The sequence below is a fragment of the Pseudomonas sp. Leaf129 genome (assembly GCF_001423465.1).
In the GTDB taxonomy this organism is placed as follows: Bacteria; Pseudomonadota; Gammaproteobacteria; order Pseudomonadales; family Pseudomonadaceae; genus Aquipseudomonas; species Aquipseudomonas coleopterorum.
This window is the reverse complement of the sequence record NZ_LMOC01000007.1, coordinates 110,932-542,749: the sequence shown is the minus strand read 5'-3', so window position 1 is coordinate 542,749 and position 431,818 is coordinate 110,932. Positions and strand designations below refer to the sequence as shown.

Below are 431,818 nucleotides of genomic sequence, written 5' to 3'. Positions count from 1 at the left end.
TTGACTAACAGTCTTAACTCACAAGCACCCACACGAATTGCTTGATTCAATTGTTAAAGAGCGGTGGGTTGATTCTTTCGTCTCAACCGAGGCGCGCATTCTACGCTGGCCTCATATTCTGTCAAGCGTTTATTTAGAAGTTTTTTGAGAATCTCTAACAACTTCAACCGCTTGCGCTTTCGATTGCTCGTCAGCGGGAGGCGCATATTACAAGATTTTGCAGGGGAGTCAACAGCCCTCGGGAAGTTTTTTACGACTGTGGATCAATTGACCATTTGGCGACTCAAGGTCCTGGCGGGACCAGCTCGCACTCAGGTCGACTCGACTCCAACTGGCACAGATGCTGCCGCTTTGGGTCGCCCATGGGCAGTTCACGGTACGCGGCCGGCCCCTTGCGCCAGGGATCCGGCGTATTCATTCCATTGGGCGGGTACTGCCCGCTCGGTGCACAGGCCACAAGACACAACGTTGCCACCCCGATCAATACTGTCACCTTCGCCATTCAGTCCTCCGTGATGGAAGCGCTCAATGATACGAAGACGGGCCAGACTGCCAAGGGTGGGGTTTCATACTTAACTGTAGGATGCCGCCTAAATGTCAGTCCCCTGCCCAATCCCACCGCGTGGTACCTGTCCTACGGATTACTCTTGAGGTACTCGAGCAGGTCAGCCATTTTTTGGTCGTTGCCGAACCACCACAGGCGCATCTTGGTGCCGGGCACCACATCGCTGGGTGCCTCGACGAAGGCTGCGATCTTCTCGGGAGTCCAGACAATGCCCGAGTTCTTCATTTCGGCTGAATAGCTGTAGTCGTTCGTGCTTCCCGCGGGACGGCCGATCACTCCGTTGAGTTGCGGACCGAAGGCGGCCTGGGCTCCTCGGCCAACCTTGTGGCAGCCACCACAGTTCTTTTCGAATGTGGCCCGACCGGCCACAGCGTCGCCCGCGGCGTGGGCGTACAACGGAGCCAGCAGTGCCAGAAGCATGCAGGTTGTTGATTTCATGATTCCTCGCGGCGTTTTCACAGACGCCCCATCATAGCGGCTGGCACGGGAAAGCGAGATGCCGGGATAATAGAGCGTCTAGACAGAGACAATCAGTACCGATCAAAACAACAAAGGAGTCATTCATGGGCAGATCCCGCACACTCATGACCATTGGATGCCTGGTGGCATTCGCGACGGCGTGGACGGGGGCAAGCGTCCAGGCTGCGCCATCCGCAGTCGAAACCCTGGTCAAGGCTCGGGCCGAGTCCCTGATGAGTCAGTACAACATCGCCGGCATGGCGATCGCGGTGACCGATGGGCGTCAGCAGATGTTCTTCAACTATGGACTGGCTTCGCGAGAGGCACGGACACCTGTTACTGCGGACACACTGTTCGAGCTGGGTTCGATCAGCAAGACTTTCACTGCCGCCTTGGCCGCCTATGCACAGGCCAATGGCAAGCTGTCATTGAGCGATCATCCTGGCCAATATCTGCCAGCGTTGCGCGGCACACCGCTGGATCAGGTGACGCTGGCTGATCTGGGCACTCACAGTGCTGGCGGATTCCCTTTGCAACTGCCGGATGACATCCAGAACGATGCGCAACTGATGACGTACTTTCGCGACTGGCGACCCTGCTATGCGCCGGGTACCCAGCGCAGCTATGCGAACCCCAGCATCGGCCTGCTCGGACTGATCGCTGCCAAAAGCATGAATATTTCCTTCGCCCAGGCCGTGCACGACACACTGCTTCCGGGCCTGGGCCTCGCCCATACCTATCTGGATGTACCCGCTGACCAGTTGCCGTTGTATGCGCAGGGTTACGACAAGCAAGATCAGCCCGTACGGCTGAATCCTGCGGTACTGGCCGATGAGGCCTATGGTTTCAAGTCCAGTGCCCGCGACATGCTTCACTACCTGCAGGCACAGATGGGTACGGTGACGGTACCGGCGAAACTTCGTGAAGCGCTGAAGGCCACGCAGCAGGGCTACTTCAGGGTAGGCGGCATGACGCAGGGATTGATCTGGGAACAATACGGCTATCCAGTGGCGCTCGACACCCTGGTGCAAGGCAACTCCAACGCAGTGGCCCTGGAAACCCAGCCTACCAATCCGCTGCAGCCGCTGGGCGAGGCATGGATCAACAAGACGGGAGCCACCAACGGGTTTGGCGGGTATGTGGCGTTCGTACCGTCGAAGGGAATCGGGGTGGTCGTGTTGGCTAACAAGAATTATCCGAACGAAGCGCGGGTAAGGTTCGCGCACGAGCTGGTGCAGGCACTGGATAAGTGAGGTTCGCGCGCGTTCTCAAGCCAAAGGGTCTGGAGTAGGATCCCACTCCTGACCCTATTGGAGTTTCGTCAATGCGCCGCACCTGCCTGTTTCTCGCTTTAACGCTGGGCCTGGCCAATGTGGCCTGGGCCGCCAAGCCGGCACCGAGCGCGCCGAAGACACAGACCGTCAAGACGCTTGATGGCAAATTCATGTTTACCCTGCCAGCTGGCTATACCGTCAACCCACTGCCCCCCGCGGATCCGAAAAGCGATGCGGCGGGCGCCAAGGGGATGATGTACATGAATGACAGTGAGAAACGTGTAGTAGTGACCACCGAACTGCCCATTCCCAAGGGTGGGCATGCCGCCGACAACGACGATGAATTTCTGACCGGCGCCACCGCGGGCTTCATCGAGCAGCAGGCAAGCGCACTGCCTGATTTCAAGAAAACGGCCGAAAAGCGCATCACCTTGCGCAAGCTGGGTGTGGAGCAGATAGACAGCACTGCGACCATGGGTGGCGGTGCAACCATGACCACCACCTTTGTGGCGGGATCAGGCCAGACCATGTCGGTTGTCCAGGTGATTTCCCGTGCCAGCGATGCGAGTGGTCACGCAGCCATGGTCAAGCGGATCGTGGCAGGCAAGTAACCGGATCTGCCTATCGCGGCAGACAGGTCCTGCCGCGATGGCGGAGAAAAACTGCGCCCAACAAAAAACCCGCCGAAGCGGGTTTTTTGTCTAGCCATTCCAACATCCTGTCAGCAGCTTCCTTGCAATGGCCGGTCGTCCCTGACCCTGAGTCGTATCCTTCGTCTCAGTTAGTGAGGCTAGAATACTGCTGTGGTGAAGGTCGCAATAGAGGCGATTGTAGCCACCGCGTGTAAGCGATTGGCTATACCGCCTCGATGCATCGCAGCCAAAGGGTAACCGTGGTGCCCTCGCCGGCCCGGCTTTCAATCCGAGCGATACCCTCGGCGCTCAACGCAAACCCATAGACCTGCGACAAGCCCAGTCCTGTGCCCTGCCCTGAGGCCTTGGTGGTATAGAAGGGTTCGAAAACCTGGGCCAGTACGTCTTCAGGAATGCCGGGGCCGTCGTCGGCAACGCTCAGGCAAAGGTAGTCACCGTCGGCCAGCTGCGCGTCGCCGCAGACCACTCGCAGACAGGTCGCAACTCGAATCTGTCCGGCACCACGCAGGGCATCGCGGGCATTCACCAGCAGATTGAGCAAGGCGGCGTCCAGTTGATGGGCGTCGCACATCACTGCGTGGGCGGGTGCCTGCAGATCCAGCAGCACCTGGGTAGTGGCGCCCAGCGCACGGCCGAACAGATCGCTGTTGTGCTCGATCCGCTCGTCGAGCTTTACCGCCTGCACGCTGGGCTCTTCGCGACGGGCGAAAGCGAGCAGATGGTGAATCAGTTGCGCGCCCTGCCGCACCGCCTGCAAACCGATCTCGGTGAGGCGTTCGACTTCCAGGGGTTTGCGTGCCTTGAGGCGGGTCATTTGCAGGCTGGCACTGACCGCTTGCAGCAAATTGTTGAAGTCGTGGGCGATGCCAGCGGTGAGCTGCCCCAGCGAGGATATTCGCTGAGCGTGGCGCAAAGTCTGCAGGGTTTGCTGGTGCTCACCCAACGCATTGTCCAACTGGCGGGACAAGGCGAGGGTCTGTTGTTCGCGCTCTTCGTTGAGCACGCGTAGCTCCAACTGCGCTGCCGTCTGCCGGGCCAGGGCCTGCAAGGCGTTGCACTGTGGTGCATCCAACGTGCGCGGCACGGTGTCGATAACGCACACGGTGCCCAGTGCCGAGCCTTGGCGCGTGATGATCGGCGCGCCGGCATAGAAACGAATGTAGGGTGGGCCCAATACGAGCGGACTGTTCATGAAGCGCGGGTCGAGATGGGTGTCCGGCACGATCATCACGGTATCGGGCGCCAGAATGGCATGGGCACAGAACGCCAGGTCGCGGTGAGTCTGGGAGACGTCGAGCCCTACACAGGCCTTGAACCACTGACGTTCACGGTCCACCAGCGACACCAGGCCAATGGGTGTGCCGCAAAGGTGTGTCGCCAGGTGGACGATATCGTCGAAACCAGGCTCAGGGGGACTGTCCAGCACACTCAGATGCTCGAGCGCAGCCAAGCGTTCGGACTCGTCGATAGGCGATGGAGCCGGGCTGTGAGTCATGCAATGGGCCAAGTCGAAGAAATGATCGGAATAATGCGCGCCACGGGCCACTGGGGGCAAGTGCGTGCAAGCCTATTGCGCGTAAACGAAAAAGGGCGACCCTTTCGGATCGCCCTTCTGCACCGCCCAGCAGAGCGGATTTGTTTGGTAGGCGCGATTGGACTCGAACCAACGACCCCCACCATGTCAAGGTGGTGCTCTAACCAACTGAGCTACGTGCCTGCTGTGGCGCGCAATTCTACGGATTGACGCGCCGCTGTCAACGGCAATTTGCCGCCAATGGTAAAAAAATCACCCACTTGCAATCGGTGCGCAGTGTTCGATCCTCAATGCAGGCAGCACTGCTTGAATTTCTTGCCACTGCCGCACGGGCAGGGATCGTTGCGCCCGGCTTTGGTTTCGGCGATGACCGGGGTGTTGCTCGGACGACGCTCGAACCAATACTGGTGCAGACGGATCGCGGCCATCTGGATCATTTCCATGGCTTCTTCGGCATCCAGCTCTTCGCCCGAACCGTCGCGTTTGAGCAGGTCGACGCCCTGTGTGTGCAAGGTGATCAGCGCGAGCAGGTCTTGTTCCTGGTCGGGCATGTCGAGCCAGCTGCCGCCCACCACGACACCGCGCTCGTAGCCGTAGCACCAGTCCTCGACGCTGACGACTTCCTCATCGTCGAACAGATTGAAGATCGGCGCGAAGTTTTCGAAGTCTTCCTCCAACAGCATGGCCAGTTGGTTCATGTGCTGGATGAGCAGATCGAAGAATTTCTGGAACTGCTTGTCATCCTTGAAGACCGGCAGTTGGTCGGGACCACCCCACAGCGCTGCGTACCAGTCGTCGAAGGCGATCGCCTGTGGACCTGAAACGATGGCAGCAAAGAAACCGTCGAGCTCGGAAATGCTGCCGACCGATGTTTCGCTGGCGTATTGCCCCAGCACCTCTTCCACGTAATCCAGTTGTTCGTCGGTCAGCGCGTCGTTGCTGATGTTGTAGGCCATGGTCTGCTCGATCGGGTCATCAAAAGAATGCTCGCATTGTAGCCGCCAGCGTCGACGATGTCCCCGGATCTGCCGCGGCCTAGTCGCCCAAGTGAGCGAGGTAGGCTTGCAGGGCACCCTGCTGGCCGCTGCCGAGCAGGGTCCAAAGCAGGATCCTGCACTTGCGTGGGCAGAGAAAGCTGCCCATGACTGCACCCTTGGCTTGCAGATCGATTTCGCCGCCGACAAAGCCGTAGCTGCCACAGGCGGTGGGACCCTGGCCGGTGCGGGTAGCGACTATCACCGGCAGGTGCTGGGCAATGGCCTGCAAGCAGGTGGCCCAGCGCTGCGAAACATGACCAGCGCCAAAGCCGGCAATGACCAGGCCTTGATACCCGACGTCGACGACCCTGTCGAGCAAGAGGGTGTCTGCATCCAACGCTGCTTCCAGAAGCAACACGCTGTGATCGGTTCGAGTGGGATACGGCACACAGTGGCGAGCCGGGGGTGGAGCGGCGTAATGCACCTGGTTTTCGACCATCAGTCCAACCGGGCCGAAGGGCGACGAGGCGAAGGCATCCATTGCCAAGGCGGCGACCTTGCGTACTCGCGATGCGGCGTGCACCTGATCGTTGATTACCACCAGCACGCCACGACCACGACTGCGTTCAGCCAGCGCCACTTGCCCTGCGGCGAGGAGGTTGGCCGGGCCGTCGGCACCGCAATGGGATGCCGCGCGCATGGCGCCGGTCAGGACCAGGGGCTCGTCCAGATCCCAGAGCAGGTCGAGAAAGAATGCGGCCTCCTCCAAAGTGTCGGTACCCTGGCTGATGACCACGCCCACCGAACCGGCGGCGATGCAGCCGCGTGCCCAATCCAGGGCATCGAGCAACGCCTGGAAGCTCAGGGAGGCGCTGGGCAACAGGTTCAGCGTGTGCACCTGAACCTCGGCCAGAGACGTGAGTTGCGGCAGCAGATCCACCATGCCCTGCCCGCTCAGGCTGGGCTGAACACCTGCACCAGTGGGCTGGGTCTGCATGCTGATGGTGCCGCCCAGGGCACCTACGGACAGTTTGGGTAGAGCCATGGGCGGTTCTCCGTCAAAGGTTGGGACTGCCGATGATCAGGCCGATCAGTGGCAGGATGAGCAAGGTGCTGATGGCCATGGACAGCACGTTACCGATGTAGCCATGCATATAGGACGGTAACCGCTGACTGATGGCGACGGCCAGTGGCGGCGCCAGCAATGCGCCCAGTGCGGCACTGAGGATGATCACCGGCAGGCTGCCACCATGGACCAGAATCGCGGCGGGGGCTACCGAGACCACTGGTATGTAGGTCGGGTACCAGCCGCGGGCTATCCATTGATGACGCCAGATGAGCACGCCCAGTGCCGAGGCGAGGGTTTGCGCCGCCAACAACTGCAACAGCCAGCCGGAACCGTAGAACGGGCTGGCCGGATTGAGCATCAGGGCCAGCAGCGCGCCCAGCACCAACCCCAGGCTGGCCCACTCGTTGCCGAAGAACGGCGCCTCGGAGAAGTCGGCAAGGATGCGCCGCAAGGTCCAGCGCACCCCGTAGTCCGGGGTCGCTGCCACCACCGGTGGCGCTGTCGAGGGCGTCGCATCGGGTTTCACCAGGGCCGGGAAGCGTTTGCACAGCAGGAAGCCGATGACGCTGCCCACTGCCATGCCCGTGACATTGCCGATCACCACCGGCAAGGCCAGCGGGGTGCACACGTACTTGACGATCAACAGGCAGGCTGGCGTGATCAGCACGGCGCCCATGACAGCTCCAGTGAGCGCCACACGCCAGCCACGGCCGAACAGCAGTACGGTGGCCGCCGGCATGGAAACGAAGGCGACGAAGGTTGGCTGCCAGGTATCGGCCGACAGCGTCCAGCCCCAGAGCAGGTTGCCCAGGCCCAGACCCAGCAGCGAACTGGTCACCACCCATGGCCACAGGCCGGTGCCGTAGCAGATTGCGAAACCCTGCCAGCGTTTGCCGGTGCGATTGGCCCACCAGCCCAGCCCGGCGCCGGCGAGCAAGCCGATGGAGGCGAACTCGTGTTTGTAGAACGCCACTTCGCTGATATCGCCGACTATCCAGCGCCACCAGGCCGCCGGATGGTGGAGGTTAGCCATCATGTCGCCATAGCCGGGCCACAGCGCATCGACGGCCAGCAGCTTGCCGCTGATCACGGTCAGCGTGATCGCCAGAGACAGCACCAGCAAACCTGTCAGGGTCCCGCTGGATGCGCGCGTTGGTGTGTCGTGCAGAGAGGTATCCATGGACGGTCCTCCTCAGCGCGGCAATGCAGCATGGCGGTCATAGCCCAGCATCGAGCCGTACAGGTCGACCCGGCGGTCGCGTGGAAGATCATTGAGGCTGTTCCAGATCGGTGCGCTGCGTGCCGAGACCAGGTCGATGTCGGCAAAGAGGATAGTTTCCTCTTCGGCGCCGGCCACTTCGCTGAGCGGCCAACCGTTGGTGCCGGCTATCAACGAGCAGCCGAGGAAGCGATCGCCGCGGTCGGTGCCGATGCGGTTGGCGGCGGCGATGAAGGTGTTGTTGACGTGGGCGGCAGTGATGGTCAGGTAAGACGCCATGCATTTGCCGGTTTCATCGAACAGCGGCGGTGGCGTCCAGACCCAGTTGTTCAGGCTGCAGATGATGTCGGCTCCTTGCAGGCTGAGCAGACGCGGTACTTCCGGGAACCAGACGTCCCAGCAGATCATCAGGCCGATGCGCCCGATGGGCGTCTCGAACACTGGAAAGCCGAGGTCACCGGGACTGAACCAGAGCTTCTCCAGGTTCCACAGATGCGCCTTGCGGTACTTGCCGATGAAACCATCGGGGCCGACCAGCACGGCGCAGTCGTAGAGCTTGTGACCGTCACGCTCTGCCAGGCCGGCGGCAAGGTAGACCGAGTGTTCGCGCGCAAACTCGATCCAGGCCTGAGCACTGGGTCCTTCAGGCACTGTCTCGGCCAACGCGAACGCTTCTTCGCGGTTGCGGAAGGCGTAGCCGGTGTTGGCCAATTCGGGCAGCACGATCAACTGGGCACCTTCGGCCACGGCGCGCTGGGCCAGATGCAGGCTATGGGAGAGGTTGAACGTGCGGTGGTCGACACCGCATTGCGGATCGAACTGAACGACAGCGACCCGCACGGGGCTGATAGCGGAAGCAGAGGACATGGAGGCACCTTTTTGTTGTTTTTGGATTGCCTCCGCATAGAAACGCATTCGTCTGGGTTAAAAAACAGGACGATTCCCAAGCTGGTGTAGGAGTAATCCTGCCAACCGTACAAAGTCGTTCAATACGCCTACGAACTCGATCGGGTTCAGGACTCAGTGCCATACCGAGGGTAATGGGACAGATCGAATCCGCCGTTGAACGCTGCACCTTGGTTGGCGCAGAGGTTGATCACCGCATCGACGGCCCCGCGCATGGCCGGCTCGGTCCAGCCGGCGTCGACCGAAAAGGACTCACCCGCCAGGTACAGCCCAGATCGAGCACTGTAGTCGCGGTTGTAGCTCATCAGGCCGACTGCATCCTGGTAGGCCCCGGCGCGGTAGAGCTTGGCGCAGCCCAGGGCATTGCGGTCCGTGACCCAGCGCTGCACGCACGCGTTGGCGGTGTCGATGAACGGAGAAATACGTGAACCGACATTACTGCAGCGCAGCAGGATGCGGTCCAGCTCGCGAATGCACTTGTCGACCAGCTCGGCATCGCTGAAAGCCGCCAGCTTGGTCGCATCGTCCTCCCAGGTGTAGCTGAGCAGGATGCAGTCGTAGGCATAGTTGTCGTTGTAGCGGTAGGCATAGACGTCGTGTACGAAACTGTCGGTGACGAGAATCTGCGGGATGTCACGATGGGCCGACAGAAAGGTTTTCTTCAGCGGGGCGTAGACTTTGCAGCTGGTTTCCCAGTGCGCGGTCTTGTAGGCATTGATGGTGGTCTGGGGGAGCATGGCTGGAGTGAAGCCTTCCACCTGGATTCGTGTTTCGAGGATCCAGGAGGGCACCGTGACGATGACCGAGTCGAACTGCTCCGTCATTTGCCGGCTGGCCAGTGCGTCGCTCTGATGCCAGCGATAGCCCACTTCGATGCTGCCATCGGCCAGTCGGGTGAGGCGGTTCACGGGGCTGTCGGTGATCAGGCCGGCAGGCTGCTGGCGCAATCGCTCGTAAGGCGAGCGAGCGCCTTCTTCCAGAGGCATGAACATCAGGCACTCATCCAGCGCGGCCAGACCCAGGTAGCGCGGTGTAGCGAACGTCACGCCCTTGGAGTCGGTCACGGCTTGCTCGCCTTGGAAAGGAGCTGGTAGCGGGTTGCCTTGGCCATCGACGCGGCCATGCACCAGTTGCAGGTGACTGCTGAAGCCGAAGATCGCAGTGCGCAGCGGGTACAGGCTGCAGACGTCGTAGAAGGCGCCCCAACTGCCGTCGCCTATGCCGATGGCGTAGAAAATCGAAGACTCGTCGGCCGACATGCCCAGCCCGCCGAAGTCTCCGGGGTTGCCGGGATCCCAGGCGGTGATGGCGGCAGAACGGACCAGCTCGCGGAATGGCACATGCTGGTAGCGCGTGACGATGGCAGACCACAGGGTCGGCCATGCTTGGCTGCCGAACACGGCGGCGACCTGCGTTGCCATCCGCTCGGCGAACAGCTTCCATTTCTGGTAGACAGCCTGCAACGCGGCGGTGGGCGGTGGCGTGCTGCCCTCTGGATTGTTCCAGACCAGCAACCGGGGTTCGCCCTCCCCTGCCAGTTGGCCTTCGCGCAGATAAACACCGGTGGAGCGCACGAAGGGCGTGCCGGGATTCGGGAAGTCCGAGGTTTTGAGGTCGTACAGCCCAGCGTAGTACGCCATCAATGAGCGGCCTTGCGCGGGCGCCTCGCCACTGCGATTGAAAAAGGGCATGCGCATCGCGCCCATTTCGAAAGGCGTGGAGGGCGCTGTGGATTGCGGACCGTCCGGGTGCACGGTCAGATGACGTCCGCCGAGACGGCGCGACTGCTCAATCAAGGTGATGCGTTCGAAGCCGCAGCGCAGCAACTCACGGGCTGCCACCAGGCCTGCGACGCCCGCGCCAATGATGCAGATGCGGTGTTGTGCGTTACCGCCACGAGCAATGCCGCCGGTTTGCTCGAGCAGACGACGGTAGTCGAAACACAGATCCGGAGGGTTGGGAAAACGAGCGGCCCAAGGCAGGCTGGCGGCGGTTTGCAAGGTGGCCGCGATGTCGGCGGGATGGTTGTGGGATGAGCCAATGGTCATAAACGACAGTCCTTGTCGGTCAGCTTGAGGAGGCGTCAGTGTGCGAAGCCGTGGTGCGTCCAGGCAGAGGGATTGGGGGGCTGCGGTGTAGGAAGGATTTGGGGCGTATGTGGGAAGCAGGTGCGGTGGTTCAGGGAGGTTGCGGTGTGGCCGAACGCGGCTCGCACGGCTGCTACAGGGGGCCGGGTGTGTCGCCGCGTCGGGAGTTAGACGGGACGGGGGTTTGTAACGACGTTCTGGAGGGGCTGGCCTTGGTGCAGCCGGTTGATGTTGGCGGCGATGAAGGCGTACCGCCGTTCGAAGAGGCCCTGGGTCCAGCCGGAGGCGTGGGGCGTGCAGTAGGCATTGGGGAGGTCTTCGAAGCGGTGGTGAGCGGGTGCGACCGGGTCGGTATCGCCGCTGGGGTAGCGGTACCAGACATCCAGGTAGGCCTTGGCGATGAGGTGGTCGCGCAGGGCGTGGTACAACGCATCCTCATCGACCACGGCGGCGCGGGCGATGTTGATCAGTACGGCATCAGGGCGCATCGCAGCGAATTGGGCGACCGCGAAGGAACCGCGGGTACGCTCGTCCAACGGGCAGGTCAGGATGACGAAATCGGCACGGGGCAGCACTTGGCCAAGTTCGGCGGGTGTGTACGCTTCATCCATGGGGCCGTCCACTCGTCTACCTTCGGCGCGTGCGGAAATGGCGATGACGTGCAGGCCGAATGCCTGGGCTCGGCTGGCAACGGCGTGGCCGATGCGGCCAAAGCCGACGATGACCACGGTCTTGCCGAACAGCTCGCCGCGCGGTTGGCGCTTCAGATAGGCGTGCGTCCATTGCTCGGTACTGAAGCGAGCTCGCAGGGCCGCCAGTTCGACCTGGTGTTCGAGCATGCAGGCCAAAGCGTATTCGGCCATGGGAATTTCATGCTCGAACACATTGCAGACGGTTGCGCCGGCGGGCAGCGCGGTGAAATCGATGCCATCCAGCCCGGCACCGGGCACGTGCAGCAAACGAAAGGCCGGAGCCGGACTACGCCGCTGGAAACGCATCGAGACCACTACGTCGGCACCTTCGATCTGATCGTCCCAGGCGGCCGATTCGTGGGCGTCGCGGGGCAGCGCGACGAACTGTGTCGGGAAATCCAGAGCTGCGGAGAGCGCCTCGCGATGTGTTGCGGCCTCCCCCACCATCACGATTTTCATGTGTTGTCCTTTTTATTGAAACGCCGCCTGCGACGGCAACGCGATCATCGGTAGTCGATGGACAGTAGAAGATCGTCCCGCCGATGGCAACCGGGTGGCTGCCTACGCCGGCGCTGACACCACTTGAAACCAATTCGTGAGGGAACAGCGTCGGGCCCGTTCAGGTCCAGTGCAGAGACCCGCTTGGAGTTTGCATGCATGGCAACACCTACCACCGCGCCCCGTCGCCGGCGCTGGCTTCCCTTTCTGCTGCTGGCGCTGGCGATCGGTGTCGGCCTGCCCTACGGTTGTTCGCAACTGGCCTACAAAGAGCGGCAGTTGTTGTTCAACATCGAGCCAGGCACGGCCAGCTGGTACGCAGGCTTGCCTTCGGGCGTCACCGAATTGCAGATTCCAGTGGAGAAGGCCCTGAGCAGTACCCAGTACTTGCATGCCTGGTGGTGGCCGGCGCCGCGCGCCGATGCACCGGCGGTGCTATACCTGCACGGTACACGCTGGAACCTGACCGCACAGGTGCGCCGCATCAGCCAGCTGCGCGAGCTGGGTTTCTCGGTGCTAGCCATCGATTACCGCGGATTCGGCGAAAGCCCCGGCGATCTGCCGTCCGAGCGCACCGTGTACCAGGACGCCCAGGCTGCCTGGCAGCGCCTGGTGCAGTTGCAGCCCAAAACCGAGCGACGCTTCATCTATGGTCACTCGCTGGGCGGCGCGATCGCGGTGGATCTGGCAGAACATCTGGCCGAGGGCAATGAGCCGAAGGCTGCCGGGCTGATCGTGGAGTCGACCTTCACCGACCTGGCTGCTGCAGCAGCGGCAGTGGCCAACACTTCGCTGCCGGTGCGCTGGATCATGTCGGAGAAATTCGATTCCATCGACAAGATCGGTGATATCAAGATTCCGGTGCTGATCGTTCATGGCCTGGACGACCGTTATGTGCCGCCGCGTTTCAGTCAGGAACTGTTCGATGCCGCGGCCGAACCCAAGCGGTTGCTGCTGGTGCCCGGCGGTACGCACAACAACAGCATGACCCTGGGCAGCCAGGCGTATGCCAAGGCGCTGCGCGAGGTATTCGGCCTGTAGCCGATGTCTGGCAGGCGGTGACGCAACTTATTCAGTGCCCTGAAGGTCTGTGCTGTGGCAGCCGTGCACCCGGCACGCGCGCCACCGCATTCGCAGGAACCTCCATGGAAAAGCACGAACCCCGCCTTGATGCCCCTGAAGAAGACGGCAAGACGCCTGGCCTGTCGGCCGACGAAAAAGAAGAGGTCCATGAGAACCAGCCGCCCCGCGCGGCGGTGTTGCATGAAACCATCCGCATACAGGGCGACCATGAACTGGAACGTACCGTAGCCGCCCTGTTCTGGTCGGCCCTGGCCGCCGGCCTCACCATGGGCCTGTCGCTGATGGCCATGGGACTGTTCAACTCCCGTCTGCCCGCAGGCGAGGCCAGTAAAGTGATCGCCAGCCTGGGCTATTCGGCAGGCTTTCTTGCGGTGATCCTGGCACGCCAGCAACTGTTCACCGAGAACACCCTGACCGCCGTACTGCCGGTCATGAGCAAGCCGAGCCTGGGCAATTTCGGACGGCTGTTCAAACTGTGGGGCGTGGTGCTGGGCGGTAACCTGATAGGGACCTTGCTGGTGTCCTACGTCATGCTGCATTTGCCGATCTTCGATACCAAGACCGACGAGGCCTTTCTCGAAATCGGGCGTAAGGTCATGGAAAACGACCTGTCGCAGATGTTTTCCAAGGGCATCATCTCCGGTTGGATGATCGCCACCATGGTCTGGATGATCCCTTCGCAGGAAAGCGCGAAGATGTGGATCATCATCCTCGTCACCTACCTGATGGCGCTGGGCGATTTCACCCACATCGTGGTGGGCTCGGCAGAGGTGTCCTACCTGGTGTGGGCGGGCGAGCTGGACTGGAAGGCCTTCTGGCTCGATTTCGCGGCACCGACCCTGGCAGGCAACATCATTGGCGGCAGCTTCATCTTCGCCCTGATCGCCCATGCGCAGATCAGAAGCGAAAGCGGTCTGCCACCCAAGGATGACGGCAAGGGCAAGTCACGAAAGGAACCCAACGCCGACGTCTGATGCCTTGACCGGTCAAGGTGTGACTGCGGAAGCCGGGGAATCGACTTGCTCCCACCAGTGCTCGCCGAGTCGAGGCTGACGCAGATCGATGCGCTCTCCCATGCGCGGCGTGCTCAACGGCACGCCCTTGGCCTGGGCCAGCGCGCTGATGCGGTCGAAGGGTTCGTGCCAGTCATGGATCGAAAGGTCGAAGGTGCCGTTGTGCACCGGCAGCAGGGTCTTGCCGCGTACATCCAGGTGCGCCTGCAGCGTTTCTTCGGGCTGCATGTGCACGTTCGGCCAGGCGACATTGTAGGCGCCGGTTTCCATCAGGGTCAGGTCGAACGGGCCGAAACGCTCGCCGATCTGTTTGAAACCTGGGAAATAACCGGTATCGCCGCTGAAGAACAGACGAAAGTCCTTGTCGATGATCACCCACGACGCCCACAGCGTGCTGTTGCTGTCGAACAGGCTACGGCCCGAGAAATGCTGCGCGGGCGTCGCCACCAGACGCAAGCCGCCGACCTGGGTTTCTTGCCACCAGTCCAGTTGGCGAACCTTGCTGGCCGGTACGCCCCACTCGAGCAATCGGTCACCTACGCCCAAGGTGGTCAGGAAATACTCGCTCTTGCCGGCCAGCGCCTTGATCGCGTATTCGTCCAGATGGTCGTAGTGGTCGTGGGACAGGATGACCGCCTTGATCGGCGGCAGGTCGGCAATGCTGATCGGTGGTTGGTGAAAGCGTAGAGGACCGGCCCACTGTATCGGGGAAGCGCGTTCTGAAAACACCGGATCGGTCAGCAGAAACTCGCCGCCCATCTTCAGCAGCACGGTGGAGTGCCCCAACCGCCAGAGACTGTAGTCCGGCGCCGCCAGCAGTTGGTCGCGCGACAGTTGCTCCACCGGCAGCGGCGCCTGCGGGCGGGTGCCGGGTGGCTTGCTCAGCAGCAGGTACTTGATGCCGATGCGCAGTTTCTTCATGAAGCCGTCCTTGGGCAGGACCACCTGATTGCGATACTGGCCGTCCTCGCGCAACGAGGCGGGCAATTCTTCGGCATTGGGCGAAAACGACGTCATAAGTGCAAGCACTCCGAAAAGCAGTGGAATTTTCATGCAGCCCTCGGGTTGAAAGGTGCGTGCTACAGCATACGCTTTCGGCCTGCCGTGCGAAGTGAGAGTTCCGGCCCGATCGGGAGGGCGGATTCCGGTGACCGGCGCCTGGTCGTTCGAGGGGAACCATGGCCCGAAGTCACACGTCCAGATGGGACCCGGAAATATCTGTTCGCAGGGACCGCTGCCCATGAATGCTGTTGATGCCGCCAATGCCTCACGCTACTCACGCCACACACGGGTTCTGGTGCTGGCGTTCGTTCTGCCCATCCTTGCCTGTGTGCTGATCATCGGCGGTGCCGTACTCGGTATTCCCACTGCGTCGGAGCCTGCCAATGGCTTATCGGCCCAGACAACTGCAACCCAGTCTGCCAGCGTGGAGCGAGACCTGGGCGAAAACAGTGGCCGGCCCGTGATCTCGCTCGACGATGCCGGCGCCGGCTTGCCCGTGCAGGCCTCGCCGCCGGGTGGCGAACCCTGGTGGTCCATGTCGCTGCCGACGCTTGCTGCGCTGCTGCTGGCCGTGCTGATCTTTTCCGGTGCACTGTTGCGCAAGACCTTGCGCAGCTTGCGTGACATCGACCAGGACCATGCTCGATTGCAGCACGAAAACGAGGCCCTGCGGTGCAGCGATGAGCGACTGCGCGCGTTGGCCGACGCCTCTTCGGACTGGATATGGGAAACCGACGCGTTTTTGCGTGTCAGCTACCTTTCCGCAAGCTTCACCACCGTAACCGGTTTGGCGCGGGATGTGTGGCTGGGCCAGCCGGTCGAGCTGCTATTGCAGTGCGAAACCCTTCCGGCTGGCCAGTGGCTGCAGCAACTGGGTGACGGCTCGTCAGGTGTCGGGCATCTGCGCTGCAGCTATCGCGACAGCATCGGCCAGACCCGCCACTGCCGCATCGTCGCCTGCCCTATCGTGCATGATGGGCAGATTGCAGGCTACCGCGGCACGGTGCTCGACATCACCGATCAGGTCGGCGCCCAGGCTCAGCTCGCTCATCGCTCGACCCACGATGCGGTGACGGGGCTGGGAGACGAGCATGCCCTGACGCGGTTTCTCGATCAGACCCTGGCCGATCGTCTTCGTCCTGTGCCCTTGACCCTGTTGCTGCTGGACCTGGCCGGTTTCGAGCAGTTGGGCGAAACCTTGGGGCAACCTGCGCGCGACTGCATTCTGCGTACGGTCGCCGGTCGTCTTCGCGACAGCACACGTAGCAATGATCTGGTGACCCGTCTGCGGGATGGGCAATTCATGATCGTGCTCGCCAGCATCGACGTGATGATCGAGATCGAGCGTTTCTGCCAGCGCCTGATCGATAATATACAAAGGCCCATCGTGCACGGCGTGAAGCAATTGCAGGTTGGGGTGAACATCGGCGTGGTCCATGATCATCCCAGCCGGGGAGACGCCCGCGAGTGGATCGGTTGCGCCCAGCTCGCCTTAGGCGAAGCACAGGCGCAAGGCCCCGGCTACTGGCAGCATTTCGCGCCTGCGCTGGACCGCCAGCAGCACCTTCGGCAGTTGGAAACCGATCTGCGCTCCGCCCTTCAGCATGACCAATTGCTGCTGCACTTCCAGCCCCGGTACAGCGCCGACGGTGATCGGGTGATTGCCGTCGAGGCACTGCTGCGCTGGCAGCACCCGGTCGAAGGAATGCTCACCTGCGACGCGTTTCTGCCTCTGGCCGAGCGCAGCGACCTGATCGTGCCCATCGAGCGCTGGCTGCTACGCGAAGCGTGCGCGGCGGCGCGGCACTGGCCGCAGTCGATTGCGGTGTCGGTGAGCCTGGCGCCAGCGTATTTCAGCCGCAGCGACGTCGCCCGCGATGTGCGCGATGCGTTGACCGACAGCCGTCTGCCGGCCAATCGCTTGCAGTTGCAAGTTGCCGAGCAGGTCATGCTGGGTTGTGCCGACGGCGCGATGGGGGCCCTCACGGCCTTGAAGGAATCGGGAGTGGGTTTGATACTCGACGAATTCGGCAGCGGTTATTGTTCGTTGGGGTATTTGCGCATTTACCCATTCGATGCCGTGAAGATCGACCCACGCTTCGTCGCCGGTCTGGTGAGCAATCCACAGGATCGCGGACTGGTGCGAGGCATCATCGACCTGGGTCGAGCCATGGGCGCAAGGGTAATCGGTGCGGGCGTCGGCACTGACCAACAGCTGCGGGCCTTGCAGGACGACCGCTGTGCGGAAGTCCAGGGCCTTTACCTCGGTGAGGCCATGGAGCCGGCAGCATTGACACCGCTGCTTCAGCAACAGGCCGACCTGCGCAGGTCACGACAAGGGCATCAAGCAGGTTTGCACGCCCGCTGATCGACAGGCTGTCCAACATTTTTTTACAGGCCCCGAACGCCTCGTTAGAATCGGGGCATCCCCGGACACGACCGTCAATGGTCCCGGCCTGCGCAACAACAGTGGACACCTCATGGGCACGACTGCAGCAGCCGACATAGCCACCATCGCGCGCATCGACGCGGTCCCTTCCATATTGCAGGTCATCTGCGAAACCACAGGCTTGCGCTTCGCCGCCGTTGCCCGTGTGACCGAAAATGCCTGGACCACCTGCGCGGTGCTCGACAACATCGGGTTGGGCCTGGAAGTCGGCGACGGGCTGGACGTGACCACGACCTTGTGCCATGACATCCGCACCAGCCATCAGACCGTGATCATCGACAAGGTCAGCGAAGACGAGGTGTATTGCAACCACCCCACACCGCGCCTCTATCGTTTCGAAAGCTACATTGCCACGCCCGTCTTCCGGGCCGACGGCAGCTTCTTCGGCACGATCTGTGCGCTCGATCCACGGCCCACCCGTCTCAAGGGCACCAGTATCGAGCCAATGATGGCGTCGTTCGCGCGCCTGCTGTCGCTGCAGATGGAGAACGAGGAGCGGCACCAGCGCACGACCACTGCGCTGGCGGAGGAGCGGGAAATGGCCGACCTGCGCGATCAGTTCATCGCCGTGCTGGGCCACGACCTGCGCAACCCGCTGTTCGCCATCAACGCTGGCGCCGAGCTGTTGCAGCGACGGGTCGCCGATGAGCGCAGCGTGGGCATCGTCAAGCATATCCAGACCAGTGCACGCCGTGCCTCGCAACTGATCGAAGACGTTCTGGACTTCGCTCGCGGACGATTGGGCGCCGGTATCGTGGTCGACCTGCAACCCGATGCCGACCTCACGCGCAGCCTGGAGCATGTGGTCTCGGAGCTGCAGCGCATCCACCCCGAGCGGGTCATCTCGATGGATGTCGACGATTTGCAGGGCGTGCTGTGCGACAAGGAGCGCATTGGCCAGTTGCTCTCGAACCTGGTGTCCAACGCCATCATTCACGGCGCGCCGGACAGCGATGTGCGCGTCAGCGGTCGTCTGTCCAATCAGGAGTTCACGCTGGCGGTGCATAACCAGGGGCCGGCGATCGCCGAAAACGTGCGAGCGCAACTGTTCAAGCCATTCGCTCGGCCCAGCGTGCGCAGTCCGCGCGGCGGCCTTGGGCTGGGCTTGTACATCGCCTACCAGATTGCATTGGCCCACGACGGCCGACTCGAAGTCAGCTCCAGCGATGAAGACGGTACCGAATTCGTCTTCCACCTGCCCGTGGTCACCGCCGCCTGAGCCCGTTGCCGTTCGAGCGCCTGCGCGGATGAAAGTGCACGGCCCGACGGGCGACGGTGGTAGCATCGCCCTACTTCCACACCCTGCCTGGCAACCACATGGCGAGACCTGACCCCGGGATCCCCCCTCAGCACGGCGAGCGAAGCGCGCGACAGTTGCGCCTGCTCAAAGGCGGCAGCGAGCCCGACCCCCGCTTCACTCTGGCCAACGAACGCACCTTTCTGGCCTGGATCCGTACGGCATTGGCGCTGATGGCCGGTGGCATCGCCGTCGAGGCGTTCACCGCGGACGTCTTCGCGCCGGAGTTTCGCAAGACCCTGGCGGTCATCCTGTTGCTGCTGGGCATGCTGCTCAGTGCCAGCGCCAGCCTGCGCTGGCTGAACGTGGAGCGGGCCATGCGGCACAAGCAACCGCTGCCCATTCCGCTGCTGGTGCCGCTGCTGTCGATTGGCGGTGCCCTGGTCACGGCCGCCTTGATTGCCTTTGTGGTATTGCGATGAGCCTGCCTCAGGCAGGCCATCAGGATGAAGGCCTGCAGCCCGAACGCACCTTGCTGGCCTGGGGACGGACGCTGCTGGCGATGCTGGTGGCGAGCCTGTTCTTTCTGCGCTGGATGCCCCACCACGGCCGTTTTGCCGGGGCCCTGATTGCCCTGACGCTGATGGCGGCGCTGGCGATCTGGATGAGCCAGCGCCGCCGTTACCGCTGCCGTGTCGAAGGGATCAGTCGTGCATGCTTTCCGGCCGACGTGACCGGGGTGCTCGGCCTGGGCAGCATGGTCACACTGATCGGCGCTGCGGCCATCTGGATCACCTTGATGACTTGAGCCATGATGACCTGAGCCGTTCAGAGCTGCCCGCTGCGGTCGTCCTTGAACAGCGCCCAGGCCAGCCCGGCGATCCACAACAGCGAGGCAAAGTAATTGACCCGCTGGAACAGCCCGAAACCACGACCGACGTCCATGGCAGCTGCCATCCACGGCAGGCAGCCCAGAGCGAACAGGCTGCACACCAGGGACAGCCAGACAAGCCCCTTGCGGCCTTCGCGGCGTGCCACGAAAATCCACAATGCACTGGCCAGCAACAAGCTCGCGGACATGATCACGCTGGCGATGGTGTGCAGGTTCTGCTGCATCGACGGGTATTCCAGCGAACAGCCGTTATCACAGGAAAAGTAGCCGGCAGCCAGGCTGGCAAGACCGTGCACAATGACCAGCGAAGCGCTCAGACGCGCCAGCCGCAGATGGGCATGACGCATGTACAGGCCAATGCCGAACGCGATCAACAACACACCCAGCGGGAAGTGAGCGAGCCAGGGCCAGAGCGCGTGGGTGGGCGCATCGATGGCGCCCAGCAAGCCCATGGCCTGATTGACATGGCTGTACCCCGGATACAGGCTGCCGGCCACGATAAGCGCGATGGCCAGCCAAAGGGGCGTGATCAGGCCGGCCAGATAGAGTGGATTGCGAATCGGCTGCTGCACAGCGCATCTCCGTCATAAAAAAGAGGCCCGGACCTTACTACAGCGTCGGTGTCGTCACGAAGCAATTTTTCCCGCGATTGGGCAAACCCGTCACTTTGGTAACAGCAGGACACATTTGCGTGGAATTCATCGAATTACTGCCCCAGGCAAGACCGCTGCTGGACAAGTTCTACAAGCTGCAACGAAGTCGCATGCGCAGTGTGGGGAATGCGCGCTGGTGGGTGGCACGCGACAGCGAGATCATCGCGGGGGCGAACTTCATGCCGATATCCGGCGGTCATTGGCTGACCGGGCTTCACGTGGCAATCGCGCATCGCAACAAGGGCTACGGCCGAGGTCTGCTCAATGGGGCTCAAGCCTCGCTGGGTGGACCGGTATGGTTGTTCTGCGCACCTGAGCTGCACGATTACTATCGACGAGCTGGCTTCGAGGAGGCTTTCACGCTGCCATCTGAGTTGGCCCAACGCCTGGAACGCTACAGGGCCAGCAAGGACTTGCTGGCCCTGGTGAGGGCCGAGGCGGCCACCGCCTGACAGCGTCGACTCAGGGTTGCGGGCGAGGAACCACTGTGGACGGTGTGGCAGGTTCCGGGCGCAAGTCCTTTTCACCACTGGGCTGGATTGCCGTCTGGTCCACCGCCGGAGCCTGTTCGTCCGGGTCCTTGGCGCCCTTGTCCTTGCCCTCGGCCGACATGTGTTCGATCACCGCATTCATCTCGGCGCCCAGCAACAGCACGGCCGAAGAGATATAGAAATACAGGAGCAACACAATGATCGCGCCGATGCTGCCGTACATGGCGTTGTAGTCAGCAAAGGTCTTCACGTAATAGGCAAAGCCCAGCGAGGCGACGATCCAGACCACCACCGCGAGCATCGAGCCTGGCGTGATGAAACGGAATTCCTGCTTCACGTCAGGCATCACGTAGTAGATCACTGCCACGGCGATCATCAGCAGGATAACGATCAGCGGCCAGCGCAGGATAGTCCACAGGGTGACGATGAAGTCTTCCATGCCGATCTGGCCGGCCAGCCACTGCATGACCTGCGGACCGGTGACCATCAGGGCCGCCACGCACAACAGCATGCCGGCCAAGCCGATGGTGTAGAAAATCGAGAGCGGGATGCGCTTCCAGGCCGGACGCTCCTCGACCACATCGTAGGCGGCGTTCATGGCGCTCATGGTCAGGCGCACACCTGCCGAGGCGGTCCACAGCGCAACCACGATACCGATGGAAAGCAAGCCGCCCTTGGACTGCTGCAACTGATCGATGACCGGATTGACCTGTTCCAGCGCCTGGGGCGGCAGGACCAGATCGGCTTGCAGGCGCATCCAGGTGAAGAAATCGGGTAAATGCAGGAAACCGATCAGGGCGATCAGGAACAGCAGAAAGGGGAACAGGGAAAACAGCATCTGGTAAGCCAGCGCCGAAGCATAGGTCGGCATTTCGTCGTCGACGAATTCCTTGACTGTGCGAACCATGACCTTCATGAAAGGCAGGTTATGCATGTGGGGAAATAACATAGCGTCTCCTTGCGCCACTCAACCTTCGAATACGCCGCCTGGGTGGGTGCAGAACATGATTGGATCAGGCAACTGCAGCAAGGCGTGTTGCGGCCCGGCAGCTCAGAGCCGGCTTTCTACCGCAAAGCCGCAGGAAAAACGACAGTCAGAGTATGTACGTCCGTGTCTGCCCAATAGCACAACGGCCATCGATAGATGACCGTTGGTAAACCTCATTCAAGCAGAGAACACTCTACTTCAGGGTTTTTTCACAGTGTCTTTGACGGCGTTTTTCACGTCGCCTTCGACTTGCTGTGCTTCGCCTTTCTTCTCTTGAACTGCGCCTTTGACCTGCAGTTCTTCGTTACCGGTGACCTTGCCGACGCCTTGCTTGATGTTACCAACGGCTTCGTTGGCCACGCCTTTGATCTTGTCTGAAGTGCCGCTCATGATAAGTCTCCTGGTCATTTAGGAATGTCTTGTCTCGACACAAGAATTGACCGACGTCGGGTCGCCAGAGTTTCAAATTATTTTGCGCGGCAAAAGACGCCGCGGTCATCTGGCAGACACCGGCGGTTGGTCGGAGCTTTATGTTCCAGCGATTTGCCCGCAGAATGCCGGTCGGATTCGGTCAGTGCCGAAGCGTCATACCAGTAGGAATTTTCATGAAACTCGACAAACCCCAAGCCATCGCCCGTCGCAACAAGGAACTGGGTGGCGCGGTGCTCGGCGTCAACAACTGCCATTTCGCCTTGCTGGACCCAAAGCGCAACATCTGGTGGTTCGACATTCCGGTGGCCCGCCTGCAGATCGGCCAGTACGAATGGATTCACCTGCTGCTGCACACCCCTGCCAGCGATCAGCTGCTGCACGTGAAAGTGACGACCGCCTTCCTGCGCGAGCACATCGAAGGCCTGGTGGTGCGCAACGCCGGCAAGCGCAAGTCGACCGTCAGCCTGGAGCTGAGCGCCGACAAGGATTCGTTTCTCAAGGACGTACGCCCCGCTGGCAGCGGCGTCGGCTTCGCGCCGTTCCTGCAGCCCTGACAGCGGGCTGCGCAACGGGCATCAGACCAGTTCGATGCGGTCGGCGTGGATGACGATCTGGCCGTCCTTGTACAGGGCGCCGATGGCTTTCTTGAAGTTGCCCTTGCTGACGCCGAACAGGTCGCTGATCAGTTGCGGATCGCTCTTGTCGCTGACCGGCAGCGTGCCCTGGTTGGCGCGCAGCTTGTCGAGGATCTGGGCGTTCAGGCTGCTGGCCAGCTGGGCACCGACCGGCTGCAGGCTCAGGGCGATCTTGCCGTCGCTGCGCAGTTCCTTGATGTAGCCCTTCTCCTGCTTGCCCGAGCGCAGGAACTTGAACACTTCGTTCTTGTGGATCAAGCCCCAGTGGGCGTTGTTGATGATGGCCTTGAAACCCATGTCGGTTTCTTCGACCACCAGCAGATCGACTTCCTGACCCACCTGATAGGCCGGCGGCACTTTGTCCAGATAGCGGTCCAGGCGCGCGGTGGCGGTGATCCGGCGGGTGCGCTTGTCCAGGTACACGTGCACGACGCAGTACTCGCCGGCTTTCATCTGGCGTTTTTCTTCGGAAAACGGCAGGAGCAGGTCCTTGGGCAGGCCCCAGTCGAGGAAGACCCCGATGCTGTTGATTTCAACGACCTTGAGACTGGCGAACTCGCCGACCTGCACCTTGGGCTTTTCGGTGGTGGCCAGCAGCTTGTCTTCGCTGTCCAGGTACACGAAGACGTTCAGCCAGTCTTCGTCTTCGCTGGGAATATCCTTGGGGATATAGCGGTTGGGCAGCAGGATCTCGCCGTCCGCGCCGCCATCCAGGTACAGACCGAAGTCTGTGTGTTTAACCACTTGCAATGCGTTGTAGCGCCCGACTAAAGCCATTTCGAATATTCCTCGTCACCTGGCTGGGCATTCTACCCGAGAACCCTTCGGCTCGCTGCGCAAGGCGTCCGATGCGCCGTTGGCGCCGAGGTAGTTGGTGCGCCAGATCCTTGATTTCAAAGGGCTGCGGCGGCATCGATCGGCACCACTGGTCCGTGCGGTCAGCCGGGAATGGATAAATCATGTACAATGCCTGGCCATATTAATTTTTGACAGGTTAATGGCAGCCATGCGCGTTAAAGCATCCAACAGCAAAGTCAAGCCCGCCCCCGCCGTTGAAACCAGCGAATCGATCAACGAACAGATCGCCGCGTTTCTCAAGTCCGGTGGCGAGATCCAGCAGATTGCCAAGGGCGTGAGCGGCCAGACCTTCACCCCGTCCAAGCACATCAGCCTGGGCAAGAAGTAAGTTTGCAGCCCGGCCATTGCGCCGGGCAAAACTTCCGCATCCTGTTACTCCCCGCATCACCCTTGTCCCCTCGAATCGACGAATGGCAGCCTCGCATCGCCCCTGAGCGGTATGCTTGCAGCCTTCTAGATCGGGCCGTCCAGGCTTACTGGAGGTAGGCATGCTCAGACCCAGCTGGTTATTGATAGCCGGACTTGCGGTCCACCCTTCTCTCTACGCCCAGGTCATCCAGCGTGACATCGGCGATTTCAACCTCAAGCTCGGCACCACACCGTCGCGCAGCATGGCTGCGGGCCTGGTCCAGCCCAGTACCGGCAGTTCGTTCCACGGCGGACTGGATCTGACCCACGACAGTGGGGTGTATTTCGGCCAGTGGTCGCCCAACATGGGGTTGGCCTCTTCCAGCAATCTGGAGGTCGACTCCTACCTGGGCTACAAGCATCCGTTCGACAACTCCTTGGGTTATGAAGTCGGCGTGATCCAGTACAGCTATCCGGAAGTGGATGCGCCCTCCACCCATGCGCTCTATGCCGGTCTGCGGGTACTGGACCGGCGCTTCGGTGCTGCCTTCAACAATACGCCCGACGGCCAGAACAGCACACTGTTTGCCGACCTCGGTGGCCTGCCATTGCTGGATGTGGGCTTTACCATGAAAGTCAGCAACCATCAGCTCTCGACTCCCTTCACCATCGGCGAAGGGCAGGAAGTGCGCGCCTTCAATGACTGGTCGCTGCAAATGTCACGTCCCATCGGCAGTTTTGACCTGGATTTCATCTACAGCGGCTCGGACCTGAGCGGGGCCAATTGCGCCGCCTATTCGGGTCAGAATGGCCAGTGCGACAGCATGTTCATGCTCAAGGCCCAGCACGCGTTTTTCTGACCTCGGGTTTTTCCACATCGTGCTGAACCGCACGCACCGGCATGGCTCTATAAACACAACAACGCCATCGCACGGACCGCCGCCATGAATCTTCTGTCTCGTCGCCTGTTGCACTGCTGGATGCTACTGGGCCTGTGTCTGCTGTTCGGCGGCTGCACGCGGGTGGATCTGGCCTACCGCAATCTGGATGTGATCATTCCCTGGTCGATGAACGACTATCTGGACATGAATCGCGAGCAGAAGAGCTGGTTCGACGAGCGTCTCAAGGAGCACCTGCGCTGGCACTGCACCACGCAACTGGCCGACAACCTGCAGTGGCTGGACAAGGTCCAGCGCATGGTCGCCGAGCAGCAGGTGACGGCGCCAGCGTTGCGCGAACGTACGGCCGAGGCGAAACAGGCGATCTCGGCGATTGCTGTGCAAGTCACGCCATCGGCGGTGGAGTTGCTGCAAGGTCTGGATGACAATCAGGTCCGCGCGTTGCAGCAGTCGCTGAGCGACGATTTGGCCAAGCGCCGCAAGGAATACGTGGAGCCGCCGTTGCAGACGCAGATCGACGAGCGCGCCAAACGCATGAGCAAGCGTCTCACCCCATGGTTCGGCAACCTCACCGACGAGCAGCAGCAACGGGTGCAGGCCTGGTCGCAGAGTCTGGGCGCGCAGAACCGTGAATGGATCGACAACCGCGAACATTGGCAGAACCAGTTGCTGGCCGCCCTGCAGCAACGTCAATCCGCCGAATTCCCGGCACGCATCGCGCAATTGCTACAGCAGCGTGAAACGGTATGGACCCCGCAATATAAAGTTGCCTATGCACGCACCGAGCAGGCGGCCATCGACCTGATGGTGGGGCTGGCCGCCGACAGTACACCGGAACAGCGCACGCGCATCGAGCGCAAGCTGGGTGAGTTGCGCGAGGACTTTGCCAACCTCAAGTGCCTGAAGAACGCCTAGTTCGGCGCTTCAGGCCCACCCCTCCAGGCGCATCGTCGCCCTGACCAGACGCTGCTCCTCTCCTTCGATCTCGCGCAGATTCGCGCAAATACTTTCGATGTGCGCGACGGCTGCCTTGCGCGCCTGCTCGGGCTGACGGTTGATCACGGCGGTGTAGAGCCTGGCGTGCTGCTTGTCGATCTGTTGTTTCTGCGGCTGGCGGTGGTACAGGTTGTTCACGCAGGCGAACACCGAGTTGAGCAGCAGGTCGGTCAGCGAGCGCAGGGTCTGCACCAGCACCGGATTGTGCGAGGCATCGCAGATGGCCAGGTGAAAGGCATGATCCAGGTGGGCGTGCCGCGTGGCGTCCAGCGGCTGGTCGTGGGCCGCCAACAGCGCCTGATAGCTGCGTTCGATCAGCACGAAATCGGCCTGGGTACCGCGCAGCGCAGCCAGCCGGGCCGACTCGCCTTCGAGCAGCGAGCGCACTTCGAACAGATCGTAAAGCGTTCGCGGCTGGGAACTGAACAGGTGCATCAAGGGCGTGGCATCGTTGGCCGGCGACAAGGACGCCACGAACGAACCGCGGCCCTGCTCGGTGGCGATGATGCCGCGGGCGCGCAACAGCTTGAGGCCTTCGCGCAGTGCATTACGTGATACCCCGAGCTTTTCCACCAGGCGCCGCTCCGATGGCAAAGGCTGGCCAGTCTTGAGAACGCCGTCGACGATAAGCCGCTCGATGCGCTCGCACACGACATCGGCAATCTGAGGTTTGTTGTGCATATCATGCCTGCTGGTAGGACCATTGCCCGGGATTCCCCGGGAACTGTCGGCGAGACCCTGAAAATAAGCCAGTAGAGGCACCGAGAGAAGCCCCGAGGTGAAAAGAACTGGTCCTACCAGTGGTTCCAGGCGTAGACAGGCATGTGGTTTGCGACCACTGTTGAGCGCATAAGAACGACAAGCCGGTGACCTGCGCCCATGAACATCCTCTACGACGAACGCATCGACGGCGTCCTGCCCAAGGTGGACAAAACCGCTCTGGTGCAGGCATTGCACGCACAACTCCCTGACCTGACCGTGCTGCACCGTGCCGAAGACCTTCGCCCCTACGAGTGTGATGGCCTGAGCGCTTATCGCAGCGTACCGCTGCTGGTGGTATTGCCCGAGCGGCTCGAACAGGTGGAGGTGTTGCTCAAGCTGTGTCACGAGCGAAAGGTACCGGTGGTTGCACGCGGTGCAGGCACCGGGCTGTCCGGGGGGGCGTTGCCGCTTGAACAAGGTGTGCTGCTGGTCATGGCGCGCTTCAAGCAGATTCTCGACATCGATCCGGTCGCGCGTTCGGCACGGGTGCAGCCGGGTGTGCGCAACCTGGCGATCTCCCAGGCGGCGGCACCGTATGGTCTGTACTACGCCCCGGATCCTTCGTCACAGATCGCCTGTTCGATCGGCGGCAACGTCGCGGAAAACGCCGGTGGTGTGCACTGCCTCAAATACGGTTTGACCGTGCACAACCTGCTCAAGGTGCAGATGCTCACCATCGAGGGTGAGCGCCTGACCTTGGGCAGCGATGCGCTCGACTCGCCTGGCTTCGACCTGCTGGCCCTGTTCACCGGCTCGGAGGGCATGCTGGGCATCATTACCGAGGTTACCGTCAAGCTGTTGCCCAAGCCGCAGGTGGCCAAGGTGTTGCTGGCCAGTTTCGACTCGGTGGAAAAAGCCGGCGCGGCGGTCGCCGATATCATCGCGGCAGGGATCATTCCCGGTGGTCTGGAAATGATGGACAACCTGGCCATTCGCGCCGCCGAGGACTTCATTCATGCGGGCTACCCGGTGGACGCCGAGGCGATTCTGCTGTGCGAGCTCGATGGCGTGGAAGCCGATGTGCATGACGATTGCCAGCGCGTCTACCAGGTGTTGACCGAGGCCGGTGCGACCGAGGTACGCCAGGCCCGGGACGAAGCTGAACGCCTGCGTTTCTGGGCCGGCCGCAAGAACGCCTTCCCGGCGGTCGGTCGGCTCTCGCCCGATTACTACTGCATGGACGGCACCATTCCGCGCCGCGCCCTGCCGGGGGTGCTCAAGGGCATCACCGAACTGTCCGAGCAGTACGATTTGCGCGTGGCCAACGTGTTTCATGCCGGGGACGGCAACATGCATCCGCTGATCCTGTTCGATGCCAACCAGCCGGGCGAGCTCGAACGCGCCGAGGCGTTGGGTGGGAAGATTCTGGAGTTGTGTGTGGCGGTGGGTGGCAGCATCACCGGCGAGCACGGCGTGGGCCGCGAGAAAATCAACCAGATGTGCGCGCAGTTCAACAGTGACGAGCTCACCCTGTTCCATGCCGTGAAAGCCGCGTTCGATCCCGATCGCCTGCTCAACCCCGGCAAGAACATTCCGACCCTGCAGCGCTGCGCCGAATTCGGTGCCATGCATATCCATCATGGGCAACTGCCATTCCCTGAACTGGAGCGCTTCTGATGGCCGACCGCGATTTCGATGCCAGCGAGCACCTGCTGGATCAGGTGCGACAGGCTCTGGCCGACGACCGTCCGCTGTGCATCCAGGGCAGTGACAGCAAGGCGTTCCTGGGCCGCATCGGTGCCGGTGAGCGGCTCGATACCCGCGTGCATTGCGGCATCGTCAGCTACGACCCCACGGAGCTGGTGATCACCGCACGCGCCGGTACGCCTTTGCAGACCCTGCGGGCCGCCGTCGAGCAGGCGGGACAGATGCTGCCGTTCGAGCCACCGGCCTATGGCGAGCAGGCCACCCTGGGCGGCACGGTCGCTGCCGGACTGTCCGGACCGCGACGGCCATGGGCCGGTTCGGCCCGCGACTATGTGCTAGGCACGCGGGTGATTACCGGCCAGGGCAAGCACTTGCGTTTTGGCGGTGAGGTGATGAAGAACGTCGCCGGTTATGACCTGTCGCGACTGTTGACCGGCAGTTTCGGCACCCTGGGTGTGCTGACTGAAGTGTCGCTCAAGGTGCTGCCCAAACCGCGCGCCTGTTTCAGCATCAAGCTGGCCTGCGATGCCGAGCGCGCCTTGCTCAAGCTCGCCGAGTGGGGCCAGCAGCCGATGCCGATCAGTGCCGCGTGCCACAGCGATGAGGCGCTTTACCTGCGCCTGGAAGGCGGCGAGGGATCGGTGGCTGCTGCCCATGAACGCATCGGCGGCGAGCCCATCGACTCGGCGTTCTGGGATGACCTGAACGAGCATCGCCTGCCCTTCTTCGCCCAGCCCGAACCGCTCTGGCGCCTGTCGTTGCCCAACAATACCGGCATCCTCGACCTGCCCGGTGAGCAATTGGTCGACTGGGGCGGCGCTCAGCGCTGGCTGAAATCCAGCGCCAGCGCCGCGTCGATCCGGCAGGTGGTCGAGGCGGTGGGCGGGCATGTCACCTGCTACACCGCCGGGACCACCCCCGAACCGTTCCAGCCCCTGCCCGACTTGCTGCTGCGCTATCACCGCCAGCTCAAGACGCAGCTGGACCCGCAAGGCATCTTCAACCCCGGCCGCCTCTACGCGCAGCTGTGAAACAGGAGTCCTGAACCATGCAGACCCAACTGAGTGATCAGGCCCGTTTGCTGCCACGCGCCGAGGAAGCCGAACGCATTCTGCGCAGTTGCGTGCACTGTGGCTTCTGCAATGCAACCTGCCCCACCTATCAATTGCTGGGTGACGAGCTGGACGGGCCGCGCGGACGCATCTACCTGATCAAGCAAGTGCTCGAAGGCCACGAAGTGACGGCGCACACGCAGCAGCATCTGGATCGCTGCCTGAGCTGCCGCAACTGCGAATCCACCTGCCCCTCGGGCGTGGACTACCACAACCTGCTGGACATCGGTCGCGCAGTGGTGGACCAAGCGGTGCCGCGGCCTGTGGAACAACGCTGGCTGCGCGGCGGTCTGCGTGCACTGGCCCCCCACCCGAGCGCATTCAAGGCGTTGATCCAGCTGGGCCAGACCTTTCGCCCACTGCTACCGCAACGCCTCAAGGACAAGCTGCCGCGTCAGGTCCACGCGGCCGTGGCCCGCCCTGCCACGCAACACGCACGTCGCGTGCTGATGCTCGAAGGTTGCGTACAGCCGGGGCTGTCGCCCAATACCAATGCCGCCGCCGCGCGCGTGCTGGACCGGCTGGGCATCAGCGTCACGGCGGTTCGTCAGGCTGGCTGCTGCGGTGCGGTGGACTATCACCTGGATGATCAAGCGCGCGGCCTGCAGCGAGCGCGGCACAACATCGACGCCTGGTGGCCGGCCATCGAAGCAGGCGCCGAAGCCATCGTGCAGACTGCCAGCGGCTGCGGCGCTTTCATCAAGGATTACGGGCACCTGCTGGAACAGGATCCGGCCTACGCGACCAAGGCCCAGACAGTCAGCCGGCTGGCCAAGGACCTGGTCGAGGTGTTGCGCGACGAGCCGGTGGAGCAATTGGCCGTCCACACCGACCTGCGCATGGCCTTCCACTGCCCATGCACCTTGCAGCACGCGCAGAAGCTGGGTGGCGTGACCGAACAGCTATTGCGACGCTTGGGCTTTCATTTGACCGATGTGCCGGACGGCCACCTGTGCTGCGGTTCGGCCGGCACCTATTCGGTGACCCAGCCGGTGTTGTCGCGGCAACTACGCGACAACCGCCTGAACGCCTTGGAAAGCGGTGCGCCGCAAGTGATCGCCACCGCCAACATCGGTTGCCAGAACCATCTGGACGGTGCTGCACGCACCCCGGTGCGGCACTGGATCGAACTGGTGGAACAAGCCATGGCCGATTGACACCCACCTTTGACACATTGCTATTTGAACCCCTCGACAACAGCACTGGAGAAGCACATGCAAAGCAAAGCGATTCTTGGCCAGGAAGACGTCACCCGCATCCTCGCCGCTGCCCGCGCCGAAGCGCAGAAGAACAACTGGGCGGTGGGCATTGCCGTGGTCGACGACGGCGGTCATCTGCTGGCTTTCGAACGGCTGGACGGCGCCGCCGCCAGCACGGCGTACATCGCACCGGGCAAGGCACGCACTTCGGCGTTGGGGCGCAAGGAATCGGTGGTGTTCGAAGAGATGGTCAACAATGGGCGGACCGCGTTCCTGTCCGGTAATCTGATGACGTGCCTGGAAGGCGCCGTGCCGCTGATCCACGAAGGCCAGGTCATCGGCGCGGTCGGCGTGTCCGGGGTCAAGCCCGCTGAAGATGCCCAGATCGCCAAGGCCGGCGCTGCCGCCCTGGCCTGAATTCCTTCCCCGTATCCAAGGAGACCGCAATGAAGCACCGCATGAGAGCCCAGCGTCTGCAAGTCGACGCCACCCTGTACGATTTCATCGAGAACGAAGTGCTGCCTGGCAGCGGGTTGGAATCCGAAGCGTTCTGGACCGGTTTCGACGCCCTGGTTCACGAGTTCGCACCGCAGAACCGCTTGTTGCTGGCCGAACGCGACCGCTTGCAGACCGAACTGGACAAGTGGCACCGTGCGCACCCCGGACCGATTCAGGATCCGGCCGCCTACCGCAGCTTCCTGCACACCATCGGCTACCTGGTCCCCCAGCCCGACCGCGTGGAAATCAGCACCCGCGATGTCGATGACGAAATCGCCCTGGTGGCCGGTCCGCAGTTGGTGGTGCCGTCGACCAATGCCCGCTACGCCCTGAACGCCGCCAATGCCCGCTGGGGCTCCTTGTACGACGCGCTGTATGGCACCGACGCCATTCCGGAAAGCGACGGCGCGGCCAAGGGCCAGGGCTACAATCAGGTTCGCGGCGACCGCGTGATCGCCTTCGCCCGCGACCTGCTCGACCAGAGCACCCCGCTGGCCAAGGGTTCGCACAGCGACGCCAACGGCTATCGTATCGAAGCAGGCCAGTTGCAGGTGAGCCTGACCGATGGCGGCGTGACCGGACTGGCCGATCCGAGTCAATTCGTCGGCTTTCAGGGCGACGCGCAACAGCCGGTTGCGGTGTTGCTCAAGCACCACGGGCTGCACATCGAGATTCAGATCGACCCCACCTCGCCCATTGGGCGTACCGATGCGGCGGGTGTGAAGGACCTGCTGCTCGAGGCGGCCCTGTCGACCATTATCGACTGCGAAGACTCGGTAGCGGCGGTGGATGCCAGTGACAAGGTGGCGATCTACCGCAACTGGCTGGGCCTGATGCGTGGCGATCTCACCGAGGAATTGGAGAAAGGCGGCCAGCGCATCACCCGCCGCCTCAATCCGGATCGCCAGTACCACACGCCAACAGGCGGCGAGTTGACCCTGCATGGCCGTTCGCTGCTGTTGATCCGCAACGTCGGCCACCTGATGACCAATCCAGCGATCCTCGACGATGAAGGCCGGGAGATCCCCGAGGGCATTCTCGACGGCGTGATCACTAGCCTGATCGGGCTGTATGACCTGGAACGTCGAAGCAACTCGCGCACGGGCAGCCTGTACATCGTCAAGCCGAAGATGCACGGCCCGGCCGAGGTGGCCTTCGCGGACAAGTTGTTCGCCGCCATCGAGGACCTGCTCAACCTTTCGCGCAATACCCTGAAGATCGGCATCATGGACGAGGAACGCCGCACTTCGGTGAACCTCGCGGCCTGTATCGGCGCTGCATCGACCCGCGTGGCGTTCATCAACACCGGCTTCCTCGACCGCACCGGCGACGAGATCCACAGTGCCATGCAGGCCGGCCCGATGATGCGCAAGGGCGACATGAAAGGCAGCGCCTGGATTGCGGCGTACGAACGCAACAACATGCTTACCGGCCTGGCCTGCGGCCTGCGCGGCAAGGCGCAGATCGGCAAGGGCATGTGGGCCATGCCCGACCTGATGGCCGACATGCTGGTGCAGAAGATCGGTCATCCCAAAGCCGGTGCCAATACCGCGTGGGTACCCTCGCCCACCGCAGCCACCTTGCATGCGCTGCATTACCACCAGGTCAATGTCAGCGAAGTGCAGCAGACCTTGGAGAAGATCGACGCCAAGGCCGAGCACGATGCGCTGCTGGACAACCTGTTGACCATCCCGGTGGTGGCCAATGCGCAATGGAGCGCCGAGGAGATCCGTCAGGAACTGGACAACAATGCCCAAGGCTTGCTGGGCTACGTGGTGCGCTGGGTCGAACAGGGCATCGGTTGCTCCAAGGTGCCGGACATCCACGACGTCGGGCTGATGGAAGACCGCGCAACCCTGCGTATTTCCAGCCAGCACCTGGCCAACTGGCTGCTCCACGGCGTGGTCAGCCGCGAGCAGATCGTCGAAACCCTGGAGCGCATGGCCCGCGTGGTGGATCAGCAGAATGCCGGGGATCCGTCGTACCGCCCGATGGCGGCCGACTTCCAGAACTCGGTGGCGTTCACGGCCGCCAGTGCGCTGGTCTTCCAGGGCTGTGAGCAACCCAGCGGCTACACCGAGCCGTTGCTGCACCGGTTCCGTCTGGCGTTCAAGAACGCTCAGGCGTGACACCGGCCGGACGGGGTCGGCGCCCGCCGCCCCCGTCCGGTGCTGCTGCACGGTTATCGAGCTTGCTGTAAGATCGCGTTCCGAATGAGAATCATCCGCGAACGCAGCCATCATGAATCCTTCCCCTCCTCGTCTGCTGGTGGTCGATGACCACCGAAAGATCCGTGAGCCGCTGGCCATCTACCTGCGCCGTTTCGGTTTCGACGTCCGCACCACCGAGGACGCGGCGGGCATGTGGGCGCTGCTCAAGCATGACGTGTTCGACGTGCTGATTCTCGACGTCATGCTGCCCGATGGCGATGGATTCGAGCTGTGTCGCGCGCTGGCGCACAAGTCGGCGGCCGCGGTGATTCTGCTGACCGCACGCGACGCCTGCGCCGACCGTGTCCAGGGGCTGGACGCCGGTGCCGACGACTACGTGGTCAAGCCGTTCGAACCGCGCGAACTGGTGGCGCGCATCCACAGCGTACTGCGCAGGCGCGGCACGCCCGGCGAAGCCACGTCAGTGCTGCCCGCCCCCTTGCGTCGTTTCGAGTTCGCCGACCTGAGCTTTCGCAGCGGCTGCAACACGCTGACCCGTTCCGACCAGAGCCAGGTGCGTCTGAGCACCGTGGAAGGCCGCTTGCTGGAAGTGTTTCTCGAGCACCCCAATACCGTACTGGGTCGCGAGCGCTTGATCGAGCTGACCTCGCGGCCGGGCAGCGATCTGTTCGATCGCGCCATTGATCGGCAGATCAGCCGTCTGCGCCGCAAGCTGGCCGACAGCGCCTTGCAGCCGATGCTGTTGCAGACCGTGTGGGGTGGTGGCTACCGCCTGGCGGCGAACGTCGTTCAGTACCCGGCATGAAGGGGCTGCGCCGGGCCTGGCCACGGACCATGACCCGGCAATTGGGTGTGCTGTTGCTGCTGGCGCTGCTGGCGTCCAACCTCATCGCGATGCTGTTGCTGCAACGCACCGGATCGCTGGTACACCCGCTGTCACGCACCTTGGTGGTCGAGCGTCTGGCCACGGCCTATCAAGCGGCGCGCGATCTGCCGGCGGCCGACGCCCGGCGCCTGCTCGACGCCATGGGCACTGCCGACGCGCGCTTCTGGGTGGCTTCCGCAGCCCAGGTCCAGCCTTTTGCCATGCACACCGAAGAACGACGCCTGGCCACGGCCGTGCGTCAGCGCCTGGGGCTTGCCGACCAAGCGGTGGTTGTCCTGCAGTTGGAGCGCAGCAGCGGCGGTCCGGCCCGCGAGCATCTGTTCAAGCGCGCCGGTTGGCAGGCCCTGCGCCTGCGCAGCTCGATGAGCCTGCCCGACGGCACTCAGCTCAACGCCGAGCAGGCACCTGCCGGTGCCTATGAATGGGGCCGACTGCTGGCCTACAGCGTGCCGGTCAGTACCATCCCGGTGCTGCTGATCGTGATTTTTTTCATGCGCCGTGTCGTCGCACCGGTCAAGCGTCTGTCCCTGGCCACCGAACGCGTCAGCCGGGGCGAATGGATCGCACCGCTGCCGTTGTCGGGCCCGCGCGAGGCACAGGAACTGACCCTGGCTTTCAATGTGATGCAGGAGCGTATCGCCCGCCATGTCGAGGGCCGCACGCGCATGCTGGCCGCGCTGAGCCACGACCTCAATACGCCCATCACCGAGCTGCGTTTGCAGGTGGAGTTGCTCGAAGAGCCCGAGCTGCGCCAGGACATGCTCGACAGCCTCGACGAGTTGCGCGCCATGGTCAGTGAAACCCTGGATTTCGTACGCGGCGATGCGGTGCAGGAGGCCACCGTCGAGGTTTCCCTGAGTGACTTGCTGAGCGACCTCGCTCGACGCTACCAGACCCTGGGCACGCCCATCGACTGGCCAGGCTCAGCGCCGGTGGCCTGCCGCTGCCGACCGCTGGCCCTCAAGCGGGCGCTGACCAACCTGATCGACAATGCCTTGCGCCATGGCGGTGATGCGCAGGTGCGCCTGTACCGGGAAGCGTCGGGCGGGCTGTGCATCGAGATTCGCGATCACGGACCGGGGATCGACGCCGCCTGGCTGCAACAGGTGTTCGAGCCCTTCGTGCAACTGGGCAAGGGCGGCGCCGACCCCAGCCACGGTGGCGGCCTGGGCATGGGGCTGGCGATCGCCCGCGCCTGCGTGCAGGCCCATGGCGGCGAGCTGGTACTGGAAAACCGGACACCGGGGCTGGCGGCCCTGGTGCGGCTGCCGGGCTGATCCTTCCGGTAGAGCCTTGGCGTGTCAGAAGCGCAGCGTGGTGCCCATCCAGAACGTGCGACCGTAGTTGACCGTGCCGTAGGTGTCGTCATCCAGACGTTTGTCGGCCAGGTTGTACACCGCCGCCTTGAGGGTGATGTCGCGGGTCAGCTCGTACGAGCCACCGATGTCGGCCGTGGTGTAGGCCGGGGCCGGTTCGCCACTCAGGGTGGTGCCGTATTCCTGGCCATAGTAGTTGACCGAAGCCCACGCCTGGGCGCGGTCGGACAGGGTCCAGTCGGCACTGACGTTGGCCTTGTGCTCGGGTGTCAGCGACAGCGGTGCGCCTGCGTTGCTGCCGCTCTTCTGCTCCGAATCGGTGTAGGTGTAGTTGCCCTTCACGGCAAAGGCACGGGTGATGTCCCAGCGGCCGTTGACCTCGGCACCGGTGATCGTTGCTTCATCGACGTTGATGCGGTCTTGGACGATGTAGCCGTTCCAGCGGCGCGCGGTGTTTTCCGTGGACAATTTGTCCTTGAACACGTTGTGGAACACAGTGGCTCCGGCCGACAGGTTATTGCGGTTGGACCACAGCGCCGACAGTTCGTAGTTGGTGCTGGTTTCCGGTTTCAGGTCCGGGTTGCCCAGGTTCACGTAGGTGTTGCGGCGGATGGTGGCGTAACCGGGCACCACGGCGCGAATCTCGGGAGCCTTGAAGCCACGCGCCACGCCGCCCTTGAAGGTCCAGTCCGGAGTGGCACGCCAGACGCCATAGAGGCGCGGGCTGACGTGGGTGCCGTATTGCTCGTGCTCGTCGACGCGGGCGCCGGTGGTCAAGGCGAAATCATCGGTCACCGACCATTCGTTTTCGGCGAACAGGGCTTTCTGGGTCACCGAGAACTCGTAGTTGCGGCGGTCCATCAGGCCCTGGTTCCAGTCGCTCAGTTGCGCCCGGTTCCATTGCAGGCCGGTGGTGGTGATGTTGTAGGCCGTGGGGATGACCAGCTTGGCATCGAACACGGTGTTCTCCACCACTGGTTTGCGCCCCAGGATTTCCGGCTGATTGGCTGCGGCCTTGCCCTCGCGGCTGGCTTTTTCATAGGCCAGGGACACGTCCGACGTCGCCCAGCCCCAGCGCCCCTGGTGAGAGAGCGAGTAGTGGTCGCGGTTGTTTTCCTGCTCGCGGGTGGCCCAGTTGACGCTGGTGCCGTCGCCGTTCTTCAAGCGCGTGGCGCCGCCTTCCAGAAGGATGTCGTGGTCTTCGTTGGGGGTGAAGGCCAGGCGCGCGGTGAGGTCCTTGTGGTCGGCCTTGGTAAAGCCGTTGGTGACCTCCACGTCATCGTCGGCCTGGCGGTCGAGGTAGCGGCCCCAGACCTGCACGCCCAGGTACTTCTCCACCAGCGGACCGTTGAGGTAGAACTGGGTCTGACGAGCATTGCCCTGATCGCTGTGCTGGCGCGCCGCGTAATCGTAGGACACCGAGCCGCCCCACTGGGGAGAGACCTTGCGAGTGATGATGTTGATCACGCCGCCGATGGCGTCCGAGCCGTACAGCGAAGACATCGGGCCGCGGACCACTTCGATGCGTTCGATGGCTTCGGCCGGTGGCACGAAGCTCTGCTCGTAGCCGCGGTTGCCGTTGACACGGGTTTCGCGGCTGCTCTGGCGTTTGCCGTCGACCAGAATCAGGGTGTAGTCCGGTGGCATGCCGCGGATGGAGATGTCGGTCTCGTTGGCGCTGCCGTTGACGATCACACCCTCGATGTTGCGTACGGCATCACCGAGGTCGTTGTAGGATTTTTTGCGCAATTCGTCGCCGGTGATGATGGTGACGGAGGCCGGTGCATCCTCCACGCTTTGCTCGAAGCCGGATGCTGTGACCACCACCTCATCGAGGACGGTCGGGGCGGTCAATTCGATCGGCTCGGCTCGAGCCACCCCGGCAGCGGCCAGGGCAATCATCACGGCCAGGGGCCGCAAAGAAAGTGGAGGATGCATGGAACTTCCTTACGATTCGGTTGTAAAAGCGAATCGTATGCATCCTCAGGTGGGGAGGTTGGACAAGGTGTGACAGGGGGTGGAATGCGGGATGTCAGGGGGCCCTTTCGCGGGCAGAGCCCGCTCCCACAAAGGGTTGTCGAATAGCGAGAATCCTGTGGGAGCGGGCTTGCGCGTAGGGCGGGGAAGGCGGTGAAAAGGCCTTAAGGATCAACCAAACAACCAGTACCCCAGCGCGGTCAGCACAACCACCGCCAGCACCGGGCGCAGCACGCGGTAGGCTTTGGGGTTGGCGCGCTTGAACTGTTTGACCTTGCCGCTGAAGCGATCGCTGAACGTCTTGCTCCAGGCGTAGGCCTGGTTGATGCCGCCGACGCGCTCGTCGTCCAGGTTCTGCGGCGCGGTGGCGCGCCCCAGGAACGCGCTGACGCGCTTGTTGAGGCCGACCATGAAGCGATTGCTCAGCGGCCGCTCGATGTCACAGAACAGGATGACCCGAGTGTGTTCGGTTTCGTTCTTGACCCAATGCACGTAGGTCTCGTCGAACATCACATCGTCGCCATCGCGCCAGGCGTATTCCTGGCCGTCGACGAAAATGCGGCAGGCATCGGAGTTGGGCGTCGACAGGCCCAGGTGGTAGCGCAGCGAACCGGCGAACGGGTCGCGGTGCGGGTTCAGGTGACTGCCGCCGGGCAGCAGCGCGAACATGGCACCCTTGACGTTGGGAATGCTGTTGACCAATTCCACGGTGCGGGGGCACAGCGCGTTGGCCGATGGCAGGGATTTGTCGTACCACTTGAGGTAGAAACGCTTCCAGCCTTTCTTGAAGAACGAACCGAAGCCGGCGTCGTTGTTCTTCTCGGCGGCGCGGATGTAACCCTCGTCGAACAGGTGCATGGCTTCGTCGCGGATGACCTGCCAGTTGTCCTTGAGCACATCCAGCTCGGGGAATTTGCTGCGGTCCAGATAGGGTTTGGACGGCACGCTGGAAAACAGGTACATCAAGGCGTTATAGGGCGCGAACAGAGCGGAATGGTTGACGAACTGGCGCAGCACCGGCAGACGCGCCTTGCCCCGCAGGTGCACGTAGAGCGTGCTGCCGATGAACAGCAACAGCACGGCAGCCTTGGCGGCGAAGGAAAGGGTCATGGAGCGGATCCTCGAATGGGCAGTGCGCCATGATAAACCCTGGGGGCTCGGCTGGAAATGAAAGGCGCGGGGCAGCGGTCGGCACGCAGCCGTTGCAGGCCCGTAGGAGCGGTCATCGGCCGCGAAAAAATCGGCGCGGTGGGTCAGGTGTATCGCGGCGTGTTTTTCGCGGCCGCGGACCGCTCCTACAGTGAGGCACACCGCTGCCGTCAGGCTTGCAGTTCGGTCTCGGTGAACAGGTCGCTGAAGAGCATGCTCGACAGGTAGCGCTCACCCGAATCGGGCAGGATGACCACGATGGTCTTGCCTTGCATTTCCGGCTTCTCCGCCAGCTTGGCGGCGGCTGCCATGGCGGCGCCACAGGAAATGCCGCAGAGAATGCCCTCCTCCTGCATCAAGCGCCGCGCCATGGCCTTGGCTTCGTCGTCGCTGACCAGCTCGACACGATCCACCAGTGACAGGTCGAGGTTCTTCGGAATGAACCCGGCGCCGATGCCCTGGATCTTGTGTGGCGCGGGAGTGATGTCCTGGCCGGCCATGGCCTGGGTGATGATCGGCGAGGTCAGCGGCTCGACCGCAACGCTGAGGATCGACTTGCCCTGAACCTGCTTGATGTAGCGCGAGATGCCGGTGATGGTCCCGCCGGTCCCCACGCCGGCCACCAGCACATCGACGGCGCCGTCGGTGTCGTTCCAGATTTCCGGGCCGGTGGTCTTCTCATGGATGGCCGGGTTGGCCGGGTTGTCGAACTGCTGCGGCATGAAATACAGCTCGGGGTTGCTGGCAACGATTTCGCCCGCCTTTTCGATGGCACCCTTCATGCCCTTGGCCGGCTCGGTCAGGACCAGTTCGGCACCCAGCGCCTTGAGCACCTTGCGCCGCTCCAGGCTCATGGACGCGGGCATGGTCAGCATCAGCTTGTAGCCGCGCGCGGCGGCCACGAAGGCCAGGCCGATGCCGGTATTGCCCGAGGTGGGCTCGACGATGGTCATGCCCGGCTTGAGCTTGCCGGAGCTTTCCGCGTCCCAGATCATGTTCGCGCCGATGCGGCACTTGACCGAGTAGCCGGGGTTGCGCCCCTCGATCTTGGCCAGCAGGGTCACCCCGCGCGGGCCGATGCGGTTGATCTGCACCAGCGGCGTGTTGCCGATGGAGTGGGCGTTGTCGGCGTAAATGCGGCTCATGGCGAAAAGGTCCTTGTGCTGCAGCAGGAAAAATCCAAGGTTAAGCCCGCGATGGGGGCGAGTCCAGCGAACGGATGAGACTGTGGACAGTCAATGGCTAACCATCGTTCGGGAGATTCTGCCATGAAACGTCGCTACAGCTGGCCGCTCTGGACCTTCACCGGCCTGGTTGTACTGGTGCTCGCCCTGCACATCGCCCTGCCCTACCTGGTGCGCGACTACCTCAACGACAAGCTCGCCGACATGGGCGAATACAAGGGCCGCGTCAGCGACGTCGACCTGGCCTGGTGGCGCGGCGCCTATCAGATCAATGGCCTGCAGATCATCAAGACCAGCGGCAAGGTGCCGGTACCGTTGCTCGATGCGCCGGTGGTCGACATCGCCGTCAGCTGGCACGCCCTGTGGTACGACCACGCGGTGGTGGCACGGGTGGAATTCTTGCGCCCGGAGCTTAACTTCGTCGACGGTGGCGCCAACAAACAGGCCACTCAGACCGGTGCCGGTACTGACTGGCGCGACCAGATGAACAAGCTGCTGCCGATCACCTTGAACGAGGTGCGGGTCAACGACGGCAAGATCAGCTTCCGCAATTTCTCGTCCAAACCCCAGGTCAACATCAGCGCCAACCAGGTCAACGCCAGCCTCTACAACCTGACCAATGTGGAAGACCTGGAAGGCAAGCGCGATGCGCGTTTCGAAGGCCATGCCAAGCTGTTCGGCCAGGCCCCGGTGGAAAGCACTGCCACGTTCGATCCGTTCAGCAACTTCGAAGACTTCGAATTTCGGCTGCGCGCCACCGGGATCGAGCTGCGTCGGCTCAATGACTTCTCCGGTGCCTATGGCAAGTTCGATTTCAACGCCGGCACTGGCGATATCGTGATCGAGGCGGATGCCGACAATGCCCGCCTGAGTGGCTACATCAAGCCGTTGCTGCACAACGTCGATGTGTTCAACTGGCAGCAGGACGTGGAAAACAAGGACAAGGGTTTCTTCCGTTCGATCTGGGAGGCAGTGGTCGGTGGGACCGAGACGGTGCTCAAGAACCAGTCGCAGAACCAGTTCGCGACCCGGGTCGAACTCAGCGGTAACGTGCATCGCCAGGACATCAGCCCGCTGCAGGCGTTCTGGCAGATCCTGCGCAACGGCTTCGTGCAGGCTTTCAATGCGCGCTATGAACAGGCGCCGCCCAAGCAGGAATGAGGTGGCAGGTCTACTCACACAAGGTCGGATGCAAATGCTGTGGCTGGACTGGCCTCTTCGCGGGCAGAGCCCGCTCCCACAGAGTTTGCACCGCCCCTTGTGGGAGCGGGTCTCTGCCCGCGAAGAGGCCCTACCTGACCCACCACAAACACCTCACCGCGCTATATAGTCGACCCCCACACTTGACCACCGAGGACAGCCCCATGAAGTTCGAAGGCACCCCCGCCTACGTTGCCACCGACGACCTCAAGCTGGCGGTCAATGCCGCGATCACCCTGCAGCGGCCCCTGCTGGTCAAGGGCGAACCAGGCACCGGCAAGACCATGCTGGCCGAGCAACTGGCCGAGTCCTTCGGTGCGCGGCTGATCACCTGGCACATCAAGTCCACCACCAAGGCCCACCAGGGCCTGTACGAGTACGACGCGGTCAGCCGTCTGCGCGATTCGCAGCTGGGTGTGGACAAGGTCCACGACGTGCGCAACTACCTCAAGAAAGGCAAGCTGTGGGAGGCCTTCGAAGCCGATGAACGGGTCATCCTGCTGATCGATGAAATCGACAAGGCCGACATCGAGTTCCCCAACGACCTGCTGCAGGAACTCGACAAGATGGAGTTCTATGTCTACGAGACCAACGAAACCATCAAGGCCCGTCACCGCCCGATCATCATCATTACCTCCAACAACGAAAAGGAGCTGCCCGACGCATTCCTGCGTCGCTGCTTCTTCCACTACATCGCCTTTCCCGACCGCACCACCCTGCAACGCATCGTCGACGTGCACTACCCCGACATCAAGAAAACCCTGGTGGCCGAAGCCCTGGACGTGTTTTTCGACGTGCGCAAAGTGCCCGGCCTGAAAAAGAAGCCCTCCACCTCCGAGCTGGTCGACTGGCTCAAGCTGTTGATGGCCGACAACATTGGCGAAGCGGTGCTGCGCGAACGCGATCCGACCAAGGCCATTCCGCCGCTGGCCGGTGCCCTGGTCAAGAACGAACAGGACGTGCAGCTTCTCGAACGCCTGGCCTTCATGAGCCGGCGCGGCAACCGCTGATTGCCTCTTTCCGACTGCGAGGGCGTCCGCCATGCTGCTCAACCTGTTCAATGAAATGCGCGCGGCCAAGGTGCCAGTGTCGGTGCGCGAGTTGCTTGACCTGATCAACGCCCTGGAGCAACGGGTGACGTTCGCCGACATGGACGAATTCTACTTTCTGGCGCGGGCGATACTGGTCAAGGACGAACGTCATTTCGACAAGTTCGACCGGGCGTTTTCAGCCTATTTCAACGGCCTGCAGAACCTTGATCAACACCTCGAAGCGCTGATCCCGGAAGAATGGCTGCGCAAGGAGTTCGAGCGCTCGTTGAGCGCCGAGGAACGCGCGCAGATCCAATCCCTGGGCGGGCTGGACAAGCTGATCGAAGCCTTCAAGCAGCGCCTGGAGGAACAGAAAGGCCGGCATGCCGGCGGCAGCAAGTGGATCGGCACCGGCGGCACCAGTCCGTTCGGCTCGGGTGGCTATCACCCCGAGGGCATTCGCGTGGGCGATGCCGGCGAGCGTCAGGGCAAGGCGGTAAAGGTGTGGGACCAGCGCGAGTACCGCAACCTGGATGACAGCGTGGAACTGGGTACCCGCAACATCAAGGTGGCACTGCGTCGTTTGCGCCAGTTCGCTCGGCAAGGGGCGGCCGATGAGCTGGACATCGATGGCACCATCGACCACACCGCACGCGATGGCGGGCTGCTCAACATCCAGTTGCGTCCCGAGCGGCGCAACAACGTGAAGCTGTTGTTGCTGTTCGATATCGGCGGTTCGATGGACGCCCACGTCAAGGTCTGCGAAGAGTTGTTCTCGGCCTGCCGTACCGAGTTCAAGCACCTCGAGTATTTCTACTTTCACAACTGTGTCTACGAGACGGTCTGGAAGGACAACCAGCGGCGCAACGCCGAGCGCATCAGCACCCACGACCTGCTGCACAAGTACGGCCCCGACTACAAGGTGGTGTTCATCGGCGATGCGGCGATGGCGCCTTATGAAATCACGCATCCGGGCGGCAGTGTCGAGCACTGGAACGAGGAACCGGGGTTGGTGTGGCTGCAGCGTTTCGTGCATACCTACAAGAAACTCATCTGGATCAATCCCTATCCGCAGAACACCTGGGGTTACACGGCCTCCACCCACCTGATTCGGGAGCTGGTGGAAGAGCGCATGTACCCGCTGACCCTGAGCGGGTTGGAAGACGGGATGCGCTATCTGGCCAAGTGACGGCTGAGGCGCGCAGGGTCGCGCTCTAGCGTTCGCGACGTACCAGGGGTTCGGCCACGGGTTTGGCGCGGCGACGGCCGAACCACAGGGTCCAGCCGATGAACAGGATGATGCTTTCCACGACCCAGGCCAGCAGCAGCGCGCAGGCGATGCCCCAAGCAATCGCTTCCGGCGCCAGCAGCACCTGGTAGCTGTAGCCGTTCAGGGTTTCCTGGCGCAGTTGCGGATCGGCCTTGGCCAGCACATGCCAGGCTTTTTCATACCAGGGTCCCTGCAACGCCTGCCACTCACGCTCCAGCAGCTGGTTGCGGGCCAGCAACGCGCCGATGCTGGCGGCGTCGCTGCGGAACACTGGATCTTCGCTGGCGCGGTAATGCGCCACCAGCGCCTGCAGGTCACCATTGAAGAAGCGCTGCGCAGTCTCGCTGAAACCCCGCAGGCTCTGCTGCGCTTCGAGCCGATGGGCCTCGACCCGCTGGCTGTAGTCGTTGATCACGCCGGGCACTTGCACACCCACCAGCAAGCCGACGGCAAACAGCACAAGTCGCAGGTAGCTTCGCAGCATGAACATTCTCTCGGTCTAGGGTGGCATTGCCACGGTGCTTCTTGTCGGTCGTTCCAGGCAAACAGGCAGGCTAGGCAGGTTGCGCCTGCCCGGTGGCCACGCATTCACCCTGGCGCCACAGGCCCCAGTTGCCGGGCTCGTAACGGTTCCAGGTTTCGTTCTCGGTCAATGGCTCGGTGGCGATCACCGTCACCACATCGTCAGGCGTGGTTTCGGCCTGGAAATCCACGATCACGTCCACGTCTTTGAGCCGCGCCGGGCCGAAAGGTGCCCGCCGGGTAATGTGCACCAGCTTGGTCGAACAGAAGCAGAACAGCCAGTCGCCGTCGCTGAGCAGGCAGTTGAATACACCCTGGCCACGGTACTGCTCGCAGGCCTGCACCAGGATAGGCAGCAGGCGCTCGAACTCGACTGGTTCGGGAAAGGATTCGCGGACGCGGTTGAGCAGGTCGCAGAACGCCGCTTCGCTGTCGGTATCGCCCACCGGACGATAGAAATCGGCGCGCGGGTCGAAATCGGCCAACTGGCCATTGTGGGCGAAGCACCAGTTGCGTCCCCACAGCTCACGCACGAAGGGGTGGGTATTGGCCAGGCAGACCTTGCCAACGTTGGCCTGACGAATATGGCCGATGACCACTTCGCTCTTGATCGGGTAGCGCTGCACCAACTGCGCCACTTCCGATTCGCTGCTGGCGGTCGGGTCCTGGAACAGGCGCAGGCCCCGGCCTTCATAGAAGGCGATGCCCCAGCCGTCGCGGTGCGGCCCGGTACGGCCGCCGCGCTGCATCAGGCCGGTGAAGCTGAAAACGATATCGGTCGGTACGTTGGCACTCATGCCCAGAAGTTCACACATGCACGGTACTCGAGACGATGGGCGTGGATTCAGATGCGCGGTTCGACACGCAGGTTTTCCCGCGGTGGCGGGACGTGGCGCTGTTCGCGATCGTCGACGCGCTGCGCGAGCGCTTCGCCATCGTCATCGCGTTGCGCGGCAGCGTCCGCCTGGGCCTGGGCTTGCGCCCGACGGCGCGCCTCGGCCTTGCGCAGGAACGGTAGGCGCACCAGGGCGAAAATCACGTACACGCCCAAGGCAATCACTGCGGCCATGGCCAGGTCGGAAATCGCACCCCAGGCACTGCCGCCCATCTTGAACAACAGCTCCAGGGCGCTGATGGCCACGGCCGGCGCCAGCAGGTCGCGGGCCGGGTCGACCACGGTGGGCGTCAGCAACAGCACCACGCCCAGCAGGCGCAAGGGCTCGCGCAGGTAGCGCCACATCCAGCGGGTGATACGAAACCACACCAGAATGCAGCCCAAGGCGGCGAAGGCGTAGATACCCCAGGCGAGGAAATAGTCGTTCTCGGTCATGGTGTCCGTGGCATGGCAGGCAAATAGGCGCTTATGATAACGGCTTTTCGCCTGCCAGGCGCTCCTGTTGTCGTGCCCACCGGCACGTGCCGTCAACGCCTGCGCCAAGAGAGCCGCTCATGTCCCAGCCAACCGCCGCCCCTATCGCCCATGTCGCTCCCGGCGCCGATCCCTACGCCTGGCTGCAGGTACGCGACCGCGCCGACGTGCTCGACCACCTCAAGGCCGAGAACGCCTGGCAGGAGGCACAGCTGGCCGACCAGGCCGAGCTGCGCGAGCAGTTGTTCGAGGAAATAAAGGGGCGCATCCGCGAAACCGACCTGTCCCTCGCCTCGCCGTGGGGGCCATGGTTGTACTACACCCGCACCACCGCAGGCGACGAGTACCCGCGGCACTATCGCTGCGCACGCCCGGACGACGGCACCACCCAGGTCGACGAGCACTCCGAGCAGTTGCTGCTGGACCCCAATGTGCTGGCCAAGGGCGGCTTCCTGTCGATGGGTGCGTTCAACATCAGCCCCGACCACCAGCGCTTGGCCTACAGCCTGGACACCAGTGGCGACGAAATCTACCGCCTGTTCGTCAAGGAACTGGCCACCGATGCGGTGGTGGAACTGCCCTTCGACGACTGCGACGGCAGCATGACCTGGGCCAACGACAGCCAGACCCTGTTCTTCGGTGAACTGGACGAGACCCACCGCCCTCACCGGCTGCACCGCCATACCTTGGGCAGCGACGGCGCCGAGCAGGTGTTCGAGGAGAACGACGGGCGCTTTTTCCTGCACTGCTACCGTTCCAGCTCCGAGCGTCAGCTGATCCTGCTGCTCAACAGCAAGACCACCAGCGAAGCCTGGGTGCTGGATGCCGACCAGCCTGCAGGGAATTTCACCTGCCTGGCGCCAAGGGTCGAGGACCATGAATACTATCCGGATCACGGCCAACTCGACGGTGCCTGGACCTGGTTCATCCGCAGCAACCAGTCGGGCATCAACTTCGCCCTGTACCAGGCTGCCGACACCGGCGCGGCGCCGACTCGCGAGCAGTGGCGAACGCTGATCGCGCACCGTGACGATGTGATGCTCGAAGGCGTGACCCTCAATGCCGCCGCCTTTACCTTGAGCCTGCGCGCACGCGGCCTGCCGATCATCGAAGTCCATGCCCGGGGTCTGGCGCCCTACCCTGTGCAACTGCCGGATGCCGCATACAGCCTGTATGTGTCCGACAGCCTGGAATTCGCCAGCGAGCAGATTCGCTTGCGCTACGAGGCCCTGAACCGGCCTGGCCAGGTTCGTCAACTGAACCTGCGCGACGGTGCCCAGTTGGTGCTCAAGCAGACGCCGGTGCTGGGTCGGTTCGACGCCGACGACTATGTCAGCCAGCGCCTCTGGGCCACCGCTGCAGACGGCACTCAGGTGCCGATCAGCCTGGTGATGAAGAAAACCTTCGTTGGGCAGGCCACGCCGCTGTACCTGTATGGCTACGGCGCTTACGGCGAGAGCCTGGATCCGTGGTTTTCCCATGCGCGGTTGAGTTTGCTGGACCGCGGCATTGCCTTTGCCATCGCCCATGTGCGCGGCGGCGGCGAGTTGGGCGAGGCGTGGTATCGGGCGGGCAAGCAGGAACACAAAGGCAATACCTTCAGCGATTTCATCGCTTGTGCCGAACACTTGATCGAGCAAGGGCTGACGCGCGCCGAGCAACTGGTCATCAGTGGCGGCAGCGCGGGCGGCCTGTTGATCGGCGCCGTGTTGAACCAGCGTCCGGAGCTGTTCCAGGCGGCGGTGGCGGAGGTGCCGTTCGTCGATGTGCTCAACACCATGCTCGACCCCGACCTGCCGCTGACCGTGACCGAATACGACGAGTGGGGCAACCCGCAGGAGCCCGAGGTGCATGCGCGCATCAAAGCTTACGCGCCGTACGAGAACATCACCGCGCAGGCGTATCCGCACCTGCTGGTGATCGCTGGCTACAACGACAGCCGTGTGCAGTACTGGGAAGCGGCAAAGTGGGTAGCGCGCTTGCGTGCGCGCAAGACCGACGACAACCTGCTGCTGCTCAAGACCGAACTGGGCGCCGGCCACGGCGGCATGAGCGGCCGTTACCAGGGCCTGCGTGACGTGGCGTTGGAATATGCCTTCGTGCTCAAGGCCTTGGGGACACCCAAGCAATCTTGATGTGGCGTGCCTGAAGGAACGCGCTGGCCCCGGACGCGGCTTGCGCCGCTGCTACAGGGTTCGCGACGCATCGGATGCGGTGGGGATTGCGGGGTTTCAGGCGGCTTGTGACCGCCTGTAGCAGCGGCGCGAGCCGCGTCGGCGGTGAATGCGGTATGCCGGGGAAAACGCGATCAACCGCCGGGGGATTTGGGCTTGACCGGGGTTGGCGGCGTGTCCTGACGCTCGGGTTCGGGGACGTTCTCGGCCTTGGGTGGCGCAGGCAACGGTATGGGCGGCAGCAACGGCGGCGAATTGCTCATGCCCTCGCCGCCATGGGTCGACGGCACGGTGACCTGTGGGTAGGGCGTTGGCGTGGGTGTACCCGGCGATCCCGGGGGCAGCGACGAGGCCGATGCGACACCGGCACATAGGGCAACACATGCAAAGACCGATACACTGCGCAACTTCATTGAACACCCCAAGGCCTGACTGCCTGTTCCGATGACACAGGCTACTACCATGGCATTACCTTGTCCTCCTTCCGAGATTGACCGATGAAACGCTTCGTACTGCTCGACACCACACCGATCCCCGACAACGGCGGTGCGCTCTGCCTGTTCGAGTACGGCGAAGACTTCGTCATCAAGATCCAGGGCGGTGACGGCGGCCAACTGATGAACACCCGCATGCACGGTTCCGAAGACGCCCTGGCCGAGATCCCCTGCCGCAAGGTAGCCGGGCGGCCGAATTCGCGGGTGCTGATCGGCGGGCTGGGCATGGGTTTCACCCTGGCTTCGGCGCTCAAGCACTTGGGCAAGACCGCCGAGGTGGTGGTCGCCGAACTGGTTCCGGGCGTGGTCGAATGGAACCGCGGGCCGCTGGGCGAAAAAGCCGGCAATCCATTGGCCGATCCGCGCACGATCATCCGCCTGGAAGATGTCGCCAAGGTACTGCAGGCCGAACCGGCAGGCTTCGATGCGATCATGCTGGACGTCGACAACGGCCCCGAAGGCCTGACCCAGAAGGCCAACAGCTGGCTCTACTCGAGCGGCGGCCTGGCAGCCTGCGCCAAGGCGCTGAGATCCAAGGGCGTACTGGCCGTGTGGTCGGCCAGCGCCGACCGCCAGTTCAGCGACAAATTGCGCAAGGCCGGCTTCAAGGCCGAGGAAGTGCAAGTATTCGCCCACGGCAACAAGGGCACCCGCCACACCATCTGGATCGCCCAGAAGATCTGACCCTCCCCTCTGGGAGCGGTCCGTGGCCGCGAAGGGCGCACTGCGGTGAGGGAATTCGTGTTTGGCTGTAGAAATCAGCTAGGAAGTTTCACTGCAAACTTCTGATTTGGCCCACTTACGGACGGCCCTGTCCTCCCTAGAGTTGGCGGCGTTGCGATGTGCAACGACCTTTAGCCAACCTGGGAGTGTTTCATGAACCTATCATCTCGCCTGCTGACCGGCGCCGCTTTGCTGCTCGCCTTGCCTGCTGCCATGGCAGCGTCGACCATTGATGTCACTGTCGCGGGCTCGATCGTTCCGAGCGCGTGCACGCCGACTTTAAGCACCGGTACCTTCAACCATGGGCGCATTTCCAAAACGGACCTCAACTCCGACAAGCACACCAGCTTCTACTCGAAACAGATTATGGGAAAACTGTTCATCAACTGTGCAGCCCCCACCGTCTATGCGATCAAGGGCATCGATAACCGTGCAGACTCCGTCGCGCGCCATTCCAACGTCGTCGCTCCATATGGACTTGGTTACACCCCTGCCAAGGAAAAGATAGGGGCGCATTACCTCGAGATATCCACGCCTGGTTCAACACTGGATGGCGGCGCCGCACTTTTCATGACCGCAGCATCGGTCGGGGCCGCGTGGGGCGCGCCGGTCAGCTACGAGCTCAACATTCGCAATGACGGCCGACTGATCGGCCTCGCGAAGACAGCGGGCACAAGCGGTGGCCCAAGCGCCGTCGGAAGCGCAATCCTTACCTTGGGCTCCTCTATCGAAATCGCCCCGGCCAAAGGCCTGACACTCACCGACGAAGTCGCCCTCGACGGTGCCGCCACCATCGAGGTCGTGTACTTGTAAGGCCCCGACGAAGCGGTAGTTCTTCTATCTGCAACGCCTTGCGCGAGTCCTTCCTACGAAGCTTGCAACCCTTTCGTCACACCTTTGCGGAAGGGTCCGAGCCGTCAGCGACCGGATTGCTTTTAGAGTACCGCAGCCCTCCCAACACCCCCACAAGATCTTCCCGGCACCTCGGTGCCGAGGAAGGCGTGGCCGTACTTGTCCGTTGCGTTCCTTGCCTGGAGACACCGATGAACCGCCGCACCCACGTCCTGTATTCGTACCTGGGCATCGCAACCCTGCTGACCTGCAGCCCCGGACTCCATGCCGACGGGATGATTCCGGAAACCTCGGTAGTCATCGTCTACGAGGGCGAGGCCGAAGCCGCCATCAAGGTCACCAACAGCGACCCGAACCCTGCGTTGCTGCACGTGACCCTGGAACACATCCCCGAAGACAGCGCATCGCTGCTGTTCGTCACTCCGCCCCTGTCGCGGGTCGAGGCAGGCGCATCGCAGCTAGTGCGCTTCATCCTGTCCAATCCCGAGCCGCTGACCACCCAACGCCTGAAAAGGGTCATCTTCGAGGGTCTGGCGCAGAGCACTCAGCCGGGCAACCCCGGCGAGGCACGGGTGTCGGTGAACGTACGGCAGAACCTGCCGGTGATCCTCCATCCCAAAGGTCTGGCAAAGAATGCCGAACCCTGGAAAGGCCTGCACTGGTCGCTGCACGACGGTCAGTTGACGGTTGCCAACCCCACCCCCTATGTCGTGCGTCTGTCCCAGGAACTGCACAGCGTGCCGAGCCAGACCCCTTGGCAACTGCCGCGCAGCTATGTACTGCCCGGCGACACGCTCACCCTGCCCGGCAATGCGTCGGCGGCCGCCGATAGGCAGATCCGTTTCACCCCTGCCACCGTGTACGGTTTTGCCGTGGGGACCCATGAGGCGACCCTGAACCAGGGCGCACCTTGATGAACGCGGTCACCCGTAGCACCTTGTCCGCACTGAGCTTGGCGCTGTACACCCAGGCGGCACACCCGACGCCGTTCGACAGCGAAACCCTGCGCCTGCGGGGCATCGACGCTAGCCTGGCCGCCTATTTAAGCCAGACCGCGCGGTTCACCGAAGGTGTGCACGCCGTGCGCCTTTGGGTCAATGGCCAGCCCAAGGGCATTGTCCAGGCCCGGTTCGACGCGGCAGGCGCCCTGTGTATCGACCAGGCCGTACGCGATGCCGGTGAACTGATCGACACCGGGCCCGACTGCGGCGATTTCCTCGGGCAGTTTCCGCAGACCCTCGTCGAGCTGATGCCACAAGCCGGTGAAGTCAGGCTGCTGGTACCTGCACCAGCGTTGCGCAGCGCCTCCGCCGACCTCTCGGCTTTTACCCAAGGTGGGGTTGCCGGCCTGCTCAACTATGACGTGCAGGGCTTGTACAACCAGTTCAACGGCCAGCGCAGCCGGTTTCTGTCGGCCAATACCGAGGCTGGGCTCAATGCGGGCGACTGGATACTGCGCAGCCGTCAGTTCTACAACTCGGTGCAGGGCCAGGCGAGCCTGCAGCACATGGAAGCCTATGCACAGCGCACCTTCAGCGATCAGCAGGCAATGCTGCAGTTGGGCCAGATCAACCTGAGCAACCCGGTGCTCGCCGGCGCGCGTGTCACTGGCGTGCAGTGGATGAGCGAACCCGCCTTGAGCGTCGGCGGCAGTGGCGCTCGGGTGCAGGGCATTGCCGCCACCCAGGCACGCGTGGACGTCCGCCAGGGCGGCGTGCTGATCTATTCCACCGTGGTTCCGGCCGGCCCTTTCGAGCTCAGCGATATTCCTCAGCTGGATCGACGCAGAGACCTGGACGTCACGGTGATCGAGGCCGATGGCGAACGTCGCACCTTTACTGTCCTGGCGGCTACTCTGGGCCTGGACTTGCCTGCACGGGGCTTCGCTCTGGGCATTGGCCAGCTGCGCGACAGCGGTCGCAGCGCCCGGGAGCCTTGGGTACTGAGCGCCGGTGGCAGCTATCCGCTGGCCCCCGCCGCCAGTTTCAGCGGCGGTGCCCTCATCGCCCAAGGGTACAACGCCGGCGGCGCCGGATTGAACCTTGAACCCTGGCCCGGCGCGCGAGCGCAGGGCCTGGTGCAGGCCGCACATGCCAGCGAATCGGACGACCAAGGCGTGCAGGGCAGCATCAGCCTCAATCAGCAACTCGGCGATCGCTGGTCGGCCCTGCTCAGCGCCGGTCGGCAGACGGTCGGCTATCGAGAACTGATCGACAGTGCGTGGAATCAGCCCGCGGACCTGAGCAGCCGCCCGCGCGACCAGTACGCTTTAGGCCTGGCTTGGAGCCATCCCTGGGCGGGCAGCCTGAGCGGCACGTGGTCCACCACCACGGCGTTTGATGGGCAACGCTCCAGTCGGGCCCAAGTCAACTGGGGGCGACGACTGGGTCCCGTGTCCCTGACCGCTACCGGGCAATGGCAGCTGGCCGGCGACGGTGGCCTGGGCAATGCCTTGTATCTGAGCGCCAGCCTGCCCCTGAGTGACGGCCTGAACTGGCGCTCGACCGCCCGCAACGACAGCACCGGCATCCGCCTGGGCAGCGGTGTGCAAGGCCGCTGGGACGAGCGCACCCAGTACCGGGTCGCTGCCGAACGGGCCAGTCGCACCGGCGAGGTGAGCTACAACGGCGGTGTCTCGCGGCTGACCCAGGCCAGTCAACTGGACGTCGGCTATGCCAGCTACGGCCGCGGCAGCCATGGCTACAGTGGCGCTGCACGGGGCGCCGTGGTGCTGCACGAAGACGGTTTCACCTTGTCGCCCTACCCGTTGCAGGACACCTTTGGCCTGCTGACCCTGGAGAATGTCGCAAACGTGCAGATCGATACCCCCGGCGGCAGCGTGTGGACCGACCGCAAGGGCCGCGCCGTGTTGCCGCAACTGGCGCCGTTCGGTCGCAGCAACGTGCAGGTGGCCACCGCCTCGTTACCGCGCAACGTCGACGTGCATCAAGGCGCCGCTACCCTCCAGGCCGCGCGAGGCGCCGTGCCGCGGATCACGTTCGGCGTGGAAATCACGCGACGCCTGCTTCTTCAGGTTCAAGACGAGGCCGGGCGGCGCCTCAGCCGTGGCACGGGCGTTACCGATGCACAGGGCCAACTGGTGACGCTGGTGCAGGAAGACGGCGCAGTCTTCGTGCCCAATCTCCATGCGAGTCCGCAATTGTGGAGCCGCACGGTGGACGAGCAGCCCTGCCGTTTGCAGTTCGAGCTGCCGGCCAGCGCCGATACCCAGGCCTATTACGAGCAGAGCGTGGCGCAGTGCCGCGTCGAGGAGCGCGAATCATGAACCGTCGCATCAGCCTGGCAGCGCTGCTGGCCATCACCTTGGCAGCGCCGTTGCCAGCATTGGCGCAGGAATGCAGCCTGTCGCTCAGCCCGACCGACATCGACCTGGGTCAATTCAATCGCACGACCGTGCAGTTGGCGTCCGGCGAGGTACCTTTGCCGCCGCGTCGACTCAGCCTGAGCGTACTGTGTGAAACCGAACAGGATCTGACGCTTGCCTATCGGGCCGGCCAGTTCTCGAACCAGGGCTATGCCTTGGGTTCGCAAGGCGCCTACCGTCTGCGCGTGCTGCAGGCATCGGTGGACGATCAGCCGGTACAGTGGGGCCAGGTGGCGGCCGCTGCGCCACAGGTTGCAACCCGCACCGGCGCAGCGGCGCTGGAAGGTGACCAACCACTGCAACCGCTGCGGGCCGGCCGCGCGGTCAGGGGCAAACGCCTGCAGGCGCAGATCGAACTGCAGGCCACGCTTGCCCCCACCGTGCTCACCGCCAGTGACGCCCATGAGCTGTCGGCCAGCGGCAGTTTCGACATTGTCGGTCAGCAAAAGCCATTGCTGGTGAAGGCCGGGTTCGCTCCAGCCGCGTGTCGGCCCTCGCTGGCGGGCAACGCGAACGTGAACTTCGGTCGCATTGGCATGGCCGATCTGCGGCGCGAATCGGTCACCACGTTGAGCCGGCAAACGGTGCTGGAAGTGGACTGCGACGCACCGACGCGCTTCGCTATCCGCGCGCTGGATAACCGCGCCGGCTCCGTCAGCGACCAGCTTCTGGCTGCCGCCCCGACCTTGTTCGGCATCGGCCGCGCGGCGGACGGTCAGGCCTTGGGCGGCTTCACCGCTCGGCTGGGCGCGGGGATAGGTCGTGACGGCAGCAGTGCTTACCCCTTGCTAGGAGACGCTTCTGCGCAAACCTGGCGACCGCACCCCGATGGATGGCTGCACAGTGACGGCCAGCCCACCGCGCTGGGGCGACAAGCGACACCCGGCGTCGCTCCCGGCGCCTGGTCGGGGCTGTCACTGCCGCTGACCGTCGAACTGCACCTGGCTCCAGCCCGAGGGCTGGACGTGCGCCAGGAAACCCCGATCGACGGCTCGGCCACACTGGAGATCATCTACCTGTAGCGCATGCTTACAGGTAGACCAGCTCCACGGTGACGTGTCCGTCCAGGGGCACGGCATCGGTCACGGTCAGGCTGCGCGCAGGAGCGATAACGCCATGGGCGCGGATGCCCAGCTGGGCCATTCGTACCACTACGGCACCGGTGTCTACGCCGACACGGTCGACCAGCCCCAATAAACTGCCGTCGGTAGGCAGCGCCATCGGCTGGGCGGTAGAAGTGCTCCACAGGCTGCCGGTACGATCGCCGAGGCTGAGAAACACACGACGGCCATCGACTGTCGAACGTGCTGGATCGACTTGCAGATAATACGCGCCAATCTGCTCATCCGACGCCGTGCGGCCCATACCCAGTCGGCCAGCAATGCCGGAGTCGTAGGCTGAACCGGCGCGGTTGTCCACCAGGCGCAGACCATACAAGGTGGGTGTGCCGCACTGAATCGTCAGGTTCGGCGTGTGCTCGATCATCGCGGTAGGCCGCTCGGAGTGCAGGTCGGCCGAACTCACGGTGCCGAAGTGCAGCGTGCTGACACTCAGGATGGGCGTGCAAGCGCTGGGAACGAGCGTTCCGGTGACTTGAATATCCACAGTGGAAGCGCAGAAAGCAGGCGTGGTGAAGCCGAGCGCCAGCATGGCGGTCAGCGTCCGAAAGCCAGGATGCATGATGTTGTCCCTCACTGCCCGATGAGCTGACCGGCACGGGGAACCGGTCACGCTCTTCAGGCTGAAGGGAAAGTTTCCCCTTTGAAAGAGGAAATTTCTGAAGAAAGGTAAATCTGTTCCTACGAAAGATCTTGGTACAAGTAGATCTGACTGCACCTAGTTCTTCCTGCACGTAGTTCTTCCTACAAGTAGAACAATTCAAGGGTAGCGGCACCGGCCAGGGGCACTTCAGTGTCCAACGTCAAGCTGTCGGTCGGCGCGATGGTCAGGTAAGACACCAGGGTCAGCACTGCGTCCTTTGCCGGCATGGGTCCGCCGCCATCGATTTTTCGGCTGGCCAGACCAATGAGCTGACCATCGTTGCGCAAGCTGCGCGCACGGCGTTCGGCGGCGGACCAGGCATTGCCAGTGGGGCTGCCTATCAACAGCAGAACCGGTTCGCCATCCAGGCTCGAGCCTTCAGGATCTATACGTAGCCTGTAAGAGCCGATTTTCTCGTTCTTGCTGGTCAAGCCCAGCCCGAAGCGGCTGCCGTCGTTGTTTTCCAGGACTGAATCGGCGCGATTGTCCACCGCCCGAAGCGCATAAGCGGTAGCGGCTTCGCAATTTATGTTCAACGTTGAGGTACGGGCACGATCGAGCAGGACGGTGGGCGCTGCAGCAAGCAGGTCGCGGGTATACAACCGCCCATGATCGAAAAGCGCGTTGCTCAAGGTAGGTGTGCAGCCACCCGGCACGATCGAACCGGTGACGGTAATGTCCACCGATGGCGCGGCGACGGCCGTGGCAAGGGAGGTGAGAAGCGTGGCAAGCACGGTGATGCGGGTAATGGGGTTCATATTGTTCTCTCAGACTATGCACTCCCGGGAAGGGGTGACGCCTGCGGCATGGTGATGGCCAAGCGCGGGTCAAGACATGAGAGATCGGTTGCCATACCCAACGAACGCGCGCACAGCGATGTAGGTCTCGGGACGCGAAAGTGCCGCCAGCGGGCGTGCGGTGTTGGCCCATGCGTTTTTGCTTTACCATATCGCCCCTTTGCCCGCCCCTGCTTCCGGAGTTTCCATGACGGCCGCCGCCGACCTTTCGCCCACGCTGCAGCTCGCCTGCGACCTGATCCGCCGCCCTTCGGTCACGCCCCTGGACGCCGATTGTCAAAAGCTGATGATGCAGCGCCTGGGGCAGGCCGGCTTCGCGCTGGAGCCGATGCGCATCGAAGAGGTGGATAACTTCTGGGCCACTCACGGTACCCAGGACGGTCCGGTGCTGTGCTTCGCCGGGCATACCGACGTGGTACCTACCGGCCCCACCCAGGCCTGGCAGATCGCTCCGTTCGAGGCCGTGATCGACGCGCAGGGCATGCTCCACGGGCGCGGCGCGGCCGACATGAAGGGCAGTCTGGCGGCCATGCTGGTAGCCGCCGAGCGCTTCGTCGGCGACCATCCAAACCATCGCGGTTCGGTCGCCTTCCTGATCACCAGCGACGAAGAAGGCCCGGCCCACCATGGCACCAAGGCGGTGGTCGAACGCCTCGCTGCCCGCAACGAACGTCTGGACTGGTGCATCATCGGCGAGCCGTCGAGCACCGCCCTGGTTGGCGATGTGGTCAAGAACGGCCGGCGCGGCTCACTCGGCGCGACCTTGACCGTGCGCGGCGTGCAGGGCCATGTGGCGTATCCTCATCTGGCCCGCAATCCGATCCATCTGGCGGCCCCGGCGCTGGCCGAGCTTGCCGCCGAGCATTGGGACGACGGCAACGCATTCTTCCCACCGACCAGCTTTCAGGTGTCCAACCTCAACAGCGGCACCGGCGCCACCAACGTCATTCCCGGTGACCTGACGGCGGTGTTCAACTTCCGTTTCTCCACCGAGTCCACCGTCGAAGGCTTGCAGCAACGCGTGGCTGCGATTCTCGACAAGCACGGCCTGGACTGGCACATCGACTGGGCGCTGTCCGGCCTGCCGTTCCTGACCGAGCCGGGTGCTCTACTGGATGCAGTGGCCGCCAGCATCAAGAACGTCACCGGCCGCGAGACCCAGGCTTCGACCAGCGGCGGCACGTCCGACGGGCGCTTCATTGCCACCCTGGGCACCCAGGTGGTCGAGCTCGGCCCGGTCAATGCCACGATCCACCAGGTCAACGAACGCATCCTGGCCAGCGACCTCGATGTGCTGACCGAGATCTACTACCAGACCCTCGTCGAGTTACTCGCCTGATGCTCACCTGCCCCCTCTGTACCGCCATGCTGGCCAATGCCGACAACGGCATGGTCTGCCCCAGCGGCCACCGTTTCGACCGCGCGCGCCAGGGCTACCTGAATCTGCTGCCGGTGCAGCACAAGAACAGCCGCGACCCCGGCGACAACCAAGCCATGGTCGAAGCCCGCCGCGACTTCCTCAACGAAGGCCACTACGCGCCCGTGGCCCAGCGCCTGGCCGAGCTTGCAGCCGAACGCTGGCCACGGCGCTGGTTGGACATCGGCTGCGGCGAAGGGTACTACACCGAACAGATCGCCCAGGCCCTGCCGCGCGCCGACGGGTATGCCCTGGACATCTCTCGCGAGGCGGTCAAGCGCGCCTGCAAGCGAGCGCCGTCGGTGCATTGGCTGGTTGCCAGCATGGCGCGTGTACCGCTGGCCGATGCCAGCTGTCAGTTCCTGACCAGCGTGTTCAGCCCGCTGGACTGGGACGAAGCCAAGCGCCTGCTGGCGCCGGGGGGCGGTCTGATGCGTGTGGGGCCCACCAGCGGCCACCTGATGGAGCTGCGCGAGCAGCTGTATGACGAAGTACGCGACTACGTCGACGACAAACACCTGTTGCAGGTGCCTGAGGGCATGCAGCATGCCCACCATGAAACCTTGACCTTCAAGCTCAAGCTGATCGACGCGCAATCGCGCGCCAACCTGCTGGCGATGACCCCCCACGGCTGGCGCGCCAGCGCCGAGCGACGCGCCGCGGTGATCGAACAGCCGCGGCCGCTCGTGGTCACGGTATCCATGCGCTACGATTATTTTGTGCGTCAAGACTGAGCGAGCCTACCCATGCGCCAACCTGATATCGAGATTTACCTCAAGGACGCCGACGTCGATCACAAGGCCATCGCCGCCTGGCTCGGCGAAGCCCTGGGCCCTTGCAGCGATTGGCAACAGAAGGGCCAGACCTGGAAGTGCCGCGCAGGAAACGTGCCGGTAACCTGGCTGCCCAAGGCGGTAGGCAAGTGGAACAGCCTGTACCTGGAAAGCGACAAGACCCCTTGGGACGACGACATCGCCTGCGCCCGCGCAGCCTTCAAGGCGCTCAATGTCGAGGTGCGTTGCGCACCGGGCAGCTGGGTGGAAGAAGAAGGCGAAGAGCACGCCGACCGCTGGATTCGCGTCAGCGACGATGGCGAGGAAGAGATCACCTGGCGTACCAGCTGATACCGGTCTGCCTTCCTCGCGCTATTCATACTTCAGGGTGAACGTGGCCGTGGCGCGAACGACGCCGGGTGTCACGCCAACCGTGGTTTGGTAGTAACGCGCCACGTACTGCGCAAGGAACGTGCCGCCCTGTGCAGTGCCCAACGCGGTCATTACCCCGAAGGTCACTGGCGTTGCGCCCCGCAGTACCTGCACGCCGACGCCGGTGGCCGAGCCCGCCACGGGGGTGAGCCGCAATACGCCCGGCGCCGACGCGCCGACGGCGTTGCCATCGATCTGCGCGCTGACTCTGACATTGGGGTCGCATTGCAGGGAGATATCGAACGCCTTGTCACCAGCCGTGCTGCCGACCCCGGTGAACTGACTGAGCGAAGCCTGATCCAGCGGCACGTCGACCACAGACTGGTTGACCGCACATGTCCTGGGTGACACCGAAGCCGCCGACATGGTGAACAGAAACAGATCGCGCCCGGCCCCTGTACCGGGACCGCGGGCGATCGTGCCACCGGACACCGTGCCCCCGCTGATCGGTCCTGTTTTGATCAGTTCAAGGGTGGCACGCGTAGCATCGACATAGCGCGGACCCATGGCAATGATGTTGATGAACGGCGGGTAGAAATTGTTCACGCCTGGATACAGGAACGCGATGCGTAGCCGCAGCCCCACCCCGGAGACGTTGGTGGCGACCGCGCCGGTGATGCCTGCAACCGGCGCCGTGAACTGGCTGTACGACACCTGGAACGAGTCATTGCGCGCAGAGCAGAAGACCTTGACCGTATTGATATTGTCGACGGCCTCCTGCCAGATAATGCTGCCGACGGCCGCCGTGGGGGATGGCGAAATAGGCGGAATGTTGAACGCGTAACCATTTTGCTGACCGTCCGGCTGGGTGGAGCAGACCGCAAACGCAGGCGTTGCCCACAGCAATGACGCCATGCACAGGACGCTCACCAGCATGATCGCTTTCATTTAAGGCCCTTTTCCGTAACAAGAAATGAGATATGGCCCGCTCAGCGCGTATTGCAGTCGGCGCCAAGCACTTTCACCGGGCCCGTTGTTTCAGCCCCGGCCAGTGTCAACTTCGCGGTGCATAGCTGATCCGCTTCGCTGCCCCACCGCACCCGCACCCGCACCTGCGATTCGTCCGGCACCCCGCTCAAATACAACTCACCCTGCCCGCCTACAATGCCGCCACCGATCTCTTCCTCAGCGCCGGTGTCGGGGTTTCTGCCGAACAGGCTGGCCGAGGCACCGAAAGGCACGAATTCGTTTTCATTGCGAAGGGTCACCAGCACGCGACTGCCCACCCGCGTTTGAAAATCGGCCAACACCACGGCGCCACGGGTAGGCACCACAGTCTTGACGGTCTCGGGAATGTCCACATCCTCGGACAAGCTGTCAGGCGAGAGGCCTACCCGGTTTTCGCGGTAAGTAGTGGCATACGGCACCACCGCGTAACCGCGCCAGTCGGTCTTGACGCCGGGCTGGTTCTGCACCCGAACACCGGAGGCACCCGCAGCCTTGACCAGCGCCACGGTTTCGCTCAACGGTTGCGAAAGCGTGACGCCATACGGGTGCGCGATCACCCCGCCCTGCACACCTGCGGTGTACTGCTGGCTGTCATCGGTGTAGCTGTAGCCCGCCTGCACATTGCCGTAGGTCCCTTTGTAGGTGACATTGGCGCCGCCACCCTTGCCCATGCCCTGATTGCCGACGCTTTGACGCACGGCGTAATTGAGGTTGTTGTCCTCCAGCGCCTGGCCACTGACGGTCGCGCTTTGCGAGGTGCGGTTGCGGCTGTCGGTCTGGGTGCTGAGGGTCGCCCAACTGCTGCCCATGAAGCTCAGGGGTATCTGCACGCTGAGCACATAGTGTTGATCCGACCCCCGGCCGCCAGGGGTGAAGGAACTGGTGGTCGACAGCCCGAGGTTGACCCCGTTGGTGAAGCTGACGTTGTAGCCCGCACTCAGGTTGCGCTCGGTACCGCTCAGGCCCCAGTAGTCTTGCTGATAGGCATTGACGTAGAGGCTGCCGTATTCGCCCAATGACTGGCTGATCTGCACTTGCGTGCGGCTGCGCTTGTTGTATCCCCAGCGCCAGCGATCCATCACGTCGGGGACGATCTCGTTGGCCTCATTGAAGTCGTAGAAGCCGGACGTCGAATAACGGTAGCCGGCCAGGGTGAAGGTAGTGCCGCTCTGAAAGACGTCCTTGGCGTACTGCACCCGATAGGACTGGCCCTGGTGCCGGCTGCCATCCTGCAAACGCGTGTTGGCCTGGGTGACGTCGAAGGATACCGAACCCAGACGGCCCAACCCCTGCCCTACGCCGAACAGGCCGGAAGCGTAATCCGGGCTACCCGTGAGCCCGCCGTAGACCGTGGTGGTGTTGCTGATTCCGTAGGCCAGGCTGGCCTGCCCGAACCCTGGTTCTCTGGCGTCACCGTAAGAGGAACGGTACTGGCCGCCGGTAAACTCGTAGCGCAGGCGGCCATCGCGCTGCATCAGCGGTACAGACGAATAAGGTTGGATATAGGTACGCTCGTTGCCGCCTTCTTCACGCACGGTGACTTGCAAGTCGCCTGAACCACCGGTCGCGTACAGGTCGCGGATGACGTAGGGGCCGGGTGCCACGTAGGTCTGGTAGATGACGTAACCGTTCTGGCGCACGGTGATCTGCGCGCTGCTGTTGGCAATGCCGCGCACCACTGGAGCAAAACCACGCTGGCTGTCTGGCAGCATGCTGTCGTCTGATGCCAACTGCGCACCGCGGTACTGAATAGTGTCGAACACCGTGCCTGAGGTGGTTCCCTCGCCCAAGGTCAGTTGGCCGCCCAAACGCTGAATATCGCGTTGGGCGTAGGTATTGATGCTTTGCCAACTGCGACGGCTGCCCTGCCGGGTCATAGCATCATTGAATTCATCATCGTACTCGTCGTCGCTATACAGGCGTCGCGTGGCGCTGTTCCGGGTGTAGGTGTACGTCGAATTGTTGCGCAAGCGCCAGGCGCCCAGATTGACCCCGGTGCCAAGGTTGAGGAACGCGTTGTTGGCGTCACCACCGCCGTCGTAGCTGCTGCGGGCTGCGGTCAGGTTGTAGTTCATCACGAACGCTGGCAAGCCTTGATCCCAGCGCGAAGGATCAACGGCGTTGCGCGCATCGAAACGCAACGACGCTTGCGGTACCAGCACGTCCAGCCGTTGGTGCGCAAAATCGAACCGGGTACTGGCCTGCGGAATATACCTGCCCAGGTCGGTGACGATGGCTTGCGGGCTCAGTGCCGCCAGCGGCGCGAAGGCGGCCGTATTGACGCCCATGTCGGTCAGTTCCTGCACCGTCAGCTGTGCGCGCAACACGCTGTCTTCCATCACGAAGGTAACGCTGCGGTTGGCGACACGGATGCGGTTCAAGTAAATGTCCACGGGGTATTCACCCGGTAGCTGCTGGCCTCGCGAGAACACCTCCAGGTCGGCCGCGACGCCACCGCCGCGGGCATCCAGCGAGTACGGGTTGAAGATCAACTTCTCATCCGAACGCGCCGACATCGGTGACAGCAGCCAGCAGGTACTCAGCAAGCACGCCTGCACCGTCCGCGCCGTCAGGCCGCGATACAGCTGGGCTGGCAGGCGCATCAGCGCGTCACCTCTTCGGTACGTCCGCCGTAGTCATTGATCGCACGCCAGCTCACCTTGCCAACCTGGCTGCTCGAGACATTCATCGAGTAGGTGGCGAAGGGCGCAACCATGCTCGGCTCGTCCACAGCGGTACCACCTACCTTCACGTCGAAGAACGAGACGTAATGCGCGGTGGGGTTGGTGAAGGTCAAACGATTGCCGCTGCGGGCAACTGTCAGTTGCTTGTAGGCGTCCGCTGCAGTCTTTTTGATGGCCACGGGTCGATAGATCATCTTGATGCGGGTGCGCACCGAAATTTGTAGCTGGTTGGATCCGCTACTGCCGGGCGCGATGGACTTGATGTTGAGCCAATACAGGCTCTCGCGGTCTGTTGGCACGAGCGCGGTGTTGATGACGCGGACTTGGTTTTCCTGGCCGGCACTCAGCAGAAACAAAGGCGGAGTCACGAGGAAAGGAATCTTGCCGATGACTTTTTCATCCCCGTTGTCGAGCCAGGACTGGATGAGATAGGGGGTGTTTTTGTCCGGGTTTTTAATCGAGAGGCTAGCCATCCCCTTCTGCGCCTCGAAGACCAGCCGGGTTCCACCTACCTCTATGCCTGCCAGCGCCGGAGCTGTCAGTGTAAAGACCCACAGCGTGACAAGCAGGTTACGAATGATCCGCATAGGGGGGCCCTCTGGTGATGCGATTGCGGCGGACGGGCATGCGGGGCAGCGAACTGCCCCGCGACGGCCGCAGGGCCTAGTTGTAATCCAGGGTGAAGGTGGCAGTGCCGTTGGCCGGTCCCGCCGTGATGGCCGCGGTTTCAACGGTCGATACGTATCGGGCGGTAAACTCCAGGTTGGCGGCGCTGCCAGCGGCGGGGGCTGCGATACCAACTGACTTGGTGCCCGGCGGCACCAGCGTGTCGGTAACGGCCTCGTAGATACCGATACCCACGCCGGTCGCTGGAGTGCCGCCGGCGCTGAGAGCCAGTAGTTGCGGGTTGCCGGGTGCGGTCGGGCCGTCGAAACGCACCGCAACCCGAGTGATCGCTGGGTTACAGGCGTTGACGGTGATGACGAACGGGGCAGAGGACGCACGATCACCCGCAGTGACAAAGGCACTCTTGTTGACGTTCCCCAAGGGTACGGTCTGGTTCGCGGAACCGGGGTCGACCGTACAGGCGGCATCCAGGATGGTGCCGGTGAAATTGATCGTGCCGTCTACAGCATGGGCCAGGGGAGCCAGGGCTGCGGCGGCCAGAAAGCTGCTGGCGAGCAAGGTGGTGCGCATGATTGTATCTCCGGGATAGCAACTACTGGAACGGGAAGTGGGAAACTTCGCATCACCCACTCGGCACTATCAGAAGTTCAACCGGAACACCGAATCTGCGGCGCGACCAACCGGAATACTTCTGAAAGAGATAGCGAATATAGTTGAGGGCAGAGCAGGAAGTTTCCTACCGGACCATAAGAAATCTCCTAAAATTCCTGCACGACGCGTAATTGGATTGGTTTTACCTACCTTGTAAAACGCTTACCATTGCGGTAGCGCAACGGGGATCGTGCCGGCAGCACGGCGACGAAAAGCTCATAATTGAAAACAACTTTTCACGAGACTTACTTTAACTACAGGAGTGTAAGAAACTTATCAAAAAGCTCGTAAGCAGAACATTGCTTACAGCGCGATTGATCACTGAGGCACCTAGAGCGCCTGCAGTCTTAGTGCGCAAGAAAAGAACAAAAACTTATGGCCTGAAACTTGCGCAAAGACAGGAGGTGAACCATGCTACAAGTACAGTGCATGCCGGGTTATGCACGATCCAAGTCACGCGGCCTATCCAACTTTTCACCCGGCTCAGGAGCACATCCGTCTCAGCCGTTCCACCTCGGCAAAGAGAAGCCCTCATGTTCAAAGTTATCGTGGTGGACGACCATCCCTTCATACGCGCCTGCGTCACGGCGCTGGTCGAGCAACAGAAAGGCCATGTGGTCGCGCAGACCAATGACGGCGTACAGGCCGTGCAACTGGCTCGGCTGCACAGGCCCGACCTGATGATTCTGGACGTCAGCCTGCCCATGCTGGATGGCCTGGACGTCATGGCTCGGGTCACTGCCCTGGGAGTACCGTGCAAGTTTCTGGTGTTGACGGCGCAACCGGCCGCGCTTTACTCGCAACGTTGTCTGCAAGCAGGTGCCTCGGGGTTTATCCTGAAAACCAACGACCTCGAGGACCTGAGCAAGGCACTCAACGCCGTGATGAATGGTTACAGCTTTTTCCCCGACACACGCCTCGATGCTGCATGTACCAAAGGCAGCGCGATGCCCGATGAAAAACTGATTGCCAGCCTATCGGACCGCGAGCTGGCCATTCTTCAGCAACTGGCCCATGGCAAGAGCAACAAGCAGATCGGCGATGCCATGTTGCTGAGTAACAAGACCATCAGCACCTACAAGATCCGGCTGATCAAGAAACTCAGCGCGCCATCGGTGCTGTACCTGGCCGACTTCGCAAGGCGCAATCATCTTGTATGAATAATCTCGGTTGATGGTCAACCCCAGGTAAGGCACTGGGCTATCAAGCGGCATGATAATTCCTCCGAGATCCCAAACGGCTTGGAACCGGCATGGGCAAACGGACGCGCCACTGATACACCTCGATGCCTTCCACACACAAAACCCGGTAAAGTAGCGTTTTCCCCCAAGCCCTGGCCTATGACCCGCTCACCTCTGCACCGTCTTGTGTTCGGCACCTTGCGCCGCTTGCTGTACCTGTGGGTTCGTTCCGAAACCATCAACCAGTCTTCGTTTACTCTGAATCTGGATCGCAGCCGGCCGGTGCTGTACGCCTTGCAGTCGCCCTCGCTGACCGACCTTGCCGTGGTCGACCGCGAATGCACCAAGGCCGGCCTGCCCCGTCCGGTACTGCCCGTGGCCATCGGCGACCTCATGGAGCCTACGGCGGTGTTCTACCTCACCCCGGACCCGGACTGGCTCGGTCGTCAGGACAAACGGGGCGCCCCGCCTACCCTGGCCCGGCTGGTCACGGCGCTGGCACAGAACGCCGGCGAAGATGCGCAGATCATTCCAGTCAGCGTGTTCTGGGGGCAATCGCCAGCCAGCGAGTCCAGCCCCTGGAAGCTGCTGTTCGCCGACAGCTGGGCGGTCACCGGGCGCTTGCGCAAGCTGGTCAGCATCCTGATCCTGGGGCGCAAGACCCGCGTACAGTTTTCCGAGCCGATCCATCTGGCCGAACTGGTGCAGCAGAACAAGGGTCACGAGCGGACGGTGCGCATGGCCCAGCGCATCCTGCGGGTGCACTTCCGCAACCTGAAGACCTCCGTCATCGGTCCCGACATTTCCCATCGCCGCCACCTGGTCAAAGGCCTGGTACGCGATCCCCTGGTACGCCAGGCCATCGCCGAGGAAGCCGAGCGCGAGCACATCACGCTGGAAAAGGCCGAGGCCCGCGCGCTGCACTATGGCAATGAAATCGCCTCGGACTACACCTACACGGCTATCCGTTTTCTGGAGGTGGTGCTCAGCTGGTTCTGGAACAAGATCTACGACGGCATCAAGGTCAACAACATCGATGGCGTGAAGGACGTTGCGCGCGGCAACGAGGTCATCTATGTACCCTGTCACCGCAGCCACATCGACTACCTGCTGCTGTCCTACCTGCTGTTCAAGAACGGCCTGACCCCGCCCCACATCGCCGCCGGCATCAACCTCAACATGCCGGTGATCGGCAGCCTGCTGCGCCGTGGCGGCGCGTTTTTCATGCGTCGTACCTTCAAGGGCAACCCCTTGTACAGCGCGGTGTTCAACGAATACCTGCACACCCTGTTCACCAAGGGTTTTCCGGTGGAGTACTTCGTCGAGGGCGGCCGCTCACGCACCGGACGCATGTTGCAGCCCAAGACCGGCATGCTCGCCATCACCCTGCGCAGCTACTTGCGCTCCTCGCGTACGCCGATCGTCTTCGTGCCGGTCTACATCGGCTACGAGCGGGTGCTGGAAGGCCGCACCTATCTGGGCGAGCTGCGTGGAGCGACCAAGAAGAAAGAGTCCATTCTGGACGTGTTCAAGGTCATCGGCGCCCTCAAGCAGCGTTTTGGCCAGGTGGCAGTCAATTTTGGCGAGCCGATCAAGCTCCAGGCCTTTCTCGACGAGCAACAGCCTGGCTGGCGCGAGCAGGAATTGGCACCGCAGTTCAAGCCCGACTGGCTGAACGAGACCACGCACCGCCTGGGCATCCGCGTGGCCCGTCACATGAACGAGGCTGCGGCGATCAACCCGGTGAACCTGGTGGCACTGGCATTGCTGTCGACCAGCAAGCTGGCGCTGGACGAAGGCGCCATGGAACGGGTACTCGACCTGTACCTGACGCTACTGCGCAAAGTGCCCTACTCGCCTCACACCACCGTGCCCGAAGGGGACGCGCGCAGCCTGATCGCCCATGTCCAGGACATGAAGTTGCTGTCCGAACAGCGCGATGCCCTGGGCAGGATTCTGTACCTGGATGAACAGCATGCGGTGCTGATGACCTATTACCGCAACAACGTGCTGCATATCTTCGCCCTGCCCGCGCTGCTGGCCAGCTTCTTCCAGAGCACCTCGCGCATGACCCGCGAACAGATCCTGCGTTACGCCCATGCGCTGTACCCCTATCTGCAGGCCGAACTGTTCATACGCTGGAACGACGAGCAGCTCGACGAGGTGGTCGACCAATGGCTGCAGGCGTTGGTCGAGCAGGGCTTGCTGCGCCTGGAGAACGGCGTTTACCTGCGTCCCGCGCCCAGCTCGCGCCAGTTCGTGCTGCTGACCCTGTTGTCGCGCGCCATCGCCCAGACTTTGCAGCGCTTCTACATGGCGATTGCCCTGTTGCTCAACGCCGGCCAGAACACCCTCAGCGCCGAGGAGCTGGAAGACCTGTGCACGACCATGGCCCAGCGCCTGTCGATCCTGCATGGCCTGAACGCACCGGAGTTTTTCGACAAGAGCCTGTTCCGCCACTTCATCCAGACCCTGCTCGATCAGGAAGTGTTGCGCCGTGATGCCCAAGGCAAGTTGAGCCACCACCCGCTGCTCGACGAACTGGCCGAGGGGGCCGCCAAACGGGTGCTGCCGGCGGAGATTCGCTTGTCGATCCGTCAAGTCGCGCTGCACCGCAGCGAGCAAGCCGCCGACGGGCTGTGATCGTCGGCACTCATTGCCTATGCTTTGCCTGACGACTTAAATTTGTAAACGGAGATAGCCCATGAAACGCCTTTCACTGATCGTACTCAGTGCCCTCATCGGCGCCTGCAGCAGCCTGCAGCCTGCCAGCAAAGCCACCTTGGAAGGGGAAGCGTTCTATCTGCAGCGCATCGCCTTGCCACCTTCGGCGGTCTTGACCGTGAGCCTGCAGGACGTGTCTCTTGCGGACGCACCTGCCGTGGCCCTGGCCCGGCAAAGCGGCCCCATCACAGGCCAGGTGCCACTGCCGTTCAAGCTGGAATACGACCCGGCTCAAGTCAAACCGGGTCATCGTTATGCCGTGAGTGCCCGCGTCGAAGCCGATGGGCGCCTGTTGTTCATCAGCACCCAGCATCACGGAGTGACGCTGGATGGCAAGGATGAACAGCCGTTGCGCATCCGCATGGACGCCGCTGCGCGGTAACCGAGACAGCGGCGGTGGTCAGAATCGATAGACGCTGCTCAGCACCGCCGCGCGACCGTCGCCGTACTCCACGGCCGAAGAGCGGCTGTCGCTGCCGATGACCGTACGCACCCGCTCGACATAATGCTTGTTGGTCAGGTTGCTCAGGTTCAGCTGCAGTTCGAGGTTGTCCGAGGCCTGGTAACCCAGCATGGCATCGTGCACCCAGTAGGCCTCGAGCTTGGCTTGATCCTGGGATGTTAGGTTGCGCTTGCCGACATGGCGCACACCGTAGGCCAGGGTGATGTCGCCGGGAAGCTGATAGGCAGTCCACAGGTTGAAGGAACGCGGGGCGGTATTGCTCAGCGCCTGCCCTACACGCTTGGGCGAAGCTACCGACTTGAGCGTCTCGCTGTTCTGCAAGGTGTAGTTGGCAAACACGTGCCACTGCTCGGTCAACTTACCGGTGGCAGCCAGCTCCACACCCTGCACCCGCTGCTTGCCCGCCAGCAGGTTGGTGCCGTCGCTCAAGCGCTCGCGAACGTTGTCCTTGACCACGCGGAACAATGCGCCTTCGAGTTGCAGACGCTCATCGAACAATTGCCACTTGGTCCCCAGTTCCCAGGTTTTGCCCTTTTCAGGTTCCAGGCTGTGGGTGCTTTCGGATAACCCGCCGCCGGAGGTGAGCAGGTTTTCGGCCGAGGGGTTGAACGAAGTGCCGTAGGCCACGTAGAAGCGACCGTTCTCGGTGGGTTTGTAGACCAGACCGGCACGTTTACTGAAGACACCATCGATAGAGCCGGCCTGTGCACGAACGCCGCTAGAGGAGCGGCTATTGGCCTCTGCGCGCATATGGTCATAACGAAGGCCGAGGCTGAGGTCCCACTGCTCGTTCAGGGCCAGGGTGTCGAACACGTACAGTGCCCGATCCTCCATGCTGTTATGCGCCACACTGGTGGGCGACTTGACCTTCGGTCCGCTCCAATAGCCCGGTGGGTTGGCCAGTTCGTAGCCGTTCGCCGGGTAGAAGGACTCCACGGCATAACCCGAGGCCTTGCGGTCGTAGGTTTCGCGCGACAGCTCGGCACCGACCACCAGGGTGTGGCCCAGGCCGAAGGTGTCGAAGTGCCCGGTGAGGCTGGTCTGGTTCATGGCCAGACGGGTGTGCACATCGCGCCGGTAGGCTTGCGGCCCGGCCGGCAGGTAGCGGCCTGCCGGGAGCTTGGCGAGCTTGACGTGGGAAGCAGACACGGTGGTATCGCGGTCGACCTGGCTCAGTCGCGCCAGGTTCTGCACGGTCCAGTCCGGGTTCAGGTCGTGCTCGTACTTGACCGTCAGGCTGTCGGTGTCGGCACGTTCCTGGTCCAGGTTGCGCCAGCCGTAGTAGTGGCTTGTCTTGACCCCGGACGGACGCTTGCCATCGCGGGCAGGCACGCCGTAGTCGGGCAGGTTGTCATCGCTCTGGTGGAAATAGCTGAGGGTCAGGCGTGTATCGCTGCCGTGCCCGAACGTCAGCGAAGGCGCCAGGCCCCAGCGTTGCTGTTCGATACGGTCGCGACCCGGCACCTGGTTCTCGTGGGCCATGAGGTTCAGGCGAAACAGGGTACCGTCGCCGAGGTCGTGCAGTGGCTGGTTGGTGTCGAGGGTCAGGCGACGATAGCGATCGGTGCCGACACCTGCGCCCAGTTCGGTGAAGCTGTCGGCGAGCGGCAGCTTGGTGATCAGGTTGATGGCGCCACCGGTAGTGCCGGCACCGCCGAACACCGAGCTGGGCCCCTTGATGACCTCGACCTGTTCCAGGTTGAACAGGTCGCTGCGGCTGGTCTGGGCAGAATCGCGCAGGCCGTCGATCTGCAGATTGGCGTTGGCGCTGAAGCCTCGAATATTGATGCTGTCGCCCGACCCCCCGCCGCCCTCGCCCGCATTGAAGGAAATCCCGGAGATGTTGGACAGCGCCCGGCGCAGGCCCAGGGCGTTCTGTTCGCGCAGAATCTGACGCGGGACCACGGTCACCGTTTGCGGCACGTCGAGCAACGGCACGGCGTACTTGGCCGAGGCCGAACGCTGGACCTGGTAGGGCGGCGCAGCCTGCTTGCCCGTCACGCTCAGCTTGTCCAGCTCCATCACTTCATGCCCCTCATGGGCATTGGCACCGGCGGCGCAACCGATCAACGCCAAGCCCAGCGCCGAACGGCGGGGCAACGTGCAAACTCCTGTAGAACGGTACATGTATACAGCCTCATTACAAATGAGACTTGATTCTATTTGAGCGTGCCGGGCTAAAACCGGCACGGAAAAAATCAGGACCGTTCCTACGCACCCATGGGTACGGAAGCTCGCCGATGCCTACAGTACAAGGCTAATTCTCATGCTGGCTTGAGCGCTTTCTTCGGGTAGATATCGTAGCGACTGGACTTGCCTTCCAGGGCATGACTGGGTTTGCTGCCCTCGATGCACGGTGCCTTGCGCGGTCGCTTGACCACCACTCGGTGGGTGGCCAGCTCCAAGGCAGCGGCCAGCAGGGCCGGTGCATCCATGTCATCGCCCACCAGCGGTCGGAACAGGCGCATTTCCTTCTTTACCAGCGCGCTTTTTTCCCGATGGGGAAACATCGGATCCAGGTAGATCACCTGGGGGGCATCACCCTGCCACTGCTGCATGACCTCGATCGAGTTACCCTTGAGCAGCCGCATCCGTGCGACGATGGCCCCCACCTCCGGGTCATTCTGGGCGCGGTCCAAACCGTCTTCGAGCAACGCGGCGATGATCGGCTGGCGCTCCACCAGGCTCATGTCGCAGCCCAGGCTGGCCAGCACGAAGGCATCCTTACCCAGTCCCGCCGTGGCATCCAGTACCCGCGGCCGCACACCGGGCTGCACGCCCACGGCCTTGGCAATCATCTGGCCACTGCCGCCGCCGTACAGTCGCCGATGGGCCACGGCGCCTTCGACGAAATCGACCCGCACGGGGCCTGGTGCGTCCGCGCCCAGTTGCTGCAATTGCAGGCCGCTTTCGCCGACCTCCAGGGTGAAATCGGCGTCGGCCAACTGGCGAGGCAGCTCCAGGCGTTTTGCCCACCGTTCGGCTTGCGATTCGCAGACCTCGTTCTGCGCCTGAACCTGGATGCGACCACCTGCTTGCTGCTCCACTGAAGATTCCTGTATCGAAAGGCTAAAAGATCGGCGTATGCCGCCGATAAGAACTTTGCCAGGCATTTTGCCAGAGCCCAAGCGTGCCGAGTGCCATGTCCGTCATCAATTCCACAGCGCCAGGTTACATTTCGCCCACCGGCGACTTCAGCCAGCACAACATCCAGACCCTGGGTGCTGCGAGCGCGCTGTGGCAGGACTTCTTCGCCCAGGCATTGACCGAGCATGGCGAAGGGCAAGCTCAGAGACAGGAATCTGTAACGGGCGCCAGCGAATCGGCGAACGAACCCAGCGCCGGGAGCGAGATTCTGGCGCACATTCTCATGCAACGCTTGTGCGATGTGCGGCAGACGGAGGTCAAGCCACCCGAGCCGCTGTTTCTGCCCAAGGCCGAGCTGGACCTGACCCTGCTGGACAAGGCCGCCGAGCCATTGCCCGAAGAAGACGTGCTGGCGCAGCAGGCTCACCTGGCGTTCGACAGCCGTTGGGTTCGGCCACTGGTGCTAAGTCATGGGACCGAGGCATCCAACCCAGGCCCGGCCCCTGCCCCCCGCGCGTTGCACCTGCCGATCGCCGAACTGGATTGGCAGTTGGCCCAGACGTCGGAGCCGCTTGCGCAGGCGACCCTCGACGAGCAATGCCACGCATTGGCGCTGGACCTGAGCTGGATGCGCCCTGTTGTGCTGAACAATACCCGTCAAGCGGTTTGACCGACGCCGGGTTCATCCAGTTACACCGCATGCACCGCCGACGCGGCTCGCGCCGCTGCTACAGAAGTACTGTTGTGTTGAAAAACACGCGTCGAGCCGTTTGACCGACGCCGGGTTCATCCAGTTACACCGCATGCGCCGCCGACGCGGCTCGCGCCGTTGCTACAGAAGCACGGTTGTGCTGAACAACACGCTTCAAGCGGTTTGACCGACGCCGGGGTCATCCAGTTGCACCGCATGCACCGCCGACGCGGCTCGCGCCGCTGCTATAGAGGCACCAAAATTGCCGCGTCCAAGCGCCCCGCGGTACCCACACCCCTATAGCAGCGGCGCGAGCCGCGTCCGGGTGCACCGCAACAGCCGGGAACGAACACGATCAACGACACACGCTCCAGCGTCCCATATCGAGGTGAAAATGGTTGCGGTGGGCGGCGTTGTAATCGGGACCCAAGACGGTATTGAAATGCTTGCAGGCCCCGTCGCGTACCTCACGCAGGAAGCGCGCGTTGGCGCTGTCGCCGGGCCAGTCCTTGAGGACGTTTATGCGCCGACCATCGGCCAGGCGAAAACCGGCGATGTCCAGCGCGTTGGCGCTGGCGTGCTGGCTCAGGCGTCCTTCGCTGCGACCGTAGACATTGCGGCAGGCGAAGCTGCCCAGATGATCCACTTGGGTCACCGCCTGGCCGAACACGGCTTGCGCAGCCGGCTGCAGGGCCTGACGCTCGAACATCGCGAACGCCACGGCGACCGGACAGGTCGCCAGGAAGCTGCTGCTCAACCTGACCTCGCTGCCCTGCACGCGCAGCACATTCACCAACGGACACTTGGCATCGGCCGCACTGTCGGCCTGCTGGCTGTAGCGCACGGTAGACGTTGCCAGGGCCTGCACACAAAGCTGGGGATCACTCTGCAACCGGCTGAGCTTGTAGCGCGTCAGAAAATTCACTGGCTCGGCGATGTCCAGCGGCGCCCACGGATTCCACGGGTCGGGCACCTCTATCCAGCCTCGCCAGACGGCAACCGGGGCTGCGGCCAGTAGCAACAGAATGATCAGCAATCTCGACACATCGGCCTCGGTTCGGCATGGCTGAAGGAAACCACTGCAGTACCGGGTCAGAGCAGGCCGAGCTGCGCCGTCTGGGGCTCCGGAGGCAGTTCCCTTAAGGCCGGCAGCCCCGGCAAACGTTCCATCAGGCGCTCGTGGAAACGCCGGGCCAGGGCTGGGGCGAACAGATTGTCGGCCGTGTGCAGAAAGATGTAGGGGGTGCGCCCCTCCTCGATCCAGCCGGCGATCTTCTCGACCCAGGGCGTCAGGAACGGCTCGTTGGCCTGCACCTGCGGATGACCGATGAAGCGTACCTGCGGGCTGTTGCTGAAAGCCGTCGGACGTGGCGGCACACGGGGCTTCTTGGATTGGGCATGAAGCACGGCGGGTGCGTCCGAGGTGCAGCTGAACAAGGCCCGCGGGTCCAGGCAGATACGCTCGACAGTGCGCTCGCGCAGCAGGTTGTTGAGCAGACGCTCTTCGTCGCCACGGGCGAAAAATGCACCGTGGCGCACTTCCACGGCAATCGGCCGTTGCAGGATGTCGATGAAGCCCATCAGCTCCGGCAGTCGCCAAGGCGCGAATGAAGCCGGCAATTGCAACCACAGCGGCGCCACTCGTTCACCCAATGGATCGAGCAAGCGGCAGAAGTCCTCGGCGGCGCCCAACTGCTCGCGCAGGTCACCGCCGTGGCTGATGTCGCGGGGCAGTTTTGCGGTGAAGCGGAAGTCCGACGGCATGCTCGCGGCCCAGCGTTCAACGGTACTGGGCGCAGGGCGTGCGTAGAAGGTGGTGTTGCCCTCCACGGCATTGAACAGTTGGGCGTACAGGGAGAGGAAATCGGGCGGACGCGCATCGTGCGGGTAGAAATCACCGCGCCAGGCGTTTTCACTCCACGAAGGACAACCGATGAAATAAGGCAGGCTGGGCACAGTCAGATATGCACGTCCAGGCCCAGCACCTCGTTATCCCACTCGACGAAGCCCTGAGTGCTCAGGTACATGCCCAAGGCGTCAGCGGCGCGGCGGCTCATCGAACGAGGGAAGATCATGTCCTGCTGGCGTGCAGGAACACTGGCGCCCCGAGCGCGGGAGCGCTGGGGGGTGGGTTGCGCAGGGACTTCGAATTCGCCTTCGATATCGTCAACGGCATCCTGCACCCGCGCTTTATCCGCAAGCGGCTTGCGCTTGATCGGGTAAGGCTGGGAGGAAACACCATCGATACGCATCAGGTTCACTCGATCGTCGAAAGAAGCCGGCGCCGGTCAGGCTGCGACTCAGGTGATCACTAGACCACAAATTGCGACAAAGTTTTATCTCTATGGCAGATTCTGCCGATGAAATGCGCACTACAGGCGTGAACGCCGACGAAGCGTACTACAAAAGCGACTTTTTCGGAGTGGCGACGTTGTCGCGCAGATAAACCGGCTGGGCACCATCGGCGGGCAGTCCTTCGCCGCGCGCCCAGGCGAAGCGGGCCAGCTCCAGCAGGTCCTGGGCATGGGGCAGCAGGTCGGCGTCGCGCCCCACGGTGGCTACGGCGATCCGCTCGGCATAGGTCCAGCCGGTTCCCGCACCGAACCACTCTCCCGTGGCCTGGGCCGGTAGCTGGGCCCGTTCGGGCGCAAACACCCCTTCCTCGCCCTGCAGGCGCATTTCCCCAGCGTGCTCCTGATAGCAACCCCAGTACACCTCGTCCATGCGTGCATCGATGGCAGCCGCAACCTGACTCACACCGTGCTCGCGCCAGGCGCGTTGAGCCAGCAAGGCCAGGTTGGACACCGGCAGGACCGGCCGATCCAGGCCGAACGCCAGGCCCTGGACCACCCCTACCGCAATGCGTACACCGGTGAACGCGCCCGGCCCGCGGCCAAACGCGATCGCATCGACCGCCGTCAGCGCCACGCCTGCCTCGGCCAGAAGGGTCTTGATCATGGGCAGCAGCTTCTGCGCGTGCAGGCGCGGGATCACTTCATAGTGGCTCGACACCTTGCCGTCATGCAGCAAGGCGACGGAGCAGGCTTCAGTGGCAGTGTCCAGGGCCAGCAGGGTGGTCATCGAAAGGGTCCAGGCAATGTGTGTGGGAAGGAAGCGATTATAGACAACTACGGCCCGCAAGCGGGCCGTTCACGGCAAGGCGGTGGCCGACACGAAAGGTGTCGACGCCTTTCATTCAGCTCAGTGCGGCAAGCACCTTGGCGGTGATGTCGTTCACCGAGCCGACGCCTTCGACGTGGCTGCACTTGGGCTTGCCCTGCGCGGCCGACAGCTCGCGGTAGAAAGCCACCAGCGGCTTGGTCTGCGAGTGGTAGACCGAGAGGCGATGGCGCACGGTTTCTTCGGTGTCGTCCTTGCGCTGCACCAGCGCGTCACCGGTCACGTCATCCTTGCCTTCTTCGCGCGGCGGATTGTAGACGGTGTGGTAGACGCGGCCCGAAGCTTCGTGGACACGACGACCCGCGATGCGCTGGACGATCTCTTCGTCATCGACGGCGATCTCGAGCACGTGATCGAGCTCCACGCCGTTGGTGACCAGGGCTTCGGCCTGGGGAATGGTGCGCGGGAAACCATCGAACAGGAAGCCGCTGGCGCAATCGGGCTGGGCAATGCGCTCCTTCACCAGGGCAATGATCAGGTCGTCGGACACCAGGCCGCCGCTGTCCATGACGCTCTTGGCCATGACGCCCAACTCGGTACCGGCCTTGACGGCAGCGCGAAGCATGTCGCCAGTGGAAATTTGCGGGATACCGAATTTTTCGGTGATGAATTTCGCCTGAGTACCTTTACCGGCCCCGGGAGCTCCCAGCAGAATCACGCGCATCGATGTGCTCCTCTCGATTTTTATAGATAGTCGTCAGATCTGCTTCCGCCGCGCTGACGGCAGAAGCCCTTCCCAAAAAAATGATGGCCGCAGAACGGCCAAAGGCTGATCAAGATACACAGCGTGCACGGGGCACACAAGCCACCGAAAGTCGCAGGCACCCGCCCCTGAAGAGGCTGCCTGGCAGGGGTTGCACCGGGTGCCACCGCCAATCGGTTGCACCCTGGGTCACAGCTGCCCAGGCACGGGCAGGTCGTACCCGTCGACCGCCTGGCTCAGCCGGTATTGCGCAACCCGGCGGCGATACCGGCCACGGTCACCAGCAACGCCTGTTCCAGAGGGCTGTCGAGCGCCGCTTCTCGCGTGCGCGAACGAGCCAGCAATTCGGCCTGCAGCAGGTGCAGCGGATCCAGATAGGTGTTGCGCAGACGGAAGAACTCCAGCGTCGTCGGGCTGTGGGCGAGCAGGTGCGTTTGGCCGGTCAATGTCAGTACTGCCGCACAACACTGCGACAATAGGTCGCGCAGCTCGACCCCCAGTGGTTGCAGGTCAGGCTCGACCAGACGCAGGTCATACAACGCGGCAATTTCAGCATCGGCCTTGGCCAGCACCATTTCGAGCATGTCGATGCGCGTGCGGAAGAACGGCCACTGCGCGCGCATCGAAGCCAGTCGCTCGCCTTCACCCTGTTCCAGCGCTGCGCCTAAAGCTGCTTCCCATCCCAACCAGGCGGGCAGCATCAGCCGTGTCTGGGTCCAGCCGAAGATCCACGGGATGGCCCGCAGGCTCTCGATCCCGCCCTGCCGACGCTTGGCCGGCCGGCTGCCCAATGGCAGCCGACCCAGTTCCTGTTCGGGCGTGGCCTGGCGGAAGTACTCGACGAAGTGCGGATGCTCGCGCACCACCTGCCGGTACGCCTTGACGCCCTGCCCCGCCAGCTGGTCCATCACTGTGCGCCAGGCCGGCTCGGGCAAAGGCGGCGGCAGCAAGGTGGCTTCCAGCACCGCGGCTACATAGAGGTTGAGGTTCTGCTCGGCGATGTCCGGCAGGCCAAATTTGAAACGGATCATTTCGCCCTGCTCGGTGGTGCGGAAGCGCCCGGCCACCGAACCCGGTGGCTGCGACAGGATGGCCGCATGGGCCGGGCCGCCGCCCCGGCCCACGGTGCCCCCGCGACCGTGGAACAGCAACAGCTCGACACCATGGGCCTGGCAGATATTCACCAGGGTTTCCTGCGCCCGATACTGCGCCCAGGCGGCCGCCGTGGTCCCGGCGTCCTTGGCCGAATCGGAGTAGCCGATCATCACTTCCTGCGGGCCTTGCAGACGGCTGCGGTAGTCCGGCAGCTGCAGCAGGCGTTCGAGCACCGGCCCGGCATTGTCGAGGTCGGCCAGGGTTTCGAACAGCGGCACCACGCGCATCGCCCGGCGCAGCCCGGACTCCTTGAGCAGAAGCTGCACCGCCAGCACGTCAGAAGCTGCGCCAGCCATGGAAATCACGTAGGAGCCCAACGATGCGGCCGGGGCTGCCGCGACTTCCCGGCACGTGGCCAGCACTTCGGCAGTGTCCTCGCTGGGTTCGAAGCAGGTGGGCAGCAGCGGCCTGCGATTGGCCAGTTCGCGCACGAGGAATTCGATTCGCGCGTCCTCGTCCCAGTCGTCATAGCGACCCAGCCCGAGGTATTGGGTGATCTCGCTCAAAGCACCGCGGTGGCGGGTCGAATCCTGGCGCACATCGAGACGCACCAGAAACAGCCCGAAGGTCACCGCGCGGCGCAGGCAATCGAGCAAGGGTCCATCGGCGATCACGCCCATGCCGCATTCATGCAGCGAGTCGAAACACAACTGCAACGGTTCGATCAGCTCGCGGTTGTCCTGCAGCACCTGGTCGTCGGTCGGCTGAGTGTTCGGTAGCGATGCCTGGGCCCAGTGGCGCGTGGCACGCAGACGCTCGCGCAGTTGCTTGAGCACCGCGCGGTAAGGCTCGCTGCTGTCGGGCGCCTGCGCCATGAGCGGCGCACTGGCGTGTTGCATGGACAGATCGGCAGCCAACTGATCGACATCGCGCAGAAACAGATCGGCCGCCATCCAGCGCGCCAACAACAGCACTTCGCGAGTAACCTTGGCCGTGACATTGGGATTGCCATCGCGGTCGCCGCCCATCCACGAGGCGAAGCGGATCGGTGCAGCACTCAGGGGCAGACGCTGCCCGGTGGCGGCCTGCAACGCGGCGTCGACCCTGCGCAGATGATTGGGCACCGCCTGCCAGAGCGAGTTTTCGATGACCGCGAAGCCCCACTTGGCCTCATCCACCGGGGTCGGTCGGGTGCGGCGGATTTCCTCTGTATGCCAGGCCTCGGCGATCAACCGTTGCAGTCGCTCGCGCACCGCCTTGCGCTCGACAGTGGTCAGGTCGCGGTGGTCGTGCAAGGCCAGCTGTGCGGCGATCGCGTCGTATTTCTGGATCAGGGTACGACGCGCGACTTCCGTCGGGTGTGCGGTCAACACCAGTTCGATATCCAGCGCCGCCAATTGCCGCGCCAGTGCTTCGGGACGATGACCGGCGGCCGTGAGCCTTTCCAGCAGCTCACTTAGTGCCAGGTTTTCGAAGGGCTCGGGCTGGCCTTCGTCGCGGCGACGGATGAGTTGGTATTGTTCGCAGATGTTGGCGAGGTTGAGGAACTGGTTGAACGCGCGGGCCACGGGCAGCAGTTCTTCTTCGCCGAGGTCGTCCAGGCTGGACCTCAGTTCAGCACTGACCGCATCACCGGTCGGATCGCGTCGACGGTCCGCCTTGGCGCCACGACGAATGCGCTCGATCTTTTCCAGAAAGGCATCGCCGTACTGCTCGCGAATGGTATTGCCCAGCAATTCACCGAGCAGGTGCACGTCTTCGCGCAGGCGCAGATCGATATCGGACATCGGCATTCTCCGTGGCTTGGAAACGGTTTGCCCGTCCAGCCAGCCCGGCGCGGCGTGTGATTGGATCGCCTGGGTTACTGAACAAGCACGGGAAAAATGGCTCTACAACTCATCTATGCAAACGATCTGGGCCATAGCCTCTGTGCTACAGCATCTTTGCTATAGATAGAGAGTGCCCCAGCCAAGCCAACGCTGACAAGCGTGGTCAAACGGGGCTCGAACAACCTGCGCGGGAGGTGTTTATGAAGATTCACGAGCTGGCCGAGCATTGGGAACAGAACGCCAAGGGTCGCCTGACCGACACCGGTATCAACATTCACCTGGACATGGAGTCGGCGGCGCGCTTGGCCGCCCTGACCCAGATGTACCCCAAGCACCATGCTCAGGAACTGCTCGGTGAGTTGATCGGGGCCGCTCTCGAAGAACTCGAGGGCAGCTTTCCCTACGTCAAGGGACCCAAGGTCATCGCCACTGACGAAGAAGGCGACCCTATGTATGAAGACGTCGGCCCGACGCCGCGTTTCCTGGCGCTGTCACGTGAACACCTGCAGCGTTTGAAAAGCGCTGCGGATGACAGCGGAAATTGACCCTGGACCAGCGAGTTTCGGAAAACTCCTACGCGCAGGGCCGACCCAGTCAAATGGTCTGAAAAAAAACCTGTGCCTTCGGATAAAATTTTTACAAATCAATAGGATAGTACTCAGAGGCGATTGTAGACTCGGGCAAAAAAGAGCCAGGACATGGCCACCGATCTGTCCGCCGTTCGCCGCGGCAGCAGGCCCGAGTCGGCGTGCCGCGCACAGTGGACGAAGCATTCAATCGCTGTTCAATGGAGCACTATCGCGTGAACACATCCCGCGTACGGTCGTCTTTCGGCCTTCTGAAAACGGCCCTTCTGGGCCTTGCCACCGGTGTCGTCCTGACCGGCTGTGCTGGCATCGCGCCGGTCGAGCAATATGCCGTCAGCCAGTCGGCGGTCAATGCTGCGGTCAGCGCCGGCGGTACCGAGTTCGCAGCCGTCGAAATGAAGTCCGCCCAAGACAAACTCAAGAGCGCCGAACTGGCCTTGCACGGCAAACACTACGACCAGGCACGTCGCTTGGCCGAGCAGGCCGAATGGGACGCCCGGGTTGCCGAGCGCAAGGCTCAGGCCGCCAAGGCCCGCCGCGCTGTTGAAGACGCCCGCCAAGGTGTCCAGGACCTGCGCGAGGAAGGCTTGCGCGCTGCTTCCTGAGCCAAACCTCGCGTTCTTCTTTCAAGATTCAGGAAATTACCGTGAACAATAAATTCAAATTCCCCGCGCTGTCGGCGCTGGTCGTGCTGCTGGCTGCCTGTTCCAAAGCCCCCAATCCGCAACTGGTGCAGGCCCAGGCGAGTTTTGCCGACCTGCAAGGTAATCCCAAGTCGGTCCAGCTGGCTGCCCTGGAAACCAAGGACGCCGCACAGTGGCTGGAACGTGCCGAAAAAGCGGCGCGGGCGAAAGAGGCCGATGATCAGGTGGATCACCTGGCTTATCTGGCCCGTCAGCGTATCGAGTTGGCCCGGCAGACCATCGAGCTGCGGACCGCTGAACAAGCGATCCAAGGTGTTGCCGCATTGCGTGCCCAGGCCCGCCTGGAAGCACGCGATGCGCAGATCAAGAAGCTCCAGGAAAGCCTCAACGCCAAACAACCTGCGGCTGAAGCGATGGCCGTGCAGCAAACCGAACGCGGCAGCCTGGTGACCTTCGGTGACGTGCTGTTCGAAACCGGCCAGGCCGAACTGCGCCCTGGGGCCTACGACAACATCGCCCGTCTGGCGCAATTTCTGCGCGACAACCCGGACCGCAAGGTGATCGTCGAAGGACACACCGACAGTACCGGCTCCGCGGCCTTCAACCAGACCCTCTCGCAGCGTCGCGCCAATGCGGTCCTGGTGCAATTGGTGCGCGCCGGCGTGAGCCCCGAGCGCATCGTCGCGCAAGGCCTGGGCATGTCCTATCCGGTGGCCAGTAACGGCGACGCTTCGGGTCGTGCCCAGAACCGTCGGGTCGAAGTGACCATTTCCAATGACAACCAGCCGGTCAGGTCGCGCGCGTCGATGCGTTGATTTTCGAACCCTGGAAAAAGAAACCAGAAAAAACCCGGCCAGCGCGCCGGGTTTTTGCGCTTATTTGCGCTTAATCGTTTCAACCTACCGCTGGGAGGTTGCGGCCTTAAGTAACCATGGAGGCTGTCGATACTTTTACATGCCCTTCCCTTCTCGAGGCCTGTGCCATGTTCTTCTTCAAACGCCTGAAAAACGAAATGGCCGCCCTGCGTGAGGAGGTGGCGATCGTGCGACAGATCCGCCAAGGCCTGGACGAGGAAACCATCCACCTCAGGCTCGACCCCCAGGGGTGCATCCTGGGGGTAAACGCCAACTTCGAGGCCGTGCTTCAGTATCGCAACGACGAGCTGGTGGGCAAACCTCTGGAAAGCCTGGTTGCCGAGCATGTGCAGAAGGACAAGCACCACGCACGCGTGCGTACCGCCATACGCCAGGGAGAACACTTCTGCGGGGCCTGGCGGCTGTTGCGCAAGGACGGCGGCGAGACCTGGCTGCGCGTCATCATGCACCCGGTACACGCCACCGATGGCAGGCTGGTCAAGTTCTCGTGCTATGCCAGCGACCTGACCAATACCATCGAGACCTCCAGGGCACACGAGAACTTCATCCAGGCGCTGTTGCGCTCCACCGCGGTCATCGAGTTTGACCTCGACGGCCATGTGCTGACCGCCAACGATCTGTTTCTGCAGGCGATGGGCTACGGCCTGGAGCAGATCAAGGGCAAGCATCACCGCATGTTCTGCAGCGGCGAAATCGCCAATTCGCGGGATTATCAAGCGTTCTGGGAGCGCCTGCGCCGCGGCGAGTTCGTTGCCGAGCGCTTCGAGCGTGTGGACAGCCGCGGTCGTACGGTGTGGCTCGAGGCTTCCTACAACCCGGTGCGCGATGGCAACGCCAATGTCTACAAGGTCGTGAAGGTCGCGACCGTCATCACCGAGATGGTGGAACGCGAGATCGCCATTGCCGAAGCCGCCACGGTGGCGTACGACACGTCGGTGCGCACCGATGAAACCGCCCTGCGCGGGGCCGAAGTCGTGCGAGATACGGTCAAGGTGATGACGGACCTCGCCCATCACATGCAAAGTGCGGCCGAAGGCATCGAGGCGCTGGACGAGCAGAGCCAGGTGATTTCCAACATCATCAAGACCATCAGCGGTATCGCCGCGCAAACCAATCTGCTGGCGCTGAACGCCGCCATCGAGGCCGCACGCGCGGGTGAACAGGGCCGCGGTTTTGCTGTGGTGGCCGATGAGGTTCGCCAACTGGCTTCACGTACGACCCAAGCTACTGCCGAGATCGAGGGCGTCGTCAGGCAGAATCAGAAGCTTGCCACCGACGCGGTGGAAACCATCGGCGCCGGCAGGCACAAAGCCGAATCCGGCCTGCAACTGGCCAATCAGGCAGGTACCGTCATCACCGAGATTCAGGACGGCGCGAAGCGCGTGGTAGGTGCGGTGGCAAGCTTTACAACGCAGCTGGCCACCGAGTCCTAGGGTCTGTGTGTCACCAGTCGCTACCTGATGCTCCTTGTCGGCTCGCCGACCGGCGCATCTGCGTGACAAACCAGCGGCGTCAGAAAAAACTCGCCCATTCGGACAAATTTCTGAACTATTCAAAATTGCCTTGTGTCCCAACGTTTAACCATTACAGCCAGCGGCGTGTGCTAGTCGCCGGGCTTTACCCAGGCGCGTGAAACGTTCGACTGTCATGGATTTTGATGTTTTTCAGGAGCTATCCAATGGAGTTGAAAGCCATGAATACCCGTACTGCCAAAACCTCGTCCAACCCTCTGCGCGGGCTGAAACTGGCTGCCCTCGCACTGGGCACTACCTTCGTCCTGGCTGGCTGCGCCGGCAAGCCTCCAACCGAGCAGTACGCCGTGACTCAATCGGCCGTGAACAGCGCGGTGAGCGCTGGCGGTACCGAATACGCCGCTGTGGAAATGAAAGCTGCGCAGGACAAGTTCAAGCAGGCTGAAATCGCCATGCACGACAAGAACTACGAGAAAGCCAAGGTCCTCGCCGAACAGGCCGAGTGGGACGCACGCCTGGCCGAGCGCAAAGCGCAGGCTGGCAAAGCGGCCAAGGCCGTACAAGACGCCAAGCAGGGTGTACAGGACCTGCGTGAAGAAGGTATGCGCAGCGCTCAGTAAGCTGCCCATCGCGACTTGAACTCGAATAAAGGATGAAGACTATGCGTAAACAATTGATGGTTCCTGCCCTGTTGGCTCTCAGCGTTGGCCTGGCAGCTTGCTCCACCCCGCCTAACCCGAACCTGGAACAGGCGCGGACGAACTTCTCTTCCTTGCAGACCAACCCCAAGTCGGTACAGCTGGCTGCGCTGGAAACCAAAGACGCTTCGGAATGGCTGGACAAGGCTGACAAGGCTTACCGTGACGACGCCGACCGCGCCAAAGTCGACCAACTGGCCTACCTGACCAACCAGCGCGTTGAAGTGGCCAAGCAGACCATCGCTCTGCGAAGCGCCGAGGAAACCCTCAAAGGTGCTGCTGCCCAGCGCGCTCAGGCTCGCCTGGATGCCCGCGACGCTCAGATCAAGAAGCTTCAGGACAGCCTGAACGCCAAGCAGACTGACCGCGGTACCCTGGTGACCTTCGGTGACGTATTGTTCGACCTGAACAAGGCTGAGCTGAAGTCGTCCGCGTTCCCCAATATTGCCAAGCTGGCCCAGTTCCTTCAGGAAAACGCTGATCGCAAGGTCATCGTCGAAGGCTACACCGACAGCACAGGTTCGGCTGCCTACAACCAGAGCCTGTCCGAGCGCCGCGCCAACTCCGTGATGGCCGCCCTGGTCCGCGCCGGCGTCGAGCCTTCGCGCATCGTCGCTCAAGGCTATGGCAAGGAATACCCAGTTGCCGACAACACCAGCAACTCGGGCCGCGCCCAGAACCGTCGTGTGGAAGTGACCATTTCCAACGACAACCAGCCAGTGGCCCCGCGCTCGTCCATGCGTTGATCCACCCGCTGTGAATAAACGCCCCGGTGAGTGATCACCGGGGCGTTTTCATTTGTGCGCTGCGGGCACCGATTCGGCAGGCGTGGGATAGTTGGGTATCTCGCCGAGACGGCGAAGGCCGTTGAAATGCTGCGGGTCGTCCAGGTAGCGCAGCATGACCTGACGCCATGTGGGATCGGCGAAGGTTTGCACATGACCACCGCGGGTCAGCTGCAACACCCTTGGCAATGGCGCCTTTCGGTACAATTGCAGCGCGTTGTCCAGAGGTACGATCGGATCGTCGATGCTCTGGAAGAGCAGCATGGGCGTACCTTTCAGTTGTTCGATGGACGCGATGGCACTGTCGCCGTCAGGCACCCACCAGGACAATGGCACCTGAAATGGCCAAGTCACCCAGGAGGTGCTCAAGGCATAACGACCCACAGCCTGGTAGCTAGCCGGGACACCGTCGAGCACCAAGGCCTTGAGGCGCTCGCGCTGCTGCGGATGCTCGGCCAGGTAATGCACGGCCATCGCTCCACCCAGGCTTTGCCCAAGCAGCACCAACGGTTTGTCGCGCACCTGCGTACGCGCCTGCAGCCAGGCAAAGGCGCTGTCGATATCCTGATAGATCTGTGGCAGCCGCGGCGAGCCTTCGGACAATCCATAGCCGCGGTAGTCGAGCATCAGCACCTGATAACCCTGCTCGGGTAGCCACCAACTGCCGCCCAGGTGCCAAGCCAGGTTGCCGCCGTTGCCATGCAAGTGCAGCACCGTGCCCTTGACCTCGACACCGGGCTTGGCCGGCAACCACCAGCCGTGCAGGCGCGTACCATCGGCGGCCGTCAGCGTAACGTCTTCGTAGGCCAGGCCCGCCTTGGCGGGCGTGAACGGCAGCCCGGGCTCCGGGTAGAACAGCAGCGAACTGCAGCCGGCCAGGCTGACCGTCACTGCCAGGGCCAGGGCAGTACGCCAGCGTCGCTGCGGCGGCCGCTCAGAGGATGTTCGAGTAATCGGCTTCAATTCGGTCCAGGCTCAGGTGGTTGAGGAAGTTCGAGAAGCACATCCAGGCGGACAGCGCGTTCATGTCGCGAAACTGTTCGGGCAGGTACTTGGGCGGCGTCACCAGCCCTTCGTCGACCAGCTGGCGCAACGTGCGCATGTCTTCCAGGGTGGTCTTGCCGCAGAACAGCAGCGGCACCTGTTCCAGTTTGCCTTTGCGCACGGCCAGCTGGATGTAGTTGTAGACCATGATGAAGCCCTTGAGGTACGACAGATCCTTGGTGAACGGCAGACCGGTCGGGGTCGAGCCGCGGAACACGCGGCTGGCGTTACCATAGGCTTCAGGCATCTCGAAGCCTTCTTCGCGGAAGAAATCGAACACCTGGAGAAAGTCGGCACCCTCCTCGACCATGTGGATCGCACGGGTGCGGTTGGTCAATTTGCGCAGGCGGCTGGGATAGGACGCGAAGGTGATCACTTCCATCAAGATGGCCAGGCCTTCCTGGGTGACCGTCGACGAAGGCGGGCCCTTGGAGAGGAAGGTGCAGATCGGCTGATTCTGGCCGTTCAGCGTCGTGGCGACGTGGACCAGGCCTTCGTGGACTTCGAGGGCACGCACGTCGCGCTCGTTGAACATCGCATCGCTGCGAATCTTGATGTAATCCGCACCGGCCGCGGCGTCGGCGACAATGCCATCGGATTCGAACACGCGAATGGTGCCTTCGGTTTCACCGAACACCCGGTTCAGGCGCCCCTGCAACAGGTTCACCGCATCCTTGGCCGTCAGGGTCTTGGCTTCGTCCTTGAGGTCTCCGCGCCCGGCGATGTTGTTCAGGTAGTCCGAAAGCATGAGCCCCAGATCAGCCAGCGTCGGGTCGCCGGCATGGAAGGCATCGGAAGCGGCGCCGTACAGTTCCTGGGAGATCAGGCCGAAGTCCTCGGTACCACGTGCTTCGAGCATGCGCACGACCATGCGGTACTCCTTGCACATGCGGCGCATGATCTGCCCGACCGGATTGAACTGGCCGAGTTGGCGAGTGATATCGCGCTCGATGTTCTGGAATTCCAGTTTGACCGCGCTGGAGTCGAAGCCCAGGGCTCGGTTCTGGTAATAGTCGCGATCCACCGCTGGCATCTGCTTGCCGCCTGCCTGCAGAAAGCCGTGACGAATGGAGTCGTCCCACTTCACCGCATCGAGCACGCGAATCGGCGTCTGTGCCTGCACGATCCGGTCGGACAAGCCTCGAATCGTCTGCTGATACTCATCCACCGTACTGCTCCTCGTTCTGGCTTGGCCCACCAACCGCGGGCCTTTCACTGCGTGGGCTCAGCCCAGTACCCATTGCATGAAGCGGGTCAGGATACCGAGCATTTCGCGGTCGGCGTCCGCCTGGGTACTGGCCAGCAGCCCCTGATATTCCATCCGCCCGATAATCGCCGTCAACACCTGCGCGTCCTGCACGGGATCGCGCGAGCCCAGTACTTCGAGCATTTGTCGGCCGCCTTGCAGAAGAATGTCCTGATGGGCCAGTACCAGCGAGGCCAGGCGGGGGTTGAGTAATGCCTCCTGGCGAAAGGCCTGCTCGGCGATCAGGTGATCCCGACGGGTCTGCAGTTGGTGCATCACGTAATCGGCGGTCAGGCGGGCGATTTCGTCGGCCAATTGGGCGCGAGCTTCGGGGCTGCCGTCGCCGCGAGCGATCAGGGCGCGCAACATCTCTTCCGTGTTGCTCCACAGCTTGGCCATGAACACGGCGCTGCGCTCGACGTACTGAGCGAAGGCGTCGTTGAGCAGGTCATCGATGTCCTTGAAGTAATAAGTGGTCGCCGACAGCGGCACCCCGGCTTCGGTGGCCACGGCGCGGTGGCGCACGCCCCGCACGCCATCGCGCACGACGATGCGCATGGCCGCGTCGAGAATCGCCTGGCGACGCAGCTCGCTGCCCTGGCGGCTGGCCTTGCGTCCTTGGTACTGGACGTTGCGGGCCAGCGTCGAGGCGACGCTGGCGGCTCCTTGTCTGGGTGTTGCTGGAATCACTGCTCGTATCCTTTGAGTAAGTGGGAGGTGCGGTCCCTGACGCGGCTCGCGCCGCTGCTACAGGGTACGTGAGAGCCCGTGGAAACAGAGATCGCGCAGGCCCGCGGATCCTTGAGCGCTTGCGCCGTTGCTACACGATATCGTAATCCTTTGGGACAACGGCAGGTTGTTGCGATCCCTTGTAGCAGCGGCGCAAGCCGCGTCGGGGCCGGCATTGACACACCGTATTGGCGCCCATAAAAAAGCCGCCCCATGGGGCGGCTGATCGACAACTGTCAGGCTTGCGGCCGCATGTGCGGAAACAGGATCACGTCGCGGATCGAGGGCGAGTTGGTCAACAGCATGACCAGGCGATCGATACCGATCCCTTCGCCGGCCGTTGGCGGCATGCCGTATTCCAGCGCGCGAACGAAGTCGGCATCGTAGTGCATGGCCTCGTCGTCGCCGGCGTCCTTGTCCGCCACCTGGGCCATGAAGCGTGCGGCCTGATCTTCCGCATCGTTGAGCTCGGAGTAAGCGTTGGCGATCTCGCGGCCGCCGATGAACAGCTCGAAGCGGTCGGTGACGTTGGGATTGTCGTCGTTGCGGCGGGCCAGTGGCGACACTTCGAACGGGTACTGGGTAATGAAGTGCGGCTGCTCCAGCTTGTGCTCGACCAGCTCCTCGAAAATCATGACCTGCAACTTGCCCAGACCTTCGAAGCCCAGCACCTTGGCGCCGGCCTTCTTGGCGATGGCGCGCGCCTTGTCGATGTCGTTCAGATCATCGGCGGTCAACTCTGGGTTGTACTTGAGGATCGAATCGAAGACCGACAAGCGCACGAACGGCTCGCCGAAATGGAACACCTTGTCGCCGTAGGGCACATCGGTGCTACCCAGCACCAGCTGCGCCAACTCACGGAACAGCTCTTCGGTGAGGTCCATGTTGTCTTCATAGTCGGCATACGCCTGGTAGAACTCGAGCATGGTGAACTCGGGGTTGTGCCGAGTCGAGACGCCTTCGTTACGGAAGTTGCGGTTGATCTCGAACACCTTTTCGAAGCCACCGACCACCAGACGCTTGAGGTACAGCTCAGGAGCGATGCGCAGGAACATTTCCATGTCCAGGGCGTTGTGGTGGGTTTCGAACGGCTTGGCCGCAGCGCCGCCGGGAATGGTCTGCAGCATCGGCGTCTCGACTTCGAGGAAGTCGCGCTTGGCCAGGAAGCTGCGGATATGAGCGATGACCTGAGAGCGCACGCGGAAGGTATCGCGCACGTCTTCGTTGACGATCAGGTCGACGTAGCGCTGGCGGTAGCGCTGCTCGGTATCGGTCAGGCCGTGGTGCTTGTCTGGCAGCGGACGCAGCGACTTGGTCAGCAGGCGCACGCTGGTCATTTCGACGTACAGGTCGCCCTTGCCGGAACGGGCCAGGGTGCCTTCGGCGGCGATGATGTCGCCCATGTCCCAGGTCTTCACCTGAACCAGGGTTTCTTCGGGCAGGGTCTTGCGGTTGACGTAGACCTGGATGCGTCCGGTCATGTCCTGGATCACCATGAACGAGCCACGGTTGAGCATGATGCGACCAGCGACCTTGACCGGAATCGCTGCCTCGGCGAGCTCTTCCTTGGTCTTGTCGACGTACTGTTTCTGCAAGTCGCCTGCATAGTTGTCGCGACGGAAGTCGTTGGGGAAGGCCTGGCCCTGGGCGCGCACGGCAGCAAGCTTTTCCTTGCGCAGGGCGATCAGGTTGTTTTCTTCCTGTTGCAGGTCTTGCGGGTCGAGTTGTTGGTCGCTCATGTCTTCAGATTTTCCATCACGGGTTCGTTGCTCCCGACTACGTCGCCGGGATCGCGGGCAGGCCAGCCATGGCAGGCCGATGCGGATGATGCATCGGCCTGCCCGGCGGTGTTACAGCCCTTGTTTCAAGCTGGCTTCGAGGTATTCGTCGATGTCGCCGTCAAGCACCTTGTCACAGTCGCTGCGTTCGATGTTGGTGCGCAGATCCTTGATCCGCGAGGCATCGAGCACATAGGAGCGAATCTGGTGACCCCAGCCGATGTCCGACTTGCTGTCTTCCATCGCCTGCGAGGCGGCGTTGCGCTTCTGCACTTCCTGTTCGTACAGGCGTGCACGCAACATCTTCATCGCCGTGTCCTTGTTGGCATGCTGCGAACGTTCGTTCTGGCAGCTGACCACGGTGTTGGTCGGCACGTGGGTGATACGCACCGCCGAATCGGTGGTGTTGACGTGCTGACCACCGGCACCGGAGGAACGGTAGGTGTCGATACGCAGATCGGCCGGGTTGATGTCGATCTCGATGTTGTCATCGATTTCCGGCGAGACGAACACCGCCGAGAAGGAGGTATGACGACGGTTGCCCGAGTCGAACGGACTTTTGCGCACCAGACGGTGAACGCCGATCTCGGTACGCAGCCAACCGAAGGCGTACTCGCCCTTGATGTGCAAGGTCGCACCCTTGATACCGGCGACTTCACCGGCCGACAGTTCCATGATGGTGGTGTCGAAGCCGCGCTTGTCGGCCCAGCGCAGGTACATGCGCAGCAGGATGTTGGCCCAGTCCTGGGCTTCGGTGCCGCCGGAGCCGGCCTGGATGTCCAGGTAGGCGTTGTTGGCGTCCATTTCACCGCTGAACATGCGACGGAATTCCAGCTTCTCGAGCTGGGCGCGCAGGCGCTCGACCTCGGCGGACACGTCGTCGACGGCGCCCTGGTCTTCTTCTTCGGCAGCCATTTGCAGCAGGTCTTTGGCGTCGCTCAGGCCGGCGTTCATCTCGTCGAGGGTGTCGACGATCTGCGCCAGCAGCGAACGTTCGCGACCCAGTTCCTGGGCGTAGGCAGGGTTGTTCCAGACAGCAGGATCTTCAAGCTCGCGATTGACTTCGGTCAGACGCTCATGCTTTTGATCGTAGTCAAAGATACCCCCGAATGGTTTCGGAGCGCTCGGACAGGTCCTTGATGCTGTTAAGGATCGGGTTGATTTCCATGGCGGGCAGCTCTCGTGCGTAACGTGTGAAAAGCCGGAGAGTATAACGCAGCCGGCCATGGACAGCAGCCCGTCGAGCTGGGGATGGGTGTTTTTTTTGGGTTGACGAGTCGGCCTCTTCGCGGGCAGAGAGCTCGCCGCCCGCCCCGCCCCGCCCCCCACAGCTGAACACGAACCGTTGTGGGAGTGGGCTCTGCCCGCGAAGAGGCCAACCGAAACCGACGCCCTACTCCTGCTCGCCCACGACCACCTGATTGCGTCCATTGTGCTTGGCGGTATACAGCCCCTTGTCGGCCGCCAGGATCAACTCGCGGCAATGGCTGGACTGCTGCGGCGTCATGGTCGCCAGGCCGATGCTCACCGTCAGGCAGGCGTCGGCCTGGGGCGCGATGTGCGGGATGTTCAGGGCGGCGATGGTCTGGCGCAGCTTCTCGGCGACCAGCCGGGCACCGCCAGGCGAGGTGCCCGGCAGCACCAGGGCGAATTCTTCGCCGCCGTAGCGCGCCGGCAAGTCGCTGGAGCGGTTGCTGGAGTGGCGAATGGCATCGGCCACGCGGCGCAAGGCTTCGTCACCTGCCAGATGGCCGAAGTTGTCGTTGTAGGACTTGAAGTAGTCGACGTCGATCATCAGCAGCGACAGCTGGGTCTTGTCGCGCATCGCACGACGCCATTCCAGCTCCAGGTACTCGTCGAAGTGACGGCGGTTGGACAGCGCGGTCAGGCCGTCGGAGTTCATCAGCCGTTGCAGGACCAGATTGGTGTCCAGCAGCTGCTGCTGGCTCACGCGCAGCGCACGGTAGGCCTCGTCGCGCTGCAGGAGCGTCAGGTACGACTTGGAGTGGTAGCGAATGCGCGCCACCAACTCGATGGTGTCAGGCAGCTTGACCAGGTAATCATTGGCGCCTGCGGCAAAGGCGGCGCTCTTGATCAGAGGGTCCTCTTTAGTCGACAGGACGATGATCGGGATGTCCTGGGTCGCCGGGTGATTGCGATAGTCGCGCACCAGCGACAGGCCATCCAGGCCCGGCATGATCAGGTCCTGGAGGATGACGGTCGGCTTGATTCGCATGGCCTGGTTGATGGCCTGCTGCGGATCGGCACAAAAGTGGAAGTCGATATTGGCTTCGTCGCTGAGACTGCGACGGATGGCTTCACCAATCATGGCCTGGTCGTCCACTAGAAGTACCATCGACTTGTTGTTGTCGTTGGACCTGAAGGCTTCGATCTGTAGATCAATCATGGTTTGTCACCTGGATACTGCCTGCGCCGTGGCTCGAGTTCATCGTGAAAATACGTCCATCAGTCGGGGTGCGATCCGCTCGAGCGGACGAATTTCAACAGCTGCATCAATGGCCGCCGCCGCTTTCGGCATTCCATAGACGGCGCTGCTGAGCTGGTCCTGGGCGATGGTCAGGTAACCGCGCTGACGCATCGACTTCAAGCCCTGCGCGCCGTCGCGGCCCATGCCGGTGAGCAACACGCCCACGGCGTCGCCGTTCCAGAATTGCGCCACACTACGGAAAAAAACATCTATGGAAGGTCGGTAGATCTCGTCTACCGGTTCTGCCGTGTAGGTTAAGGTACCATTTTTCAGCAGACGAATATGATGATTGGTGCCAGCCAGTAGCACAGTGCCAGCCTGAGGGGTCTCACCGTCCCGCGCCAGGCGCACTGGCAGGCCCGAGGCACTGCTCAACCACTCGGCCATTCCGGCGGCGAATACCTGGTCCACATGCTGGACCAGAACGATGGCCGCCGGGTAATCGCGCGGCAATCCCTTGAGCAGGATTTCCAGCGCGGCGGGGCCGCCGGCCGACGAGCCGATGGCCACCAGTTTCTGTCGCATCCCGCTCGCGCGCGGCAGCGGCAACTCGCTGCGCACCGCCGGGCTGCGCTGTCCCACCAGCCAACCGATGTTGAAGATCTTGCGCAACAATGGCGCCGCAGCCTCGCGAGCGTCGCCGACACCCAGCGTGGGGGTATCGACCACATCCAGGGCACCGTGGCCCATGGCCTCGAAGACACGATGAACGTTCTGCTGGCGGTCGACCGTGACGATGACGATGGCGCACGGGGTGTTGGCCATGATCTGCCGGGTGGCTTCCACGCCGTCCATCACGGGCATGATCAGATCCATCAGGATCAGGTCCGGGGTCACGGTCTGGCAGCGCTCGACCGCTTCGCGGCCGTTGCTGGCCACCCACACCACCTCGTGGGACGGCTCCAGCGCGATCGCCCGACGCAACGCTTCCACGGCCATGGGCATGTCATTGACGATGGCGATCCTCATCCCCGCGCTCCTCCAATCAACTCAACCACCGCATCGAGCAAGGCATCGTCGTGGAAACTGGCCTTGGCCAGGTAATAATCGGCCCCGGCGTCGAGGCCGCGGCGGCGGTCCTCTTCGCGGTCCTTGTAGGAAACCACCATGACCGGCAACGACTGCAAGCGGCTGTCGCGGCGCAGCAGGGTCACCAGTTCGATGCCGTCCATACGCGGCATGTCGATGTCGGTGATCAGCAGGTCGAAGTCTTCGCTGCGCAAGGCATTCCAGCCATCCATGCCGTCGACGGCCACGGCCACATCGTAACCGCGATGGCTGAGCAGCTTGCGTTGCAGCTCACGGACAGTCAGCGAGTCATCCACCACCAGCACCCGCTTGCGCGCCGCTTCGGCCTGCTGGCTGCGTTTGTCGATGCGCTCCAGGCGACCGGTATTGAGCAGCTTCTCCACCGAGCGGAACATGTCTTCGACGTCGATGATCAGCACTACCGAGCCGTCGTCGAGCAAGGCACCGGCGGAAATATCCTGGACCTTGCCCAGGCGCGCGTCCAACGGCAGCACGACCAGCGTGCGCTCGCCGATGAAGCGTTCCACGGCCACGCCGTAGATCGCTTCGCGGTCGCGGATCACCACGACCTTGACGGTCGCCTCGTTGCCTTGACCGGACGGCCGCTGCAACAGCTGACTGGCGGCCACCAGGCCGACATGACGGTCCTGGAACCAGAAGTGCTGGCGGCCTTCGAGCTGGATGATGTCCTCGGCCGGCAGGTCCATGGTGTGTTCGATGTGTGCCAGCGGAAACGCGTACGCCTCGCCGCCCACTTCCACCGCCAGACTGCGTACCACCGACAGGGTCAGCGGCACCTCGATGTGAAAACGGCTGCCCTGCCCCGGCACCTGAATGAGCTCGACCGAGCCGCGCAGCTGGCGGATCAGGTGTAGCACCGCATCCAGCCCGACGCCTCGGCCCGACACCTCGGTGACCGTGTCGCGCATGCTGAAACCAGGCAGGAACAGAAAGCTGAGCAGCTCCTCTTCACTGAGCTGCTCCACCGTATCGGCGGCCGACAAGCCGCGCTGGACAATGCTACGGCGCAGCGCGGCCAGATCGACCCCACCGCCGTCGTCGCTCAGGTCCAGCACCAGCAAGCCTGCCTGATGGGAGGCGCGCAGCACCACCCGGCCTTCGGCAGGCTTGCCAGCCAGCAGGCGATGCTCGGGCGTTTCGATACCGTGATCGACGGCGTTGCGCAGCAGGTGGGTCAGCGGCGCTTCGAGTTTTTCCAGAACGTCGCGGTCGACCTGGGTCTTCTCGCCTTCGATGTCCAGCCGCACCTGCTTGCCCAGCGAGCGGCCGAGGTCGCGGACCATGCGTTCCTGGCCGCCCAGCATGTCGGCAAACGGGCGCATGCGACAGGCCAGCGCCGTGTCGTAGAGCAACTGCGCGCGCTGGCTGGCCTGCCAGCCGAAATCATCCAGTTCCGCAGTCTGCTGCAGCAGCATCTGCTGGGTCTGGTCCAGCAGCGACTGGGCCTGCGCCAAGGCGTCGCACACCTCGGCGCTCTGCCCTTCGAGCTGCAATTGTTCGGCAAGGCCGCCGAGCGCACGGATGCTCTGCGCCTGCATGCGCTTGAGACGCTGCATGGTCAGCAGATAGGGCTTGAGCCGTTGGGTCTCCACTAGCGACTTGCTCGACAGGTCCAGCAGGCTGTTCAAACGTTCCGCCGTGACGCGCAATACCCGCTCGCCGGTGTCACTGACCCGGCGTGCCCGGTTCGCCGGGAGTTCGGCCACGAAATCGTCCAAGGCTGGCGTTGCGTCCGCCAGTTCGGCGACGGGGGGCGCCTCGGGCGGGGTGTCCATGGGTAGCTCGAGCGGCGAAGGTGTAGCCGGTGGCACCGTGGGCGAGACCTGCGCTGCGGCGGCGGCCAACGGATCCATCACCGCCGCCATCTGCGCCACGTAGGCATCGATATCGTGCGTGCCGGGCGCGCCGGCACCGGGCGTGCCGATACGCATCAGCAAATCGGTGCCCAGCAGCAGCGCATCGATGTGCTCGGCCATCAGGTACACGCGCCGTTCCTGGGCCGCCACCAGGCAATCTTCCATGACGTGAGCCACGCGCACACCGGCGTCCAGGCCGACGATGCGCGCCGCGCCCTTGAGCGAATGGGCCGCGCGCATGCACGCTTCCAGTTGGTCGGCCTGGGTCGGGTTGCGCTCCAGGGCCAACAGCCCGGCATTGAGCACTTGAGTCTGTGCCTCGGCTTCCAGGCTGAACAGTTCCAGCAACGAGGCGTCGCGCATCTGCTCCGGGGTCATGTCAGGCTCCGGTTCATGGCCTGCAGCAGCGCCGTGTCGTCGAGCAGGCGCACGCTGCGCCCGCGAAATGGCAGAACGCCCTGAGTGAACCGTGCGCCCGCCTGGGTCGTGGCCGTGGAAGCTTGTTCGAGCTCGACCAGATCGATGCGATGGATACCGTCCACTTCCTCCACCGGCACCACCACCGAGCCGCCGTCTATGGCGATGATCAGCATACGCGGCATGACCCGCGCGGAGACGGCTGGGGTGGCGTGCTGGGTGTCGATGCCCAACAGCTCCTCCAACGCCAGACACGGCACCAGCGCGCCGCGTACGTTGGCAACGCCGCGCAACGCCCGCGAACGCTGGTGCGGCAGCGAATGCACGGCCTGCACCGGCGCCACTTCCACCAGGCAGCGGGTGGCCAGCGCCAGCCACTCATCGGCCAAGCGAAACAGAACCAGTGATTTGCTTTCGACCCTTCCCACCGCTTCGCTGTAATGCAGAGGCGCATGCTGGCGATCCAAAGCGTAGCGGTCCAGCAGACGGACCGCTGCCGAGGCGTACACCGCGCAGTTGCGGCAATGGATGTGCTCGGCCAGCAGTGGGCAGGATTTGTCGCCATGAATGCCGATGCGGTTCCAGCAGTCATCGATCTGCTGGGCGTCGATGTCGATGTCGATCAGGTCCAGGGCGGTCATCGTTTATGCTCCTGCGCCTGCGGCCGGTCACTGCGCGCGGCACGCTCCTGCAGGCGCCGCGCACCGGCGATATCGCCTTGGGCAGTGAGAAGCATGGCCAGGTGAGCCAGCGCCTCGGCGTGCTGGGGATCGAGGTACAACGCCTTGCGATAGTAACCTTGGGCCTGCAACACCTGGCCGCCGACGTCACTGAGCAGGCCCAGCCAATAGAACACCTGAGGGTCGGGCCCATGGCTGCGCAGGTAGGTATCGCACGCCGCCTGGGCCTCGGTACTTTTACCTTCGTTGGCGAGTCTGGCGATCTGCGCAAGCAAGGCTGCGCCGTCGCTCGCCACCGTTTCGGCGGCGTTGGCCACCGGCAGCGCCAGCACCCGCGTGCGGGTACGCAGCGGCTGTCGGCCCGGTTCGGGCAGCAGTTTGATCGGCATCTGCAACCGCGCTGGCGCAGGCGCCAAGGGCGTGGGCGCAGGCGCAACCTGACGATCGCGGACGAAGGCGAACGACTGCGCGATGCCGATCGGGCGCATGCCCAACCGCGCCAGCAGACTGCCCTCGGCCGGGCCGATGAACAGCGCACCGTCTTCATGAGTCAGTTTTTTCAGCACTTCGAACACCTGCTGCTGGGTCGGCAGGTCGAAATAGATCAGCAGGTTACGGCAGAACACGAAGTCATAGGCGCGCTCGCCGCCCAGCAACAGCGGATCGAGAATGTTGCCCACCTGCAGGCGCACCTGCGTGCGAACTTGCGGTGCGAGCAGGTAACCCTCATCCGTCGGCGCAAAATGTCGATCACGAAATGTCAGCGGCGCTCCGCGAAACGAATTGCGCCCATAGATCGCCCGTGTCGCCCGGCTTACCGAGAGTGGGCTGATGTCCACGCCGTCCACGCTGAACTGCTCCGGCGCCAGCCCGGCATCGAGCAAGGCCATGGCGATCGAATAAGGCTCCTCGCCCGTCGAACAGGGCAGGCTGAGGATACGCAGCGGCACGCCGGGTCGTTCGCCAAGGCGCGCTTTGGCGACCTTGCACAGCGCGGCGAAGGATTCGGGGTAGCGCATGAACCAGGTTTCCGGAACGATGACCGCCTCGATCAACGCCTGCTGCTCCGCTGCCGAGCCCTGCAACAGCGTCCAGTAGGCATCCAGGTTCGGGGCATGTGCGGCTTGGCTGCGCTGCGCGACCGCGCGCTCGATCAACGCCGGGCCTACCGACGCCACATCCAGACCGATGCGGTCACGCAGAAAACGCACGAAGCGCTGGTCGTCACTCATCGCGCGCCCTCCTCCACGACCGAGGCCGCCAACTGCGGGGCAAAGAGCAGTTCGCGCACGGCCGGCTCGAGCAGATCCTGCACGCGCAACCACTGCAACAGGCCCTGACTGTCTTCGCGCACTGGCCCCAGGTAGGGCGTGGCACGGTTATGCACACCACTGGGTTTGAAGTCGCGTGGATCGCAGCGCAGCGTTTCGCTGGCGAATTCGACGATCAGCCCCAGGCGAGCCTGAGTACCGGCCTGGTCATTCGGGTAGTGCACCAGCACCAGACGCGTACTGGTGCGGCGCACAGCTGCGACGCCAAAGCTCAACGCGCTGACGTCCAGCACCGGCACCACACGACCGCGATGGGCGAATACACCGGCCACCCACGTCGGCGCCTGCGGGACCGGCTTGAGCGGCAGCAACGGCAGAACCTCCGCCACCTCCAGCGCATCCAGCGCGAAGCGCTCCTGTGCGATGCGAAACAGCAGGAACAGCTTGTTGCGCGCGGCGATCGGCACTGCGCCCATCAGACTTTGAAGCGCGAGACGCCGCCGCGCAGTCCGGTGGCGACCTGGCTCAGCTCGTCGATGGCGAAGCTGGCCTGACGCAGCGATTCCACCGTCTGACTGCTGGCATCGCCCAACTGCGCCAAGGCATGGTTGATCTGTTCGGCACCGGTGGCCTGCGCCTGCATGCCCTCGTTGACCATCAGCACGCGCGGCGCCAATGCCTGCACCTGGCCGATGATCTGCGACAGCTGATCGCCGACCTGCTGAACCTCGAACATGCCGCGGCGCACCTCCTCGGAAAACTTGTCCATGCCCATGACCCCAGCCGAGACGGCCGACTGGATTTCGCGCACCATCTGCTCGATGTCATAGGTGGCCACGGCGGTCTGGTCGGCGAGACGGCGTACTTCGGTGGCGACCACCGCAAAGCCGCGCCCGTACTCGCCGGCCTTCTCGGCCTCAATGGCGGCGTTGAGCGACAGCAGGTTGGTCTGGTCCGCCACCTTGACGATGGTCACCACCACCTGGTTGATGTTGCCGGCCTTCTCGTTGAGGATCGCCAGCTTGGCGTTGACCAGCTCCGCAGCGCCCATGACCTGATGCATGGTTTCTTCCATACGCGCCAGACCCTGCTGACCGGAACCGGCCAGGGAGGATGCCTGGTCGGCTGCCGAAGTGACCTCACCCATGGTCCGCACCAGATCGCGCGAGGTGGCAGCGATCTCTCGCGAAGTAGCGCCGATCTCAGTAGTTGTGGCGGCGGTTTCGGTCGCCGTGGCCTGTTGCTGCTTGGACGTTGCGGCGATTTCGGTCACCGAGGTGGTGACCTGCACCGACGATCGCTGCGCCTGGGCCACCAGCGCGGTGAGCTCGGTCATCATGTCGTTGAAGCCCAGCTCGACCTCGTTGAATTCGTCCTTGCGCGCCAGGCTCAGGCGAGTGCTCAGGTCGCCGTTGCGCATGACCTCCAGGATCCGCACGATCTTCTGCATGGGCGCCATGATAGTGCGCAGCAGCCACAGCCCGCACACACCGGCGACGATGATTGCCACCAGAAGGGAAATCACCAGGCTGACCTTGGCCGCGGCTACCGAGGAGTCGATGGCCGAAGTCGCCTTCTCGGCCCCCTCGCGATTGCGATCGATCAAGGTATTGAGTTGCTTGCGCCCGGCGACCCAGGCTGGCGTCAGGTCGTCGATGGCCATCTGCTGGGCTTCGCTGAACTTGCGCAGGCGATAGGCTTCCAGCACGTCGGCCAAGGTTTTTTCATAGGTCACGCGCATCCGCTCGAATTCTTCGAAAGCGGCTTGGTCTTCGCTGTCCTGGACGGTGCTGCGGTAATTGGCCATCTGCTGGGTCAGGCGCTCGGCGAAGCTCTTGTACTGCTCCTCGTCGGCCGTGATCAGCTCGCGCTGATAGCTCAGGCCCACCAGTTGCTGGGTATAGACGTAGCTGTCCACCCAGGCACTGCGGATCATGGAGCTGAATACCACGCCCGGCACACTGTCGGTGCGCACCTTGGTTTCGTTGGTCTCGATGGTCTGCAGACGTGAATAGGACACCACGACCATCAACAGCATGATTGCGATGACAACGGCGAAACTCGCCAGGATGCGGTGGCGCAAGGACCAGTTCTTCACAGTCAACCCTCGAAAATTCCTACAGCACAAACGAAAAATCGCCTGAGTATAGCCCTACCTCAGGCGATTTCGTGCTGTTGCTCAACTTTCGTTCATCAGCGAGGGTAATGCCAGTTGCTACGTGATCAACGCATGACTATTGCCGACCGACGTCGTGATCGGCAGATGAACGGTGACGCCCTCCGTTCAACCTGTCTATTCACTTCACGCGACCTCGTCTTCGGCCTGACGAACCTGCTTTTCCAGTTCCAGCTTCAGCGCAGGGTCAAGGGACAGCTGCTTGGCCAGTTCGTCCAGGTAGGCTCGCTCCATGAAGTGCTCCTGATCCACCATCATGACGCTGGCGATGTACATCTCAGCGGCAATCTCCGGGGTCTTGGCAGCGCGCGCTACGTCCACCGGATCCAGAGGCTTGTTCAATTCGGCGTGTAGCCACTGCTGCAGCTCGTTGTCCGAATCCAGGCGGGTGAACTCGCCTTCGATCAGTTCACGCTCGCGGTCGTCCACATGGCCGTCGGACTTGGCTGCCGCAACCAATGCCTTGAGGATGGCCTGGCTGTGTTCCTCGACCTGCTGGGGCGGCACCCGGTCGACCGTCTGCGGCTCGCCACGTGGCGCGCTCTGCTGCTGGGCCTGCCAGTTGCCATAGGCCTTGTAGGCAATGACGCCCAACGCTGCCAGGCCACCATAGGCCAACGCCTTGCCGCCGTACTTGCGTGCGCTCTTGTTGCCGAGCAGCAGGCCCATGGCGCCACCGGTCAGCGCGCCCTTGCCGCCGGACAACAGGCCACCCAAGGCGCCGCCCGCGCCGCCTTTGCCGGAAAGCAGACCGCCGAGTGCACCGGCGACACCACTGGCACCACCACCGGCGCCACCCAAGGGCGAAGAGCCACCGCCGCTTTTGTTCTTCAGCAGCTCCTGGCCGGATTTGAACAACTGGTCGAGCAAGCCACGCGTGTTCATTTTTTGGTCTCGTCAATGGGAGAAACGTTTGACGAGAGTAAGGGCATTCCGTTGCTTGGCTCGAATGGTGATTTGCTTCGGGATGTTGCGCAAATGATCGGCCACAACGGTCAATCGAGGGGCCGACGGGGACCTATCCGGAAAACTTTTTTACAGGAGTTTGCGAACACATCGGTCATTCCGGTATCTGTGTACAGTTCGCTGCGTTTGGACAAGGCAGGCCCAAACCTTCCCATTTGAGCCTCGCAGGTCGCTTGGAGCGACCGAGGTTGATTCAGAACAGGTTAGCTATGCACCGCAGACACCTTCTGAAAGCGTCGATGGCCCTTGCGGCCTATACCGGACTGTCGGGCACCGGGCTGTTCGCCGCCCAGGCCCTGGCGGCCACCGCCGATGGCGAAGCCGAGCCGTTCAGCTTCGACATGCTCAAGGCCCAGGCCAAGAGCCTGGCCGCACAGGCCTATGTCAGCAACAAGCAGACCCTGCCCCCGACCCTGGCCAACATGACGCCACAGCAATTCAATGCGATTGGCTACGACGCCAACCATTCGTTGTGGAACGACCTCAAGGGCCAACTGGACGTGCAGTTCTTCCACGTCGGCATGGGCTTCCGCACCCCGGTGCGCATGTACAGCGTCGATGCCGAGCGCAAGCAGGCGCGCGAAGTGCATTTCCATCCGCCGTTGTTCAACTACCAGAACACCACGGTCGACACTTCGCAGCTCAAGGGCGACCTGGGCTTCGCCGGCTTCAAGCTGTTCAAGGCGCCTAACCTCGAACGCCACGACGTGGTCTCCTTCCTCGGCGCCAGCTACTTCCGCGCCGTCGATGCCACCGGCCAGTACGGTCTGTCCGCGCGCGGCCTGGCGATCGATACCTATGCCAAGAAGCAGGAAGAGTTTCCTGACTTCACCAAGTTCTGGTTCGAAACGCCAAGCAAGGACAGCACCCGCTTCGTGGTCTACGCCCTGCTCGACTCACCGAGTGCCACCGGCGCCTATCGCTTCGACATCGATTGCCAGGCAGAGCGCGTGGTCATGGACATCGATGCGCACATCAACGCGCGTCAAGACATCGAGCAACTGGGTGTGGCACCGATGACCAGCATGTTCAGCTGCGGCAACCACGAGCGGCGTATGTGCGACACCATTCATCCACAGATCCACGATTCGGATCGCCTGGCCATGTGGCGCGGCAATGGCGAATGGATCTGTCGACCGCTGAACAACCCGGACCGTGTGCGTTTCAACGCCTTCGCCGATGTCGATCCGAAAGGCTTCGGCCTGATCCAGACCGACCACAACTTCAGCAACTACCAAGATACGGTCGATTGGTATCACAAGCGGCCGAGCCTGTGGGTCGAGCCGACCACCGCCTGGGGCGAAGGCGCCATCGATCTGGTGGAGCTGCCGACCACCGGCGAAACCATGGACAACATCGTCGCCTTCTGGACACCCAAGAATCCGGTCAAGGCCGGCAACTCCCTGAATTTCGGCTACAAGCTGTACTGGAGTGCCCTGGCACCGGTCGGCACGCCCCTTGCGCGTGTCGCGGCAACGCGCTCCGGGATGGGTGGTTTCACCGAAGGCTGGGCGCCGGGCGAGCATTACCCCAACGTCTGGGCGCGCCGTTTCGCCGTGGACTTCACCGGTGGCGGGCTGGAGTCGCTGAAAACGCCGATCGAACCCATCATCACGGCCTCGGGCGGCAAGGTGCAGGACGTTCAGGTGTTGGAGTTGCCGGACATCAAGGGCTTCCGCGTACTGTTCGACTGGTACCCCACCAGCGACAGCGTCGATCCGGTGGACATGCGCCTGTTCATCAAGACACAAGGGCGCACGTTGAGCGAAACCTGGCTCTACCAGTATTTCCCTCCAGCTCCGGAAAAGCGCAAGTACGTCTGATGGACTGAAGCGGCATGGCCTCTTCGCCTCATGATTCCAGGGGCGAAGAGGCCATCATTGAAACGCCCGACGATCAGTCGCGCAGGTCCGATTCCAGGATCGGCTGATCGCGGTGGGTGGCGCGCTGGTACTGGGCTGGCCAGGTGGCCAGGCGACCGCCCAGGTCTTCGTCGGCGTGCAGGGGCCAGTACGGATCGCGCAGCAGTTCACGCGCAAGCAGGATGATGTCAGCCTGACCGGTACGCAGAATGTGCTCGGCCTGAGCCGGGTCGGTGATCATGCCCACGGTGCCCGTGGCGAGATCAGCCTCCTTGCGGACCCGCTCGGCAAAGCGCGTCTGATAGCCTGGTCCGGTTGGAATCTCGGCATTGGCCGAAGTGCCACCCGACGACACGTCGACCAAGTCAACGCCCAGCGCCTTCAAACGTTTGGCCAACTCGACGGTTTCGTCCGGGTTCCAGCCGTCTTCCACCCAGTCGGTCGCGGATACGCGGACGAACACGGGCAATTCCGCCGGCCACACCTCGCGAATGGCTTGCGTGACCTCAAGGGTCAGACGAATTCGGTTTTCAAAACTACCTCCATACTGATCCTGACGCTGATTGCTGAGCGGCGACAGGAACTGATGCAGCAGATAACCGTGGGCCGCATGAACCTCGACCACCTTGAAGTTGGCGGTCAGTGCGCGCCTGGTGGCGGCAACGAACGCCTGGACGATGTCCTTGATGGCGGCTTCGTCCAACGCAGTGGGTGCGGTGTGCTGTGGGTCGAAGGCGATCCGCGAGGGCCCGACGGGCACCCAGCCACCTTCATTGACTGGCACGCTGCCATGCTTGCCCAACCAGGGTCGCCAGGTACTGGCCTTGCGCCCGGCGTGGGCCAGCTGGATCGCCGGCACAGCACCCTGTGATGTGATGAAGCGAGTGATGCGCTGCAGCGGTTCGATCTGCTCGTCATTCCACAGACCGAGGTCTTCAGGTGTGATGCGACCATCGGCGGTCACCGCGGTGGCTTCGGTGAAGACCAGACCGGCACCGCCGCTGGCACGACTGCCCAGGTGCACCAGATGCCAGTCGTTAGCCAGGCCATCGGCGCTGGAGTACTGGCACATCGGCGATACCGCAATGCGGTTGCGCAGGGTCAGCTGGCGGAGGGTATAGGGTTCGAGCAGCATGCTCATCGGGCACCTCGGTTGGCAGTTCCACATGGGACGAGAGGCCGTCGGCCGATAGACGTGGCGGACGTACCCATCTCGCTCTTGAAGACCAGTCGACAACCCGGCCGCGACCGTGGTTCCGCCTGTCAGCGTGGCTCGATGTGGGTAATCAGCAACTGCACCGTCTCGCGCCCGCGAAACTCGTTGAGGTCCAGCTTGTACGCCAGCTGCACCCAGCGCACCGATGGGTCGGGCCATACTTCGCGGTCGACGCCGAAGGCGATACCGTCCAGGCTGACGCTGCCGCACTCGGTCTTGAGCATGACCTTGAGATGACGCTCGCCAACCACTCGCTGCTCCACCAGTTGAAACACGCCATGGAACATCGGCTCGGGAAAATGCTGCCCCCAGGGCCCGGCATTGCGCAGGGCGCGCGCCAGCTCCAGGTGGAACTCCTCGACGCCCAAAGTGCCGTCGGACAGCAGGCGTCCGGTCAGGTCCTCCTCGCACAGCTGGCTGCGCACCTGGGCATCGAACGCCTCACAGAACGCCGGGAAGTTCTCCTGCGGCAAGGTCAATCCCGCCGCCATGGCATGCCCACCGAACTTGCTGATCAACTGCGGATGACTGGCCGCCACGGCATCCAGTGCATCGCGAATGTGAAAGCCCTGCACCGAACGCGCCGAGCCCTTGAGCAAACCGTCGCCCGCATCGGCGAAGGCAATGGTTGGCCGGTGGTAGCGCTCCTTGAGCCGCGAGGCAAGGATACCGATCACACCCTGGTGCCACTGCGCGTCGAACAGGCACAGGCCGAACGGCATGGATTCCACCGCCAGGTCCTTGAGCTGGGCCAGGGCTTCGCGCTGCATGCCCTGCTCGATCGACTTGCGGTCCTGGTTCAACCCGTCGAGCTGCGAGGCAATCGCCTGGGCGCTGGGCAGATCGGTGCTCAACAGGCACTCGATGCCCAGGCTCATGTCGTCCAGGCGCCCGGCGGCATTGAGGCGCGGCCCAAGGATAAAGCCCAGATCGGTCGAGGTGATCCGCGCGGCCTCGCGACGTGCCACCTCCAGAATCGCTGTGATACCGGGCCGGGCTCGACCCGCACGAATTCGCTCCAGCCCCTGATGCACCAGAATGCGGTTGTTGGCATCCAGCGGCACGACGTCGGCCACGCTGCCCAGCGCCACCAGATCGAGGAGTTCGCCGATGTTGGGCTGCGCCACCTGGGCATAGCGTCCCAATTCACGCAGCCGTGCGCGCAGGGCCATCAACACGTAGAAAATCACGCCGACCCCGGCCAGGTTCTTGCTCGGGAACTCGCAGCCCGGCTGATTGGGGTTGACGATGGCATCCGCAGCCGGCAACTCGTGCCCCGGCAAGTGGTGGTCGGTCACCAGCACCTGCAGCCCGGCAGCCTTGGCCGCCGCCACGCCCTCGACGCTGGAAATACCGTTGTCGACCGTCACCAGCAACTGCGGCTCGCGCTGCAAGGCAACTTCGACGATCTCGGGGGTCAGGCCGTAGCCGTACTCGAAGCGATTGGGCACCAGGTAATCGACATGGGCAGCGCCCAACAGGCGCAGCCCGAGCACCCCCACCGCACTGGCTGTGGCACCGTCGGCATCGAAGTCGCCTACGATGAGAATGCGCTGACGCTGGTCGATGGCCGTCACCAACAGCTCGACAGCGGCTTCGATACCCTTGAGCCGCTGGAAGGGAATCAGGCGCGCCAGGCTCTTGTCCAGCTCCTGCGCACTCGATACACCACGCGCCGCGTAGAGGCGATTCAGCAGGGGCGGCATATCGCCGAGGAAGGGCAGGATCTGGGGCAACTGACGGGGTTCGATGCGCATGGTGCCTGGGGCGGTTCTCACTGCAAGACAAAAGAGGAAAGGTGAAACCGGGCGGCCTAGCGCTCGCCCAACAGCCACTCGAGCTGGACTTCGTGCTGACCGCGGTCATCGGTGACGAACACCGTGCCCTCGCTGATCATGACGTCCCACTTGATGACCCGAGGCATGTCCTTGGCCAGGGTCTCGAGCACTTCCTGAGGCACTGCGGCGATGTTGACGTTCTTCAGGTTCTTGACCGCATCGACCACCTTGGTCTGCCACACGCGCAGGCTGCCATAGGCCAGCAGGCTGGTACGCTCGGTACGCCGTGAACACCAGGTGAGCCGTTCGGCATCGGGCAGACCGACTTCGATCCAATGCAGGATCCGCCCATCCAGACTCTTTTCCCACAGCGCAGCTTCATCGACATCCGACAGACCGCGGCCGAAAGAGAGGTGCTCGTTGTACCACAGGGCATACGCTAGCAAGCGAACGGCCATCCGCTCTTCGGTTTCGGAGGGGTGACGGGCGATGGTCTGCTTGACGCTCTCGTAAACGCTGCGGTCAAGATCGGTCAGGTTCAGTTCGAATTTGTACGTGGTCGACGGCTGGGCCATTGGGCAGGCTTCTTGGGAACGGGAAAAGGCCGACAGTCTACCCGATGCGGCCTTGATCAACGACCACCACACACCACTGCGACGCTGCGGTGCGTTTTGATCATACGCCTGGGTGTGCAAAGATGGTGCAGTGTTTCAAAAACGGACAACCTGCCCCACCCCCTGCGCAAGGACTGCCATGGACTCATGTTTCAAAATCCTGCCGGCCGGCAGCCTTTTCCTGTCACTGGCGCTGTGCGCCTGCCTGCTCATCACACCCCATGCACATGGCCGGGAAACCATCACATGGCTGTTGCGCGACCTGGCACCGCTGACCATAGCCCGAGGGCCGGACCGTAACCGCGGCGCCGTCGACCAGGCCCTGCCATTGATGCGCGCAGCGCTGCCGGACTACGATCACAGCGTGCTCAGGGTCAACCGCGCGCGCGCCTCTCAGATGCTCGCCGAGCCGGGGCTTTACTGCGACCCTGCGCTGCTCTGGACGCGTCAGCGCGCGCAGACCATCTTTTATTCAGTGCCCAGCATGCACGTGCTGGGCAGTACATTGGTCATGCAACGAATCGACCTGCCGCTGATCGCCGATTTCATGGACGACGGCAAGGTCGACCTTGGCGCCCTGCTGCGCAGCGATACCCTGGCCCTGGGCATCATTGCCGGTCGCAGCTACGGCAGCGTCGTCGACCGCATTCTGGCCGAAGCCGACAGCCGCCAGATCCTCGCCCATCATGGCAACGACGCCATGGGGAGCCTGCTGCGCATGGAAAGACTGGGGCGGATCCATGCCCTGCTGGGCTACTGGCTGGAGGCTCGCTATCAGGCGCGCCAGGAAGGTTTGGATCCTCAGCAAATGGTGCAGGTCCCGATCAAGGGCGCGGCAAGAACACAGATCGTACATGTGGGTTGCTCTGACAGCCCCACCGGCCGCCGCGTAGTAGACGCCCTGAACCCTTTGCTGCTGGAATTGCGCAGTGGTCAATTAGCGCAGCTGTATGCGCAATGGCTGGCACCTGAGGAGAGGTCGGATTATCTGCGCGAAACCCGTGCATTGTTCAATGCGCGAAGGCTCAATGCACAGAGTACCGAGGCCTTGAGCAGCCAGCGGTAGGGAGGAAAATGGCAGGGCCGCGGCGCGCGCTGCCCACCAAAGGCCCTACCTCTAGGACAGCCAGGGCCTGATCAAGCTCAGGCCAGCGCGTGGCTGAAGCCAGCACTTTGCGAAACATTGCGCAGCGCTGCAATCATCGACGGTTCGAGCCGCCCCTCGGCAACCAGCAGATCACGGCGCAAGCCATCGACCACATCGGTAAAGGAGCGCAAGTCCTCGAATTGGCTGCGGTTGACCGAACGCTTGGTCACTACGCTTCCAGCCGCGCTCATGACCACGACCTGGCAATTGCCAAGACTATCCTGCCCTTCGAGAGTCACGCGATACGGTGTCAAGGCTTCATTGAGCAACAGGCTGATATTCTTCATCGCATCACCACTCGTCTGTTCGAATTCTTAAGGTGCATGACACTGACCCCTCCCCAGCGAGAAAAGTTCTGGGCTCGCCATGTCAGACTATTTCCGACAGTGCCTTCGGAATATGACAGTACGAATGTAAGACTTTTCTGATTGTGCGGTTTGGTGGCTACAGGGCCAGAAATGGACTACAAAACAGATCAGGAATAGACCACAGCTGTGCCAGAATTCACCGCCTGATTTGCCCGTCACCGGAGCCTGCCTTGACCGACCCACTGAGCGCACCCCTGCGGATTGCGCTGGCCGATGACCATCCGATCTTTCGTATCGGCCTGCGCGCCGTGCTGGAGCGAGACCCCGGCTTGCGCGTGGTGGCCGAAGCCGCCTCGCCACAGGAGCTGACGCACTGCCTGAATGAAACCGAATGCGACCTGCTGATCACCGACTACATGATGCCCTCTCGGGATCAAAGTGATGGCCTGAGGCTGATCGGGTATGTCGGCCGGCATTGGCCAAAGCTGCCTGTAATGGTGGTCACCATGCTGACCAATCCAGGGCTGCTGCGGGCAATCCTGAACTTGGGCGTGGTCGGGTTGTTGGGCAAAGCCAGCCTCGTCGACGAATTGCCGGCAGCGATTGCCAGCCTCAAGCGCAACAAGCCGTTCGTGGCGCAGTCGATAAGAAGTATCCTGGCCCTGCCGGGTGATAATCCCGCAAGCCAGCTCACGGGCCATGTCGACCTGTCTCCGCGCGAGCTTGAAATAACACGTCTGCTGGCCCAAGGCCTCTCGGTCAACGAAATCGCTCTCCAACTCAACCGCAGCAAGCAGACGATCAGCGCGCAGAAGGTCAGCGCCATGCGCAAGCTGGGCATCGACAACGATGCGGCGTTGTATATCTACATGCAGGCCCACGGATTGAAATGACCGGGATCGGCACGGGCCTGCATCGCACTACCGGGCGGCGCTAGGGGCGCAAAGGCAGAGGCCAGGCGCCGTCGCAGGAACTGATCTCGTGCACGTCAGGCAAGGGCAGCAAGGCCTGTACATCCATTCGACGCTGGTAATCCTGCAGCAGCCCATGCACCGCGACAGCCGACACGGGCGTGTACAACACGCCCAACAATGGCAACCGATGCTGGCGAGCCAGTGCCGCCAGCGGTTCGACTGACTGCGAGCCATTGCTGTAGAGGATCAGTGCCCGTGCCAGCCCGGTCGCGGCTAGATGGCGGATCAGCTCGCCCATGTCCAACCCGGCCATCGTCACCTCGCAAATGGCCACGTCCGCCCCATGGCGCTTTTCCAGCGAGAGACAGGCCGCGTTGAAGCTCTGAGCGGTGAGGACGTCGAATACCCCACAGGCATTGAGCACCTGATGCATGGCGATCAACTGATACGGAATGTCTTCCAGCACCAGAACTCTGAGCGAACGCATGAGTGAAAACCTCGAAGGAGCGCATCGAGCTGCGCATTGCCTGGCACTCTAAAGGGCAAGTGGAACGCTTGGGATAGGACAAGTCCTAAATTTCCGAGGAATTTTCTCGACAGCGCGCTATGGCCGTGGCCAACCTTGCGATTTCGCAATGGAGCTCCTTGCCCTCGACGAGCAATCGCTGCTCATCGCCCGACTGACAACACGCATCCACTTGGGCGAGCGCGCGCATCAATGGCTCCGCGTCGATAAGACGAGCAATGCCTTGAAGCCGGTGCAGCACCTCTTGCAGGCGTAACCAGTCGAGCGCCTCGACGACTTCGGTCAGCGCTCCGGCCTCTGCCTCCAGATTGCGGGAGAACTCGTCGAGCATTCGTCGCATGACCTTTTCATTGGCCTGGGTCAGACGTTGCAGCGCCTGCATGGAGAATGCCGGACCCTGCTGCAGGTCGGCGATGATCTGAGCCAGCCTGTCCAGGGCTATCGGCTTGACCAGCAGTTCATCCATGCCCGCTTCGGCACAGCGCAACCGCTCATCCTGCATGGCATTGGCGGTACAGCCGATAACCCGAACCGGACGTGCACCGGATAGCGCTTCCTGCTGGCGGATGGCTTGGCACAGGGCGTGGCCATTCATGCCTGGCATGTTGCAGTCGGTGAGCACCAGATCGTAATGCCCGGCTTGCCAGGCAGCCAGCGCCGTCACACCGTCGCTGGCGTCCTGCACCCGATGCCCCAGAAACTGCAACTGCTGGGTCAACACCATCCGATTGGCCGACAGGTCATCCACCACCAGAATGTCCAGCGCGGCGGTGTCAGGCCGCGGTTGGACAGGAGCCATTGCCGCCTCGGGCTCTGCATCGTGGCGTACATCGATCTGCACTTCGACTCGCGTTCCCACGCCTTCGGTACTGTGCAGGTTGATCGTGCCGCCCATCAGTTGGACCAACTGCTTGCAGATGGTCAACCCCAGGCCGGAACCGATGGATTCCTGTTGCAGGTCCACACCACCCTGGACGAACGGTTTGAACAATCTGGCCTGTTGCCCTGGCGTCATGCCTGCGCCCGTGTCGTTGACGACAATGGTCATCCGCCACTGGCCCGGGTTGAGCGCCTGCGCGTCGACAGCCAGGCTCACGCTGCCCTGGCGGGTAAATTTCAAGGCGTTTCCGAGCAGGTTGTGCACCACCTGCCGCAACCGCAACGGATCGAACCAGAACGTGCTGGCCATGGCCGGTGCGATGTCGAGATCGAGCGCAATGCCCTTGCGCTGTGCCTGGGCCGAGAACAGGCTGAGCATGCCTTCGAAGAACGGCCGGACCTCGGTCACCCGCTCGGCCAGTTGCAGGCTGCCTGATTCGATCTTCGTCAGGTCCAGACTGTCGCCGATCAGGGCGACAAGCTCCTGGGCCGAACGCCAGGCCACCTCGAGCGCCTCGGACACCGGTTGCTCGTCCCGCCGGCGTCGCTCACGCTCCAACTCGAGCAAGCCGATGATGGCCGCCATGGGCGTACGAATCTCATGGCTCATGGTCGCCAGAAAAGCGCTCTTGGCCTGGTTTGCCTGCTCGGCGGTGTGCCGAGCCTCTACCAGTTGATCTTCGAGGCGCTTGCGCTCGGAAATGTCGATCCAGCCGCCCAGCAAGCCCTGAAGCTGGCCCTCGGCATTGTAGAACGGCACGATCCATTGCCAGGCATGCACTTTGCGGCCGTGCATCTGGATCTGCCGATCAGCAGATACCGGCTGCTGATCGTCCAGCAGCTTGAGGTAGTCGCGATGCATCTGCTCGGCCTCGTCCGAGTTCACCACGACAACCTCCTGCAACGTGCGGCCCTTGATGTCTTGCAAGCGCGTCGCGAAGCTCTGCTCGTAGCTCTTGTTGCAGGACAACAGCCGTGCCTGCAGATCGCGCACATAGATGGGGCTGGGAATGCCATCGAGCAAGGCGCGCTGGAAGGCGAGCTGGTCGTTGAGCGCATGCTCGGCCTCGAGTCGCTGACGGATCTGCGCCTTGAGTCGGCCGCTCCACACCAGTGACACGGCGCCCAGCACCAGGGCCACCGCCAGCAGCCAATAGACCCAGGTGGCAATGCGCTGCCACATGGGCTCTGGCGGCACCACCGCACCCAGCCATTTCAAGCGCGCCGCGCGCAGTTCGGCTACCGGATACGCTTCCAGCGCTTTGTTGATGATCGCCGTCAGCTCGGGCTCCGAGGCGCGAATGGCGAAACGATCGGGTGACCATTCGCCATCGACATTACGTCCGACCTTGAGCACGCCAGGCGGATACCGTCCCACTGCGCGATAGGCCCCGACTTCACTGTCGATGGTCGCATCCGCCTCGCCACTGGCAACCATCTCGCGCGCCTTGTCGTAGGTGCTGACCAGGACCAGTTTGATCTGCGGGTACTGGCTGCGGATCGCGCTTTCCAGGGCATGTTCGGCCGGAATCGCCAGTACCTTGCCGGCGAGCTCGTCCAGATGACCGATGGGCAGATCCTCGGCGCGAACGATGAACACCCAACCCTGGCCCCCGAAGGAATGGCTGAAGCTGAGGAACGCCTTGCGTTCCGGGGTTTCCGAGAGCGTGGTGTTCATGTCGGCCTGGCCATGCTTGAGCATGTCCAGGCTCTGGGCCATGGAGCTGGAAGGCAGATAGACGAACTGCAGTCCCGTCATGTGCGACAGGGTCGCCAGCACCTCACTATTGAGCCCTACCCAGTTCCCCTGCCGATCTCGGTACAGGTAGGGCGGATACTGGGTCGCAACCACGCGAACCTGTCGGTGCCGGGCGATCCAGGCTTGCTCGGCGGGTTCCAGCGGAACCCGGTGGTGACCGATTTCCGACCCTAGCCCAGTGGTCCAGCGGGTCAGTATCTCACGGCGCAAACCGTCGTCGATGCTGGCCAGCGCCCGCTCGACCATCTGTCCCAGTAAAGGATCGGCCTGGCGACTGGCGATGGTGTACCCCACCGGGGGCAGGCCACTGGGGCCGATGATGTCCAGATCGAGGTAGGGACGCAGCGCATTGTAGGCACGCACGATGACTTCGTTGCTGATCATCGCATCGACATCGCCCTGATGCAGCGCTTGCAGGCCGCTGCTCAGGCTGGGTGCCATGACGATGCGGCTGTCCGGATACACGCGCTGCACAGTAGCGTCGTCGGCGTAGCCATCCACCAGCGCGACCTTCTGGCCAGCCAGGCCGGTTCCCCCCCCGCTACCGACGCGCCGCACGATAACACCATGGTCGGGCATGTACTCCTTGGTGAACGCCAGGCCGCCGATGGCCTGTTCATACCCATTGGCGCTGGTCAGCAGGTCGATTTCGCCATCCTTGAGTGCCTGCACCGCTTCGCTGCGCTGGGCGAAGCCCAGTACTCGCAATTCAACCCCCAGGCGGCTGCCGATCAGGCTCAGGTAATCGGCGCTCACGCCTTGATAGCGGTTGCGTTCACTGGTGATGTCGATGGGTTCATAGTCAGCCAGCGAGACGCCGACGCGGAGCGTCCCGTGGCGCTGCAACCATTGCTGCTCGGCACTGGAGAGCGGCAGGGGCGCGAGCTGGGCGAACGGTGCGACGAGCGCGAAAGGCAGACTCTGGGCGGCAGTGGCCAAGCCGGGCAAAAGGATGCAGGCGCCCACCAAAAGCCCCGCTGCCCACGCCATCGCCCCTGCGCGCGTGAAAAACGAGGTCGGTTTGGGTCTCATGCCGTGCATCCTTGCCTGCGGGCCGAAAGGGCCTGGGAAAAAGTTGCATAAGCTTGGCACTGTAAAAAGCATAAAGCCCGCATCGTGCGGGCTTTATGTGTTTCAGATCGCGTCAGGCGCGCTGCTGCGTACCGTCAGAGCGGCTTGCCGCGGTTGCCGTGCTGACTCACGAAGGCTTGTACGGCCGACAGGTCATTGGGCAGTACAGTGCACTTCTCTTCGCGTTCGAACAGATCGACCAGGTGCGGTGGCAGCTCCAGCGCCCTGCCCACACCCGCCTTCTGTACCGCCTCAGGGAATTTGACCGGATGCGCGGTACCCAGCACGACCATGGGCGTATCCAGGCTGCGTCGGCACTCGCGGGCCGCGCGTACACCAATGGCCGTGTGCGGATCGAGAACTTCGCCGCACTCGGCGAACACCTGGGCGATGGTCTCGCAGGTCTGCTCGTCACTGACCGCCAGCGAGTCGAACAGCTTGCGCGCCTCGGTCCAGCGCTCCTGCTCGACACTGAAACCGCCGCCCTGGCGGAAGTTGTCCATGAGGCCGGCAATGGCCGCGCCGTTGCGACCGTGCAGATCGAACAGCAGACGCTCGAAGTTCGACGACACCATGATGTCCATCGACGGCGACAACGTCGCGTGCAGGGTTTCCTTGACGTACTGGTTGCCGCTCATGAAGCGGTGCAGGATGTCGTTGCGGTTGGTGGCCACCACCAACTGGTTGATCGGCAGGCCCATGTTGCGTGCCAGGTAACCGGCGAAGATGTCGCCGAAATTGCCGGTCGGCACCGAGAATGCCACCGAACGCGCGGGCCCGCCCAGTTGCAGCGCTGCATGGAAGTAGTAGACGATCTGGGCCATGATCCGCGCCCAGTTGATCGAGTTCACCGCAACCAGCGGCGTGCCCTTGAGGAAGCTCTGATCGGCGAAGCTGTTCTTGACCATTTCCTGGCAATCGTCGAAGTTGCCTTCGATGGCGATGTTGTGCACGTTGTCGCCGCCGATCGTGGTCATCTGCCGACGTTGCACCGCCGACACGCGCTCATGCGGGTGCAGGATGAAGATGTCGACGTTCTCGCAGTGCTTACAGCCCTCGATCGCCGCCGAGCCGGTGTCACCACTGGTGGCGCCAATGATCACCACACGCTGGCCGCGCTTGGCCAGTACGTAGTCGAGCAGACGACCCAGCAACTGCAGGGCAAAGTCCTTGAACGCCAGGGTTGGGCCGTGAAACAGTTCCATTACCCACTCGTTGCCGTCCAGCTGGCGCAGCGGCGCGATCGAGGCGTGGGCGAACACCCCGTAGGTGTCTTCGAGAATCTTCTTGAAATCGGCATCCGGGATGCTGCCGGTGACGAACGGGCGCATCACTCGGAAGGCCAGCTCGTGGTAAGGCAGGCCTGCCCACGAGGCAATTTCTTCCTGGGTGAAACGCGGCAGATTCTCCGGCACATACAGGCCGCCATCGCTGGCCAGGCCGGCGAGCAGGACCTCTTCGAAGTTCAGGGCCGGGGCCTGACCGCGAGTACTGATATAACGCATTGCGAATTCCTCTGGCAGCTGCCGCTTAGTTCAAGTGCTCGACACGGATGCGCACAACCGGCCCGACGACGCCCTGCAAGGCTTCCAGCGCCTTGATGGCATCATTGATGTGCTGTTCGACGACGCGGTGGGTCAGCAGGATCATCGGCACCAGGCCGTCGTGTTCCTCGACCTCCTTCTGCATGATCGACTCGATGTTGATGCCGCGCTCGGACAGGATGCTCGCCACCTGTGCCAGCACTCCCGGATGATCCTTGGCCTGGATACGCAGGTAGTAGGCACTTTCGCACGCCTCGATCGGCAGGATCGGGTGGGCCGAGAGCGAGTCTGGCTGGAAAGCCAGGTGGGGAACACGATTCTCCGGGTCCGAGGTCATGGCCCGGACCACGTCGACCAGGTCGGCGACCACGCTCGAAGCGGTGGGCTCCATGCCAGCGCCGGCACCGTAGAACAGGGTGGAACCGGCTGCATCGCCGTTGACCATCACCGCATTCATCACGCCATTGACGTTGGCGATCAGGCGGTCGGCCGGGATCAGCGTCGGGTGGACGCGCAATTCGATGCCGCGCTCGGTGCTGCGTGCCACGCCCAGGTGCTTGATGCGGTAGCCCAAGGCTTCGGCATAGTTGACGTCGGCCGTGGTCAGGCGAGTGATGCCTTCTGTGTAGGCCTTGTCGAACTGCAACGGGATGCCGAAGGCGATGGACGCCAGGATCGTCAGCTTGTGCGCGGCATCGATGCCTTCCACGTCGAAGGTCGGATCGGCTTCGGCGTAGCCCAGTGCCTGTGCTTCGGCCAGGACGTCTGCGAAGGTACGGCCCTTCTCGCGCATTTCGGTCAGGATGAAGTTGCCCGTACCGTTGATGATGCCCGCTACCCAGTTGATACGGTTGGCCGACAAGCCTTCGCGAATCGCCTTGATCACCGGGATGCCGCCGGCAACCGCAGCTTCGAACGCGACGATCACGCCCTTCTCGCGCGCCTTGGCGAAAATCTCGTTGCCGTGCACGGCAATCAGCGCCTTGTTGGCGGTGACCACGTGCTTGCCGTTCTCGATGGCCTTGAGCACCAGTTCACGGGCGACGGTGTAGCCACCGATCAGCTCGATGACGATATCGATCTCCGGGTTGCCGGCCACTGCGAAGACATCGTTGGTAATGGGGGTACCGGCAATCTGGCAGTTGGGGTTCGGCGAGCGCATAGCAATCTGCGCCACTTCAATACCGCGCCCGGCACGGCGGGCAATCTCCTCGGCGTTGCGCTGAAGTACGTTGAAGGTGCCGCCACCGACGGTACCTAACCCACAGATGCCTACTTTGACCGGTTTCACTCTGAACTCCCCATGAAACGACCGCCCAGATGACGGTCGTGATACTGGCCGCAGGCCCTGAGCCTGCGGCTATTGATGACGTGCGAGTGCCGCTCAGCCTTTCGCGTCGAGCGCCAGCTTGGCCACGTTCGCAGCCGGCTGGTAGCCAGGGATCACCTGCCCGTTTTCCAGCACGATGGCTGGCGTGCCGCTGACACCGATCGACTGGCCCAGCTCGAACTGCTTGGCAACCGGATTGACGCAGGAAGGCGCCTTGATGGTATCGCCCGAGACCATCTTGTCCATGGCCGCCTTGCGGTCCTTGGAACACCAGACGGCCTGCAGTTGTTCGTCACCGGCCGATTTCAGACCCTGGCGCGGGAACGCCACGTAGCGTACCTCGACACCCATGCGGTTCAGCTCAGGCACTTCGGCGTGCAGCTTGTGGCAGTACGGGCAGGTGGTGTCGGTGAACACGGTGATGTGCGATTTGGTTTCGCCCACCGCCGGGTACACCACGGTATCGGCGACCGGAATGGCATTGATGGTCTTGGCGATGGCCAGCCGTTCGGTCTTCTCGGTCAGGTTGACCGGCTTGCCGTCCTGAATCTGGAACAGGTAGCCCTGCATGACGAACTGACCGTCGGCGCTGGCATACAGCACGCGGCCGCCCTTGAGCTTGACCTCGTACAGGCCATTGAGCGGGCTTGCGCCCACGCTTTCGATAGGGACTTCCAGTTGCAAGGTCTGCAGGGTCTTGCGAATGGCTTGCTCCGCAGCCGGGTCGGCCACGGCAAAGGTGCTGGCCAACGCAAGGGCTGCGGCGGCGAAAAGACGGGTCACGCGCATGGGAACTCCTGGAGCGACGGACTTGAGGGGCGATGGACGATCAACTCGTCACGGCCCGCTGCATAAACCGGGCAAGCCTACCACATTCATTGGGCAAGACCGACTGCGGACAACGCTCGACACAGAGCCGAATCGTCCGATTTCATCCCCGTGGATGGTGTTTGGCATGCAGGTCCTGCAGACGCGCGCGTGCCACGTGGGTATAAATCTGCGTGGTCGACAGATCACTGTGGCCGAGCAGCATCTGCACCACGCGCAGATCCGCGCCATGGTTGAGCAGATGGGTGGCGAATGCATGACGCAGCGTGTGCGGCGACAACGACTTGGCGATGCCGGCGACCTGAGCTTGATGCTTGATGCGATGCCAGAACGTCTGCCGGGTCATCTGCTCGCCACGCTGGCTGGGAAAGACGACATCACTGGGCCTGCCGCCGAGCAGTTCATGGCGTCCATCGCGCAGGTAGCGCTCGACCCAAACCACGGCTTCCTCGCCCATGGGCACCAGGCGTTCCTTGTTGCCCTTGCCCACCACGCGTAACACGCCCTGGCGCAGATTGACCTGATCCAGGGTCAGGCTGATCAATTCGGTCACCCGCAGGCCGCAGGCATACAGCACCTCGAGCATGGCGCGGTCACGCTGGCCGATCGGCTCGCTCAGGTCCGGCGCCTGCAATAGCGCCTCGACGTCGGCTTCGGACAATGATTTGGGCAACGGCTTGCCCAGCTGCGGCATGTCGATCTGCAAGGTCGGGTCGCTGCCGATCAGTTTCTCGCGCAGCAAGTACCGGTAGAAACCGCGTGCGCCCGACAGCAGCCGCGCTGTAGAACGCGCCTTGTAACCCTGTTCGACCCGCCAGGCCAGGTGATCGAGCAGCACCTCGCGGCCGGCGGCCTCCAGCGCGATGCCGCGCTCCTGCAGCCAGCCGTTGAACAGGGCAAGGTCACTGCGATAGGCGTCGCGACTGTTTTGCGAGAGGCCTTTTTCCAGCCATAAGGCATCGAGGAATTGGTCGATCAGGGGGTGGTCTAGGGCTGGCATCGAGATCGTAGGGTTGTGGAGGTCCGGGGATGATAACAGGGCGCAGAGTCAGGGCGACGCCTTCGCGGGCAGAGCCCGCTCCCACATGAACATTGCCATTGGACACTCACCTGCCAACTCGCCTACAAACCTTCACCCACAAAAAAGGCAGCCCGAAGGCTGCCTTTTTCTGCATCAGAAACAAACTGTTCTCAGGACAGTTTTTCCTTGATACGTGCTGCTTTACCAGACAGGTCGCGCAGGTAGTACAGCTTGGCTTTACGCACGTCACCACGACGTTTCACGGCCATGCTGTCGATCTGCGGGCTGTAGGTCTGGAAAGTACGCTCTACGCCAACACCGTTGGAGATTTTACGTACGGTGAAAGCACTGTTCACGCCGCGGTTGCGCTTGGCGATGACAACGCCTTCGAACGCCTGCAGACGGGAACGATCACCTTCCTTCACTTTCACCTGAACGACGATGGTGTCGCCCGGGGCAAAGGGAGGGATTTCTTTGCTCATCTGCTCGGCTTCGAGTTGCAGAATGATTTTGTTGGTCATGCTGTGCTCCTAAGGCAAATCGTCTGAATTGCCATCGATACGTTAACTATCGTTCCGCTCGCGGAGATACTCCGCCAGCAGCTTGTTCTCTTCTCCAGAAAGCGAGCGTCTTTCCAGAAGATCGGCACGTCGTTCGTAGGTCCGCCCAAGGGACTGCTGCAAACGCCAGCGCCGGATGTGTGCATGATTGCCGCTAAGCAATACGTCGGGAACACGCTGATCCGCATACACCTCCGGTCGGGTGTAGTGCGGGCAATCCAGCAGACCGTCCGTGAAGGAGTCTTCCTCCGCGGAGTCCGCATGCCCCAAAGCTCCGGGCAGCAGTCGTGTAACCGCATCGATCAGGACCATGGCGGGCAATTCACCGCCCGACAGCACATAGTCGCCAACAGACCACTCTTCATCGACATGAGCTTCAATGAAACGCTCGTCGATGCCTTCATACCGCCCGGCGATCAGAATCAGGGATTCGGAAGTCGCCAGTTGTTTCACGGCGCCCTGTACCAGCGGTCGGCCCTGGGGCGAGAGGTAGATCACCTTCGCCGCTTCCCCTGCTGCTGCCTTGGCCTGAACCAACGCGTCTTCCAGGGGCTTGATCTTCATCACCATTCCCGGACCACCGCCGAAGGGCCGGTCATCCACTGTGTGGTGACGGTCCGTGGTGTAGTCCCGCGGGTTCCAGCAGGTCAGTTGCAACAACCCCTGTTTCACCGCGCGGCTGGTAATGCCGTACTCACTGATGGCCGAGAACATCTCGGGGAACAGGGTGATCACTTCAACGCGAAGGGTTGCCATCGCCTAGAAGTCCGCGTCCCAATCCACCCTCATCTCGCCAGCGGCCAGGTCGACCTTCAACACGCATTGCGCCGTATAGGGCAACAGGCGTTCACGATCATCCAGGCTGCCCACGCAGGGCTTCACCACCATTACATCGTTGGCGCCGGTCTCCAACAGGTGATCGATGGTGCCGAGCAATTGCTCCTGCAGATCGATGACCTTCAGGCCCTGAAGCTGATACCAGTAGTAATCATCTTCGGCCAGGTCGGGCAAAAGGCTGCGCGAGATGCAAATCTCGTAACCGGACAGAAGACGGGCTTCGTCGCGATCATCCAGGCCTTTCAACTTGGCAACCAGATCCTTTTGTGTGGATCGGCCGCTGACCAGCTCTACCTGTTTGACGACAACCCCTTCGCGCTTGAGCGTCCAGGTCTTGTAGTCGAGCAGGTTTTCTATCGGATCGGTAAAGGAAAAGACCTTCACCTCGCCGCGAACGCCGTGTACCGAGAAAATCTTGCCGACGACGATCAAGTCATCAGCGGAATCTGGCGTCGCGTTCATATTGCTCAGGCCGCGGCCTTGGCAGCTTCCTTCAGCAACTGAGCAACACGCTCAGAAGGCTGTGCACCCACGCTCAACCAGTGGTTGACGCGCTCTTGGTTCACGGACAGACGGATTTCCTGACCACGGGCAACAGGGTTGAAGAAACCCACGTGCTCTTTGTGGGAACCGTCACGCGGGTTGCGCGAATCGGTTACGGTCAGTTGGTAAAACGGGCGCTTTTTGGAGCCGCCACGGGCAAGACGGATGGTTAGCATTGAACATCGTTCCTGTAGTCGGTGCTGCAAATCATAATGCACAGCGGGCACACGGGTGCCCGAAAGGCCGCATATTCTCAAGGAATACACGGACATTTGCAAATGCCTTTTTCCGATAGGTCGGGGCTTGCAGCGCAGATTTGCCTATAAGCCGTTGCAAGCAACGGAGTTTGGCCACATGGCCAGGGTATTCATCGGCACGGGAAGTAGACGTATGGGAGCAGGCTCCCACAGGGCTCTCGTACCGACGCAATGCGTTACATCTTGGGCATGCCGCCACCGCCGCCGGGCAGCATGCCGCCCATGCCGCGCATCATCTTGGCCATGCCACCCTTGGTGGAAAACTTCTTCATCATCTTCTGCATCTGCTTGTGCTGCTTGATCAAGCGACCGATGTCCTGCACCTGCGTGCCCGAACCCATGGCGATACGGCGCTTGCGCGAGCCGCTGATCACGTCCGGATCGCGGCGCTCGGCCGGGGTCATGGAGTTGATGATGGCTTCCATCTGCTTGAACTGCTTCTCGGCGACATTCTGGGCATTGCCCATCTGAGAGAGATTCACACCGCCGATGCTGGGCAACTTGTCCATCAGGCCACCGAGGCCGCCCATGGTCTTCATCTGCACGAGCTGGTCACGGAAGTCTTCGAGGTCGAAGCCCTTGCCCTTCTTCAGTTTCTTGGCGAGCTTGTCGGCCTTGTCCTTGTCCAGCGACTGTTCGGCCTGCTCGATCAGGCTGAGCACATCGCCCATGCCCAGGATGCGCGATGCGATCCGGTCGGGGTGGAACGGCTCGAGCGCTTCGCTCTTCTCGCCCATACCGATGAACTTGATCGGCTTGCCGGTGATGGCACGCACCGACAGCGCGGCACCGCCACGGGCGTCGCCGTCGACCTTGGTGAGGATCACACCGGTCAGCGGCAGCGCATCGCCGAAGGCCTTGGCCGTGTTGGCCGCGTCCTGACCGGTCATGGCGTCGACCACGAACAGGGTTTCGGCCGGCTTGACGGCCGCGTGCAGTTGCTGGATCTCGCCCATCATCTCGGCGTCGATGTGCAGACGGCCGGCGGTGTCGAGAATGACCACGTCAATGAACTTGAGCTTGGCCTCGCGAATCGCGGCGTGGGCGATGTCCACCGGCTTCTGGCTGATGTCGGACGGGAAGAAGGTCACGCCGATATCGCTGGCCAGGGTTTCCAGCTGCTTGATGGCCGCCGGACGGTAGACGTCGGCCGACACCACCATCACGGTCTTCTTCTTGCGCTCCTTGAGGTAGCGCGCCAGCTTGCCGGCGGTGGTCGTCTTGCCCGCACCCTGCAGACCGGCCATCAGGATGACTGCCGGCGGAGTCACCGCCAGGCTCAGCTCCTCGTTGGCGGCGCCCATCATTTCGACGAGCTCGGCCTGGACGATCTTCACGAACGCCTGGCCCGGGGTCAGGCTACGCGAAACCTCGGTGCCGACCGCACGCTCCTTGACCTTGTTGACGAACTCCTTCACCACCGGCAGGGCGACGTCGGCTTCGAGCAACGCCATGCGCACTTCGCGCAGGGTGTCTTTGATATTGTCCTCGGTCAGCTTGGCTTTGCCGGTAACGTGGCGAAGCGTCTGCGAGAGGCGGTCTGTAAGGTTTTCAAACATGTCGCGATCCTTTCTGGCTCTGGTTGAGCCGAGGTTGTGGCGGCAAGAGCGGGCCGGCGATTATAACCAAGAGTGGGTGCCACGGACACTGCGCGGTATGCAGTCTTTCGTCGGCGGGCATTTGATGCCAAACTCAGGCACTTTCCGGCTTGTGCTCCACAGGACCTATGCTCCCCTTGTCACCCAGTCTATTACCCACCCTCGCCGCCGCCTGCCTGTACGCCGCTGCGACTGCCTATCAGGCAACCCGCATTGGCCAAGGCAGCAAGGCTGACAAGCGCCTGCTCTACCTGTTCGGCTTCCTGGCCGTCATCGCCCATGGCTGCGCGTTGTTCTCGCAACTGCTGACACCGCTGGGGCTGAGCCTGGACTTCTTCAGCGCCGCCAGCCTGATCGCCGTGGCGGTGATCGCCCTGACCCTGCTGGCGACCAGTCAGATTCCCGTGGAAAACCTGCTGGTGCTGCTGTTCCCCCTGGGCCTGGCCACCATCCTGATCGCGCAGTTCGTGCCCGGCGGGACCGCGCCACTGATCCACGAAGAGCCTGGCATCCTCACACACATCCTGCTGTCCATCCTGGCCTATGGCATGTTCACCATCGCCGTGTTCCAGTCGCTGCTGCTGTTGCTGCAGGATCACCAGCTCAAGCACAAGCACCCGGCAGGCCTGATCAAGAACTTTCCGCCGCTGCAGACCATGGAAAGCCTGCTGTTCGGCTTCATCTGGGCCGGCTGGGTATTGCTGTCGCTGTCACTCATTTCGGGTTGGGTGTTCGTCGAGAACCTGTTCGCGCAACATCTGGTCCACAAGACCCTGCTGGCCTGTCTGGCCTGGATCGTCTTCAGCGTGCTGCTGTGGGGGCGCAACCGCCTGGGCTGGCGCGGACACAAGGCCATTCGCTGGACGCTGGCCGGCTTCTGCCTGCTGATGCTGGCCTATTTCGGCAGCAAGCTGGTTCGCGAATACATTCTGCACATCTGACAGGTCACCCATGGACACTCTGCCCCTAGGGCCGATGCTCGGCGCGCTGGCGCTGGCCATTCTCCTCGCCGCGCTGCTGTGTGCAGTGGACGCGGCGCTGCACACGTTGGCCGCACAGCGCCCCACTGGCCGCAATGGCGATCGCCCGGCGCTGGAGGCGCCTCTACCAAGCCTGGTACTGCTCGCTACCCTGGTCCGTGCTTTGGCCGTGACTCTGGGTGTCACACTGGGCATCTATCTGCGCGGCGCCCATGGCGCCTGGCTTGGGGGTCTGGGTACAGCGATCGCTTTGCTGGTACTGGCCGACTACTTACCACGCCATCTTGCCCGGCGCTATCCACGACCGTTCATCGGCATGGCCAATGCCCTGATGGTTCCGCTGCTCAAGCTGGTCTGGCCGCTGGCATGGTTGCTGGACGGCGCTGCGCGTTTGCTGGTCGTTCCCTTCGCTCGCAAGGAATCCAACCAGGGCGCCCGGCAGGAACCTGCCCAGCCCCGTAGCGTGCTCGATGAATTGGCCGCCGAGGCGCGCAGCAACAAGCCGCACCTGGCCAACAGCATTCATGCCTTGGACAAGATCACGGTCAACGACATTCTCGTGCCGCGCAACGAGATCGATGGCATCAACCTGGAAGACTCGCTGGACGAGATCATCGACCAGTTGATGATCAGCCGGCACACCCGCCTGCCGGTTTTCCACAATGACATCAACCATGTCGAGCGGGTGCTCAACACGCGCCAGATCAGCCACTTGCTGCCTCAACGCGAGCTGACCCTCGACGCCTTGCTGGCCGCCTGCTACGAAGCCTATTTCGTGCCGGAAAGCACGCCGCTGCAGATGCAGCTGCTCAACTTCCACAAACAGCAGCGGCGGCTGGGCATCGTCGTCGACGAGTACGGCGAGGTGCAGGGCATCGTTACCCTGGAAGACATTCTGGAAGAGATCGTCGGCGAGTTCGAAGATGACGACGCCTTGGCCAACCCCCATATCCACCCGCAGCTGGACGGACGTTTCGTGGTCGAGGGTCAGGCCTCCATCCGTGACATCAACAAGAGCCTGGGCTGGCACCTGCCCAGTGACGGTCCCAAGACCCTCAACGGTCTGGTGACCGAGGCATTGGAAAGCATCCCGGCCAGCGCCGTCTGCCTGAAGATAGGCCGCTATCGGATGGAGATTCTCGAAACCGAGGAAAACCGTGCGTCGCGGGTACTGATCTGGCACGCAAGCAGCTTGCCTGCGGCGTGACGCGAGCGCTGCATGCTTGCTTGACCGGCGCCTCCCTTCGGCAGGCGCCAGCCAACCTCCCCCTTACAGCTCGACTTTGACCGCCTGCGAGGCACGTGTGGCCTTGGCCCGGGCCGCTTCGATCGACTCGTCGCGGGCCAGGGCCACGCCCATGCGCCGTTGCCCATTGACCTCCGGCTTGCCGAACAGACGCAGAGCCGTATCCGCTTCGGCCAGTGCCGCACCGAGGTTGTCGAAGGCGGTCTGGCGAGAATTGCCCTCGACCAGAATCACCGCCGAGGCCGACGGCCCGAACTGACGAACCATAGGAATCGGCAGGCCGAGAATGGCACGGGCATGCAGGGCGAACTGGGAAAGATCCTGGGAAATTAGCGTGACCAGACCGGTATCGTGCGGACGCGGCGAGACCTCGCTGAACCACACCTGATCGCCCTTGATGAACAGCTCGACACCAAACAGGCCGCGCCCACCCAGGGCTTCGGTCACCGCACGAGCCACACGCTCGGATTCGGCCAGAGCCACCGGGCTCATGGCCTGTGGCTGCCAGGACTCTTGATAGTCGCCCTTTTCCTGACGGTGGCCGACCGGTGCACAGAACGTCGTTCCGCCCACATGGCGGACGGTCAGCAGGGTGATCTCGTAGTCGAAGTCGATGAAGCCTTCGATGATCACCCGGCCCTTGCCGGCGCGTCCGCCTTCCTGGGCATAGTCCCAGGCAGACTGCACATCGGCAGGCGTGCGCAACAGACTCTGGCCCTTGCCCGAGGAGCTCATGACCGGCTTGACCACGCAGGGGAAGCCAAGGTCCTGCACGGCCCGCTCGTAGTCCTCGAAGGTGTCGGCAAAATGATACGGCGAGGTCGGCAGGTCCAGCTCTTCGGCAGCCAGACGCCGGATGCCCTCGCGGTTCATGGTCAGCTGAGCCGCACGCGCGGTCGGCACCACGGTGAAACCCTCGGACTCCAGCTCCACCAGAGTGGCCGTGGCGATGGCCTCGATCTCGGGCACGATGTAATGCGGCTTTTCCGCTTCGATGACCGAGCGCAAGGCGGCGCCGTCAAGCATGTTGATAACGTGGCTGCGGTGGGCAACCTGCATGGCGGGCGCATCGGCGTAGCGATCGACGGCAATGACTTCGACGCCCAGGCGCTGCAGCTCTATCACCACTTCCTTGCCCAGTTCGCCGCAGCCACACAGCAATACGCGGGTCGCGGTCGGCGACAGGGGGGTTCCGATACGGGTCATTTCAGGTCCTCAGGGAAGCGTCTGGAGCGAGGGGCAGCACGCACGCCTGCCCGACAGGGGCGGGCATTTTAACTCAACACGACGTTGCGCGCGCCAGTCTCGCCACCCGGGAGGCGCGTACCCGACTAAACGCTCGGCAACATCAGGCCCTGGGCCACGGCGCGCTGATGAGCCAGACGCAGGACGTCGCGACGCTGCTCGTCGCTCATGCGCCCCCACTGGGTGATTTCGACTGCGGTGCGCTGGCAGCCTGTGCACACATCCTGATCGTCCAGCGCGCACACACTGATGCAGGGTGACTTGACCGGCTTGGGTAGAGGATTCATGAATCCTGCTCGGTCAGTTCGCGCGCGTAACGCTGGGCATTATGGACGTAGTGCGCGGCGCTGGCTTCGAGCATGCGCTTCTGGGCTTCGGTCAGTTCGCGCACGACCTTGCCTGGTGACCCTATGACCAGCGATCCATCGGGAATTTCCTTGCCTTCGGCGATCAGCGAGTTGGCGCCGATGATGCAGTGCTTGCCGATCTTGGCGCCGTTGAGGATAACCGCGTTGATCCCGATCAGGCTGAAGTCGTCCACGGTGCACCCATGCAGCATGGCATTGTGGCCAATGGTGACGCCGCGACCGATGGTCAGCGGCACGCCTGCGTCGGTGTGCATCACGGTGCCGTCCTGAACGTTGCTGTGCTCGCCGATATCGATCAGTTCGTTGTCGCCGCGCAGCACGGCGCCGAACCACACGCTGGCGCCGGCCTGCAGACGCACCTTGCCGATCAGGGTGGCGTTGGGTGCGGTCCAGCTGTCGGGATGGGTTTCGACGCGAGAGTCGCCCAGACGGTATTTCATGTGATGTCCTCGACGCAGCAGCGGTCGGCACGGCACTTGGCCGAGCGACGCTCAGATGGCGGTGTAGTGCTCGGGAGGCCGGTGCAGGCTGATCCGGGCGTCATACATCAGATTGACCAGCTCGACGATCATGATCGCCGACAACCCCCAGATCTTGTATTCGCCGAAGCGGTAGCTGGGCACATACCAGCTGCGCCCCTGGTAATCGATGCGGTGGGTATGTTCGCGCGGATCCTGGCGGAAGAACTCCAGCGGCACCGAGAACACGGCAGCGATTTCGGCATCGTTTGGCTGGTATTCGACGTAGTCGGGAATGATCCCGACAAAAGGCGTGACCTTGAGCCCGTGCTTGGACACCAGCGGGCTGAGCGGACCGACTATTTCCACCAACCCCGGCGGCAGGCCGATTTCTTCTTCGGCCTCGCGCAGGGCCGTGAACACCAGGTCCGGGTCCTGCGGGTCGCGCCGGCCGCCGGGAAAGGCCACTTCGCCGCCGTGGGTCGAGAGTCCCGAGGCACGCAGCGTGAGCACCAGCTCAGGCTCGTCGCTGCGGGTGATGGGCAGCAGCACCGCCGCTTCGGGAAAACGGCTGTCGGTTTCCAGCGTGCGTGGGGTGTGGTTGCTCACTCGGCGCAGTAGCTCGTCCAGCATGGCGTTTCTCGATCCGTGGCCTGCTGGCATGATGCACCAAAAGCCGCTGGCAGCCCAAGCCCGATTTGCCCCGCCGCAGGCTTGCGGCCCTTGGACAGTACGGCCAAGATAGCGGCAGCCATCAAGGATCTCAGCATGAATTTCTGCAGCCATTGCGGCAACCCGGTGACTCTGCGCATCCCCACCGGCGATACACGTCCTCGATTCGTCTGCGGGCACTGCCATCTCGTCCACTACCAGAATCCCAAAGTGGTCGCAGGTTGCATCGCCGTATGGCAGGGACAGGTCCTGTTGTGCCGGCGGGCCATCGAGCCGCGCCGCGGTTTCTGGACCCTGCCGGCGGGCTTCATGGAAAACGGCGAAACCTTGCAGCAGGCCGCCAGCCGCGAAACCTTGGAAGAAGCCTGCGCCCAGGTGACCGACCTTGCGCTGTATACCGTTTTCGATCTGCCGCACATCAGCCAGGTGCAGGTGTTCTACCGTGCCGAAATGTCCGAGCCTGTGTTTGCCGTGGGTGAGGAAAGCCTGGAAGTGGGATTGTTCGCGCAAAATCAGATCCCTTGGGCGGAGCTCGCTTTCCCCACCGTCGGGCGTACCTTAGAATACTTTTTCGCTGACCGGCTGGAGCACAACTATCCGGTCCGCAACGAGTGTGTGGGGCCGCTGCTCGCGCAGCCGCCTCAGACCTGACCCGACGCACCGGCACCCGCGGTGCGTATTCATTGCAGGAATACTCCATCGATGCGCTGCCTGACCGCCCTGTTATGCCTGTGCTTCGCCGTGAGCGCCCAGGCGGCCTTCACCGTTACCGTGGAACGCAAGCCGGTTGACCAGATCGGCGTTGTGGCTAAACCCGGCAAGCGCCTGGGCGTGGACCCGATCGACAAGGTGCTGGTGCTCAAGACCAGCCGCCAGTTGCAATTGATCAGCGGCGGCGAGCCGCTCAAGAGCTATCGCATCTCGCTGGGCAAGGAACCCAACGGTGCCAAGGAGCGTGAGGGCGACAAGCGCACCCCCGAAGGTTTCTACTGGCTCGACTGGCGCAAGGTCAGCGATCGGTTCAACCTGGCCATGCACGTTTCCTACCCCAATATCAGCGACGCGGCCCGGGCTCGCCGCGAGGGCGTTCCACCCGGCAGCATGATCATGATCCACGGTACTCCGATCGACGCGGAGTACCCGGAATGGTACTTCGCCACCCTGGACTGGACCGATGGCTGCATCGCCATGAAAAACGACGACATGCGAGAGGTGTGGAGCCTGGTCAAGGACGGCACGATGATCGAGATCCGGCCTTGAGCCGAAGGCTTTCTGCAGCGGCGCAATCGTGACGGTCCTTCAGGCATCATAGGAACCATCCTACGAGTGGTTCCTTTTTCTAATCCTCGCTTTCCCACTGTCTGTCAGATTCTTCCTACCTATAACCCTTCTCCCCTGCCCGTTCCCTGGGAAGTCCTGCCTCATAAAGTGGCCCCCTATTGATGGATCGACAACTGGGGCTGGGCTGCAATGACGATTTTCCGCAAAGACTGCCTGTTATCCATGCTGCTATTGGGACCTGCCCTGGCGCTGGCCGAAACAGGCGTGCCCAAGCTGGATGACCAGATTTTGCGCCAGTTCGATAGCCAGCGTCTGGAGCGCGAAGCGACCGAACGGGCACAACGACTGGAAACCCTTCATAAAGACACATCGGTGCAAGCGCCGGCCGCCCCGCAACGGGTCGAGAGCGATGCCGATTGCTGGCCGGTTTCCGCCGTGCAGGTGCAGGACAACCATCTGCTGGATACCGATACGCTGCAAGCCGTTCTCAAGCCTTGGGTTTCGCCGTGCATCGGCGTCAGCGACATCAATCAGATGCTGCTCGCGCTGACGGGTGCCTATGTGAAGGCCGGTTACATCGCCGCCCGACCTTACGTCCTTCGGTTGCCCGAAGCCGATGGCGAACTGGTCCTCGCCATGCTCGAAGGCTTTATCGAGTCGATCGAAATCGCCGATGGCAGTACCGATCTGGCGCTGGGCAGCGCCTTCCCCGGAATGATTGGCCGACCGCTCAAACTCACCGATGTGGAACGTGGCCTGGACCAGCTCAACCGTTTGCGTTCGGTCGACCTGACCCTGGACATCGCGCCCGGCGAGCAGGTGGGCGGCACGCGGATCATTCTGCGTCCGCGAGGCACACGCAGATCCTGGACCTTGGGCGCCGGTCTGAACAACCGCGGCAGCGACAGTTCCGGGCGGCACCAGGCGCAATTGAGCATGAGCCTGGACAACCCGTTGCACCTCAACGATTCGCTGGCTGCCAGCTATGCCCACAGCCTGGACGGTGGCGCAGGCTTCAGTCGCCAAGGTGGGCTGTTCTACGAAATACCCTACGGGCGGTGGACGCTGAATACCTCGGCGAGTCGTTTCGAATCGCGGGCACCATTGGCTAATCGCCATAACGTGGCGCAGAGCCTGGAGAGCTACGGGCTCAAGCTGGACCGTAGCCTGTGGCGCAACCAGACCACGCTGCTCAACGCACACCTGCGCCTGGACCAGACTCGCACCGACCTGCTGTTCGACGGCACGACCGTGCGCAACGGCCGCACGACGCTGAGCGTTGCCAGCTTCGGGCTGAACCTGACTCACCTGGGCGATTCGGTGTGGAGTGGGTACCTGGGCTACTCCCGCGGGCAGGGTTGGCTGGGGAGCGATAGCACACCGCTGCGCCATGACGCGCCCCAACCGCGTTTCGCAAAGTACCGGGGCACGGTCACTCGCCGTTCTCTGTTCAACCTGCTCGAACGGCGCTGGGCCTGGAACACCGAACTGGATCTTCAGTACAGCCCCGACCCGCTGCCCAGCCTGGAGCAGTTGCGCCTGGCCGGCAGCGGCAACGTGCGTGGCTACCGCCTGGACAGCCAGCCGGTGTCCAACGGCGCCACCCTGCGCAACACCCTGAGCACCTCTCACCTGCTGGCCCCCGGCCTGTACCTGACACCCCGTGCCGGGTTGGACCTGGGCTGGGGCCAGCACACCTACAACCAGGTCCAGACCCAACAGGCCGTCGGCCTGAGTACGGGTGCGGCCCTGAGTTGGACCGATGGACAGCTGACTCTGGACTATCAACGCGGATTGCATCGGCGCACCAGTACATCACCGGAGCCAGGTTTCTGGACCTTCGGGCTGTCGCAAGCCTTTTGAAACACGCGTTCTGACATGGAAGTTCTGACACGGAAGTTCTGACCAGCACGTTCTGAAAAACTTCTAAAAACAGGTAAACATCCCCATGAAAAAACCATCACGTTGTGTTCAGCGCGACACCTTGCGCCTGGCGATTGCCAGTATCGTACTGGCCCCTTACATGGCCAGCGCCGACGTCATCCAGCCCGCCTTCGAGTCGGGGCCTACACCAGTCATCGTCAACGGCTCGGGCCGTGCGCCTGTCGTCGATATCGTCGCACCCAACGCCGCCGGCCTATCGCACAATCGCTACGAGCAATACAACGTCGGCCTACCTGGCGTGGTGCTGAACAACAGCATGCAGGCCGGTCAGGCCCACGTGGGTGGAGAGTTCCAGGATGTCCAGGCCAATGCGCAGTTCAGGGGTCAGGCCGCCAGTACCATTCTCAATGAAGTGATTGGTCGGCGCCGCTCCGATATCAATGGCGAGCAGGTGATCTTCGGCCAGGCGGCCGACTACGTACTGGCCAACCCCAACGGTATTTCCCTGAACGGCGCGCGGGTGAACCTTGGGGTGAATAATCAGGCGACCTTCCTGGTGGGTCGGCCTCAGGTCGAGAATGGCCGCATCGCCGGATTCGACACGGGCGGCACGGTCGACCCACGCGCGCTGCTGAGAGTAGACGACGGGGGTGTCATAGTGAACGGCGGCTCGCTGGCCTTGATGGCGCCCAGGATCGACCAACAGGGTTCAATCAGCACCCCGCAAAAGCTCGACATACTGTTGGGTAGCCACAGGGTCGATGCCGACACACTGGCAATCAGTTACATCCAGCAGAACACCTTCAAGGCCGACGCGCAGTTGGTCGGGGCCATGCATGCCAATCGGATCAATATCCTCAGCACGCGCGAAGGTGCCGGTATCAACATGGGCATCAGCCGGGTCGAGGCGCGGCAAGGCATCGATATAGCGTCCCAAGGCAATCTGAACATCGCCAGCACCGCCCTTCGCGAAGGCCTGGCGACCCAAGGCGTATTGAACGCTGGCGACGGCGATATTCGCCTCAGCGCGGTCGGTGATCTGAGCATCAAGTCGGTGGCCGCGCGCGGCGCGTCGATTACCGCTGATGCCGGTGCGAACCTGAACCTGGACACCTTGACCCGCACCACTGAATCCAGCCTGAGAAACGGCGTGGAAAACGACTGGTACTTTCTGCCTACGGGCGCAACCATCACCACGGTCGATAAAAGACAGGTCGAACACCTGACCAACAGCCTCGACGCAACGCACAATGTAACCCTGAGCGCAGGCAACAACGCCAAGCTCGCCGCCACCCACATCAGTAGCGGCGGTGACATTGCCGTGCGCGCGGGCGACGCGCTGGAAGTGATCGCCAATGTCGATCAAACCCTGGACCGCGTGACCGTCAGCAACCAACGCCAAGGTGCGCAGCGCCTGGACAGCACCGCCACGCAGACGGCGCAAACCGCCGCGTCCAGCCGCTTGGACGGACAATCGATCAGCCTGGCCGGGCGTGCCGTCAAGGTCACCGGCAGTGATCTGACCAGCCGCAGTGATATCGATCTGTCGGGCACCGACTCGGTGGACATCGGTACCGTCGCCCTGCACGGTTCGGTGGAGCAAAACAGTCGCGAAGGGCACGTGATCGTCCGGCGCTCGCGCACTGAGCTGCACGACCGCGAGAAGACCATCGATCACCGTGGCAGCCAGCTGACGGCGGACGCCGGCAAGGTCGAGGCCAAGGCCGATCGCGTGGACCTAGTCGCCGCGCAGGTTCGGGCCAAGGATATCGTCCTGCAAAGCGGTTCCCAAGGTCTCACCATAGAAGGCGTACAAGCGCACAAGCGCCTGGAAAATGCGCGTCTGGACACGGCTCTGTTCAGATCGTCCGATCGCAGCTACGACCGTAGCCAAAGCACCTATCAAGGTAGCTCGCTCCAGGCCAGTGACACCGTGAACCTGGAGAGCCAGTACGACACTCGGATCATAGGCTCGAGCATTTCGGCCAAGGGCGATCTCAAGGTCAAGACTGAGGGTCATTTGACTGTCCGTGCCGGTGAGCAGAGCAGCGAATCCACACTCAAGGGCAAGGACTGGAACCTGACGGTGTTCGTCGAGGCTGCCGGACCCGGCTCGGGCCAGCCAGTCGACGATGCGCAAGGCGCATCTGGACAATTGAACGTAGGCGCAGGGTTGCGCCAGCAGTGGACATTGGACACCGCGCAACTGACCACCCACCAGGCCAGCACGCTAAAGGGCAAAAACGTCACGCTGGAGGCTGGAGAAACCTTGGCCATGCTCGGCTCGTCGGTCGAGGCGGAGCAGGACGCGGTGCTCACGGCTCAGGACATCCGCATCCTGGCGACACAGGCACTGCGTAGCTTCCGCAATCAGGAAACCGGAAGAACCGTGGGCTACGAGATCACCTCAGGCCTTGATCGCGTAGGCGTCGCGTCCACGTTCAGCCTGCAGACCGACACCGATGGGCGCAGTGAAAGCGTGCACACCCGAAGCACCGTCAAGGCGGGTAAGGACGCTCGCCTGACAGCGAAAACGCTGACCACCCAGGCGGCGCATGTGGAAGCCGGCGAGCTATTGCGAGTGCGCGCCGATGAGGTTCGCAACCAGGCTGTCACCGACGCCACCAAGACCGCCCTGGACTACAACAAGATCAAGCTCAGCGCAGGCATTTCGTTGGACTACGGTGCCATAACCCGCCAGGTACAGAAGCTGTGGACGGGTGTCGATCAGACCAGCCTGTATTCCACGGGCCTTGAGGACAGCCTGCTGCCGTGGAGCGTGGGCATCAATCTCAAGGGTGACTACCAGGATCGCAACAGCCAGTCGCTGACCCACATTGCCCGCGTCACGGAATTCAAGGGCGGTGACATCGATATCGCGGTCACCGGCAAGCTGCACGACATCGGGACCCAGTATGAGAGCACGGTCGGAGCGATCGCCTTGAGCGCTGGCAGCCATACCCTGGACGCTGCTCGAAACAGCGTGCGCACTACCATCGACGCACTGGGGGTGGACGCCATCGCTCGGCTGGAAACGTCGATCGGTGCCGACTGGACGTTCGGCGCCGCTGCCCGGGGCCATAGCAATGCTCAGCACAAGACCGTGGAAACCGCCGTGGTCGGCAGCCTGCTTGGCAAAAGAGGTATCGCTATTCAATTGGGCACCGATGGTATGTATGAAGGCACCCTGATGAGCAGCGAAGAAGGGCCGATCAGTATCGACAGCGGGGGCAACCTGCAACTGCGTCAGGCCAGCAACAGCATCGTCAAGCATGACGACGGGACCCGTGGACGCGGTGCGGTGCAAGTCAGTGGCACTGTGGTGCCTGCGCCCGTGATCACCGGCGCAGCCATCGGCGGTAGTGGGCAGTACACCGAACTCGACAGCACACAGACCATCGGCGTGGGCGGTCGATTCGATACGCCGGGTGCAGTCACGTTGACCGCCGGGGGCAATGTGATCATGCAGGGTACCGATATCGGCTCGCAGCAAGCCCCTGTCGGGAGCCTGTCCATCAATGCCGGCGAGAGCGTCGTGGTACTTGCCAGCATCGATACCGCCAGAGCGCAGGGTAACGTCTATGGCGGCAGCGGCTCGCTGAGGGTCAGCGCGCAGCCGGCAACAGGTGGCAGACCACTGGCGGGCGGTGCAGGTTTCGAGTTCGGCCAGACCGACGAAGATTCGACGCTGCGACGCGGCGCGCAATGGCATGTGCTCAGGGACATGGAGGTGACGGCCGGCAGCGACCATGCTGCAGCCATCTTGCTGGAGGGGTTGCACGCCAACGCTGACCGTATCGCACTGAACGCCAGCAACGGTGGTATCTCCATCAGCGCCGCGCGCTCCCTCAAGGAGCGAGACAACAAGCTGATTTCTGCTTCGTTCAACCTGGGAGGGCAGACAGGCGGTGCAAACAGAACCTATTCGCTCGATGAGTTTGCTGCACAGTTCAAGCTCGACTACGACAAACTGCAGAGCAGTACCTATGCCAACGCTCGGTTGACCGCAGGCACGGTCGACTTCAACAGCCCAGGTGAACTGCGGCTGTCCGGTGCGCAGGTGCACGCCGATCAGGTCAACGGCTCGGTGGGCAGTCTGCACGCCCGCAGCATGAAGGACCATGTCGATGCCATCACCGTCAAGACCGAGGCCGAAATCGGCATGGGCGGAGATCCGTGGGGGGCAATCGGCGGCCTGGCGAGCGTGGCAGGCGAATGGGGTACCAAGGCCAAAGAGCGCTTGGACCAGCTGAACGCTGCCTACTCGCTGCCCGTCTCGGCCAAGCTCGGCTTCGACATGCGCCGCGAACTGCGTGACACCGTAGCACACAGCACGGTCCTCAATGGCCGGGACGCCATCGGTCTGGAGGTTACCCACCAGACGCGGTTGGACGGTGCACAGTTGCAGACTGCCAGCGACCGGGTGGCGCTGAACAACGACCGTCTGCAGACCAGTGACCTGGACTCGCGCGACCGGTTGGTGACTGTGTCGCTGCTGGCCCTGACCCCTTCGTTGGGCGCGATCAAGGACGTATACGACCATCTGCAGAAGGACAAGCCGGAAGAACTCACGATCGACACCGGGCTGTTCCGTGAGGGCGGCCACAACCGCACCCAGTACCTGACAGGAGGTGTGGAAAAACTTTCGCTCTGACCTCCCATTGCGACCCCGTGGAACCGGGGTTGCACACCTCTCTGCGGCCTGACAATCGTTTAGGCCGCATCCTACTGGGCGCTGCGCGCAGTCCGCCTGTCGCATCGCGCCCACCCTTCCTAAGGTAATCCACTGTGCATCGGCGATCGGTCGCTGCACAGACCAATCCTGGACCTAAGGAAAGACCTCGATGACCCACGCCTCAAAACACTTACGCCACCTGAACCCACGCTCACTGCCGTTGGCCATCGCCGCTGCGCTGCTGGTGCCTTGCTCATACGCCGGCGCCGATGGCCTGACAGCATTCGATGGGGCCGCTGCGAAGCCAACCATCCACATCGACCGTACCGTGCCGGTGATCGACATTGTCGCGCCCAACCAGGCGGGCCTCTCGCATAACGTCTACAGCGAATACAACGTAGGCACCGAGGGTGTGGTGCTCAACAACAGCGTGGTGGCCGGGCACAGTGAACTGGCCGGCGCGATGCACGCCAACCCGCAATTGGGTGGCACGGCCGCCAGCACCATCCTCAACGAAGTGGTCGGGCACAACCGCTCCAACATCAACGGCCCACAAGTGGTCTTCGGCGCGGCGGCAGACTATGTGCTGGCCAACCCGAACGGCATCACCCTCAACGGCGCCAGCCTGGCCAATGTGCCGCGTGCAACCTTTGTGGTCGGTTCGCCCACGCTGCAGGATGGACAACTGCACCAGCTCGACACGCAAGCCGCCAAGGGCGTTCTGCGCGTGGACAAGAACGGGGTGAGCAACCTGGACGGCAGCCTTGCGCTGATCGCGCCCAGCATCGCCAGCAACGGCTCGATCCGTGCAGCTGGCGACGTTGACCTGTTGTTCGGCAGCAATGTCATCGATTACGCCAGCAACGAAGTCGTCAGCAGTACCCGCACGCCCAAGCGCATCGATGCCAACCTGCTCGGCGCCATGGACAGCGAGGGTCGCATCCGCCTCGTCAGCACCCACGAAGGCGCCGGTATCAAGATGCCGGGTGTCCAGATGAAGGCGGACAAAGGCATCAGCATCGCAGCCGCAGGCGATATCACCCTGCAGGGCCGCGCCAGCGGCGATGAACCGGCGCCACAGGCACGGCTCGACGCGGGCAACGCAGAGCTGAGGGTGAACAGCACGCAACAGCTCAACCTGGCCGACGCGCAGCTGCGCAGCCAAGGCGACATGTCCCTGACCGCGCATGCCCTGCGCAGCCAGGGCGTGGATGCCGTCGCCGAGGGCGCCTTGCGCATCCGAGCCAGCACGGCGAGAAACAACGCGGACCAGGCGCAGGTCAGCCGCTATCAAGGCAGCGAGGTGGATGTATCGATCGACGGCAACATCAACGACGTCGGAACGTCCTATGTCAGCACCACCGGCATGACCCGCATCACCGCCCAGAACCACGACCTCAAGGCCGCTGCGGACAAATCCGCCGAAGGTACGAGCCAGGCCAAGGTAGGGGTCATTGCCGGTAGCGCTGGCGTGGACATCCGGCTCAAGGGCGATGGCCACTACGAAGGCACAGCGTTCAGCAGTACCCAAGGGCCGATCGCCGTGAACGCCGGTGGCGCACTGTCGCTGAACCAGGCCAGCAACCACAGACAGTCCGTTGACGATCAGCGTACCCGCAACGAGCGCCAAGCCGTCGTGGCACGCTTCGACACACCTGGCGCGGTCACCCTGTCCGCTGGACGTGACGCCTTACTGACAGGCGTGCAAATCGGTTCGCAGGAGCAGAAGGTCGACACGCTGAACATTTCCGCAGGCGGAACATTGCTCAACCTGGCAGCCATCAACAAAGTGACCGCCACCGGCCATCACGTATCCAGCAGCGAGCAGGGTCTGCAGATGACCCAGACCGAGCAGGACAGCTATCGCCAAGTGCATTCGCAGTGGCGGGTTGCCAACGATGCCAACCTGAGCGCATCGGCGCGTCACAACCAGGCAATCACCCTGCAAGGCACCGAGCTCGATGCCGCCCGCATTCGACTCCAGGCTACCAATGGCGGCGTGCAACTTGAGGCTTCGACTCAGCGCACCCAGGCAGACGTGAAGACGTTCGGCATCGGCTCGTCCACCGGCGGCTCGCAACTGGCCATCACCCAGTACAAGGAAGACAGCAAGACCTATCGCAACGCCAAGCTGGTAGCCGATGCCGTCACTGTCGATACCCATGGCCAGCTGCGACTCAATGGTGCCGAAGTTCAGGCGCAGACGATCACGGGCAGCGTGGGCGGCAATCTGGTGGTCACCAGCCGCAGTGACGATGTGAAGGTGCTGAACGTGGAAGGACAAGCTCAACTGGGTGGCAAGATAGCGCCCGACACATTGGCCAGCGAGGCTGCACTGCTGGCCGGCAAATGGAATGAACCGGCAACCGCAGCCTTGCACGCCTATGGTCTGGCAGGTACAGGCAGCCTGATAGAGCAAGGCCGTTTCGATTTCAAGCGTACTGACCGGCAGGGCATTGCCCAGGCGTCCGCCTTGTCGGCCAGCGACGGCGTGAGTCTGAAGGTGGCTGGGGTAGTCGATCAGGCGCAGGAAACTCAAGGCGTGAACGAGCTGCAGAGTCACAACCTGGTGAACGTGCGCGGGGGCAATCTCGACATGGCCAAACGAGTGTACGGCCAGATGCGTCTGCGCTAAAGAACAGTGGCGGCTTACAGCTCGTGAAGCCGCCACACTTCATAGGCCGGCGTTTCGTAAGGGTGGGCAAGCTTGAGTGCTTGCACCACCTGTGCGATGAGCGGATCGGCCACGACCAGCTCGACCTTCCACTCTTCGACCTTTTCCACGACGTCCGCTTGTCCGCAAAAGGGTTGGCTACCTGCAAGCGGCCGAAACTGGCCCTGCCCCATCACCTGCCAAGCGCAGCTGTCGTAGGCGCCGATGCGACCGCCACCGGCGGCGAATACAGCGCTTTTGACAAGCTCGACATGGCTGTCGGGAACGAAGAAGGCCAGTTTGAACACGCTTTAGTCGACCCAGACACGGGCGTTGCGGAACATGCGCATCCAGGCACCGTCCTCGTTCCACTCCTCAGGCTTCCAGGAGTTCTGCACCGCACGGAAGACCCGCTCCGGGTGCGGCATCATGATGGTCACGCGGCCGTCGCGGCTGGTCAACCCGGTGATCCCGCGCGGSGAGCCGTTCGGGTTGGCCGGGTATTGCTCGGTGACCTTGCCGTGGTTGTCGACGAAGCGCAGGGCCACACAGCCCGATACATCGGCTTGCAGCAAGGCGTCGGCCGAAGCGAATTCGGCGTGGCCTTCACCGTGGGCGATGGCGATCGGCATGCGCGAACCGGCCATGCCCTGCAGGAAGATCGAATTGGATTCCTGCACCTGGACCATCGCAACGCGCGCTTCGAACTGCTCGGAACGGTTGCGCACGAAGTGCGGCCAGAACTCGCTGCCCGGAATCAGTTCGTGCAGGTTGGACATCATCTGGCAACCGTTGCACACGCCGAGGGTGAAGCTGTCACTGCGCTCGAAGTACTGCTGGAACGCATCACGGGCACGGGCGTTGAACAGTGCCGACTTGGCCCAGCCCTCACCGGCACCCAGCACGTCACCGTAGGAGAAGCCGCCGCAGGCGACCAGGCCTTTGAACTCGTTGAGATCGACACGGCCGGCAAGAATATCGCTCATGTGCACGTCGATGGCATTGAAGCCGGCACGGTCGAAGGCTGCGGCCATCTCGACCTGGCCATTGACGCCCTGCTCGCGCAGCACGGCCACCTGTGGACGGACCCCCCTCTTGATGTACGGCGCAGCGATGTCTTCGTTGACGTCGTAGCTGAGGTTGAAGCTCAGGCCTGGGTTGTCTTCTTCGAGCAGCGCATCGAATTCCTGATCGGCGCCGACGGCGTTGTCGCGCAGTCGCTGGATCTGGTAGCTGGTCTCGGCCCACTGGCGTTGCAGCAGACGGCGCTCGCCGCTGAACAGCACCTCGTCGTGGTAGCGGATGTTCACCGCACCGTTGTTGATCGGCTGGCCGATCACCGCGACGCAGTCATTACCCAGGCCCGCAGCGCTGAACTGCGCCAGGATCATCGGCGTGGCGTCCTGACGGACCTGGATCACTGCGCCCAGCTCTTCGTTGAACAGCACTGCGCCCACTTCCTCGCGGCTGTGCGCCACGGTGGCCAGTTGCAGGTTGAGCCCGCAATGACCGGCGAAGGCCATTTCCACCACGCTGGCCAGCAGGCCACCGTCGGAACGGTCATGATAGGCCAGCAGGTGGCCGTCGGCGTTGAGGCCCTGGATCACGGCGAAGAATGCCTTGAGGTCTTCGGCATCGTCGACGTCCGGTGCCCGGTTGGCCAACTTGCCATGCGCCTGAGCCAGGATCGAGGCGCCCATGCGGTTCTGACCACGACCCAGGTCGATGAGGATGAGGTCGGTTTCGCCCTTGTCCATGCGCAGTTGCGGGGTCAGGGTCTTGCGGATGTCGACCACCGGAGCGAAGCCGGTGATGATCAACGACATCGGTGAGGTCACGCTCTTGTCGGTGCCCTCCTCGCTCCATTTGGTCTTCATGGACATGGAGTCCTTGCCGACCGGAATGGTGATGCCCAGCGCCGGGCACAACTGCATGCCGACCGCTTGCACGGCGTCGTACAGACGCGCGTCTTCACCTGGATGGCCAGCCGCGGACATCCAGTTGGCCGACAGCTTTATGTCGGAGATTTTCGCGATGCTCGATGCGGCGATGTTGGTCAGGGTTTCGCCGACCGCCATACGGGCCGAGGCCGGGGCGTCGAGCAACGCCAGTGGCGTGCGTTCGCCCATGGCCATGGCTTCGCCGCTGTAGACGTCGAAACTGGTGGCGGTGACGGCGACGTCGGCCACCGGTACCTGCCACGGGCCGACCATCTGGTCGCGTGCCACCAGGCCGGTGATGGTGCGGTCCCCGATGGTGATCAGGAAGCTCTTGCTGGCCACGGCCGGGTGATGCAGCACGCGCTCGATGGAATCGGCCAGGTCCAGCTGGGCCGGGTCGAAGTCGTCACCCAGCGCCTGCTCGCGCACGGCACTGCGGTGCATGCGTGGCGCCTTGCCCAGCAGCACTTCGAGTGGCATGTCGACCGGGCTGTTGCCGAAGTGGCTGTCGGTGACGGTCAATTGCGGCTCTGCGGTGGCCTCGCCGACGACGGCGAACGGGCAGCGCTCACGCTCGCAGATGGCCTGGAACCGCTCGAAGTCGGCCGCATCGACGGCCAGCACGTAACGTTCCTGGGATTCGTTGCTCCAGATTTCCAGCGGGGCCATGCCCGGCTCGTCGTTGGGCACGTTGCGCAGTTCGAAGCGACCGCCGCGGCCACCGTCGTTCACCAGCTCGGGGAACGCGTTGGACAGACCGCCCGCGCCCACGTCGTGGATGAAGCTGATGGGGTTCTTGTCGCCGAGCTGCCAGCAACGGTCGATGACCTCCTGGCAGCGACGCTCCATTTCCGGGTTTTCGCGCTGTACCGACGCGAAGTCCAGGTCGGCCGAGCTGGTGCCGGTGGCCATGGAGGAGGCGGCGCCGCCGCCCAGGCCGATGAGCATGGCCGGGCCACCGAGCACGATCAATTTGGACCCGACGGTGATCTCGCCTTTCTGTACATGCTCTTCGCGGATGTTGCCCATGCCGCCGGCGAGCATGATCGGCTTGTGATAGCCGCGCACTTCCTCACCATGGGGGGTGTCGATGCTTTGCTCGAAGGTGCGGAAGTAGCCGGTCAGGGCCGGGCGACCGAATTCATTGTTGAACGCCGCGCCGCCCAGAGGACCGTCGATCATGATGTCGAGCGCAGTGACGATGCGCTCGGGCTTGCCGTAGGGTTTTTCCCACGGCTGCTCGAAGCCCGGAATGTTCAGGTTGGACACGGTGAAACCGGTCAGGCCCGCCTTGGGCTTGGCGCCACGGCCAGTCGCGCCTTCGTCGCGGATCTCACCGCCAGACCCGGTGGAGGCACCTGGAAACGGCGCGATCGCCGTAGGATGGTTGTGGGTTTCCACCTTCATCAGGATGTGCACCGGCTCCTGCACCGCGCCGTACTGGCGGGTTTCAGGGTTCGGGAAGAAGCGCCCGGCCACGCTGCCGACGATGACCGAAGCGTTGTCCTTGTACGCCGAGAGCACGCCTTCGCTGTGCATCTGGTAGGTGTTCTTGATCATGCCGAACAGGCTTTTTTCCTGGCTCTGGCCGTCGATGTCCCAACTGGCGTTGAAAATCTTGTGGCGGCAGTGCTCGGAGTTGGCCTGGGCGAACATCATCAGTTCGATGTCGTGCGGATTGCGCGCCAGCCCCTGGAAACTGCTAACCAGGTAATCGATTTCGTCTTCGGCCAGGGCCAGACCCAGTTCGACGTTGGCCTTTTCCAGCGCGGCACGACCGCCACCCAGGATGTCTACGGCGGTGAGCGGCTTGGGTTCGGCATGACGGAACAGGCCGGCGGCCTCTTCCAGACGGGACAGCACCACCTGAGTCATGCGGTCATGCAGTACGGCGCCGATCAGCTCGGCGTCAGCCTCGCTGAAATCACCAGACACATAAAAGGCAATGCCGCGCTCCAGACGTTGAACCTGGGTCAGGCCGCAGTTGTGGGCGATATCGCTGGCCTTGCTCGACCATGGCGAGATGGTGCCGAAACGCGGCAGCACCAGGAACAGCCGCCCGGTGGGCTCCTGAACCGGAACGCTGGGGCCGTATTTGAGCAGACGGGCAAGGACTTGCTGGTCGTCGCTGGCCAGCTCGCCTTCGACTTCGGCGAAGTGGGCGAATTCAGCATACAGGCCAGTAACAGCGGGGACCTTCTGGCTCAGTTGCTCGAGTAATTTACCGTGGCGAAAGGCAGAAAGGGCAGGAGCGCCGCGCAGGATCAACATCGTCGGGACAGCCTCGAAAGGGGGTGTGCTTGGAGGCCGTGCATTCTAGCCTAAACCGTTGCGCTAGGCACCCGACGGATGGAAAACACCGCGTTCGTTCGTCAGATCCCGCAGGACGGGCGGTCGAGGGGTGGCCACGCAGGTCTGGCAGCTCTAGCAGACTCCCCTACATACTGTCGAGATATGGCTGACGCGGCCGTTTGCGTATACTGCACCCATGCTCACCCAGACCGTCTTACGCTCGCGCTGCGCCAAATGGCTCTTCGCAACCGGACTTCTCCTGCTGCTCAGTGGCTGTGTTGATAAACCCAGCACGCTCGAGCGGGTCAAGGAGGACGGCGTGCTGCGCGTCATAACCCGCAACAGCCCGGCGACCTATTTCCAGGATCGCAACGGTGAAACCGGCTTCGAATACGAGCTGGTCAAGCGTTTCGCCGATGACCTGGGGGTCGAGCTCAAGATCGAAACCGCCGACAACCTCGACGACATCTTCGCCGGCCTGAGCCAGCCACAGGGCCCGGTGCTGGCAGCCGCTGGCCTGGTCACCAGCGAGGTGCGGGAGAAACAGGCGCGCTTCTCGCACCCTTACCTGGAAGTGACGCCGCAGGTCATCTATCGCAACGGCCAGAACCGACCCACCGATGCCGCCGAGCTGGTCGGCAAGAAGATCATGGTGCTCAAGGGCAGCAGCCACGCCGAGCAGCTGGCCAAGCTGAAGCTGCAGTATCCGGCCCTTGAATACGAAGAGTCCGATGCGGTCGAGGTGGTGGATCTGCTGCGCATGGTCGACGAAGGGCAGATCGACCTGACCCTGGTCGACTCCAACGAAGTGGCCATGAACCAGGTGTATTTCCCCAATGTGCGGGTCGCCTTCGACCTGGGCGATGGCCGCGATCAGCGCTGGGCCGTGGCCAGCGGTGAGGACAACAGCCTGCTAGACGAGGTCAACCGCTTCATCGACAAGGTCAAGGGCAACGGCACCCTGCAGCGACTCAAGGATCGCTACTACGGCCATGTCGACGTCCTGGGCTACGTTGGCGCCTACACCTTCGCCCAGCACCTGCAGCAACGTCTGCCCAAGTTCGAGAAAACCTTCCAGTCCTCCGCCAAGCAGGAAAAGGTCGACTGGCGGCTGCTGGCAGCCATCGGCTATCAGGAGTCCATGTGGCAGGCCAGCGTGACCTCCAAGACCGGCGTGCGCGGCTTGATGATGCTGACCCAGAACACTGCCCAAGCCATGGGCGTGAGCAACCGCCTGGACCCCAAGCAAAGCATTAACGGCGGTGCCAAGTACTTTGCCTACGTCAAGGACCAGCTCGACGCCAGCATCGAGGAGCCCGATCGGACCTGGTTCGCGCTGGCGGCCTACAACATTGGCGGCGGTCATCTGGACGACGCGCGCAAACTGGCCGAAGGCGAAGGGTTGAACCCGAACAAATGGCTGGACGTGAAGAAGATGCTGCCGCGCCTGGCGCAGAAGAAGTGGTACAGCAAGACTCGCTACGGCTACGCCCGCGGTGGTGAGCCGGTGCACTTCGTCGCCAACATCCGCCGCTATTACGACATTCTCACCTGGGTGACCCAGCCCCAGCTCGAAGGCAGCCAGGTTGCCGATGGCAACCTGCATGTGCCGGGTGTCGACCAGTCAAAGCCCGCACAGCAGACGCCACCCCTCTAAAAGCACGCGGTGATCTTGTGGGAGCGGGCTCTGCCCGCGAAAAAGCCCTCGGCAGCACTCCCTCCCCGAATCTCAGCCCTTCGCCCGTCGCGCCCTGAAAAATTCGCTCAAGATAGCCCCGCATTCTTCAGCCAACACCCCCCCCTCCACCACCAGCCGGTGGTTCAGAAAGCCCTGATTGAAGAACTGCCCCTGGCTCTGCACGACACCGGCCTTGGGTTCGAGCGCACCGAACACCACCCGTGCGATGCGCGAATGCACGATAAGCCCCGCACACATGCTGCAAGGCTCCAGGGTGACATAGAGCGTGCTGCCCGGCAGCCGATAGTTCTGCACCGCTTGCGCTGCGTTGCGGATCGCGACCATCTCGGCGTGGGCGCTGGGGTCATGGCCGCTGATCGGGCAATTGAATCCGCGCCCGACGATCTCACCCTGCTGCACCAGAACCGCGCCCACCGGCACCTCGCCCAGCGCCGCGCCCTGGGCTGCCAAGGCCAGGGCCTCGGCCATGAAGAACTGATCGCGGCTGCGATCGATGATCTGTGCGTACTTCAACGTTCAGGCAACCTCTATTGCGGCCATGAGTCCGGTTTCCATGTGGTCGATCACATGGCAGTGGAACATCCAGATACCCGGATTATCCGCTACCAGGGCCACTTGGGCACGTTCGTTCTTGCCCAGGAGGAACGTGTCAGTGAAGTACGGAATGATCTTGCGCCGATTGGACGCGATCACCTTGAAACTCATGCCGTGCAAGTGAATGGGGTGCTGATACTGCGTCATGTTCTTCAGCTCCAGCACGTAGCTCTTGCCCAACTGCATCTTGGCAATGGGGCGATCGGCGCAGGTCTTGTCGGTGATATCCCAGGCGATGCCGTTGATCTGCCACAGGCTGGGCGGCTTGCCTTCGGTGGTGTCGGACACCTCGCCCACCCATTCGAAGTTGAAATTGAGCTTCTCGGCGTTGGCCAAGTCCGGTTCAGCGATGGGGTTGGCGGGCAAGGCAGGTGGCCAGTCGCTGGCCGCTGCCTCGGCCGGCACCGAGCGCAGCGTGCCCAGACGCACCGAGCCATCGCGGATAGCGATCTCTTCACCGGCAGGCGGCATCTTGACCGCAAGGCAGACGCGCATGCCGGGGCCCATCCAGTAATCCTTGCCGAACGCACGGGGCTCGATCGGGTTGCCGTCCAGCGCATACAGGCGCATCTCGGCGTCACCACGGAAATTCAGGCGGTAGGTGGCGGTGTTGTCCAGGTTCAGAATGCGCACCCGGACGATCTGCCCGGCCGGCAGATCGATGGTTCCCCGATGCACACCGTTGATCGTCGAGAGTCGCCCCAGAGTGCCGTTTCGCGCCGCTTCACGGGGAATGCTGAACGGCAGGAACGCGCCCTCCTCGTCCACGTGCCAGTTCTTCAGATTGAGTACCGCCTCGTGAGCGAAACCGGTCGGCTCGCGCTCCTCGACGATCAACGGGCCGACCAAGCCCCGGCCCAGTTCCTCGCTGCTGGCGACATGGGGGTGATACCAGTAGCTGCCGGCGTCGGGTACGCGGAAGCGGTAATCGAAGTATTCACCGGGCTTTACCGGCAGCTGCGACACGTAGGGCACGCCGTCCATGTCCAGCGGCAGGCGGATGCCGTGCCAGTGAATGGTGGTCTCTACCGGCAACTGGTTGATGAAGCGCACACGCAACCATTCACCCTGGCGCACGCGCAGTTCCTGGCCGGGCGCCGAACCGCCGAAGGCCCAGGCGGGGGTCTGATGGCCTGCCACCAGCTCGACGTCGAGCGGCGCGGCGATCAACTGATAATCGACACCGGCCTGGTCGACCGGCGTTCCCAGCCAGTAGCGGGCAGCACCACCGGCACCCACACCGACCGCCACCACGCCAGCCAGGCCACCGAGAAATCGTCGACGAGTGAAAGACATGGGGACGGCACCTGCTCAATGAACGCGAAAGGCCGACACGATACACCTGCAATTGAGAAAGATTAAGAGTTGAACTGCCGCGCGGTGGGGTGCCTGCAGGCCGAAGTGCGTCTCGCACCGCGCCCCTGTAGCAGCGGCGCGAGCCGCGTCTGGCCTTACCGAGCAGTGCCAGACAAACCGCATGCGCCGCCGATTCGGCTTGCACCGTTGCTACAGAGCCGGACGAGCCGCATGCGTACTGGCGCGTCAGGGTCTGATGACCCCCGGGGGTGCCAACGAGGGATCCAGGTAGGTGAACGGCGCCTCGCGCACCTTCAATGCCAGGCGCCAGTCTGCCTTGACCACACCATCGGGGTGGCCCATGGATGGCAGATAATATTCGCCAGGATCCAAGGTGATACGGGTCTGCTGACCGGCACCTGCATCGACGATACGCAGCGCCGTTACATCGTGCAGCTGCGCGAGCCCCGGAACGCCTTTATAGGTGGAAGCATGGGTGTCGCCGACCAGAGCGATCCACTTGCCGCTACCCGGCAACCCGCCACGCGCCGCGATGACGCGGCTGGCATGGTAGCTGAACACTTTGTGGCGCAGGGTGCCACCGACGTTGTAGAGGTCGTCCATGCCATCGAGTCGATAGCTGGCCGCGCAGTCCAGCGCGCGCACGTGGATGCCTTCGCCGCGCGCGGCCTGCACCAGCGTGGTGAAGTTGTAGCGTCGCGCGGGGTCGGTGTGGTGACCCAGATCCTGGTCACGCAGGTAATCCTGTAGTTGGCTGGGCAAACGGCCATCGCTGGCGACCTGATCGAGTTCGGCCTGATGCAGATCGGTCATCAGGTGCTCCATGTACAGGGTTTCCACGCCGTCCCTGGCCAGCGCCGGCATGTTTTCGATCAAAAACCGCTTGCTGGCGATGGCTTGATGGGACTCACCGATGACCAAGCCCCTGGACTCCTCCAACAGCCGACGCACGGCAATATACGGCGGCAGTGAAGGATCAGGCACCGGCACGGGCGATCTGCCAGGCGAGCGCCACTGAGCAATGAAGGCGTTGGCATCTTCGATCAACTCGGCGCGCAGCTTGTTGAGGCTGTCGAGCACAGGGTTGAGGGGTGTATAGGGATCGAAATAGTCACCCGAAAGCATCTTTCGAAACTGATCGCTCAACAGCTCACGTGTTGCGGCCCGAGCCACCAGTGGTACTTCATAGCGAGTCGGCGAGCGCTCGAACTGGACGTAGCTGACCGGTGGCGGCTCCAGCTCGACTTCTCCCGAAACGCTCATGCAGCCACCGCCACCTCGCAGACAACCGGGAGGCGTCAGTTCCCATTCCAGTTGCTCGTTGAAGCGCACCGGATAGTTGCCGGTGAAGGCAAAGGGTCGTTGTGGATCAATGATCAACCAGCAACGCAGATTCGTATCGTAGCGCGCGCGATAGAGGTTGCCACGCAAACGGATCGTCGGCTGGCCTCCTACATCCAACAAGCCTTGAGTGTCCGGCAGCAGCGGCGTTTGCTCCGCTGCATGCCCCGGGGCCTGCAACGGCTCCAAATCACCGATGTCCGGTACCTGCGCAGGAATCAACAATGTCGTGTTGAGCAACAGTTCGATGCCGCTGACGATCGAAGCGTAGAGCGCAGAGCGTCGATCGGCCGTTTGTGCAGCGTTCACCGCCCGCTCCACGTTCAGCGCAAAGCGTCCGGCACTGGCCAATACCACAATCAACGCGATCGGCCAGTTGACCATGGCCGCCGAACCGAACAGGTGCGCGCCGGCGCCCAGATAACCGATCCATAGCTGCTTGCGCAGCTCGCTGTTGCTGTGCAGTTGCAGTCGGGCCTCGGCTTCCATCTGTTCGCGAGTCCGCGTGCGCAGTCAGTGCGCTGCATCGATTGCAATGGGCGGCCACGCCACCTTGGCAGCGAACTGCTTCATTGGTTTCTTTGCCAACAACGCGAGACTGCGTGTGCGCGCCAGCGCCGCAGCAGGCTCCAGAAGCCTTCCGTGATCGAGCAGCCGCTCGCGACTCTGCACATTCTGCAGCTGCTGGTACAACCATTTCTCGACCGCCGCATGGTCGGCAAACGCTTGAAACGCGGTATCGCGGCCCGCTAGATACAGCAAGCGCTCTCCAGTCGGTCTGTTGAAACACAGCACGCTGGTGAACGCGTGGCCGGCAATCTGCAGCGCGTCGACGGTCACACTTCCGATCGGCAGCCGCTGGCCGCTCAGATCGCCCAGCGTCGGCGCCATGGCATCTGCGCATCCCATGCCATCGAACACCCATTGCACCTGCGGGCGCGTGAGCTTACCGGCCTGGCACGCTTCGATGGCGGCGCTCAGGCAATTGATCCGTATCAGCGTTGATACGCCTTGCTCGTTGTCGGTCCAGAATTTCGTCAGCACCGCTTGATAAGACGCAGCAAAATCGACCTTCCATAGCGCGCTCAACACCTTGTCGGGCTCCAGCCGCACCTCGTTACGCTCATCGAACCACTGCGCCTGTGCATTTGCGGTGTAGAACCCGCCCATCACATGCAGCAAATCGGCGTTGTCCTGATCGCTTGCGCGAAACCTCTGCATCAGCAGTTCAGTGAACGTCATCGTCTCGCTCGGCGGCCCCTTGTGCGCATAGCCGCTGAACGAACGATGGCTGGATTGAGCGTTGTCGAAACGATGCCAGTAGAAAGTGTCGGGATGGGCATCGACGCCCATGGAGGTGAGCAACCGAGTGGCAGCAGCTACCGCCATCTCGTGGAGATCGGGCAACTGCTCGGTTAGTTGCTGAGCAAGGGCAGCGAGAGCGCCGCTTGCTTGCGTATCAGAATGTGCATCAGTCATGTCGAAGTGATCGGTTGCTGAAAGGGCCGCGAGTATGGCCATTGCTTCAGAACCGCCTGGCCTACATATTTGGCCTCACGCTGCAGGCGCCCCCTTGTCAGCGCCATCATCAGGGTAAACTTCGGTAACCCCCCTCCTCGCAGGATTCCACGCCATGATCGACTTCAACAACAAAGGCTTCTTCAAACTCAAGCAGAACGCCGAATACGGCGAACGCGTCACCGCGCTGTTGCTGGACGACGAGCACGTGGTCGACGCCTACAAGTCGATGCGTGACGGCGTGGTGTTCACCAACAAGCGCATCATTGCCGTGAACGTGCAGGGCCTGACCGGCAGCAAGAAGGATTTCACCTCCCTGCCCTACAAGAACATCGTGGCGTACTCGATCGAGACCTCGGGCACGTTCGATCTGGATTCGGAGCTGGAGGTGTATTTCTCGGCGCTGGGGAAGGTGCGGTTCGAGTTCTCAGGGAAGACGTCGATGGTGGAGATTTCGCGGTTGATTGGGGGGTATGTGTTGAAGTGAGTTGATCAGGAGTCGGCCGCGGCGACCCAGGTTTTCCATCATTTCATGGCATAAGAGCAAGGCGTCTTTACAGCGCCCAAGGATCGATGACCGTCAGGCCAGCAGCCCGGAACGGATGAGTATCGCGAGTGGCGACGATGAATCCATTGGCCAGGGCGACCGCAGCGATGCACGCATCGGCAGCTTCAATCCCACTACCGGCCTTTCGAGCCGTGGCCAGCACCTCGGCGTAAGCCTGTGTGCAGGCCAGATCAAAAGGCAGAACGCGCCCAACGAACATGGGCAGCACCTGTTTTTCAAGACTTTCGTGCAGCGTCGAACGGCGTCGCCCAACCGGCATCAACGCTATACCCGCACGTAGCTCAGCCACGGTCATGGCGGACAGATAAAGCGTTTCCAATGCCTGCTCGTCGATCCATTGAATGACGCACGCCGCAGGCGAATGGCGTAGAGGCTCGGAAATTACATTCGTATCGAGCAGGATCATTCGAAGCTCACTGCCCGGGCGGGGGCTTTATCGCGTGCGCTTTCGAAGCTGGCAAACTCTTCATCAGTCAACTTGACCTTGCGGCCGGTCTGGGCCAACAGCGAGCCCAGCTTCACCCGACCTTCCGGCTTCACGGCAGACTCGAGAATTTCCCGCATCTCGGCTTCGATGCTACGGCCATGTTGAGCGGCCCGCACACGAATAGCGCGATGGACCTCATCAGAAACATTTCGAACGGTAACGGATGGCATCTTTCATGCTCCCTGGTTGCTGCTATTGCTTGCACATTATCAACTTGCAAGCAATGGGACAACTGGTGGCATTTCGTTCCTTTGGCAATCCCACCTGCAGCGGCGACTGCAGCGCAAAGGAACCGTCGGGGCGTTCCGAGAAAATGCCGGCACTAAAAAGCCAAAAGCCCGCGATTACGCGGGCTTCAGGGCATTTCTTGCTAGTGGGTGCCGGGCAATGCCGGACGCGGGATCACTCCCACTCTATTATCAATAGAGGGCCGAAACCCCTAGATTTAGGGGTACGCAAAAGCGACGACAATTTTAAAACCATGAAAAATACCATACCAGTTAAAAATCAATTTTTATGGTCAGTGTCGTTATGAACCATCTTCACCATGGCGACGGCAGTGGAGAGTCGCCGCGTCAGCACGGCCAGTTCACCAGTGCAGCCCTCGCAACAGACTTCTGCATGCAATTCAATAGCGTACGTGGGATCAGCCCGGAAAACCTTGGCCATTGCTTCATCGTGACTACGATTTTTCATATCACCTCCAACAAGCAATGGTTTCGAGCTACTAGCGCATTTTATGATCAAGCAAGACTTTTCGTCAGCAGAGCCTAAGTCGGCTGTGAGTGTAGCTAAGTACCTGACCATGATTCAAAAAGCCCGGGAAAAATAAAATCACTTTACTCGACACTGAACCCACTTCGCCCTCAACTCTACTTTGCACTCAGATCCTCCACTACTATTTAACGCGGTAATCCACGATGCAGCCTGCATTTCAAATGCACTGCATTGCGAGGTATTAAATATTAGTCTCAGGCCATTAGCACTCTCTCATTGCCGGCGTTTATTTCTAGCGATTCTAGCCTTGGCTACAATTGCCAAAAGGGTCATGGCCGACTCGATCGACGAAGTCGCGTCGATCCGAGCTTTAAAAATCTCACCTATTGTGTGGCTATCAAAATTTGATGAAATTATGATATCCGACTCGGCATCAAGGTCATTTAAAAACATATCTCCGCACGGTTTTTTTTGTACTGACTGAGTCTTTCTAAGCTCAAAATTTAACTCAGGTTGCCGAACATTAAATTGAGAGTCAGGCGCACTTCGGCTTGCTAGCATATTTGAAGGCACGCTTGGCTTCGGAAGTTGATCAGTGCCGACAACATCATTTATGAAAGCTTTTCTCTTAGCAAGAATTGTCTGGCCAAATGGTAGTGTGGACCATTGCCACACGTGATCTCCAAAACTGTATTCGTCACCATAAGTTTCCAGCGCACCAAGTCCGGCAATTGCGAGCCTATCTTCAAATACGCGAATGGATGCACCTTGATTGACAGGGGGATTCCATCGACCAATGTCGGGGTAAGAAAAGCTTGGCTGAGGATTTCCGATGGCGATGTTAGCAAGACGTGTCGCGTCAGAGATAATGTAATCCGAGTCTTGAATATTCCATACTGGGGAGCGACCTGCTACAGCCCCCAAAAGCGCTCCGGCCATAGTTGCAATAGTATCCGTGTCGCTCTCAAGCATATTGGCAGATAACACAAGCGCTTCCTCTATGGGTTCAGAGCGATACAGATAACTCAGCACCGAAGCAGCTAGAGCTGTTTTAAACCCAGATCCACGGAATCGATCTGTCAAACACCCTATAGATGAGATTGCAGATTTATACACAGCAACTGAATTATTGTTTATCGCCTCAGACACTCGGCTAATATCATGCAGCGCCTCGCCACAAAACCTAGACATGGCTTCTTCTAGAGTATTTTTTGTTTCACGCTCCCAAGAAGCGAGCCAAAAATCTACTAGCTGGCTATCTTCACGGATTAGCTTCGGCAACTCTAGAAATTGTTGAGCAATTTCTTTCCAACGGGAGGGGCCAGGAATAGAACCTTCTTGCAGCGTTTCCTTTAGGACCAGAGCATGAAATACAGCGCCGCAAAAACCATGAGGATGACCATGGGTTGTGATGGCGTCTCTAAATACGTTCAAGAGCATCTCTTGATCGTCACCTTTCGATGACCAAACGTGCGGCTGAATTCTCATTGCCGCTCCGTTACCACCACTTTGTATATAACTCTGTGCGCCTTTCACATAGAAATTTGAAAACCAATTAACGCCTCTACGTGAAAGATTGAGAGCTGCTGCTTTTGTGCCTAAACCTGCACCCAATGCGTAAGTAGGCCAAACAGGTAGTTCAATTTTTGCAAACGTCTCAACATCAAACACCCCATTTCCTCGAATGGAGCGTGATACTGCAAGGCGCAGCTGAGTGTCGTCAGAGTAGGTTCCCGCAGGCAGAGCGACTTTGGGACCGTTACGACCAGCGATCAATCGCTGCCAGGCGACTGGTTGCTTCACCTCAGTTGACCCAGTCCGGTTCTTAACACCAGCAGGCCCATGCGAAAGCTCTGTAATCCAGCCGAGCGCGTCGCCAGCAGCAGCCCACAAGGCTGACTCAACAACGGTCTGTGTGAAGGCGTGAGACTGTCGGAGATCAGAAGCATTGCTTGTGGATAGTGGATTGCTCAATTTTTCACTCCTTGGAACTTTTGGGGATTTATTTGGACATCGACATCAGTGTGCCCAAACTCCCCTAGCCAACCTATGACTGTATCATGGCAGGTTTCGTCCAATACGTATATACAACGTAAATATCGAACTGAAAGTGCGCCGGGATAGAGCACTTCCGCCTGCTCACATGTAGGAAGATGCTCAGCTCGTCTGAGGCGACACGCCCTCCAACTTGGTGGCTTTCGCCTTATCACGGGTGCAAACAAACCACTAAACCCTTCCAGTCCTTTTTTTCTTATACAGTAATCGTAGGAATTATTAGTTGTGGCAAAATACACGTTATCGTCAGCCATTGCAGCGACGTCAAAGGAAAGAATACCCCACCAAACGTCCGCATTGAGATGCCACCCCTGAGAAACCTCAAAATATCTTCTATTAATCTCTGAAATTGATAGATTTACAAAATCAATCCAATGCTCGCTTTTATCAAAAAAATCGCTTTCTTCCGGGCGATTTGTTGAATTGCAATGCAAGATGTATTTGAGATTATCTTCTTGTCTCACACGATAACGAGAAAGCAGATAGCCAGAATCAAGCGTACCTACAATTCCTCGATTGGTTGTAAAATGAAGTAGCTCAACAATACCACGCCTCTTAATTTCTTCAATAAGCATTACACATCAACCTCAGCATAGGTGCCTACTTGAAAGAACTGGATTAGTCTCGACTCTTCTCCAGGTTTATAACCAACGAAGACAGCTTTTCTCGCTCGGGCCACCGCAATAGCGAGCAAGCGACGCAGAACAAGAAGCTGGTCGCCTTTATCTTCCTCAGAAAACTCCGTATTTCTTTGATTGAAACCCAGGATAAAAACGTAGTCGAACTCTAGGCCTTTCGCTGAATGAAAAGAGCATGTGGCCACGTTTTCTAGACCTCTAGGCCATTCTCGCTCTCTGGTAATATTGGCATAAGGAATACGCGCACTATCTAAGGAAGCACGAATGGTATCGAACCATCCGCCACCTAGTGGTTTGAGAAATGCGACCGATTCCTCTTTGAGATTAATTTTACGGCCTATATAGTCTATAGCCCAGTCTATTTGACGCTGATATTTTCCTTTCAGTATAAGAGGTAGAGGCCCGGTCTCTGTTGCCGCATGCAGATTAGGCATGGCACCTTCCCCATCTACAGCTACTCCTGCAAGAATTCCAGCCGCGAAAGCAGCGATTTGTTGAGTATTACGATGATTATTTCGAAGGCTGGTAATTCTCTCAGAGCGAACTTCATACCCTGCCTCTGCCCATGTCCAGCCCCTAGCATAAACACGCTGAACCGTATCAATCACAAATGTCACGGTGTAATCATCAGCCAAATGATGTTTTATTGCTCTAAGCTGAGTAGCTGAGAAATCCTGAGTCTCGTCGACAATTACAATGTCGTAGCCGATCGGGCTGATATCTCTTGCCATGAAGACTGCAAGTTGATTCCAGTCTATTATATTATTCTCCCGAAGCCATGCATGATAAGGTTCAATAACCTCATCAAGAATTTGTTGCCGCGTAGCCTTAGAGACTCGCGGCATCTGGCCTCGCCCAGTTCGGTCTGCATCTAGATAACTATTAAGCCGCTCCGGCTCAAAGCGACCTAGAATATAATTGCATTCGTTAACGACATATTGAGGCGAAAGGTTCTTAATCTGAGTTGCGAATGTATATAGAACCCCCTCAGCTTTTTTTTGGTCGCCCAGCTGATAGCCGAGTCTATTTAGAGCCCAGCGACTAAACGTTTCTATTTCTAAGTCGATTTTGAATTTCGGGTCAGGCTGTTGGCGTGCTAGCTCTGAAACATATCCAGCAAGCGTCCGGTTGAACGTGAGAATCAAAATCTTTATAGGCCGATCCTCCTCCTGACGCACAAGTCGACCGTTGAACATATGAGATAGCGATTTCAGTCTAAGGAGGGCGGTTGTAGTTTTTCCGCTTCCGGCTGCGCCGCAGATAACTTCTACGCCAAGCCTGTTCTGACTCACAAGAGCTCGTTGCTCCGGAGAGGGTCCGACCGGTGGGAGTGTTTTCATAGATGACATCCATTTCGTTAGAGCTAGGCATTCTGCCTGAACAATATCACTATGACATCAACCCTCCGTCGAGCCGGTCCTTGCCACGGAACTGACTCCCCGTTGCCTCTATCATAGCTCCACATCGCTGTGACACGGGATCTGTGAAGCGCCTCTCGTTGCTTGGCGCAATGCGTTATTGTCTCCCGAAAATGATAGGGCTCGTTTTGTGCCGCATAGCTGCCTGTAACCTGCAAAGCTCGATCATCATCCGTTCGACCTCGATTCGGTTTGCTTCTACACCTCGCCTCCTCGCGAGCCAGAGCTTCTCTCTGGCCAGTCCCCCCTCAAGATAACCATCCAGCTTGACCAGATCGAATACGGCCTCAGGACCGATACGCGCCCTTACCGAATGGTTCGGGCCGACAAATCCAATGAACACTGCGTTAGACCAGGGCCGACATATGGCGCATTTCCTTATGGGAAGGCTAGCGAAAGGGGGTGAAAAGGACGGCATGCTATCAAGTGAATTCGACGAAAGCAGGCAAGGCAGCACGGCCAGCCGGAAAAAAACGACCACGGACGAAAAAATCACATACAGTATAAATACACATCCACCCATACTGACGCCTGTGCCGCCTTTCCAGCGTGTCTAACCGTATGTCGTCCGCATGGTTCACACGACCGGGATAAAACCCTTTCGATCGTTCGAGGAACCTGTATCCCCCGCGAACCAGTAGTATGTCAGGTCATTTGCCACCGTGGCAGGCGGCTCTTTATTCTCAACAATTATGACCTGGACACCGGGATCAATTGCCGTGAGCGAACGCCAAAAAGCGGCCTCCATACCCGCATCGATTGGCCCATCCTTGGCTCCCCCGGGTTTTCCTTTTTTGTAGCTCGTCAGAGGGGAGTCAATAACGACGACACCCGGATGAGGCAAATTATTAATTCTGCAGAAGCGCAGAAGCCCAATTGTGAACGCGGTGTGCAGAACCGCGCGGACACCTTTACCATGAGATTGTCGAGACTGGCCATCTACTATGATGTCGAACTCTTTTTGATCAAACTCAACACACCCTTCACCCTTCCATTCCCACTCTGTTAGCACGGTCTCTATCTCCTTGCACAGCGCTCTTAGGGCTTTAGAAGGTAGTGCTTCCCAAGTGCTCTTGCTGGGTTTATCACCGAACATACGTTCAATTTCATCTTTCTTCAGCCGCAGTGTGTCCGCCTGATCCTCATCAGCTTTTAGCCTCTCAAGCTCTATACGGCGGGCCACCAATACTTCGAGGCGCTGCGCAGCATCTTGAAGAGCTGGAGATATAACATCCATAGTTCTCTGATCGGTTAGCGCAAGCGCATCCCTGGATGAGATTACTTCAGATAATCTAGTACTCCGAATATTCTCAAGTCTCTTTATAGCTAAGGCGAGGTCGCCGCGCTGACCAAGAATTTTGGAAGCTTCTGCCCTAGCGGCCTCACAGATCGTTTTCACAGACCCTTGCGTGGTATGAACGTGATCGCTAGTCATTGGCTGTTCGCACAGTGGGCAATTTACTTCTTGTAAGCCATTAAAAAAATGAGCACCTTCTGTGACGAAATCAAGGCGTTGCAAATCGGAGTTATATCTATCTTCGAGTAAATGGTACCGAGCCAAGAGCTCGTCAGCTGCTACCACCTGAGACTGTGCCCGGTTTAGCGTTCGAGTGTTTTCTGTACGCTCAGCCTGCAATTTCGCACGCTCGCCGGTTATTTCGAAATGCGAGGCAGACAGCTGGGCTATCGCGAACTCGACCTTTTCGATGGAGTCTTCGTCTGCCATCGGGCTCTGCTGAATCCGATGTTCTAGTGGTTTAAGGAGCCCAGTGATCAGACCAAGCTGCGCAACAAGCCTCGCTTGGGCGATCTCGGACTTCTCGGCCGCGATGACGCCTATGTCATCTTTACCTGTGAGCATATGGGCGAACATTCGCTTGCGCGGGGTCTCATCAAAGCCGCCTTTACCTAAAACAGGTGATTTTTCGTCGATAATAGCGATCTCGTCAATAAGAAAGACTGGAAGGTATTGTCTTATAGTAAGGCGCTGCACCTCCCCTCGATCATTTTTGCGAAGAACGGCCTCACTTAAGCCTGCGAACTGGAACAGCACCTCGGTAATATCTCGGGCCTTACTTTTCCCCTTTCTCTTCGGTTTTAGCGATTTTCCAGCCCCGTCGATATCTTCGACAGGGCAGGTATGTGATGCAAGATCACCACCAGACAAATGGCGCTCTAGCGTTAGAACGGCGCCAACTTTATTCTCGAACTGAACATATAGCTTTGAATAAGACTCTGCTGCTGGAATGCGCTTCTTCATCTCATCGGCGCCGAAAATGTAATCAAGGCACCTAAGCAGGTAACTCTTACCCGTATCGGACTCGCCAGCTACGATGTTCCCGCCAGGAAAAAAACTAATTGAGGCATCCGGGACACCTTCGCCTCTAAGAACTATTTTTCGGAGCTGTAACATTTTCAGAGCTCCAATTCATTTAGGACAGACAACTGTTCAAATTCGCCACCCCAGCGGCCAACATTTTCGCTCATATACTGTCCGAGTTCGCTATCTGAAAACATTCCGAAATGCTCAACAATCCAGCTGGACCGTTGTCGCAACGCCTGGGCGTATGACGTTCTCATAAGTTTAAGGAACGCCGACGTCAAAGCCGTAGCCTGGTATAGGATGCCTGTAACATCAAAGGTCTTGAGCAGCAGCTCTCGAGAGTACATTTGATTGAGTCCCGCATATACAAGATTTCGTTTTATTAGAAGCTCACCGCCTCGAAACGGTACTGCGGGGTGAAGACTTTCCGGACCACCGACAACATCGCCTGAATGGACCAGTAGGTAATCATAGGAAATCAGACGCTGAAGATCTGAGGCTTGTCCAGCGCTAGCGTCCAGTACGAACAACATCCGCAAGCCACATTCGAGCGGACTGTTGAATGGGCGAATTAGTGTCGACTCCGGATGCGCAGTCATGATGAGCACCATTCAACGCGTCCATCATTAGCCATTTGATGGCACATCCCCTCACGATCATTTGGGACAACGTGTGGTTTCAACACATGATCACTGATTTGGAGAGACTGCGCTCCCTTGACCGTCTCTACCACACGGTCGAGGCCGACAAAGGCTTCGTCCGAATAGTAATAATAAAGACCGTCGTAGAATTCGCCGAGCAGCGTGTCGAAATAAGACATATCGGCCATCTGATCGCGGGCAAGCTCTTTTAGGCCTTCCGCCGAATAAAAAGCCATTCTGGACCGTTCAAAGAGAGCGGACAGTTTTTTGTCATGCACGAAATGAGAAACATTGCTTACTTCGATCCCCAATTTCAGACTTATTGCCTTGTATAGCTGTGCAATGTATACCGCTTCAAGAGGCGCCGCTGACGACGGCGGCTTCTGCGGTAAAGGCCGATCAATTAGAGGAGCACCGAATACGGTAAGGTGATAGCGCGTCTGGGCATGCTCAGATATCAGGTCAAGCGGCTGCTTTGCGCGAAATATGCTGAAATCAAACGCATCAATATGCGCTTTAAGCTTTGGTGTAAGTTCGATCTTCTTCAGAGTAGTAATTTTACCTCGACAATGCTTATCCCAATTTGCGAGAAGGCCTGCTTTTAATGTTTCTGGATAATCTAACAAATCCTGCAGCGTCGAGGTGACACCTTTGTGCGTAACAAACCAATATTCATCCGGGGAAGAGTAGTCACCGACTGCCGTGTAGTATAGAACTTTGCCAATTTCCTCGTACGCAGAGCTTGCTCCTAATGCTGCACTATAATGTTTACATTGATAGAGGTGCCAACGGCGACTAACGGTGCTCGGAGGATCGAACCAAACGATAACGTCTCGCCCCTTATCACCAGCGCCCCCGCGAAGTTGGACTTCGTACACGCCAGGGACTTTTGCCTTAATGTAATCGTTCCCCCATTCGAGTACGAAGCGTTCGAATTGGCTATCATCGAAGCTTGCCAGTCGATCAAGCTTGGAAACAGGCAAACCTGCGCCGACACCTAAAAGCCGGGCGTTCGCTCCTGGCCATGGTGTTGGATTAGGAAAGGAAGTCAACTGGGCACCTATAGGCACGATCGTTTTGCTCTTACTCACGCTTCCTCCCTGGCGATCAACCTATCCCTTAGACCTTGGACACAGATACCAGTGCCACGTCGCTGCCGGGATATTAGCGCGCCAGATGGCATTCGGCTACCGTGGGAACTGCTTATCGGTGCTGCCGAGAGTCTCGCTCTTCGGACGAGTCAGATGCGTACAGAACTGGGTTATGCTAGCGATCAGGGGCTGGCAATAATTACTCGACCAAGCATCTGTGATGCGCTCATAGCTCGAAGCATATGAGAGATCACTTATGAGTTTTGACGATTAGCCCCATTATCTCTCGAGCCTCGACCTGTAAATCCCGAAAACCGATCATCAGTGTATCCACGTCGATGGCCTTAGCGCCATGCCCCCGCTTCTCTGCGAGCCAGAGTTTTAGCAGACCGGCAACCCGCCCAAGGTCACCATTGACCTTAGCCAAGTCACCGACTGCGACCAGGTCTACGACCGACCGAATAGGGTAATTCAACCCGACAGCGCGTAGGTATCCCGATCGGGACAATCCAGCTTCGGCCGCTCGCGCTGTTATTAACTCTTTTTCCCCATCGCTGACCCAAACCTCTATCGGCTTTCCGCGTCGGCGGGCTTTGGGCTTCTCTGGCTGTTCGCCGGTCATGATTCCTCCTTTGGTGCTGCTTCTATGTGGTCGCGGTAGCGACTGTATGCCTCGCAGAGCAAGAGAACCCATTGAGCCGCAGGCGAATACGGGGAGGTGTTGGGAGGGGGTGGACGAAGTCCGCACCCGTACAACACACATCTTGCCGTCTAAATGTAGGCGATTAAATGCAATTCGAAAACCCTAAATCTAGAATTCGCATCTAATTTCGCTAAATCGCATACAGTCGCGTACATTCGCATTGAATTGCTTTAAATCCCCCTAAATTGCATATAATCGCGTTGAGTTTCATTAATTTTCGTAATCCGGCTATTTCGTGTTTCCTCATGCTTTCATCCGTGCTAAAACCAAAGCGTCAAAAGGAGAAAGCTGATGCGGAGTTATAGCTTAAAGCATGTTAAAAGAAGAGCTGGCCGTGCCGAGTTCTTCAAGATCAGGAGAGAACTAGAAGAGAAGATACTACTCGGCTATACCCTCAAACTAATTTATAAAGAATATTTCGACGAATTTAGCTTTGGGTATGTGCAGTTCACACGATACGTTTCTCGTTACTGCAAGCAATCTCGATCATATATAGTAACAGGCTCGCACAGGACATAAAAATGACACGCGCGCGGAAATCACTAGTAGCAGCTCTTATTTTGAATCTCACTGGGCAAAATGCTTTAGCCATGTACTGCTCAAACTGCTCAACTTTTTATCAGCAAATGTTCGAATATGTCGAGCAGGTCAACACAGCGCTAAACACTGCCGAACAATTACAAATAGAGGTTCGCCAGTACCAGAACATGGTTAACCAGGGCATGGGGTTACCCAGCTCCATGTTTGGCAGTATCGCTGCGGACCTGAGAGACGTGATTGGCATCTATGACAGATCGCAATCTCTCGGCCGTCAAATTCAGAATATGGATTCGCAATTCAACTACCAGTTTCCAGGTTTTCAGTCTTATCTGAACGGCGCGGCGAATTCTGCACACTTTACGCCACGGGAACATTATAAAAACTGGTCTGAGCAAGGCCGCGCCAACGTGAGAGCAGCTCTCGAAGCGGCAAATTTAAATACAAGTACTTTTGAGACTGAAGATGCCAAACTTGATAGCATAGTAGCCCGTTCTCAGTCAGCCGCTGGCCGTATGCAAGCGATACAGGTGGGCAACGAAATTGCTTCGCAGAATGTTCAGCAACTCCAAAAACTGCGTGATCTTTTGGCTACACAGATAAACATGCAAGGTAACTATATGGCACAACAGGACGACCGGAAGGCCATGAGCGAAGCAGCTGAGCAGAAATTCAAGGACCAACCTACTATTCGCGGCGGTTCGAAGGGATACTGAAATGCCTATATCAAAGTGGTTCGTAGCACTGTTGTGTGCTGGCTTGGTTATTACCGTATCTGTGACAACGATCAAGATTTTTAGCAACCAGGAGTGTAACTCAAACAGCGATCAAAAAACCTCAGATTCCGCCTTCAAAAACCAACCTACCATCCGCGGTGGATCAAAGGGGTATTAACTATGGATCGTCTTCTTTTGTGGTCTCTAGGTTCCATAGGGCTCTTCATTACTGGAAGCTCGTTAGCTGATACAAATCTAGCACAGCCAGATACGTCAGTTGACGGCCTCTTAGATCTAATACTAAACCAGTCAAGCCTGTGGTCACAACGCTTGTACAGCTATGCGATCAACCTATTCTGGCTCCTAGCAACGATCCAGCTTGTTTGGACATTTATACCCCTAGTGATAAAACAAGCTGATATGGGTGAGGTTGTAGGCGAGCTGGTGCGTTTTATTTTAGTGACCGGCTTTTTTTTGGCAATGATAAAATACGCCGTAGAATGGGCTTCCGCCATTGTCGACAGCTTTCGTGACGCAGGAGCTACTGCAAGCGGCCTAAATCGCGCGTTACAGCCTGGAGATGTCTTTGCTTTGGCGATAGAGTTTTCTCGCGCAATTCTATCAAGCATGCCTTTTTTCTCACCAGGCCAAGCGGTTGCAATTAGCCTAGCTGCTTTTTTAGTGCTTGTTTGCTTCGCTTTCATTGCGGCTTTTATGTTTGTGACGCTTGTAGAGTCTTACGTGATCATCAACGCGTCCGTTCTTTTCTTCGGTTTTGGTGGTGCTCAGTGGACAAGGGAATATGCAATTGCGCCAATGCGCTTCGCCGTCGCGGTTGGAGCTAAGCTATTCGTTTTGACCCTGATCATCGGCCTGATTTTGCAGTCAAGTCGTGAGTGGTCATCTGCATATCAGAACAACGAAGCTTCCGTGATGACTCTTGCTGGGCTGGCTTTGATTTGCGCCTACTTGACGAAGACGATTCCAGACCTAATAGGCGGCATGATTAGTGGTTCATCAATGGGTGGTGGTTCGGCCCTCGGAGGAATGGCAACTGCTGGAGCGGCGGGGGCTGCCGCTGCAATTGCCACCGTCGCCACAGCGGGGACTGCAGCACCTGCTGCAGTCGGTGCATTCAGTGGGGCCAGTGGCGCAGGTGCTACTGCTGGCAGTGGGTTGGCGGGCGCTATCAACTCTAGTTTTGTTAATGCCGCAAGTTCAACAGGCAGCGGAGCGTCAACGCCAACGGACTTCGCAGCGCCTTCTGGAGTGGGTGCCAGCACAGGCGGCAGCACTACCAAGAACCCCACACCATCGACGTCAAAGACTAGGGGTAGCCTATCTGACGCGGCCTCGTCTAGACCTAATGCTGAGACCGCGAAATCGTCTTCGTACGCAACCAACCAAATCGGTAAGGCTGCACAAGTAGACGAAAACAAAGAGCCACAGCAAGCAGCACCAAAAGGGGAAGCCGTCAGGAGTGGTGATGAAATTATTCAGGCGGCGGGTGGAGCCGCGAAGGTGCTCGGAGTTATGGCGTCACTGGCCGTGCCAGGTATGGAGAATGCCCACGCCCCATCTCTTGGTACAGACTTTACGTTACCCGTTACTGACGACAGCTCTTCCGCTCAGACCAGAGGAGCTGAATCGCCCCCGGGACCCGAAGAAGCGGTATCCAACGTGATCCGCCCCGCCTCTGGCATCAGCAGGGCTCACGGACGCCTCGCTTCGCTCAGTGTGCCCGGTATGACATCGAACAACGACCTTCTGGAGGAATAACCATGACAGACATTCTGATAGTCACTGGATTTTCAGTACTAGTCTTTACGCTCGGCATTGGCCTGTGGGCGCTTGGCCAATGGCTGCGCAGCAAAGGCTATGGACCGCAGCTTGATATGTTGGATCGGCAGTACACAGCGCTGCAGCTCAGGGTGAGCCCTCTGGCCATATCAGCTTCATACCATATGATTGCGGGAGCACATAGCATGAATCGCCTGCCTCTGCTGGGAAGCAAAAGTAACGCAGCTCTGACCAAGCAGATTCTGATGGCGATGCGCGCCGAACAGCCGACACAAAAACGAGAATGCTAAAATTCGCTGATCGCTAGCCCTGAGTATTAGCAATCCCGCCACAGCGCGGGGTTTTGTATTTCTGTGGCAGCCCCGCTTAGCACGCTCCTGATTTTCCCATCCGTCGCATGCCTTGCCGGGCCTCATCACCGGATTCCGCATAGACCTGCGCTATCACCGGACATCCCCTCAACGGGCTGTAATACGCACGGATTTTGAATACCTACCAGCCAGATGGCACATGGACGGGAAGCAACGGCAGTCGATCAAATGTAGCCCGCCACGCAATAGTGCCGCACCGCGGAAGCTAAAACACCCTTCGAATCAGCGAGGAACGGCCCGCCATTAAGAGCCCAGAGGCTTCGCCATTAGTAATACGCACGGACTTGTCTCACTGTGGATTGGGTGTATCCACACGTCACCCATACCGCTTTCCGGCCTCATTCAAAAGCTCGAACGCTTCGCCATTAGTAATACGCACGGACTTGGTACACTGTGGTTTGGGTGTATCCACACGTCACCCGTGCCGCTTTCCAGCCTCATTCAAAAGCTCGGGGGCTTCGCCATTAGTAATACGCACGGACTTGTCTCACCGCGCGCCCGCCCCCTTAGAGTACAATTCTTCGGAAGGCAATAGGCCTGCATCAGCCTCAACCGCAGGACCGACTGGCTTACCCGCACGGTACCAGCTTGCACGGCTCATCCCGAGGGATTCCCAAGGCTTCCTACGGCTCAATGACTTGCTTACATAAGTCTGGCGGTCTAGTGCGCCCGCTGTCCGTCTGCGGCCTTCCTCGCGCTTCCGGTGGCGTTCTGCGGCTTCGTCCGTGCTGATTACAGTCCTAAGCTGCCGCTGCTCGTCTGGCGTGATCCTGAACAAGTTGATCAGCGTGTCATTCTTGGGCGTGTACAAGGGGGCATAGTCCTTGCCCGCGAAGCTCACTTTCTCGCCTGCCTCGAACGCCTTGGCCTTGCTGAACAGGGTCATCAGCTCTTTGGAACGGGTATTCCATTGCGGGTCTAGCTCACGGGCCAGCGCGGATGCTTCGTAGTACATCTGTTTGCTGTTCGTTGCGCCGGACAGCAACAGGAAGTTCAACCGCCAGAACAGGTGCTGCATTCGGCTACCTTCGCTGACACCGCCGCGCAAGTCGGCCAGCTTCCGCAGGTCCTCCAGTCGATCCCACGCGAGCTGGCGGCCGGAGAACCCGCGTAGCGTATTGGTCTCGCCGCCGGAAACCAGCTTTAAGGGCTTGCGTTGGATGCGCTCGACCTGCTCTCGACGTTGCTGCTCGATGGTCCAGCGAGCGGTCGGCAAAAGCGCTTCGGCCATATACTCGAAGTTATACCGCACCGGCTGACCGTCCATGCCGTTCTGCACATGCACCACGCGGCACACTTCGCCGCTCTTGCTGTTGACGGTTTCCACGGTGCGCAGGACGCGGCTTGCGTCCTTGGCCATCGGGTCGGCACCTACATGCGACAGGCGATCAACAAGGCAGCGTTGGCAGGCGTTCCAGCGTGGCAACGCCTGACGCGGGATCGTGCCCTCCAAAAGCCACTTGGCTTGGATTCCGCGCCCGCTGTAGATCAGCATGGACGGGGCGGGTATTCCTTCCCCTGCGCAGAAGTACATCACAGCAGCGGCCAGGGCGTCGGGCGTGCGTCCGGCGAGCGCCGGAACATTGTAGGTGTCGAGGTCAGCGAACAGCAGCCCCAAGCGCGATAGGTTCACGACGCGCCGGTTGGGGCGGATGAATTCAGCCTGTGACAGCCATGTGTCACGGGTTTTGTCTACCAGACCAAGGACGGTCGGCATATCTGCCAACAGGTGGGACGACTGGCGCTTGTCGCCCCGCACATCAACAAGGAGAGAAAAAAAACCGCTCCGGGTGCTGTCGTGGTACGTCTGCGCCTCTTCCTGTGAACTGAACAGTGCAAGCTGTGAGCTTTGATGTTGAGCATGCACAGTCCCACTATGCTGGTGCGAGATGGGCCCTGGTTCGGGCCCGGTCCGCACTACTCAGGCTCCAATTCCAGGTCTGGGAGCCGGGCCAGAAGCTTTGCACGCGTCAATCCATTCTTCGACTTCAGCCAGATCCCAAGCAACATTCCGGCTGGTCAACGCGATACGGCGTGGGAAATCACCCCTTTGTTCCATGTTGTAAATTGTGCGCTCAGCCAGCGGGATCATCGCATGCAATTTCTTACGGTTGATGAGTGTTTTGCTCTTTGGTTTGGTCTCCACGGGGTCGCTTTCCTTCGAAGTTGTCAGATGCTTGACAATGCCTTCGAGGGCCAGAACTAGGGCGCAAAAAAGTTAGAATGTGGTTGTCAATCGGAGCTATCATCTAAGGATGGGAAAACACTTAAAACCGTCGAGCACCTACGACCCGCTTCTGCAACTGCTGGTTAGGGAGAGCGACACATCGTCTGATCGCATCCGGTCGAAATTGAGTAACCACTACGACTGGTGCTTCTGCGAGCTATGCTGGCGGTCCACCGAATATGCGATCAGCATGGCGGCGCCAAAGGTCTTCAAGCGCTTAAAGCGCGAAAATGTCAAAGTGGTGCCCTTAACAGAATCTGTTCGTACAAGGGCTCAGAAAAAAGCCGATATATTGGTTGCTCGTTACGAACAGGCATTGAGGGGGGAGTTTGGCAAATATGGGCCCTCCCGGATGCTGTTGAGATACTGCGATATGCAGGAATTGCGCGGAGACTTTTCGGTAGCTGCATTCCGCGAGCATGTGGAGCGCCGAATGCTCGTTTCTACCTGGGCGGAAGACGGCGAATTACTGAGACCTGCGACCCTGCCGGGCCAGCCTGAAGGCGCAGCCAGACCGAGCAAACTCTACTGCGAAGCTCATAATCCGCGGCGTAGCGATGAAGCTCGCCGCGCCTATCAGCGCGACCGTAGGTTTGCACTTGAGTATGAGGAACTGATTGCCCAAATATGGGCACAAGGAGCTGCTGTGCTCCGTAGGTGGGATATAGAAACATGGGCAGATGTCAGGAAAAAGGCCTACGTCCAACTCCAAACACTCAAATCGCCAACAAGCTCGCTGGATGATTTGTTAAATCGAGGCGTTACGAACCAATCTGAAATCGCCCGTGAGCTTGGCGTATCGCGCCAAGCAATCTCTGCGGCCATCAGACGGCGAACTCGAAAGCTGGCAGATTGAATTTCTAACTTTATTCTTGGCCGCCATTGCTTCGACGTGGCCGGTGACGGGTCCACTCGTCAATCATATCCGCCCAATCCTGCAACATCGCCCGACGCTGATCGCGGTATTCAGCCTTGTTATAGACGGCCCGTACGCCCTTCTGCTCGTGCGCAAGGCACTTCTCAATCCAGTCTGAGTTATAACCCGCTTCATGCAGTAGCGTGCTCGCTGTCCGCCTCAAATCATGCGGTCCGAACTTGCTCAACGGCTTCCCCTCTTTCTGCGCGAGCCGATAGGTCAGCGTCAGCACCTGATTGATCGTCGCGGTGCTCATTGGCAAATCGGAATCGTACCGAGAGGGAAAAACGTAATCCGAACCACCGGCAAACGTCTTCAGAGCAATGAAAAAATCCAACGCCTGCTGAGATAAGAACACCAAATGGGGGTTGCGGCGTTTCATCCGCTCTTTCGGAATAGTCCACAAGGCTTCGCTGAAATTGATCTCGTTCCAGGTGGCATTAGTCAGCTCGCTTTTGCGCACCATGGTGAGCAACAGCAGCTTAGCGGCCGCCCTTACCGAGGACGCGGTGCCGATGCGGTCCAGGTACTGATACATCAACGCGATTTCGTCAGACCCTAAAGCGCGATCACGTGGCTCGAATTTAGCGATGCTTGCAGGACGTACCAGATCAGCCGGGTTCTCTACCTTCTGGCCACGCTCAATCGCCCATCGGAACACCTGCATCACAATCTCGCGGGAGTGCACGGCCGTGGCTGGAGCTCCACGCTCTACGATTGCATCAGTCAGCGTTCGCAGGTCCTCATGATTGATTTCCACCAGTTTCTGATTGCCGAATTGCGGCTTGAGCTCGCGCTCGTAAACAGAGCGGCGCATGTCACGGGTCGAGTCAGCCATCTGATACCCACGCAGCCATTTCTCAGCCCACGCATCAAACGTCTCTGCCCCTTTGGTGCGTGCCTTGGCACGGGCTTTCTCTTTGGCAGGTGACTTTCCCGCCGAAACCATCTTTTTAGCCTCACCCAAGCGCTCTCTGGCTTCCGCAAGTGTGATACCACCCACGCCATAGCGACCAAACGTGATGGTCTCCTGACGGCCGTTGATAGAGTAGTTGTAGCGAAATGAGATAGATCCAGCAGTAGTGACGGCCACGTACAGCCCATCACGGTCGTTCACCTTGTAGAGTTTTTCTTGCGGTTTGAGGTTACGCAGCTTGGTATCGGTCAGCATGGCAGTCACGGATTCCTTGTAAAAAATACCATGCTAAGAAAAGCACTCATGCATCACGATAAAACCCAATAAAACCGGGCCAATCATGAGATTTGATACCATGTCCTTCCCTGCTAAGGAGACATGGTATCGAGTACCAAGCATGGCATTTGGCTCAGTCAATGCCCCGTACCATGCCACATAAACACGGTGCTTGGCGATGCACAAAGCTGCCAGAGCTTGCCAGACCTAAAAAGCCAAAAGCCCGCAATTACGCGGGCTCCAGGGCATTTCTTGCTAGTTGGTGCCGGACAATGCCGGACGTCCAATCATTCCCACTCAATCGTAGCCGGCGGCTTGCTCGACACGTCGTAGGTCACCCGCGAGATTCCTTCGATCTCGTTAATGATGCGGCCGCTCACCGTTTCAAGCAGTTCGTAAGGCAGGTGGGCCCAACGCGCGGTCATGAAGTCGATGGTTTCCACGGCGCGCAGGGCGACGACCCAGGCGTAGCGGCGGCCGTCGCCGACGACGCCAACCGATTTGACCGGCTGGAAGACGACGAATGCCTGGCTGACCTTGTGGTACCAATCGGCCTTGCGCAGTTCTTCGATGAAGATGTGGTCGGCGCGACGCAGCAGGTCGGCGTATTCCTTCTTCACTTCACCCAGGATGCGCACACCCAGGCCCGGGCCGGGGAATGGGTGGCGGTAGACCATGTCGTACGGCAGGCCCAGCTCCAGGCCCAGACGGCGGACTTCGTCCTTGAACAGCTCACGCAGTGGCTCGACCAGCTTGAGGTTCATTTCCTCGGGCAGGCCGCCGACGTTGTGGTGCGATTTGATCACGTGGGCCTTGCCGCTCTTGGCGCCGGCCGACTCGATCACGTCGGGGTAGATGGTGCCCTGGGCCAGGTACTTGATGTTGTCCAGCTTGCAGGACTCGGCGTCGAACACGTCGATGAAGGTGCGGCCGATGATCTTGCGCTTCTTCTCCGGGTCGGCTTCGCCGGCCAGGTTGTCGAGGAACTGCGCTTCGGCGTTGGCGCGGATGACCTTGACGCCCATGTTCTCGGCGAACATGGCCATGACCTGCTCGCCTTCGTGCAGGCGCAGCAGGCCGTTGTCGACGAAGACGCAGGTCAGCTGATCACCGATGGCCTTGTGCAGCAGGGCCGCGACCACCGAGGAATCGACACCGCCAGACAAGCCCAGCAGGACGTTGTCGGTACCAACCTGGGCACGGACCTGAGCGATGGCGTCTTCGGCGATCTTCGACGGGGTCCACAGGGCTTCGCAACCGCAGATGTCGATGATGAAGCGCGACAGGATGCGTTCGCCCTGCTTGGTGTGGGTCACCTCGGGGTGGAACTGCACGCCGTAATAGTTGCGGTCGTCGTCGAACATGCCGGCGATCGGGCAGCTCGGGGTGCTGGCCAGCACGTGGAAACCCTGGGGGATCTCGGTGACCTTGTCGCCGTGGCTCATCCACACGTCCAGGCCGAACACGCCATCGGCGTCGATGTGGTCTTCGATGCCTTCGAGGATGCGGCTCTTGCCGACCACGTCGACGCGGGCGTAGCCGAATTCACGCATATCGGAGCCGGCCACCTTGCCGCCCAGCTGCTCGGCCATGGTCTGCATGCCGTAGCAGATGCCGAAGACCGGCACGCCCAGGTCGAACACCGCCTGTGGGCAGCGCGGGCTGTTGGCTTCGTGGACCGACTCGGGGCCACCGGCGAGGATGACGCCGCGCGGGGCGAATTGGCGAATCGCTTCATCGTCCATGTCGAACGGGTGCAGCTCGCAGTACACGCCGATTTCGCGCACGCGGCGGGCGATCAGCTGGGTGTACTGGGAACCGAAATCGAGGATCAGGATACGGTGGGCGTGAATGTCGAGGGCCATGACTCATTCTCGTCAGATGTATTCGGAAACAACACGGGGCTGTAGTGAACAGCCCCGCTAAATTGAATGTCCGCCCGCCGCCCAGTACCAGGCGACAGGCGGGCTACCGGGGTCAGCCCACGCGGTAGTTGGGCGCTTCCTTGGTGATCTGCACGTCGTGGACGTGGGATTCAGCCATGCCGGCGCCGGTGATGCGGACGAACTCGGGCTTGGTGCGCATTTCCTGGATGTCGGCGCTGCCGGTGTAACCCATGGAAGAACGCAGGCCACCCATCAACTGATGGATGATCGCCGACAGGCCACCCTTGTAGGCGACACGGCCTTCGATGCCCTCGGGCACGAGCTTCTCGGCACCGGCCGAGGAGTCCTGGAAGTAACGGTCCGAGGAGCCTTGGGCCTGGGACATGGCGCCCAGCGAGCCCATGCCGCGGTAGGCCTTGTAGGAACGCCCCTGGAACAGTTCGATCTCGCCCGGCGCTTCTTCGGTACCGGCGAACATCGAGCCCATCATCACGCAGTAGGCACCGGCGACGATGGCCTTGGACAGGTCACCGGAGAAGCGGATGCCCCCGTCGGCGATCAACGGCACGCCGGTGCCTTCAAGGGCAGCGGCGACGTTGGCGATGGCGCTGATCTGCGGCACGCCGACACCGGCGACGATACGGGTGGTGCAGATGGAGCCTGGGCCAATGCCGACCTTGACCGCATCGGCGCCCGCTTCGGCCAGGGCCTTGGCAGCCTCGCCGGTGGCGATGTTGCCACCGATGACCTGGACGTCGGGGAAGTTCTGCTTGACCCAGCGCACGCGGTCGATCACGCCTTTGGAGTGACCGTGGGCGGTGTCGACCACGACCACGTCGACGCCGGCTGCAACCAGGGCGCTGACGCGCTCGCCGGTGTCCTTGCCGGTACCGACGGCTGCGCCGACGCGCAGACGACCTTGGTCATCCTTGCTCGCCAGCGGGTACGCCTTGGCTTTCTCGATGTCCTTGACGGTCATCATGCCCTTGAGGTGGAACTCGCCGTCGACGATCAGCACCTTCTCGATGCGGTGCTTGTGCAGCAGATCGCGGACCAGCTCCTTGTCGGCCCCTTCGCGGACGGTGACCAGGCGCTCTTTGGGCGTCATCACTTCGCGGACGGGGATTTCCAGGCGGTTTTCGAAGCGCACGTCACGCGAGGTGACGATGCCGACCAGGTTGCCGTCGTGCAGCACCGGCACGCCGGAGATGTTGTGCAGGGAGGTCAGTTCGAACAGGTCGCGAACGGTGGCATCAGCCTCGATGGTGATCGGGTCCTTGACCACGCCGGCCTCGAACTTCTTGACCTTGCGCACTTCGGCAGCCTGCTGCTCGATGGTCATGTTCTTGTGGATGATCCCGATGCCGCCTTCCTGAGCCATGGCAATGGCGAGGCGGGCTTCGGTCACGGTGTCCATCGCCGCGGAAATCAGCGGGATGTTCAACTCGATGCCGCGGGTCAAACGGGTCTTGAGGCTGACTTCATTGGGCAGTACTTCGGAATAACCGGGCACTAGGAGAATGTCGTCGAAGGTCAGGGCTTCTTGGCTGATACGCAGCATGCGGGGGCTCCCGAGCGGGAAAATGGAAGCGCGCCATTATACCCACACATGCCCCCACAAGAAAGGCAAAGATGGCCTGGCGATCAATTGTCCTGGAACTTCACCAGCACTTGCGCGATCGGCTGGTCGAGCCAGTCGGCAAATTCGGCGATGAACGCCGGCTTGAAGGACGTCTGCCCCCAGTTGTTGAAGATGAACCCCAGGTTGGAGAACGCGCAGGGTTGCAGGAACAGGAAGCCGTTGATGTCGTCCTCATGGCCACACAGCGGGCAGGTGAAATTGTCGGTGAGGCCGGGCATCCACTCTTCGAGGCTGTCGAACAGGGCTTCGCCGACTTCCTGGCGGCATTCCGGGCAGCCGGCCTCGTGCAGGAAGCCATCGATGGGGGTGAAGATGCAGCGGTCGGTGACCACTTCCAGGCCATTGACGGGCTGCCCATAGGGCAGCAGGTCCGGCTGCTCGACGACGTTTCGGGCACCCGGTCCGATGGCGTAGGCCATGCGATTGCCGTTGCGACCGCAGGTGCTCAGTTGCTCCTCGACGATCTCCTTGCGTACCAGCCAGCGCAGGATCGCCCGCGCACGGGGCTCGTGCACCGGCAAGGTGGAGAGGCGCGGAACGAGAATGTTCTGAGTGTTCATGCAAGGGCCCGACGGTACGCAAAACCGGCAGGATAGCCCCCTGCGGGCGCAGGTCAAGGATTGAAATAGCGGTACAGCAGCGCCAGGCCGCTGGCCAGCACCAGCCAGGTCACCAGCCGCACGAAGGCCTCGCGGGACATGCGCAGGGTCAGACGACGCCCGATCCACAGGCCTGCCGCCATCGCCGGAAGCAGGCAGACAGCGGTCAACAGCAGCTGAGTGTTGGCGTATACGCCGGCAATGATGAACAGCGTCAGGCGCACGATCGTGCTGCAACTGATCAGTGCGCTTTGGGTGGCTCGCACCTGCTGTTTGTCATCAAGCCGCGCGCCCAGGTAGATCGCATAAAGAAAGCCGCCGCTGCCGAACAAGGCACCGAACAGCCCGCCGATCGTGCCCATCGGCACGGACCACCACGGTGACAACCGCGCAGGTCGCGCCGTGGTCAGCAGCATGTACAGGGCGTAGCCGGTGATGAACAGGCCCATCAACAGCAACAGGAGGTCGGATTTCAGGTTGAGCAGAAACACCACACCCAGGGTGCAGCCCAACGCCATGAACGGCAGCAGCCGCTTGAGCTCCACCCCCACCACCGATTGCCGGGCGGGAAGCAGATTGCCGAAGGCGGCGATGAAATCGAGCACGACGAGCAAGGGGATGAGCGTGGCCAGCGGCATGAAGTGGATGAGTACCGGGCCTGCTACCAGGGCCGTGCCGAAGCCGGCGATGCCGAAGACGATGTAGGCGGCAGCGATTGCCAGGAGCATGATGCTCCAGTCGATGAGTGCGTAGTCCATGCGCGGGTTTCCTTTTTTCCGGGCACTGTGGGGGAGCGGGATCGGTGGCGTCAATACGGCCCGGGGTAGGCGGTGTAGCCGGACGCGGCTTGCGCCGCTACAGAGGAGCGCCGTACCAAGGGCACACGCGATCCCCTGTAGCAGCGGCGCGAGCCGCGTCCGGGGTCGCTGCGGTCCATCTGGATGCCCCCACGCTTAAGGGTGGACGAGGTGCCGGCACTGCTCCAGAATTTACCGACGCCCACAGGAGAACCTTTGCATGCTGATGGTGATATCCCCCGCCAAGACCCTGGATTTCGATACCCCCCCGGTCATCCAGCGCTACACCCAGCCTGAGTTTCTCGACCACTCCCAGGTGTTGATCGAACAACTGCGCGAGCTCAGCCCGGCGCAGATTGCCGAGCTCATGCACCTTTCCGACAAGCTGGCCGGACTCAACGCTGCGCGCTTCGGCAGCTGGACCCCCGACTTCACGCCCGACAACGCCAAGCAGGCGCTGCTCGCCTTCAAGGGCGACGTCTATACCGGGCTGGATGCAACCACCCTGGGTGAAACCGATTTCGACTACGCGCAGAAACACCTGCGCATGCTGTCGGGACTCTACGGCCTGCTGCGCCCCCTGGACCTGATGCAGCCGTATCGGCTGGAAATGGGTACCAAGCTGGCCAACGCCCGCGGCAAGGACTTGTACGCGTTCTGGGGCGAGCGCATCAGCGAATGGCTCAATCAGGCGCTGGCCGAGCAAGGCGACGACGTGCTGTTCAACCTGGCGTCGAACGAGTACTTCTCTGCCGTCAAACGCAAGGCCCTGCAGGCGCGCCTGATCACTGCCGACTTCAAGGACCTGAAGAATGGCCAGTACAAGATCATCAGTTTCTATGCCAAGAAAGCACGCGGCATGATGGCGCGTTTCGTGATCGACGAAAAAATCCACGACCCCCTGCAGCTCAAGGGCTTCGACCGCCAGGGCTATCGCTACAACGCCGACCAGTCACGGCCAGACCACCTGGTGTTCCTGCGCGATCAGCCCGACGACTGAGCCTGTGCGGGCGTGGTTTTCACAGACACGCGAACGTTCTGTACGATACGCCCCACTTCTTCACCAAGGCTGGCAGTCATGTTAATCGGCATCTTTCTGATCATTTCCTGGGTCATCCTGCTGATCCGTTATCCCTCCAAGGCGCTGCCGATCTCCGGCGCCGCCGTGTTCGCCCTGGCATTGCTCGCGCTGTGGGTCATCATGAGCGACACGCGCGAAGCCCATCGCCTGGCCCGGCTGGAAATGCGCATCACCTTCGATCCGCAAGGCTGCCCCGCCGACCGTCCGTTGCGCCTGAACCTGAACAATGGCAACAGCGTCCCCATGGTCGAGCTGCAATGGCAGATCGCGGCCTACTCTCCTGGGCAGACCGTCAACCTGGCAGAAAACCTCTACACCGCTCCCCGCTACCGTGGCCCTGGTGAGCTGCAGGCCGGTGCCGATTGGCAGGACTGCCTGCCACTGCCACCCTTGCGGCCCGGCTACCGTCCGCAGACCCTGGAATTTCGAGCCGAACGCCTCCAGGGCAGCTTCTCTCAATAATCAGGGCGCAGCGGGCGTGACGATCACCGTGCACGTCGTGCCAGCCGCCAGCAGCATGCCGTCGGGTACCGGGTCGAGCTGGATGCGCACCGGCACTCGCTGGGCCAGACGCACCCAGTTGAAGGTCGGGTTGACGTCGGCGATCAGCTCGCGGCTCTGCGGGTTGTCGCGGTCATAGATGCCGCGCGAGATGCTTTCCACGTGGCCGGTGAGGGTTTCACCGCTCATCATCTGCAACTGCGCTGGATCCCCCACGTGCACGTGGGGCAGCTTGGTTTCCTCGAAGAAGCCGTAGACCCAGAACGAATGCTCGTCGACCACGGCGAGCTTCGCTTCGCCCACCCGCGCATAGTCGCCGACATGGACGTTGAGGTTGGTGACGTAGCCATCCACGGTGGCAAGCACGCGGGTGCGATCCAGGTTCAGCTGCGCCGCCTCCAGGCGCGCCTCGGCCTGTTGATAGTCGGCCAGGGCCGAGGCCGCGACGTTGCTGGCGTCTTCGCGGCTTTCCTTGGAGATCACCAGTTCATCCAGGTCGGCACGACGGCTGGCATTGACCTTGCGCATTTCCCAGGCAGCCTTGCGCGACGCCACCAGCGCCTGGGCCTGCTTGACCGCCAGACGGTAGTGGGCCGGGTCGATCTGCAGCAGCACGTCGCCCTTGTGCACGCGCTGGTTGTCGCGCACCGGCACTGCCGTGACGTAGCCCGATACATCGGCGGCGACGTTGATGATGTCCGCACGCACACGCCCGTCACGAGTCCAGGGCGTCTGCATGTAGTGCACCCATAGCTGCCGACCGATGAAGATCGCCAGCCCCAGCACCAACAGGGTGGCCAACAGACTGAAAAACTTTTTCATTGCGCGGTTCTCAACGGTAGACAGTCAGCGCCATGGCGCCGAACAGACAGACGAACAGGCTCAGGCGCAGCAGCGCCGGGTGCCAGAAGAAACGGTACAGATCCAGGCTGGCGAACAGCCGATCGAAGGCCCAGGCGATACCGGCGGCGACCACGAACAACAGGGTCATGGTCGGCATGTACAGGCCATGGAAAGCGATTTCACGGGGCATGGTCGTCTCCTGGAGCGGCCAGTTCGGCGAGTGGCGATTGCGGGTCCAGCAACGAACTGCGGATGAAGTGCAGGTAGCTCTGGACCCGGCGCAGTGCCGAGGTGTCGAAATGTCGGGCGAAGGGTTCATCGGTGTTCCTGACCAGGTGAATGGCCTGTTCGACGGCCGCCATGGCCCGTTGCAGATTGCCCTCCTGGGGCTGGATGAACAGGCGCATCAGCGCGCGCCCCATGACCCGGATCGACTGCCGCCAGGGCTGCCAGGGGGCATAGGCCGGATGCACCGGCAAGCGCTCCTGCTCGCGGCGCAGTTCGATGATCGCGTGCCCCACCTCCATGACCACGAACATCCAGCGCAGCAGGTCGCGCTGCACCTGTGGCTGTCCGGCTGCCAAACCGTACGCCTGGTGCAGCAGGTCGCGGCTGCGGCTCTCGAAGGCCGAACCTAGGCCGCGCAGCTTGCCGCTGATGGCGAACACCACCAGGGAGCGCAGGTCCTGCTCCAGGCGCCGCCACATCCAGCGACTATTGGGCGGCAGGATGATCGCCCCGGCGGCGGCGCAGAACAGCATGCCCACAACCATGCCGATGTAGTCGTTGATGAACGCATACGGATCGTATTGGGTCAGGTTGCCGGGCACCGAGCCCATGGAGAAGAAGATCAGCAGGCCCAGCCCGTAACCGACGAAGCGCGGCCGCGAGGCAAGAAAGGCGCCTAGCGTCAGCACTGGCGCAAGCGTCAGGCACAGCAGCGCGAAACCGTCGATCCAGGGCAATACGAAGAAGGTCGTGTAAAAGCCGACCAGCGCCCCGAGCAAGGTGCCGCAAGCCATCTGAAACGACATCCGCCGCGGGTTTGGCGAGGCGGCCGACAAGCCGACGGTGGCGGCGGCGACCAGGGTCATGGTCGCCCCGCTGGGCCAGGCCGTGGCGATCCAATAGCTGCCCAGCAGCAGCAACACCACCGCACCGCGGATGCCGGCGGCGGCACTGGCCAGCCAGTTGGTCTGTGAACGATACGGCTCGTCCCAGCGCTCGCGGGCATGCCGATGCTCGACCAGCGAGGCGTGAGTCTGGGCATAGCTGTGCAGCTCTTCGACAAAACGATAGAGCAACTCGAACGCGGTATGGAAATCCAGCAGGTCTTCATCGTCCGGGCCGTTGTGTTCGAACACCTCGCGCAGGCTGCGCACCTGGGCCGGCAGCGCGTCCTTGTACAAGGCCATGCGCTGAGCCAGGCGCGCTGCATCGGCGTCGGTCAGGGCCTGCCCGGAAAAATCGTCCAGTACCTGCGCCAGTGCCTGCAATGCCGGCTCGATGGCGGTCACGACGTCACCATGGCCGCGCGCGCGGATACGTTCGAGCAACTGGTGCAGCGCATTGAAACGGGTGGTCACGGCCATGAATTCGCTGTTCAGACGGCTGACCCGACCGTTGCGCCGACGCATGTGCGGGTCTTCGAAGGCGGTCACGCTGCGCAGGCTCTCCAGGCCCACGGCCTCGGCGATGAAGCGCACGTTGCCGGCTTCGAACTGCTCACGGGCGCTGTGCCCGCGCAGGCCGTCGGTGACGAATCGAGCGAAGACGGCAAAGCGCTGATACAAGGCATTGCGCATTGACGCGCTGGCCGACTGTGGAAAAATCGCCGCGCTGACCGCTGTGGAAACCAGAATGCCCAGGGCAATCTCCAGCACCCGCCAGACTGCTGCCATGAAGGCGTCGTCCGGGTGGGCCAGCGCCGGTAGACCGACCATCGCCGCCGTGTACCCAGCCAGGACGAAGCCGTAGGCGCGGAAATTGCGGCAGCGCATGGCGCCGGTGGAGCACAGGCCCACCCACAGCGCCAGGCTGGGCAGGAACAGCTCGGTGTTCTGGGCGAACAGGGCGATCAATACCACCGTGACCGCCGAGCCCGCGACGGTGCCCAGCAGACGGTAGAAACTCTTCGCGAAGACATGCCCGCTTTGCAGTTGCATGACGATGAACACGGTGATCATCGCCGTGCGCGGTTGCGGCAGCTCCAGGCGCATGGCCAGCCACAGTGTGGTGAACGCGGCCAGCAACACCTTGAAGATGTAGATCCAGGTGACGCCATCACTGCGCGCCCACTCGAAGAAACCTCGGCGCCATTGCAGGCGGCCCAGCCAGGTGATCATCGATCGATCACCGCCAATGGTTTGGGTGCGTGCAGACGTTCGGCATCAGGGGCGTCGGCACCTGCCCCCAGGCCGCCGCCCAATGCCGTGACCAATTGTGCATGAACCGCCAGTCGCGCGGCCTGCACCTGCTGCTCGACCTGTTTCTGGCGCAACAGCAGGGTCTGGGCGTTGAGCACCTCAAGATAGCCGGTCAGGCCCCGCTGATAAGCGATCAGGGCAATGTCGTAGCTGTGCTGCGCTGCGGCCACCGATTCGTCAGCGAAGACCTGTTGCTTGTCCATCGAGGCACGACGGATCAGTTGATCGGAGATTTGCCTGAGCGCTTCCACTAGGGTCTGGTTGTAGCGCGCCACGGCCAGATCGTAGCCGGCCGAGGCGTCGCTCAGCTGCGCGCGCAACCGACCGCCATCGAAGATCGGCAGGCTCAGGGCGGGCCCGACGTTGTAGGCCAGCTTGCGTCCGGCCAGAAATTCGAGCATGCCGCCGCCGGTGGCCAGGTAGCTCAGGCTGCCGACCAGGTCCACGTTGGGATAGAAGCCGGCATGAACGACTTCAATACCCCGAGCGTTCGCGGCCACCGCCCAGCGACTGGCGACCACGTCCGGCCGCTGGCCCAGCAATTGCGCCGGCAGCGTGGACGGCAGGCCGAGCGGGGCCTGCAGGGACAGGCTCGGGCGCTGGAGTTGGCTGCCCTGCCCCGGCCCTTTGCCTGCCAGGGCCGCCAGTTGATTTTGCGCCAGGGCAATATCTTCGTCCAGGGCATCGACCTGCCGATGTGTCTCGGGTAACAGGGCCTCGGCCTGGCTGACTTCCAGGTGCGTCCCGAGGCCACCGTGCAGGCGCCGCTGCGCCAGTTCCAGGATCTGCTCCTGCTGCGCCAGCGTGCGCTGCACGATGTCGCGCTGGGCGTAGTGCAACGACAGCTGGATGTACACCTGCACCACGTTGTTGACCAATTCCAACTGCGCCTGGCGCGCCTGGGCGGCGCTCATGTGAGCCAGGTCGAGGGCCTGCTCGCTGGCGCTGCGTTCGCGCCCCCACAGGTCCAGGGCATAGGTGAAGCCCAGGCCGGCATTGTTGTCCCAGGTGGTCTGCCCGGACAGATCGCCCGGCCCGTAGAAAGGATCAGCCGGCCAGTTGTGGCGTTTCAGCGCGGCGCTGGCGTCGATGTGTAGCGACTCGGCGGACTCCGCCACACCCGCCAGCGCCTTGGCCTGGCGCACCCGTGCCGCGGCGATGGCCATGCTCGGACTGCCCAGCAAGGCCAGGTTGACCCAATCATCGAGTTGCCGGTCGCCATAGGTGCGCCACCATTGGCTCTGCGGCCATTGCGCGTCCTGGGCGGCGGTTTGAATGGCGGCATCGGTGGCCAGCGTATCGGCCGATAGCGCTTCGCTGCGAGGGGCGATACCGGCGGTGCCGATGCAGCCGGTCAAGGCCAGGGTAAAGGTCCAGACACTGAGGATTTTCAGCTCTTCGATGAGGCGGCGGGGCACTGCGGCGATTTCCGGGAGAGGTCGAACTGCGGAGGGGTCTGGACCGGCATTCTAGGGCCGCTTCGGGGCGCCGATAAGCTGGATTTCCTGCGATTCTTTATTACCGAACCGGTGATAATCCTTCTGTATAATTGTGGCTTCATGCGACAATTTGTCCGTCGAACCAGAGACCGAATCATGGACACCTTGCAAAACATGCGTGCGTTCACCTGCGTGGCCGAAGCGGGCAGTTTCACCGCCGCCGCCGCACAACTGGACACCACCACCGCCAACGTATCGCGCGCGGTGTCCAACCTCGAAGCACACCTGCAAACCCGCCTGCTCAACCGCACGACCCGGCGCATCGCGCTGACCGAAGCCGGCAAACGCTACCTGGTGCGCTGCGAGCAGATCCTGACCTATGTCGCGGAAGCCGAAGCCGAAGCCAGCGACGCCCATGCACGGCCTTCGGGGCAGTTGAAAGTGCACACCATGACCGGCATCGGCCAGCACTTCGTGATCGACGCCATCGCGCGCTACCGGCGCACTCATCCGGACGTGACCTTCGACCTGACCCTGGCCAACCGCGTGCCCGACCTGCTCGACGAAGGCTATGACGTGTCCATCGTCCTGGCCAGCGAGCTGCCAGACTCCGGGTTCGTGTCGCAACGCCTGGGCATCACCTACAGCATCGTCTGCGCCTCTCCCGAATACGTGAAGGCGAACGGCTCGGCGCGCACGCCCGGCGATCTGCGCGAACATGCCTGTCTGCGCCTGGTGAGCCCGGTGGTGCAGCTGGAAAAGTGGCTGTTCCAGGGTCCCGACGGCCAGGAGATGGTCAACATCAGCAACGCGCCGTTCCAGGTCAATTCGGCCGACGCCATGAAGACCGCCATCAGCAGTGGCATGGGCGTGGGCGTATTGCCCATCTACGCGGCCATCGACGGCCTGCGCAACGGCACCCTGGTGCGCATGCTGCCCGAGTACCGCCTGCAGGAGCTGAACCTGTACGCCATCTACCCGTCCCGGCAATACCTGGACGCGAAGATCAAGACCTGGGTGGAATACCTGCGCGGTTCGCTGCCCGACATCCTCGCGGCGCACGATGCCGACCTGCAGACCTTCGACCTGCAGATCGCCAACTGACGCGGGATTGTTTCTGCTCGATCGGGAATGTTAGCGTGCTCACATTCACCTCCCGACGAGCACAACCCCAATGAAAAAAACCGTCCTCGCGTTCAGCCGCATTTCCCCCGCCATGGTCGAGCGGCTCGAAGCCCATTTCGACGTCATCGTGCCCAACCCCAAGGCGGGTGACATCGCCGCGCAATTCAACGAAGCCCTGCCCAAGGCCCATGGCCTGATCGGCGCCGGTCGGCCGCTGGGCCGCAAGCAACTGGCCGATGCCGCCCTGCTCGAAGTGGTCTCCAGCGTTTCGGTGGGTTACGACAACTACGACGTCGGCTACTTCAACGAACGCGGCATCATGCTCACCAATACGCCCGACGTGCTGACCCAGAGCACGGCCGACCTGGCCTTCGCGCTGATCATGAGCAGCGCGCGGCGCGTGGCCGAACTGGATGCGTGGACCAAGGCCGGCAACTGGAAAGCCAGTGTCGGTGCCGACCAGTTCGGCACCGATGTGTACGGCAAGACCCTGGGCATCGTCGGCCTGGGCAATATCGGCGCCGCCGTGGCGCGCCGCGGCCACCTTGGCTTCGACATGCCTATCCTGTACAGCGGCAACAGTCGCAAGCCCGAACTCGAACAAGAGCTGGGCGCGCAGTTTCGCAGCCTCGAGCAACTGCTGGCCGAAGCCGATTTCGTCTGCCTGGTGGTGCCGCTCAGCGACAAGACCCGGCACATGATCGGCACGGCCGAGCTGGCGCAGATGAAGAAGAGTGCCATTCTGGTGAACATCTCTCGCGGACCGGTGGTCGACGAAGCGGCACTGGTGCAAGCCCTGCGCGACGGCACCCTGCGCGGCGCCGGCCTGGATGTCTACGAGAAGGAACCCCTGGCCGAATCGCCCTTGTTCAAGCTGGGCAACGTCGTGACGCTGCCGCACATCGGCTCGGCCACGGCGCAGACTCGCGACGCCATGGCCAACCGAGCCATTGACAACCTGACCGCCGCCTTGCTCGGCAAGCGCCCTCAGGACCTGGTTAATCCGCAGACCCTCAAGGGCTAGTCCGCACCCGCACCTGGGTACCGTGAACCTGAGCGTCCTGCGTCGCCATCGGCGCAGGCGTCGCAGGTCTGCTGCCCTTGCGGAACACCAGCACGTTGCCCAGCATCACCAGCACCAGCCCGCCGAGCGCCTGCGCGGTCCACTGATACCCTTCCGCATACGCCGAGACATTCAACGCCACCACGGGGAACAGCACCGTGCAATAGGCCGCGCGGTCGGCGCCCATGCGCCCTACCAGGGTCAGGTAGGCCGTGAAGCCGATCACCGAACCGGGTATCACCAGGTACAGCAGCGAGCCAACGTAGCGCAGGCTCCACTCCATGCCGAAGGGCGTACCTCGCAGCAGACAATAGCCGGTGAGCAGCAGAGCGCCATACAGCATGCCCCAGGCGTTGGTGGTCAAGGGCCGCAGCCCGGCTTTCTGCTGCACGCTGGAGAGCATGTTGCCCGCCGAGAAACATAGCGTACCCAACAGCCCCAACCCGAGGCCAAGCAAGGTCTGCGGGCTGGCGTCGTGAGCCGAGAGCTCGGGCCAGAACAACAGACCCAGACCGAGAAAGCCCAAAGCCCCTGCACCGATGACGTTAGGGGTGATCCGCTGGCCGAAAAAGATCCGCGCGTTGAGCGCATTCCACAAGCTGGCCGTGGAAAACACCACCGCCAGCAGCCCAGTGGGGATCCATTGGCTGGCGGTGAGAAAACACATGAAGTTCACGCAGAACAGGCACAGCCCCTGCGCCACGCAGATGAGATGGCCACGGCGGTTCATCACTTGCAGCCGCCGCGTGGCCAGCAGGATCGCGAACAGCACCAGCGCGGCCAGGCCGAAGCGGTAGACGATGGACACGGGAATCTCGACCACGCCCAGTTGCAGCTTGAGCGCAATCCAGGTCGTTCCCCAGATCAAGACGGTAAGCAGATACAGCGAAAGATTCATGGCGATGCCCTCCTGGGTCAGAGGCGCATTGTCCGAGCGGCGGCCGCTGACGGCTTGCACAAACTTGCGCTTTTTCCGTCACCGTACTGGCGGCCCGTGCGCGACGCAGTACCATGGGCACGGGGGTATCGATCATGACGGCTTTGCTGAACCTGCAAGTGTTTCAGGCGCTACACAACTCGCGCCACGCGCGCCTCGAGCACAGCGCCGAGCTGGGCGATTCGATGGTGGCCGCGTTGTGGCGCAACCATCACGACGCCCAGGAATATCAGGCGCCGACCCATCACACCTTGTCCTGCTACATCGGCGGCGGCACGGGCACCTTTCGCCGCGATCGACCGTGGGAAAAAGGCGCGCCCGGCAAGCAGTGCATACTGCCCGCCGGACATGAGTCGGCGTGGGTCATCAACGGCGACATTCGTCTCGCCCACCTGTATTTCAGCGCAGAACAGTTCGCGCTGGGCTGCGTGACCCTGCTGGACCGCGAACCGCGGGAAATGCAACTGCGGGAAAACACGTTCCTGGAAGATCCGGCGCAGGCGCAGCGTTTTGCACGCTTGATCGCGCTCAACTGGACCGAGCCGGGCGAGCGTGTGCTGACCAGCACCTTGGCCCATGAAATGCTCGCCCATGCCCTGCTCAGCCAAGTGTCCGCGCGTCCGCAACTGCGGCTCAAGGGTGGACTTGCACCTCATCAGCGGCGCCTGCTGCGTGACTTCATCGAAGCGCAGTTGGCCGAGCCACTGAGCCTGGGCCAGCTGGCGGCCTTGTGCAGCCTGTCCGAATACCACTTCGCGCGGATGTTTCGTACCAGCTTCGGCTTGCCACCGCACCAGTACGTACTGGCTCGACGGATCGCTCGTGCCCGCTCGCTGCTGCGCCAGACGCAGCTGCCATTGGGTGAGGTGGGGCTGGCCTGTGGCTTCGCCAGTGCCAGCCACTTCAGCAACCGATTTCGCCAGGCAGGCGGAGTGTCGCCGGGCGAGTATCGCTTGGCCTTTACCTGACGGCAGCGCTAAAACGCAGTGTCGAACAGCGGACGCTACCAGCGCGCAACAGCCGCCAGCAGCCCCAGCAAAAGGCCCGCCGCTGCCAGTACCAGCGCCCAACGTGGCCGGTACGGCAGCAACCACACCAGAAACACCGCGCTGCCCATCAACACCGCCGTCCAGCGCACCAGCCCCATCGCCCAGCCAGCGCTGAGCACTGAGACCCACAGCGACAGAGCCAGCAGCGCCCAACCCGCGACCCGCAGCTGCACCTTGCGCGACGGGCTGGGCCGACGCCCGAGCATTTCCTGGTGATGGCGCTCCATGGCCAGGCACAAGGCACTGAAACCGGCATAGCTGAGCAGGCCTGCTGCCAACATCAGTGCACCTCGCTGGGCGTGGACGCACGCGTACGGGCCGCGCGTGCGATCGGCAATGCTGCCAGGGCTGTGCGACGCCGGATCTTCATGACCACCCAGGCCAGCACCAGACCGCACCCCAAGGCACTGAGATCGACGCCGGCCAGCACCCAGTCGCCCGCAGCGATGGACGTCGGCAGACCATGCTCGGTGGTCAGCAGGCTCAACAACGGCAACCCTGCCAAGGCAATGGCCGCCACACCCAATTGCTCGATCCAGGCCTTGCTGCCACTGCGCACGGCAGCATGCACGATGCTCAGCAACCAAACGATGAAAAAGCTGTCGACTTCGATACCGGCACGGTCCGGATAGGTCGCCGGTAGCAGCCGGTTGGCCCACAGGAAACCAGTGACCGCCAACACCAGTCCCGCCATGCCGGCGACGTTCAACACCTCGACCAGGCGCAGCTCGAAGGGCCGCACACCGCTGCGGGCGTGCTTGAGCTGACGCTTGCCCAACCACATGACCAGGCCCGTGCCGATCAGCAACGTACTGCCCAGGCCGCAGAAGAAATACAGCCAGCGCAACACAGGCCCAGCGAACAGGCCCATGTGCAGGCCGTAGAACGTGCCCGCCACCACCATCGGTGTGGCGCTGTCGCGCGGCAGTTCAAGTACCGCGCCCGTGGAGCCGGCGAAGGTGATCGCCGCGCCCGCGTCACGGCTCACGGTATCACCCTCATGACGGCTGAATTGGACCTGGGCATTGGCATCGCCCGGCAGTTGCACCGCGACGCGGCCAATCCTGCCTCCAGGCCATTGTTGCAGCGCACGCTCGTACAGCACGCCCAGATCCACCAGCGGCGCGGGCTGCCCGGCGGCGGCGACCCGCTGGTTGCCGGGATAGATTTCGTTGAAGAACGCCTGGGTATCGCCATCGTAGCGGCTGACGATGCTCGCTGGCATGAGCATGGTCATGAAGATCACCAGGCTGCTGTAGGTGATCATCAGGTGAAAGGGCAGCACCAGCACGCCGACTGCGTTGTGCCCGTCGAGCCAGGAGCGCGCGCCCTTGCCGGGGCGAAAGGTGAAGAACTCCTTGAAGATCTTCTTGTGGGTGATGATCCCGGTGACCAGCGTCACCAGCATGACCATCGCCGCCAGGCTGCTCAGCCAGCGCCCCCAGGGGTAGCCCATCTGCAGTTGGTAGTGGAAGCGGTAGAAGAAGTCGCCGCCGCGGCTGTCGCGTGCCTCGACGCGCTGGCCGGTCTGCGGATCCAGGGTGTGACGGGTGAAGGCACCGCGCCCGCTCTTGTTCGGATCCTGCCACATGACCGAGAGCGCGGGCTCGCGGGCATCCGGCAGGCTGATGAACCAGCGTGGCGACTGCCCGGCGTTGGCCTGCAGGTAGGCCTGCGCCTGCGCCAGGCTGGTACGGGCATCGACCGCTCGCACCGGCACTTCGGGCTGGGCCCAGTGGCTGATCTCGTCCTTGAAATAGGACAGGGTTCCGGTGAGGAAAATGGCGAACAGCAGCCAGCCGAACACCAGCCCCGCCCAGGTATGCAGCCACGCCATCGCCTGGCGAAAGCCCTCTCTCACGGCAGATGCTGCCAGTGCACAAGCGCTGCCAGCGCGGCCAGGACGAGACCTGGCTTGGCCAGGCCGATCCAGGCCCGGCTGGCGCTGTGCGAGGCGAAGCACCAGAGCACGGCCACCAGGTACACCAGGAACGACAGCATCATGGCACTGACCACGGCTTCGCCGCGCGCCATGGGCAACAGCCAGGCGATGCACACGCTCGCCAGGGCCGCCAGGACATAGCCGCCAAAGACGGCAGCCAAGACACGGGAGGCCACGGCCCAACGATACGAGGTCGACACCCCACCGATTCTGCTTCTCATGAATGACCTTCGAACGTACGGATGCATCGCGCAATCGCGCTGATAATAATGATAAATATTCTCATGTGCAAAGCTCGCTGGCATTTATCGTGCAATGCAACGCTTTTCCAGGCCCGTGCAGTGCGTGCTAGCTTGCCCAACTACCGGCACATCCGTAAGATACGAACAATTCTTATTCTGCTGCGCACCCCATGGCGCCGGAGTGTTCGCGGTGACCGCTGTGACTTCCCCTGCCTCGCAATCGGTCGAGGGCCTCTACCTCGTACATCGCCGCTGGCTGACCGAATGGCTGCGCAGCCGCCTGGGCTGTCCGGACAATGCCGCCGACCTTGCCCAGGACACCTTCATGCGCCTGTTGAGTGCGCGTGAAGTCACGCCCATCCGCGAGCCCCGCGCCTTTCTCACCACGGTCGCCAAGCGTGTGCTGTTCAATCACTACCGCCGTCAGGATCTGGAGCGTGCCTATCTGGAAGCCCTGAGCCAGATGCCCGAGCCGCTCGCGCCCAGCGAAGAGCACCGAGCGATCATCCTGCAGACCCTGCTGGAGCTGGATGCGCTCCTCGATGGCCTGCCGGTGCTGGTCAAGCGCGCCTTTCTGCTGGCGCAGGTCGATGGCCTGGGCTACCAGGACATCGCCGACGAACTCGGCATTTCCCTGGCCACGGTCAAGCGCTACCTGCACAAGGCAGCCATGCGCTGCTACTTCGCACTGTGAACGAGGCGCGCACGTTTTCCCCACACGTGGCCGAGCAGGCCGTGCAATGGTGGCTCGAACTGCAGGAGGGGGCGCTCGACCCACGCCAGCAGCAGGCGTGGCAGCGATGGCTGCACGCCGACGGCGAACACCGCCGCGCCTGGGAGCACATCCAAAAGGTCAATCAACAATTTGCCGGCCTGCCCGGTCCCTTGGCGCAGGCCACCGTGGGCTCGCCCTACTCGCCAGGCCGTCGGCGCGCACTCAAGACGCTCCTCCTGCTCGGGATGGCTGGGGCAACCACCTTGGCCCTGCGTCAACAGCATTGGCTGCCGCCGCTGGTGGCCGACTATCGCAGCCCGCTGGGCCAGCGTCGCCAGTTGCAGTTGGACGACGGCAGCCGAATCAACCTCAACACCACCAGTGCGGTGGACGTACGCTTCGACGCAGGTCAGCGCCTGATCCGCCTGCTCGAAGGCGAAATCATGCTCACCGCAGGGGCCGATGCACGGCCCTTGCGCATCAGCACCGATCAAGGGCTGGTGACCGCTGACCGCGCGCAGGTCAACGTTCGCCAGTTGCCGGGCAGCACCCAGGTGCAGGCTTTGCGGGGTGCGGTTGCCATTGAGCCCACAGGGTTGCAGGGCGGTCCGCTGCGCCTGGCCGGCGGCCAGCAGGTCGAGTTCGATCGCCAGCGTTTCACTGCCGCGCGGCCGCTGGACGCCAACAGCGGTGCGTGGGTCGACGGCATGCTGATCGCCGCACACATGCGCCTGGGCGACTTCCTGGCCGAAGTGGGCCGCTATCGCCGTGGCCAACTGGACTGCGACACGTTGGTGGCCAACCTGTTGCTGTCGGGCAGTTTCCCCCTGGGCGACACCGAGAAGATTCTCGATTCGCTGGAGGCCGCATTGCCGGTGAAAGTCCGCCGTTTCACCCGCTATTGGGTCACGGTGCAAGCCCGCGTCTAGTCACCCGTACGTTGCCGAAAGTTTTTTACATCTTTCTTGAGCCGTTTTGCCTTGCTCGCGTGACAGACAGGGTAACTCTCCCTACATCCTGCCTGGAAACGCCGCATGTCCAACCTGCCCACCCCGCTCGCCCGCGCCCTGCGCTGCCTGTTGCTCGGCACTGCCGTGAGCGTAGCTCAACTGCCGCACGCCGTGGCCGCCGATGGCACCACTCGCGAGTACCAGATCGCGCCCGCCTCGGTCGAAAGCGCAGTCACCCAGTTCGGCCGTCAGGCCGGCGTGCTGATTTCGTTCGGCTCGACCACCCTGGCAGACCAGCCCAGCCCTGGCCTGCAAGGCGCGTACACCGTGGAACAGGGACTGGCGGTGTTGCTCGAAGGCACGGGCTTGCAGGCGCGCGCTCTGGGTGACGGTGCCTACAGCCTGGAGCCTGCCTCGCTGGCACAACCCGGCAGTCCCGGTGCCGCCGTCGAGCTGGGCGCCTCGAGCGTAGTGGGCGACTGGCTCGGCGCCGCCGAGCAGACCAACGTCTTCGAACACCCCGGCGCGCGCGACGTGGTGCGCCGCGAAGACTTCGAACGCACCGGTGCCACCAGCGCCCGTGAGGTTCTCAACCGCATACCGGGGGTCAACGCGCCGCAGAACAACGGCACGGGCAGCCATGACATGGCGATGAACTTCGGCATCCGTGGACTCAACCCACGGCTGGCGACCCGCTCCACGGTGTTGATGGACGGCATCCCGGTGCCGTTTGCGCCCTATGGCCAGCCGCAGCTGTCGTTCGCACCGGTCAGCATGGGCAACATGGACGCCGTCGACGTGGTCCGCGGTGGCGGCGCCGTGCGCTATGGCCCGCAGAACGTCGGTGGCATCGTCAACTTCGTGACCCGTGCCATTCCCGATGCTCCGACCGTGAAAGGCGGGTTCCAGACCCAGGTCAGCCCCTCGTCGAGCCAGGACGGCTTGAAGACCACGGGCAACCTGCTGGCAGGTGGCACCGCCGACAACGGCCTGGGCGGCGCCGTGCTCTACTCCGGCGTGCGCGGCAGTGACTGGCGCGAACACAGCGATACCCAGATCGACGACCTGATCCTCAAGGGCAAGTACCAGATCGACGAAGCCAACAGCCTCAATGCCGAAGCCCAGTACTACGAAGGTGAAGCCGACATGCCCGGCGGCCTCAGCGCGGCCGACTACAAGGCCGACCCTTACCAGTCGACCCGACGCTACGACAAGTTCTGGGGCCGCCGCACCATGGTCAACTTCGGCTATCGCTATCAGGAAGATCGCCGCGAGTTCACCGCCAACACCTTCTTCACCAAAACCCTGCGCAGTGGCTACCTGGACCAGGGCAATTTCCTCTCGCTGTCGCCTCGCGAATATTGGGTACGGGGTGTGGAAACACGCTTCTCGCAAGGCTTCGATCTGGGCCAGACCCAGCACGAGATGAGCGTTGGCTACCGCTACATCAGCGAGGCGGGCCACGAGTTGCGCTACCGCACACCGATCAGCGCCAACCAGCAACTGCCGAGCACCGACAGCCGCAACGACCGCGACACCCGCGGCGGCACCCAGGCTCACGCCCTCTACATCGACGATCGTATCGACATCGGCCGCTGGACGTTCACACCGGGTATCCGCTACGAGATGATCGACTCGCAGCAGACCAACAACCTGAGCAACGTCAAATACCAGGGCGACTACACCACCGCCCTGCCGGCGCTGAACGTGCTCTACCACGTCAACGAAAACTGGAACCTGTACGCCAACACCGAAGGCTCGTTCGGCAGCGTGCAATACAGCCAGATGCCCAACCGCGTGACCGGCGGCGAAGTGAAACCGGAAAAAGCCCGCACCTGGGAGCTGGGGACACGCTACGACAACGGCAACCTGCGTGCGGAAATCGGCGCATTCCTGATCAACTTCGATAACCAGTACGACAGCAACCAGACCAACGACACCGTGATCGCGCGTGGCGAAACCCGGCATCAGGGCATCGAGACCAGCATCAATTACGCCCTGGACGACTTGAGCCCGGCCCTGGCCGGCTTCGACGTCCACGCCAGCTATGCGTTCGTGGATGCGACCATCCGCGAAGATGGGCCGAACAAGGGTAACCGCGTACCGTTTTCCTCACGCCACAAGGGCACCCTGGGCGTTGGTTACACCCAGGGCCCCTGGAAGCTCGACCTGGACAGCACCTACCAGAGCAGCCAGTTCGCCGACAACGCCAACACCCAGGCCGAAAGCGCCGATGGCAGCACCGGACGCATTCCCGGCTACATGCTCTTCAGCACCCGCGCCGGCTACGATTTCGGGCCGCAGCTGTCCGACCTCAACGTGGCGGTGGGTGTGAAGAACATCTTCAACCACCAGTACTACACCCGCTCCTTCGACGACAACAACAAGGGCAAATACGTGGGTGAGCCGCGCACGGTCTACGTGCAGACCTCGGTCGCCTTCTAGGGTCTGTGCCTAAGGCCGTCGGCCAGCCCCTGCTGCAGGTGCATCCCCTGCGGCAGCGGGACGCGGGCCGTGTCCGCAGGACCAGAAATATCAGGCTTCGCACTTATTTCATGAAAAGTTCGGAAAAGTTACTGAATATTTATCTTCATCAAGGGGTTGAATTGTTTCTTCAACTCCCTGACCTTGTACTTCAAGAGGCGATGATAATCAGTCATCGAATCTCAAGCGAGAAAGCCGAATAAGGGATGAACTATGCAGATCCAGGTCAATAGCGATAACCATATTCAAGGCGACGCCCGCCTGCAGGAGTGGGTACGCACCGTAGTGGAAGGCGCAGTCGAGCATTACCAGGAAGACCTCACCCGCGTGGAGGTCCATCTGGCCGACGAAAATGGCCAGAAATCCGGTCCTGACGACATGCGCTGCCAGATGGAAGCACGGCCAAAGGGGCATCAGCCCATCTCCGTGACCCACAAGGCAGAAACGCTGGAGCTGGCGATCGACGGCGCTGCCGAGAAGCTCAGCCATGCCTTGGAGCATTTGTTCGGCAGGCTGCGCAATAAGCGTGCAGCCAACACGCAGACCATTCCCGACGGCCCGAACGAGGCGCTGCTCGAAGAGGAGTTTCTGGAAAACGAGCAGGTGCTCAACAGCAAGTCCTGAGTCCTGCCCTACGAAAAAAGGCGAGCCACGAGCTCGCCTTTTTTATTGCCTGTAAATAAGTTTCACGATCCGGGCACGGCGATTGCTACATCGCATGGCAGCGAAGTAAAGAGCGGTTACATATAGCAAAGGATGAAGTATGAAGCCGACCAGCGGTCTGGAACCAGCAACTAATCGTCCAGTCCATTAACAAAGTTCGACTATGACAGGTAGTACCTCATGGATAATCCATTCCAAGCCCTGAGCGACGCGTTCCAGCCCGAATACCGCGTCAACTTGAGCATCCAGCGCCTGGATGGCAGCATCATGCTGACTCTGTCCAACGAGCGAGGTGTCGCTGCCAAGCGGATGATCACCGCCGAACAGCGCAACGACCCCAAGCGCATGCGCCGCTTGATCGAAAGCATCAAGTTCGGCATGGCCATCGAGCAAGGCGGCAGCGCCATGCAGATGCTGGCGGCAATGACCGATGCCGGCAACGTCGACAAGCTGGGCAGCAAGCCGGCCCTTCACGCTGCGACCGCTCAGGCCGCACCGGTGTCCGCCAGCCTCTGATAGGCCGGTGTTCGGCCTAGCTGTCCGATTTCTCTTTCACCGACGGATAGCGCGACGACGCGTAGCGCACCACCAGGATGGCGAACGCCAGGAGCAGGATTCCGCCGCACAGGTAGATGATGCCCACATCCGGTGCGTTATGGTGCGAGACATCGCCGATCAGCAGGCGTGTCAGCGCGGTGATGGCCACATACAGCAGAAAGCGGATAGGCATGTGGTTGGTCTTGAAATAGATCCCCACCATCGCACCCAGCTCCAGGTAGATGAACAGCAGCAGGATGTCATCCACGCTTACACTGCCCTTCTCCACCATTCCCAGAAAAGCACTGACGGCTGCCCAAGCGGTGATGGCACCGATCCCGAACAGTGCCAGGTAGTGGAAAGACTCCACGCACAGATTGCCCAGCGAATCGGCCTGAGCGTGCAGGCTCCCTCGAAGCTTTTCAGCCCATTTCATTGCCTGTGTTCCTTATGCGAACCGATTGAGAGCGGCGGCCGAGCGCCTATGCTCGTTTAGCGCATGCAGCATAAGGGCCAGCCCCGGCTGATGAGAAGCAGCCACACTGTCGCAGGGCACCTCGTCGGCACGGCTGTTCAAGCGTAGAGATTTGCCTTATGCTTGGCACTGTATAAACGAACAGTAGTTGTACTGAACCAAATTCCCTAGGCATATGAGGTGGTCAATGGCCGTCGAAGTGGTATACCGCAGCAGCCGAGATCTGGAGCGCCTGTTTATGGACAAAGCTGAAGCCGATCGTCACGACAAAATGCTCGAGCTGGCCGAGCTGCTCGCAGACGTCCTGAAGAAAGCCGTGCCGTCGCTCGACGACAAGCAGGTCGAAGACGCCGGGATCTACATGGCGAAAAACCGCGACATTTTCGCCAAGGCGTTCAAGAGTCAGCCCGATGCATTGAACGAGCTGCTCACGGCCACGGCCGACAGTGCCGAGCAGGACTGATGGTCAGCTGCGCAGTGCTTCCACGAACTGCGCCAGCCAGGGTTCTGCGTCGGCTTCCGGGTTGACGGTTTCGCTGGCGTCCAGGCGCAGCATGCCCTGCACTTCATGGATGCCCAGTTCGGCGAACAGCTCGCGCATCTGCTCGCCACCGCCGCAATAAAGGTCGTAGCTGGAGTCGCCCAGTGCAATGACGCCACCGGGCAATCCGCGCAATGCCGCCGGCAGCTCGTCGCGCAACTGTGCGTACAGCGACATGATGTTGTCCGGCAGTTCCCCCATTCCAGTGGTTGACGTCACCGCCAGCAGCGCCTGGGGTGCGAACGTCAGAATCTCCTGCACAGTGGCCCTGGGGTTGTGCCAGGCTTGGATATCCTGTCGCTTGAGCAGCTGTTCGGCATGCCGGGCGACGTCCTCGGCCGCGCCATAGACCGAACCGCTGAGGATGGCAACTTTCATGATGACTGTCTCGAACCATTCAAAGGCATGATCTTAACAGCCCGTTCACGCATTGAAAGGCAAGATCTGACGTGCTCGGACCCCTCCCGCGGCCCGTATGAATTAGACTAGGCTGTACGGTAGGGAACCTCTCACATGATCAATGCAAAGCTGCTGCAACGGGTGATCGATGCGTCGAACGACGGCATCGTCGTCGCCGAACAGGAAGGCGAGGACAATATCCTCATCTACGTCAATCCGGCCTTCGAACGCATGACCGGCTATAGCTCGCTGGAAATGCTCTACCAGGACTGCCGGTTGTTGCAGGGTGACGATCGTGACCAGCCGGCCCGTCGGCGCGTGCGCGAGGCGATCGATCAGGGCGTAGCGTGCCGCGAGGTGCTGCGCAACCATCGCAAGGACGGCAGCTGTTTCTGGAATGAGCTGTCGATCACGCCGGTCCATAACGAAAGCGACCAACTGATGTACTACATCGGGATCCAGAAGGATGTCAGCCGCGAGGTCGCGGCGCAGCAGCGTATCGTCGAACTGGAACAGCAGGTCGCAGCGCTGCAACGACGCGTCGCCGAGCTCGAACCCTCTACCCCCTCGACTCAAGCGTGACGACGATGAACATTTTTCGAGGCTGCATCGAATCCTCCTTCACCGCGAGCGTGCGCCATGCCGCCTGATGTATTGCTGACCCAGGACGAGCTGGATTTCCTGCGGGCCATGCAGGCCAATCCGCAGCTCAACGTGCGCGATACCCTTCTCAATGTTTCGGTGAAGGGTGGGCCGCAGGTGCGCGAGCTGCTGATGCGCCTGGCCTCCCATGAGCAGGTCACCATCGAGGCGCATCTGGAGAATCAGCAGATCAGCTTTCCGTTGCAGATCGTGGAGGACGATTTCCAGGCGGCCCATCTGGAACTGGGGGCGCCGAGTATCTATGAAGACGGGCCGATGCTGCGTCCATGGCGGTTGAGTCTGACCCAACCCATCGTGCTGCGCGATGGCGAAGGACATGACAGCGACTTCTGGGTTCGCGACATTTCCTTCAAGGGCGCCCTGCTCGAGGCCCGCCATGGGGCCAAGGCGCCGGCCAGGTTCCAGCTGTGGTTCACGCCTGAAGGCTACGCGCCGATTCCGTTGCGCGGCTCGATGATTCGCGAAACCGAGCACGGCCTGTTCGCCTACCGCCTCAGCCAGAGCGACGCCCGGGCGATCGAATCACTGCGTCAGTTCATCCTGCAGCAGCACCGTCTGGTGCATCCGCAACTTCATAGCTGACGCCGATCCAATCAGCTGTCCAGATGGCCCGCCAGGTACTGCTGCAGACGCCGCTGCATCAGGCGTCCATCGCTGCCCAGACACACGATTTCCGGAGACTGAAGGCTTTCCTGGACCGTCTCGGACAGCTCACCGGCCAATAGCAGCGGGCAACTCAAAGCGTTGTTCAATCGCTTCAACTGCCGGATCAGCGCCGGCACCGGCGGGCGGTTGGAGAACAGCACGAGCGCCTGTGGGGCGAGCTTTTCGCAGACCAGGCTCAGCTCTTCGAGCGGCTGGCCCAAGCCCAGCAACTGCACGTCCACTTGCGGTCCGCCCAACAGCAGGCCGGTCACCTGAAGCTCGAGTTCGCGGCAATGATCGGGTATGGCCACCAGCACCACGCGGCTGTCCTGTCCTTGATCGGCAGTCAGGCGCAGGCGTTGCAGCGTGCGCGCACGCAGGAATGTATCGAGGAAGATCCATTCACTGGCCTGGCCGAAGTGGCCCTGGTGCACGAGCAGTTCCTGCCATACCGGCATGAGCACCTGCTCGAAGGCCACGGCCAGTGGGTAACTGGAGAACACCTGACCGTAGACCTGATCGAGCCTGGGTTCGGCGAATTCGCGCACGCATTGGCGGACCCGTTCCTGCCACTGCTGCCATTCACCCTGCTCGTCGCCGGCGCTGTGCGGTGGTGATTCGGTCTGCTGGGTACGAGCGAGGATCTTGCCGACCTTGCTCACCGCCACCCCGCGCTCGATCCAGCCCAGGATGCTGCGCACCTCCTCGATATCGGCCAAGGAGTACAAACGGTGCCCGCTTTCAGTGCGGGTTGGCTGCACCAGGCCATAGCGACGCTCCCAGGCACGCAACGTGACGGGATTGATCCCGGTCAGTCGCGCCACCTCGCGAATGGGGTACAGCTCGTCCAGCGCTGCATCTTGCACGCCAGGCAATCGGGTGCCGGATTCGCTCATTGCTAGTCAACCGCTGCCAGGAACAGGAATCGACAGTGTAACCGCTGTGGGTACATTGAGGTTTGCGGATGATCCAACGGACGGTAGATGTGCAACCGACCGTTTTCGGGAATAATACTTGCTTGATTTCAAATGCAGCCCACCACCCCGGCGCTGCATTCGATGGAGGCTCCTACCCGGAGCACCAGACTGTCTGGAGATACACAATGTCTACCTCCCCCGTTACCTTGATGGTCGCGCGCCGCGTGGCCGATGGCAAATACCAGGATCTGATCGCCTGGCTGCATGAAGGCGAACAGCTTGCCACCGACTTTCCGGGCTACCTGGGTTCTGGCGTTCTGGCCCCTGCGCCAGGCGACGACGAATTCCAGATCATCTTCCGGTTCGCCGACGAAACCACCCTGCATGCCTGGGAGCATTCGGCTTCCCGTCGTTCGTGGCTGGGCCGTGGCAGCGACCTGTTCGCCCAACCCCATGTGCACCGCGTCAGCGGCACCGAAGGCTGGTTCGGCGACAGTGGCCTGCAGCGTCCACCGCGCTGGAAGCAGGCCGTGGCCATCTGGCTGGCGTTCTTTCCGGTGTCGCTGATCTTCAACTTCCTGTTCGGCCACGTGCTGAACGAGATCAGCCTGGTGCCCAGAATCATGCTCAGCACCCTGGCCCTGACCCCGATCATGGTGTTCTTCTTCATTCCCTTGTCCACGCGCCTGCTGCGCAACTGGTTGCACGCCACCCCGGCCCGCGCCCCGCTGCCCAAGGCCAAAGTGGCCTGATCGGCCGGCCCTGCTGCGCTTTGTGGTATAAATCAGCGCAGCAACCTGCCGACGAAGAGCCCGCCCCATGCCCCACCCGATCCTCATCACCGGTGCGAGCCAGCGCATCGGCCTGCACTGCGCCGAACGCCTGTTGGGCGAAGGCCAGCCGGTCATCATCAGCTACCGCCAGGAGCGCGAAACCGTCGCTCATCTGCGCGAGATGGGGGCGGTCACCATCCATGCCGACTTCGGCAGCGAGGCCGGCATTCTGGCGTTCATCGATGCGCTCAAGGCGCAGACCTCGCAGTTGCGCGCCATCGTTCACAATGCCTCGGCCTGGATCGCGGACAGCGCGGGAGACGAAGCGGCTGCGTTCCAGCAGATGGTCAACGTGCACATGCTGGCGCCCTACCTGATCAACCTGCACTGCGCCGACCTGCTGCGCGCCTCCAGCCCGGCCGATATCGTCCACATCAGCGACGACGTCACACGCAAGGGCAGCGCCAAGCACATGGCCTATTGCGCCAGCAAGGCGGGCCTGGACAACCTGACCCTGTCGTTCGCCGCGCGCTTCGCCCCGGCGATCAAGGTCAATGGCATTGCCCCGGCGCTGATCCTGTTCAACCCGGACGACGACGCCGACTATCGCTACAAGTCGCTGGCAAAATCGGCGCTGGGCATCGAGCCCGGTGCCGAGGTCATCTACCAGAGCCTGCGCTACCTGCTGGAAAACCCCTACGTCACGGGCACCACCTTGACCGTCAACGGCGGCAGGCACGTAAAATAGCGCCTGCCTGCCAGCCCGGACACGGCGCTGACCCCGAATATTCTGCGGAGCACACAACGATGGCACCACTGCAGCCAGGAATGGCACGTATCCGGGTCAAGGACCTGCGCTTGCGCACCTTCATCGGTATCAACGAAGACGAAATCGTCAACAAACAGGACGTGCTGATCAACCTCACCGTTCTGTACCCGGCACTCGAAGCGGTGCGCGACAACGATATCGAGCACGCCCTGAACTACCGCACCATCACCAAGGCGGTGATCCAGCACGTGGAGGGCAATCGTTTCGCCCTGCTCGAACGCCTGACCCAGGAAATTCTCGACCTGGTCATGCAGAACACCGCCGTGCGCTACGCCGAAGTGGAAGTCGACAAGCCCCATGCGCTGCGCTTCGCCGAATCGGTTTCGATTACCCTCGCTGGCAGCCGTTGACCGGTTGCCGCCCAGCTGGAGAGCGACATGAACGAACAGCAATGTCTGGAACTGGAAGCCGCAGCCTTCCGCCGTCTGGTCAAGCACCTGGACGAGCGCAAGGATGTGCAGAACATCGACCTGATGAACCTGGCCGGGTTCTGCCGCAACTGCCTGTCCAAATGGTACAAGGCGGCAGCCGACGAGCAGCAGGTCGAGGTCAGCCTCGACGAGGCCCGCGAAGTGGTCTACGGCATGCCGTACGCGCAGTGGAAGGCTCAGTACCAGCAGGAAGCCAGCGCCGAACAGCAGGCGGCCTTCGCCAAGGGGACGCCCAATGCATGATGTGAAAGCGCTGCGCACCAGCCTGGCCAGCGGCGAACATCAGTTCGCAACGACACTGGCGTTCGTTGCCGAGCACTATGCCTATACACCGCAGGCCTTCCGCAACGGTGCTCTGAACAATGCGGCCGGCCAGAATGAAGGCTCGTGCAAGACGTTGGGCCTGGCCCTGCTGGAAGGGCTGAGCGATGAAGAGGCATTGCTGGCGTTCGGCGAACACTACCGCTCGGTGGTGGCGACGCCCGAAGGCAGCGATCACGGCAACATCCGCAATCTGATGGAGCATGGCCTGGCAGGGGTGACGTTCTCCGAACTGCCGTTGGCCCGCCTGGGCTGATCGACGGGCATGAAAAAACCGACCGCGCAAGGTCGGTTTTTTTGTGTCTGGCTCAAGGGCCTCTTCGCGGGTAGAACCCGCTCCCACAGGGTTCGGTCCATCACCCTTTGTAGCTGGAAACAACTGCCAGAGGCGATGCGGTCCACTGTGGGAGCGGGTTCTACCCGCGAAGGCCGCGCCGCGGTTCGGGCTTAGAACGAAGCGTTGGCCAGCCCATCCAGATAACGCTCCACATCCAGCGCCGCCATGCAGCCAGCACCGGCCGAAGTAATTGCCTGACGGTATACATGGTCGGCCACGTCACCGGCCGCGAATACACCCTCGACGCTGGTGGCAGTCGCGTTGCCTTCACGGCCACCCTGCACCACCATGTAGCCGTCCTTGAGGGCCAACTGGCCTTCGAACAGCGAGGTGTTTGGCGTATGGCCGATGGCGATGAACACGCCATCGACTTTCAGCTCTTCGGCAATGCCGTCGTTGTTGCGCAGACGCGCACCGGTCACACCCATGTTGTCGCCCAGCACTTCTTCCAGCGTGGCGTTGAGCTTGAGCTCGATCTTGCCTTCCGCCACGCGAGCATGCAGCTTGTCGATCAGGATCTTCTCGGCACGGAAGGTATCGCGACGGTGCACCAGGGTGACCTTGCTGGCGATGTTGGCCAGGTAGAGGGCTTCCTCGACCGCGGTGTTGCCGCCGCCGACCACCGCAACTTCGCGGTTGCGGTAGAAGAAACCGTCGCAGGTCGCGCAGGCCGAAACACCCTTGCCCATGAACGCCTCTTCCGACGGCAGGCCCAGGTAGCGTGCACTGGCGCCAGTGGCGATGATCAGCGCATCGCAGGTGTAGGTCGCGCTGTCGCCAGTCAGGGTGAACGGCTTGGCAGCAAAGTCCACAGCGTTGATGTGATCGAAGACGATCTCGGTTTCAAAACGCTCGGCATGCTCGCGCATGCGCTCCATCAGGGCCGGCCCGGTCAGACCATGGGGGTCGCCCGGCCAGTTGTCGACTTCAGTCGTGGTGGTCAGCTGGCCGCCTGCCTGCATGCCGGTGATCAGCAACGGCTTGAGGTTGGCGCGGGCAGCGTAGACGGCGGCGCTGTAACCGGCAGGGCCGGAACCCAGGATGATCACGCGGGAATGACGAACTTGAGACATGACGAGCTCCTGACTGCCGGACGTTGACGCCGATCCGGTACGGCTGGAATAAAAAGGACTGGCAAGACACCTTGGGGAAGGTTCAATGCCGCCAGCCCGTAAACTTCAAAAGGAAGGGTTGAAAATCGAATGCGCCAAGCTTAACGACGTAAGCCCGATTAGGGAAATACCCTTTGGCAATCCGATCCATAGCCATCCTCTATGCGGACATCTTCAACAGGTGAGGATCGCGCCAGGTTGTTACCAGCCATTGCCGTGGTTCCCGCGCCCGTGTAAAGCCGGTACTGTCAGCACGTTTTCACTGTCCTGGAGTTGTCCATGCCTGTTCCTGCACTGTCCGGCCCGCAATACCTGCGCGAAGGCCTGAAAATGGTCTTGTCTCCCGGGCTGCGTTTGTTCGTGCTGCTGCCACTGGGCATCAACCTGGTGTTGTTCGTGGGCCTGATCTACTTCGCTGGGCACCTGTTCAGCGGGTGGGTCGATCACTTGATCCAGAGCTTGCCGCACTGGCTGAGCTTCCTCAGCTTCATCCTCTGGCCGCTGTTCGCCGTGCTGGTGGCGTTCATGGTGTTTTTCAGCTTCACCATGCTGGCCAATATCATCGCCGCCCCGTTCAACGGGTTCCTGTCGGAAAAGGTCGAGGTGGTGGCTCGGGGCAAGGACGAGTTTCCGCCCTTTCGCTGGGCCGAACTGCTCGAAATGATTCCGCGCACTCTGGCTCGCGAAGCCCGCAAGCTCGGCTATTTCCTGCCCCGTGCGCTGGCGCTGTTCGTCCTGTCGTTCATCCCCATGCTGAACATCATCGCCGCGCCTCTGTGGCTACTGTTCGGTGTGTGGATGATGGCCATCCAATACATCGACTACCCCGCCGACAACCACAAGATGAGCTGGCAGGACATGCTCGCCTGGCTACGCCAGAAGCGCTGGCGCAGCCTGAGTTTCGGCGGCATCGTTTACCTGGCGCTGTTGATTCCGGGGGTCAACGTCCTGATGATGCCGGCCGCGGTGGCAGGGGCGACGTTGTTCTGGGTGCGTGAGCGGGGGTGAGTCTTTGCGGTGCGACCGATCACGGCTCGCACCGCTGGTGATGGCGTCATGAATTCCTCACGAATGCGCCACACCAACGCAATACAAGTCCCCGAAACTGTCTGAATGACAGCGCTCCCACTCCATATCACCCTCGTCTCCGAAACCTTCACCCCCGAGATCAACGGGCTTGCCAGCACGCTCGACCATTTGTGCCAAGGATTGCGCGGCCGTGGACACCATGTGGATGTAGTGCGGCCCCGGCAAGTGCAGGACAGCGCGCCGAGCGATGATGTGATGCTGTGTCGCGGCTGGCCGATTCCTGGCTACCCTGGGCTGCAGTGGGGCGAGTCGTCCATGGGGCGGCTGGTGCGGCGCTGGCGGTCGAGGCGGCCCGATGTGGTGTATGTCGCAACGCCCGGCCCCTTGGGCTTGAGCGCGCTGCGTGCCGCCCGGCGCTTGGGTGTCCCGGTGGTCAGCGGCTTCCACACCAACTTTCAGCAATACGCCGCACACTGCAGGCTGGGACTGCTGGCACGTCTGGTGACCCATTATCTGCGCTGGTTTCACCGTCGCACCTGCATGACCCTGGTGCCCTGCATCAGCCAACGTCTGGAGTTGCAACGGCGAGGCTTCGAGCGTTTGCATCTGCTGGCGCGCGGCGTCGACAGCCAGCTGTTTCATCCTCGGCGGCGGAGCACGGCCCTGCGCCATCGCTGGGGCCTGAGCGAGGGCGACCTTGCTGTGCTGTATGTCGGACGTCTTGCGCAGGAGAAGAACCTGGACCTGCTCGCGCGCACGTTTGCCTACCTGCAGGCGCAGCATCCGCAGCGACTTATCCGGCTGATCGTGATCGGCGATGGCAGTCGGCGCAGCGATCTGCAGCGGCAGGTGCCCGACGCGATTTTCTGTGGGGCATTGCGTGGCGAAGCGCTGGCGGAGCATTACGCCAGTGGTGACATCTTCGTATTTCCCAGCCTCACCGAGACGTTCGGCAATGTGGTGCTGGAAGCGCAGGCATCGGGCCTGGCCGTGGTGGCCTACGATGAGGCCGCGGCAGCGCAGCACATTCGCCACGGCCACAGCGGCGCGCTGGCCATGCCTGGCGACGAGGCGGCCTTTCTGGAAGCCGCTGGCTGGTTGCTGGAGGACGAAGAGAACCTGCGCAGGGTCCGCCTCAACGCGCGGCGACATGCCCGGCTTCAGGGTTGGGGTGCGATCGTCGAGCAGTTCGAGCAGCAACTGACGAACGCTTGCTCGCCGATACCTTCGGCAAGCTTTGCGAGGACTGCAACGAGCCCCCAAGGCTGAACCGCATGCTGCGTGTCAGCCAGACCGAGTTGACCCTTCGCGGCCGATGACCGCTCCTACAGGAGGCCAAAAAACAGGGGGCACGTCGCTGACGTGCCCCCTGTTTGCATCTGCGCCAGGTAGCTCCGAAGAGGAGCACCGTGCTCAGATCAATGGTGGTGACCACCTTCGCCGTGCACGTGGCCGTGCGCGACTTCTTCCTGGCTGGCGTCGCGGATGTCGACGACCTTGACCTTGAAGTGCAGGCGCTGACCGGCCAGCGGGTGGTTGCCGTCGACGGTGACGTCGTCGCCGTCCAGGTCACGAATGGTCACGATCTGCATCTGGCCATCAGGTGCGGAAGCGTGGAACTGCATGCCCACTTCCAGCTCGTCGACGCCTTCGAACATGCTGCGTGACAAGGTGCTGACCAGTTCGGCCGCGTACTCGCCGTAGGCATCTTCGGGCTCGATCGCCACGTCCAGGTCGTCACCGACCTGCTTGCCTTCCAGAGCCTTTTCCAGGCCAGGAATGATGTTGCCAGCGCCCTGCAGATAAACCAGCGGCGCGCCGCCGGCGGAGCTGTCGATAACCTCACCAGCGTCGTTGGTCAGGGTGTATTCGATGGAGACAGCCTTGTTGGCGGCGATCAGCATGAGGTAAGACCTTTTGCATAAGAATGTAGAACGACCAAGTGTAACCAAGGGTTGGCTCGAAAGCGAACCCACTCGGCCGACGGATGACCCGAGGCAATGTGCCCGGCCCGTTAAGGCCTTGGCACCTGCCATGAAATTATGACTGTGCACGGCGCGATTCGTTTCTACTTGCGGGCCGTGGCGTGAAGCTTGTAGCGTGCAGCCCAAAGCTCACCCGAGAAGCTCGCATGCAAACTTTCTTCATCGCGCCGACTGACTTTGGCGTAGGCCTGACCTCCATCAGCCTGGGGCTGGTAAGGACCCTGGAACGCGCCGGCCTGAAGGTCGGTTTTCTAAAGCCCATCGCCCAGCCACACCCCGGCGACCTGGGCCCGGAACGCTCGACCGAGCTGGTTGCCCGCACCCATGGCCTGCAACCGCCCAAGCCCTTGGGCCTGGCCCACGTCGAGCGCATGCTGGGCGATGGTCAGCTCGACGAGCTGCTCGAAGAAATCCTCACCCTGTACCAGCAGGCCTGCGTGGGCAACGACGTGGTCATCGTCGAAGGCATGGTGCCGACCCGCAACGCCAGTTATGCCGCCAGGGTCAACCAGCACCTGGCGAAAAGCCTGGATGCCGATGTGGTGCTGGTGTCGAGTGCCGAAAACGAGGTGCTCGCCGAGCTCTCCGGCCGGGTCGAGTTGCAGGCGCAGTTGTTCGGCGGCCCGCGCGACCCGAAGGTACTGGGCGTAATCCTCAACAAGGTGCGTACCGATGAAAGCATGGAGGTGTTCGCCGCGCGCCTCAAGGAGCACTCGCCCCTGCTGCGCGGTGGCGACTTTCGCCTGCTCGGCTGCATTCCCTACCAGGCCGACCTGAACGCGCCACGCACCCGTGACGTGGCCGAACTGCTCGGCGCCCAGGTGATCAACGCCGGCGACTACGAGCAGCGGCGCATGAACAAGATCATCATCTGCGCCAGGACCGTGCTCAATACCGTGCAGTTGCTCAAACCGGGCGTTCTCGTGGTGACCCCGGGCGATCGTGACGACATCATCCTGGCCGTGAGCCTGGCGGCCATGAACGGCATGCCTCTGGCCGGGCTGCTGCTGACCAGCGACACCCTGCCCGACCCACGTATCCTCGAACTGTGCCGGGGCGCCCTGCAGGCCGGTTTGCCGGTGCTGTCGGTGAGCACCGGTTCCTACGACACCGCCACACGCCTGAACCAGCTGAACAAGGAAATCCCCATCGATGACCGCGAGCGTGCGGAGATCATCACCGATTTCGTCGCCGGCCACCTGGATGCCCAGTGGCTGCACCAGCGCTGCGGCACGCCACGGGAGCTGCGGCTGTCACCGGCCGTGTTCCGGTATCAGCTGATCCAGCGCGCGCAGCAGGCCGACAAGCGCATCGTCCTGCCCGAAGGCCACGATCCGTTGACCATCCAGGCAGCGGCCATCTGCCAGACCCGCGGCATTGCCCGCTGCGTGCTGCTGGCCAAGCCCGCCGACGTGCAGGCGGTCGCCAGTGCCCAGGGCATCGAGCTGCCTGAAGGGCTGGAGATCCTCGACCCCGACCTGATTCGCGGTCGCTACGTGGAGCCGATGGTGGCGCTGCGCAAGAGCAAGAGCCTCAATGCGCCCATGGCCGAGCAGCAGCTGGAAGACAACGTGGTGATCGGCACCATGATGCTGGCTCTGGATGAAGTCGACGGTCTGGTCTCGGGCATTCTCCATTCCACCGCCAACACCATCCGCCCGGCTCTGCAGTTGATCAAAACCGCACCGGGCTGCAGCCTGGTGTCGTCGGTGTTCTTCATGCTGTTTCCCGATCAGGTGCTGGTATATGGCGACTGTGTGATGAACCCCCACCCCAGCGCTGCCGAACTGGCGGAAATCGCCCTGCAAAGCGCCGACTCGGCCGAAGCGTTCGGGATCGCCGCGCGGGTAGCGATGATCAGTTATTCCAGCGGCAACTCGGCCAGCGGCGAAGAAGTGGAGAAAGTCCGCGAGGCGACCCAGCTGGCGCAGGAGGCCCAGCGTGATCTGTTGATCGACGGCCCGCTGCAATACGACGCCGCCGCCAACGAAAACGTCGCACGCCAGCTGGCTCCGGACAGCCAGGTCGCTGGCCGGGCGACGGTGTTCGTGTTTCCCGACCTGAACACCGGCAACACCACCCACAAGGCGGTCCAGCGCAGTGCCGATTGCGTCAGCCTGGGGCCGATGCTGCAAGGGCTGCGCAAACCGGTCAACGACCTGCCGCGTGGCGCCCAGGTCGACGACATCGTCTACACCATTGCCCTGACCGCCATCCAGGCCAACCGCACCCTCGACCTCTAGGAACATCATCTTGCAGATTCTTACCGGGCTGTGCGCCGCCCTGCTGCTGGCCCTTAACACCATCGTTTGCTGCACGCCGCTGTTCATCGTCAGCCTGATCAAGCTGTGCCTGCCCTTCGCGGCGGCGCAGCGCCTGACCGACGAACTGATGCGCCACATCCACGAAGCCTGGATCAGCAACAACAAGGCCTGGATGAACCTGCTCGGCGGCATTGGCTGGAAGGTCGAGGGCTTGCAGGGGCTGGACTACCAGCATTCCTACCTGGTGACCAGCAACCACCAGAGCTGGGTGGATATCCTGGTCCTGCAATACGTGCTCAACCGACGCATCCGACCGCTGAAGTTCTTTCTCAAGCGCGAGCTGATCTGGGTACCTGTCATCGGCCTGGCCTGGTGGGCGCTCGGTTTCCCGTTCATGAAGCGCTATTCCAAGGCCTATCTGGCCAAGCATCCGGAGAAGAAAGGCGAAGACCTGCTCACCACCCGCCGCGCCTGCGCCCGCTTTCGCGGCAAGCCGACCGCCATCTTCAACTTCGCCGAAGGCACCCGCTTCACCCCGGCCAAACACGCCCAGCAAGCCTCACCGTTTCGCCACCTGCTCAAACCCAAGGCTGGAGGCATCGCCTTCGTGCTCGATGCCATGGGCGAGCAGTTGCAGTCGATGGTCAACGTGACGATCTACTACCCACAGGGCGCACCCGGATTCTGGGACCTGCTGTGCGGCCGAGTGGGCGAAATCCACGTGCTGTTCGAGGAGCTGCCGATCCCCGAGCAATTCATCGGCCACAGCTATGACCAGGACGAGACGTACCGCGCGCTGTTTCAGACCTGGGTGAATACGCTGTGGACACAGAAGGACGCAACGCTGGAGCGACTCAAGCTGGAGCGGCCTGAGAAAGACTGATCGCCCATAAAAAATCCCGCTGCCAGAGCGGGATTTTTGCAAGCCTTGCAGTGATTACTGCTGCTGGGCCGGCTGCGAGTACTGCTGGCCGGGAATCGGCTTGAGGTTGACTTCGACACGGCGGTTCTGGGCACGGCCGTTGGCGTCGGCGTTGCTGGCGATCGGCTGGTCGGGACCCGCGCCGCGTACCGACAGGCGCGAGCCATCCACGCCCTGCGCAGTCAGGTAGTTGCTGACCGCCTGGGCACGCTGCAGCGACAGGTCCATGTTGTGCTGACGGCTGCCGGTGCTGTCGGTGTAGCCGACGATCTCGATGTTGTTCTCGTTGAACTGCTTGAACGAATTGCCCAGGTTGTTCAGCGGCGTGTAAAAGCTGCTGGAGATGTTCGACGAGTCGGTGGCGAAGGTGATGTTGCCCGGCATGATCAGCTTGATCTGATCGCCTTGGCGCTGCACTTCCACACCGGTGTTGGCCATGCTTTCACGCAGCGCCGCTTCCTGACGGTCGGCATAGTAGCCGTAGCCTGCCGAAGCGGCGCCGGCCACGGCAGCGCCGATCAGCGCACCCTTGCCACGGTTGTTGTGGTCGATGGCGGCACCGGCCACGGCGCCGGCCAGTGCACCCAGCCCGCCATACTTGGCGGTTTTGCTGATGCCCGACGAACCCTGGGCCTGGCCCTGGTTTTCATACGGATTCTGCGACGCGCACCCGGACAACAGGGCGATGGCAGCGGCGGCAGTGATCAAGCGACGCGAGGTAAACATGGGCAACTCCTACTACATGAAGGCGGAAATCTGCTGAAAAAATGCGGCGACGGGTCATGAACGTGTGACTGACTTGGAGGGCAAAAACCGGGAAAGATTCCCGTGTCGCGCTCTCCGCCCTCGTCAGCCATGGCCTGCAGCCAGCTAGCGTACCCCGTCCTGGCGCAGCGCCGCCGGGGTGAAATCGGAACTGGTGGCGGTGAAGCCGAAGTCGTAGGACTGCTTTTCCTCGTTCTTCATGCCCAGCGCCAGGTAACGTCCCGACTGCAGGTCATAGAGCACCTCCAGGGTGGTCCAGGGTACCTGCTGGTCGTAATAGTTCTGCGCGTGCGCTTCGGCCACGCGCCACAGCTGTCCACGGCCATCGTAATGATCGATCACGGCCGCCTGCCAGGTGTCCTCGTCGAAGTAGAAGTCACGCTTGGCGTAGATGTGCCGCTGACCGGGCTTGAGCGTGGCGACCACGTGCCATACCCGGCGCAGCTCGTAGCGGGCCAGGTCCTGGTTGATGTGGCCGGCCTTGAGGATGTCCGCGTATTTGAGATTGGGCGAATCGAGCCGGTGGCTATTCTGGGCGATGAACATCTCCTGTTTGCCTACCAGTTGCCAGTCGTAACGATCCGGAGCGCCATTGAACATGTCCAGGTTATCCGAGGTGCGCAGACCATCGGCTGCGGTGCCCGGACCGTCGTAGGCCACCTGCGGTGCGCGTCGCACACGGCGTTGACCGGCGTTGTAGATCCACGCCTGACGCGGTTCGGCCACCTGATCCAGGGTCTCGTGGACCAACAGCACGGTGCCCGCCAGACGCGCCGGCGCGATCACGTCCTGCTTGAAATAGAACAGTACGTTGCCGGGATGTTGCGGATCGAAATCCTTCATCCTGTCGCGAAACACGAACTGGTCCTGGAAATACACCAGGCTGTAGGAACCATTGGGTTGCGGCGTGGCCTGGGTCACGCGCCGTGAGACGCTGCCGCCACGGTAACGGATAATGTGATTCCAGATGACCTCGATCCCGGTCTTGGGAATGGGGAACGGGGTGGCCATCTGAAAGCCTTCCACACCGTTGCCGTCACCGATCAGCCGAGCATGGGTCGCGTTGACCTTGATCGCACTCGCGACCTCGTCCGGCACACTCGCTCCGCGATGGGAGGGGTAGACCGGCATCGTGAAGGTGTCGGGATAGCGCTTGAACATCGCATACTGGCCAGGCGCTAACTTGGCCTTGTACTGCTCGACGTTCTGCGCGGTGATGGTGAACAGGGGCTTCTCGCTGGCGTAGGGGTCGGAGAGAAACCCCTTGCTGTCGACCGTACCGGCGGTGCGCGGCATCGGCGACCAGGCCGGAATGGAGCCGTCGGCATTGCCGGCCTTCTCGGCGCCCAGAGGGGTCAGGCGGGTGCCCAGTTGGTCGGCCTCCTGTGCGCTGACCGCTGCCATGGCAGCGCCGGCCCACAGGGACAGACCGAAGATCCCGGCCTGCATCAGCATCGTTCTTGTGTTCATGGCCGATCGTCTCGAACAGGGTGGCTCAGAAATTCACGCCGAAGCTGAGCGCAACGAAGTCGCGGTCATCCACCGTGGTGTACTTGCCGTCGAAAAAATTGGTGTACGACAGACTCGCCGTGTAGGTGTTCTGGTACTCGGCATCGAGCCCGAGGCTGACCGCCTTGCGGCCTTCCTCGAAGTTGCCGCCGGGGCTGGGCGAGTAGCCGGACACATCGTGCGACCAGGCGATACTGGGCCGCAGGTTGATCCCGGCGAACACGCTGTTGTAGTCCCAGATGGCGCGGGCGCGATACCCCCACGAGGTGCTGGTGGTGAAGCCGCCATTGGTGCAGTTGCGCGAGCGGTTACTGGCCGAGGTGCCCGGCCCAGCCGCGGCGATGGTGCCGGTGTTGAGGATGGCGGCGCAGGTGTCCAGGCCACCGGTGGCAGGCAAGGCGCCGGGGCCAAAGATCGCGTCACGCCCATAGCGCATCTGCGAAGAGCTCTCCAGACCGCCGACATGGGTGACCCCCACCTCGCCCACCACCGTCAGCCGCTCGGCGCCCATGACCTGATCGAAAAAATGAGTCAGGGTGGTTTGCAGCTGGGTGATCTCTTTGCGGCGGTAGCCTTTCAGGTCTTCTCCGGGCGTGCCGTCGAGCACTGACGCGTTGCTGTACGCGCCGCCCAGCGGACGCACACCGGCAAAGAGAATGTCGGTGGTGTTGAGTTGCACCGGCGCATTGGGCCGGTAGCTGACCTCGCCACTCCAGGCTGTGCCGGTGGGTAGCGTGGTGGCGAAGCTCAGCCCGTAGAGGCGGATGTCCTCGGGAAAGTCGTAGAAGTAGCTGGAGTCGCCCGCCACCAGCAACGGGCCCAATGCGCCGGCCCGTGACGCTGCCGCGTAGGTCGCGGCCGATGCCCCGGTCGCGTTGAACAGCGGCAGGCGGCTGTGGTAGTTCATGAAGTAGGCACCGAATTCGGTGTCCAGCGGATCGTAGTTGTAGCGCAGCGCCACGCCGAACTGGCCGCTGTCGCGCGCATCGCGGTCCCCGCTGCGGCGCACCCGCACGCCCTCCTCGTTGATATCCACACCGGCAGCGGTCAGCGCTGGCAGGGCCGCAGCCGGCAGGCTCGAACGCTTGGCCAGGAGGCGCAGATTATCGCTGCAGCCATCGGCGGCGACGTCTGCCTGGGCGAAGAACGTGCCGCAGTTGTCGGTCACCGTCTGGTCCCATTCGAGCTGGTAGAAGGCTTCGGCGGAAAGGTTGTCGGTCAGGCTCTGGGAGACGTAGAACAGGTTGACCGGGATCAGCCCCTCCTTGACCTCGGCACCGGGTCGGCGAAAGGCCGAGACGTCGATCGGATTGAGCGCATTGATGCCGTTCTGGATGAACGTGCTCTCGCCCCAGCTGACCACCTGCTTGCCCAGGCGCACGGAGCCCGGTTGATCGGCGATGGCGTAGTTGTGGTAGACGAACGCGTCGAGAATCTGCCCACCGGAGGACTGCGCGGCTTCCTTGCGGTTGCTGTCGCTGATGTCCTTGAAGGGGCGGCCTTCGTCCTTGAGTTCGAAGTCGTACCAATACTTGCCGCGAATGAACACGCCCGTGTCGCCGTACTTCAACTCCAGGTCGTGCAGCCCCTTGAAGATCTTGGAAAAGGTTTCGCCTTTCTTGAAGTTCAGATGACCGTCGTCGGTGGTCTGCGACAGGCCCGATCCACCGTTGTTGACGCCGATCAGGTTGCGGTTCGCACCAGCGGTGGACCAACTGGCGCCGACCGACAGCGAGGAATCAAACTGGCCTTCGATTTCGCCGATGTTGAAACTGACGGCAAGCGCCGGCCCGGCAAGCGTCGCCAGACCGACCGCCAAGGGTAATCTGGCCCGGCGACAGGGCAGGTTTACTGAATTCATCGACGCTGTTCCATGTTCGTTGTGGTGCTGGCGAGGGCGCTGCCCGGCCATTATAAGCAAGGCCGGCCATCCGGCGAGCATGCCAAGCCGATTCAGCGTATTTCGCTCAGGGCGATCTTCACCCCCAGCGCCACCAGAACCACACCCATGGCGCGGTCGAACCAATGCCCCATTCTAGCGAAGCCTTCGCGGACCCGACGCTGGCTGAACAGCAGGGCGATCATGCAGAACCACAGCGCCGTGGCCAGCGCCAGGTAGACGCCGTAACCGGCCTGGATGACCACTGGCGTGTGGGGGCTGATGACCACGGTGAACAAGGACAGAAAGAACAGCGTGGCCTTGGGGTTCAAACCGTTGGTCATGAACCCGGCCACATACGCAGCTTTGGGTGTGCGCTGTACCGGTGCCGCACTGTGGGTGGGCTCGCCGAGCGGCGCGGGCTTGGCGCGCAGGGCCTTGAAGCCGATGTACAGCAGGTACGCGGCGGCGGCCCACTTCAGGACATTGAACAGCACGATGGACTGGGACACGATCAGGCCGATCCCCAGCAGCGAATACCCCACATGCACGAAAATCGCCGTGCCCACACCCAGCGCTGTCCACAGCCCGGCCTGGCGGCCGTGGCTGACGCTCTCTCGCACCACCACCGCGAAGTCCGGTCCCGGGCTGGCCACCGCAAGCAGGTGAATGAAGGCAACGGTGAGAAATTCGGTCCAGTACATGACAGCAGGCTCCAAGCGGCAGTGGCAAACACGGTGACGACCTCAAGCAGTCCCGGACGCTACCTCACGTCAGCAGGTCAGGCCACAAGATTTTCATCCGGCAGCTATGGTAGAACATCCACAACCACTTCAAGAGGTTCACCCATGCCCGCTCACCGTGCCGCCTTCCTCGACTACAGCTCCCTGGACCTGGGTGACCTGGACCCTGCCGCGCTCAAGGCCTGCTTCGCCGACCTGCAGCTCTACCCCAGTACGACGCCTGAGCAACTGGTCGAGCGCCTGCGCGGCGTATCGGTAGCCATCAGTAACAAGATCGATCTGGACGCCGCGACCCTGCAGGCCTGCCCGGATCTGAAGCTGGTGCTGGTGTCGGCCACCGGCACCAACAACGTCGACCTGGAAGCGGCGCGCAAGCTGGGTATCACCGTGTGCAATTGCCAAGGCTACGGCACCCCCTCGGTGGCCCAACACACCCTGATGCTGTTGTTGGCCTTGGCGACCCGACTGCCCGATTATCAGCGCGAGATCGCGGCCGGCCAATGGCAGCGGGCCAAGCAGTTCTGTCTGCTGGATTTCCCCATCGTTGAACTGGACGGCAAGACCCTCGGCCTGCTGGGCCACGGCGAACTGGGTGGCGCGGTCGCCAAGCTGGCCGAAGCCTTCGGCATGCGCGTGCTGCTGGGGCAGATTCCCGGTCGACCGCCACGCGCCGATCGCCTGCCGCTGCATGAGCTGCTGCCGCAGGTCGATGCCCTGACCCTGCACTGCCCGCTCAACGAGCACACCCGACACATGATCGGCGCGGCGGAACTGGCTCTGCTCAAGCCCAATGCCTTCGTAGTCAACACCGCGCGCGGCGGCATCATCGACGAGCAGGCCCTGGCCGATGCCCTGCGCCGTGGCCACCTGGGCGGAGCGGCCACCGACGTGCTCAGTGTGGAGCCACCGGTGGACGGCAACCCCCTGCTGGACAACGAGATCCCGCGCCTGATCGTCACCCCGCACAGTGCCTGGGGCAGTGTCGAGGCACGCCAGCGGATCATTGGCCAACTGGCGGAAAACGCTACGGCTTTCTTCGCCGGACGGCCCATCCGCAGCGTCTGACAAGGGCCGTGGTCTGTTAGAATCCGCGCTTTTGCCAGGAGCCCTCCCATGGACCCGCGCAGTGAAGTGCTGCTTCGTCAGGCCAATTTGTTCCAAGGTCAGCTGCTGTTGGCCGGGCTGCCTGCCGATGACCTCTTCGGCCAGTTGCCGAACGCCGCCGGCTGGTGCTGGCATGCCGGCGATCAGGCGGCGCTGGACGCGCGCTTCGAAGGCCGCAGCTATTTCGGCGTGAACGTCCCGCAGACAGCTTTCGAGGGCGCGGTGGTGTTCCTGCCCAAGTCACGCGAGCTGACCAGTTATCTGCTCAATGCCCTGGCCGCCCGCTTGCAGGGTCGCGAGTTGTATCTGGTGGGCGAAAAGCGCGGCGGCATCGAGGGCGCGGCGAAGCTGCTGCACGCCTTCGGCAAGCCGCGCAAGCTGGACAGCGCACGCCATTGTCAGTTGTGGCAAGTGACGGTCGAACAGGCGCCGCAGGCCGTGGAACTGGAAAGCCTGGCGCAGCGCTATCAACTGCAGATCGCCGGCGAGCCCCTGACCGTGATCAGCCTGCCGGGCGTGTTCAGCCATGGTCGACTGGACCGCGGCACCGAGCTGCTGCTCGAACACATCGACGGCCTGCCTCGCGGCCATCTGCTGGATTTCGGCTGCGGCGCCGGGGTGGTAGGTGCCAGCCTCAAACGTCGCTACCCGGACAACCAACTGACGTTGCTCGATGTCGATGCCTTCGCCACGGCCAGCAGCCGTCTGACCCTGGCGGCCAATGGGCTGGAAGCCTGCGTCATCACCGGCGACGGTATCGATGCCGCGCCGTTGCATCTGGATGCCATCGTCAGCAATCCACCGTTCCACTCGGGCGTGCATACCAGCTATCACGCCGCCGAAAACTTGCTGGAAAAATCCGCCCAACATCTGAAAAAAGGCGGTGAACTTCGCTTGGTTGCCAATAGTTTCCTGCGCTATCAGCCGCTGATCGAAGGCGCTTTCGGGCGCTGCCAGACGGTGGCCGAGGGTCGCGGTTTCAAGATTTATCGCGCTGTCAAATAGCGAAATATTTTCTTGCTCTATCGTGATCGCCTAGGCAGAATCCGCACCGTCCTAGGGGAGTAGTCTCCCGCGAGCGCCAGCTCGCCAGGCACGCGTCAACATACTTGGCCCTCAGGCCATGGCGCGTGCGACCCAGCGGCCGCACAGACGGCCCAGGTTTGACAAGACCTATGACACGCACACCTTACCCGGGGCGGGGAGGCTGTTCGTGTCATAGCCGTGTCGACCCGCCCCCATAGGAACGCTCCTGATGTTGGAATCCCTACTTGTCCCTACCGGGCTGGTGGCCTTGGCCGAAATCGGCGACAAGACCCAGTTGCTCGCCTTGATCCTTGCGGCGCGCTTCCGCAAGCCCTGGCCGATCATTGCTGGCATCGTCGCCGCCACCTTGGCCAACCATGCAGCCGCCGGTGCGGTGGGCGCCTGGTTCAGCAGCTTCTTCTCCGATGTCGCGCTGCACTGGATCCTGGCCGCAAGCTTTGCCGCCACCGCGCTGTGGACCCTGATACCGGACAAGATCGACGACGACGAGGCCAACACCGCACGGCGCTACGGGCCGTTCATGACCACGTTGATCGCGTTTTTCATTGCCGAGATCGGCGACAAGACTCAGGTCGCGACGGTGATGCTGGCCGCGCAGTATCCGCACTTGCTGATGGTCATCATCGGCACCACGCTGGGCATGCTGATTGCCAACGTGCCGGTGGTGCTGGCGGGTAACTTCGCTGCCGACAAGCTGCCGCTGACGTTGATCCGCCGATTGGCCTCGGGAGCGTTTTTCATTCTGGCGTTCGTTGCGGTGTACCAGGCGATGAAGGTGAGCGGCTGGGTGTAGATGGGCGGTGAGGCCTTCGCGGGCAGAGGGCTCGCCGCCAGCCCCGCTCCCACAGGGGACCTCGGTATCAAGGCTCTTCTGTGGGAGCGGGTCTCTGCCCGCGAATCAGCCGCCGCGATACATCAGGACTTCTTCGCCTGCTCATACAACGGCATGACCTTGGGGATCGCCGCCTGCAAGGAAGAAATCCGGCTCGCCGATGCCGGGTGAGTGCTCATGAATTCCGGTGGCGAGTTGCTGCCTGCCGCTGCGGTCATCTTGTTCCACAAGGTGATCGCGGCGTTGGGGTCGAACCCGGCACGCGCCGCCAGCTCCAGGCCGAACAGGTCGGCTTCGTTCTCGTTGCTGCGGCTGTTGGGCAGGGTCAGGCTGTAGTTGACCACGGTATCGGCCAGTTTCAGGCTGTCTTCGCCCAGCCCCAGCAAGGCCCCTGCCCCGCTGCGCGCCATCTGGATGCCATAGGCCTTGGACATCGCTTCGCGACCGTGCTCGCGCAGGGCGTGGGCGATTTCATGGCCCATCACGGCGGCGATTTCGTCGTCGGTGAGTTTCAGGGTGTCGATCAGGCCTGTGTAGACAATGATCTTGCCGCCGGGACCGCAGTTGGCGTTGAGCTCGTCACTCTTGATCAGATTCACTTCCCATTGCCACTGCGCTGAATCCGGGCGCAGCTTGGGCGCCTGGGCGATCAGCCGATCGGCGATCGCCTGCACGCGCTTGGCCTCAGCGCTGGTCTTGTCGAGCACACCCTTGCCGCTGGCCTCGGTCAAGGTCTGCTGGTAGGACTGCGCGTACATCTTGTTCACTTCATCGGTGGACAACATGCTGAACATGTATTGCTTGCGATCGACACCCACGGCGCCGGAGCTGGTGGTGTTGACGGCCTGACAACCGGCCAGCAGAACGCTGACGGCCAGGGTGGCCGGAATGAAGAACTTGCCCATTGGGACTCTCCTGGTAAACCTGGCGGTATCCTACACGGTGCATATCGGACACGACACCTGCGCAGGTGCCCGGCCTGATGCATCGCGGTGACTGCTTCGCGGCCACGGATCGCTCCTACGGGTGCACCGCCCCCTTCCCCTCCCCCGTAGGAGCGGTCAGTGGCCGCGAAAAGAGCGACGCGGTCGCTGGAAAGACATCACGCCGGGGTGAGGCATTCAGGAGCATTGAGCTTGGGGTCGTTGACCAGGTTCGCCAAGGGGCGTTCGCGCAGCGCAGCCTGGGGCGCGGCGAGCAGCGATTGCAGGATGGCCATGGGCGTTTCCGGATCCAGCCAGGCCGCTTGGCCTGCGGCATCGAGGATCAGCGGCCGACGCTGGCTCATCGCCGGCTGAGTCACCACCGCCGTGCTCAGCCAGACCTGCTCCTGCACGGGGTACGCTTCCCAGATTCCCGCGAAAAACAGCGACGACCCCTCTCCCGGCGTCAGCCAGAACGGCCGTTTGCGCACATTGCCCCGCCATTCATAGAAGCCGTTGGCCGGAATCAGGCAGCGGCGCAGGCGCAGCGCCTCGCGAAACATCGGCTGTTCGGCCACCGTCTCGGCACGCGCGTGGGCCGGGGTCCGCGACAGGTCGGTTAACCACGGCGGGGTCAGCCCCCAGCGTGCCTTGGCCAGGGTCGAGCGCTCACCCTCGCGGCGCTGGATCAGCACCGAGTCACCCGGCGATATGTTCCATTGCGCCTGCTGGCCTTCGGGAAAGCCCTCTTGCGCAGCAAAACCGGGTGACCAGCGAAACAAGGCAAAACGTCCACACATCAGAAAAAAACTCTTGAGGGGTCTAGCACAGCAGAACCCCGGGAAAACTGTCGGGCTCCTCGCCCGACATGGGCAGCGCGGCATTGTACTCACCGATCAGCTGCCGTGCGTAATCGGCCTGCTCGTCGGCCACCAGCAAACCCAGCAGGCCCATGGCAGGCAGATCGCCCATCCCGCCGACCAGATCCCGCCCTGCCAGGTGCGCACCCACCCCTTCGTTTTCCAACATGCCCAGAAGCATCTGTGCCTCCAGCAGGCTGGCGGGCTCGTAGATGCGCTGCATCACTCGTTCTCGCTGCGCACGTGCAGCGACCAGTCTTCGCCATCGGTCTGCAGGGCGAAGATGATGGGGCGGCAGCACACCGGGCAGTCTTCTATATAGTCCTGATCGCCAGCGGACAGGTCGAGTACCGCTTCGGCCGGCTCGCCGCAATAGGGGCAATCGTAATCTTGGGTTTCCAGCATCGCGGCCTCCACGTCTCACTTGTGCGTATAATCGCCACTCTGTTTGCAGGCCGTTGGCTACATGGGCCCCTACCCTTTGCCCACAACCTTGCGCCTGTACCTTTACCTTAGCCGTTTCCAACAAGAGAGCATGATGGGCGAATTCGATGCCATCCGACCGTACGACGACGCTGAAGTACCTGCCGTTCTGGCACGGTTGCTCAGCGACCCGGCATTCCTGGATATCCTCACCCACTTCCGCTTCCCGCGTCAGGCCAAGACCTTTGGCTGGCTGCTCAAGCCACTGATCGCGCGGCGTCTGCGCCGCGAGTTCAAGGATGTCACCAACGTGGCGACCTTGCAGGACAAGGTTGAGTTCTACGTCGACCACACCATCGACCGCGCCACCGACGGTGTGACCTACACCGGCGTCGAGCAGTTCAAGTCCGGCAGCGCGTATCTGTTCCTGGCCAACCATCGCGATATCGTCATGGATCCGGCGTTCGTCAACTACGCGGTGTATCACGCCGGGCTGCCGACGCCGCGCATCGCCATCGGCGACAACCTGCTGCAGAAGCCCTTCGTCAGCGACCTGATGCGATTGAACAAAAGCTTCATCGTCCATCGCTCGCTGGTCGGGCGCCGGGAAAAACTGGCGTCCTACCAACTGCTGTCTGCCTACATCAACCACTCGATCCGCAACGACGTCGCCTCGATCTGGATTGCCCAGGCCGAGGGCCGGGCCAAGGACGGTGACGACCGTACCGATTCGGCGATCCTCAAGATGTTCCACATGAGCCGCAAGGACGAGCCCTTCGGCGAAACGATCAAGGCGCTGAACCTGACGCCGGTGTCGATCAGCTACGAGTACGACCCCTGTGACCAGGCCAAGGCGCGCGAGCTGTACATTCGCGCCACCAAGGGCGCCTACAACAAGGCGCCTGGCGAAGACGACGTCAGCATTGCCCAGGGCATCACCGGCTACAAGGGCCGCGTGCACATCAACTTCGCACCGCCCATCACCGAGCTGTTCGAAGACACCAAGCAGCTGGCTACGGAAATCGATCGGCAGATCCTGGGCGGCTATCGCCTGTTCCCGGTGCACTACCTAGCCTATGCGCAGTGGGCCGATGCCGACCCTGAACTGCAGGTACCTGCGGCCGCCGATGTGTTTCCCGCCGCCGAACTGGAAAAGGCCCGCGCCGAATGGCTGCGCCGGCTGCGCGAATGCCCGGTGGAGCAACGACCATTCCTGGTGCTGCAATACGCCACGCCGGTGCGCAACCAGTACCGGGTCAAGGCGGGACTGCCGCTTTAGGGTCGACCCGTGCAAGGGGCGTAACGGGATGGTCATGGGGCCGTAACGCCCCTTTCACACAAAGCAGGCATCGTGTTGCACCCTTACCCAACACGCTTTGGATGCCCGTCATGCTGCACGCCCTGAACCAGGATCGCCTCTACCACATTGCCGCCAGCGACGAGCAGGAAGCCCTGATCGACGCCTTGGCCTTCAATGTCCAGGATCGACAGTGGCTGGTGTACTGCGCGCTCGGCGGTCATCAGCATGGCGACTGGCCGGAGCTGGACCTGGGCACCGGCATCAGCTTGCTCGACTTTCACATGCGCGCTGCCTGAATGCTGCACCTGATAAAACCCGACCCACAAAAAAGCCCGCGATGAACGCGGGCTTTTTCATGCCTGGCCGACGCTGTCAGAAATTACGCTGGGACAGGGTCTGGCCGATGGTGGCGTCCTTGAACACGCGGGTCAGTGCGTCGCTGAGGACGTCGCTGACCAGCTTGGTGTTGGTTTCCTGATTCGGCGCCATGCCGAAGCGCTGGTTCAGCGAGGCGCCGTAGCGGCCGCTGTAGTGGCGACCACCGTTGGTGACGTCGGCCTTGAAGGTGGCGCCGATGTTGGCTTCGGTGACGTACATCTTGTCCTTGGGCGACTGGTACTTGAGTTCGGCCAGGGTGATGGTCAGCGTCGGCGCGCTGCCGTTGTTCGCAGTGGGCGTGAAGCCCAGCAGGCGAACGGCTGCTTCGGCTTGGGCCTGCAGCTTGGGCAATACGTCGTTGGGGGCCACGCTCACCGCGCTGGTTTCCGGATACAGGCCACCACGGGTGCCCAGGGTGGGCGAAGGTCGGCCATCGACGACGCGCACGGCCACGGCTTGGCCCTGGCCGACGGCGGCGAACTGCGAGGTCAGGCGCGGCTGCGGGCTGAGTTGTTGCGGGCTGTTGGCACAACCGACCAACGTCAGACTGGTCACAGTGATCATGGTGAACAACAGGCGGTGCAACATGCGCATCTCTCCGGCAACGGGCAGTGAATAAGCCGGGAGTATAGCGGGGCCTGGAGGCAATGGACCAGCCATGAAAAATGCGCATGCAACGGCGATGCGCGGCGTGTCATCAGCCTGTCACCGTCCTTGGGCAGTATCGGCTCCACAGTCCACCGCACGGAGAAACACTCATGGGTTTTCTCAAGTCTCTGTTCCGGGCCAGCCAGCCCTACCGCTGCTACGTCGCGCTCGACCGGCAGGGTCTGTGCCGCGCCTTCAAACAGTGCCAACTGCCCCCCAGCGGTGACGGTTGGGTCGAGGTTGGCGATATTCGCCCACAATGGTTGGGCCAGCCATTGCCCGCCCATGCCCGCGTCAGCGCCCATGCCACGGGGGCTGGCGGCATTCGAGCCGTGCATGCCTGACTGCCCGGTCACCAAAAGCCTGTAAATAACGATCAACTCGCCACGTTTCATCGCTATAATCTTCCCCCGATTATAAGGACGTCTCCTGATCGGGCCTCGCATCACCGCCAACGCACTCGTCTTGGCTTCCGCACCGCCCACAGAGAGCCGCCCACGCAGGTCACGCGCTGGCGTTTCCATTTGCTTGCGCCACCCCTGCCGCTGCCGGTTTCCCAAGCAGCCTTCTTGAGGTTCACGACTCCAAAAGAGCGTGAAAAAACGGGTTTCACAACTTCACAAGAGTGTGGCGAGCAAATGAAAAGTCTTGGATCTGTACCAGCACTATCTGCGTCCCGAACAGCCCAACGAGGAAGGATCGAACGCTTCGCATGAAGGGTTTCGGTCGCTGAGCGCGCGTATCGACCGGGTTCCATGAACCTTGGTCCTATGGCGCTGGCGGGCCAGACGTGAGTTCATGGGCCATGCCCGACGAACCCGTCGGCATAGGCCATTCAGCGATGCAGTTGCGAAGTTTCGGACATGGCGACCCAGGCCTGCACAGACGTACCGGGGTCCCATGCTGTCAATGGGTGCTGAAGATTTTGGAGACGCGTTAAATGGCGCAAAACGAAGCAGTCGACGTGGTATTGGTAGGGGCCGGCATCATGAGTGCCACCTTGGCCGTACTGCTCAAGGAACTCGACCCGGCATTGAAGCTGGAAGTCGTCGAGCTCATGGATTCCGGTGCCGCGGAAAGCTCCAACCCGTGGAACAACGCCGGTACCGGCCACGCCGGTCTGTGTGAGCTCAACTACACGCCGCAAGCCGCCGATGGCTCCATCGATATCAAGAAAGCCGTACAGATCAACACCCAGTTCGAGGTGTCCAAGCAGTTCTGGGCCTACCTGAGCAAGAAGAGCAGCTTCGGTTCGGCGCGCTCGTTCATCAGTCCGGTACCGCACCTGAGCTATGTCGAGGGCGACAAGGGTGTGGCCTTCCTCAAGAAGCGCTATGAACTGCTCAAGACCCACCATGCCTTCGCGGACATGGAATACACCGAAGACAAGGCGAAGATGGCCGAATGGATGCCGTTGATGATGCCGGGGCGGCCTGCCGACCAGCACATCAGCGCCACCCGTGTGATGGGCGGCACCGACGTCAACTTCGGCGCCCTGACCAACAAGCTTCTGGCCCACCTGGCCAGTGCGCCGGGCGCGCAGGTCAAGTACTGCAAGAAAGTCACCGGCCTTGCCCGCACGGGCAGTGGCTGGACGGTCACCGTCAAGGACGTCAACAGTGGCAACACTCGCGAGATCGATGCCAAATTCGTGTTCCTGGGCGCTGGTGGTGCGGCGTTGCCGCTGCTGCAGATGTCCGGTATCGAGGAAGGCAAGGGCTTCGGCGGGTTCCCGGTAAGCGGCCAGTGGCTGCGCTGCGACAATCCCGAGGTGGTCCAGCGGCACCAGGCCAAGGTCTACAGCCAGGCCGCCGTGGGCTCGCCGCCCATGTCGGTGCCGCACCTGGACACTCGCGTGGTCGATGGCAACAAGTCGCTGCTGTTCGGGCCGTACGCGGGCTTCACCACCAAGTTCCTCAAGCATGGCTCGTTCCTCGACCTGCCCCTCTCGGTACGCGCGGCCAACATCGGCCCGATGCTGGCCGTGGCACGAGACAACATGGACCTGACCAAGTACCTGATGAGCGAAGTACGTCAGTCCATGGAGCAGCGTCTGGAATCGTTGCGTCGCTTCTACCCCGAGGCCCGTGCCGAAGATTGGCGCCTGGAAGTGGCTGGCCAGCGTGTGCAGATCATCAAGAAGGATCCGAAGAAAGGCGGCGTGCTGCAATTCGGTACCGAGCTGGTGTCGGCGGCCGATGGCTCGCTGGCGGCGCTGCTTGGGGCCTCGCCAGGCGCTTCGGTGACCGTGTCGATCATGCTCGACCTGCTGGAACGCTGCTTCCCCGAGCAGACGCGCTCACCGGCCTGGGCGACCAAGCTGGCGGAAATCTTCCCGGCGCGCGAAAAGGTGCTGGCGGTGGATGCCGAGGCTTATCGTCGTGTCAGCCATGACAGCGACGTGGCGCTCGAACTTACCGAGAAAACCGACGGTGTGCAGTATTACGCCTGAGCCCCGGCGTGTTCCCCCCGACGCATCGCGCATACCGCCGACGCGGCTTGCGCCGCTGCTACACGGGATCGCGTCGCCCTTGTAGCAGCGGCGCGAGCCGCGTCCGGGGACACCGCGTTTTTCCTGAGACACCGCATGTGCCGCCGACACGGCTTGCACCGCCCTTGTAGCAGCGGCGCAAGCCGCGTCCGGGGGCGCCGCGTTTTTCCTGATACACCGCGTCCGGGGGCACTGCGGTCTTCCTGATGCACCGCCTTGGCCGCCGACGCGGCTTGCGCCGCTGCTACAGGGGGTCGCGCGTCAGGCCTGGGCTTGCTGGATCAGGTCGATGTATTCCGGGGCGTTGCGCTGATCGCGAATCAACGCGACAAAATCGTTGCCGTGTTCGTCCTTGCCGTCCAACTCGTAGCCGGCTTTCTTGAAGAACACCAGAAAGCGCGCGAAATCATCGACACGCAAACCACGATACGCCTTGATCAACTTGTGCAGCGACGGCGAGGTGGCATCGACCGGCTCGAAATTCAGGAACAGCTTGATCTGCTCATCGCCGATCTCGTCGCCAATCAATTGCTTCTTGTCTTTACGCATTACCGACTCCATTGGCTATCACGGTCATTCACGGGGCTGGCAGTCTACCTTTGGCACCGCCATGGGCTCAACGCGCGCGTACGCTTGCGGTATGCAGATCGGCCCAGACATGGCCATTCGGATAGCTGAGAAATTGTACATAGACGGTATCGTTGCGCAGTAGATCGAGCAGGATCCGGTACTGACTCAGCGGATAGGTCAAGGCCAGGGTACCGCTGGCCTCGTCGAAGGCCGGCCGCTTCAGGCTTTTGCTTTCGCCGTCGAAAGTGATCAGTACTTCGGCCAGCTTTGCGTCCTTGCTGAGCGCCTTGCCTTTCAAGCGCAGCAGCATCGGTGCGGTCACGGGGATGGGTTGCTGGTTGGAAAGCCGCTGGTTGCCCATGACCACCGAGTAGCTGGTCACCTGCAGTAGCTGTTGTTGCGGATCGCCCTGACGCAGGGATTGTTCATCCGGCGGCAGGAATTGTTCGTGCAGGGGCCCATGCGCAGGCGCGGCGACCAGCGGCAGGCAGGTCAGCAAGGCAATGGTGGCAACGATCAGGCGCATGAGCGGCTCCTTGTGAAAGAGCCGCTGACTTTAGCATGTAGCAGAGGTTTGAATCCGTTGCGAGGCCGGACGCGGCTTGCGCCGCTGCTACAGGGGATCGCGGTGTTTCTGTGGCGGCGGCGCTGGACGCGGCTTGCGCCGCTGCTACAGGGATCGCGGTGCTTCTGTAGCAGCGGCGCGAGCCGCGTCGGCGGCGCATGAGGTGCTGCGGGCTTTACAAGCCTTTGACGGCAAAGATGCCAGCGGCGTTGCGCCAGTAGCCCTTGTAATCCATACCGTAGCCAAAGATGTAGCGGTCGATGCACGGCAAGCCCACGAAGTCGGCCTTGAGGTCTGGGCTGGCCTTGCGGTCGTGGTCTTTATCGATCAGCACCGCCGTGTGCACGGCACGCGCGCCGGCATGCTTGCAGAAATCGATGATGGCGCTGAGCGTATGGCCCTCATCGAGAATGTCATCGATGATCAGTACGTCGCGGTCGATGAAGGAGATTTCCGGCTTGGCCTTCCAGAACAAGTCGCCACCGCGGGTTTCGTTGCGATAGCGGGTGGCGTGCAGGTACGACGCCTCCAGCGGAAAATTGAGGTGGGTCAGCAGCTTGCCGGAGAAGATCAGCCCGCCGTTCATCACACAGAACACCACCGGATTGCGCTCGGCCAGTTCAGCGTTGATCTGCGCGCCAACCTTGGCGATGGCGGCCTCGACCTGGGCTTCTGTATATAGGCAGTCGGCCTCTCGCATGACTTGACGGATGTGCTCGAGATCAGCGGACATGACGCTCTCCAAGGGGGGCGGTGGAAGAAAAGCGGGCAAAGGTACGCACACACCCGACACGAATCAAGCACAATCCAAGGTTTCATGTACTAACGTGCAGCATGTCTATAGGACACCTCGATACAATAGATTAATCTACCGCCGTTTTTTTGCCCGTTCGGAGCCTTTCCCCATGCCTATCCGTGAGATCCGCCACCCGCTGATCCGCCACAAGCTCGGCCTCATGCGCCGTGCCGACATCAGCACCAAGAACTTCCGCGAACTCGCCCAGGAAGTCGGAGCTTTGCTCACCTACGAGGCTACCAAGGATCTGCCCCTGGAAAACTACGAGATCCCAGGCTGGGCCGGCCCGGTGCAGGTCGAAAAGATCGCCGGCAAGAAAATCACCGTGGTGCCCATCCTGCGCGCCGGCATCGGCATGCTCGACGGCGTGCTCAGTCTGATTCCGGGCGCCAAGGTCAGCGCCGTCGGCGTTGCGCGCAACGAAGACACGCTCGAAGCGCACACTTACCTGGAGAAGCTGGTACCCGAGATCGACGAGCGCCTGGCGATGATTATTGACCCGATGCTGGCCACCGGCAGCTCGATGGTTGCCACGATCGACCTGCTGAAGAAGGCCGGCTGCAAGGAAATCCGCGCCATGGTGCTGGTGGCTGCTCCCGAGGGCATCGCCGCTGTGGAGAAGGCGCATCCCGACGTGCAGATCTACACCGCCTCGATCGACGAACGCCTGAACGAACACGGCTACATCATCCCCGGGCTGGGCGATGCCGGCGACAAGATCTTCGGCACCAAGCAGAAGGACGCCTGACCCATGCAGGACGAGTTCAACGATCCGCTGTGGCGGCAAGTACTGTCCGGCGCGCAGATGCTCTTCGTGGCATTCGGCGCGCTGGTATTGATGCCGCTGATCACCGGCCTGGACCCGAACGTGGCGCTGTTCACCGCCGGGTTGGGCACGCTGCTGTTCCAACTGGTGACGGGTCGTCAGGTGCCGGTGTTCCTGGCATCGAGCTTTGCCTTCATCACGCCGATCATCTTGGCCAAGGGCCAGTTCGGCCTGGCCGAGACCATGGGCGGGATCATGGCCGCCGGCTTCGTCTACACCTTTCTCGGGCTGGCAGTGAAGATCAAGGGCACCGGCTTCATCGATCGCCTGCTGCCACCGGTAGTGATCGGGCCGGTGGTCATCTCCATCGGGCTGGCCATGGCGCCGATTGCCGCCAACATGGCGATGGGCAAGGCCGGCGATGGCACCGAGCTGATCCCCTACACCACCGCCATGTGGATCTCGATGCCGGCGCTGCTCACCACCATCATCGTGGCCGTGTTCGGCAAGGGCATCTTTCGCCTGGTGCCGATCATCGCCGGGGTACTGGTCGGGTTCGGCATGTCCTTCGCCTTCGGTGTGGTCGACACGGCCAAGATCGCTGCAGCCTCGTGGCTGGCGCTGCCGCACTTCACTGCGCCGGCGTTCAACTGGCAGGCCATCCTGTTCATCGTTCCGGTAGCCTTGGCGCCGGCCATCGAGCATATCGGTGGCGTGATCGCCGTGGGCAGTGTGACCGGACGTGACTACCTGAAGAAACCCGGCCTGCACCGTACCCTGCTCGGCGATGGTATCGCCACCACCGCTGCCGGGCTGTTCGGCGGCCCGCCCAACACGACCTACGCGGAAGTGACTGGCGCGGTCATGCTGACCAAGAACTACAACCCCAAGATCATGACCTGGGCCTCGATCTTCGCGATCAGCCTGGCCTTCGTGGGCAAATTCGGCGCGCTGCTGCAGAGCATTCCGGTGCCGGTGATGGGCGGCATCCTGTGCCTGCTGTTCGGCTCCATCGCCGCTGTGGGCCTGAACACCATGATTCGCCACAAGGTCGACATGGCCGAGGCACGCAATTTGGTGATCGTCTCGGTGACGTTGGTGTTCGGTATCGGTGGCGTGCTGGTCGGCACCGGGACCGGGTCTGACGATTTCGGCCTCAAGGGCATTGCGTTGTGCGCCGTGGTGGCCATTGCCTTGAACCTGCTGCTGCCAGGGCACGGCGACTGGAAGAAGACACCTCAAGCCTGAGCCTGGCCGGGAGCGCCGCAACGGCGCTCCCGGCTTTCCATTCCTTCGTTACAGCATCAGCGGCGCCCGTTCGCACAGGGTATTCAAAGCTTCACCCCATTGCGGGTGATCGTTGAGGCACGGCACCAGCACCAACTCCTCGCCGCCCGCCTCGCAGAACTGCTCGCGACCACGGTCGCCGATTTCCTCAAGGGTCTCGATGCAGTCGGCAACGAAGGCCGGGCACATCACCAGCAGTTTCTTTACGCCTTGTTTGGCCAATTCGTCGAGACGAGCCTCGGTGTACGGTTCGATCCACTTGGCCCGACCCAGCCGGGACTGGAACGACACCGACCAGCTGCCTTCGGCCAGCCCCATGCGCTCGGCGAAAGCGCTGGCCGTGCGCAGGCACTGGGCGCGGTAGCAGACGGCAAGCACTTCAGGTGGAGCATTCTGGCAGCAGTCGGCGGTACGCAGACAGTGGCTGCCGGTCGGGTCGATCTTGGTCAGGTGCCGCTCGGGCAAGCCATGGAAGCTCATCAACAGATGATCATGGGGCTGCGCCAGGTAGGGCTTGGCACTGGCCACCAGTGCATCCAGGTATTCGGGCTGGTCATAGAACGGCTGCAACACGCTGAACTGCATTGCCAGCTTGCGCTCGCGCACCACCTTGCGAGCCTGCTCGATCACCGTGGTCACGGTGCTCTGGGCGAACTGGGGATAAAGCGGCGCGAGGGTCACCTTCTGCACACCCTGCCCGGCCAGACGCGACAACGCCGTGTCCAGCGAGGGCTCGCCATAACGCATGGCGACCTCCACCGGGCCATGGCGCCATTGCTCGGTCATGATCGCTTGCAGGCGCCGGGTCAGCACCACCAGTGGCGAGCCTTCGTCCCACCAGATCGAGGCATAGGCGTGGGCTGACTGCTCGGGGCGCTTGATCAGAATCAGCGACACGATCAGCCGCCGCACCGGCCAGGGCACGTCGATGACATAGGGGTCCATCAGGAACTGGTTGAGATAGCTACGTACATCGGCCACCTGGGTCGATGCGGGCGATCCCAAGTTGACCAGCAGCAGGGCGTGATCGGTCATGCAGCATCCTATTTCCAGATTCTGTGGTTAGAGCTCAAAGCCGTCGGGACAGTTCGGTCAGCGCGGCAGAGAGTTCGCTGTAGCGAAACGTGAACCCGGCCGCCTGCAACGCCACCGGGCGCGCACGCTGGCCGCCGAGCAGCAGCCCCGACAGCTCGCCGAGTCCGGCCTTGAGCAGCAGCGATGGCAGCGGCAGAAAAGCCGGTCGATGCAGCACACGTCCCAGTTGCCGAGCGAATTCGCGATTGCGTACCGGTTCCGGCGCGCAGGCATTATAGGGACCGCGGCACTGAATCTTGTGCAAGAGAAAATCAATCAGGGCGATTTGATCGTCGATGTGAACCCACGGCATCCATTGCCGACCACTGCCGATCGGGCCACCGAGCCCGAGTTTGAACGGCAGTGTCAGACGCTTGAGAAAGCCGCCCTGGCTGGCCAATACCAGCCCGGTACGCACCAGCACCACGCGGATACCCAAGGCTTCGGCGCGCAGGGCGGTTTCTTCCCAGGCGATGCACAGGTGACTGGCAAAGTCTTCCTTGACCGGTTGCGACGTCTCATTCAACTCGCGTTCGCCGCCGTCGCCATACCAGCCTACCGCCGAGCCGGAAATCAGCACTTCGGGCCGTTGCGCGCGGCTTTCCAGCCAGGCCAACAGACGCTCGGTCAGGGTGATCCGGCTGCTCCACAGCAACGCACGGCGCTTGGCCGTCCAGGGCCGATCGGCAATCGGCGCGCCGGCCAGGTTGACTACCGCGTCGACCGTTTCGTCGCCGATTTCTTCAAGCTGCGCCACGCCGCGCACACTGGCCCCGCACAGCTGTTTGACCTGCCCCGGCTGGCGACTGAGCACGGTCAGCTGATGCCCTTGGCCCACCCAGTGCTGGCAAAGCTTGCGGCCAATGAGCCCGGTGCCGCCGGTCAGCAATATGTGCATAAGGTTTTCTCCAATGTGGCGTTGCGTCTGCAGCGCTAGTCTATTTTCAAGAGAGAGGCACTTTCCCTACACGGGGCTCTCTCATGAACCATAGGACACCTGAGCGAAAAGGATCCCGTTAACTTATACTTATTAAGACTTTTGTACAGGTTTGTTTGTTCCGAACACACGTGTGCATAGCGCTTACGAAGCTGTTACGAGGGCACTATGAGTTTATTTGCTGGGAGTTTATTTGCTGGAAGTTCGTCTGACCGGCCTGTCCCCATCGCGATCATCGGCACCGGCATGGCCGGGCTGTCGGCTGCGCAGGTTTTGCGCAAGGCTGGCCATACCGTGCATCTCTTCGACAAGGCACGGGGCGTAGGCGGCCGCATGTCCAGCAAGCGCAGCGAGGTGGGTTCCATCGACCTTGGCGCACAGTACTTTACCGCTCGCGACCGGCGCTTCGTGGCGCAGGTCCAGCAATGGCAGGCCGAAGGCTGCGTGCAGCCGTGGTCACCTTCGCTGTACAACGCCAAGCAAGGTCGCCTGAGCCCATCGCCCGACGAACAGGTTCGCTGGGTGGGTACGCCACGGATGAGCGCCATCGCCAAGGCCATGGCTGCCGACCTCCCCGCGTTTTTTTCCTGCCGAATCGCCGAGGTGTTCAAGGGCGAAGAATTCTGGGAACTGCTCGATGCCGAGGGCACCAGCCATGGGCCCTATAGCCATGTCGTGCTTGCCGTGCCCGCACCTCAGGCCACTGCCCTGCTGGCCAGCGCACCGAAGCTCGCCACGCAGGTGGCCGGGGTCAAGATGGATCCGACCTGGTCGGTGGCACTGAGCTTCGATACGCCGCTGGATACCCCGATGCAAGGCTGCTTCGTGCAGGACAGCCCACTGGACTGGCTGGCGCGAAGTGGCAGCAAGCCAGGACGCGAGGACAGCAGCGACACCTGGGTGCTGCATGCCACCAGCGCATGGAGCAAGCAGCATATCGACCTGTCCCGCGAGGCAGTCATCGAACAGCTGCACGGTGCCTTCGCCGAACTGGTCAGTTGCCCGATGCCCCCACCCAGCCTGAGCCTGGCCCATCGCTGGCTCTACGCGCGCCCGGCCCAGCCCCATGAGTGGGGGGCATTGGCCGATCCCGACCTGGGCCTGTACGTCTGCGGCGACTGGTGCCTGTCGGGCCGCGTCGAGGGCGCCTGGCTCAGCGGCCAGGAGGCCGCGCGGCGCCTGCTCGAGCATCTGCAATGAACGCTCGACACCGGCTCAATCCGCGCAAGCTGATGCTGTCGAAGTGGACCGCCGTGCGCCCGGTCAACCGCGAGAAACACTTTCTGGTGAGCGAGGTGTTCTGCGACGACGACGGCGTCGTGCTGGAAGTAGAGTTGCAAGCGGTCCTCACCCACCGTGCCCAGCGCTTGCCGTGGCAAGCGCTGCAGGACATGCAGACCTGGAAGATGGGCTGGCAGTGAGAGGCAACCCCGCTTTCCGCCTGCGAATACCTGTACAAAGAATTTAGCCTGTACAAATCCGGATTTATGATGAAACTATGCTGTACAGCGTTGTCAGTATGTACAGGTTTCAGAAGAGGTCCGTCATGCAAGAGCCCAGCGTCAGCAAACCCAAGATCGGTATCAGTGCCTGCCTGCTCGGTGCGCCTGTGCGCTATAACGCCGGGCACAAGGAATCGCGCTGGTGCAGCCGGATTCTGGTCGAGCACTTCGAGTTCGTTCCGGTCTGCCCCGAGGTTGCCATCGGTCTGGGGACGCCCCGCGAGCCGATTCGCCTGGTCGGTGACAAGGATCACACCCAGGCGGTCGGTACCGTGCACCGCGACATCAATGTCACCGCCCCATTGGCTGCCTACGGCGAACAGATGGCCGGTGAGCTGACCGATCTGTGCGGCTACATCTTCATGCAGAAGTCACCCTCCTGCGGCCTCGAACGGGTGAAGATCTACCGCGACAACGGCGCCCCCCAGCGCGAAGGCGGCCGAGGCATCTATGCCCAGGCCTTCTGCTCACGCCATCCGGACCTGCCGGTGGAAGAAGAAGGTCGCCTGTGCGACCCGGTGCTGCGGGAAAATTTCCTGGTGCGTGTAGGCGCCTATGCCCAATGGCAAGCGCTGCTGACTGAAGGCTTGACGCGCCGTGGCTTGACGGAATTCCACTCGCGCTTCAAATACCAGCTGATGGCCAACAACCCGCTGCAATACAAGGTGCTGGGCAAACTGTTGGGCAGCATGGGCCGCGGTGATGCCGAGCAGATCGGCCCGCGCTATTTCAGCGAGCTGATGCAGGCGCTCAAACGCTGTGCCACGCGTGGCACCCATAGCAACGCTTTGCAGCACATCAGTGGCTACCTCAAGCGCGATATCGATGCGCAGGACAAGCAGGAACTGCAACAGCTGATCAATCAGTACCGCGAGGGCATCGTTCCGCTGGTGGTGCCGATGACCTTGCTCAAGCACCTGTTCCGTATTCATCCGGACCCTTACATTGCCCAGCAGACCTACCTGCAACCGCACCCTGAAAACCTGAGCTTGCGCAATGCCATCTGACGCCAACGGCACCGACTGGCTGCCGATCCGCGAGGTCACCCGGCAGACCGGCGTGCACCCGGTCACCCTGCGCGCCTGGGAACGGCGCTACGGCCTGATCGTGCCGCACCGCACGGCGAAGGGCCATCGTCTGTACGACTCAGCGCAGATCGCACGTATCCACCATGTGTTGACCTGGCTCAACCGGGGCGTTGCCGTCAGCCAGGTCAAACAGTTGCTCGACGCGCCGCGCGATGCAAGGCCCCAGGTGCAGAACGACTGGCAGCAACTGCGCCAGACACTGGCCCAGGCCATCAGCGACATGGCCGAGCGGCCGCTGGATGATCTGTTCAACCAGGCCATGGCGCTGTATCCACCGGCAACCCTGTGCGAGCAGCTGTTGCTGCCGTTGCTGAACGATCTCGAGCAACGCTGGGCCGGCCAGTTCGGTGGGCAGATGGAGAGGGTGTTTTTCCACGGCTGGCTGCGCAGCAAGTTGGGCACGCGGATCTATCACAACAACCGCCAACTCGGCGGTGCGCCCGTGGTGCTGGTCAATCAGGCCGACGTCACGCCGGACCCGTACCTGTGGCTGGGCGCCTGGCTCGTCAGCAGCAGCGATTGCCCGGTGCAGGTGTTCGACGCGCCGCTGCCGGCAGGTGAACTGGCCTTGGCGTGCGACAAACTCCAAGCCCGCGCCCTGATGGTCTATGCCGACAAGGCGCTCAACCTGGCCACATTGGGTCGGCTGCTGGTCGGCTGTGCCTGCCCCAAATGGCTGGTGGGCTCGGCCGTGCTCATCCATCGCGCCGCTACCGGAGACAGCCCTCCCCCGATGGCCGACCTGAACCTGGCGACCGATCCGCTGCACGCCCAGCAATCGCTGCAGGCGTCCGGCGTATTGGCCGACCGGCAACCCTGAATTCGAACGATGAGGCCCCCATGCAACTGATCTGGCTGCGCAGCGACCTGCGAGTGCACGACAACCCCGCCCTGGCGGCCGCCTGCGAGCAGGGCCCAACCGTGGCCGTGTTCCTGTTGAGCCCCAAGCAATGGCTGGAACACGATGACTCGCCGAACAAGGTCGATTTCTGGCTGCGCAATCTCAAGGAACTGAGTGCCAGCCTCAAGGCCTTGCACATTCCACTGCTGCTGCGTGAGGCAGATACCTGGGACAAGGCGCCCAAGGTGATTGCCGCGCTGTGCGCCGAGCACAAGATCGAAGCCGTGCACTGCAACGACGAATTCGGCGTTAATGAAAACCGCCGCGACGAAGCAGTGGAAGCCGCCTTGGCCAAGGCAGACATCCCCCTGCACCGCTACCTCGATCAAGCATTGTTTACACCGGGCAGCGTGCTGACCAAAGGCGGCACCTACTTCCAGGTCTTCAGCCAGTTCCGCAAGGTCTGCTACGAACGCCTGCATCAGTCCGTCCCGGCGCTGGCAAAAAAGCCTCGCGCGCAGAAGCCGGTGCACATCGCCGCAGACAAGGTTCCCGACCAGGTCAAAGGGTTCGCCACGCCCGACGAAGCACTGCGCAAGCGGTGGCCTGCCGGTGAAAAGGAAGCGCACAAGCGCCTGGACACCTTCACCGACCAACCGATCGAAGACTACAAGGTCGAGCGTGATCTACCGGCCCACCCTGGGACCAGCCAGATCTCGGCGTACCTGACCTCAGGCGTGGTTTCCCCGCGCCAGTGTCTGCATGCGGCGCTCAACAGCAACCGTGGCGAGTTCGAGAGCGGCAACGTCGGCGCCGTGACCTGGATCGGCGAGCTGATCTGGCGCGAGTTCTACCGGCACATCATGGTCGGCTATCCGCGAGTGTCGATGCACCGGCCGTTCCGCGAAGAGTACGCCGCCCTGCCCTGGCGCAATGCGCCCAGTGAGTTGCAGGCGTGGAAGGAAGGCCGCACAGGCATTCCCATCGTCGATGCGGCCATGCGCCAGCTGGTGACCACCGGCTGGATGCATAACCGCTTGCGCATGATCACGGCGATGTTCCTCAGCAAGAACCTGCTGATCGACTGGCGTGAAGGCGAGCGTTTCTTCATGCAGCACCTGATCGATGGCGACCTGTGCTCCAACAACGGCGGCTGGCAATGGAGCGCGTCCACGGGAACCGATTCGGTGCCGTATTTCCGGATCTTCAATCCGGTGAGCCAGTCGCAACGGTTCGATGAGCAAGGCGTGTTTCTCAAGCAGTGGCTGCCCGAGCTGGAAGGACTGGATCGCAAGCAGGTCCATGCACCGACCGCCGACGCACTCAAGCAGAGCGGCTATCCCCACCCGATCGTGGACCTGAAGCAAGGACGTGAACGCGCCCTGGCGGCGTTCAAGAATCTGCCACGCAAAGCCAAATAGAAAAAGGTACTGGAAGACGATCGCGGGCAGAGGACCCTGCCCGCGCGACGGCCAATGCTGGCCGAGAAAAAGCTTACAGCGGCATGCGGTAGTTCAGGGTGTAGGCTTCGATACCATCGTTCGGCTCTTTGATGCCGGCGTTGGAGTAGTGGATCGCTCTCACGCCCAGCTCGTGACCGCCGCCGAAGCGCACGCCGAAGCCGATACGGTCTTCGAAGTTGAACGAGGAGCCCAGCTTGTTGCCTTCGATCTGAGTGTGAGCGAAAGCCGCGACGCCGATGCCGGCCTCGATGTAGGGCTTGATCGAACCACCGCCGAACTCGTAGACGAACACCGGAGCGAACGACAGGCTGTGGTTATCCTTGAAGTCCTTGCCATCCCAGTAGGTATAGCCAGCGTCCCAGTAGCCGGTCAGGCGACCGACGTCGGTCTGGAACCAGCTCTTGTCCCAATTGGATTGCAGACCAATGCGGTAGACCTGGGACGATTCGCCCGTCTCACCTGCAGAAAACGATAGGTCAGCCGCGTTCGCGGTTACCGATTGCCCCAACATCAAGGCTGCAAGCGCAGCCAAACTGAACAGTCTCTTCATGAGAAACATCCTACCGAATGCAGTTGTAAGAATTTTTGTCGAAAAAATGGACAAGCTATAGAAACCGGAGTTGGAACGTAAGTTCAGCGTTACACATCGATTTTTTCACATTTTTTTTACAACGTGAATCTTTGCACATTGTCAGAAAAATTCCACAGCTTCGGTAGGACATTTCGGAAAATATCTACGGACCCGCTCGTCCAGAACTGTGCAGGTCGTGCCGGGCCCTTGGCCAGAACTGCCCCGCTGCTCAATAACCGTTGCAGTTGGCGAGCCACAGCGGCCCCGGTATCGACCAGCACCACGTCGGCCGGGACCAGGGTGGCCAGCAACGGCTTGAGGAAGGGGTAATGGGTGCAGCCCAGAATGAGCGTATCGCAACCCGCTGCGAGCAGCGGCTGCACATAGCCTTGCAGCAGCAGGCGCAGTTCCGGGCTGTGCAGATCGCCGGTTTCGATCAGCTCTACCAACCCAGGGCAAGGCTGGGTGATGACCTGAACTTCGTTGGCAAAGCGATCGAGCAGTGCCACGAATTTGGCGCTGCGCAGGGTACCGGTGGTCGCCAGCACACCGACGATACCGCTGCGAGTGGCCGCAGCCGCAGGCTTGACCGCCGGCTCCATGCCCACGATCGGCCAGTCGGGATAGCGTTGGCGCAGATCGGCCACGGCAGCGACCGTGGCCGTGTTGCAGGCCAGCACCAAGGCCTTCGCGTCTTGTTCGCGAAAAAATTGCGCGACCTGGACACAACGCTCGCGAATGAATTCCGGAGATTTCTCGCCATAGGGCATGTGGCCGGTATCGGCGACGTACAGCAACGACTCATCGGGCAACAGTCGCTCGATTTCACCCAGCACCGACAAGCCGCCGACACCGGAATCGAACACACCGACCGGTGCTTCAGACATGCCGTGCGCTGCAGACCGGGCATTTGGGGTCGCGCCTGACCCGCATTTCGCGGAAATGCGTGCCCAGGGCATCGATCAACAGCAGCCGACCGACCAGCACATCGCCGAACTGTGCCAGCAGCTTCAAGGCTTCCAACGCCTGCAGGCTGCCGACCAGGCCCACCAATGGGCCAACTACGCCGGCTTCGCTGCAGGTCAGCTCGGCATCGCTGCCTGCACCGTACAGACAGTGGTAGCAAGGGCTCTCCGGACGCCGCGGATCGAACACCGACAATTGCCCTTCCAGGCGGATCGCGGCGCCACTGACCAGCGGCTTGCCGGCCGCGAAGCAGGCCGCGTTCACCGCCTGACGCGTGGCAAAGTTGTCGGAGCAGTCGAGCACCAGGTCGACGGCGGCCACGGCGGCACTCAGTGAATCTTCATCCAATGCGTTGCGATGCGCGATCAGATCGATCTCCGGGTTGATCGCACTCAACCGGGCGATGGCCGAATCGACCTTGCTCACGCCGACCGAGGCGCTGTCGTGCAGGACCTGACGTTGCAGGTTGGTCACATCGACCGTATCGAAGTCCGCCAGGTGCAGCTCGCCGACGCCTGCAGCGGCCAGGTACATCGCCACCGGCGAACCCAACCCGCCCAGACCGACGATCAACGCGCGACTGTTCTTGAGCCTCAACTGACCCTCGATATCGACTTGCGCCAACAGCACCTGCCGGCTGTAGCGCAGCAGTTCCTGGTCGGTCAGCACAGCAACCGCCCGAGCGTGATGCGCTCGTGGCCGCCGAGATCGACGCGGCTTTCGATCTGCTCGAAATCATGCTGCGCCAGCAGCTCACGCACCACCGGCGCCTGGTCGTAGCCATGCTCCAGCAACAGCCAGCCGCCCGGCTGCAGGTGTCCCGGTGCCTGACTGATGATCAGGCGCAGATCGTCGAGGCCATCCTCTCCGGCCACCAGCGCGCTGGCAGGCTCGAAGCGCACGTCACCGGCACTCAGATGCGGGTCGGCGCTGGCGATGTACGGCGGGTTGCTGACGATCAGATCGAAACGCTCGCCTTGCAGGGCGCTGAACCAGTGGCTCTCCAGTACCCGAGCATTGCCCAGGTTCAGACGCACCCGGTTGCGCTCGGCCAACGCCACCGCGTCGGCGACACGGTCGACGGCAGTGATCTGCCAGGCACCGCATTCGGACGCCAGGGCCAGGGCGATTGCCCCGGTACCGGTGCCCAGGTCGAGCACCCGCGCCGAACGAGGCGGCAGCAACTGCAGCGCAGCTTCCACCAACAGCTCGGTTTCGGGACGCGGGATCAGCGTGTGCGCAGCCACTTCCAGGTCGAGTTTCCAGAAACCCTGTTGGCCGAGGATGTAGGCAACTGGCTCGCCCGCCTGGCGACGACGCATGAACTCAGCGAACGCATGAGCGGCTTCGCTGGGCACGATACGCTCGGGCCAGGTGTGCAGGTAGCTGCGCGACTTGCCCAGCGCGGCGGCCAGCAACAGTTCGATATCCAGGCGCGCGGTCGGTGATTCCGGCAGTTCGGCAGCGCGCAACAGGCTGGCAATGATGGTCATGTTCTATTCACCCAACGCGGCCAACTGATCGGCCTGGTATTCAGCCAGAAGCGGCTCTATCACTGCATCGACTCCGCCGGCCAAAACTTCATCCAGGCAGTACAGGGTCAGGTTGACGCGATGGTCGGTCACCCGGCCCTGCGGAAAATTGTAGGTGCGGATGCGCTCGGAACGATCGCCCGACCCCACCAGCAGCTTGCGCTCGCTGGCGATGGCATTGGCCGCGGCACTGCTCTGCATGTCGTTGAGCTTGGCCGACAGCCAGCTCATGGCACGGGCGCGGTTCTTGTGCTGCGAACGTTCTTCCTGGCACTCCACCACGATGCCGGTCGGCAAGTGGGTGATGCGGATGGCCGAGTCGGTCTTGTTGACGTGCTGGCCACCAGCGCCGGAGGAACGGTAGGTGTCCACGCGCAGGTCGGCCGGATTGATCTCGATGGCAACCTGCTCATCCGGCTCGGGCAACACGGCGACCGTGCAGGCCGAGGTATGAATGCGACCCTGGGATTCGGTTTCCGGCACGCGCTGGACGCGGTGCGCCCCCGACTCGAACTTCAACTTGCCATAGACGCTCTCGCCTTCGACCCGGGCAATGACCTCCTTGTAGCCGCCATGCTCGCCTTCGTTTTCGGAAAGAATCTCCAGACGCCAGCCGCGACGTTCCGCATAGCGCGAATACATGCGGAACAGATCGCCGGAAAAGATCGCCGCTTCATCGCCACCGGTGCCGGCGCGGATTTCGAGGAAGACATTGCGCCCGTCGTTGGGGTCCTTGGGCAGGAGCATGCGTTGCAAGGCGCTTTCCAGTTGCACCAACTGCTCGCGGGCCTCGCGCACTTCCTCGGCGGCCATTTCGCGCATGTCCGGGTCGCTGTCCTTGAGCAGCGCCTGCGCGCCTTCAAGGTCCGCCATCACCTTGGACCACTGCTGGTAGCCCAGCACCACCGGTTCAAGTTCGGCATATTCTCTGGAATAGGCGCGGAAACGGGTTTGCTCGGAAATGACTTCAGCGTCGCCCAGCAAGGCGGTCAGTTCCTCGAATCGATCCTGGATCGTGTCCAGCTTGTTGAGCAGTGACGCTTTCATTGCGGCGGTTTATCCGTTGAGCCCTCATTGAGGGCAAAGAGTTCCTGGGCCATGGCCAGCGCATCGACGCGGCCTTCGGCGGAGAGCTTTTTCATGTGCACGCTGGGGGCGTGCAGCAACTTGTTGGTCAGGCCCCGCGCCAGTTGCGCGAGCACCTCTTCGGCATTGCCGCCGTTGGCCAGCAGGCGCATGGCTTTCTGCAATTCTTCGTCGCGCAGGCGTTCGCCTTGCTGGCGATAGGCCTTGAGCACATCCACGGCGGCCAGCTCGCGCAGGCGCAGCATGAAGTCGTCGGCGCCCACGCTCACCAGCTCTTCGGCCGCCTGAGCGGCACCCTGGCGGGTCTTCAGGTTCTCGGCAACCACTTCGTGCAGGTCGTCGACCGTATAAAGGTAGACGTCATCCAACTCGCCGACCTCGGGCTCGATATCGCGTGGTACGGCAATATCGACCATGAAGATCGGTTTGTGTCGGCGCAGCTTGAGCGCACTTTCGACCGCACCCTTGCCCAGAATCGGCAGCTGGCTGGCCGTGGAGCTGATGACGATGTCGCTGTTGACCAGCTCCTGCGGAATGTCGGACAGCAGCACCGCATGGGCGCCGAACTGCGCGGCCAGGGTGCTCGCCCGTTCCAACGTCCGGTTGGCGACCACGATGCGCTTGACCCCCTGTTCGTGCAGGTGGCGTGCGACCAGAGTAATGGTTTCGCCCGCGCCGATCAGCAACGCCTGGCTGCGCGCCAGGTCGCTGAAGATCTGCTTGGCCAGGCTCACGGCGGCGAAGGCCACCGACACCGGGTTTTCGCCGATGGCGGTGTCGGTGCGCACCTGCTTGGCAGCGCTGAAGGTGGCCTGGAACAGGCGCCCCAGCAGCGGCCCGATGGTGCCGGCCTCGCGGGCCACGGCGTAGGCGGATTTCATCTGCCCCAGAATCTGCGGTTCGCCCAGCACCAGCGAATCGAGCCCGGAAGCCACCCGCATCATGTGACGAACAGCCGCATCCTCTTCATGCACATAGGCGCTCGCGCGCAGCTCGTCGACGCTCAAACGGTGGTATTCGGCCAGCCAGCGCAGCACGGCATCGGCGGCCAGGTGATCCTGTTCGATGTACAGTTCGCTGCGATTGCAGGTCGAGAGGATCGCAGCCTCACGGCTGTCGGTCAGTCGGCAAAGCTGCTGCAGGGCCTCTACCAGCTGCTCCGGGGTAAACGCCACGCGCTCACGCACGTCTACCGAAGCAGTCTTGTGGTTGATACCGAGGGCGAGAAAGGCCATTCAAGGTCGCTGATGATGTCGAGGAGCCGGTAATTGTCCTACTTCGTCCGTTCCAGAACAACCACCGCTATCTATTGTCCTAATAGGCAACCTCGAGTTATGGGTTTGACCTGTGGCTTGTGTCATGATGATCCGACCGCAGGTAAGCCGCCAAAATCCCCTCTATGAATAGAACCTCCACGTTGCTCCTCGCCTTCGCCTTGCTGCAGGGCTGCCAGTCCTGGCCAGCCAGAGAGCAAGCGACTCCGGTCCCCGTGGCGCAGCCGGCGCCCACGCCGGACGAGACGCCCAAGGTCTACGGCTCGTTCAGCGAGGAAACCGTGTTCAGCCTGCTCAGCGCGGAACTGGCCGGCCAGCGCGACCGTTTCGATCTTGCCTTGGGCAACTACGTCACCCAGGCCCGCAAGACCCAGGACCCGGGCATTTCCGAGCGCGCCTTCCGCATCGCCGAGTACCTGGGCGCCGATCAACCGGCGCTGGAAACCGCCTTGCTGTGGGCCAAGAATGCGCCCACCGACCTGGACGCCCAGCGCGCTGCCGCGATTCAACTGGCACGCAATGGCAAGTACGACGAGTCGCTGGTGTACATGGAAAAAGTCCTGCAGGGCCAGGGCGATACCCATTTCGACTTTCTCGCGCTGTCGGCCGCCGACACCGACGAGAGCACCCGGCGTGGCCTGCTTCAGAGCTTCGAGCGCCTGCTGGGCAAATATCCTGGCAACGGCCAGCTGATCTTCGGCAAGGCCTTGTTGATGCAACAGGACGGCAACACCGAGGGCGCCCTGACCCTGCTGGAAGACAACCCGCCGCAGGAAGGCGAAATCGCCCCGATCCTGCTCCGCGCCCGCCTGCTGGCCGCGCTCGATCGTGGCAGCGAAGCGATGCCGCTGCTGGAAAAGAACCTCAAGAAGATCCCCGACGACAAGCGCCTGCGCCTCACCTATGCCCGCATGCTGGTCGAGCAGAACCGCATGGACGATGCCAAGGTGCAGTTCGCCATACTCGTCCAGCAATACCCTGACGATGACGAACTGCGTTACTCGCTGGCGCTGGTCTGTCTGGAAGGCAAGGCGTGGGACGAAGCCTACAACTACCTGCAACAGCTGTTGGAACGTGGCAGTCACGTCGATTCCGCGCACCTGAACCTGGGCCGCATCGCCGAAGAGCGCAGTGATCCGCAGGCCGCGCTCGAGGAGTATGCACAGGTCGGCGTGGGCACCGACTACCTGCCCGCGCAGCTGCGCCAGGCCGACATCCTCATTGCCAACGGCCGCGCCGACGAAGCTTCACGGCGCCTGGCCGCAGCGCGTGATGCCCAGCCCGACTACGCCATCCAGCTGTACCTGATCGAAGCCGAAACCCTGTCGAACAACGACAAGGATCAGTCCGCCTGGCTGGTGCTGCAGAACGCTCTCAAGAAGAACCCCGACGATCCGAATCTGCTGTACACCCGCTCGATGCTGGCCGAGAAGCGCAACGACCTGGTGCAGATGGAGAAGGACCTGCGGGCCATTCTGGCACGCGAGCCGGACAACGCCATGGCGCTCAACGCCCTGGGCTACACGCTGTCGGATCGCACCACCCGCTTCGAAGAAGCCCGCGCGCTGATCGAGCGGGCGCACCAGATCAACCCGGAAGATCCGGCCGTGCTCGACAGCCTGGGCTGGGTCAACTATCGGCTGGGCAACCTCGACGCTGCCGAAGGCTATCTGCGCAGCGCGCTCGAACGCTTTCCCGATCATGAGGTGGCAGCCCACCTGGGCGAAGTGCTGTGGGCCAACGGCAAACAGCGCGAGGCCCGCCGCATATGGGGCAAAGCCCTGCAAGAACAACCCGACAGTCCTATCCTGCGCAGCACCATCCTGCGCCTGACCGGTTCAGAGAATCTTTAATCCATGTCTGTTCGTCCTACCTCCTACATGCGTCACCTGCTGGTTGCCACGTTCATCGCCGTACTCACCGGCTGCGCCGGCATGGGCTCCCACGAAGCGTTGCAAGGCCAGGGCAACCCCCAGCAGTGGCAGGCGCACAAGCAACAGCTGACCCAGCTCGACGGCTGGGAAATCAACGGCAAGATCGGCATCCGCGCGCCCAAGGACTCCGGTTCCGGCACGCTGTACTGGCTGCAGCGCCAGGACTATTACGACATCCGCCTGTCTGGCCCATTGGGCCGCGGGGCAGCGCGTCTGACCGGACGTCCGGGCGATGTCAGCCTGGAAGTGGCCAATCAGGGCCGCTATCAGGCGACCACTCCCGAAGAATTGCTGGAACAGCAACTGGGCTGGAAGCTGCCGGTATCGCACCTGTCCTGGTGGGTTCGCGGCCTGCCGGCTCCTGACAGCAAGAGCCAACTGACCCTGGACGGCAACAGCCGCCTGGCGGGCCTGGCGCAGGACGGCTGGACGGTCGAGTACCTGAGCTACGCCGAACAGAACGGCTATTGGCTGCCCGAGCGCATCAAGCTGCATGGCCAGGATCTGGACGTGACCCTGGTGGTCAAGGATTGGCAGCCGCGCCGGTTGGGACAGTGACGTGAGCGAAGGTCTTTCCATGAATCCCGTGCTGACCCTGCCCGCTCCTGCCAAGCTCAACCTGATGCTGCACATTCTGGGCCGTCGCCCGGACGGCTATCACGAGTTGCAGACCCTGTTCCAATTTCTGGACCACGGCGACGAACTGGACTTCTCCCTGCGCAGCGACGGCGTCGTGCATCTGCATACCGAAATAGCCGACGTGCCCCACGACGGCAACCTCATCGTCAAGGCTGCGCGCCAGTTGCAGGCGCTGACCGGCACAACCCTGGGCGCGGACATCTGGCTGCGTAAGGTGTTGCCCATGGGCGGTGGCATTGGTGGCGGCAGCTCGGATGCCGCCACTACGCTTCTGGCCCTGAACCACCTGTGGCAGACCGGCTGCAGCGAAGATCAGCTTGCCCAGCTGGGTCTCGCCTTGGGCGCCGATGTGCCGGTATTCGTCCGTGGCCGCGCAGCCTTCGCCGAGGGCGTGGGCGAGAAACTCACTCCGGTAGAGCTGCCCGAACCCTGGTTTCTCGTGCTGGTGCCGCAAGTCTCTGTTAGTACAGCGGAAATTTTTTCCGATCCGTTGTTGACACGTGACTCGGCGCCCATTAAAGTGCGCCCCGTTCTTGAGGGAAACAGTCGTAATGACTGCCAGCCAGTAGTAGAGCGCCGTTACCCAGATGTACGTAACGCACTGAATTTGCTCAACAAATTCACTGAAGCTCGGCTAACAGGCACTGGAAGTTGTGTGTTTGGGGCCTTCCCAAGCAAAGCGGAAGCTGATAGAGTTTCGCACCTTCTTGCAGACACCCTTTCAGGGTTCGTAGCCAAGGGAAGCAACGTTTCGATGTTGCATCGCAAGCTGCAAAGTCTGTAACAGGAAACGAGTGCTGGGCACTCGGAGGTTTCAAGCTACAGGGGCGTCGCCAAGCGGTAAGGCAGCAGGTTTTGATCCTGCCATGCGTTGGTTCGAATCCAGCCGCCCCTGCCATTTTCCTATACTCATCCAGGTATACCCTCAGCCGGCAGGTACTGCGCGTGTCCAAGATGATGGTCTTTGCGGGGAATTCAAACCCCGATCTGGCTCGACGCGTTGTGCGTCAGCTGCATATCCCTCTCGGTGATGTCTCCGTCAGCAAGTTTTCCGATGGTGAAATCAGCACCGAGATCAATGAAAACGTTCGCGGTAAAGACGTCTTCATTATCCAGCCTACATGTGCGCCGACCAACGATAACCTGATGGAACTGGTGCTGATGGCTGATGCCTTCCGCCGCTCCTCGGCTTCGCGAATCACCGCTGTGATCCCCTACTTCGGTTACGCTCGGCAAGACCGCCGTCCGCGCTCTGCCCGTGTGGCAATCAGCGCCAAGGTCGTCGCCGACATGCTGACCGTCGTGGGCATCGACCGTGTACTCACCGTCGACCTTCACGCGGACCAGATTCAGGGCTTCTTCGATATCCCGGTAGATAACATCTACGGCTCCCCGGTTCTGGTGGACGATATCGAAGACCAGCGCTTCGAGAATCTCATGATCGTTTCCCCCGACATTGGTGGCGTCGTGCGTGCACGCGCCGTGGCCAAGTCCCTGGGCGTCGATCTGGGCATCATCGACAAGCGCCGCGAAAAGGCCAATCACTCCGAAGTGATGCACATCATCGGTGATGTCGAAGGTCGCACCTGTATCCTGGTCGACGACATGGTCGATACCGCCGGCACCCTGTGCCATGCGGCCAAGGCCCTGAAAGAACATGGCGCGGCCAAGGTGTTCGCCTATTGCACCCACCCGGTTCTGTCGGGCCGTGCGATCGAGAACATCGAGAAATCCGTGCTGGACGAACTGGTGGTGACCAACACCATCCCGCTGTCCGCAGCCGCACAAGCCTGTGGGCGTATCCGTCAACTGGATATCGCTCCGGTTGTTGCCGAGGCGATGCGTCGCATCAGCAACGAAGAATCGATCAGCGCGATGTTCCGCTGAGGGCCCTGCCCTTTGCAAGCACCGCTCTGACGAAAAGCGCCCCGGCCCGACACTCTTGTCGGGCCGGGGCTTTTTTGCCCGTATCGCCTTGGCGCTGGTCGCAAACGCTGGGCGAACGTGGTTATTTTGGAGAAACACATGAACGATTTTACTTTGAATGCCGAAGCGCGTTCCGACCTGGGGAAAGGTGCGAGCCGCCGCCTGCGTCGTCTCGCCAGCCTGGTTCCAGCTGTTGTCTACGGTGGCGACAAAGCCCCTGAGTCCATCAGCATGCTGGCCAAGGAAGTCACCAAGCTGCTCGAAAACGAGGCTGCCTTCAGCCACGTGATCGAACTGAACATCGGTGGCACCAAGCAGAACGTCCTGATCAAGGCACTGCAGCGTCACCCAGCCAAGGGTCACGTCCTGCACGCTGACTTCGTACGCGTGATCGCCGGCCAGAAACTGACCGCCATCGTGCCTCTGCACTTCATGAACCAGGAACCGGCTGTCAAGAAAGGCGGCGAGATCTCGCACACCGAGACCGAGCTGGAAGTGACCTGCCTGCCGAAAGACCTGCCTGAGTTCATCGAAGTCGACATGGCTGACGCTGAAATCGGCACCATCATCCACCTGTCCGACTTGAAGGCTCCGCAAGGCGTCGAGTTCGTGGCACTGGCTCATGGTACCGACCTGGCAATCGCCAACGTCCACGCTCCGCGTATCGTTGCCGACGAAGAAACCGAAGAAGGCGCTGCCGAGTAATTTCACTCGCACGCCGAGCTCTGGATGACACCTTCGGGTGTCGTCCACGACTCGAAAAGGAAGAGCCCCTGACGTGACCGCCATACAACTGATCGTTGGCCTGGGTAACCCCGGCCCCGAATACGAACAGACCCGGCATAACGCAGGGGCTCTTTTCGTTGAGCGCATCGCCCAGGCCCACCGTGTGAACCTGGTAGCCGATCGCAAGTATTTCGGCCTGACGGCGCGTTTCAGCCATCAGGGCCATGACGTTCGTCTGTTGATCCCCACCACCTACATGAACCGCAGCGGTCAATCCGTCGCGGCGATGGCGAATTTCTTTCGCATACCGCCGCAAGCGATCCTGGTGGCCCACGACGAACTCGACCTGCCCCCCGGCGTCGCCAAGCTCAAACTGGGCGGCGGGCACGGTGGGCACAACGGCCTGCGCGACATCATCGCGCAGCTCGGCAATGACAATGGCTTTCACCGTCTGCGGCTTGGCATCGGCCACCCGGGTGACAGCAAGTTGGTGTCCAATTTCGTTCTTGGCCGCGCCCCGCGCGCCGAACAGGAAAAGCTGGACGCCAGTATCGATTTCGCCCTCGGTGTGCTGCCGGATATCTTCGCCGGCGAGTGGAATCGCGCGATGAAAAACCTGCACAGCCAAAAGGCCTGACTCTTCGAAGAGGGATTCACCATGGGATTCAACTGCGGCATCGTCGGCCTGCCCAACGTCGGCAAGTCCACTCTGTTCAACGCCTTGACCAAATCCGGGATTGCGGCCGAGAACTTCCCGTTCTGCACCATCGAGCCCAACAGCGGCATCGTGCCGATGCCCGATGCGCGCCTGGAAGCCCTGGCTGCCATCGTCAATCCCAAGCGCGTACTGCCGACCACCATGGAGTTCGTCGACATCGCAGGCCTCGTGGCCGGCGCCTCGAAAGGTGAAGGCCTGGGCAACAAGTTCCTCGCCAACATCCGTGAGACCGACGCCATCGCCCACGTGGTGCGCTGCTTCGAAGATGAAAACGTGATCCACGTTTCCAACAGCGTCGACCCCAAGCGCGACATCGAGATCATCGACCTGGAACTGATCTTCGCCGACCTCGACAGCTGCGAGAAGCAACTGCAGAAGGTCGCGCGCAACGCCAAGGGCGGTGACAAGGATGCCGTGGTGCAAAAGGGCCTGCTGGAGCAGCTGATTGCCCACTTCACCCTGGGCAAGCCGGCCCGCAGCCTGATGAAGAACATGGGCGCCGACGAGAAGGCCGTGATCCGTGGCTTCCACCTGCTGACGACCAAGCCGGTGATGTACATCGCCAACGTCGCCGAAGACGGCTTTGAAGACAACCCGTTGCTGGACGTGGTACGCGCCATTGCCGAAGAAGAAGGCGCCATCGTGGTGCCGGTGTGCAACAAGATCGAAGCCGAAATCGCCGAGCTCGACGATGGCGAAGAGAAGGACATGTTCCTCGAGGCCCTGGGCCTGGAAGAGCCTGGCCTGAACCGCGTCATCCGTGCCGGCTACGACCTGCTCAACCTGCAGACCTACTTCACCGCAGGCGTCGAGGAAGTCCGCGCCTGGACCGTGAAGATCGGCGCTACCGCACCCCAAGCCGCCGGCGTGATCCACACCGACTTCGAGAAAGGCTTCATCCGCGCCGAAGTCATCGCCTACAACGACTTCATCCAGTACAACGGCGAAGCCGGTACCAAGGAAGCCGGCAAGTGGCGTTTGGAAGGCAAGGAGTACATCGTCAAGGACGGTGACGTGATGCACTTCCGTTTCAACGTCTGAGTCGGTCTGCAACACCGCTTCGCGCGTCCCCTGAAAGCCCCGCTGTCGCCTTGCGATGCGGGGCTTTTTGCGTTCAGGCTTCGGCCGTTGCCCAATCTTCGAGCCGAAGCCCAGGCACGCGCACGACGCACTCGTAGTGTTGCTGACCAGGATCAATCCTCTGGAACGAGCATTCCCGGCGATCATCTGGTCGTATGCTCCGATCGGCGTACCCGATCGCGTCAGCTCGGCACGTAGCTGCCCGGTGTGGGCAGCGGCGATCGACCGAACTTCGCATTCGCTAGACCTTGCTGGTCCTCGGCAGCAGGATCGTGAGGATGCCGAACAGCGGCAGGAACGAGCATAGCCAGTACACGTACTCGATGCCGTGTATGTCTGCCAGATGGCCCAGCAGCGCTGCGCCGATGCCACCGAAGCCGAACATCAGGCCGAAGAACACGCCCGCGATCATGCCCACGTTGCCTGGCACCAGTTCCTGCGCATACACCACGATGGCGGAGAAGGCGGAGGCCAGGATGAAACCGATGACCACGCTCAGCACGCTGGTCCAGAACAGGTCGACGTAGGGCAGCATCAGGGTGAACGGCGCCGACCCCAGGATCGAGAACCAGATCACCGCCTTGCGGCCGATCTTGTCGCCGATGGGGCCACCGAAGAACGTGCCGGCCGCCACTGCGCCGAGGAACAGGAACAGGTGCAGTTGCGAGCTGGCCACCGAGAGGTCGAACTTTTCGATGAGGTAGAAGGTGAAGTAACTGGTGAAGCTGGCCATGTAGAAATACTTGGAGAACACCAGCAGCGCCAGCACCACCAGCGCCGCCTTGACCCGCCCCTTGGACAGGCCATGGGTGGCGCGCTGGCCGGCGCGGGCCTTGAACTGGTTGAGGTGGCCGCGGTACCAGCGGCTGATGGCGTACAGCAACGCCACGGCGAACACTGCAATCAGACCGAACCAGGCCACGTGTCCCTGGCCGTACGGAATGACGATGGCGGCCGCCAGTAGCGGGCCGAAGGCCGATCCGGTGTTGCCGCCTACCTGGAAGGTGGACTGCGCCAGACCGAAGCGTCCTCCCGAAGCCAGGCGCGCGACCCGCGAGGTTTCCGGGTGAAAGGTGGAGGAGCCAATGCCGATCAGGGCCGATGCCAGGAGGATCATCGGGAAGCTGCCGACCGTGGACAGCAGCATGATGCCGATCAACGTGCAGACCATGCCGGCCGGCAACAGCAGCGGCTTGGGATGGCGATCGGTGTAGAAACCGATCCAGGGCTGCAGCAGCGAAGCGGTGACCTGGAAGGTCAAGGTGATCAGGCCGACCTGGGTGAAGGTCAGGCCGTAACTGGCCTTGAGCATGGGGTAGATCGACGGCAGCACGGCCTGGATCAGGTCGTTGACCAGGTGTGCGAGCGCACAGGCGCCGAGGATGCGCATGACCAATGGGCTGGTCTGGGCTGCGCCGGGCACGCTGGCAGGGTTGCTTGTTGTTGTGGGGGTGGCCATGGGGATTCCGTTGGCAGGCAGGCATGGCCGGACACTCTGCCATTTTGCGTGCCTCGTCGCCAGTTGCCGACACGGGTGAAACTGGCACGGCGCAATGGCGTCAACGAATACAACAACGACCGGGCGGTGATAAACTGGCGCCAGTCACTAAAAACCCATGAAGAATCGATAAAGTTCCAGAAACCCTCCGCATGAGGCAATGGGGTTTCGCCAGAATCAGGAGCGATCATGCCCAAAGTTTCTCACACGGCCCTGCGTCGCCAGTTCCGTGAGCTGCTGTCTTCAAAACAGTGTTATCACACCGCTTCGGTGTTCGACCCCATGTCCGCCCGCATTGCTGCCGACCTGGGCTTCGAGGTCGGTATCCTCGGCGGTTCGGTGGCCTCGCTGCAGGTGCTTGCCGCTCCCGACTTCGCCCTGATCACCCTCTCCGAGTTCGCCGAACAGGCCACGCGCATCGGTCGTGTCGCGCAATTGCCGGTGATCGCCGACGCCGACCATGGCTATGGCAACGCGCTGAATGTCATGCGTACGGTGGTGGAGCTGGAACGTGCCGGCATCGGTGCGCTGACCATCGAAGATACCCTGCTGCCGGCGCAATTCGGCCGCCGTTCCACCGATCTCATCTCGGTGGCCGAGGGCGTTGGCAAGATCCGCGCGGCGCTGGAGGCTCGGGTCGACCCCGAGTTGACCATCATCGCCCGTACCCATGCCGGTGTGCTCTCCACCCAGGAAGTCATCAGCCGGACCCAGGCGTACCAAGCCGCTGGTGCCGACGGCATCTGCATGGTTGGCGTGAAGGACTTCGAGCACCTGGAGCAGATCGCCGAAAACCTCAGCGTGCCGCTGATGCTGGTGACCTACGGCAATCCGGCGCTGCACGACGACGAACGCTTGGCGGCATTGGGTGTGCGGGTCGTGGTGGCTGGCCACGGTGCCTATTTCGCGGCCATCAAGGCCACCTACGATTCGCTGCGCGAACAGCGCCAGCAGTTCAGCAAGAGCACCGACCTGAGCGCCACCGAACTGACCCACACCTACACCCACCCGGAGAGCTACGTCGGCTGGGCCAAGGAGTTCATGAACGTGAAGGAATGACCGGCGGGGCGCCGGGGCGGGAACATCATGCGGTCATGTGGGTCGGTTAAAAGGGAACCGCCGAAGGGTTCCGCTACCGGCCCCATCGGCCACGTACAAAAAGGCGACATTTTTAGTTGCTCTCAAGCCGTCCACGCCCTACAGTTCGCGCCGACCGTCCATGCTGGAAACGATCCATCCGGCTCAAGTACTGACGACGAGACAACAGGCCATCGGAAAGCAGCTTTCCGTGGCCTTTTTGCTTTCGCCCGACATGCCTTGGGAAGTAGGCGAACCAAAGTGGGGATACGGAGGATGGTCATTTGAGCCCATTTATATTCACGACGTTTGCCACCAGGAGTCCCTAGCATGTCGATCAACGTCGAAGACTACTTCGCACGCGATACCTTCAACAAGATGAAGGCCTTCGCCGACAAGCAAGAAACCCCCTTCGTACTCATCGATACCGCCATGATCAGCAAGGCCTACGATGACCTGCGCGCCGGTTTCGAATTCGCCAAGGTGTATTACGCAGTCAAGGCCAACCCGGCCGTGGAAATCATCGACCTGCTGCGCGACAAAGGCTCGAACTTCGACATCGCTTCGATCTACGAGCTGGACAAGGTCATGAACCAGGGTGTGGGCCCGGAGCGGATCAGCTACGGCAACACCATCAAGAAGTCCAAGGACATCCGCTACTTCTACGACAAGGGCGTGCGCCTGTACGCCACCGACTCCGAAGCCGACCTGCGCAACATCGCCAAGGCCGCACCGGGTTCGAAAGTCTACGTGCGGATCCTCACCGAAGGCTCGACCACGGCCGACTGGCCTCTGTCGCGCAAATTCGGCTGCCAGACCGACATGGCCATGGATCTGCTGATCCTGGCGCGCGACCTGGGCCTGGTACCCTACGGCATCTCCTTCCACGTGGGCTCGCAGCAGCGCGACATCAGCGTATGGGATGCGGCGATCGCCAAGGTCAAGGTGATCTTCGAACGCCTCAAGGAAGAAGACGGCATCGTCCTCAAGCTGATCAACATGGGCGGCGGCTTCCCGGCCAACTACATCACCCGTACCAACAGCCTGGAAACCTATGCCGAGGAAATCATCCGCTTCCTCAAGGAAGATTTCGGTGACGATCTGCCGGAAATCATCCTCGAGCCCGGCCGTTCGTTGATCGCCAACGCCGGTATCCTGGTCAGTGAAGTGGTACTGGTAGCCCGCAAATCGCGCACCGCGGTCGAGCGCTGGGTGTACACCGACGTAGGCAAGTTCAGCGGCCTGATCGAAACCATGGACGAGTCCATCAAGTTCCCGATCTGGACCGAGAAGAAAGGCGAGATGGAAGAAGTGGTGATCGCCGGGCCGACCTGCGACAGCGCCGACATCATGTACGAGCACTACAAGTACGGCCTGCCGTTGAACCTGGCCATCGGTGACCGCCTGTACTGGCTGTCCACCGGTGCCTACACCACCAGCTACAGCGCGGTGGAATTCAACGGCTTCCCGCCCTTGAAGTCGTTCTACATCTGATGCACCGGTAACCTGCGGGCAGCCATCGGCTGTCTGCAGGTCTACTGTTCCAGCGCCTGCAGGCGCTGCGCATAGAGCGTTGCCATCGCCCTGATGGCTGGCTGCCTGGCCTGCTCCAGCACCGCCACACTACTGCGTAGAAAATTGCTGTTCCCGCCTTCAAGAGCTCGATGCAGCCAGATCAGCGCCGTGTCGACATCTCCCTCCTCCGCCAGTATCGCGGCGTGGCTGAACTGCCCGCGGAAATCACCTGCCTGCGCCGAGCGCATGTACCAGACCTTTGGCTTGGGCAGGTCAGCACCCACCACCAGTCCCTGTTCCAGATAGCGGCCGACGAGGTTCATGGACTTGGCATGGCCCATGGTCGCCGCCTGCAGGTAACACGCGAAGGCCCGCGCATGGTCAAGCCCGATGCCGCGCCCTGTCCCCAGCAGGTTGGCCAGGTTGTACAGGCCCCAGTCGAGCCCTGCCTGCGCCGCCTGCAGATAATGCCCGGCGGCACGCTCGACGTTGGCCTCGCAACCCCAACCGTGCTCGTGGCAGCGCCCGAGCATGTTGTGCGCCATGGGGTGGCCCTGATGGGCCGCGATGGCAAACCACTTCACCGCGAGCGCTGCATCGCGTTCGATACCGCGGCCATCGAGCAGGATCTGCCCGAGCAGCGCCTGGGCGTCGACAACGCCCTGCCCTGCGGCGATCACCAGCGCCTGCGCAGCCTTGCGCGGTTCAGCGGTGAGCATCGCCTGCAGCTGTTCGTTGTCCAGGACTTCCAGGCGACGCAGGCGCCAGTCGGCGCTCATACGTCCACCCAACGCCGCAGCAGGTTGTGATAAGTGCCGGTGAGTTGGATCAGTGACGGATGATCGGGGACATCACGAGTCAATTGCTGGATCGCGCCGTCCATCTCGAACAGCAGCGCACGTTGGCTGTCCTCGCGGACCAGGCTTTGCGTCCAGAAGAAAGACGCGAAGCGGGCGCCGCGGCTGACGGGGCGCACCTTGTGCAGGCTGGTGGCCGGATACAGCAGCAGATCCCCTGCGGGCAGCTTGACCTCGCGGGTGCCGAAGGTGTCCTGAATCACCAGTTCGCCGCCGTCGTAATCCTGCGGATCGCTGAAGAACAGCGTCGAGGACAGGTCGGTGCGCACGCGTTCCACGCCGCCCTTGGCCTGGCGCACGGCGTTATCGATGTGGAAGTCGAAACTGCCGCCTGCCGTGTAGCAGTTGAGCAGCGGTGGAAAGACCTTGTTCGGCAACGCCGCCGACATGAACAACGGGTTGGCCCACAGGCGTTCGAGCAGCGCGGCGCCTATTTCCACGGCCAGTGGATGGCCCTCGGGCAGTTGCAGATTGTGCTTGGCCTTCGCCGACTGGTGGCCAGCGGTCATTCGACCATCGGCCCAGTCGGCCTGCTCCAGAGCCTGGCGAATGCGCAGCACTTCGTCTCGCGCGAACAATCCGGGAATGTGTAGGAGCATGGAAATTCACCGCAGGCCGAGGGGCAGCAATGGTATTGATTCCCATTGCCGAAGCACAAGGGTGCGGTCGTGAGAATGGGACGAAAACTGCGCGGGAAATTGTAAAGAATGTAAGTACTTCGCGAATAGCAATATTTCGCAATTGCTACAAATATTCACTTACATTATTCTCCGCCGCCTCATAACCTTGGGGAAGGTTTCCATCATGTCGCGCCAACACCATTTCATTCCCGGCTCATCGCCACGGCTGCTTGCCTCTGCCATTGGCATGGCCCTGGGCGCCACCTGCGTAGCGCCCACCGCGCACGCGGCTGATACCGACGAGGCCAAGGCCGCTCCGCTGTCGCTGGGTGCCACCAGCATCACGGGGGAGGCCCAGGAGCCGACGTCCTATCAGACCGAACGTGCCTCATCCACCAAGTACACCGCGCCGCTGGTGGACACACCGCGCTCGGTGACGGTAGTGCCGCAACAGGTCATCAAGGACACCGGCGCGCTCAATCTGCAGGATGCCCTGCGCACCGTGCCCGGCATCACCTTCGGTGCCGGTGAAGGCGGCAACCCGCAGGGCGACCGGCCTTTCATCCGCGGCTTCGATGCCCAGGGCGATACCTACCTGGATGGCGTGCGCGATGCCGGCGCGCAGAGCCGGGAAATCTTCGCCGTGGAATCCATCGAGGTCAGCAAGGGGCCCAACTCGGCCATTGGCGGCCGTGGCGCCGCCGGCGGTACGATCAACCTGGTGAGCAAGAAGGCACACTTGGGTGACTCGCTGGACGGCGGCTTCACCTGGGGTTCGGACCAGACCCAGCGCTATACCCTGGACGGCAACTACCAGTTCAGCGACAGCGCCGCCGGGCGACTCAACCTGATGAGCCACCAGAGCAACGTGGCCGGCCGCGATCAGGTCGACTACGACCGCTGGGGCATCGCGCCGTCGCTGGCCTTCGGCCTGGGCACCGAGACGCGGGTCTTTCTCGACTACTACCACCTGGAGAGCGATGACCTGCCCGATTCAGGGATTCCCTACAGCATTCCGGCTGCCGGGAACGCGGGCCGTACTTCGGCCAATCCGGACACGCCGCAGGACGGCGGTCGCAGCAGCAACTTCTATGGCCTGAGCGACCGTGATTTCCGCAAGACCCGCAGCGACATCGCCACCTTCGCCATCGAGCACGATCTGACCGACGCCTTGACCGTGAAGAACACCCTGCGCCACGGCAACACCATGCAGGACTACATCCTCACCCAGCCCGACGACAGCCAGCGCAACGTCAGAAACGGCAGCGTCTGGCGCCGGGCCAACAGCCGCGTCGGCAATACCGCGACCACGACCAACCAGACCGACCTGTTCGGCGATTTCTATGTGGCTGGATTCAAGAACAGCTTCTCGACCGGTATCGAATTCAGCCGCGAAGACAGCGACCGCAGCAGCTACACCGTCAACACCGACACCACGCCGCGTACCGCCGGTTCCAGCAGCAACTGCAGCCTGGGCAGCATCGTCTCCAGCGGCTACAACTGCACCTCGCTGGCCAATCCGAATCCGGATGATCCGTGGAACGGCGCCATTGCCCGCAACTATGCCGGCACCGACACGTCGAGCAAGACGCGGGCGATCTACGTGTTCGACACGCTGGAGCTGAGCCCGCAATGGCAGGTGAACGCCGGCCTGCGCTACGACCACTTCGAAACCGACTACCGCACTTTCACAGCCGCCGGCGTCACCACGGCCAAGAGCGAGGACACCAGCGAATTCGTCACCGGCCAACTGGGGTTGGTGTGGAAACCGGCCGAGAACGGCAGCGTCTATGTGTCCTATGCCACGTCCGCCACGCCACCCGGCTCGCTGGTCGGTGAAGGCATGGAAGGCAACCCGTTGGGTGGTGCACCGGACCGCGCCGGCAACTTGCTGAGCAGTGACCTTGAGCCTGAGGAAACCACCAACTACGAAATCGGGACCAAGTGGGATCTGCTCGACCAGCGCCTGTCGCTGACCGCCGCGCTGTTCCGCACCGAGAAAGACAACACCCGGGTGCAGACCAATACCTACGCCTACGAGAACGCCGGCAAGACCCGCGTCGATGGCCTGGAGCTGTCGGCGTCCGGCAAGCTCACCGAGCAGTGGCAGGTGTTTGCCGGCTACAGCTACCTGGAAGCACGGGTGGTGGACAACGGCCCGCTGGGCGCGGCGAACAACGGCAACCAGATGCCCAACACGCCGAACAACAGCGCCAGCCTGTGGACCACCTACAACCTGACGCCCAAGCTGACCATCGGCGGCGGCGCGTTCTACGTCGATGACGTGTTCGGCAACCTTGCCAACACCACGATGGTCGACAGCTACGTGCGCCTGGATGCCATGGCCAGCTACAAGATCAACAAGCATTTCGATGTGCAGTTGAACGTGCAGAACCTGGCCGACAAGACCTACTACGACAAGGCCTTCAGCACCCACTTCGCCAACCAGGCGGCAGGTCGTACGGCGCTGCTGAGCACCAACTTCCACTTCTAGAGGCCGCCTGGCCGTTTCTGCGCCCTGCTCGTTCACGCGACGCAGGGCGTTTTTACGTCGCAACGGCAATGAACGGAATCGGTACGGTTGAGACCGATTCTCAGCGCGTGCTGCATAATGCCGTCCGCCTTCCTTTCGATTGGCCCGCTCAAGGTGATCCGTGTTCAAGAACGTCCTCTTCCAACTGCACTGGTTTTTCGGCATCACCGGTGGCCTGGTGCTGGCCCTGATGGGCATCACCGGCGCGAGTTATTCGTTCGAGGATGAAATTCTGCGCGCGCTCAACCCGCAGAGCCTGACGGTGCAGATCCGCGACACGGGGATCCTGCCTGCCGCGCAGCTGGTGGAGATTCTCGAGCGGCGCCAGGGCAGCAAGGTCGCTGCCTTGCGCGTGGACCTGGTCGAAGGCAGCGCCGCGCGGGTGTCCTTCACTCCGCCGGCGGGACAGCGGCGTGGGCCATCGGCCTATTTCGATCCGTACACGGGAGAGTTGCAGGGCGAGGTGTTTGGCGAAGGTTTCTTCGACCTGATGCTGGACCTGCACCGCTTCCTGGCCATGGGTGGCACCGGACGCCAGATCACCGGGGCCTGCACCCTGATGCTGGTGTTTTTCTGCCTCTCGGGCCTGTACCTGCGCTGGCCGCGCAAGGCGTTGAACTGGCGCACCTGGCTGACGTTGGATTGGGCGAAGAAAGGTCGTGCCTTCAACTGGGACCTGCACGCGGTGTTCGGCACCTGGTGCCTGCTGTTCTATCTGCTCGCCGCCCTGACCGGCCTGACCTGGTCGTATCAATGGTTCGGCAACGCCGTCAACAGGATGCTCTCCGACACCCCTACCGCCCCGCGCATCGAACGGCGCACGGCCTCGTCTTCCGACGTGGCGCCGGTGGTCGACTACGACGCACTGTGGGCCAGTATTCGCGAAGCGGTCGGGCCCGAGCTGAGCGTGATCAATGTGCGCATTCCCGGCAATGTCGGTCTGCCGGCGACGGTCTTCTACCTGCGCAAGGATTCGCCGCACGACCGCGCGTTCGGCTTGCTCAGCCTCGACCCCAGTACCGGGCAGGTCAAGGACATCCAGCGTTACGAAGACAAGTCGCTGAAGGCGCAACTGCTGATCAGCATCTATGCCCTGCACGTGGGCAGCTACTTCGGTCTGGTCGGGCGCATTCTGATGATGCTGGCCAGCCTGACGATGCCGTTGTTCCTGATCACCGGCTGGTTGCTGTACCTGGATCGGCGGCGCAAGAAGCGCCAGGTGCGCCTGGCGCGCGGTGCTATGAGCGTGCAGGACGATGCCTCTGCAGGTTGGTTGGTCGGCTTCGCCAGCCAGAGTGGCTTCGCCGAGCAATTGGCATGGCAGACCGCAGGGCAATTGCAGTCGGCGGGCCACAGCGTTCAGGTCCGTGCCTTGGCTCAGGTGGACGAAGCGCAGTTGCAGCAGGCCGAGAAGGCCTTGTTCGTGGTCAGCACCTTCGGCGACGGCGAGGCGCCCGACACCGCCCGCGGCTTCGAGCGCAAGGTGCTGGGCAGCCCCTGCGCCCTGCCCGGCTTGCGCTACGCGGTGCTGGCCCTGGGTGACCGGCAATACCCGCAGTTCTGCGGTTTTGCCCACCGTCTCGATCAATGGCTCGATGCCCGGGGGGCGCAGCCGCTGTTCGCCTCGATCGAGGTGGACAACGCCGACCCGGCGGCCTTGCAGCATTGGCAGCAGCAGCTGAGCCTGCTCACCGGGGGGGTGGCCCAGGCCGTGTGGCAGGCCCCGGCATTCAGTCCGTGGACCTTGGTCGAACGCGAACTGTTGAACCCAGGCAGCTCAGGCGATCCGGTCTACCGCATCGCCTTGCGCGACGATGATCAAGCCCAGTGGGAGGCTGGCGATCTGGTCGATGTGCTGCCGCGCAACGGCCGCTTTGCCATCGAACAGTGCCTGTCGGGGCTGGGTCTGGAGGCGTCGACCCTGGTCTGGGTCGATGGCCTGCAGGAGCCGCTGGGGCAAGCATTGGCCAGCCGCCAGCTTCCGGCCAGCCGCAGTCATCTGGTCGGGCTGCATGCGCAGGCGCTGGTAGACGCGTTGATACCCATCACGGTGCGGGAGTACTCCATCGCCTCCCTGCCCGGCGACGGTCGCCTGGAACTGATCGTGCGTCAGCAACGGCACGACGACGGTGGTTTGGGCCTGGGTTCGGGCTGGCTGACCGAGCACGCTGAACTGCATGGCGCGGTCAGCCTGCGCCTGCGACGCAATGCAGGGTCTCATCTGCCGCAGGCCCCGGTGCCGGTGATTCTGATCGGCAACGGCACCGGTCTGGCAGGCTTGCGCAGCTTGCTCAAGGCGCGTATCGAACAGGGACGACAGCGAAACTGGTTGTTGTTCGGCGAGCGCAACCGGGCCCATGACTTTCATTGCCGGGAGGAGTTACTGGGGTGGTTGGCCAGTGGTGACCTTGCGCGCTTGGACGTGGCGTTTTCGCGTGATCAGGCGCACAAGGTGTACGTGCAGGATCGGCTGCGCGAGGCGGCTGACGAGTTGCTGGAATGGGTGGAGAACGGCGCGGTGATCTACGTGTGCGGAAGCCTGCAGGGGATGGCCAGCGGCGTGGATCATGTGCTGACCGAGGTGTTGGGCCGCGACCGCCTGGACGCCCTCATCGAAACCGGCCGCTACCACCGCGACGTCTATTGACCCACCGCGTCGGCGGTGCACGCGGTGTCTCTGGCTCACCGCGATGAGGCCGGACGCGGCTTGCGCCGCTGCTACAGGGGATCGCAATGTTTCTGTAGCAGCGGCGCGAGCCGCGTCGGCGGTGCGTGCGGTGTATCTGGAAAACCGCGTCAAGGCCGGACGCGGCTTGCACCGCTGCTACAGGGGATCGCAGTGTTTCTGTAGCAGCGGCGCGAGCCGCGTCGGCGGTGCATGCGGTGTCTCTGGAAGACCGCGTCAAGGCCGGACGCGGCTTGCGCCGCTGCTACAGGGTCAGGCTTTTGCCGGTTCTACGGCGATTTCCTGTGTCTCCGGCTTTTTGATCACGGCATACACGACCGCGGTCAACAGGGCACCGGCGACGATGGCCATCAGATACAACAAGGCATGGTTGATCGCGTTCGGAATCAGCAGCACGAACAAGCCACCGTGCGGCGCCATCAGCTTGCAGCCGAAGTACATCGACAACGCACCGGTCAAGGCACCACCAACAATGCTAGCCGGAATGACCCGCAACGGATCCTTGGCGGCGAACGGGATGGCGCCCTCGGAAATGAAGCACAACCCCAACACCAACGCCGCCTTGCCTGCCTCACGCTCGGTCTGGGCGAATTTGCGCCGGGCGAAGAAGGTCGCCAGCCCCAGACCGATCGGCGGCACCATGCCCGCCGCCATGGTTGCGGCCATCGGCGCATAGCTCTGCGACGCCAGCAGCCCCACCGAAAACGCATACGCCGCCTTGTTGATCGGCCCGCCCAGGTCGACGCACATCATCGCCCCCAGCAGCACCCCCAGCAGCAACGCGTTAGTGGTGCCCATGCTGTCGAGGAAAGTCGTCAGACCTGCCAGCATTCCAGCCACCGGCTTGCCGACGACATAGATCATCACCAGGCCTGTGAACAAACTGGCCAGCAGGGGAATGATCAGGATCGGCTTCAAGGCTTCCAGACTGGCCGGCAGCTTCGCATATCGGTTGATCGCCTTGGCCGCGTAACCGGCAATGAAACCCGCCGCGATACCGCCGATGAAGCCGGCACCCAAGGTGCTCGCCAGCAAGCCACCGATCATGCCCGGCGCAAGCCCCGGACGGTCGGCGATGGAATAGGCGATGTAGCCCGCCAGCAACGGCACCATCAGCTTGAACGCGGCTTCGCCACCGATCTGCATCAGGGCGGCCGGCAAGGTGCCGGGCTCCTTGAACGCCTCGATACCGAACACGAACGACAGCGCAATCAGCAAGCCACCCGCCACCACCATCGGCAGCATGAACGACACACCGGTCAACAGGTGCTTGTAGACACCGGTCTTTTCCTGCTTCTTGGGCGCACCGGCAGCGCTGCCGGTAGATTCCACTTCACCTTCGGCGAGCGCCTTGTTGAGGGTCGCTTGAGCCTGCTTCAGGGCAATGCCGGTGCCGCAGCGATAGATCTTCTTGCCGGCAAAACGCTCGGTAGCCACTTCGATATCGGCGGCCAGCAACACCACGTCGGCCTCGTCGATGGCCTGCACGCTCAACGGGTTGCGCGCGCCCACCGAGCCCTGGGTTTCCACCTGCAACTCGTAGCCCAACTGCTTGGCGCCCTGCTGCAACGCTTCGGCCGCCATGAAGGTGTGCGCCACCCCGGTCGGGCAGGCGGTGACCGCCACCAGACGCGGTGCACGCGACGCCGTTGCGGCTGCCGCCGGCGCGGCTGCGTAGGGCTTGGCCTGTTCGGCAGCCTGCCGCAGAAAGCCGTCGACATCCTGCAGGGCATGGGCCGGGCTGCTCTGGAACAGACGCTTGCCGACGAAACGGCTCAGGTCCATGGCACCGGTGTTGACCACCAGCACCCAGTCCGCGGCTTCGATATCAGCCGCGGTCAGACGCTGCTCGGGGTTTTGCGGGTCGAACACTTCAACGCTGGTGCTCCAACCCTGGCGACGGGCCGCCGCGTCGAGCAGACGTGCGCTCAAGACGCTGGACACCCGCCCGCTGGGGCACGCGGTGACGATAGCTAGTTTCATCTTCAACCCTCTTATTGTTCTGTCAGCGGACGTACACTGACGCCGCTTTCAAGCCGCGCCAAGTGCGCGGCATCACTGATTCCGAAGCCGATCTGCGTCACCGCCATGGCGGCGATCGCGGTGGCCGTGCGCAGGCTGTGTTCCGGCGTCCGTTCGCTGAGCAGACCGTGTACCAGCCCGGCCAGCAACGAGTCCCCGGCACCTACGGTACTGGCCACGTCGACGGTGGGCGGCAAGGCCTGCAAGGCCAGGTCGGCCGCGAACCAATTGACGCCGCGCTCGCCTTGGGAAATCACCACGTTGCCGACCCCGTCGGCCAACAGGCGCTGGGCCGCAGCGGACTGCTCGGCAGGCGTTTCCACCGAGCTGCCGAGCACCTCGGTGAGCTCATGGGTATTGGGCTTGACCAGCCATGGACGGGTCAGCAAGCCGGCGCGCAGGGCCGCGCCACTGGTGTCGAGCGCCACTTTGAGGTCCATGCGCGCAAGCGCTTCGAGCAGCGCCTGGAACCACTGCGGATTCACCCCACGCGGCAAGCTGCCGGCGACCACGACCGCATCGTGCCCCGGCGCGATGTCCTGCAGACGAGCCAGCAGCGCCGCCTGGGCCTGATCGTCGACCACCGGACCCGGACCGTTGACGTCGGTGACACGGCCACTGCGCTCGGCCAGTTTGATGTTGCTGCGCGTCTCACCCGGCACGCGAATGAACGCATCGGTAAAACCGCGCTGCGCGAACAGTGCCTCGAACGGCTGCGCATTGGCATCGCCGAGAAAACCACTCACGGTCACCTGATGGCCGAGGTCGGCCAGCACCTGGGCGACATTGAGGCCCTTGCCGGCGGCATGACGGTGCAGCGCACTGCTGCGATTGACTTCGCCCAGTTCCAGGCCGTCGATTTCCACGGTCAGGTCCAACGCCGGATTGAGCGTCAGGGTCAGGATGCGTGCCATCAAGATTTCTCCACCAGGGCACGCACCTGCGTGGCGGTGCCCAACCCGAGCGCATGCCGGGCCAATTGTTGCGCGTGGCTGAGCGTCAGCTCGCGCACCCCCGCCTTGACCTCGGCAATGCTGCGCGCCGAGACACTCAATTCATCCACACCCAGGCCGACCAGCAACGGCACGGCCAACGGGTCGGCTGCCAGCTCACCGCAGACGCCGACCCATTTGCCGTAGTCATGGGCTGCACGCACGGTGATGTCGATCAATTGCAGTACGGCCGGGTGCAGACCATCGGCCTGGGCCGACAAGGTCGGGTGGCCACGGTCGATGGCCAGGGTGTACTGGGTCAGGTCGTTGGTGCCGATGCTGAAGAAGTCGACCTCGCGGGCCAGTACCGGAGCCAGCAAGGCCGCCGACGGCACTTCGATCATGATGCCCAGTTGCAGGTCCTTGACCGGAATCTCGCGACGCACGCGCTCGGTCATGTCCTTGGCCTGGCGCCACTCCTCGACGCTGCCGACCATGGGGAACATGATCCGCAACGGACGATTGTCGGCGGCGCGCAGCAATGCGCGCAGCTGGCCTTCCATCACGTCGGGGCGCTGCAGCGTGAGGCGAATGCCGCGCACACCTAGGAACGGGTTCTCTTCCTTGTCGATCGGCCAGTACGGCAACGGCTTGTCGCCGCCCACATCGAGGGTGCGTACCACCAGTGGTCGACCTTGCAGGCCATCGAGCACACGGCGGTACTCGGCTTCCTGCACGGCCTCATCCGGGGCTTGCGAATGGGCCATGAAAATCAGCTCGGTGCGCAGCAGGCCAACGCCCTCGGCGCCCTGCTCCACCGCCTTGGCAACACCGGCGCTTTCGCCGATGTTGGCGAACACTTCCACGGCGTGCCCGTCGAGGGTCACCGCGCTTTCCATGCGTCGCTCGGCCGCGGCCTGCAGGCGCTGCTCGCGGCGATCACGGTCGGCCAGGGCACGTTCCAGCACCTCGGGCGCCGGGGCCACGGTCAACAGGCCGCGCTGACCGTCGATCAGCAACGCCGTACCGGCAGCGATCTGCAACACGCCTTCGCCTGCACCGACCACGGCCGGAATGCCCAGAGCACGCGCGACGATGGCGCTGTGCGCGGTGGCGCCACCGCGCGCGGTGAGAATCCCGGCCACACGAGCCGGGTCCAGACGGGCCACATCGGAAGGACCGACCTCGTCCATCACCAGAATGTAGGCTTCCTCGGGCTCTTCCAGCGTCGGTACGCCGCACAGTTGTGCCAGCACGCGGCGACCGATGTCGCGCAGATCGGCTGCGCGCTCGGCCAGCAGGGCATCCTGCAGCGCTTCCTGTTGCACGGCGGCAGCCTCGATCACCGTGTTCCAGGCTGCCGCAGCACTTTCACCCTGCTGCAGACGCGCGGCGACTTCATCGGTCAGCGCCGGGTCGTCGAGCATTTCCTGGTGAGTGACGAAGATCTCGCGAATGGCCTGCGCCTGAGCCCGCTGGATCAACCCTTCGATGTCCTGGCGGACCTGGCCCAGGGCGGCCTGCAGACGCTCGCGTTCGAGCGCCACGGATTCACCGCGCTGGGGATATTCGAAATCGTGCAGCACCTGGATGTGCGCCGGCCCCATGGCGATGCCGGGGGCAGCGGCGACGCCCTGGACCTGGGCCCCGGTGCGCGGTGCCTGCGGCTTGGCCTTGGGCGCCTTGGCGACCGGTGCCTGCTGCGGCGCCGCTTCGGTGACCGCTGGCAGCGGCTCCACTTCTTCGCCCAGACCTTCTTCAATGGCCTTCAGCAGCGCTGGCAGGGCGTCGTCTGCAATGGTGGGTTCAGCCACCAGTTCCAGGGTCTGGCCGCGCTGCGCACCGAGGCTGAGCAACTTGCTCAGGCTCTTGGCGGACACGGCAAGGCCGCCGGACTCGACCACCCGCAGGCGGATCTCGCCATCGAAGCTCTTCGCCAGCTGCGCCAGGATCTTCGCCGGGCGGGCATGCAGGCCGTGGGCGTTGGCCAGTACGATACGCGCACTGGGCCAGTCGGCTGGCAGCTCGCCACCGAGCGCTTCGAGCACTGCCCGCGTGCTGGTGGCGCCGCCCAATTCGTTGCCGCGGCCTTCGATCAGCAAGGCGCACAGGCGTTCGAGCAGCGCCTGGTGGGCTTCACCCAGACTCGCCAGGCAGAACAGACCGGTCAACGGCTGCCCCAGATAGCGCAGGGGCTTGTCCGGAGTGACGAACGCCAGGCCCGGACGCTTGACCGTTTGCTCGCTGTGCAGCCACCACAGGCCATCGCCCAATGGCAGCGCTTCGACCTGCTGCAGCAGCGCCGCGAAACCATTGCTTACACAATCGGCCTGGCGGAGCAGACGCGCACCGCGCCACACCAGCTCTTCGAAATCTTCGGCCATCACCCCCAGGCTGATCATCTGCGCATCCAGCGCCAATTCCTGCGGCGCCCCCTGCAGCAGTTTCAGCAGCGCTGGTGCATCGCTGGCCCGGCGCAACGCTTCACCCAGGTCGGTTTCACCCAGTGCGCGGGTCAGCAATTGCAGCAGGCGCAGGTGTTCGTCGGATTTGGCGGCAATGCCGATGGCCAGGTAAACCATCTGGCCATCGCCCCAATCCACGCCTTCGGGGAATTGCAGCAGGCGCACGCCGGTGGTGAACACCAGGTCGCGGGTATCGGGCGTACCGTGGGGAATAGCGATGCCTTGGCCAAGAAAGGTCGAGCCTTGAGCTTCACGCGCTTGCAAGCCGGCCAGGTAACCTTCGGCCACCAAACCATCGGCAACCAGTTTGTCGGCGAGCAATTGCAGGGCGGCGGGTTTATCCACGGCACTCTGGCCCATGGATATCTGCTCTATAGTGAGCTCCAGCATTGCCTCTCTCCTTTACAGCGGCGGCAGCGCGCTGAGGTATTGTTGTGAAGTTTGAGCATAGAGCACCGATGGGCGGGCTTTGTACTCTCGATACGTCCGGCCTGCATTGCCGAGGATAAGGGTGAGACCTCGACGAGAGATGTTTTACGGCAGGAAACGCGCGGGCTGAAACGTTTAATCTAGAATGCAGCGCACGTTACTCGATAATCTTCCATGATTGAAGTCCAACCTGTCGGTTACGTTGCCTGATCACGGCCCGACGCAACCTGACCAACGATGAATAAGCGCGCTCCAGATGCTCTGGCACCGGCGCGCCGACCACAAGGAATCAACGGTTGAAACTCAGCGATATTGCTCGCCTGGCTGGCGTCTCGGTCACTACGGCCAGTTACGTCATCAACGGCAAGGCTGCCCAACAACGCATCAGCAAGGCGACGGTGGCACGCGTCGAAGCCATCGTTCAGGAACAGGGCTTCACGCCCAACCCCCAGGCGGCCGGCCTGCGCAGTCGGCACACCCGCACCCTGGGTTTCATCCTGCCGGACCTGGAAAACCCCAGCTACGCGCGCATCGCCAAGCGGCTCGAACAGGGCGCTCGCGCTCACGGCTATCAACTGCTGATCGCCAGTTCCGACGACGACGCTGCCAGTGAACTGCAATTGCTGCAACTTTTTCGCGCCCGCCGCTGCGACGCGCTGTTCGTCGCCAGTTGCCTGCCGGCCAGTGACGACAGTTACCGCGAGTTGCAGGCCAAAGGCACGCCGGTGATCGCCATCGACCGGATGATGGATCCGGCGCAGTTCTGTTCGGTCATCAGCGATGACCGCAACGCCAGCCTGCAATTGACCCAGAGCCTGCTGTTGCCCAAGCCACGGCACATCGCTCTGATCGGCGCTCGGTCAGAGCTGAGCATCAGTCAGGCACGAACCGAGGGCTTCAACACCGCGCTGGCCGATTTCGACGGCACGGTGCTGGTTGAGCACAGCGAATATTTCAGTCGCGAAGGCGGCCAGCAGTCCATGCTCGCCCTGCTCGACCAGCTTGGCCACCTGCCCGATGCACTGGTGACCACCTCCTACGTCCTGCTGCAGGGTGTGTTCGATGTCCTGCAGCAGCGCCCGCTGGATTCCCAGGCGCTGCACCTGGGCACGTTCGGCGACACCCAGCTGCTGGACTTTTTACCGCTGCCGGTCAATGCGATGGCCCAGCAGCACGACATGATCGCCAGCAAGGCCTTGGAACTGGCCCTGGCCGCCGTTGAACAAAAGCACTACGAGCCCGGCGTGAATGCCCTGGCCCGGACCTTCAAACAGAGGATTCACGAGGCCTGATCGTGCGCTTGATCGACACCCACACCCACCTGGATTTCCCCGACTTCGATGCCGATCGCCCGCGCGTGCTGGACAGCGCTGCGGCGCGAGGCGTGGAACGGGTGGTGGTCCTGGGCGTGCACCAGGCCAACTGGCAACGGGTGTGGGACCTGGCCCTGGCGGATGAGCGGGTGTACGCGGCCCTGGGCCTGCACCCGGTGTTTCTCGAAGAACATCAGCCCGACCATGTGAACGCACTGCGCGACTGGCTGGAACGGTTGCACGGACACCCCAAGCTCTGCGCCATTGGCGAGTTCGGTCTGGATTACTACCTCAAGGATCTGGATCGCGACCGGCAACAGGCATTATTCGAGGCGCAGCTGAAACTGGCGGCAGATCTGGCGCTGCCGGTGCTGCTGCATGTGCGCCACAGCCATGCCGCCGTGATTGCGACGCTGAAGCGTTTCAAGCTGCCGCGTGCCGGTGTCATCCATGCGTTTGCCGGCAGTTGGGAGGAAGCGCGGGAGTACCTGAAACTGGGCTTCAAGCTGGGCCTGGGTGGCGCGCCGACCTGGCCTCAGGCGTTACGCATGCACAAGGTGCTGCCGCGCTTGCCGCTGGACGCCATCGTTCTGGAAACCGACGCGCCGGACATGGCGCCTGCGATGCATCCTGGCTTACGCAACAGCCCGGAGCATCTACCGGACATCGCCGAAGCGTTGGCGAAGATCATCGGCACCGACGCCCATACCCTGGCCGCTGCGAGCACCCAGAATGCCAATGCCCTGTTCGGCTGGCCCGATGGGCAGTGACCTCTGATGCGGCTCGCGCCGCTGCTACAACGGCCGTGAATCGCCATTGTTCCCTGTAACAGAGACGCAAGCCGCGTCGGCGAGCAAATGGACGGCATCCATAGTGACAACCCGCCTATCATAAATACGCCTAGGTTATGCCTGTCTTATTTGTCAGGAACCGACTGCAAGGCGTAGCTCCAAAGGCTCGGTTACGCCGAACGGTGCGTAGTTACCCGGTGGGGATACATCACCTGCGACGGCCATAGCGTCTGTCAGTCTGACTACTTGGGCTTCTATCCTGGCGAGAGCCTTGGTGGAAAGTTCCACTTCACGGTCCTTTGCGAGAAGAACTTGAAAACCGACTTCTAGGATCTCTTGGGCTTCGCCGCCCATGACAAAGCTTCCAGCTGAAAGCAGCTTGTTACCGCCGTCATCCACTTCCCCTAGATCCACCTTGGCCAGGCTGATCTGCGTGATATCCAAATCCGATAAAGCATGGAGCTCACTCACTTCGCCTTCGTCTCGCAAACCGTTGGCATTCTCATCGACCCAACTGAGGCCGTCCATATTGCTGTCTACCCATACCTGCAATCGCTGCCAGACGGCATCCCGCCCATCAATAACGTTATCCTCATTCAAATCGAATGATGTCAGTGCGGCAAATCCGCTACCAAAAATGCTTTGCTCGGACCCAATGTCTAGAGGCCCTGGGGCGCCTAAATGCTCTGACACCAACTCGGCAATGCTATCTATTTGATTATTTTCATTGGTATCCATCACCAGTAATCCATCTACCGGTCCTGCCCAGCTCGTCATATCATCTGAATTGCCGTCGTTATCCATGTCAAAGGCAACAGCGTTAGCGTGGAGACTGGTAAGCGACACACCATCCCCGTTCAAATCCATTACCAACGGGTCGATAGTGAGAATCGGACGTGTGTTGCTCCAGCGAACCCCACCGCCGAAGCCGTCACCGGGGTGGCCGACATTGCCAAATCCGGGCCGTGGCCTGCGACGACCTTTACGGCCATGGGGCGCGCTGATCGGTGTAGGTGTAGGCGTAGGTATAGGCATGGGTGGTAATGGCGCAGAGGGTGGAGACATGGCGGGAGACGTTGGATCGGGGTGCCATTGCGCGGGCTGCACGGTGGAACTGATAGTGGAATAGACGCCATCGAAAAAGCTATTCAGTTCTTTACTTGAAACATTGACAGCAGCATTCCCCACCGAAATTGCATTATCGAGTGTTTCGATGCGATTCAGCCATCTGGATGCATGCGCCGCTTGTGCCTCATTACCAAACATTCTTGCATGGAACATCATCGAATAGGTGCTTCTGGCAAGTAACAGCTCACTCACAGGATTACCGGCAGCATTGAGAACGGAATCCCAATACCGCTGTCTGTCATTGTCGTTACCAATAACTTCAAACACCGCATTCAGCGTCCAAGCATCTCGGGTGTAACCCAATCTTTCAAACACCTTATTATGCAGATCCCAAGCCTCACTAAAGTTTATTTCTCGCAAAACCATCCCGTGCCTTCCAACCTGAAGGTTTAGCTTATCAACATACGCGGCAGCCATATCCCGATATACTTCAACCCTATCATCCTCACTAAACCTTCGACCATTGCTCTTCACTGTCGATTCTAAAAAGCCAGTTGCGGCTGTGCCCGCTATTGAATCCTCACTATTCAGAACACCAAAAGCGAGTTGTGCATAGCGATGCCCATGGGATGCAATAAGACTATACATCAAGTCGTACTCGCCATAGTGAACAAACCTGGTGTGCATTTCCATTTGTTGTGCAGTCATTGGCGTAATCAACATTCAATTCCTTTTAAAAAGTTTGAGCATCACGTGAGTTTGGACCATGATGGCCTGCCATTCCGTAAAGTAGGGCCTTGTATAGTTAGCAACAACTATAAGCCGTCCTTGGTTGGCCAACCATGTTTGATTGCAATCAAAATCACGCCCATCTGGATAGTATTCACACACCAGCAAAACATCCGTGTATCCATTGACTTCCCTCCAGTACATATCAATCCTATCGCCTTGCATCGGTCGCATGACACCAACCAGCTTATAGAGCCCTAATACCTCATCGAACTGCCGATCTCGAGCCGTATCAATAACCTTTCCAGCGACTGCATACTCAGGCCTCAAACCCTTGTTATTTTCAGGAAGGGGCAGCTGTTGCTCCAGGGTGATTCCCATTTGCCCTGGCGGCCGATTTGCACCAACCCACATTTTTTCAGCAGGTAACAAACTCGGCCACTGCACTTTCAGTGCTACAACTGTAAAGTTGGCATCGCACCCCCTTTTGTTCTTTTTGTAACCCTGCTCCCATATACTGAACCCCTCATACTCGGGAGACAAAAACACATAAGGCGCAGGGAAATCGAACACCTCCCCGTCAAACTTTCCGCACGATGATCTTTGTTCAGGCGGACTGCCCAAGAATGAATACCGAGTAAAAGGCGAATAGAACAGAAAGAGCACTAAAAAAATAGCGAAACCCACGGCTAATGCATATTTGATCATTATCCCAGCAGGCCTCTTTGCAACACAGCCGACAAATGACCAAGCTGGCGACTTGGAACCGTTTTCTTTTCAGTTTCAACGCTGCAGTGACGGCCGTGCCTGGCCTCGCTTGCAACATCGTGCACTTGTTGCCGTGCTGATACGGCGACCTTGCAAAGACGAGCAAGCATGAGCAAACAGGCGAGTCCGGTGGCAATAGATAGCAGAGTGCCAGTGGGCATGATTCCTCCTTGAGTCGAAGACCTCAATAAAGAGAATAGGAATCATTTACCAAGCGCGATGCAGGCCGTTTACTCTATGGTTCGTAGGAAGGGTCTTTCATTACTTTTAGCCTGCCGGATGCGCGGTGACCCCGGACGCGGCTCGCGCCGCTGCTACAGGGTTTAGCAGCGTTGACAGCGGTAACCGCCGAAGCGGGGGGCGGGTTGAAGGGCTTGCCGCGATGCCTTGTAGCAGCGGCGCCAGCCGCGTCCGGGTTCGACACGATGAACCTGAAAAATCACGCCAAAACCGAAACCACCGCCAACACCGCATACCACAACACCCCAGCCCGCACGACCATTTGCCAGAGGCTGTCCAGCGTTTCCACGCCTGCCGGGCCTACCACCGGCGTCGGCACATCGCCTGCCACACGACCGACCCGGCCGATCAGCGTCGCTGCGTCGATTTCCCAGCTGAGCACTTCGTGCAACATCACTCGGCTCACCGCTACGAAGTTGCCGACCAGGGCGAAGCTGGCTGCCAGCAGGCGCACCGGCAGCCAGTCCAGGGCATGACGCAGGCGCTGCGCCCGCAGCGCCACTGCGGGATGCCGAGACTGCTCGGCCACCAAGGCCACCAGCCGATAGATCAGCGCCGCCACAGGGCCCAGCGCGGCGTACCAGAAGATCACCGCGAAAAAGCTTTGATAGGCTTCCCAGAGCAGATGGCCCTGCACCCTCTGCAGCAGGCTGTCGCCATCTTCGGCAGTGACCCCCATGTCACGTTCAGCCACGTGTACCGCCGCCTGGGTATCTTCACGGCGCCAGGCGTCGCGAAACGGCCCCAGCCCTACAGTAACGTCACCACGGCCCAGGCTGTAGATCAGCACCAGCAGATGCACCGGCAACGCCAGCAAGCCATACGCGACCGGCTGCAAGACATACAGCAGTAACGCCAGCAGCAGCGCCGGCAGTGCCACGCTGATACCCAGCACCAGCCATGGCTCGCGCGCCAGGCCCGACCGCGCCTCTAGCCGGTGCAGTTCACCGAGGAAGAACCCATCACGTTGCACGCGCTGGCGCAGACCGGAAAACTTTTCCGCCAGCAAGACCAACAGCAGCACTAGAAAGATCATCGAGCATCCTCTTCATTGAGCAAGGCGGCACGGTAACGTACCCAATCGAAACAGGGGCCGGGGTCGGTCTTGCGACCCGGGGCGATATCGCTGTGACCGCGTATCCGCTCCACGCTCAACGCTGGGAAGCGCTCCAGCAACAGCCGGGTCAGGGTGACGAGCGCCTCATACTGGGCATCGGCGAAGGGCTGATCATCGGTGCCTTCCAGTTCGATGCCTACCGAAAAATCATTACAGTTTTCGCGGCCGTCGAACGATGACACCCCAGCGTGCCAGGCGCGGTCCAGGCAAGAGACGAACTGCGTCACCCCACCGTCGCGCTCGATCAGAAAGTGCGCGGACACCCGCAGATGGGAAATCCCTTCGAAATAGGGATGCTCAGTGACATCGAGACGGTTCTGGAAGAAGGCCTGCACCTTGCCCGTGGCAAATTGCGCGGGCGGTAGGCTGATGTTGTGGATGACCAACAGCGAGACTTCGCCGTCAGGGCGCTCGTTGAAGTTGGGCGAGGAACAATGCCGAGCGCCTTCGCACCATCCCGTGAAACCGTTCAACCGCATCTGGAGTCCTGCTGGCCAATCAAGGAGCCCCAGTATGAACTCTCAGACCTGAGAAGTCAGACCCAGGAAGACGGCCTGCACCCAGGGCCGGTCAATTCGCCTTGAGCTTGCGCAGGTTGGTGACCACTGAATCCAGTGCCCGGTCGAACAACAGCGTGTCATCGAGCACTCGCACGGTACCGCGGCGAAACTCGACCGCCAGCCCCATGCGAGTCTTTTCCAGCACCTTCATACCAGTACGGTTGACGAACACATACTTACCCGAGGTCTCGATGATCGCGGTCAGCTTGCAGCGCAGCTTGAACTCTTCGTTTTCCTGCAGTTCCACCCACGTGCCGACGCGCAGCTTGTCGACCTGCAGCAGGCCTGGGTCATCCTCCGGAAGACGCAGCTGGGCTTCACCATCGGCGGTTTCACCGACCGGTGCCAGGACGATCTCCTCGACCACCTGCACCAGCGACTCGTCGCCATTCGAAGTCCCCTCGACATCCGCCAGTTCGCGCTGGAATGCCTGGACATGCAGCACTTCCAGCTGGCTGAAGAATTCACTGGTGGCGAACGGGTCGAACGCGGTGCTGGTGAGGCCGTCGCGCAGGGACTTGAGCAGACCCGGCACCAATTCCAGCAGGCGCATGCGCATATCCGGATCATCGTGAGGCTCGACGCTCCAGATCAAATCGTCGACAGTCGCCAATGCCGCCTGCCACTCATCCGAGTTGGCCCCATGCTTCAGGCACACCAGCAGCAGCACGCGGCTCCACGCATCCTGCAGCAGATTGACCACCACCAGCGGCAGCGTGCGGCCCAGCAAGCGGCTGTTGAGTTCCTTCTCCACCAGATGACGTGCAAGGTCCGCGCGAGCGCGGCCTTCTTCGGCATCGCGGGTGCGCTGTTCGAGCAGCTCGCTGCGGCGGCGCTCGTCATTGCTGAAGGCAAGGAAATCGACCAGCAGTTCGGAGAACAGCGAGGTGTCATCGACGAAATCGTTTAGCAGCCTCTGGACGATCTGCTCGATCCGCAAATACAAGGCATCGCGCTGGTAATCGTCACGGCTGCCCCACCCCATCGCCGCCGAGGCGATTTCGTTGAGCAGGCGCCGGGCCGGGTGGGCGCCACGGCTGAAGAAACTCTTGTCCAGCACTGCGACCTTGAGCATGGGAATCTGCAGACGCGCGATCAAGGCCTTGAGCGAGTCAGGCAGATTGCGATCGTCGAGAATGAATTCGAAGAGCATGGCAACGAGGTTGATGACGTCCTCGTCCACCACCCCAACCACGCGAAACTTGCCGCTCTTGACGCTGACGCGGGTCAGCAATTGCTCCAGTTGTTGGCGCAGGTCGTAATCGTTCTGCGGCGTCTGCTGGGGAACGTGATGCTGCAGATGAGACAGCAGGCGCATCAGGTCGCTGGTCGAGATCGGCATGGCCTCGCTGGGCGGCTCCATCTTCGGCGCCATGCTGCCACGCAGATCGTGCAGCAGATCCTGCAGGGCCCCGAACACTTCCTGCACGCTTTCATCGCGCTGGGCAGGCTTGCTCGGTGCTTCGGTGCGCGTTTCCGGTTCGACGGCCGCGGGGCGCGCACGGTCGCTGGAGCGATCGGCGGCGCGACGGGCCGGCGCGGCCTTGAGCTCGGGCAAGATTCCGGCGGCGATAAGCAACTGATTGGCCTCGGCGTAGAGCTGATCGGTATCGGTCAGGACGTATTTTTCGAACAGCTTGAGGATGATCAGCTTGACCTTGATCTCCACGCCCAGGCTGCGCCCGGCTTGAAGAAAATAGTCGCAGAGCATGACCGGGCCAAGGGGATTGGTGGAATCATCCAGGCGGCGCGTGAGCAGCACGTTCAAACGGGTGGTCAACTGGCCAAGGGCAAAACTGTCACGGCTCAGCACCTTGCTGACCATGGCGTCTAGCGCCACGGTGCGCTCAAGCTCGTCGTTGGGTACCAAGGCCAACTTGTCGTAGTTCAGCGGCGCAGATGCATTGGTTTCGGCCGTGTCGTACTGACCCACGCGCACGAAGCTTTCGTAGAATTTCTCGAGGAACCCGCGCTCGATGCTCTTGCGCTTGAGGCGCAAGTCGCGCATGGCTTCGAAAAAGGTGTTCTGATCGACGTTGTTCAACGCCCGGTCGGCCATTTCGAAAAGGGTGTCGTCGGCGTTGTCGAACAACACCTGAAGGGCCTGCTTGAGTTGCAGCGCGGCCTTGTCGCGCACCTGCAACAGGACGACAGGCAGGCGCACACTGGCAGGCTGGCTCGCTGGATCGACGGCCGCCTTGTTCAGTGAAACCACTTTCCCATCGTTCGCCATCAAGAACCCCCCCACCCACGAAAAAGAGCGTCGACATCCCTGCCAACCACGTGACGTCATCGCCCACCTGACCTCACAGACAGTGATCTCTGACTACCAAGGTGACAAGCAGTTCAGCGAGCACGGAGCTAAGTAGAAGATTGACCGTAAATAACCTGAAAAGCTCATCTAAGCCGACCAAATGCATCTCTTTTTGCAGCACATTACGGCGCCATGCGCAGGGCTTCGCTCTGAGCCGCGCAGTATCCTATAATCCGCCCCACTTTGCCGATGGAGCGCGTCATGCCCAATCTTCGTCTTGCCGATCTGACCGCTGAAATCGAAGCCAACGTGCGCCGTGCGTTGTTCGAAGACGTGGGCAGCGGCGATATCACCGCGCAACTGATCCCGGCCGAGCGCCTGGCCAAGGCCACCATCATTACCCGCGACACCTGCACCATCGCCGGCACCGCTTGGGTCGACGCCGTGTTTCGTCAGCTCGACCCCCGCGTGGCGGTGCATTGGCAGGTAGTGGACGGGCAACAGGCACAAGCCAACCAGCCGTTGTTTCACCTCGAAGGTCCGGCGCGTTCACTGCTGACCGGAGAGCGCAGTGCGCTGAATTTTCTGCAGTTGCTGTCAGCCGTCGCCACCCGTGCGCAGTCGTTCGCCGAGCGGGTTGCCCACACCCAGGTCAAGCTGCTGGACACGCGCAAAACCCTGCCGGGCCTGCGCCTGGCGCAAAAGTATGCGGTGACCTGCGGCGGTTGCCACAACCACCGCATCGGCCTGTACGATGCATTCCTGATCAAGGAAAACCACATCGCCGCGTGCGGCGGCGTGGCCCAGGCAATCACGGCCGCGCAACGCATCGCACCGGGCAAGCCCGTGGAAATCGAGGTCGAAAGCCTGGACGAGTTGCGTGAGGCACTGGCCGCGGGCGCCGACATCGTCATGCTCGACGAGCTGAGCCTTGCAGACATGCGCGAAGCGGTGAGCATCAATGCCGGCCAGGCCAAGCTCGAAGCCAGCGGCGGCATCAATGATTCGACCTTGGTCAGCATTGCCGAAACGGGTGTGGACTACATCTCGATCGGCACCCTGACCAAGGATGTAAAAGCGGTAGACCTGTCCATGCGCCTGAGCCTGTGACAGCCCACATAGATATCGACCAGCAAAGGTATGGAGTTTTCGCAGTGACCAGCACATCCACCCAAGGCGCCCACCAGGTCTACATCGTTCGCATCGACGGCACCCGTTTCGGCCCCTTCGAATCTTCCCTGGAGCCCAACAAGGCCCTGATCTATGAGGTGACCCTCAATGCTGGCGCCGGCGACCGCATCGAACTGCACGACGCCGCCGGAGACGTGCAGACCCACGTCATTTCCAACACCCACTTCCAGCCCCAGATGAGCGACGTCCCCGCGCACTACACCGTCCGCTGGCGCTGACACCCCCGCTGGCCCCTGTGCAAGCAGCTCCTATGAAAGCAGGCCCTGTGAAAGCAGGCCCTGTAGGAGCAGGCCCTGTGGAAGCAGGCCCTGTGGGAGCGGGCCCTGTGGGAGCGGGCTCTGCCCGCGAAGAGGCCAGTCGCCTCCCCACACATCCCAACCCCCCCACAAATCCCCCAAACAGTAAATTCCCTTGACTCCCCCCCACGAATCGCCCAATGGTGCTCAAACAAAACCCGCGTAAGGAAGCAGCCTTGAGCATCGTCGAACAGTTTCACTCAGGCCTCAAAGCCGCCCTGCCCGCCGCCAGCCTTGACGAACTCGCGTTCGCCACCGGCGCCTCTTCCACCCAACTGGATGCGCTCAAAGAAGTCTACCCCGACTGCCCGGACAGCCTCCTGCACCTGCTGGCCAAGGTGAACGGCACGCACTGGCAGAAGTACGAAAAAGGCGAAGTGTCAGTGCTCATCCTGGGCTCCGACATCGCCGAGTACCCGTACTACCTGCGCTCGGTCGAACAGATCCTCGAAGACCGCACTGCCAACGACAAAAGCATTGCCGACATCTACGACGACCTGTTCCTGGAGAATCCGGACATGGTCGACAAGCGCATCGATGCCGATGTCATCCTGGGCGAACGGCTATGCTTCTCGCACTGCATGAACAACGGCGGTACTTCCACGCTGTTCATCGACTTCAACCCCACGAGCAAAGGTACCAAAGGCCAAGTAATCCGCTTCGTCCACGACCCGGACGAATACGTGGTCATCGCCGACAGCTTCGACGCCTACCTGAAGATGCTGATCGACGACAAGTTCGCGTTCATTCTCGAGGATTGATGCGGCAGCAGACGAGCCCACCTGCCTGGTGAGCTCGTCTATTGGCAAGACGGTCTGACCTATGCTTCCCTCGGGCACTCCTGCACATCCTTCGTATCATTTCCCCTCGCCCACATCCTCATTCCTGATCTAAACCTAGCCAAGCAGCAAATATTGACGTGCAATTGATGAGCAACTAAATTTAGTTGCACTTAGGGAAAGGTATGTCCAGGCAGGGAAAGCTCATTGCCAAACTGATCTCGCAGGATGGCGATTTCACATGGAATGAACTGGTGAAAGTACTACAGGGGTTTGGCTACGAGCCAATTCAAGGCAGTGGTAGCCGTGTCAAATTCTATAATGGCGATCCGAAGGCCCTGATCAGTCTACATCGCCCTCATCCGGGTAACGAAATCAAACCCTACATACGGCGGCAGATCATTGCCCAATTGAAAAGCGGAGGCTTGATCCCATGAACCCATTGCTTCAATACCGCGGCTATTTCGGGTCGATCGAGGCAAGTGCTGAAGACGACTGTCTATATGGCAAAGCGCAGTTCGTGCGGGCGCTGATCAGTTATGAAGGACAAACAGTCTCACAATTGATCGCAGCGTTTCACACAGCCGTGGACGACTATCTGGAAACCTGCTTCAACCTGAAGGTGGCGCCGGAAGTCTCCTGCAAAGGATCGTTCAATGTGCGAATAGGCCACGAGTTGCACTTGGCAGCCAGTATTGCTGCAAACCGGCAAAGCATTACGCTCAACGACCTGACCAAGCAGGCCCTTGCAAGCTACCTTCACCAGGAATCAGCGATCCGCGCAGGTTGAAGCAACCCTTCGCTCAATGCTTGAGCGGTAGCTTGCCAATGGCAGGACGGGCGAACAGGTAGCCTTGCTGGAGGTCGATCCCCAGCCCTTGCAGCGCAGTGCTTTCGCCGACGGTTTCCACGCCCTCGGCCACGACGGTGATGTTCAACTTGCCGGCCACCAGTACGATCCCCGCCACGATGGCTTGGCGCACCAGGTCGTGATCAAGATCGCGAGTCAGTGCCATGTCGATCTTCAGCACCTTGGGCTGGAAGGTCGCCAGCAGATTCAGGCCCGAATACCCTGACCCGAAGTCATCGATCGCCGTGACGAATCCCTGTTTCTCGTATTCGCTGAAAATCGACTGCAAATGCAGCGGGTCGTCCACACGCTCGCCTTCGGTCACTTCGAACATCAGCCGATTCAGCGGAAAGCCGAATTCGCGGGCTGCTTCGAGCGTGGCGCGGATGCACGTTTCAGCGCGGTAGACGGCCTTGGGCAGGAAGTTGATGCTGAGCAGGCAGTCGGGGAGGTCCAGCAGACCCCAACGGGTGGCCAACTCGATGGCCTTGACGCGGCAGGACTGGTCGAAACGGTAGCGATTGCCGTCGTTGACCTGGCTCAGGATGCTGTACGCAGACTCACCGTTGATGCCACGCACCAGGGCCTCATAGGCCCACGGCTGCCCGCTGCGCACGTTGAGGATCGGCTGGAATGCCATGGTGAAGTCGAAACCCAGGGCATCCAGGTTTCGACAGTCGGAGCAGCCAACCGCTTTGAACGGCTGAGGGAAAATGATCGGGCTCATGGCGAGGCTCCGTGGGCAAAGTGCGAATGATAGCGTAATGCCACTTTGACAGCTCGTAACCTCGTTAGGTCCATTGGCAGGGCTGAGCGGTCAGCCCAGCACGACCAACCGATCAGGCAACTCGTTGCGAGGATGGGTTACAGGTACGTGTTCACGTAATACCTCACCGCACGCCTGGATACAACCCACGAAGCCCTCCATCGTTTCACCCCGCTTGACCCGCGCGGTGAACGCCTCGACGATCGCGTTCCAGGTATCATCGCCAATTCGGCTGGAAATTCCCTCGTCCACCAGGATTTCCACGTACCGTTCCGCCTCCGAAACGAAGATCAACATTCCCGTCGCGCCTTGGGTGTGGTGCAACTTGCGCTCCAGGAACTGCCGACGGGCCATGTTGGCCGCACGCCAGTGACGCACACGGCGCGGCACCAATGCCGTGGTCAATGCGGGAATGCGGAACAGCAGCCCCATCACGATGAAGGTCGCCCACTGCGCCAGCAGCAACTGGTGAGCATTCAGCCAACCGGGGTAATAGTTGATCAGGCCCGGCACCAGCAAGGCGATCAACCCGGCCCACAGCAACGGAATGTAGGTGTAGTCGTCGGATTGCGGTGCGAGCACCGTAACCAGTTCGGCGTCGGTGTGCAGTTCGGCCTCGGCAATGGCCGTGGCCACGCGCTTCTGCGCGCTTTCGTCCAGTAATGTCATGCTGCGTACCTGCTCGATTTACCAGCCACCCGATGCACCCCCGCCGCCGAAGCCGCCGCCACCGCCACCAAAACCGCCACCGCCGCCGCCGAAACCACCGCCGCCACGACCGCCGCCGAGCACACTGCCCAGCACCGCACCGGTGAGTACCGAACCGCCACCACCGCCTCGACCGCCACGCCCGCCTCCCCCACCACGGATCATCACGATCACGATGATGATCAAGATGAGAAACGCCGGCCACGGCAGGCGCTGCTGCTCCTGACCCTGCGCATTGCTGCGCTGGGGCTCGGCCAGTGGATCACCGCCCAGCACCTGCAACATGGCGGCCGCGCCAGCACGAATGCCACCGGCGAAATCGCCCTGGCGGAACGACGGCACGATCACGTTATTGATGATGATGGAGGACTGCGCGTCGGTGAGCTGCCCTTCCAGACCGTAGCCCACTTCGATGCGCACCTTGCGCTCGGCCTTGGCCACGATCAGCAGGGCGCCATTATCCTTGCCCTTCTGCCCGATGCCCCAGGCGCGTCCGAGTTGATAGCCGTAGTCGGCGATATCCGTGCCTTGCAGATCCGGTACGGTCACCACCACGACCTGCTCGGAGGTCGCCTGCTCGTGTGCTTCGAGCATCTGGCTGAGCTGACTGCGGGTCTGCCCGTCGAGCAGGCCCGCCTGGTCCACCACCCGGCCGCTGAGCGCTGGAAACTCCAGCGCTCCGGCGGTGGCGACCCACAGCAGCATCAGCAGCGGCAGGCACCGCCATGGCTTCATTGGAACTTCACGCTCGGCGCTTGCTCGGCATTGGGTGCCGTGGCCTTGAAGTTCTCGCGAACCTTCTGGTCACGGTACATGGTCATCTGCCACAGCTTGCCGGGGAAGGTGCGGATCTCGGTGTTGTACTTCTCGACCGAGGCGATGAAGTCACGACGTGCCACCGCGATGCGGTTTTCGGTCCCTTCTAGCTGCGACTGCAAAGCCAGGAAGTTCTGGTTCGACTTCAGGTCAGGATAGCGCTCGACCGTCACCATCAAACGGCTCAAGGCACCGCTGAGTTGCTGCTGAGCCTGGTCGAACTGCTGCAGCTTGGCTGGATCGTCCAGGGTATTGGCGTCGACCTGGATCGAAGTGGCCTTGGCCCGCGCCTCGATGACCCGGGTCAGGGTGTCCTGTTCCTGCTTGGCGTAACCCTTCACCGTTTCTACCAGATTGGGAATCAGGTCGGCACGACGCTGGTACTGGTTCTCCACCTGAGCCCAGGCCGATTTCACCTGTTCGTCATATTGCGGAATGTTATTGATGCCGCAACCACTGAGCAGCGTGGTGAACATCAACACGGTCAGCAGCCGTGTGCGCAGAGAAATGGTCATGGCGGGGTCAAGCTCCTTGGAAGGCAGCGCAACGAGGCGCTGCAACGCGCCGACATCCGGTTCGGGTCGACGCTTGAATAAGAGAGGTTAGCAGGCCTGGATGGGCGAAACGCCAAATCGCAGGCAAAGAAAAGCCCGCCGACGGGGAGGAAAGCGGGCTTGAAGAAGGAGCAAGGTCAACATTACGCCCGAGAATGTGAACACCGCGTGAAACGGATGTGAACGGACAGTTAGCTGCACTTTTCTCCTTTTTCACGACATCAACGACCGTCTGCGATCTTGCGTTCGATCTCGGCGGTCTTGCGCTGCAAAGTCTCGGCGTCCTGCTCTTTCTCCTTGATTGAGGTGGGCGTGATGACCTTGTCGACGCCTTCGGTCGCCGGGGTTTCGTTCTCGATATCGCGCTCGACCACGTTCACGGGCTTGCCGCTCGCGTCGAGGGTCGGAGCTTTCGGCTGGATTTCATCGCGTGTGGTCATAGTAAGAAGCCTCTGATGTTAGGTAACGATTCGAGGCTTTGCAGGCGAGGTAAGTTCCTGTGCATAACTTTTGACCGCACGTTACCCACAGGCACGGGTCACAGTTTCTTTGGGAGGAAAACCATGGCCATTTCAGTGAAGAAACTCGAAGGCGATGACGTCCCCGAGCAATACCGTGCACAAGGCATGGACCTGGTGTTTCAAGTACAGGACGCCGAGGGCGAGCTGCACATCCGCACCAACGACGAAGAGGCCGCCGCTCTGGCGGTGGAGTTCAGCGAAAAGGACCAGGCCAGCAAGTGACCATGGATGGCATGTACAGCCTTGCTGACGTACATGCCCGGCCTAACGGCTGAGCAACCAGACCCCAGCGCAGATCAACCCGGCCAGCAGCGTACCGCCGAACAAGGCGTACTCCAGCTTGGTGCGATTCAGCGAGTCGATTACCTGCTCGATGTACACCTCGATGTCAGCCGCTCGGCGGCGCATCTCCAGACCTTCGATAATGTCCTGCACCCGCGCATCGAGCAGCGGCGAGACGCACAGATAGACCGAAGCGTAACTGGCGAGAATGATAAGAAGGTACTTCACGGTTGGCTTCCTTGCCCAAAATGTAATGCGGGCGCATGTGCGGTCGACAGACGCGGTGAAAACGATACAGGTCGAAGCGAACAATCGCCATGGTGGGAGCGCTCCCCTCGATTGCGTCTGCCGATTGCGTCACAGCCCTCCGTCACAAATGCTTTTTCGCCTCCTTGTCGAGGTGTTTGTCGGCCTTGTGCCGCTCATCATCGTCATGTTTGAGGCCTTTATCGACCTCGGCGGCGTCGTGTTTAACGCCCTTGTCGATTTCCTTGGCATCGTGCTCGACACCTTTGTCGAGTTCTCGATTGTCGTGACGAATGCCCTTGTCCAGTTCATCTTCAGCCTGCGTGGCAGGCGCCACGGCACAGATCAGCAGCAAAGCGGTAGCGATTGAAGGGACCCACTTACTCATGGCAACACTCCTGTTTGAACGGCTGGGGCCACTGACTCCATCGACCCTAACGGTAGTAGATGCACACGAACCGCGCCAGAGTGCGCCAGACAGATGACCGCCCACACACTGGCCTATCTAATCCTGTAAAACGTACGAACCAAAAACAACGAAACACGCCCATGACCGTTTTCTACCTCAAGCTGCTCATCACCCCGCTGCTCATGCTCTCGATCTCCATCGCCGCCAAACGCTGGGGCACCCATGTCGGTGGCTTGCTCTCGGGGCTTCCGGTGACGTCGGCCGTGGTGATGCTGTTTCTGAGCCTAGAACAAGGCCCTGGATTCGTGGCGATGGCGGTACCGGGCGCTCTGGCAGGCGTTGCCGCGATACAGGCGACCTACCTGTTCTACCTCACCGTGACCCGGCGCCTTTCGGCATTCCTCGGCTGCGTGGCAGCGCTGGCCTTCTACGTGGTTGCCGCCTTGCTCATGAACTGGCTGGGCTCACTCCCCGCGTCCATTGCGGTCACCCTGTGCCTGATCGTCGTACTGATCATGGCCACCTCAAGAACCGGCGAGCGGCCGGCTAAACCGGTGCCGGTGCCCAGCTGGATCATCCCGATGCGGATGCTCACCGCCACCCTGCTGCTCCTGCTGATCACCGCCGGCGCACAGTGGCTGGGCCCCGTCGTCAGTGGCTACCTGGCGCCCATCCCCATCATCGCGTGGCCACTGGCCGTGTTCGCCCACGTCCAGGGCGGACGCCAGGAACTCGCCGCCATCGTGCGAGGCAACGCCATTGGCGCCGTCGGCGTGATCGGCTTCTACCTCAGCCTGCAGGGAATGGTGACGCAACTGGGCATACTGCCCGCCGTCGCGACGGGCGTGGTCTTGGCCGTAGTGATCACAGCCGTCGTCGCGCGACTGGCCAACCTGCGACGGATGTAAACGGCCTAGGCCATATCCGAGGTGTACACGAAACATAACTTGTTGCCCTCGGGATCCCGACAATAGGCCCCGAAATAGTCCTGCGCATACTGCGGCCGCAAACCCGGCGCGCCCTCGTCCGCGCCGCCGTTATCCAACGCCGCCTGCCACGCATCCCGCACCTGCTGCTGCGACTGCGCCGCAAAACTCACCTGCATACCGTTGCCCCACGTGGCTGGCAGACCGTTGAACGGAAGCTGGACGTAGACCTGAGGCCAGGGCCTGCCCGGCCGCTGCCAACCGGCGCCGTCTGGACCGCCGTCGTTTTCCTCGGGGATGCGGATGAGGCCCAGGGTTTGGAGGACGTGGTCGTAGAACGCGAGCATTTTTGGGAGATCGCGGGCGCCGATTTGGATGTGGCTGAACATGGGGGGCTCCTGGGCATGTCGTGTGGGCTATGCATGAGAGCAACCGAGCTGGACAGCTTCTGCCCTGCCTGCGATTCACTACTGCGCCATGATTGCCTGATATCTCTTTTGATATTCGTCGTAAGGCAAGTTCTGCTGCATCAGCAAATCGATCTGCCGTTCGCGGTATTCAGAGGACGATAAGGGTGCAGGCGCGGTACTGGGCGCGGCTTGGTAGGGTGCAGTTGCCTGTCGAGCAGGTACGGCAACCGGGACTTGGCTTGGGCCAAGGTAGTTGAGTGGCGCAGACACGCTGCCGAGGTTGCCAAGGCATTGGTATTTCTTCGATACACGCCATGCGGAACAGTCGCCGTAGCCGCGTCTGAGCGTGCATTCCTGGTTTGTTCCGCCAAAAGGCTCGGCGTCGACATAACCCCATAAAGAACACTTGGAGCGGGCGATGGCATACGCCTGCTGCTGATCGACCACGGGGGTTTCGAAGCTACTGAATTCGTACGCAACGTCAATGACGCCATCTGCGCGACTTCCGCCTGTGGCCTGGAAGTCCTTGTGCGTGGCGCAGCCTGCAAGGGTCGCCAAAAACACGAAAGCCGCTGTTCGGCGGCTGAGGTTTAGGAGAGGCATGTGATATCCGTATTCTGAGTTCTTGAGCAGCGGTGCTACATCAGGCTTGCTGCGGCTGGACATCTAAACCTGACACAGCTGATTTCGAATGGTGCCGGGGATAGGAATCGAACCTACGACCTTCGCGTTACGAGTGCGCTGCTCTACCGACTGAGCTACACCGGCTGAATAAGTGTGACGCTAGCATCATATGTCAACGCTCACAAGCATAGGTATGACATAGGCCAAGTAGCAATCTGTAGATGTCGGTTTTTGACAAAAAACGTCACATTGCATTCGCTTACGAACGCTTTTCTGAGCATTAGACCATCTGTGAGCTGCTTGATTAGGGCCTTGACCGAAATGTGGCACACAGCTTGCTCTACTCAGGAACGCGCCTCCGTTGGTGCTATTACATTACCTGGAGAAGGGCTAGACATGAATAATTCGCAAAAAGGCTTCACACTCATAGAACTGATGATTGTGGTAGCAATTATCGGCATTTTAGCTGCCGTAGCTATTCCGCAGTATCAAAACTATGTCGCGCGCGCTAACGGCGCTAGTGCAGTTGCGACATTGGATGCAGCTAAAACTCAGGTTGCTATGAACATGCAAGAAGGAGTGACCACGCTTTGCACAGGCGTAAGCCTTCCAACCAGTGCTACATGTGATACCAGTACAGGCAAACTGGTTAGCGCCCAAATTGGTAGCGGCGGTTCGGCCACGACTGCGACCTTGACCCCTACCAATGCTACTACTGGAATTACATGGGTATGCAACGTAAGCAATTCTAAGTCTGCTACCACAGTTTGCCCCGTAACTCCAGCTGCGGCCGGATAACAAACCTTATAGCAGCCCCAAAGTTTTCTTACAAGCATGCTTTGGGGGCTGCTTCATGTGGTGTTATCTCGCAAGACCACAGAACTACTCCGCCACTCGACGTGGGCGTTAGCTTAACAACAATATCAGTCCCCCCTAAAGCTGCGGTGTTTTGGAGCGCACCACTTTCGCTGTTACAGGTGATACTTGAGAGGAGCGACTTAGGACACAGCTCTCCTCCAGATTGCCAGCTTTCAGCCACTATCAACTTGGGACCTTCAAGCTCGGCCAAAAGCCTCCCGGCCTTTACTTTGAGAAGGTAATTGCTGAGCATCGGCAATGTCAAAGCTACCAGTACCCCCATGATCGCGACGACAATCATCATCTCAATTATTGTAAACCCATGAGATTTTCCTCGTCCTTGACCGCTTCCCTGACGTTCTCGAATTGGCAACTTGACTTCTCCTTAAGAGTAAACTATTGACATTACTCAAATCGCCCCACTTGCAAGCGACCATAGCAAGATAATATCCTCGACCACTGGCGCGCTGAGGGTGAGAGTTGTAGTTGATATATAGCGCTAGACGATGATCGTACACCTTTTCATGATCCCGGAACACCAACTCTCATTGGCATAGACTCTCATTTAGGCTATAAACATTCCAAGCTCGCATCAGGTATAGAGATGAACGACATCACCCTTAGCGGCTTGGCCAGACAGCTGGTGCAAGCTGAGGTAGTCACGGATAAGGTCGCGCAACAGGCAGTTCTACAGTCGCAAAAGGCCCGAATTCCTTTCGTCCATTTTTTGGTACAGAACGACTTGGCTGGCAGCCGTGTGATTGCAGAGGTTGCCTCTGAGCAGTTCGGGGTGGCGGTACTGGACTTGAGCACTGTGGATTTTGAGTCCCAGCCTAAAGCACTTGTCAGCGAGAAGCTTATTCGGCAACACCACGCGCTACCTCTATGGCGCCGAGGTAACAAGCTTTTTGTGGGGCTATCTGACCCGACCAACCATCAAGCAGTGACCGACATCCAGTTCAGTACTGGCCTGACAGCGGAAGCAATTCTTGTCGAGGACGACAAACTTACCATTGCCATTGAGAAATATTTTGACAATGCTAGCACAGGCCTTGAGGACCTTGGCGATGTCGACTTAGATGGCGTGGATGTCGAAGCAGTTGATGACAGATCGGACACCCCAACCACACAGGACGCCGACGACGCACCTGTTGTACGGTTCGTCAACAAAATGCTACTCGACGCAATACGAGGCGGATCATCCGACCTTCATTTCGAGCCATACGAAAAAATCTATCGAGTCCGCTTCCGCACTGACGGAATGCTGAAAGAAATAGCCCGCCCCCCTATCAACCTGGCCAGCCGCATCGCTGCCCGCTTGAAAGTTATGGCCAGCCTGGACATTTCCGAACGTCGCAAGCCTCAGGACGGACGGATCAAGATGCGGATATCCAAGAGCAAGTCGATCGACTTCCGTGTGAACACTCTCCCTACGCTGTGGGGCGAAAAGGTGGTCATGCGTATCTTGGACCCGTCCAGTGCGCAGATGGGTATTGACGCGCTTGGCTATGAGCCGGAGCAAAAAGATCTTTACGTTCAGGCTCTCAAACAGCCACAAGGCATGATTCTCGTCACGGGCCCCACAGGCTCAGGCAAAACGGTTTCGTTGTACACCGGGCTGAATATTCTCAACACCATTGATATCAACATCTCGACGGCAGAAGATCCCGTCGAAATCAATATGGAAGGCATCAATCAGGTCAATGTCAACAACCGCCAAGGGTTGGATTTCGCCCAGGCGTTGCGGTCGTTCCTGCGCCAAGACCCCGATGTGATCATGGTCGGCGAGATCCGGGATCTTGAAACGGCTGAAATCGCGATAAAAGCCGCACAAACAGGTCACCTGGTTCTGTCTACACTTCACACCAACAGCGCTGCGGAAACGCTGACACGCTTGCAAAACATGGGTGTTGCCAGCTTCAACATCGCGACCTCTGTCAGCTTGATCATTGCTCAACGATTGGCGCGAAAATTGTGTGTCCAGTGTAAGCGAGAGGTTGAGATTCCTCGGGATGCACTGATCGAAGAAGGCTTTCCCCTGGAGTCCATTGGTACGTTCAAGATATTCGAACCGGTAGGCTGTGAGCACTGCAACGGCGGTTACAAAGGCCGCCAGGGGATCTACGAAGTGGTCCGCAACACCAAAGCCTTGCAGCAGCTGATCATGGAGTCGGGTAACTCCATAGACATTTCAGCGCAGATGCGTCGAGACGGGTTCCCTGACTTGCGCACCTCCGGGCTGCGCAAGGTCATGCAGGGTGTAACGAGCCTCGCTGAAATCAACCGCGTCACCAAGGATTAAGTAATGGCTGCGAAGGAGCAAAAATCCAGCACCTACGTATGGGAGGGAGCCGATCGTAGGGGGACCAAGGTCAAGGGTGAGATGAGCGGCCACAGCATCCCCTTGATCAAGGCGCAGCTGCGCAAGCAGGGTATAAATCCCGGCAAGATCCGCAAACGCTCCACCCCGTTGTGGAGGAAAGGCAAGAAGATCAAGCCTAAAGATATTGCATTGTTCACTCGCCAAATGGCGACGATGATGCGTGCAGGCGTGCCTCTGTTGCAGTCCTTCGACATCATTGCAGAGGGCGTGGACAACCCGAACATGGCCAAACTGGTTGATGAAATCAAACAGGAAGTAGCTGCTGGTAATAGCTTTGCGGCCTCTCTGCAGAAGAAGCCCGAATATTTCGACGAGCTCTATTGCAGTCTCGTGAACGCAGGTGAGCAGGCTGGTGCACTTGAGACCTTGCTTGATAGGGTTGCCACCTACAAAGAGAAAACCGAGGCACTCAAAGCGAAGATCAAGAAAGCCATGACGTATCCAATAGCGGTGCTTCTGGTCGCTATCGTGGTGTCCGGTATTTTGCTGATCAAGGTGGTTCCGCAGTTCAAAGAGGTGTTTTCCAGCTTCGGTGCGGAGCTTCCAGCGTTCACACTCATGGTGATAGGGCTGTCCAATGCCGTTCAGGAGTGGTGGTTCATCATTCTCGCAGTAGCTATCGCGGCCGGCTTTGCCTTGAAACGGCTGCACAAGACCAGTCAGAAATTTCGAAATTCGGTCGATCGGTTCACGCTCAAGATTCCTATCGTGGGCCAGATCATCTACAAGTCGTCGGTTGCGCGATATGCCCGTACCTTGTCCACAACATTCGCAGCAGGTGTTCCGCTTGTGGAAGCTCTGGATTCGGTGTCGGGCGCAACCGGCAACATCGTTTTCAAGAATGCGGTTAATTCGATCAAAGCAGATGTGTCCACAGGCTCGCCTCTGAATCAGTCGATGCGCACTACCGCCGTCTTCCCCACCCTCGCCATCCAAATGACCGCCATCGGCGAGGAATCCGGCGCCCTGGACGACATGCTGGACCGCGTGGCAACTATCTACGAAGCCGAGGTCGACAACATGGTCGACAGCCTCACCAGCCTGATGGAACCCATGATCATGGCGGTTCTTGGTGTAGTGGTAGGCGGCCTGGTTATCGCGATGTACCTCCCCATCTTCCAACTCGGCAACGTAGTTTAAGAAATGCCATTAATCGACCCATTAGCCTTCTCCACGTTGGCCCTAGTCGCCTGCGCCCTCCTCCTCGGCCTCATCATCGGCAGCTTCCTCAACGTCCTCATCCATCGCCTGCCCATCATGCTCGACCGCGACTGGACCACACAGTCCCGGGAAATGCTCGGCCTGCCACCGGAGCCCGCGGGCGCGACCTATAACCTCCTGCTCCCCCACTCCGAGTGCCCGCACTGCGCGCACAAGATCCGTGCCTGGGAGAACATTCCGGTGGTGAGCTACCTGATGCTGCGCGGCAAGTGCTCCAGCTGTCGGGCGAAGATCAGTCTGCGTTATCCGCTGGTCGAGTTGGCCACGGGCCTTCTCAGTGCGTTCGTGGTGTATCACTTCGGCCTGGGCTGGGAGGCGGCGGCGTTTCTGGTGCTGACCTGGGGGCTGCTGGCGATGAGCCTGATCGATGCCGATCACCAGTTGCTGCCGGATGTGCTGGTGCTGCCGCTGTTGTGGCTGGGGTTGATCGTCAATGGGCAGGGCTTGTTCACGAACCTGTATGACGCGCTGTGGGGCGCGGTGGCCGGTTATCTCAGCTTGTGGCTGGTGTATTGGGCATTCAAGTTGATCACCGGCAAGGAAGGCATGGGCTACGGCGATTTCAAGTTGCTGGCCATGCTGGGGGCCTGGGGTGGCTGGCAGATTCTGCCCCTGACCATTCTGCTGTCGTCGCTGGTGGGGGCGGTGCTGGGGGTGTTGATGCTGCGGATGCGCAACGCGCAAACCAGTACGCCGATCCCGTTCGGGCCTTATCTGGCCATCGCGGGGTGGATTGCATTGCTGTGGGGTGATCAAATAACCACTTCATACATGCAGTTTGCCGGGTTCCGATGACAACAGCTGTGGATAAACCGTGGGTGCTGGGTCTGACCGGTGGCATTGCCAGCGGCAAGAGCGCGGCGGCGCAGCGCTTTGCCGAGTTGGGCGTGCACGTGGTGGACGCCGACCAGGCCTCGCGCTGGGTGGTGGAGCCGGGGCGTCCGGCGTTGGCAGCGCTGGTCGAGCGCTATGGCGCGGCGCTGTTGCAGGCCGATGGCAGCCTGGATCGCGGAGCGCTGCGCAAGGTGATCTTCGAGGATGCGCAGGAGCGGCGCTGGGTCGAAGCGTTGTTGCACCCGCTGATCGCCGAGGAAATCGCGCAATCGCTGGCAGCGGCAACGTCGCCCTACGCGGTGTTCGTATCACCCTTGATGGTCGAGTCCGGCCAATACCGCATCACCCAGCGCCTGCTGGTAGTGGATGCGCCCGAGGCCGTGCGGGTCGCGCGGACACTACTGCGGGACCACACCACGCCGGAGCAGGTCCAGGCGATTCTGAAAGCCCAGGCCAGCCGCGAGCAGCGGCTGGCGCTGGCGGACGATGTGCTGGTCAACGATCGTGATCTGGCATGGCTGCACTCGGAAGTCGAGCGGCTGCATACTTTTTACCTGACTTTGCGTGGAGGCCGAGAATGAGCCAACCCTTGACCGTTGATTGCCCGACTTGCGGGGCGCCGGTGGAATGGACGGCAGCGAATGTGAACAGGCCGTTCTGTTCCGATCGTTGCAAACTGATCGACCTGGGCGCCTGGGCGGCCGAGGAGCACAAGATTCCGGTCAGCCCGGATGCCGAGGACGAGCTGTTCAGCGAGGACCTGCCACCGCGCGGTCATTGAAGCAGCGTTGCATTGCGCGATTGTGATGCAGTCTTCGGGATGCAACAATTGCGCAATTGTGAATGACTATCAAAAACCCCCTTCCTTACTGTTGGTCGAAGACGACGCCGAGCTTCGCGAACAGCTATGCCTGCACCTGCAACGTCGTGGTCTGGCGGTGCAGGTGTGCGAACGCGGCGACGCAGCCTTGCTGCTGGCGCAGCGTGAACCGTTCAACCTGATTCTGCTGGACATCATGTTGCCCGGCCTTGACGGACTGAAGGTCTTGAGTCAATTGCGCCAGGCCCATGGTACGCCGGTCATGCTGATGTCGGCCCTGGGCGCCGAGCAGGATCGCATCAGCGGTTTTACCCAGGGCGCGGACGATTACCTGCCCAAGCCTTTCAGCCTCGCCGAGCTGGATGCGCGTATCGACGCGCTGCTGCGCCGGGTGGCCCTGGACCGCCGCGCCACGCCGACCCGCGCTGAAACCGATATGGCTGGCTTGATCCGTGACGGCCACGCTCAGGACATCCACTACCACCAACGGCCGGCTGGATTCACCAGCTCCGAATACCGGCTGCTGTGCACCCTGCTCGACCATGCCGGTGAGGCCTTGAGCAAGGCGTTCCTCTATCAACAGGTGCTGCACCGCAGCTACACGCGGCTGGACCGCGGCCTGGATGTGCATGTGTGCAACATACGGCGCAAGCTGGGCCAGATCGGTGCCGACCATGTGCAGATCCAGGCGGTGCGCGGCCAGGGCTACGTACTGGTGGTCGCAGGTTGATGCGTCGGCGTCATTCGCTGCTGTGGAAGCTGGCTTTGCTGCAGACGGGTTTCTGCCTGCTGCTGGTGTGGCTGGTGTGGTTCTGGGGCCTGCACGTGGAGCGACGCAGTTATTTTCTCGATCCTGCCACCCGACAGGGTCTGGCGGCCCATGCCGAGCAGGCCGAACAGCGCTGGCTGAACGTAGGCGCGGAAGGTGTGGAGCGATGGCGCGAACGGTTCATGGCCGATCAGCGAACCTGGGCAGCGGTGATCGGTCCGCAACTGCAGAGCCTGGGCACCAGCGCCTTGAGCCGCGATGAATCCAGCCACCTGACCTTCATGCGCAAGCTCGATTGGCCCATGAGCCGACGCCTGGACGACGAACTGCCGTATGTCAGCATCGCCTTTCCTCGGCATCCCGAACAAGGTCGCCTGGTACTGCAACTGCCGGAACGGCTGCTACCGGTGGGGCTCACGCCATGGACCCACATCGTCACTCACGGCCTGATGCCGGCTGCGTTGGCGCTGCTGTTGGGATTGCTGTTGTATCGGCATCTGGTGGTGCCGCTCAATGAACTGCGCGAACGCGCCAACGCGCTGCGTGCCGACGACCTCGAGCCGGTCGCCAGCAGTGCGGTCACGCAACGGCGCGACGAACTGGGCGAACTGGCCCAGGCTTACGAGCACATGGCCCAGCGTGTGCGGCAGAGCCTGCAACAGCAACGTCAATTGTTGCGCACGTTGTCCCACGAGATGCGTACCCCGCTGACCCGTCTGCGCGTGGCCAGCGACAGCGGCCTGCCGGACGGGCAATTGCAGGCGCGGGTGTCGCGGGAAGTCGACGAGATGCAGCGACTGGTCGAGGACGCGCTGGATCTGGCCTGGCTCGATACCGAACGGCCCGACCTGCCCCGTGAAGAGGTGCGGGTACGTTCGGTATGGGAAGCGCTGGTGCAGGACGTACAGTTCGAGAACCACTGGCCGGCCCATCGCTTGCGCTGTGAAGTGCCGGACGACTGCGTGGTGCAGGCGCACCTGAACAGCCTCGCTCAGGCGTTGGAGAATCTGCTGCGCAATGCGGTCCGGCACTCGCCAGCGCAAGGCTGGGTGACACTTCGTGGCCACCGTGATGGCCTCTTCTGGCATTTGTGCGTAGAGGACCAAGGGCCCGGCGTCGACTTCGCCGACCTGGAGCGGATCTTCGAGCCGTTTTTGCGCCTGGATGGCGCGCCGGGCAAGGGCTTCGGCCTGGGCTTGAGCATCGCTCGCCGCGCCATCGAGTTGCAGGGCGGCCAGCTGTGGGCCAGCCGCGGGGATCACGGTCTGCGCATGAACCTACGTCTGCTGGCCCATGACTCGTCGAGCCAGACGCCAAGTGTTTAGAAAGTTAATGCGCTTTACTATCATTTAGCAATTATTATCATCTTCGATCTTCCGGCCACCCTGGCCAGTTCATGGAGATCCAACGATGCGCCTGCGCCTGCCGCCTCTGCCCTATTTCGCCGTGCTTCTGGGCGCTTGCCATCTGCTCCCCGCAACCGCGTCGGCCGACATCACGACAGCCGAACCCGTGGAGCTGGAAGCCTCTTCAGTGGTGGCCACCGCCGAAGAAGCGATCAAGCAGGCGCCCGGTGTGTCGATCATCACGGCGGAAGACATTCGCAAGCGCCCACCTGCCAACGACCTTTCGCAGATCATCCGCACCATGCCGGGGGTCAACCTGACCGGCAACTCCAGCAGCGGCCAGCGCGGCAACAACCGGCAGATCGATATTCGCGGCATGGGGCCGGAAAACACCTTGATCCTGGTCGACGGCAGACCGGTGAACAGCCGCAATTCGGTGCGTTATGGCTGGCGCGGCGAGCGCGACAGCCGCGGTGACACCAACTGGGTGCCTGCGGACCAAGTGGAGCGCATCGAAGTCATTCGTGGCCCGGCCGCGGCCCGTTACGGCAATGGCGCAGCGGGCGGCGTGGTGAACATCATCACCAAACGGCCGAGTTCCCAGACCCACGGTTCGGCGACGGTCTACCAATCCTTTTCGCAACACAGCGCGGAAGGCGCCACCAAGCGGGTCAATTTCGGCCTGAACGGGCCACTGACCGATGCGCTGAGCTACCGCGTGTTCGGCAATGTCGCCAAGAGCGATGCCGACGATCAGGACATCAACAGCGGCCATGAGTCGCGGCGCACCGGCAACCAGGTCGGCACCTTGCCGGCCGGGCGCGAAGGCGTGCGCAACAAGGACATCAACGGGCTGCTGAGCTGGAAGCTCAGCCCCGAGCAGACTGTAGATCTGGAAGCGGGCTACAGCCGCCAGGGCAACATCTACACCGGTGATACCCAGAACACCAATAGCAACGCCACGGTGCGCAGCCTGGTGGGCCATGAAACCAACATTCTCTATCGCGAGAACTACGCCCTGACCCACCGCGGCGACTGGGATTTCGGCACCTCGCTGGCCTATCTGCAGTATGAAAAGACCCGCAATCGACGCGTGAAGGAAGGCCTGGCAGGTGGCACCGAGGGCATCTTTTCCAGCACTGATTTCACCACCAACGTGGTGCGCGACCTGACTGCCCACGGCGAGGTCAGCCTGCCGCTGCATTGGGGCGTCGATCAGATGCTGACCCTGGGCACGGAGTGGGTCGAGCAGAGCCTTGGCGACCCCAACTCCAACGTGCAGACCACCACGGCCGGTGGCGCCATACCGGGCCTGGCCAGCAGCAACCGCAGCGGCAGTTCGGAAGCGCGCATCGCTTCGCTGTTCGTCGAGGACAACATCGAGCTGTTCCCCGGCACCAAGCTGACCCCCGGCTTGCGCCTGGACCATCACGACATCGTCGGCGACAACTGGAGTCCGTCGCTCAACCTGTCCCAGGTGCTGACCGACACTGTGACCGTGAAGGCCGGCATCGCCCGTGCCTACAAAGCGCCGAACCTCTACCAACTGAACCCCAACTACCTGCTGTACAGCAACGGTCAGGGTTGCTACGGCCAGACCACCAGTTGCTACCTGCAGGGCAATGCCGACCTGGAAGCCGAAACCAGCGTCAACAAGGAACTGGGCGTGGAATATCGCAAAGACGGCGTGGTGGCCGGCCTGACCTACTTTCGCAACGACTACCGCAACAAGATCGAATCGGGCCTGACCCCGGTCGGCATCGCCATCGGTGGCAGCGGGACGACTGCCAACGCCAGCATCTTCCAGTGGGAGAACGTGCCCAAGGCCTTGGTCGAGGGATTGGAAGGCAACCTGACCTTGCCCCTGACGGATGATCTGAACTGGACCAACAACTTCACCTACATGCTGCGTTCGCTGAACAAGGAAACCGGTGATGTGCTTTCGGTGACGCCCGAGTACACCTTGAATTCGATGCTCGACTGGCAGGCCAGCGAAGCGCTGTCGCTGCAGGCCAATGTGGCCTGGTACGGCAAGCAGAAGCCCAAGAAATACGACTACCACGGTGCACGAGTGACCGGCACATCCAACAATCAGCTGTCGCCCTACGCGCTGGTTGGAGTCAGCGGCACCTATGCGCTGACTCGGCACCTGAGCCTGACGGCGGGCATCGACAACCTGTTCGACAAGCGCCTGTACCGCGAGGGCAATGCCCAGGGTGTGAACAACATCGAAGGCGCGGGCGCGGCCACCTACAACGAGTCGGGCCGCACGCTCTACACCAGCCTGACGGCGTCGTTCTGATGAAGCATACGATCATCAGCGGGCTGGCAGTGGCCGCCCTGATTTCACACGGCGCCGCGCAAGCGCGGCCAGACCCGCAGCAGCCCATGGTGGCCCCGGTGCTGGAACAGCCTGACACTGGCTATGGGTTCACCACCCGAACCCTGGACTCGGCGGACGGGCAGCGGCATTACCGGCTGTACATCGGCCGCCCGGAACAGCCCGCCCCCGCCGCTGGCTATCAGGTGGTTTACCTGCTCGATGGGAATGCTGCCGTGGGTGCGCTGGACCAGGCACTGTTGCGGCACCTGAACGAAGGCGCAGACGCACCCCTGATCGTGGCCATCGGCTCGACCACGCCGCTGCGTATCGACCGCCCGGCGCGAACCTTCGATTACACGCCGCGAGTGACCGGCGACACGCAGATCGATGCACCCTCCGGGTTGCCCAGCGGCGGTGCCGATCAGTTTCTCGATCTGCTGGATCAGCGAATCAAACCGCTGGTGGAGCACGCCGTGCCGGTGGATGTGACGCGGCAGACGTTGTGGGGGCATTCCTACGGCGGATTGCTGGTGCTGCATGCCCTGCTGACCCGGCCTGGGGCGTTTCAGCATTACGCTGCGGCCAGTCCTTCGCTGTGGTGGGGAAACGGTGCGGTGCTCGATCCGTTGGACGGCTTGGCGGACCGAGTTGGCCAGAGCGAGGTGGGGTTGACGTTGATGCGAGGTGACGCCGAGGCAGCCGGACCGGGTGGGCCGGCGCGCTCGACGCAGGCGCCGGGGTTGGCCATGGAGCGGTTGTTGAAGGGTGTGCGCGGCGTGCCGGGTTTGCGCGTCGATTACCATGTGTTTCCTGGGCTGGGGCATGGGCCGATGTTGCCTGCCTCGCTGCGATATGTATTGGAGAATGGCGTGTATCGCTGACGCGGCTTGCGCCGCTGCTACAGGGGATTGGCGCTGTTCTGTAGCATCGGCGCAAGCCGCGTCCGGTCGCACCGCGCCGGCGGGATCACGCCAATTCGAACAGCACCTCTTGCGCCCCTTCCCACAACGTCTTTACGCCCAGTGCGCGAAGGTTTTCCGTGCCCTGCACGATGGTCAGGAAATGGTTGCCGGCCAACTGCCCCATCTTGCTGGCGAAACAGCACGACCCGTAGGCCAGCAGGATTTCCGTTTCGCTGTACGGCCCCGGATAAAACAACACGTCCCCTACCGACGGGTGGCTGGTGTGATTCTCGAAGCCGACCGGCGCATCGCCTCGCAGCAACTGAAATTCCCCCAACGGCACCCAGCACGCCTCACCGCTCCAGCGTACGTGGATGATTTTCTGCCGGTAGGGCAGCAGCTTGAGAAACGCCTCCACCGTCTGCGGTGCGTCGGGGTGGGTTTCGGCCAAGAATTCATAGCCGCCGGAGGTGATCTTGATGCTGGGCATGGTGCAGCTCCTGGGAAAATCCCATCCTTACCCATTGCCCGGTGATTTTGAAGCGTTGGCCATTATTCTTTTCGTCGCACAGGCGGGCTAAGCTAGGGCCATGGATGACTCCGACTACCTGCGTTTGCTCACCAGCCAGGCCGAGCAAGCCAATGCCTTTCTGTCCAATGCGCGCAAATGGGAGCGCGAGCGTTGGGTGTGCGAGCGTCTTTTGCAGGGTCTGAACATTACTTACCGCGACGACGAGTTCACCCCTGCCGGCCAGGAGCCGCCAGACGTTCTGTTTCGCGACGCCAGTTTCGAAGTGTTTTTCGTACTCGATGAAGGTCGCCGGCTCAACGATGAATGGCGTGAAGAGCTGCAACGTCGCCGCAGCGCCTTCTCCCTCAGCCAACTGGTGCGCCGCGAAGCTCGGCCCAAGCGCATTCGTGCGCCTGAACTGCTGCAAAGGCTCGCCCCGACCCTGCGCAAGAAAGCCCACAACTATCGCGAACGCGGCCTGGACCTGGGCGAGCTGGACATCATTGCCTTCGCCAGCCTCAAACGCGAAACCCTGGACCTGAACAGCCATTTTCCGCCACCTACCGAATTCCTCCGCCAAGGCTGGCGCTCGCTGTCGCTGGTCGGTCCGACCTTCGCGCGGGTCTTGTTCGCCCATCCGGATGCGCCGGATTTTCTGCGCAACAACCTGGGCCGCAGCATCGTTTTCGATGTCGGCATCAGTTTGTGACAACCGCCATTTATCAGCCATGGCGTATCCGCAGCGGCGATGATACAAAGCGTCATCGTCCGTACCGACTGTCAGGAACCCTGTAGCCTTGCCAGCGTCTGAAACGTCTACCTGTTCATGGTTCCAAGCCCTGCCACGTGGACCGCGCCCTAAGGGTCGGCGGTTGTCTGTGTGCTTGTCGGCAGCAAGTCGAGCGTCCGCTCCTTGCTTCGATAACCGCCGTCGCAGGACCCGCGGAACCGTCTGCCTGAAGGTGTGGAGCTATGAGCTGCCTTGCGCTCGCCCCCCCCTCGCAGACCCAACGAATTCCTTAACCTTATGAGAGCTTTCCATGACACATCGCATCGTTATCGTCGGCGGCGGCGCCGGCGGCCTGGAACTGGCCACCAGCCTGGGCAAGACCTTGGGCAAGCGCGGCACGGCCAGCATCACGCTGGTGGACGCCAACCTGACCCATATCTGGAAACCGCTGTTGCATGAAGTGGCGGCCGGTTCGCTGAATTCGTCCGAAGACGAGCTCAACTACGTTGCCCAGGCCAAGTGGAATCATTTCGAGTTCCAGTTGGGTCGCATGAGTGGCCTGGACCGGGCGGCCAAGCAGATCCAGCTGAGCGCTACCCTGGATCCGGAAACCGGTCTGGAGCTGGTGCCGGCGCGCAGCATTGGCTACGACACGCTGGTGATCGCCGTGGGCAGCACCACCAATGACTTCGGTACCCAGGGTGCAGCCGAGCATTGTCTGTTTCTGGACACGCGCAAGCAGGCCGAGCGCTTCCACCAGCAGTTGCTCAACCACTATCTGCGTGCGCACGCCGGACACGATGAAAGCCGCGCGCAGATCAGCGTGGCCATCGTCGGTGCCGGTGCCACGGGGGTCGAGTTGGCGGCCGAGCTGCACAATGCGGCCAAGGAACTGGCGGCCTATGGTCTGGGCCGCATTGCGCCCGAGAACATGCGCATCACCTTGATCGAAGCCGGTCCGCGGGTGTTGCCGGCGCTGCCGGAGCGTATCGGTCAACCGGTGCACCAGACTCTGGAAAAACTGGGCGTGACGGTGCTGACCAATGCCGCCGTTAGCGAAGTGACTGCCGAGAGTCTGATGACCAGCAGTGGGCAAGAGATTCCTGCCAGCCTGAAAGTGTGGGCGGCAGGCATTCGGGCGCCGGGTTTCCTCAAGGACATCGATGGCCTGGAGACCAACCGCATCAATCAGTTGGTGGTGCGCCCGACCTTGCAGACCACTCACGACGACGACATCTTTGCGTTCGGCGACTGCGCGGCGTGCCCGCAGCCGGGTACCGATCGCAACGTGCCGCCGCGCGCTCAGGCCGCCCACCAGCAGGCTTCGTTGCTGGCCAAGTCGCTGAAGCTGCGCATCGAGGGCAAGGCTCTGCCGGAGTACACCTACAAGGATTACGGCTCGCTGATTTCGCTCTCGCACTTTTCGGCGGTGGGCAATCTGATGGGTAACCTGACCGGCAGCGTGATGCTGGAAGGCTGGCTGGCGCGCATGTTCTACGTGTCGCTGTACCGGATGCACCAGGCAGCGCTGTATGGCTTGTTCCGCACCGGCATGTTGATGCTGGGCAGCCGTATCGGACGCGGCACGGAGCCGCGATTGAAGCTGCATTGATGGAGGATCGGCCGCGTTACGTGTGACGTGACGCGGCTTGCGCCGCTGCTACAGGGGGTGGTGTGTTGAATTGGGAACAAAAAAAAGGCGCCTATGACAGGCGCCTTTCTTCGAATATGGTCGGGGTAAGGGGATTCGAACTCCTGACATCCTGCTCCCAAAGCAGGCGCGCTACCGGACTGCGCTATACCCCGGTACAAAAAAGGCACCCCGGAAGGCGCCTTTTCTGCTGCCCACCGGTGTTAATCGGTGGGGCTTTTAAGATTCGACCCGGCGAACCGGAATCAAAAATGGTGGGTCGTGTGGGATTCGAACCTACGACCAATTGGTTAAAAGCCAACTGCTCTACCAACTGAGCTAACGACCCAAATATGGTCGGGGTAAGGGGATTCGAACTCCTGACATCCTGCTCCCAAAGCAGGCGCGCTACCGGACTGCGCTATACCCCGATATGAAATTTGGCTCCGTGACCAGGACTCGAACCTGGGACCCAATGATTAACAGTCATTTGCTCTACCGACTGAGCTATCACGGAACTATCAATTTCAGAACATCTACAGCAATTTCAGTACATCTACATCTACATCTGCTACAGCTTCAAGCCTGTATCACTACCGCCTTGAACTCTTCGACCTGTTCGCATCGCTGCGTTCATGTCTCTGAGGCGCGCTATTCTACAATCTTCAAAACCCCTGTCAACCCTTTAAATTGCTTTCAAGACACTGATTTGCAACTTTTTTTCAGAACCGGGTGAAGCGTTTGGTTCTGCGGGATGACCGACAGCGGGGCGCACTTTACAAGCCTTGAAACGAAAATGCAACGGAAATCAATGAGGTGAGTCAGTGAGGGCCTCTTCGCGGGCAGAGCCCGCTCCCACAATAGGCCTATGGAAAGGCCCTCACTGCCCCTCATCAATCAAGCAAACACAATCTCATCATCCACTACCGACGCCTGCACCGAGGTCCCCGGCAGGAATTTGCCCGAGAGGATCAACTGCGCCAGTGGGTTCTCGATCCAGCGCTGGATCGCGCGCTTCAGCGGACGCGCGCCGTACACCGGGTCGTAGCCTACCGCGATCAGCTTATCCAGCGCCTCGTCGCTCAGCTCCAGACTCAGGTCGCGCTCGGCCAGACGGCTGCGCAAGCGGGCCAATTGGATCTGCGTGATCCCGGCAATCTGATCGCGCGCCAGCGGTTCGAAGATCACCACCTCGTCGATCCGGTTGACGAACTCCGGACGGAAATGGCTGGTCACTGCATCCATGACCGCTGCGCGTTGCGCCTCGCGGTCGCCGACCAGCTCCTGGATACGCGCCGACCCCAGGTTCGAAGTCATCACGATCACGGTGTTGCGGAAGTCGACGGTGCGGCCGTGACTGTCGGTCAAACGTCCATCCTCGAGCACTTGCAGGAGAATGTTGAACACGTCCGGGTGCGCCTTCTCCACTTCGTCCAAGAGCAACACCGAGTACGGCTTGCGACGGACCGCTTCGGTCAGGTAGCCGCCTTCTTCATACCCAACGTACCCGGGTGGTGCGCCGATCAGGCGGGCCACCGAATGCTTCTCCATGAACTCCGACATGTCGATGCGCACCATCGCCTCCTCGGTATCGAAGAGGAACTCGGCCAGCGCCTTGCACAGCTCGGTCTTGCCCACGCCGGTGGGGCCGAGGAACATGAACGAGCCGCTCGGACGGTTCGGGTCGGACAGGCCGGCACGCGAACGGCGTACCGCGTTCGACACGGCCACTACGGCCTCTTCCTGGCCGATCACGCGTTGATGCAACAGGCTTTCCATCTTCAGCAGCTTGTCACGCTCGCCTTCGAGCATTTTCGACACCGGAATCCCGGTCCACTTCGATACCACTTCGGCGATTTCTTCCTCGGTGACCTTGCTGCGCAGCAACTGGTTGTCGCTTTTGCCATGCTGGTCGACCATCTGCAGGCTGCGCTCCAGGTCCGGGATCACCCCGTACTGCAGTTCGGCCATGCGGCTCAGGTCGCCACGCCGACGCGCGGTTTCCAACTCCTGACGGGACTGCTCGATCTTCTGCTGAATCTGCGCGGAGCCCTGCACTTCGGCTTTTTCCGACGTCCAGATCTCTTCCAGGTCGGCGTATTCGCGTTCCAGCCGGGCAATTTCTTCGGTCAGTTTTTCCAGACGCTTGATCGCAGCTTCGTCGTCTTCCTTCTTCAGTGCCTGGGACTCGACCTTGAGCTGGATCAGGCGACGCTCCAAGCGGTCCAGGACCTCGGGCTTGGAGTCGATTTCCATGCGGATACGACTGGCCGCTTCGTCGATCAGGTCGATGGCCTTATCCGGCAGCTGGCGATCGGTGATGTAGCGATGGCTCAGCTTGGCGGCCGCGATGATCGCGCCATCGGTAATTGCCACCTTGTGGTGAACCTCGTAGCGCTCCTTGAGGCCACGCAGGATGGCGATGGTGTCTTCCTCGCTCGGCTCATCGACCAGCACCTTCTGGAAGCGCCGCTCCAGGGCCGCGTCTTTCTCGATGTACTGGCGGTACTCGTTGAGCGTGGTGGCGCCTACGCAGTGGAGTTCGCCACGGGCCAGCGCCGGCTTGAGCATGTTGCCAGCGTCCATGGAGCCCTCGCCCTTGCCGGCGCCGACCATGGTGTGCAGTTCGTCGATGAACAGAATGATCTGCCCTTCCTGCTTGGACAGTTCGTTGAGCAGCGACTTCAGGCGCTCCTCGAATTCACCGCGGAACTTGGCGCCGGCAATCAGCGCGCCCATGTCCAGGCTCAGCAGGCGTTTGCCACGCAAGCCATCGGGCACTTCGCCATTGATGATGCGCTGGGCCAGGCCCTCGGCGATGGCGGTCTTGCCCACGCCGGGTTCGCCGATCAGCACCGGGTTGTTCTTGGTGCGACGCTGCAGCACCTGGATGGTCCGGCGGATCTCGTCGTCACGACCGATCACCGGGTCGAGCTTGCCCTCCTCGGCGCGCTTGGTCAGGTCGACGGTGTATTTTTCCAACGCCTTGCGCGACTCCTCGGCGTTGGGGTCGTTGACCGCCTCGCCGCCACGTAGGTTGCTGATAGCGTTTTCCAGAGCTTTCTTGCTGACGCCCTGCCCGAGCAGCAGCTTGCCGAGCTTGCTGTTGTCGTCCATGGCGGCCAGCAAGACCAGCTCGCTGGAGATGAATTGATCACCCTTCTGCTGCGCCAGCCGGTCGGCCTGATTGAGCAGGCGCGCCAGATCCTGAGACATGTTGACGTCGCCGGTCGGGTTCTGGATTTTCGGCAGTTGGTCGAGCTCTTTGCTCAACGCCTTGCGCAGGCTGTTGACGTCGAAGCCGACCTGCATCAGCAACGGACGAATCGAGCCGCCCTGCTGATCGAGTTGCGCCTGCATCAGGTGCGCGGGCTCGATGGCAGGATGGTCCATGCCAACGGCCAGGGATTGTGCGTCGGATAACGCGAGTTGAAGCTTGCTGGTCAAACGGTCTATACGCATGAGTCACCTTCCTGAAAGGGGCAGGCCGGAGCGATGGACACACCTGATGAAGAAAACCTGCCGGGGATGACAGTTAGATGGGGGGTAATGGGGAAGATTCAAGGATGCGAGATTGTAGGTCTGGGTGGGTTGTGTCAGTGCTGGCCCCTTCGCCGCCTATCGCGCAAGCCCGCTCCCACACTGGGCTCGCTGAGGGGCCATTGGCTGCGAAGCTAGGGTTCCAGCCACACCAGTGAAGCGAAGCGCCCGGTGACCTGCGCGCGGCGATAGGAAAAGAAGCGCTCGTCTTCTACGGTGCACAACCCCCCGCCATACACCGCCGTCACTCCGACCGCCGCCAGGCGAATCCGCGCCAGGGCATAGATGTCGGCCAAAAACTTGCCAGGCGCGGCACCCGGCGCGAATGCATCGGCAGCATGCGGATGGATCGACATGAAGGCCTCACGTACCTCGGCCCCCACTTCGAAGCGCCGTGGACCGATGGCCGGACCGAGCCAGGCCATGACCTGCTCGGGCGGATCGCGGAACGTCTGCACTGTCGCTTCCAGAACGCCGGCCGCCAGCCCGCGCCAACCGGCATGAGCGGCGGCGACCTGGGTCCCGGCGCGATTGCAGAACAGCGCAGGCAAACAGTCGGCGGTCATCGATGTGCAGGCGATCCCCGGCGTAGCGGTCCAGCTCCCGTCGGCTTCCAGCACGCGGCTGGGGTCGGCTTCGACCACTCGCACCCCGTGCACCTGGTTCAGCCAGGCGGGCAGGATGCCGAAGTGAGCGGTCAGACGCAGGCGGTTCTGCACCACGCAATGAGGATCGTCGCCAACGTGTGCGCCCAGGTTCAGGCTGTCATACGGCGCCGGGCTGACGCCGCCTTCGCGGGTGGTCACGCAGGCCCTGACCGAAGCCGGAGCTGGCCAGTCGGGAAGCAACAGGCCCTGCGCGAAAGTGGTCACCCGATGAAGGCCTCGCGATCTTGCTTGAGCAGCGACAGCAGCCAGACGAAGTCGTCGGGCAATGGCGATTCCCAGCCCATGCGCTCACCGGTCGTCGGATGGTCGAGCTCCAGGAAACGGGCGTGCAGGGCCTGCCGCGGAAAGGTTTTCAGTGCATCGACCATGGTCGCGCTGGCCGCGGGCGGAATGCGGAAGCGGCCGCCGTAGGCCTGGTCGCCCACCAGGGGAAAGTTGATGTGCGACATGTGTACGCGAATCTGGTGGGTCCGGCCGGTTTCCAGCTTGACACGCACGTGGGTGTGGGAGCGGAAGCGTTCGAGCACGCGATAATGGCTGACCGCCTGCTTGCCGCCTTCCATCACGGCCATGCGCTGGCGCTGCTGACCGTGCCGCCCGATCGGCGCGTTGATCTTGCCGCCGGCGGTAACCACGCCGATGACGATGCATTCATAGATGCGGCTCACCGAACGGCTCTGCAGCTGGGACACCAGCTGGGTCTGCGCCTGAATGGTCTTGGCCACCACCATCAGACCGGTGGTGTCCTTGTCCAGACGGTGGACGATGCCGGCACGCGGGACGTTGATGATGTCCGGCACATGGTGCAGCAGGGCATTGAGCAGGGTGCCGTCGGCGTGACCCGCGGCCGGGTGGACCACCAGGCCCGCCGGCTTGTTGATGACAAGGATCTGGTCGTCTTCGTAGACGATGTCCAGGTCGATGTCCTGAGCCACCCATTCACCCTGGGCTTCCTGCTCGGCATTGAGCTCGAGCAGGGCACCGCCATGCACGGTATCGCGCGGACGCAGAACGTCCCCGTCCACGGTCAGGCGGCCCTCTTTTATCCAGGCGGAAAGGCGCGAGCGCGAGTGCTCTGCGAATAGTTGGGCGGCGACTTGGTCGAGGCGTTGTCCGCCCAAATCGGACGGTACCTCTGCGCGAAGTTGTATGATCTCGGACATGCTCGGACTAGGCGGCGGCACAGCCTTTGGTTTCGGCTGCACGCTTGTGGTTAAATACGGCGTCTTTTGCCCCGGGGGTTCCACGGGGTGCTCATCATAACAGGACGGCCACGCCCGAGACAGCGGCCGTTTATAGGGACGCTAGCCGCCATGCAAGTGAAACACCTGCTGCTGATCGCCATCCTCGGACTCACCGCGGCCTGTTCTTCGACCAAAGAAGTGGTCGATGAAAACCTCAGCGAAGTCGAGCTGTACCAGCAGGCGCAGGCCGACCTGGACAACAACAGCTACACCAGTGCCACGGCCAAGCTCAAGGCACTGGAGTCGCGTTATCCGTTCGGCCGCTATGCCGACCAGGCACAGCTCGAGCTGATCTACGCCAACTACAAGAACTCCGAGCCCGAGGCGGCGAAGTCGGCTGCCGAGCGTTTCATCCGCCTGCATCCGCAGCACCCGAACGTCGACTACGCCTATTACCTCAAGGGCCTGACCTCGTTCGACCAGGACCGTGGCCTGGTGGCGCGTTTCCTGCCGCTGGACATGACCAAGCGTGACCCTGGCGCTGCCCGTGACTCCTACAACGAGTTCGCCCAGCTCACCAGCCGCTACCCCAACAGCCGTTACGCGCCCGATGCCAAGCAGCGCATGATCTACCTGCGCAACCTGCTGGCCTCCTACGAGATCCACGTGGCCGACTACTACCTGACCCGTCAGGCCTACGTCGCAGCCGCCAACCGTGGCCGCTACGTGGTAGAAAACTTCCAGGAAACGCCGTCCGTCGGCGATGGCCTGGCGGTGATGACCGAAGCCTACATGCGTCTGCACTTGGACGATCTGGCGGCCACCACTCTGGAAACCCTGAAGGCCAACTATCCGGACCACCCGAGCCTGGAAGACGGCAAGTTCGTGCCTCAGCAGGACGAAGCGGACAACCGCTCGTGGATCTCCAAGGCCACCCTGGGCTGGATCGGCTCCAACACCGACCCGCTGCCACCGGGCGAAACCCGCGCCAACCAGGATGTGCAACGCCAGTACCAGGAAGCGCGCGACGCCATTCCGAAGGAACTGCTGCCCCCTGAAGACGGCGGCACCGCCGACCAGCAGCAGCCGAACGCCGAAGAAGGCAAGAGCCGCTCGTGGTTCAGCTACGCTACCTTTGGTCTGTTCGACTGAAGCGCGGTTGTACTGAAAAAGGGGCTCCGGCCCCTTTTTTATTGGAATAACCGCAGGCACTGTCCTTCTGGCAGAGGGCATTTGTATGTGTATGCCTGTGGAGCAGATGTATGCCTGTGGGAGCGGGTCTCTGCCCGCGAAGGGCTCACTGCGGTCTGCCTGATACACCGCAGGGCCCCTTTCGCGGGCAGAGACCCGCTCCCACCGGTGTTTTTCCCAGCCAATGACTGCTCACACCAGGGCTTGCCAAGGCCTACCCTCGCCCGCCGCTTGCTCCGCGTCGGGCTCGCTCCTACACTGCGCCATCTTCCCTGGCAAAGCTGACCTTCCCATGATTCGCCTGATTTTCTGGATCGCCATCGTCTTCGCCGCCATCTGGCTGTGGCGCAGGTTCAAGACTCCCGCCCGCGCGCCTCGCGAAGAGCACAAGCCGGCCTCGCTGACCATGGTTCGCTGCGCCCAGTGCGGCGTGCACCTGCCAGAGGACAGCGCGTTGCGTCGTGACAGCCACTGGTATTGCAGCCAGCCTCATCTGGAGCAAGGGCCCGGCAACGGTGCCCGCTGAAGCGCAGTTTCTCGGCGGCGCCCAGGCGCAGCGGATGCTGCGCCTGTACCACCTCTACCGCTTGACCATTGGTCTGTCCCTGGTCCTGCTGATTTCCAGCAACATGGACAACCGCCTGCTGGAAGTCGCCGATGGCGAACTGTTCCGCGCCGGCAGCTGGCTCTACCTCATTCTCAACATCCTGGTCGTGGTGCTGATGGGCAACCCGCGCCGGGTGCTGCCGGTATTCAGCCTGGCCACCGCCGACGTGATCATGCTCGCCGGCCTGTTCTACGCGGGTGGCGGCACGCCCAGCGGCATCGGCAACCTGATGATCGCCTCCGTGGCCATGGGCAACCTGTTGCTGCGCGGTCGCCTCGGCCTGTTGATCGCCGCACTCGCGACCATCGGCATCATCTACCTGACGTTCTACCTGAGCATCTCCCGACCGGCCGCCGCCAACGACTACCTGCAGGCGAGCACCCTGGGTGTGTTGTGCTTCGCCGTGTGGTTCGTGGTTCAGGGGCTGAGCCGACTGCTGAGCACCAGCGAGAACCTGGCCGAACAACGCGCCAGTGATGTCACCAGCCTGGAGGCCTTGAACTCGCTGATCCTGCAGCGCATGCGCACCGGCATTCTGGTGCTGGACACCGAACTGCGCGTGCAACTGGCCAACCAGGGCGCCCTGGCCCTGTTCGGGCGCATGACGCTCAATGGCGAACTGATCGCCGATCACTCCCCCGACTTGATCGAGCGTCTGTTGCAGTGGCAGACCAACCCAGCCTTGCGGGTCAAGAGTCTGAAGCTTTCGCCCACCGGTCCGTCGATCCAGGCCAGCTTCATTGCCCTGCGCCGCGGTGGCGAGCAGCAGCAGACGCTGGTGTTTCTCGAAGACCTGTCGCAGATCGCGCAGCAGGCGCAACAGCTCAAGCTGGCTGCCCTGGGTCGCCTTACCGCCAGCATCGCCCACGAGATCCGTAATCCGCTGGGGGCCATCAGCCATGCAGGCCAGTTGCTGCAGGAGTCCGAAGACCTGCCGGCCGCCGACCGGCGCCTGACCCAGATCATTCAGGATCACTGCAAGCGCATGAACCTGATCATCGAAAACGTGTTGCAACTGTCGCGTCGTCGCCCCAGCGCGCCGCACCCTCTGGACCTCAAGGCTTGGCTGGAAAACTTCGTCAGTGAGTTCCGCACTACCGCCCGTCCCGGCCAGCAATTGCACCTGTATGTCAGCGACGGCACCCTGGAAACGCGCATGGATGCCAACCAGTTGACCCAGGTGCTGAACAACCTGGTGGAAAACGGCCTGCGCTACAGCGCCCAGCAACAGGGCCGCGCGCAGGTCTGGCTGAATCTGTTCGTGGAGCCGACCAACGGTTTGCCGATCCTCGAGGTGCTGGACGACGGCCCGGGCTTTGCCGCCGATCAGTTGCAGCACATGTTCGAGCCTTTCTTCACCACCGAAAGCAACGGCACCGGGCTGGGCCTGTATATTTCCCGCGAGCTGTGCGAAAGCAATCAGGCCCACCTAGACTACAGGGCACGTGAAAAAGGCGGGAGTTGCATGCGTATCACCTTCGCCCACCCGCGCAAACAGGGATGACTATGAGCGCCAGGCAAAAAATTCTGATCGTGGACGACGAGCCGGACATTCGTGAACTGCTGGAGATCACCCTTGGCCGCATGAAGCTGGAAACCCGCAGTGCGCGCGATGTCGCCGAAGCCCGCGAATGGCTGGGCCGCGAATCGTTCGACCTGTGCCTGACCGACATGCGCCTGCCCGACGGTACCGGTCTTGAGCTGGTGCAATTCATCCAGCAGCGCTACTCCCACGTGCCGGTAGCCATGATCACCGCGTTCGGCAGCCTGGATACGGCGATCAACGCACTCAAGGCCGGCGCCTTCGATTTCCTCACCAAACCGGTCGATCTGCCGCGCCTGCGCGAGTTGGTCGGTGCCGCGCTGCGCATGCCAGCGCCCGCTCCTGCCGGCAAGGAACCGAGCATCGACCAGCGCCTGCTCGGCGAGTCGCCTCCCATGCTCGGCCTGCGCAAGCAAATCGGCCGTCTGGCGCGCAGCCAGGCGCCGGTCTACATCAGCGGCGAGTCAGGCAGCGGCAAGGAACTGGTCGCCCGGCTGATCCATGAGCAAGGCCCGCGGGCGGATCGACCGTTCATCCCGGTCAACTGCGGGGCCATCCCTGCCGAACTGATGGAGAGCGAGTTCTTCGGCCATCGCAAGGGCAGCTTCACCGGCGCCACCGAAGACAAGCCGGGGCTGTTTCAGGCCGCCCACGGCGGCACGCTGTTTCTCGACGAGGTGGCCGACCTGCCACTGACCATGCAGGTGAAGTTGCTGCGCGCCATTCAGGAGAAGGCCGTGCGCGCAGTGGGCGGGCAGACCGAAAACGTGGTCGATGTGCGTATTCTCAGCGCGACCCATAAAGACCTGGCAGCCGAAGTGGCGGCCCAGCGTTTTCGTCAGGATCTGTACTATCGCCTCAACGTGATCGAGCTTCGCGTGCCTTGTCTGCGCGAGCGCCGTGAAGACATTCCGCTGCTGGCCAGCAGCGTGTTGGCGCGCCTGGCGCAAGGCAGCGGCCTGCCTGCCGCACAGTTGACGCCCGCCGCCCTGGAAACCCTCAAGGGCTACCGCTTTCCCGGCAATGTGCGGGAGCTGGAGAACATGCTGGAGCGGGCCTACACCCTGTGTGAGGACGACCGCATCGAAGCGAGCGACCTGCGCCTGAGTGAAACGGCGTCCAGCGTGGAGACCGGGGAGCCCAGCCTGGCCCAGATCGACAACCTGGAAGATTACCTGGAAAGCGTGGAGCGCAAGCTCATCCTGCAAGCCCTGGAAGAAACCCGCTGGAACCGCACGGCGGCGGCGCAGCGCCTGAACATGTCGTTCCGTTCGATGCGCTATCGGCTGAAGAAGCTCGGGCTGGATTGATTCCCTGCTACCGCGTCGGCGGTGCATGCGGTGTACCTGAATGAACACGGTAGGGCCAGACGCGGCTCGCGCCGCTGCTACAGGGTTTGTGGCGCTGTTATAGGTCGATTCGGTCCTGAGGTGCGTAAGGCGCTGGATCGATCACGGTGTCACGGCCCACCATCAAATCCACCAGCAGACGACACGAAGCCGGCGCCAGTACCAGCCCGTTGCGGTAATGCCCGCAGTTCAGCCACAGACCCTGATGCCGCGGAAGCGGACCAATGAACGGCACCCCCTCCGGCGACCCCGGACGCAGCCCGGCCCACTGCCGCACCGGCGTGGCATCAGCCAAGGCTGGCAGCAGATCGACCGCCGAGGCCATCAGGCTGTCCAGCGCCTCCTGCGTTGGGGTCTTGTCGAAGCCCGCATGCTCCAGCGTGCTGCCAATCAAGATGTGCCCATCACGGCGGGGAATCGCATAACGCCCCTTGGCCAGCACCATGCTCGGCAGAAAGTCGGCAGCGCACTTGTACAGAATCATCTGGCCCTTGACCGGCTCCACCGGCAAGCCGACACCCAAGGTCTGCAGCAACTCACCGCTCCACGCTCCCGCAGTCAGCACCACCTCATCGGCCAGCAGCTCGCCTTGTGCTGAATGTACACCGATCACACGCGGGCCATTCAGCACGAAACCCTGCACTTCACAGTGCTCACGCACGCTCACGTTGGGCATGGCATTCAACGCCGCTTTCAACGCCTTCACCAAGCGCGGATTGCGCACGTTGGCGACATCCGCCATGTGAATCGCCCGCTTGAACCCAGCCCCGAGCACCGGCACCGCTGCATAGGTGGACAAGATATCCACAGCTGCCAGCGGCCGACGATTGCGCTCGGCCCAGGCCAACGCCTCGGCCTCATCCTCCAGGTCCAACCAGTACAAGCCAGTCGTGTGCACCTCAGGATCGATGCCCGTCTCGGCAGCCAGACGCTGCCCCAGCTGTGGATAGAAATCCTGTGACCAATGCGCCAGGGCAGTGACTGCCGGGCTGTAGCGCCACGGATACAGCGGTGAAACGATACCGCCGCCCGCCCAGGACGACTCCTGGCCCACCGCGCTGCGATCGATCAGGGTGATGCGATCCACATGGGCGGCAAGGTTATAGGCTGTCAGCAGGCCAATGACACCGCCGCCGACAACCAGAACATGCTCAGACATCAAACGATTCCAAAGAAGGCTCAGCGGCCCCAGCAGGTGGCGGAAGTGGTGCCGGCGGCCATGCCGGTGTTGGTCCGCGCGCCGGTCTGGTTGATGACGAAACTGCCGCACTTGTCACCGACCATCATGGTGCCTGCCCTTGGCGCTGCCGTCAGGCTGAACGTGGTGGCGTCCTTCACCGTCACGATGTTGTACCAGGCATTACCCGCCACGTCGGCGACGTTGGCGTAGCTGCCGGTCCGAGTGAACCCCCTCTCGAAATTTTGTGCACCTTCGGCCAGTACCTGGCCGATCTCGACCCGATGGGTACGCTTCACGTACTCGGTGTAGCTGGGGTAGGCGATGGCGGCGAGGATGCCGACGATGGCGACTACGATCATCACTTCTATCAAGGTAAAACCCTGCTGCTTTTCCATAGGCATGCTCACTGTCGTTGTCGCCACATGATCCGCCGATTCTGTACGGCGCCGGGCTCGGTATAGGTGAAAAGGTTACCATTGGAATCCTGCACCGTGATGGTTTGGCTGGGTGAGTCGGTGCTGTTGCTATCGCTGCCTACGAAGGCGGAGAAATTGGGTAATCCGCCACTGATGGTATAGCCACTGATCGAGGTCGTACTTCCAAATACTGCAAAGTTGGTGAGCATTTTACCGGTAGCAGCATCCACCTCCATGATTTTGCCCGAACCGGAGCTGGAGCAAGGATCCGTAGTATCCAGAATGGCGGTACTGAAATAGATACGACCCTCGATCAAACGCGCAGCGTAAATCACCCGCTCACCGGCATTGATGCCCTGATAGGTGAGCGGCATGTACCAGCCCATACGAGACGTGTAGTCGACGCTGTTCTGGCTGGTGTAAACAGTTTGACCCGTGATGTTGGTAATGGTCTGCTGCTGCAACTGCGATTGGGTGTAGTTCGTCGTGGAAGCATCACTGTCCAGGATGGCGTAAAAGGCTTGCGGGCTCTTGGTGGTTTTATCGGCCGACTCGTTGAGCTTTCCGGTACCGAAGAAAATCAACTTGCGGCCGTTGGTGTAGTTGCCTATGACAGGTTGGGCGGTGATCGGTTGTGTGGCTTCGCCAGCGGCTGTGAACAGGGGTGTCGTTGGCTCTACGCCTTTGTCGGTGGTTGCGAAATTGAACTTCCATAGCCGCCCTTTCAGATCACCGCCATAGGCATACTGGACATAGCCCTGTGCGTTAAGGCGCAACTTGACCGACGATAGCCCATTATCGGTTTCTCCGGGCTTCACAATAGGTGTCGAAAGTTTGCTGATGACCGCCCCGGTGTTCAAATTGACGACATATAGAACCGCTCTACCGGCCGCACTGCCATATCCGTTACTGATGAAAGCCGCCCAGGTACCGTCCCTCAATCGCCCCACTTCTGGCTTGGCGTAGGCATAGCCCAGGTCATTGAAAGTATTGCTGGCGTCAGCGGTATCGGGCGCACGAATCTCCCACAGTGCCTTGATAGTGTTTCCGGCTGAGTTGTCGAACAACTGCAAGGCATAGAACGCCTTGCCACCGGCGCCGACTCCGCCCAAGGCAACGGTTCTCCATGTCTTACTCTGTGGCGCATCGGCCACCGTGATTTGTCCATCGGCCAGAAAGGTATGGGATGTACCGTTGACGTAATCGGTATCGGCCACGTAATGCAGGTTGGGCAGTACGCTCGAAGGCATGTACGCATAGATCCGGCGACCGCTGGTGCTGATGACATTGACGAACCCATCGTTGGTATTGACCAGCAAGTTGGGATTCATCGATTTGGCTTTGTTGGTCAAATAGGTTGAATAGCTGCTGTCATCGACCGAGTCTGAGGCCGTATTGGCGGTAGGGGATGCATAGACGAGCGGCGAGTTGATGATATCGCCCAACAGTACCGTGCGCGTTTTCAATCCTGCTTTATTGGTCCCCTTGCTCCACTCTACCAAGTCAGCCCCTGTAATGGTGCGAGGTAGATTGGCATTCAGCGACGCTTTCTGTGCAGTGGAGAAGTTATCGAAGGCCAGCGTGACGGCGGCGTTATCGGCCGTATTCCAGGATTGATAGACCGATGTCGTACCGGGCTTGATCAAATCGTCGGTACTCCAGTTGTATTTGCTGGTGTTGACCGTACCATTGGCGTTGTAGTTGAACGCTTTGATCGTGCCGCGCCAATCGGTCGGATCGTAGAACGTCTCGTAATACTGCGCGCCTGTCGTCAACGTTGCCGAACTGGAAACGCCTGCCCCACCCGAGCCTGCCACCGAAGAAATGGCATTGAGCGCGGCGCCCAGTGCCGCCGTCAGCCCGGCAGCATCGGTAGCCTGGTAATACTGGCCTTTGCCGTAGTCGGCAGCGTCCGAAAGCATGTCGTTGTTGGCCGTGAAGCCCACGGTGAAGGTAAACATGTTCTGCTGGACGAAATCACTTGAGTCCCAACTTTTGCCGGCCAGATCGGTACCGCCCGAGCGCATGTCGATGTCATAGGCGAACTTGGCAATATCATCCAGGTAGAGGGTATCGCCCTCACCGTCGCCATTGATGTTGTTGCCGTCGTTTGTACTGATCCCATCCCAGTTGGGCAAGTTGCTACCGCCCAAGGGATCGTCTTTGGGAAACGTACGATCATAGGTCGGCAGACCGTCGGTGATCACCACGCCGTAGTTTTTTTGACAGCGGTACTGAATGGGGCTGGTATAGGTTGAAGGCGATGAGTTGTAGTAGGGCGCCATGCCACGAAAGTAGCGCGTCACCTCATAGTAGGTTTCGGCCAGCGGCGTGTTTGCCACAGCACCCAAACCATTGATGGCATTGACCAAGGCGGTGTAGTTGGCCTTGGTCGTGTCCGAGGTGGCCGAGATGTCCGCGACGGCTCGAGCGATGTTGCCGCCCGGGCCAGGGTTACCGGTGGCAGGCGGATTGAACGTCGCCAGACCGATGCGAAGATTACGATTGGCGCCCACCAGATCGACCGCCGTCTTGCGAGCTACGTTGATTCGGTAGTCATTGGGAATGACAACACCATCGGTGTAGTCCCTGTTTGGATTATTGGCCGCAACCTGGTCATACAGAAAGGAAACATAGTTGGCCGAGTAACGGGTGTTGCCCGAGCCTACAGGATCAGGCAGTTTCATGCAGACCAGACGGTTCGTAATGAACTTGTAGAACATCCTGTAGCCAACCAAGCCCCGGCTGGCACAGGTGCCTTGGTTGAAACTGCTGTAGAAAATGTTCTCGCTGCTCATGTCCAGCGCGTTTACATATTGGCAGTCGTTGTTTGCACTACAGGTGTAGACAGCTGTCTGGGCGTCCGACTGATTGAACGCAGTCGATCGGATGAGGCTGTTCATGCTCCCGGAGTTATCCACCAGCAATACCACGTTTGGCGTAACGGCGCCTGCGCTGAGCAGGGGCGAACTCGATGGTGTAAAACCATAGGCAGGCATCGCCACATAGGCGCTCACCAGTGCACCGAGCAGGCAGCTGCGCCACCAGGCCAAGCGTTGCGTCGATTTATTGCTGCTTGGCATAGAGGGTCTCCAGTACTGTACGGGATGTGCCCTGCAATCCGACGCCCGTGATTCTGTAAAGCGTGAATGAGATACCGTTTTCCGTCACGGGAATACTCGCGGCAAGGATGGCAGGGTCTTTGGTGGTGCCCAACTTTTGAACCCCGTACAGACCACCACTGGCCGCAGCGGTCCATATCACCCCGGAACTGGCATCGTTGCCTGCTGCGGGGAGGCCGGTATTGGCCAGGACAGGAGGCGCACACCGGGTCACATCGGCGCAGACCGCCAATGTATAACCCGACGCCGCAACCGCATTTTCACCCAGCCGTAACGCCGCCTCAGCCATTTGAAAGGACTCGTTGCGTAGCTTTACACTGCCAGCCATCTTTTCTTGCAGGGTTGCGTTTTGCATTGAAGAGATGCCGATCAATGTCAGCAGCAGAAGAAATACCAACGCGATGATCAGCGTCATGCCTCGCTGTTGGCCAGGGCGTCGCCCCAATGAAATCGAACTCAACGCAGGCCTCCTCACAATAGACGGTTCCGAATGGAAGCCACGACGCTGAACGACTGCTCCCTCGCCAGTGCAGTCGCATTGCCATCGGTGACCTTCAGAGCAATGCGCACGCTGCGAATCAGCGCAAAGTTGGTAGGCGTCGCCACATAGCTGGAAGCAAACTCGTCGGCGTCGTTGGAGGCCATGCCGAAGGTCACGTCGAACTGGCTGACATTGTTGATCAAAGGAGAAACGCTATCAGCCTTTGGGCCGACATTGATCGAGTTACTGCTGTAGGAGTAAACCACCCTGCGGATAGGGAAAGTCAGTTGCCCTGCCACCAATGCAGGCGCCTGTCCGCCGGTGTACGCGGTCGCGCTAAACTTACAATCCGAACGAATCTGCCAAGTGGGCAACGGGCCATTCTCGCCGACATCTGCGTACACCAGCGTCAGGACCACATTGCCATTCGAAGATCTGGTAACGGTAATAGGTGTCGCGAAGGCAGCGGCGAAATCCCCCTCCTTACTGCTGTCCTGCACCGTGGCCAGGCAACCAAACATCCCCACGGAACGGACTTCCTGAATCATCTTGCTCAGTATGAACCGCGCGTCCTCCTGAATAGCGGCTGCCGCGCTTTGCGAGCGGTAGGTGTTCTTCGCCGTCAGGAATATCTGCGTCACGCCCAGTGTGATGACCAGACCCAGGGTCATTGCCACCATCAGCTCGATCAGACCGATACCGGCCATGCTCCGTCTCATTTGATGTCCTTGTCCATTGCCACGCGGCTGACGAGCTTGTACTCCTGAACGGCGGCATCGGTGCCGGCTACGTTGGAAACATTGGACGCGCCCGCTGCACGAGCATCGGACCATCTGATGGTGATCGTCACCAACCGACCTTTGACGTCGATGCTGCTGGTTGCGGCATCTGCTCCCCCGAGCGCGGTGACGTTGGCGGCGAAGTCGACCAGATCCTGATTGCGAGTGGAGCCACCGCCACTGGTCGGCGCGGCACTCAGGGCGGACAGCGCGTAGTTGGCATTGGGGTTGGCACGGATTCGATCCATCATGTCATAGGCGAGGAAACTGGCCTGGCTGCTCAAGGTGGAGCTATCAGTGAACTTCAAGGCATTGAGTTGGAGGGCCGCCGCGCCAAGCAGTCCGATGCCCAGCACCAACAGCGACACCAGCACCTCGATGAGGCTGGCACCCTTCTGTTTCGCAGGCCGAGTCATGGACAAGCCCCACTCGGCACGATGCGACCGTTCGCACAGACGCCCAGAGTCCTGCTGAAGCTTCCGCGCGTGTAGACAAACTCAAACTTGCTGGCCGGCACTACCAGTGCGCCCAGACTGCTGTATTCGATAAAAGCCAGGTCGTTGGGAAGTACCATGGCAGAGGTGGCCATGGGGGCGATCACCCTGAGCGTATCGACCACGGCGCCGTTGGCGACCGACTGGATATTCAGCTGGCTGGTCCAGGTGTTCGCTGTCTGTGGTCTGACCCGCACATTCATACCCCTGTTGATCGCCTCGAGCCGCGCATAGTTGAGTGCCCGATACAAATCCGTCGACTCGGTGTCCGCTTTGGTGTTGTTCATCAAGGCAACGAACGAGGGAATACCCACGGTTACCAGGATGGCCAGCACCGCGATCGTCACCATCAGCTCGACCAGCGTAAACCCCTTGTAACCATGCCGCATTGGACGCCTCCCCCAGGAGCATTGACTATAAACCAGCGCTCGCGCAGTTCGCTGGGCGCACAGGATATACGGTTGTTCTAGAGGGATCAGCGCCTGTTGCACAGAAACCCAGGGAGGGTTGGCATGAACAGCAAGGGAGTGACATTGGTGGAGCTGGTGGCGGTCCTGGCCGTGGTTGGGATACTCGCGGCGATTGCCGTGCCGGCCTTTCGTGCAATGCTGCAAGAGCAGCGGCGTCAGATGATCGTCAGTGAGCTGGTCGCGACCCTGAAAATGGCCCGAACCGAAGCGGTTGTGAGGCATACCCCTATGGTCGTCCGCGCGTCGGACAAGGGGTGGGGCTGGGGATGGAAGGTAGTGCCAGACAGGCGCGGGCTGCCTTCCAGCTCGAGCACTGTCCTGCGCGAGAGCGTGTTGGACGGCGCGATCAGGATCGAAGGAAACCTATGGATGCGCAAGGAGGTGCGTTTCAACACGTTCGGCGCTGTTGCCGGGGTGGGCGGCGCCGGAAACCCCGGAACGCTCTTCGTGTGCGATCGCAACAACAAGGCGCGTACGCGACTTATCCTCAGCTGGGCCGGAAGGCTCAGGCTAGACAAAAGCTACGTACGCAACCGCGATGATGAGTGCCGCAAGTCACTCAAGTAATCGCCTTGACCCGCAATTCCTTGGGCATCGAGAACGTGATGTTCTCCGGCCGGCCGATCAGCTCGTCGGCACCGGTCGCGCCCCAGGCATGCAGTTGCTCGATGACGCCGCGCACCAGCACTTCGGGGGCCGAGGCGCCGGCGGTGATGCCGATGCGCTGCACGCCGTCGAACCAGCCTTGCTGCATGTCTTCGGCGCCGTCGATCAGATAGGCCGGAGTGGACATGCGCTCGGCCAGCTCGCGCAGGCGGTTGGAGTTGGAGCTGTTCGGGCTGCCCACCACCAGCACAACGTCGCACTCGTCGGCCAGGATCTTGACCGCGTCCTGACGATTTTGCGTGGCGTAGCAGATGTCGTCCTTGCGCGGTCCGCCGATGGCCGGGAAGCGCGCACGCAATGCGTCGATGACCCGGCTGGTGTCGTCCATCGACAACGTCGTCTGGGTGACGAAGGCGAGGTTTTCCGGATTGACGACCTTCAGGTTGGCCACGTCTTCCTCGTCTTCGACCAGGTAGATGGCGCCTCCGTTGCTGGCGTCGTACTGGCCCATGGTGCCTTCCACTTCCGGGTGTCCGGCGTGGCCGATGAGAATGCACTCCCGTCCGTCGCGGCTGTAGCGGGCCACTTCGATGTGCACCTTGGTGACCAGCGGGCAGGTCGCGTCGAACACCTTGAGCCCGCGTCCGGCCGCTTCCTGACGCACGGCCTGGGAGACGCCATGGGCGCTGAAGATGACGATGACGTCGTCGGGCACCTGGTCGAGTTCATCGACGAAGATGGCACCACGGTTGCGCAGGTCTTCGACCACGAACTTGTTGTGCACCACTTCGTGACGGACGTAGATCGGTGCGCCGAAGACTTCCAGCGCGCGGTTGACGATCTCGATCGCTCGGTCCACACCCGCGCAGAAGCCGCGGGGATTGGCGAGTTTGATTTGCATGCTTGCCTCGGTGCCCTTAAAGGGCCGTGACCGAAAGAATTTCCACCTCGAAGGTCAGGGTCTTGCCTGCCAGGGGGTGGTTGAAGTCTACCGTCACTTCACGGTCGTCGAATGCCTTCACCACGCCCGGAAGCTCGGTGTTGGCGGCGTCGTTGAAGATCACCAGCAACCCTTCGGACAACTCCATGCCCTCGAACTGCGATGCCGGCATGACCTGCACGTTCTGCGGGTTGGGCTGGCCGAAAGCGTTTTCCGGCAGCACCTTGACGGTGCGTCGGTCGCCGGCCTTGAAGCCGAACAGGGCCGCTTCGAAGCCTGGCAACAGGTTGCCGTCGCCGACCTTGAAAGTCGCCGGCGACTTGTCGAATGTGCTGTCGACGGTATCACCGTTTTCCAGGTGCAGGGCGAAGTGCAGGGTCACTTCGGTGTTTTCCCTGATTCGCTGCTCAGTCATGCACCGCTTCTCCGCTTTTCTTGCTCTTGAACATATCCAACGCCAGCATGATCGCACCGACGGTGATGGCGCTGTCGGCCAGGTTGAACGCCGGGAAACGCCAGCGATCCTGCCAATGCACCAGAATGAAATCGACCACATGGCCCAGCACGACGCGGTCGAACAGGTTGCCCACCGCCCCGCCCAGCACCAGCGCCAGGGCAATCGCCAGCCAGGTGTCGCCGCGGCCCAGACGCTTGAGCCACACCACCAGCACCACACTGACCACCACGGCGATCAGGGTGAACAGCCAGCGCTGCCAGCCGCCGCTGTCCGCCAGGAAGCTGAAGGCGGCGCCGGTGTTGTAGGCAAGGGTCCAGCTGAGCAGGTCGGGAATGACCACGATCTGCTCATACATCTGCAGGTTGCCATCGAAATAGAACTTGGTGGCCTGGTCCAGCGCCATGACCAGCACGCTGAGCCACAGCCACTTCAAGTGACCGTAGCGACCGAAAGACGCCGACGAATCAAGCATAGTGGCGCACCTCGCCATCACCGCTGATGTTGTCGACGCAGCGACCGCAGATTTCCGGATGCTCGGGGTTAACGCCCACGTCATCGCGGAAGTGCCAGCAACGCGCGCATTTGACGCCACCCGACTTGACCACCTTGAGCTTCAGGCCGGCCACGTCGGTGACCACCGCATCGGCCGGAGCCTGAGCGAACGGCGCCAGGGTGGCGCCCGAGGTGATCAGCACGAAGCGCAGCTCGTTGCCCAGTTTGGCCAGGTCGGTGTTCAGCGCGTCTTCGCTGTACAGCGTCACTTCGGCCTGCAGGTTGCCGCCGATGGCCTTGGCCGCACGCTGGTTTTCCATTTCCTTGTTGACCGCAGTCTTCACCGCCATCACCCGCTCCCAGTAGGCACGGTCCAGCTCGAAGCCCTCGGGCAGCTCGCTCAGGCCCTGGTACCAGGTGTTGAGCATCACCGACTCGTTGCGCTCGCCGGGCAGGTACTGCCACAGCTCGTCGGCGGTGAACGCCAGGATCGGCGCGATCCAGCGCACCAGCGCCTCGCTGATATGGTACAGCGCGGTCTGGCAGGAGCGACGGGCGACGCTGTTGGCGCCGGTGGTGTACTGACGGTCCTTGATGATGTCGAGGTAGAAACCGCCCAGCTCCTGCACGCAGAAGTTGTGCACCTTGGAGTAGACGTTCCAGAAACGGTACTCGCCGTAATGCTCTTCCAGTTCGCGCTGCAGCAGCAGAGCACGGTCCACGGCCCAGCGGTCGAGGGCGATCATCTGATCGGCTGGCAGCAGGTCAGTGGCCGGGTTGAAGCCGCTGAGGTTCGAGAGCAGGAAGCGCGCGGTGTTGCGGATGCGACGATAGGCATCGGCACTGCGCTGCAGGATGGTGTCCGACACGGCCATTTCGCCCGAATAGTCGGTGGCCGAAACCCACAGACGCATGATGTCGGCGCCCAGGGTGTCGTTGACCTTCTGCGGGGCGATGACGTTGCCCAGCGATTTGGACATCTTGCGGCCGTTCTCGTCCACGGTGAAACCGTGGGTCAGCAGTTCGCGGTACGGCGCGTGGTTGTCGATGGCGCAACCGGTCAGCAACGAGGAATGGAACCAGCCACGGTGCTGGTCGGAGCCTTCCAGGTACAGGTCGGCGCGTGGGCCGCTTTCATGACCCATCGGGTGCGAGCCGCGCAGCACGTGCCAGTGGGTGGTGCCCGAGTCGAACCAGACGTCCAGCGTGTCGCTGATCTTGTCGTAGTTGGCCGCCTCGTCGCCCAGCAGCTCGGCCGGGTCCATCTTGAACCAGGCTTCGATGCCTTCGACTTCGACGCGCTTGGCCACCTCTTCCATCAGCTCGACGGTGCGCGGGTGCAGTTCACCGGTGGCCTTGTCGAGGAAAAACGGGATCGGCACGCCCCAGTTGCGCTGGCGCGAGATGCACCAGTCGGGACGGTTGGCGATCATCGAGTGCAGGCGCGCCTGCCCCCAGGCCGGGACGAACTTGGTGTCTTCGATGGCTTTGACCGCGCGTTCGCGCAGGGTGTCGCCTTCGACCGGTGGCTTGTCCATGCCCACGAACCACTGCGCGGTGGCGCGGTAGATCAGCGGGGTCTTGTGACGCCAGCAGTGCATGTAGCTGTGGCTGACCACTTCGGTGTGCATCAGCGCGCCGACTTCGGCCAGCTTGTCGACGATGTTCTGGTTGGCCTTGAAGATGAACTGGCCACCGAAGAACGGCAGCGATTCGACGTACACGCCGTTGCTCTGCACCGGGCTGATGATGTCGTCGTTGGTCAGGCCGTATTGCTTGCTGGTGACGAAGTCGTCGACACCATAGGCCGGGGCGCTGTGCACCACGCCCGTCCCGGCACCCAGCTCGACGTAGTCGGCCAGGTACACCGGCGACAGGCGATCGTAGAACGGATGACGGAAGTTGATCAGCTCCAGCTTGGCGCCCACGGTGGTGGCGACGACCGAGCCTTGCAGGTTGTAGCGGGCCAGGCTGCTTTCCACCAGTTCTTCGGCGAGCACCAGCAGGCGGTCACCGACGTCGACCAGCGCGTAGGTGAACTCGGGATGCACGTTGAGCGCCTGGTTGGCCGGGATGGTCCACGGGGTGGTGGTCCAGATCACGATGCTGGCCGGTTTCTCCAGGCCTGGCAGACCGAAGGCATCGGCCAGCGCTTGCTGATCGGCGATCGGGAAGGCAACGTCGATGGTCGGCGATTTCTTGTCGGCGTACTCGACCTCGGCCTCGGCCAGGGCCGAACCGCAGTCGAAGCACCAGTTCACCGGCTTCAGACCCTTGAACACGAAACCGTTGCGGACCATTTCCGCCAGGGCACGGATCTCGCCGGCCTCATTGGGGAAGCTCATGGTCTTGTAGGGGTTGGCCCAGTCGCCGAGCACGCCCAGACGGATGAACTCGGCCTTCTGGCCTTCGATCTGCTCGCTGGCATAGGCACGGCACAGTTCGCGGGTCTTGTCGCCGCCCAGGTTCTTGCCGTGGGTGACCTCGACCTTGTGCTCGATCGGCAGGCCATGGCAGTCCCAGCCCGGCATGTACGGCGCATCGAAGCCGGCCAGGGTCTTGGAACGGATGATCATGTCCTTGAGGATCTTGTTGACCGCATGACCGATGTGAATATTGCCGTTGGCATAGGGCGGGCCGTCGTGCAGGACGAACTTGGGACGGTCCTTGCCAATTTCGCGAAGCTTCTGGTACAGGCCAATGCTGTCCCAGCGCTGCAGAGTTTGCGGCTCGCGTTGGGGCAGGCCGGCCTTCATTGGGAAGGCGGTGTCCGGAAGGTTTAGCGTGGCTTTGTAGTCGGTCATTTCAGGCTCTTCAATTTAAGCGGTTGGCTTGGCCCAGTGGGCACGCGCGGCGGCGACATCCGCATCGATCGCCGACTTCAGCGCCTCCAGCGAGGCGAAACGCTGCTCATCACGCAGCTTGTGGTGGAACGCCACCGTTAAATGCCGGCCATAGAGGTCACCGGCAAAGTCCAGCAAATGCACTTCCAGGTGGGCACTGCCATCACCTGCAACGGTTGGCCGCACGCCTATGTTGGCGACTCCCGGCCAGGTCTTGCCATCGATGTCGACACTCACCAGGTAGACCCCGGTCAGCGGCACGCGACGGCGCTTGAGTTGCACATTGGCAGTAGGCCAGCCCAGTTGGCGGGCCAGCTTCTGCCCATGCAGGACCCTTCCTTCGATGCAGAAGGGTCGGCCGAGCAGTTGCTCGGCACGTTCGAAATCGGCCGCCGCCAAGGCCTTGCGGACCTGGGTGCTGCTCACCCGCTGGCCGTCCAGTTCAACGGTCTGCGCCGCCTCGACGGTGAAGCCTTGAAGGCTGCCGGCCTGGGTCAGGAAATCGAAGTCCCCTGCCCGGTCGCAGCCGAAACGAAAGTCGTCGCCGACTTCCAGATGCTTCACGCCCAGGCCGTCGATCAGGATGGTGTCGACGAACTCCGAGGCGCTGAGCTGGCTCAGGCGCTTGTTGAAAGCCAGGCACAGCACCAGGTCGACCTGTTCGTCGGCCAGCAGCTGCACCTTGTCGCGCAACCGGGCCAGGCGGGCCGGCGCGGTCTGCGGACTGAAGTATTCGCGCGGCTGGGGCTCGAAGATCACCACGCAGCTGGGCACGCCCAACTCACGGGCACGCTCGCGCAGCCGCGCCAGGATAGCCTGATGGCCGCGGTGGACACCGTCGAAATTGCCAATGGTGGCGGCGCAGCCCCGATGCTGGGGCCGCAGATTGTGAAGGCCTCGAACCAGCTGCATAACGCGCTTCTTGCTCATAAAGTGGTCGATTATAACCATACCCACGCGCCGACGACAGGCAACAGCGTGCTTGGATGTTCGCTAATGCACAAAACCGCTGGCATCCAAGGATCAGGCCAGCCCGCGGCGGGCGAAGTCCTTGAGGCGGAAGCCCATGGCTAACAACATTCCGAAATACACTAGCACGCCTGTCAACACCAGCAGCCCCAGGCGCAGGAAGCGTTCGAGCATCTGGCCGTCAGCCCATGCCGGCATGTACTGCAGCAATACCAGCAAGGCGGCGGCCATGGCCAGCACGGCGATGCCCAGCTTGCATAAAAAGACGGTCCAGCCGGGTTGCGGCTGAAACAGGTCCTGCTGGCGCAGCTTCCAATACAGCAGCCCGGCGTTCAGGCAGGCACCCAGGCTGATGGCCAGCGCCAGGCCAGCGTGCTGCAGGTGGCTGATGAACATCAGGTTGAAGACCTGCGTAGCCACCAGCGTGAAAAGCGCGATCTTCACCGGCGTACGGATGTTCTGCTGCGCATAGAAACCCGGCGCCAGCACCTTGATCAGGATGATGCCCAACAGACCGATGGAATAGGCGATCAGCGCGCGCTGGGTCATGGCCGCATCCAGAGCGGTGAATTTGCCGTACTGGAACAGGGCCACGGTCAACGGCTCGGCGAGCAATGCCAGGGCCACGGCGCAAGGCAGCACCAGCACGAAGCACAAACGCAGCCCCCAGTCGAGGATGCGCGAGTACTCATGGCGGTCCTTGTTGGCGTAGGTCTTGGAAAGGGTCGGCAACAGAATGGTACCCAGCGCCACCCCCAGCACGCCCGAAGGCAGCTCCATCAGGCGATCGGCGTAGTACATCCACGAGACCGAGCCTGCTACCAGAAAAGAGGCGAAGATAGTGTTGATGATCAGCGATATCTGGCTGACCGACACCCCGAGAATGGCCGGCAGCATCTGCTTCATCACGCGCACGGCGCCGGTGTCGCGCAGGCTCAGACGCGGCAGTACCAGCAGGCCGAGTCGTTTCAGATGGGGCAGTTGATAGAGCAATTGCGCCAGTCCGCCCGCCAGGACCGCCCAGCCAAGCGCCATCACCGGCGGATCGAAGTACGGCGTGAGGAACAGGGCGAACAGGATCATCGACACGTTGAGCAGTGTAGGCGTGAAGGCCGGCACCGAAAAACGGTTGTAGGTATTGAGGATCGCACCGACGAAGGACGATAGCGAGATCAGCAATATATAAGGAAAGGTCACCCGCAGAAGGTCGGTGGTGAGCTGGAATTTCTCAGGGGTATCGGCGAAGCCTGGCGCGGTGGCCCAGATGACCCAGGGTGCGGCCAGGATCCCGGCCACCGTGACCAGCGCCAGGGCCAAGGTCAACAGGCCGGCGACGTAGGCAATGAAGGTGCGTGTGGCCTCCTCGCCTTGCTGGTTCTTGTACTCGGCGAGAATCGGCACGAAGGCCTGGGAGAACGCGCCCTCGGCGAAGATCCGGCGCAGCAGGTTGGGCAGCTTGAAGGCGATGAAAAAGGCGTCGGTGGCCATGCCGGCGCCGAAGATGCGCGCGATGATGGTGTCGCGGACGAAGCCCAGCACCCGCGAAACCATGGTGATGGAGCTGACCGCGGCCAGGGATTTGAGTAGATTCATCGAAAGTTTTTCATGCCCGTTGACGAAGAGCAGGCCCATATCCGGCCCAGGTGTGCGATACTCCGCGCCGCATCAGCAGGCAGAGCCAAAACCTCGCGAGTGTACAGGTCACTGGCCAGAAGTGAATCACTTCGACACCGACCGACCACTTAGCGGATCGTTTCACGTACCCTTGACAACCAACTCGTTGATGGGCATGATTCGCGGCCTTATTTGTTTGCTATTTCAAAAAGTCTTTCGAGGAGCTCGACGGTGGCCAACTCACCTTCCGCCAAAAAACGTGCAAAACAGGCTGAGAAGCGTCGCAGCCACAACGCCAGCCTGCGTTCCATGGTTCGCACCTACATCAAGAATGTAGTCAAAGCCATCGACGCAAAAGACGCCGAAAAAGCACAAGCTGCTTATGTTCTGGCCGTGCCAGTTATCGACCGTATGGCCGATAAAGGCATCATCCACAAGAACAAGGCTGCTCGTCACAAAGGCCGTCTGAATGGCCACATCAAAGCACTGAACCAGGCTGCTGCTGCCTGATCAGCTGTACGATGTAGAAAAAGCCGACCCCAGGGTCGGCTTTTTTGTGCCTGCATGAAAGAGGCAATATTGATGCGGCCCCTTTCGCGGCCGATGACCGCTCCTACGGTGGCGTGGATTTTCATCCGTAGGAGCGGTCATCGGCCGCGAAAGCCACACCGCAATTATTCGGTGGTCCAAGGACGAATGGGGATGGCGGTCACGGCGTTCTGCGGACTGCCTTCGATCATGCGGTCGCTGTAGACCAGGTACACGAGCGCGTTGCGCTTCTTGTCATGGAAACGCACCACCTGCATGGTCTTGAACACCAGCGACGTGCGCTCCTTGAACACCTCCTCGCCTTCCTTCAAGTTGTCCGGCAACTGGATCGGCCCGACCTGGCGACAGGCGATGGACGCCTCGGCGCGGTCTTCGGCCAAGCCCAGACCACCTTTCACCCCGCCCGTCTTGGCCCGCGACAGGTAGCAGGTCACACCCGGCACCTTGGGGTCATCGAATGCTTCGACGACGATCCGATCATTGGGACCGACAACCTTGAACACCGTGGACACCTGACCGATTTCCTCGGCATTCGCCAGCATCGGCAAGCACAATAGGGTGGCCGCGAAAGCCTTGAGCACATTCATCGAAACGTTCCTGTAGGGGTCAAACGAGGATCAGGTTGTCGCGGTGTACCAGCTCGGGCTCGGCCATGTAGCCCAGCAAGCGCTCGATGACGTCCGACGACTGACCGATGATTTTCTGTGCTTCGAGCGCACTGTAGTTGGCTAGGCCGCGGGCGACTTCGCGACCATCCGGCGCCACGCACACTACCATCTCACCGCGCCTGAAGCTGCCCTGCACCACTTTCACGCCCACCGGCAGCAGACTCTTGTGGCCACCGGTCAGGGCCTGCACGGCCCCGTCGTCGAGCACCAGAGTGCCACGAGTCTGCAGATGCCCGGCGAGCCACTGCTTGCGCGCGGCCAGCATTTCACGTTCGGGCGACAGCAGCGTACCCAGCCGCTCGCCGGCCTTGAGTCGATCGAGCACACGCTCGATACGACCACCGACGATCACCGTGTGCGCTCCGGAGCGCGCGGCCAGGCGCGCGGCGCGCAACTTGGTCTGCATGCCGCCGCGACCCAGCGCACCGCCGGTACCGCCGGCGACGGCGTCGAGCGACGGGTCGTCGGCGCGCGCTTCGAAGATCAGTTGGGCATCGGGATTGGTGCGCGGGTCGGCATCGAACATGCCGTCGCGGTCGGTGAGAATGACCAACAGGTCCGCTTCCACCAGGTTGGCCACCAGAGCAGCCAGGGTGTCGTTGTCACCGAAGCGGATCTCGTCGGTGACCACGGTATCGTTTTCGTTGATGACCGGCACCACGCCCAGCTCGACCAGCGTACGCAGCGTACTGCGCGCATTGAGGTAGCGCTTGCGATCGGACAGGTCGTCGTGGGTCAGGAGAATCTGGGCGGTGTGCCGGCCATGCTCGGCGAAGCTCGACTCCCAGGCCTGCACCAGACCCATCTGGCCGATAGCTGCGGCCGCCTGCAATTCGTGCATGCCACTGGGGCGCTTGGCCCAGCCGAGGCGACTCATGCCGGCCGCCACTGCACCCGAAGACACCAGTACCAACTCGACCCCGGCGTTGTGCAAAGCAACCATCTGCTCGACCCATACGCCCATCGCCGCGCGATCCAGACCCTTGCCGTCCGCGGTCAGCAGCGCACTGCCGATCTTCACGACCCAGCGCTGCGCGCCCGTCACCTTGCTCCGCATCATCTGCCAACCTTTGCCCGGTAGAAAAACAAAAACGCCGCTCATGGTGAGCGGCGTTTAGTTTAACACTGGAGATCACTGTGGGAGCGGTCATCGGCCGCGAAGAAGACACCGTGGAGTGCCAGGCACACCGCGGTGCGCCCTTCGCGGCCGCGGACCGCTCCTACAGGAGCAGGACCTGCACCCATACGCACTAGTCGCGGACGTAGATGATTTCCGGGCCGTCTTCGGCGTCTTCTTCATCCCAGTCGTCGTCATCGCCGATATCGTGGACGCTCTTCACGCCGCTGCGACGCAGCGCGCGCTGGTCGTCCAGCGCCTGCAGCTGAGCGCGCGCTTCGTCTTCGATGCGCTGATCGAGCTCGGCCAGTTCGTCGGCATAGGCCGGATCGCGCGCCAGACGGTCGGCACGATCTTCCAGGTAGCGCATGATGTCACGGCTCAGGCGCTCGGTACCTTCCTTGGCGATGGCCGAGATCACATAGACCGGACCTTCCCACTCCAGGCGATCGACAATCTCCTTGACGCGCTCTTCGTGCTCTTCTTCCAGGATCTGGTCGCACTTGTTGAGCACCAGCCAACGCTCGCGCTCGGCCAGGGACGGGCTGAATTTGACCAGCTCGTTGACGATCACTTCGGCGGCGTCGGCAGCACTGGTTTCATCCAGCGGCGCCATGTCGACCAGATGCAGCAGAATGCGGGTACGCGCCAGATGCTTGAGGAAGCGGATGCCCAGACCGGCACCGTGGGAAGCCCCCTCGATCAGGCCCGGAATGTCGGCCACGACGAAGCTCTTCCAGCGGTCGACACTCACCACGCCCAGGTTGGGGACCAGAGTGGTGAACGGGTAATCGGCCACCTTGGGCTTGGCTGCAGACACCGAGCGGATAAAGGTGCTTTTACCGGCATTGGGCAGACCCAGCAGACCGACGTCAGCCAGCACTTTCATCTCCAGCTTGAGATCGCGCTGCTCGCCTGGTTTGCCTGGGCTGGTCTGGCGCGGTGCACGGTTGGTACTGGATTTGAATCGGGTGTTGCCCAGGCCGTGCCAGCCACCATGGGCCACGAGCAGGCGCTGACCAGCCTTGACCAGGTCACCGATGACTTCCTGAGTGGAGGCGTCGATCACCGTGGTGCCTACCGGCACGCGCAACTCCAGGTCTTCACCCTTCTTGCCGGTGCAGTCGGTGCTGCCGCCGTTGGCGCCGCGCTCGGCATCGAAGTGACGGGTATAACGGTAGTCGACCAGGGTGTTGAGGTTTTCGTCGGCGATCATGTAGATCGAGCCGCCATCACCACCGTCGCCGCCGTTGGGGCCGCCATTCTCGATGAATTTTTCGCGGCGAAAGCTCATGCAGCCGTTGCCACCATCACCCGCCTTCACGCGGATGGACACTTCATCTACAAACTTCATTAAAAATACGCCTCTCGCCGCCAGGGCGAGCCAATGAACCTGAAACGTAAGGCTCTTGCAAAAATGAGCGCGGCAAACCCGTCAATGACTCACGTACCGACAGCCCATGCAAACCTTTGCAAGAGACTCACTCCATAAACGAAAAAGCCCCGTCGCAAGACAGGGCTTCTCCAGCGACGTCGCGATTAGGCTGCGACAACGCTCACGTAACGACGACCGAAGGCGCCCTTTACTTCGAACTTGATCACGCCTGCGACTTTCGCGAACAGGGTGTGATCTTTACCCATGCCAACGCCGTAGCCAGCGTGGAATTGGGTGCCGCGCTGACGCACGATGATGTTGCCTGGGATGATAGCCTGGCCGCCATACATCTTCACGCCAAGGCGTTTGGCTTCTGAGTCGCGACCGTTACGGGTACTACCACCAGCTTTTTTGTGTGCCATGAGTCAATTCTCCTAGTGAGGAATTAGGCTGAAATTACGCCTGAATACCGGTGATTTTGATCTCGGTGTACCACTGGCGGTGGCCCATGCGCTTCATGTGGTGCTTACGACGACGGAACTTGATGATGCGGACCTTATCGTGACGACCTTGGGAAATCACTTCAGCCACAACGGTAGCGCCGGCAACCACTGGAGCGCCGATGTTCACGTCGTCGCCATTGGCGACCAACAGAACGCGATCAAAGGTAACGGATTCGCCGGTGGCGATTTCCAGTTTTTCGATCTTCAGGTATTCACCTGGGGCGACCTTGTATTGCTTGCCACCGGTAACGATTACTGCGTACGACATGGTATTTCTCCGATAATCCTGCTCACCCAGCTCTTTATAAGTAGAGTGTCGGCTGGCATGGCTGCATGGGTTGGAACGCCCCAAATGCAATTGCGTAAGGCAGGTGCTGCCCAGGAAGTTCAGGGTGCGCGATTGTACGCAAGCCATGAACCGCTGACAAGAGGCCGCCAGTCGCCCGAACGGTTGGGCGCTGCGGGCAAAACGATGCCGGCGCAGGTTCACGACCAGCTTCCTGCCCGGCATACGGGCGTTGCGGGCCACGGACGCGCCTTGACACGCTCCAACCCGCGTCCTAGCATGCCGCGCAACCCTTCTGGAGCGACTCTCGCTGATGCAACCCCAAGCTTTCTACCGCGCGGTGGCGGACGATTTCAGCGCCGTCGACGAGATCATCAAGAAGCAGCTGACCTCGCGTGTGCCGCTGGTATCGACGATCAGCGACTATATTACCTCCTCCGGAGGCAAGCGCCTGCGCCCGCTGCTGGTGTTGCTCGCTGGCAAAGCCCTGGGCCATCAAAGCGATGACCTGCGGCTGCTGGCGGCCACCATCGAGCTGCTGCACACCTCGACCCTGCTGCACGATGACGTGGTCGACATGTCCGGCATGCGTCGCGGCCGCTCCACCGCCAACGCCAAGTGGGGCAATGCTCCGAGCGTGCTGGTCGGCGACTTCCTCTATTCGCGCTCCTTCGAAATGATGGTCGAGCTGGGCTCGATGTCGGTGATGAAGATTCTTTCACACGCCACGCGCATCATCGCCGAGGGCGAAGTGCTGCAGTTGTCCAAGGTACGCGACGCCAGCACCACCGAAGAGATCTACATGGAAGTGATCCGCGGCAAGACCGCGATGCTCTTCGAAGCCTCGGCGCACAGTGCTGCAGCGCTCACCGGCGCCAGCGCCGAACAGTGCGAGGCACTGCGCACGTTTGGTGACCACCTGGGTGTTGCATTCCAGCTGGTCGACGATCTGCTCGACTATCGCGGCGACGCCGAGACTTTGGGCAAGAACGTGGGTGACGACCTGGCCGAGGGCAAGCCGACCTTGCCGCTGATCTACACCATGCGTGAAGGTAACGCCGAACAGGCAGCACTGGTGCGGCAGGCGATCCAGAAAGGCGGGATCGAGGATCTGGAGCGCATCCGTGTGGCGGTTGAGGACTGCGGGGCGCTGGATTACACCGCGCGTCTGGCCCGCGATTATGTGTCCAAGGCCATTGCCCAGCTCGAAGTGCTGCCTGCCAGCCAGTATCGGGATGCATTGATCGAGCTCAGCGAGTTTGCGGTGGCGCGTACGCACTGATTCGGTGGTGCGCCCTTCGCGGGCAGAGGGCTCGCCGCCCGCCCCGCTCCCACAGGTATTTGATTCTACAGTGGGTTGGGGGTTGAGCCCTTCGCGGGCAGAGTCTGCTCCCACAGGTACCCCACTCTGCAGTAGCCGTTTCCTACAAGGGCTTCGCCTGCAAAAACCCTATATACTGCGTGCCTTTATTCTCTACCTCGAGGAATCTCGTGAGCACGCTGCCGCCCTGCCCCAAATGCCAATCCGAATACACCTACGAAGACGGCACCCAGCTGATCTGCCCTGAATGCAGCCATGAATGGTCGGCAACCGGCGAAGAAAGTGCCGACGGCGATGCCTTGGTGATCAAGGATTCGGTGGGCAACGTTTTGGCTGACGGTGACACCATCACCGTGATCAAGGACCTCAAGGTCAAGGGCTCTTCGCTGGTGGTCAAGGTCGGTACCAAGGTGAAGAACATTCGCCTGTGCGACGGTGACCATGATATCGATTGCAAGATCGATGGCATCGGCGCCATGAAGCTCAAGTCCGAGTTCGTGCGCAAGGTCTGACGTCCAGCCCGACCAGCGGTCCGAGCCGTCGTGAGGCGGCCGGCATGGCTTTCAGGGGCGCAATGCCCGGCGATGGCAAATAGTCTCTTGCTATTATTTAAATAAGAATTATTCTCATTGAAACCTTTCAAGGAGAATTGCCATGACCTATCTGATCGACGCCTGGCTGGACCGCCCACATCCCTACCTGCGCATCCTGCATCGTGATACTGGCGAAGTCTGTGCCGTGCTCGGCGAAGACGCGTTGGATGAACTGCGTGATCAGGGGGATCTGGATCTGCATGGTTTGAGCTCCAGCGAGCCTGTGGTGTTGAAGGAGTTGGTGCGCAACCTCTTTCTGTTCTGCTACGCCCGCGCATTGCGGCCAATGGGGGAATTGCATTGAGGGTGCGGGGTGTCTGAGGGACCGCATGTACCGCCGACGCGGCTTGCGCCGCTGCTACAGGGGGACGCGTGAAGCGGGGAATCGTGGTGGGGTGGGGATCGCGATGGGGCCGGAAGCGGCTTGCGCCGCTGCTGCAGGGGGATGCGTGAGGCGGGGGATCGCGATAGGGCAGACGCGGCTTGCGCCGCTGCTACAGGGGGATGCGTGAGGCGGGGGATCGCGATGGGGCGGACGCGGCTTGCGCCGCTGCTACAGGAGCGCGTATCCCTGTAGCAGCGGCGCGAGCCGCGTCGGCGGTCGTGCGGTGCCCTTGGATTACCCCGAGGCGTTACAGGACTTCGAGCAGTTCCACGTCGAACACCAGCACGCTGTGTGGCGGGATGCTACCGACGCCCTGGGCGCCGTAGGCCAGTTCGCTAGGAACGTGCACGCGCCACTTGCTGCCGGCAGGCATCAATTGCAGGGCTTCGGTCCAGCCGGCGATCACGCCGTTGACCGGAAATTCAGCGGGCTCGCCACGGTTGTAGGAGCTGTCGAACACGGTGCCATCGGTCAGGGTGCCGTGGTAGTGAACGCGCACGGTGCTGTCGCCGGACGGCTTGCTGCCTTCGCCGGTGCTCAGCACTTCGTACTGCAGGCCACTGGCCGTGGTGGTGATTTCGGCACGCTTGGCATTTTCTGCCAGGTACGCCTTGCCTTCGCCTGCTGCGGCTTCGGCCTTGGCCTGCTGCTCGGCCTGCATGATCTCGCGGATGACCTTGAAGCTGGCATTCAGCTCTTCTTCGCTCACACGGCTCTCATGGCCACGGAACGCGTCGGTCAGGCCAACCAGAATGGCTTCCAGGCTTACGCCCGGTGGCGGGTTGTCGCGCAGCTGGCCGCCCAACTGGCGGCCAATGCCATAGCTCACGCGGGTTTCGTCGGTCGACAATTGTACTTCGGACATCACACTGCTCCGCTGCGGGGCCGCGCCAGGGTCTTCATGCGGGGATGAAGGGCGCGCCCGGATAAAAGGGCGAGCAGACTAGCACACTGCGTGCCCGCACTTCAGCAGCGCGGGCTGTGCCAGCGCGCGGCACAGGTGGCCTCAGTGCTTGGTCAGCTTGTCCAGATAGCCCATGGCGAAAGCCGAGACGACGAAGGTCATGTGGATGATCACGTACCACATCAGGTACTGCGGCTCGATGTTCTTGGCATCCATGAACACGCGCAACAGGTGGATGGAGGAAATGGCCACGATCGAGGCGGCTACCTTCATCTTCAGGGAAGAGGAATCCATCTTGCCCAGCCAGCTGAGCTTCTCTACGCCATCTTCGATGTCCAGCTGCGAAACGAAGTTCTCATAGCCGGAAATCATCACCATCACCAGCAGACCGCCCACCAGCGCCATGTCGATGAGCGAGAGCAGCACCAGAATCACTTCGGATTCGGCCATGGCGAAGATGTTGGGCAGGACGTGGAAGATTTCCTGGAAGAATTTCAGGGCCAGCGCCAGCAGTCCCAGCGACAGGCCGACGTAGATCGGCGCCAGCAACCAGCGCGAGGCGTACATGGTTTTTTCGATGAAGCGTTCCATTGAGGCTCACAGGGTGGTGGAAATTGGAGCCGATTATAGCCACGCCCATGACAAAGCACGACGTGCGACGGTGTGTCGCAGCCGTGTGCTATGCAGGCAGGTCAGTGTTCAGGGAGCCGGTAGCGAACGCTCGGCGTGCCACGAAGCCCATTGAGTGTGCGCAACTGGCGTTGCAGGTGCACGGCCCACATCTGTGGGTCATCGCTGAGGCTGTAACCGTGCAGCGTCAAGCTGTCGACGATGGCTTCCAGCACCGCTTCGGCAGCCAGCGGGCCATGGAAAGGGCCTTGCGCCTTGAGTGCGCTGGGTTGCTCACCCGCCATCCCGGCAGCGAACAACAGCGTCCACAGGCCATTCTCTCCCGCCAGCGGACGAACACTGCATTCGATCCGGGTCATCAGTCCCAGGCATTGACGGTTGAGGCTCAGGCTGCGGGCCATGGCCACCCTCCTCTGGCATACACCATTGCCCCGTAGAGCCGGGGGCGGCTCGCGAGGGGTCATGATTGGAGCATAGAAGGGATTGACCGCTGGCCCTGGTTCAGCTGACGGATGGCTCTACCCGCCAGCTGTCCCGTGACCCTACAGGGATCTACACCGTCGGCCGGACCTCGACCAGTTCTTCTAGCGCCTGTTCCTTTTCAGCTTCCTTGAGGTCTTCTTCGCTGATCATTTCCGCAATGACCCGCAGCCGCTCCACCACACGGGCGTTGATGCTGCCCTCGGGGAACGCGCCGTTCTCGTCGGGCTCACCGGCAGGCTCGCCGGCCAACAAGCTCAGCGCCTCGTCGGCCTGGCGCACGGCGTAGACGTGGAACTTGCCGTCGCGCACCGCCTGCAGGACTTTTTCGTCGAGCATCAGTGTGGCCACGTTGGCCTGGGGAATGATTGCGCCCTGCTCGCCGGTCAGGCCACGGGCCTCGCACAGACGGAAGAAGCCCTCGATCTTCTCGTTGACGCCTCCCACAGCCTGCACTTCACCGAACTGATTGATCGAGCCGGTGATCGCGAAACACTGCTTGAGCGGCATCTTCGACAGCGCCGAGATCAAGGTGCAGGCCTCGCCCAGAGACGCACTGTCGCCATCCACGTACCCGTAGGACTGCTCCAAGGCGATGCTGGCAGAAATGGCTAGGGGAAACTCCTGCGCGTAGCGGCTGCCCAGGTAGCCGGTGAGGATCATCACGCCCTTGGAGTGGATCGGCTGGCCCAGGTTGACCTCGCGTTCGATGTCGACGATGCCGCTGCCGCCCGGGTACACCGTAGCCGAAATACGCGCCGGTACACCGAACGCCGAATCGCCCACTTCCAGTACCGTCAGCCCGTTGCACTTGCCCACCGCAGCGCCGGTGGTGTCGATCAGGATGATGCCGGCCAGCATGTCGTCGAGGATACGCGCCGAGACCCGACCGGTGCGGGTCGCCTTGGCCTTGAGCGCGCGCTCGATGTGACCGGCGTCGGTGCGCTCTTCGTTGGCCAGGTGGCGGATGAAGTCCGCCTCGCTGACCAGCTGGAACAGATCACCGATGCGTGCCGACAGACGCCCCTGGTTTTCCGCCAGGCGAGCACTGTACGTGGCCAAGCGCGCAACGGCGTCACCGGTCAGCGGCGCCATGCCCTCCTCCGAGGTGCGGGTCTTGAGCAGCTGGGCGAACTGCTCCAGGCTCTCGTCGACCATTGGGATGTCTTCATCGAAGTCCACCAGGACGCGGAACATCTCCTGGAAGTCGGGATCGTGGTCCTGCAGCGCGTAATACAGCTGACGAGCGCCGATGATGATGACTTTTACCTGCAAGGGGATCATCTGCGGTGTCAGCGTGACGGTGGCCAGGCGCCCGAACTCGCCCAGTGGCGATTCCATCTTGAGCTTGCGCGATTGCAGGGCGCGCTTGAGCGCATCCCAGACGAAGGGTTCACCCAGCATCTTCTCGGCTTCCAGGATCAGGAAGCCACCGTTGGCGCGGTGCAGTGCGCCGGGGCGCAGCTGCTTGTAGGTGGTGTAGAGCGCGCCCTGATCGGTGCTGTATTCGATCCGGCCGAACAGGTTGTCGTAGGTGGGGTGCGGTTCGAACACCACCGGCGCGCCACCGCTCTGGTGATGACCGACGACCAGGCTGGGGCTGTACTGTTCTTCCAGCAGCTTGCGGGCCTGGGCGTCGGCCTTGCTGTCATCGACCAGCTGCTCGACCACGGTCTTGAGGAGGTTGACCTGGATGGCCTGCAGGTAGCCGCACACGGCGGCGTTCTCGGCATACTTTTCCGACAACGGCGCCAGCAGCGGTTGCAGGGCCAGGGTGATGGTCTCTTCGTTGAGCTGGCGCAGCTGGTTGCTCGACTCGCGCTTCCACTGCGGCAGGCTGGCCAGTTCTTCGTTGAGACGCTCTTCCAGATTGGAAATGTCGGTGTGAAAACGCTCGCGGTCAGCCTCGGGCAACTGGGCAAATTCGGCTTCGTCCAAGGCCTTGCCGTCGAGCATCGGGGTAAAGGCGATGTTGCTGCTGTCGCGGTACAGGGCAATGTCCTTTTCCAGCGACAGCTTTTCGATCACATCCAGGGCGCGGTCATAGCGCTGATTGAACGCACGGTCGATGGCGCTCTTGCGTTGCTGGTAGGACGGGTGCTCGAACACCGCCGGAAAGGTCGCCAGCAGGTTGTCGATGAGTGCACCGATGTCGCCGATGAACGCGCCGGCACTACCGGGCGGCAGCTCGAGGGCGCGGGGTTCGCGCGGCTCGTCGAAGTTGTTGACGTAGACCCAGTCGGCTGGGGTCTGCAGGCGCTTGCCTTCGGCCTTGAGGTAGCGTTTGACGAACGAGAAGCGGCCGGTGCCGGGCTCGCCCATGACGAACACGTTGTAGCCGGGGCGCGGCATGGCGACACCGAACTGCAAGGCCTCGACGGCGCGTTCCTGACCCAGCACGCCGCGAAAGGGCTCCAGGTCGTTGGTGGTGGTGAAGTTGAACTGTTCAGCTGAAAACGGGCGGGTCAGTGCCTCGGGCGCAAGACGCAGGCTGGCAGCTACAGAATCGGGCATCGGGCATCCTTACTTCGGCGGGACAGATGCTGTCATTCTGGGCGCTTCTGTAGCGACGGCGCAAGCTGCACCGGGGCTTGCCGAGCGAGGCTGCAACTTAGTCATTTCGTGCGGAACTGCAACGCTTGCCTAAACTCCAAGTTACGCGGTCGGCCCAATAACCGACCCGTCCTGGTTCGCCAGGCATTAGACCCTCAGTAAGCACATCAAAAAGAGAACAACGCTATGAAACGGATTCTGCTGGGTACTCTGTTCGCCGCCGTCTCGATCAACGCCATGGCGCAAGCGCCCGGTGGTCCGGATTGCGGTTGGGGCAACATGTTGTTCGAAGGCCAGCGCGGCACGCCTGCGCACTTCCTGGCTTCCACCACCAACGGCACTTCGGGCAACGCCACCTTCGGCATGACCTCGGGCACCAACGGTTGCTCGACCAACGCGGCATTGACCTACGGCGGTAAATCCTGGATTGCCATGAATGGCATGATGGACGAGCTGTCCGAAGACATGGCCAAGGGCCAAGGCGAAGCACTGACCACCTATGCCGTGGTACTGGGCGTCGCTCCCGAAGACCGTGCCTACTTCCAGTCGGTCACCCACGAGCACTTCCAGCAGATCTTCAGCAGCGCCGACAGCACTGCTGAAGACGTGCACAGCAACACCATCGCCGTTCTGAAAAACGATCCACGTCTGGCCAAATACGCCACCCAGGCTTAAGCTCGACCCGCCCGCTCCTTCCGGGGCGGGCATCCCCCCTTTCCGATTTCGCCGAACTAGTTGCCGACCATGCTCAAACGCCTTGCCTCCCTGGCGCTCTGTGTGTGCGCCCCGCTGCACGCCGCTCCGCACATCGACGCTCAGCGTCTGCAACAATTGGCGAACGATCCCTACTGGATTTCTGTTGGCCACTACGAGCGCGGCAAGCTCGGCGGCTGGCGCAGCTACGTCGATGACCGCAAATTCTTTCTGGCCGACGACGGCGCGCACCATCCGGACGCCGAACTGCAGGCTACGCTGCAGGCGATCTATGCACCTGCGGCCACCGGCGACAAGCATGCGCAGTGTGTGTTTCCTGCGCGCACTCGGTGGCTGCGGCAACAGTTGGGTCTGACTGACCTGCCGACCGTGGAGTGTGCCGAATTCACCAAGTGGTTCTCGGACGTTGCGCCCCACAGCGCCGTGCTGATTTTCCCGGCGGCGTATTTGAACAGTCCTTCGTCGATGTTCGGGCACACCCTGCTGCGCATCGATCAGGCCGATGTGCAGAGCAACAACACTGCCTTGCTCAGCTATGCGATCAATTTCGGCGCCTACGTCGAAGGCAGCGACAACAGCATTCTGTATGCCTGGAAGGGGTTGGCCGGGGGCTATCCGGGCTTGTTCGCCCTGGTGCCCTACCAGGAAAAGCTCTCCGAGTACCGCAGCCTGGAAAACCGCGACCTGTGGGAGTACCGGCTCAACCTCACACCTGAAGAGACCGGGCGCATGGTCGAGCATGTGTGGGAACTCAAGCAGGTGCAGTTCGATTATTTCTTCTTTGACGAAAACTGCTCGTATCGCCTGCTCGAACTGCTCCAGGTGGCCCGGCCGGGCCTGGACCTGACTTCGCAGTTCCCCCTGACCGCCATTCCCACGGACACCGTGAAAGCGGTGAAAGCGGCCGGCCTGGTCGAGAAGATCGATTACCGTGCGTCCCGCGAGCGGGAACTGCTCGAACGCGCCAAGCCGCTGGACAGCAGCGAGCAGCAATGGGTGCAGAAGATCGCCGCCGATACGGCGCAGATCGACAGCGAAGGTTTCCAGGCCTTAGGCAAGGACCGCCAGGCGTTGATCCAGGATGCCGCCTTTCGCTTGGAACGCTACCGGGCCACCGGCCAGGAGCGCGATCCGGCGCGGACCCAGCGCAGCTTCCAACTGCTGCGTGCGATCAATCGCAATCCGCCACCGCCGCTGGCCATCGACCGTCCCGGCTTGCCCGAGGACGGTCATCAGTCGCGGACCTGGAGCGCGGGTGTCGGCACTCGCGGCGATACCGCGTTCGCCGAGTACGGTCTGCGCATGGCCTATCACGACCTCAATGACAACGCCGAAGGCTTTCCGCTCGGCGCGCAGATCGAGATTCTCGGCCTGAAAGTGCGGCAGTACGAAGGCAACAAATGGCAGGTGCAGCAACTGGATCTGGCCACCATCCGCTCGCTGACGCCGCGCAACGAGCTGCTGCAGCCGCTGTCCTGGCAAGTGACCGGCGGTCTGGAACGGGTGCTGGGCAAACACGGTGACGAGAACCTGGTCTCCCATGTCAATGGCGGCGCCGGTGGCACCTGGCAGCTCAGCGAACAGGTGCTCGGCTTCGCCCTGGGCACGGTGCGGGTGGAGCACAACAATGACTTCGCCCAGTTCGTAGCGCCGGCGGCAGGGTTCAACAGCGGTGTGCTGTGGAAGAACGCCCTGGGCAACTTCAGCCTCGAAGGCAAGGGCGACTACTTTGCCAATGGCGAGGTGCGCCGTAGCCTGAGCCTGAACCAGCAGTGGGAAGTGTCCCGCAACCTGGGGCTGCGCCTGAGCGCGCAACGCGATTTCAGCCATCTGAGCTCGCCACGCAACGAGGTCATGCTCGAGGTCAAGTGGTACCACTACTAGCCGGGTGCTCGGCTCTGCCTGGAAGCGTTCGAGGCAACGGTGGCGAATGCAACTATGACCGGATATTGCGGCCTAACCTGTACAAGCAGTGGTTACTGTAGGAGTCATGCTGGCTTGCGACACCAGGCTGCGGCCATGGGTTGTCTTTGGATTCGCGGCACTCCTGCGCTCAGGGCGATCAATACCGCCCCATAAGGGAGGAATATCATGAGCAGGGCATTCGTCAATGAAGACCACGCTGCCGCTCAGGCGACGCAACCCGTTGAACGCCTGATCAGCACCCAGCCCAACTACGTGACCGCCAGTGGGCTGGCCCAGCTGCAGGCGCGGGTTACGGAAGTGCAGATCCTGCAGGCCGAGCAGACGGCGATGGGCGAGCGCGCCGATCGCCAGCGCATGGCCGATCTGGAGCGGGACATGCGCTACTATCAGCACCGCCTGCAGCATGCTCAGGTGGTAGCGCCCATCACCTCTACGGCAAAAGTGCAGATCGGCAGCTGGGTTACGTTTGCCGACGATCAAGGTGTCGAGCAGCGTGTGTGCCTGGTAGGCGAGGATCAAGCGGATGCGGGCGTTGGCCTGATCAACTGGGCCTCACCCCTGGGTCGGGCACTGTTGGGTGCGGAAGTGGGTGAAGAGCGCGTCTGGCGACGTCCGGCGGGCGACCTGACCGTGGAAATCACGGGTATTCAGACAGGGCCGTGAGCCCCTGACCGTCCACAATCGTCAGACAAAAAAATGGGGCCCTTTTCAGGGCCCCATTTTCATTTACGCCAGCTTCTTGTGACGAACACGGTGCGGCTGAGCAGCCGCCTCACCCAGGCGTTTCTTGCGATCGGCCTCGTACTCGGTGTAGTTGCCTTCGAAGAACACCGCTAGGGAGTCATCCTCGTAGGCCAGGATGTGCGTTGCCACGCGGTCCAGGAACCAGCGATCGTGAGAGATCACGATGGCTGCGCCCGGGAAGTCCAGCAAGGCTTCTTCCAGCGAGCGCAGGGTTTCCACGTCGAGGTCGTTGGACGGTTCGTCGAGCAGCAGGACGTTGCCACCCTCCTTGAGGGTCAACGCCAGGTGCAGGCGACCGCGCTCACCACCGGACAGGTCCTTGACGAACTTCTGCTGGTCGCCGCCCTTGAAGTTGAACCGACCGACATAGGTGCGTGAAGGAATTTCGTAGTTGCCGATGCGGATCTGGTCGGAGCCGTCGGAAATCTGCTGGAACACCGACTTGCTGCCGTCCAGGTCGTCGCGGCTCTGGTCGACACAGGCCAGTTGCACGGTTTCGCCGATTTCGATGGAGCCCGAATCCGGCTGTTCCTTGCCCATGAGCATGCGGAACAGGGTCGATTTACCCGCACCGTTACCACCGATGACGCCGACGATCGCGCCCTTGGGCATGGCAAACGACAGGTTGTCGATCAGCACGCGGTCGCCATAGCCCTTGGTGACGTTCTTGAATTCGATGACCTTGTCACCCAGGCGCGGACCGGCCGGGATATAGATCTCGTTGGTTTCCGAACGCTTCTGGAATTCCTGGGACTGCATTTCCTCGAAGCGCTGCAGGCGCGCCTTGGATTTGGACTGGCGGGCCTTGGCGCCTTTGCGCACCCATTCCAGTTCTTCCTTCATGGCCTTTTCATGGGCCGACTGCTGCTTGGATTCCTGAGCCAGGCGATCGGACTTGGCTTCGAGCCAACCCGAGTAGTTGCCTTCGTAGGGGATGCCGGCGCCGCGGTCGAGCTCGAGAATCCAGCCGGCGACGTTGTCGAGGAAGTACCGGTCGTGGGTGATCGCGACCACGGTGCCGGGGAAATCGTGCAGGAAGTGCTCCAGCCAGGCGACGGAGTCGGCGTCCAGGTGGTTGGTCGGCTCGTCGAGCAGCAGCATGTCGGGAGCCGACAGCAGCAGGCGGCACAGGGCCACGCGGCGCTTCTCGCCACCGGACAGATGCTCGACCTTGGCATCCCAGGCCGGCAGGCGCAGGGCATCGGCGGCGACTTCCAGCTGACGCTCCAGGTTGTGGCCGTCGCTGGCCTGCAGGATGGCTTCCAGCTTGGCCTGTTCGGCGGCCAGCTTGTCGAAGTCGGCATCCGGCTCGGCGTAGGCGGCGTAGACTTCGTCCAGGCGAGCCTGGGCGTCCTTGATCACGCTGACCGCTTCCTCGACCACTTCACGCACAGTCTTGGTCGGGTCCAGCTGAGGTTCCTGAGGCAGGTAGCCGACGTTGAGCTCGGGCATCGGCCGGGCTTCGCCGTCGAACTCCTTGTCGACACCGGCCATGATCTTGAGCAGGGTGGATTTGCCCGAGCCGTTGAGGCCGAGCACGCCGATCTTGGCGCCGGGAAAAAAGGACAGCGAGATGTTCTTGAGGATTTCCCGCTTCGGCGGAACGACTTTGCTCAGCCGATGCATGGTGTAGACGTATTGAGCCATGGAATGAACCTGGATAAAGAAGGTGCGAGATAGAGGATGGAAGCTTGGGCCCCCGCAAGGTGTTCAAAGCTACCGGAATGCGGGAGTCAGGGCAAACCAGTGCGTGCCTGGGCGATGGTCTGCAGGGGTGGTGGATCGCGGCGCGGTACGGTGGCGTCTGCTGACGCGGCTTGCGCCGCTGCTACATGGACTGGGCACGCCTTGCGCGGCGCGCTGCGCCGCTACAGAAATCTAGCCGGATTTGGGCGCTACAGCTTATAGTGCGAGGTGTAACACGCATGATTCATGTGCCCATGCCTGGGTACACGCCTATGCCTGCCCACGACTGTCATATCGCAGGATGCTCAGTTTGCCCAATCTCAATCAGCCGTCCTCCTTGCGCCCGCCTGTCCAAGGGTCAGGTACTCCGCTGCACGGCACGTTGAAGGGCGCGCTGGCATTACTGGTGTTGATGCTGCTGATGCTGCTGTTCTGGCAACTGTTCGATCAGTTCCAGCGCACTCAGGCAGACCAACGCCAGCACAGCATCGACTCCAGTGCGGACCTGGCCGATCACGTCAACCTGAACATGGCGCTCAATGCGCAGATCGTGCTCAACCAGTTGCTCACCACCCAGCCCTTCCCCAGCGCCCGGGAACGTGCCGAAACCGTTACCCGTGTACGTCGCTCGGTGCCCGAGCTGCAAAGCCTGGCCTGGCTCAGTGGCGATGCCCGAATCATCGCCGACACCTTGATCGAAGCGAACGACGATGCTTTCATCACCGTTCTGGTCAGCCGCCTGGATGGCGACAGCCACTACTACACCAACAGCACGGCGGCAGACCTGGTCTATCTGTTGATCCGCCAGCCCGGTGAAAACACCAATGGCTACTGGTTGCTGCGCATGAGCCCGATCGTCATCAGTCGGCTCATTCATCAGGTCGAGCGTGGGCAGAACCCCGGCTGGGTCTTGGAAAACCATGTCGACAAGCACGTCATCAACCGCACCGACCCTGCCCCGATCAGCGCCTCCGAACTGAGCACCACCGAGCTGAACCAGAGTGTGCTGGTCACCCAGCTGAGCCATAGCGACTGGCAACTGCGCAGCCTGTTCGACGCCCGTCAGGCACGCTTGGCACTGCTGCCACCGCTGGTGGGTAAATACCTGCTGGGCCTGCTGATTTCGCTGGTACCGTTGCTGGCGCTGTTGAGCATGCGCCGCCGTCAGCGCGAACTCAACGAAGAGCGTCGGCGCTATCGGGACATCTTCGAGGGCGCCGGCGTGGCGCTGTGCGTGCTCGATCTATCGGGTGTGCTGCCGTTGTTCGAACGGGTGGGGTTGAACGAGCGCACCGATCTTGGGCGGTGGCTTGAGGACAATCCGGCAACCCGTCAGGAGCTGTTGCAGGCACTGCGCATCACCGAAGTGAACCACGTTGCCCTGCGCGTGCTGCAGGTGCACACGAACGACCAGGCGTGGCGCAAGCTGATCGAAGGCTGGTCGGACCGGGCCACTGGCATCGGCCATCAATTGATCGGGGCCCTGCTGCAGCGCCAGCAGCAATTGGAGCTGGAAATCCGTCTGGACAACCAGCAGGGCCACGATCAGTACCTGTGGGTGACGGTGCGCTTTCCCGAACACGCCAAGGATTACCACGCGGTCATTCTCAGTATCACCGACGTCACCAGCCACAGGACCGCGAGCGAATCGCTGCGCCAGAGCGAAAAACGCCATCGCATGCTCGCCGAAAGCATCAGCGACGTGATCTTTTCCACCAACAACCGCATGGAGCTGAACTACGTCAGCCCTTCGGTGCAGACGGTGCTGGGCTTCGACGCGGAATGGGTGATGCAGAACGGCTGGCAGGGCATGCTGGCCAATCCTGCACAGCTGACGGGTATCAACGCGCTGGTGACCCAGGTCCACCAGGCGCTGCATGCGCCGGCCGAGCTGGCCGCCCTGCGCAGCGACCTCAAGACTCAGGTGTTCATGTTCGACTGCCTGCGCAACGACGGGCGCAAGATTCCCATCGAGCTACGCCTGGTGTTGATCTGGGACACCCAGGGGACTTTCGAAGGCATTCTGGGCGTGGGTCGCGACGTCAGCCAGCAACGTCGCGCCGAAAAGGACCTGCGCATGGCCGCCACGGTGTTCGAGCATTCGACGTCGGCGATTCTGATCACCGATCCGGCGGGCTACATCGTGCAGGCCAACGAGGCCTTCAGCCGTGTCAGCGGTTATGCCGTGGCCCAGGTGCTGGACCAGTTGCCGAACATGCTGACCGTGGATGACCAGCAGGAAGCGCACCTGCGTTACGTGCTCAAGCAACTGCAACAGCGCGGCACCTGGGAAGGCGAGGTCTGGCTCAAGCGGCGCAACGGCGAGCACTACCCGGCCTGGGTCGGCATCACGGCGGTGCTCGACGACGAAGGCGACCTGGCCAGCTACGTGTGCTTCTTCAGCGACATCAGCGAACGCAAGGCCAGTGAGCAGCGCATTCATCGCCTGGCCTACTACGATGCCCTGACCCACCTGCCCAACCGCACGCTGTTCCAGGACCGCCTGTACAACGCCCTGCAGCAGGCCGAGCGCCAGCAATCCTGGGTGGTGCTGATGTTCCTCGACCTCGACCGTTTCAAGCCGATCAACGACTCCCTCGGCCACGCCGCCGGTGACCGCATGCTCAAGGACATGGCCACGCGTCTGCTGGGCTGCGTCGACGATGACGACACGGTGGCGCGCATGGGCGGCGACGAGTTCACCCTGCTGCTGCAACCGCGGGCCACCCGCGAGCTGGCCTTGAACCAGGCCATTCATGTGGCAGAGCAGATTCTCGGCAGCCTGGTCAAACCCTTCGTGCTGGAGGGCCGCGAGTTCTTTGTCACCGCCAGTGTGGGCATCGCCTTGAGCCCTCAGGACGGCAGCGAACTGAGCCAACTGATGAAAAACGCCGACACGGCCATGTACCACGCCAAGGAGCGTGGCAAGAACAACTTCCAGTTCTACCAGGCCGACATGAACGCCACGGCGCTGGAGCGTCTGGAGCTGGAAAGCGACCTGCGCCACGCCCTGGAACAACAGGAATTCGTGCTGTACTACCAGCCGCAGTTCAGCGGCGATGGCAAGCGCCTGACCGGTGCCGAGGCCTTGTTGCGCTGGAATCATCCACGCCGTGGCCTGGTGCCGCCGGTCGAGTTCATTCCGGTGCTCGAAGAGCTTGGCCTGGTAGTAGATGTGGGCGACTGGGTCCTGGCCGAGGCTTGTCGCCAGCTCAAGGCCTGGCATCTGGCCAAAGTGCGGGTGCCCAAGATCTCGGTGAACATCTCCGCGCGGCAGTTCGCCGATGGTCAGTTGGGCAATCGCATCGCCCGGATGCTGGAAATCACTGGTCTGCCACCGGCGTGCCTGGAGCTGGAACTGACCGAGAGCATCCTGATGCGCGAGGTCAACGAAGCCATGATGATTCTCGACACTTTGAAGAATCTCGGCTTGAGCATTGCCGTCGATGACTTCGGCACTGGCTATTCGTCGCTCAATTATCTGAAGCAGTTCCCCATCGACGTGCTGAAGATCGACCGCACCTTCGTCGATGGCCTGCCGTCCGGCGAGCAGGATGCGCAGATTGCGCGGGCGATCATCGCCATGGCGCACAGCCTGAATCTCTCGGTCATCGCCGAGGGCGTGGAAACCCATGAACAGTTGGAGTTCCTGCGCGAGCATGGCTGCGATGAGGTTCAGGGCTACCTGTTCGGGCGCCCGATGCAGGCCCATCGCTTCGAGACTCAGTTCAGCAACGACGCGCTGTTTCTGCTTCAGTGACTACGCGCAGGATATGACCCCGTAGGAGCGGTCTTTGGCCGCGATGGGTCGATGCGGTGGGTCAGGTGGACTGCGGTGAGGCTTTCGCGGCCGATGACCGCTCCTACGGCATGAGTGGACACAACCAGACATGAAGCCCGCTTGTCCACGCGATGACTGCCTTTCATATGCCAGACAAAAGCCGATGGGGTAGAATGCTCGCCTTTCCCAACATCCCGATCCCTGAGGACCGCCATGTTCAGCCGTAGCCAGACACTCGCCAAGTACGATGCCGATCTCTTTGCCGCCATGGAGCAAGAAGCCCAGCGCCAGGAAGATCACATCGAGCTGATTGCCTCGGAAAACTACACCAGTCCCGCTGTGATGGAAGCCCAGGGCTCGGTGCTGACCAACAAGTACGCCGAAGGCTATCCTGGCAAGCGCTACTACGGCGGCTGCGAGTTCGTCGACGTGATCGAGCAACTGGCCATCGACCGCGCCAAGGAGCTGTTCGGCGCCGACTACGCCAACGTTCAGCCGCATGCCGGTTCCCAGGCCAACAGCGCGGTCTACCTGGCCCTGCTGCAGGCAGGCGATACCATCCTGGGCATGAGCCTGGCCCACGGCGGTCACCTGACCCACGGCGCCAGCGTTTCTTCGTCGGGCAAGCTGTACAACGCCGTCCAGTACGGCATCGATGCCCAGGGCCTGATCGACTACGACGAAGTCGAGCGCCTGGCGCTGGAGCACAAGCCGAAGATGATCGTGGCCGGTTTCTCCGCCTACTCGCAGATCCTCGACTTCCCGCGCTTCCGTGAAATCGCCGACAAGGTCGGTGCCTACCTGTTCGTCGACATGGCCCACGTGGCCGGCCTGGTTGCCGCTGGCGTGTACCCCAACCCGGTGCCGTTCGCCGACGTGGTCACCACCACCACCCACAAGACCCTGCGCGGTCCTCGTGGCGGCCTGATTCTGGCGCGTGCCAATGCCGAGATCGAGAAGAAGCTCAACTCGGCGGTGTTCCCAGGTGCCCAGGGTGGCCCGCTGGAGCACGTCATTGCCGCCAAGGCCGTGTGCTTCAAGGAAGCGCTGCAGCCTGAGTTCAAGACCTACCAGCAGCAGGTCGTGAAGAACGCCCAGGCCATGGCCAAGGTGTTCATCGACCGTGGTTTCGACGTGGTTTCCGGTGGTACCGAGAACCATCTGTTCCTGCTGTCGCTGATCAAGCAGGACATTTCCGGCAAGGACGCGGACGCGGCGCTGGGCAAGGCATTCATCACCGTCAACAAGAACTCGGTGCCCAACGACCCTCGCTCGCCGTTCGTGACCTCCGGCCTGCGCTTTGGTACGCCTGCTGTGACCACTCGTGGTTTCAAGGAAGCCGAGTGCCAGGAGCTGGCCGGCTGGATCTGCGACATCCTGGCTGACCTGAACAATGAAGCGGTGATCGATGCCGTGCGCCAGAAGGTCCAGGCCATCTGCGCCAAGCTGCCGGTTTATTCGGCGTAAAAGCCGACGGCGTTCTTGTAGCAGCGGTGCAAGCCGCGTTGGGCGTCACCGCGTTGTTTCAGATATTTCGCGGGGACCGCCGACGCGGCCTGCGCCGCTGCTACAGGGGGTGCGTTAAGCTTGCGTTTGGTTGCACCGCGTTGTGTCAGATACTGCGCGGGGACCGCCGACGCGGCTTGCGCCGCTGCTACAGGGATCGCATCAGTTTGTAGCCGCGTCCAGCGCCGCCCTCTGTAGCAGCGGCGCGAGCCGCGTCCGGCATCGCCGCGGTGTATCGGGTACGCGGGATTCAGAGCTGGTCGAATCCGGCGCGGATCTTGGCTTCGGGTAGATCATCGGCGATGAAGACCATCACGCTTTCGCGTACCTCCCCCGGGGCCCATTCGGTGTCCCAGTCGAAGCCGTAGAGCTTCAATACGCCCTGGAACACCAGGCGTCGATCTTCCCCTGCGATACTCAACACGCCCTTGTAGCGCAGCAGTTGCTTGCCGTGCTCTTCCAGCAGTTCGTTCATGAAGGTACTGAGGCGGTCGATGTCCAGCGGCTTGTCGGTGCGCAGTACCAGGCTGGCGATGCGATCCACGCTGGGACCCTGATTGACCGGGCGCAACGCCAGGCCGGCATTGAGATTGAAGCCTCGCACATCGAGCAGCTCCGCCAGATCGATTCGACCGTGCTCGACCACACGGATCGGCGCGCGTCGGTTGATGCGGGTCAGGCGCTCGCTTAATTCGTCGAACACCGAAGGCGCGACCAGATCGGTCTTGCTGATCAGCAGGCGGTCGGCGAAACCCACCTGTGCCTGGGCGATGGTCTGAGCCAGATGGATACCCGCGTGGGCAGCGTCCACCAACGTCAGGATGCCGTCCAGAATGTAGCGTTCGCGCAGTTCTTCATCGATGAAGAAGGTTTGGGCGACCGGCGCCGGGTCGGCCAAGCCAGTGCATTCGATGACCAGCCGATCGAAGGCGATTTCGCCGCTGTCCAGACGCTCCAGCAGCAGGTACAGCGCCTTGGTCAGGTCGGTGTGAATGGTGCAGCACACGCAGCCGTTGGCCAGGGTCATGGTCTGCACGGGCTCGTCGCCCAACAGCTGGGTGTCGATGCCGGCATCGCTGAATTCGTTCTCGATCACGGCGATCTTCAGGCCGTGTTCGGCCTTGAGCATGTGGCGCAGCAAGGTGGTCTTGCCGGCGCCGAGAAAGCCGCTGAGGATAGTGACGGGAATGGGGAGGGCGGCTTCGGACAAGGTTGTTGGCTCCACAATCATTTAAATGCAAATGGCCTCTTCGCGGCCTCTGGCCGCTCCTACAGGGATATTCGATCACGTGTAGGAGCGGCCAGTGGCCGCGAAAGGGCCATCACTCAAGACACATCTCTACGAGATGGCATGCCTCAACAGCACTTGGGCCCACCCTTGCCACCGTATCTGGCCTCCTGGCGTTCGCGGAAGAACGCCTCGTAGTCCATCATCGGCTTGTCCGGGTGCTTGGTCTGCATGTGCTCGACGTAATTGTCGTAATCCGGCATGCCCACCATCAGACGTGCCGCCTGGCCCAGGTATTTTCCCAACTTGCTCAGGTCGTTGAACATGGCGGCAGCCCTCGGTCATCACGCATTGGGGAACGGCTGGAACGGTGCTTCCTTGTCGGTACGTTCCTTCTTGCCCCAGGCGGCGACGCCGACCTTCAAGGCGAAGAACAGGATGCTGAAGACCACCAGCAGGAACAGTACGGTCAGGGTTGCGTTGGTGTAGGCATTGAAGATCACGTGCTGCATCTGCTCAACGCTTTTGGCCGGCGCAAGCACCTGGCCCTGGGCCAGAGCGGCGCTGTATTTGTTGGCCAAGGCCAGGAAACCGACCGCCGGATTGGCGTCGAACAGCTTGATGAAGCCTGCGGTGGTAGTGCAGATCAGCAGCCAGACGGCCGGCAGCATGGTGACCCAGATGTAGCGCTGGCGCTTCATCTTGATCAGCACGACGGTGGCGAGCATCAGGGCGATACCGGCGAGCATCTGGTTGGAGATGCCGAACAGCGGCCACAAGGTATTGATGCCGCCCAACGGATCGATCACGCCCTGGTACAGCAACCAGCCCCACAACGCGACGCAGCCGGCAGTGGCGATGACGTTGGCGGTCCAGGACTCAGTGCGCTTGAGCGCCGGGACGAACGAGCCGAGCAGGTCCTGCAGCATGAAGCGGCCGGCACGGGTACCCGCGTCCACGGCGGTCAGGATGAACAGTGCCTCGAACAGGATCGCGAAGTGGTACCAGAAGGCCATGGTGTTTTCACCCGGCAGCACCGAATGCAGGATCTGCGCGATACCCACGGCCAATGTCGGCGCACCACCGGCGCGCGCCAGGATGGTGGTTTCGCCGATGTCATGGGCAACCGCCTGCAGTGCTTCCGGCGTGATGGCGAAGCCCCAGCTGCTGACCGCCGTGGCCACTGCGACCACATCGGTACCGACCACTGCGGCCGGGCTGTTCATGGCGAAGTACACGCCTGGCTCGATCACCGAAGCGGCGACCATGGCCATGATCGCCACGAACGACTCCATCAACATGCCGCCGTAGCCGATGTAACGGGCGTTGGTTTCGTTGTCCAGCAGCTTGGGCGTGGTGCCCGAGGAGATCAGCGCGTGGAAGCCGGACACCGCGCCACAGGCGATGGTGATGAACAGGAACGGGAACAGACCGCCCTTCCATACCGGGCCGGTGCCGTCGGTGAACTGGGTCAGCGCGGGCATCTTCAGTTCCGGCATGGTCACCAGAATGCCGATGGCCAAGGCGATGATGGTGCCGATCTTGAGGAAGGTGGAGAGGTAGTCGCGCGGGGCCAGGATCAGCCACACGGGCAGCACGGCGGCAACGAAGCCATAGCCGATCAGCATCCAGACGATCTGCACACCGGTGAAGGTGAAGGCCTTGGCCCAGACCGGATCGGCGGCCACCTGACCACCCAGCCAGATCGAGAGCAGCAGCAGGAGCACGCCGATGATGGAGATTTCACCGATGCGGCCCGGACGGATGTAGCGCATGTACACGCCCATGAACATCGCGATGGGGATGGTGGCCATGACCGTGAAGATACCCCACGGGCTTTCGGCGAGCGCCTTGACCACGATCAACGCCAGCACGGCGAGGATGATGATCATGATCAGGAAGCAACCGAACAGGGCGATGGTGCCGGGGATGCGGCCCATTTCCTCGCGCACCATGTCGCCCAGCGAGCGGCCGTTGCGGCGGGTGGACAGGAACAGCACCATGAAGTCCTGCACGGCACCGGCCAGCACCACGCCGGCGATCAGCCACAGCGTGCCGGGCAGATAGCCCATCTGCGCGGCGAGCACCGGGCCGACCAGGGGTCCGGCGCCGGCGATGGCGGCGAAGTGGTGACCGAAGAGGATGTGCTTGTTGGTCGGTACGTAGTCCAGACCGTCGTTGTTGAGCACCGCGGGCGTGGCGCGGCGCGGGTCGAGCTGCATGACGTGGTTGGCGATGAACAGGCTGTAGTAGCGGTAGGCGACCAGGTAGATGGCCACGGCCGCGACGACGATCCATAACGCGTTGATTGCTTCACCGCGGCGAAGCGCAACGACGCCCAGGGCACAGGCACCAATGATCGCCACGATCAGCCACGGAACGTGGCGGAACGCACTGCTATTGTTTTTCATATTATTGTTTCCAGCTCAGTGGATGAGTGTCAGCCTTATCGAGTCTAGCGATTTTTTGTCCGAAGGCCATCCCCACGTTGGTCTAGAGCGGCGCAGCGCATGACGCGATGATGGCCTGGAACACCCGGCGCCTGTGCCGGTCGCACTAAGGGTGTCCCTTGCGAGTCCGCCCCATGCCCAAGCCGCCCGCACGCGCCGCCCTGCCCCCGCCACTGCTGTATCTGGCGTTCATCGCCGTGGCCATGGCGCTGAGCTATGCAGTGCCCATTGCGCTGCCGGTCAACAGCTGGACCGCAGCGACCGCGGCGGCCTTGATCATCCTTGGTCAGGGTCTGTCGTTCTGGGCCATGCTGCGTTTCAAGCGTCAGCACACCGCGACCAGCAACTTCGATGCGCCTCAGGAACTGCAGCGCGACGGACCGTTCGCGCTGTCGCGCAACCCGATCAACCTGGGCGATACCCTGGCCTATGTCGCGCTGTCGCTGCTGATGGGCAGCCTGTGGCCATGGTTATTGCTGCCGGTGCTGCTGTATCTGATGAACTGGCTGGTGATCCGACCCGACGAAATCCAGCTCGAAGCGCTGTTTGGCGACACTTATCGCCAGTATTGTCGACGGGTTCGCCGCTGGCTCTGAGCCACTGCGCTATAGTCCAGCAAAACTCGAGGACCCGATCATGACGCAACCCCATACCGAACGCCGTCGCTTCAAGCGCATCGCCTTCGATGCCAAGACCGAACTGCGCCAGGGCACCGAGCGCTGGCCGGTGAAGCTGCTCGACCTGTCATTGAAGGGGCTGTTGATCGAAAAGCCGTCGCCCTGGCTGGGCGACGCCGACAAGCCCTTCAATGTGGATGTGAAACTGGGGCCACAGGAAGATGTGGTGATGGAGGTCAAGCTGGCCCATGACGACCATGGGCAGCTGGGGTTCGTGTGCACCCATATTGGTCTGGATTCGATCAGCCATTTGCGCCGGTTGATCGAACTCAATCTGGGCGACCCCGAGGAGTTGGAGCGCGAGCTGGGGGCTTTGTTGGAGGTTTGAGGTCGGCGGGAAGGCCTTCGCGGCCGATGACCGCTCCTACGGCGAGTATTGCTACACCAGGTGAGCCGGCAGCCCCCATTGGGCGGGGTCGAAGCCCAGCAGGCTTTGCAGTCGATCGTCGGCGTGGTGGTAGCGCTCCGGGGCCATGGCGGCATCGGGGACGGCGATGGCGAACATGCCGGCGGCCTTGGCGGCGGTCACGCCGAAGGGTGAGTCCTCAAACACCAGGCAGTCCTTGGGCTCCACGCCTAGGCGCTTGGCCGCGACCAGGAAGATATCCGGCGCCGGCTTGGCCGCACCCACTTCCGGGTCATCGGCGGTGACGATGGTGTCGAACAGCGCGAACCACTCTTCATGCAGCGTGGTTTTCATCGCGAAATGCCCACGGGACGAACTGGTGCCCACAGCGATCGGAATATTGTGCGCCTTCAAGTGCCGCACCAGTGCCTCGGCGCCGGCCATGGCCTGGGCATGGGGAAAGCGCTCGGCCATCAGCGGTGCGCGCGCTTCCATGAATTCGGCGGGCGTCAGGGGCAGGCCCAGGGTTTCGACGATATAGGTCGACAGGTCGTTGGCGCCCAGGCCAATGGTGTTCTGCTTGATGCTCCAGTCGAAGACCTTGCCGTACCGCTCGGCGATCATCTGCGTGACTTCGGTGTAGATGCCCTCGGTGTTCAGAAGCAGGCCATCCATATCGAAGATGACGGCCTTGACGGGGCCCATGCCCGTTACTGCAGTGTTCATAGGGCGTGCTCCGTGGTCGTTGAGAAGACCCCAGGGTACGGGTGCGGCCGGGGGTTGAGCAAGTCGCAGCGCCGACGCCTTCACCAGGCGCCAGCGCTGCGGTAGCTCACGGCGCCGACAGGGTGCGAATCATCGACAACGTCAGGTACAGCCGCGGCGCGATGCTGCTCAGCTCGATGTATTCGTCATCGGCGTGCAGGCCCGCGCCCACCACGCCCATGGTTTCCAGTACCGCAGGCTTATCACTGCCCGGCACATAGGCATAACCGGCGTCGGTGCCGAAGCGCATGGCGATCGGCTCGATCGACTTGTCGATCGCCGCGTAGGCCTTCTGCGCGACCCCGGCCAACTGCTCGGAGCCGCTGTTCTTGGCCAGGGGCGGCCGGCCTTTTTCCAGACGCAGGCTGACCTGGGTGTCGTCGATCAGCTGCTTGCGGATCAGGCGCTGGCCTTGGGCAAGCACGCGGTCGGTTTCCTCGATGTCCGAGTAGCGCATGTCGGCCTCGGCCGTCGCGATGGCGGGGATGATGTTGCGCTTCTCACCCGCCTTGGCCATGGTCCAGTTCACCGTGGTGCCCTTGTCGGGATCACCCAGGTCGTTGAGCTGGACCAGCTGGTGAGCCAGTTCGGTGAGCGCATTGCGCCCGTCTTCGGGCGCGGAGCCGGCGTGGGACGAACGCCCCTTGACCTCCAGGAACAGCCCGTTGATGCCGTTGGTGGCGGTGGTCACTGCATCCTTGTTCGGAGGTTCGTAGGAAAAGACGTAGTCGTGTTGAGCGGCCAGTTCGGCGATGATTTTTTTCGAACCGGCCGAGCCCATTTCCTCGTCCGGGTTGAACAGCACGGTGAGCGTGCCGTAGCCGTCGAAGCCCTGACCCTTGAGCAGTTTCAGCGCGTGCAGGATCATCGCCACCCCGCCCTTGGCATCGGCCACACCTGGGCCGTAGGCACGCTCCTGGTCGGTGCGGAACGGGCGCTTGGCCGCAGTGCCGGGGCCGAACACGGTGTCGTAGTGGACCATGAGCAGGAAATTCTTGCTGCCGGTGCCCTTGAAGGTGCCGACGATGTTGTCGCCTACCGACGGTGTGGCCGGGGTGGTCTGGACCGTGGCGCCCAGTTCCTTGAGACGCTTGACCAGCAGTGCGCTGATCGTCGCCAGGCCTTTTTCCTGGCCGGTACCGGTGTCGACCGAAACCAGCTCCTTGACCGTTTCCAGGTAGCTGGGTTGTTCGGCCTGGGCTTGTTTGTAGAGGTCGGCGGCGGGAAGCTCGGCGGCGTGGGTCGACAGGGAGAACAGGCAGGCTGCAGCGATTGCGGTGATGCGTGAGGGTCGAACAGGCATGGGTCGGAAGCCTCGGGCGGGTGCGGTTTTTGTAGGCAGGATTGGCCTCTTCGCGGGCAGAGACCCGCTCCCACAGTGGAACGGTGGGAGCGTCTGCGTCGATAGGGCAAGTCCTGACATCCAACAACCTTAGCCTACTGCGGCGATCGTGCTACTCGAACAAGGCATCCAGCGCCTGCTCGAGGCGGGTCACGGCGACGATCTGCAGGCCCGGTGGGGCCTCCTTGGGGGCGTTGGCCTTGGGCACGATGGCGCGCTTGAAGCCGTGCTTGGCCGCTTCCTTGAGCCGCTCCTGACCACTGGGGACCGGACGCACCTCGCCGGACAGACCCACCTCGCCGAACACCAGCAGGTCGTGGGGCAGCGGGCGGTTGCGCAGGCTGGACATGATCGCCGCGAGCAACGCCAGGTCGGAGGCGGTTTCCAGCACTTTTACCCCGCCGACCACGTTGAGGAACACGTCCTGGTCGTGGGTGGGGATGCCGCCGTGCCGATGCAGCACCGCCAGCAGCATGGCCAGACGGTTCTGGTCCAGGCCCAGGGTGACTCGCCGTGGGTTGGACAGGTGGCTGTCGTCGACCAGGGCCTGCACTTCCACCAGCATCGGCCGAGTGCCTTCCCACGTAGCCATGACCACACTGCCGGGGACTTCTTCCTGGGCTCGGGTCAGAAAGATCGCCGACGGGTTGGAGACTTCCTTGAGGCCCTTGTCGGTCATGCCGAATACGCCCAGCTCGTTGACCGCGCCAAAGCGGTTCTTCACGGCGCGCAGCAAGCGCAGGCGGCCATCGGATTCGCCTTCGAAGTAGAGCACGGTGTCGACCATGTGCTCGAGCACGCGAGGGCCCGCCAGGGCGCCTTCCTTGGTCACGTGGCCGACCAGGAAGATAGCCGTGCCGCTCTGCTTGGCGTAGCGCACCAGCAGCGCCGCGCTTTCACGCACCTGGGACACGCCGCCGGGCGCGGACTGCAGGTTTTCGGTGAAGATGGTCTGGATCGAGTCGATCACCATGACCTTGGGCTGTTCGACCTTGGCGGTGGCGATGATGGTTTCGATGCAGGTCTCGGTCATCACCTTGAGCTTGTCCTGGGGCAACCCCAGGCGCCGCGCACGCATGGCGACCTGTTGCTGCGACTCTTCGCCGGTGACGTACAGCGCAGGCATGCGCGTGGCGATGTTGCACAGGGTCTGCAGGAGGATAGTCGACTTGCCGATGCCCGGATCGCCGCCGATCAGCACCACCGAGCCATCGACCAGACCGCCGCCGAGCACACGGTCCAGTTCGGCCGAGGCGGTGGAGAAGCGCGGGATCTCCTCGATGCTGACTTCGGCCAGGGTCTTGAGCTGGGCCTGCTGCCCTGCCCAGCCGGTGCGGCCGCTGGGCGGTGCGGCGGCGCCGCTTTCGATGACCGTTTCCACCAGGGTGTTCCAGGCACCGCATTCGCCGCATTGGCCGGCCCATTTGGGGAACGTGGCACCGCACTCGGTGCAGCCGTACATGCGCTTTGCCTTGGCCATGAAAATTCCTGTTCGAAAAGTGCGTTCATGATAATCGAGCGCGCTGTAATAGTGGGTAAATCAAGCCCTTGCAGCGCGGAAAAGCGGCTAGTCTGTACTTTGACAAAACTTCTCGGGCGCAGCTGTGTCCCTTGCAGCAGGCGTGGAAAATGAAGCAATACGCTGACTTGGACTGCGTTGACCAACCTCATCTGTAATAAGGAATAACCTCATGAGCGTGCTAAGTGAATTCAAGGCCTTTGCGGTCAAGGGCAATGTAGTCGACATGGCCGTTGGTATCATCATCGGTGCAGCCTTCGGCAAGATCGTTTCATCCTTCGTGGGCGATGTGATCATGCCGCCGCTCGGGCTGCTGATCGGTGGCGTGGATTTCAGCGACCTGGCCATCACGCTGCGTGCGGCGGTCGGTGATGCGCCGGCGGTGGTATTGGCCTATGGCAAGTTCATCCAGACAGTCGTCGATTTCATCATCGTGGCATTTGCCATCTTCATGGGCGTGAAGGCCATCAACCGCCTGCGTCATCAGGAAGAGAAGAAACCTGCGGCGCCTGCTGCACCTTCCAAGGAAGAAGTGCTGCTGGGTGAAATCCGTGACCTGTTGAAAGAGCAGAATGGCAAGGGCACCGTGGTGACAAACGCACCGACGCACGGGCCGCAGATCTGATACCGCGTTGAGCTTTCGCGGCCGATGACCGCTCCTACACAATGGCCACGCTGGCTCTGTAGGAGCGGTCTGTGGCCGCGAAGGGCCAATGCGGTGAGTCAGGTAAACCTCGGTGAGGCTTTCGCGGCCATAGACCGCTCCTACGGGATAACTGCTACCAGTAGTTCTCGACGGCGACCTGGCCGGGACGGCGGCTCAGGCTCAGGTTCATGTCACGGCCCTTGAGCAGTTGGCGGGTGTCGTCGATCATCTGGGGATTGCCGCAGATCATCACCCGTGAATGCTCGGGCACCAGTTCCAACCCTGCAGCCTTTTCCAGCTCGCCACTCTGAATGAGATCGGTGATACGGCCGTGCAACGTGCCCGGCACCTGCTCCCGGGTCACGATCGGGATGAACTGTAGCTTGCCGGCAAACTCGGCCAGGTAGTCCCGCTGTTCCAGGCCAGCGATCAACTCTCGATACGCCAACTCCTGACCTTCCCGCGCGCTGTACACCAGCTTGATGTGCTCGAATTTCTCCCATACGGGAAAGTCCTGCAGGATCGACACGAAAGGAGCCACGCCGGTGCCGGTCGCCAGCATCCACAGGTCACGGCCGTCGACGAAGCGATCCAGGGTCAGATAACCCGTTGCCAGCTTTTCCACCAGCAGCTCGTCTCCCGGGCGCAACCGGCTCAGTTCACTGGTGAACTCGCCGCCCGGCACGACGATGGAGAAGAATTCGAGAAACTCATCGAAGGGCGAGGACGCCATCGAATAGGCGCGCCACACCACGCTGCCATCGGCCTTGGTCACCCCCAGGCGGGCGAACTGGCCGGCGACGAAGCGGAAACCGGCGTCGCGGGTGGTGCGCAGGGTGAACAGGCTGGGGGTCAGCGGCTGGACCTCGAGGATGGTCTGGCGGGTGAATTTTTCTGCGCTGGCAGTCATGGGGCGCTCCGGGGCTCAAGTGCCGGTATTTTCCCGCAAACCGCTGCAGATAAACACCGTTGGTTTGTGTGGCCACCTGTGGGATCGGGGGGTGGCGAGTCTTCTCTTCGTGAAGGTCTTGCTGGGTGGGTCTGACACTGCGCGGTGCGCCGTTCGCGGGCAGAGCCCGCTCCCACAAAGTCCACTGCTACAAAGTCCACTGCCACAAAGTCCATTCCCACAGAGTCCATTCTCACAGAGTGCATTCTCACAGAGCCAGTTTCCACGAAGCGCTTCCACAGTGGCGAAGGATGGGCGTTCGGGGCGCGGTCGGGTGAGCGATCGGGTAGAATCGCGCCTTTATTGCCGCTTCGTGCCTTCTGCCATGCCTGTACTGACTTCGCCCTTCGCTGAGCTCGACCTGATCCGCCAGCCCGATCAACCCAACGAGCCGTTGCAGGCGTTCGATGCGGCAGACGAATACCTGCTGGCGCACATGGCCGAGCATCCCCTGCCCGCCCAGGCACGCGTGCTGATTCTCAACGACAGCTTCGGCGCGCTGGCCATCAGCCTGCAAGGCTCGGTGCAGCTGGTCAGCAGCGGCGATTCATTCCTCGGCGCGTTGGGGCTGGAGAAGAACCTGACCCGCAATGGCCTGCCATTCGACAGCATCGAATTCATCCCCGCGAGCGCGCCGGTGCAGGGTCCGTTCGACCGCGTGCTGGTGCGTGTACCCAAGACCCTGGCCCTGCTCGAAGAACAGCTGATCCGCCTGCACGGCCACCTGGCGCCCGGTGCCGAGGTGGTCGCTGCCGGCATGGTCAAGCACTTGCCCCACGCTGCAGGTGATCTGCTGGAGAAATACATCGGCACGATGCGACCGTCACTGGCGGTCAAGAAGGCTCGACTGTTGATCGCCACTGACGAAGGCAAGCCCGCGCCGGTATCGCCCTACCCGACCCGCTATCAGCTGGACGCCCCCAGGCTGACGCTGCTCAACCACGCCAACGTGTTCTGCCGCGAAGGGCTGGACATCGGCACCCGCGCGTTCCTCCCGCACCTGCCGCGCAACCTCGGCGCAGCGCGGGTCGCCGACCTGGGCTGTGGCAACGGCGTGCTGGCCATCGCCAGCGCCCTGGCCAATCCGCAGGCTCACTACACGCTGGTAGACGAGTCGTTCATGGCCGTGCAATCGGCGCAGGAGAACTGGCAGGCGGCCCTGGGCGCGCGTCAGGTCGAGGTGCGCGCCGCTGATGGCCTTGCCGGCCAGGCGCCGCAGTCGCTGGACGTGGTGCTGTGCAATCCCCCGTTCCACCAGCAGCAAGTGGTGGGCGACTTCCTCGCCTGGCGCATGTTCCAGCAGGCACGCGAAGTGCTGGTCACCGGCGGCGACCTGTACATCGTCGGCAACCGCCATCTGGGTTATCACAGCAAACTGGCCAGACTGTTCCGCGGCGTCGAACAGGTGGCTGCCACGCCCAAGTTCGTGGTGCTACGCGCGCGCAAGTGAGCGCAACGGTGCGTTTGAAGAGCAAAAAAAAGCCCTCGCAAGGAGGGCTGTAAAAAAAGCACTGCCAGAGCAGCACTGATGGGATTCAGTGGGATTTCATCCCGGCCGCCGTCATGAACAGGCGGATCAACATGGCAAACAGGCCCAGCGCGACGACGCTGCCGGCATAGATCACCACCAGCCAGCCCAAGCGCTTCCACAAGGGCTTTTTCTCTTCGCTGTGCGTAACGATCGGTTTCTCGCTCATGCTTCTACTCCTGCCCGACCCAGGCCTTGCAGCCTGGGCAGCGGCGGTTGGACTAGTGGTAGCCGTCTTCGTGGGTGACCTTGCCGCGGAACACGTAGTAGCTCCAGAAGGTGTACACCAGGATGATCGGGATGATGAACAGCGTGCCCACCAGGATGAAGCCCTGGCTCTGTGGCGGCGACGACGCGTCCCAGATCGAGATCGACGGTGGGATGATGTTCGGCCACAGGCTGATGCCCAGCCCGCTGTAACCCAGGAACACCAGCAGCAGGGTCAGCAGGAACGGGGTGTAATGCGCGTTGCGCTTCACCGAACGCAGCAACCCGACCACCGTGGCCAGCACCAGGATCGGCACCGGCAGGAAGTAGAACAGGTTCGGCGTGCTGAACCAGCGCGTGGCGATGTCGCCATGGGCCAGGGGTGTCCAGATGCTGACGATACCGGTGACGATCAACAGCCCGTAGGTCAGTGGCGGTGCTAGCTTGTGCATGGCCTGCTGCAGGCTGCCTTCGGTCTTCATGATCAGCCAGGTGCAGCCGAGCAAGGCGTAGGCCACGATCAGCGCCAGGCCACAGAACAGACTGAACGGCGTCAGCCAGTCCAGGCCGCCCCCGGCGTAGTTGCGGCCGACCACGGGAATGCCGTCGATGTACGCGCCCAAAGCCACGCCCTGGAAGAAGGTCGCTGTCAGCGAGCCGCCGATGAACGCCTTGTCCCACACGTGGCGCTTGGCTGCGGTCGCCTTGAAGCGGAACTCGAACGCCACGCCGCGGAAGATCAAACCCATCAGCATCAGAATCAGCGGCAGGTATAGGGCCGACAGCACCACCGAGTAGGCCAGCGGAAACGCGCCGAACAGCGCCGCACCGCCCAGTACCAGCCAGGTTTCGTTGCCGTCCCAGACCGGTGCCACGGTGTTCATCATGACGTCGCGGTCGCCTTCATCCTTCATGAAGGGAAACAGGATGCCGATGCCCAGGTCGAAGCCGTCCATGATCACGTACATCATGATGCCGAAGATGATGATCACGGCCCAGATGAATGGAAGATCGATACCCATGCTTAGTGCCCCTTGCTCAAGGTGTTGGTTTGGCCTTCTTCCGTGCCTTCATGGGCAGCGGACAGAGGACGTGCAGGGGTGCGCTGGGTACCAGGACCGCCGGTATTGATTGTTTCTTCATGTGCCTTCGGACCCTTGCGCACCAGGCGCATCATGTAGCCCAGGCCCACGCCGAACAGCGAGAAGTACACCACGACGAACATCACCAGGGTGATACTCATCTGCGTGACGCTGTGGTTGGAGGAGGCATCGGCGGTGCGCATCAGGCCATAGACCACCCATGGCTGACGGCCGATCTCGGTGGTGAACCAGCCCGCCAGCAAGGCGATCAAGCCCGATGGCCCCATCCACAGGGTCAGGTAGAGGAATGGACGGCAGGTGAACAGCGCGTCTTTCTTGCGCAGCCACACGCTCCACAGACCGACGAAGATCATCAGCATGCCCAGGCCGGCCATGACCCGGAACGACCAGAAGACGATGGTCGAATTGGGCCGGTCTTCCTTGGGAAAGGATTTGAGCGCCGGCACCTGCTTGTCCAGGCTGTGGGTCAGGATCAGGCTACCCAGATAGGGAATCTCGACCGCGAAGCGGGTTTTCTCCGCTTCCATGTCGGGCCAGCCGAAGAGGATCAGCGGGGTGGCTTCGTCACCCTTGTTTTCCCAGTGGCCTTCGATCGCGGCAATCTTGGCGGGCTGGTGCTCCAGGGTGTTCAGGCCGTGCATGTCGCCGACGAAGGCCTGCACCGGGGCGACGATCAACGCCATCCACATGGCCATGGAAAACATCCGGCGGATGGCTGGTGTGTTGCGCCCGCGCAGCAGGTGCCAGGCGGCCGAGGCGCCGACGAAGAACGCCGTGGCGACGAAGGCTGCGATGGACATGTGCGCCAGGCGGAACGGGAACGAGGGGTTGAAGATCACTGCGAACCAGTCGACCGGGATCACTCGACCGTCGATGATCTCGTGGCCCTGAGGGGTCTGCATCCAGCTGTTGGACGCCAGGATCCAGAACGTCGAGATCAACGTGCCGATCGCCACCATCACTGTCGAGAAGAAGTGCAGGCCGCGGCCCACGCGGTTCCAACCGAACAGCATGACGCCCAGGAAGCCCGCTTCCAGGAAGAACGCAGTCAGTACTTCGTAGGTGAGCAACGGGCCGGTAACGGCGCCGGCGAAGTCGGAGAAGCGACTCCAGTTGGTACCGAACTGGTACGCCATGACCAGGCCGGAGACCACGCCCATGCCGAAGTTGACTGCGAATATCTTCGACCAGAAGTGATACAGGTCGCGGTAGGTGTCGTCACGGGTTTTCAGCCACATGCCTTCGAGCACGGCCAGGTAGCTGGCCAGACCGATGGTGATGGCAGGAAACAGGATGTGGAACGAGACCGTAAACGCAAACTGCATTCGGGCGAGATCGATTGCCTCTAAACCGAACATGGGGCTTCCTCTATCAGGTGAACCGGCGCGGGCGGGCGGCCCATGCCAGCGGCCCCTGCGAGGGAAGCGCGGTCTGATGACTTCGTTCTGCTTGGTTCCACGACGCAGGGATTGTGGCCGTTTGGCCGCCATGCCGCGCCGGGCGAGGCGTTGACATGGATCAAGGTACCGTCAAAGAGTAGTCCTGTTTGCGCGATTGGGCTGTGTGGTTTAGTGCCGCACGACCGGATGTCGCACCCGGTTTACTTTCGTCTGGTATGGGGATTTATCGCGGTATCTGTTCTGTTGATGCTTCGCAGATAAGGATGCTCCCCCGTCGTACCCGTCACTGCACAGGACTGCGCTGAAGCGTCCGCACGGTCTCCCGCTCAGGAGCAATCAGGCTATGCGCCGGCACCTTCAATCCATGCTCCAATGGCAAGCCGAAGTGGTCACGGCCCAGCACCAGTGTTTCGCCCTGCCACTGCTCATACAGTTCAAACAGCGGCATACGAATGTGCCCTCGCGCAGGGTCTGCCAGCAATGCACTGCCCCGGCCTATGCCTTTGAGCACCACGAAATGATTGAGTGAGCGTTGCCTGAGCAGAATGATCACCGGACCTTTCAGCGAAGCCAATGCCTGACGGGGCAAAATCACACCTTCGGCCTGGTAACCCAAACGCTGAGCAGTGGTTTTGAGGTCAAGCAGAGAAAATCCTTGAGCGGCTCGCTCCACTGCCTGCTCCCGAGACAGCCTGCCAACCATGTCAGCGAGTACATCCTGCTCGTGCAGCGTTTCGCCAAAATACAGGTTGAGCAGAATGGTCAATGCCGCGGCCCCGCATGAATAATCCAGCGTCTGGCGCTCTATGCGTTCCATGCGTAATTCGGAAAGTGGCCGGGGTGCCTGAAACGGCGAAGCACTCGCCACTGTGGCCAATCCAAGGACGGAGACCAGACCCAACTCGGAATAACGCATCAATTGAACTTGCGCTTGAGGTTCAATGACATGGAAGCCGGTCCCGCGTCGTCATTGAGGCCCAGCATGACTTGAGGAGAAATTACCCAGTCCTCGTGCAGTCTATAGGACACATTGAAGGCGAGATCTGCGGGATCAATGTCAGTGCCTTTGATGATTCGTCCACCTGCTCTCAGATTGGCGGTATAGCTATAAGAAAATCGAGCGCCTATGGACAACTTCTCATTGAGTGCAAAGCCTACGCCCAGGTAACTCCGCAACGCCCAACCTGGCTTTACGGTGTAGCCATCGATGGTGTTCTGGAAAAAGTGTTGATAGCTGAGCCCGCCGAACAGAATGGCCGGATCGGTGCGGCGCACCCAGGCAATGCCGGGCGCTAAGCTCCAGTGTCCTGAGCCGTTGTTCAACGGATCCTTCCATCGGTTGGCTGCATCGTTGTAACGTTTGCGGCCGGTGGGAGCACCGATGTCTAACGTAAACGAAAGCGCCGGATAGGCGGCGGTTTCGTCGAGCCACTGGTACTGAATTCCCATGCCTATGTCCGCCAGGTCCCACGCGCTGGTAGTGCTCACATACTCATTTGAGGAGACATCTTCGACGCTCGTATAAGAGAACGGCACTGTCAGATGCGCTTCGAGCCGGTCAAAAAGCCCTGCACGGAGCGTGGGTTCGAACTGCAGCACACGTGCACTGTAGGAAGATTTCTGAAAATAACCAACGTCGAACAGATTGTGTTGCCGGCGGCTTTGCTTGTATACCAGGCCCATGTCGAGTTCATACTCGCCTGGCCCGAGCAAAACCGTGGAGCCCACAAGAAAATCCAGCGGCGGCGGGTCGGCACGCTCTCCGTATTCGATGTGGTCACGCCCTACTGCTGCTTCACGCTGTTCAATGAAGTTTCGCTGCAGTACAGCGATGTCGGCCAGCTTCAATTCGACCTCACCCAAAATTTCGGATGAAAGTCGCGTGACCCGGGCGCTTTCACTCACCAAGTGTCCTGAGGCTCGATCGCCGTTCTTGAACTGCACTTCATAAGGGTGATCGGTTTGCAGTGACCCGATATCGGCAGTTCGGATGGTCAAGCCCATCGCGTAGGGAGTGCTGAAAACGCAGACATCCCCTTCGTAGCTGATTAACCTGCCAGACAGGCTGTCACCTTTCTTCAGGTGCACCGTATCGGCTAACGTACCAGTAGTGATGGACAACAGGATGCTGGCACTCGCGAACAGACGCGCGAGTGGAAACAAGATAGCCATGGGCGTCCTTGCGATGGGTAGCAGAATGAGCGCAGCCCCAAGCCGGGCTGCGCTTTCGGGTCACCAGCGGAACGTGGAGACCGGCCGCGACCATTGACTGGCACGGAAGCCATAGTTCTTCGGTACCTTGGTGTTGCGATCAAGGGCCTGATAGTGATGCTCGATTTCGCGGGCATAGGCACGATTCCAGGCGTTCATACGGCTCGTGGAATCAGCGAGCCATACATCGCCAGCAACCAGCTCCTGTGTTCCCCCATCTCGATACCATTTGTTTTCATGCGGGGAATAACTGAACCCCTGATATTGATAGGCGCGATAATCAGATTGACTGCCGCGCTTCTTCCAAGTGACCTGATGGGTCTTGATCCCTTGAGTAACGCTTGGCCGGGCCTGACCATTGATACGGGCCGTACCTTTTATTTGCGCCATCTGTCCATCGTCGAGTGCAGGCACATACATGCCCGCGCTGCGCACTGCTTCAAGTATGGGAACCGCAGCATAGTTGCTACCCGAACACGCGAGCAATACCGCACCCATTGAAATAGCTTTCCATTGCATGGACATCTTTTGTACTCCTTGATAAAAAGCTGAGAACTCAGACCTCTGATGATTCAACATCGGTCATGTAAAAGCCTATTTCCTTGATAAGTTGCATCAAACGTGAATCCGCACGTATGACGTCGTTCATGTCTTGATGCAGGAGAGCTTCCAATCCAGGCGTGGTATTCATGACCACATACTCGTCCAGAGCATCGAGCCCCCATAAACCATGAGCTTCCAGCACTGCTTGTTGTTTGACCTGCAGGCGCTCACTGAACTCTTTCATCTGGTCGTCTGTCGCATTGGGTGTGAGACGGGTCTCGAAAGTTTGCGAACCCACGACCTCGACAATGACGTTGGCAAAACCCATCATCCATTTGGGCACCTGACTCGTTGCCAACTCAGCGTGGCTTATTCCACATTCACCCAACTCTTGCCCCTGCGCCCGCACCCGCTCGATTTCTCTTTGTCTTTCGGCCATGCCCGTGGCCGCTGGAGAAAGGGAGACGCTGTCGTGCCTGAGGAGTGCGGTATTCGACACTCCCATCAATGTCTGATGAAAGTTACCCGTATCTTCAGGCGCTGACTTCAATCCTTGAGCTGGCGGTTTTGCAATTGGAATAGAGTCGATCTTCGATACATTCACCGAATGCCTCCTGGCAATTAATATTCATTGCGGACGCTGGAAAAATACGGCATTGGCATCGCGTATTTGATCGTGGCGCGGTGGTACTTTAGCCGGATTGGCCCTCTCACAGTCAAGCAAAGCTTCCAACCCATTGATTAGAAACTGTTACAGCACAGGATAAGTTCTTGGGATTATTCGGAAAGTTCTGTAGGAACATTTTGATAACGACTGCGACAATAACAGTACGCACATCGACATCATCTGCACAACTTATGGCGAACAGACGAGTCACTAAGAAGAAAGATATAAGGGATGTATGGCCTTACCATTTGCAGGAGTTCAAGGGCGATTCAGCCTGGTAGGCATTGACGTCCATTGCCCAAACGTCCTGAAAGCGTCCTGATAGAAGCCGCAGGCATGCACCATCTCCATGCCTGCGCTCGGACCCGTAAGTCTTACATCACCTTGTCCAAAGTAATGGGGAACTCACGGACACGCTTGCCGGTGGCGTGGTAGATGGCGTTGGCCACGGCGGCAGCGACACCGACGATGCCGATCTCGCCGACGCCCTTGGAACCCAGGGCGTTGACGATGTCGTCGGGTTCGTCGACGAAGATCACGTCGATGTCATTGATGTCGGCATTCACCGGAATGTGGTACTCGGCCAGACTGTGGTTCATGAAGCGACCCAGGTTATGGTCGGTCTGGGTTTCTTCCTGCAGGGCCATGCCCAGGCCCCAGACCACGCCGCCGAGGATCTGGCTGCGGGCCATCTTCGGGTTCACCACACGACCGGCGGCCACGGCACTCACCACGCGGGTGACGCGGATGGTGCCCAGGTCATCGTCCACTTCCACTTCGACGAAGACCGCCGAATGCGTGGCCGTGGCGTAGCCTTCACGCTTCTTGTCCGGCTCGGCATCGACCTGGGCTTCGAAGGTATCCGTGCCGTCAATGCCGCTCAGGTTCTGCAGCGACACGTGATGGCCTGGGCAGCGCAGCTCGCCGTCCTCGATGAACACCTGTGCAGGGTCGGCATCGGCAAACGCCGGATGCACCTGGCTGGCGGCGTGGATCAGCTTGACCTTGAGCGCTTCACAGGCCTGCTGCACGGCGGTTCCTACCGACGATACGGTAAACGAGCCACCTTGCAGTGGCGCGGTGGGCAGCGACGAGTCGCCCAGCTTGAATTCCACGTCCTGTGCAGCAACACCGGCCGCCGCCGCAGCGATCTGGGTCATGACCGTGTAGGTGCCGGTGCCGATGTCGGTGGTTGCGCTGCTGACCACCAGCTTGCCTTGCTTGTCGATTTTGGCCTTGGCGCTGGCCGGCATCTGCATGGCCTCCCAGACCCCACCGGCCATGCCCATGCCAACCAACTGGTTGTCACGGCGCATGCTGCGCGGCTCGACCGTGCGCTGGCTCCAGCCGAAACGTTCGGCGCCCTGCTGGTAGCAGGCCTTGAGTTCCTTGCTGGAATACGGCTTGCCTTCGTTCTGGTTGGTGTCGGAGAAATTGACCAGGCGCAGTTGCACGGGGTCGATCTTGGCCGCCACGGCCAGCTCGTCCATCGCGCATTCCAGGCCGATCATGCCCAGGGCTGCGCCGGGAGCGCGCATGTCCAGGGGCGTGAACACGTCCAAAGGCACCAGGTTGTAGGTCAGCTTGACGTTGTCGCAGTGGTAGAGCATGCCGCTCCACTCCACGACGTGCTCGGAGAAGTCTTCGAAACGCGAGGTCTGACCGGTCGCGGTGTGGCCGACTGCCTGCAGCTTGCCTTCGGCGTTGCAGGCCAGTTGCAGCTGCTGCACGGTGCGCGGACGGTAGCCGAAGGTGAACATCTGCTGGCGGGTCAGTGTCACGCGTACCGAACGCTTGAGGTGCAGGGCGGCCATCACGGCCAGCGGCAGCTGGTACTGCGGACGCAGGCCGGAGCCGAAGGCGCCGCCGACGAAAGCAGCCATGACGCGGATCCTGTCCTTGTCCAGGCCGAACACGTTGGACAGATAGGTCTGGCAGTTCTGCGTGCTCTGGGTCTTGTCGTGGATCACCAGGCTGCCGTCGGCCTGATACAGCGCGGTGCTGGCATGGGGCTCCATCGGGTTGTGGTGCTCGACCGGCGTGTCGTAGGTGGCGTCGACTGTGATCGGGGCGGCAGCGTATTGCCCGGCGAAATCGCCGCGCGGTTCGGGCAGTTCAGCCGGCGCCGGCTTGGCGGCGGACAGTTGTGCGCGCAGGTCGGTCTGGTGAGATTCCTGGGCGTATTCGATCTGCACCAGAGCGCCCGCATGGCGCGCCAGTTCCAGGCTTTCCGCGACGACCAGCGCCAGCGGCTGGCCGCTGTAGAGCACGTTGTCGTTGTACAGCGGGCGAAACGGCGAGCCGTCGGCGGCATCGTCGTCTTCGTATTTTTCGTCGTAGCTGGCCAGTTTCGGGCGGTTGGTGTGGTCGATCACGGCCACTACGCCCGGCAGCGCCAGGGCCTTGGAGGCATCGATGGAGAGCACACGGCCGTTGGCGATGGTGCTGGAGACCACGCTGCCGAACAGCAGGCCATCTTCGGGAAACTCGCCAGCGTAGCGCGCCTGGCCGGTTACCTTGAGCAGACCGTCGACGCGGTCCATGGGTTTGCCAAGTGTGCTCATCGCTGCATCTCCCCTTTGGCGGCATCGCTCAGGGCACGGACTATCGCGCGGCGGGCCAGCTTGATCTTGAAGGTGTTGTGCTGCAGGCCGCGAGCGTCCTGCAACAGGGCGTCGGCAGCTTTGCCGAAGGTTTCGGCGGTGGCGGGCTGGCCGATCAGTAGGCGCTCCACCGCTTCATCGCGCCACGGCTTGTGGGCGACACCGCCCAGCGCCAGGCGGGCGTCGCGAATGGTCTCGCCATCCAGCTCCAGCGCTGCGGCAACCGATACCAGCGCGAAAGCGTAAGACGCCCGATCGCGGATCTTCAGGTACTGGCTGTGGGCGGTGAAACCGGCGGCGGGCAGTTCAACCGCGGTGATCAGTTCGTCATCGGCCAGTTGGTTGTCGCGCTCGGGCGCGTCCGCAGGCAAGCGATGGAAATCGGCGAACTCGATGGTGCGCGCGCCGTTCGGACCCTGCACATGGACCACGGCCGCTAAAGCTGCCAGCGCCACGCACATGTCCGAAGGATGGGTGGCGACGCACTGGTCGCTGGTGCCAAGAATCGCGTGGATGCGATTCAAGCCGTCCTTGGCCGGGCAACCGGTGCCGGGCTCGCGTTTGTTGCAGGGCATTTTCGAATCGTAGAAGTAGTAGCAGCGCGTGCGTTGCAGGAGGTTGCCGCCGGTGCTGGCCATGTTGCGCAGCTGTGGCGAAGCGCCGGCCAGGATCGCCTGGCTGAGCAATGGATAACGCTGCTCGATCAACGGGTGCCAGGCCAAGTCGGCATTGCTGACCAGGGCGCCGATGCGCACGCCGCCCTCGGCGGTTTCCTCGACTTCGCGCAGGGGCAGCCCGGTAATATCGATGAGCTGCTCGGGCTGCATGACGTTTTCTTTCATCAGGTCGAGCAGGTTGGTGCCACCGGCGATGAAGCGCGAGCGAGGACCGGCCAGGCGCACGGCCTCATCGACGCCGGCAGGCTTGGCGTAGGTAAACGGATTCATGAGCGCTCCCCTCCCTGCACTTCGACCACTTCTTCGATGGCCGCGCGGATGTTGCTGTAGGCGCCGCAACGGCACAGGTTGCCGCTCATCAATTCCTTGATGTCGGCGCTGGAGTCGGCGCGGCCTTCGTTGATCAGGCCAACGGCCGAGCAGATCTGCCCCGGCGTGCAGTAACCGCACTGGAAGGCATCGTGCTTGATGAACGCGGCCTGGACCGGATGCAGTTGATCACCCTGCGCCAGGCCTTCGATGGTGGTCAGCTCGGCGCCGTCGCACATCACGGCCAGGGTCAGGCAGGCGTTGACCCGCTTGCCATTGAGCAGCACGGTGCAGGCGCCGCACTGCCCGTGGTCGCAGCCTTTTTTGCTGCCGACCAGGTCGAGCTGTTCGCGCAGCAGATCCAGCAGGGTGGTCCAGGGCAATACATCGAGCTGGCGCGACTGGCCATTGAGTTGCAGGGAAATGCTGTGGCTGGCGTACGGCTGCGCGCCAGCGCTGGAAGAAAGGGTGCTCATCGGGTCGACCTCACGGTGGTTCAGCTTGCGTGCGCGGCATTTTTCATGTCGCGTCGTTTGCAGGTACGACTTGGCACGCCGGTCATTCGTTCAGACGAGCTGATGAGTGTTTCCCCGCGACCGTGCTGGTATGATGCGCGGCTTTTTTTACCGCCCGGATGTGCTTTGCTATCAGGGTCGACACGACAACACTCGACAACAACGGCAACGGCGCAAAACGCGCCACAGGGAGCAGGCATGCTGGAAAGGCTGTTTCAACTCAAGGCGCACAACACCAACGTGCGCACGGAAATACTCGCCGGGGTCACCACCTTTCTGGCGATGGCCTACATCCTGTTCGTCAACCCCAGCATCCTGGGCGAAACCGGCATGGACAAGGGCGCGGTCTTCGTCGCCACCTGCCTGGCCGCGGCCATCGGCTCGACGGTCATGGGCCTGATCGCCAATTACCCGATCGCCCTGGCGCCAGGGATGGGTCTGAACGCCTTCTTCACCTACACCGTCGTGCTGCACATGGGCCACACCTGGCAGGTGGCGCTGGGCGCGGTGTTCATCTCGGCGGTGTGCTTTTTCCTGCTGTCGATCTTTCGGATCCGCGAGTGGATCGTCAACAGCATCCCCCTGCCATTGCGCTCGGCCATCGCTGCGGGCATCGGCCTGTTCCTGGCGCTGATCGCGCTGCAAGGCGCCGGGATCGTGGTGGGTAACCCGGCCACCGTGGTGGGCATGGGCGACCTGACCAAGCCCGGTGCGGTGCTGGCGATCCTGGGCTTTTTCCTGATCGTCGCCCTGGAGGCGCGCAAGGTTCGCGGGGCGGTGCTGATCGGCATTCTGGTGGTGACCACCGCGTCGATCCTGCTGGGCTTCAGCCCGTTCAACGGGCTGGTGTCGATGCCACCCTCGCTGGCGCCGACCTTCATGCAGCTGGACATCGCCGGGGCCTTGGACATCGGCCTGCTCAGCGTGATCTTCGCCTTCCTGTTCGTCGACCTGTTCGACAACTCCGGGACCTTGATCGGCGTGGCCAAGCGCGCCGGTCTGATGGGCAAGGACGGCCACATGCCGAAGATGGGCCGCGCGCTGATCGCCGACAGCACGGCGGCCATGGCCGGTTCGCTGCTGGGTACTTCCACCACCACCAGCTACATCGAGTCGGCAGCGGGCGTTAGCGCCGGGGGCCGTACCGGCCTGACCGCCATCGTGGTCGCGGTGTTGTTTCTGCTGGCACTGTTCTTCGCCCCACTGGCGGGCAGCGTGCCGGCCTATGCCACGGCACCGGCGCTGTTCTTCGTAGCGGTATTGATGGCGTCGGGCCTGGCTGAAATCGAGTGGGACGACATCACCGAAGCCGCTCCGGTGGTGGTCACCGCGCTGGCCATGCCGCTGACCTATTCGATCGCCAACGGCATCGCCTTCGGCTTCATCGCCTGGACCTTGATCAAGCTGCTGGCGGGCCGTGCCCGCGACTTGAACTCGGCGCTGGTGATCCTTTCCATTCTGTTCGTTGTGAAACTGGGCTGGTATCCATGAGTGTTGTTCTCGACCCCACCTCCTACACCCAGCAGCTGGATGAAAAGGTAGCGCGCCTGCGCGCCTTGCTGGCGCCGTTCGACGCGCCGGAACCGGCTGTGTTCGATTCGCCTCGCGAGCACTACCGGCTGCGCGCGGAATTTCGCCTGTGGCGCGAGGATGGCCAGCGTCACTACGCGATGTTCGCGCCGGGCGAAAAGCATGTGCCGATCCTGATCGACAGCTTTCCCATCGCCAGCGCGCGCATCAACGAACTGATGCCGCGCCTGAAGGCCGCCTGGCAGGCCGATGCGGCGCTGAGCAACAAGCTGTTCCAGGTGGAGTTTCTGACCACACTGGACGGTGATGCCATGGTAACGCTGTGCTATCACCGCCCGCTGGACGAGCACTGGCAGCGCGCTGCCGAGCAACTGGCGAGCGACCTGGGCGTGAGCATCATCGGTCGCTCCAAGGGCAAGCGCGTGGTCATCGGCCGCGACTATGCGGTCGAGGCGCTCGAGGTGGCTGGTCGTACGTTCCGCTATCGCCAGCCCGAAGGCGCGTTCACCCAGCCCAACGGCACGGTCAACCAGAAGATGCTCAACTGGGCGTACGAGGCCCTGGGCCCGCGCGACGACGATCTGCTGGAGCTGTACTGCGGCAACGGCAATTTCACCCTGCCGCTGGCCACGCAGGTGCGCAAGGTGCTGGCCACGGAAATCAGCAAGACGTCGGTCGCCGCCGCCTTGCACAACCTCGATGACAACGGCGTCGACAACGTGACCCTGGTGCGCCTGTCGGCCGAAGAGCTGACCGAAGCGCTCAACGAGGTGCGTCCGTTCCGTCGTTTGCAGGGTATCGATCTCAAGGCCTACGACTTCGGCAGCGTGTTCGTCGATCCGCCACGGGCCGGCATGGACGTGGACACCTGCGAGCTGACCCGGCGTTTCGACAACATCCTGTACATCTCCTGCAATCCGGAAACGCTGGCGGCCAATATCGAGCAATTGCACGATACCCATCGGGTGGCCAAGTGCGCCCTGTTCGATCAGTTTCCGTACACCCATCACATGGAATCAGGGGTCTTGCTGGTACGCCGTTGACCGCCGTGCTGCACTGACGGGCCGAACCGCGCGAGACGGTCACGCGCCCTGTCAGGCAAACCACGCAGGCCCCTGACGCGGCCTGCGTGGCTGCAACGGCGGGCGTGCCTGTGGTAGAACAGAGGTAACAAGAAGTTACCACTGTCGTGGAGACCGGCTTGAACAACGCTGCCACCGCCCCTCTGTCCGCTTCGCGCTCACGCTTGATGGCTCTTCTGGTGGCCGCGGCGTTTTTCATGGAAAACCTGGACGCCACGGTGATCGTCACCGCCCTGCCGGACATGGCCAGATCCTTCCAGGCCACCGCAGTGGACCTGAACATCGGCATCACCGCCTACGTCATGACCCTGGCGATCTTCATTCCCGGCAGTGGCTGGGTCGCTGATCGTTGGGGGCATCGTCGCGTGTTCATGGCAGCGCTGGCGCTGTTCACCTTGGCCTCGGTACTGTGCGCAGCCTCGCAGGAGCTCTGGCAGTTCACCGCCGCGCGGGTGCTGCAGGGCATCGGTGGGGCCATGATGGTGCCGGTGGGGCGCCTGGCGGTCCTGCGCAACACCGAGAAGTCCGACCTGCTTACTGCCATCGCCTTCATCACTTGGCCCGGACTGGTGGCGCCGGTGCTGGGCCCGCCGGTGGGGGGCTTCCTGGCCACCTATGCGTCATGGCATTGGATCTTCCTGCTCAACCTGCCTTTGGGCCTGATCGCTCTGGTGTGTGCCTATAAGCTGATGCCCGAGGGCCGAGGCGAACATCCCCACCGCCCCTTCGACACAGTGGGTTTTGTACTCTGTGCCCTGGCGTGCGTGGGCCTGCTGTTCGGCCTCGATTTCATAGGCCAGGCTCCACGCAGCGGGTACGGCTACCTGATGCTGGCCACCAGTGTCCTCCTGCTGTGGGCGATGTACCGTCACTTCACCCGTCACCCCACGCCCCTATTGAAACTGGACGCCCTGAAGATCCCTACCTACCGGATAACCTTCAACGGCGGCTCGCTGTTTCGCGCAATGGTCAGCGCACACCCTTTCCTGCTGCCGCTGATGTTCCAGTTGGGGTTCGGTCATGACGCCTTCACCGCCGGCCTGCTGGTGCTCACGCTGTTCGCCGGCAACATCGGGATGAAGCCCATGACCTCTTGGGTGCTGCGTCGCTGGGGTTTCCGGACCACGCTGATCGGCAGCAGCCTGGTACTGGCGAGCACTACCTTTGCCTGCGCGGCAATGACCTTGGCCACGCCACTGGCGGTGATCCTGCCGGTGCTGTTGGTGTCGGGCATGGCTCGTTCGATGGGGTTCACCGCCTACAGCTGCGTCGCCTTCGCCGACATGCCGCAACCGCTGATGTCTTCGGCCAACACGCTGTTCAGCATGACTCAGCAGTTGGCTTTCGGCCTGGGCGTGGCGTTGGCGGTGATCTTCCTGCGCCTGAGCGAATCGATGCTGGGCGTGAACGGGGAATCCCTGGCCAGCTATCACATGGCGTTCGTGCTGGTGGGGATTCTGACGTTGGTATCGATGTTCGACCTCTGGCAATTGCCCCGCAATGCAGGCGCTGCCGTGTCGGGCCATGGCAAGCAGACGACGCCGACAAAATGATTTGACGTAATTAACCGGTTAGTACAATTTACCCACATCGCACCCAACAAAAATAATGGAGTCACTCGATGAGCGGTAAAAACGTCCTGGCGGGCCTGATCGGCGCCGGTATCCAGCAGTCCCGCACCCCGGCCATGCACGAGCGCGAAGGCGCGGCGCAGGGCTTGGGGTATGTCTACCGGTTGATCGACCTGGATGCACTGAAGCTCGACAACGGTGCGCTTGAAGAGCTGCTCACTGCGGCTCAACGCATGAGCTTCACCGGCCTCAACATCACCTTTCCGGCCAAGCAGGCGATCATTCCCCTGCTCGATGAGCTGTCGCCGGAGGCCTCTGGAATCGGCGCCGTGAACACTGTGGTGCTCAAGGATGGCAAACGGGTCGGCCACAACACTGATTGCCTGGGGTTCGCCGAGGGTTTCCGCCGCGGCATGCGTGAGGCCAAGCGTGACCGGGTGGTGCAAATGGGTGCCGGCGGTGCCGGTGCGGCGGTGGCCCATGCGTTGCTGCTCGAAGGCGTGCAGCAGTTGAGCATCTTCGATGTCGAGCCGGCGCGGGCGCAGGCCCTGGCCGACAACCTCAACCAGCATTTTCCGGGGCAGCCGGCACAGGCGGGCAGCGACCTGCTGACGGCCTTGGCCGAGGCCGATGGCCTGGTCAACACCACACCGATGGGCATGGCCAAGCTGCCAGGCATGCCGGTGCCCAAGTCGGCCCTGCGCCCGGCGCTGTGGGTGGCCGAGATCGTTTATTTTCCGCTCGAGACCGAACTGCTGCGCGAAGCCCGTGCCCTGGGTTGCCGCACGCTGGACGGCGGCACCATGGCCGTGTTCCAGGCCGTGAAGGCCTTCGAGCTGTTCAGCGGCCGGCAAGCCGATGCCGAACGCATGATGGCGCATTTCGCCGAAATGAACGGATAAGTCAGGAGCCGGATCACGGCCCGTGTAGCAGCGGCGCAAGCCGCGTCGGCGGTGGGTGCGGTCTACCTGTTGTACCGTAGCGCGCCCTTCGCGGGCAGAGGGCTCGCCGCCCGCCCCGCTCCCACAGGGGATCGCGGCGTGTCTGTAGCAGCGGCGCGAGCCGCGTCGGCGGTGGATGCAGCGTCTGTGGCGGCTATGGGGCCTGGATGAAGCGCAGGAGTGATTCGCAGAGCATTTCGCGATGGTGCAGCTTCAACGTGGCTTCATTGAAATCGACCTGGAACAGCTGGCCGAAGGTGTGCTTGTTGGACACCCGGTAGAAGCAGAACGAGCTGATCATCAAATGCACATCCATGGCATCCAGCCCCGGACGGAACACGCCCTGCTCGGTGCCGCGCCGCAACAGGTCGGCCAGTGCCAGCAGCACGGTCTTGTTCAACTCGCGAATGCTCGTGGACTTCTTGACGTACTCGCCCTTGTGCATGTTTTCGTTGCACACGATACGCACGAAATCCTCGTTGCGATCGTGGTGATCGAAGCTGAATTCCACCAGCCGGCGAATGCCTTCCACCGGCGTCAGCTCGTCCAGATGCAACTTGGCTTCGGTGCCGCGAATATCCCCATAGAGCTTTTCCAGCACCTCCAGGTAAAGCTGCTCCTTGCTGCTGAAGTAGTAGTAGATCATGCGCTTGGAGGTGTGCGTACGCTCGGCGATGGCATCGACGCGGGCGCCCGCCAGGCCCTGCTCGACGAACTCGGTGATGGCCGCCTGCAGAATGTTCTCGCGGGTCTTCTCGGGGTTGTTCTTGCGGGGCTTGCGAGGAACGTCGGCAGCGTGCGCGTCGGCCTCTGAGATTGTAGTCATGCTGGGCTCACGGCCGTCGTTGGTCAGCGGGCATTATGCGGCGCGCCGCGCAGGCAAGCAAAGCCCGCCGCGCACCTGCGCGGCGGGCACCCGATCAGAGCTTGGCGTGACGTATGCCACCGGCGCGCGCCTTGGCCATGGCCGACAGGCGCACTGCAACGTTGGCAGCACCATAGCCGGCATAACCGCCGCGACGCTGCAGCACTTCGAAGAAGAAGCGCTCCTCGAACGGCTCGGTATAGACATGGAACAGCTCACCGCCGTTGGCGTCACGGTCGTACAGCACGTTGTAGTACGCCAGCTCGCTGAGGAATTCGTCGTCGAAATCGAACCGCGCGCCGAGGTCATCGTAATAGTTGAGCGGGATGTCCAGCAGCGCCACCCCAGCCTCCTTGGCCTTGCTGACGGCCGCGAAAATGTCGTCGCAATCGAAGGCGATGTGATGCACGCCCGAACCGCGATAGGTCGACAGCGCATGGGAAATCGCGGTGTTGCGGTTTTCCGAGATGTTCAGCGGCAGGCGGATCGAACTGCACTGGCTGCGTACCGCACGGCTTTTCACCAGGCCATAGGGGTCGGGCAGCACCACCTCGTCGTCGGCCTTGAAATCGAGCACCGTCTTGTAGAACAGCACCCAGCTGTCGAGGGTGTCCGGCGGAATGGCCATGGCCATGTGGTCGATGGACTTGAGCATGCCCGGCGTCATTGACGATGGGCTGAGGCTGAAGTCGCTCTCGTAGATGGTCGGCCCGTCGCTGGCCTCGTCCACCAGGTAGATCAGGCTGCCATCCAGCGCCCGCACGGCCGCCAGCTGGCGCTCGTTGGGCCCGACCAGGCCGCGGAACGGCTGGGCCTTGTAAGCCACGGCGCGCTCCAGGGACTTGGCGCTGTCCTTCACCCGCAACGCGGTGGCACACAGCGATGGGCCGTGGGACTCGAAGAAGTTGTGGGCGAAGGAATAGGGTTCGGCATTGAGGATCAGGTTGATATCGCCCTGACGCAGCAGGCTGACGTTCTTGGAACGATGCTGGCCGGCCTTGGCGAAGCCCAGTTGCTGCAGCCAGTGGCTGAGCTTGGCCCCCAAGGCTTCGTCGACCGCGAATTCGAGAAATTCGATGCCTTTGTAGTCATCTGCCGGAGGCGGTGCGAAGAGGATGTCCAGGTTCGCCACCGGTGTGGCCTCCTGTTCCAGCAGCTTGCGGGTCTTTTCCTCCAGGTACAGCAGCGAGCGCAGACCATCGGCGGCATTGGCCCGAGGCGGCGCGGCGCGGAAGCCGTCGTTGAAGATTTCCAGCGACAACGGGCCGGTGTAGCCGGTCTTGATGATCGGTGCGAGGAAGCCCGGCAGGTCGAACTCGCCCTGCCCTGGGAAGCAGCGGAAATGGCGGCTCCATTCCAGCACGTCCATGGCCAGGATGGGCGCATCGGCCATCTGCACGAAGAAGATCTTGTCGCCGGGAATGTCGGAGATGGCGCGCGGGTCGCCCTTGAGCGACAGCGTGTGGAAACTGTCGAGCAACACACCCAGGGCCGGGTGATCGGCCTGCCGGACGATGTCCCAGACCTGCTGATAGGTATTCACGTGGCGGCCCCACGCCAAGGCTTCATAGCCAATGCGCAAGCCACGCTTGCCGGCGCGTTCGCCCAGCTCGCGCAGATCGTCGACGAGGATCTGCTGCTCGCCCAGCGAGTCGGCGGCGGTGTTGCTGCACACCAGTACCAGATCGGTGCCCAGTTCCTGCATCAGGTCGAACTTGTGCTCGGCGCGGTCGAAGTTGCGCGCCATGCGCGAGCGATTGCCGCCTTCGAAGTCACGGAACGGTTGGAACAGTGTGATGGCGATGCCCAAGTCGGCGCACATCTGGCGCACTTCACGCGGACTGCCGTCGTAGTACAGCAGGTCATTCTCGAAGATTTCCACGCCATCGAAGCCGGCGGCGGCAATGGCTTCGAGTTTTTCCGGCAGGGTACCGCTCAAGGATACGGTGGCGATCGAACGCTGCATGGCACGCTCCAATAAGGCTCTACGAAAAGGCGCTACGAGGGCTTGCGCCGAGGCCTCGACTACGCGCCTTTTCTGCGGTTCCGCCCAGCGCCTGAGGGCAGGCAGAACCGTGATGAAAAAAGGGGGTTGTATCAGTTTGCCACTCTACCCGAGCACGTACCAACTGGTTAGTTTTGCGTGCGATTATCGACCACTTACCGTGTGCATCGATTGATTAGCCCGGGCGGTGTGCGCACCATCGGTTCCGACAGTGAAGCTGGTCGAAGCGCAGATTGCAATCGACCCAGCGCAGACCGCCCGCCGTGGCGGCCAACACCCCATAAGAATTTCAAGAACTCAGGTAATCACTCATGCCCATCCGATTTCGCACCCATCCCGTACCTGTGACCTTCCCCAGCGGCGTCGAAGCCGGTCAATACGCACGCGTTTGACCCCACCGAGTGCACCCTGACGGCAATGTCTCTGATACCGTGCATGCCCTGTATCAGACTGCCTCACGCTCAGTCGAAGTTCGGCGGTGGTCGAAACCACCGCGCCTGTACGGATGGTCCCAACGATGACACACCCCCACAGCTCCGCCCTGCCCCGCGCCCAACAAGCGCCTGAGACCAAAGTCGGCTTCAGGGACATGGTCAAGGCCGGCGCCGCCGTCGGCAAGACTCGCTGGGGCATGCTCGCCCTGGTGTTCTTCGCGACAACCTTGAACTACATCGATCGCGCCGCACTGGGCGTGATGCAGCCGATTTTGGCCAAGGAAATGAGCTGGACGGCGATGGACTACGCCAACATCAACTTCTGGTTCCAGGTCGGCTATGCCATCGGCTTCCTGCTGCAAGGCCGCCTGATCGATCGGATCGGCGTCAAGCGTGTGTTCTTCTGTGCGGTGTTGCTCTGGAGCCTGGCCACCGGCGCCCACGGCCTGGCTACCTCGGCGGTGGGCTTCATGGTCTGCCGGTTCATCCTCGGCCTGACCGAGGCCGCCAACTACCCCGCGTGTGTGAAGACCACCCGGCTGTGGTTCCCGGCCAAGGAGCGCGCAGTGGCCACCGGCATCTTCAATGCCGGGACCAACGTCGGCGCGCTGCTGACGCCGATGATGCTGCCGTTGATTCTCAGTGTCTGGGGCTGGCAGGCGGCGTTTCTCACCATCGCCCTGCTGGGGCTGGCCTGGGCGGTGTTCTGGGGCATCAAGTACTTCGATCCGGACCAGCATCCACGGGTCAAGGCCAGCGAGCTCGAATACATCCAGGATCAGGAAGCCCCAGAGCAACCGGGCGTACCGTTCTGGAAGATCATGACCATGCGCGGCACCTGGGCGTTTGCCGGGGCCTTCATGATGACGGCCCCGGTGTTCTGGTTCTACCTGTACTGGCTGCCGCCGTTCCTCAACCAGCAATACCAATTGGGCATCAACGTCACCCAGATGGGCATCCCGCTGATCATCATTTACCTGAGTGCCGACGTCGGCAGTGTGGGCGGTGGCGTGCTGTCCTCGTTCCTGATCGGACGCGGCATGCAACCGGTCAAGGCGCGGCTGCTGTCGATGCTGGTGTTTGCGCTGGCGATCATCAGCGTGGTGTTCGCTGCTGGCGCGGCCAACCTGTGGGTGGCGGTGGCGGCGATCTCGCTGGCCATCGCCGCGCACCAGGCGTGGACGGCGAACATCTGGAGCGTGGTGATGGACTACACGCCCAAGCACATGATGAGCACGGTGTTCGGCTTCGGCGGCATGTGCGCGGCGGTGGGCGGGATGTTCATGACCCAGGTGGTGGGGTATATCCTGACCGTGACGAACAACAACTACACGGTGTTGTTCACGATCATTCCGGCGATGTATTTCATTGCCTTGGTGTGGTTGTACCTGATGGCACCGCGCAAGGTGCCGCAGGGGGTTTGAGCCAGGCGCGGGGTGGCGGTGGGGCTATTCGCGGGCAGAGCCCGCTCCCACACGGGACCCGCCGCGTATCCATGTGGGAGCGGGGCGGGCGGCGAGCGCTCTGCCCGCGAAGAGGCCAGTGGCATCACCCTAGATCTCAGCCAGTAAAGCCTGGGTTTTCTCGAGGGCCATCCGGGCCCTCTCATAAGCGCTCACCCCCTGCTCCAACAGCCGCGCCGTGGGTATCTCCAGGCTCAGCGGCACATCCTCGGGCAGCGCTCGCAACAAGCCAACCAAGTCGCAGTCGCCGTCTCCCGGAAAACGACGTTCCTGGCGGGCCTGGCGCAGTATCTCGGCCATGTCATCAGGGCATGGACCCGCCACGTCGCACAGTTGGGCATAACGCAAGCGTTGCGGTGGCAGGCTGCGCAGGTCTTCGAGTCGCGAGTTGGAGCGGTCGAAATGAAAGGCATCGACCAGGATGCAGGCATTGTCGCGACCGGCCTTGTCGAGCATCACCCTCGCGCTGGCCAGATCCGGGCAGTCGGTCCAAGGCATGAACTCCAGGTGCGGATGGATGCCATAGGGCCGCGCCAGGTCGCACAGCTGAGCCAGGTTGTCGCTGGCCCGCTGCACGTCTGGATCGTTACCCGCCACCAGCAATTCGCTGGCACCGAACTCGGCGCCCAACGCCAGATGAGCTTCGAAATCCGCCACACGGGTCAGCGGTTTCAGCCGCAGGATTTCGATGTCCAGCACCTTGATGCCGGTATCGCGCAAACGAGCAGCCGTCTGACGTTGCAACGCCTTGTCGCGCAGCAGCGGATAGTGATGCTCCTCGACCGTGGCCGGTTCGGTGCGCAGGCCAACGTGGCTGTAGCCGGCGCGGGCAGCGACCTCGACCATCTCGGGAGGCGAAAGCTCGAGCACGGTCAAGGCGGCCAGAGACAGGATGCGGTGGGTCATGAGCGGTTCCTTGGGGCTTGAAGGTGTCGGTCAAGGTGAGAGCGTTTCAGCCAACTAACCGGCCTGGCCCAACGCGCGGGGTGCACAGGCGCGCCCGGTGCGCATCGCGTCCCCGATGGCGTCGACCAACGCCAGGGTTCGCGCAGCATCCACCACACTCACCAGCGGTTCGACCTGCCCGCGCGCGACCTCGATGAAATGCTCAAGCTGCACGCGCAACGCTTCGGCGGGGGCGAAGGTTTCCTGCACCTGCAGCAAGGGCTCATGCCAGCCCGCGCCCGCTTCGGCGTAATGCCAACGCGTCAGTTGCGGCACGCTCAGCGCACCGGCCGTGCCTGCCAGCAGGTAGCACGGCTGATCGGCCTGACGTGGATAGACCGGGTTCTCGCCCGAGCCGAGCTCCCAGCTCCAGGGCGCGGCGACCCCATCGGAACCGGTCAAGGTGCCCAGCGCACCGTTTTCGAACTGCAGCAACACCGCCACACTGTCTTCGTTGCCGAAACCGCGAATGCCATTGCTGCCGAAGGCCTGCACCTGGCGGACTTCGCCGCACAGGTAGCGCAGCAGATCCAAGTCATGAATCAGATTGGTCAGCAGCATCCCTGCCCCCGGCTCGCGACGCCAGGCGATGTCGAAGTAACTGTCGGGCTTCTGTAACTGCCACAGCGCCGTGACCGTGGTCAGCCGACCGAGCACGCCGCTTTGCACGATCTGTCGGGCGCGGCTGATCATCGGGTTGTGCCGCCGGTGATGACCGACCAGGACCGGTACCCCACTGGCGGCGCTGGCGGCTACCAGCTCGGCCACTTCGTCAAGATCCACCCCCACCGGTTTCTCCAGCAACACGGGCACACCGGCCGCCAGGCAATCCAGTGCCGTGCGCACATGCTGGGCATTGGGGTTGGCGACGATGACGGCCTGGGGCGCCATCTGCGCCAGCATCTGCCGATGATCGGTGAAATGCGGCACCGCGCATTCAGCGGCAAAGGCGGCTGCCTGAGGGCCTGGGTCGGCGATGGCGCAGAGCTGGGCGCCGTCCATCTGTTGCAGATGCTGGTAATGCTGCCGGCCCATGTTGCCAGCACCGATCAGGGCGATTCGCAGAGGGGAGGTCACGATGCAGATCCTTGGTTTTTGTTTTCTCCAAATATTTAGAACCAAGTTCCGGAATATTTCAAGTCAACGAGAGCGCAATCGTGCAGGCGACTTCACGGATCGCGATGGCACCCCCTTTGTTTCGACACTCAGTCGAACAGCTCCGACGCCACGCTGACCTGAGACAACTCCTGCGCAGCAGTCAACAAGCCCGCGGCCAACTCATGCATGCGCGCCTCGGACAAGCGCGCGCTGGGGCCGGCGACGCTCAGTACACCCACCACATGAGCGTCGCGCGGATGCCGGATCACGGCGGCCAGGGCCGACGTGCCCAGCGCCGAACTTTCGACCACCCAGGCATAACCGGCCTCGCGAGCCACCCGCAGGCGTTCGAGCAGATCGGCGTTGGAACGCGGAGCGTTCGGTCCGAAATCGTCACGGCTGGCAATGCCTTGCTGCTCCACCAGGGCCAATGCCTTGGCATCACTGAGGGTGGCCAGCCAGGCATGTCCGGACGCGGTGTAGAACAGGGGCGCATCCCGACCCATTTCCGGGTCGTAGCGCAGGCCGGAACGGGCGCCCTGGGATTTGGCGATCCAGGTTTGCCGGTCGCCTTCGATCACTCCAAGGCGCACCAGCTCGCCGGTGTCCTGGGCCAACCGGTCAAGGATCGGCTGAACGATGTCGGCGCCGCTGCCCGACAGGTACTGAAAGCCCAGCGCGACCAGCTTGGTCGACAAGTGATAGCGCAAAGTCTCGGCGTTCTGCCGCACATACCCCAGCCGGCCCAGTTCGGACAGCATGCGATGGGCTGCACTCTTGGGCATGCCCAACTGCTCGGCAAGGGTTTGCAGGGCTTGGCCGCGAGGCTCGTTGGTAAGGCTCTCAAGCAGGCTGAGCGCCCGTTCGATCTGACTGCCGGCCATGATGGGGTCTCGTGAAGTTGGAACGAATGAAAAAATTTCGCCGATTCTACACTTGGCGATCCGGTCGGCAATCCATAGAATATGGAACCAGGTTCTATAAAATTATAAATTTAACCCACCTGCTTCTTGGAGATTCATCCCATGCCTGCGCCTGACTGCGTAACGACCTCGGTGGAGTGCGACGTGCTGGTGATCGGGTCGGGAGCCGCGGGCCTGGCCACTGCCGTCACCGCCGCCTACCACGGGCTGCGTGTGATCGTGGTGGAAAAGGACAGCACCTTCGGCGGCGCAACCGCCTGGTCGGGTGGGTGGATGTGGGTGCCGCGCAATCCGCTGGCACGGCGCGCCGGCATCGACGAGGATCCAGCCCTGCCGCGCACCTACCTGCAACATGAACTAGGGGCGCACTTCGATCCGGCGCGGGTCGACGCCTTTCTCGAAGCCGCCCCACAGATGGTCGCGTTCTTCGAGAAACACACCCGTCTGCAATTTGCCGACGGCAATGGCATCGCCGACATCCATGGCGACACGCCGGGCGCCGGCACCGGTGGCCGCTCGGTCATCGCTGCGCCCTACGACGCACGCGAACTGGGCACGAAGCTGCTCAATCGCCTGCGCACAACGATGCGCGAAACCTCCTTCCTGGGCATGCCGATCATGGCAGGGGCCGACCTGAGCGCCTTTCTTACGCTGACCCGGTCATGGCGTTCGCTGCTGCACGTCAGCCAGCGAGTGGGCCGACATCTGTTCGACCTGGCCTGGCACGGACGCGCCATGCAGTTGCGCAACGGTGTAGCGCTGGTGGCGCGGCTGGCCAAGTCGGCCGACGACCTGGGCGTACTGCTGTGGGAGTCGGCGCCGGTTCGACGGCTGTCGATGCAAGGTTCGCGGGTCTGCGGTGCCGTGGTCGAGACGGCCAGGGGCGAGGTCGTGATCCACGCTCGCAAGGCCGTGATGCTGGCCACCGGCGGTTTCGCCAACGATATCGAGCGACGGCGGACGCTGTTTGCGCGAACACCCACCGGCCACGAACACCTGGCCCTGCCACCGCAGGGCGTCAATGGCGACGGCCTGCGCCTGGGCGAAGCCGCCGGCGGCGAAGTGGCCACGGACCTGGCCTCGGCCGCGGCCTGGTGCCCGGTCTCGCGTGTGCCCTACCCCGATGGCAGTGTCGGCCATTTCCCGCACATCATCGAACGCGCCAAGCCCGGCATCATCGGCGTGCTGGCCAACGGCAAGCGCTTCGTCAACGAGGCGGACGGCTACTACGATTACGTCAAGGCGATGGTCGAGCACGCGCCCGGCAGCGAAGTCGCCTCCTGGCTGATCTGCAGTCATCGCTTCCAGCGCCGCTACGGACTGGGCATCTCGCGGCCCTTTCCCCTGCCGATCAAACCGCATTTGGACAGCGGCTACCTGAAAGTCGGCGACACGCTAGAAGCGCTGGCCAGCGCCTGCGGCATCGACCCTCAAGGGGCTGCGCCGCACGGTGGACGACTTCAACCGGCACGCGCGGCTGGGGCAGGACCCGGCATTCGGCCGCGGCGGCAGCGCCTACAACCGCAAACAGGGTGATGCCCTGCACCAACCCAATCCGTGCGTGGCGCCGATCGAACAGGGGCCCTTCTATGCGGTCAAGGTTGAAGCAGGCAGCTTCGGCACCTTCGCCGGGCTCAAGACCAATGAGCACGCACAGGTGCTCGATCGCCAGGGCCTGCCGATTGCCGGGCTGTACGCCGCCGGCAGCGACATGGCCAGCATCATGGGCGGCCATTACCCGGCCGGAGGCATCAACCTGGGCCCTGCCGCCACCTTCGGCTACATTGCCGCGCGACACATGGCCGGAGCGACACACGACGAATAACCGCCAGTAGAGAAGGAGATCGACATGCAACTCATCACCAACGCCCAACAGCTGAAGATGCCGAAACTGGGCCTGGGCACCTGGCCGATGCTCGACGAGGAATGCACCTCGGCCGTGATCCAGGCACTGGAACTGGGCTACCGGCACATCGATACCGCTGCCGGCTACAACAACGAAGCCGCCGTGGGCCGCGGTCTGACCGAATCCGGCGTGCCGCGCGGCGACATTCATGTCACCAGCAAGGTCTGGTGGGACAAGCTGGCGCCCGACGCCATGCGCGAATCGTTCCAGAACAGTCTGAACGCGCTGCAAAGCGATTACATCGACCTGTTCCTGATCCACTGGCCCGGCCAGGAGGGCTGGGATGTGAAAGCGGCTATCGAGACCCTGGTGTCGTTCAAGCAGGACGGCCGTGCGTTGAACATCGGCGTGGCCAACTTTCCCCTGCCGTTGCTGCGCCATGTGGTCGAGGAGTTGAACGCGCCGTTGGCGGCCATCCAGGTTGAATATCATGTGACCTTGGACCAAAGCGCACTGCTCGACTACGCCCGCCAGCACGACATTGCGCTGACCGCCTACAGCCCGCTGGTGCGCAACAAGGTGTCGCAGATTCCCGAGCTACAGGCAATTGCCAAAAAGCATGGCGTGCTGCCGACCCAGGTGGCGTTGAAGTGGTTGCTGGATCAGGACAATGTCGCCGCAATCCCGAAGGCGGCCAGCAAGGCCAACCAGCAGAGCAACCTGGATGCATTGAAGGTACAGTTGGACGATGAAGATCGCCGGATCATTGCGGCGTTGCCCAAGGATCAGCGGTTGGTGAGCCCGGATTTTGCGCCTGAGTGGGATTGAGGTAGGGCCTTGAATTGCGGTGCTCCCATTCGCGGGCAGAGCCCGCTCCCACAGATTGCCCAGAGGTCACATGGGAGACCTGTGGGAGCGGGCTCTGCCCGCGAATGAAGGCACCGCAATATCCAATCAGAAATCGAAAAACACCGTCTCACCTTCCCCCTGGATGCGCATATCGAAGCGATACGCCAGCTTGCCGTCCACCTCGCAGCGAGTCGCCACCAGCGTCTCGCGCCGCGCTGGCTGTTCGATCAGGTTCAGCACCGGATCCTTGGCATTGGCTTCGGCCTCGTCGCTGAAATACAGCCGCGTGTGCAGGTGAATGTTCACCCCACGGGCGAACAGGCTGATGTTGATGTGCGGCGCCATCGGCACGCCGGCGGCGTTGTTCACCACGCCCGGCTTGATCGTCTGTACGGTCCATTCACCGGCGTCGAAGGTGGTGGCGGTGCGGCCGAAGCTGTTGAAGGGTTTGTCCTGGTCGAAATCGATGTGGTAGTGGCCCTGATGGTCGGCCTGCCACAGTTCCAGAAACGAGTCGCGCACCAGGTGACCATTGCCGTCGTAGACGTTGCCCAGCAGCAGGATGTGCTCGCCCGGCGCTTCGGGCTTGGCCATCTGGTTCCAGATTTCATGCTCGCGCGGTTCGATGCCGGCTGCCGCCAGGGCCAGGCCGATGTGGACGTAAGGTCCGGCCGTTTGTGAAGGGGTTTCTTTCAGCAGTTCGATAGGCATGTCGGTTCCCCCTCAGCGGTTTTCGAAGTGAGTCTTGCGCTGGCCGCGCAGTACGATGTCGAAACGGTAGGCCAGGCAATCCATCGGATTGGCGTTGGCCATGTCCAGCCTGGCGATCAGGCTCTGCACCGCCTCGGGGTCGTTGATCGCCTTGACGATGGGGCACATCGGAATCAGCGGGTCGCCTTCGAAATACAGCTGGGTGATCAACTTGGTGGCGATCGACGGGCCACTGATGGAGAAGTGCACGTGGGCCGGACGCCAGTCGTTCGGCCCGTTGCGCCATGGGTACGGCCCCGGCTTGATGGTGCGGAAACTGTAGTAGCCCTCGCTGTCGGTCAGCGTACGGCCGACGCCACCGAAGTTGGGGTCCAGGGGCGCCAGGTAACGGTCGTTCTTGTGCCGATAACGGCCACCGGCGTTGGCCTGCCACATTTCCACCAAGGTATTGGGAATGGGCTTGCCGAACTGGTCGCAGACGCGGCCGGCCAGGATGATCCGCTCGCCGATCGGCAAGCCGCCATGGTTGTAGTTGAGCAGCAGGTCGTTGTCGAACTCGCCGAACTTGAGATGGGCGAAATTGGGGCCGGTGCTTTCACTGGCCGACTGCGGAATGCTCACCAGCGCCTGGCGGGGCGAGCGCATGGTCGAGGTCTTGTAGTCCGGCGTCAGGGCTTTGGGGTGCCAGTTGCGATCACGGATGATGAAGCGACTGCTGTCTTGGGAAGACATGCCGTTCTCCTGTTATTCGATTTATAGAGGACCTGTTTCCAGGCTTCGGACTAGTCTCAAGGAAATGGTCGACAACGAATATTGAAAAACACGGTCACAGGCATACCCGAATGGTTATGCATGAATCGAATGAGGATTTTGCCATGTTATGGAAGAAAGGCCGACGCAGCGATAACGTCGTGGATGCCCGCGGTGACGGTGGCGGCAGTGGCGGCGGCGGGATGCGCATGGGCGGCAAGGGCCTGAGCCTGACCGCAGTGGTGCTGATCGTCGGCTTCGGCCTGCTGACCGGCCAGGACCCCATGCAGATCCTCGGCGAACTGACCGGCCAGGGCCAGCAAGCGGCGCCGGTGGACACCAGCCAACGCAAGGCGCCACCGGCCAATGACGAGCAGGCCGAATTCGTCAGCACGGTACTGGGCGACACCGAGGACACCTGGAAGCAGATCTTCCAGCAGGGCGGGCAGACTTACAAAGAACCGAAACTGGTGCTGTTCAGCGGCCAGGTGCAGTCGGCCTGCGGCCACGCCACGGCGGCCAGCGGACCGTTCTACTGCCCGGCCGACCAGCAGGTGTACTTGGACATGGCGTTCTTCCGCGAGATGTCGCAGCGTTTCGGCGCCGCAGGCGATTTCGCCCAGGCCTATGTGATCGCGCACGAAGTGGGTCATCACGTGCAGACCTTGCTGGGCGTATCGGACCAGGTTCAGCAGGCGCGCCAGAGTGGTCAGCGCATGGAAGGCGCCAACGGCTTGCTGGTGCGTCAGGAACTGCAGGCCGACTGCTTTGCCGGGGTCTGGGCGTTCAACGGGCAGAAGCGTCTGAACTGGCTGGAGCCGGGTGACATCGAAGAAGCCCTGAACGCGGCCAACGCCATCGGTGACGACCGCCTGCAACAGCAGGGCCAGGGCCGTGTGGTGCCGGACTCGTTCACCCACGGCACCTCGGCGCAGCGCGTGCGCTGGTTCAAGGCCGGGTTTGCTCAGGGTCAGATCGACCAGTGCGATACGTTCGGCGCCAAGAGTCTCTGATTCTCAAGGGCTTCTGATTTTCCAGAGCCTCTGAACGTATTGACGCTCGCCACTCGCCAACGCGGGTGGCGAGCGATTCAGATCAGTTTGCGCAGGTGCGTGCAGTCCGGCGCATGCCAGTCCGCCAGTTCCGGCCAGAGGTTCTCCGGCTGGTTCACCAGCACCGTGGCGGTACCGGCCGCTCGGCCTGCCTGCAGATCCATTTGATGATCGCCTACCATGACCATGTCCGGATGGCGCACGCGCCAGGCGCCGGCCAGGTGCAGCAGACCGGCCGGGTCTGGCTTGTGCGCGGCTTCGTCGCGGCCCAGCACATCGTCCGGCTGGAAACAGTCGGCGATGCCGATTGCTTGCAGGCTGATATGCGCCAGCTCCCGCGCATTGCGGGTGAGAATTCCCAGGCGATGGCCACGATCGGCCAGTTCACGCACCAGTTCCACCGCTCCAGGCGCCGCCGTCGAGGCTACGGCCAGGGCACGCTCGTGTTCGAGCAACCAGGCGTGCTTGGCTTTCGATTCGTGGGCTGGCAAGGCAGCCAGGTGGCTGAGGATGTCGGCCTCGGGCGGAATCTCCAGATAACGGCGAATGGCAGCGAAGTCGTGCACGGCCACGGTCAGGGTGCCGTCCAGATCGAACACCCAGTGACGGACGTGGACCAGGCTCATGACCAGTCCTGCCGATGACGGATCAGACCTTCCTGGGCCGAGGACGCCACCAACTGGCCGGCGCGGTTGTACACGCTGCCGCGGGCAAAGCCCCGTGCGTTGCCTGCCCAGGGGCTGTCCAGGGCATACAGCAGCCAGTCGTCGGCGACCAGGTTGCCGTGGAACCACAGCGAATGGTCGAGGCTGGCGATCTGCATGTCGCGGTGCCAGACCGATTTGCCGTGGGGCAGCAGCGAGGTGGTCAGCAGGTTGAAGTCGGAGGCATAGGCCATGACGTACTTGTGCAACGCCGGGGTCTGCGCCAGGGCACCGTCGGCGCGAAACCAGATGTACTTGATCGGGTCGGTTGGTGACGGATTGTACGGGTCACGCTCGGCCACCGGGCGCATTTCGATGGGCTTGGCGCACAGCAGTTTATCGCGCATGTGCGCGGGGATCAGATGGGCGACCTGCTGCATCAGCTCAAGCTCGGTGGGCAGGTTTTCCGGACCGACCACGTTAGGCATCGCGCTCTGATGGGCGAAGCCCTCTTCGTCGTACTGGAACGAGGTGGTACCGGTGAAGATGGGCTGGCCTTTCTGCACCGCCGTGACGCGCCGGGTGCTGAAGCTGCCCCCGTCACGCACCCTGTCGACCATGTACACCACAGGTAATTGCGCATCGCCGGGGCGCAGGAAGTAGCCATGCAGGGAGTGCACGTGGCGATCGGGCTCGACCGTCTGGCTGGCAGCCGACAGTGATTGACCGAGTACCTGGCCGCCGAACAGCTGCCGAAAGCCCAGGTCCTGGCTGCGGCCGCGAAACAGGTTTTCTTCGATGGGTTCCAGGCTCAACAGCTCGACCAGATCGTCCAACACATGGCTCATTCAAAACTCCTCGGCACAGGCATTACCCAAATAGGCAGAACCAAATGGGCGCAATGATAGCGGACAGCCACGCCGCGAACACCTGTAGGAGCGGCCAACGGCCGCGAAAAGGCAACGTGGTATATCTGGCACACCGCAGCGCGCCCTTCGCGGCCACTGGCCGCTCCTACCGGTTGTGCTGCCACTGGGGCTTGGTGATGCGGTACAGCATGTGCCGCTGCAACTCGTGCCCCGGCAGGTTCGGATGGTCGAAATCACCCTCCACATCGCGCTGCATGCCGATGGACTGCATCACCTTTTCCGACGACGCGTTCGCCAACGCGGTGAACGCCACGACCTCTTCCAGCCCCAGCCTGTCGAAGGCGCAAGCCAGGCAGGTCCAGGCCGCTTCGCTGGCGAAACCCAGGCCCCAGTGCTCATAGGCCAGGCGCCAGCCGATTTCGGTGGCCGGGGCGAAGGGCGCGTCGAAACCCACCTGCCCCAGGCCGGTGAAGCCGATGAACTGCCCGCTGTCCTTGCGCTCCAGCGCCCACAGGCCATAGCCCAACTCGGCGAAATGACCGCGTGCGCGACCGATCACTTCGGCGCTCTGCAAACGCCCCAGGGTTTCGGGAAAATAACGCATGACCCGCGGATCCGCGCACAGGTCGGCAAACGCGGGCAAATCGCTGTCACGCCACTGACGCAGGATCAGTCGCGCACTTTCAAGTTGGAGGATCTGTTTCATTGCTGATTCCTTGCCGATACCGCCCGCCCCGGTTCGATTCCGAGCTCGCAGGCACCTTCCCGCACATTTCGAACGCGAGGTCACAAGGGAGTTTTCACGGCAAGACCAACGGCGCATCCGGACTTGCGAGCGGACGTGCTACCCCACTGCACGCTAGCGTCGGGTGCTGCGCTCGTAGGCCGCGAGCACGGTGCGTTCCGAGCGCACCAGGTACGCTTCGAGCAACTGCGTGGCCTCCTCGGCACGCCCCTCTTCCAGGCAGTGCAGGATGGAGCCGTTCATGTCCAGGTAGGGCATGTGCAGAAACCGCGGGTCATCGAGCAGGCCGAAGGCCAATCGCAACTCCGCCGAAATCTGCGCGTAGAACGCCTCCAATCGGGGGCTGTCGGCCAGCGCCACCACCGCCTTGTGGAACATCATGTTGGCCGTGCCCACGGCTTTCCAGTCCTTCGCCTCGCTGGCCTGCTGGCCCATGGCGACCGCTTCGCGCATGCGCACGGTGCCGGGGTGCAGCGGATAGCCCTGGGCAAGGGCCTGGCACTCGATGAAACGGCGGACCCGGTAGATGTCGATGATCGACGCCATGTCCGGCACTGCCACCGTCACCCCGCGGTTGGGCTCATGCTTGAGCAACCCTTCACGGGTCAGGCCCCTGAAGGCCTCGCGCAAGGTGTTGCGCGAGATCTGCAGGGTTTCCGCCAGCGCGGCCTCGGACAGCCGCTGGCCGGGAACCAACTCGCCTTCCACCAGCATTCTGCGAATCTCCTGGGTGATGGATTCACCCAGCGAACGAGGGGGGCACAGCGAGGTGTCATTCATGTGCGGTCCTAATGGAAAAGAGTCCCGGCGATGTTCCATCACAGGCCGGTCGCAGGCAAGACCCATGCGGCCTCAGTGCATCATTAAGTAACAGCGACACCCGGAAGCGTTACAAAGCGGTGCACATTGTGGGTCATGCCTGTATTTATTGTTGAACAATCCAAGGCATGCAGATCAACACTCCTGGCCTTTTATCATGGCGTTGGCATGCTGATTGCTCTACTACCTGCATCCCCCATCGCAGGAACGATGCCGTGACACACACAGCCGTGACACAGACCGCCAAGGACTTCACCAAGGCGCGTCGCTCTTCCCTGATTGCCGCGATCTTCATGATGGCCACCTCGGCCATCGGCCCAGGCTTCATTACCCAGACCGCGACCTTCACGGCCAAGATGGGCGCGGCGTTCGCGTTCGGCATCCTGGCTTCGATTCTCATCGACTTCGTGGTCCAGCTGAACGTCTGGCGCATTGTTGCCCTGACCCGGATGCGCGCCGCCGATATCGCCAACAAGGCCATCCCCGGCAGCGGCTACCTGCTGGCCGTGCTGGTGATCTTTGGCGGCCTGGTGTTCAACGTCGGCAACATCGCCGGGGCCGGGCTGGGCCTGAATGCGTTGATGGGGCTGGACCCCAAATGGGGCGGCGCCCTGAGTTCACTGGTCGCCATCGGCATCTTCATGTCGCGCCGCGCCGGGGTGGCCGTGGACCGTCTGATGGTGGTGCTGGGTCTGGCGATGATCGGCATGACGGTGTTCGTCGCCATCGTTTCCAACCCACCGCTGGGTCAGGCGCTGTACCAGACCATCCTGCCCGAGACGGTAGACTTCGCCATCATCACCACCATCGTCGGTGGCACGGTCGGCGGCTACATCACCTACGCCGGGGCGCACCGCTTGCTGGACCGCGGCACCACCGGCATCGAAAACCTGGACGCCGTGAACAAGGCGGCCCTGAGCGGCATTCTGGTCACCGGCATCATGCGCTACGTGCTGTTTCTGGCCATTCTCGGTGTGGTCGCCAGCGGCGTGATCATCGACACTTCCGGCCAGGGCGCCAATCCGGCCGCCCAGGCCTTCCAGGCCGCAGCCGGCCAGTTCGGTCTGCGCATCTTCGGCCTGATCCTGTGGACCGCCGGCATTACCAGCGTGATCGGCGCCGCCTACACCTCGATTTCCTTCATCACGGTGTTCGCACCGAACATCAGCGAGCAGGCGCGCAACCGCGCCACCACGGTGTTCATCGCCGTGTCGCTGCTGATCTTCGTGCTGATGGGCACCGCTCCGGCGGCGCTGCTGCTGTTCGCCGGCGGCTTCAACGGGCTTATCCTGCCCATTGGCCTGAGCATCTTCACCTACGTCGGCTGGCGCCGGTCCGACCTCATGGACGGCTACCATTACCCTCGCTGGCTGCTGGTGCTGGGCGTATTGACCTGCCTGCTCACCTGGTACATGGCGATCAAGTCGGTCGGGCCGATCTTCGCCTTCCTCTCTGTCGTATGAGCCGGACAACGCACAAGGAACCTCCTCAATGCCAAGCATAGATATCAACAGCGACCTGGGTGAAAGCTTCGGCGCCTGGAGCATGGGCGACGACGACGCCATGCTCGACATCGTGACCAGCGCCAACGTCGCCTGCGGCTTCCATGCGGGGGATCCGGCCGGCATCCTGCGCACCCTCAAGGCGGCTGCGGCCAGGCAGGTCAGCATCGGCGCGCATGTGTCCTACCCGGACAAGGTCGGTTTCGGTCGCCGCAACATGGACGTGGCCAGCGACGAGCTGACCGCCGACGTCATCTACCAGATCGGCGCGCTGCAGGGCCTGGCCCAGGCCGCGGGCACCCGCGTCAGCTACGTCAAGCCCCATGGCGCCCTGTACAACACCATCGCCCACGATCGCCGCCAGGCGCTGGCCGTGATCGCCGCGATCCGTGCGGTCGACCCTGGCCTGGTACTGGTGGCGCTGGCCGGTTCGAGCCTAATCGAACTGGCCTGTGACGAAGGCCTGACGTGCGTCGCCGAAGCCTTCGCCGATCGCGCCTACACGCCTGAAGGCACCTTGGTGTCGCGTCGCGAGCCCGGTGCCGTGCTGCACGATCCACAATTGATCGGCCAACGCATGCTGCGCCTGGTCGAGGAAGGCACCCTGGAGGCCATCGACGGCAGCATCACCCGCATTCAGGCCGATTCCATCTGCGTGCACGGCGACAGCCCGGCCGCCGTGGCCATGGCCCGCGAACTGCGGCGCGTGCTGGAGCAGGCGAACATGCAACTGCAGCCGTTTGCCGGAGGCCGACCATGAGCGCACTCGAACGCGCAGCGAAGAGCGCCATTGAGGCCGCTCGGGCAGCCCGCGCCGACTACCGCAGCGGGCGGGTGGCGCCTTCCGCCGGCGTCGCCCCGGGCATGACCCAGGCCAACCTGATCGCCCTGCCCCGCGACTGGGCCTATGATTTTCTGCTGTACGCCCAGCGCAATCCGAAAGCCTGCCCCATCCTCGACGTCACCGATGCCGGCAGCCCGCACACCGTACTGGCCGAGGGCGCAGACCTGCGCACCGACCTGCCGCTGTACCGTGTCTGGCGCAACGGCCAATTGGTCGAAGAGATCAGCGACGCCCGCCACGCCTGGGCCGAGCACGACGACATGGTGACCTTTCTCATCGGTTGCAGCTTCACCTTCGAAACCGCGTTGCAGGAAGCGGGCATCGAAGTCCGGCACATCGCCGATGGCAGCAACGTGCCGATGTACCTGAGCAACCGTGCCTGCCGCCCCGCCGGGCGGCTGCGCGGTGACATGGTGGTGTCCATGCGCCCGATCCGCGCCGACCGGGTGGCCGAAGCCTGCACCATCACCGCCCGCTATCCCTCGGTGCATGGCGCGCCGGTGCACGTGGGCGACGCGGCGCTGCTGGGCGTTGCCGACCTGGCCCGTCCCGACTTCGGCGACGCCGTGCGCATCGAACCGGGCGAAGTGCCGGTGTTCTGGGCCTGTGGGGTCACGCCCCAGGCAGCGGTCATGGCCTCGGGTGTGCCGTTCGCCATCACCCATTCACCCGGCCATATGTTCATCACCGACGTGCCTGACAGCACGTACCACGTCTAGGAGATTGCCGTGCGTTTTCTACCGGTCAACCTGGACACCCTGATGGTCGAGCTCGACGACCTCGAGCAGACCCTGGCCCTGTTCGACGCCTTGAGCGCCGAACCGATCGCCGGCGTGGAGGAAATCATTCCGGCCGCGCGGACGCTGCTGATCCAGTTCCGCCCCAGCGCCATCACTCGGCAGACGCTGGTCGATCAACTCGCCCGGCGCGATGCCAGCCAGCGCCGTGCCGTCGAGCAGCGGCGGGTGGAGATCCCCGTCCACTACAACGGCGAAGACCTGGACGAGGTTGCCGCGCTGTTGCAGATCAGCCGCGAGGAAGTGATCCGACGCCACACCGCCGACGACTACAGCGTCGCCTTCTGTGGCTTCGCCCCGGGATTCGGCTACCTGACCGGCGGTGCCGGATTCCAGGTACCGCGCCGGAAGACGCCGCGCACGCGCATCCCTGCGGGCGCCGTGGCGCTGGCGGGTGAATTCAGTGGCATCTACCCCAAGGCCAGCCCCGGTGGCTGGCAGATCATCGGCGTCACGCCCTTGCAGATGTGGGACCTGGAGCGCGCCGAACCGGCCCTGTTGAGGCCCGGTTACAAGGTCCGCTTCGTCGACGCCGGGCCTCTGCCTGCAGGCGGCCTGCCCGCACCGGCTGCGCCCGCCGCGGCCCTGCCGCCGAGCGGCGCGTACCTGCAGATTCTCAGCCCCGGCCTGCACAGCGTGCTGCAGGACACCGGCCGCATCGGCCAGACCGGTCAGGGCGTGTCCCGCTCCGGCGCGCTGGACCTGGGCGCCCTGCGGGCTGCCAACCGCGCCGTCGGCAACCGCTCGGACATGGCCTGCGTGGAAACCGTGCTCGGCGGCCTGCGCTTCACCTGCCATGGCCACGCGGTGATCGCCGTCACCGGCGCACAGACCCCGGTCACCCTCACCAGTGCCAGTGGCCTGCAATGGCCTGTGGACAACTATCGGCCCATCGAACTGGCGCCGGGCGACACCGTTACCCTGGGTGCGCCCAGCGCCGGGCTGCGCAGTTACCTGGCGATCCGCGGGGGCTTCGACGTGACGCCGGTGCTCGGCAGCCTGTCGACCGACACCCTGGCCCAGGTTGGCCCGCCCGCCCTGGCCACCGGCGACCACTTGGGGTTCACGCCGCCAACGGGCGGCACCAGCGTATCGCTCAGTGAAGCCCCGGCGTTCGCCCTGCCGAAAACCGCCGACACCGTCACCCTGGATGTGCTGATGGGCCCGCGCAGCGACTGGTTCACCGCCGACGCCATCGAGCGCCTGAGCAGCCAGCCGTGGCAGGTCACCGCACAGTCCAACCGCGTCGGCATTCGCCTGGCCGGTGAAACGCCGCTGGAACGCAGCAATCACCAGGAGCTGCCCAGCGAAGGCACCGCCGTGGGCGCCATTCAGGTACCCGCCAGCGGCCAGCCGGTGCTGTTCCTCGCCGACCACCCGCTGACCGGCGGCTACCCGGTGATCGCCGTGGTCGCCAACTACCACCTCGATCTGGCAGGACAGATACCGGTCAACGCCTGGATTCGCTTCAACCCGGTGGCCGCCTTCGAAGCGCTGCACCCCACCGCGCCTGCCCCTTTTTCACCTGCCGATGTGGAACGACTTCCATGAAAAAGCTCCTGATTGCCAACCGCGGCGAGATCGCCGTGCGTATCGCCCGTGCCTGCCGCGACCATGGCGTGCAGTGCGTGGCGGTGTACGCCGATGCCGACATCGACGCCCTGCATGTACGCCACGCCGACGAAGCCTATGGGCTCGACGGCCAGCGCCCTGCCGAAACCTACCTGAACATCGAGAAGTTGCTGGCGGTCGCCAAGCGCAGCGGTGCCGACGCCGTGCACCCCGGCTATGGTTTCCTCTCCGAGCGGGCCGAGTTCGCCCGCGCCGTCATCGAGGCCGGGCTGATCTGGGTCGGCCCCAACCCCGAGACCATCGACGTGCTGGGCGACAAGGTCGAAGCCCGCAAGATCGCCCAGGCCGTGGGTGCGCCTCTGGTGGCCGGCACGCCGGGGCCGGTGGAAAGCGCCGACGAGGTGCTGGCCTTCGCCGAACAGCACGGCCTGCCCATCGCCATCAAGGCCGCATTCGGCGGTGGCGGACGCGGCATGAAAGTCGCCTGGCGTCTGGACGAAGTGACGGAGCTGTTCGCCTCGGCGGTACGCGAGGCCGAAGCCGCCTTCGGCCGCGGTGAATGCTACGTCGAACAGTTTCTCGACCGCCCGCGCCACATCGAAGCGCAGATCCTGGCCGACCGGCACGGCCAGGTCGTGGTCGTGGGCACGCGCGACTGCTCCCTGCAACGCCGCAACCAGAAGCTGGTGGAAGAAGCGCCCGCGCCGTTCATCACGCAACAGCAGCGCGAGCGTATCCACCAGGCGGCTCGCGACATCTGCGCCAAGGCCGGGTACGTCGGCGCCGGTACGGTCGAGTTCCTGCTCAGCCAGGATGGCACTCTGTCGTTCCTGGAGGTCAACACGCGCCTGCAGGTCGAACACCCGGTCACCGAGGAAACCACGGGCGTGGACCTGGTGATCGAACAACTACGGATCGCCGACGGCTTGCCCTTGTCGTTCACCGAAACGCCCGTGCCGCGAGGCCACAGCTTCGAATTCCGCATCAACGCCGAAGACCCGGGCAAGGGCTTTCTGCCCACACCTGGCCAGATCGGCGAGTTCCTTCCGCCATTCGGCCCCGGCGTGCGCCTGGACAGTGGCGTGGTCAGCGGGTCGAGCGTGCCCAGCCACTTCGACTCGATGATGGCCAAGCTCATCGTCACCGGCGCCACTCGTGAGCAGGCAATCGCCCGCGCCCGACGCGCCCTGGCCGAATTCAGTATCGAAGGCATCGCCTCGGTGCTGCCGTTCCACCGCGCCGTGATGGATCACGCGGATTTCACCGGTCCCGAGCGCTTCGCCGTGCACACGCGCTGGATCGAAACCGACTTCGCTGAATCCCTCACCCTGGCGCCGCGGGTCGAACCCAAGGCCGAGGCGGACATTCTGCGTACCTTCGTCGAGATCGATGGCAAGCGCCACGCGCTCGGTCTGCCCGCTGCATTGCTGCGTGGCATGAGCCTGGACGCGGCACCCGCTGCCCAGGCACAGGCTTCGGCTTCGGCAGAGGTGGACGCCCAGGCGCTGCTCACTCCAGTGGCGGGCAACCTGCACACCTGGGTGGTGGAAGACGGCGCCGACGTTTCCAGCGGGCAGGTCGTGGCCGTGGTGGAAGCGATGAAGATGGAGACCTCGGTGCTGGCGCCGTGTGCAGGCCGCGTGCAGATCGGCCAGCAAGCCGGTGACTACTTCGAAGCTGGCGCCGTGATCGGTCGTATCCAGACCGACGACTGAGCGGTGGCTGCAGGCCCAACAGCAGCCGGCGGCACCGGGCCCTGGCCCAGGTGCCGCGACATGGAAAAAGCCCAGCCAGACGGGTCGCGCATCTGGAATAATGCCGGCCTTCGGCACACACGGCACTCCATGGATCTCCTGCACAAGGCTTGTGACAATGCTTTCGATAGTGGCTTCACTCCTGCCCATCCTGCTGGCGTTGGCCGGCGGCTGGGTGTTGGCAATCTTCATCAGCCCCGAGCTGCGTCATCGGCTGGTGAAGCTGATCACCCCGTTCATCTGGCTGCTGCTGTTCTCCATCGGCTACGAGTTCGGCAACGTCCTGGGCGCCCTGAACTCGGCGCGTGAATCGGCGCTCACCGCGCTGGTCTTCGCCGTGCTGACGACCGCAGTGCCGTGGTCGTTGCTCTCTAGGGGCGCCAGCGCCGTGGTGCCACGCCCGACGTCAGACCGCCAAGGGCTGGCAGGGATCATCCCGCCGCTCAAGGAATGCCTGATCGCCCTGCTGGCCCTGGCCTTGGGCGTTGGCGTGTATCACCTGTGGGGGGCGGCCGACGGCTCGGGGTTTGGCTGGCCTTCGACCAGCTACTTCCTCTATGTACTGATCGTGCTGGTCGGGCTGGACCTCTACGGAGTCAGGCCCGACCCGTCGTGGTACTCGCTGCGCACCTTGAAGATTCCCACCATGGTGGTGATCGGCTCGCTGCTGGGCGGCCTGCTGGCGGCCTGGGCCACCGGCCAGCCGTTGGCCATCTCCCTGGCGCTGTCCAGTGGCTTCGGCTGGTTCACCCTGTCCGGAGTGATGGTGGGCCACCATGCCGGTGAAGCGTTCGGTGCCATGGCCCTGTTGACCGACCTGTTTCGCGAGATCCTGGCCATCGGTCTGCTGTACAGCCTGGGTGCCCGGCGACCCTTGCAATGCATCGCCGCAGGCGGCGCCACGTCGCTGGATTCGACCTTGCCGATCGTCAAGCAGAAGTGCCCGCCCGAATTGCTGCCCGTAGCGCTGGTCAGCGGTTTTCTGCTGACCGTGATCGGGCCCTTGCTGATGGTGTTTTTCCTCACCGTATGAGTTATGCACATCGCGGCAGCCAGTGGATAAGTTACACACATTGGCTGTGCAACCGCCTGTGGATAATCTGCGCATAAGCGGCTAACGGCCCACGTAGCCGGGGGCTTGCGCGATGCGATCATTTTTTGATCAGCTTTGCAGGCCGGTTTTGCACAGACTGCGCGAGTTACTCACATCCGCTGTGCAACCGCATGTGGATAACCTGCGCAAAACAAGCCACAGGCCGCATATGGCAAGGCTTTCAGAGCGCCGATCAAATTTTGATCAGCAGTGCGTCTGAATACAGGAGCGGAACGGGGCGTGTAGAATTCGCCTTCTTTCTCTGTCGATCCGTTTCCATGCACTCTTCTTCCCCTCGCGTTGCCGTGATCGGCGGCGGACCGGCGGGCCTGATGGCCGCCGAAGTGCTGAGCCTGGCTGGCGTGACCGTCGACGTCTACGACGGCATGCCCTCGGTGGGCCGCAAATTCCTGCTCGCCGGCGTCGGTGGCATGAACATCACCCATTCCGAGCCCCAGCCCGCCTTCGTCGCTCGCTACGCCGAACGCGCGCAGGCGGTGGGAGAATGGCTGGCTCCGTTCGATGGTCCACGGCTGCGCGAATGGATTCATGGCCTGGGCATCCAGACCTTCGTCGGCACCTCCGGACGCGTATTTCCGGCCGACATGAAGGCCGCACCGCTGCTGCGTGCCTGGCTCAAGCGCCTGCGCGAGGCCGGTGTGGTTATCCACACCCGGCACCGCTGGCTGGGGTGGAACGACGACGGCAGCTTGCGTATCGAGCATCCGCACGGCGAATCGGCGGTGCGCCCGGCGGCCACGGTGCTGGCGTTGGGCGGCGCCAGTTGGGCGCGACTGGGTTCCGACGGCGCCTGGGTGCCTTGGCTGCAACGGCGCGGTGTACCCATCAAGCCGCTGCAACCCTCCAACTGCGGCTTCGAGGTGCCGGGCTGGAGCGCAGTGTTGCGGGAGAAATTCGCCGGTGCGCCGCTGAAGAACGTCGCCCTCGGGCTGGCTGGCGAGCCGTTGCGCACTGGCGAGTTCGTGCTGACTGAAACCGGTGTGGAAGGCAGCCTGGTGTATGCACTGTCCGCCGGGATTCGCGAGGCGATCAACCGCATGGGAAAAGCGACCCTGCATCTTGACCTGCTGCCGGATCGACCTGTGGATAAAGTCCGTGCGGCGTTGCACAAACCGCGGGGGTCCAAGTCCATGGCCCGGCACCTGCAGGGGCAACTGGGTCTGGAGGGGGTCAAGGCCGGCCTGTTGCGTGAGCTGACCGATTCGCCGACCTTCGCCGATCTCGACGCACTGACCTCGGCGATCAAGGCGCTGCCGTTAACGCTGGTGCGCGCCAAGCCGCTGGATGAGGCGATCAGCACAGCGGGGGGGGTGGATCTGCAGGGGCTGAATCGGCAGCTGATGCTTAACGATGTGCCGGGTACGTTCTGTGCGGGTGAAATGCTGGATTGGGAAGCGCCAACCGGTGGCTATCTGCTGACGGCCTGTTTCGCCAGCGGGCGGCGGGCGGCGGATGGCGTTCTGGAGTGGTTGGCTCGGGAGTGATGTTTGCCTCTCGGGCCCCTTCGCGGGCAGAGCCCGCTCCCACACAGTCAGCATTCCCTTTAACTTGTGGGAGCGGGCTCTGCCCGCGAAGAGGCCATCAGCCCCCCACACAATGTGAGAGCCCTCCGCCCACGAAGAGCCCATCAGCCCCCCCACACACCTCAAGGCTTGCGCTTGCGCGGCCCTGTATTGAATACCGGCACCTTGCGCACCGGTTTGACCACAGGGGTCGCATCCACCGGCGAATCGCCGCTGTCGACCCACTTGCCCAGGTTCTTCTTGCTGCCGCTGACCTTGGGCTTCTTCGGTTTTTTCGGCTTCTTCACCACCTGGCCGCTGGCATCGGTGTCAGGCACCCGGTGATCGGGCACGAAGTCCGGTTCGTCGACGCGCTTCAACGTCTGCCGGGTCAGCATTTCGATGGCCGACAGCAACTGCACTTCGTCGGCGCAGACCAAGGAGATCGCCTCCCCCGTGGCCCCTGCCCGGCCGGTACGGCCGATGCGGTGAATGTAGTCTTCGGCCACGATCGGCAGGTCGAAGTTGACCACCAGCGGCAGATCGTCGATGTCCAGGCCGCGCGCGGCGACATCGGTGGCCACCAGGATCTGCACCTCCGAAGCCTTGAAACGATCCAGTGCACGCTGACGCGTGGCCTGGGGCTTGTCGCCGTGGATGCCGTCGGCGTTGATGCCCAGCCCCTGCAGCTTTTCGACCAGCGCGTCCACGCCGTTGCGGGTCTTGGCGAACACCAGCACCTGCTTCCAGCGCTGCTTCTTCAGAAGATGGCAGAACAGCTCCGCCTTGCGCTTCTTGTCCACCGGCACGATCCACTGCTGCACCGAGCTGGCGGCCACGTTGCGCGGGCTGACTTCGATGCTCAGCGGGTCGTTGAGCATCTGCCCGGCCAGCAGGCGGATGGAATCGGAAAAGGTCGCCGAGAACAGCAAGGTCTGGCGCTTCTTAGGCAGGGCTGCATAGATGTCCCGCAGTTCCTCGGAAAAACCCAGGTCGAGCATGCGGTCGGCTTCGTCCAGCACCAGGGTCTGCAACTGGGAGAACTTGATCGCGTTCTGTCGATACAGATCGAGCAGGCGCCCCGGCGTTGCGACCAACAGGTCGACGCCCTTGCGCAGCTTCATCATCTGCGGGTTGATGCTGACCCCGCCGTACACCGCATAGGTGCTCAGCGGCAGGTGCTCGCCGTACTCGACGATATTGGCGTGGACCTGCTCGGCCAGCTCGCGCGTGGGGCACAGCACCAATGCGCGGACCGAGTTGCTCGCCACCTTGGGTCCTTCCATGGCCAGCAACTGCAGCAGCGGCAAGGCAAAACCGGCAGTCTTGCCGGTGCCGGTCTGGGCCGCGGCCATCAGGTCGCGACCGGCCAGTACCGCAGGAATGGCTTGGGCCTGCACCGGGGTCGGCGTCTGGTAGCCAAGCGTTTCAAGGGCGCGTTGCAGGGGTTCGATCAGGCCAAGGGTGGCGAATGTCATGGGTCTACCGTCAGAAGATGTTTCGCAATGGCCGGCAGTTTACCTTGTTGGCTAGGCTTTCGCCTTGCGCCATTGCGGCACGCCGATCAACACCACCGCGCCGATGATCACCGCCATGGCCACGCATTCCTCGACGCCGATGTGCTCGCCGGCGAACAGGATGCCCAGCAACACGGCCACCGCCGGGTTGACGTAGGCATAGCTGGTGGCCGCCGCCGGGCGCACGTGCTTGAGCAGGTACATGTAGGCACTGAAGGCCAGGATCGAACCGAAGCACACCAGGTAGGCCAGCGCGCCCCAGCCGGCGGCGGTGGGCCATTGCTGCATGCGCTCGCCCGAGATCAGACTGCCCAGCAGCAGCACCGCGCCACCGATGAGCATTTCCGTCGCCGCGGCCATGGCGCCCTGGGGCAATGGCAGACTCCGGCTCCAGACCGAGCCGAAGGCCCAGGCGGCCGCGGCGAAGATCAGCAGCGCCGCGCCCAGTGGGCTGGCCTGCAGGTTGGAACCCAGGTTGAGCAGGCCGATGCCGACCAGCCCGAGGACGATCCCCGCCCACTCCAGGCGGGTGTTGCGCTGCCCCCGGAACAGGCCGAAGAACAGGGTGAACAGCGGCACGGTGGCCACGGCCAGCGCCGCCACCCCGGACGACACGCCTGCATGTTCGGCGACCGTCACGCCGCCGTTGCCGCAACTGAGCAGCAGGATCCCCACGCACCCGGCCGCGCGCCACTGTGGCCAGGTCGGGTTGGGCGCGCCACGCAGGCGCAGGAAGGCATAGAGAATCGTCCCGGCAATGAGAAAGCGTACCCCGGCCATCAGCAACGGCGGCCACGACTCGACGCCGATACGAATGAACAGGTAGGTCGAACCCCAGACGAAATACAGGGCCAGGAAGGCGCCGATGAGCAACAGGGGAAAGCGGGCTTGAGCAGGCATTTCAAAGGTCGTCCATGGTGTGTTTTTGTTCTTTCCTGGTGGGAACCGGGCGGCGAGCCCTCTGCCCGCGAAGAGGCCCTCCAGCCCTACCCCAAGCGATGCTTCTGCAACACCTCACGCATCTTCGCCATCGGCACTTTCTGCAGCGTGCAGAACAGCCCGTGGGACACCTCGGCCAGCCCGTGCCGCTCGCGCAACTCGCGCGCCAGGTGCTGGGTCAGGTTGGCCGCCATCTCGGCATCGGCCATGGCCCGGTGAGCCTGGCCGGTATGTGGCAGCCTCGCCCACTGGGTCAAGGTGCCCAGCTTGTGATTCGGCGCGCCGGGGAACAGGCGCCGAGCCATCAGCATCGAGCAGGCAAAGCTCTGCACCCGCTCGCGGCGCAGCAGGCTGAGCTCGTGATCCCAGAACTTCTGGTCGAAGGAGGCGTTGTGCGCCAGCAACGGCGTGCTGCCGACGAACTCGGCGACTTCGGCCATTACCTCGGCCGCAGGCGGCGCCTTGCGCACCATGGCCGTGGTGATGCCAGTCAGGCTGGCAACGAAGCCGGGCACGGGCAGGCCGGCGTTCATCAGGCTCTGATAGCGTCCGACGATTTCGCCGCGTTCGAGCATGACCACGGCGATTTCCGTGGCGCGGCAACCCATGTTCGGCGAGATGCCGGTGGTTTCGAAGTCGATGACAGCAATGCGTTCCAAAGCGGTGAAACCTCAATTCTTCAGCAGCAACGCACCTTCGATGGGTACGTAGCGGGTGGCGGCGCGGATCAGCGAGTTGGCGGTCAGACCTGGCACGCCATAGGCCACGGCCTCGACGCCATGCTTGCCGATGATGCGGTCGAGCAGCAGGTCGAAATCACCGTCGCCCGAGGCAAGCACGATCTCGTCGACGTGATCGGCGGCGTCCATGATATCGATGGTGATGCCCACATCCCAGTCGCCTTTGGCCGAGCCGTCGCTGCGCTGGATGTAGGGCTTGAGTTTGACCGTGAAGCCGAGGTTGCGCAGGATCTGCTGAAACTGCTGCTGCTTGCTGTCGCCACGGTCGATGGCGTAGGCATAGGCCTCGACGATCTGTCCGCGCTGGCCGATGTCGGCCCACAGTGCGGCGTAGTTGAAGTGACAGCCGTAGGCCTGGCGCACGGTGTAGTAAAGGTTCTGTACATCGGCGAACACCGCGATCTTCTTCACCGCACTTCCTCGTCGCGCTGGGCGCCTGAGCTTCTGGAGAGCCAGTATGCCAGTGTTGGGGCGAGGATGGGGGTGTCAGTGCCGGCCTCTTCGCGGGCAGAGCCCGCTCCCACAGGGTCGTGCGCGATCCTGTGGGAGCGGGTCTCTGCCCGCGAAGGGGCCATGAGCTCCACCGAACAATGTAAAGGCAGGACGGCGAGCCCTCTGCCCGCGAAGAGGCCCTCAGGCCTTACACAAAATCATCATCGTCGGAAAAGAAGCCACTGTCGCCGCTGCTGTCGTAACCGGCATCGGCCAGCCCGCCCTGGTCGTTCCAGCTGTCATTGCTCACCTGCTGGGCGTCACCGCTGTCGTTCCAGCCGCCGTTGTCGCTCGCCTGGGCCGGCTCTTCCTTGATCACCTCAACGATCTCCTGAGGGTTGTCGTGGTGAAACAGGCTGCTGATGCCCTGTGCCAGCATCACGCCCCCGGCCACACCAGCGGCCGTCTGCAGGGCGCCGCGCATGAAGCCGCCACCCGCCGGCGCCTGAGCGCCTGGAGCGGCGTAGTTCTGCTGTGGCGGCGGCTGGTACGCCGGCGCCTGGCGAGCCGGTTCGCGCCAGCCGTTGCCCTGCGGCTGCACGGCCCGCGCCGGTTGCTGCACGTCGCGGTTGCCACCGCCGAAAATGCTCGACAGAAAACCACCACCGCCCTGCTGCGCCGGCGCGGCCGCCTGGCTACGCGCCTGTTGCAACTCGGTCTGCAACTGCTGGTTCTGCTCGCTCAGGCGCTTGATCGCCGCTTCCTGGACCAAGATCGCCTGCGCCATGTAATAGGGCGCGGCGGGCTGGGCGGAGACGTGGCCCTTGATGCGCTCGTCGGCCTGCGCATCGCGCGCACTGCCCTCCTTTTCGGCCTGCTGGAGGCGAGTGAACAGACCGTCGATCAGGCTTTGTTCATCAGTATTCATGGCGACCTCGTTCGATTGCCCGGAAAATGGGGTGGCCGGCGCACAATGCGTCGGTTCTGCTGCAATGATGGGGCTGCTGCCCCGTCTTTCAATGACCGGCCGCGATTAAACTTTGTTCACCTGCGCCCACCCTCACGCTCCATGACGCCCCGACCGGGTGTTGAAAAACGCCACCATCGGCTAAAGTGTCGACCTGCTTTTTGACCTGTGACCCGGCCCCATGAACCCGCTGATCGTATTGCGCGACTCGTTCTATTTCTTCCGCATCAACCTGTGGGCGATCCTTCGCCTGTGCCTGCCGCTGGTGGTCTGCGAAGCCCTGGCGCGCGAGTTGGTGGCACGCGTCAACGGTCCTGACGCCTCGGTGATGTACGACGTGGCCGTGGGCCTGCTGTTCTATCCGTTGTACACCGCCGCGCTGATCCTGTTCCTCGATGCCCGCACCGACGGCTATGAGCCCCAGGGCCGGCACCTGCTGGGCAAGGCCCTGCACCTGTGGCCACGCTTCGCCCTGATGGCGGCCATCAGTACCCTGCTGATCATGTTCGGCATGTGGCTGTTCGTGCTGCCGGGGCTGTACCTGATGATCAAGCTGTCGTTCTCGGAATACCTGCTGGTGCTGCGCAATACCACTCCGTTGCAGGCCATGCGCGAAAGCTTCGACCTGACCAAAGGCAAGTTCTGGCCGATCCTGTTCACTCTGCTGGCGATCATGATCCCGCTGTGGCTGCTCGACGGCCTCAGTGCCATGGCCTGGAGCGACGCCCAGCCCACGCCGGTGCGCCTGCTGGTCGACAGCGTCAACAGCTTTCTGCAACTGCTGCCCACCGTGGTGCTATTCCGCTTGTTCATGCTCATGGGCAAGCCGGACTGACCGCACCACTCACACGCTGGCTTGAGTACCCGCCAGTTCGTGGTAGCGGCGAGCGAAATAGACCAGCACGTCGGCCTCGTCCTGCTGGCGAATGTCCAGCACCTCGCAGAAGAGAATGTCGTGGGTGCCAACACTGGTGCTGCTGGTGATCCTGCAGTCGAAGGACAGTTTGGCGCCCTCCAGAATCGGCGCACCGGTAATCCCCTGGCTCCAGTGCCCCGCCGCGAAACGCTCCTCCTGGGGAATCTTGCCGCCGAAGGCGTTGGACAGTGCTTGTTGGCCATTGCCCAGGGTGTTGACGCACACCATGCCGTTGCCCGTGAAAGACTCGTACACCGAGGCTGCGCGGTTGATGCACACCAACAGCGTCGGCGGCTGATCGGTCACGCTGCACACCGCCGTCGCCGTGAACCCCGCCCGCCCGTGGGGGCCGTCGGTGGTGATGACGTTCACCGCAGCGGCAAGTCCTGCCATGGCATCGCGGAAGGCTTGACGCTCGACGGGAATCGAATGGGGCACGTTCATAGTGAGAGTCCTTGAAAGTAGTCCAGCACGGCGTGATGAAAGGGTTGTGGATCGCTGACGCTCGAGGCGTGTCCGCCGTATTCGAGCACCACCAATCTGGCGTTGGGCAGGTGCTCGGCCAGGTGCCGGGAACGCTGCCACGGCACCAGCATGTCGTCTCGATTGGCGATCACCAGCGCAGGCGTGTCGATGCCCGCCAGGCGCGACTCGATGTCGAAGGTTTCCAGCGCGTTGATCCGCCGCAGCAGGTTGTCATGGCTGGGGAAATGCGCCAGCGCATGGGCCTCGTCCGCGGCCAGGCGCGCACCGTTGCTGGCAATCCAATCGGCCGGGTACAGGAACAACGCCTGCGCCTGCACGTAAGCCTCGGCGCCACTGTCACGCAGCAGGTTCTTGCGCACGGCAAAACAGCGCGCGCTGTGCGGATTGGGGCTGCTCCAGGCATTGATCAGCACCAGGCTGCTCAAGCGCTGGGGCTGCAGCGCGGCCAGCGCCAATCCGACCAGGCCACCCAGGGCGTGGCCCATGAAATGGCATCGCTCGATCTTGAGCTCGTCGAGCAGCCCCAGCAGCTCTTCGGCCATGTGCTGGATGCTGTAGCCCTCGGGCAACTGCGCGGGGCTGCGCCCGGTTCCGGCATGGTCATAGGTCACGACGCGAAACTGCTCGCCGAGCAGCGCCAGATCGCCCGCCCAGAACCCGGCTGAACCGCCGAGCCCCGAACTCAGTACCAGGGTGGGTGCGTCGGCATCCTGCCGACCGTGTATGGCGTGGTACATGCAAACCTCCGCAGTGAGTGTCAGCCGATGTGCGCAATGCTGGCGATTTCGATCAGCGCGTCTGGTTTGACCAGACCGCACTGGATGCAATAGCGCGCAGGTTTCTCGCCGGCGAAGTACTCGGCGTACACCTCGTTGACCTTGGCGTAGTCGGCCCAGTCGCGGATCATGATCATGTTGAAGGTCACGTCATCCAGGGTGCCGCCGGCCGCTTCGACCACGCCCTTGATGATCTCCAGCACATGGTGGGTCTGCGCCGTCGCGTCGCCCACATGCACCACATTGTTGTCCTTGTCGAATGGCAGCGTGCCCGAGACGTACAGCACGCCATCGGCCATGGAACCGGGAACGAAGGGCGCCAGGGGCTTGCCTGTGCCAGCAGGGATAATCGATCGTTTGCTCATCTGTGCATCCTCAGGAAACAGCCCCGACGGGGGCGAAGGTGGTGCAGAAGTCGTCGACGCTGGAGACCCAGCCGAAGAAGGTTTCGATGTTGAACAGCGCAGCCTGCTGCGCGAACGCCGGCCCGGCCTGGTGGGTGGCATCGGCCAGCACCACGCCGAAGTACTCCAGATGGAAACCGTCGCGCAGGGTCGACTCCACGCAGACATTGGTGGCGATGCCGGTGAACACCAGGTTGCGGATGCCGCGAGCGCGCAGGGTGCTGTCGAACGTGGAGTTGAAGAACGCGCTGTAGCGGGTTTTCGGGACCACGATATCGCCGGGCTGGGGCTTGAGCGGATCGACCAAGGCATAGTCCCACCCGCCCTTGGCCAGCAGCTGGCCTTGCAGCTCGGGGCGCTTGCGCATGGTTTTCAGGGCATTGGACTTGTGCCAGTTGGGTGAGCCAGGCCCGCCCGCCTCGACGTAGTCGGCGTCCCAGCCGTTCTGCAGGAAGATCACCGGAATACCTGCGGCGCGGGCTGCCACGAGGGCTTTCTCGATGGCCGCGATCACCGGGCCCGTACTCGATACGTCGAAGCCGGCCAGGTCCAGGTAGCCACCCAGGCTGGCGTAGGCGTTCTGCATGTCGACCACCACCAGCGCGGTTTCGCTGGCCTTCATGCGCAGGGCTTCGGGGCGGGCGGGAAGTTCACGGGCGGGGTGCGCGTCCTGCGGCAGGGACACACCGGCGACGTTGAGGGGCACATTCATCATACGGCCTCCAAGGTAGGCATCACGTGCTGGCGGCTGCTCATCAGCGGCTGGATCTTGCGGCCGAAGTCTTCGATGCCTTGCACGAAATCATCGAACGTCAGCATCACACCCTGGGTACCCGGCACGCTGGCGACTTCGTCGAGCATGCGCGCCACGCTGGCCCAGGAACCGACCAGGGTGCCCATGTTGATGTTGACCGCCGAGGTAGGGTCGGCCATCTGCCGCAGGTTGGAGCTGGCGCCCTTGTCCGCCGAGCCCTTCTCGCCCAGCCAGGCGATGGCTTCCTGATCGGCACCGGCCTTGATGTGCTCCCAGCGGGCGCGGGCGGCCTCGTCGGTGTCGGCGGCGATGATCATGAACAGCACGCAGGAGGTCACGTGGCGTCCGGTCTTCTTGTTGGCTTCGAGCAGCGCCTGGGCCGTGGGCGCGAACGCGGTCGGGGTGTTCACGCCTTTGCCGAAGCAGAAGTTGTAGTCGGCGTACTGCGCCGAGAAGGCCATGCCCGCCTCGCTCTGGCCGGCGCAGATGAGCTTCATGTCGGCCTGTGGACGCGGGCTGACGCGGCAGTCCTGCATGGTGAAATGTTCACCCTTGAAATCGCTGCGCCCGGTGCTCCACAGGTCGCGCAGGACCTGTGCGTATTCGCCCAGGTACTGATAGCGGGTGCCGAAGAATTCGTCGCCGGGCCACAGGCCCATCTGCTCGTACTCCGGCTTCTGCCAACCGGTCACCAGGTTGACCCCGAAGCGGCCGTTGGAAATCGAATCGATGGTCGCCGCCATGCGTGCGGTGATGGCAGGCGGGATGGTCAGCGTGGCGACCGTGGCGAACAACTGGATCTTGCTGGTGACGGCGGCAAGGCCGGCCATCAGCGTGAAGGATTCCATGTTGTGTTCCCAGAATTCCGTCTTGCCGCCGAAGCCACGCAACTTGATCATCGACAGCGCGAAGTCGAAGCCGTAGTGCTCGGCCTTCTGCACGATCTGCTTGTTCAATTCGAAGGTGGGCAGGTACTGCGGCGCGTTTTCGGAAATCAGCCAGCCGTTGTTGCCAATAGGAGTGAAAACACCGATATCCATGTGGTTCCCTTTCTGAGTGATGATCGTTACGCACCGGACAGGTTGCGCATGAAAGTCACTTAGCAGGGATCAGGCCATGTTTGGTTAACCCTTTACTTTCAACAGGTTGAAAACAATAGGTGGAAGTTTTCGGACCAAATGGTCCGAAGTAGAGCACTTGGTTTGTGCGATTTTCCGCGTCGCGGTGCAAAACGATGCACGACGTCCCCGTGCCTGTATCGTCAGCGGACATTCGCCCGTTATCATGGCCGCCTACCTCCAGCCGCAGGTTCCAGACGCGTGAAAGAGCATCCCCCCGCCAACGAGCCCCGTGCCAAGCGCACGCGCAACGTCAAGCCCAAGCCCGCGGTCAAGGCCACCCGCGAGCCGAGCGCGGCGGCACTCAAGCGGCGGCTGCAACTGATGGAAAGCAAACGCACCGCGATACTGGGCGCCGCGCTGGATGTGTTCTCCCGCTATGGCCTGCACGGCAGCAGCCTCGACCAGGTGGCTACTCGGGCCGACGTTTCCAAGACCAACCTGCTGTACTACTTTTCCAGCAAGGACGATCTCTACCTGAGCGTGCTCAGGCAGTTGCTGGAGGTCTGGCTGAGCCCCCTGCAGTACTTCACCGCCGACAAAAACCCGGTCGAGGCCATCGGCGCCTACATCAAGGCCAAGCTCGAACTCTCCCGGGATCACGCGGCAGAGTCGCGTCTGTTCTGCATGGAGATCATGCAGGGCGCGCCGCTGATGCTCACTGAACTGCAGCAGCCCTTGCGCGAAACCGTCGACACCAAGGTGGCCGTGATCGAACACTGGATCGCGACGGGCCAACTGGCACCGATCAACCCGCACCACTTCATCTTCTCGCTATGGGCAACCACCCAGCATTACGCCGACTTCCGCACCCAGGTCGAGGCCGTGACCGGCAAGACCCTGCACGATCCGGTATTTTTCGAAGAGGTCCTGGTGGGGTTACGCGGTTTGATACTCGATGGCGTGCGGCCAAGACCTGCGTGAATGCCCTCTAATCGTGCCAAGCGCACAAACCAAGTGCTCTAGTTCGGACCAATTGATCTGAATTAAGCCTCCGAAATAACCCAACACGTTGTAACCAAAGCGCTTTTCTGAAATGGCACGGATGCTGCTTTCGAGCTCCGGGCGGCTTAGGGCGGGTTCCTGGCCACGGCAGCATCCCGCTGCCCCATGCTCACATTTCAGGAAGGCGCCTCATGATCAAGACACTGCTACCGGGAATTTTGCTAGCCGCTTCGGCCTGTGGGACAGGCACGGCTGCCTACGCCGAGGGACTGACCCTCAAGGGCCCGGCCAAGATCGCCATGGTCTACATCAGCCCGCGCAACGACGGTGGCTGGACCCAGGCATTCGACGAAGCCCGCATCAAGCTGGAAAAGAGCCTGGATCAGAAGATCCAGTACGTCGAGAGCGTTCCCGAAAACGCCGCAGCCATCACGCCGGTGGTCGACCGCCTGATCGCTCGCGGCGCCAACATCATCATCGGCACCGCGTTCGGCTATTCCGACACCTTCCTAGCGTTGGCGAAGAAATACCCCGACGTGGCCTTCCTCAACGGTTCGGGCACCACCAACGCCGCGAACCTCGAATCCTTCTACGGTCGTACCTACGAAAGCCAGTACCTGTGCGGCATGGCGGCGGGTGCGGCGTCGAAGTCGGGCAAGCTGGGCTTCGTGGCCGCCAACCCCTTCGGCCAGGTCAACTGGACCATCAACGCGTACGAACTGGGCGCGCAGCAAATCAACCCTGCGGCCACGGTTACGGTCATCTACACCGGCGCGTGGAACGACCCGGTCAAGGAACGCGCTGCCACCATGGCACTGATTGACAACGGCGTCGACGTGATCGGCCAGCACGTCGACAGCCCGACACCGCAGATCGTCGCCCAGGAGCGGGGCATTCATGGCACCGGTCATCACCGGGACCTGAGCGAGTTCGCGCCCAAGGGCACCGTGTGCTCGTCGATGTGGGTGTGGGACCGTTTCCTCACCCCTGAGGTGAAGAAGATCATGGCCGGCAACTGGGTTCCCCAGGCCAATGGCGCCTTGCTGTCGATGCAGCAGGGCGGCACCGACATCAGCCTGACCCAGGACGCCGTGATCAGCCCCGAGAACCGAGCCAGGATCGACGCGGCGCGGGCCGAGCTGCTGGCCGGCACCAAGACGCTCTATACCGGGCCCATGGCTGACCGTGATGGCCAGCAGCGGCTCGCCCCAGGCCAGGTCATGAGCGATCCGGATCTGTGGAAAATGGACTGGTTCGTCAAAGGCGTGATGACCCAGAAATGAGCCAGGCCAACGCGCTCCAACTCACCGGTATCAGCAAGTCGTTCGACGGCTTCAAGGCGCTGAGCGAAGCCGACTTCAGCGCCCGCTGGGGCGAGGTGCATGCCCTGCTCGGCGAGAACGGCGCTGGCAAGTCGTCGCTGATGAACATTGCCGCCGGCCTGTACGCACCGGAAACCGGCAGCGTGATGATCGACGACAACAGCGTGCGCCTGCACAGCCCCAAGGATGCCAGCCGCTATCGCATCGGCATGGTTCACCAGCATTTCAAGCTGGTGCGCCCCTTCACCGTGGCGCAGAACATCCTGCTCGGCCTGCCCGAGCAACCGGGAGAAGGCAGCTACCGCAAGCGGCTGGCCGCGCTTGAGCAGACCATCGCCCGCAAGGCAGAAGAGCTGGGCTTTGTCCTCGATCCGCGCCAGGTGGTGGAAACCCTGTCGGTGGCCGAGCAGCAGCGCGTGGAAATTCTCAAGGTGCTGCTGGCGGGCGCGCGGATCCTGATTCTCGATGAGCCCACTGCGGTGCTCACCGACCAGGAAGCCGAGCGCCTGCTGAGCACGGTGCAGTCCTTCGCCCGCCAGGGCGCCGCGGTGGTGCTGGTCACCCACAAGATGGCCGATGTGAAACGCTACGCCGACCGGGTGACGGTCATGCGCGGCGGCCGCACGATCAAAACCCTTGACCCGCAGGGGGTCAGCGTCGAGGAGCTGGTGCGCCTCACCGTCGGCGAATCGGCAGCGCTCAGCCCGACGCTGCCGGCAACGCCGGGCGAAGCGTTGCTGCGGGTCAGCAATCTCACCAGCGTGGCCGGCACCGGCGGGCTGAAGGGCGTGGATATGATACTCCACGCCGGACAGATCTATGGCATCGCCGGGGTCGGTGGCAACGGCCAGGGCGAATTGGCCAATGCCCTGATGGGCCTCGAAGAACCGACCGAAGGCGATATCCACCTGGCGTCCTTCGGCGACCTGCGCAAGGCCAGCGCCCAACAACGCCGAACCTTGCGTATCGCCGCCATCCCCGCCGATCGATATGGGGCGGCGCTGGCCGGCTCGCTGTCGGTGGCCGAGAACTTCGCCATCGGCCAGTTGCACGATGGCCGCTACGGCTCTTTCCTGCGCCTGCGCGGCCAACGGTTGCTGGAAGACGCCGCCCAGGCGGTGGCCGATTTCGATGTCCAGGGTGTGCGCTCGCTGCAGCAGAAAGCCGCGCTGCTGTCCGGCGGCAATGCCCAGAAGCTGGTGATCGCACGGGAGTTCAGCCGCAATCCACGGCTGATCCTGGTACACAGCCCGAGCCGCGGCCTGGATGTGCGCGCCACCCAGGCGGTGCATGCACGCCTGCGCGCCGCCCGCGATGCCGGGGCGGCGGTACTGGTGATCAGTGAAGACCTGGACGAAGTGCTGGCCCTGGCCGATCGCATCGGCGTGATGAATGGCGGCCGCATCGTCGCCGAATTCGACTGCCCGGCCGACCGCCAGGCCATTGGCAAAGCGATGGTGAGCCATGACTGAACTCTCCCAACCCCTGCTCAAGACCTCACGCCAACCGCTGCTCGGCCGACGCTACACCCTGGAACTGCGCCAGCAGATGGGCTGGGGCGGCCAGGCGCTGGTGATCGGCCTGGCGGTGCTCGTCGGCCTGGCCCTGAGCACGGCCATTCTGGTGGCGGCGGGCGTGCCGGCCGACCAACTGCTGGAAGAGTTCGTCGGGCAGACGCTGCTCGATGCCGGCAACTTCAAGGCCGTGCTGTTCCAGGCGGCGCCGATGATTCTGGTCGGCATGGCCGGCTGCCTGGCATTTCGCGCACGTTTCTGGAACCTGGGCCTGGAAGGCCAGATGATCTGGGGCGGGATCGGCGCGGCGGCCATCTCGATCTTCCAGATCGGCCCCGAGGCCCTGCGCCTGCCGTTGATGATGGCCTCGGCCATCGTCTGCGCGATGCTCTGGACCCTGGCACCGGTCCTGCTCAAATTGCGCCTGAAGGTCAACGAAGTGATTTCGACCTTAATGCTCAACTACATCGCCGCCAACTTCCTGCTGCACCTGCTCTACGGCAGCTGGAAAGACCCACGGGACAACTTCCCCTACTCGCCCGCCTTCCGTCCGTTCGAACGGCTGCCCGACCTGTTCGCCGGCTACAACGTGGCGATCGTCATCGCCGTGGTCATCATGGCCCTGGCCGTGTGGTTCATCAGCGTATCGCGCGCCGGCCTGTACCTGCGCTTCGTCGATGCCAACCCGCGCGTGGCCAGCGCCGTCGGGGTGCCGGTACGGCGGATGATCCTCGGCACCGTGCTGCTGTCGGGTGCCCTGGCCGGTGTCGCGGGCTTCATCGTCAGCGCAGGCCAGGAAGGTCGACTGACCCAGTCGTTCTACCAAGGCTACGGTTTCTCGGGAATTCTCATCGCGTTTCTGGCGCGCAACAATCCCTTCGCCGCCGCCATCGTCGCCTTGCTGGTGGCGATGCTGTTCGTCGCCGGGCGCAACCTGCAGGTGTTCTACCAGATCCCCTTTTCGATGGTGCAGTTGATCCAGGCCATCCTGGTGATCTGCGTGGCCTCTTCGGACTTCTTCATACGGCACCGTTTGCGGCGCATCCAGGCGGGAGAACAGTGATGGATCTGGTGACTTACTGGCTGAGCAGCGTTCCCGAATTCGCCGTGCCCTTCGCCCTCGCCGCGCTGGGTTTGATCATCATCGAGCGTGCCGGCGTGCTGGCGCTGGGCGCCGAAGGCATGATGCTGGTGGGCGCCCTGGCCGGGATCGGCATGCAACTGGCCCTGGGCCTGCCGGGGCTGTCCCTGCTCGCGGCCATGGCGGCCGCCAGCGTGGTCTCGCTGTTGTTTGCGCTGATGGTGCTGGTACTGCGCATCAATCAGGTGATTGCCGGGCTGGCCCTGGTGTTTTTCTGTCAGGGCCTGACCGGCTTGCTGGGCACCCTGCTGGGCTGGACCAATCGCCCGGTCAGCGGACTTACGGCCGTCGAGCTGTGGCCGCTGAGCGAGTTGCCAGTGGTGGGAGGCCTGTTCAGGCAGAACCCGATGGTGTTCCTCACCGTGGTGATCTTTTTTGCCGTGGTCTGGTTTCTCAACCGCACCCGCAGCGGGCTGAAACTGCGCGCCGTGGGCGAGAACCCCCAAGCCGCCGATGCCGCCGGCCTGCCGGTGCTGCGCTATCGGCTCGCCGCGATTCTGGCCGGCAGCGCACTGATGGGACTGGCGGGCGGATTCATTGCCGTGCTCAGCACCAAGATGTGGATCGCCGACATGACCGGCGGCCGTGGCTGGATCGCCATTGCCCTGGTGATCTTCGCGCGCTGGTCACCTTGGCGCGCGTTCGCCGGTGCCCTGCTGTTCGGCGGTATCGAGGCACTGATTCCGCAACTGGCCGCCGCCGGTGTGCAACTGCCGCAGTATTTCATGCTGATGACGCCCTACGCCGTGACCCTGGCGGTCATGGTCTGGGTCGCTGCCAGCAAGCGCGCAGGTGCCAGCCAGCCGGGCGCGCTGGGTGAACCCTATGTTCGCGAAGAGCGACGCTGAGCGATTTTTGAACGGTCGATTTTTGAGCTGTCGAGGTTTCCACATGAGCGGTACTGTTTTCATCACCGGTGCGACGTCCGGTTTCGGGCGGGCCACGGCCCGTCGTTTCGCCCAGGCCGGCTGGTCGCTGATTCTCACCGGGCGGCGCCTGGAGCGCCTGCATGCCCTGCTGGATGAACTGGGCGCGCAGGTGCCGGTCCATGTTGCCGCGCTGGATGTGCGCGATGCCGCAGCGGTCGCGGCCGTCGTCGCCGGTTTGCCCCCAGCCTTCCAGCGGGTGACGGCGCTGATCAACAACGCCGGCCTGGCCCTGGCCCCGGTACCGGCGCAACAGGCCGACCTGGCTGACTGGCACACCATGATCGACACCAACGTGACCGGCCTGGTCAACGTGACCCACGCGCTGCTGCCAGCACTGCTGGAAACCGGCGCCGGGGCCAGCATCATCAACATCGGCTCGATTGCCGGTGAGTGCCCCTACCCCGGCAGCCACGTCTATGGCGCGAGCAAGGCCTTCGTCAAACAGTTTTCCTACAACCTGCGCTGCGACCTGCTGAGCACCGGTGTACGGGTCACCGACCTGGCGCCCGGAATCGCCGAAACCGAGTTCACCCTGGTGCGCACCCAGGGCGACCAGCAGGCCGCCGGCCAGGTCTACCAGGGCACCACGCCACTGACGGCGGAAGATATCGCCGAACAGATTTTCCACGTCGCCACCCTGCCCGCCCACATCAACATCAATCGCCTGGAAATGGTCCCCGTGCGTCAGGCCTGGGGACCGTTCGCGATCGATCGCGACTGAAACAAGAAGCGTCGTCCGGCCCGTTTCGGCCAGCAAGGCGCCAACGCAACAAGCCCGCGCCCCGCACGGGGCCGGGAAGCCAACTCGGTTGTCTGCCCACAACTTCGACGCCCGGTCCACGACATCTGTCGGACCAATGCCGGTGCGCCATAAACACCACATTGATTGATGGGTAAAACATGAAAAACGCTTGGGGAGCATCACTGTGCATGTTGGGTCTGCTGGGCGCTGGCAGTGCTCATGCTGAAGGGCCATTGCTGTGGCACGGAGAAAGTCTGACGTACTTGTACGGCAAGAATTACAAGGTCGATCCGGCAATACAGCAAACCGTCACCCTCGAACATGCCAGCGCCTGGACGTGGGGCGACCTGTTCGCCTTCGTCGACAACAGCTGGTACAACGGCGCGCGATCCGGCAATGGCCATTACAGCCTCTACGGCGAATTCAGCCCACGTTTCAGTGCCGGCAAGTTGCTGGGCCAGGACCTCTCATTCGGACCGGTGAAAGACGTGCTGCTCGCCACTACCTACGAGTTCGGCGATGACGACGTGGATGCCTACCTGATAGGTCCGGGCTTCGACCTGGACATCCCAGGCTTCGACTATTTCCAGCTGAATTTCTACTACCGCAAACCCGACGGCAACCGCGTGCCTTCCGGCGCCTGGCAGATCACCCCAGCCTGGTCCTACACCTTGCCGCTGGGCAATTCGAACCTGTTGATCGACGGTTTCATCGACTGGGTGGTGAACAACAAGAGCGGCCATGGCAACAACCAGTCCGACTACCACGCCAACCTGCACTTCAACCCGCAGATCAAGTATGACCTGGGCAAAAGCCTGGGCTACGAAGCCAAGCATCTGTATGTGGGTGTGGAATACGATTACTGGTCCGACAAATACGGCATCAAGGATGACGGCTCTTTCACCACAGACCAGGACACGGCGAGTTTGTTGGTGAAGTATCAGTTCTAGATCCAGCGGGTTTGTTCGGCAAGCACGCCCACCAGGCGGGCTGGACTGGACTGGAGTTCGAAGTTTGACGGGCCACTGGGATTTCCCCGTTCGCGGCAGTGGCCCGCACCGTGACGATACAAAATCAAATCCCGTATTGATCGCTTTCATGCATCAATCCATGCGAAATCAACGATTAACCTGGAGACCGGTTTACCCGAGAATATTGCGTAACGAGCGGTTACAAATAATCTCAAAAAAGCGCTGGAGAACAACAATGCATCAGACATCGCGCCCGTCCGATCGGACCGGGTCGAAAGCCGGAATGGTCTTCCGGGTGACCTCCGGGAATTTCCTCGAACAGTTCGACTTCTTCCTCTTCGGTTTCTATGCCACGCAGATTGCGGGCGTTTTCTTCCCCGCCTCGAACGAATTTGCCTCCCTAATGATGACCTTCGCCGTATTCGGCGCGGGGTTTCTCATGCGTCCGCTGGGTGCGGTATTGCTGGGGGCGTACATCGATGACGTGGGCCGCCGCAAAGGTCTGATCGTCACGTTGGCCATCATGGCCAGCGGCACCCTGCTCATCGTGCTGGTTCCCGGTTACGCCACGATTGGTCTGTGGGCACCTGCCCTGGTGTTGTTGGGGCGGCTGCTGCAGGGGTTTTCCGCAGGCGCGGAACTGGGTGGTGTTTCGGTGTACCTGTCCGAAATGGCGACGCCTGGGCACAAAGGCTTCTACGCCAGTTGGCAATCGGCAAGCCAGCAGGTGGCGATCGTCGTCGCAGCCGGGCTGGGCTACGGCCTCAACCAGTGGCTGGCCCCGGCTCAGGTGGCCGAATGGGGCTGGCGCATTCCGTTCGCCATCGGCTGCCTGATCGTGCCGTTCATCTTCTTCCTGCGCCGCAGCCTGGAAGAGACCGCCGAGTTTTCCAGTCGCGTACGTCGACCTTCGATGAAAGCGGTCTTCGCCACGCTGTACGCCAACGCCGGGCTGGTCGTGCTCGGCATGCTGATGGTGGCCATGACCACCACAGCCTTTTACATGATCACCATCTACGCGCCGACTTTCGGCAAGACCGTATTGCAGCTGAGCACCAGCGATGCGCTGATCGTGACCTTGCTGGTCGGCGTCTCGAACTTCTTCTGGCTACCTGTCGGTGGCGCCTTGAGTGACCGCTTCGGCCGCAAGCCACTGTTGGCGACCATGTCGCTAGTGACCGCGATCACGGCCTATCCCGCCCTGTCCTTCCTTGCCCAGGCGCCGACGTTCGGCCACATGCTCGAGGTCCTGTTGTGGTTCTCCTTTCTGTACGGCCTGTACAACGGCGCGATGATTCCGGCGCTTACCGAGATCATGCCGGTCGAGGTACGGGTAGCCGGCTTCTCCCTGGCCTATAGCCTGGCAACCGCCGTGTTCGGCGGCTTCACACCCGCAATCTCCACCTGGCTTATCCACGTCAGCGGCGACAAGGCTGCACCGGCTTACTGGATGATCTTTGCAGCCCTCTGCGCGTTCGTGGCCACGTTAGTTTTGTACCGCCGACTTGCAGTCAAGTCCCCCGTCATCGCCTGAACGCCTGAAACGTCTGAATAAGGAAACACCATGAAACTGCCCTTCAAATCCCTGCCCGCACTGGCCCTGGCGGCCTTCGTCCTGAGCCCCCTGGCCCAGGCGCAAGAGCTCACCGTGATGACCTCCGGTGGCTTCACCGCTGCCTACAAAAGCCTGGCCCCCGGCTACACCAAAGACACTGGCAACACCCTGAACACTGTGCTCGGCCCGTCCATGGGCAAGGCCCAGGAAGCCATCCCCAACCGCCTGGAACGTGGCGAACAGGCGGACGTCGTGATCATGGTGGGCTATGCGCTGGATGAGCTGATCAAGCAGGGCAAGGTCGATCCCGGCTCACGCGTCGAGCTGGCCGATTCGCGGATCGGCCTGGCGGTCAAGGCCGGTGCAACGAAACCTGCCATCGGCACCGACGCCGAGCTCAAGCAGACCCTGCTGGCGGCGAAGTCGGTGGCTTATTCCGACAGCGCCAGCGGCGTCTACATCGAGAAACAGCTGTACAAGAAGCTGGGCATCGAGGATCAACTGGCGCCCAACAGCAAGATGATCGAGCGCATTCCCGTGGCTTCCGTGGTTGCCAAGGGCGACTACCAGCTGGGCTTCCAGCAAGTGGCCGAACTGCTGCCGATTCCCGGCATCACCTTCGTCGGCAAGATCCCGGAAGACGTGCAGTCGGTGACCCGCTATGCCGCGGGCATCCCGAAAAACGCTGCGCACCCGACCGAAGCCAAGCAGTTGCTGGACTACCTGGCGTCGCCCAAGGTACAGGATGCCGTACGCGCTACGGGTCTGGATTCAGTGCCGCGCTAAAGTACCCGGCAAGGCTCGGATCAGGCCTTCCATTTCCAGCGCCGCCGGGGTCAGGGTGCGGCCACGACGCTTGAGCAGCCCCAGGTGCCTCTGCACCTGCGGCTCGATCAACGGCACACTGGCCAGAATGGGATGGGAGGCCGGCGGCATGGCGATCGACGGCACCGCCGCCACCCCCAGCCCGGCTTCGACCAGCCCCAGCACCGTCGTCACGTGCCGCGCCTCGCACAGGCTCGGCCTGGCGAACGTCAGGCCGGGCATGGCCCGGTCCAGCACCAGGCGATTGCCGGATGATCGATCCAGGGTGATGTAGTCATACTCGTAAGCCTGTGCCCACGTCACCACTTCCAGCTCGGCCAGCGGGTGGTCCTTGCGGCAGGCGATGACATAGCGCTCATCCATCAAGGTACTGAACTCGATATCCGGCGCCAGATTGCCGCCGAAGCTGACACCGAAATCCGCCTCGCCCGATGACACCGCCGCACTGACCTCATGGGCCGAAACGTCGATCAACCTGACCTTTACCTTCGGGTAGCGGCCACGAAAGCTGCGGATCGCATGGGGCATGAAGTAATACGCCGCCGACGGCACGCAGGCAACGACCAGCGTGCCGCCGCGCAACGCCCCCGGCTCGCCGATGCTCAATAACGCCAGATCGAGATCATCGAGCAACCGTTCCACCTGCGGCAGAAACGCCCGTCCCTGGTTGGTCAGAGACACCCGCCGCGTAGTCCGCTCGAACAGCTTCACGCCCAACGCCCCCTCAAGCTTTTCGATGCGACGACTCAGCGCAGACTGGGTGAGGCGAATCGCCTCCGCCGCCCGCCGAAAACTGCCCTGCTCGACCACTGCCCGAAAAGCCTGCAGGTCATTCAAATCAAAGTTGATGCTCACGGTGATGTCATCGCTTCAAGCCGGTACGTGCGCCGATGGTAGGTTGGCGAGGAGGCAGCAGCCAGCATTTGTTGCTGGCTGCCTGTGCGGCTTGATGTCTGCCAACGCGTCTCAAGGCCCGGAGACGAAGCCCGCAGTCTGGGTGGGCAAGACCTCAGCCAATGACGAACCTGTCTCGATTTTTTGCAATGAACTGATCGAGTGTGGTCAGTGGTACGCCCCAGCTACGAACGGTCTTCAGGTCTACCCTATAGCCCTCGACGTTGTTCCATGATTCAGCTTGGAAGTACAGTTCGCCATAGGGTCTGGAGAGTGGGGTGGTCCAACGAAACCGAGCACCCATTCAGGCGAGAATGCTCGCCACGGAGAGGTGTCTAATAACCAAGCAACGTTGTATCTTTACTCCTGAGTTCAAGCGCGAGGCTGCGTGCCTGGTGCTTGACCAGGCCTACAGTCCATTGAAGCGGCCCGTTCGCTGGGGCTGGTTGAGGCGGCGCGGCAACTGCTGCCATGACAACGCGTCTATGAAGCGGCTATTTTGCAGCCTGAAAACTGAATGGATACTGACGGTGGGCTACGTGAGCGCTGTGCTGGCACAGCAAAATATCAGTCGGTTTTTGATGGAGCGGTACAACTGGCGGCGACCGCATCAGTTCAACGAGGGCTTGGCGCCTGGCGTTGCCGAGGAAAAGCTCAATTCAGTATCCGGGATCAATTGACCACTACATACAGAGCCTAGAACACTCGCACGACATTGCGCTGTTCTAGCCAGGGTTTTACTTGCGAGGTTTGATGCGGGCAGTAGCCTCCGCCACCAACGGATCCTCCGGCCAATAATGCTTGGGATACCGCCCCTTCAAATCCTTCTTCACCTCTTCATAGGTATTGGCCCAGAAACTCGCCAGATCCTGCGTCACCTGCACCGGTCGCCGCGCTGGCGACAGTAGGTGCAACTTCACCGCTTGCCGTCCACTGGCAATGCGCGGTGTCTCGGCCAGGCCGAACAGCTCCTGTAAACGCACCGCCAGAATCGGCGGGTGCTCGCTATAGTCCAGGCGTACCGATGAGCCTGATGGCACAGCGATGTGGGTCGGCGCCAGCTCATCGAGCTTGTGTGGCAGCGGCCATGGCAGGCTGTTGCGCAGAATGGAGGACAGGTCGAGCTGGCCGAAATGGCTCAGGCGCGTGACCTTGCCCAGGTAGGGCTGCAGCCAGTGCTCCAGCTGTTTCGACAGTGCGGTGTCGCTGACGTCCGGCCAAGGGTTCTGGGCGTCCACTTCTCGCAACAGCATGACCCGTGCCTGCCACTGGCGCAGCTCCGGGGTCCAGGGCAACAGTTCCAGGCCCTTGCGGCGCACCAGCCCGAGCAGGGCCGTGGCGCGAGCGTCGGCGTCCAGGCCTGGCAAGGATTCGCGGCTCAGGATCAGCTCGCCCACTTTTCGTTGGCGCTCGGCACGCAATGCTCCCTCACGCTCATCCCAATCCAGCTCATCCACCAGGCGGACCTGATCCTGCAGAACGCTCTCGAACAGTTGCGGATCAAGATCCGCCGCCAGATAGATTCGCTCCTCGCGCTGGCCCTGGCGACTGCCCAGATCGGCGATAACCAGCCAGGCGTGCTTCATGAGTGCGTCGACATCGGCGAACATCGCCGCGCGCCCGTTGCTCAACCGGTATTCGGCCCCGCCGGGGCGCCGCTGCCGGGCGATACGATCCGGGTAGGCAAGCGCCAACAGGCACCCTACCCATTTCGGGTCATCCGCATCGGCGACAGCATTCAGCGAGGGTCCTTGCAGATAGGAACGGTACTGCTTCGCCAACTGCTTGGCCCGTTGCGCATCGCGGTGCACACGAGGCCCCGCCAGCATCGCCATTCGGCTATGCACATCGGCACCGCCTCCACGCTGAATATCGCGCTCCCCCAATAGCGCCGCCAGGTCACAGGCATGCTGAGACAGACCGAGCTCGTGCCCACGGATCAGAAGATGGGCGATACGCGGATGGGCAGGCAACTGCGCCATGGCCTGGCCATGGGCTGTGAGAAGGCCTTTGGCATCCAGAGCACCCAGCCGACAGAGCAAGTCGCTGGCCTGGGAAAACGCTGCCGTCGGTGGCGCATCCAGCCAGTGCAACTGATCGGGCGTCACTCCCCAACGGGCCAGATGCAACGCCAGCGCGGCGAGGTCCGCTTGCTGGATTTCCGGAGTGCTGAAGCTGGCGAGTTGCTCATGCTGGGCTTCTGACCACAACCGGTAGCAGACACCAGGTTCCAGCCGCCCTGCCCGGCCAGCGCGTTGAGTGGCACTGGCTTTGGAAATGCGCTGCGTGGCGAGGCGAGTCATCGAGCTGCGCGGATCGAAACGGGGCACTCGCTCCAGGCCGGAATCGATGACGATCCGCACCCCTTCGATGGTGATGCTGGTTTCGGCCAGGTTCGTGGCCAGTACGACTTTGCGTTTCCCGGACGGCGCAGGCTCGATGGCGGTGCGCTGTTCGCTCAGGGACAGCTCGCCATACAGCGGACAAAGCAGGATCCGTGACGCGTGATCAGGTGGTTGCCTGCCGAGCCAGTCTTCCAGGTCGCGATGCACACGTCGAATCTCGGCCTGGCCTGGCAGGAACACCAGTACGCTGCCTTCCTGTTCCTCGATCACCTCAATGCAGGTCGAGACGACGCGAGGCTCTACATACTCCCCGGTCTGCGTGGACTTTCCCCAGACCACGTCCACCGGGTACATCCGGCCTTCGCTGCTGACGATTGGCGCACCGTCGAGCAAGGCCGATATCCGCTCGCCGTCCAGCGTGGCGGACATCACCAGCACCTTCAGTGGCGAGTCGTCACGGAACAGCTCGCGGCCATTCAGGGCGAGTGCCAGCGCCAGGTCTGCGTCCAGATTGCGCAGGTGAAATTCGTCGAAGATGATCAGGCCCACGCCATCCAACGAAGGATCGTCCTGCAGCCTGCGTGCAAGAATCCCTTCGGTCACCACCTCGATTCGAGTCCTGGGACCAACGCGGCTCTCGAGACGGATTCGATAACCGACCGTTTCGCCCACCGCCTCGCCAAGCTCCTTTGCCATCCGTTCTGCTGCTGCGCGAGCGGCCAGTCGACGGGGTTCGAGCATGACGATGGTCTGCCCGGCCAGCCACGGCTGATCCAGCAGCGCCAGCGGAACACGTGTGGTTTTACCGGCGCCGGGCGGCGCTTGCAGCACGGCCTCATTGCGATCGTGAAGGGCTTCGAGGAGAGCCGGCAAGGCGGCGTCAATCGGCAACGAGGTCATGGTCTCTCCGGCAGTGGTGCCGCAATTATACAAGCTACGGCAGGCCGACGGGCGTACTCGGATCCCCATGCGCAGCCGTCATGTCCACCCCAGCGCCACGGCGGCCAGCACCAGATAACGCATGCCTTTGGCCAGGGTGACGATCAGCAGGAAGCGCCAGAAGGGCTCGCGCATGACGCCGGCAACGACGGTCAGCGGATCGCCAATGATCGGCACCCAGCTCAGCAACAACGACCAGTGCCCGTAGCGCAGATAGGACTGCTGGGCCTTTGCGAGCTTTGCCTCGCTCACTGGAAACCAGCGCTTGTGGCGGAATCTTTCAACGCAGCGGCCCAGCACCCAGTTCAGTACAGAGCCCAGTACATTACCGACTATGGCGACGGTCAACAGGGTCGAAATGACGTAGCGATCGGACAACAACATGCCAACCAGCACCGCCTCGGACTGCATCGGCAGCAACGTGGCGGCACCGAACGCTGCCAAGAAAAGACCCAGGTAACTGGTGAGTTCAAACATCAAGGACTTGCCTTACAGGTTCGGGCCGATCCAGCCATGGAGAACGATAGGTCGAGCGGTAGGCATAATCGCCGCTCCAGCTTTGGCTTGGCAGTGTCCAGGTATTGACCGACGAGTGTCGAGTACAACAGCGCAATATAGCCCTTGCAGATCTTGGACTGCTGGAAGCTCAGCCATTCTTGAAGCCGGTATCGATCTGCGCTGGCATGGTCGGACCCTGCGCCCCATCTACTCGGCTCGACCATTTGCTTGTATCGTTGCAGCTTATTTTGCGGAGATTGTCATGCGTATTCCCCAACGTTTGATCGGCGGCGCCGTTGCCGCTGCCCTGATGACCCAGTTGACCGCTTGCGGCACCTTGTTCTGGCCCGATCGGCGCGGGCAGATCGAAGGCCGTATCGACCCGGTCGTGGCGGCGCTGGATGCCATCGGGATCCTGTTCTATGTGATTCCCGGGTTGATCGCCTTCGGTGTGGACTTCGCCACGGGCGCGATCTACCTCAACGACGGCAAGACCGCGCAGATTTCGCCGGAAAAACTGCAGCCAGCGGTAGGCCGCGATGGCAAGGTGGACAACCTCAAACTGCAGGCCATTCTTGAAACCGAACTGGGCCGCAGCCTGCCGCTCGACGATCCACGCCTGATCCAGCACAAGGGCAGTGTCGAACAGCTGGCCATGTATGGTCTGAAACCCGCCGCTTAAGGATTGCGATGCCAACCAGCAAGGAACATGCGCGCCTGCTTCGCCTCGCGACGCGGGCGTCGCTGGCGGTGGCCAGCATTCTCATCGTGGCGAAGGCCGTGGCCTGGTGGCTCAGTGGTTCGGTGAGCCTGCTGGCGGGGCTGACCGATTCGGTGCTCGATGGTGCGGCGTCGTTTCTCAATCTGTTGGCGGTGCACTATGCGCTGCGCCCGGCCGATGATGATCACCGTTATGGGCACGGCAAGGCCGAGGCCCTGGCGGGAATGGCCCAGGCGTTGTTCATCGGGTCCAGCGCCGTGCTGATCGGTTATCAGGCGTGGAAGCAGTTGCAGGATCCCCAGCCGCTGGGGGCTGCGGGGGTGGGCATCGCGGTGATGATCCTTTCCCTGGCCCTGACCGTGGCGCTGTTGGCCCTGCAATACAAGGTCATCCGCGAAACCGGTTCGACGGCGGTGCGCGCGGATTCGCTGCATTATCGTTCGGACCTGCTGCTTAACGGCAGCATCCTGGTGGCGCTGGTCCTGGCCAGCTATGGCTGGCCGCAGTTGGATGCCTTCTTTGGCCTGGGCATTGCGCTGTACATTCTGTGGAGTGCGGTGCACATCGCCCGCGAAAGCACGGCGATCCTGATGGACCAGGAGCTGCCGCTGGATGTCAGCGAGCAAATGCTGGCGCTGGCGTGCAACGTGCCAGGCGTGCTCGGTGCTCATGACCTGCGCACGCGCATGTCAGGCAACCATTGGTTCGTGCAGGTGCATCTGGAGTTGCCGGGGCAGTTGTCGCTGGCCGAAGCCCACGGCATCTGCGAGGACGTGGAAGCGGCCATCGAAAGCCAGTACCCACGCGCCGAAGTTCTGGTGCACGCCGATCCCGTTTGAGAGGGATGGGGGCAGCCTGCAAAACCGCAGTGCCCCCGGACGCAGCTTGCGCCGCTGCTACAGGGGATCGCGGCGCCCCGTCAACGCACGCCCCTTGTAGCAGCGGCGCGAGCCGCGTCGGCGGTGGATGCGGTGTGTCAGGCAGAACGCGGTGCCTTGTGGCTGCGGCGCAAGCTGCGTCGGTACGCGATCAATTCACCGTGTAGCCGCGTGACGCGAAGCAGTTGGCGAGGCTTTGCCGATACACGCTGACCACTTCGGGCGATGGCGCATAGGTGGCGCTGGCGGGGTCGAAGCGGCTTTGTTCCACGGCCCAGCGCTTGCACTCGTATTGATCCTGGGCAATCTGCTGCGGACTCTGGCCCTGGGCCGGATACGCCGCGACGTCGTAGCTGGTCAAGGTCGGCGCCGGCTGTGGAATGCTGGCACTCACCGGCGGATTCACCACTACATATTCCTGGGTGTTATCGACCCACTGGTAGTACGTCCCCGCCGCCACGAAAAACACCGAACTGCCGATCCACATGCGCTGCGCGTAATCGGGCAGCACGCGCACTCGAACGCCGCGCGGTGGCTCGATCACCACGTACTGCGGGCCCTGGGGTCGGTACCAATACCCACCCGAGTAGTAATAATCCTGGCCTCGATACGGCACGCGATAATTCTGGCCGGGGAAACGGTCGATCACCTGCCCCGGACGATACTGCGGGCCGGGGCCCCAACCGCCACCGTGCTCACCGGGCCAGCGATCACGACCGCCTTCCCAGCGCCGGTCGTTGTCGCGACGCAGGTCCGGATAGCTGCCCCGCAACGGCGCCTGAGTCTGGCGCACTTCGTCAGGCTTGCCGATGATCGGCGGCCGATTGTCCTGTTGTCCACCTCCGGGACGACCCTGCTCCGGGCGACCCTGTTCTGGGCGACCCTGTTCCGGCCTGTTGCCCTGCCACTGGTTCGGATTGCCGCCTGGCCGGCCTTGCCACTGCCCCTGATTGCCCTGCACAGGCCGCCCTTGCCACTGGCCCTGATTGCCACCGGGCTGCGGCCGATACTGACCACCCCCGGGTTGCTGACCCGGCCCGGCGTTGCCCCCGCCCGGCCCGCGCTGGCCGCCGTTGGAGCTGCCGCGCAACTGATCCTGCGGACCTTCCGCATACGCCGGCGCGCCTACGGCCAGGCAGAGCGCAGCGACACCGGCAAGACGCCAGAGGGGCGATTTCATGCTGTTCCTCGCAAGATAAGGTGAGCTACTCATCATCAGACTGACAAACCCGAACGCGGTTCTGTGAAGATCCCGTCAGGGACCTGCACAGGTTATCGGCACAAGCAGCCACTTCATGACTGACCCACAACGCCACACTCACTACCGTTTCGCAGGCGAAAAAAAAGGAGACCCGTCGGCCTCCTCTTTCGAACTCTGTCCCTGCTCGACGCTTGTGACGTCGGCTCACCTCACGCCGCCTTCTGGGCAGTGTGCAGCCCGGGGGCCAGCGCAACCCCGGTGGGGGCGGTGGCCGCAACCCGCCTGATTGAGCGGATCGCAGTGGACTCATGTCCGGGCAGTGATTCTGTGGATAACTATAGCGCCGCAGGTGCAGCAGCCGATTGCGAACATTGCTGATTTACATAGCACTTGCGCAATTTTTGCCTTCGGATGGATAATTTGTCGCAACGCAAAACACGAAGGCAGATTTGATGAGCAAACTTGATCGCTATGATCTGAGCATCCTGGCTGAATTGCAGCGCGACGCGCGCATTTCCAACCAGGAACTGGCCGAACGCATTGGTCTCTCGCCGTCGCCCTGCTCTCGGCGCGTCAAGCAGCTCGAAGACGACGGCTATATTTCCCGCCAGGTCGCTCTGCTGGACCGCAAGAAGCTGGGGTTGAGCCTGACCGCCTATGTGCTGATCGGCATGGACCGCCACACCCCGGAACGTTTCGAAACCTTCGAAGCGGCCATTCGCGGACTGCCGCAGGTGCTCGAATGCAGCCTGGTGACCGGCATGGATGCGGACTATCAGCTCAAAGTGGTGGTGCCGGACATGGACCACTATCAAAAGCTGCTGCTGGGCCACCTGACGCGGATCGAAGGAGTGACCAGCGTGCGTTCCAGCTTCGTGCTCAACCAGGTCATGGCCAGCACTGAACTACCGTTGACTCATCTGCGTAGCCAAGGCTGAGGCCTGAGGCAGGCGGGTAGATCTTCGCGGGCAGAGCCCGCTCCCACAGGGGGCAGGGCCTGAGGCAGGCGGGCAGATCCTCGCGGGCAGAGCCCGCTCCCACAGGGGGCGGGGCTTGCTACAGACTGGCGGGCACCTCGCGCCATTCGCCCTGTCTCAGGCCCTCGAGGCTCCAGTCGCCGATGCGCACCCGTACCAGACGCAGGGTCGGCAGGCCCACCGCCGCCGTCATGCGCCGCACCTGACGGTTGCGCCCTTCCTTGATCACCAGCTCCAACCAATGGGTCGGCACGCTCTTGCGAAAGCGAACGGGCGGATCGCGCGGCCACAGGTCCGGCTCATCCAGCAATCGCGCCTCGGCGGGCAAGGTCATGCCATCGTTGAGTTCCACCCCGCTGCGCAAACGCTGCAATTGCGCCTCGTCGGGCACGCCTTCGACCTGCACCCAATAGGTCTTGGCCAGCTTGTGCTTCGGGTCGGCGATGCGTGCCTGCAGTTGCCCATCGTTGGTCAGCAACAACAGCCCTTCGCTGTCGCGGTCCAGACGGCCGGCCGGGTAGATCCCGGCGATGTCGATGAAATCCTTCAAGGTCGCGCGCCCCTCACCGTCGCTGAACTGGGTCAGCACGTCGAACGGCTTGTTGAACAGCACCAACCGAGGTTGGGCAGGTGGCGCCTTGGCCACGCGGCGTTTACCGGCGGCGGAACGTTGCTTGGAGCGAGGAGGCAAAGGCATGACAAAAGGCTTTCGTGCGGGCAAGAGCGCTCATGCTAGAGGCCCTTGCCCGCCACGGCAAACCTGTCAGCGGAACGGCGGCTCGTCGAAGCTGCGCAGCTTACGCGAGTGCAGCGAATTGAGCTGGCTGCGCAGCAGGTTCAAGGCAGCGATGCCGATGTTCAGGTGCTGGCTGACCGCGCGATTGTAGAACGCGTTGGCCGATCCCGGCAGCTTGATCTCGCTGTGCAGCGGCTTGTCGGACACGCACAGCAAGGTGCCGTAGGGCACCCGCAGGCGATAGCCCTGGGCGGCGATGGTGCCGCTTTCCATATCCACGGCCACGGCGCGCGACAGGTTGATCAGCGGCCGCTCCTGGGCCCAGCGCAGTTCCCAGTTGCGGTCGTCGTAGGTCAGTACGGTGCCGGTGCGCAGGCGCTTCTTGAGGTCGTCGCCGCGCTCGCCGGTGACTTGCGCCGCCGCTTCCTGCAAGGCCAGCTGCACTTCGGCCAGGGCCGGGATGGGGATGTTGGGCGGCAGGACCCGATCGAGAATCCCGTCCTGGCGCATGTAGGCGTGGGCCAGCACGTAGTCGCCGATGGTCTGCGACTGACGCAGGCCACCGCAGTGGCCGATCATCAACCAGCAATGCGGGCGCAGCACGGCCAGGTGGTCGGTGATGTTCTTGGCATTCGACGGGCCGACGCCGATGTTCACCAGGGTCACGCCATCGCCGTCCTCGGCGATCAGGTGGTAGGCCGGCATCTGGTAGCGGTGCCAGACCACGCTGGCCACCAGCGCCTGGGCCTCACCGTTGTCCATGCTCTTTTCGATGATCACGTTGCCCGGCATCACCAGACGCACGAAGCGTGGGTCGTTGCGCAGCTGCTCCAGGCCGTGGGTGACGAACTGGTCGACGTAGCGGTGATAGTTGGTCAGCAGGATCCAGGGCTGCACATGCTTCCAGTCGCTGCCGGTGTAGTGGATCAAACGGCGCAGGGAGAAATCCACCCGCGCGGCATCGAACAGCGCCAGCGGCAGCGGATCGGCCGTGGCCCAATCGTACAGGCCGTCGGCAATACCGTCGGTGGCGGCGGACAGGTCGGTGCTGGGGAACACTCGCGCCAGCGCTGCGGCGGTCACACCGCTGCCGGCCAGCTCGTCGCCCTGGTCGACGACGTAGGGATAAGGGATGTTCTGCTCGCTGACACCGACTTCGATGGTCACCGCGAAGTCGCGCATCAAGGGCCGCAGCTGGTCCAGCAGATAGCCGCGGAAGGCCGCAGGCTGGGTCACGGTCACCGAATAGACACCGGGCAGGTTGACCTTGGCGTAGGCGCGGGTGATGGCCGGCAATTCGCCGTTGTAGGCGTAGGTCAGGCGCAGTTCGGGGTAGCGGAACAGGTCACGTTCGGCCGCATCCGGCTCGCTGCGATCCTTGAGGTAGCGCTTGAGTGCCTGGCTCAGGGCGCGGGTGGCCCGTTCGTGCAGCTCCGCCAGCCGATCCACGGCTTGTTCGGCGGTTTCTACAACTACGAAGTCTGGGGCATTACTCATGGGGCATGTCCTGGCTGATCTGGCAGTCTTGCATCTTGCCTGCAATGCCTACGAAAGGCACCCCCGTGACGCGTCCCGGATTATGCCGGGGCTGCTCCGGGCGGAGCGTCCGCAGCCAGCGGCGAGAGGGGCTTGGGCTGAGCGAGGACGCAGCCATGCAACAGCGCCTGCAGTTCTTCGAAGCGCACCGGACGCGCCAGACACACCGACACACCTGCCTCCAGGCACCGCTCGCGCTGCCCCTGCTGGCCGACATCGATGATCGCCAGTACCGGCAGCCGCTCGCAACCTGGCAAGCTGCGCAGCATGCGGGTGGTCTGCAGGGCGCTCTGGGTCGGCAGGCTGCATTCCATCAGCACCGCATCGAATCGCTCGCGCGCCAGCAGGGCGAGCGCACCCGAACCATCCTCGGCGGTCCGTACCCGATAGCCGAGTTTGAGCAGCATGCCGCGAACGACCAACTGGTCGACGCTGTTGTCGTCCACCAGCAACACGGTGCATTCGTGGGCGGCGCGCTGGGTACCGAAGGCACCGGCACTGGTGCTCAAGGCACGGCCCGGATGGGCTTCGACCACCCCCAGACGCACGCTGAATTCGAAACAGCTGCCGCGTCCGGGCTCGGACTGGTGATGAAGTTGACCACCCACCAGCTCGGCCAATTGCCGACAGATTGCCAGACCGATGCCCAGCCCGCCGTATTCGCGGGTCATGGAACCATCGAGTTGGTAGAAGCGCTGATAGAGCGTCTCTTCGTCACGATGCGTGAAGCCGATGCCGCTGTCGCTGACCTTGAAGACGACCTGCAGGTGATCGTCCTGCGGCTCGCCGCCGCTGACCCGCACGTTGACGCTGCCTTCGCGAGTGAACTTGATGCCGTTGTCGATCAGGCAGGCCAGGCACAGCGCGAGCTTCTTGACGTCTCCCCGCAGACGATCGGGCAACCCCGCTGCGCGCTCGACGGTGAACGCCAGCCCCTTGGCATGGGCTTGGCGGCTGAACTGCATCTGCATGCTGTCGAGCAACGCCTGCAGGCTGAACGGCTCGTTGCGCGGATAGAGCCGCCCGGCCTGCAGTTCGGTCAGAATCAGAATGTCGTCGACCATGCGCATCATGTCCCGCGCCGAGCCTGCCGCAGTGTGTTGATACTGGGCCAGCTCCGGCCCCATGGGTACGGTCTGCATCAGTTCCAGCGAGCCGATCACGCCATTCATCGGCGTGCGCAGTTCGTGGGTGACAGTAGCCAGGAACTCATCCTTCAAGCGGTTGCTCGCCGCCAGCTCCTGGTTCGCCAGTTCAAGCTTGAGCCCGGCTTCCTTGAGCGTCTGTGCCTGCTGGTCGCGCAGCACGTTGATGCGGTCGGCCAGCGCCAGCGACAGCAGGCCGACCTCCAGCGCCGAGCCAAGCTGGCTGGCGTACATGGTGATGAACACATTGGGCAGGTAACCCAACACCATGAGGGTGTTGACGATGCCGCCCAGCAGGAACGCGCTCCAGGCAATGATGAAATAGCGCGCCAGGCGCATGCCGCGCAACCAGGCGACGATACCGGCGGTGAAGATCACGACGGTGAAACACAACGCCAGCGCCGTGGCCAGACGCAACGCCAGGGCGTAGCTGGTCGACAGCGACAGCGCCATGACCACGGCGCCGTACACCATGAGGCCGACCAGCAGCCGATCCATCCAACGACTGTGGCGGGCGGTCTGCAGAAAACTGCGCGAGAACAGGCAGCCGAAGAACCCGGCCGCGCCGATGAAGAACGGCGTGGCGGCGTTGGCCCACCACGGGTTGTTCGGCCAGAAATACTCGACCCCGGCGCCGTTCACCGACACCTGGTAAAGCCCGAATGAGGCGATATAGACGATGTAGTAGAGATAGCTGCGGTCGCGCACGCTGAGGAAGATGAACAGGTTGTACACCAGCATGCCCAGCAGCACGCCGTAGATCAGCCCGAGCACGTACAGCCGTGAAGGCTGCGCCTCCAGGTAGGCATTGGCCGACCAAAGGCTTACCGGCGCCTGGACCGAGCCCTGGCTGTGCAGGCGCAGGTACACCGTCTTGGCTTCATCGGGCTGGAAAGGCACTTCGAACAGGTAGTTGTTCTGCTTGATCTGGCGGCTGTCGTACGGCAACGCATCGCCGGTTCGCTGCACCAGGTGGTACTGGCCGGCGGCATCGGGCAGGTACAGTTCCAGGTGATCCATCGGCGGATACGCCAGCTCCAGCAGCCAGCTGTGTGGCGACCTGTCGACACGCGGCACATAGCGCAGATCGATACGCAGCCAGAACACCGACTCCGAATAGCCCGCATTGAGCACGTCGGCATGGTGCTGACGGAAGGCCGGGGCCAGGTCGCGGGTGATCTGCTCGATGGTCGCATCGCCGGCCACGTCTTCGTAGACCTGCATCGAGCGGCCGAGCGCAAGGCTGCGCGTGGTCTCGTCGAAGTCGACTGCACACGCCAGCATGGGCAGCAAGGCCATGATCAGGATAAGCAAATAGCGCATACAGCCCCAGCGTGGCACACCTGATCGCATCGGGAAGCCCCCATTCCCTTTGGTTCGATGCAATCGGCACAGCCTGTTATCGATATCGAATGACTCTAGCACAGCGTCTGCGTGCACGACGGGCGGTGCGCAATGTTCCCTCAGTCGGCTCTGGGCCGCTGCTTTCGGAACCTGTCAGAGTGTAATGTCAATATGATACAGAGGCACCGTACAAAGCGCGAACCCTGTCCATCGAACCAGTCATCGGGGCACCCTGCCCAGCGCTTGCAGCCCTGCTACAACGCCGTGCGCCGTGATAAGCTCGCGCACCATGAATATCTATAGCTCCCGCCCCGTTGTCCTCTGTCTCTCCGGCCACGACCCCAGTGGCGGCGCCGGCCTGCAGGCAGATATCGAAGCCTTGCTCGCCCAGGGCTGCCATGCCGCGCCGACGGTTACCGCGCTGACCGTGCAGAACACCGTCAACGTCAGCGATTTCCGTGTGCTCGACCGCGAATGGATCCTGGCCCAGGCCAATGCCGTGCTCAGCGATTCGCCGGTGGCGGCGGTCAAGCTGGGCATGCTCGGCTCGGTGGACATGGTTGCGACCGTGGTCGAGCTGTTGTCGGCCCACCCTCATCTGCCGATGGTCTGCGATCCGGTGTTGCGCGCCGGCGGTGGCGGCAGCCTGGGCAAGGACGAGGTCGGCTATGCGATGCGCGAGCAGCTGCTGCCGCTGGCCACCATCGCCACGCCGAACCTGCCCGAGGCACGCATCCTCGCCGACCTGCCCGAGGGCAGCGCCGACGAATGCGCGCAAAAGTTGCTGCCGTTCTGCAAGCACCTGCTGATCACCGGCGGCCACGGCGACGAGCACGAAGTGCACAACCGCCTGTACAGCCGCGACGGCAGCCGTCGCACCTTCACCTGCCAGCGCCTGCCCGGCAGCTACCACGGCTCCGGGTGCACCCTGGCCAGTGCTCTGGCCGGTCGCCTGGCCCTGGGCGAAGGCCTGGAAAGCGCCGTGCAGTCGGCCCTCGACTACACCTGGCGTACCCTGCGCGACGCCGAGCAACTGGGCCACGGGCAATTCGTGCCCCGTCGCCTACCCCTGGATTTCTGCTCTTGAGCCAAATCTCCGCCCCCTGCCCGAGGCCCAAGCGATGAACTTACGTGGCGTCTACGCCATCACCGACAGCCAGCTGTTGGCCGGCAAGTTCCTCAAGTACGTCGAGGCCGCCCTGGATGGCGGCATCACGATGCTGCAGTACCGTGACAAGAGCAACGACGAAGCCCGTCGCCTGCGCGAAGCGGAAAAACTGCGTCAGCTGTGCGAGCGCTACAAGGCGCACCTCATCATCAACGACGACGCCGAACTGGCCGCGCGACTCAACGTCGGCGTGCACCTGGGCCAGACCGATGGCCCGTTGACTCCAGCCCGCGCCCTGCTGGGGCGCAAGGCGATCATCGGCAGCACCTGCCATGCCAACCTCGACCTGGCGCGCCAGGCGGCCCGCGAAGGGGCCAGCTACGTGGCCTTTGGCCGCTTCTTCGCCTCCCAGACCAAGCCCGACGCATCGCCTGCCAGCATTGAACTGTTGAGCCAGGCGCGGGCCGAATTGAAATTGCCGATTGCCGTCATTGGCGGCATCACCCTGGACAACGCTGCGCCGCTGGTGGCCTGCGGTGCCGACCTGCTGGCCGTGGTGCATGCGCTGTTCGGCGCCGACACGGCCCAAGAAGTCACCCGCCGCGCCCGCGCCCTGAACGCGCTGTTCGAAACTGCCTGATGCAAGAGAGCTCATTTATGTCCCGTTCCGAAACCCTGTTCGCCAATGCCCAGAAGCACATCCCCGGCGGCGTCAACTCGCCCGTGCGTGCCTTCAAGAGCGTCGGCGGCACGCCGCTGTTCTTCAAGCACGCTGCCGGTGCCTATGTCACCGACGAAGACGACAAGCGCTACGTGGACTACGTCGGTTCCTGGGGGCCGATGATTCTGGGTCACAGCCATCCGGACGTGCTCGACGCCGTGCGCAAGCAGCTCGAACATGGTTTGTCATACGGCGCGCCGACCGAAATGGAAACGCAGATGGCCGACCTGGTCTGCGCCATCGTGCCGTCCATGGAAATGGTGCGCATGGTCAGCTCGGGCACCGAGGCGACCATGAGCGCCATTCGTCTGGCCCGTGGTTTCACCGGTCGCGACAGCATCATCAAGTTCGAAGGTTGCTACCACGGCCACTCCGACAGCCTGCTGGTCAAGGCCGGCTCCGGCGCCCTCACCCTCGGTGTGCCCAGCTCGCCCGGCGTGCCGGCGGCATTCGCCAAACATACCCTGACCCTGCCGTTCAACGACATTGCTGCAGTGGAGCAGATGCTGGCCGAAGTCGCCGATGAAGTAGCCTGCATCATCGTCGAACCCGTGGCGGGCAACATGAACTGCGTACCGCCGGCGCCCGGTTTTCTGGAAGGCCTGCGTCGCCTGTGCGACCAGTACGGCGTGGTGCTGATCTTCGACGAAGTGATGACCGGTTTCCGCGTGGCCCTGGGCGGCGCCCAGGCGTACTACGGCGTCACGCCGGACCTGAGCACGTTCGGCAAGATCATCGGTGGCGGCATGCCCGTGGGCTGCTTCGGCGGCAAGCGCGAGATCATGTCGCACATCGCGCCGCTGGGCCCGGTCTACCAGGCTGGCACGCTGTCGGGCAATCCCTTGGCCATGGCCGCCGGCCTGACCACCCTCAACCTGATCAGCCGTCCGGGCTTCCATGACGAGCTGAGCGACTACACCGCCCGCTTGCTCGATGGCCTGCAGCAGCGAGCCGATGCCGCAGGCATCCCGTTCGTGACCACCCAGGCGGGCGGCATGTTCGGCCTGTACTTCAGCGGCGCCGACGACATCGTCACCTTCGAAGACGTCATGAGCAGCGATGCCGAGCGCTTCAAGCGCTTCTTCCATTTGATGCTCGACGGCGGCGTGTACCTGGCGCCGAGCGCGTTCGAAGCAGGCTTCACCTCCATCGCCCACGGCGATGCCGAGCTTGCGATCACCCTGGATGCTGCCGAAAAAGCGTTCGCAGCCCTGAAGTGAACCCAGGCCGGAAGTAGCCATCCTGTAGGAGCGGTCAGTGGCCGCGAAGAGTTCACCGCGCAGTGTCAGATTTGCCGCGCATGAGCCTTCGCGGCCACTGACCGCTCCTGCAGATGGCCTTGCCACCCCTTCCAGCCGTTCACATGATCGCGCCTTCCAACGGCCGCTTGCCCCTGTGAAGTCTTGCCATCTGGACGATATCGCAGAAAAACGAGTAAAGACTTTGTAACCGCCCCCCCGCTTATTTCATAATGCAGCACCCGCCACGTTTCCACGTCGGGTCCGCCCGCATTCCGCAGAGGTAAGTCGATCCCCATGAACCGCACCGGCCGCGCCCTTGCATTGGGCTGCCTGTTGCTTCTTCAGCCGCTAATGGCTACCGCAGGCGGCAATTCGTTGTTGATCCCGGCGGTGGGTCGCTGCACCCTCAATACTTCTGCCCAGGCCTTGCCCGCAGCGCTGGCTGCCTGTCAGCAGGCGGCAAAGGACGGCGACGCGCAGGCGCAATTCGAGCTGGGTCAGTTCTACTACGACGGCACGCGCACCGAGCGCGACCTCAATCAGGCCCTGAGCTATTTCGAACAGGCCTCCCTGCAAGGCCATGCCGAAGCGCAGTATCACCTGGGGACCATGTTCTTCAAGGGTGAGGGCGTGGCGGCCAACAATATCCAGGCCTACATCGTACTGAAGATGGCCGCGGTCAACGGCGCCGAAGATGCGCTGGACGTGGCCGACGAGGTGTCCGGGCAGATGCGCCGCGAAGACCTCGAAGTGGCCACCCAGGTGCTGGGGCAGATTTTCCGCAAATACCTGCTCGAACTGCAGACCGCCGACGGCGGCAGCCGCTCACCCTTCGCCCCCCTGCCCTGAGCCGGGTCGCTGTCCGGCGAGTGGTTACTTGTCGGGCATCGGCATGGGGAAGGGCATCACGTTGCCGGTCATGCGCGCCTCGCTGATCTTCGGCGTGCCCAGACGCTCGACTTCATCGATCCGCACGATCGAATGCATCGGCACGAAGCTGCGCGTGACGCCTTCGAACTGCGCCTTGAGCTTTTCTTCGCTGGGGTCGACGACCACGGTGGTGCGCTCGCCAAAGACAAATTCCTCGACCTCCAGAAACCCCCACAGATCGCTCTGGTAGATCTGCTTGGCGTACATCTCGAATACCTGGCCCTGATTGAGGAAAATCACTTTGTAGATTGGAGCTTCGCGTTTGGTCATCGTCGGCAGATATAAGGTCGTGAGCTTGAAAGAGGGCGAAAACTATAGCATAGCCGCCCGACAGGCAATGCTAGGAACCACCGACCACGGACACTATAATGCGCGGTTCTTTGAACCACTTGATGATCACCTAATGGCCAAGAAGCTTTACATCGAAACCCACGGCTGCCAGATGAACGAGTACGACAGCTCGCGCATGGTCGACCTGCTGGGTGAACATCAAGCCCTGGAAGTCACGGCCCGCGCCGAAGATGCCGACGTGATTCTGCTCAACACCTGTTCGATTCGCGAGCGTGCCCAGGACCGCGTCTATTCGCAGTTGGGTCGCTGGCGCGAGCTCAAGCTGGCGAAGCCGGAAATGGTCATCGCCGTGGGCGGCTGCGTGGCCAGCCAGGAAGGCGAGGCCATCCGCGACCGCGCGCCCTACGTCGACGTGGTGTTCGGCCCGCAGACCCTGCACCGACTGCCCGAGATGATCGACGCAGCGCGCATCACCCGCCTGCCGCAGGTGGATATTTCCTTCCCCGAGATCGAGAAGTTCGACCACCTGCCCGAGCCCCGTATCGACGGACCGACCGCCTACGTGTCGGTGATGGAAGGCTGCAGCAAATACTGCACCTTCTGCGTGGTGCCCTATACCCGTGGCGAAGAGGTCAGCCGGCCCTTCGACGACGTTCTGGCCGAGGTCATGCACCTGGCCGACAACGGCGTGCGCGAAGTCACCCTGCTGGGCCAGAACGTCAACGGCTACCGAGGCCAGACCCACGACGGTCGCCTGGCCGATCTGGCCGAGCTGATCCGCGTGGTCGCCCAGATCGACGGGATCGAGCGCATCCGCTACACCACCTCGCACCCGCTGGAGTTTTCCGACAGCCTGATCCTGGCCCACGCCGAAGTGCCGCAGTTGGTGAAACACCTGCACCTGCCGGTGCAGTCCGGTTCGGACCGCGTGCTGGCCGCGATGAAGCGCGGGCACACGGTGCTGGAATACAAGTCCAAGTTGCGCAAGCTCAAGGCAGCGGTGCCGGACATCTGCATCAGTTCGGACTTCATCATCGGTTTCCCCGGCGAGACCGATAAGGACTTCGAGCAGACCATGAAACTGGTCGCCGACGTGGGCATGGATTTCTCGTATTCCTTCATCTATAGCCAGCGGCCCGGCACACCGGCGGCCGACCTGGCCGATGACACTCCCGAGGCGGTGAAGAAACAGCGCCTGGATGCCTTGCAGCATCGCTTGAATCAGCAAGGGTTCGAGATCAGCCGGCAGATGGTCGGGACCACCCAGCGCATCCTCGTCACCGATTATTCGCGCAAGGATCCGGGCCAGTTGCAGGGTCGTACCGAGAACAACCGTATCGTCAACTTCACCTGCTCGGATGCCCGACTGATCGGCCAGTTCGTCGACATCCACATCGCCGAGGCCCGGCCCCACTCCCTGCGTGGTGAACTGCTGGCCTGACAGCCGCACCACGGCGAACCCTGCGCGGCCGATGGCCGCTCCTACAAGGAGGCGACGAGCGCCATTCGCCGCTCGCCCCTTTCGCCTCGCCCCTGACAGGGGTTATCCTTGGACTCATTTCAATTGCCGTCGGGCGGCCGAATACGACCTTGAACGTACCTATCGAACCACATCGCTTCTTGCTCGAGCCTTTCGAGGCTCGCCGCTTCGCCAACCTGTGCGGACAATTCGACGAGCATCTGCGCTTGATCGAACAGCGCCTGGAAATCGAAATTCGCAACCGTGGCAATCAGTTCGAACTGATCGGCGACGCCCAGCACACGCGCTCGGCGGAAAACCTGCTGCGCCGCCTGTACCGGGAAACCAAGGCCACCGAGCTGTCCCCCGACACCGTTCACCTGTTTTTGCAGGAATCGGCCGTCGAGGAGCTGGACAACCCGGCTCCGGGCGAAGTGCCGGTGGCGCTGCGTACCCGCAAGGGCATGATCAAGCCGCGCGGTTTGAATCAGCAGCGCTACGTCAAGGAAATCCTGGCCAACGATATCAATTTCGGCATCGGCCCGGCCGGTACCGGCAAGACGTACCTGGCCGTGGCCGCCGCCGTCGATGCGCTGGAGCGCGAGCAGGTTCGACGCATTCTTCTGGTGCGCCCTGCCGTGGAAGCGGGCGAAAAGCTCGGGTTCCTGCCCGGCGATCTGGCCCAGAAGATCGACCCCTACCTGCGTCCACTGTACGACGCGCTGTACGAAATGCTCGGCTTCGAACACGTCGCCAAGTTGATCGAAAAACAGGTCATCGAGATCGCGCCACTGGCCTACATGCGCGGACGCACCCTGAACAACAGCTTCATCATCCTTGATGAGAGCCAGAACACCACCGTGGAACAGATGAAGATGTTCCTGACCCGCATCGGCTTCGGCTCGACCGCGGTGATCACCGGCGACATCACCCAGGTCGACCTGCCCAAGGGCACCAAGTCAGGCCTGGGCCAGGTGATCGAAGTGCTCAAGGACGTTCCGGGCATCAGCTTCACCCACTTCATGCCCAAGGACGTCGTTCGTCACCCGCTGGTGCAGCGCATCGTCGAGGCCTACGAGCGTTTCGACGCCCAGCCTGCCACCGTCAACGAGGCCGGGGACAAACGCCGCGATGCTTGAGCTTGACCTGCAACGGGCCAGCACCGCGCCTGGCCCGAGCGATGCCGAGTTCCGCCGCTGGTGCGAGCTGGCGTTGCGCCAGCGCAGCGCCGATTCGGAGATGACCATCCGCCTGGTCGATGAAACCGAAGGCCGCGAGCTGAATCTCACCTATCGTCACAAAGATTACGCAACCAACGTGCTTTCATTTCCCGCAGACGTGCCGGACGACCTGCTCGACATTCCGCTGCTGGGCGACCTGGTCATCTGTGTGCCGGTAGTCGAGCGCGAGGCCGCCGAACAGGGCAAAGCCCTGGACGCACACTGGGCGCACCTGGTGATGCACGGCTGCCTGCACCTGCTGGGCTACGACCACATCGACGACGATGAGGCCGAGGAAATGGAAGCGCTGGAACGAGAGTTGCTAGCAGAATTGGGTCATCCGGACCCCTATGCCGCCGACGAAGACGTCGACGACACCCCCACCAAAGCAATTGGCAAGGATCACGAGTAAAGGGCTATGAGCGAAGATCGATCGAGCAACGGGCAGAAGTCATGGTTGGGTAAACTGACCCAGGCCTTTGCCCATGAGCCCAAGAACCGCCAGGAACTGCTGGAACTGCTGCGCGAAGCGCACCAGAACAAGCTCCTGGACAGCGAAGCATTGACCATCGTGGAAGGCGCCATCCAGGTCGCCGACCTGCAAGTGCGCGACATCATGGTGCCGCGCTCGCAGCTGATCAGCATCAAGTCCACGCAGACCCTGCAGGAATTCCTGCCGGCGGTCATCGATGCCGCGCACTCGCGCTACCCGGTGGTGGGCGAGAACCACGACGACGTGATCGGCGTGCTGCTGGCCAAAGACCTGCTGCCGCTGATCCTGCAGAACGACCACGCGAACTTCAACATCAAGGATCTGCTGCGCCCGGCCACCTTCGTGCCCGAGTCCAAGCGTCTGAACGTGTTGCTGCGTGAGTTCCGCGCCAACCACAACCACATGGCCATCGTGATCGACGAATACGGCGGTGTGGCAGGCCTGGTGACCATCGAAGACGTGCTGGAACAGATCGTCGGCGACATCGAGGACGAGCACGACGTCGAGGAAGACAGCTACATCAAGCCGCTGCCCAGCGGCGACTTCCTGATAAAGGCGCTGACCCCGATCGAGAACTTCAACGAGTTCTTCGAAAGCCAGTTCTCCGACGATGAATTCGACACCGTCGGCGGCCTGGTGATGAGTGCCTTCGGCCACCTGCCCAAGCGCAACGAAACGACCGAGATCGGTGCCTGGCGCTTTCGCATCCTCAACGCCGACAGCCGCCGCATCCACTTGCTGCGCCTTACGCCAATCGCCCGCTGAGGCATCTGCCCAGACCCCTCGTTAAGGAAAATAATGCGCTGGATCACCCGCCCCGGCTGGCCCGGTAACCTGCTGGCCATGGCGGCCGGCGGGATGACCCCGCTGTTCCTGGCCCCCTTCGATCTCTGGCCGCTGGCCCTGCTTTCGCTGGCGTTGTTCTATCTCGGCCTGCGCGAGCTGAAACCGCGCCAGGCGCTGGGCCGTGGCTGGTGCTACGGTTTCGGTCTGTTCGGCGCCGGCACCAGCTGGATCTACGTCAGCATCCATACTTATGGCGGCGCGTCGGTGGCGTTGGCAGGTTTGCTGATGCTTGGCTTCGTCGCTGCGGTCGCGCTGTTCTTCGCCCTGCCCGCCTGGGTGTGGGCGCGCTGGCTGCGGCGCACCGATGCTCCATTGGCTGACGCTCTGGCCTTTGCCGCGCTGTGGTTGGGCCAGGAAGCATTCCGCGGCTGGTTTTTGACCGGTTTCCCCTGGCTGTACAGCGGCTACAGCCAGTTGCACGGCCCGCTTGCCGGCCTGGCGCCAGTGGGCGGCATGTGGCTGGTGTCCTTCGCCCTCGCCATGACTGCGGCGCTGTTGTGCAACCTTGCACGCCTGCGCCACCGCAAGCCATTGCTGGCGGGCGCTGTGGTGTTGCTGCTGGCGCCGTGGATCCTCGGCCAGGCATTCAAGGGCCACAACTGGACGACCCCCGCCGGCGAGCCGCTGAACGTGGCGGCGGTCCAGGGCAACATTGCCCAGAGCATCAAGTGGAACCCCGAAGCGGTCGATCACCAGTTGCAGCTGTATCGCGACAAAACCTTCGTTTCCAAGCCCGTGGACCTCATCGTCTGGCCGGAAACGGCGGTGCCGGTACTGATGGACTCGGCTCAAGGCTATCTGACGATGATGGGCAGGTTTGCCAGCGACCGGCATTCGGCACTGATCACCGGCGTGCCCATACGCCAGGTGGAAGACGGTCAGCGCCGGTTCTACAACGGCATTACCGTGGTAGGTGACGGCGAAGGCTTGTACCGCAAGCAGAAGCTGGTGCCCTTCGGCGAGTACGTGCCGCTGCAGGATCTGCTGCGCGGCCTGATCGCGTTCTTCGACCTACCCATGTCCGACTTCGCCCGCGGCCCGGCCGACCAGCCGTTACTGCAGGCCAAGGGATACCAGATCGCGCCGTTCATCTGCTACGAAGTGGTGTATCCGGAGTTGGCCGCGAGCATGGCCGCACGCAGCGACCTGCTGCTGACGATCAGCAACGACACCTGGTTCGGCACTTCGATAGGTCCGCTGCAACACCTGCAGATGGCACAGATGCGCGCGCTGGAGGCCGGCCGCTGGATGATCCGCGCCACCAACAACGGTGTCACTGCGTTGATCGATCCGTTCGGCAACATTACCACCCAGGTGCCGCAGTTCGAGGAGGCGGTGATGTATGGCGAGGTGACGCCAATGCAGGGTCTGACGCCTTATCTGCAGCTGCGGTCATGGCCGATGACAGTGGTGTGCGTGTTGCTGCTGGGGTGGGCGTTGTTGCGTAGAAGGGCTTGATGCTATCTGTACCGGCCTCTTCGCGGGCAGAGCCCCGCTCCCACAGGGGGGGGTGTGGGAGCGGGGCTCTGCCCGCGAAGAGGCCCTGAAGATCACCGATAAAACATCTTGTACCCCACCAACCCCACCGCTTCATTGAGCAGCTGGCCGTTCTGCCAGATGGCCTTGCTTTCAGGCAACCACCCTCCCAGCGGCCGTGCATTGTCGGTACCCAGAAAGCCCACCGGTGCCGGCACCACCTGCAGCCCGTGCTGTTCGAAGCTCCACCGCGAGCGCTGCATGTGCCAGGCCTGAGTGACCACCACCACACGCTTGATGCCGTGCTCGGCAAGTAACTGGGCGCTGAACTCGGCGTTCTCCCAGGTCGTGCGGCTGCGCTCTTCCATCCAGCGCGCCGAGGTGCCGAAATCGTCGCGCAACGACTGCGCCATGATCCACGCCTCGCTGGGCGGCGAGCCATAGTGCAGGCCACCGGAAGTCAGCACCGGAAGCCCGGACGCCTTGGCCAGCCTGGCCGCGTAGCGGACCCGTTCGAGCGCGACACCGGTCGGCTGATCGATGCCGTCCCAGGCCGGGTCGCCGCGCTCGCGACCGGCTCCCAGAATCACGATGGCGTCGGCGCGCTGCGCCAAGGTGCTCCACCCCTGCCCTGGCAGTGCCGGTTCGCTCTCGAGCCAGTTCGCCGCATGCTGCATCACCACCGGCAGGCTCATCAGCCATAGCCCACCCAATCCGGCGACGAAGCAGGCGCCCGCCAACCGTGGCCAGCGACGGCGCAGCCACCAGGCGACCAGCAACAGGACGAAAAAGATTCCGGGCGGCAGCAACAACTGTTTGAGGATGAAACGTGAAAACATCGGGCATCTCCAGAAAATGCCCGAAGCCTAAGCGTTGCCGCGCTGGCGAACAACTGCGCTCACGGTTTCCCGGAATACCCGCGGCCATGCCTGCCGATGGACGACCTGCGTCGGTCGCGCTCGTGCAGCCAGTACACCTTGGCCGAGGGCTTGCGTACCGGCACAGTGGGGGCCGACGGCTCGGCACAGGCGTGCTCGCCACAGACATGCAGGTAGGCGTCGATCAATTCGTACTCGGCCCGGCTCAAGCCACGCAACTCCAGTTCCGCAGGCTTTTCATCGCGCAGGCGAACCGCTGTTCGGGCCACATCCAGGGCCAGCCCCAGACGGTCGATGAGACGTTCGTAAACATCAGGCTGCATGGCCTTGATATGCGGCTCTACCATTGGCTCACCTCATTCCAGAAAAAAACGCTCTATCCTCCCCAAGCTTAGCGCTGGCTGGAAAATCAGTCGGTTGCAGCGACCAACGGATCGCGCCAGGCGCTTGGTCGAGCTGTGGCAGCTGCAATCAAGGTTTCCCTCGATAGAGGGGGGTCATGTATGCTACGGCGTTTAATATCATCGTACCTTGCCAACAGGCTCAGCCTATTTAGCAGCTGCCGGATAAGGTCACCCATTTCTCAGCGCAAAGTAGCCATGCACGAACTCTATCAGCCCCGCGAAATCGAAGCCGCCGCCCAGTCTTTCTGGGATGCGAAGAAGTCTTTTGAAGTGAGTGAACAGCCAGGCAAGGACACGTACTACTGCCTGTCGATGTTCCCCTACCCCAGCGGCAAACTGCACATGGGGCACGTGCGCAACTACACCATTGGCGATGTGATTGCACGCTATCAGCGCATGCAGGGCAAGAACGTCCTGCAGCCCATGGGTTGGGACGCCTTCGGCATGCCGGCGGAAAACGCGGCCATGAAGAACAACGTCGCGCCGGCCAAGTGGACGTACGAAAACATTGCCTACATGAAGACCCAGCTCAAGAGCCTGGGCCTGGCCATCGACTGGTCGCGCGAAGTCACCACCTGCAAGCCCGACTACTACCGCTGGGAACAATGGCTGTTCACCCGCCTGTTCGAAAAAGGCGTGATCTACCGCAAGAACGGCACTGTGAACTGGGACCCGGTGGACCAGACGGTGCTGGCCAACGAACAGGTCATCGACGGTCGTGGCTGGCGTTCGGGCGCGCTCATCGAGAAGCGCGAGATCCCGATGTACTACTTCAAGATCACCGCGTACGCAGACGAGCTCCTGGAGAGCCTCGACGAACTGCCGGGCTGGCCGGAACAGGTCAAGACCATGCAGCGCAACTGGATCGGCAAGTCCAAGGGCATGGAAGTCCAGTTCCCTTACGATCAGTCTTCGATCGGTGAGGCCGGCACGCTGAAGGTCTTCACCACACGTCCCGACACGCTGATGGGCGCCACCTACGTTGCCGTTGCCGCAGAACATCCGCTGGCGACTCTGGCCGCACGCTCCGATGCCGCGCTGCGGGCCTTCATCGAGGAGTGCAAGAGCGGCAGCGTGGCCGAGGCCGACGTCGCTACCCAGGAAAAACGCGGCATGCCGACCGCGCTGTTCGTCGAGCATCCGCTCACCGGCGAGAAGCTGCCGGTCTGGGTCGCCAACTATGTACTGATGCACTACGGCGACGGTGCGGTCATGGCCGTTCCGGCCCACGACGAGCGCGATTTCGAGTTCGCCTTGAAGTACGACCTGCCGATCAAGCCGGTGGTGCGCACCAGCGCCGGCGAGCTGACGCCTGCGCCATGGCTCGCGGCCTACAATGAACACGGCCCGCTGATCAACTCCGGCGAATTCGACGGCCTCGATTTCGAAGGTGCATTTGACGCCATCGAAGTGGCCTTGATCAAGAAGGACCTGGGCAAGTCGCGCACTCAGTTCCGCCTGCGTGACTGGGGCATCAGCCGCCAGCGCTACTGGGGCTGCCCGATCCCGATCGTGCACTGCGATGCCTGCGGCGACGTTCCGGTCCCCGAGGATCAACTGCCGGTCGTGTTGCCCGAAGACGTGGTCCCCGATGGCGCCGGTTCGCCACTGGCACGCATGCCCGAGTTCTACGAGTGCACCTGCCCGAAATGCGGCGCACCGGCCAAGCGCGAAACCGACACCATGGACACCTTCGTGGAATCGTCCTGGTACTTCGCCCGTTACGCTTCGCCGCACTATGAAGGCGGCATGGTCGATCCGGCCGCTGCCAACCACTGGTTGCCGGTGGATCAGTACATCGGTGGTATCGAGCACGCGATCCTGCACCTGCTGTACGCGCGCTTCTTCCACAAGCTGATGCGCGACGAAGGCCTGGTCAGCTCCAACGAGCCGTTCAAGAACCTGCTCACCCAGGGCATGGTCATCGCCGAAACCTACTACCGTCTCGAAGCCAACGGCAGCAAGACCTGGTTCAACCCAGCCGACGTCGAGCTGGTCCGCGATGCCAAGGCCAAGATCGTATCGGCCAAACTCATCAGCGACGGCCTGCCGGTGGAAATCGGCGGCACCGAGAAGATGGCCAAGTCGAAGAACAACGGCGTCGATCCGCAATCGATGATCGACCAGTACGGTGCCGATACCTGCCGCCTGTTCATGATGTTCGCCTCGCCACCGGACATGAGCCTGGAG

400 protein-coding genes, 7 tRNA genes, 5 pseudogenes and 1 riboswitch (1 of these 413 cut by a window edge) are annotated in these 431,818 nt (G+C 62.2%); of the genes and pseudogenes, 186 read left to right on the top strand and 226 right to left on the bottom strand.

Annotation, left to right across the window (positions count from 1 at the left end):
• Nucleotides 1–634: 634 nt before the first annotated feature.
• The gene (locus ASF66_RS14070) at nt 635–1,003 is read right to left on the bottom strand and encodes a c-type cytochrome (RefSeq protein ID WP_049862506.1); all 369 of its coding nucleotides are present in this window, start codon (nt 1,001–1,003) and stop codon (nt 635–637) included.
• Between the two features lie 125 nt (nt 1,004–1,128).
• Between ASF66_RS14070 and ampC the strand changes: the two genes are divergently transcribed.
• Nucleotides 1,129–2,277, top strand: coding sequence for a class C beta-lactamase (gene ampC / locus ASF66_RS14065; protein WP_082484677.1), 1,149 nt, complete (start codon nt 1,129–1,131; stop codon nt 2,275–2,277).
• A 71-nt stretch (nt 2,278–2,348) separates the two neighbouring features.
• Nucleotides 2,349–2,909 (top strand): hypothetical protein, encoded by a 561-nt coding sequence (locus tag ASF66_RS14060; protein WP_049862504.1) that lies wholly within the window; start codon nt 2,349–2,351, stop codon nt 2,907–2,909.
• A 244-nt stretch (nt 2,910–3,153) separates the two neighbouring features.
• Here the strand turns inward: ASF66_RS14060 and ASF66_RS14055 are convergent, their stop codons facing one another.
• The 8 genes from ASF66_RS14055 to ASF66_RS14020 all read right to left on the bottom strand — a co-directional run bounded on the left by ASF66_RS14055 (nt 3,154) and on the right by ASF66_RS14020 (nt 11,894).
• Nucleotides 3,154–4,446, bottom strand: coding sequence for a sensor histidine kinase (locus ASF66_RS14055; protein WP_056844304.1), 1,293 nt, complete (start codon nt 4,444–4,446; stop codon nt 3,154–3,156).
• 145 nt (nt 4,447–4,591) lie between these two features.
• A tRNA-Val gene (locus tag ASF66_RS14050) sits at nt 4,592–4,668 on the bottom strand.
• A 104-nt stretch (nt 4,669–4,772) separates the two neighbouring features.
• A complete protein-coding gene (locus ASF66_RS14045) occupies nt 4,773–5,441 on the bottom strand; it encodes a UPF0149 family protein (RefSeq protein ID WP_049862503.1) in 669 nt (222 codons plus the stop codon).
• A 79-nt stretch (nt 5,442–5,520) separates the two neighbouring features.
• Entirely contained in the window at nt 5,521–6,507 is a 987-nt protein-coding gene (locus ASF66_RS14040) for an asparaginase (protein ID WP_056844278.1), read from the bottom strand.
• Between the two features lie 13 nt (nt 6,508–6,520).
• Nucleotides 6,521–7,711 carry a hypothetical protein gene (locus ASF66_RS14035; protein WP_056844277.1) on the bottom strand — a complete coding sequence of 397 codons (1,191 nt, stop codon included), beginning with the start codon at nt 7,709–7,711 and terminating at the stop codon, nt 6,521–6,523.
• 12 nt (nt 7,712–7,723) lie between these two features.
• Entirely contained in the window at nt 7,724–8,617 is an 894-nt protein-coding gene (locus tag ASF66_RS14030; protein WP_049862500.1) for a nitrilase family protein, read from the bottom strand.
• Nucleotides 8,618–8,763: 146 nt separating this feature from the next.
• Nucleotides 8,764–10,704 (bottom strand): flavin monoamine oxidase family protein, encoded by a 1,941-nt coding sequence (locus ASF66_RS14025; protein ID WP_056844276.1) that lies wholly within the window; start codon nt 10,702–10,704, stop codon nt 8,764–8,766.
• A 206-nt stretch (nt 10,705–10,910) separates the two neighbouring features.
• A complete protein-coding gene (locus ASF66_RS14020) occupies nt 10,911–11,894 on the bottom strand; it encodes a 2-hydroxyacid dehydrogenase (protein WP_056844275.1) in 984 nt (327 codons plus the stop codon).
• A 198-nt stretch (nt 11,895–12,092) separates the two neighbouring features.
• Between ASF66_RS14020 and ASF66_RS14015 the strand changes: the two genes are divergently transcribed.
• Both ASF66_RS14015 and ASF66_RS14010 read left to right on the top strand, forming a co-directional pair.
• Complete coding sequence (locus ASF66_RS14015) at nt 12,093–12,974, top strand: alpha/beta hydrolase (protein ID WP_056844274.1); 882 nt, start codon at nt 12,093–12,095, stop codon at nt 12,972–12,974.
• Between the two features lie 104 nt (nt 12,975–13,078).
• Complete coding sequence (locus ASF66_RS14010) at nt 13,079–13,990, top strand: formate/nitrite transporter family protein (RefSeq protein WP_056844273.1); 912 nt, start codon at nt 13,079–13,081, stop codon at nt 13,988–13,990.
• A gap of 12 nt (nt 13,991–14,002) precedes the next feature.
• Here the strand turns inward: ASF66_RS14010 and ASF66_RS14005 are convergent, their stop codons facing one another.
• On the bottom strand, nt 14,003–15,082 hold the full coding sequence (locus tag ASF66_RS14005; RefSeq protein WP_056844272.1) for an MBL fold metallo-hydrolase: 1,080 nt from the start codon (nt 15,080–15,082) through the stop codon (nt 14,003–14,005).
• A 187-nt stretch (nt 15,083–15,269) separates the two neighbouring features.
• Between ASF66_RS14005 and ASF66_RS14000 the strand changes: the two genes are divergently transcribed.
• The 4 genes from ASF66_RS14000 to ASF66_RS13985 all read left to right on the top strand — a co-directional run bounded on the left by ASF66_RS14000 (nt 15,270) and on the right by ASF66_RS13985 (nt 19,525).
• Complete coding sequence (locus tag ASF66_RS14000; protein ID WP_056844271.1) at nt 15,270–17,399, top strand: putative bifunctional diguanylate cyclase/phosphodiesterase; 2,130 nt, start codon at nt 15,270–15,272, stop codon at nt 17,397–17,399.
• Between the two features lie 112 nt (nt 17,400–17,511).
• Complete coding sequence (locus ASF66_RS13995; RefSeq protein WP_056844270.1) at nt 17,512–18,699, top strand: GAF domain-containing sensor histidine kinase; 1,188 nt, start codon at nt 17,512–17,514, stop codon at nt 18,697–18,699.
• A gap of 98 nt (nt 18,700–18,797) precedes the next feature.
• Nucleotides 18,798–19,199: a YidH family protein gene (locus ASF66_RS13990; protein ID WP_049862492.1), complete on the top strand. Its 402-nt coding sequence runs from the start codon at nt 18,798–18,800 to the stop codon at nt 19,197–19,199.
• A complete protein-coding gene (locus tag ASF66_RS13985; protein ID WP_056844269.1) occupies nt 19,196–19,525 on the top strand; it encodes a DUF202 domain-containing protein in 330 nt (109 codons plus the stop codon). Before ASF66_RS13990 ends, ASF66_RS13985 begins: the two co-directional genes overlap by 4 nt.
• 20 nt (nt 19,526–19,545) lie before the next feature.
• On the opposite strand, the gene ASF66_RS13980 is transcribed toward ASF66_RS13985, so the two are convergent.
• A complete protein-coding gene (locus ASF66_RS13980; RefSeq protein ID WP_082223741.1) occupies nt 19,546–20,181 on the bottom strand; it encodes a DUF998 domain-containing protein in 636 nt (211 codons plus the stop codon).
• A gap of 119 nt (nt 20,182–20,300) precedes the next feature.
• Between ASF66_RS13980 and ASF66_RS13975 the strand changes: the two genes are divergently transcribed.
• Complete coding sequence (locus tag ASF66_RS13975; protein WP_156463193.1) at nt 20,301–20,714, top strand: GNAT family N-acetyltransferase; 414 nt, start codon at nt 20,301–20,303, stop codon at nt 20,712–20,714.
• A gap of 10 nt (nt 20,715–20,724) precedes the next feature.
• Here the strand turns inward: ASF66_RS13975 and ASF66_RS13970 are convergent, their stop codons facing one another.
• Together ASF66_RS13970 and ASF66_RS13965 are read right to left on the bottom strand one after the other, a co-directional pair.
• Complete coding sequence (locus ASF66_RS13970; protein ID WP_056844268.1) at nt 20,725–21,702, bottom strand: YihY/virulence factor BrkB family protein; 978 nt, start codon at nt 21,700–21,702, stop codon at nt 20,725–20,727.
• A gap of 237 nt (nt 21,703–21,939) precedes the next feature.
• Nucleotides 21,940–22,131, bottom strand: a complete 192-nt coding sequence (locus ASF66_RS13965; protein WP_049862489.1) for a CsbD family protein — start codon at nt 22,129–22,131, stop codon at nt 21,940–21,942.
• A 215-nt stretch (nt 22,132–22,346) separates the two neighbouring features.
• Here ASF66_RS13965 and ASF66_RS13960 point away from each other — a divergent pair, with 215 nt between their 5' ends.
• The gene (locus ASF66_RS13960; protein WP_049862488.1) at nt 22,347–22,727 is read left to right on the top strand and encodes a hypothetical protein; all 381 of its coding nucleotides are present in this window, start codon (nt 22,347–22,349) and stop codon (nt 22,725–22,727) included.
• Between the two features lie 21 nt (nt 22,728–22,748).
• On the opposite strand, the gene ASF66_RS13955 is transcribed toward ASF66_RS13960, so the two are convergent.
• Nucleotides 22,749–23,585 carry a CvfB family protein gene (locus ASF66_RS13955; RefSeq protein WP_049862487.1) on the bottom strand — a complete coding sequence of 279 codons (837 nt, stop codon included), beginning with the start codon at nt 23,583–23,585 and terminating at the stop codon, nt 22,749–22,751.
• A 220-nt stretch (nt 23,586–23,805) separates the two neighbouring features.
• Between ASF66_RS13955 and ASF66_RS13950 the strand changes: the two genes are divergently transcribed.
• From ASF66_RS13950 to ASF66_RS13940, 3 genes are all read left to right on the top strand, one after another.
• Nucleotides 23,806–23,994 (top strand): hypothetical protein, encoded by a 189-nt coding sequence (locus tag ASF66_RS13950; RefSeq protein ID WP_177327984.1) that lies wholly within the window; start codon nt 23,806–23,808, stop codon nt 23,992–23,994.
• A 160-nt stretch (nt 23,995–24,154) separates the two neighbouring features.
• The gene (locus tag ASF66_RS13945) at nt 24,155–24,874 is read left to right on the top strand and encodes a TorF family putative porin (RefSeq protein ID WP_049862486.1); all 720 of its coding nucleotides are present in this window, start codon (nt 24,155–24,157) and stop codon (nt 24,872–24,874) included.
• Between the two features lie 84 nt (nt 24,875–24,958).
• On the top strand, nt 24,959–25,828 hold the full coding sequence (locus ASF66_RS13940; protein ID WP_376787108.1) for a DUF6279 family lipoprotein: 870 nt from the start codon (nt 24,959–24,961) through the stop codon (nt 25,826–25,828).
• A gap of 9 nt (nt 25,829–25,837) precedes the next feature.
• On the opposite strand, the gene glcC is transcribed toward ASF66_RS13940, so the two are convergent.
• Complete coding sequence (glcC, locus tag ASF66_RS13935) at nt 25,838–26,590, bottom strand: transcriptional regulator GlcC (RefSeq protein ID WP_056844267.1); 753 nt, start codon at nt 26,588–26,590, stop codon at nt 25,838–25,840.
• 198 nt (nt 26,591–26,788) lie between these two features.
• Here glcC and glcD point away from each other — a divergent pair, with 198 nt between their 5' ends.
• The 7 genes from glcD to ASF66_RS13900 all read left to right on the top strand — a co-directional run bounded on the left by glcD (nt 26,789) and on the right by ASF66_RS13900 (nt 35,461).
• On the top strand, nt 26,789–28,288 hold the full coding sequence (gene glcD, locus ASF66_RS13930; protein ID WP_049862483.1) for a glycolate oxidase subunit GlcD: 1,500 nt from the start codon (nt 26,789–26,791) through the stop codon (nt 28,286–28,288).
• Nucleotides 28,288–29,349: a glycolate oxidase subunit GlcE gene (gene glcE / locus ASF66_RS13925; protein ID WP_056844266.1), complete on the top strand. Its 1,062-nt coding sequence runs from the start codon at nt 28,288–28,290 to the stop codon at nt 29,347–29,349. The genes glcD and glcE overlap by 1 nt, the downstream gene beginning before the upstream one ends.
• Nucleotides 29,350–29,366: 17 nt before the next feature.
• Complete coding sequence (glcF, locus tag ASF66_RS13920) at nt 29,367–30,587, top strand: glycolate oxidase subunit GlcF (RefSeq protein WP_049862481.1); 1,221 nt, start codon at nt 29,367–29,369, stop codon at nt 30,585–30,587.
• Nucleotides 30,588–30,644: 57 nt separating this feature from the next.
• A complete protein-coding gene (locus tag ASF66_RS13915; RefSeq protein ID WP_049862480.1) occupies nt 30,645–31,046 on the top strand; it encodes a heme-binding protein in 402 nt (133 codons plus the stop codon).
• A 29-nt stretch (nt 31,047–31,075) separates the two neighbouring features.
• Complete coding sequence (locus ASF66_RS13910) at nt 31,076–33,256, top strand: malate synthase G (RefSeq protein ID WP_056844265.1); 2,181 nt, start codon at nt 31,076–31,078, stop codon at nt 33,254–33,256.
• 112 nt (nt 33,257–33,368) lie between these two features.
• The gene (locus ASF66_RS13905) at nt 33,369–34,103 is read left to right on the top strand and encodes a response regulator transcription factor (protein WP_056844264.1); all 735 of its coding nucleotides are present in this window, start codon (nt 33,369–33,371) and stop codon (nt 34,101–34,103) included.
• Nucleotides 34,104–34,132: 29 nt separating this feature from the next.
• Nucleotides 34,133–35,461, top strand: coding sequence for an ATP-binding protein (locus ASF66_RS13900; RefSeq protein WP_056844263.1), 1,329 nt, complete (start codon nt 34,133–34,135; stop codon nt 35,459–35,461).
• Between the two features lie 24 nt (nt 35,462–35,485).
• Here ASF66_RS13900 and ASF66_RS13895 read toward each other — a convergent pair whose 3' ends face one another.
• From ASF66_RS13895 to cysK, 3 genes are all read right to left on the bottom strand, one after another.
• The gene (locus ASF66_RS13895; protein ID WP_056844262.1) at nt 35,486–37,438 is read right to left on the bottom strand and encodes a TonB-dependent receptor domain-containing protein; all 1,953 of its coding nucleotides are present in this window, start codon (nt 37,436–37,438) and stop codon (nt 35,486–35,488) included.
• A 210-nt stretch (nt 37,439–37,648) separates the two neighbouring features.
• Entirely contained in the window at nt 37,649–38,587 is a 939-nt protein-coding gene (locus ASF66_RS13890; protein WP_056844261.1) for an aspartyl/asparaginyl beta-hydroxylase domain-containing protein, read from the bottom strand.
• Between the two features lie 209 nt (nt 38,588–38,796).
• Complete coding sequence (gene cysK, locus ASF66_RS13885) at nt 38,797–39,771, bottom strand: cysteine synthase A (protein WP_049862474.1); 975 nt, start codon at nt 39,769–39,771, stop codon at nt 38,797–38,799.
• Nucleotides 39,772–39,894: 123 nt separating this feature from the next.
• On the opposite strand from cysK, the gene ASF66_RS13880 reads away from it, so the two are divergent.
• The 3 genes from ASF66_RS13880 (at nt 39,895) to ASF66_RS13870 (ending at nt 43,230) form a co-directional block, all read left to right on the top strand.
• The gene (locus ASF66_RS13880; protein ID WP_056844260.1) at nt 39,895–40,971 is read left to right on the top strand and encodes a DUF748 domain-containing protein; all 1,077 of its coding nucleotides are present in this window, start codon (nt 39,895–39,897) and stop codon (nt 40,969–40,971) included.
• 203 nt (nt 40,972–41,174) lie between these two features.
• Entirely contained in the window at nt 41,175–42,020 is an 846-nt protein-coding gene (locus tag ASF66_RS13875; protein WP_056844259.1) for an AAA family ATPase, read from the top strand.
• Between the two features lie 31 nt (nt 42,021–42,051).
• Nucleotides 42,052–43,230, top strand: a complete 1,179-nt coding sequence (locus ASF66_RS13870) for a vWA domain-containing protein (protein WP_056844258.1) — start codon at nt 42,052–42,054, stop codon at nt 43,228–43,230.
• Nucleotides 43,231–43,255: 25 nt separating this feature from the next.
• On the opposite strand, the gene ASF66_RS13865 is transcribed toward ASF66_RS13870, so the two are convergent.
• The 3 genes from ASF66_RS13865 to ASF66_RS13855 all read right to left on the bottom strand — a co-directional run bounded on the left by ASF66_RS13865 (nt 43,256) and on the right by ASF66_RS13855 (nt 45,163).
• Complete coding sequence (locus ASF66_RS13865) at nt 43,256–43,795, bottom strand: DUF2937 family protein (RefSeq protein ID WP_056844301.1); 540 nt, start codon at nt 43,793–43,795, stop codon at nt 43,256–43,258.
• A 70-nt stretch (nt 43,796–43,865) separates the two neighbouring features.
• Nucleotides 43,866–44,648: a class II glutamine amidotransferase gene (locus tag ASF66_RS13860; protein WP_056844257.1), complete on the bottom strand. Its 783-nt coding sequence runs from the start codon at nt 44,646–44,648 to the stop codon at nt 43,866–43,868.
• A 29-nt stretch (nt 44,649–44,677) separates the two neighbouring features.
• Nucleotides 44,678–45,163 carry an MFS transporter gene (locus ASF66_RS13855; protein ID WP_236707109.1) on the bottom strand — a complete coding sequence of 162 codons (486 nt, stop codon included), beginning with the start codon at nt 45,161–45,163 and terminating at the stop codon, nt 44,678–44,680.
• Nucleotides 45,164–45,282: 119 nt separating this feature from the next.
• Here ASF66_RS13855 and ASF66_RS13850 point away from each other — a divergent pair, with 119 nt between their 5' ends.
• The gene (locus tag ASF66_RS13850; protein ID WP_056844256.1) at nt 45,283–47,337 is read left to right on the top strand and encodes a S9 family peptidase; all 2,055 of its coding nucleotides are present in this window, start codon (nt 45,283–45,285) and stop codon (nt 47,335–47,337) included.
• Nucleotides 47,338–47,510: 173 nt separating this feature from the next.
• Here ASF66_RS13850 and ASF66_RS23270 read toward each other — a convergent pair whose 3' ends face one another.
• Nucleotides 47,511–47,639 carry a hypothetical protein gene (locus ASF66_RS23270; protein ID WP_442962774.1) on the bottom strand — a complete coding sequence of 43 codons (129 nt, stop codon included), beginning with the start codon at nt 47,637–47,639 and terminating at the stop codon, nt 47,511–47,513.
• A gap of 234 nt (nt 47,640–47,873) precedes the next feature.
• Here ASF66_RS23270 and ASF66_RS13845 point away from each other — a divergent pair, with 234 nt between their 5' ends.
• From ASF66_RS13845 to ASF66_RS13825, 5 genes are all read left to right on the top strand, one after another.
• Nucleotides 47,874–48,554: a spermidine synthase gene (locus ASF66_RS13845; RefSeq protein ID WP_056844255.1), complete on the top strand. Its 681-nt coding sequence runs from the start codon at nt 47,874–47,876 to the stop codon at nt 48,552–48,554.
• A gap of 192 nt (nt 48,555–48,746) precedes the next feature.
• Nucleotides 48,747–49,406, top strand: coding sequence for a DUF1120 domain-containing protein (locus tag ASF66_RS13840; RefSeq protein ID WP_056844254.1), 660 nt, complete (start codon nt 48,747–48,749; stop codon nt 49,404–49,406).
• 230 nt (nt 49,407–49,636) lie between these two features.
• The gene (locus ASF66_RS13835; RefSeq protein WP_056844253.1) at nt 49,637–50,359 is read left to right on the top strand and encodes a fimbria/pilus chaperone family protein; all 723 of its coding nucleotides are present in this window, start codon (nt 49,637–49,639) and stop codon (nt 50,357–50,359) included.
• Nucleotides 50,359–52,731 (top strand): fimbria/pilus outer membrane usher protein, encoded by a 2,373-nt coding sequence (locus ASF66_RS13830; protein WP_056844252.1) that lies wholly within the window; start codon nt 50,359–50,361, stop codon nt 52,729–52,731. Before ASF66_RS13835 ends, ASF66_RS13830 begins: the two co-directional genes overlap by 1 nt.
• Nucleotides 52,728–53,852 (top strand): DUF1120 domain-containing protein, encoded by a 1,125-nt coding sequence (locus tag ASF66_RS13825; protein WP_056844251.1) that lies wholly within the window; start codon nt 52,728–52,730, stop codon nt 53,850–53,852. The genes ASF66_RS13830 and ASF66_RS13825 overlap by 4 nt, the downstream gene beginning before the upstream one ends.
• 7 nt (nt 53,853–53,859) lie before the next feature.
• Here the strand turns inward: ASF66_RS13825 and ASF66_RS13820 are convergent, their stop codons facing one another.
• A complete protein-coding gene (locus ASF66_RS13820; RefSeq protein WP_056844250.1) occupies nt 53,860–54,510 on the bottom strand; it encodes a DUF1120 domain-containing protein in 651 nt (216 codons plus the stop codon).
• Nucleotides 54,511–54,692: 182 nt separating this feature from the next.
• Nucleotides 54,693–55,349: a DUF1120 domain-containing protein gene (locus ASF66_RS13815; RefSeq protein WP_056844249.1), complete on the bottom strand. Its 657-nt coding sequence runs from the start codon at nt 55,347–55,349 to the stop codon at nt 54,693–54,695.
• A gap of 226 nt (nt 55,350–55,575) precedes the next feature.
• Between ASF66_RS13815 and dapE the strand changes: the two genes are divergently transcribed.
• Genes dapE through ASF66_RS13800 form a run of 3 tightly spaced genes read left to right on the top strand, consistent with a single transcriptional unit; the run spans nt 55,576 to nt 57,929 of the window.
• Nucleotides 55,576–56,727, top strand: coding sequence for a succinyl-diaminopimelate desuccinylase (gene dapE / locus ASF66_RS13810; RefSeq protein WP_056844248.1), 1,152 nt, complete (start codon nt 55,576–55,578; stop codon nt 56,725–56,727).
• On the top strand, nt 56,727–57,539 hold the full coding sequence (locus ASF66_RS13805) for a putative RNA methyltransferase (RefSeq protein WP_056844247.1): 813 nt from the start codon (nt 56,727–56,729) through the stop codon (nt 57,537–57,539). Before dapE ends, ASF66_RS13805 begins: the two co-directional genes overlap by 1 nt.
• Nucleotides 57,540–57,551: 12 nt before the next feature.
• Nucleotides 57,552–57,929 carry a hypothetical protein gene (locus tag ASF66_RS13800; RefSeq protein ID WP_056844246.1) on the top strand — a complete coding sequence of 126 codons (378 nt, stop codon included), beginning with the start codon at nt 57,552–57,554 and terminating at the stop codon, nt 57,927–57,929.
• A gap of 21 nt (nt 57,930–57,950) precedes the next feature.
• Here ASF66_RS13800 and ASF66_RS13795 read toward each other — a convergent pair whose 3' ends face one another.
• The 4 genes from ASF66_RS13795 to ASF66_RS13780 all read right to left on the bottom strand — a co-directional run bounded on the left by ASF66_RS13795 (nt 57,951) and on the right by ASF66_RS13780 (nt 62,839).
• Nucleotides 57,951–58,898: a fimbrial protein gene (locus tag ASF66_RS13795; protein ID WP_056844245.1), complete on the bottom strand. Its 948-nt coding sequence runs from the start codon at nt 58,896–58,898 to the stop codon at nt 57,951–57,953.
• Nucleotides 58,899–58,939: 41 nt separating this feature from the next.
• Nucleotides 58,940–61,561: a fimbria/pilus outer membrane usher protein gene (locus ASF66_RS13790; protein WP_056844244.1), complete on the bottom strand. Its 2,622-nt coding sequence runs from the start codon at nt 61,559–61,561 to the stop codon at nt 58,940–58,942.
• Nucleotides 61,561–62,229, bottom strand: a complete 669-nt coding sequence (locus ASF66_RS13785) for a fimbrial biogenesis chaperone (RefSeq protein ID WP_056844243.1) — start codon at nt 62,227–62,229, stop codon at nt 61,561–61,563. Before ASF66_RS13785 ends, ASF66_RS13790 begins: the two co-directional genes overlap by 1 nt.
• 76 nt (nt 62,230–62,305) lie before the next feature.
• Nucleotides 62,306–62,839, bottom strand: coding sequence for a fimbrial protein (locus tag ASF66_RS13780; protein ID WP_056844242.1), 534 nt, complete (start codon nt 62,837–62,839; stop codon nt 62,306–62,308).
• Between the two features lie 614 nt (nt 62,840–63,453).
• Between ASF66_RS13780 and ASF66_RS13775 the strand changes: the two genes are divergently transcribed.
• The 3 genes from ASF66_RS13775 (at nt 63,454) to ASF66_RS13765 (ending at nt 67,207) form a co-directional block, all read left to right on the top strand.
• Nucleotides 63,454–64,080 (top strand): response regulator transcription factor, encoded by a 627-nt coding sequence (locus ASF66_RS13775; protein WP_056844241.1) that lies wholly within the window; start codon nt 63,454–63,456, stop codon nt 64,078–64,080.
• A gap of 180 nt (nt 64,081–64,260) precedes the next feature.
• On the top strand, nt 64,261–66,744 hold the full coding sequence (gene plsB, locus ASF66_RS13770; RefSeq protein WP_056844240.1) for a glycerol-3-phosphate 1-O-acyltransferase PlsB: 2,484 nt from the start codon (nt 64,261–64,263) through the stop codon (nt 66,742–66,744).
• A 61-nt stretch (nt 66,745–66,805) separates the two neighbouring features.
• The gene (locus ASF66_RS13765; protein ID WP_056844239.1) at nt 66,806–67,207 is read left to right on the top strand and encodes a YbaY family lipoprotein; all 402 of its coding nucleotides are present in this window, start codon (nt 66,806–66,808) and stop codon (nt 67,205–67,207) included.
• A gap of 18 nt (nt 67,208–67,225) precedes the next feature.
• Here ASF66_RS13765 and ASF66_RS13760 read toward each other — a convergent pair whose 3' ends face one another.
• Nucleotides 67,226–69,415: a TonB-dependent receptor gene (locus ASF66_RS13760; RefSeq protein WP_056844238.1), complete on the bottom strand. Its 2,190-nt coding sequence runs from the start codon at nt 69,413–69,415 to the stop codon at nt 67,226–67,228.
• Nucleotides 69,416–69,552: 137 nt separating this feature from the next.
• Nucleotides 69,553–70,335 (bottom strand): class I SAM-dependent methyltransferase, encoded by a 783-nt coding sequence (locus ASF66_RS13755; RefSeq protein ID WP_056844237.1) that lies wholly within the window; start codon nt 70,333–70,335, stop codon nt 69,553–69,555.
• A 95-nt stretch (nt 70,336–70,430) separates the two neighbouring features.
• Here ASF66_RS13755 and ASF66_RS13750 point away from each other — a divergent pair, with 95 nt between their 5' ends.
• Nucleotides 70,431–71,045: a hypothetical protein gene (locus ASF66_RS13750; protein ID WP_056844236.1), complete on the top strand. Its 615-nt coding sequence runs from the start codon at nt 70,431–70,433 to the stop codon at nt 71,043–71,045.
• Nucleotides 71,046–71,421: 376 nt separating this feature from the next.
• Here the strand turns inward: ASF66_RS13750 and ASF66_RS13745 are convergent, their stop codons facing one another.
• From ASF66_RS13745 to ppc, 6 genes are all read right to left on the bottom strand, one after another.
• On the bottom strand, nt 71,422–72,111 hold the full coding sequence (locus ASF66_RS13745; protein WP_056844235.1) for an extensin-like domain-containing protein: 690 nt from the start codon (nt 72,109–72,111) through the stop codon (nt 71,422–71,424).
• A 47-nt stretch (nt 72,112–72,158) separates the two neighbouring features.
• Nucleotides 72,159–73,028 (bottom strand): DUF72 domain-containing protein, encoded by an 870-nt coding sequence (locus tag ASF66_RS13740; RefSeq protein WP_056844234.1) that lies wholly within the window; start codon nt 73,026–73,028, stop codon nt 72,159–72,161.
• Nucleotides 73,025–73,318, bottom strand: a complete 294-nt coding sequence (locus ASF66_RS13735; RefSeq protein WP_049861304.1) for a hypothetical protein — start codon at nt 73,316–73,318, stop codon at nt 73,025–73,027. Before ASF66_RS13735 ends, ASF66_RS13740 begins: the two co-directional genes overlap by 4 nt.
• A gap of 148 nt (nt 73,319–73,466) precedes the next feature.
• Nucleotides 73,467–74,147 carry a tRNA (adenosine(37)-N6)-threonylcarbamoyltransferase complex dimerization subunit type 1 TsaB gene (gene tsaB, locus ASF66_RS13730; RefSeq protein WP_056844233.1) on the bottom strand — a complete coding sequence of 227 codons (681 nt, stop codon included), beginning with the start codon at nt 74,145–74,147 and terminating at the stop codon, nt 73,467–73,469.
• 115 nt (nt 74,148–74,262) lie between these two features.
• Entirely contained in the window at nt 74,263–74,910 is a 648-nt protein-coding gene (adk, locus tag ASF66_RS13725) for an adenylate kinase (RefSeq protein ID WP_056844232.1), read from the bottom strand.
• 275 nt (nt 74,911–75,185) lie between these two features.
• Nucleotides 75,186–77,831 (bottom strand): phosphoenolpyruvate carboxylase, encoded by a 2,646-nt coding sequence (gene ppc, locus ASF66_RS13720; protein WP_056844231.1) that lies wholly within the window; start codon nt 77,829–77,831, stop codon nt 75,186–75,188.
• A gap of 242 nt (nt 77,832–78,073) precedes the next feature.
• Here ppc and ASF66_RS13715 point away from each other — a divergent pair, with 242 nt between their 5' ends.
• From ASF66_RS13715 to ASF66_RS13690, 7 genes and pseudogenes are all read left to right on the top strand, one after another.
• Entirely contained in the window at nt 78,074–78,418 is a 345-nt protein-coding gene (locus ASF66_RS13715; protein ID WP_049861300.1) for a hypothetical protein, read from the top strand.
• A gap of 242 nt (nt 78,419–78,660) precedes the next feature.
• Nucleotides 78,661–79,065, top strand: coding sequence for a DUF4398 domain-containing protein (locus ASF66_RS13710; RefSeq protein ID WP_056844230.1), 405 nt, complete (start codon nt 78,661–78,663; stop codon nt 79,063–79,065).
• A gap of 41 nt (nt 79,066–79,106) precedes the next feature.
• Entirely contained in the window at nt 79,107–79,919 is an 813-nt protein-coding gene (locus ASF66_RS13705; RefSeq protein ID WP_056844229.1) for an OmpA family protein, read from the top strand.
• Nucleotides 79,920–80,035: 116 nt separating this feature from the next.
• Nucleotides 80,036–80,860: pseudogene (locus ASF66_RS23265) on the top strand (PAS domain-containing protein); the annotation flags it as partial.
• Nucleotides 80,858–81,412, top strand: coding sequence for a methyl-accepting chemotaxis protein (locus ASF66_RS23260; protein WP_375143210.1), 555 nt, complete (start codon nt 80,858–80,860; stop codon nt 81,410–81,412). The pseudogene ASF66_RS23265 and the gene ASF66_RS23260, both read left to right, overlap by 3 nt.
• Before the next feature lie 245 nt (nt 81,413–81,657).
• Entirely contained in the window at nt 81,658–82,071 is a 414-nt protein-coding gene (locus tag ASF66_RS13695) for a DUF4398 domain-containing protein (RefSeq protein WP_056844228.1), read from the top strand.
• Between the two features lie 41 nt (nt 82,072–82,112).
• The gene (locus tag ASF66_RS13690) at nt 82,113–82,895 is read left to right on the top strand and encodes an OmpA family protein (protein WP_049861295.1); all 783 of its coding nucleotides are present in this window, start codon (nt 82,113–82,115) and stop codon (nt 82,893–82,895) included.
• A 48-nt stretch (nt 82,896–82,943) separates the two neighbouring features.
• Here the strand turns inward: ASF66_RS13690 and ASF66_RS13685 are convergent, their stop codons facing one another.
• From ASF66_RS13685 to ASF66_RS13620, 13 genes are all read right to left on the bottom strand, one after another.
• On the bottom strand, nt 82,944–83,897 hold the full coding sequence (locus ASF66_RS13685) for an alpha/beta hydrolase (RefSeq protein WP_082484673.1): 954 nt from the start codon (nt 83,895–83,897) through the stop codon (nt 82,944–82,946).
• Nucleotides 83,869–85,146: a flavohemoglobin expression-modulating QEGLA motif protein gene (locus tag ASF66_RS13680; protein WP_056844227.1), complete on the bottom strand. Its 1,278-nt coding sequence runs from the start codon at nt 85,144–85,146 to the stop codon at nt 83,869–83,871. Before ASF66_RS13680 ends, ASF66_RS13685 begins: the two co-directional genes overlap by 29 nt.
• A gap of 57 nt (nt 85,147–85,203) precedes the next feature.
• Entirely contained in the window at nt 85,204–85,914 is a 711-nt protein-coding gene (locus tag ASF66_RS13675; RefSeq protein ID WP_375143179.1) for a TetR/AcrR family transcriptional regulator, read from the bottom strand.
• Nucleotides 85,915–86,189: 275 nt separating this feature from the next.
• Complete coding sequence (gene lysS / locus ASF66_RS13670) at nt 86,190–87,692, bottom strand: lysine--tRNA ligase (RefSeq protein WP_056844226.1); 1,503 nt, start codon at nt 87,690–87,692, stop codon at nt 86,190–86,192.
• Nucleotides 87,693–87,803: 111 nt separating this feature from the next.
• A protein-coding gene (gene prfB, locus ASF66_RS13665; protein WP_122742474.1) for a peptide chain release factor 2 occupies nt 87,804–88,899 on the bottom strand; the annotation gives its coding sequence in 2 pieces (ribosomal slippage) (nt 87,804–88,826 and nt 88,828–88,899; 1,095 coding nt in all).
• Between the two features lie 225 nt (nt 88,900–89,124).
• Entirely contained in the window at nt 89,125–90,138 is a 1,014-nt protein-coding gene (locus ASF66_RS13655) for a diguanylate cyclase (protein WP_049861292.1), read from the bottom strand.
• 39 nt (nt 90,139–90,177) lie between these two features.
• The gene (locus ASF66_RS13650; protein ID WP_056844225.1) at nt 90,178–91,188 is read right to left on the bottom strand and encodes a chemotaxis response regulator protein-glutamate methylesterase; all 1,011 of its coding nucleotides are present in this window, start codon (nt 91,186–91,188) and stop codon (nt 90,178–90,180) included.
• Nucleotides 91,185–93,503, bottom strand: a complete 2,319-nt coding sequence (locus ASF66_RS13645; RefSeq protein WP_056844224.1) for a hybrid sensor histidine kinase/response regulator — start codon at nt 93,501–93,503, stop codon at nt 91,185–91,187. Before ASF66_RS13645 ends, ASF66_RS13650 begins: the two co-directional genes overlap by 4 nt.
• On the bottom strand, nt 93,500–94,183 hold the full coding sequence (locus tag ASF66_RS13640; RefSeq protein ID WP_056844223.1) for a chemotaxis protein CheW: 684 nt from the start codon (nt 94,181–94,183) through the stop codon (nt 93,500–93,502). Before ASF66_RS13640 ends, ASF66_RS13645 begins: the two co-directional genes overlap by 4 nt.
• On the bottom strand, nt 94,180–95,454 hold the full coding sequence (locus ASF66_RS13635) for a CheR family methyltransferase (RefSeq protein WP_056844222.1): 1,275 nt from the start codon (nt 95,452–95,454) through the stop codon (nt 94,180–94,182). Before ASF66_RS13635 ends, ASF66_RS13640 begins: the two co-directional genes overlap by 4 nt.
• Nucleotides 95,451–95,969, bottom strand: coding sequence for a chemotaxis protein CheW (locus ASF66_RS13630; protein WP_056844221.1), 519 nt, complete (start codon nt 95,967–95,969; stop codon nt 95,451–95,453). The genes ASF66_RS13635 and ASF66_RS13630 overlap by 4 nt, the downstream gene beginning before the upstream one ends.
• Complete coding sequence (locus ASF66_RS13625) at nt 95,969–97,591, bottom strand: methyl-accepting chemotaxis protein (protein WP_056844297.1); 1,623 nt, start codon at nt 97,589–97,591, stop codon at nt 95,969–95,971. Before ASF66_RS13625 ends, ASF66_RS13630 begins: the two co-directional genes overlap by 1 nt.
• Before the next feature lie 204 nt (nt 97,592–97,795).
• Nucleotides 97,796–98,554: a tellurite resistance TerB family protein gene (locus ASF66_RS13620; protein ID WP_056844220.1), complete on the bottom strand. Its 759-nt coding sequence runs from the start codon at nt 98,552–98,554 to the stop codon at nt 97,796–97,798.
• 290 nt (nt 98,555–98,844) lie between these two features.
• Here ASF66_RS13620 and ASF66_RS13615 point away from each other — a divergent pair, with 290 nt between their 5' ends.
• On the top strand, nt 98,845–100,458 hold the full coding sequence (locus ASF66_RS13615; protein WP_056844219.1) for a glucan biosynthesis protein D: 1,614 nt from the start codon (nt 98,845–98,847) through the stop codon (nt 100,456–100,458).
• Between the two features lie 73 nt (nt 100,459–100,531).
• On the opposite strand, the gene ASF66_RS13610 is transcribed toward ASF66_RS13615, so the two are convergent.
• From ASF66_RS13610 to ASF66_RS13600, 3 genes are all read right to left on the bottom strand, one after another.
• Nucleotides 100,532–101,638 (bottom strand): NADH:flavin oxidoreductase/NADH oxidase, encoded by a 1,107-nt coding sequence (locus ASF66_RS13610; RefSeq protein WP_056844218.1) that lies wholly within the window; start codon nt 101,636–101,638, stop codon nt 100,532–100,534.
• Nucleotides 101,639–101,760: 122 nt separating this feature from the next.
• The gene (gene recJ, locus ASF66_RS13605; protein ID WP_056844217.1) at nt 101,761–103,470 is read right to left on the bottom strand and encodes a single-stranded-DNA-specific exonuclease RecJ; all 1,710 of its coding nucleotides are present in this window, start codon (nt 103,468–103,470) and stop codon (nt 101,761–101,763) included.
• Between the two features lie 56 nt (nt 103,471–103,526).
• Entirely contained in the window at nt 103,527–104,066 is a 540-nt protein-coding gene (locus ASF66_RS13600) for a YaeQ family protein (protein ID WP_049861282.1), read from the bottom strand.
• A gap of 178 nt (nt 104,067–104,244) precedes the next feature.
• Between ASF66_RS13600 and ASF66_RS13595 the strand changes: the two genes are divergently transcribed.
• Nucleotides 104,245–105,171 (top strand): TIGR02285 family protein, encoded by a 927-nt coding sequence (locus ASF66_RS13595; RefSeq protein WP_156463192.1) that lies wholly within the window; start codon nt 104,245–104,247, stop codon nt 105,169–105,171.
• Nucleotides 105,172–105,248: 77 nt separating this feature from the next.
• On the opposite strand, the gene ASF66_RS13590 is transcribed toward ASF66_RS13595, so the two are convergent.
• Entirely contained in the window at nt 105,249–105,539 is a 291-nt protein-coding gene (locus ASF66_RS13590; protein WP_056844216.1) for a DUF3509 domain-containing protein, read from the bottom strand.
• A 251-nt stretch (nt 105,540–105,790) separates the two neighbouring features.
• Here ASF66_RS13590 and ASF66_RS13585 point away from each other — a divergent pair, with 251 nt between their 5' ends.
• Entirely contained in the window at nt 105,791–106,453 is a 663-nt protein-coding gene (locus ASF66_RS13585; RefSeq protein ID WP_156463191.1) for a response regulator transcription factor, read from the top strand.
• Nucleotides 106,454–106,493: 40 nt separating this feature from the next.
• Here the strand turns inward: ASF66_RS13585 and ASF66_RS13580 are convergent, their stop codons facing one another.
• From ASF66_RS13580 to ffh, 11 genes are all read right to left on the bottom strand, one after another.
• Nucleotides 106,494–106,961 (bottom strand): response regulator, encoded by a 468-nt coding sequence (locus tag ASF66_RS13580; RefSeq protein WP_156463190.1) that lies wholly within the window; start codon nt 106,959–106,961, stop codon nt 106,494–106,496.
• 85 nt (nt 106,962–107,046) lie between these two features.
• A complete protein-coding gene (locus tag ASF66_RS13575) occupies nt 107,047–110,670 on the bottom strand; it encodes a transporter substrate-binding domain-containing protein (RefSeq protein ID WP_056844215.1) in 3,624 nt (1,207 codons plus the stop codon).
• A gap of 134 nt (nt 110,671–110,804) precedes the next feature.
• Nucleotides 110,805–112,214 (bottom strand): threonine synthase, encoded by a 1,410-nt coding sequence (thrC, locus tag ASF66_RS13570; protein WP_056844214.1) that lies wholly within the window; start codon nt 112,212–112,214, stop codon nt 110,805–110,807.
• A 25-nt stretch (nt 112,215–112,239) separates the two neighbouring features.
• Complete coding sequence (locus ASF66_RS13565; RefSeq protein ID WP_056844213.1) at nt 112,240–113,544, bottom strand: homoserine dehydrogenase; 1,305 nt, start codon at nt 113,542–113,544, stop codon at nt 112,240–112,242.
• Nucleotides 113,545–113,637: 93 nt separating this feature from the next.
• Nucleotides 113,638–114,372: a DsbC family protein gene (locus tag ASF66_RS13560; RefSeq protein ID WP_049861278.1), complete on the bottom strand. Its 735-nt coding sequence runs from the start codon at nt 114,370–114,372 to the stop codon at nt 113,638–113,640.
• 142 nt (nt 114,373–114,514) lie between these two features.
• The gene (gene xerD / locus ASF66_RS13555; protein ID WP_056844212.1) at nt 114,515–115,411 is read right to left on the bottom strand and encodes a site-specific tyrosine recombinase XerD; all 897 of its coding nucleotides are present in this window, start codon (nt 115,409–115,411) and stop codon (nt 114,515–114,517) included.
• A 191-nt stretch (nt 115,412–115,602) separates the two neighbouring features.
• Entirely contained in the window at nt 115,603–115,953 is a 351-nt protein-coding gene (gene rplS / locus ASF66_RS13550) for a 50S ribosomal protein L19 (protein ID WP_049861276.1), read from the bottom strand.
• Nucleotides 115,954–115,995: 42 nt separating this feature from the next.
• On the bottom strand, nt 115,996–116,748 hold the full coding sequence (gene trmD / locus ASF66_RS13545) for a tRNA (guanosine(37)-N1)-methyltransferase TrmD (protein WP_049861275.1): 753 nt from the start codon (nt 116,746–116,748) through the stop codon (nt 115,996–115,998).
• A gap of 3 nt (nt 116,749–116,751) precedes the next feature.
• Nucleotides 116,752–117,291, bottom strand: coding sequence for a ribosome maturation factor RimM (rimM, locus tag ASF66_RS13540; protein WP_056844211.1), 540 nt, complete (start codon nt 117,289–117,291; stop codon nt 116,752–116,754).
• Nucleotides 117,292–117,296: 5 nt separating this feature from the next.
• Nucleotides 117,297–117,548, bottom strand: a complete 252-nt coding sequence (gene rpsP, locus ASF66_RS13535; protein WP_008366201.1) for a 30S ribosomal protein S16 — start codon at nt 117,546–117,548, stop codon at nt 117,297–117,299.
• Nucleotides 117,549–117,805: 257 nt separating this feature from the next.
• The gene (gene ffh / locus ASF66_RS13530; protein ID WP_049861273.1) at nt 117,806–119,188 is read right to left on the bottom strand and encodes a signal recognition particle protein; all 1,383 of its coding nucleotides are present in this window, start codon (nt 119,186–119,188) and stop codon (nt 117,806–117,808) included.
• 167 nt (nt 119,189–119,355) lie between these two features.
• On the opposite strand from ffh, the gene ASF66_RS13525 reads away from it, so the two are divergent.
• Together ASF66_RS13525 and ASF66_RS13520 are read left to right on the top strand one after the other, a co-directional pair.
• Entirely contained in the window at nt 119,356–120,168 is an 813-nt protein-coding gene (locus ASF66_RS13525; protein WP_056844210.1) for a cytochrome C assembly family protein, read from the top strand.
• A gap of 10 nt (nt 120,169–120,178) precedes the next feature.
• On the top strand, nt 120,179–121,414 hold the full coding sequence (locus ASF66_RS13520) for a transporter associated domain-containing protein (protein WP_056844209.1): 1,236 nt from the start codon (nt 120,179–120,181) through the stop codon (nt 121,412–121,414).
• Between the two features lie 63 nt (nt 121,415–121,477).
• On the opposite strand, the gene purT is transcribed toward ASF66_RS13520, so the two are convergent.
• The 4 genes from purT to ASF66_RS13500 form a co-directional block, all read right to left on the bottom strand.
• A complete protein-coding gene (purT, locus tag ASF66_RS13515; RefSeq protein WP_056844208.1) occupies nt 121,478–122,659 on the bottom strand; it encodes a formate-dependent phosphoribosylglycinamide formyltransferase in 1,182 nt (393 codons plus the stop codon).
• A 125-nt stretch (nt 122,660–122,784) separates the two neighbouring features.
• On the bottom strand, nt 122,785–122,985 hold the full coding sequence (locus ASF66_RS13510; protein ID WP_056844207.1) for a DUF1289 domain-containing protein: 201 nt from the start codon (nt 122,983–122,985) through the stop codon (nt 122,785–122,787).
• Nucleotides 122,982–123,506, bottom strand: a complete 525-nt coding sequence (locus tag ASF66_RS13505) for a gamma carbonic anhydrase family protein (protein ID WP_056844206.1) — start codon at nt 123,504–123,506, stop codon at nt 122,982–122,984. Before ASF66_RS13505 ends, ASF66_RS13510 begins: the two co-directional genes overlap by 4 nt.
• A gap of 51 nt (nt 123,507–123,557) precedes the next feature.
• On the bottom strand, nt 123,558–124,157 hold the full coding sequence (locus tag ASF66_RS13500; protein ID WP_056844205.1) for a CoA pyrophosphatase: 600 nt from the start codon (nt 124,155–124,157) through the stop codon (nt 123,558–123,560).
• A 135-nt stretch (nt 124,158–124,292) separates the two neighbouring features.
• Here ASF66_RS13500 and ASF66_RS13495 point away from each other — a divergent pair, with 135 nt between their 5' ends.
• The 5 genes from ASF66_RS13495 (at nt 124,293) to ASF66_RS13475 (ending at nt 134,671) form a co-directional block, all read left to right on the top strand.
• Nucleotides 124,293–124,847 carry an NUDIX hydrolase gene (locus tag ASF66_RS13495; protein WP_056844204.1) on the top strand — a complete coding sequence of 185 codons (555 nt, stop codon included), beginning with the start codon at nt 124,293–124,295 and terminating at the stop codon, nt 124,845–124,847.
• Between the two features lie 51 nt (nt 124,848–124,898).
• The gene (locus ASF66_RS13490) at nt 124,899–125,456 is read left to right on the top strand and encodes a L,D-transpeptidase family protein (protein ID WP_056844203.1); all 558 of its coding nucleotides are present in this window, start codon (nt 124,899–124,901) and stop codon (nt 125,454–125,456) included.
• 243 nt (nt 125,457–125,699) lie between these two features.
• Nucleotides 125,700–127,340, top strand: coding sequence for a ShlB/FhaC/HecB family hemolysin secretion/activation protein (locus ASF66_RS13485; protein WP_162240086.1), 1,641 nt, complete (start codon nt 125,700–125,702; stop codon nt 127,338–127,340).
• 85 nt (nt 127,341–127,425) lie between these two features.
• Nucleotides 127,426–132,015, top strand: coding sequence for a hemagglutinin repeat-containing protein (locus ASF66_RS13480; RefSeq protein ID WP_056844201.1), 4,590 nt, complete (start codon nt 127,426–127,428; stop codon nt 132,013–132,015).
• Between the two features lie 190 nt (nt 132,016–132,205).
• Complete coding sequence (locus ASF66_RS13475) at nt 132,206–134,671, top strand: two-partner secretion domain-containing protein (RefSeq protein WP_056844200.1); 2,466 nt, start codon at nt 132,206–132,208, stop codon at nt 134,669–134,671.
• Between the two features lie 14 nt (nt 134,672–134,685).
• Here ASF66_RS13475 and ASF66_RS13470 read toward each other — a convergent pair whose 3' ends face one another.
• Nucleotides 134,686–134,997: a Nif3-like dinuclear metal center hexameric protein gene (locus ASF66_RS13470; RefSeq protein ID WP_049861261.1), complete on the bottom strand. Its 312-nt coding sequence runs from the start codon at nt 134,995–134,997 to the stop codon at nt 134,686–134,688.
• Nucleotides 134,998–135,000: 3 nt separating this feature from the next.
• Nucleotides 135,001–138,900, bottom strand: coding sequence for a phosphoribosylformylglycinamidine synthase (gene purL, locus ASF66_RS13465; RefSeq protein WP_056844199.1), 3,900 nt, complete (start codon nt 138,898–138,900; stop codon nt 135,001–135,003).
• Between the two features lie 217 nt (nt 138,901–139,117).
• On the opposite strand from purL, the gene mltF reads away from it, so the two are divergent.
• Entirely contained in the window at nt 139,118–140,578 is a 1,461-nt protein-coding gene (gene mltF / locus ASF66_RS13460) for a membrane-bound lytic murein transglycosylase MltF (protein WP_056844198.1), read from the top strand.
• Nucleotides 140,579–140,650: 72 nt separating this feature from the next.
• Here mltF and tadA read toward each other — a convergent pair whose 3' ends face one another.
• The 4 genes from tadA to ASF66_RS13440 form a co-directional block, all read right to left on the bottom strand.
• Nucleotides 140,651–141,133 (bottom strand): tRNA adenosine(34) deaminase TadA, encoded by a 483-nt coding sequence (tadA, locus tag ASF66_RS13455; RefSeq protein ID WP_269082580.1) that lies wholly within the window; start codon nt 141,131–141,133, stop codon nt 140,651–140,653.
• A 3-nt stretch (nt 141,134–141,136) separates the two neighbouring features.
• Nucleotides 141,137–142,510: a multicopper oxidase family protein gene (locus ASF66_RS13450; RefSeq protein ID WP_056844197.1), complete on the bottom strand. Its 1,374-nt coding sequence runs from the start codon at nt 142,508–142,510 to the stop codon at nt 141,137–141,139.
• Between the two features lie 246 nt (nt 142,511–142,756).
• A complete protein-coding gene (locus ASF66_RS13445; protein ID WP_056844196.1) occupies nt 142,757–144,361 on the bottom strand; it encodes a membrane-targeted effector domain-containing toxin in 1,605 nt (534 codons plus the stop codon).
• Nucleotides 144,362–144,385: 24 nt separating this feature from the next.
• Nucleotides 144,386–145,393, bottom strand: coding sequence for a dermonecrotic toxin domain-containing protein (locus ASF66_RS13440; RefSeq protein ID WP_156463189.1), 1,008 nt, complete (start codon nt 145,391–145,393; stop codon nt 144,386–144,388).
• 112 nt (nt 145,394–145,505) lie between these two features.
• Between ASF66_RS13440 and ASF66_RS13435 the strand changes: the two genes are divergently transcribed.
• Nucleotides 145,506–145,877: a PH domain-containing protein gene (locus tag ASF66_RS13435; protein ID WP_056844194.1), complete on the top strand. Its 372-nt coding sequence runs from the start codon at nt 145,506–145,508 to the stop codon at nt 145,875–145,877.
• Nucleotides 145,878–145,944: 67 nt separating this feature from the next.
• On the opposite strand, the gene ASF66_RS13430 is transcribed toward ASF66_RS13435, so the two are convergent.
• From ASF66_RS13430 to ASF66_RS13385, 10 genes are all read right to left on the bottom strand, one after another.
• On the bottom strand, nt 145,945–146,364 hold the full coding sequence (locus tag ASF66_RS13430; protein WP_056844193.1) for a type II toxin-antitoxin system VapC family toxin: 420 nt from the start codon (nt 146,362–146,364) through the stop codon (nt 145,945–145,947).
• Entirely contained in the window at nt 146,361–146,615 is a 255-nt protein-coding gene (locus tag ASF66_RS13425) for a FitA-like ribbon-helix-helix domain-containing protein (RefSeq protein WP_056844192.1), read from the bottom strand. The genes ASF66_RS13430 and ASF66_RS13425 overlap by 4 nt, the downstream gene beginning before the upstream one ends.
• A 337-nt stretch (nt 146,616–146,952) precedes the next feature.
• A complete protein-coding gene (locus tag ASF66_RS13420) occupies nt 146,953–147,141 on the bottom strand; it encodes a hypothetical protein (RefSeq protein ID WP_056844191.1) in 189 nt (62 codons plus the stop codon).
• A 294-nt stretch (nt 147,142–147,435) separates the two neighbouring features.
• Nucleotides 147,436–149,136, bottom strand: coding sequence for an ADP-ribosylglycohydrolase family protein (locus ASF66_RS22120; protein WP_082484672.1), 1,701 nt, complete (start codon nt 149,134–149,136; stop codon nt 147,436–147,438).
• Nucleotides 149,133–149,792 carry a DarT ssDNA thymidine ADP-ribosyltransferase family protein gene (locus ASF66_RS22115; RefSeq protein ID WP_082484671.1) on the bottom strand — a complete coding sequence of 220 codons (660 nt, stop codon included), beginning with the start codon at nt 149,790–149,792 and terminating at the stop codon, nt 149,133–149,135. The genes ASF66_RS22120 and ASF66_RS22115 overlap by 4 nt, the downstream gene beginning before the upstream one ends.
• Nucleotides 149,792–151,195: a UvrD-helicase domain-containing protein gene (locus tag ASF66_RS13415; RefSeq protein WP_082484670.1), complete on the bottom strand. Its 1,404-nt coding sequence runs from the start codon at nt 151,193–151,195 to the stop codon at nt 149,792–149,794. Before ASF66_RS13415 ends, ASF66_RS22115 begins: the two co-directional genes overlap by 1 nt.
• Before the next feature lie 655 nt (nt 151,196–151,850).
• The gene (locus ASF66_RS13405; protein ID WP_056844188.1) at nt 151,851–153,686 is read right to left on the bottom strand and encodes a hypothetical protein; all 1,836 of its coding nucleotides are present in this window, start codon (nt 153,684–153,686) and stop codon (nt 151,851–151,853) included.
• Between the two features lie 2 nt (nt 153,687–153,688).
• Nucleotides 153,689–154,195, bottom strand: coding sequence for an ABC-three component system middle component 2 (locus ASF66_RS13400; RefSeq protein WP_201782774.1), 507 nt, complete (start codon nt 154,193–154,195; stop codon nt 153,689–153,691).
• Nucleotides 154,192–155,328, bottom strand: a complete 1,137-nt coding sequence (locus ASF66_RS22110) for an ABC-three component system protein (protein WP_082484669.1) — start codon at nt 155,326–155,328, stop codon at nt 154,192–154,194. The genes ASF66_RS13400 and ASF66_RS22110 overlap by 4 nt, the downstream gene beginning before the upstream one ends.
• 250 nt (nt 155,329–155,578) lie before the next feature.
• A complete protein-coding gene (locus ASF66_RS13385) occupies nt 155,579–155,950 on the bottom strand; it encodes a plasmid mobilization protein (protein ID WP_056844184.1) in 372 nt (123 codons plus the stop codon).
• A gap of 372 nt (nt 155,951–156,322) precedes the next feature.
• Here ASF66_RS13385 and ASF66_RS23255 point away from each other — a divergent pair, with 372 nt between their 5' ends.
• From ASF66_RS23255 to ASF66_RS13365, 4 genes are all read left to right on the top strand, one after another.
• Nucleotides 156,323–156,550, top strand: a complete 228-nt coding sequence (locus ASF66_RS23255) for a TraK family protein (protein ID WP_056844183.1) — start codon at nt 156,323–156,325, stop codon at nt 156,548–156,550.
• A 2-nt stretch (nt 156,551–156,552) separates the two neighbouring features.
• On the top strand, nt 156,553–157,284 hold the full coding sequence (gene trbJ, locus ASF66_RS13375) for a P-type conjugative transfer protein TrbJ (protein ID WP_056844182.1): 732 nt from the start codon (nt 156,553–156,555) through the stop codon (nt 157,282–157,284).
• A 180-nt stretch (nt 157,285–157,464) separates the two neighbouring features.
• The gene (gene trbL / locus ASF66_RS13370) at nt 157,465–159,063 is read left to right on the top strand and encodes a P-type conjugative transfer protein TrbL (RefSeq protein ID WP_056844181.1); all 1,599 of its coding nucleotides are present in this window, start codon (nt 157,465–157,467) and stop codon (nt 159,061–159,063) included.
• 2 nt (nt 159,064–159,065) lie between these two features.
• The gene (locus ASF66_RS13365) at nt 159,066–159,374 is read left to right on the top strand and encodes a hypothetical protein (protein WP_056844180.1); all 309 of its coding nucleotides are present in this window, start codon (nt 159,066–159,068) and stop codon (nt 159,372–159,374) included.
• A gap of 568 nt (nt 159,375–159,942) precedes the next feature.
• On the opposite strand, the gene ASF66_RS13360 is transcribed toward ASF66_RS13365, so the two are convergent.
• Together ASF66_RS13360 and ASF66_RS22105 are read right to left on the bottom strand one after the other, a co-directional pair.
• The gene (locus tag ASF66_RS13360; RefSeq protein WP_177331301.1) at nt 159,943–161,322 is read right to left on the bottom strand and encodes a replication protein; all 1,380 of its coding nucleotides are present in this window, start codon (nt 161,320–161,322) and stop codon (nt 159,943–159,945) included.
• A gap of 54 nt (nt 161,323–161,376) precedes the next feature.
• Nucleotides 161,377–161,601 (bottom strand): helix-turn-helix transcriptional regulator, encoded by a 225-nt coding sequence (locus ASF66_RS22105; RefSeq protein WP_004878789.1) that lies wholly within the window; start codon nt 161,599–161,601, stop codon nt 161,377–161,379.
• A gap of 109 nt (nt 161,602–161,710) precedes the next feature.
• Between ASF66_RS22105 and ASF66_RS13355 the strand changes: the two genes are divergently transcribed.
• Nucleotides 161,711–162,538 (top strand): hypothetical protein, encoded by an 828-nt coding sequence (locus ASF66_RS13355; protein WP_056844179.1) that lies wholly within the window; start codon nt 161,711–161,713, stop codon nt 162,536–162,538.
• A gap of 10 nt (nt 162,539–162,548) precedes the next feature.
• On the opposite strand, the gene ASF66_RS13350 is transcribed toward ASF66_RS13355, so the two are convergent.
• From ASF66_RS13350 to ASF66_RS13330, 5 genes are all read right to left on the bottom strand, one after another.
• The gene (locus ASF66_RS13350) at nt 162,549–163,769 is read right to left on the bottom strand and encodes a tyrosine-type recombinase/integrase (protein WP_056844178.1); all 1,221 of its coding nucleotides are present in this window, start codon (nt 163,767–163,769) and stop codon (nt 162,549–162,551) included.
• Nucleotides 163,770–164,077: 308 nt separating this feature from the next.
• Entirely contained in the window at nt 164,078–165,655 is a 1,578-nt protein-coding gene (guaA, locus tag ASF66_RS13345; RefSeq protein ID WP_056844177.1) for a glutamine-hydrolyzing GMP synthase, read from the bottom strand.
• Between the two features lie 112 nt (nt 165,656–165,767).
• Nucleotides 165,768–167,237, bottom strand: coding sequence for an IMP dehydrogenase (gene guaB / locus ASF66_RS13340; RefSeq protein WP_049861254.1), 1,470 nt, complete (start codon nt 167,235–167,237; stop codon nt 165,768–165,770).
• A gap of 83 nt (nt 167,238–167,320) precedes the next feature.
• Nucleotides 167,321–167,878 carry a hypothetical protein gene (locus tag ASF66_RS13335; protein ID WP_056844176.1) on the bottom strand — a complete coding sequence of 186 codons (558 nt, stop codon included), beginning with the start codon at nt 167,876–167,878 and terminating at the stop codon, nt 167,321–167,323.
• 53 nt (nt 167,879–167,931) lie between these two features.
• Nucleotides 167,932–168,675, bottom strand: coding sequence for a sulfite exporter TauE/SafE family protein (locus ASF66_RS13330; protein ID WP_056844175.1), 744 nt, complete (start codon nt 168,673–168,675; stop codon nt 167,932–167,934).
• Between the two features lie 259 nt (nt 168,676–168,934).
• Here ASF66_RS13330 and yaaA point away from each other — a divergent pair, with 259 nt between their 5' ends.
• Nucleotides 168,935–169,714, top strand: coding sequence for a peroxide stress protein YaaA (gene yaaA / locus ASF66_RS13325; RefSeq protein WP_056844174.1), 780 nt, complete (start codon nt 168,935–168,937; stop codon nt 169,712–169,714).
• Between the two features lie 78 nt (nt 169,715–169,792).
• The gene (locus ASF66_RS13320; RefSeq protein ID WP_056844173.1) at nt 169,793–170,257 is read left to right on the top strand and encodes a hypothetical protein; all 465 of its coding nucleotides are present in this window, start codon (nt 169,793–169,795) and stop codon (nt 170,255–170,257) included.
• On the opposite strand, the gene ASF66_RS13315 is transcribed toward ASF66_RS13320, so the two are convergent.
• From ASF66_RS13315 to ASF66_RS13300, 4 genes are read right to left on the bottom strand one after another with little or no spacing between them, the layout of a single operon-like run.
• A complete protein-coding gene (locus ASF66_RS13315; protein WP_056844172.1) occupies nt 170,258–171,118 on the bottom strand; it encodes an efflux RND transporter periplasmic adaptor subunit in 861 nt (286 codons plus the stop codon).
• 10 nt (nt 171,119–171,128) lie between these two features.
• Entirely contained in the window at nt 171,129–171,329 is a 201-nt protein-coding gene (locus ASF66_RS13310; RefSeq protein ID WP_049861247.1) for a DUF1656 domain-containing protein, read from the bottom strand.
• Nucleotides 171,319–173,484, bottom strand: a complete 2,166-nt coding sequence (locus ASF66_RS13305; protein WP_056844171.1) for an FUSC family protein — start codon at nt 173,482–173,484, stop codon at nt 171,319–171,321. The genes ASF66_RS13310 and ASF66_RS13305 overlap by 11 nt, the downstream gene beginning before the upstream one ends.
• The gene (locus ASF66_RS13300) at nt 173,481–174,983 is read right to left on the bottom strand and encodes an efflux transporter outer membrane subunit (RefSeq protein ID WP_056844170.1); all 1,503 of its coding nucleotides are present in this window, start codon (nt 174,981–174,983) and stop codon (nt 173,481–173,483) included. Before ASF66_RS13300 ends, ASF66_RS13305 begins: the two co-directional genes overlap by 4 nt.
• A 177-nt stretch (nt 174,984–175,160) precedes the next feature.
• On the opposite strand from ASF66_RS13300, the gene ASF66_RS13295 reads away from it, so the two are divergent.
• Nucleotides 175,161–176,108, top strand: a complete 948-nt coding sequence (locus tag ASF66_RS13295; RefSeq protein ID WP_049861244.1) for a LysR family transcriptional regulator — start codon at nt 175,161–175,163, stop codon at nt 176,106–176,108.
• A gap of 70 nt (nt 176,109–176,178) precedes the next feature.
• Complete coding sequence (locus tag ASF66_RS13290; protein ID WP_056844169.1) at nt 176,179–177,153, top strand: 2-hydroxyacid dehydrogenase; 975 nt, start codon at nt 176,179–176,181, stop codon at nt 177,151–177,153.
• On the opposite strand, the gene ASF66_RS13285 is transcribed toward ASF66_RS13290, so the two are convergent.
• Nucleotides 177,143–178,090, bottom strand: a complete 948-nt coding sequence (locus tag ASF66_RS13285) for a DMT family transporter (RefSeq protein WP_056844294.1) — start codon at nt 178,088–178,090, stop codon at nt 177,143–177,145. The two genes, ASF66_RS13290 and ASF66_RS13285, sit on opposite strands and share 11 nt — an antisense overlap.
• 134 nt (nt 178,091–178,224) lie before the next feature.
• Between ASF66_RS13285 and ASF66_RS13280 the strand changes: the two genes are divergently transcribed.
• Nucleotides 178,225–179,097 carry a helix-turn-helix domain-containing protein gene (locus tag ASF66_RS13280; protein WP_056844293.1) on the top strand — a complete coding sequence of 291 codons (873 nt, stop codon included), beginning with the start codon at nt 178,225–178,227 and terminating at the stop codon, nt 179,095–179,097.
• A 35-nt stretch (nt 179,098–179,132) separates the two neighbouring features.
• Here the strand turns inward: ASF66_RS13280 and ASF66_RS13275 are convergent, their stop codons facing one another.
• Genes ASF66_RS13275 through ASF66_RS13265 form a run of 3 tightly spaced genes read right to left on the bottom strand, consistent with a single transcriptional unit; the run spans nt 179,133 to nt 181,341 of the window.
• The gene (locus ASF66_RS13275; RefSeq protein WP_056844168.1) at nt 179,133–179,459 is read right to left on the bottom strand and encodes a DUF3325 domain-containing protein; all 327 of its coding nucleotides are present in this window, start codon (nt 179,457–179,459) and stop codon (nt 179,133–179,135) included.
• Nucleotides 179,459–181,039: a PepSY-associated TM helix domain-containing protein gene (locus ASF66_RS13270; RefSeq protein WP_056844167.1), complete on the bottom strand. Its 1,581-nt coding sequence runs from the start codon at nt 181,037–181,039 to the stop codon at nt 179,459–179,461. Before ASF66_RS13270 ends, ASF66_RS13275 begins: the two co-directional genes overlap by 1 nt.
• Nucleotides 181,036–181,341 carry a DUF3649 domain-containing protein gene (locus ASF66_RS13265; RefSeq protein WP_056844166.1) on the bottom strand — a complete coding sequence of 102 codons (306 nt, stop codon included), beginning with the start codon at nt 181,339–181,341 and terminating at the stop codon, nt 181,036–181,038. Before ASF66_RS13265 ends, ASF66_RS13270 begins: the two co-directional genes overlap by 4 nt.
• Nucleotides 181,342–181,561: 220 nt before the next feature.
• Here ASF66_RS13265 and ASF66_RS13260 point away from each other — a divergent pair, with 220 nt between their 5' ends.
• The 5 genes from ASF66_RS13260 (at nt 181,562) to ASF66_RS13240 (ending at nt 186,690) form a co-directional block, all read left to right on the top strand.
• Nucleotides 181,562–182,056 carry a sigma-70 family RNA polymerase sigma factor gene (locus ASF66_RS13260; RefSeq protein ID WP_056844292.1) on the top strand — a complete coding sequence of 165 codons (495 nt, stop codon included), beginning with the start codon at nt 181,562–181,564 and terminating at the stop codon, nt 182,054–182,056.
• Between the two features lie 41 nt (nt 182,057–182,097).
• Entirely contained in the window at nt 182,098–183,006 is a 909-nt protein-coding gene (locus ASF66_RS13255; protein WP_236707107.1) for a FecR domain-containing protein, read from the top strand.
• Between the two features lie 105 nt (nt 183,007–183,111).
• Nucleotides 183,112–185,472 (top strand): TonB-dependent Fe(3+) dicitrate receptor FecA, encoded by a 2,361-nt coding sequence (gene fecA / locus ASF66_RS13250; RefSeq protein WP_056844164.1) that lies wholly within the window; start codon nt 183,112–183,114, stop codon nt 185,470–185,472.
• A gap of 252 nt (nt 185,473–185,724) precedes the next feature.
• A complete protein-coding gene (locus ASF66_RS13245; RefSeq protein WP_056844163.1) occupies nt 185,725–186,135 on the top strand; it encodes an HPF/RaiA family ribosome-associated protein in 411 nt (136 codons plus the stop codon).
• 219 nt (nt 186,136–186,354) lie between these two features.
• A complete protein-coding gene (locus ASF66_RS13240; protein ID WP_056844162.1) occupies nt 186,355–186,690 on the top strand; it encodes a DUF3509 domain-containing protein in 336 nt (111 codons plus the stop codon).
• Nucleotides 186,691–186,706: 16 nt separating this feature from the next.
• Here the strand turns inward: ASF66_RS13240 and ASF66_RS13235 are convergent, their stop codons facing one another.
• Complete coding sequence (locus ASF66_RS13235) at nt 186,707–187,147, bottom strand: phosphate-starvation-inducible protein PsiE (RefSeq protein WP_049861235.1); 441 nt, start codon at nt 187,145–187,147, stop codon at nt 186,707–186,709.
• 226 nt (nt 187,148–187,373) lie between these two features.
• On the opposite strand from ASF66_RS13235, the gene ASF66_RS13230 reads away from it, so the two are divergent.
• The gene (locus ASF66_RS13230) at nt 187,374–187,649 is read left to right on the top strand and encodes a YebG family protein (RefSeq protein WP_049861234.1); all 276 of its coding nucleotides are present in this window, start codon (nt 187,374–187,376) and stop codon (nt 187,647–187,649) included.
• A 3-nt stretch (nt 187,650–187,652) separates the two neighbouring features.
• Here the strand turns inward: ASF66_RS13230 and ASF66_RS13225 are convergent, their stop codons facing one another.
• Entirely contained in the window at nt 187,653–188,105 is a 453-nt protein-coding gene (locus ASF66_RS13225; RefSeq protein WP_056844161.1) for a flavodoxin, read from the bottom strand.
• Between the two features lie 135 nt (nt 188,106–188,240).
• On the opposite strand from ASF66_RS13225, the gene ASF66_RS13220 reads away from it, so the two are divergent.
• Nucleotides 188,241–188,708 (top strand): PAS domain-containing protein, encoded by a 468-nt coding sequence (locus ASF66_RS13220; protein WP_056844160.1) that lies wholly within the window; start codon nt 188,241–188,243, stop codon nt 188,706–188,708.
• 57 nt (nt 188,709–188,765) lie between these two features.
• Nucleotides 188,766–189,371, top strand: a complete 606-nt coding sequence (locus ASF66_RS13215; protein WP_056844159.1) for a PilZ domain-containing protein — start codon at nt 188,766–188,768, stop codon at nt 189,369–189,371.
• 11 nt (nt 189,372–189,382) lie between these two features.
• Here the strand turns inward: ASF66_RS13215 and ASF66_RS13210 are convergent, their stop codons facing one another.
• Nucleotides 189,383–190,330 (bottom strand): MerR family transcriptional regulator, encoded by a 948-nt coding sequence (locus ASF66_RS13210; RefSeq protein ID WP_056844158.1) that lies wholly within the window; start codon nt 190,328–190,330, stop codon nt 189,383–189,385.
• 206 nt (nt 190,331–190,536) lie between these two features.
• Between ASF66_RS13210 and ASF66_RS13205 the strand changes: the two genes are divergently transcribed.
• The 5 genes from ASF66_RS13205 to ASF66_RS13185 all read left to right on the top strand — a co-directional run bounded on the left by ASF66_RS13205 (nt 190,537) and on the right by ASF66_RS13185 (nt 192,961).
• On the top strand, nt 190,537–191,103 hold the full coding sequence (locus tag ASF66_RS13205; RefSeq protein WP_049861229.1) for an antibiotic biosynthesis monooxygenase: 567 nt from the start codon (nt 190,537–190,539) through the stop codon (nt 191,101–191,103).
• Nucleotides 191,104–191,170: 67 nt separating this feature from the next.
• Nucleotides 191,171–191,872, top strand: coding sequence for a dihydromonapterin reductase (gene folM / locus ASF66_RS13200; protein ID WP_049861228.1), 702 nt, complete (start codon nt 191,171–191,173; stop codon nt 191,870–191,872).
• 59 nt (nt 191,873–191,931) lie between these two features.
• Nucleotides 191,932–192,303, top strand: coding sequence for a dihydroneopterin triphosphate 2'-epimerase (folX, locus tag ASF66_RS13195; protein WP_049861227.1), 372 nt, complete (start codon nt 191,932–191,934; stop codon nt 192,301–192,303).
• 27 nt (nt 192,304–192,330) lie between these two features.
• Nucleotides 192,331–192,627 carry a DUF1244 domain-containing protein gene (locus ASF66_RS13190; protein ID WP_056844157.1) on the top strand — a complete coding sequence of 99 codons (297 nt, stop codon included), beginning with the start codon at nt 192,331–192,333 and terminating at the stop codon, nt 192,625–192,627.
• A complete protein-coding gene (locus ASF66_RS13185) occupies nt 192,620–192,961 on the top strand; it encodes a HopJ type III effector protein (protein WP_056844156.1) in 342 nt (113 codons plus the stop codon). The genes ASF66_RS13190 and ASF66_RS13185 overlap by 8 nt, the downstream gene beginning before the upstream one ends.
• 191 nt (nt 192,962–193,152) lie before the next feature.
• On the opposite strand, the gene trxB is transcribed toward ASF66_RS13185, so the two are convergent.
• A complete protein-coding gene (trxB, locus tag ASF66_RS13180) occupies nt 193,153–194,115 on the bottom strand; it encodes a thioredoxin-disulfide reductase (protein ID WP_056844155.1) in 963 nt (320 codons plus the stop codon).
• Between the two features lie 318 nt (nt 194,116–194,433).
• Between trxB and cysZ the strand changes: the two genes are divergently transcribed.
• Complete coding sequence (cysZ, locus tag ASF66_RS13175; RefSeq protein WP_056844154.1) at nt 194,434–195,162, top strand: sulfate transporter CysZ; 729 nt, start codon at nt 194,434–194,436, stop codon at nt 195,160–195,162.
• A gap of 105 nt (nt 195,163–195,267) precedes the next feature.
• The gene (locus ASF66_RS13170) at nt 195,268–196,452 is read left to right on the top strand and encodes a glycosyltransferase family 4 protein (protein ID WP_056844153.1); all 1,185 of its coding nucleotides are present in this window, start codon (nt 195,268–195,270) and stop codon (nt 196,450–196,452) included.
• Nucleotides 196,453–196,601: 149 nt separating this feature from the next.
• On the opposite strand, the gene ASF66_RS13165 is transcribed toward ASF66_RS13170, so the two are convergent.
• The gene (locus tag ASF66_RS13165) at nt 196,602–197,087 is read right to left on the bottom strand and encodes an FKBP-type peptidyl-prolyl cis-trans isomerase (protein ID WP_049861221.1); all 486 of its coding nucleotides are present in this window, start codon (nt 197,085–197,087) and stop codon (nt 196,602–196,604) included.
• A 227-nt stretch (nt 197,088–197,314) separates the two neighbouring features.
• Here ASF66_RS13165 and pta point away from each other — a divergent pair, with 227 nt between their 5' ends.
• Both pta and ASF66_RS13155 read left to right on the top strand, forming a co-directional pair.
• Nucleotides 197,315–199,411, top strand: coding sequence for a phosphate acetyltransferase (gene pta / locus ASF66_RS13160; protein ID WP_056844152.1), 2,097 nt, complete (start codon nt 197,315–197,317; stop codon nt 199,409–199,411).
• A gap of 10 nt (nt 199,412–199,421) precedes the next feature.
• A complete protein-coding gene (locus ASF66_RS13155; RefSeq protein WP_236707106.1) occupies nt 199,422–200,315 on the top strand; it encodes an acyltransferase in 894 nt (297 codons plus the stop codon).
• Between the two features lie 54 nt (nt 200,316–200,369).
• On the opposite strand, the gene ASF66_RS13150 is transcribed toward ASF66_RS13155, so the two are convergent.
• From ASF66_RS13150 to ASF66_RS13135, 4 genes are all read right to left on the bottom strand, one after another.
• A complete protein-coding gene (locus tag ASF66_RS13150) occupies nt 200,370–201,080 on the bottom strand; it encodes an OmpA family protein (RefSeq protein ID WP_056844150.1) in 711 nt (236 codons plus the stop codon).
• A gap of 144 nt (nt 201,081–201,224) precedes the next feature.
• Entirely contained in the window at nt 201,225–202,589 is a 1,365-nt protein-coding gene (locus ASF66_RS13145) for a DUF1329 domain-containing protein (protein ID WP_056844149.1), read from the bottom strand.
• A 25-nt stretch (nt 202,590–202,614) separates the two neighbouring features.
• Nucleotides 202,615–204,489: a DUF1302 domain-containing protein gene (locus ASF66_RS13140; protein WP_056844148.1), complete on the bottom strand. Its 1,875-nt coding sequence runs from the start codon at nt 204,487–204,489 to the stop codon at nt 202,615–202,617.
• A 92-nt stretch (nt 204,490–204,581) separates the two neighbouring features.
• Nucleotides 204,582–205,211 carry a LysE family translocator gene (locus tag ASF66_RS13135; protein WP_056844147.1) on the bottom strand — a complete coding sequence of 210 codons (630 nt, stop codon included), beginning with the start codon at nt 205,209–205,211 and terminating at the stop codon, nt 204,582–204,584.
• A 144-nt stretch (nt 205,212–205,355) separates the two neighbouring features.
• Here ASF66_RS13135 and ASF66_RS13130 point away from each other — a divergent pair, with 144 nt between their 5' ends.
• The 3 genes from ASF66_RS13130 (at nt 205,356) to ASF66_RS13120 (ending at nt 208,194) form a co-directional block, all read left to right on the top strand.
• Nucleotides 205,356–206,315, top strand: coding sequence for a 2-hydroxyacid dehydrogenase (locus ASF66_RS13130; protein ID WP_056844146.1), 960 nt, complete (start codon nt 205,356–205,358; stop codon nt 206,313–206,315).
• Nucleotides 206,316–206,363: 48 nt separating this feature from the next.
• Nucleotides 206,364–207,359 carry a class I SAM-dependent methyltransferase gene (locus ASF66_RS13125; protein ID WP_056844145.1) on the top strand — a complete coding sequence of 332 codons (996 nt, stop codon included), beginning with the start codon at nt 206,364–206,366 and terminating at the stop codon, nt 207,357–207,359.
• A 42-nt stretch (nt 207,360–207,401) separates the two neighbouring features.
• Nucleotides 207,402–207,587: riboswitch (yybP-ykoY riboswitch) on the top strand.
• A gap of 22 nt (nt 207,588–207,609) precedes the next feature.
• Nucleotides 207,610–208,194 (top strand): TMEM165/GDT1 family protein, encoded by a 585-nt coding sequence (locus ASF66_RS13120; RefSeq protein WP_056844144.1) that lies wholly within the window; start codon nt 207,610–207,612, stop codon nt 208,192–208,194.
• A gap of 122 nt (nt 208,195–208,316) precedes the next feature.
• Here ASF66_RS13120 and ASF66_RS13115 read toward each other — a convergent pair whose 3' ends face one another.
• The 4 genes from ASF66_RS13115 to ASF66_RS13100 form a co-directional block, all read right to left on the bottom strand.
• Nucleotides 208,317–209,138, bottom strand: coding sequence for a M48 family metallopeptidase (locus ASF66_RS13115; RefSeq protein ID WP_049861211.1), 822 nt, complete (start codon nt 209,136–209,138; stop codon nt 208,317–208,319).
• A gap of 197 nt (nt 209,139–209,335) precedes the next feature.
• Complete coding sequence (locus tag ASF66_RS13110; protein ID WP_056844143.1) at nt 209,336–209,956, bottom strand: SOS response-associated peptidase; 621 nt, start codon at nt 209,954–209,956, stop codon at nt 209,336–209,338.
• 22 nt (nt 209,957–209,978) lie between these two features.
• The gene (locus ASF66_RS13105) at nt 209,979–210,239 is read right to left on the bottom strand and encodes a putative signal transducing protein (protein WP_056844142.1); all 261 of its coding nucleotides are present in this window, start codon (nt 210,237–210,239) and stop codon (nt 209,979–209,981) included.
• A complete protein-coding gene (locus ASF66_RS13100; protein ID WP_056844141.1) occupies nt 210,239–210,421 on the bottom strand; it encodes a CPXCG motif-containing cysteine-rich protein in 183 nt (60 codons plus the stop codon). Before ASF66_RS13100 ends, ASF66_RS13105 begins: the two co-directional genes overlap by 1 nt.
• 130 nt (nt 210,422–210,551) lie before the next feature.
• Between ASF66_RS13100 and ASF66_RS13095 the strand changes: the two genes are divergently transcribed.
• Nucleotides 210,552–211,718 (top strand): 1-acyl-sn-glycerol-3-phosphate acyltransferase, encoded by a 1,167-nt coding sequence (locus tag ASF66_RS13095; RefSeq protein WP_049861207.1) that lies wholly within the window; start codon nt 210,552–210,554, stop codon nt 211,716–211,718.
• A gap of 110 nt (nt 211,719–211,828) precedes the next feature.
• Complete coding sequence (locus ASF66_RS13090; protein ID WP_043192943.1) at nt 211,829–212,035, top strand: hypothetical protein; 207 nt, start codon at nt 211,829–211,831, stop codon at nt 212,033–212,035.
• Between the two features lie 76 nt (nt 212,036–212,111).
• On the opposite strand, the gene ASF66_RS13085 is transcribed toward ASF66_RS13090, so the two are convergent.
• Nucleotides 212,112–212,705: a YajG family lipoprotein gene (locus ASF66_RS13085; RefSeq protein WP_049861206.1), complete on the bottom strand. Its 594-nt coding sequence runs from the start codon at nt 212,703–212,705 to the stop codon at nt 212,112–212,114.
• A gap of 170 nt (nt 212,706–212,875) precedes the next feature.
• Here ASF66_RS13085 and ASF66_RS13080 point away from each other — a divergent pair, with 170 nt between their 5' ends.
• On the top strand, nt 212,876–213,109 hold the full coding sequence (locus ASF66_RS13080) for a hypothetical protein (RefSeq protein WP_049861205.1): 234 nt from the start codon (nt 212,876–212,878) through the stop codon (nt 213,107–213,109).
• Between the two features lie 596 nt (nt 213,110–213,705).
• Nucleotides 213,706–215,217 (top strand): malate dehydrogenase (quinone), encoded by a 1,512-nt coding sequence (mqo, locus tag ASF66_RS13075; RefSeq protein WP_056844140.1) that lies wholly within the window; start codon nt 213,706–213,708, stop codon nt 215,215–215,217.
• 300 nt (nt 215,218–215,517) lie between these two features.
• On the opposite strand, the gene ASF66_RS13070 is transcribed toward mqo, so the two are convergent.
• From ASF66_RS13070 to ASF66_RS13060, 3 genes are all read right to left on the bottom strand, one after another.
• The gene (locus ASF66_RS13070; protein ID WP_056844139.1) at nt 215,518–215,805 is read right to left on the bottom strand and encodes a PA4642 family protein; all 288 of its coding nucleotides are present in this window, start codon (nt 215,803–215,805) and stop codon (nt 215,518–215,520) included.
• Between the two features lie 67 nt (nt 215,806–215,872).
• On the bottom strand, nt 215,873–216,352 hold the full coding sequence (locus ASF66_RS13065; RefSeq protein ID WP_049861202.1) for a hypothetical protein: 480 nt from the start codon (nt 216,350–216,352) through the stop codon (nt 215,873–215,875).
• 214 nt (nt 216,353–216,566) lie between these two features.
• On the bottom strand, nt 216,567–217,124 hold the full coding sequence (locus ASF66_RS13060) for a hypoxanthine-guanine phosphoribosyltransferase (RefSeq protein WP_049861201.1): 558 nt from the start codon (nt 217,122–217,124) through the stop codon (nt 216,567–216,569).
• Nucleotides 217,125–217,296: 172 nt separating this feature from the next.
• Between ASF66_RS13060 and upp the strand changes: the two genes are divergently transcribed.
• A complete protein-coding gene (gene upp, locus ASF66_RS13055) occupies nt 217,297–217,935 on the top strand; it encodes a uracil phosphoribosyltransferase (RefSeq protein WP_043192936.1) in 639 nt (212 codons plus the stop codon).
• A gap of 3 nt (nt 217,936–217,938) precedes the next feature.
• Complete coding sequence (locus ASF66_RS13050) at nt 217,939–219,201, top strand: uracil-xanthine permease family protein (RefSeq protein ID WP_056844138.1); 1,263 nt, start codon at nt 217,939–217,941, stop codon at nt 219,199–219,201.
• Nucleotides 219,202–219,249: 48 nt separating this feature from the next.
• Here the strand turns inward: ASF66_RS13050 and hemH are convergent, their stop codons facing one another.
• A complete protein-coding gene (hemH, locus tag ASF66_RS13045; RefSeq protein ID WP_049861198.1) occupies nt 219,250–220,275 on the bottom strand; it encodes a ferrochelatase in 1,026 nt (341 codons plus the stop codon).
• Between the two features lie 34 nt (nt 220,276–220,309).
• The gene (locus ASF66_RS13040) at nt 220,310–221,212 is read right to left on the bottom strand and encodes a TIGR01777 family oxidoreductase (protein ID WP_049861197.1); all 903 of its coding nucleotides are present in this window, start codon (nt 221,210–221,212) and stop codon (nt 220,310–220,312) included.
• A gap of 207 nt (nt 221,213–221,419) precedes the next feature.
• Here ASF66_RS13040 and ASF66_RS13035 point away from each other — a divergent pair, with 207 nt between their 5' ends.
• From ASF66_RS13035 to phrB, 5 genes are all read left to right on the top strand, one after another.
• Nucleotides 221,420–222,451: an NAD(P)/FAD-dependent oxidoreductase gene (locus ASF66_RS13035; protein ID WP_056844137.1), complete on the top strand. Its 1,032-nt coding sequence runs from the start codon at nt 221,420–221,422 to the stop codon at nt 222,449–222,451.
• Nucleotides 222,448–222,672, top strand: coding sequence for a TIGR02450 family Trp-rich protein (locus ASF66_RS13030; RefSeq protein ID WP_056844136.1), 225 nt, complete (start codon nt 222,448–222,450; stop codon nt 222,670–222,672). Before ASF66_RS13035 ends, ASF66_RS13030 begins: the two co-directional genes overlap by 4 nt.
• Nucleotides 222,673–222,797: 125 nt before the next feature.
• Nucleotides 222,798–223,760, top strand: coding sequence for a YbgA family protein (locus tag ASF66_RS13025; RefSeq protein WP_056844135.1), 963 nt, complete (start codon nt 222,798–222,800; stop codon nt 223,758–223,760).
• On the top strand, nt 223,750–224,661 hold the full coding sequence (locus tag ASF66_RS13020) for a MerR family transcriptional regulator (protein WP_056844134.1): 912 nt from the start codon (nt 223,750–223,752) through the stop codon (nt 224,659–224,661). Before ASF66_RS13025 ends, ASF66_RS13020 begins: the two co-directional genes overlap by 11 nt.
• A gap of 20 nt (nt 224,662–224,681) precedes the next feature.
• On the top strand, nt 224,682–226,103 hold the full coding sequence (gene phrB, locus ASF66_RS13015; protein WP_056844133.1) for a deoxyribodipyrimidine photo-lyase: 1,422 nt from the start codon (nt 224,682–224,684) through the stop codon (nt 226,101–226,103).
• Nucleotides 226,104–226,176: 73 nt separating this feature from the next.
• On the opposite strand, the gene ASF66_RS13010 is transcribed toward phrB, so the two are convergent.
• The 6 genes from ASF66_RS13010 to hemA all read right to left on the bottom strand — a co-directional run bounded on the left by ASF66_RS13010 (nt 226,177) and on the right by hemA (nt 231,535).
• Entirely contained in the window at nt 226,177–226,695 is a 519-nt protein-coding gene (locus ASF66_RS13010; RefSeq protein ID WP_049861191.1) for an acyloxyacyl hydrolase, read from the bottom strand.
• Nucleotides 226,696–226,811: 116 nt separating this feature from the next.
• The gene (gene murI, locus ASF66_RS13005) at nt 226,812–227,603 is read right to left on the bottom strand and encodes a glutamate racemase (protein WP_049861190.1); all 792 of its coding nucleotides are present in this window, start codon (nt 227,601–227,603) and stop codon (nt 226,812–226,814) included.
• Nucleotides 227,596–228,351, bottom strand: coding sequence for a molybdopterin-synthase adenylyltransferase MoeB (locus ASF66_RS13000; RefSeq protein WP_056844132.1), 756 nt, complete (start codon nt 228,349–228,351; stop codon nt 227,596–227,598). Before ASF66_RS13000 ends, murI begins: the two co-directional genes overlap by 8 nt.
• Nucleotides 228,345–229,175 (bottom strand): peptide chain release factor N(5)-glutamine methyltransferase, encoded by an 831-nt coding sequence (gene prmC, locus ASF66_RS12995; RefSeq protein WP_056844131.1) that lies wholly within the window; start codon nt 229,173–229,175, stop codon nt 228,345–228,347. Before prmC ends, ASF66_RS13000 begins: the two co-directional genes overlap by 7 nt.
• A gap of 3 nt (nt 229,176–229,178) precedes the next feature.
• Entirely contained in the window at nt 229,179–230,261 is a 1,083-nt protein-coding gene (prfA, locus tag ASF66_RS12990; protein WP_049861187.1) for a peptide chain release factor 1, read from the bottom strand.
• Entirely contained in the window at nt 230,258–231,535 is a 1,278-nt protein-coding gene (gene hemA, locus ASF66_RS12985) for a glutamyl-tRNA reductase (RefSeq protein ID WP_049861186.1), read from the bottom strand. Before hemA ends, prfA begins: the two co-directional genes overlap by 4 nt.
• A gap of 164 nt (nt 231,536–231,699) precedes the next feature.
• Between hemA and ASF66_RS12980 the strand changes: the two genes are divergently transcribed.
• The 8 genes from ASF66_RS12980 to ychF all read left to right on the top strand — a co-directional run bounded on the left by ASF66_RS12980 (nt 231,700) and on the right by ychF (nt 238,558).
• On the top strand, nt 231,700–233,427 hold the full coding sequence (locus tag ASF66_RS12980) for a tetratricopeptide repeat protein (RefSeq protein WP_056844130.1): 1,728 nt from the start codon (nt 231,700–231,702) through the stop codon (nt 233,425–233,427).
• A 27-nt stretch (nt 233,428–233,454) separates the two neighbouring features.
• Nucleotides 233,455–234,066, top strand: coding sequence for a lipoprotein insertase outer membrane protein LolB (gene lolB, locus ASF66_RS12975; protein WP_414704845.1), 612 nt, complete (start codon nt 233,455–233,457; stop codon nt 234,064–234,066).
• Nucleotides 234,067–234,085: 19 nt separating this feature from the next.
• The gene (ispE, locus tag ASF66_RS12970; protein ID WP_056844291.1) at nt 234,086–234,931 is read left to right on the top strand and encodes a 4-(cytidine 5'-diphospho)-2-C-methyl-D-erythritol kinase; all 846 of its coding nucleotides are present in this window, start codon (nt 234,086–234,088) and stop codon (nt 234,929–234,931) included.
• 39 nt (nt 234,932–234,970) lie between these two features.
• Nucleotides 234,971–235,045, top strand: a tRNA-Gln gene (locus tag ASF66_RS12965).
• A 47-nt stretch (nt 235,046–235,092) separates the two neighbouring features.
• Entirely contained in the window at nt 235,093–236,034 is a 942-nt protein-coding gene (locus ASF66_RS12960; protein ID WP_043192909.1) for a ribose-phosphate pyrophosphokinase, read from the top strand.
• A gap of 138 nt (nt 236,035–236,172) precedes the next feature.
• Entirely contained in the window at nt 236,173–236,778 is a 606-nt protein-coding gene (locus ASF66_RS12955) for a 50S ribosomal protein L25/general stress protein Ctc (protein ID WP_049861183.1), read from the top strand.
• A gap of 73 nt (nt 236,779–236,851) precedes the next feature.
• Nucleotides 236,852–237,436: an aminoacyl-tRNA hydrolase gene (gene pth, locus ASF66_RS12950; protein ID WP_043192904.1), complete on the top strand. Its 585-nt coding sequence runs from the start codon at nt 236,852–236,854 to the stop codon at nt 237,434–237,436.
• 21 nt (nt 237,437–237,457) lie between these two features.
• On the top strand, nt 237,458–238,558 hold the full coding sequence (ychF, locus tag ASF66_RS12945) for a redox-regulated ATPase YchF (RefSeq protein ID WP_049861182.1): 1,101 nt from the start codon (nt 237,458–237,460) through the stop codon (nt 238,556–238,558).
• Nucleotides 238,559–238,631: 73 nt separating this feature from the next.
• Here the strand turns inward: ychF and ASF66_RS22940 are convergent.
• Both ASF66_RS22940 and ASF66_RS12940 read right to left on the bottom strand, forming a co-directional pair.
• Nucleotides 238,632–238,822: pseudogene (locus ASF66_RS22940) on the bottom strand (VapC toxin family PIN domain ribonuclease); the annotation flags it as partial.
• Nucleotides 238,823–238,838: 16 nt separating this feature from the next.
• Complete coding sequence (locus ASF66_RS12940; RefSeq protein ID WP_049861181.1) at nt 238,839–240,056, bottom strand: MFS transporter; 1,218 nt, start codon at nt 240,054–240,056, stop codon at nt 238,839–238,841.
• A gap of 228 nt (nt 240,057–240,284) precedes the next feature.
• On the opposite strand from ASF66_RS12940, the gene ASF66_RS12935 reads away from it, so the two are divergent.
• Nucleotides 240,285–241,154 (top strand): isocitrate lyase/PEP mutase family protein, encoded by an 870-nt coding sequence (locus ASF66_RS12935; RefSeq protein WP_049861180.1) that lies wholly within the window; start codon nt 240,285–240,287, stop codon nt 241,152–241,154.
• Nucleotides 241,155–241,502: 348 nt separating this feature from the next.
• Nucleotides 241,503–242,666, top strand: coding sequence for a type III PLP-dependent enzyme (locus ASF66_RS12930; protein ID WP_049861179.1), 1,164 nt, complete (start codon nt 241,503–241,505; stop codon nt 242,664–242,666).
• Nucleotides 242,667–242,707: 41 nt separating this feature from the next.
• On the opposite strand, the gene ASF66_RS12925 is transcribed toward ASF66_RS12930, so the two are convergent.
• Both ASF66_RS12925 and ASF66_RS12920 read right to left on the bottom strand, forming a co-directional pair.
• On the bottom strand, nt 242,708–243,466 hold the full coding sequence (locus ASF66_RS12925; RefSeq protein WP_056844128.1) for a tetratricopeptide repeat protein: 759 nt from the start codon (nt 243,464–243,466) through the stop codon (nt 242,708–242,710).
• Nucleotides 243,463–244,143, bottom strand: a complete 681-nt coding sequence (locus tag ASF66_RS12920; protein WP_056844127.1) for a Fe2+-dependent dioxygenase — start codon at nt 244,141–244,143, stop codon at nt 243,463–243,465. Before ASF66_RS12920 ends, ASF66_RS12925 begins: the two co-directional genes overlap by 4 nt.
• A 205-nt stretch (nt 244,144–244,348) precedes the next feature.
• Here ASF66_RS12920 and ASF66_RS12915 point away from each other — a divergent pair, with 205 nt between their 5' ends.
• Nucleotides 244,349–246,658, top strand: a complete 2,310-nt coding sequence (locus ASF66_RS12915) for a TonB-dependent receptor (protein WP_056844126.1) — start codon at nt 244,349–244,351, stop codon at nt 246,656–246,658.
• Between the two features lie 160 nt (nt 246,659–246,818).
• Nucleotides 246,819–249,344, top strand: a complete 2,526-nt coding sequence (locus tag ASF66_RS12910; protein ID WP_056844125.1) for a sulfite reductase flavoprotein subunit alpha — start codon at nt 246,819–246,821, stop codon at nt 249,342–249,344.
• Between the two features lie 291 nt (nt 249,345–249,635).
• Here ASF66_RS12910 and ASF66_RS12905 read toward each other — a convergent pair whose 3' ends face one another.
• From ASF66_RS12905 to ptsP, 3 genes are read right to left on the bottom strand one after another with little or no spacing between them, the layout of a single operon-like run.
• Nucleotides 249,636–251,366 carry a PTS fructose-like transporter subunit IIB gene (locus ASF66_RS12905; RefSeq protein ID WP_056844124.1) on the bottom strand — a complete coding sequence of 577 codons (1,731 nt, stop codon included), beginning with the start codon at nt 251,364–251,366 and terminating at the stop codon, nt 249,636–249,638.
• 11 nt (nt 251,367–251,377) lie between these two features.
• Nucleotides 251,378–252,319 (bottom strand): 1-phosphofructokinase, encoded by a 942-nt coding sequence (gene pfkB / locus ASF66_RS12900; RefSeq protein WP_056844123.1) that lies wholly within the window; start codon nt 252,317–252,319, stop codon nt 251,378–251,380.
• Entirely contained in the window at nt 252,319–255,192 is a 2,874-nt protein-coding gene (ptsP, locus tag ASF66_RS12895; RefSeq protein ID WP_056844122.1) for a phosphoenolpyruvate--protein phosphotransferase, read from the bottom strand. Before ptsP ends, pfkB begins: the two co-directional genes overlap by 1 nt.
• A 335-nt stretch (nt 255,193–255,527) precedes the next feature.
• On the opposite strand from ptsP, the gene cra reads away from it, so the two are divergent.
• Both cra and ASF66_RS12885 read left to right on the top strand, forming a co-directional pair.
• Complete coding sequence (gene cra / locus ASF66_RS12890; protein ID WP_049861171.1) at nt 255,528–256,523, top strand: catabolite repressor/activator; 996 nt, start codon at nt 255,528–255,530, stop codon at nt 256,521–256,523.
• A 2-nt stretch (nt 256,524–256,525) separates the two neighbouring features.
• Nucleotides 256,526–257,314, top strand: coding sequence for a TatD family hydrolase (locus ASF66_RS12885; RefSeq protein ID WP_056844121.1), 789 nt, complete (start codon nt 256,526–256,528; stop codon nt 257,312–257,314).
• Nucleotides 257,315–257,467: 153 nt separating this feature from the next.
• Here ASF66_RS12885 and ASF66_RS22495 read toward each other — a convergent pair whose 3' ends face one another.
• The 5 genes from ASF66_RS22495 to ASF66_RS12860 all read right to left on the bottom strand — a co-directional run bounded on the left by ASF66_RS22495 (nt 257,468) and on the right by ASF66_RS12860 (nt 264,050).
• Complete coding sequence (locus ASF66_RS22495; protein ID WP_156463188.1) at nt 257,468–259,126, bottom strand: hypothetical protein; 1,659 nt, start codon at nt 259,124–259,126, stop codon at nt 257,468–257,470.
• Nucleotides 259,127–259,840, bottom strand: coding sequence for a hypothetical protein (locus ASF66_RS12875; RefSeq protein ID WP_056844119.1), 714 nt, complete (start codon nt 259,838–259,840; stop codon nt 259,127–259,129). It abuts the gene before it with no gap.
• Nucleotides 259,841–260,339: 499 nt separating this feature from the next.
• Nucleotides 260,340–261,176, bottom strand: a complete 837-nt coding sequence (ampE, locus tag ASF66_RS12870; RefSeq protein ID WP_056844118.1) for a regulatory signaling modulator protein AmpE — start codon at nt 261,174–261,176, stop codon at nt 260,340–260,342.
• Nucleotides 261,173–261,736: a 1,6-anhydro-N-acetylmuramyl-L-alanine amidase AmpD gene (ampD, locus tag ASF66_RS12865; protein ID WP_056844117.1), complete on the bottom strand. Its 564-nt coding sequence runs from the start codon at nt 261,734–261,736 to the stop codon at nt 261,173–261,175. Before ampD ends, ampE begins: the two co-directional genes overlap by 4 nt.
• A 91-nt stretch (nt 261,737–261,827) precedes the next feature.
• Nucleotides 261,828–264,050: a DUF1631 domain-containing protein gene (locus ASF66_RS12860; protein WP_056844290.1), complete on the bottom strand. Its 2,223-nt coding sequence runs from the start codon at nt 264,048–264,050 to the stop codon at nt 261,828–261,830.
• A gap of 282 nt (nt 264,051–264,332) precedes the next feature.
• Here ASF66_RS12860 and nadC point away from each other — a divergent pair, with 282 nt between their 5' ends.
• The 5 genes from nadC to ASF66_RS12835 all read left to right on the top strand — a co-directional run bounded on the left by nadC (nt 264,333) and on the right by ASF66_RS12835 (nt 267,127).
• Entirely contained in the window at nt 264,333–265,181 is an 849-nt protein-coding gene (nadC, locus tag ASF66_RS12855; protein WP_049861167.1) for a carboxylating nicotinate-nucleotide diphosphorylase, read from the top strand.
• Between the two features lie 44 nt (nt 265,182–265,225).
• Nucleotides 265,226–265,480, top strand: coding sequence for a hypothetical protein (locus ASF66_RS22490; protein ID WP_049861166.1), 255 nt, complete (start codon nt 265,226–265,228; stop codon nt 265,478–265,480).
• 254 nt (nt 265,481–265,734) lie between these two features.
• On the top strand, nt 265,735–266,319 hold the full coding sequence (locus ASF66_RS12845) for an SMI1/KNR4 family protein (RefSeq protein ID WP_056844289.1): 585 nt from the start codon (nt 265,735–265,737) through the stop codon (nt 266,317–266,319).
• Between the two features lie 203 nt (nt 266,320–266,522).
• On the top strand, nt 266,523–266,774 hold the full coding sequence (locus ASF66_RS12840) for a type II toxin-antitoxin system HicA family toxin (RefSeq protein WP_056844116.1): 252 nt from the start codon (nt 266,523–266,525) through the stop codon (nt 266,772–266,774).
• Complete coding sequence (locus tag ASF66_RS12835) at nt 266,771–267,127, top strand: type II toxin-antitoxin system HicB family antitoxin (RefSeq protein ID WP_056844115.1); 357 nt, start codon at nt 266,771–266,773, stop codon at nt 267,125–267,127. Before ASF66_RS12840 ends, ASF66_RS12835 begins: the two co-directional genes overlap by 4 nt.
• Nucleotides 267,128–267,140: 13 nt before the next feature.
• Here ASF66_RS12835 and ASF66_RS12830 read toward each other — a convergent pair whose 3' ends face one another.
• The 5 genes from ASF66_RS12830 to ASF66_RS12810 all read right to left on the bottom strand — a co-directional run bounded on the left by ASF66_RS12830 (nt 267,141) and on the right by ASF66_RS12810 (nt 270,471).
• Entirely contained in the window at nt 267,141–267,914 is a 774-nt protein-coding gene (locus tag ASF66_RS12830) for an EAL domain-containing protein (protein WP_056844114.1), read from the bottom strand.
• Nucleotides 267,915–268,004: 90 nt separating this feature from the next.
• On the bottom strand, nt 268,005–268,622 hold the full coding sequence (locus ASF66_RS12825) for a TPM domain-containing protein (RefSeq protein ID WP_056844113.1): 618 nt from the start codon (nt 268,620–268,622) through the stop codon (nt 268,005–268,007).
• 18 nt (nt 268,623–268,640) lie between these two features.
• Complete coding sequence (locus ASF66_RS12820; protein ID WP_056844112.1) at nt 268,641–269,396, bottom strand: TPM domain-containing protein; 756 nt, start codon at nt 269,394–269,396, stop codon at nt 268,641–268,643.
• On the bottom strand, nt 269,393–269,992 hold the full coding sequence (locus ASF66_RS12815; RefSeq protein ID WP_049861160.1) for a LemA family protein: 600 nt from the start codon (nt 269,990–269,992) through the stop codon (nt 269,393–269,395). Before ASF66_RS12815 ends, ASF66_RS12820 begins: the two co-directional genes overlap by 4 nt.
• 260 nt (nt 269,993–270,252) lie before the next feature.
• On the bottom strand, nt 270,253–270,471 hold the full coding sequence (locus tag ASF66_RS12810; RefSeq protein ID WP_043192846.1) for a hypothetical protein: 219 nt from the start codon (nt 270,469–270,471) through the stop codon (nt 270,253–270,255).
• Between the two features lie 123 nt (nt 270,472–270,594).
• Here ASF66_RS12810 and ASF66_RS12805 point away from each other — a divergent pair, with 123 nt between their 5' ends.
• On the top strand, nt 270,595–270,774 hold the full coding sequence (locus ASF66_RS12805) for a hypothetical protein (protein ID WP_056844111.1): 180 nt from the start codon (nt 270,595–270,597) through the stop codon (nt 270,772–270,774).
• Between the two features lie 42 nt (nt 270,775–270,816).
• On the opposite strand, the gene ASF66_RS12800 is transcribed toward ASF66_RS12805, so the two are convergent.
• Complete coding sequence (locus ASF66_RS12800; RefSeq protein WP_056844110.1) at nt 270,817–271,062, bottom strand: hypothetical protein; 246 nt, start codon at nt 271,060–271,062, stop codon at nt 270,817–270,819.
• A 142-nt stretch (nt 271,063–271,204) separates the two neighbouring features.
• Nucleotides 271,205–271,468 (bottom strand): hypothetical protein, encoded by a 264-nt coding sequence (locus tag ASF66_RS12795; RefSeq protein ID WP_056844109.1) that lies wholly within the window; start codon nt 271,466–271,468, stop codon nt 271,205–271,207.
• A 161-nt stretch (nt 271,469–271,629) separates the two neighbouring features.
• Here ASF66_RS12795 and ASF66_RS12790 point away from each other — a divergent pair, with 161 nt between their 5' ends.
• Nucleotides 271,630–272,397 (top strand): hypothetical protein, encoded by a 768-nt coding sequence (locus ASF66_RS12790; protein ID WP_056844108.1) that lies wholly within the window; start codon nt 271,630–271,632, stop codon nt 272,395–272,397.
• A 5-nt stretch (nt 272,398–272,402) separates the two neighbouring features.
• On the opposite strand, the gene ASF66_RS12785 is transcribed toward ASF66_RS12790, so the two are convergent.
• The 3 genes from ASF66_RS12785 to ASF66_RS12775 all read right to left on the bottom strand — a co-directional run bounded on the left by ASF66_RS12785 (nt 272,403) and on the right by ASF66_RS12775 (nt 273,593).
• Nucleotides 272,403–272,804, bottom strand: coding sequence for a VOC family protein (locus tag ASF66_RS12785; RefSeq protein ID WP_056844107.1), 402 nt, complete (start codon nt 272,802–272,804; stop codon nt 272,403–272,405).
• A gap of 78 nt (nt 272,805–272,882) precedes the next feature.
• On the bottom strand, nt 272,883–273,491 hold the full coding sequence (gene yecR, locus ASF66_RS12780; RefSeq protein ID WP_236707105.1) for a YecR family lipoprotein: 609 nt from the start codon (nt 273,489–273,491) through the stop codon (nt 272,883–272,885).
• Between the two features lie 26 nt (nt 273,492–273,517).
• Nucleotides 273,518–273,593: transfer RNA gene (locus ASF66_RS12775), tRNA-Thr, on the bottom strand.
• A 252-nt stretch (nt 273,594–273,845) separates the two neighbouring features.
• Between ASF66_RS12775 and ASF66_RS22090 the strand changes: the two genes are divergently transcribed.
• Nucleotides 273,846–274,247 (top strand): pilin, encoded by a 402-nt coding sequence (locus ASF66_RS22090; RefSeq protein WP_082484666.1) that lies wholly within the window; start codon nt 273,846–273,848, stop codon nt 274,245–274,247.
• A gap of 28 nt (nt 274,248–274,275) precedes the next feature.
• Here the strand turns inward: ASF66_RS22090 and ASF66_RS23250 are convergent, their stop codons facing one another.
• Nucleotides 274,276–274,680 (bottom strand): prepilin-type N-terminal cleavage/methylation domain-containing protein, encoded by a 405-nt coding sequence (locus ASF66_RS23250; RefSeq protein ID WP_156463187.1) that lies wholly within the window; start codon nt 274,678–274,680, stop codon nt 274,276–274,278.
• 231 nt (nt 274,681–274,911) lie between these two features.
• On the opposite strand from ASF66_RS23250, the gene pilB reads away from it, so the two are divergent.
• The 9 genes from pilB (at nt 274,912) to ASF66_RS12730 (ending at nt 284,884) form a co-directional block, all read left to right on the top strand.
• Nucleotides 274,912–276,609 (top strand): type IV-A pilus assembly ATPase PilB, encoded by a 1,698-nt coding sequence (gene pilB, locus ASF66_RS12770; protein ID WP_056844105.1) that lies wholly within the window; start codon nt 274,912–274,914, stop codon nt 276,607–276,609.
• Nucleotides 276,610–276,612: 3 nt separating this feature from the next.
• A complete protein-coding gene (locus ASF66_RS12765) occupies nt 276,613–277,830 on the top strand; it encodes a type II secretion system F family protein (protein ID WP_056844104.1) in 1,218 nt (405 codons plus the stop codon).
• A gap of 3 nt (nt 277,831–277,833) precedes the next feature.
• Nucleotides 277,834–278,706 carry a prepilin peptidase gene (locus tag ASF66_RS12760; RefSeq protein ID WP_056844103.1) on the top strand — a complete coding sequence of 291 codons (873 nt, stop codon included), beginning with the start codon at nt 277,834–277,836 and terminating at the stop codon, nt 278,704–278,706.
• Complete coding sequence (gene coaE / locus ASF66_RS12755) at nt 278,703–279,326, top strand: dephospho-CoA kinase (protein WP_056844102.1); 624 nt, start codon at nt 278,703–278,705, stop codon at nt 279,324–279,326. The genes ASF66_RS12760 and coaE overlap by 4 nt, the downstream gene beginning before the upstream one ends.
• Nucleotides 279,323–279,526 (top strand): DNA gyrase inhibitor YacG, encoded by a 204-nt coding sequence (gene yacG, locus ASF66_RS12750; RefSeq protein ID WP_049861149.1) that lies wholly within the window; start codon nt 279,323–279,325, stop codon nt 279,524–279,526. Before coaE ends, yacG begins: the two co-directional genes overlap by 4 nt.
• A 58-nt stretch (nt 279,527–279,584) precedes the next feature.
• The gene (locus tag ASF66_RS12745; protein WP_330219440.1) at nt 279,585–280,295 is read left to right on the top strand and encodes a response regulator transcription factor; all 711 of its coding nucleotides are present in this window, start codon (nt 279,585–279,587) and stop codon (nt 280,293–280,295) included.
• The gene (locus ASF66_RS12740; RefSeq protein WP_056844100.1) at nt 280,295–281,659 is read left to right on the top strand and encodes a HAMP domain-containing sensor histidine kinase; all 1,365 of its coding nucleotides are present in this window, start codon (nt 280,295–280,297) and stop codon (nt 281,657–281,659) included. The genes ASF66_RS12745 and ASF66_RS12740 overlap by 1 nt, the downstream gene beginning before the upstream one ends.
• Before the next feature lie 85 nt (nt 281,660–281,744).
• On the top strand, nt 281,745–283,982 hold the full coding sequence (locus ASF66_RS12735; protein ID WP_056844099.1) for a TonB-dependent siderophore receptor: 2,238 nt from the start codon (nt 281,745–281,747) through the stop codon (nt 283,980–283,982).
• The gene (locus tag ASF66_RS12730) at nt 283,982–284,884 is read left to right on the top strand and encodes an alpha/beta hydrolase (protein ID WP_056844098.1); all 903 of its coding nucleotides are present in this window, start codon (nt 283,982–283,984) and stop codon (nt 284,882–284,884) included. The genes ASF66_RS12735 and ASF66_RS12730 overlap by 1 nt, the downstream gene beginning before the upstream one ends.
• Nucleotides 284,885–284,969: 85 nt before the next feature.
• On the opposite strand, the gene ASF66_RS12725 is transcribed toward ASF66_RS12730, so the two are convergent.
• Entirely contained in the window at nt 284,970–285,395 is a 426-nt protein-coding gene (locus ASF66_RS12725) for a DUF3830 family protein (protein WP_056844097.1), read from the bottom strand.
• A gap of 100 nt (nt 285,396–285,495) precedes the next feature.
• Here ASF66_RS12725 and ASF66_RS12720 point away from each other — a divergent pair, with 100 nt between their 5' ends.
• Together ASF66_RS12720 and ASF66_RS12715 are read left to right on the top strand one after the other, a co-directional pair.
• Nucleotides 285,496–286,125, top strand: coding sequence for a DUF1780 domain-containing protein (locus ASF66_RS12720; RefSeq protein ID WP_049860973.1), 630 nt, complete (start codon nt 285,496–285,498; stop codon nt 286,123–286,125).
• A gap of 331 nt (nt 286,126–286,456) precedes the next feature.
• Nucleotides 286,457–287,758 (top strand): NAD(P)/FAD-dependent oxidoreductase, encoded by a 1,302-nt coding sequence (locus ASF66_RS12715; protein ID WP_056844096.1) that lies wholly within the window; start codon nt 286,457–286,459, stop codon nt 287,756–287,758.
• A 117-nt stretch (nt 287,759–287,875) separates the two neighbouring features.
• Here the strand turns inward: ASF66_RS12715 and ASF66_RS12710 are convergent.
• The 7 genes from ASF66_RS12710 to rluD form a co-directional block, all read right to left on the bottom strand.
• Nucleotides 287,876–287,952, bottom strand: a tRNA-Pro gene (locus tag ASF66_RS12710).
• Nucleotides 287,953–288,049: 97 nt separating this feature from the next.
• Nucleotides 288,050–288,125, bottom strand: a tRNA-Lys gene (locus ASF66_RS12705).
• 5 nt (nt 288,126–288,130) lie between these two features.
• Nucleotides 288,131–288,207 (bottom strand) — tRNA-Pro (locus ASF66_RS12700).
• Between the two features lie 10 nt (nt 288,208–288,217).
• Nucleotides 288,218–288,293 (bottom strand) — tRNA-Asn (locus tag ASF66_RS12695).
• A 380-nt stretch (nt 288,294–288,673) separates the two neighbouring features.
• Nucleotides 288,674–291,238, bottom strand: a complete 2,565-nt coding sequence (clpB, locus tag ASF66_RS12690; RefSeq protein ID WP_049860971.1) for an ATP-dependent chaperone ClpB — start codon at nt 291,236–291,238, stop codon at nt 288,674–288,676.
• Between the two features lie 212 nt (nt 291,239–291,450).
• Entirely contained in the window at nt 291,451–292,188 is a 738-nt protein-coding gene (pgeF, locus tag ASF66_RS12685; protein WP_056844095.1) for a peptidoglycan editing factor PgeF, read from the bottom strand.
• Nucleotides 292,185–293,147, bottom strand: coding sequence for a 23S rRNA pseudouridine(1911/1915/1917) synthase RluD (gene rluD, locus ASF66_RS12680; protein ID WP_049860969.1), 963 nt, complete (start codon nt 293,145–293,147; stop codon nt 292,185–292,187). Before rluD ends, pgeF begins: the two co-directional genes overlap by 4 nt.
• 150 nt (nt 293,148–293,297) lie before the next feature.
• Between rluD and ASF66_RS12675 the strand changes: the two genes are divergently transcribed.
• The 4 genes from ASF66_RS12675 (at nt 293,298) to ASF66_RS12660 (ending at nt 297,819) form a co-directional block, all read left to right on the top strand.
• The gene (locus ASF66_RS12675) at nt 293,298–294,320 is read left to right on the top strand and encodes an outer membrane protein assembly factor BamD (protein WP_049860968.1); all 1,023 of its coding nucleotides are present in this window, start codon (nt 293,298–293,300) and stop codon (nt 294,318–294,320) included.
• A 331-nt stretch (nt 294,321–294,651) separates the two neighbouring features.
• A complete protein-coding gene (locus ASF66_RS12670) occupies nt 294,652–294,885 on the top strand; it encodes a PP0621 family protein (protein WP_049860967.1) in 234 nt (77 codons plus the stop codon).
• Nucleotides 294,875–296,470: a sensor histidine kinase gene (locus ASF66_RS12665; protein ID WP_056844094.1), complete on the top strand. Its 1,596-nt coding sequence runs from the start codon at nt 294,875–294,877 to the stop codon at nt 296,468–296,470. The genes ASF66_RS12670 and ASF66_RS12665 overlap by 11 nt, the downstream gene beginning before the upstream one ends.
• A 2-nt stretch (nt 296,471–296,472) precedes the next feature.
• Nucleotides 296,473–297,819, top strand: a complete 1,347-nt coding sequence (locus tag ASF66_RS12660) for a sigma-54-dependent transcriptional regulator (RefSeq protein ID WP_177331300.1) — start codon at nt 296,473–296,475, stop codon at nt 297,817–297,819.
• A 97-nt stretch (nt 297,820–297,916) separates the two neighbouring features.
• Here the strand turns inward: ASF66_RS12660 and thiO are convergent, their stop codons facing one another.
• The 7 genes from thiO to ASF66_RS12625 are packed head-to-tail and all read right to left on the bottom strand — an operon-like array spanning nt 297,917 to nt 304,719.
• Nucleotides 297,917–299,017: a glycine oxidase ThiO gene (gene thiO / locus ASF66_RS12655; protein ID WP_056844092.1), complete on the bottom strand. Its 1,101-nt coding sequence runs from the start codon at nt 299,015–299,017 to the stop codon at nt 297,917–297,919.
• Between the two features lie 20 nt (nt 299,018–299,037).
• On the bottom strand, nt 299,038–299,433 hold the full coding sequence (locus tag ASF66_RS12650; protein ID WP_156463195.1) for a type IV pilin protein: 396 nt from the start codon (nt 299,431–299,433) through the stop codon (nt 299,038–299,040).
• Nucleotides 299,434–299,441: 8 nt separating this feature from the next.
• Nucleotides 299,442–302,537, bottom strand: a complete 3,096-nt coding sequence (locus ASF66_RS12645) for a pilus assembly protein (protein WP_056844090.1) — start codon at nt 302,535–302,537, stop codon at nt 299,442–299,444.
• Nucleotides 302,521–302,991, bottom strand: coding sequence for a pilus assembly PilX family protein (locus ASF66_RS12640; protein ID WP_056844089.1), 471 nt, complete (start codon nt 302,989–302,991; stop codon nt 302,521–302,523). The genes ASF66_RS12645 and ASF66_RS12640 overlap by 17 nt, the downstream gene beginning before the upstream one ends.
• Nucleotides 302,992–303,047: 56 nt before the next feature.
• Nucleotides 303,048–303,776 carry a PilW family protein gene (locus ASF66_RS12635; protein ID WP_056844088.1) on the bottom strand — a complete coding sequence of 243 codons (729 nt, stop codon included), beginning with the start codon at nt 303,774–303,776 and terminating at the stop codon, nt 303,048–303,050.
• Entirely contained in the window at nt 303,773–304,252 is a 480-nt protein-coding gene (gene pilV, locus ASF66_RS12630; RefSeq protein ID WP_056844087.1) for a type IV pilus modification protein PilV, read from the bottom strand. Before pilV ends, ASF66_RS12635 begins: the two co-directional genes overlap by 4 nt.
• Nucleotides 304,249–304,719 (bottom strand): GspH/FimT family pseudopilin, encoded by a 471-nt coding sequence (locus tag ASF66_RS12625; protein WP_056844086.1) that lies wholly within the window; start codon nt 304,717–304,719, stop codon nt 304,249–304,251. Before ASF66_RS12625 ends, pilV begins: the two co-directional genes overlap by 4 nt.
• Before the next feature lie 123 nt (nt 304,720–304,842).
• Here ASF66_RS12625 and ASF66_RS12620 point away from each other — a divergent pair, with 123 nt between their 5' ends.
• Nucleotides 304,843–305,367, top strand: coding sequence for a GspH/FimT family pseudopilin (locus ASF66_RS12620; RefSeq protein ID WP_056844085.1), 525 nt, complete (start codon nt 304,843–304,845; stop codon nt 305,365–305,367).
• On the opposite strand, the gene ispH is transcribed toward ASF66_RS12620, so the two are convergent.
• The 6 genes from ispH to murJ form a co-directional block, all read right to left on the bottom strand.
• Nucleotides 305,360–306,307, bottom strand: a complete 948-nt coding sequence (gene ispH / locus ASF66_RS12615) for a 4-hydroxy-3-methylbut-2-enyl diphosphate reductase (RefSeq protein WP_049860956.1) — start codon at nt 306,305–306,307, stop codon at nt 305,360–305,362. The genes ASF66_RS12620 and ispH overlap by 8 nt on opposite strands.
• A gap of 16 nt (nt 306,308–306,323) precedes the next feature.
• Nucleotides 306,324–306,761, bottom strand: a complete 438-nt coding sequence (locus ASF66_RS12610; protein ID WP_043192809.1) for an FKBP-type peptidyl-prolyl cis-trans isomerase — start codon at nt 306,759–306,761, stop codon at nt 306,324–306,326.
• A complete protein-coding gene (gene lspA / locus ASF66_RS12605; protein WP_056844084.1) occupies nt 306,754–307,275 on the bottom strand; it encodes a signal peptidase II in 522 nt (173 codons plus the stop codon). The genes ASF66_RS12610 and lspA overlap by 8 nt, the downstream gene beginning before the upstream one ends.
• The gene (gene ileS / locus ASF66_RS12600) at nt 307,268–310,099 is read right to left on the bottom strand and encodes an isoleucine--tRNA ligase (protein WP_056844083.1); all 2,832 of its coding nucleotides are present in this window, start codon (nt 310,097–310,099) and stop codon (nt 307,268–307,270) included. The genes lspA and ileS overlap by 8 nt, the downstream gene beginning before the upstream one ends.
• 15 nt (nt 310,100–310,114) lie before the next feature.
• Nucleotides 310,115–311,050 (bottom strand): bifunctional riboflavin kinase/FAD synthetase, encoded by a 936-nt coding sequence (gene ribF, locus ASF66_RS12595; protein ID WP_056844082.1) that lies wholly within the window; start codon nt 311,048–311,050, stop codon nt 310,115–310,117.
• 111 nt (nt 311,051–311,161) lie between these two features.
• Nucleotides 311,162–312,700 (bottom strand): murein biosynthesis integral membrane protein MurJ, encoded by a 1,539-nt coding sequence (murJ, locus tag ASF66_RS12590; protein ID WP_056844288.1) that lies wholly within the window; start codon nt 312,698–312,700, stop codon nt 311,162–311,164.
• Between the two features lie 252 nt (nt 312,701–312,952).
• On the opposite strand from murJ, the gene rpsT reads away from it, so the two are divergent.
• Nucleotides 312,953–313,231, top strand: a complete 279-nt coding sequence (gene rpsT, locus ASF66_RS12585) for a 30S ribosomal protein S20 (RefSeq protein ID WP_043192805.1) — start codon at nt 312,953–312,955, stop codon at nt 313,229–313,231.
• A 164-nt stretch (nt 313,232–313,395) separates the two neighbouring features.
• Here the strand turns inward: rpsT and ASF66_RS12580 are convergent, their stop codons facing one another.
• From ASF66_RS12580 to rplU, 5 genes are all read right to left on the bottom strand, one after another.
• Nucleotides 313,396–313,857, bottom strand: coding sequence for a CreA family protein (locus ASF66_RS12580; protein WP_056844081.1), 462 nt, complete (start codon nt 313,855–313,857; stop codon nt 313,396–313,398).
• Between the two features lie 19 nt (nt 313,858–313,876).
• Nucleotides 313,877–314,995, bottom strand: coding sequence for a glutamate 5-kinase (proB, locus tag ASF66_RS12575; protein WP_056844287.1), 1,119 nt, complete (start codon nt 314,993–314,995; stop codon nt 313,877–313,879).
• A 193-nt stretch (nt 314,996–315,188) separates the two neighbouring features.
• Entirely contained in the window at nt 315,189–316,409 is a 1,221-nt protein-coding gene (gene cgtA, locus ASF66_RS12570) for an Obg family GTPase CgtA (protein WP_056844080.1), read from the bottom strand.
• A gap of 185 nt (nt 316,410–316,594) precedes the next feature.
• Nucleotides 316,595–316,852, bottom strand: a complete 258-nt coding sequence (rpmA, locus tag ASF66_RS12565) for a 50S ribosomal protein L27 (RefSeq protein ID WP_008371588.1) — start codon at nt 316,850–316,852, stop codon at nt 316,595–316,597.
• 34 nt (nt 316,853–316,886) lie between these two features.
• Nucleotides 316,887–317,201 (bottom strand): 50S ribosomal protein L21, encoded by a 315-nt coding sequence (gene rplU, locus ASF66_RS12560; protein ID WP_003176051.1) that lies wholly within the window; start codon nt 317,199–317,201, stop codon nt 316,887–316,889.
• A gap of 331 nt (nt 317,202–317,532) precedes the next feature.
• Between rplU and ASF66_RS12555 the strand changes: the two genes are divergently transcribed.
• The 3 genes from ASF66_RS12555 (at nt 317,533) to ASF66_RS12545 (ending at nt 319,437) form a co-directional block, all read left to right on the top strand.
• The gene (locus tag ASF66_RS12555) at nt 317,533–318,501 is read left to right on the top strand and encodes a polyprenyl synthetase family protein (RefSeq protein WP_056844079.1); all 969 of its coding nucleotides are present in this window, start codon (nt 317,533–317,535) and stop codon (nt 318,499–318,501) included.
• Nucleotides 318,502–318,710: 209 nt separating this feature from the next.
• Nucleotides 318,711–319,052 (top strand): zinc ribbon domain-containing protein YjdM, encoded by a 342-nt coding sequence (locus ASF66_RS12550; protein WP_056844078.1) that lies wholly within the window; start codon nt 318,711–318,713, stop codon nt 319,050–319,052.
• A gap of 142 nt (nt 319,053–319,194) precedes the next feature.
• Nucleotides 319,195–319,437, top strand: a complete 243-nt coding sequence (locus ASF66_RS12545) for a PA4570 family protein (RefSeq protein WP_043192798.1) — start codon at nt 319,195–319,197, stop codon at nt 319,435–319,437.
• A gap of 328 nt (nt 319,438–319,765) precedes the next feature.
• On the opposite strand, the gene ASF66_RS12540 is transcribed toward ASF66_RS12545, so the two are convergent.
• From ASF66_RS12540 to ASF66_RS12525, 4 genes are all read right to left on the bottom strand, one after another.
• Nucleotides 319,766–320,383, bottom strand: coding sequence for an FKBP-type peptidyl-prolyl cis-trans isomerase (locus ASF66_RS12540; RefSeq protein ID WP_049860939.1), 618 nt, complete (start codon nt 320,381–320,383; stop codon nt 319,766–319,768).
• A gap of 141 nt (nt 320,384–320,524) precedes the next feature.
• Nucleotides 320,525–321,013: a TIGR00645 family protein gene (locus tag ASF66_RS12535; RefSeq protein WP_056844077.1), complete on the bottom strand. Its 489-nt coding sequence runs from the start codon at nt 321,011–321,013 to the stop codon at nt 320,525–320,527.
• 101 nt (nt 321,014–321,114) lie between these two features.
• A complete protein-coding gene (locus ASF66_RS12530) occupies nt 321,115–321,453 on the bottom strand; it encodes a PA4575 family protein (protein WP_056844076.1) in 339 nt (112 codons plus the stop codon).
• Nucleotides 321,454–321,604: 151 nt separating this feature from the next.
• On the bottom strand, nt 321,605–324,046 hold the full coding sequence (locus tag ASF66_RS12525; RefSeq protein WP_049860936.1) for a Lon protease family protein: 2,442 nt from the start codon (nt 324,044–324,046) through the stop codon (nt 321,605–321,607).
• Nucleotides 324,047–324,271: 225 nt separating this feature from the next.
• On the opposite strand from ASF66_RS12525, the gene ASF66_RS12520 reads away from it, so the two are divergent.
• The 3 genes from ASF66_RS12520 (at nt 324,272) to ASF66_RS12510 (ending at nt 327,388) form a co-directional block, all read left to right on the top strand.
• Nucleotides 324,272–324,760: a DUF3015 domain-containing protein gene (locus tag ASF66_RS12520; RefSeq protein ID WP_043192793.1), complete on the top strand. Its 489-nt coding sequence runs from the start codon at nt 324,272–324,274 to the stop codon at nt 324,758–324,760.
• Between the two features lie 69 nt (nt 324,761–324,829).
• A complete protein-coding gene (locus ASF66_RS12515) occupies nt 324,830–326,683 on the top strand; it encodes an Lnb N-terminal periplasmic domain-containing protein (RefSeq protein ID WP_056844075.1) in 1,854 nt (617 codons plus the stop codon).
• Nucleotides 326,684–326,890: 207 nt separating this feature from the next.
• Nucleotides 326,891–327,388, top strand: coding sequence for a GreA/GreB family elongation factor (locus ASF66_RS12510; protein ID WP_056844074.1), 498 nt, complete (start codon nt 326,891–326,893; stop codon nt 327,386–327,388).
• A 63-nt stretch (nt 327,389–327,451) separates the two neighbouring features.
• Here ASF66_RS12510 and ettA read toward each other — a convergent pair whose 3' ends face one another.
• Nucleotides 327,452–329,116 carry an energy-dependent translational throttle protein EttA gene (gene ettA, locus ASF66_RS12505; RefSeq protein ID WP_056844073.1) on the bottom strand — a complete coding sequence of 555 codons (1,665 nt, stop codon included), beginning with the start codon at nt 329,114–329,116 and terminating at the stop codon, nt 327,452–327,454.
• Nucleotides 329,117–330,296: 1,180 nt separating this feature from the next.
• On the opposite strand from ettA, the pseudogene ASF66_RS12500 reads away from it, so the two are divergent.
• A pseudogene (locus ASF66_RS12500) lies at nt 330,297–332,915 on the top strand (sensor domain-containing protein); the annotation flags it as partial.
• A gap of 234 nt (nt 332,916–333,149) precedes the next feature.
• Entirely contained in the window at nt 333,150–334,403 is a 1,254-nt protein-coding gene (gene glyA / locus ASF66_RS12495) for a serine hydroxymethyltransferase (protein WP_043192788.1), read from the top strand.
• Nucleotides 334,404–334,692: 289 nt separating this feature from the next.
• On the opposite strand, the gene yjiA is transcribed toward glyA, so the two are convergent.
• The 3 genes from yjiA to ASF66_RS12480 form a co-directional block, all read right to left on the bottom strand.
• On the bottom strand, nt 334,693–335,652 hold the full coding sequence (gene yjiA, locus ASF66_RS12490; RefSeq protein WP_236707104.1) for a GTPase: 960 nt from the start codon (nt 335,650–335,652) through the stop codon (nt 334,693–334,695).
• A 146-nt stretch (nt 335,653–335,798) separates the two neighbouring features.
• Complete coding sequence (locus ASF66_RS12485; protein WP_043192786.1) at nt 335,799–335,996, bottom strand: YbdD/YjiX family protein; 198 nt, start codon at nt 335,994–335,996, stop codon at nt 335,799–335,801.
• An 18-nt stretch (nt 335,997–336,014) separates the two neighbouring features.
• The gene (locus ASF66_RS12480; RefSeq protein WP_056844070.1) at nt 336,015–338,081 is read right to left on the bottom strand and encodes a carbon starvation CstA family protein; all 2,067 of its coding nucleotides are present in this window, start codon (nt 338,079–338,081) and stop codon (nt 336,015–336,017) included.
• Nucleotides 338,082–338,254: 173 nt separating this feature from the next.
• Between ASF66_RS12480 and ASF66_RS12475 the strand changes: the two genes are divergently transcribed.
• A complete protein-coding gene (locus tag ASF66_RS12475) occupies nt 338,255–338,716 on the top strand; it encodes a methyltransferase family protein (RefSeq protein WP_056844069.1) in 462 nt (153 codons plus the stop codon).
• Nucleotides 338,717–338,756: 40 nt separating this feature from the next.
• Complete coding sequence (locus ASF66_RS12470; protein ID WP_056844068.1) at nt 338,757–339,125, top strand: PilZ domain-containing protein; 369 nt, start codon at nt 338,757–338,759, stop codon at nt 339,123–339,125.
• A gap of 51 nt (nt 339,126–339,176) precedes the next feature.
• Here ASF66_RS12470 and ASF66_RS12465 read toward each other — a convergent pair whose 3' ends face one another.
• The 3 genes from ASF66_RS12465 to radA form a co-directional block, all read right to left on the bottom strand.
• Entirely contained in the window at nt 339,177–339,869 is a 693-nt protein-coding gene (locus ASF66_RS12465; protein WP_049860925.1) for an HAD-IA family hydrolase, read from the bottom strand.
• 106 nt (nt 339,870–339,975) lie between these two features.
• Nucleotides 339,976–341,211, bottom strand: coding sequence for a M20/M25/M40 family metallo-hydrolase (locus ASF66_RS12460; RefSeq protein WP_056844067.1), 1,236 nt, complete (start codon nt 341,209–341,211; stop codon nt 339,976–339,978).
• Between the two features lie 151 nt (nt 341,212–341,362).
• On the bottom strand, nt 341,363–342,730 hold the full coding sequence (radA, locus tag ASF66_RS12455) for a DNA repair protein RadA (protein WP_056844066.1): 1,368 nt from the start codon (nt 342,728–342,730) through the stop codon (nt 341,363–341,365).
• A gap of 211 nt (nt 342,731–342,941) precedes the next feature.
• On the opposite strand from radA, the gene mscL reads away from it, so the two are divergent.
• Nucleotides 342,942–343,394, top strand: coding sequence for a large-conductance mechanosensitive channel protein MscL (gene mscL, locus ASF66_RS12450; RefSeq protein WP_056844065.1), 453 nt, complete (start codon nt 342,942–342,944; stop codon nt 343,392–343,394).
• A 154-nt stretch (nt 343,395–343,548) separates the two neighbouring features.
• Here mscL and ASF66_RS12445 read toward each other — a convergent pair whose 3' ends face one another.
• Nucleotides 343,549–344,325: a ferredoxin--NADP reductase gene (locus ASF66_RS12445; protein WP_056844064.1), complete on the bottom strand. Its 777-nt coding sequence runs from the start codon at nt 344,323–344,325 to the stop codon at nt 343,549–343,551.
• A gap of 364 nt (nt 344,326–344,689) precedes the next feature.
• Here ASF66_RS12445 and ASF66_RS12440 point away from each other — a divergent pair, with 364 nt between their 5' ends.
• Complete coding sequence (locus tag ASF66_RS12440) at nt 344,690–345,814, top strand: methyltransferase (RefSeq protein ID WP_056844063.1); 1,125 nt, start codon at nt 344,690–344,692, stop codon at nt 345,812–345,814.
• A gap of 85 nt (nt 345,815–345,899) precedes the next feature.
• Here the strand turns inward: ASF66_RS12440 and ASF66_RS22080 are convergent, their stop codons facing one another.
• The 10 genes from ASF66_RS22080 to ASF66_RS12400 all read right to left on the bottom strand — a co-directional run bounded on the left by ASF66_RS22080 (nt 345,900) and on the right by ASF66_RS12400 (nt 356,088).
• The gene (locus ASF66_RS22080) at nt 345,900–346,061 is read right to left on the bottom strand and encodes a DUF2474 domain-containing protein (RefSeq protein ID WP_082223659.1); all 162 of its coding nucleotides are present in this window, start codon (nt 346,059–346,061) and stop codon (nt 345,900–345,902) included.
• A gap of 52 nt (nt 346,062–346,113) precedes the next feature.
• Nucleotides 346,114–347,121, bottom strand: coding sequence for a cytochrome d ubiquinol oxidase subunit II (cydB, locus tag ASF66_RS12435; protein WP_056844062.1), 1,008 nt, complete (start codon nt 347,119–347,121; stop codon nt 346,114–346,116).
• A 2-nt stretch (nt 347,122–347,123) separates the two neighbouring features.
• Nucleotides 347,124–348,560: a cytochrome ubiquinol oxidase subunit I gene (locus tag ASF66_RS12430; RefSeq protein ID WP_056844061.1), complete on the bottom strand. Its 1,437-nt coding sequence runs from the start codon at nt 348,558–348,560 to the stop codon at nt 347,124–347,126.
• A gap of 325 nt (nt 348,561–348,885) precedes the next feature.
• The gene (locus tag ASF66_RS12425) at nt 348,886–349,518 is read right to left on the bottom strand and encodes a C39 family peptidase (protein WP_056844060.1); all 633 of its coding nucleotides are present in this window, start codon (nt 349,516–349,518) and stop codon (nt 348,886–348,888) included.
• Entirely contained in the window at nt 349,518–350,774 is a 1,257-nt protein-coding gene (locus ASF66_RS12420) for a transporter (RefSeq protein WP_056844059.1), read from the bottom strand. Before ASF66_RS12420 ends, ASF66_RS12425 begins: the two co-directional genes overlap by 1 nt.
• Before the next feature lie 60 nt (nt 350,775–350,834).
• Nucleotides 350,835–351,338 carry a hypothetical protein gene (locus ASF66_RS22485; protein ID WP_156463186.1) on the bottom strand — a complete coding sequence of 168 codons (504 nt, stop codon included), beginning with the start codon at nt 351,336–351,338 and terminating at the stop codon, nt 350,835–350,837.
• 31 nt (nt 351,339–351,369) lie between these two features.
• Nucleotides 351,370–351,960, bottom strand: a complete 591-nt coding sequence (locus ASF66_RS12415; protein ID WP_056844058.1) for a hypothetical protein — start codon at nt 351,958–351,960, stop codon at nt 351,370–351,372.
• Between the two features lie 437 nt (nt 351,961–352,397).
• Complete coding sequence (locus ASF66_RS12410) at nt 352,398–354,587, bottom strand: xanthine dehydrogenase family protein molybdopterin-binding subunit (protein ID WP_056844057.1); 2,190 nt, start codon at nt 354,585–354,587, stop codon at nt 352,398–352,400.
• Nucleotides 354,584–355,573: an FAD binding domain-containing protein gene (locus ASF66_RS12405; RefSeq protein WP_056844056.1), complete on the bottom strand. Its 990-nt coding sequence runs from the start codon at nt 355,571–355,573 to the stop codon at nt 354,584–354,586. The genes ASF66_RS12410 and ASF66_RS12405 overlap by 4 nt, the downstream gene beginning before the upstream one ends.
• Nucleotides 355,570–356,088 carry a (2Fe-2S)-binding protein gene (locus ASF66_RS12400; RefSeq protein ID WP_049860915.1) on the bottom strand — a complete coding sequence of 173 codons (519 nt, stop codon included), beginning with the start codon at nt 356,086–356,088 and terminating at the stop codon, nt 355,570–355,572. The genes ASF66_RS12405 and ASF66_RS12400 overlap by 4 nt, the downstream gene beginning before the upstream one ends.
• A gap of 237 nt (nt 356,089–356,325) precedes the next feature.
• On the opposite strand from ASF66_RS12400, the gene ASF66_RS12395 reads away from it, so the two are divergent.
• The 4 genes from ASF66_RS12395 to ASF66_RS12380 all read left to right on the top strand — a co-directional run bounded on the left by ASF66_RS12395 (nt 356,326) and on the right by ASF66_RS12380 (nt 361,212).
• A complete protein-coding gene (locus ASF66_RS12395; protein WP_049860914.1) occupies nt 356,326–357,618 on the top strand; it encodes an NCS2 family permease in 1,293 nt (430 codons plus the stop codon).
• Entirely contained in the window at nt 357,615–358,700 is a 1,086-nt protein-coding gene (trmA, locus tag ASF66_RS12390) for a tRNA (uridine(54)-C5)-methyltransferase TrmA (protein WP_056844055.1), read from the top strand. The genes ASF66_RS12395 and trmA overlap by 4 nt, the downstream gene beginning before the upstream one ends.
• 158 nt (nt 358,701–358,858) lie before the next feature.
• Nucleotides 358,859–360,292 carry an MFS transporter gene (locus ASF66_RS12385; RefSeq protein ID WP_330219439.1) on the top strand — a complete coding sequence of 478 codons (1,434 nt, stop codon included), beginning with the start codon at nt 358,859–358,861 and terminating at the stop codon, nt 360,290–360,292.
• A gap of 68 nt (nt 360,293–360,360) precedes the next feature.
• Nucleotides 360,361–361,212: a shikimate dehydrogenase gene (locus ASF66_RS12380; protein WP_056844053.1), complete on the top strand. Its 852-nt coding sequence runs from the start codon at nt 360,361–360,363 to the stop codon at nt 361,210–361,212.
• Nucleotides 361,213–361,405: 193 nt separating this feature from the next.
• On the opposite strand, the gene ASF66_RS12375 is transcribed toward ASF66_RS12380, so the two are convergent.
• Both ASF66_RS12375 and quiC read right to left on the bottom strand, forming a co-directional pair.
• Nucleotides 361,406–362,077 (bottom strand): TetR/AcrR family transcriptional regulator, encoded by a 672-nt coding sequence (locus tag ASF66_RS12375; RefSeq protein ID WP_049860910.1) that lies wholly within the window; start codon nt 362,075–362,077, stop codon nt 361,406–361,408.
• A gap of 94 nt (nt 362,078–362,171) precedes the next feature.
• The gene (gene quiC, locus ASF66_RS12370; protein WP_056844052.1) at nt 362,172–364,082 is read right to left on the bottom strand and encodes a 3-dehydroshikimate dehydratase QuiC; all 1,911 of its coding nucleotides are present in this window, start codon (nt 364,080–364,082) and stop codon (nt 362,172–362,174) included.
• A gap of 556 nt (nt 364,083–364,638) precedes the next feature.
• Here quiC and ASF66_RS12365 point away from each other — a divergent pair.
• Nucleotides 364,639–365,979, top strand: a complete 1,341-nt coding sequence (locus tag ASF66_RS12365; RefSeq protein WP_156463185.1) for an MFS transporter — start codon at nt 364,639–364,641, stop codon at nt 365,977–365,979.
• A gap of 129 nt (nt 365,980–366,108) precedes the next feature.
• On the opposite strand, the gene ASF66_RS12360 is transcribed toward ASF66_RS12365, so the two are convergent.
• The 3 genes from ASF66_RS12360 to ASF66_RS12350 all read right to left on the bottom strand — a co-directional run bounded on the left by ASF66_RS12360 (nt 366,109) and on the right by ASF66_RS12350 (nt 368,945).
• A complete protein-coding gene (locus ASF66_RS12360; protein WP_056844051.1) occupies nt 366,109–366,924 on the bottom strand; it encodes a sugar phosphate isomerase/epimerase family protein in 816 nt (271 codons plus the stop codon).
• Nucleotides 366,925–366,978: 54 nt separating this feature from the next.
• On the bottom strand, nt 366,979–368,040 hold the full coding sequence (locus ASF66_RS12355) for a Gfo/Idh/MocA family protein (protein ID WP_056844050.1): 1,062 nt from the start codon (nt 368,038–368,040) through the stop codon (nt 366,979–366,981).
• 128 nt (nt 368,041–368,168) lie between these two features.
• A complete protein-coding gene (locus ASF66_RS12350; protein ID WP_056844049.1) occupies nt 368,169–368,945 on the bottom strand; it encodes an IclR family transcriptional regulator in 777 nt (258 codons plus the stop codon).
• Nucleotides 368,946–369,086: 141 nt separating this feature from the next.
• Here ASF66_RS12350 and ASF66_RS12345 point away from each other — a divergent pair.
• Together ASF66_RS12345 and ASF66_RS12340 are read left to right on the top strand one after the other, a co-directional pair.
• Nucleotides 369,087–370,809 (top strand): annotated as a pseudogene (locus ASF66_RS12345) (FAD-dependent oxidoreductase).
• 24 nt (nt 370,810–370,833) lie between these two features.
• Nucleotides 370,834–371,658 (top strand): aldo/keto reductase, encoded by an 825-nt coding sequence (locus ASF66_RS12340; RefSeq protein ID WP_056844048.1) that lies wholly within the window; start codon nt 370,834–370,836, stop codon nt 371,656–371,658.
• A 126-nt stretch (nt 371,659–371,784) separates the two neighbouring features.
• On the opposite strand, the gene pcaG is transcribed toward ASF66_RS12340, so the two are convergent.
• Both pcaG and pcaH read right to left on the bottom strand, forming a co-directional pair.
• Entirely contained in the window at nt 371,785–372,390 is a 606-nt protein-coding gene (pcaG, locus tag ASF66_RS12335; protein WP_056844047.1) for a protocatechuate 3,4-dioxygenase subunit alpha, read from the bottom strand.
• 12 nt (nt 372,391–372,402) lie between these two features.
• Nucleotides 372,403–373,122 carry a protocatechuate 3,4-dioxygenase subunit beta gene (pcaH, locus tag ASF66_RS12330; protein WP_056844046.1) on the bottom strand — a complete coding sequence of 240 codons (720 nt, stop codon included), beginning with the start codon at nt 373,120–373,122 and terminating at the stop codon, nt 372,403–372,405.
• A 143-nt stretch (nt 373,123–373,265) separates the two neighbouring features.
• Between pcaH and ypfJ the strand changes: the two genes are divergently transcribed.
• On the top strand, nt 373,266–374,153 hold the full coding sequence (ypfJ, locus tag ASF66_RS12325) for a KPN_02809 family neutral zinc metallopeptidase (protein ID WP_056844045.1): 888 nt from the start codon (nt 373,266–373,268) through the stop codon (nt 374,151–374,153).
• Nucleotides 374,154–374,230: 77 nt separating this feature from the next.
• Here the strand turns inward: ypfJ and ASF66_RS12320 are convergent, their stop codons facing one another.
• From ASF66_RS12320 to ASF66_RS12305, 4 genes are all read right to left on the bottom strand, one after another.
• Nucleotides 374,231–374,818 carry an HAD family hydrolase gene (locus ASF66_RS12320; RefSeq protein ID WP_056844044.1) on the bottom strand — a complete coding sequence of 196 codons (588 nt, stop codon included), beginning with the start codon at nt 374,816–374,818 and terminating at the stop codon, nt 374,231–374,233.
• A complete protein-coding gene (gene tesB / locus ASF66_RS12315) occupies nt 374,815–375,684 on the bottom strand; it encodes an acyl-CoA thioesterase II (RefSeq protein WP_049860899.1) in 870 nt (289 codons plus the stop codon). Before tesB ends, ASF66_RS12320 begins: the two co-directional genes overlap by 4 nt.
• 166 nt (nt 375,685–375,850) lie before the next feature.
• Nucleotides 375,851–376,411: a GNAT family N-acetyltransferase gene (locus tag ASF66_RS12310; protein ID WP_049860898.1), complete on the bottom strand. Its 561-nt coding sequence runs from the start codon at nt 376,409–376,411 to the stop codon at nt 375,851–375,853.
• A 153-nt stretch (nt 376,412–376,564) separates the two neighbouring features.
• Nucleotides 376,565–377,230, bottom strand: coding sequence for a GntR family transcriptional regulator (locus ASF66_RS12305; protein WP_056844043.1), 666 nt, complete (start codon nt 377,228–377,230; stop codon nt 376,565–376,567).
• Between the two features lie 269 nt (nt 377,231–377,499).
• Here ASF66_RS12305 and ASF66_RS12300 point away from each other — a divergent pair, with 269 nt between their 5' ends.
• From ASF66_RS12300 to ASF66_RS12270, 7 genes are all read left to right on the top strand, one after another.
• A complete protein-coding gene (locus ASF66_RS12300; RefSeq protein WP_056844285.1) occupies nt 377,500–378,732 on the top strand; it encodes an NRAMP family divalent metal transporter in 1,233 nt (410 codons plus the stop codon).
• 28 nt (nt 378,733–378,760) lie between these two features.
• Complete coding sequence (locus ASF66_RS12295) at nt 378,761–379,531, top strand: LamB/YcsF family protein (RefSeq protein ID WP_056844042.1); 771 nt, start codon at nt 378,761–378,763, stop codon at nt 379,529–379,531.
• Nucleotides 379,528–380,334 carry a putative hydro-lyase gene (locus ASF66_RS12290; protein ID WP_056844041.1) on the top strand — a complete coding sequence of 269 codons (807 nt, stop codon included), beginning with the start codon at nt 379,528–379,530 and terminating at the stop codon, nt 380,332–380,334. The genes ASF66_RS12295 and ASF66_RS12290 overlap by 4 nt, the downstream gene beginning before the upstream one ends.
• Before the next feature lie 9 nt (nt 380,335–380,343).
• Nucleotides 380,344–381,963 carry a 5-oxoprolinase/urea amidolyase family protein gene (locus tag ASF66_RS12285; RefSeq protein WP_056844040.1) on the top strand — a complete coding sequence of 540 codons (1,620 nt, stop codon included), beginning with the start codon at nt 380,344–380,346 and terminating at the stop codon, nt 381,961–381,963.
• Nucleotides 381,960–383,699 (top strand): acetyl/propionyl/methylcrotonyl-CoA carboxylase subunit alpha, encoded by a 1,740-nt coding sequence (locus tag ASF66_RS12280; protein ID WP_056844039.1) that lies wholly within the window; start codon nt 381,960–381,962, stop codon nt 383,697–383,699. The genes ASF66_RS12285 and ASF66_RS12280 overlap by 4 nt, the downstream gene beginning before the upstream one ends.
• Before the next feature lie 169 nt (nt 383,700–383,868).
• Entirely contained in the window at nt 383,869–384,771 is a 903-nt protein-coding gene (locus ASF66_RS12275; RefSeq protein ID WP_201782773.1) for a lysine exporter LysO family protein, read from the top strand.
• A gap of 338 nt (nt 384,772–385,109) precedes the next feature.
• A complete protein-coding gene (locus ASF66_RS12270) occupies nt 385,110–386,336 on the top strand; it encodes a TIGR03862 family flavoprotein (RefSeq protein WP_056844038.1) in 1,227 nt (408 codons plus the stop codon).
• Nucleotides 386,337–386,497: 161 nt separating this feature from the next.
• Here the strand turns inward: ASF66_RS12270 and ASF66_RS12265 are convergent, their stop codons facing one another.
• The 5 genes from ASF66_RS12265 to ASF66_RS12245 all read right to left on the bottom strand — a co-directional run bounded on the left by ASF66_RS12265 (nt 386,498) and on the right by ASF66_RS12245 (nt 390,910).
• Entirely contained in the window at nt 386,498–387,832 is a 1,335-nt protein-coding gene (locus tag ASF66_RS12265; protein ID WP_056844037.1) for a DEAD/DEAH box helicase, read from the bottom strand.
• 51 nt (nt 387,833–387,883) lie between these two features.
• Nucleotides 387,884–388,771, bottom strand: coding sequence for a drug/metabolite exporter YedA (yedA, locus tag ASF66_RS12260; protein ID WP_049860890.1), 888 nt, complete (start codon nt 388,769–388,771; stop codon nt 387,884–387,886).
• A gap of 86 nt (nt 388,772–388,857) precedes the next feature.
• Nucleotides 388,858–389,469 carry a 3'-5' exonuclease gene (locus tag ASF66_RS12255; protein WP_049860889.1) on the bottom strand — a complete coding sequence of 204 codons (612 nt, stop codon included), beginning with the start codon at nt 389,467–389,469 and terminating at the stop codon, nt 388,858–388,860.
• Between the two features lie 12 nt (nt 389,470–389,481).
• Nucleotides 389,482–389,961 carry a LabA-like NYN domain-containing protein gene (locus tag ASF66_RS12250; protein WP_043192734.1) on the bottom strand — a complete coding sequence of 160 codons (480 nt, stop codon included), beginning with the start codon at nt 389,959–389,961 and terminating at the stop codon, nt 389,482–389,484.
• Nucleotides 389,962–390,190: 229 nt separating this feature from the next.
• Nucleotides 390,191–390,910, bottom strand: coding sequence for a DUF2076 domain-containing protein (locus tag ASF66_RS12245; RefSeq protein WP_056844036.1), 720 nt, complete (start codon nt 390,908–390,910; stop codon nt 390,191–390,193).
• A 220-nt stretch (nt 390,911–391,130) separates the two neighbouring features.
• On the opposite strand from ASF66_RS12245, the gene ASF66_RS12240 reads away from it, so the two are divergent.
• The gene (locus tag ASF66_RS12240) at nt 391,131–391,784 is read left to right on the top strand and encodes a YciC family protein (RefSeq protein WP_056844035.1); all 654 of its coding nucleotides are present in this window, start codon (nt 391,131–391,133) and stop codon (nt 391,782–391,784) included.
• A gap of 9 nt (nt 391,785–391,793) precedes the next feature.
• Here ASF66_RS12240 and rutF read toward each other — a convergent pair whose 3' ends face one another.
• The 5 genes from rutF to rutA are packed head-to-tail and all read right to left on the bottom strand — an operon-like array spanning nt 391,794 to nt 395,325.
• On the bottom strand, nt 391,794–392,309 hold the full coding sequence (gene rutF, locus ASF66_RS12235; RefSeq protein WP_056844034.1) for an NADH-dependent FMN reductase RutF: 516 nt from the start codon (nt 392,307–392,309) through the stop codon (nt 391,794–391,796).
• Entirely contained in the window at nt 392,306–393,088 is a 783-nt protein-coding gene (gene rutD, locus ASF66_RS12230; RefSeq protein WP_056844033.1) for a pyrimidine utilization protein D, read from the bottom strand. The genes rutF and rutD overlap by 4 nt, the downstream gene beginning before the upstream one ends.
• A gap of 20 nt (nt 393,089–393,108) precedes the next feature.
• A complete protein-coding gene (gene rutC / locus ASF66_RS12225; RefSeq protein WP_056844032.1) occupies nt 393,109–393,492 on the bottom strand; it encodes a pyrimidine utilization protein C in 384 nt (127 codons plus the stop codon).
• Nucleotides 393,493–393,502: 10 nt separating this feature from the next.
• A complete protein-coding gene (gene rutB, locus ASF66_RS12220; protein WP_056844031.1) occupies nt 393,503–394,243 on the bottom strand; it encodes a pyrimidine utilization protein B in 741 nt (246 codons plus the stop codon).
• Nucleotides 394,243–395,325: a pyrimidine utilization protein A gene (gene rutA / locus ASF66_RS12215; RefSeq protein WP_043192722.1), complete on the bottom strand. Its 1,083-nt coding sequence runs from the start codon at nt 395,323–395,325 to the stop codon at nt 394,243–394,245. Before rutA ends, rutB begins: the two co-directional genes overlap by 1 nt.
• Before the next feature lie 279 nt (nt 395,326–395,604).
• Here rutA and rutR point away from each other — a divergent pair, with 279 nt between their 5' ends.
• The 9 genes from rutR to ASF66_RS12170 all read left to right on the top strand — a co-directional run bounded on the left by rutR (nt 395,605) and on the right by ASF66_RS12170 (nt 405,308).
• Nucleotides 395,605–396,327, top strand: coding sequence for an HTH-type transcriptional regulator RutR (gene rutR, locus ASF66_RS12210; RefSeq protein WP_056844030.1), 723 nt, complete (start codon nt 395,605–395,607; stop codon nt 396,325–396,327).
• 212 nt (nt 396,328–396,539) lie between these two features.
• Nucleotides 396,540–397,631 (top strand): BMP family ABC transporter substrate-binding protein, encoded by a 1,092-nt coding sequence (locus ASF66_RS12205; protein ID WP_056844029.1) that lies wholly within the window; start codon nt 396,540–396,542, stop codon nt 397,629–397,631.
• Nucleotides 397,628–399,142 (top strand): ABC transporter ATP-binding protein, encoded by a 1,515-nt coding sequence (locus ASF66_RS12200; protein WP_056844028.1) that lies wholly within the window; start codon nt 397,628–397,630, stop codon nt 399,140–399,142. Before ASF66_RS12205 ends, ASF66_RS12200 begins: the two co-directional genes overlap by 4 nt.
• Nucleotides 399,135–400,247 (top strand): ABC transporter permease, encoded by a 1,113-nt coding sequence (locus ASF66_RS12195; protein ID WP_056844027.1) that lies wholly within the window; start codon nt 399,135–399,137, stop codon nt 400,245–400,247. The genes ASF66_RS12200 and ASF66_RS12195 overlap by 8 nt, the downstream gene beginning before the upstream one ends.
• Nucleotides 400,247–401,173 (top strand): ABC transporter permease, encoded by a 927-nt coding sequence (locus ASF66_RS12190; RefSeq protein ID WP_056844026.1) that lies wholly within the window; start codon nt 400,247–400,249, stop codon nt 401,171–401,173. The genes ASF66_RS12195 and ASF66_RS12190 overlap by 1 nt, the downstream gene beginning before the upstream one ends.
• A gap of 43 nt (nt 401,174–401,216) precedes the next feature.
• The gene (locus tag ASF66_RS12185) at nt 401,217–401,975 is read left to right on the top strand and encodes an SDR family NAD(P)-dependent oxidoreductase (RefSeq protein WP_056844025.1); all 759 of its coding nucleotides are present in this window, start codon (nt 401,217–401,219) and stop codon (nt 401,973–401,975) included.
• Nucleotides 401,976–402,154: 179 nt separating this feature from the next.
• Nucleotides 402,155–402,946, top strand: a complete 792-nt coding sequence (locus ASF66_RS12180) for an outer membrane protein OmpK (RefSeq protein WP_056844024.1) — start codon at nt 402,155–402,157, stop codon at nt 402,944–402,946.
• Between the two features lie 256 nt (nt 402,947–403,202).
• Nucleotides 403,203–404,501 (top strand): MFS transporter, encoded by a 1,299-nt coding sequence (locus tag ASF66_RS12175; RefSeq protein ID WP_056844023.1) that lies wholly within the window; start codon nt 403,203–403,205, stop codon nt 404,499–404,501.
• A 30-nt stretch (nt 404,502–404,531) separates the two neighbouring features.
• A complete protein-coding gene (locus ASF66_RS12170; protein ID WP_056844022.1) occupies nt 404,532–405,308 on the top strand; it encodes a substrate-binding domain-containing protein in 777 nt (258 codons plus the stop codon).
• Here ASF66_RS12170 and ASF66_RS12165 read toward each other — a convergent pair.
• Nucleotides 405,294–406,202: a LysR family transcriptional regulator gene (locus tag ASF66_RS12165; RefSeq protein WP_056844021.1), complete on the bottom strand. Its 909-nt coding sequence runs from the start codon at nt 406,200–406,202 to the stop codon at nt 405,294–405,296. The genes ASF66_RS12170 and ASF66_RS12165 overlap by 15 nt on opposite strands.
• A gap of 485 nt (nt 406,203–406,687) precedes the next feature.
• Between ASF66_RS12165 and ASF66_RS22935 the strand changes: the two are divergent.
• A pseudogene (locus ASF66_RS22935) lies at nt 406,688–406,921 on the top strand (IS3 family transposase); the annotation flags it as partial.
• Nucleotides 406,922–406,978: 57 nt separating this feature from the next.
• Here ASF66_RS22935 and hrpB read toward each other — a convergent pair.
• Together hrpB and ASF66_RS12150 are read right to left on the bottom strand one after the other, a co-directional pair.
• Nucleotides 406,979–409,486: an ATP-dependent helicase HrpB gene (hrpB, locus tag ASF66_RS12155; RefSeq protein WP_056844020.1), complete on the bottom strand. Its 2,508-nt coding sequence runs from the start codon at nt 409,484–409,486 to the stop codon at nt 406,979–406,981.
• A gap of 78 nt (nt 409,487–409,564) precedes the next feature.
• Nucleotides 409,565–410,002, bottom strand: a complete 438-nt coding sequence (locus tag ASF66_RS12150) for a YqaA family protein (RefSeq protein ID WP_056844019.1) — start codon at nt 410,000–410,002, stop codon at nt 409,565–409,567.
• A 283-nt stretch (nt 410,003–410,285) separates the two neighbouring features.
• Between ASF66_RS12150 and ASF66_RS12140 the strand changes: the two genes are divergently transcribed.
• Together ASF66_RS12140 and ASF66_RS12135 are read left to right on the top strand one after the other, a co-directional pair.
• Entirely contained in the window at nt 410,286–410,705 is a 420-nt protein-coding gene (locus ASF66_RS12140) for a hypothetical protein (protein WP_056844017.1), read from the top strand.
• An 8-nt stretch (nt 410,706–410,713) separates the two neighbouring features.
• On the top strand, nt 410,714–411,583 hold the full coding sequence (locus tag ASF66_RS12135) for a cation diffusion facilitator family transporter (protein ID WP_056844016.1): 870 nt from the start codon (nt 410,714–410,716) through the stop codon (nt 411,581–411,583).
• A 190-nt stretch (nt 411,584–411,773) separates the two neighbouring features.
• On the opposite strand, the gene ASF66_RS12130 is transcribed toward ASF66_RS12135, so the two are convergent.
• Nucleotides 411,774–412,802: a DUF6515 family protein gene (locus ASF66_RS12130; RefSeq protein WP_056844015.1), complete on the bottom strand. Its 1,029-nt coding sequence runs from the start codon at nt 412,800–412,802 to the stop codon at nt 411,774–411,776.
• A gap of 473 nt (nt 412,803–413,275) precedes the next feature.
• On the opposite strand from ASF66_RS12130, the gene ASF66_RS12125 reads away from it, so the two are divergent.
• Entirely contained in the window at nt 413,276–413,761 is a 486-nt protein-coding gene (locus ASF66_RS12125) for an Lrp/AsnC family transcriptional regulator (protein ID WP_049860864.1), read from the top strand.
• Nucleotides 413,762–413,879: 118 nt separating this feature from the next.
• On the opposite strand, the gene ASF66_RS12120 is transcribed toward ASF66_RS12125, so the two are convergent.
• From ASF66_RS12120 to ASF66_RS12110, 3 genes are all read right to left on the bottom strand, one after another.
• Entirely contained in the window at nt 413,880–414,446 is a 567-nt protein-coding gene (locus ASF66_RS12120; RefSeq protein WP_162240087.1) for a pseudouridine synthase, read from the bottom strand.
• A gap of 117 nt (nt 414,447–414,563) precedes the next feature.
• A complete protein-coding gene (amn, locus tag ASF66_RS12115) occupies nt 414,564–416,033 on the bottom strand; it encodes an AMP nucleosidase (RefSeq protein WP_049860862.1) in 1,470 nt (489 codons plus the stop codon).
• Nucleotides 416,034–416,113: 80 nt separating this feature from the next.
• On the bottom strand, nt 416,114–418,540 hold the full coding sequence (locus ASF66_RS12110) for a hybrid sensor histidine kinase/response regulator (RefSeq protein ID WP_056844013.1): 2,427 nt from the start codon (nt 418,538–418,540) through the stop codon (nt 416,114–416,116).
• Between the two features lie 310 nt (nt 418,541–418,850).
• Here ASF66_RS12110 and ASF66_RS12105 point away from each other — a divergent pair, with 310 nt between their 5' ends.
• The 4 genes from ASF66_RS12105 to ASF66_RS12090 all read left to right on the top strand — a co-directional run bounded on the left by ASF66_RS12105 (nt 418,851) and on the right by ASF66_RS12090 (nt 422,480).
• Nucleotides 418,851–419,648, top strand: coding sequence for a hydroxymethylpyrimidine/phosphomethylpyrimidine kinase (locus ASF66_RS12105; protein ID WP_056844012.1), 798 nt, complete (start codon nt 418,851–418,853; stop codon nt 419,646–419,648).
• Between the two features lie 34 nt (nt 419,649–419,682).
• Nucleotides 419,683–420,309, top strand: a complete 627-nt coding sequence (thiE, locus tag ASF66_RS12100) for a thiamine phosphate synthase (RefSeq protein WP_049860859.1) — start codon at nt 419,683–419,685, stop codon at nt 420,307–420,309.
• Nucleotides 420,310–420,326: 17 nt separating this feature from the next.
• Nucleotides 420,327–421,610, top strand: a complete 1,284-nt coding sequence (gene hemL / locus ASF66_RS12095) for a glutamate-1-semialdehyde 2,1-aminomutase (protein ID WP_056844011.1) — start codon at nt 420,327–420,329, stop codon at nt 421,608–421,610.
• Between the two features lie 315 nt (nt 421,611–421,925).
• Nucleotides 421,926–422,480: a tetratricopeptide repeat protein gene (locus tag ASF66_RS12090; protein WP_049860857.1), complete on the top strand. Its 555-nt coding sequence runs from the start codon at nt 421,926–421,928 to the stop codon at nt 422,478–422,480.
• Nucleotides 422,481–422,504: 24 nt separating this feature from the next.
• Here ASF66_RS12090 and ASF66_RS12085 read toward each other — a convergent pair whose 3' ends face one another.
• Entirely contained in the window at nt 422,505–422,831 is a 327-nt protein-coding gene (locus tag ASF66_RS12085; protein WP_043192686.1) for a DUF1820 family protein, read from the bottom strand.
• Between the two features lie 133 nt (nt 422,832–422,964).
• Here ASF66_RS12085 and miaB point away from each other — a divergent pair, with 133 nt between their 5' ends.
• From miaB to lnt, 5 genes are all read left to right on the top strand, one after another.
• The gene (gene miaB, locus ASF66_RS12080; protein WP_056844010.1) at nt 422,965–424,293 is read left to right on the top strand and encodes a tRNA (N6-isopentenyl adenosine(37)-C2)-methylthiotransferase MiaB; all 1,329 of its coding nucleotides are present in this window, start codon (nt 422,965–422,967) and stop codon (nt 424,291–424,293) included.
• Between the two features lie 149 nt (nt 424,294–424,442).
• A complete protein-coding gene (locus ASF66_RS12075) occupies nt 424,443–425,450 on the top strand; it encodes a PhoH family protein (RefSeq protein ID WP_056844009.1) in 1,008 nt (335 codons plus the stop codon).
• A complete protein-coding gene (gene ybeY, locus ASF66_RS12070; protein ID WP_049860855.1) occupies nt 425,443–425,943 on the top strand; it encodes an rRNA maturation RNase YbeY in 501 nt (166 codons plus the stop codon). The genes ASF66_RS12075 and ybeY overlap by 8 nt, the downstream gene beginning before the upstream one ends.
• Before the next feature lie 6 nt (nt 425,944–425,949).
• Nucleotides 425,950–426,789 (top strand): HlyC/CorC family transporter, encoded by an 840-nt coding sequence (locus ASF66_RS12065; RefSeq protein ID WP_056844008.1) that lies wholly within the window; start codon nt 425,950–425,952, stop codon nt 426,787–426,789.
• 33 nt (nt 426,790–426,822) lie between these two features.
• Entirely contained in the window at nt 426,823–428,328 is a 1,506-nt protein-coding gene (gene lnt / locus ASF66_RS12060; protein ID WP_056844007.1) for an apolipoprotein N-acyltransferase, read from the top strand.
• A 92-nt stretch (nt 428,329–428,420) separates the two neighbouring features.
• Here the strand turns inward: lnt and ASF66_RS12055 are convergent, their stop codons facing one another.
• Complete coding sequence (locus ASF66_RS12055; RefSeq protein ID WP_056844006.1) at nt 428,421–429,185, bottom strand: YdcF family protein; 765 nt, start codon at nt 429,183–429,185, stop codon at nt 428,421–428,423.
• A gap of 59 nt (nt 429,186–429,244) precedes the next feature.
• Entirely contained in the window at nt 429,245–429,571 is a 327-nt protein-coding gene (locus ASF66_RS12050) for a hypothetical protein (RefSeq protein ID WP_056844005.1), read from the bottom strand.
• 252 nt (nt 429,572–429,823) lie between these two features.
• On the opposite strand from ASF66_RS12050, the gene leuS reads away from it, so the two are divergent.
• On the top strand, nt 429,824–431,818 hold the 5' portion of the coding sequence (leuS, locus tag ASF66_RS12045; protein ID WP_056844004.1) for a leucine--tRNA ligase. The gene runs 612 nt beyond the window's last position; 1,995 of the gene's 2,607 nt are visible here — the first part of the coding sequence; its start codon is at nt 429,824–429,826; its stop codon lies off the right edge, out of view.

Excerpts from the sequence above, each read along its gene's own strand:
- ASF66_RS14070 (WP_049862506.1), bottom strand. The coding sequence starts at position 1,003 with ATGAAATCAACAACCTGCATGCTTCTGGCACTGCTGGCTCCGTTGTAC.
- ampC (WP_082484677.1), top strand. The coding sequence starts at position 1,129 with ATGGGCAGATCCCGCACACTCATGACCATTGGATGCCTGGTGGCATTC.
- ASF66_RS14060 (WP_049862504.1), top strand. The coding sequence starts at position 2,349 with ATGCGCCGCACCTGCCTGTTTCTCGCTTTAACGCTGGGCCTGGCCAAT.
- ASF66_RS14055 (WP_056844304.1), bottom strand. The coding sequence starts at position 4,446 with ATGACTCACAGCCCGGCTCCATCGCCTATCGACGAGTCCGAACGCTTG.
- ASF66_RS14045 (WP_049862503.1), bottom strand. The coding sequence starts at position 5,441 with ATGGCCTACAACATCAGCAACGACGCGCTGACCGACGAACAACTGGAT.
- ASF66_RS14040 (WP_056844278.1), bottom strand. The coding sequence starts at position 6,507 with ATGGCTCTACCCAAACTGTCCGTAGGTGCCCTGGGCGGCACCATCAGC.
- ASF66_RS14035 (WP_056844277.1), bottom strand. The coding sequence starts at position 7,711 with ATGGATACCTCTCTGCACGACACACCAACGCGCGCATCCAGCGGGACC.
- ASF66_RS14030 (WP_049862500.1), bottom strand. The coding sequence starts at position 8,617 with ATGTCCTCTGCTTCCGCTATCAGCCCCGTGCGGGTCGCTGTCGTTCAG.
- ASF66_RS14025 (WP_056844276.1), bottom strand. The coding sequence starts at position 10,704 with ATGACCATTGGCTCATCCCACAACCATCCCGCCGACATCGCGGCCACC.
- ASF66_RS14020 (WP_056844275.1), bottom strand. The coding sequence starts at position 11,894 with ATGAAAATCGTGATGGTGGGGGAGGCCGCAACACATCGCGAGGCGCTC.
- ASF66_RS14015 (WP_056844274.1), top strand. The coding sequence starts at position 12,093 with ATGGCAACACCTACCACCGCGCCCCGTCGCCGGCGCTGGCTTCCCTTT.
- ASF66_RS14010 (WP_056844273.1), top strand. The coding sequence starts at position 13,079 with ATGGAAAAGCACGAACCCCGCCTTGATGCCCCTGAAGAAGACGGCAAG.
- ASF66_RS14005 (WP_056844272.1), bottom strand. The coding sequence starts at position 15,082 with ATGAAAATTCCACTGCTTTTCGGAGTGCTTGCACTTATGACGTCGTTT.
- ASF66_RS14000 (WP_056844271.1), top strand. The coding sequence starts at position 15,270 with ATGAATGCTGTTGATGCCGCCAATGCCTCACGCTACTCACGCCACACA.
- ASF66_RS13995 (WP_056844270.1), top strand. The coding sequence starts at position 17,512 with ATGGGCACGACTGCAGCAGCCGACATAGCCACCATCGCGCGCATCGAC.
- ASF66_RS13990 (WP_049862492.1), top strand. The coding sequence starts at position 18,798 with ATGGCGAGACCTGACCCCGGGATCCCCCCTCAGCACGGCGAGCGAAGC.
- ASF66_RS13985 (WP_056844269.1), top strand. The coding sequence starts at position 19,196 with ATGAGCCTGCCTCAGGCAGGCCATCAGGATGAAGGCCTGCAGCCCGAA.
- ASF66_RS13970 (WP_056844268.1), bottom strand. The coding sequence starts at position 21,702 with ATGTTATTTCCCCACATGCATAACCTGCCTTTCATGAAGGTCATGGTT.
- ASF66_RS13965 (WP_049862489.1), bottom strand. The coding sequence starts at position 22,131 with ATGAGCGGCACTTCAGACAAGATCAAAGGCGTGGCCAACGAAGCCGTT.
- ASF66_RS13960 (WP_049862488.1), top strand. The coding sequence starts at position 22,347 with ATGAAACTCGACAAACCCCAAGCCATCGCCCGTCGCAACAAGGAACTG.
- ASF66_RS13955 (WP_049862487.1), bottom strand. The coding sequence starts at position 23,585 with ATGGCTTTAGTCGGGCGCTACAACGCATTGCAAGTGGTTAAACACACA.
- ASF66_RS13950 (WP_177327984.1), top strand. The coding sequence starts at position 23,806 with ATGGCAGCCATGCGCGTTAAAGCATCCAACAGCAAAGTCAAGCCCGCC.
- ASF66_RS13945 (WP_049862486.1), top strand. The coding sequence starts at position 24,155 with ATGCTCAGACCCAGCTGGTTATTGATAGCCGGACTTGCGGTCCACCCT.
- ASF66_RS13940 (WP_376787108.1), top strand. The coding sequence starts at position 24,959 with ATGAATCTTCTGTCTCGTCGCCTGTTGCACTGCTGGATGCTACTGGGC.
- glcC (WP_056844267.1), bottom strand. The coding sequence starts at position 26,590 with ATGCACAACAAACCTCAGATTGCCGATGTCGTGTGCGAGCGCATCGAG.
- glcD (WP_049862483.1), top strand. The coding sequence starts at position 26,789 with ATGAACATCCTCTACGACGAACGCATCGACGGCGTCCTGCCCAAGGTG.
- glcE (WP_056844266.1), top strand. The coding sequence starts at position 28,288 with ATGGCCGACCGCGATTTCGATGCCAGCGAGCACCTGCTGGATCAGGTG.
- glcF (WP_049862481.1), top strand. The coding sequence starts at position 29,367 with ATGCAGACCCAACTGAGTGATCAGGCCCGTTTGCTGCCACGCGCCGAG.
- ASF66_RS13915 (WP_049862480.1), top strand. The coding sequence starts at position 30,645 with ATGCAAAGCAAAGCGATTCTTGGCCAGGAAGACGTCACCCGCATCCTC.
- ASF66_RS13910 (WP_056844265.1), top strand. The coding sequence starts at position 31,076 with ATGAAGCACCGCATGAGAGCCCAGCGTCTGCAAGTCGACGCCACCCTG.
- ASF66_RS13905 (WP_056844264.1), top strand. The coding sequence starts at position 33,369 with ATGAATCCTTCCCCTCCTCGTCTGCTGGTGGTCGATGACCACCGAAAG.
- ASF66_RS13900 (WP_056844263.1), top strand. The coding sequence starts at position 34,133 with ATGACCCGGCAATTGGGTGTGCTGTTGCTGCTGGCGCTGCTGGCGTCC.
- ASF66_RS13895 (WP_056844262.1), bottom strand. The coding sequence starts at position 37,438 with ATGCATCCTCCACTTTCTTTGCGGCCCCTGGCCGTGATGATTGCCCTG.
- ASF66_RS13890 (WP_056844261.1), bottom strand. The coding sequence starts at position 38,587 with ATGACCCTTTCCTTCGCCGCCAAGGCTGCCGTGCTGTTGCTGTTCATC.
- cysK (WP_049862474.1), bottom strand. The coding sequence starts at position 39,771 with ATGAGCCGCATTTACGCCGACAACGCCCACTCCATCGGCAACACGCCG.
- ASF66_RS13880 (WP_056844260.1), top strand. The coding sequence starts at position 39,895 with ATGAAACGTCGCTACAGCTGGCCGCTCTGGACCTTCACCGGCCTGGTT.
- ASF66_RS13875 (WP_056844259.1), top strand. The coding sequence starts at position 41,175 with ATGAAGTTCGAAGGCACCCCCGCCTACGTTGCCACCGACGACCTCAAG.
- ASF66_RS13870 (WP_056844258.1), top strand. The coding sequence starts at position 42,052 with ATGCTGCTCAACCTGTTCAATGAAATGCGCGCGGCCAAGGTGCCAGTG.
- ASF66_RS13865 (WP_056844301.1), bottom strand. The coding sequence starts at position 43,795 with ATGCTGCGAAGCTACCTGCGACTTGTGCTGTTTGCCGTCGGCTTGCTG.
- ASF66_RS13860 (WP_056844257.1), bottom strand. The coding sequence starts at position 44,648 with ATGTGTGAACTTCTGGGCATGAGTGCCAACGTACCGACCGATATCGTT.
- ASF66_RS13855 (WP_236707109.1), bottom strand. The coding sequence starts at position 45,163 with ATGACCGAGAACGACTATTTCCTCGCCTGGGGTATCTACGCCTTCGCC.
- ASF66_RS13850 (WP_056844256.1), top strand. The coding sequence starts at position 45,283 with ATGTCCCAGCCAACCGCCGCCCCTATCGCCCATGTCGCTCCCGGCGCC.
- ASF66_RS23270 (WP_442962774.1), bottom strand. The coding sequence starts at position 47,639 with ATGAGCAATTCGCCGCCGTTGCTGCCGCCCATACCGTTGCCTGCGCCA.
- ASF66_RS13845 (WP_056844255.1), top strand. The coding sequence starts at position 47,874 with ATGAAACGCTTCGTACTGCTCGACACCACACCGATCCCCGACAACGGC.
- ASF66_RS13840 (WP_056844254.1), top strand. The coding sequence starts at position 48,747 with ATGAACCTATCATCTCGCCTGCTGACCGGCGCCGCTTTGCTGCTCGCC.
- ASF66_RS13835 (WP_056844253.1), top strand. The coding sequence starts at position 49,637 with ATGAACCGCCGCACCCACGTCCTGTATTCGTACCTGGGCATCGCAACC.
- ASF66_RS13830 (WP_056844252.1), top strand. The coding sequence starts at position 50,359 with ATGAACGCGGTCACCCGTAGCACCTTGTCCGCACTGAGCTTGGCGCTG.
- ASF66_RS13825 (WP_056844251.1), top strand. The coding sequence starts at position 52,728 with ATGAACCGTCGCATCAGCCTGGCAGCGCTGCTGGCCATCACCTTGGCA.
- ASF66_RS13820 (WP_056844250.1), bottom strand. The coding sequence starts at position 54,510 with ATGCATCCTGGCTTTCGGACGCTGACCGCCATGCTGGCGCTCGGCTTC.
- ASF66_RS13815 (WP_056844249.1), bottom strand. The coding sequence starts at position 55,349 with ATGAACCCCATTACCCGCATCACCGTGCTTGCCACGCTTCTCACCTCC.
- dapE (WP_056844248.1), top strand. The coding sequence starts at position 55,576 with ATGACGGCCGCCGCCGACCTTTCGCCCACGCTGCAGCTCGCCTGCGAC.
- ASF66_RS13805 (WP_056844247.1), top strand. The coding sequence starts at position 56,727 with ATGCTCACCTGCCCCCTCTGTACCGCCATGCTGGCCAATGCCGACAAC.
- ASF66_RS13800 (WP_056844246.1), top strand. The coding sequence starts at position 57,552 with ATGCGCCAACCTGATATCGAGATTTACCTCAAGGACGCCGACGTCGAT.
- ASF66_RS13795 (WP_056844245.1), bottom strand. The coding sequence starts at position 58,898 with ATGAAAGCGATCATGCTGGTGAGCGTCCTGTGCATGGCGTCATTGCTG.
- ASF66_RS13790 (WP_056844244.1), bottom strand. The coding sequence starts at position 61,561 with ATGCGCCTGCCAGCCCAGCTGTATCGCGGCCTGACGGCGCGGACGGTG.
- ASF66_RS13785 (WP_056844243.1), bottom strand. The coding sequence starts at position 62,229 with ATGCGGATCATTCGTAACCTGCTTGTCACGCTGTGGGTCTTTACACTG.
- ASF66_RS13780 (WP_056844242.1), bottom strand. The coding sequence starts at position 62,839 with ATGCGCACCACCTTGCTCGCCAGCAGCTTTCTGGCCGCCGCAGCCCTG.
- ASF66_RS13775 (WP_056844241.1), top strand. The coding sequence starts at position 63,454 with ATGTTCAAAGTTATCGTGGTGGACGACCATCCCTTCATACGCGCCTGC.
- plsB (WP_056844240.1), top strand. The coding sequence starts at position 64,261 with ATGACCCGCTCACCTCTGCACCGTCTTGTGTTCGGCACCTTGCGCCGC.
- ASF66_RS13765 (WP_056844239.1), top strand. The coding sequence starts at position 66,806 with ATGAAACGCCTTTCACTGATCGTACTCAGTGCCCTCATCGGCGCCTGC.
- ASF66_RS13760 (WP_056844238.1), bottom strand. The coding sequence starts at position 69,415 with ATGTACCGTTCTACAGGAGTTTGCACGTTGCCCCGCCGTTCGGCGCTG.
- ASF66_RS13750 (WP_056844236.1), top strand. The coding sequence starts at position 70,431 with ATGTCCGTCATCAATTCCACAGCGCCAGGTTACATTTCGCCCACCGGC.
- ASF66_RS13735 (WP_049861304.1), bottom strand. The coding sequence starts at position 73,318 with ATGCGTATCGATGGTGTTTCCTCCCAGCCTTACCCGATCAAGCGCAAG.
- tsaB (WP_056844233.1), bottom strand. The coding sequence starts at position 74,147 with ATGACCACCCTGCTGGCCCTGGACACTGCCACTGAAGCCTGCTCCGTC.
- adk (WP_056844232.1), bottom strand. The coding sequence starts at position 74,910 with ATGCGCGTGATTCTGCTGGGAGCTCCCGGGGCCGGTAAAGGTACTCAG.
- ppc (WP_056844231.1), bottom strand. The coding sequence starts at position 77,831 with ATGTCCGATATCGATCTGCGCCTGCGCGAAGACGTGCACCTGCTCGGT.
- ASF66_RS13715 (WP_049861300.1), top strand. The coding sequence starts at position 78,074 with ATGAAGATTCACGAGCTGGCCGAGCATTGGGAACAGAACGCCAAGGGT.
- ASF66_RS13710 (WP_056844230.1), top strand. The coding sequence starts at position 78,661 with ATGGAGCACTATCGCGTGAACACATCCCGCGTACGGTCGTCTTTCGGC.
- ASF66_RS23260 (WP_375143210.1), top strand. The coding sequence starts at position 80,858 with ATGGTGGAACGCGAGATCGCCATTGCCGAAGCCGCCACGGTGGCGTAC.
- ASF66_RS13695 (WP_056844228.1), top strand. The coding sequence starts at position 81,658 with ATGGAGTTGAAAGCCATGAATACCCGTACTGCCAAAACCTCGTCCAAC.
- ASF66_RS13690 (WP_049861295.1), top strand. The coding sequence starts at position 82,113 with ATGCGTAAACAATTGATGGTTCCTGCCCTGTTGGCTCTCAGCGTTGGC.
- lysS (WP_056844226.1), bottom strand. The coding sequence starts at position 87,692 with ATGAGCGACCAACAACTCGACCCGCAAGACCTGCAACAGGAAGAAAAC.
- ASF66_RS13655 (WP_049861292.1), bottom strand. The coding sequence starts at position 90,138 with ATGATTGATCTACAGATCGAAGCCTTCAGGTCCAACGACAACAACAAG.
- ASF66_RS13650 (WP_056844225.1), bottom strand. The coding sequence starts at position 91,188 with ATGAGGATCGCCATCGTCAATGACATGCCCATGGCCGTGGAAGCGTTG.
- ASF66_RS13645 (WP_056844224.1), bottom strand. The coding sequence starts at position 93,503 with ATGACCCCGGAGCAGATGCGCGACGCCTCGTTGCTGGAACTGTTCAGC.
- ASF66_RS13640 (WP_056844223.1), bottom strand. The coding sequence starts at position 94,183 with ATGACCGCCCTGGACCTGATCGACATCGACATCGACGCCCAGCAGATC.
- ASF66_RS13635 (WP_056844222.1), bottom strand. The coding sequence starts at position 95,454 with ATGAGTGACGACCAGCGCTTCGTGCGTTTTCTGCGTGACCGCATCGGT.
- ASF66_RS13630 (WP_056844221.1), bottom strand. The coding sequence starts at position 95,969 with ATGGGCGCAGTGCCGATCGCCGCGCGCAACAAGCTGTTCCTGCTGTTT.
- ASF66_RS13620 (WP_056844220.1), bottom strand. The coding sequence starts at position 98,554 with ATGAACACGCGTGGCTTGCTCGACCAGTTGTTCAAATCCGGCCAGGAG.
- ASF66_RS13615 (WP_056844219.1), top strand. The coding sequence starts at position 98,845 with ATGCACCGCAGACACCTTCTGAAAGCGTCGATGGCCCTTGCGGCCTAT.
- ASF66_RS13610 (WP_056844218.1), bottom strand. The coding sequence starts at position 101,638 with ATGAGCATGCTGCTCGAACCCTATACCCTCCGCCAGCTGACCCTGCGC.
- recJ (WP_056844217.1), bottom strand. The coding sequence starts at position 103,470 with ATGCGCATCGAACCCCGTCAGTTGCCCCAGATCCTGCCCTTCCTCGGC.
- ASF66_RS13600 (WP_049861282.1), bottom strand. The coding sequence starts at position 104,066 with ATGGCCCAGCCGTCGACCACGTACAAATTCGAACTGAACCTGACCGAT.
- ASF66_RS13595 (WP_156463192.1), top strand. The coding sequence starts at position 104,245 with ATGGACTCATGTTTCAAAATCCTGCCGGCCGGCAGCCTTTTCCTGTCA.
- ASF66_RS13590 (WP_056844216.1), bottom strand. The coding sequence starts at position 105,539 with ATGAAGAATATCAGCCTGTTGCTCAATGAAGCCTTGACACCGTATCGC.
- ASF66_RS13580 (WP_156463190.1), bottom strand. The coding sequence starts at position 106,961 with ATGCGTTCGCTCAGAGTTCTGGTGCTGGAAGACATTCCGTATCAGTTG.
- ASF66_RS13575 (WP_056844215.1), bottom strand. The coding sequence starts at position 110,670 with ATGAGACCCAAACCGACCTCGTTTTTCACGCGCGCAGGGGCGATGGCG.
- thrC (WP_056844214.1), bottom strand. The coding sequence starts at position 112,214 with ATGCGTTATATCAGTACTCGCGGTCAGGCCCCGGCCCTGAACTTCGAA.
- ASF66_RS13560 (WP_049861278.1), bottom strand. The coding sequence starts at position 114,372 with ATGCGCGTGACCCGTCTTTTCGCCGCCGCAGCCCTTGCGTTGGCCAGC.
- xerD (WP_056844212.1), bottom strand. The coding sequence starts at position 115,411 with ATGCCAGCCCTAGACCACCCCCTGATCGACCAATTCCTCGATGCCTTA.
- rplS (WP_049861276.1), bottom strand. The coding sequence starts at position 115,953 with ATGACCAACAAAATCATTCTGCAACTCGAAGCCGAGCAGATGAGCAAA.
- trmD (WP_049861275.1), bottom strand. The coding sequence starts at position 116,748 with ATGGCAACCCTTCGCGTTGAAGTGATCACCCTGTTCCCCGAGATGTTC.
- rimM (WP_056844211.1), bottom strand. The coding sequence starts at position 117,291 with ATGAACGCGACGCCAGATTCCGCTGATGACTTGATCGTCGTCGGCAAG.
- rpsP (WP_008366201.1), bottom strand. The coding sequence starts at position 117,548 with ATGCTAACCATCCGTCTTGCCCGTGGCGGCTCCAAAAAGCGCCCGTTT.
- ffh (WP_049861273.1), bottom strand. The coding sequence starts at position 119,188 with ATGTTTGAAAACCTTACAGACCGCCTCTCGCAGACGCTTCGCCACGTT.
- ASF66_RS13525 (WP_056844210.1), top strand. The coding sequence starts at position 119,356 with ATGCTCCCCTTGTCACCCAGTCTATTACCCACCCTCGCCGCCGCCTGC.
- ASF66_RS13520 (WP_056844209.1), top strand. The coding sequence starts at position 120,179 with ATGGACACTCTGCCCCTAGGGCCGATGCTCGGCGCGCTGGCGCTGGCC.
- purT (WP_056844208.1), bottom strand. The coding sequence starts at position 122,659 with ATGACCCGTATCGGAACCCCCCTGTCGCCGACCGCGACCCGCGTATTG.
- ASF66_RS13510 (WP_056844207.1), bottom strand. The coding sequence starts at position 122,985 with ATGAATCCTCTACCCAAGCCGGTCAAGTCACCCTGCATCAGTGTGTGC.
- ASF66_RS13505 (WP_056844206.1), bottom strand. The coding sequence starts at position 123,506 with ATGAAATACCGTCTGGGCGACTCTCGCGTCGAAACCCATCCCGACAGC.
- ASF66_RS13500 (WP_056844205.1), bottom strand. The coding sequence starts at position 124,157 with ATGCTGGACGAGCTACTGCGCCGAGTGAGCAACCACACCCCACGCACG.
- ASF66_RS13495 (WP_056844204.1), top strand. The coding sequence starts at position 124,293 with ATGAATTTCTGCAGCCATTGCGGCAACCCGGTGACTCTGCGCATCCCC.
- ASF66_RS13490 (WP_056844203.1), top strand. The coding sequence starts at position 124,899 with ATGCGCTGCCTGACCGCCCTGTTATGCCTGTGCTTCGCCGTGAGCGCC.
- ASF66_RS13485 (WP_162240086.1), top strand. The coding sequence starts at position 125,700 with ATGCTGCTATTGGGACCTGCCCTGGCGCTGGCCGAAACAGGCGTGCCC.
- ASF66_RS13480 (WP_056844201.1), top strand. The coding sequence starts at position 127,426 with ATGAAAAAACCATCACGTTGTGTTCAGCGCGACACCTTGCGCCTGGCG.
- ASF66_RS13475 (WP_056844200.1), top strand. The coding sequence starts at position 132,206 with ATGACCCACGCCTCAAAACACTTACGCCACCTGAACCCACGCTCACTG.
- mltF (WP_056844198.1), top strand. The coding sequence starts at position 139,118 with ATGCTCACCCAGACCGTCTTACGCTCGCGCTGCGCCAAATGGCTCTTC.
- ASF66_RS13450 (WP_056844197.1), bottom strand. The coding sequence starts at position 142,510 with ATGTCTTTCACTCGTCGACGATTTCTCGGTGGCCTGGCTGGCGTGGTG.
- ASF66_RS13445 (WP_056844196.1), bottom strand. The coding sequence starts at position 144,361 with ATGGAAGCCGAGGCCCGACTGCAACTGCACAGCAACAGCGAGCTGCGC.
- ASF66_RS13440 (WP_156463189.1), bottom strand. The coding sequence starts at position 145,393 with ATGGCCATACTCGCGGCCCTTTCAGCAACCGATCACTTCGACATGACT.
- ASF66_RS13435 (WP_056844194.1), top strand. The coding sequence starts at position 145,506 with ATGATCGACTTCAACAACAAAGGCTTCTTCAAACTCAAGCAGAACGCC.
- ASF66_RS13430 (WP_056844193.1), bottom strand. The coding sequence starts at position 146,364 with ATGATCCTGCTCGATACGAATGTAATTTCCGAGCCTCTACGCCATTCG.
- ASF66_RS13425 (WP_056844192.1), bottom strand. The coding sequence starts at position 146,615 with ATGCCATCCGTTACCGTTCGAAATGTTTCTGATGAGGTCCATCGCGCT.
- ASF66_RS13420 (WP_056844191.1), bottom strand. The coding sequence starts at position 147,141 with ATGAAAAATCGTAGTCACGATGAAGCAATGGCCAAGGTTTTCCGGGCT.
- ASF66_RS22115 (WP_082484671.1), bottom strand. The coding sequence starts at position 149,792 with ATGCTTATTGAAGAAATTAAGAGGCGTGGTATTGTTGAGCTACTTCAT.
- ASF66_RS13415 (WP_082484670.1), bottom strand. The coding sequence starts at position 151,195 with ATGAAAACACTCCCACCGGTCGGACCCTCTCCGGAGCAACGAGCTCTT.
- ASF66_RS13405 (WP_056844188.1), bottom strand. The coding sequence starts at position 153,686 with ATGTTACAGCTCCGAAAAATAGTTCTTAGAGGCGAAGGTGTCCCGGAT.
- ASF66_RS13400 (WP_201782774.1), bottom strand. The coding sequence starts at position 154,195 with ATGACTGCGCATCCGGAGTCGACACTAATTCGCCCATTCAACAGTCCG.
- ASF66_RS13385 (WP_056844184.1), bottom strand. The coding sequence starts at position 155,950 with ATGACCGGCGAACAGCCAGAGAAGCCCAAAGCCCGCCGACGCGGAAAG.
- ASF66_RS23255 (WP_056844183.1), top strand. The coding sequence starts at position 156,323 with ATGCGGAGTTATAGCTTAAAGCATGTTAAAAGAAGAGCTGGCCGTGCC.
- trbJ (WP_056844182.1), top strand. The coding sequence starts at position 156,553 with ATGACACGCGCGCGGAAATCACTAGTAGCAGCTCTTATTTTGAATCTC.
- trbL (WP_056844181.1), top strand. The coding sequence starts at position 157,465 with ATGGATCGTCTTCTTTTGTGGTCTCTAGGTTCCATAGGGCTCTTCATT.
- ASF66_RS13365 (WP_056844180.1), top strand. The coding sequence starts at position 159,066 with ATGACAGACATTCTGATAGTCACTGGATTTTCAGTACTAGTCTTTACG.
- ASF66_RS13355 (WP_056844179.1), top strand. The coding sequence starts at position 161,711 with ATGGGAAAACACTTAAAACCGTCGAGCACCTACGACCCGCTTCTGCAA.
- ASF66_RS13350 (WP_056844178.1), bottom strand. The coding sequence starts at position 163,769 with ATGCTGACCGATACCAAGCTGCGTAACCTCAAACCGCAAGAAAAACTC.
- guaA (WP_056844177.1), bottom strand. The coding sequence starts at position 165,655 with ATGGCCCTCGACATTCACGCCCACCGTATCCTGATCCTCGATTTCGGT.
- guaB (WP_049861254.1), bottom strand. The coding sequence starts at position 167,237 with ATGCTGCGTATCAGCCAAGAAGCCCTGACCTTCGACGACATTCTCCTA.
- ASF66_RS13335 (WP_056844176.1), bottom strand. The coding sequence starts at position 167,878 with ATGAACACTCAGAACATTCTCGTTCCGCGCCTCTCCACCTTGCCGGTG.
- ASF66_RS13330 (WP_056844175.1), bottom strand. The coding sequence starts at position 168,675 with ATGGACTACGCACTCATCGACTGGAGCATCATGCTCCTGGCAATCGCT.
- yaaA (WP_056844174.1), top strand. The coding sequence starts at position 168,935 with ATGCTGATGGTGATATCCCCCGCCAAGACCCTGGATTTCGATACCCCC.
- ASF66_RS13320 (WP_056844173.1), top strand. The coding sequence starts at position 169,793 with ATGTTAATCGGCATCTTTCTGATCATTTCCTGGGTCATCCTGCTGATC.
- ASF66_RS13315 (WP_056844172.1), bottom strand. The coding sequence starts at position 171,118 with ATGAAAAAGTTTTTCAGTCTGTTGGCCACCCTGTTGGTGCTGGGGCTG.
- ASF66_RS13310 (WP_049861247.1), bottom strand. The coding sequence starts at position 171,329 with ATGCCCCGTGAAATCGCTTTCCATGGCCTGTACATGCCGACCATGACC.
- ASF66_RS13305 (WP_056844171.1), bottom strand. The coding sequence starts at position 173,484 with ATGATCACCTGGCTGGGCCGCCTGCAATGGCGCCGAGGTTTCTTCGAG.
- ASF66_RS13295 (WP_049861244.1), top strand. The coding sequence starts at position 175,161 with ATGGACACCTTGCAAAACATGCGTGCGTTCACCTGCGTGGCCGAAGCG.
- ASF66_RS13290 (WP_056844169.1), top strand. The coding sequence starts at position 176,179 with ATGAAAAAAACCGTCCTCGCGTTCAGCCGCATTTCCCCCGCCATGGTC.
- ASF66_RS13285 (WP_056844294.1), bottom strand. The coding sequence starts at position 178,090 with ATGAATCTTTCGCTGTATCTGCTTACCGTCTTGATCTGGGGAACGACC.
- ASF66_RS13280 (WP_056844293.1), top strand. The coding sequence starts at position 178,225 with ATGACGGCTTTGCTGAACCTGCAAGTGTTTCAGGCGCTACACAACTCG.
- ASF66_RS13275 (WP_056844168.1), bottom strand. The coding sequence starts at position 179,459 with ATGTTGGCAGCAGGCCTGCTCAGCTATGCCGGTTTCAGTGCCTTGTGC.
- ASF66_RS13265 (WP_056844166.1), bottom strand. The coding sequence starts at position 181,341 with ATGAGAAGCAGAATCGGTGGGGTGTCGACCTCGTATCGTTGGGCCGTG.
- fecA (WP_056844164.1), top strand. The coding sequence starts at position 183,112 with ATGTCCAACCTGCCCACCCCGCTCGCCCGCGCCCTGCGCTGCCTGTTG.
- ASF66_RS13245 (WP_056844163.1), top strand. The coding sequence starts at position 185,725 with ATGCAGATCCAGGTCAATAGCGATAACCATATTCAAGGCGACGCCCGC.
- ASF66_RS13240 (WP_056844162.1), top strand. The coding sequence starts at position 186,355 with ATGGATAATCCATTCCAAGCCCTGAGCGACGCGTTCCAGCCCGAATAC.
- ASF66_RS13235 (WP_049861235.1), bottom strand. The coding sequence starts at position 187,147 with ATGAAATGGGCTGAAAAGCTTCGAGGGAGCCTGCACGCTCAGGCCGAT.
- ASF66_RS13230 (WP_049861234.1), top strand. The coding sequence starts at position 187,374 with ATGGCCGTCGAAGTGGTATACCGCAGCAGCCGAGATCTGGAGCGCCTG.
- ASF66_RS13225 (WP_056844161.1), bottom strand. The coding sequence starts at position 188,105 with ATGAAAGTTGCCATCCTCAGCGGTTCGGTCTATGGCGCGGCCGAGGAC.
- ASF66_RS13220 (WP_056844160.1), top strand. The coding sequence starts at position 188,241 with ATGATCAATGCAAAGCTGCTGCAACGGGTGATCGATGCGTCGAACGAC.
- ASF66_RS13215 (WP_056844159.1), top strand. The coding sequence starts at position 188,766 with ATGCCGCCTGATGTATTGCTGACCCAGGACGAGCTGGATTTCCTGCGG.
- ASF66_RS13210 (WP_056844158.1), bottom strand. The coding sequence starts at position 190,330 with ATGAGCGAATCCGGCACCCGATTGCCTGGCGTGCAAGATGCAGCGCTG.
- ASF66_RS13205 (WP_049861229.1), top strand. The coding sequence starts at position 190,537 with ATGTCTACCTCCCCCGTTACCTTGATGGTCGCGCGCCGCGTGGCCGAT.
- folM (WP_049861228.1), top strand. The coding sequence starts at position 191,171 with ATGCCCCACCCGATCCTCATCACCGGTGCGAGCCAGCGCATCGGCCTG.
- folX (WP_049861227.1), top strand. The coding sequence starts at position 191,932 with ATGGCACCACTGCAGCCAGGAATGGCACGTATCCGGGTCAAGGACCTG.
- ASF66_RS13190 (WP_056844157.1), top strand. The coding sequence starts at position 192,331 with ATGAACGAACAGCAATGTCTGGAACTGGAAGCCGCAGCCTTCCGCCGT.
- ASF66_RS13185 (WP_056844156.1), top strand. The coding sequence starts at position 192,620 with ATGCATGATGTGAAAGCGCTGCGCACCAGCCTGGCCAGCGGCGAACAT.
- trxB (WP_056844155.1), bottom strand. The coding sequence starts at position 194,115 with ATGTCTCAAGTTCGTCATTCCCGCGTGATCATCCTGGGTTCCGGCCCT.
- cysZ (WP_056844154.1), top strand. The coding sequence starts at position 194,434 with ATGCCTGTTCCTGCACTGTCCGGCCCGCAATACCTGCGCGAAGGCCTG.
- ASF66_RS13170 (WP_056844153.1), top strand. The coding sequence starts at position 195,268 with ATGACAGCGCTCCCACTCCATATCACCCTCGTCTCCGAAACCTTCACC.
- ASF66_RS13165 (WP_049861221.1), bottom strand. The coding sequence starts at position 197,087 with ATGCTGATCGCCGCCAACAAGGCTGTCTCCATCGAATACACCCTGACC.
- pta (WP_056844152.1), top strand. The coding sequence starts at position 197,315 with ATGCAAACTTTCTTCATCGCGCCGACTGACTTTGGCGTAGGCCTGACC.
- ASF66_RS13150 (WP_056844150.1), bottom strand. The coding sequence starts at position 201,080 with ATGTTTACCTCGCGTCGCTTGATCACTGCCGCCGCTGCCATCGCCCTG.
- ASF66_RS13145 (WP_056844149.1), bottom strand. The coding sequence starts at position 202,589 with ATGAACACAAGAACGATGCTGATGCAGGCCGGGATCTTCGGTCTGTCC.
- ASF66_RS13140 (WP_056844148.1), bottom strand. The coding sequence starts at position 204,489 with ATGAATTCAGTAAACCTGCCCTGTCGCCGGGCCAGATTACCCTTGGCG.
- ASF66_RS13135 (WP_056844147.1), bottom strand. The coding sequence starts at position 205,211 with ATGTACTGGACCGAATTTCTCACCGTTGCCTTCATTCACCTGCTTGCG.
- ASF66_RS13130 (WP_056844146.1), top strand. The coding sequence starts at position 205,356 with ATGCCCGCTCACCGTGCCGCCTTCCTCGACTACAGCTCCCTGGACCTG.
- ASF66_RS13125 (WP_056844145.1), top strand. The coding sequence starts at position 206,364 with ATGGACCCGCGCAGTGAAGTGCTGCTTCGTCAGGCCAATTTGTTCCAA.
- ASF66_RS13120 (WP_056844144.1), top strand. The coding sequence starts at position 207,610 with ATGTTGGAATCCCTACTTGTCCCTACCGGGCTGGTGGCCTTGGCCGAA.
- ASF66_RS13115 (WP_049861211.1), bottom strand. The coding sequence starts at position 209,138 with ATGGGCAAGTTCTTCATTCCGGCCACCCTGGCCGTCAGCGTTCTGCTG.
- ASF66_RS13110 (WP_056844143.1), bottom strand. The coding sequence starts at position 209,956 with ATGTGTGGACGTTTTGCCTTGTTTCGCTGGTCACCCGGTTTTGCTGCG.
- ASF66_RS13105 (WP_056844142.1), bottom strand. The coding sequence starts at position 210,239 with ATGCAGCGCATCTACGAGCCCGCCAGCCTGCTGGAGGCACAGATGCTT.
- ASF66_RS13100 (WP_056844141.1), bottom strand. The coding sequence starts at position 210,421 with ATGCTGGAAACCCAAGATTACGATTGCCCCTATTGCGGCGAGCCGGCC.
- ASF66_RS13095 (WP_049861207.1), top strand. The coding sequence starts at position 210,552 with ATGATGGGCGAATTCGATGCCATCCGACCGTACGACGACGCTGAAGTA.
- ASF66_RS13090 (WP_043192943.1), top strand. The coding sequence starts at position 211,829 with ATGCTGCACGCCCTGAACCAGGATCGCCTCTACCACATTGCCGCCAGC.
- ASF66_RS13085 (WP_049861206.1), bottom strand. The coding sequence starts at position 212,705 with ATGTTGCACCGCCTGTTGTTCACCATGATCACTGTGACCAGTCTGACG.
- ASF66_RS13080 (WP_049861205.1), top strand. The coding sequence starts at position 212,876 with ATGGGTTTTCTCAAGTCTCTGTTCCGGGCCAGCCAGCCCTACCGCTGC.
- mqo (WP_056844140.1), top strand. The coding sequence starts at position 213,706 with ATGGCGCAAAACGAAGCAGTCGACGTGGTATTGGTAGGGGCCGGCATC.
- ASF66_RS13070 (WP_056844139.1), bottom strand. The coding sequence starts at position 215,805 with ATGCGTAAAGACAAGAAGCAATTGATTGGCGACGAGATCGGCGATGAG.
- ASF66_RS13065 (WP_049861202.1), bottom strand. The coding sequence starts at position 216,352 with ATGCGCCTGATCGTTGCCACCATTGCCTTGCTGACCTGCCTGCCGCTG.
- ASF66_RS13060 (WP_049861201.1), bottom strand. The coding sequence starts at position 217,124 with ATGTCCGCTGATCTCGAGCACATCCGTCAAGTCATGCGAGAGGCCGAC.
- upp (WP_043192936.1), top strand. The coding sequence starts at position 217,297 with ATGCCTATCCGTGAGATCCGCCACCCGCTGATCCGCCACAAGCTCGGC.
- ASF66_RS13050 (WP_056844138.1), top strand. The coding sequence starts at position 217,939 with ATGCAGGACGAGTTCAACGATCCGCTGTGGCGGCAAGTACTGTCCGGC.
- hemH (WP_049861198.1), bottom strand. The coding sequence starts at position 220,275 with ATGACCGATCACGCCCTGCTGCTGGTCAACTTGGGATCGCCCGCATCG.
- ASF66_RS13040 (WP_049861197.1), bottom strand. The coding sequence starts at position 221,212 with ATGCACATATTGCTGACCGGCGGCACCGGGCTCATTGGCCGCAAGCTT.
- ASF66_RS13035 (WP_056844137.1), top strand. The coding sequence starts at position 221,420 with ATGAGTTTATTTGCTGGGAGTTTATTTGCTGGAAGTTCGTCTGACCGG.
- ASF66_RS13030 (WP_056844136.1), top strand. The coding sequence starts at position 222,448 with ATGAACGCTCGACACCGGCTCAATCCGCGCAAGCTGATGCTGTCGAAG.
- ASF66_RS13025 (WP_056844135.1), top strand. The coding sequence starts at position 222,798 with ATGCAAGAGCCCAGCGTCAGCAAACCCAAGATCGGTATCAGTGCCTGC.
- ASF66_RS13020 (WP_056844134.1), top strand. The coding sequence starts at position 223,750 with ATGCCATCTGACGCCAACGGCACCGACTGGCTGCCGATCCGCGAGGTC.
- phrB (WP_056844133.1), top strand. The coding sequence starts at position 224,682 with ATGCAACTGATCTGGCTGCGCAGCGACCTGCGAGTGCACGACAACCCC.
- ASF66_RS13010 (WP_049861191.1), bottom strand. The coding sequence starts at position 226,695 with ATGAAGAGACTGTTCAGTTTGGCTGCGCTTGCAGCCTTGATGTTGGGG.
- murI (WP_049861190.1), bottom strand. The coding sequence starts at position 227,603 with ATGTCTGAAGCACCGGTCGGTGTGTTCGATTCCGGTGTCGGCGGCTTG.
- prmC (WP_056844131.1), bottom strand. The coding sequence starts at position 229,175 with ATGACCATCATTGCCAGCCTGTTGCGCGCTGCCGAACTGCCGGAATCA.
- prfA (WP_049861187.1), bottom strand. The coding sequence starts at position 230,261 with ATGAAAGCGTCACTGCTCAACAAGCTGGACACGATCCAGGATCGATTC.
- hemA (WP_049861186.1), bottom strand. The coding sequence starts at position 231,535 with ATGGCCTTTCTCGCCCTCGGTATCAACCACAAGACTGCTTCGGTAGAC.
- ASF66_RS12980 (WP_056844130.1), top strand. The coding sequence starts at position 231,700 with ATGAATAGAACCTCCACGTTGCTCCTCGCCTTCGCCTTGCTGCAGGGC.
- lolB (WP_414704845.1), top strand. The coding sequence starts at position 233,455 with ATGCGTCACCTGCTGGTTGCCACGTTCATCGCCGTACTCACCGGCTGC.
- ispE (WP_056844291.1), top strand. The coding sequence starts at position 234,086 with ATGAATCCCGTGCTGACCCTGCCCGCTCCTGCCAAGCTCAACCTGATG.
- ASF66_RS12955 (WP_049861183.1), top strand. The coding sequence starts at position 236,173 with ATGAACGATTTTACTTTGAATGCCGAAGCGCGTTCCGACCTGGGGAAA.
- ychF (WP_049861182.1), top strand. The coding sequence starts at position 237,458 with ATGGGATTCAACTGCGGCATCGTCGGCCTGCCCAACGTCGGCAAGTCC.
- ASF66_RS12940 (WP_049861181.1), bottom strand. The coding sequence starts at position 240,056 with ATGGCCACCCCCACAACAACAAGCAACCCTGCCAGCGTGCCCGGCGCA.
- ASF66_RS12935 (WP_049861180.1), top strand. The coding sequence starts at position 240,285 with ATGCCCAAAGTTTCTCACACGGCCCTGCGTCGCCAGTTCCGTGAGCTG.
- ASF66_RS12930 (WP_049861179.1), top strand. The coding sequence starts at position 241,503 with ATGTCGATCAACGTCGAAGACTACTTCGCACGCGATACCTTCAACAAG.
- ASF66_RS12925 (WP_056844128.1), bottom strand. The coding sequence starts at position 243,466 with ATGAGCGCCGACTGGCGCCTGCGTCGCCTGGAAGTCCTGGACAACGAA.
- ASF66_RS12920 (WP_056844127.1), bottom strand. The coding sequence starts at position 244,143 with ATGCTCCTACACATTCCCGGATTGTTCGCGCGAGACGAAGTGCTGCGC.
- ASF66_RS12915 (WP_056844126.1), top strand. The coding sequence starts at position 244,349 with ATGTCGCGCCAACACCATTTCATTCCCGGCTCATCGCCACGGCTGCTT.
- ASF66_RS12905 (WP_056844124.1), bottom strand. The coding sequence starts at position 251,366 with ATGAAACTAGCTATCGTCACCGCGTGCCCCAGCGGGCGGGTGTCCAGC.
- pfkB (WP_056844123.1), bottom strand. The coding sequence starts at position 252,319 with ATGGCACGCATCCTGACCCTGACGCTCAATCCGGCGTTGGACCTGACC.
- ptsP (WP_056844122.1), bottom strand. The coding sequence starts at position 255,192 with ATGCTGGAGCTCACTATAGAGCAGATATCCATGGGCCAGAGTGCCGTG.
- ASF66_RS22495 (WP_156463188.1), bottom strand. The coding sequence starts at position 259,126 with ATGTTGATTACGCCAATGACTGCACAACAAATGGAAATGCACACCAGG.
- ASF66_RS12875 (WP_056844119.1), bottom strand. The coding sequence starts at position 259,840 with ATGATCAAATATGCATTAGCCGTGGGTTTCGCTATTTTTTTAGTGCTC.
- ampE (WP_056844118.1), bottom strand. The coding sequence starts at position 261,176 with ATGATCTTTCTAGTGCTGCTGTTGGTCTTGCTGGCGGAAAAGTTTTCC.
- ampD (WP_056844117.1), bottom strand. The coding sequence starts at position 261,736 with ATGCGGTTGAACGGTTTCACGGGATGGTGCGAAGGCGCTCGGCATTGT.
- ASF66_RS12860 (WP_056844290.1), bottom strand. The coding sequence starts at position 264,050 with ATGGCGAACGATGGGAAAGTGGTTTCACTGAACAAGGCGGCCGTCGAT.
- nadC (WP_049861167.1), top strand. The coding sequence starts at position 264,333 with ATGCCCAATCTTCGTCTTGCCGATCTGACCGCTGAAATCGAAGCCAAC.
- ASF66_RS12840 (WP_056844116.1), top strand. The coding sequence starts at position 266,523 with ATGTCCAGGCAGGGAAAGCTCATTGCCAAACTGATCTCGCAGGATGGC.
- ASF66_RS12835 (WP_056844115.1), top strand. The coding sequence starts at position 266,771 with ATGAACCCATTGCTTCAATACCGCGGCTATTTCGGGTCGATCGAGGCA.
- ASF66_RS12830 (WP_056844114.1), bottom strand. The coding sequence starts at position 267,914 with ATGAGCCCGATCATTTTCCCTCAGCCGTTCAAAGCGGTTGGCTGCTCC.
- ASF66_RS12825 (WP_056844113.1), bottom strand. The coding sequence starts at position 268,622 with ATGACATTACTGGACGAAAGCGCGCAGAAGCGCGTGGCCACGGCCATT.
- ASF66_RS12820 (WP_056844112.1), bottom strand. The coding sequence starts at position 269,396 with ATGAAGCCATGGCGGTGCCTGCCGCTGCTGATGCTGCTGTGGGTCGCC.
- ASF66_RS12815 (WP_049861160.1), bottom strand. The coding sequence starts at position 269,992 with ATGACCATTTCTCTGCGCACACGGCTGCTGACCGTGTTGATGTTCACC.
- ASF66_RS12810 (WP_043192846.1), bottom strand. The coding sequence starts at position 270,471 with ATGACCACACGCGATGAAATCCAGCCGAAAGCTCCGACCCTCGACGCG.
- ASF66_RS12805 (WP_056844111.1), top strand. The coding sequence starts at position 270,595 with ATGGCCATTTCAGTGAAGAAACTCGAAGGCGATGACGTCCCCGAGCAA.
- ASF66_RS12795 (WP_056844109.1), bottom strand. The coding sequence starts at position 271,468 with ATGAGTAAGTGGGTCCCTTCAATCGCTACCGCTTTGCTGCTGATCTGT.
- ASF66_RS12790 (WP_056844108.1), top strand. The coding sequence starts at position 271,630 with ATGACCGTTTTCTACCTCAAGCTGCTCATCACCCCGCTGCTCATGCTC.
- ASF66_RS12785 (WP_056844107.1), bottom strand. The coding sequence starts at position 272,804 with ATGTTCAGCCACATCCAAATCGGCGCCCGCGATCTCCCAAAAATGCTC.
- yecR (WP_236707105.1), bottom strand. The coding sequence starts at position 273,491 with ATGTCCAGCCGCAGCAAGCCTGATGTAGCACCGCTGCTCAAGAACTCA.
- ASF66_RS22090 (WP_082484666.1), top strand. The coding sequence starts at position 273,846 with ATGAATAATTCGCAAAAAGGCTTCACACTCATAGAACTGATGATTGTG.
- pilB (WP_056844105.1), top strand. The coding sequence starts at position 274,912 with ATGAACGACATCACCCTTAGCGGCTTGGCCAGACAGCTGGTGCAAGCT.
- ASF66_RS12765 (WP_056844104.1), top strand. The coding sequence starts at position 276,613 with ATGGCTGCGAAGGAGCAAAAATCCAGCACCTACGTATGGGAGGGAGCC.
- ASF66_RS12760 (WP_056844103.1), top strand. The coding sequence starts at position 277,834 with ATGCCATTAATCGACCCATTAGCCTTCTCCACGTTGGCCCTAGTCGCC.
- coaE (WP_056844102.1), top strand. The coding sequence starts at position 278,703 with ATGACAACAGCTGTGGATAAACCGTGGGTGCTGGGTCTGACCGGTGGC.
- yacG (WP_049861149.1), top strand. The coding sequence starts at position 279,323 with ATGAGCCAACCCTTGACCGTTGATTGCCCGACTTGCGGGGCGCCGGTG.
- ASF66_RS12740 (WP_056844100.1), top strand. The coding sequence starts at position 280,295 with ATGCGTCGGCGTCATTCGCTGCTGTGGAAGCTGGCTTTGCTGCAGACG.
- ASF66_RS12735 (WP_056844099.1), top strand. The coding sequence starts at position 281,745 with ATGCGCCTGCGCCTGCCGCCTCTGCCCTATTTCGCCGTGCTTCTGGGC.
- ASF66_RS12730 (WP_056844098.1), top strand. The coding sequence starts at position 283,982 with ATGAAGCATACGATCATCAGCGGGCTGGCAGTGGCCGCCCTGATTTCA.
- ASF66_RS12725 (WP_056844097.1), bottom strand. The coding sequence starts at position 285,395 with ATGCCCAGCATCAAGATCACCTCCGGCGGCTATGAATTCTTGGCCGAA.
- ASF66_RS12720 (WP_049860973.1), top strand. The coding sequence starts at position 285,496 with ATGGATGACTCCGACTACCTGCGTTTGCTCACCAGCCAGGCCGAGCAA.
- ASF66_RS12715 (WP_056844096.1), top strand. The coding sequence starts at position 286,457 with ATGACACATCGCATCGTTATCGTCGGCGGCGGCGCCGGCGGCCTGGAA.
- clpB (WP_049860971.1), bottom strand. The coding sequence starts at position 291,238 with ATGCGTATAGACCGTTTGACCAGCAAGCTTCAACTCGCGTTATCCGAC.
- rluD (WP_049860969.1), bottom strand. The coding sequence starts at position 293,147 with ATGTCCGAGATCATACAACTTCGCGCAGAGGTACCGTCCGATTTGGGC.
- ASF66_RS12675 (WP_049860968.1), top strand. The coding sequence starts at position 293,298 with ATGCAAGTGAAACACCTGCTGCTGATCGCCATCCTCGGACTCACCGCG.
- ASF66_RS12670 (WP_049860967.1), top strand. The coding sequence starts at position 294,652 with ATGATTCGCCTGATTTTCTGGATCGCCATCGTCTTCGCCGCCATCTGG.
- ASF66_RS12660 (WP_177331300.1), top strand. The coding sequence starts at position 296,473 with ATGAGCGCCAGGCAAAAAATTCTGATCGTGGACGACGAGCCGGACATT.
- thiO (WP_056844092.1), bottom strand. The coding sequence starts at position 299,017 with ATGTCTGAGCATGTTCTGGTTGTCGGCGGCGGTGTCATTGGCCTGCTG.
- ASF66_RS12650 (WP_156463195.1), bottom strand. The coding sequence starts at position 299,433 with ATGGAAAAGCAGCAGGGTTTTACCTTGATAGAAGTGATGATCGTAGTC.
- ASF66_RS12645 (WP_056844090.1), bottom strand. The coding sequence starts at position 302,537 with ATGCCAAGCAGCAATAAATCGACGCAACGCTTGGCCTGGTGGCGCAGC.
- ASF66_RS12640 (WP_056844089.1), bottom strand. The coding sequence starts at position 302,991 with ATGACGCTGATCATCGCGTTGGTATTTCTTCTGCTGCTGACATTGATC.
- ASF66_RS12635 (WP_056844088.1), bottom strand. The coding sequence starts at position 303,776 with ATGAGACGGAGCATGGCCGGTATCGGTCTGATCGAGCTGATGGTGGCA.
- pilV (WP_056844087.1), bottom strand. The coding sequence starts at position 304,252 with ATGACTCGGCCTGCGAAACAGAAGGGTGCCAGCCTCATCGAGGTGCTG.
- ASF66_RS12625 (WP_056844086.1), bottom strand. The coding sequence starts at position 304,719 with ATGCGGCATGGTTACAAGGGGTTTACGCTGGTCGAGCTGATGGTGACG.
- ASF66_RS12620 (WP_056844085.1), top strand. The coding sequence starts at position 304,843 with ATGAACAGCAAGGGAGTGACATTGGTGGAGCTGGTGGCGGTCCTGGCC.
- ispH (WP_049860956.1), bottom strand. The coding sequence starts at position 306,307 with ATGCAAATCAAACTCGCCAATCCCCGCGGCTTCTGCGCGGGTGTGGAC.
- ASF66_RS12610 (WP_043192809.1), bottom strand. The coding sequence starts at position 306,761 with ATGACTGAGCAGCGAATCAGGGAAAACACCGAAGTGACCCTGCACTTC.
- lspA (WP_056844084.1), bottom strand. The coding sequence starts at position 307,275 with ATGCTTGATTCGTCGGCGTCTTTCGGTCGCTACGGTCACTTGAAGTGG.
- ileS (WP_056844083.1), bottom strand. The coding sequence starts at position 310,099 with ATGACCGACTACAAAGCCACGCTAAACCTTCCGGACACCGCCTTCCCA.
- ribF (WP_056844082.1), bottom strand. The coding sequence starts at position 311,050 with ATGCAGCTGGTTCGAGGCCTTCACAATCTGCGGCCCCAGCATCGGGGC.
- murJ (WP_056844288.1), bottom strand. The coding sequence starts at position 312,700 with ATGAATCTACTCAAATCCCTGGCCGCGGTCAGCTCCATCACCATGGTT.
- ASF66_RS12580 (WP_056844081.1), bottom strand. The coding sequence starts at position 313,857 with ATGAATGTGCTCAAGGCTTTCGCGGCCACCCTATTGTGCTTGCCGATG.
- proB (WP_056844287.1), bottom strand. The coding sequence starts at position 314,995 with ATGCGGAGCAAGGTGACGGGCGCGCAGCGCTGGGTCGTGAAGATCGGC.
- cgtA (WP_056844080.1), bottom strand. The coding sequence starts at position 316,409 with ATGAAGTTTGTAGATGAAGTGTCCATCCGCGTGAAGGCGGGTGATGGT.
- rpmA (WP_008371588.1), bottom strand. The coding sequence starts at position 316,852 with ATGGCACACAAAAAAGCTGGTGGTAGTACCCGTAACGGTCGCGACTCA.
- rplU (WP_003176051.1), bottom strand. The coding sequence starts at position 317,201 with ATGTCGTACGCAGTAATCGTTACCGGTGGCAAGCAATACAAGGTCGCC.
- ASF66_RS12555 (WP_056844079.1), top strand. The coding sequence starts at position 317,533 with ATGCAACCCCAAGCTTTCTACCGCGCGGTGGCGGACGATTTCAGCGCC.
- ASF66_RS12545 (WP_043192798.1), top strand. The coding sequence starts at position 319,195 with ATGACCTATCTGATCGACGCCTGGCTGGACCGCCCACATCCCTACCTG.
- ASF66_RS12540 (WP_049860939.1), bottom strand. The coding sequence starts at position 320,383 with ATGTCCGAAGTACAATTGTCGACCGACGAAACCCGCGTGAGCTATGGC.
- ASF66_RS12535 (WP_056844077.1), bottom strand. The coding sequence starts at position 321,013 with ATGGAACGCTTCATCGAAAAAACCATGTACGCCTCGCGCTGGTTGCTG.
- ASF66_RS12530 (WP_056844076.1), bottom strand. The coding sequence starts at position 321,453 with ATGGCCCGCAGCCTGAGCCTCAACCGTCAATGCCTGGGACTGATGACC.
- ASF66_RS12525 (WP_049860936.1), bottom strand. The coding sequence starts at position 324,046 with ATGCCCGATTCTGTAGCTGCCAGCCTGCGTCTTGCGCCCGAGGCACTG.
- ASF66_RS12520 (WP_043192793.1), top strand. The coding sequence starts at position 324,272 with ATGAAACGGATTCTGCTGGGTACTCTGTTCGCCGCCGTCTCGATCAAC.
- ASF66_RS12515 (WP_056844075.1), top strand. The coding sequence starts at position 324,830 with ATGCTCAAACGCCTTGCCTCCCTGGCGCTCTGTGTGTGCGCCCCGCTG.
- ASF66_RS12510 (WP_056844074.1), top strand. The coding sequence starts at position 326,891 with ATGAGCAGGGCATTCGTCAATGAAGACCACGCTGCCGCTCAGGCGACG.
- ettA (WP_056844073.1), bottom strand. The coding sequence starts at position 329,116 with ATGGCTCAATACGTCTACACCATGCATCGGCTGAGCAAAGTCGTTCCG.
- glyA (WP_043192788.1), top strand. The coding sequence starts at position 333,150 with ATGTTCAGCCGTAGCCAGACACTCGCCAAGTACGATGCCGATCTCTTT.
- ASF66_RS12485 (WP_043192786.1), bottom strand. The coding sequence starts at position 335,996 with ATGTTCAACGACCTGAGCAAGTTGGGAAAATACCTGGGCCAGGCGGCA.
- ASF66_RS12480 (WP_056844070.1), bottom strand. The coding sequence starts at position 338,081 with ATGAAAAACAATAGCAGTGCGTTCCGCCACGTTCCGTGGCTGATCGTG.
- ASF66_RS12475 (WP_056844069.1), top strand. The coding sequence starts at position 338,255 with ATGCCCAAGCCGCCCGCACGCGCCGCCCTGCCCCCGCCACTGCTGTAT.
- ASF66_RS12470 (WP_056844068.1), top strand. The coding sequence starts at position 338,757 with ATGACGCAACCCCATACCGAACGCCGTCGCTTCAAGCGCATCGCCTTC.
- ASF66_RS12465 (WP_049860925.1), bottom strand. The coding sequence starts at position 339,869 with ATGAACACTGCAGTAACGGGCATGGGCCCCGTCAAGGCCGTCATCTTC.
- ASF66_RS12460 (WP_056844067.1), bottom strand. The coding sequence starts at position 341,211 with ATGCCTGTTCGACCCTCACGCATCACCGCAATCGCTGCAGCCTGCCTG.
- radA (WP_056844066.1), bottom strand. The coding sequence starts at position 342,730 with ATGGCCAAGGCAAAGCGCATGTACGGCTGCACCGAGTGCGGTGCCACG.
- mscL (WP_056844065.1), top strand. The coding sequence starts at position 342,942 with ATGAGCGTGCTAAGTGAATTCAAGGCCTTTGCGGTCAAGGGCAATGTA.
- ASF66_RS12445 (WP_056844064.1), bottom strand. The coding sequence starts at position 344,325 with ATGACTGCCAGCGCAGAAAAATTCACCCGCCAGACCATCCTCGAGGTC.
- ASF66_RS12440 (WP_056844063.1), top strand. The coding sequence starts at position 344,690 with ATGCCTGTACTGACTTCGCCCTTCGCTGAGCTCGACCTGATCCGCCAG.
- ASF66_RS22080 (WP_082223659.1), bottom strand. The coding sequence starts at position 346,061 with ATGAGCGAGAAACCGATCGTTACGCACAGCGAAGAGAAAAAGCCCTTG.
- cydB (WP_056844062.1), bottom strand. The coding sequence starts at position 347,121 with ATGGGTATCGATCTTCCATTCATCTGGGCCGTGATCATCATCTTCGGC.
- ASF66_RS12430 (WP_056844061.1), bottom strand. The coding sequence starts at position 348,560 with ATGTTCGGTTTAGAGGCAATCGATCTCGCCCGAATGCAGTTTGCGTTT.
- ASF66_RS12425 (WP_056844060.1), bottom strand. The coding sequence starts at position 349,518 with ATGCGTTATTCCGAGTTGGGTCTGGTCTCCGTCCTTGGATTGGCCACA.
- ASF66_RS12420 (WP_056844059.1), bottom strand. The coding sequence starts at position 350,774 with ATGGCTATCTTGTTTCCACTCGCGCGTCTGTTCGCGAGTGCCAGCATC.
- ASF66_RS22485 (WP_156463186.1), bottom strand. The coding sequence starts at position 351,338 with ATGTCCATGCAATGGAAAGCTATTTCAATGGGTGCGGTATTGCTCGCG.
- ASF66_RS12410 (WP_056844057.1), bottom strand. The coding sequence starts at position 354,587 with ATGAGCACACTTGGCAAACCCATGGACCGCGTCGACGGTCTGCTCAAG.
- ASF66_RS12405 (WP_056844056.1), bottom strand. The coding sequence starts at position 355,573 with ATGAATCCGTTTACCTACGCCAAGCCTGCCGGCGTCGATGAGGCCGTG.
- ASF66_RS12400 (WP_049860915.1), bottom strand. The coding sequence starts at position 356,088 with ATGAGCACCCTTTCTTCCAGCGCTGGCGCGCAGCCGTACGCCAGCCAC.
- ASF66_RS12395 (WP_049860914.1), top strand. The coding sequence starts at position 356,326 with ATGCTGGAAAGGCTGTTTCAACTCAAGGCGCACAACACCAACGTGCGC.
- trmA (WP_056844055.1), top strand. The coding sequence starts at position 357,615 with ATGAGTGTTGTTCTCGACCCCACCTCCTACACCCAGCAGCTGGATGAA.
- ASF66_RS12380 (WP_056844053.1), top strand. The coding sequence starts at position 360,361 with ATGAGCGGTAAAAACGTCCTGGCGGGCCTGATCGGCGCCGGTATCCAG.
- ASF66_RS12375 (WP_049860910.1), bottom strand. The coding sequence starts at position 362,077 with ATGACTACAATCTCAGAGGCCGACGCGCACGCTGCCGACGTTCCTCGC.
- quiC (WP_056844052.1), bottom strand. The coding sequence starts at position 364,082 with ATGCAGCGTTCGATCGCCACCGTATCCTTGAGCGGTACCCTGCCGGAA.
- ASF66_RS12365 (WP_156463185.1), top strand. The coding sequence starts at position 364,639 with ATGACACACCCCCACAGCTCCGCCCTGCCCCGCGCCCAACAAGCGCCT.
- ASF66_RS12360 (WP_056844051.1), bottom strand. The coding sequence starts at position 366,924 with ATGACCCACCGCATCCTGTCTCTGGCCGCCTTGACCGTGCTCGAGCTT.
- ASF66_RS12350 (WP_056844049.1), bottom strand. The coding sequence starts at position 368,945 with ATGGCCGGCAGTCAGATCGAACGGGCGCTCAGCCTGCTTGAGAGCCTT.
- ASF66_RS12340 (WP_056844048.1), top strand. The coding sequence starts at position 370,834 with ATGCAACTCATCACCAACGCCCAACAGCTGAAGATGCCGAAACTGGGC.
- pcaG (WP_056844047.1), bottom strand. The coding sequence starts at position 372,390 with ATGCCTATCGAACTGCTGAAAGAAACCCCTTCACAAACGGCCGGACCT.
- pcaH (WP_056844046.1), bottom strand. The coding sequence starts at position 373,122 with ATGTCTTCCCAAGACAGCAGTCGCTTCATCATCCGTGATCGCAACTGG.
- ypfJ (WP_056844045.1), top strand. The coding sequence starts at position 373,266 with ATGTTATGGAAGAAAGGCCGACGCAGCGATAACGTCGTGGATGCCCGC.
- ASF66_RS12320 (WP_056844044.1), bottom strand. The coding sequence starts at position 374,818 with ATGAGCCTGGTCCACGTCCGTCACTGGGTGTTCGATCTGGACGGCACC.
- tesB (WP_049860899.1), bottom strand. The coding sequence starts at position 375,684 with ATGAGCCATGTGTTGGACGATCTGGTCGAGCTGTTGAGCCTGGAACCC.
- ASF66_RS12310 (WP_049860898.1), bottom strand. The coding sequence starts at position 376,411 with ATGAAACAGATCCTCCAACTTGAAAGTGCGCGACTGATCCTGCGTCAG.
- ASF66_RS12305 (WP_056844043.1), bottom strand. The coding sequence starts at position 377,230 with ATGAATGACACCTCGCTGTGCCCCCCTCGTTCGCTGGGTGAATCCATC.
- ASF66_RS12295 (WP_056844042.1), top strand. The coding sequence starts at position 378,761 with ATGCCAAGCATAGATATCAACAGCGACCTGGGTGAAAGCTTCGGCGCC.
- ASF66_RS12290 (WP_056844041.1), top strand. The coding sequence starts at position 379,528 with ATGAGCGCACTCGAACGCGCAGCGAAGAGCGCCATTGAGGCCGCTCGG.
- ASF66_RS12280 (WP_056844039.1), top strand. The coding sequence starts at position 381,960 with ATGAAAAAGCTCCTGATTGCCAACCGCGGCGAGATCGCCGTGCGTATC.
- ASF66_RS12270 (WP_056844038.1), top strand. The coding sequence starts at position 385,110 with ATGCACTCTTCTTCCCCTCGCGTTGCCGTGATCGGCGGCGGACCGGCG.
- ASF66_RS12265 (WP_056844037.1), bottom strand. The coding sequence starts at position 387,832 with ATGACATTCGCCACCCTTGGCCTGATCGAACCCCTGCAACGCGCCCTT.
- yedA (WP_049860890.1), bottom strand. The coding sequence starts at position 388,771 with ATGCCTGCTCAAGCCCGCTTTCCCCTGTTGCTCATCGGCGCCTTCCTG.
- ASF66_RS12245 (WP_056844036.1), bottom strand. The coding sequence starts at position 390,910 with ATGAATACTGATGAACAAAGCCTGATCGACGGTCTGTTCACTCGCCTC.
- ASF66_RS12240 (WP_056844035.1), top strand. The coding sequence starts at position 391,131 with ATGAACCCGCTGATCGTATTGCGCGACTCGTTCTATTTCTTCCGCATC.
- rutF (WP_056844034.1), bottom strand. The coding sequence starts at position 392,309 with ATGAACGTGCCCCATTCGATTCCCGTCGAGCGTCAAGCCTTCCGCGAT.
- rutD (WP_056844033.1), bottom strand. The coding sequence starts at position 393,088 with ATGTACCACGCCATACACGGTCGGCAGGATGCCGACGCACCCACCCTG.
- rutC (WP_056844032.1), bottom strand. The coding sequence starts at position 393,492 with ATGAGCAAACGATCGATTATCCCTGCTGGCACAGGCAAGCCCCTGGCG.
- rutB (WP_056844031.1), bottom strand. The coding sequence starts at position 394,243 with ATGAATGTGCCCCTCAACGTCGCCGGTGTGTCCCTGCCGCAGGACGCG.
- rutA (WP_043192722.1), bottom strand. The coding sequence starts at position 395,325 with ATGGATATCGGTGTTTTCACTCCTATTGGCAACAACGGCTGGCTGATT.
- ASF66_RS12205 (WP_056844029.1), top strand. The coding sequence starts at position 396,540 with ATGATCAAGACACTGCTACCGGGAATTTTGCTAGCCGCTTCGGCCTGT.
- ASF66_RS12200 (WP_056844028.1), top strand. The coding sequence starts at position 397,628 with ATGAGCCAGGCCAACGCGCTCCAACTCACCGGTATCAGCAAGTCGTTC.
- ASF66_RS12195 (WP_056844027.1), top strand. The coding sequence starts at position 399,135 with ATGACTGAACTCTCCCAACCCCTGCTCAAGACCTCACGCCAACCGCTG.
- ASF66_RS12190 (WP_056844026.1), top strand. The coding sequence starts at position 400,247 with ATGGATCTGGTGACTTACTGGCTGAGCAGCGTTCCCGAATTCGCCGTG.
- ASF66_RS12185 (WP_056844025.1), top strand. The coding sequence starts at position 401,217 with ATGAGCGGTACTGTTTTCATCACCGGTGCGACGTCCGGTTTCGGGCGG.
- ASF66_RS12180 (WP_056844024.1), top strand. The coding sequence starts at position 402,155 with ATGAAAAACGCTTGGGGAGCATCACTGTGCATGTTGGGTCTGCTGGGC.
- ASF66_RS12175 (WP_056844023.1), top strand. The coding sequence starts at position 403,203 with ATGCATCAGACATCGCGCCCGTCCGATCGGACCGGGTCGAAAGCCGGA.
- ASF66_RS12170 (WP_056844022.1), top strand. The coding sequence starts at position 404,532 with ATGAAACTGCCCTTCAAATCCCTGCCCGCACTGGCCCTGGCGGCCTTC.
- hrpB (WP_056844020.1), bottom strand. The coding sequence starts at position 409,486 with ATGACCTCGTTGCCGATTGACGCCGCCTTGCCGGCTCTCCTCGAAGCC.
- ASF66_RS12150 (WP_056844019.1), bottom strand. The coding sequence starts at position 410,002 with ATGTTTGAACTCACCAGTTACCTGGGTCTTTTCTTGGCAGCGTTCGGT.
- ASF66_RS12140 (WP_056844017.1), top strand. The coding sequence starts at position 410,286 with ATGCGTATTCCCCAACGTTTGATCGGCGGCGCCGTTGCCGCTGCCCTG.
- ASF66_RS12135 (WP_056844016.1), top strand. The coding sequence starts at position 410,714 with ATGCCAACCAGCAAGGAACATGCGCGCCTGCTTCGCCTCGCGACGCGG.
- ASF66_RS12130 (WP_056844015.1), bottom strand. The coding sequence starts at position 412,802 with ATGAAATCGCCCCTCTGGCGTCTTGCCGGTGTCGCTGCGCTCTGCCTG.
- ASF66_RS12125 (WP_049860864.1), top strand. The coding sequence starts at position 413,276 with ATGAGCAAACTTGATCGCTATGATCTGAGCATCCTGGCTGAATTGCAG.
- amn (WP_049860862.1), bottom strand. The coding sequence starts at position 416,033 with ATGAGTAATGCCCCAGACTTCGTAGTTGTAGAAACCGCCGAACAAGCC.
- ASF66_RS12110 (WP_056844013.1), bottom strand. The coding sequence starts at position 418,540 with ATGCGCTATTTGCTTATCCTGATCATGGCCTTGCTGCCCATGCTGGCG.
- ASF66_RS12105 (WP_056844012.1), top strand. The coding sequence starts at position 418,851 with ATGAATATCTATAGCTCCCGCCCCGTTGTCCTCTGTCTCTCCGGCCAC.
- thiE (WP_049860859.1), top strand. The coding sequence starts at position 419,683 with ATGAACTTACGTGGCGTCTACGCCATCACCGACAGCCAGCTGTTGGCC.
- hemL (WP_056844011.1), top strand. The coding sequence starts at position 420,327 with ATGTCCCGTTCCGAAACCCTGTTCGCCAATGCCCAGAAGCACATCCCC.
- ASF66_RS12090 (WP_049860857.1), top strand. The coding sequence starts at position 421,926 with ATGAACCGCACCGGCCGCGCCCTTGCATTGGGCTGCCTGTTGCTTCTT.
- ASF66_RS12085 (WP_043192686.1), bottom strand. The coding sequence starts at position 422,831 with ATGACCAAACGCGAAGCTCCAATCTACAAAGTGATTTTCCTCAATCAG.
- miaB (WP_056844010.1), top strand. The coding sequence starts at position 422,965 with ATGGCCAAGAAGCTTTACATCGAAACCCACGGCTGCCAGATGAACGAG.
- ybeY (WP_049860855.1), top strand. The coding sequence starts at position 425,443 with ATGCTTGAGCTTGACCTGCAACGGGCCAGCACCGCGCCTGGCCCGAGC.
- ASF66_RS12065 (WP_056844008.1), top strand. The coding sequence starts at position 425,950 with ATGAGCGAAGATCGATCGAGCAACGGGCAGAAGTCATGGTTGGGTAAA.
- lnt (WP_056844007.1), top strand. The coding sequence starts at position 426,823 with ATGCGCTGGATCACCCGCCCCGGCTGGCCCGGTAACCTGCTGGCCATG.
- ASF66_RS12055 (WP_056844006.1), bottom strand. The coding sequence starts at position 429,185 with ATGTTTTCACGTTTCATCCTCAAACAGTTGTTGCTGCCGCCCGGAATC.
- ASF66_RS12050 (WP_056844005.1), bottom strand. The coding sequence starts at position 429,571 with ATGGTAGAGCCGCATATCAAGGCCATGCAGCCTGATGTTTACGAACGT.